The sequence below is a fragment of the Wielerella bovis genome (assembly GCF_022354465.1).
GTDB lineage: Bacteria > Pseudomonadota > Gammaproteobacteria > Burkholderiales > Neisseriaceae > Wielerella > Wielerella bovis.
Window position 1 is genome coordinate 1,037,227 of sequence record NZ_CP092361.1, and the last position, 461,373, is coordinate 1,498,599.

Sequence of the window (461,373 nt, forward strand, 5' to 3'; positions counted from 1 at the left end):
TCGGCAACCACCGTTTACAATCTTTACAGCAGCAAAACAGCAGCAAGGTTTTGGCGGAAATTTTGGAACAGGTGGCGGTGTGAATTTCAGGCTGCCTGAAATAAAATTAAATCACTATGAAAACAACCCTTTACCAAACCCTACTCGCCACAGCAGTCGGCGATGCCTACGGTTTACCCTATGAAAATCTCTCGCCGCTCCGCGCAAAAAAATGGTTGCGCCCACGCCGTTACGCGCTGCTGCCGTTTATTCACGGCGGCATGGTTTCGGACGACACCGAACACGCTGTTTTGACCGTGCAAGCCTACATCGCCAGCGCAGGCGAACCCAGCGCGTTTCGGCGCAAATTGCGCGGACAATTGCGTGGGTGGCTGCTCGCTTTGCCCGCGAATTGTGGCATGGCTACGCTCAAAGGCTGCCTGAAAATCTGCTTGGGTTTGCAAAACACAGGCACTTGGTCGGCAGGCAATGGTGCGGCGATGCGCGCGCTCATTTTGGGTATTTTGTGCAATGATGTCAATCAGTTAGCCGAATTAGTCCACATCAGCACCGCCACCACCCACCGTGACCCGCAAGCGGAACACGCCGCGTATGCGTTGGCATTGTTGGCGCACGCAGAATATTATTTGTCCAATCAATCAGTTGAACAAAAATGGGCGTGGCTGGGCGAGCGCGTTCACGCCGATTTGTGGGCGCACATTCACGCCTACCAGCCCGACCCCAAACACGGCATTACGGGTTACGCCTATCACACGGTGGCGGCGGTGTTTCAGGCGTGGCGACAATTTCGGGATAATCCATTGGCAGGATTGGATTTTTTATGCGAATGCGGTGGCGACACCGACACTTGCGCCCTATTTGCAGGCGTGGTCGGTGGCAAACACGGCGCAACCCTGTTTGACGAAATGGCGGGCGCATGGTGTGAACCTGTGTTACGCCCTGATTTTTTTGAACAATTAGCCACGCAAGCGGCACGCGTTGCCCAAACAAGGCAGCCTGAAAAAACTGTGCGATAGGGCGGCGTACGGACAATATTGCGAAATGCGGTGTTTGTGGTGATTGTGTTGGCACATGGTTTGCGGCGATTGTTGCCGCCGTATTGATTGGATTGAGTTTATTTTTTCAGGCTGCCTGAAAAAGTATCAGTGAGTGCATCATGAAGTTGTATTAAAATGTAAAAATTTTAGAGTAGATATTTTAATCTAGAGTAAAAATAGAGTATAATACCTAGAATATAACATCATTAAGGTTTCATCATGCACATTCCTTTCAACACGCTAACCATTCGCAACAAAGAACTCATTCCCATTGTGCAAGGCGGTATGGGCGTGGGTATTTCTGCGTCCAGTTTATCTAGCGCAGTGGCGCGTGAAAACGGCATTGGCACCATTGCCAGCGTGGATTTGCGCCATTTGCACGAAGATTTGTTGGCAGAAAGCAAAATCAACCCCACCGAAGAAAAATACACGCGCCTGAATTTAATCGCGCTTGACCGCGAAATTCAGGCTGCCAAAGAAAAAAGCGAAGGGCGTGGTATGATTGCCGTAAACGTGATGAAAGCCGTGAAAGACCACGCCGCACTCGTGCGCCAAGCCTGTGAATCGGGCGCGGACGCGATTGTGATGGGTGCAGGTTTGCCTTTGGATTTGCCTGAATTGGTGGGCGAACACCGCAAAAATGTGGCGTTGTTTCCGATTTTGTCGGAATCGCGCGGTATTGGTATTGTATTGAAACGCTGGATGAAAAAAGGCGTGTTGCCCGATGCCATCGTGATTGAACACCCAGCCCACGCCGCAGGACATTTGGGCGCGGCGACGGTGGCAGGCGTGAACAATGAAAAATTTGATTTCAAACGTGTTTTAGAAGAAACCTTTGAATTGTTTAAACAATTGGATTTGGAACGCGAAAAAATCCCCCTGATTTTGGCTGGTGGCATGGCGAATTTCCAAAAAGTTTCAACGGCTTTGCGTGAATGGGGCGCGAATGCGGTGCAAGTTGGCACAGCGTTTGCGGTAACCAAAGAAGGTGATGCACACATCAATTTCAAAAACACGCTGGCTGGCGCAGAGCGCGAGCAAGTGGTGGAATTTATGTCGGTGGCGGGTTTGCCTGCGCGTGGTGTGTCCACACGGTTTTTGTCCAGCTACATCAAGCGCGAAGACAAATTGCAAGCCAATGCGAAAGCCGACCCGCGCCGTTGCACGCAAGGCATTAATTGTTTGACGACTTGCGGTTTGCGCGATGGTTTGCCCAATGCGGGGCAGTTTTGTATTGATTTGAAATTGGCGGAAGCGTTTCGTGGCGAAGTGGATAAGGGTTTGTTTTTCCGTGGTAAAGACCCACTTCCATTTGGTACGGCAATTAAATCAGTGCGTGAAACAATAGAATATCTATTAACAGGAAAATTGAGTTTAATAAAGTAATGCTATCAAGATAAGGCAGCCTGAAAATAGTTTCAGGCTGCCTTATTATAGTTGTTTGAAATTAAAATATAGTGGATTCAATTTATATAGTGAATTCAATTTAAACCAGTATAGCGTTGCCAGCTCTCTATGTACTCGGTGTACACGGCGGTTGCTGTCGTCTTGTCCTGATTTAGTGAATCCACTATAAAATGCAGCCTGAAAGACTACTTCAAATTTGCAACGCATTGTCTATCACGTTCCACAAATGCTTGTTCTCCACCCAATAACGCCAACTGCTCTTGTGGCGAGATTTTGGAAAAAGATTGAATTTGCTTTGCTGACAATTTTTGCAATGGCTCGTCCCACATACATACACAATATTGTGCAACCAATTTGCCATTGTCATCTTTCAGGCTGAGTTGTGCCAAATCTTGCTGCCATTTTTCCGCAAATGGCACATTTTTGATACAACTTTCTACAATCATCGCTTTCGCTTTGGGTTTACTCATACCGCATTGGCTCAATAGGAAAAACAAGGCAAATAACAATGCTATCACACGCAACCAAATGATTATCGTACGCCGTTTTTTGCGACTGTGTTCAATTTGTGCTGCATTTTCAGGCTGCATATCTTCTTTTTCTACATCAGCCATTTAGGCTCTCCATGCGTATCATCGTTACAGGTGCAGTAACCATTGGAATTTGTTCAATCGCCCGAATCGCCTGTTTGATGTTTTTTTCCACCGTATGATGTGTCAAAATCACCATTTCTGCATGTTGGTCGTCCATAACACTTTTTTGGATTAAGGCTTCAATAGAAATATTTTGTTGCGCCAATAATGTTGCAATATTTCCCAAAACACCAGCTTGGTCAAGTGCTTGTACACGCAAATAATAACTGCTGGTAATTTCATCAATACTCAAAAAATGCAATTCTTTGACTTGCGAAGGTTGGAATGCCAAATGTGGAACACGATTATCACTATCTGCACCCATAATACGACAAATATCAATAATATCTGCCACTACGGCACTCGCGGTTGGCAGTGAACCTGCGCCTGCACCATAATACAAAGTTTCGCCCACCATATCCGCATTCACACGCACTGCATTCATAACGCCATTAACATTTGCTAACAAACGACTTTCAGGCAGCAATGTTGGATGCACGCGTAATTCAATGCCTTTTTCAGTACGGCGTGTAATGCCCAATAATTTGATACGATAACCCAATTCTTCCGCATATTTAATATCACGGCTTTCCAATTTACTAATGCCTTCCAAATAACAAGCATCAAAATTAACAGGCGTACCAAATGCCAAAGCTGACATAATCGTAATTTTATGCCCTGCATCATGTCCTTCAATATCAAAAGTCGGGTCAGCTTCTGCATAACCCAAATCCTGTGCTTGTTTCAGTACATCAGCAAATGTTGCTCCTTTTTCACGCATCTCGGTCAAGATAAAGTTGCTGGTACCATTAATAATGCCTGCGATAGATTGAATTTGGTTTGCCGCCAAACCCTCGCGCAAAGTTTTGATGATGGGAATCCCGCCTGCTACCGCTGCTTCAAAATATACCATGACATTTTTTTGTTCTGCTAACGCAAAAATCTCATTACCATATTCTGCTAATAATTTTTTATTGGCAGTTACAACATGCTTGCCATTTCCAATCGCTTGCAATACAGCATCTTTGGCAACACTTGTCCCACCGTATAATTCCACCACAATATCCACATCATCACGATTAACCAAATCAGTAGGTTCCGTAACCACCACAGCTTGTGGACACAGTTGTTTCACACGAACAGCATTTCGGGTACACACCGCCGATATGCGTACTTCGCGTCCCAAGCGTCGCTTTATTTCCTCCGCATTGTCTTGTAACACTTTGGCAGTACCACCACCAACCGTTCCCAAACCTAAAATCCCAATATTCACAGCTTTCATTTTGTCTTCCTATTTAAAATAAACACTTGCTCAATTTCAGCTAAATGCTAACCGATTTTGCCATATTCTGCACGAAATTTTGTATTTTCAGGCTGCATTTATGATACAAGGCAGCCTGAAAATAAAGTTTTTAACATAACATTGTCATCATCTTGTAAAACTGCCATAATCGAACTACAGCCCCTAGGGCACTATGACATCTTTAACATTTCTTTGACCCAAATATTTTAACCAAAGGAAAATTTGAATGACTATTGCAAAATCACTTTCCCAAACTGCCAACGCAATCCGTTTCTTGTCTATGGACATGGTTCAACAAGCCAATTCGGGACACCCCGGTGCGCCCATGGGCATGGCAGACATGGCAGACGTATTGTGGCGCGAATTTCTGCAACACAATCCCCAAAATCCCCAATTTTTCAACCGCGACCGCTTTGTTTTGTCCAACGGTCATGCGTCCGCTTTGTTGTACAGCGTGTTGCATTTGAGCGGCTACGATTTGTCGCTGGACGATTTGAAAAATTTCCGCCAACTGCACAGCAAAACCGCAGGACACCCCGAATACGGCTACGCGGCTGGCGTGGAAACCACCACAGGCCCACTCGGTCAAGGCATTGCCAACGCGGTCGGCATGGCTTTGGCGGAACAATTATTGGCAAAAGAATTCAACCAAGATGGCTTGGACATCGTCAATCATCACACCTACGTTTTCTTGGGCGATGGCTGCCTGATGGAAGGCGTTTCCCACGAAGCCGCATCTTTGGCGGGGACTTTGGGCTTGGGCAAACTCGTTGTTTTGTATGATGATAACAATATTTCCATTGACGGCAAAGTGGACGGCTGGTTCACAGAAAACATTCCGCAACGCTTTGAAAGCTACGGCTGGCACGTTGTGGCAAATGTGGACGGACACAATCCCGATGAAATCCGCGCTGCCATTCAGGCTGCCAAAAATGAAACGGCAAAACCGTCCATTATTTGCTGCAAAACCTTAATCGGCAAAGGCGCAGCCAACAAAGAAGGCAGCCACAAAACACACGGCGCACCGTTGGGCGCAGACGAAATTGCCGCCACACGCGCCCATTTGAACTGGAATTTCGCCCCATTTGAAGTACCGCAAGACGTGTACGCGCAATGGAACGCTGCCGAAAAAGGCGCGAAAATTGAAGCCGAATGGAACGCATTATTCCAACAATATGCACAAAAATTCCCCGAAAAAGCGGCTGAATTCACACGCAGAATGTCTGGCACGCTGCCTGAAAACTTGGACGCACACGTTCAGGCTGCCTTAAAAGAAATTTGCGAAAAAGCGGAAAAAATCGCCACGCGCAAAGCCAGTCAAAACAGCATTGAAGTTTTGGCGCAAGTGTTGCCTGAATTGGTGGGCGGTTCGGCAGACTTAACCCCTTCAAATTTAACGGATTGGTCAAACAGCGTTTCCGTGAAACCGCGTCAGGGCGGCAATTATTTGCATTATGGCGTGCGCGAATTTGGCATGGCGGCAATCATGAACGGCATGGCGTTGCACGGTGGCGTGAAGCCGTTTGGCGCGACTTTCCTGATGTTCAGCGAATATGCGCGTAATGCTTTGCGTATGGCGGCTTTGATGAAAATCAACCCGATTTTCGTGTTCACGCACGATTCCATTGGTTTGGGCGAAGACGGCCCGACACACCAGCCTGTTGAACAAACCGCGACTTTGCGCCTGATTCCGAATATGGCGGTTTGGCGTCCGTGCGACACGGCGGAAAGTTTGGTGGCGTGGTCGCACGCGGCAAAAGCGAAAGACCACCCAAGCTGTTTGATTTTCAGCCGTCAAAATTTGCCGTTTATTCAACGTGATGAGCAGACTTTGGCGAACATTCAACGTGGCGGCTATGTGATTTCAGGCAGCCTGAACGCGCAAGCGGTGCTGATTGCGACTGGTTCGGAAGTGGAATTGGCATTGAACGCGCAAAAAGCATTGGCGGAACAAGGCATTGCCGTGAACGTGGTTTCCATGCCGTCCACCAATGTGTTTGACAAACAGGATTTGGCGTACCGTCAATCCGTGTTGCCAGCGAATTTGCCGAAAGTGGCGGTGGAAGCGGGCGTTACCGATGGTTGGTACAAATACGTTGGTTTGAATGGCAAAGTGGTCGGTTTAGACCGTTTTGGCGAATCCGCGCCAGCCGAGTTGCTGTTTAAAGAGTTTGGCTTTACTGTGGAAAATGTGGTTGAAGCCGTGAAATCTGTTTTGTAATAAACATCATATAAAATGCAGCCTGAAAAATCTTTTCAGGCTGCATTTATTTTATTCTTTTCTAAATTTAATCAAATAGATAATTCCCAAAGTAGCAAACCAAATTGGCGAGAAGAGCATGCCGTTCAAGGTATTCTCGTCAAGTGAGAACAGATACAAGGCAAATGCTAAAAATGCCAAACATGTCCACGCCATGACCACGCCTCCAGGCATTTTGTAGATGGATTTGGCGTGTAATTCGGGACGTATTTTGCGATATTTGATGTATGCCAGCAAAATCATGCTCCACACGAAAATAAACCCAATATTGGCAATGGTGGTTACAATCGTAAACACATTCATCACATCGCCTTCTAAATACGTCAAAATCATGCCAATAAACAAGAATGAACATGAAAATAATAAAGCAGGCGATGGCACACCATTAATGTTTAATTTACCGAAAATTTTAGGAGCGGCTTCATTTTGTGCCAAACCATACAGCATTCGCCCTGTGGAAAACATACCACCATTGGCTGATGATAATGCGGAAGTGAGAACCACCAAGTTAATCAAGCTGGCTGCGATTGGAATCCCAATCAGGGTAAACATATTAACAAACGGGCTTACTTTGGGATTGACCATGTCCCAAGGCGTTACCGTCATAATCACGGTTAATGCCAATACATAAAAAATGATAATACGAATAGGAATACTATTAATGGCGCGTGGTAGATTTTCGTATGGGTCTTTGGTTTCTGCTGCGGCAGTCCCGACCAACTCAATACCTAAAAAGGCAAAAAGTGCAATTTGAAATGCAGAAAAGAAACCATTGATACCATTTGGAAAAATACCGCCTTCTCGTGCCCATAAATGGGTTAGAGAGGCTTTTTCACCTGAAGTTGGATTCTCAAATCCTGTTACTACCAAGTAAAAACCTATGCACACCAGCGATAAAATGGCAATCACTTTAATCAGCGCAAACCAAAATTCCATTTCCCCGAATAATTTAACCGTGAGCATATTCAATGTGGTCATAACGATGATGCAGAATAATCCAGGCAACCAAAGGGGAATGTTGGGAAACCAGTATTGGAAGTAACCTGTAATGGCGATGATGTCTGCCATGCCGATGACAACCCAGCAGAACCAATATGTCCAGCCAACAAAGAAACCTGCGCCATGCCCCAAAATATCGTGTGTGAAGTCGGTAAAGGATTTGTATTCCAGATTGGATAACAACAATTCCCCCATCGCTCGCATCACGAAAAATAAGAAAAATCCAATGATAATGTATGTCAGTAAAACAGAAGGTCCTGCTAAACTGATGGTTTTACCTGAACCTAAAAATAAACCTGTACCGATTGCACCGCCAATAGCGATAAGTTGTAAATGTCTGTTTTTAAGGTTACGTTGCAAACCTTCTGATGAATGTTGGTTCGTGTCCATAAGGAAACCTTTTTCTTGTATTTGAGAACCTATGTTCATAATCTAAAAATAATTTGCTGATTGTATAGGCATAACTTATCAATATAAATAAGCCAAACTACCAATCCATGAACACAAGTGTGGGTTGAGATAAAAATTTTAATGACTAGCCATTGTAGTCATGTGTTTACAATATAACTGATGTTTTTTGCAATGACAATATTTGCTTAACTTTTCAAATAAAATATTTTTCAGGCTGCCTTTTATAATCATTTAAATAAAATAAGGCAAAGCGACAGCGACTCACTATATACAAATAAGTATAGTTGTTTGAAATTAACACATATAGCACTATTAGCTCCCTTAATGTTAGGTGTACACGACAGTCGCTGTCGCCTTGTCCGAGTTAAGAAGCTGACAATGCTGTATTATTTTTATTTACACGACTATATGACTATATTAATATGGAAAGGCAGCCTGAAAAATATTAAAACCCATATCCACAACTTTAAAATTTTGTGAATACAGGTTCTAAAATCAAGCAACCTCTTATCCAATTTCACCACAATCTGCTTTGGGTTTACTAGCTAAAATATTAATGATTTTTCGTTCAGGCTTGTTTTCAGGCTGCCTGATGTCATCATCGTCCAATTCAGGCGTGTAAGAGACCGTTTCGCCATCAAACGCCAAATCGCCACCATGTTTCAAATTTTGCCCGTGCTGCAATCCAGCAAAATCAAATAATTCAATGTCCGCCAAATGCGATGGCACAACATTTTGCAAAGCTGAAAACATACTCTCAATCCGACCTGGGAAACGCTTGTCCCAATCATTCAGCATTTCCTTAATCACTTGACGTTGCAAATTTGGCTGCGAGCCACACAAATTACATGGAATAATTGGAAACTGTTTCAATTCAGCGTATTTAATCAAATCTTTTTCTTTCACATACGCCAAAGGGCGAATAACAATATGCTCACCATTATCGGAAACCAGTTTCGGTGGCATGGCTTTTAATTTGCCACCGTAAAACATATTTAAAAACAAAGTTCCCAAAATATCATCACGATGATGACCCAGCGCGATTTTGGTGCAGCCTAATTCTTTCGCCGTACGATACAAAATGCCGCGTCGCAAACGGCTACACAGAGAGCAAGTGGTTTTACCTTCTTCCAAGACACGTTTGACAGTGGAATAGGTGTCTTCTTCTACAATTTTGTATGGCACGCCGATGCTGTCCAAATATTCAGGCAACACGTGTTCGGGAAACCCTGGTTGTTTTTGGTCAAGATTGACCGCCACCAATTCAAATTCAATCGGTGCAGAGGCTTGTAATTGGCGCAAAATATCCAGTAAAGCATAGCTGTCTTTGCCGCCCGACAGACAAACCATGATTTTGTCGCCATCTTCAATCATATTAAAATCATTAATTGCATCACCGACTGCGTGGCGCAAACGTTTGTTTAGTTTATTGTTTTCTAATTCTGTTTTGGATTTTTTGGACATAGTTAAATGTATTAAATAAAAAGGGGGTGTACCAGATAACTAGGGAAATCTAATTTCAGGTTAGAATAATCCCTATGAGGAAAAGTCGTTTAAGTCATTGTTTATACCGATTGTTATAAAAGTTATGATGTGCTTGATGTAAGTGAATTTAGCCATTTTCGCATCAATCACAGCACACATCTTGCGGAACGGCAAAATCATATTAACGTAATTGAGAACTTTTGGAGTCAAGCAAAACGCCATTTACATAAGCCTAATGGCATTCCTAAAGAGCAGTTTGAGTTGTATTTAAAGGGGTGCGAATGGCGTTTTAATAACAGTGAGATAAAAGTTCAGATTTTTATTTTAAAACAATTAGTAAAGCAGGATTTGTTCTAGTTATCTAGGACAGCCCTAAATTCTTTAAATGTGGGGCGATCGATTCCAGTAACCTCAACTGCTGGTTAGCATCAACACGACCTCAATCACGGAGACTTCCTTGAGGAACAGAATCTATCAATAACAACATTATAATTGCGTAGCTATAATGCTCTAGCTAGATGAATAGCAGTTGTAGTTTTAGCTACTCCCCCCTTTAAAATTTAATACACTAATGACTTTTATAAAACCAACTCAATATAAACATATTCTTATATTCTATAATAAAATAAGTAAAATATCAAAAATTCTTAAATTCTATGCAAGTATTAAATAAGCAAAAAAAAGAAATGTACATACAGTACCAAAAACAATCCGCACGCGCACAATACACACTAATTTAGTGAGCGCTAAAAGCTTTTTATCTCCCTGTTTATTACTGGATATCATCTGACATGTAATGGTATAGTCGTTTCAAATACAAATAGTACAGCGTTGCCAACGCCCTTATGTACTACTTGTACAAGGTGGTCGTTGTCGCCTTGTCCTATTTTAATTTGAAACGACTATATAATCTTAGCTTTGTAACAACCGTATTATAGTGAATTCGATTTAAATCAGGATTTGTTTTCTAGTTATCTAGGACAGCTCCAAAAATTATTTCATTATTAGTAAAATAATAAATTTCAGGCAGCCTGAAAATATTTTCAGGCTGCCTTTTGATAAAAAATTAATTATTCAATATTTTGTACTTGCTCCCGCATTTGCTCAATCAACACTTTCAATTCCACAGAAACTTGCGTACATTCAGTTGCAATCGCTTTGCTACCCAGTGTGTTGGCTTCACGGTTCAATTCCTGCATCAAAAAATCCAAACGCTTACCAATGCTGCCTTTTTGTTCCGTTACAATACGTCGAACTTCCGCAATATGTCCATGCAAACGGCTAAATTCCTCATCCACATCCGCTTTTTGCATAAACAATGCAAATTCCTGTTTCAAACGGTCTTCATCAATATTTTGTACCGCCTCTGCCAAACGTGCGCGCACACGTTGCATATGCGTTTTCAGTAGACCAGGGAACAAACTTTCCAATGCCGTGATGATGTCGTCCATCAAATCCAAACGCTCCAAAATATGCGCTTGCAATTTTTCGCCTTCACGTTCACGCGCAGCCACAAAATCGTTCAATGCACGTTCTAATAATGCCAAAACCTCTTTTTCTAATGCTTCACTGTCGTTTTCCGTGCTAACAATGACACCAGGGTAACGCAAAATATCTGCTACGCTCAATTTGGCAACATCGTATTTTTTGCGCCATTTTTCATTTAAATCTGCCAGCTCTGCCACCAAATTTTGATTGATATTCAGGCTGCCTGAATTGTCAGGTAAATTATTCAGTTGCACCCGACATTCTAGTTTACCGCGTGATACTTTAGTACCAATGAGTTCACGCATTGGACTTTCCAAAGCACGCAAATCATCGGGAATTTTGAATTGTGCATCCAAAAAACGATGATTTACCGAGCGAATTTCCAGATAAATGTGTTTTCCTGCACACTCGCTGCTTGCATTGGCAAATCCCGTCATACTTCTTACAGCCATCGTTTTTTCCTTATTTAATTTATTGAAAAACCGCAACAATATTAACAAAATTTCAGGCTGCCTGAAAGGTGGTTGTCTAACAAAATCATATTATAAAACCCATCGCGTAACTGATGCGTTGCCATTCATCATCAAATAGTGCGTTGATGGTAAGCATTTCTTGGGTTTCAGGCTGCCTAAATGTCAGGCTACTGGCGTGTAATAATAAGCGCGTGTTGCCACAAAATTGCTGTATGGCTTTGTTTTGTCGCAAATCGCCATGCGTAGTGTCGCCAATAATCGGGTGAAAAATATGTTTTAAATGGCGGCGGATTTGGTGTTTTCGCCCTGTGTGTGGTGTGATTTTAAGCAATGAGTAGCGCGATGTAGGAAAATGTTTGCTGCTAGCAAAAGGTAATTCGGTTTGTGCTAGGGTACAATAATCAGTAATGGCATCTTGCGCAGCTTTATTGGACTGGGCGAATTTATCGGCAATATTGTCTAATTCTTCTTGGAGCGGATAATTGATACAGCCTGAAACAGCTGTCCAGCCACGAACAATGGCATGATAGGTTTTGCTAATCTGTTGATTTTCAAATTGTTGTGTCAATTCGCGTGCGGTGTCGCTGTTGAGTGCGAATAACATGACACCTGATGTGGGACGGTCTAAACGATGGACAGGATAGACATATTGTCCGATTTGGTCGCGTAGAGTTTGCATTAAAAATACGGTTTCGCGTGTGTCCAGCCATGAGCGATGCACCAACATACCTGCTGGTTTGTCAACGGCAATAAGGGTAGGGGACTGGTATAGAATGTGGATGGGGAGCGGCATTTTTCAGGCTGCTTTATAGCAAATAAAATTTGATTGATTAACTTATTTTTCATTTTTCAGGCTGCCTATTTTGATAAACAATCACAATAGGCAGCCTGAAAACCTTATCCGCGCATACGGCGCAACACTTCTTCTTTACCAATCAATGCCAACACCGCATCCACGCTTGGCGTTTTTGCTGTGCCGCATACTGCTAAACGCAAGGGCATGCCCAATTTGCCCATCTTAATCCCTTCTTCATCGCAGAATGGTTTGAACAAATCGTGAATGCTTTCCGCTGACCATGTCTCCAATTGCGCTAATTTATCGGCAAAACGCTGCATACGCGCCGCTGCGTCTTCGTCCCAATGTTTCGCCACGTCCGCTTCGTCTGGCGTGGCTTTCACATAAAAATAGGCACATTCGTTTGCCAAAGCATTCAAATCTTGGGCGCGGTCTTTGACCAATGCAATCACATCTTCCAATTTCAGGCTGCCTGAAATAGGTACACCTAATTTTTGCAAACGCGGTATCAGCAAATCCACCAAACGCGCATTATCGGCTGCTTTGATGTGTTCGCCATTAATCCACAATAATTTTTTACTGTCCATGCGGCTTGGACTGGCAGAAACATCTTTCAAATCAAACCATTGTGTAAATTGTTCCATAGTGAAAAATTCATCATCGCCATGCGCCCAACCCAGTCGCGCCAAATAATTCAACATGGCTTCGGGCAAAATCCCCATGTCTTCATATTCGGTAATCGCCACTGTGTCGCCGCTGCGTTTGGAAATTTTCTTACCCTGTTCATTCAAAATCATGGGCAAATGTGCAAATTCAGGTAATTTCGCGCCCAATGCTTTGAAAATATTGATTTGTTTTGGCGTGTTATTGACATGGTCATCGCCACGAATCACATGGGTAACGCCCATATCCAAATCGTCCACCACCACGCAGAAATTGTAGGTTGGGGTGCCATCGGCGCGCGCGATAATCAAATCGTCCAACGCAGCATTGGGAATGCTGATTTCGCCTTTAACCAAATCTGTCCAAGCCGTTACGCCGTCCAATGGATTTTTGAAGCGAACCACAGGCTCAATACCTTGTGGGATTTCAGGCAGTGTTTTGCCCACTTCGGGTCGCCAGCGGCGGTCGTAAGTTGCCGTGCCTTCGCGTTCAGCACGTTCACGCATTTCGGCGAGTTCTTCTTTGCTGCAATAGCAGAGATAAGCGTGTCCTTGTTCCAGTAATTGTTTAACCACTTCTTTGTAGCGGTCAAAACGTTGCGTTTGGTAAACAATTTTGTCTTGATTGGCTGCGTGCAAACCCACCCAATTCAGACCTTGTAAAATGATTTCCACGGATTCTTGTGTAGAACGTTCCAAATCGGTGTCTTCAATTCGCAGCAAAAATTTGCCACGATGATGTTGTGCAAACGCCCATGAATACAAGGCGGTACGCACCCCACCGATGTGTAAATAACCTGTTGGGCTGGGCGCAAAACGAGTGGTAACTGTCATTTTTAACTTTCTTATCGTATTTTTGAAAAAAAAACGATATTTTACCGTTTTTAGCAATATTTGGTATGAAAAAAGGCAGCCTGAAAATATTTTCAGGCTGCCTTTTATTTTAAAATATTAAATTACAGGGATACGCGGCGGAAATCTTTCAACAAGTTTGCCAAGAATACTGTAAATTTCATACCTGCCGCGCCATCAATCACGCGGTGGTCAAACGACAAGCTCAATGGGCACATCAAACGTGGCTCAAATTCTTTACCGTTCCATACAGGTTTCATTTGCGATTTGCATACACCCAAGATGGCTACTTCTGGTGCATTGACAATCGGGGTAAAGCCTGTGCCACCAATGCCGCCCAAGCTGGAAATCGTGAAACACGCGCCTTGCATTTCTTGCGGTTTCAGTTTGCCTTCGCGGGCTTTTTTGGACAATTCAGTCAATTCGATGGAGATTTCTTTCAAACCTTTTTTATCAACATCTTTAATCACAGGCACAACCAAGCCATTTGGCGTATCTGCTGCAAAACCGATGTTGTAGTATTTTTTCAATACCAAATTATCGCCATCCAAAGAAGAATTGAATTCTGGGAATGCTTTCAATGCGCTGACAGAGGCTTTGATGATGAACGCCAATGGCGACACTTTCACACCTGCTTTTTCCCATTCTTTATTCAATACTTTGCGGAATTCTTCCAATTCCGTCATGTCAGCATCTTCGTTCACGGTAACGTGTGGAATCATCACCCAGTTGCGCGACAGGTTTTGACCTGAAATTTTCTTAATGCGCGACAATTCTTTAACTTCAATTTCGCCAAATTTGCTGAAATCAATTTTCGGCCAAGGCAACAAATCCAAACCGCCACCCAATGATGCACCAACAGCCACAGAAGCAACTTGTGTTGCGCCACCATTTTGCATCACGCCTTTCACAAATGCTTTCACATCTTCTGCTGTAATGCGATTTTTCGCGCCAGTACCTTTTACCAAGCCCAAATCTACACCTAATTCACGCGCCAATTTGCGTGTTGATGGGCCAGCATGCGCTTTAGCAAAAGCTTCTTCATTTACCACGCCGTAAGCCGCTGCCACACTCGATACTACAGGTGTTGGTGCAGGAGCTGGGGCAGTTTGAGCAACAGGCGCAGGTTTCGGTGCTTCTGGCGCAGGTTGTGCTGCTTGAACAGGTGCTGCAACTTGCGCTGCACCTGCCACTTCAATAATCAATGCGCCTTCTGAAACTTTGTCGCCTACTTTAATGTGAACGGCAGTAACCGTACCTGCAGCGGTACTTGGAACATCCATGGTGGCTTTGTCGGTTTCCAGTGTGATTAAAGTGTCATCAATCGCAACGGTATCGCCCACTTTTACTTCAACGGCAATCACGTCCACATTGCTGTGTCCACCAATATCAGGAACAACGACTTTTGCTGCACCAGTTGTTGCAGCAGGGGCTGCCTGAACAGGAGCAGGTTCAGCTGCTTTAGGGGTTTCGGCTTGAGGCGCAGATTGAGCAGCCTCACCAGCAGCCTCAACCACCACAACCACACCACCTTCAGAGATTTTGTCGCCCACTTTAACGCGAACTTCTTTCACGACACCAGAGGCATCGGCAGGTACGTCCATGGTGGCTTTATCGGTTTCCAATGTGATTAAAGTATCATCAACCGCAATGGTATCGCCCACTTTCACTTCAACAGCGATAATATCTACATTTTCGTGTCCGCCGATGTCGGGGACTTTAATTTCAATTAAACTCATGATTTGACTTTCTTTTTGTTTTAATGAGAAAAATGAGTTTGTGGTACATTTTCAGGTTGCCTGAAAATTGACTGCAATTCAGATGCCACAAAATACCATATCATCATTTTCCCAAAAAAATAATTTTTAAACTTTCAGGCTGCCTGAAAAATCATTTTGCATGATTGGCACGGAAATAATCCCATTCGTTTATTTCACTGCCATTTGAGAATACGCATACACCGTATTCAGAGCCATCTGTATTTTTGCGATTAATGGACTGACCGCCTTGTTTTTCACAAAATACAGATGCTGGGTTTGCCATGCCGACCATAGGTTCATCGTTGTGTGATGATGTGGCACACGCGCTCAAAGTGGCGACGATTGCCAAAATTACCAGTTTTTTCATGTTGATTTATCTTAAAATATTTTAAAAATATTTTTTCAGGCTGCCTGAAATTAGGATACAGCCTAATAAAAACTACTTTTCGCATTGCTTGGTCTGCACGTTATACGAACCACCATCATCCAAGCAATGGTCTTTTTCGTCAAAAATTAAACCACATGCACCATAGGCAATCATCAATACACCAATGATTAAAAGCCATTTTTTCATTTTCAACCTATTGTCTTATTATCATTTTTTGTAGGGACTGACTGAATATCCGCCCCTACAAATTCTGATTGATTTTTCAGGCTGCCTGAAAGTATAGATTAGCGTTTCCAGCTTGGCGCAGCATCGGCTTTGATGCCGTATTTATCAATCGCCACTTGCACGGTTTTCTTGTCCACAGTACCTTGATTTGCCAATGCATTCAATGCAGCAACCACAATGTGATAGCGGTCTACTTCAAAGAAATTGCGCAAGTTGGCACGGCTGTCGCTGCGACCAAAACCGTCTGTACCCAATACCACAAATTCACCATTTTCTTTTGGAATGGCATGGCGAATGCGGTCTGCAAAGCTGCGGATGTAGTCGCTTGAGGCAATCACAGGACCTGCATGACCTTTCAATTGTTCTGCCACAAATGCCACTTTTTGTTCACCAGTTGGGTGCAAACGGTTATGGCGTTCCACTTCCATTGCATCGCGTCCCAATAATGTGAATGATGGGCAAGACCAAATATCAGCTTCTACACCGAAATCGGCTTTCAACAAATCTGCTGCGTGAATCACTTCTTCCAAAATCACGCCAGAACCCATCAGCTGAACTTTTTTATCGGCTTTTGCACCTTCACGCAACAAATACATGCCTTTCAAAATATCGCGTTCAATGTTTTCGCGTTGTGGCATAGCTGGGTGTTTGTAGTTTTCGTTCATCACGGTCAAGTAGTAGAACACGTCTTCTTGTTCCACATACATGCGGCGCAAACCGTCTTGTACAATAACCGCCAATTCGTATTGATATGTTGGGTCATAAGACAAGCAGTTGGGAATTAAGTCTGCCTGAATGTGGCTGTGACCGTCTTCGTGTTGCAAACCTTCACCGTTCAAAGTCGTGCGACCAGCCGTGCCGCCAATCAAGAAACCGCGTGCATGCATGTCGCCAGCTGCCCAAGCCAAATCGCCTACGCGTTGGAAACCAAACATTGAGTAATAAATGTAGAATGGAATCATGGCATAGCGATTGTTCGCGTAAGAAGTTGCCGCGGCAATCCAGTCTGCCATTGCACCCGGTTCATTGATGCCTTCTTGCAAAATTTGACCGTCAATGGATTCTTTGTAGAACATCAACTGGTCTTTGTCTTGTGGCGTGTACAACTGACCTTTCAAGTTCCAAATGCCGTATTGACGGAACATACCTTCCATACCAAAAGTACGGCTTTCGTCTGGCACAATCGGTACAATGCGTTTGCCCAGTTGTTTGTCTTTCAACAAAGTATTCAAAATGCGAACGAATGCCATTGTGGTAGAAAATTCACGGTCGCCACTGGATTGTAATTGTGTATCAAATGTTTCCAAAGCAGGAATTGGCAAGGCATCGTTTACAGGATTACGCGCTGGCAGATAACCGCCCAAAGCATTGCGACGTTCGCGCAGATAGCGCATTTCTTCGCTGTCTTCTGGGAAACGGAAGTAAGGCAAATCGCCACTATCAATTTGCTCATCAGTAACTTGAATGCCAAAACGAGTACGGAATTGTTTCAAGGATGCCACGTCCATTTTTTTGGCTTGGTGTGCTACGTTTTGACCTTCACCAGATGCACCCATACCATAACCTTTAATGGTTTTTGCCAAAATCACAGTAGGACGACCGTCTGCATTATTCACCGCTTCGTGGTAAGCAGCGTAAATTTTGTGTGGGTCATGACCACCACGGTTCAGCGCCCATACTTCATCGTCTGACATATTCGCAACCATGGCTTTCAATTCAGGCGTATTGAAGAAATGTTCACGTACATATGCGCCGTCTTTTGATTTGTAAGTTTGGTAGTCGCCGTCCAATACTTCTTCCATGCGTTGTTTCAATAGATTGTCAGTATCGTTTGCCAGCAAAGCATCCCAACGACGACCCCAAATTACTTTAATCACATTCCAACCTGCGCCACGGAATGTGCCTTCAAATTCCTGAATGATTTTGCCATTACCGTGAACAGGACCGTCCAAACGTTGTAAGTTACAGTTAATCACAAAAATCAGGTTATCCAAACCTTCGCGTGCAGCCAATGAAATCGCACCCAAAGATTCAGGTTCGCTCATTTCGCCGTCGCCACAGAAACACCATACTTTGCGACCAGCGGTTTTGCTCAAACCACGAGAATCCAAGTATTTCAAGAAACGTGCTTGGTAAATCGCCATGAGTGGACCCAAGCCCATAGATACGGTGGGGAATTGCCAGAAATCAGGCATTAAATGTGGATGTGGGTAAGAAGACAAACCATTGCCTTCAATTTCTTGACGGAAGTTGTTCAATTGTTCTTCGCTCAAACGACCTTCCACAAACGCGCGAGAATACACACCTGGTGCAGCATGACCTTGGATGAAAATCATGTCACCTTCTTCACCATTTTCGCCTTTGGCTTTCCAGAAGTGGTTAAAACCAACATCATACAAAGTTGCTGATGATGCGAAAGACGAAATGTGTCCGCCCAATTCCAAATCTTTTTTACCTGCACGCAGTACCATTGCGGCAGCATTCCAGCGAATCGCAGAACGAATACGGTGTTCCAATTCATGATTGCCAGGAGATTTGACTTCTTTACCAACAGGAATGGTATTCAAATAAGCAGTAGTGGCGTCAAAAGGTAAATGCACACCGCGACGACGGGTGTATTTAACCAAGTTTTCCAAGATAAAATGAGCGCGTTCTGCGCCTTCATTTTGCAGAACTGACGCTAATGAATCCAACCATTCTTGGGTTTCAATAGGGTCAACATCATGAACTGCATTGTGTGTTTGAGACATATTGTCTATCCTTCAAAATCAAGTGCGAAGTTGAAATAAAACTTCAATTTAGTTGTAATAGTTGCATGGTAACAAATGAAGATTAAATTATATCTTGAATCATTTGTATTCATGCAGACGAAAAACTTGTAGATTGTATTCCTAATTTGATATAAATTCAAATTGAGGCAGCCTGAAAACTAATTTTGTGTCATAAAACTCAGTTTTTATCATAAAAAATGAAATTATTTGTTTCTTTGTATCAATAGGGTACATTGACAAGGAATTTATTTGCTTGTTGTGAAGTTAATGTGGCACAATTCTTGGTTTTTCTTTTGCAAGGTACTTGGTTATTTTTTATGCGAAAAATTATTCCCATTATTCATATTTTGTCTAAACTGGGTATGTTATTTGCCTTGCTAATGGCGTTTCCAGCAATCGTTTCATTTATTTATGATGATTCCGCGTTTTCTATTTTTTGGCGTATTGCAGCAATAACAGAAATAATATCATTTGGTATTTGGTTTATTACACGCGAATATCAGCGTGAATTGCGTCCTCGGGATGGTTTCTCGCTTGTTGTTATGCTTTGGGTGGGATTTGCCATCATTGCCGCGACTCCATTCTATTTTTATTTTCCCGATATGTCGTTTACCGATGCTTTTTTTGAAGCTATGAGTGGTTTAACAACCACAGGAGCAACCGTCATTTCAGGTTTGGATACATTGCAACCTTCTCTTAATTTTTGGCGACACATGCTCAATTGGCTCGGCGGTATGGGAATTATCGTGTTGGCGGTTGCTGTTTTACCAATATTGGGTGTGGGTGGTACGCAATTATTTAAAGCAGAAATTGCAGGTATTGATAAAGACAGCAAAACAGCACCACGCATTTCGCAAACTGCTAAACAATTATGGCAATTTTATGTAATGTGTACATTATTGGTTTGTTTGGCATTACGTTGGGCAGGCATGAATTGGTTTGATGCGATTTGTCATGCTATGTCATCATTTGCTTTGGGAGGCTTCTCTACGCATGATGATAGTATTGCGTACTTTGATTCCGTTGCGATAGAAATTGTGATTATGACAGCAACATTAATAGGAGGGATTAATTTTGCCAATCACTTTGCGGTATTAAGGCAGAAAAAATTGCGTATATATTGGCGCGATGCAGAAGTTAGGGTCATGACAACTGTTTTGATTAGTAGCATATTGATTGCAAGTTGGTATTTATCCTACAAAGGTTTTTACACATTTACCGATGCCTTACGTTATGTCAGCTTTAACTATGTATCTATTGGTCTAGCAAGTGGATTTGCCAATGCTGACTTTGCTACTTGGCCATTATTAGTTTCACTATGGATGTTTTTATTGGCGAATTTGCTAGCCAATACAGGTTCAATGGGTGGCGGCATTAAACTCGCTCGCGTTATTGCATTGGCAAAAATTTTTCTTCGTGAAACAACGTTATTGCAACATCCAAATGCAGTTCATACAGTTAAAGTAAATGGTAGGGCATTATCTGACCATGTAGCAATGGCAATTATGGCATTTATTTTTGCTTATTTTGTAACCGTTGTATTGTTTACATTTTTGATGATGATGACAGGGATGGATTTGGTTACAGGTTTAACTGCTATTATTGCTTGTATTACCAACGCTGGGCCAGGTTTAGGGTCGGTTGGTCCTAGTCAGAATTATGCCGAGTTAAGTATTATTCAGAAATGGTTGTGTACCATTGTCATGCTATTAGGACGATTGGAAATTTTTACAGTTCTTATTTTATTTACACCGACTTATTGGAAAAAATGAGACACTTTTTGCAAAATTTTCAGTAAAGTTTACTTTTTATTTGCCTAATTGTTAATTTGGCTAGACAGTCTAAAAAATGTGTGTAGAATGCGAAAAATTGAGAACATGATTTCCTGAAAATAAAGCATGAAATCTTAAATATCATTTAATAACATACATTTAATCAAGTTAAGGAGCTAAATAATGGCACAATCAAAAATTATGGTAAGTGGTATGAACAGTAAGCAAGATGGCGATAAAGTGGCAGAACAAACCAGCAATATAGCAGGTGTTAAATTTGTCAATGCCAACCATGAGCAAGGTTTTGTTATTGTCACTCATGGCGATGATTTTGATGAAGCTGCATTCAAAGCAGCAGTTGCAGCAGCTGGGTTTAGTGCATAAATTTTATATAAAAAATTAAGGCAGCCTGAAATCTTTGCAAAATCCAAAAAGGTAGTTTGGATTCTTTAATCTAATATTTTCTATATTTAACAGTAATTTATTTTATAGTCGTTTCAAATACAAATAGTACAGCGTTGCCAACGCCCTTATGTACTAGATGTACACGGCGGTCGTTGTCGCCTTGTACGTGTTAATTTGAAACGACTATATTTGAAAATTGTCAGATGCAAGTATCAAATCTACAAGTTTTCAGGCTGCCTAAATAGATTGTGCAGGGATTTTAATCTGAAAATCTGCATTTACAGCACAATTTTAAGATTGGTATTTATCAATCAACTTAACAGTTTTCACTTTATTTTTATCACTTTGATTGCGCCAATTATCAATATAATTTTTTAAAGTTTCATTATTCAAAATCAACTTCACTAATTGTTTCATATTTTCTGGGTTATCTTTATTGAAACCATGTTCTGATATAAAAGCGTTCTGGTTTTTACCCAGTGTTTCGGCAATTTCTTTTTCTGATTTAGTCGTCAATTGAGCAATAAAATCATAGTCATCAATCAAACTTTCTTTATCCTCCACAAAATACCCATACCCACAATATTATAAATTTTGCTAAAAATTGAGGTAAATAACAAATTTGTGTATTTCAAGGCAGCCTGAAATTTTTGTAATCTCCTAGATTTGCATTCAACTCAAATTGATGATTCTAAAAAAGAATTTATATATGAATTGTGTGGATTAGTGGTGCATGACAAAGAAATGTACCTAAAGATGGGCTTGGATACAGATTTTAATTTCTACTAGAGGCTAATGATACTATTTAGTGATATTGAGTGTGATGTTGATTTTGTAGGATAATATATCCAATTTGAGTAAAGATAGCAAATTGATTTGTGTAGCTAAAATGCAAGTTAATACTGTTTATTGGTAAGTATTTTCAATTTTACATTGGGTGTTATTGAATGATATTGGTATTTTCGTTGATTTGCTGTAAATAACGCCAGTTTAAATGATATAGTCGTTTCAAATACAAATAGTACAGCGTTGCTAACTCCCTTATGTACTAGATGTACACGGCGGTCGTTGTCGCTTTGTATGTGTTAATTTGAAACGACTTATACATTTTTAAAATTAACTAACTTATCGCGTAGATACCACACAAGAGCTTTTAGGCTGCCTGAAAAAATGAAATGATGTGGATGTATAAAGTCGCATGAGCAATGGGTGCTTATCCTACGCCATTGTAAATAGTACATAAACTGGCTGATAATGCTGTATTGTTTTTATTTTAACACCTATAAAACCAGTTTTTATCAAATTATCAATTTGATAAATATAGATTCGGAATATTTTTTGAGGAAAAAAAACATGGCTCAACCTACAGTACAATTAAAAATTATCAACCCAAAAATGGCTCAACAGTTGCCGCAATATGCTACCAGCGGTAGTGCAGGATTGGATTTACGCGCGTGCTTGGACGAGCCCATCACTTTGCAAGCAGGCGAAACTAAATTAATTCCAACAGGCATTGCCATTTATTTAGACAATCCCAATTTGGCGGCGATGTTGTTGCCTCGCTCGGGTTTGGGACACAAACATGGCATCGTATTGGGCAATTTGGTTGGTTTGATTGACTCGGATTATCAAGGCGAATTGATGGTTTCCCTGTGGAATCGTGGACAAACTGCATTTACGATTGAGCCAATGGAACGCATCGCGCAAATGGTCATTGTGCCTGTGGTTCAGGCAGCCTTTGAATTGGTAGATGAATTTGCGGCAAGTGAACGTGGTGAAGGTGGTTTTGGTAGCACAGGACGCGCGTAATGTTTGCCCCATTGGAAAATGTGTCAAACAAAAAAGACGTGCGCCATTATTTGCGCCAACTGCGTAAAAGGCAGCCTGAAAATAGTCGCAAAATAGCGGAAAAACGTGCTAATCATTATTTAAAACCATGGATTAAACGTGGAAAACGAATTGCGGTTTATTGGGCGATTGGTAGCGAAATGCGTTTGGATTCGTTTATTCAGGCTGCTCAACAGCGCGGCGCATACATTTATTTGCCATATATTGAGCCACATTCTTTGCGTTTATGGTTTACACCGTTACCCACAAAAATAAAAGGCAGCCTGAAACCTGAACGCCAACGTGTGAAAAATAAGTTGCATATTCCCCAGTTTGCAGGGAAAAAAATCCGTGCTGACCGTTTGCATACGCTGGTGTTGCCGATGGTTGGGATTGACCAGCATGGTTATCGTTTGGGGCAGGGCGGTGGTTATTATGATTACACATTGGCATCGTGCATGGGCAAACGTGTGCCACAGAAAATTGCGTTCGGTTTTGCCTGTCAAGCGGTAGCAGAATTGCCGTGTGAACCACATGATATGCGTATGGATTATTTTGTTTGTGAAAAAGGTGTAATCAAAATAGGCAGCCTGAAAAGATAAATAAATGATAAAAAAGATTATTTTAATTTTATTATTGTGTGCGCAAGCAGCGTGTACTTCGGTGATTTGGAATGGTGGTATTTACGATGCCGACCGTGCGATTGATACGGAAAACATCACGCAGCATACCGAAAACGATATGATTGTAGGCGTTTCTGTAGTAACGGAAACGCCGAATGAGCCATTATCGGGTCGTTTGGTCTTGCAAGGCGTGCGTTATTGGTATGCGGTGCGAGCGGATGTGTCGCGTGATTTGACGTATGTTTTACAAACCAAATTGCCTCGCCAATATCGGATTGTGGCACCGTATAGAGGTAATGTATTGCGCCAATTACCTGTGGTAGTGCAAGATAAGTATCAGTTTCATAGTGATTTTTGCTTGGATTATTGGGTTCGTGCAAATGAACCTAATTCGGCACAAACATTGCGAGCAATGGGGTTTCAGCAGCAAATAGCGGATACGCATTGGCGTAAATGTTTTGCCTTAGTGGGCGATGTGTATGCTAAACCTGATTATGCGGCGCAAAAGGTGCAAGTTTTAACACAACGCATTCCTGTTGCATTAACCATGAAAAGCATGCAAACCAAAGTGCAGCCTGAAAAATTGGCGCGTAATGTATTGCTTACACCATTGGGTTTGGCGATAGATGTGATGGGTGGTGCGATTATGTTGCCTATATTGATTATTGGCGATTTGTTGTGATTTTTAGGTGGCTTGAATAGGTATTGCAACAGTTTCAGGCTGCCTTTTTTGGTCATAAATCATAAAAGGCAGCCTGAAAACATTTATTGAATTAACTGAGAAATTTCTTTGAAATGCGGATGTTTCGCATCTTGCATCAGCATAAACAATAGGCTTTCAATATTACTGATGATTGCACCTGCTGCACGCATTTGCTCCAAGCCATTGATTTTGTTTTCAATCGCTCGAGAGGTAACGCATTCTTGTGGCACATAAACATTCAAGCCAGCATCGCGCATATCCAATGCGGTTTGCAGCACGCAAATATGGGTTTCGCAGCCAATTAAGATGATATTTTCAGGCTGCCTTGTGCGGACAATGGCATGAATATCATCAATCCACGCCGAAAAACGTATTTTGGCAAATATGGGTGCATCGGGTATTAAGGTGATAATTTCAGGCAGCGTTGCGCCTAAACCTTTGGGATATTGCTCGGTTATGGCGATAGCTACGTCCAAAATATTTGCACCTTCAATCATGCGACGACTAGCAGCGGTAAATTCGGTATTTTGATGTAAAACGGGTAGCAAGCGTTCTTGAATATCCACCACCAATAATAATGTATTGTCGGGCGTGAGCATACGGTTTCCTTTCTTGTGTTGTGCGGACAAGCGCAAAATTATACGCTGGATATAGGGCAAAAATAATGGCTGGCTTGAAAAAAGACCAAAACAAAAGTTTTGGTCTTTTTTCAGGCTGCCTCATTAACGTTGAGTTACCGAACCGTTTTTATAATTATATTGCTGCATCACATTACCATTGATGGCGTACACCGTATATGTGCCATCTTTGGGGTGCGCGCGAAATTCAAAAACGCTGTCGCGTGGCAACAACATCACATCAGTGCGTTTTTCACCTGTGCCATAAAAATCTTGCACCAAGAAACCATCGCTTTGTTTGCTGATGAGTTTACGATAGAAACCACCTTTAACTGCGCTATCGGTTGGTGTGCCTTGTGTGTCAAAATAGGTCAAAATTTGTGTTTCGGTAACATGAATGCCACCATTGCTGACCGTTTCGCTGCTAACCGTTGGTTTATTTTTATCAAAAGTCAGCGGAATATTGATGCTTGTCCCCAAGCCCACATGGTTGCCAATCATGCCACCCAAACCGACACCTAATGATACACCACTACCATTGACACCAACGCCTGTGCAGCCTGAAAGTATCATTGCCACACAAATAGCTGAAAATGAAGTTTTTTTCATTATATTTATCCTATTTAACAAGAATCAAAACAAGTTTAATCATACAAGCAAAAAGGCAGCCTGAAAGTATTTTCAGGCTGCCTTTGCACAAATTTTACACAGAGAATGATGAACCACAACCGCAAGTGGTGGTTGCATTGGGATTGCGAATCACAAATTGCGAACCTTGCAGACTTTCGGTATAGTCAATTTCCGCACCGATTAAATATTGATAACTCATCGGGTCAACCAAAAAGGTTAAACCATTTTTTTGAATTTCAAAGTCATCATCGTTCTTGATTTCGTCAAAAGTGAAACCATATTGGAAACCAGAACAGCCGCCGCCATTAACAAAAACGCGCAACATTAAATCAGGATTGTTTTCTTCTGCCACCAGTTCCGCCACTTTATTGCAGCAAGATTCGGTGAAAATGATTGGGGATTCGTCAGACATAGTTGTCTCCTAAAAAGATTGTTTGATGTGTAGCCGCTATTTGGGGTGTATTGGAAATATTTCAAGTGGGATAATGGAAATTTTAACGTAAAAGTGCATCTGATAGGAAACAAATCAGCGGTATAATGCAGCCTGAAAACATTTTGCAATGACTCTATTTGCATACAGTCATTGCAAAATGTTTTTAAAATCAAAGAGAAATTATTATGCTATTTGAAACCATCCCTTTGCCCAAAGATATGCCTCGTCCACCAGAAACGGTGTTGGTGAATATTACGCCGCAAGAAACGCGTGTGGCGATATTGGAAGAAAACAAAATGTGCGAGCTGCACATTGAGCGCAATAGCGGACACAGTTTGGTCGGCAATATTTATTTGGGTTTGGTGCGCCGTGTATTACCTGGTATGCAAAGTGCGTTTATTGATATTGGTTTGGAACGTGCCGCATTTTTGCATATTATGGATATTATTGAGCAGCGGCAAAATCCCGATTCGCATCAACGCATTGAGCATGTGTTGTTTGAAGGGCAAACGGTGTTGGTGCAAGTCATCAAAGACCCGATTAACAGCAAAGGTGCGCGTTTATCCACGCAAATTTCGTTGGCAGGGCGATTTTTGGTGCATTTGCCACAAGATGAACACATCGGCATTTCGCAGCGCATTGATAAGGAAGATGACCGCAATTTGTTGCGGCAACGTTTGAATAATTTGCTACCTGAAAATGCGTGCCATGGCTACATTATCCGTACCAGCGCGGAAACGGCAACCGATGCAGAATTGCAAGCAGACATAGATTATTTGACCAAAGTGTGGCGCAATATCCAAGCGCAAGCCAAAGTGAGTGCACCTGAAACCTTGTTGTATGAAGATTTGCCGCTGGTGTTGCGTGTGTTGCGTGATATGTTTAATGATAATACGCGAGAAATTTTGGTGGATTCGCGCCGTAATTTTGAACGCATGCAGCAATTTGCTCAACTGTATGTACAAAATGCAGCAGATAAATTGCAACTTTTTAAAGGTGAGCGTCCCTTGTTTGAGACGTTTGGGGTGGAACACGAAATCGCCTATGCCTTGCATCCGCGTGTGAATTTGAATTTTGGCAGCTATCTCATCATTGAAACCACCGAAGCCATGACCACTATTGATGTTAATACAGGCGGATTTGTAGGTGCTAAAAATTTTGATGAGACTGTTTTTAAAACCAATTTGGAAGCGTGTCACGCGATTGCGCGAGAATTGCGATTGCGTAATTTGGGCGGCATCATCATCATTGATTTTATTGACATGATGTTGGAAGAACATCAAGAAGCCGTATTGCAGGAATTGGCAAAAGCGTTAAGTTTTGACCGCACACGCGTTACTTTGAATGGTTTTACTAGCTTGGGTTTAGTGGAATTGACACGCAAACGCAGTCGTGAAAGTTTGCAACAAGTTTTGTGTGAACCATGCTCAACATGTCAGGGTAGAGGCAGCCTGAAAACAGCGCAAACATTGTGTTATGAAATTCAGCGTGAAATTGTGCGTGAAAGTCGTCGTTTTGAAGTGCGCGAATTTCGGATTATTGCGTCGCCACAAGTGATTGATTTGTTTTTAGATGAAGAATCGCAATCATTGGCGATGTTGATTGATTTTATTGGTAAACCCATTTCGTTGGCGGTAGAAAGTTCATATTCACAGGAGCAATATGATATTGTGTTGATGTAGCAGATGGACAAAGGTTTCAGGCTGCTTTTTGATAACTTGATTAAAATATAATTTTATAGTCTTTTTTTTAAAATTAAAATAATACAGCGTTATCAGCTCTCTTATTAGCTGTACACAGCAGTCGCTGTTGCTTTGTCTTATTTTATAGTGAATTCAATTTAAACCAGTACAGCGACCGCCGTGTACACATAGTACATAAGGGAGTTGGCAACACTATACTGGTTTAAATTGAATTCACTATAATTCGTATACAGTTGTTTTGTGTTAAATTTGTTTCAATCCAAATAGGTTTGGCAAAAGTTTCTATCTGCAAAACTAACACCGCTACGCTACATTAGCCCTTAGTATGTAGCGTTTAGTTAAACTGTGCCAATAAACTTTGTGCAAATGCAGTAAATTGTCGATATTTTTCAGATTTACTGATGCTTTCTCCACTTAAACTGATTTCAAGTAAAGTTCCTGTTTTATTCCCATATATTACCGTATTTTCTATTTGATACAATGTTTTACCATCTTTTTTAAATGGCGTGATAAATGCTTGCATCATTTCTCCTGATGGTAAATTTTGCAAAATAATGTTTTTTTTCGCGGTATAGGGGAGGGCGCTACTGACATAGTGGAACGGATTGGTAGAAACATCTACGATGCCGCAATAGCTGTAAATAAATACTTGGTGTTCCAGCTTGGGATTATTTTTGAGATACAGTTGCAATAATTAAGCTACGTAAATCAGCCAAAGGGGTAGTGGGCATAATTTTTTCCTTACAATGTTTTAAATCCAATAGGTTTTTTCAGGCTGCCTGAATCGGAATAATCTTATTAGTGGCACGTTTTTTGCCACCTTCGCCATAGTTTGTTTCAACGTATTCTTGCACAATCGTCAAAAATTCCTGTGCCATATTGTCGCCTTTAAGTGTAACTTTGCGTTCGCCGTCCACATACACGGGGGCGACTGGCGTTTCGCCTGTACCTGGTAAAGAAATGCCAATATCCGCCAATTTGCTTTCGCCTGGTCCATTCACGACACAGCCCATTACTGCCACATTCAGACTTTCCACCCCTGGATATTGCCAACGCCACACCGACATTTGTTCGCGCAAATATTGCTGAATATCACGCGCCAATTCTTGAAAAACCGTACTCGTGGTGCGCCCACAACCTGGGCAAGCCGTAACCATAGGCGTGAACGAGCGCAAACCCATTGTTTGCAAAATCTCTTGTGCGACAATCACTTCTTGTGTGCGTGATGAATTGGGTTCGGGTGTCAAAGAAATGCGAATCGTGTCGCCAATGCCTTCTTGCAACAAAACCGACAAGGCTGCGGTTGATGCGACAATGCCCTTGCTGCCCATGCCCGCCTCGGTCAAACCCAAATGCAATGGATATTCACAACGCGAACCCAAATCGCGGTAAACCTGAATCAAATCCTGCACATTGGAAACCTTGCACGACAAAATAATCTTGTTTTCAGGCAGCCCCAAATCCACCGCCTTTTGCGCCGATTCCAAAGCCGACACAATCAAGGCTTCTTTCATCACTTCATCGGGCGATTTGGGGTTGGCGGACGCCAAATTTGCGTCCATCATTTTTTTAGCAAGGCTTTGGTCTAAACTGCCCCAGTTTACGCCAATGCGGACGGCTTTGTCGTGTTCGGCGGCGGTGCGTATCATGTAGGCAAATTTCTCATCGCCTTTCGCGCCTTTGCCCACATTACCGGGGTTAATGCGGTATTTGGACAAGGCTTTGGCGCAATCAGGAAACTCCGCCAACAAGCGTTCGCCATTGAAATGGAAATCGCCCACCAATGGCGTACTGCAACCCATGTCGTCCAAACGGCTGCGGATTTCCGCCACTTTGGACGCGGCTTCGGGTGAATTAACGGTAATGCGTACCAACTCCGAGCCAGCGTCTGATAATTCTTTTACTTGTTGGGCGGTGGCAATCGCATCAGCTGTGTCGGTATTGGTCATGGATTGCACGACAACGGGTGCTTGTGAACCAACGGTAATATGGTCAATGTGAACTTGGTGGGTTTGACGACGAATAATGTTTGGCATAATGATTGAAATATATGAAATATAGTTTTTCAGGCTGCCTATTCATAATGCAGCCTGAAAATATGAAATTCTATAATAAATTTCGTTTGATAGGGCAGCCTGAAAAATAAATAGGCAAATATATTTTCAGGCTGCCTTAATGTGATTATTGAGTTGTGGTACCACCTGCGGTAAATACGGCTGTTTTGCCACCTTTGCGTGCAGCTTGTACATCAATTTCCTCACCACTAAAAGTTGCAGTTGAGCCACTTGCGTAACCCAAGCGAACTTCAAATGGCGCACCATCTTTAAAGCGGTGTTCACTGCGTGCTGGCACAATTTGATTGATTAAAATCTCACCATTTGCGTTGGTAACAGTCAGCATAGTGCGATAGCGTGTATTGATGACTAATTCGCCTGCTACACCCGTTTGTAACAATGGATTGCCCGATGTTGGTGGTGCAGATGCTGTTTCGGTTTGCGTATCGCTAGCTGTCATCGGTTTCACAATGACATTGCTATTGTTAAGTGCTGATGCAGCAGGATTGCTGGCGATAACATTAGTCAGAATGCTGTTGTTGGCTTCCTGTTCAGCATTGTCTTTATTGGATTTGTTTTGCCAAGCGTACACACCATAACCAATAGCACCGATTGCCAATAAACCTAAAATCCATGTTGGGAATGGTTTTTTACGTTTAGTATTACTGAAATTTAAATCAGTATGATGACCTAAATGTGTATGTTTTGTGCCCGCAGCAGGTGGATTAATATGTTCTAATGCTCTATCCAAAACATTTTCGTCTAAATCCAAAAAGCGACCATAGCTACGCAAGAAACCGCGTACAAAAACAGGTTCGGGCAAGTTTTCATATTGACCGCTTTCCAAAGCTTCAATCTGACGTGCGGGCAATTTTAGACGTTCTGATACTTCGCCAATGGATAAATTTTTCTTTTCACGTTGGAGGCGCAATTCGTTACCCAATTCAGCAGCAGAATGGATAATAGTTGGGGTTTGCTCTGTCGGTTTCATTATTCGGCATTTCCTGTGCTAAGCAATTTTAGTTCATCGGAGTATGGGAAATTGGTTTTTAGTTGCAATTCATATTCATATGCAGCATGCGTTTCCCCATTGGCATTGGCAATTTTCCAGCCAAGCAATAAATCATCTGGATTGAGTGCATTCACTCTACTTTGATACTGACGGAATTGTTGGTCAGCTTCAATGTTTTTACCTGCGCCCAAAAAGGCACGCGCACGTTCCTTATAAACAGGTATGAAATCGGGGTTATTTTGCAAGGCACGCTCAAAATAAGCGTCTGCCATATTATTTTGTCCCGATTTGGCAGTACAAATACCTTTATTTAAATAACTAATTTCAGGTGTTGGGTAGGTTGGGTCTGCTAATGCTTTATCAAAATAAGCAATACCTGCTGTTGGTTTATTCATCACACCACACAGAAACCAACCATAATTGTTGTTGATTTCTGCATTATTAGGACTCAATGCCAAAGCTTTTTTGAAACTTTCTTCAGCTTTATCAAATGTTTTCAAATGTTGATAGATTTGAGCGCGAATCAACCAAGCCATCTCATAAGAAGGGTTTTGTTGGATAACAGATTCAATTGTGCGCGTTGCTGCACGGTAATCGCGTGCATTCATATATTCTACCGCTAATTGTGTTTTAATGCGCATAGATTCTTGTTCAATTTCACTACGGCTGCGGTCTTTAAATCGAGTAATGTTTCTACCGCTGTTATCTACCGTAACGCAGCCTGAAAGCCATGCGCCCACACAGCAAGCAATCATCCATTTTGTTAATAAACGTTTGTTTATCATTATTTTGTCTCCAAATAAATTTGCTGCCATTTGGCTTGGCGTTTAGTTTTATCTTGTACCTGTCCTGCCAGCTGACCGCAGGCTGCGTCAATGTCATCGCCGCGTGTTTTGCGCACAGTCGTGATGATGTCGGCTTCCATTAAAATCTCTTTGAAAATATTGATGTTTTTATTGGTGGAACGCTCGTACCCCGAATTTGGGAATGGGTTAAATGGAATCAAATTGAATTTGCACGGCGTGTCTTTGACCAACTCAATCAATTCACGCGCGTGTTCGGGTTTATCATTTACGCCGTCCAGCATCACATATTCAAACGTAACAAAATCGCGTGGTGCTTTCTCTAAATAACGGTTGCAGGCTGCCATCAATTCTTTGAGTGGGTATTTTTTGTTTAATGGAATGATTTCATCGCGCACTTTATCATTGCTCGCGTGCAAAGACACGGCAAGCGCAACAGGCATGTCTTCTTTCAATCTGTCCATTTGCGGCACCATGCCCGATGTGGATACGGTAACACGGCGGCGCGATAAACCATAACCATGGTCGTCCAGCATAATAGATAAGGCGGTAACCACATTATCATAATTGGCAAGCGGTTCGCCCATGCCCATCATCACGACATTGGAAATCACACGTTCATTTTTTGGGGTAACCCCCAACGCTTTGTTTGCCCACCACAATTGTCCGATGATTTCGGCAGCGGACAAATTGCGGTTAAACCCTTGTCGTCCCGTACTACAAAAGGTGCATTCTAAAGCGCAACCAACTTGTGATGAAATACACAAAGTACCGCGTTCCGCTTCGGGGATAAATACGGTTTCCACTCCATTGCCTGTGCCTACGTCCAACAGCCATTTGCGTGTACCGTCTTTGGATTCTTGTGCTGCCATCAAATCGGGAATGCCGACAACAGCTTGCTGCTCCAATTTGGCGCGTAAACTTTTCGCCAAATCGGTCATTTGTTCAAAATTTTCTGCTCTGCCTTGGTGTATCCAGCGCATGACTTGTTTGGCGCGAAAAGGCTTTTCGCCCATTTGTGCGAAATGGTCGGTTAATTGTGCAAGGTTGTAATTGAGCAGATTGGTTTTCATGTGTTTGTGTTTCTTTAAATCATTTTGGGATAAATTAAGTTTTCAGGCTGCCTGAAATAATTAATATTTATTTTTCAGGCTGCCTGAAAAAATGTTTACCAATATTTTTTATATAATTGGTCATAAGTGCCATTGGCTTTCACTTTTGCCAAACCATCGTTTAATTTTTGTGCCAATTCTGCATTGCCTTTGCGGACGGCAAATACATAATTTTGCGCTGGTAAACTGGTATCTTGAATTAATTTTACTTCATCTTTGGCATATTGTTTGGCGTAATAACTCAATGGTGCGCTACTGCCGATTGCGGCATCAGCTTCGCCAGATAAAACGGCTTTTGTGGCTAACCAAATAGTATCGGTGCGTTGAATATTGCTTTCATCGGGTAAGGCAAACATCGGTGCTAAACTTTCCGATACAGAGCCCTTTTGTAAGGCAACTTTCATGCCGCGAAATGCAGCAAAGTTGGTTTGATTATCCAAATCTTTCCGTACCAACATGGTGTAGCGATATTCAAAATGTGGATTGGAAAAATCCATTATTTTGGCGCGTTCATCGGTATAAGTTACTGCGCCAGCCAAAATATCAGCTTTACCTGTATCTAGGTTTTGAAACAAACCTTGCCATGGATGGACATCAAAGCGCAATTTAAAACCTTGTTGTTCCGCAATGGCGGTTAGTAAGTCATATTCAAAACCTGTCAAGCCACTTTTTTCATGACTATCACGAATAATGAATGGAATGGTGTTTAATTCTGTCATTACAACATAAGTAGGGCGATTATCGTCCACTTCTTTTGTTGTAGATTCGGCTGTATTTGTAGTTGTTTCTGATTTACAAGCTGCTAATGCTAAAACACTAATAGCTAAAAAAACATATTGTTGTTTCATGATTTATCTCCTCATCAATAAATTATTGAAACTTTAATGTGAAATCTTAAAGTTGGATTTCTTTAAAGTATGAGCTAATAGCGTAGCGGCGTTAGGCACAATATTAGTTTTGCAGATAATACGCTCAATATCTAAAGGTAAGCATCAAAAATACGATGAGTACAGCTAAAATGTAAGCCAATGCTTTATTCATTGACAAGTATTTTCAACGCAGAATTGGATGATTTTAGTGCAAAATCCAATTGTACCTAACATCGTTTTGCTGTGATTATCTCTAGCGTGGTGGCTAGATTTTGGGTCGGTTTATTTCATAGAAAGTCTATTATATTTATTTTAAGGCAATTGATATGGTACATTAGGCCAATATTTTTTGTACAAACGTTCGTAAGTACCATCTTGTTTTGCTTGTTCTAAGCCAGCATTTAATTTATTTAATAATATAGTGTCTCCTTTTTTCACAGCCCAGCCATAATAGGATTTAGGTGCATTATTTTCATATACAATATGGAAGTTATGGTCTGTATATTGATTCTGATAATACTCAAGTGTGACGCTTGCACCTACCATTGCATCAGATTGTTTGGATATTAAACTGCGAACTTGTTCCCAAACGGTTTCTGGGTAAACGATATTCTCTCCCTCACCTACGCTGAAAATAGGTACCATTTTTTCGTATACAGTATTTTTGCGTAAATTCACTTTTTGACCACGTAATTCATTGAATGATTTTACTTTAGATAATTCAGGCTGCACCATAATACCTGTTTGATATGCCAAGACAGGTTGAGTAAAATCCATCCGTTCTCTTCGTTCATCTGTAATTGTTATCGAACCAACAAGGATATTGGTATTGTCTGAATCTAAATTTTTAAATAAACCTTCCCAAGAATCAATATTATATTTCACAGTAAAGCCTTGGCTATCAGCAATACTTTGCAATAATTCAGCTTCAAAGCCAGATGCCATACCGCTCCCATCGTGCATAACCATAGGAACTTTTGACATTTCGCTACTGACATAATATACCGTTTTGTTTGTATTGGTATCATTGTTAGTAGCAGTAGATTGGGTAGTAGTATTGGTTTCACTCTGTTGGCAAGCGCTCAAAACGCAAGCTAATACAGATAAACTGATTATTTTATAAATCATAATTATTTCTCCGTATAAAATATTCAATCATTATTTTTATTATCAACAAACTGCTTGGGTATCAAAAAATATGATGTTTATACCATTCAGGCAGCCTGAAATGTTGAGAACCATGTATTCATGGATTTTAGTAGTTTGTTTCCATTGTTACTTCATGCATCTACTGCGCTGATTTTTAAGCCAATAGTTCTGATATTGGCTTGAAAATCAGCCTTGTGTTTGCATACAGGTTTTGAAATTAACGTGTACGAGGACAAATTTCGGTTGCCGCAAAGAAATACGCAATTTCAATCGCAGCATTTTCCAAGCTATCCGAGCCATGAACAGCATTTTCTCCCATGCTGGCAGCAAAATCTTTGCGGATAGTGCCTTCATCGGCATTGGCAGGATTGGTTGCACCCATGATTTCACGGTTTTTGGCAACGGCATTTTCGCCCTCCAACACTTGAATCATCACAGGACCGCTGGTCATAAACTCAACCAATTCGCCGAAGAAAGGACGTTCTTTATGAACAGCATAGAAACCTTCCGCTTCGCTACGGCTCAAATGCTTCATTTTGGCGGCAACAATTTTTAAACCCTTGCTTTCAAAACGGTCGTAGATTTTGCCAATCACGTTTTTACCAACAGCATCGGGTTTAATGATAGAAATAGTGCGTTCAATAGCCATGATATTTATCTCCATTGTTAATAGATACTACGGTTGAAATGATAAGATACTACGGGTTAAAACTTGCGCATTTTATCAAGATTTCTCTAATTTATATAGCCTTGTTTTCAGGCTGCCTATATTGTTTGTAAACATAAAATGTTTTCAAAACTATAACAGGCAGCCTGAAAAACAAATCATTTGGTCTATATCAATAAAAAACGTTACAATCTTGTCAATAAAAATGATTTGAATGCAACCATGAAACCGATAGATTATTGCCGTGAAAAAGCCCAAGCCAGCGGTTCTAGTTTTCTTGCTGGCTTTAAATTTTTGTCTGCAAAACAACAAGATGCCATGTTGGTTTTGTATGCCTATTGTCGTGAATTGGACGATGTGGTGGACGAATGCAGCGATGTCAATGTAGCACGACAAACGCTGATTTGGTGGCGCAGCGATTTGGAAAAGGTTTTTCAGGCTGCCTCTGTACCAGAACACCCTGTCAATCAGGCATTGCAAAATGTTGTAGCGGATTTTGCTTTGCCGCAAGATGAGTTGGTGGAATTGATTAACGGCATGGAAATGGATTTGCATCATGTACGATATCAAACATTTGAAGATTTGCAATATTATTGCTATCGCGTGGCAGGCGTAGTTGGGCGGTTGATTGCGCGTATTTTGGGTTTTCAATACAAGCAAACACTTGAATATGCAGAAAAATTAGGCTTGGCATTGCAATTAACCAATATTATCCGCGATGTGGGCGAAGATGCGCGAATGGGGCGAATTTATTTGCCGATGGACGAATTACAGCAATTTAATGTGCCAGCCAATACCATTTTATCCTACACAACTACGCCTGAATTTGCAGCGTTGATGCGTTTTCAATTTGAACGCGCACAGCAAATTTATCGTGAAGCGGTGGCATTGCTGCCCGATGCGGACAAAAAATCGCAAAAAGCAGGTTTGGTCATGGGCAGTATTTACCATGCTTTATTGCTGGAAATTGAGTGTGATGGTCTGCAAAATGTGTTGAAATATAAAATTAAAATTCCCAGTCCACGCAAAATGCGTATTGCTTTGTGGACTTGGTTATTTGGTTTTAAGCCATAATTAACCGTGAAATAATTTTCAGGCTGCCTTTTTGGGATAAACAAACAAAAAGGCAGCCTGAAAACACATCAACAGAAAGTTACCATGAAAAAAATAGCCATTATTGGAGCTGGGTGGGCAGGACTGGCAGCCGCAGTAGAACTTGCGCCACATGCCGATGTTACTTTATTTGAAGCCAGTCGCGTGGCAGGTGGACGTGCGCGTGGCGTGGCGGTTGCGCCATTTTCGTTTGCGGACAATGGGCAGCATCTATTGATTGGCGCCTATCGGGCGATTTTTGCGCTATTGGATAAAGTGGGCGTGGACATGGATACCGCGTTTGTACGCCAACCTTTGCAATGGTATTTGCATGATGGCGTGCGTTTTCAGGCTGCATCTGGTTTGCCTGCACCATTGAATTTATTGTGGGCAATTTTGACGGCACAAAATGCAACATGGGCAGACAAGTTTTCATTGTTGAAGCAAATGCAGGTATTGCAAACGCATCATAAAAAAAATCTGCCCGACCAATCGGTGCAATCGTGGTTAGATGCGCAGCGTGTCAGCCAAAAATGGCGCGATGAATTTTGGTTACCGATGGTATGGGGCGCGTTGAATACGCCTTTGGAACGCGCCAGTTTGCAGCGTTTGTGTCATGTGCTGGCAGATGGTGTGTGGGCGAGTCGTGCGGCGAGCGATTATTTGATTCCGCGCAAGGATTTAGGGTGCGTATTTGCTGAACCTGTATTGCATTATGCGTGCCAGCAGGGCGTAAAATGGCAGCCTGAAACACGGGTGCGTGAATTGGGTTTATCGGCGCAAGGTGTGCAAATTAATGGACAGGATTTTGATGCGGCGATTGTGGCGACTGCGCCGTATCATGCGGCACAATTGTTGCCCAAAACATTAGGGCAATCGGTGCGTGCGGCGATTGATGCACTGAAATATCATGCGATTACAACGGTTTATTTGCAATACGCACAATCTTTCAGGCTGCCTGCTTTGATGACGGGTTTGGCACAAGGTACGGCGCAATGGTTGATTGACCGTTCGCGTTTGAATGGGGCAAATGAAATTGCGGCGGTGATTAGTATGTCGGACGATGTTTCAGGCAGCCTGAAAACCGATTGGGCGGCGCGTGTACAGGCTGATGTGTTGCGTGTGTGTCCCGATATTGGCGAGCCAATCGCACAACAAGTGATTACCGAAAAACGCGCGACCATTGCCAGTACGGTGCATCGTGTCGCGCCTGATATGGCGGATTTGAATGCGCGTGGTATTTGGTTGGCAGGCGATTGGTTACACAGTCGTTATCCTGCGACATTGGAAGCGGCGGTGTTGAGTGGACAGGAAGTGGCACGGCAGATTTTGCGTTGTTAAATATCAGGCAGCCTGAAAAATAATGGATAAGCTGTAAAATTCTGTAAAGAAATACATTGCCCGATTGGGCGCATTCGTTTAAGATGTTAAATCTGAAAATTTGGTTTTCAGGCTGCCTATTTCATTTCATGATAAGGCAGCCTGAAAAAATATATCACGCAAGAAAAGGTATCGCCATGAGTCAACAAGTGTTAGAAAACAAAACGATTTTGGTAACAGGCGCATCGCAGGGTTTGGGCGAGGAAGTCGCCAAAGCCTGTGCCAAAGCAGGTGCAACGGTGATTTTGATGGCGCGTAGTCAGAAAAAATTAGAAAAAGTATATGACGAAATCGTGCGTTCAGGCTGCCCCGAACCGTTTGCGATTTGTTTTGATATGATTTCTGCCGAAGAAAAAGAATTTGAGCAATTGGCGCAAACTATCGCCGAAGCCACAGGTGGCAAATTGGACGGCATTATTCATTCAGCAAGTTATTTTTATGCTTTGTCGCCATTGGATTTTCAAACGGTGGGCGAATGGGTCAATCAATATCGCATCAACACGGTTGCGCCGATGGCTTTAACACGCGCTACTTTGCCGATGTTGAAAGCATCGCCCGATGCTTCGGTGATTTTTGTGGGCGAAACGCATGGCGAAAGACCGCAAGCCTATTGGGGTGGATTTGGCGCATCTAAAGCGGCGTTGAATTATTTGTGTAAAGTGGCGGCAGATGAATGGGAACGCTTTGAACATTTGCGTGCAAATGTGTTGGTTCCGGGGAGCATCAATTCTCCGCAGCGGATTAAATCGCACCCTGGTGAAGCAGCGGAAGAGCGCAAAAACGTAGCAGAAGTTGCACCACAATTTGTGTGGTGGATGAGCGAGCAGAGTCGCGGTCGCAGTGGTGAGATTGTTTATTTGTAAGCTAAAATAATTTTCAGGCTGCCTTTATTGGATGAAAGGCAGCCTGAAACCTTTGCAAAATCCCCATCTTTGGCACATTTCTGCGCGATGCGTTTCTTAAACGCTTGCCTATCTATATGATATGTCTGCGCATTTTGCGATACTATCGCTTTGAACTGTGCTCAAATCTGGGGTTTTGCAAAGGTTCCAGCCTGAAAACATTTTTAATTTTATCAATTAAACATTTTCAGGCTGCCTCAATATCAATATTCTGAAATATCTATTTCAATTTCATCATTTTCATTTTTTGCATTATCCATATTATCCAATAACACCGCACCAGCCGATGCGCCAATCCGTGTTGCACCAGCAGCGACCATATCCGCCATATCTTGCGCAGTACGAATGCCACCTGATGCTTTCACACCTAACTTATCACCCACACACTCGCGCATCAATTTCACTGCTTCCACCGTTGCGCCACTGGTAGAAAAACCTGTGGATGTTTTCACAAAATCCACTTTTGCTGCAATAGCACAAGCACAGGCTTGACGGATTTCATCATCGGTCAGCAAGCAAGTTTCCAAAATCACTTTCACGATTGTATCTTTGCCTGCCGCCTGAACGACACCAATCATATCTTGTTGGACTTTGTCCCATTCGCCATTCTTCGCCCAGCCAATGTTTAACACCATGTCTACTTCATGCGCACCATTGCGAACTGCATCTGCTGTTTCCAAGGCTTTCATGGTTGGCGTATTCGCACCCAAAGGAAAGCCGATTACGGTACATACTTTTACGCCAGAATCAGCCAATCGTTGCGCGGCAAATTCCACCCAAGTTGGATTCACGCATATTGAATAAAAATCGTGTTCAACCGCTTCACGGCATAATTGTTCAATTTGTGGTTGTGTTGCTTTGGCAGCTAATAAAGTGTGGTCAATTAATTTACTGTCGTTCATCAAGATTCTCCTTATAGATAAATAAATCAGCTATAATTTTGCCACAAGATAAGGCAGCCTGAAAACTTAAAATCTATGAAACTAGACATCATTATCCCTTGTTACAACACTACCACTACATTACGCCGTGCTGTAGAAAGCAGCCTGAAACAACCCGAACTGAATACATTGTGGCTGATTGACGACGCATCAACAGATGATACGTGGCAGTTAATTCAATCACTTGTCAAACAATATCCCAATAAAATTCAAGCACAAAGGCTGCCTGAAAATGGTGGCGTAGCACGCGCACGAAACTGGGGTGCATTGCAAAGTCAAGCCGATTTACTCGCATTTTTGGATGCAGACGATGCCTATCAAGATAACGCACTTTCCGCCGCTTATTTCTCGTTTCAACATTTTGCTTATCTCGGTTTGATACGTTTACGTTTGCAGCCCGTTGGTTTGCCCGAAAAATATGCCACACATCCCAAATTGGCGCGTGGCTGGCGCGTATTGGAAATGACTGTTGGCGGCAATACCGTGTTTCGCCGCAACTTTTTGCTTGCTTGTGGCGGTTTTCCACAAGATGCGCTGTTTCGCACATTTGGTGGCGAAGATGGCGCATTAGGCATCGCTACCGTGCATAACAGCGTGGTCGGAACTTTATTTGATGCGAACGAACCTGCTGTGTTGCATTATTGCCGCGAAGGCATGCATGCTGAACGTTTATTGGATGCGGAATTATTTGGTATCCACGACAGCAATGTGCAGCCTGAAAATATGCGCGAAGCCCAAGCCGTAACCGAGCGCATCGGACAACAGTTAGGCAGCCTGAAAACCATTTTGAATATGCCTGAACATGGCACCATGCCGCTGATTGTCAGCCGAAGTGAGGCGTGATGTATTGGCTTATTGCATTGTTATTGTTGATTTTTTTCTTATTGCTATTGCCTTGTATCATTTTAAAACGCAAAGAAAAAAATCCGTTTAAAGACAAAAAACGTGTCTTGCCATATTTTCGTCGCCCATTGATGACACCGACTGAATTAGACGTGTACGCCATCTTATTGGAAGCCTTGCCCAAGTATATGATATTCAGCCAAGTGCAAGCCTCACGCGTATTGGATGTACCCGTCAATAAAGAAACCTATTATTGGTTCAATTTCGTCAGCCGATTGAGTTACGATTTCGTGATTTGCCGCACCGACAGCACACCGATTGCTGCGATTGAAATTGACGACAGCAGCCATGATTTGCCTGAACGTCAAGAAGTTGATTTTCGCAAGGATAAGGCGACTTTAACCGCTGGTGTCGCCATGATACGTTGGAAAGTTGGTGAAACACCCGATGTGAAAGAAATTGCTGAATTAATTGAAAAAATAGATAAAAAGGCAGCCTGAAACTTTGGCAAAACCTCTTCAGGCTGCCTGAAGAGTTGTAGGTCGGATACTTATACCTGATAGTTTTGAAATCAAAGCAAAAAGTTGTTAAATATAAAAAATGTTGGATTCAAGAATATGACCTACTATTTTAGATTTTTGTACCAAAGTTCACAAATAAATCATTATTTTCCAAATTGCTGTATTAGCCACGCCAAAGCTTGTTTGGCGCAATCTTGTTCAGCAACGCGGCGACTATTTCCAGTTGCATAAAAAACTTGTCCCAATTCGCCCAAATCACAGGATACATCGAATCGTGCTTCATTGCCCTCGCCTGTTTGTTTTTCAATGCGATATTTAGGTAAAGCAAATTTACGCGCTTGCAAAAACTCTTGTAACTGCGTTTTGCTATCTTTGATTTGCGTATCCAGATTTAACCGTCTGATACGTTCGGCAAATAATCGATAAATGACTTGTTCGGCAGCCTGAAAATTGGCATCTAAACTAACTGCAGCGAATAACGCTTCTAGTGCATCAGCCAAAATAGAGGCGCGGTCGCTACCACCGCTTTTAAGTTCACCAACACCTAATAATAAAGCGTGCCCTAATCCTAATTCACGGGCAATTTCTGCCAATGTTGCTTCTTTAACTAATTGCGCACGTAGGGGCGATAAACGTCCCTCTGGCAATTGTTTGAATGCATCAAACAGCATTTTGGCAATGACATAATCTAAAATACTGTCGCCAATGAATTCAAAACGTTCATTGTTTTGTGAGCCATAACTACGATGTGTTAGCGCTTGATTGAGATAGGTAATTTGTTTGAAAGTATAACCAATTTTCTGCTGAATACGGTCAAGATGTTGCTTGCGAGGTGTGGATTTCATGATTAATCTATCGGAAAAAATATGAATGATACAGAAATGTTTCTGTATAGTCGTTTAAAATAAAATAAGACACGGTGGTCACAATCACCTTGTCTTATTTTATAGTGGATTCAATTTAAATCAGGAGAAAGCGACAGCGACCGCCATGTACACATAGTACATAAGGGAGCTGGTAACGATGTACTGGTTTAAATTGAATTCACCATATTTTAAACGACTATATTTAGATTGTGAATGTGGACTTTTACACCACACCATATTTTGTGCGATACGATTTCATTGGTTCAACAAATTGCGCCAATTCTGGACTGTCATTTTGTTCCAATAGTTTGAATAAATCCAATAAATTGGCAATCGCTACTACTGGTAAACCGTATTGTTGTTGCACTTCTTGCACGGCAGAAAGTTCGCCTGTCCCTTTTTCCATACGGTCAAGTGCAATTGCAACGCCAGCCGCTTGTGCGCCTGCGTTTTCAATAAATGTCAAACTTTCGCGTACCGAAGTACCAGCCGAAATCACGTCATCAATAATCAGCACTCGACCTTTGAGTGGTGCGCCGACTAAAACGCCACCTTCGCCATGGTCTTTGGCTTCTTTGCGGTTGTAGGCAAAAGGCACGTTTACGCCGTGTTCTGCCAACATCATGGCGGTGGCGGCGGCTAAAATAATGCCTTTGTACGCAGGTCCAAACAGCATATCAAATTGCACGTTGCTTTCCAAAATCGCTTGGGCATAGAAACGTGCTAGTTGCAGTGTGGATGCACCATCGTTAAACAAGCCTGCATTAAAAAAATAAGGAGATTGGCGACCTGCTTTGGTAGTGAATTTACCAAATTTTAGGACGTTTTGTTGCAGGGCAAAGTTAAGAAAATCTTGATGGAAGTTAGACATTTTGGGTTCCTTGTTTTGAGATTTTTGCGTAAGGTTTTCAGGCTGCCTACACATTATTTTCGCAATAATGTGATGATTTCTTCTTTGGCAGCAAGTTCGCGGTCTTTTTGGGCAAGCAGTTCGTTTTTGTGTTGGATAATCAGTTGGAGTTTTTCAATTTCAGAAATCAAATCAGATGATGATGTCCCATAGAATGAAGTTTGATGATTATTATCGCCACCTAATTGGATAACCAATCCAGCGTCATTTTTTAATAATTCAGAAACATTGATATTCAATATTTGGGCAATTTGTTGCAATCTGTTTAAATTGATTGCACTTTCCCCTCGCTCAATTTTTGCATAACCACCAGCCGTAATGTTCAATTTTTCTGCCATTTCTTCTTGTGTGAGTTGATTGAGTTCGCGCATGGTGCGGATTTTTTCGTGGGTTTCCATGATTTTGTCCTTACAGTTCAAAAACTGCCTTTTTAGTAGCTGGTTTAAATGGTTAATTTCAGTAAAATTATTTTACCGAAACGCTATTTTAAGCGAAGTAAGTGAAAAATTCTATGTCTTTTGAAATAACTGATGATGAGGTAATGACATGTCTCTTATGGATAAGATTATTAGCGGTTTGGATACCACTATTAAAGTTGGGATTAAATATGGTGTTCCAGCAGTTAAAAAAACCATTAGTGCAGTTGAAACTGCTGGTTATCACGCAGCCAAGCATAATTTAGAAAATAATCCAAATTATAGAACAGGCGAACAACGAGAAAAAGCAGAGCGTGTAATTGCTCGTTATGAAGCAAAACAGAACAATAAGGAGGATTAAGAAACAAAGTTAAATACAAAAAAATCCCATTTTTAATTTTCTTTTTTATTTTTAAGGAATGAATAATGAAACGTTACGAAGTAAAATACCAACATAATGGTAGTTCTGGAACTACTTCAACTATTGTAACTGCCAGCAGTGCCGCACAAGCAAAAGAGCAAATTAAAGCTCGTTACAATGGGAAAATTAAGATTATTTCATGTGTTGAGAAATAATGAATAGGCAGCCTGAAAGGGATTTCAGGCTGCCTGAATTTCACTTACTTCTGATGCGATTTCTTACTAGAAACTTGCCGTTTCTTCGTTTTGCCACCGCTATTACGCGCTTTTTCATCTTTGCGCCCTTCGCGTTTGGCAATGCGATTACTCAAACTCACACGTCTCAACGGCTTGTTTTTCACTTCTTTTGCCGTTTCTTCATACGGATTTTCGCTCACATTACACTGAATCCGCAACGGCGTTCCCTGTAAATTGAACGCCTTACGGAACGTTTGCGTGAGATAGCGCGTGTAGCTGTCGCCAATCGCGTGCAGCGAATTGCCGTGAATCACAATCACAGGCGGATTGCTGCCGCCTTGGTGCGCGTAACGCATTTTCGGGCGCACCAAACCTGCGCGTGGTGGCTGTTGGCGTTCCACAGCCGTTTGCAAAACGCGCGTGATTTTCGGGGTCGGCATTTTGATAAACGCCGCATCGTAGGCAGCCTGAATGCTGTCAAACAGCCCGTCAATGCCCTTTTCTTTCAGCGCGGAAATATAGTGAAATTTCGCAAAATCAAGGAAATACAGTTTACGCGCAATATCGCGCTTGATGTCGTTGCGGCGTTCTTCGGAAATGCCGTCCCACTTGTTCACGGCAACCACCAACGCGCGCCCCGCTTCCAGCGCAAAACCTGCAATGGTCGCGTCTTGGTCGGCGATGTCCTGCTGCGCGTCCAACACCAAAACCGCCACATTTGCCGCTTCAATCGCTTGCATGGCTTTGATGACGGAGAATTTTTCCACAGCCTCGTCCACCTTGCCGCGTCTGCGCACACCAGCCGTGTCAATAATCGTGAACGGCTTGTTTTCGCGTTCAAAATCAATGTGAATGCTGTCGCGCGTTGTGCCAGCCATGTCAAACGCAATCACGCGCTCTTCGCCCAAAATCGCGTTGACCAGCGTGGATTTGCCCACATTCGGACGACCGATAATGGCAAAAGTCGGATGTTTGTTTTCGTTAACTTCTTCTTCGGCATCGGGAAAATGTTCCAACACATCTTCAATCAAATGGTAAACGCCATCGCCGTGTGCACCCGAAATCACGCGCGGTTCGCCCAAAGCCAATTCGTAAAACTCGGCAGACAACACGGCACGGTTACCGCCTTCGCCCTTATTTACAGCCAAAAACACGGGGCGCGGACTTTGGCGCAAACGGTCGGCGATGATTTTGTCTTGTGGCGTTAAACCTGTACGCGCGTCCACTAAAAAAATCACGGCATCGGCTTCATCGACTGCCTGTAAGGTTTGTTTTGCCATTTCGTGCAAAATGCCGCTATCCACCACAGGTTCAAAACCGCCTGTATCCACAACGAGATAGGGTTTGGTGCCGACACGTCCGTGTCCATAATGGCGGTCGCGTGTCAAACCCGGTAAATCGTGGACAAGCGCGTCTTTGGTGCGCGTTAAACGGTTGAATAAGGTGGATTTGCCGACATTTGGGCGACCCACCAATGCGATTGTTGGTTTCATGTTTCTTGCTTTCTCTGTTTCAGGCTGTCTGAAAATGCTGCGCGTGCAGCGAAAAAGGTTTTTCAGGCAACAAGCAGGTGTATTATTGAAAATACACAGGGTTAATCAAAATATTTCAGGCAGCCTGAAAAAATAAGCTGCCTGAAAATCAAGTTTTATTTCATCATTTTAGCATGGATTTGGCTTTCAGGCAGCCTGAAAAATCACATGCCGTACCACACAGCCGTTCTGGCGTTTTCTTCGCCCTGTTTGGCGGAACGTCTCATGTACTCGCTTGCTTTTTGTTCATCTTTTGGGACGATTGTGCCTTGTGAATAGGCGATTGCCATATTGGTTAAGGCAATGGGATTGTCTTTTTCTATTGCTTTTTCAAACCAATACAGGGCTTTCTTGTTGCTTTTCTCAACCAAATTGCCATTTGCGTACATCAAGCCTAAATTGCCTTGTGCCGCAGAAATACCTGATTTGGCGTGTCGGGTTATAATATCAACTAATTCCTTTTTCTTTTCAATTGGTTGTGAACGTATATATTGCTCAATCACGCCACGATATAAATAAGATGCCAAAATTTCGGCTTTGGGAAAATAACGATGACGCGATAAATCATAAGCCATTGCCAATTCACACGATTGGCGATTGTTCACAGGGCAAGATTGCAATATTTTTTGCAACCGTTTGCTGGTTTCACGCATTTTGTTGGCATCATTTTTGTGATTTGCCCTGACATTTTGAACATCATCCATTAAAGTATGCCAACCTTCTGGCAAATGTTGGCGTTCATCATGGTTTTGCCATGCGACCAAGCCAAACCACAATGTCATAGTTATCAGTACCATGCCCAGTAATAGAGCAATTATGGCGATTTTTTTACTGATGATATTCATTGTAAATGCCTTTCTGTGCGCTGCTATTTCAGGCTAAAACGTTTTCAGGCTGCCTGTTATGAATAGGCAGCCTGAAAACATTATAATTGCCCAAGTTTCAATTCTACCAATTCACGATTGGCAGAATTTTCAGGCAATTTATCCAATGCTAATTTATACGCATCTGCGGCTTCTTTATTTTTACCCTGTGCGCTGTACACGTCGCCTTTAATTTCGTTGATGATAGGAGCAAAACTATCATCAACAGGCGTATTTAAAATCGCCAAAGCATCGTCAAATTTCTTTTGTTGCAAGAAAACATTCGCCAAATTTTGCACGGCGGCTGCCTGAAATAAGGGTTCTTTATTATTATCCAATATCCAGCGATAGGCGGAGGCAGATTCATCAAGTTTACCATTATCAAACAATAATTTAGCGGATTCTAAGGTGGCGAGTGCAGTAGCAGATGATTTAGCATGTGATTGTTGCAATGCTGCTAATTTTGCACTGTCGCCATTAACTTGTGCGGCAAGTGTTGCTGCTTTTTGATTGTTGCTTTCCACTTGCCCCTTGTAAATCACATTGCCCAAATAACCCAAAGCCGCTGCTACCAAAACCGCAAATACCCATTTGCCACCTTTGTGCCACAAATGCTTGGCGTTTTCTAATTCCTGTTGTTCATCATGATGTGCTGACATTATGCTTTCCATTCATTTAATTTTGAAATTAATTCATTGGCGGGAATCGTGATTTGCCCACGCTCGCCACGCAAATCTTTCAAGGTAACTTCTTGATTTGCCAATTCACTTTCCGCGATAATCAAAGCGAATTGTGCGCCCGATTGGTCGGCGCGTTTAAATTGATTTTTCAATTTGGTGCTGCCTGAAAATTGAGCCACGTCAAAGCCGTTTTCGCGTAATTGCGCTGCGTATTTCATCGCTTGTAAAGTTGAGCCTTCGCCTTGCTGCATCACGAAAACATCAGGCACATCAGCTACTTGCAGGCTGCCGTGTTCGCGCACCAACAACAACAAACGCTCAATCCCCATCGCAAAACCAATAGACGGCGCGGCTTTGCCCCCCAATTCTTCAATCAAACCATCGTAACGTCCACCGCCACACACGGTCGCTTGTGCGCCCAATTTATCGGTCGTCCACTCAAAAACTGTGTGATTGTAGTAATCCAAACCGCGCACCAAACGCGGATTTTCCACAAATTGAATGTCCAAACCCGTCAGCAAATCTTTGAATGTTTGATAATGTTTTTGGGAATCTTCGCCCAAATAATCAATCAAACGCGGCGCATTATTGCAAATTTCTTGCAAATCTGGATTTTTCGTGTCCAAAACGCGCAATGGGTTGGTGTGGAGACGGCGTTTGCTGTCATCGTCCAATTTGTCTTCAAATTCAGTCAGATAGGCGACCAAAGCGGCACGGTAGGTGGCACGTTCTTCTCGATTGCCCAAGCTGTTGATTTCCAAAGTTAAATATTGCAAGATACCCAACTCTCGCCACAAATCGGCGCACATCGCCACCATTTCCGCATCAATATCGGGGTCAGCAAAACCGAGTGCTTCAATGCCAACTTGGTGGAATTGGCGGTAACGCCCTTTTTGTGGGCGTTCGCGGCGGAACATCGCGCCCATATACCACAATTTGCGTGGCGCTTCGTGCAAGAGATTGTGTTCCACTACGGCGCGTAAACAGCTGGCTGTGCCTTCGGGGCGCAGGGTCAGGCTCAATGTGTCGTTGCTGTCGGAAAAGGTGTACATTTCTTTGCCGACCACGTCCGTTTCTTCGCCGATGGAGCGCACAAACAAACCTGTTTGTTCCACGATGGGTGTGCGGATTTGTTTGTAATCAAATCGGCGTGTCCAGTTTTGAATTTTGTTTTCAAAGGCTTGCCAATAAGCGGCGGTGATTTTGAAATCTTTTTGTTCTACGGGCAGAAGGTCATTCATGCCTTTAACGGATTGGATTTTTTGTCCCATGATTTTGTTTTTCCAATGAAAAATATTTTTCAGGCTGCCTGAAAATGAAAATAGTGAAAAATGGGTATGATTATAACCGATTTTGACGCTTTTCAGGCTGCCTGAAATGGGAAATACCGCTTGAAATCAGATTCAAACGGTATTGGGGTAATTCAGGCAGCCTGAAAATTCAATCCCATTCACGCTGAACCAATGGCGCAAAACCGCGCTGTTTGGCGTGTTCCAAATCATCGGCGGCGATGGTGTAAACATTGATGTGTGGCGTGCCACCGCCACAAACGGCAGGGAACATCACGCCGCGTTGCACATCTTTTCGGGCTTGGTAAACTTGAATGCCAGATAATTGTGTTTGCATGGTTTCGGGCGAAATGCCACCACCTTGGCATTGGCGTGAACCGTCGTGTTTAAAAACATCTACTGTTTTGGTAGCGGTGGGCGTGCTGACGCAGGCTGCCTGAAAACACAGCGCACACAATAAAAGTGTTTTTTTCATGATGATTTTCCTTATGTGAAAATGCGTTATTATACTGTTTTTCTCAAACCGTTTTTTAGGCAGCCTTACAGTACACGACAATTTTTTGAAGTTGTAGGTCGGGCATTGATGCCCGACACAATGCGCCGTGATTCATCAATGTCGGGCATGAATGCCCGACCTACGGAAATGATTTTTTGTCGTGTACTGTGAGGCTGCCTGAAAATAATATTTTATGAAACACAACAATCCTTTACCTATTTTAAACGGCGTGAAACCCAGCTATTTGATTCTGCCACACGACAAACGTTTTGACGGCAAAACGCTGTTGTATTTTCTGTGCCAACATTTTCCATTTGTGAGCGAAAGTGCATGGCAAGCACGGTTAAACAGCGGCATGGTGGTGAACCAAAATGGCGAAATGCTCAATGAACACACGCCATTTGTTTCAGGCAGCAAGATTTTTTATTATCGCGAAATCAGCCGTGAAGACGAACCGCGCATTCCATTTGATGAAGAAATATTATTGGTAAATAATCACTTGATTGTGGTGGATAAACCCCATTTTTTACCCGTAACCCCAAGCGGTCGATTTTTGCGTGAAACGCTTTTAACGCGCTTGCGTTTGCACCTCGATTTGCAACATTTGAATGTGGCAGACATCACGCCCATTCATCGTTTGGATAAAGATACGGCTGGTGTGATGTTGTTGTCGCACAATCCCGAAAGTCGCGCCATTTATCAAAAATTGTTTGAAAATAAAACAATACAAAAAACCTATCACGCCCTTGCACCCACCCGCACGGATTTGCATTACCCATTGGAAGTCAAATCGCGTTTGGTGCGCGGTGATGCGTTTTTCCTCACCCAAGAAGAAGCGGGCGAACCCAATTCACATACCATTGTGAATTTATTGGAAAATCGCGGTGAAATGAGCTTGTATGAATTGAAACCCATCACAGGAAAAAAACATCAATTGCGTGTGCACATGATGAAATTGGGCATGCCTTTGTTGAATGATATGTTGTATCCAATTGTGCATGAAGTGGGCACGGAAGATTATAATAAGCCATTAAAATTATTGGCAAAACGCATTGAATTTACCGACCCCATTTCGGGGGAGTATTGTGTTTTTGAAAGCAAACAATTTTTATAAGGAAAAGGCAGCCTGAAAATGTGTTTTTCAGGCTGCCTTGTGTACTTTTATGATTTATTCGTCAATTTCTTTGGCATATTGTTCCGCTGTCAGCAATTCATCAAAATCTGCATCCACACTTGGGCGGATTTGAAAAAACCAGCCTGTATCATAAGGTTGGCTGTTGGCTAATTCTGGCGCGTCCAATAACGCAGCGTTGATGGCAACTACTTCGCCTGCCACAGGACAATACACATCGGATGCGGATTTAACTGATTCCACCGTTGCAGCGTGTTGTTGCGCGGAAAGCATATCGCCAATTTTGGGCAACTCAACAAAAATAATATCGCCCAAAGTTTCTTGCGCATAATCGGTAATGCCAATGGTGGCAATGCCGTCTGTTTCGGTGCGTAACCATTGATGTGTGGCGGTATAAGCCAAATTTTCAGGGATTTGTGACATAAATATTCCTTTCGTATTTTCAGGCTGCCTATTGTATGTGAAAGGCAGCCTGAAAGCTATTTTTATAGTGAATTCACTATATAACGAATGATATTTTATCTCCAATCCCAATCTAATCCACGCTATAAGCAATAAAAGCTGCTGAAAATCATGCTGTGTGCTATCATTTTGGCGATTTTTTGACTCTATTTTGAAGGATAATTTTATGTCTTTTGCATTTTTCTTCCCTGGGCAAGGCTCACAAAGTTTGCATATGATGGACGGTTTTGACGGCGTGCAAGTGGTACGCGATACTTTTACCGAAGCATCGGACGCGCTCAATCAAGATTTGTGGGCAATGATGAATGGCGAAGATGCTGAAATCATTGGGCAAACGGTCAATACGCAGCCCTTGATGCTGACGGCTGGTGTGGCGACTTATCGTGCTTATTTGGCGGCTGGCGGTGCGTTGCCCAGCGTTGTGGCTGGACACAGTTTGGGTGAATACAGCGCGTTGGTGGCAGCAGGCAGCCTGAAATTTACCGATGCGGTGAAATTGGTGCGGTTGCGTGCAGAGTTAATGCAATCTGCCGTACCACAAGGCGTGGGCGCGATGGCGGCAATTTTGGGTTTAGATGATGATGTGGTGCGCCAAATTTGTGCCGATGCCGAGCAAGGCGAAGTGTGCGAAGCGGTGAATTTTAATTCCATCGGACAAATTGTGATTGCAGGCAATGCGGCGGCGGTAGAACGTGCCATGACGGCAGCAAAAGAAGCTGGTGCAAAACGTGCTTTGCCTTTGCCTGTTTCCGTGCCATCGCATTGTCGTTTGATGCAAGCGGCAGCGGAAAAATTGGCGGTAGCATTGCAAGATGTGGCGTTTATGCAGCCTGAAATTCGTGTGATTCACAATGCAGATGTGACTTCATACAATGATGCGGCGCAAATTAAAGATGCGTTGGTGCGCCAGTTGTATTCGCCTGTACGCTGGACAGAAACCGTGCAATTATTGGTGCGCGAAGGCATAACCCAATCGGCGGAATGTGGACCGGGTAAAGTATTGGCTGGTTTGGCAAAACGCATTGAAAAAGAAGCGGTGTGCAGCGCATTGGTATCGCAAGAAGCGGTTGATGCGTTTATTGCAGCGCATTGATTTTCAGGCTGCATATAATTAAGAAGACCAAGTAATGAACAGTAAACCCGTGATTATTATGGGCATGCCCCATTTTCATGAAGTACATAAAATGGTGGAAGCGAATTTACGATTTTGCGGCTTTGAAGTCATCAACTTGACGGAAGATGACAGTCAATTTCGCTATCCATCGTTATGGGCGCGACTGAAAACACAATGGCGAAAACATGTTTTGAAAGATAAAACAGCAAAACGCTATGCCAAAGTTCCTTATTTAAAACAATGCTTGGATAAAAAATTAGCCACTTACTCGGGGGGGGGGGGCGGATTTTGCCTTACTGATTAGTGGCGATTTTTTCCATCCAGAAATATTGCGCTATATTCGTAGCAAATCACGACATGGCGTAGTTAATTATCAATGGGACGGTTTGGAACGGTATCCTGAAATTTGGCAATGTATTGCTGAATTTGATAGATTTTATGTATTTGATTCTGATGATTTAAATCGTCCAGATTATTCATTTTTACCTGCGACCAGTTTTTATTTTGACCACTGCATAACACCAAGTGCGGTTTCATCACAAACCTTGTTCTTTGCAGGTTCTCATCAACCACATCGTGCCAAAATAGTTCAAGATTTTGCGCAATTTGCCAGCGATGCAGGTTGGCAAGTGGATTTTCGGATAATGTGGGCAGATAACCGCAATATGCAACAAGCAAGAAGATGTTATCCTTGTGAAAATATACGCTTAACGCATCGTGGTAAGACGTATGCAGAATACTTAACCGATGCGCAACAAGCAGGTATTTTGGTGGATTTTCTGGAAAATGTGCATAATGGTTTGTCGTTGCGAACGTTTGAAGCACTCGGCTACCGCAAAAAACTCATCACAACCAATCACCATGTTGCCACATACGATTTTTACCACCCAAATAATATTTATATTTTAACAGCTGATAATTTCGCTGGTGTTGCCGAGTTTTTGGCAAAACCCTATCAGCCATTAGACGATAAAATCTATGAAAAATATGGGTTTACTAATTGGTTGCGTTATGTTTTGAATATAGAACCGCATCAAAAAATAACCTTGCCACAATAGTTTTCAGGCTGCCTTATTTTAAAAAGGCAGCCTGAAAACTATTTCTTCATCAAAAAATACAAACCCGACAAAGTCAGTAAAATCCCCATAAATTTTGTCCACGAAAATGGCTCATGGAATACCAACAAACCCACAGGTAATAACAGTAAAGCTGCCATGCCGCCCACCGCCACGCCAGACCATTGCACTGAACCACCGCTGTGATACGCCAACACAAAGCCCAATTCCACCAACATCGTGCCAAATGCCACCGTCCACACTTTCCAATCCAGCACAATTTGGTGAATTTCCTGCACCGAAACCTTGCCAAAAAACGGAATCAGCAGCAAAGTCATCAACCACGCCGCACCATAAATCAAGTTCAAAATTAACATCGGCTGCGCGTTAGTGGCACCATTCAATGCTTTTTGCGACAAATGATAGGTTGCGCTGCCACAAGCTGAAATAATCAAAAAAATGAACGCAGGTTTCATCACATCACTCCTTTATAGATACGGAAAATAGATAGAAAAATTTCAGGCTGCCTTTTGTATTGACACACAAAAAGCAGCCTGAAAAATTATTTACGCACCAAAATATACAAACCTGTCAGCGTAATCACAATGCCCAATACTTTTGACCACGAAAAATGTTCATGGAACAATACAATACTCAATGGAATCAACAATAAAGCTGCTGCACCATTAACTGCCACGCCACCCCATTGTGCCGAACCACCTGCTTGATACGCCAACAAAAAACCCAACTCAATAAACATAATCCCAAACGATACCAACCACACGCGCCAGTTGCTCAATAAAGTTGCCGCATAAGATATTTCTACTTTACCAAACAAGGGGATAGCCAGTATGCACAACATCATAGACAAGCCATAAAACACGCTTAACATAAACATGGGATTAGCGGTTTCCGTGTGCAGCGATTTTTGTCCGATGTGGTATGAGCAATTGCCTGCCACTGCAATCAATAAAAAGAGTAAAAATTTGATATTCATGATATTTTTCCTATTTCAGGCAGCCTGAAAATCACAGAGTACGCAAAAAACTTTCGTGTAATAAACGCACAATTTCATCTTGTTGCAGCGAATCGTCCAAACGCAGCGTCAGCCAATGCGTTTTATTCATGTGATACGCAGGCGCAAAACCTGCTTGCCCACTCAAATGCGCCACCCATTCAGGCGGCAATTTTACATTAACAATATCCACCATCGCTGTATCTGCTAAACCAATCAGGCTGCCTGAAACGCGCATCACAATCGCAAACCATTTACCATTTTTGCGATGCCGAAACACAGCAAATTCGGGATGATTTGCCCATAAATATTCAGGCTGCGTATCGTATTTTTGCGCGATATAATCCAATAAAAAATCTTTTTGAGAAGACATGATTGACTCCGTTTTCAGGCTGCCTTGCAGTACACGACAAAAAATCATTGCTGTAAGTCGGGCATTTATGCCCGAAACCATGTGCCGTGATTCATCATGTCGGGCATGAATGCCCGACCTACAATAAATCGTGTACTGAAAGGCAGCCTGAAAACCCAAAATCCCATTATTCTGCCAACGCCGCACTCAATTCTGCAAACGAACACACCGCTGTCCCCAATTTTGCCACCACTACACCAGCCGCCGCATTTGCCGTGTGCATCGCATCGCGCAAATCGTATCCCGCCGCCAAACACAAACCCATCGTTGCAATCACCGTATCGCCTGCACCCGAAACATCGTATACTTCCTGCGCGCGCGTGGGTTGATGGTCAATTTGTCCTGCGCGATACAAACTCATGCCTTCTTCACTACGGGTAAGTAATAGCGCATCTAAATCCAAATCATCACGCAATTTTTGTGCTTTCTCCGTCAAACTGGATTCAGATGACCAGCCACCGACCGCTTCACGCAATTCAGCGCGATTGGGCGTGAGCAAAGTCGCGCCTGCATATTTATCATAATCCGCACCTTTGGGGTCAATCAACACCGCTTTGCCCAAAGCACGCGCAGCCGCAATCATCACCGCCACATCGCCCAACACACCTTTGCCATAATCCGACAAAATTACCGCATCGTATTGCGCCACCAATTCAGCATATTTTTGCGCCACGATTTTCAGGCTGCCTGTATCGGGCGTTTCTTCAAAATCCAAACGAATCAATTGTTGATTGCGCGATAAAACACGCAATTTTAATGTGGTTGGAGCCGATGAACTGCGCAACAAATAATCGGCAATGCCATCTTGGCGCAACAAATCTGCCAAAGTATCCGCTGCTTCATCATCGCCCACTACCGATAATAAGGCGACTTGTCCGCCCAAAGCGGCAATATTGCGCGCCACATTTGCCGCACCGCCAGCGCGATGGTCGGTTTTGTTAATTTTTGCTACAGGAACAGGAGCTTCGGGCGAAATGCGGTTTACATCGCCAAACCAATAACGGTCGAGCATTACATCGCCCACCACCAACACTTTGGCAGCCTGAAAATCTGATAATAAGGGAGTGCGAGATAAAGTCATAATAATGATTGTCCAAAATAAAAAAATCGGGGAAATTTTACCCCGATTTGTGGATTTTTGCTGGATTTAAATCTGCAAAAGGCAGCCTGAAAATATAGTCGTTTCAAATTAACACGTACAAGGCGACAACGCCCGCCGTGTACAAATAGTACATAAGGGCGTTGGCAACGCTGTACTATAGTAAATTAAAATAAGAAATCTGCTTCGTTGCCCACGCCCTTATGTACTATTTGTACACGGCAGGCGTGGTCGCCTTGCATCTTTCTTATTTTAATTCACTATATTTGTATTTGAAACGACTATACAAACAAAAAAATCACCCCACCATTCAATCAGCAAGGCGATGATGTGATTAAGCAAACGCTTGCAATTCTGGATTGATTTCCGATTGCGCCAAGTTATTGGTGTAGTTGCACAAAGTTGCCAACGCCACGCCCAAAACCACTTCTACCGATTGCTGTTGCGTGTAACCCGCATCAAAAAATGCTTGCAACTGTGCATCGGAAACCGCGCCTTTGTTTTCCATCACGGCAATCGTGAAACTCGCCAATGCCGCCAATTTGGCATCATCAAATTCGGCTGGATTAACCGCGCGAGAGGCCTGAATCGCTTGTTCGGACAACAATTTTTTCAATGTCGCCAATTTGGTATGACCTGCCACGCAAAAACCACAAGCGTTGCGGCGTGCGGCGATGATTTGTACCACTTCGCGTTCGCCACCTGTTAAACTGGTCGCGCCGTTTAATTTGCCCACTTCTTGATAAAACGCCAATGCTTCGGGCGAATTTGCCAGCACGCCAATCAAATTAGGCAAAAAGCCGTTGGCATTTAAGGCAGCCTGAACGCGTGGTTTAGCGGCTTCGGGAGCGGTTTCTACAGTGTGTACGGGTAAACGTGCCATGATTTTTCCTTGTAAATAAATAATTGATGCAAGCATCATAACAAAATAGACAGCTTGAATAAAGATTATATTTTCATGTATGTTAGAAGATTTTTTTATATGATTTTTTTGTCGTATTTGACGGGGTAGGACAGCCTGAAATTTTGCTTGTTGAATAAGCTATTTTTGGTTTTCAGGCTGCCTGTTGTAAAATGCAGCCTGAAAAATATCAATTGAATAAGGATACAAATATGAAAGTGATTTTCGCAGGTACGCCCGATTTTGCCGCCGCCGCATTGCAAGCGATACACGCGGCTGGTTTTGAGATTCCATTGGTTTTAACGCAACCCGACCGCCCGAAAGGTCGCGGCATGCAATTGCAAGCTTCGCCCGTGAAACAAGCGGCGTTGGATTTGGGTTTACGCGTGGCGCAGCCTGAAAAATTGCGCGGCAATGCGGAAGCACTGGCGATGTTGCGCGATGTGGGCGCAGACGTGATGGTGGTGGCGGCGTATGGCTTGATTTTGCCGCAAGATGTGTTGGACACGCCCAAACACGGCTGTCTGAATATCCACGCTTCGCTCTTGCCGCGTTGGCGCGGTGCTGCGCCGATTCAACGCGCCATTGAAGCGGGCGACACGGAAACAGGCGTGTGCATTATGCAAATGGACGTGGGTTTGGACACGGGCGCGGTGGTCAGCGAACACCGTTACGCCATCAAACCGACCGACACCGCCAACGAAGTCCACGATGAATTGATGAGCATAGGCGCGGCGGCGATTGTGGCGGATTTGCGTGAATTGGTGCGTTCAGGCAGCCTGAAAAGTGTCGCGCAGCCCGAAAATGGCGTTACCTACGCGCAAAAATTGTCCAAAGAAGAAGCGAAAATCAATTGGCAGGAATCGGCAGATGTGGTTGCCCGCAAAATCCGCGCGTTCAATCCCGTGCCGACTGCGTGGACAGACTGGCAAGGCAAACCGATGAAAATTTGGGCAGCCAACACAGTGGCGCAACACGGCACGGCTGGCACCATTTTGGCAGCAAACGCGGACGGCATTGTGGTGGCGTGTGGCGATGGCGCGGTACAAATCACAGAATTGCAGCCTGCTGGCGCGAAACGGATGACGGCGGCGGCGTTTTTGGCGGGGCGCGAATTGAGCATTGGCACAGTATTTGAATAATTTTTCAGGCAGCCTGATAGTACAAAAAAATTAAAGTTTGCCTACGGCGTGCGCTCTATCGCCGCGCGGCGACTTACTTTTTAGAAAAGTAAGCCAAACAATAAAATCAAAAAATATTATTCAAATTCAAATGGTTTGAAATTTTAGGCTGCCTGAACTATTTTATTTTTGTGAATGAGACTGTTGGACTTGTTTCATTTGGCTTACTTTTTTGATAAACAGCGTAGGTCGGTTTTCCAAACCAACATTCACAAAATGACAACACGCCCAACAATAACCCGATGTTTCAGGCAGCCTGAAAAAGGAAACCTATGAATTTACTGTTTATTTGTTCACGCAATCAATGGCGCAGTCCTACTGCTGAACAATTGTTTTATCGCCACCCCACCCATCAAGCGCGTTCTGCTGGCACGAGCAGAAATGCGCGGCACACCGTTTCCGCCACCGATATTGCGTGGGCTGATCATATTTTTGTGATGGAAGAAAAACACCAAGCACGTTTGAAAGCAGAATTTGCCCGCGCCTTGCAATATAAACCTTTGACGGTACTGGATATTCCCGATGATTACCGTTATATGGACGCAGAATTAATAGAATTATTGCAAACCAGTTTACAAGATTACTTATAATATTCAGGCAGCCTGAAAAAATAAATTGATAATGTTAATTCGGTTAATCAAAATAGAGGTGATTTATTCTCTTTTATTTTATCAGCATTCTTGTGAGGTGGGAGTGGCTTGGATTTTTTTAATTTGATAAAATTTTAATGAAAATAAATAGTTATAAATAAAAATGTCAGATGTAAATATCCAGTCTATCTATGTTTAGTTACGCAGGAATATACAATTTATTCTATAATGGTGTGGTAATTTTATCTCTTCAGGCTGCATATATCATATAAATGCAGCCTGAAACTATTTTTTTCAACAAGTTGCGTATATAATCACTACATGGAATATATAGTGAATGGCAGTTGTTTAAAATAAAAATAATACAGCGTTGCCAGTTTCCTTGTGTACTTATTTGTATACGACTATATATTGACCAAAATAGAGTTAGTTTGTCTTGATTTTAATCGAAATTTGATTCACTATATCTTTAAATCACATCTAAAATATATGCAGAAAGACGGTACATATTATGAAAACATTACATCAAATTCGCTTTGAAAATTTTGAAACACTCATCAAAGAGGCAGGTAGCGTGGCAGAATTGGCGCGTCAATGTGGTTATAATAAACCTGCGTATTTTTACCAAGTGCGTAGCCAAACCATTAAACCCAATGGCAAACCTTTGCAATTAGGAAAACGCATTTGTGCCAATTTGGAACGTGGTATGGGTAAACCTTTTGGCTGGATGGATGTGGACCATAGTTCAACTGCAGGTTTACCTGCGCTAACAGGCAAATTAAAAGAAAGCAATGGCACAATTACTTTAGCATTGACAGGTGCATCTGGCGCATTGTATGGCATGCGGTTATTGGAATGTTTATTGTCGGCAGGTAAAACCGTTTATGTATTGATTTCGGCAGCGGCGCGTACGGTTGCCAAACAAGAATTGCAACTGGATTTGCCTGAAAGTGCCAAAGCTACACAAAATGTTCTGTGCACGCGTTTTGCAGTGAAACCTGCACAACTGCGCGTATTTGCCAACGATGATTGGTTTGCTCCTATTGCATCTGGCAATGGTTCGGCAGATGCAATGGTTATTTGTCCTGCCAGCATGGGAACGGTTGCTGCGCTTGCACACGGTACTTCCGATAGTTTGATGGAACGTGCGGCAGACGTTATGATTAAAGAACGTCGTCCTGTGGTGATTGTGCCGCGTGAAGCTCCTTTGTCTACCATTCATTTGGAAAATTTGTTGAAATTGTCGCAAGTGGGTTGCACCATTTTGCCACCTGCCGCTGGTTTCTATCACAATCCACAAACAGTTGATGATATGGTGGATTTTGTGGTTGCCAAGATTTTGGACCAACTGCATATTACGCATTCACTCGTACCTAAATGGGGGCAGTAAGTGGAAGGACTGTACGAATTAGTTTCTTTATTACTGCGTTTTGTGGCGTGGTTATTTGGGCTATTTCGTTCGGATTGATATATATCAAAATAATTTGATAAATTTATTTATATAATTCCGAGTATATTACTCGGGTATGTCTCAAATTAGGCAGCCTGAAAAATATTTTTCAGGCTGCCTATTATATTTTTTGATAGTAAAAGGGAAAATCATGAAAAAAGTCTTGTTCACTATATTAAGTGCTGCATTATGCCAAACCGCTTTTGCCAAAGGCATTCAAGTTAGCGATGCTTATGCTTATCCTACCGTTGGCAGCATGAATGCAGGTGGCGTGTTTTTGAGTTTGACTAATACCGATGCGCGTGCTGATAAATTAATCGGTGCAAGTGTGGCAGACACATTGGCGGAAAAAGTTGAAATCCATACACACATTAACGATAACGGTGTGATGCGTATGCGCGAATTAAAAGGTGGTTTAACATTGCCTGCTGGCAAAACGCAAGAGTTAAAACGCGGTAGCTATCATGTGATGTTGATGGGTTTGAAAAAACCATTGTCGGTGGGTGATACTTTCCCTGTAACCTTGAAATATCGTCGCAATAAAGCGCAAACCGTAACCGTAACCGTGCGTGAGCAGCAATATAAGGCCAATGCAGCGCACTCGCATGAACATCATCACGACCATCATCATGGTCATCATCACGAACACAATCATCATCAACATTGATTGTGCTTTTAATTAGGCAGCCTGAAAAAACTAAAATATATTTTTCAGGCTGCCTCAATCAATTCATCAAAAAATAAACCCTATAAATTACTGGAATATTCATGCTTGCATTCAGGCAGCCTGAAAACTATCCTTATATTTTTTATACAGCAACACATCTACTATGAATCATCTTATCCAATCCATTTCCATTCCACACACCAATCGCACCATCGGCAGCGAAAAAGCATTAATTTCAGCACAAGAAGCCGCAGGCAGCCTGAAAGTTGAATTATCATTTGGTTTTCCAGCACAACATTTAGCCGATGAAATCCGTGCTGAAATTGCCCAAGCCACAGGCAAAAATGTGGATTTGACTATTCGCACCAACATTGTTGCTCATAAAGTTCAAAACGGCATTGCCACTATTAAAGGCGTGAAAAATATTATCGCCGTTGCATCGGGCAAAGGTGGCGTAGGCAAATCCACTACCACCGCCAATCTCGCCAGCGCAATGGCAAAAATGGGCGCACGCGTGGGCGTATTGGATGCAGATTTATATGGTCCCAGCCAACCAACCATGCTTGGTGTGGCAAATAGGCAGCCTGAACAACGTGATAATCATTTTATTCCTGTAACAAATGCAGATGGTATTCAAGTGATGTCCATTGGTTTTTTGGTTAATCCCGACCAAGCCGTTGTGTGGCGCGGACCGATGGTGTCGCAAGCCTTGCAACAGTTATTGTTTCAAAGCCAATGGGATGATGTAGATTATTTGTTTGTGGATTTACCCCCAGGAACGGGTGATATACAACTGACTTTGTCGCAAAAAATTCCCGTAACAGGTGCGATTGTGGTTACCACGCCGCAAGATATTGCGTTGATTGATGCACGCAAAGCCATTGATATGTTTGACAAAGTGAACATTGATATTATGGGTGTTTTAGAAAATATGTCGGTACACATTTGCAGCAACTGCGGACATCACGAAGCCATTTTTGGCGTAGATGGTGGCAAAAATCTAGCAGAAAAATTGAACGTGCCATTATTGGGACAACTGCCGTTAAGTTTGCCTGTGCGCGAAGCAATGGACAAGGGCGCTGCAAGTGATTTGTTGAAACAAAATCCAAGTGTTGCCGACATTTACACACAAGCCGCGTTTGCCGTTGCTTTGGCGGTGGCAGATAAAGGGCGCGATTTCAGCAGTAAATTTCCGAAAATTGTGATTGAATAATGCAAAGGCAGCCTGAAAAAGTTTTCAGGCTGCCTTTTTATACTTATTCTGCACGCGATGCTTTTTCCACTAAACCCGACAAACCTTGTCGCCGTGCCAATTCTTGTAACACATCTTCCACGCGCAAACCATGATGTGTCAGCAAAATCATCGCGTGAAACCACAAATCCGCCACTTCATAAATCAAATGCTCACCACCGCCATCTTTGCTTGCCATCAACACTTCGCCCGCTTCTTCAATTACTTTTTTCAAGATTTTATCTTCGCCCTTGTGTAGTAATTGCGCGACATACGATTCTTCTGGATTCGCAGTTTTGCGCTGTTCCAATACATTTTGAATTTCGCTTAAAATTTCCGACATTGATTTATCCTTATTGTGTTAAATATATTTTCAGGCTGCCTGTAACTTGTCCTCTCCCACGCTGGTGGGGAAGGGATAGATTCGTGCTTATTTTAAAAAATTGTCGTGTACTGATGAGGCAGCCTGAAAATCAAATATGCGTTTTACCATAAATCGCCATTTCATCTTTCAAAACCGCATCGCACACCACCCATTGTTCACCGTCCCACACACGATAAAAACAACTTTCGCGCCCCGTATGACACGCAATGCCACCCACTTGCTCAATCAACATTATGACCGCATCACCATCACAATCCAAACGCAATTCATGGACTTTTTGCATATGTCCAGATTCTTCCCCTTTTTGCCATTGTTTTTGGCGCGAACGGCTGTAATAATGCGCCAAACCAGTTTCCACCGTTTGTTGTAATGCTTCAGCATTCATATATGCGACCATTAACACACGGTGCGTTTGCCAGTCTTGCGCAATGGCGCACACCAAACCATTTGCGTCCCACTTAATTGCATCAAGCAAAGTTGTATTCATCATTCTCTCTTTTCAGGCTGCCTATTTATTTACTGAAACTTCCACAATGCAGCCACCATGTATTTGTTTATTTGGCTGATTTTGCACTACTTGTGGATTGATAGCAGGTGCGCCAGCACAACTAAATGCACTCAAAGAATTTTTTGGCGAACCTTGCACAATCTTATCGCTATACACCAAATACGCAAACGCCTTACGCTTGGCATCATAATAACGCACGATTTGCAAACTCTTAAATGCAAAACTTGCGTTACGTTTAAATACCTTACGTGGTTTAGCCACCGCATTTTCATTGTATTCCACCATTGGCGCAGTTTGCACACAAGAAACGCTGGCATCGGACGCATCTTCTTCTAAATTAACTGTTTCTTTTAAGCCTCCTTTTTTTGCATAAGATAAAAAGCATGAGACACCACGCACATCTGGGTCATCAAATGCTTCCACTTCAATGCGGTCATTTTTACCCAACACATTGAATACGGTAGAAGCCTCGCCAATTTTATCTGTTTCCTTGCCACATGCTGCCAAACACAATGCAGCTGTTAGTACAAGCCATTTTTTCATCATGCTTTTCCTTTCATTATAAAAATTGTGCCATTTTCAGGCTGCCTTATTGATGAGTATGGTACAAGATTTCCCAACAAAACGTATCAAATTTTACAAAGAAATATGTTTTCTAAATAGGCAGCCTGAAAATCACATACAAATGTACAAATTATTTTATAATAATGCCCTTTTTTCAGGCTGCCTATTTTGTTTTATGAATCAAACTCCCACGCCCGATGCGCTGATTGAAGCTGCTTTGCTCACCCATACCGAACCTTTAAGTGAACGTGAAATGCGCGAATTATGCGACCCTCATTTATCGCAAGACAAATTGATTGACGTATTAAGCGCACTCAAATTACGTTGGCATAATCGTGCTCTACAACTGGTGCACAGCGCACAAGGCTGGCGGTTTCAAATTGCACCAAGCGCATTTGAACGATTAGGTAGTCTGCACGAACAGCGTACGCCTCGTTATTCACGTGCTGTTTTGGAAACTTTGGCGATTATTGCGTACCAACAACCCGTTACACGCGGTGATATTGAAGCCATTCGCGGTGTCAGCGTATCACAAAATGTCATACAGACGTTACAAGAACGCGGCTGGATTGAAATTATTGGGCAGCGTGATACGATTGGTAAACCCGCATTATGGGCGACCACTAAGCAATTTTTAGCTGATTTGCAACTGGAAACACTCGCTGATTTGCCGCCGCTTACAGAATTGGGTGAATTGGTGTTACCTGAAACATTGACCATTTTACCAACTGATGATGAGTAAAATAAAGCAGCCTGAAAAGTATCCAAACTACTTTTCAGGCTGCTTTATTTCATTTTATTTACCATCCCAAGCTTCAATGGCTTGTTCACGAATTTTAACGCGATTGAGAGCATCACCTTTGAAATAATCGGGTGCCAAGCCACCTTCCCAATCTCCATAACTTGGATTAGGTAATATGATGAATTTTTTACCGAAATCATCTTTATGAGCCTCAACAAAAGCTTTGCGTTCGGCATTTTGTTTCTTATAAGGCGCATCACTAAAGTCATTTAAATTATCACCAACATACAACACAATTTCATAGCCTTGCTGTTCAATTTCAGCAAAACGTGGCGATTTATTGGATTTATCTTTTTTCAATAACAATGATTGTTCATCAACACCACTAAATCCCAAGCGTTTCATATCATCAATTGTCGCTTGTTTTTCATCAGTATCTGTGCGATTAGATACATAAAAAATTTTACCCCCGTTATTATTAACAAAATGACTAAATTCTACAGCTCCTGAAATTGCACGGCTTTGTCGCGCATTGACCCAACGAGTCCACACTTTAGGATCAAAGCTCATACCATTGCGAATTTGCCAACCTGCATGCAGACTGTTATCTAGCATGGTTTCATCCAAATCTACCACAACAGCACGTTTTTTGCCTTCACTGGCTTTACTGTGCATAAACGCCATTTTGGCAACATTAAATGCTTGATGTGCCAATGCTTGATACTCTCCTGATTGCTGCACCCAGTTAATACCGAATAGCGTATGTTGTTGTAACTGCTTATTTGCATGGATTGTTTCTGCTTTATTATCAAAATTTGATGCACAACCATTTAATAATAAAGTAGAAAAAGCGATTGTAGCTATTAATTTTTTCATGATGGCACTCCTTAAGTGGATTGTTTGGGAAAAAGCGTTGTATTCATCAGTTATTTTACACTTGGAAGATGAAATTGAATATATTTTGAAAGGAGATTATATGCAACTAGAAACTAATAGCTGTGTAGCTATGCTGGACGTGATATTGATTTTGTAGATAAATTCAAAGTAGCAGCGACAGATAGTACATTACATAAAGAGTTGATAGTTCTGTATGATTTTATGCTAGTTAAAAATAAAGTAGTATAGCTAGTTTTCTTATGTACTTAGTTTATTGTACACAGCGGTTGCTGTTGCCTTATCTTAATTTTAATTTGAAACGACTATGATATAAGCCGTAAAAATAAATAATAAAAGATTTTTTAAAATTAAAATTCTTAATTTTTCTTAATTTTGAAATAAAGTTTTTTAAATAAGTTCATAAATAATTTATTTACAGGCGATGATAATTTTACTACACAATATAATTGTTAAATATTGTATTTATTTGTTAAGTACTACACAAATTACGAGAATATTGTTAAAATATGCAAATATTGTAATTGAGTAAAATTTTTATAACGAGACGATAATTGTCTCCCAATATTTTTAATAGGAGCAAATCATGAGCGATTTGAACGCTTTATTCCAACAACTGAAACAACGTGACCCCAATCAACCTGAATTTCACCAAGCAGTAGAAGAAGTATTTGGTAGTTTGCAACCTTTCTTGGCAAAAAATCCTAAATACACACAACAAGGTTTGTTAGAGCGCATTGTTGAACCTGAACGTGTGATTATGTTTCGCGTGTCTTGGGTAGATGACAAAGGTCAAGTGCAAGTAAATCGTGGTTATCGTGTGCAAATGAGTTCAGCGATTGGTCCTTACAAAGGTGGATTGCGTTTCCATCCAACCGTTAATTTGGGTGTGTTGAAATTTTTAGCATTTGAACAAGTTTTCAAAAATGCTTTGACTACTTTGCCAATGGGTGGCGGTAAAGGTGGTTCAGATTTTGACCCCAAAGGTAAATCTGATGGCGAAGTAATGCGTTTTTGCCAAGCATTTATGAGTGAATTGTACCGCCATATTGGTGCGGATACAGACGTACCTGCTGGCGACATTGGTGTGGGTGGTCGTGAAATTGGTTTCTTATTTGGTCAATACAAAAAATTGTCTAATGAATTCACATCTGTATTAACTGGTAAGGGTTTGGTATATGGCGGTAGCCTGATTCGTCCAGAAGCAACTGGTTACGGTACAGTTTACTTTGCTGACAGCATGTTAAAAACCAAAGGTGACAGCATGGCTGGTAAACGTGTCATCATTTCAGGCAGTGGTAACGTAGCGCAATATGCGGCTGAAAAATCTATTCAGTTGGGTGCGAAAGTATTGACTGTATCTGATTCCAATGGTTTTGTAAAATTTGCTGATAGTGGCATGAATGAAACACAACTGGCTGCATTGATTGAATTGAAAGAAGTTCGTCGTGAACGTTTGTCTGTATATGCAAAAGAACAAGGTTTAGAATATTTTGAGGGTAAAAAACCTTGGGGTGTGGCTTGTGATGTGGCATTGCCTTGCGCGACTCAAAATGAGTTGGACGAAAATGATGCGAAAACATTGTTGGCAAATGGCGTGAAATGTGTGGCAGAAGGTGCTAATATGCCTGCTACTTTGGGTGCGGTTGAAGCATTTATTAAAGCACAAATTTTGTATGCTCCTGGTAAAGCCTCTAATGCGGGTGGCGTAGCAACTTCTGGTTTAGAAATGAGCCAAAATGCAATGCGTTTATCTTGGGCGCGCGAAGAAGTGGATTCTCGCTTGTTTAACATTATGGCAGATATTCATGAAAACTGTGTCGCCAATGGTAAAGAAGGCGATTTTGTGAATTATGTAAACGGTGCGAATATTGCTGGTTTCAAGAAAGTGGCTGATGCTATGTTATTGCAAGGTATTGTGTAATTAATGCATTGATTTAAAAAATAGGAAATCCCCTGTTTTCATGATGAAAATAGGGGATTTTTTAGTTTCAGGCTGCCTTATTTGATGATTATTCTTCAATAGAAGCAGTTTGTTGTTCAGGCTGTGGCAACAATGCTTTCATAGACAAACGCACACGACCACGCTCATCTACTTCCAATGCTTTCACTTGCACGGTTTGACCGACTTGCAAATAATCGCTCACATTGCGTACACGTTCATGCGCAATTTGGCTGATATGCACCAAGCCATCTTTGCCTGGCATAATGGTTACAATCGCGCCAACATTGTTGTCCAGCAATTTAATCACTTGACCTTCGTACACTTTACCCACTTCCACTTCGGCAGTAATCATTTCAATGCGTGCTTTTGCTGCTTCGCCTGCTTCGGCGGTAGTAGCCGCAATGGTTACTGTGCCATCTTCGGCAATATTAATTTCTGTACCTGTTTCCGCAGTGATGCCGCGAATGGTTTCACCGCCTTTGCCAATCACTTCGCGGATTTTATCGGGGTTGATTTTCATCGTGTACAAACGTGGCGCGTGTTGCGACAATTCTTGTGGGCCCGCAACGGCTTCCTGCATTTGCGCCAAAATGTGCAAACGTGCTTCTTTGGCTTGAATCAAGGCTACCTGCATGATTTCTTTGGTAATGCCTTGAATTTTAATGTCCATTTGCAAAGCGGTTACGCCTCCGGTCGTACCTGCTACTTTGAAATCCATGTCGCCCAAATGGTCTTCATCGCCCAAAATATCGGTCAATACGGCAAATTTATTGTCTTCCAAAATCAAGCCCATGGCGATGCCTGCAACGTGCGCTTTCAAAGGCACACCTGCCGACAACAAGCTCAAACAACCGCCACACACGCTCGCCATAGATGACGAACCGTTGGATTCGGTAATCTCGGAAACCACGCGCATGGTGTAGCTGAAATCTTCGGGTTTGGGCAATACGGCTACCAAAGCGCGTTTTGCCAAGCGACCATGACCGATTTCACGGCGTTTCGGTGCGCCCACGCGACCCACTTCGCCCGTAGAATACGGTGGGAAATTGTAGTGCAACATAAAGCGGTCGGTGTATTCGCCGCTCAATGCGTCAATGATTTGCTCATCACGCGCCGTACCCAAAGTTGCTACCGCCAAGGCTTGCGTTTCGCCGCGTGTGAACAATGCTGAACCGTGTGTGCGTGGCAAAACATTGGTTTGAATGTTCAATGGGCGCACGGTGCGCGTATCACGACCGTCAATGCGTGGCTGACCTGCCAAGATTTGACCGCGTACCACGTCCGCTTCCAACTGTTTGAAAATGCCCTTGATTTCGTTTTTGGCGAGCGTGTCGGTTTCTTCGTTAATCAAAGCGGCTTCAACGGCTGCCCATGCTTCGTCCAATTTCGCCACACGCGCTTGTTTTTGGCGGATTTTGAAAGCTTCGGCAATCAGGCTGCCTGAAATGTCTTTCACTTTGGCGATTAAATCGGTGTTTGGTTCAGGGGCTTTCCAATCCCAAACTTCGGGGTTCACTTCGGCAGCAAATTCGTTAATGGCGCGAATCACAGTTTGCATTTGTTCATGACCGTACACCACCGCACCCAACATCACGTCTTCGGGCAAGATGTCGGCTTCGGATTCCACCATCAACACGGCTTGCGCGGTACCTGCCACCACCAAATCCAATTGTGAAGTGCGCAATTCGGTTTTGCTTGGATTCAACAAATATTGACCATTGGCATAACCGACACGCGCTGCGCCGATTGGACCTGCAAACGGTACGCCGCTCAACACCAAAGCGGCAGATGCGCCAATCATGGCAGGAATATCGCTGTCAATTTCAGGGTCGCATGAAACTACCATGGCAACAATTTGCACATCATGGTAGAAACCTTCGGGAAACAATGGGCGAATAGGGCGGTCAATCAAGCGGCTGGTCAAAATTTCTTTTTCGCTTTGTTTGCCTTCACGTTTGAAAAAGCCACCCGGAATGCGACCTGCGGCATAAGTACGTTCAAAATAATCCACTGTTAATGGGAAAAAGTCTTGCCCTTCTTTAACTTCTTTATTAGTGGTAACGGCAACGAAAACAACGGTATCGCCCATAGAAACTTTAACCGCACCTGCCGCTTGGCGTGCCATTTCGCCTGTTTCTAGTGTTACAGTGTGATTGCCGTATTGGAAAGATTTAATGTGTTTGTTGAACATTATGTGTCCTTAATAAAAGTAGATAAATGTTCGCGCACTAAAACACTATTGATGCACACTTTTTGCCAATGTGCATGGGTAGTATTTCAGGCTGCGAACGAGTTAAAAAACGATTGGATTTTAACATGAAATTGTGTTTTCAGGCAGCCTGAAAATAGGGTAAATCTTTTTTTCAGGCTGCTTTGGTGATTTTGATGATTAAACTAGGGTAGGGCGGTGAACAACAGTTTATTTTGGTCTTTATTTTGCTATATGTTTTCAGGCTGCCTGAAAGGTGTTTCTAATCAAGCCGCAGTCTGCTAAAATCCGCGTTTACGTTTTTCAATTATTAAATAAGGAAAATAAAATGAATGATGCTACACAACCTAATCCATGGCTGGGTATGTTGCCTTGGCTTGCTGTTTTTGCGGTAATGTATTTTATTATGATTCGTCCGCAACAAAAACGCGAAAAACAACGTCAAGCCATGATTAGTACTTTGAAAAAAGGCGACCGTGTTTTACTGTCATCTGGTTTTTATGGTCGCGTGGTTAAAACGGGCGAACATATTTTTTCTATTGAATTGGGCAAAGGTTTTGTAGTGGAAGTGGAACGTAATGCTATTTTGTCTAAAGCAGAAGTTCCTGCTGAAAACACACAAGTTTCTGCCGAATAATTTTTCAGGCTGCCTTATCTATCAAAAAGGCAGCCTGAAAACCGATTTTTATCTTCCAAACAAAGGTTTGATTTGAAATGAACCGTTATCCTCTTTGGAAAAATTTGCTGATTATTTTTACCATTATTGTGGCGATTATTTATACATTGCCCAACTTATATGGTGTTACCCCAGCAATTCAAATTTCCACTAATCGTCAGTCGCTGGTGATTAATGAAGCAACTGAAAAAACTGTAACTGAGGCGCTGCAAAAAGCAAATATTGCTCATGATGGTATGTTTTTTGCAGGAGGCAGCCTGAAAGTTCGTGTTAGTGATGCCAACAAAATTTCGGCGCGTGATGCGATTGATAACGCATTGGGCGAAGGTTATATTGTGGCACAAAACCAAATTGCAGATAGCCCAGAATGGCTGGAAAAAATTGGTGCGAAACCGATGTTTTTGGGTTTGGACTTGCGTGGCGGTGTGCATTTTACAATGCAAGTGGATATGAAAGCGGCTTTGGAAAAAACGCTTGACCGTTATGCAGGTGATGTGCGCCGTCAATTACGTAGTTTAGGCATTCGTTCTGGCACAATTCGTAAAACAGCTGATAGTTTGGTCATTCCGTTCCAAGATGCGGCTGATTTGCAAAAAGCGTATCCTGAATTACAAAAATTGTTGGAAGGTGCAACATTGAGTACTGAAGACAATAATGTAACTATTACGCTGCCTGAAACTTTGTTGCAACAAATTCGTACTGATGCGGTTAAACAAAATATTACGACATTGCACAATCGTGTGAATGAATTGGGGACTTCTGAACCTGTGATTCAACAAGCAGGTGCAGATCGTATTGTGGTGCAGTTACCAGGTATGACCGATACTGCCAAAGCCAAAGATATTATTGGGCGCACGGCAACATTGGAAGTTCGCATGGTGAGTATGGATGCGACTCAGTTTGCACAAGCGCAAGCAGGGAATGTTCCCGCTGGCTATGAATTGCTGAAAGACAAAGAAGGTCATTCTTATTTGGTCAGTAAACAAGTGGAATTGACGGGCGATAATATTAACTCGGCGCAAGCAGGTTTTGAGCCACAAACTAATCGTCCTGCTGTGAATTTGGCATTAGATGGTGCGGGTAGTTCTATTTTTGCGGATTTGACTGCTGCCAATAAAGGCAAAATCATGGCGATGATTTTGATTGACCAAGGGAAGTCTGAAGTCATTACTGCGCCGCGTATCAACGATACCATTACAGGGGGACGTGTCCAAATTACAGGTATGCAAGGTACGGCAGAAGCCAATGATGTTGCGTTATTGTTACGCGCAGGTTCGCTGGCTGCACCAATGGAAATTGTGGAAGAACGTACGATTGGCCCATCTTTGGGTGCGGAAAACATCGCTAAAGGTATCAATTCAACTGTATGGGGCTTTGTGGTCGTTGCTGTATTTATGATGATTTATTATCGTCTATTTGGTGTTTTTTCAACGATTGCATTAGCATGCAATTTGCTGTTTTTATTCTCTATTTTGTCAGCATTGCAAGCCACTTTAACTTTGCCAGGGATTGCCGCAATGGCTTTGACTTTGGGTATGGCGATTGATGCTAACGTATTGATTAATGAGCGTATTCGTGATGAATTACGCGAAGGCAAAAAAGCACAAGTGGCGATTAAAGAAGGTTATGACCATGCGTGGAATACCATTTTGGATTCCAACTTAACCTCGTTAATTGCTGGTGCAGCATTGTTAATTTTCGGTTCTGGGCCAGTGCGAGGTTTTGCGATTGTGCATTGCTTGGGTATTATCACGTCTATTTACTCATCGGTGGTGGTATCGCGCATGATGGCAAACTGGTGGTATGGTCGTCGCCGTAAATTGCAACACTTGTCTATTGGTATTCGCGTGCCAGCTGTAGTTGATGCGCCCGAAACGCTGCCATCTGTGAAGGAGTAAAATATGGAACTATTTCATTTTAAACGAGATATTCCGTTTATGAGCTATGGTAAGCTCACTACGGCGATTTCTTTAATAACTTTCATTTTGGCAGTAGTATTTTTATTAACGCGCGGCTTGAATCTGTCGGTAGAATTTACGGGCGGTACCTTAATGGAAGTGGAATATTCACAACAACAAGGTGCGGATTTAAATCAAGTGCGCCATAGCCTAGACAGTTTGGGTATGGGCGAAATTCAAGTACAGGCATTGGGTACAAATAAGCATATTATGATTCGCTTGCCTAATACTGAAAATTTATCATCTGCCCAGTTGTCTAATAAGGTAATGGATATACTGAAAAAAGAACGTAGTGATGTGTCTTTGCGTCAAGTGGAATTTATTGGACCTGCGGTGGGCGATGAATTGGTCAGCAATGGTTTAACTGCACTGGTTGTGGTGATTTTAGGCATTATTGCTTATTTGGCGATGCGTTTTGAATGGCGATTTGCCATATCTGCCATTATTGCCAATGCGCATGATATTGTGATTATTCTTGGCTGTTTTGCCTTTTTTCAATGGGAATTTTCGCTGACTGTATTAGCTGGTGTGTTGGCGATTTTGGGATATTCCGTGAATGAATCGGTGGTAGTGTTTGACCGTATTCGTGAGAATTTCCGCAAAGGGTCAATGCGAAACAAATCAGTGAATGAAGTTATTGATAATGCCATTACTGCCACAATGGGTCGTACGGTGATTACACACGGTTCTACGGAGGCTATGGTTATTTCCATGCTGATATTTGGTGGGGCAGCGTTGAAAGGCTTTGCAACCGCGCTGACGATTGGGATTGTGTTTGGCATTTATTCTTCTATTTTGGTGGCAAGTCCTTTGCTATTGATGTTAGGTTTGAATCGCAGTAATGTGGTTAAACAAGAATCTGAAAAAGAAGAAATTGTGGTATAAATTAAATATAATCCATGAAAAAAGGCAGCCTGAAAAATATTTTTTCAGGCTGCCTTTTTTCATAGTTGTCAAAAATAGAAATAACACTGTACTATTTTTTAGCCAGCTATATCCAGTTATGCCTGACTATCCAACCAACGTTCTGCATCCAAAGCTGCTTGGCAACCGCTGGCTGCGCTGGTAATGGCTTGACGATACACATGGTCTTTCACATCGCCAGCCGCCCACACACCTTCAATATTGGTTGCACCAACATTGCCTTCATTACCACCGCGTGTGATGAGATAACCTGTTTCATCCATATCTAACTGACCTTTGAAAATATCAGTATTTGGTTTGTGTCCAATCGCAATAAACACACCTTTGACTGCAATGTCTTCGCTGCTACCATCGTTATGTTGCAAGCGAGCCCCTGTAACGCCCATATCATCGCCCAAAATTTCTGCTAGTTGCGCATTGGTTTTCAGCATAATTTTGCCTTCTTCCACACGTTTCATCAATTTTTCCACCATGATTTTTTCAGCGCGGAATGTATCACGGCGATGAATCAGTGTAACCGTATTGGCAATATTGGCTAAATATAAAGCTTCTTCCACCGCAGTATTGCCACCACCGACAACAGCCACATCTTGACCTTTATAGAAAAAACCATCACAAGTTGCACACGCAGAAACTCCTTTCCCTGCAAAAGCCTCTTCGCTTGGTAAACCCAAATATTTGGCGGATGCACCTGTCGCTACAATCAATGCATCACAAGTGTACTCGCCCATATCGCCAGTCAATTTAAATGGACGATTGTGTAAATCCACCGCATTGATTTGGTCAAATACAATTTCTGTACCAAAACGTTGTGCATGATTTAAAAAATGTTCCATTAATTCTGGACCTTGTATGCCATTAGCAAAGGCGGGGTAATTGTCCACGTCGGTGGTTGTCATCAATTGACCACCTTGTGCCATGCCAGTAATGATGACAGGCTGTAAATTGGCGCGTGCAGCATAAACCGCAGCGGAGTAGCCTGCTGGACCAGAACCAAGAATGATGAGTTTGTGATGTTGTGCCATGAATTTGTCCTTGTGTAAATAAAAAAGCGAGTGAATTGTACCATAGCTGGTAATTACAAAGTGTTTCTATAGTGGATTAGGTTTAACAGAATGGGGCAGCAAATTATTTCAGGTACAAAACTTTGCAAAACCTATTCAGTCTGCTTGAAGTTGTAGGACAGATACTTAGAACCTGTATTCACAATCTTAATAACTTGCTTTTATCGCCACTTTATGCGCTTACTGTGTTAACTTTTCATGCCAATATGTTCAATATATTGGCATGAAAAGTCGCCTTGTATCCGCAAAAATTGTCAATAAAATCAAGCAATCAATCTTATGAATACAGGTTCTTATATTTGAAAGATTTTCTAAATAAAAACAACTGATTGATAAATATAGAAAATGTTGGATTAAAAAATCTAACCTACAATTTTAGATTTTACAAAGTTTTCAGGCTGCCTAATATGTTAGGCAGCCTGAAAACTTTTATCCTAAATATAGATTATTGTTTTTTCGCACCAAATGCACCCAAAATGTCGTCTGTGCTTTTTGAATTGAACACACCACCCATTTCAGCAGCTTTAGGACCGAAGAAACGACCTTGTACTTCTACATCATTTTTAGTACCAGAGAATCCATTACCTGAGATTTTGCCTTCTACCGCAATGTCTTTAACTTTATTAACATCAACAGTAACATCGCTAACACCATAGCCTTTGGCAGTATTTTCAATAATGGCATTTCTCATAGCAGATTTTGTTGCATCAACATCGGCTTTAATTGTACCAGTAACTGTTTTCGCACCATAATCCACATTGAATTGAGTTGTACCAATAATTTTATTAGGGTCTAATGGAGAGTTGGTTGTACCATTTGCATAATAAATAGCGTGACCTTTGTATTCTGCTTTACCTGTTGTTGGCATATCAGCATTATCAGTCAATTTACCATGTGCAATCATGGTGTCAATGAACTCAGCTTTGTTCGTTGGTTTAATATCTTCTCGTACACGATTTACAACACCAAACCAAGTATAGCTGTAGCCGCCACGACTAGATTGGAAAACAGATTCAGGAGAGAACAAGATATATTCTTCTTCTGTAATAGGGTCTTTTTCTTTTTTGCCTTCACCTTCAGTTAATACATTTAAACGAGGTGTTTGCGCAGCTTTCATCAACAAGATTTCTTTGCCATCAACAATCACTTTATCCAATTGGTCGCCACTTAATACATGTTTGGTATTGCGCAACTGTGGTTGTTGTGTCGCCACGCCACCCCAATTAAATTCTGTATCAAAGCTCATTGATTTATCAAAGTTGGCATCAGTATATTTAACTACGGAGCTGCTGTTATTAGAAGTAGAAGGTGCTGTGGTATTTGTATTGGTAGTTGAGCTATCTGTATTGCTAGCAGTGCCTGAATTGCTAGAACCACTTGAAGCACTACTACCGCCGCCAGAACTTGTTGATAATGATAAACCTTTATTACCACCACCGCCACAAGCTGCTAATAGTACCGCGCAAGCACAAATTGTTAACTTTCCTAAAAATCGTGTTGTCATGATGTAAACTCCAAAAATTTCAAAAATTGATGTTAATGCAAACGCCAAACGCCAAACGCCATAAACGTCAAACGTAATATTTGTTAAGCATTTTCCCGACCATCTTTGTTAATTATAGCGTGAAATTTTGTAAAAAGGAAATATTTAAATTATAAGGATATTCTGAAAGATATGTAATATGAAAATGGAGTGATATCATATATATCATTTCACAACAAAATAAAATTATAGTAGATTATTCTAGGATAGAGTAATCTTGAATTTAGCTTGCCACTTTGAAGTATATACATGAATTTTTATGAAACTGAAGAGGTAGCCTAAAAATATAGGTAGTTTGGATATTTGTATCTGACAAATTCTGTGATTTCATCGGAAAATGTTGGATGCGAATATTTGACCTACGGAGAACTTGGCAGGTTTGTTCCAAATAGTCATGGGGAGATGGATTTCAGGCTGCCTGAAAATTTTTGTTGTATACTGAAAGGCAGCCTGAAAAAAACAAGATTTTATAAATGATTTTAAGATGAGGAATATACAATGACTGACACACGCCAAAATCGCGCTGCCAATGCCTTGCGCGATGTTCAGATTACGCCGAATTTTCTGCCCTACGCGGACGGTTCGGTTTTGATTGCTTGCGGCAACACGAAAATCATTTGTACCGCTACGATTGATGAAAATGTCCCCTCTTTTTTGCGTGGCAAAGGCGAAGGCTGGGTAACGGCAGAATACGGCATGTTGCCCGCGTCCACCCAGTCGCGCATGAAACGCGAAGCGGCGGCAGGCAAACAATCGGGTCGCACGCAAGAAATTCAGCGTTTGATTGGGCGCAGCCTACGCGCTTGCGTGGACATGAAAAAATTGGGCGAACGCCAAATTCTGATTGATTGCGATGTGATTCAAGCGGATGGCGGCACGCGCACCGCAAGCATTACGGGCGCGTATGTGGCGTTGAAAATCGCGGTGGCGAAAATGTTGGCGGACGGCAGGCTGGCTGAAAACCCGCTTACAGGTAGCGTGGCGGCTGTGTCGGTGGGTGTGGTGGGCGGTGTGCCTTTGCTGGATTTGGATTACCCCGAAGATTCAGGCTGCGACAGCGATGTGAATTTGGTCATGCTCAATGCGGAAAAAATCATTGAAATTCAAGGCACGGCAGAAGGCGCTGCGTTCAGCATGGCGGAATTGGCGGAATTGATTGCCTTGGGGCAAAAGGGGATTGCGGCATTGACGGTTTTGCAGGAGAAGGCGTTTCAGGCTGCCTGAAAATGAGTAAATATCTATTTTTAAAAATAAAATCATGGCGATTTTGGCTTATTGGCTATGTTTTGCCGATTGCGATAATGTTGGCGATGGCGTGTTGGCGAGCTTATGATTTAATCATGAATCCGCCGCAATTATTGGTTTCAGAACATGAATTTGCTGCAGATTTTGGTTTTGTTTTTGCCGTATTGGTCTTATTTTTGACGGCATTGTGGCAATTTTGCGCTTTTTTATACCATTTAATCAGCAGCCACCGCCAGAAAAAACAGCACACCCCTGAACAATGGCGCAATCATGTGAAATTAAGTTGGCTATTATTGATTGAATTTATTTTGTATCCCATTGTGATAATTGGTATTTTTATTTTGGTGGAAAATTTATTTTATCGTGTACCCTGAATTTTCAGGTAGCCTTTCACTACACGACAAATTTTGTTTGCCAACAAGCTGTCCCTCCCCCGTCCTAAACGGGGGAGAGCTAGGGAGGGGGAAATCGGTGGAGCAAATGAATTTTTTGAAAATCAACGAACCACCCCCACTCTAACCCTCCCCCGCTAGCGTGGGAGGGAACAGGTTTCAGACAGTCTGAAAGATTTTTGTCGTTACTGAAAGGTAGCCTGAAAATTAACATGAAAGAAAAACCATGAGCAAACAACAAGATGACGACAACCGTGAAGACACCATGCGCCTAGACAAATGGTTGTGGGCGGCACGCTTTTTCAAAACGCGCTCTTTGGCGAGCAAGCATATTGAGCTGGGTCGCGTGTCGGTCAATGGCGTGAAAACCAAAACCAGCAAATACATCGTCGTGGGCGATGTGGTGGATTTAACTTTAAATTCATTGCCCTATAAATTGAAAATCCTTGAGCTCAATCATCAGCGCAGACCCGCGCCCGAAGCCCGTTTACTCTATGAAGAAGACGTGCAAACTGTCGCCCAACGCGAAGCGCAAAAAGCACTAGACCAAGCCAGCCGCATTACCGCTGCTTATCCAGATGGTCGCCCCACCAAACGCGACCGCCGCCAATTGGATAAAATGAAGCGTGGCGATTGGTCATTTTAAGCCAAAACTTTGTAAGAACCTGTATTCACAATCTTAATAACTTGTTTTTATCGCCACTTTATGCGCCTACTGCATTGGCTTTTCATGCCAATATGTTCAATATTGGCATGAAAAGTCGCCTTGTATCCGTAAAAATTGGCAATAAAATCAAGCAATCAATCTTATGAATACAGGTTCTAAAACTCAAAATTATAGGTCGGATTCTTGAATCCAATATTTGTTTTTTTATTTAAAATCTTCGGATACGACTATCTGACCTACAAGTTTTCAGGCAGCCTGAATGGCTTTGACCAAGGTTTCAGTCAGCCTTCTCGTCCGTCTAAACGGGGGGTGGTAAGCCATGGCGCATAACGAATAAAATAAATCAACAATGATGCGGCAAACAATACGGCTGATAATCGAAGAGAATGAACATACGCTGTTTCGTTAATAAACATCATAATAGCAGCGAATGCTCGCATAATAGTGGCTGCAATCATTAACCAAAATGCGGTAGGCAAATATTTGGGGGCAGGGTAAAGTTGTCGTGCGGTGTGTCCCAATGCGGTGCGTGTCATCATGCTGAGGGTCAGTAAACCAATGCCACCAACCGCAATTAAGTGTACGCCCAGCGAGGTAAATTGTGGTGCGATAAATCCTAATGCCATGCCTATCATGCCGAGTGAAGTTAAACCATAACCTGCGTGCAATGTCCATAACATTGGTTCGGACAGAATTTCTTTTTGAAACCAACGTTTGGTTTGTAAGCAACCTAAAATTCCTGCGTACATAAGCAGATAAAATGACAGGGCAACGGCAGTTTGTGTCATCATCAAGATTGCGGCAAGCATGGGTGCGATAAGCGCGGAATGAACGCGCCATGCTGGGCTGCTGATTTGTGGCGTGTTCAAGCGGCGTGAGGTAAAAAAGGGAATGATGCGATTGCCGATTAAACCGATGAAACCTGATACCATCATTAAACCAGCGAATAAACCATTGTTTAATGCGCTGCCGTTCATATTGAATAGATAAAAGTGAAACCATAAATGCGTGAAGCCGAGCATTACAAGAGCAAAAACGGCAATGTAGTTGCGCGAATTTCGGCTACGCCAAATGGCAGTTCCCATGCAATGTGCAGCGAGAAAATAGAATGCGGTACCAAATAATCCTGTTAAAAATGCGCTGGGTAAAAAAGTGGTTAGGCGAGCTAATAACCATAAAAATACCAATGTCATCAACATTTTACCTCGCGTTGGTGCTTGTCCTGTCCATGTTGCACCAGCGGTTAGCAAAAAGGCGACGACAATCGTACCAGCATAGCCCCAAATCATTTCGTGCGCATGCCAAAAATAAGCGGGCATGCCACGCGTGCCTGTATAGCCGAAACCCCATAATAAAATGGAAATGACGGCGTACAATGATGTCAGTAAATACAGAGGGCGAAATGCCATCGCCCAAACAGGGTGATTAGGGCAAAAATAGGTTTGCAAATTTTTCATAATATGGCTCTTTCTAGGCAATGGTTTGAACTGTGATTTTAAGATTCGTAAAATATGAACATTATGAAGGTGGATTTTACACGCAGTGAAGGTAAATTGCTATTTTCAGGCAGCCTTTATTGTTGATATATAGCTGTGTAAAACCAATGAGTATATAAACTGGATTATATTAGCGGAAAACCTGTATTCTATTGAATACTATCTCATTACCCATTTGTCAGGCAGCCTGAAACCTAAATTAAAAAGGAAAAACAACATGATACCCTACGGTAAACAAACCATTTCCGAAGCCGACATCGCTGCCGTTGTCGCCACACTCAAGTCTCCTTATCTAACTCAAGGCAATAAAGTTCCCGAATTTGAACAAGCATTGGCACAATATTGTGGCGCAAAATACGCCGTTTCCGTCAACAGCGCGACTTCCGCGCTGCATATTGCCTGTCTTGCACTGGGTTTGGGCATAGGCGATGTGTTGTGGACAACGCCCACCACCTTTGTCGCTTCCGCCAATTGCGCCTTGTATTGTGGCGCGAGCGTGGATTTTGTGGATATTGACCCGAAAACATTCAATATTTCCATTCAACATTTGGCTGAAAAATTAGCCCAAGCCAAAATTGCAGGCTGCTTACCGAAAATTGTTGTGCCTGTACATTTGTGTGGCGAACCCTGCGATATGGCAGCCATCAAACAATTGGCGGACGAATACGGCTTTAAAATCATTGAAGACGCGTCACACGCGATTGGTGCAAGCTATCGTGGTGGCAAAGTGGGAAATTGCGAATTCAGCGACATCACCGTATTCAGTTTCCATCCTGTGAAAATCATCACCACCGCCGAAGGTGGCTTAGCAAGCACCAATAATGCTGATTTAGCAAACAAAATGGCGCGACTGCGTTCGCATGGCATTACACGCGAAAGCAGCGAAATGGTAGGTGAGCCAGATGGCTCATGGTACTATCAGCAAATAGATTTAGGCTATAACTACCGCATGACTGAAATGCAAGCCGCGCTGGGTTTGAGCCAATTATCGCGTTTGGATGAATTTGTGGCGCGCCGTCATGTGTTGGCAGCACAATATGATGATTTATTAGCGGATTTACCTGTGGGTTTGCCATTCAGGCAGCCTGAAAATGTATCGGCTTTGCATTTATATCCCATACTGGTTGTGCCTGAAAAACGCCGACAAGTATTTGATTATTTGCGCCAAAATGGCATTGGCGTAAATGTGCATTATATTCCTGTGCATACGCAACCGTATTACCGCGAACAATTCGGTTTCGCGCACGGCGATTTTCCCAATGCGGAACATTATTATGCACAAGCAATCAGTTTGCCCTTGTATTTTGATTTATCAGATGATGAACAAAAACAAGTGGTTGAGACATTGAAACGTGCATTACAGGCAGCCTGAACATGACCCTAGCGATTATCCCAGCGCGTGGTGGCAGCAAACGCATTCCACGTAAAAACATTAAATTATTTAACGGCAAACCCATGATTGCTCACAGCATACTCGCCGCGCAAAATTCAGGCTGCTTTGAACGCATTATCGTTTCCACCGATGATGCGGAAATTGCCGAAATTGCACAACAATATGGCGCGGAAGTGCCATTTACGCGCCCAGCCGAATTGTCCGATGATTTTGCCACCACAGGCGCGGTTATCGCCCATACAATTGATTTTATGCAAAAACAAGGAGGTTGGCACGGCGACATCGCTTGCTGTATTTATGCCACCTCGCCCTTTATTCAGGCTGCCGATTTGCAAATTGGCGCAACAAAATTGCGTGAAACGGGCGCGGATTTTGCCTTTTCTGTAACCGATTACGCTTTTCCCATTCAACGCGCTTTGAAATTGGATGATGTGGGCGAAGTGGCGATGTGGCAGCCTGAAATGTTTGCCGTGCGCTCGCAAGATTTGGCAACCGCTTGGCATGATGCAGGGCAATTTTATTGGGGAACAAGCACCGCATGGCTCGCGCAAAAACCAATTTTTAACAGCAAAAGTGTGGGTGTGAAATTGCCGCGTTATCGTGTGCAAGATATTGATACTATTGGTGATTGGGAATACGCAGAATTGATGGCGAAAGTGTTGCTAGAATAGAACGAATAGGTTTCGGGGAAACTGAAAATTTTGCAAAATCCATTCAGGTAGCCTGAAATTTTGTAGCACCTGTATTTTTAACTCTTATTAGGGTTAAAAATACAGGTGCTACCATTTGAGTTTTGCAAAGGTTTTAGCCTGTATTCATCATCTTAAGTTTTCTTCTTTATTATAGTTGTTTCAAATACAAATAGTGCTACAGTGTTGCCAACACTCTAGTGTTGTCGCTTTGTCCGTGTTAATTTGAAGCGACTATCTTACTTCATACGACTACAATATTGCTTTTCAAGCCAATAGACCCGAAATTGGCTTGAAAATTTGCGTTGCATTATATTAATATGGCAAATATGGATTCTTAGAACCTGTATTCACAATCTTAATAGCTTGCTTTTATCGCCACTTCATGCGCCTACTGCGTTGGCTTTTCATGCCAATATGTTCAATATAGGCATGAAAAGCTGCCTTGTATTCGCAAGTGTGTCAATAGAATCAAGCCACCAATCTTATAAATACAGGTTCTTAAAATGCTTTACCCAATTCTACAAAAAATTGTTGTTTGTTGTAGCGATACAAAAGATGGTTACTTTGTTGTCGACTAGCAACCCACGCTAATTTGGGCATTAAGCCGTTCCATTGTATTTTATTGTGTGCAAAAGTAACGTAACTACTTAATTGGCGGTCTTTACGTCGCTCATTCAAAAACCAATCAGGAGCATCATAACGTCGTGTGGATGCTGTTATATTAACTGATGTTTCTAGGCCTTTCCAATAATTTATCCAGCCTAATCGTGTTGCTCGACGAGAATTAGCTGAACTTTTATCTCGTGCATTTTCACGCAAAAAGTCTGCACCAAACAATAAGATATTGCTTGGATTAACTTGATATTGAAAAGTTTGTGAAATTAAAAAGCTGCTACCGTCCAAAAAATTGCGTTGATTGTGTTTATTGTAGGCTGCGCGTACATTGGTAAAACTATACCATTTTTGCGAGAGTGGGCGGTTGTGTCGCACACGCATGCCATATTGCTGTGAATATGCTTTGCCACCAAACCAGCGTTTTTCGTAAATAGGTAAAATACGCCATTCTCGTTTGGCATTGCGGTGTGATATACCTAAATGCACTCCGATATTTAAATCATTATATTTGCTTTTGTTTTGGTAATGTTTACCATAAACTTGGCTACCCATAAGCAGAGACCAATTTTGTTTTAATGGAATTTTTTTGTCAGCAGTGAAATCATAAGATATGCCTCGAGCTTTTTCTGGTGGTGGAAAATTCCAAGCCCCAGTTGTTGTTTCTACAACTGTTTGATTAGGTGCATTGTTGATATTATTCTCACTTAAATAATTCAGGCTGCCTGAAAATTTCCATTTTTTTTGTTCTTGAAAAAACTTTTTATGTTGTTGTAAAACCTGATGAATTTCTTGGGGAAGATTGGAGTCTTGATTGAGAATTTCAACTTGTTCTTCTGCATCAAGATAACGAGCATCTTGCAATAAAGTTTGCATCAAATCAAAGCGAACAGGTGCAATATGATTTTGATTTTCTAAAATATTTTCATATAAACCAATTGCTTTATTGAGTTGTCCATCGGATTGAGCCAAACGTGCTTGTGCATATTGCGCTAAAATTTCATCTTTTTCGGTAAGCTGTAAATATAAAGGTAACAACAGCCGTACTGCATTCATATCTCGTGTCAGAACGGCTGAATCCAGCGCGTGTTGGAGTAGTTCAGGTTCATTTAATAAATCTTGCGACCGTATTTCACGCACATTTTCTGTATTTGATGTGTCATCTTTTGTAGGAATAAGTGACATCTCCTGCGATTTTTCAGGCAAGGCAATGTCCCAATGCTCACTAGGTTGAATTGTATCTAAAGTATGTTGTAATAACTGTGGGGCATTGGGTAAATTTGGAGAACGTATTTCGGGCATATTTTTTATATCTGATGCGGTTATCTCCATGTGTATTTCTGGATTTTGGTGCTGTTTTTTTAATACTGCAAAGTCTTTATATCCGCTAGATTGCACTGTATTCAAAGTATCTTGCCATGTTTGAGCGGTATTCAATAAATCTTGTGAATGTATTTCAGATGCATGTTCCGTTTTTGATGCGTTTTCGTGTATATATATGTTTGGATTTAATTGTGATTTTTCAGGCAAGGCAATATCCCAATGTTCGTTGGGTTGGTTAGATACAATAGAAGTTTGCGCCGTTGCAACTCCACAGCTTACTGAATACATCAAACACGACAATATTTTTATTTTCATAATGATTTTCCATAAAGTCAAAAACGGTTTCAGGCTGCTATATTCAATTATGCTGCCTGAAACCATTATTATAAACCTGAATTATTGTTTTTTCGCGCCAAATGCACCGGCAAAGTCAGGTTTGTTTTTTGTTCCTTTGTGGAAAGTACCACTCAATTCTTCTGCGGCAGAACCAAAGAAATGACCTTGCATATTTGTGCCATTATGTGTACCACTAAATGCATTACCAGAAATCGTGCCTTTTAATGCTACGCTATTGGCTTTAGGAATGCTCACTGTTCCATCAATCGTTTTATTGCCATAATTCACATTAAATTTAGCACTACCTGTATCCCAACCATCTGTTTGATTGCTAGCATATACAGCATGACCAACATAGGTAGCAGTACCTGTTGTTGGAACTTTATTGGCATCGGTAAATTGACCATGTGAAATTAAATAGAAAGAGTCTTCATTGTGAGGTTCATATACGCCAAAACGAGTGTAACTGTATCCACCATGTACTTTTTTGTAATCTTGATTTTTTGCATTAATGGTGTACCAAGAACCTACTTGAATACCAGGATCAATCAAAGTTAATTCTTTGCCATCAACTATGATTTTATCTAGATTATTGCCAGAAATGGGTTTATTTGTGCCATATTCACTAAAATTCCCATTTTTATCTATGAATTTCGTTGCACTACCTCCAAATTTGGTAGTATTTTGATTTGCGGTTGTGTTTTGTTGATTTGAACCGCTATTTGAGCCATTGTTATTTGGCTGATTTACTGTTGGATTTTGTTGATTTGCACCATTATGAGGAGCAGGTTTGGTTGTTGTTGGGCTACCTCCACCACTACTACCGCAAGCTGTTAGAAAAACTGCGCATGCACATGCCCCTAGTTTCCAAAAAATTTGTTTTGTTTTCATGGCAAAACTCCTGTTTTATAAACACAAATAAATTCATAGGATGATTAAGCTAGCGCTCAATCGCGTGTAATGTTATGTAGTTAAAAATGGGGCGTCAAGAGTTATAAAGAAAAGAAAGGAAGTTTGTTGTATTTTTACAAAATTAAGGTTTAAAGCTGCTTTAATATTAAGCAATTAATGAGTTGAATTTGTAAAATAATCATAATAAATCAATTATTTGAATTTTAACTTAATCAAAGCCTGTTTTAGGCAGCCTAAAACCTATATTTGAGAATATAACTTATAGTTTAAAAAAATATTTTATTATATTTCAATTAATTATGATTTAATGCTATTGGTTTCAGTATATAAAGATATAAAGTACTTTTAATTTCCATAAATTGACAAAATCGTCAAGTTCTATATAGATGCTAAAAACCTATATTCATCATTGTAATAGCTTTATTTTATCACTCTGCTGGGTTGGCTTTTCACACCAACTTGAACGAATTGGCAGTAAAATTAAGCTATCAATCTTATGAATATAGGTTGTTCTATTCAAATTATTGTTTTTTTGCACCAAATGCGCCCATGGCCTCAGGATTATTTGGTGTACCTTTGTGGAATGTTCCACCAACTTCTTCGGCATTAGGTCCAAAGAAACGGCCATTCATTTTATAGTTATCGTATGTGCCACTAAAGGTGTTGCCTGAAATTGTACCTTTTAGATTTACTGCAGGAAAATGACGATTTAGGCTGGTAATACTGGCAGCAACATTTTTTGTACCATAATCTACTTCAACAACAGCTTGACCTTTTGCCCAGCCATTTTGTTCTTTTAATACAGGATTAATTTTATTAGTTACATCCAGATTATTAGTTGTATAGGTATCGCCATAGACTGCCTCGCCTATATAAGTGGCTTTACCTGTAGTAGGTACTTTGCTGGTATCGGTAATTTGACCGTGTGCAATTAAATTGATACCATGAATGTCTTGATCTTTGTTTTGGGTATAAACACCAAAGCGTGTATAGCTCAAAGATGCGTTAATCAGGCGTTTCTCTTGTAAATCTTTTGTATTAATCCATTTATCACTTATGTTGAGCGGAACTAAAGTTACCGTTTTACCGTCAATAATAACAGTATTCAAGTTGTTGCCTGAAATGTTTTGTTGCGTACCAAATTTGGTAAGTACATTGTTTTTACTACTCTCTGTAGCTTGAACTATGATGCCACTAAAATTTTTGTTGGTGTTGTTGCTGCTATTAGTGTTTTTTGGGGTAGCAGGTGTATCTTTATTGGTACTGCTATTTGAACTGTTGCCTGCATTGGTATTTTTTGGGGTAGCAGGTGTATCTTTGCTGGTACTGCTATTTGAACTGTTGCCTGCACTGGTATTTTTTGGGGTAGCAGGTGTATCTTTGCTGGTACTGCTATTTGAACTGTTGCCTGCACTGGTATTTTTTGGGGTAGCAGGCGTATCTTTGCTGGTACTGCTATTTGAACTGTTGCCTGCATTGGTATTTTTTGGGGTAGCAGGTGTATCTTTGCTGGTACTGCTATTTGAACTGTTGCCTGCACTGGTATTTTTTGGGGTAGCAGGTGTATCTTTGCTGGTACTGCTATTTGAACTGTTGCCTGCACTGGTATTTTTTGGGATAGCAGGTGTATCTTTGCTGGTACTGCTATTTGAACTGTTGCCTGCATTGGTATTTTTTGGGGTAGCAGGTGTATCTTTGCTGGTACTGCTATTTGAACTGTTGCCTGCATTGGTATTTTTTGGGGTAGCAGGCGTATCTTTGCTGGTACTGCTATTTGAACTGTTGCCTGCATTGGTATTTTTTGGGGTAGCAGGTGTATCTTTGCTGGTACTGCTATTTGAACTGTTGCCTGCATTGGTATTTTTTGGGGTAGCAGGTGTATCTTTGCTGGTACTGCTATTTGAACTGTTGCCTGCACTGGTATTTTTTGGGGTAGCAGGTGTATCTTTGCTGGTACTGCTATTTGAACTGTTGCTCGCATTTGTGTTGGGGGCTACTGTTACATTTGTATTCGCGCTGTTGATTGGCGCATTATTATTGCGACCACTACTACCGCATGCAGCTAATAAAACTGCACAAGCACAAGTACCTAATTTCCAAATAATTTGTTGTTTTCTCACTTCAAAGCTCCTAAATTTGTAAACTTATAAAAGAAGATTGAGTTTTTACTCAATCTAATGTAATCCTAACCCATTTTTTATTCTATCGTCAAGCATCTACATTAAACTATATATTTGGGCTAATTGAAATGTATGGTAGTTGGTTAAAATCGAAATAATACGCAGCCTGAAACCTTTGCAAGACCTATTCAGGCTGCCTGAAAACGCGTAGGTCGGATTCTCGTATCTAACATTTTTAATAAAAACAAATATTTGTGTTCAGTATGAGAAATGTTGAATTCAAGACTCTGACCTATAAGTTTGATTTTTGTAAGGTTTCAGCCTGAAAACAAAAAACCGCGTGAAATAATTGATTTCACGCGGTTTAAATTTGGTGGGTCGGGTGGGGTTCGAACCCACGACCAAGGGATTATGAGTCCCCTGCTCTAACCCCTGAGCTACCAACCCAAGTGCAAAGAAGCTGTGGATTATACGACACATCATCCAACAATACAAGACTACAATCACCGCCTGCGCTATAATCAATCACCTCACAAGGAGCGCAAAATGGACAGCCTGAAAACACTCATCTTGGTATTGACACCCATGTTTATCGGATTTTGTGTCAAACTACCCCAATCCTATCTAAAAATATTAGACAAAATACTTAATCTATTGGTTTACACAATCTTATTACTCATAGGCATCGGATTAGCTCGGATAGACAATCTATTTGCACAACTCAACCACATCGCAGGTTACAGCATACTTTTATTTATTCTAACCATCGCTTGCAACTTATTTATTTTAGGTTTATTTGACAAAATACATCCTTTTGAATACGTCAAAAAAAGCACAACAAAATCACACAAAATCGGCATATTAGGCAGCCTGAAACAACTCGCCACAGCCTGTTTAGGTATCATCATCGGACAACTACTCCCAACAAGTATGCATCCACCCGAAAGTACAGGCACATATGCACTTATGTTATTGATTTTAATTGTCGGCATACAATTACGCAGCAACGGCATTCCTCTGCAACAAGTATTGCTGAACAAACGTGGTCTTCATACTGCATTATGGTTCATTCTATCCTGCTTATTAGCAGGCAGCATTTTCGCACTCATCTTGCCCGATGTTTCATTAACACAGGGATTAGCATTATCATCAGGTTATGGCTGGTATTCGCTATCAGGCATCATCATGACCCAAGCCTATGGTGCCACATGGGGAAGTGTTGCATTGCTCAACGACCTCATGCGTGAATTTTTTGCGCTAGCCTTTATTCCATTGATTATGAAACGCTATCAAAGCACCGCAGTAGGTGTTGGCGGCGCAACCAGCATGGATTTTACCTTACCGATCATCCAACAATCTGGCGGATTAATGATTGTCCCTGTAGCCATCAGTTTTGGTTTTATCGTCAATCTAGCTGCACCCTTTCTCATGCTGATTTTTTCTACTTTATAACCGAAATATTTTCAGGCTAAAACCGTTACAAAACTGTTCAGGCTGCCTCTATATTATTGATAAATAGGCAGCCTGAAAGATAGTGTACATATTTAGTTACCGTGTACTACTTTAAAGAGTCATAATGAACAAAGAGTCATAATGAACGAGCAACGCTGTCTTATTTTATGCAGCTATACAATATTGGCATATTCCATACTGTACAAGATACGCCTTTCCTCAACCTAAATCTAATCCACTATACTTATCTGTTTATGTTACAATTATCGGTATTTATGCCTTATACATAGCCATGCAACCCGATTTTACGCGTCCCATTCTTGCCATAGATACCAGCACAAATTACCTTTCACTAGCATTGAGTAATGATAAAAACGTGCATCTTCATCATGAAGAAGTAGGCAATCAACAATCCAAAATGATTTTGCCACAAATCAGCGAATTATTGGTGCAAGCCAATCTTCATATAAGCGATTTGGGCGCGATTGTGTACGCAAAGGGTGCGGGTGCATTCACAGGATTACGCATCGGCATTGGCATTGCACAAGGCTTAGCCACACCATTTAATATTCCACTTATCGGCATACCGTGCCAAGATGCAGTTGCTTATATGCAGCCTGAAAAAACGTGCGTACTTGCTGCAACCGATGCACGCATGGGCGAAGTATTTTATGTATTTTTTGATACACAAAATCATATCCGATTAAGCGATTATCATGTAGGGAAGGCCAGCGAAATTAGGCAGCCTGAAAATATGACAGCTGACCAAGTTTGTGGCGTAGGTAATGCTTATTCATTGGCAAATGTACCGCCATTTTCAGGCTGCCCTCTTATGCCAACCGCCGCCGATTATTTAGCATTGGCAAAAACAGGGCGATATGTCGCAACAACGCCAGAACACGCAGAATTATTATATGTCCGTGATAAAATCGCCTTAACCGCTGCCGAACAAGCAGCACGCAAACAACAGGCAGCCTGAAATATGAAATTGAATCATGGAGTAGGGCAAGCTGCCGAAGATGCAGCACTGATATTTTTACAAACACAAGGTTGCGAACTCGTCGCCCGAAATTGGCACTGTCGCTATGGTGAAATTGATTTGATTATGAGTTCAGGCAACACATTGTTATTTATAGAAGTAAAGTTTCGTAAAAATGATAAATTTGGTGGCGCAGCATACAGCATTACACCTGCAAAACTCGTTAAAATGCAACGCGCTGTTGAAACTTATTTGCAACAAAATCCACATACAGGCGCTTGTCGTTTAGATGCAGTGCTGCTACAAGGCAATCAAGCACCGCAATGGATTCACAATATTACAGGATAATCACAAATGTCTACATTAAACGAACGTGTCGCCGAACACTTTGAAGAAAGTATTAAAACCAAACAGTTAGCGCAAAAAGTGATGACGGATGCTACTGCCGAAGCAGCCGAATTACTGTTCAATACATTGGCAAACGATGGCAAAATCCTAATTTGTGGCAATGGTGGTTCCGCAGCTGATGCACAACATTTTGCTGCCGAAATGACAGGGCGTTTTGAAAAAGAACGCATGGAATTAGCAGCCATTGCATTGAGTACCGATACTTCTGCACTCACAGCCATTGGTAATGACTATGGCTTTGACCATATTTTTAGTAAACAAGTTCGTGCATTAGGTCGTGAAAATGATGTACTGGTAGGGATTTCCACATCTGGCAATTCCGCTAATGTGATTGAGGCGATTAAAGCTGCTCATGAACGTGGTATGAATATTGTTGCCATGACGGGACGCGATGGTGGCAAAATCGCAGCGATGCTAAAAGACGGTGATATTTTGCTGAATGTCCCTTATCCGCGTACTGCACGCATTCAAGAAGTGCATATTTTATTGATTCATGCAATGTGCGATTGTATTGATACTATGCTAACCGAAGGTATTTGATTACATTTGTCTAAATCTATACTTAATTTACTTAATGTGGCAGCCTGAAAAATAATTAATGAGGAATATTTTATGACTAAATTACCACGCAGCCTGAAAGTGTTTATATTGGCAAGCGTAATCACAGGTACATTAAACGCATGTAGCACTGCTACTCTTGTTGGTGGTGGTATTGCAGCAGGTGCGGCAGCAGATTTTGCAGTGGATCGCCGTTTAGCTACAGCGCAACTTGATGATCAAGCAATGGAATTGAGTGTTAAACAACGCGCTTCATCACTTGTAAAACAGTCTAATCCGCAAAGTACAACAACGTTTTCGGTTATCAGCTATAACCGTAAAATTTTCTTGATTGGACAAGCTGCTAATCAGCAGGAGCGATTGTTGGTAGAACAAGCTGCGCGCACAGAAACCAAAGCTACCAGTGTTTACAATCTTATCCAAATTTTGCCTACGGTACGCACCGTTGCTAATATCAATCATGATACATGGATAACTTCAAAAGTACGTACGCGCTTATTGGCTTCTGGTGGTGTGTATCCAGGTCATGTAAAAGTAGCAACATTCAATGGTATTACCTATGTTTGGGGTTTATTAACACCTGCTCAGCAAGCAGCAACCACGCAGGTTGTTCGTACGACTTCTGGTGTGCGCCAAGTTGTTACTTTGTATGAAACTTATTATCCAACCAATACTTATCAATAAATCATATTCTAACGTAGGATTTAGGTAGTTTTCAGGCTGCCTAAATTGGAAATACTCATGGCAAAAACAGAAAAAAAATCACGCAGTTTTACCTTTGGTAATTTTTTGCTTTCTTTACTTGTATTGGGCTTATTTGTCGTTATTGGCTTGATGGTTATGCTCTATTTAGAGCTATCGCGAACACCTGAAACTACTGCTGCCAATTATCAACGTCAGCAAGAGAAAGTATCACAAGTACAAGTTCTCTCACCCAATGATAAAATGGGAGATAATCCTGTTTATCGGGATAAACAAGCTTCGGCTCCACAAGTGCTGGATACACCTAAAGAAGCTGTGAGCCCAGAGCCTGTTGAAATGGTGGCATCTGAGCCAGTAGAAAAAATTAATAATGCTGCTCTGAGTAATGGTGTAACTGCAAAAAAAACTAATACAACACCCAAGAAAAATAGTGATTCTGTAACGCGAAAAAACAATCATAACAATGATGTTGTTGCAGTAGAAACACCGCTTGAACCTATTAATAAACCTAAAAAGCCTGCGCAACGTGCTTCGGATAATAAAGAGCGAGAACTGAAGCCAATTAATGCCCGTCCAGCACGCACGCAGCCTAAAAATTCAGATACGAGTGCGATTAATGATTTATTTTAAGCAAAATGAAAATATTTTAGGATTATTTTATTGACAAATGGTATCAAGGTTTATATAATTCAAATTTATTCGGGTCGTTAGCTCAGTCGGTAGAGCAGCGGACTTTTAATCCGTTGGTCGAGCGTTCGAATCGCTCACGACCCACCAGATTTTAGCAAGCCTAAACAATTGTTTAGGCTTGCTTTGTTTTATATTCAGATTATTGTTTTTTGAAAATTGAATTCACTATACAAAATGATGTAAAGCGAGTGGTTTACATGGTTATATGGTTTTCAGGCTGTCTTTTATTATCTAGTTTACATTGTGCTAAAAACCGTAAAAATCGGTGCATTTGATAGCGTAACAACCGCAATTTCTTTACAATATAATTTTACTCCAATACACACGAATGCAGCCTGAAAAACGATAAGGAGCGTGAAAATGGCAAGAAAATATTTTGGTACAGATGGCGTACGCAGCGAAGTGGGACAGTTTCCCATTACGCCTGATTTTGTAATGAAACTAGGTTGCGCATTTGGGCGAATTTTGATGCAAAGTGGTAAACATCATCAACCAACCGTCATTATCGGCAAAGATACGCGCATTTCAGGCTATATGCTGGAAACTGCATTGGTTGCAGGTTTCGCAGCAGCGGGTGTTAATGTATTGCAAACTGGTCCTCTGCCTACTCCCGCGATTGCCTATTTGACTCGTGCTTTTCGTTTAGATGGTGGTGTCATGATTTCTGCTTCACATAACCGATATTCCGATAATGGCATCAAATTTTTCGCCGAAGGTGGCGTTAAATTAAGTGATGAAATGGAATTGGCGATTGAAGCGGAATTAGAAAAGGAAATGCACACATTATCATCTGCACAATTAGGACGTGCACGCCGTATTAGTGGTGCAGATGACCGCTATATTGAATTTTGTAAATCCACTTTCCCTTCAAATATGGATTTACGTGGTTTGAAATTGGTGGTGGATACCGCCAATGGTGCAGGTTATCATACTGCTCCCAAAGTTTTTCACGAATTGGGCGCAGAAGTCATTGCTATTGGCAATGAACCCAATGGTTTCAATATCAATGATAAAGTGGGTGCGACTTACACCAAAACATTACAGGCTGCCGTATTACAAAACGATGCAGATTACGGTATTGCTTTGGATGGCGATGGTGACCGTTTAATGATGGTGGATAAACATGGCGTAGTGTATGACGGCGACAAATTGATTTATGTCATTGCCAAAGCGCGAGCAACACAAGGTTTATCGTTTGGTGGCGTGGTTGGCACAGTAATGAGCAATTTGGCAATGGAAAAAGCACTAAATGGACGTGGTATTGAATTTGCGCGTGCCAAAGTAGGCGATCGCTATGTATTGGAACAACTGCATGAACGTGCGTGGCTGATTGGTGGAGAAGCCTCTGGGCATATTTTGTGTATGGACAAACACAATACAGGCGATGGTACCATTTCCGCATTGCAAGTTTTGGCAGCATTGAATATTTTAGGACAGGATTTGCATGCTGCGATTGATTGGCAACCATATCCACAAACCATGATTAATGTGCGCATTCAAAAAGGTCAAGATTGGCAAACAGCTTCCCAAGAAGTATTAGCGCAAGTGGAAACGGAATTAGGCGAACGTGGTCGTGTGGTATTGCGCGCTTCTGGTACAGAGCCTGTGGTACGGGTTATGGTGGAGGCGGAACAAGCCGTTTTGGCAGAACAATGTGCCAATCGTTTGGCTGATACCATTCGCGCTGCTTGATATTTTTCAGGCTGCCTTCATATTTAAGGCAGCCTGAAAAATAAGAATAAATATTCATTCATCTAATAATGAATACAGATTCTATCATCCATGGATTTCAGGCTGCCTGAAATTCTTTTTGTTTAATTTTCTATTTTGAATTTGAAAGCCGCTATGCTCGCACTATTGGAAAATTTTTTCATACAATTTGGATATGTCGCCGTATTCTTTGTTTTGGTGCTGTGTGGTTTTGGTGTGCCCATTCCCGAAGATATTACATTGGTGGCTGGAGGGGTAATTTCAGGGCTACACTATACCAATGTACATATTATGGCGATAGTGGGTTTTGGTGGTGTCATGGTTGGTGATGGCATCATGTTTTTATTGGGTAAATTTTATGGTGAACGCATTTTGCGCTTTAAACCTGTTGCACGATTAATGCCACCAAAACGCTATGCACAAGTGCGACAAAAATTTGACCGATATGGTAATCGCGTATTATTTGTTGCCCGATTTTTACCTGGGTTGCGCAGCCCCATCTTCTTAACGGCTGGTATGAGTGGCAAAATATCATTTTGGCAATGGTTGATGATGGACGGATTTGCCGCTTTAATTTCTGTACCTGTATGGGTTTATTTGGGTAATTATGGTGCAGAAAATAAAGATTGGCTGATGCAACAAGTTCATCGTTTTCAACATGGTTTATACATTGTGTTGATTCTTGGTGCAGTTGGTTTTGCGCGATATTGGTGGAAACGCCGTCAAGCTTTATTGGCTCGTAAAATGGCATTGCTAGAAAAACGTCGCCAACGTCGTTTGGCTAGACAAGCAAAAGCATCGGAAACACAACAATAAACATCAAAACCGAAACATAATTGTTTCGGTTTTTTTTATTTAAATTTTCAATTTAATAAGAATAGGCAGCCTGAAAGTTTTATAATCTCTATTCATTTATTTTCTGGGGAAACATCACCATGATTACGATTAATACTTTAAAAAACATGAAAGCCAATGGTGAAAAAATTGCCATGCTGACTTGTTATGACGCCAGTTTTGCTGCCTTAATGAATCGTGCAGGCGTAGATATGTTATTGGTTGGCGATTCTTTGGGTATGACCGTACAGGGATACAGTAGTACTTTGCCTGTTACATTGCAAGACATGATGTATCACACCGCTGCTGTTGCACGAGGTAACGAAAACGCGCTGATTGTGGCAGATTTGCCATTTGGTGCATATCAGCAAAGTAAAGAGCAAGCTTTTGAAGCATCAGTTAAATTGATGCAAGCAGGTGCACATATGGTTAAATTAGAAGGTGGTGCATGGATAGCTGAAACCACAGCATTTTTACAGCAACGTGGCATCCCAGTATGTGCACACATTGGCTTAACGCCACAAGCAGTTAATGTATTTGGTGGTTATAAAGTACAAGGCAAAGGCGATGCAGCGGCACAACAATTATTGGCAGATGCCAAAGCCCATGAAGCAGCAGGCGCGGCGATTGTATTGATGGAATGTGTACCTGCTGACTTGGGTAAACAAGTTACCGAAGCCGTTTCTTGCCCGACTATTGGTATTGGTGCTGGTGTAGATTGTGATGGGCAAGTCTTGGTTATGCACGATATGCTGGGGTTATATCACGGCAAAACGGCGAAATTTGTACGCAATTTCATGGAAGGTGCGCCGACTATTCAGGCTGCCGTAGAAGCTTATGTGGTAGCTGTGAAAAACAAAAGTTTTCCTGCAAAAGAGCATACATTTAGTGCCTAAATCATTGATTAGGCTGCCTGAAATCTTATTTTTCGCAATTGTAGTGGATTCAATTTAAATCAGAACAAGGCGACAGAGACCGTTGTGTACACATAGTATAACGCGAGTTCGGGATAAGAAATAAATTAAGCATTTGTTTTAATAAAAAATCTTCCGTAGGGTGGGTGCTTGCACCCACGAGTTTACCGTAGCATTATTGAGAATTTGATTTCAGGCTGCCTGAACATGGTGGATGCAAGCACCCACCCTACGCAAGTCATTTATTTTCATAGAATTTTTAATTTTTCTTATCCCGAGTTCGCGTTAGTAATAGTCGTAGAAATGAAAATGCAGTACAAGGCGACAACGTCCGCCGTGTACGAATAGTACATAAGGGCGTTGGTAACGCCGTACTGCATTTTCATTTCTACGACTATATATTTTTCATAAAATCAAATTATCAATCTTACGAATACAGATTGAAATCTGTGCAAAACTTATTCAGGCAGCCTGAATAGATTTTGTAAAAATACAATCCATTTCTTAATGTTTTTTTACTGTATTAATTGAAATTAACTGAAATCTTCAAATCTTTCATTTAGTTTATCTATAAAATATATTTAAAAATCAATAATATAAAATTATTTTGAATAAACATTCAATAAGAATTTATCCGATTTGCATTGACGATTGCTTACTGACTTTTTACAATAATGTTATATTATAACAATTTTGTAACTTGGTATAATGATTATGTCTCATCCTAAAATACTGTTTTTATCGGTGTGTCTCATTGGTTTTCATGCTGCTTATGCAGAATCTGTTACCAATCAGAACAATAATCCAATTAGGGAACAAACCTTGCCAGAAGTCATTGTAAGAGGTAAAAGTAATACTGCTTTACCCTTTAAACGCGGGCATAAAGCCAGTGATGTAGTGGTTAATGGTGCAGCATTTAAAACGCGTTCTGCTACTTTGGGTAACGCTTTGGCAGAAGAATTGGGCATACACAGCAATCCATTTGGTGGCGGTGCGAGTGCGCCAATTATTCGTGGACAAGAGGGCGCGCGCATTAAAATTTTGCAAAATGGCTCTGATGTGGTGGACATGTCTGCCATGTCGCCCGACCACGCTGTAGCGGCGGATACTCTGTTGGCACAACAAGTGGAAGTGGTACGTGGTACGCCCACTTTATTGTATTCCACCGCCTCGCCCGCAGGCGTGGTGAATGTGGTGGACAAGCGCATTCCCACGCAAATGCCCAAAAACAAAATAGAGGGCGAATGGGCGGCACGCTTGGATTCTGCTTCCAAAGAAAAAGCCATCAATTTGGGTTTGACTTTGGGTTTGGGTAATCACGTTGCCGTTCGTGCCGAAGGTTTGGTACGCCAATCGGATAATTATCGTGTCCCCGAAGTGAAATTGGGCGAAACGCTGAAATATTTGCCCGATACGCACAATAAATCGCGTGTCGGTACATTGGGGATTTCATGGGTGGGCGACAAGGGACATTTGGGTGTGTCCTACAGTCGCCGCCGCGACCACTACGGCATTCCAGGGCATAATCATCAATTGGACAATGGCTCGTTTCACGTTTTCAATACCGCCAAAGACCTATGGCAGCCTGAAAGAAAATATTTGTACGCCTATCCACATTTGATGACCGATATGGACATCAGCAATGATTTTCACGATGCCCACACAGGTACAGCGCACGCCCAAAATGGCAAACACAGCCATGATAATCCGTATGGACATCAACACGACCATAGCAGTCAAGGTCCTGTGATAGACATGATTAGCAAACGTTACGATGTGCGCGGCGAATGGCGACAACCATTCAAAGGCGTGGACAAACTGAAAATGAGTTTGGCGTGGGCAGATTATTACCACGATGAAAAAGACGATGGCAAAGCCCACTTTGACCACAACACCCCACAATCTCGCATTGAACACATTAAATGGGAACGCGAACGCAATAAAGGTCGTCCTAACTCATTTTTTGGCAACAAAGGTTTCAATAGTCGTTTGGAAGTCCATCATCAACCATTCAAAGGCTTAAATGGTTTATTGGGTGTGCAATATCAAACGCAAAAAAGTTATGCCACACGCCCTGCGCCCAATCCAAATGATTGCGAAGTGGTGCGCAATGAAAATGGCAATATTGAATACACTGACGATAAAAAACAAAAACCACGTCAGCGTTGCAACAGCTTCGGCGAAAAAGAGGTAAGCCAACGCCGTCCTTTGGTTCACAACACCAATAAGCAATTTGGCGTATTCGCTTTGGAACAATTCAAATGGCGCAATTGGACATTTGAAGGCGCAGCGCGTTGGGAAAAACAAAGCATTCCTATTCAATATGATATGGCAGCTTTGGAAAGCTACACACCGCCGAAAGCCCCCGACACGGCTATCCCCGATTTAAGCACTTATCGCCAAAAAGCCTTATCGTATTCGGGAACAGTATTGTGGGATTTCCACCCTGATTATCGTTTGTCGTTTACCGCATCGCACAATGAGCGTTTGCCCACGCCAGTGGAGTTGTATTATCACGGCAAACATTTGGCAACCAATTCTTTTGAATACGGCAACCGCGATTTACGCAAAGAAAGTTCCAATAATTATGAATTGGGCTTGCGCTACGCTGGCGAACGCTGGGACGCTAAAATCAGTGCCTACCAAAACCGTTTCAAAAATTATATTCACAATGAAACCATTTACCGTGAGGGCAATTTGTACATGCGCCGTTATTTGCAATCGCAAGCACGGTTTCATGGTTTAGAGGGCGAATTGGGTTTTCAAATCAATCCCAATCATAAAATTACAGTATTTGGTGATGTGGTGCGTGGTAAATTGTTCAGGCTGCCTGATATTTATGGCCCGCCGATTACCGAAGAATACGAATGCGTAGATGAGTGGGGCGATGAGGATATTTGCACTCGCATGTTGGGTTATGAAATGGTAAAACGTCCCGACCGCAATGCGGCGCGTGTTCCGCCCGCCCGTTTGGGTTTCCGCTTGAATAATCAATGGAATGAAAACTGGTCTTCTAATTTGTCTTATACGCATGTGTTTAAGCAAAAACGCACATCTGATTCATTCTATGTGAAGAAAAAATCGGAAGACGACCCGACCAATGTGTCAGGTAACTCATTGGATATTATCCCGATTCAAGAAGACGCGACCAAAGGTTATCATTTGTTGAACGCGGGCGTGAGTTACCACAAACATGCTGGCAAACTGGATTACACGCTGACTTTGCAAGCCAATAATTTATTGAATCAGAAGATTTATTCGCACACATCGTATCTGCCGTATGTGCCACAAATGGGGCGTAATGTGCAAATCGGTGTGAATGTGAATTTTTAATGAAAGATTGGAGCTAAATATAGTGAAGTAAAATAAGAAAGATGCAAGGCGCCCACGCCCGCCGTGTACAAATAGTACATAAGGGCGTGGGCAACGAAGCAGATTTCTTATTTTAATTTACTATATATAGTAGCGATGTCGTTCACAGTCGGATTCTTGAACCCGATAAATGTGTGAATTTTGATACGAATCTTTCCGTAGCATATAAAAGGCAGCCTGAAAACATATCTTTATATTTTCAGGCTGCCTTTTGCAATTATTTGAAATCAAAATATCATATTTAATAATTTTTTGTCTTGAGTTCGTTTTATTAAAAATTCTGTTGTGGTAAAACAACAAAAAATAATCCTTATTTGAACTAAATAATTTATTTTCAATAGGTTATATTTGATTAGAAGGAGTGAGGTGTTTGGAAAAATATGGTTTTTACAATAACATAGCTTTAATTATACTTTTCTTAACACTTCAACCCATCTGTCTTAATCAAGGAGCAAAATCATGACCCTCAAATTACTTTCTCGTGTGTGTGCTATAGCAATGTTAGCGTGCGCTGGAAATGCTTATGCAGAAGTCGCTTGTTCACACAGTTATGGTATTCAAACTTCGGTTAATGGTGTGGCAGGGCAAATGTATTGCAGTTCCAATGCCAATGATTTTATTGATTATGTGAAAAATTTGAAAAATACCCATGAAGATTATACAACTACATCGGCTGCGGATGTGGTTGGGCGATTTAATGATGTGGACATCACATTGTCCTATGATGCCAATTCCAATAAATTAACATTTAATGCGCCTGAAATTGGCGTGGAAGGTAAAACATTTGAGGGTGCAACACGGAGTAAATCGCAAGATGAGTTTGAGGACTGGTTGAAAAAAAGTGGTGTGATTGGTGAAATTTTGCGCTATCAAGCAAAACATTCGGCTACGAGTGCGATTACAGGGGCTGGCGGTTTAATGCCAACTTTATCTGAAACCGATTACAACACGGGTATGTCGGATACTTCTAATATCAGTAATGCAACGAATACGATTACCACCAATTCTGGTAATGTGTTGGGCATCGGGGCATCATTTGGCTCATACTCTGTTGATGGTAGTGCGGACAAAGTAGAAACCATGACGCTGCCATTGTCTTATACCAATAAATTAGATAAAAATCCCAATCATCAAATGATTTTTACTTTGCCTGTGAGCATGTATAAAGTCGGGAAATCCAAAGGTTATCATGTGGGTTTGGGTATGGCGTATCGCTATCCTGTTACCGAACGCTGGACATTGACTCCTGGTGTGCGTTATTCCATCACAGGTTCTGCTGATCGCGCGACAGTTGCATCGGTAATGAGCGGTACTTTGATGAGCACTTACACTTTGCCCGTGGTAAATGATAAATTGGATTTAACCATTGGTAATATGGTGGGCTATTACAAAACGGGTAAATTTAAAGCAGGCGATTATTCTTTTGACCCTAACATCAAACAAACTATGTTGCGCAATGGTTTAATGTTATCGCAACCAATTATGGTAAAAGGGAAAAAATTAGCGATTGAATACTCTGCCATTGATACGCGTTATGTAGGCAGCGAAAAACCGTTTATGAAAAATATGCAAGAATATGGTGTAACACTTGGTTTTCACCGTGATGCGGTGGCGGAAAATAGCAAATTGTCTGCTTTGCGCGCAGGGATAACTTATACCAATGCCAAAGGTGCTAATGGCGTAGGTTTTAATTTTGGTTATTGGTTCTAATTGATTGATAGCATTTCTGTAAAACAGAAATAGATTAGATATTAAATTCAATAATTTAACCTACTTATCTTTTCTGGCTGCCTTAAATGAATTTGTTGTGAAATAAAATTAGGCAGCCTGAAACCTTTGCAAAATCTAAAACGGTTAGGTCGGATTTTTGAATCCAATATTTTTCATATTTGATAAATATTTGTTTTTAAATTGAATTCACTATATTATTGTTGTTTCATCGTTAAAGGCAGCCTGAAAACACATTTAATTTGTTTTCAGGCTGCCTCATATTTATTTAATTACACTTACCCCTTGACGCGGTTTGCACACAAAAACTTCTTCGGTCAAACCTGTTCGCGCGTGATAATGTTTCGCCACATGCGCTTTCACATTTTCTACTTCTTCATGTGGAACAAGTGCCACAATGCAACCACCAAAACCACCGCCCGTCATGCGTACGCCACCGCGTTCGCCAATCACTTCGCCCACCAATTCCACCAAAGTATCCACCGCAGGATGCGTGATTTCAAATTCATCGCGCATACCGATATGGCTTTCCGCCATCAGCTTGCTCAATGCAGCGATGTCATTGCGTTTCATTGCGTCCGCCGCATCCAAAGTGCGTTGATTTTCCTGAACAATATAGCGACCACGTTTCGCTGCCAACGCATCTAAACCTGTTTTGCCCACATCAAATTGCGCCAAAGTAACATCGCGCAAGGCTTTCACGCCAAAATGTTTGGCAGCGGTTTCACATTGTTCACGGCGCGTATTGTATTCGCTGCCGACCAAGCCACGTTTGACATGGCTGTGAATAATCATAATGCTTAAACTATCAGGAATGCTGACGGTTTGGGCGGTCAATTCGCGGCAATCAATCAAGACTGCGTGTCCTTCTTCGCCGCGTGCGCTGGTTAATTGGTCCATAATGCCACAGTTGCAACCCACAAAACGATTTTCGGCAAATTGTCCCAACAGCGCAATTTCAGTTTCATCTATTGGTAGCGAAAATGCAGTTTGCAAGGCTTTACCCACGCCGACTTCTAATGCGGCAGATGAACTCAATCCCGCGCCTTGTGGCACATTGCCACTCACGGCAATATCCACGCCTTCAGGCAGCCTGAAACCATTGCGTTCTGCAAATGCCCAAATCACGCCGCGAATATAATTTGCCCATTGTTTATCGCTGTGGACAATGTCGCCGTGAATGCTAAATTCATCGCGTTCATTATAATCCGCAGCGAATACACGCACGGTGTCGCTGCCATTTTTGCCAATGGCGACATGGGTGGCAAAGTCAATCGCGCAGGGCAACACAAAACCATCGTTGTAATCGGTATGCTCGCCAATCAAATTGACCCGACCAGGGGCGCGAATTAAATGGTCGGCTTGTGCGTTAAATTGTTGCGTAAATAATTCAGTTAATGATTGAGACATAATGGTTTCCTTTGTTATTCAAAAAATTGGATTTTCAGGCTGCCTGAAAAATGATTTATTATATTTTCAGGCTGCTTTTTAAACATGTTAAATAAAAAGGCAGCCTGAAAAATTTATTGCTGTTTGTAATGAATATCCGACAACGCCGCCAAACGTTCCGCCGCCTGTTCCGCCGTCAAATCACGCTGCGTTTCCGCCAACATTTCGTAGCCCACCATAAATTTACGCACCGTTGCCGAGCGCAAAAGAGGCGGATAAAAATGTGCGTGTAATTGCCATTCTGGATGATTTTCACCATCAAACGGCGCACCGTGCCAGCCCATAGAATAAGGGAAACTGGTTTCAAATAAATTGTCATATTTGGTGGTTAATTGCTTCAAGGCTAACGCCAAATCCGCTCGTTGTGTGTCCGACAATGCCGTGATGCGTTGCACCGCCACTTTCGGCAACAGCAGAGTTTCAAATGGCCACGCCGCCCAATACGGCACAACCGCCAACCAAAATTCTGTTTCTACCACTATCCGCTCACGGCGCGATAATTCTTCTGCCACATAATCCGCCAACAATGCCCGACCATATTGGGCAAAATATTTTTGTTGCGCCATATGCGCTTTGGCAGGTAAATCAGGCAAAAAATCGCTCGCCCAAATCTGACCATGTGGATGCGGATTGGAACATCCCATTACTGCGCCTTTATTTTCAAAAATTTGTACCCATTGATATTGCTTGCCTAACTCGGTTGCTTGCGTTTGCCATGTTGCAATCACACGCTCAATTTCAGGCAGCGACAATTCAGGCAGCGTTTTACTATGGTCGGGCGAAAAACAAATCACACGACTGACACCGCGCACGCTTTCACTTTGAAAAAGTGGATTACTGTGGTCGCTGAATGCAGGTGTATCAGGTAATAGAGCAGAAAAATCGTTTGTAAAAACAAAAGGTTCAGTATAATTTGGATTGGTTTCGCCTGTAATGCGTTGATTATTGGGGCAAAGATAACAACTGGGGTCGTATGATGGTTTTTGTTCTATATCATTTTTCTCTTGCTGCCCCTGCCAAGGACGTTTGGCACGATGCGGAGAAACCAGAATCCATTGTTCTGTTAATGGATTGTAACGGCGATGTGGATGGTCGGTCGGCGAAAACATGGTTTTTTCCTTGTTCAGTTTTCTGTAATGAAATGAAACTAAAATAGACTATTTTAGTCTTTTCAGGCTGCCTGAAAAGAAAATTTTTATTTATTTATGTTAAGAACGTAATTTATTAGAAAGTTATGCAAATATGAAAATAAGAAAAATGGAAAAAATATAGCGTATTATTGTAAAAAATGAAGATATTTTTAAGAAATTTTATATTTAAATTCAAATATTTTATCTTTTAAAGGCCGGGATATGATTTACAAATAAATAAATTTATTTCAAACTTCGTACTAGCTGTAATTGTTTGTAATTTAAGTTTGTGTGTACGCGTTGTTGTTTTTTGTAAATTTACAACACTTCGCGTGCCCGTTCTAATTTTTCAGGAGATATTTCATGAAATTCCAAAAAACTTTGTTGGTTTCTGCAATGTTGTTGGGTCTTGCGGCATGCGGCGGTGAAAAAGCTGCAGCACCAGCAGCTTCTGGTGCAACGGGTGCCGCACCTGCTGGCGAGGTCGTTAAAGTCGGCGTAACCATTTACAAATACGATGATAACTTTATGTCTTTGATGCGCAAAGCATTGGAAAATGAGGCGGCTACACACAAGACAGCAGAATTGTTGTTAAATGATTCACAAAACAGCCAATCTACCCAAAATGACCAAGTAGATATTTTGATTTCCAAAGGCGTGAAAGTATTGGCAATTAACTTGGTTGACCCTTCTGCGGCACCGACTATTATCAGCAAAGCACAAGCGGCTGGTATTCCTGTGATTTTCTTTAACAAAGACCCTGGTGAAGAAGCGTTGAAAACTTACGACAAAGCATTCTTTGTGGGTACGAATCCACAACAATCTGGCGAAATTCAAGGACAATTAATTGGTGCAGGTTGGCAGGCCCATTCTGAATGGGATTTGAATAAAGACGGCGTGATTGATTATGTGCTGTTAAAAGGTGAGCCTGGTCATCCTGATGCGGAAGCACGTACCAAATTTGTGGTTGAAAAATTGACGGCTGATGGTTTGAAAGTAAATCAATTACAGCTAGATACAGGTATGTGGGATGCTGCTAAAGCCAAAGATATTATGCAAGCATGGTTAGCAGGTCCAACAGGTAAACAAATTGAAGTGGTCATTTCCAACAATGATGCGATGGCAATGGGTGCGGTAGAAGCCATGAAAGCACATGGTACCGTATTGCCAACATTTGGTGTAGATGCTTTGCCAGAAGCCTTGCAAATGGTTAAAGCTGATACTTTGGCTGGTACGGTATTGAATGATGGCGAAGGTCAAGCCAAAGCGGTTTATGCGTTGGCTGTGGATTTGGCAAATGGCAAAGACCCTAAACAAAATGCTGATTTGAAATTGGAAGCCAACAATAATATTCGTGTGCCATATGTGGGCGTGGATAAAAATAATCTGGCGCAATTCTTGAAAGAATAATGTAGCCAATGTTTTCAGGCTGCCTATTTGTAGTAAAAATAAATAAAAGGCAGCCTGAAAAATCGTCTGGCTGATGTTAGAAAGTCGCTTGTCGGCTATTTTCAGTAACCGACTGGAATTTTGTTTCTAGTCGGTTTTCGTACATAAAAGGAACAGAAAATGACCGCTTCACAACACACAGAACAAGAATCATCTGTTTTATTGACCATGACCGATGTTCACAAAGCCTTCCCTGGTGTGAAAGCGTTGGATGGCGTAAATTTAACCGTTAAATCGCATTCAGTTCATGCGTTAATGGGCGAAAATGGTGCGGGAAAATCTACTTTGCTTAAATGTTTATTTGGGATTTATGCCAAAGATTCAGGCAGCATTCAGTTTTTGGGTAAAGAAGTAGATTTTCAAACTACCAAAGAAGCTTTGGAAAATGGTATTTCTATGGTACATCAAGAGCTTAACTTGGTAAAACAACTCAGCGTTATGGATAATTTGTGGCTAGGACGTTACCCAAGAAAAGGCTTATTTGTTGACCACAAAAAAATGTACGCTGATACCAAAGCTATTTTTGATGAGCTGGATATTCATATTGACCCCAAAGAAAAAGTATCTAAATTATCCGTATCCGATATGCAAATGATTGAAATTGCAAAAGCATTTTCATACGATGCCAAAGTCGTGATTATGGACGAGCCAACATCTTCCTTATCAGAAAAAGAAGTGGCGCACTTGTTTACCATTATTGACAAACTCAAACAACGTGGCTGCGGCATCATTTATATTTCACACAAAATGGAAGAAATTTTCAAAATTTGTGATGAAATTACCATTTTGCGCGATGGCAAATGGATTGATACGGTTGAAGTTGCCAAAACCAATATGGATGAATTGGTTGCCAAAATGGTGGGGCGCAGCTTGACACAGCGTTTCCCTAAAAAAGACAACGTGCCACATGAAATTATTTTGGAGGTCAAAAATTTAACCGCGAAAAATCAACCTTCTATTCAAGATGTGAGTTTTGAATTGCGCAAAGGTGAAGTATTGGGCATCGGTGGTTTGGTTGGTGCAAAACGTACCGATATTGTGGAAACCTTGTTTGGCATTCGTGAAATGTTGAGTGGTGAAGTGATTGTGCATGGTAAACCTGTCAGCAATCCATCTCCTGTTGAAGCAATTAAAAATGGTTTTGCTTTGGTTACTGAAGAACGCCGTGCCACAGGGATTTTTGGTGGTTTGGACATCAGTTTCAATTCTCTGATTTCCAATATGCGTGGTTACGAAAAAATTGGTTTTTTGAGCAACAAAAAAATGAAAGATGACACGCAATGGGTCATTGATTCCATGCGTGTCAAAACACCCAGTCAGAAAACACGCATTGGGTCATTATCGGGTGGCAATCAACAGAAAGTGATTTTGGGACGTTGGTTGCTTACAGGACCTGAAATTTTGATGTTGGATGAGCCCACACGCGGTATTGATATTGGCGCAAAATTTGAAATTTATCAATTAATCATTGATTTGGCCAAGCGTGATAAAGCTGTGATTATGATTTCATCAGAAATGCCCGAATTGCTTGGTGTAACCGACCGAATTTTGGTAATGAGTGCAGGGCGCGTAGCAGGGATTGTGGAAACAGCTAAAACCACGCAAGAAGAAATTTTGCAATTATCGGCAAAATATTTATAAACACATTTTCAGGCTGCCTATCCAGCGAAATAAAGTAAGAACCTGTGTTCATAATCCTAATAGCTTGCTTTTATCGCCACTTCATGCGCCTACTGCGTTGGCTTTCCACGCCAATATTTCAATATTGGCATGAAAAGTCGCCTTGTATTCGCATGAATTGGCAATAAAATCAAACCATCAATCTTACGAACACAGGTTCTAAAAGGCAGCCTGAAAAACACAAAGTCTTTCAATTCAGAGGATTATAAAAATGGACGCAAAAACATCTCAAAAAATCGGCGACATACTGAAAAATTACGCGCTGTATTTTGTTTTACTCATGCTGTTGGTCATCATTGTTTCCAAAGATACCAGCTTTTTGAGTTTAACCAATTTCAGTAATATTTTAACCCAATCATCGGTGCGCGTGATTATTGCATTGGGCGTAGCGGGTTTGATTGTAACACAAGGCACCGACTTGTCGGTGGGTCGTCAAGTGGGTTTGGCAGCCGTGATTTCGGCAACTTTGCTGCAAGCCATGAGTAATGCCAACAAAGTTTTCCCTACTTTGGACGTTGTCCCCATTCCGTTGGTTATTCTACTGGTGTGTGCGATTGGCGCAGTGATTGGTTTGGTTAATGGCGTAATTGTAACCATATTGAACGTTACACCTTTCATCGCCACGTTGGGCATGATGTTGATTGTTTATGGGATTAACTCGCTGTATTACGATTATGTTGGTTCAGCGCCAATCGCAGGGTTTGATGCAGGTTATTCTGCATTTACGCAAGGATTCTTTGATTTAGGCGGTTTCCGATTATCATACATCACAATTTATGCTGCGATTGCAGTTGCCCTGATGTGGGTTTTATGGAACAAAACACGTTTTGGTAAAAATCTATTTGCCATTGGTGGTAATCCAGAAGCTGCACGCGTTTCAGGTGTCAATGTAACCCTCAATTTGCTTGGTATTTACACTTTATCAGGTGTTTTCTACGCATTTGGTGGTATGCTGGAGGCAGGACGCATCGGTTCGGCAACCAATAACTTGGGTTTTATGTACGAAATGGACGCGATTGCTGCTTGTGTGATTGGTGGCGTATCGTTTAGTGGTGGCGTGGGTTCGGTAATTGGCGTAGTAATGGGCGTGTTGATTTTCACGTTAATTAACTATGGTTTAAGCTACATCGGCGTGAGTCCTTACTGGCAATACATCATCAAGGGTAGCATCATCGTGATGGCAGTTGCGATTGACTCGCTGAAAAACGCGAAGAAAAAATAAACTATAGTCGTTTCAAATACAAATAGTACAGCGTTGCCAACGCCCTTATGTACTACTCGTACACGGCGGGCGTTGTCGCCTTGTCCTATTTTAATTTGAAACGACTATATTTTGATATTTTCAGGCTGCCTTTTATTAATTAGGCAGCCTGAAAATATTTTTTAACATAAAATAACAAAAAAATCTTTTCAGGCTGCCTGAAAGTGATTATAATCCGCGCCGTTTGTCTGAACGAAAGAGAAAAATGTCGCGTATCGTTGTAAATCACACATTAAAAAACGCATTTGGCAATAAATGCGCTGTTATTTCTTTTTCTTTTATTTCCTATTTTTTCTGAACCTGTTTTCTATTAAAAAACAGGTTTTTTTGCGCCCATTCATAATGAGAGGATAAAAAATGGCGAACCCGCTCTATAAAAAACATTTGATTTCCATTTCAGAACTCACACAAGAGGAATTGCAATTATTGTTGGATACCGCGTTGGCATTGAAAAAAAATCCACGCAGCGATTTACTGAAAGGCAAACTCATCGCATCGTGTTTTTATGAACCTTCCACGCGCACCCGTTTGTCTTTTGAAACCGCAGTTTTGCGTTTGGGTGGGCAACTGATTGGTTTTGCCGATGGCGGCAACACCAGCGCAAAAAAAGGCGAAACATTGGCAGATGCGGCTCGCGTGATTAGCGGCTATGTGGATGCGATTATCCAACGTCATTCGCAAGATGGCTCGGCACGCATTACCGCTGAATTTTCCAGCGTTCCCGTGATTAATGGTGGTGATGGCACCAATCAACACCCCAGTCAAACTTTATTGGATTTAGTAACCATTTATGAAACACAAGGCAGCCTGAAAAACCTAAAAATTGCCATGAGTGGTGATTTGAAATACGGTCGTACCGTACATTCTTTGGCGCAAGCATTAAAACGATTTGGCTGCGAATTTATGTTTGTCTCGCCATCAACATTAGCCATGCCTAAATACATTACCGATGAATTGGACGAAGCAGGGTGCAACTGGCAAATCAGCAACGATTTGCAACAAGCTGCTGAATGGGCAGATATTTTGTATATGACACGCGTACAACGTGAACGTTTTGATGCGGAAGAATTTGCCAAAATTCAAGGCAAATTTAATCTGAATGCCGCCATGCTGAAAAATGCCAAGCCCACCATGCGCGTGTTGCATCCCTTACCGCGCGTGGACGAAATCCACCCCGATGTAGATAAAACGCCACATGCTTATTATTTTGAACAAGCCACCAATGGCGTGTATGCGCGCATGTCTATTTTATCTTTGATTTTAAATGAAGAAATATAAGGAAACATGATGAAAAATACCAAAATGAGCGTTGAAGCCATTGAAAATGGCACGGTAATTGACCGCATTCCAGCAGGTTTGGGTTTGACGATTTTACGCCAATTCAAAATATTACATCATGGCGAAGCCGTAACCGTTGGTTTTAATTTACCCAGCCAAACACGCGGCAGCAAAGACATCATCAAAATCAGCGGCGTAACATTCAGCGAACACGATGCCAATCGTTTGGCACTGTTTGCGCCCGAAGCGGTGGTTAATCTGATTCAAGATTACCAAGTCGCCAAAAAAATGCACTTAACTTTGCCTGTAACCATCAGCGAGGTATTCCGTTGTCCTAATACCAACTGTGCTTCCCATTTTGAACCTGTGCGCAGTCGTTTTTATGTGAAACAACAAAATGGCGAAACCAAATTAAAATGTCATTTTTGCGAAAAAACATTTGACCGCAAATCAGTTGCCGAAGCGTGATATTGAATAAAAAATAAAGAAAAAAGGCAGCCTGAAACCTATTTTTTCAGGCTGCCTTGTTCATTTTGATACATTTTTATTCCCGTTTCAGGCTGCCTGAAAAATATAAATCCGTTATAATGCAGCGTTTTTTTCAAAAATAATTTCAATATAGGAATACATTAATGGCTTTCTTAAAAGGCAAAAAAATCCTGATTACAGGCATGATTTCAGACCGTTCCATTGCTTATGGCATTGCCAAAGCTTGTCATGAACAAGGTGCAGAATTAGCGTTCACTTATGTGGTAGATAAATTAGAAGAACGCGTACGCAAATTAGCAGCCGAATTTGGCTCAGAACTCGTGTTCCGCTGCGATGTACAAAGCGATGAAGAAATCGCGCAAACTTTTGCAGATTTGGGCAAACATTGGGACGGCTTGGACGGCTTGGTACACGCGATTGCATTTGCACCGAAAGAAGCATTGAGTGGTGACTTTTTGGACAGCATTTCTCGCGAAGCATTCAATACCGCACACGAAGTTTCCGCATACAGTTTGCCCGCATTGGCAAAAGCCGCGCGCCCAATGATGCAAGGTCGCAACGGCTCCATCGTGGCATTGAGCTATTTGGGTGCGGTGCGTGCGGTGCCAAATTACAATGTAATGGGCATGGCAAAAGCCAGCTTGGAAGCGGGCGTGCGTTTTACCGCGTCTTGCTTGGGCAAAGAAGGTATTCGCTGCAACGCGATTTCCGCAGGCCCAATTAAAACGTTGGCAGCTTCGGGCATTGCGGATTTCAGTAAACTGTTGAATCATGTTGCCGCACAAAATCCATTGCGTCGCAATGTAACCATTGAAGAAGTGGGTAACGCTGCCGCATTCTTGTTGTCGGATTTGGCTTCTGGCATCACAGGGGAAATCACTTATGTGGACGGCGGTTATAGCATCAATGCTTTGAATGATAGTGATGAAGCATAATTGATTCATGCAGCCTGAAAAATATATTTTTCAGGCTGCCTTTTGCTCATCAGGCAGCCTGAAATATTCATAAAATAAATAGGAGAGAAAATGTTGCAACTTGACCATGTACAAGCTGTTGCCTTTGATTTGGATGGTACACTTGTAGATTCCATTCCCGATTTAGCCGCTTCTGCCAATGCCATGCGCGTATCGCTGGGTATGAGTGAATTGCCAGCCGCTACCGTGCAAAGTTATGTCGGCGATGGCATCGGCATACTCGTGCATCGCACTTTAACCAACGACCGAAACGGTCAAGCCGACGAAACGTTGTGGCAACAAGGATTTACCGCATTTGTCAAACATTATGGTGCCAATATTGCCAACGCCACGCGTCCCTATCCACAAACCGAAGCAGGATTAGGCTTACTCAAAACTTTGGGGATTCCATTGGCAATCATTACCAATAAATCCGAAACATTAGCAGTTAAATTATTGAAAGATTTGGGTTTAGACCATTATTTCAGTATTGTTGTCGGGGGAGATACTTTGCCAGAACGCAAACCCAGTCCCGAACCTTTGCGTTATGTGGCAGATGTTTTAGGTGTTGCGTGTGAAAATATGTTGATGGTCGGCGATTCGCATAACGACATCATCGCTGCCAAAGCCGCAGGTTGTGTCGCGGTAGGCGTAACATTTGGTTATGGCGATATGCAAGAATTAAGCCTCGACCCAGCCACCAAAGCCGATTGGTTGATTGATTCGCTGCCTGAAATTTATGAAAAATTGCGTGTGCAGCAATCTGTTACCGATTAATGATTTGTTTTCAGGCTGCTTTTGTATTTGGATAATGAATACAGATTTAACACAAAAGGCAGCCTGAAAATATGTGCATCAATGATATTTCCCAAATTGAATTATCATATTGAAAGTAAATAATTTTCAGGCTGCATTTTTTAATTTACTATATCTGCAATCATCAAAATAATAGGCTTATGAAACCACAAAAATCCCTACGCGCCCGCGCGATGGACATTGTCTCGCGCCGCGAAGTCAGCCGCTTGGAATTGCAACGCAAACTCGCGCCTTATGCCGAAGATGCCGATGAATTAGAATCGGTGTTGAACGAATTTGCCGCGCAAAATTGGCAATCCGATGAACGCTATGTAGAAGCATTTATTAACAGCAAAAGCCGCAAACATGGCGCGATGCGTTTGAGACAAGAACTTGCCAGCAAAGGCGTGGACGAAGATTTGGTGTGCGAATATTTGCCTGATGAGGAAACCGAACGCGAAAATGCGGCACACGTTTTGCGCAAAAAATTCAAGCAGCCTGCGGCAGATTATGCGGAAAAACAAAAGCAAATCCGCTTTTTGCTGTATCGCGGCTTTGATATGGATACGATTCATGCGGTGATGAAAACCGCGTGGGACGAAGAAGAATAAGGTGGCACGGTCAGTTAAAATAAAAATACTGTGTTGCCAGCTTTGTCGCTTGGTCTTAATTTCTATTTTAAACGACTACGGTAAGGATTTTTTCATTATTTACGGTACAATTTTGTTTTTTAACAAATCCTGTCGGGCAAGCTACAGAAGAATGTTTCAGGCAGCCTGAAAGTTTAATAAAGAAAGATTTTTTGATGAAAAACAAACAACTTTTATCTCTTGGCTTGGTCTCCGTACTTATGCTTGCGGCTTGTTCGGATGGCAATCAAGCACAATCGGTTGAGCCAACGCAAAACCCACCAACAGCGCAAGCAACTGTGGAACAAACACCTGAACCCAAGAATTGGGTTTTTCCATATGAGCAAATGCAAGGTTCACCGTTTTATATTCGTTGCAAGAAAATGGTGAGGCGCATTTTGGAGAATACTGCACCACCTGAAAACGATGTGCTGGTAGAAGCAAAAGAAACATGTCGCAAAGGCGTGGCAAAAGATCCCGATAGCCGAAAATTGGTTCAATATAGCAAAGTGTTAGCGCATATTGACGAACATTTTATGCCCCTAGAACAGCGTGTGGCGAAATGGCAAGCGGCAGCCAAAAAAGGCAATGTCCATGCACAATACAGTTTGGGCGTGGCGTATTCGCTTGGCGATGGTGTGCCGAAAGACATGAATAAAGCGATTGAATTATTTAAGAAAGCAGCAAAAAAGTCGGATGTGGACGCGGCATTCAATTTGGGTGTGATTTATATGACAGGCGATGGTGTGCCTGTGGACAATCAACAGGCAAAAACCTATTTTGAGCAAGCAGCGGCTAAAAATGACGAACGCGCCATGGCGGCTTTGGGGCAGTTGTATGAACTTGGCAAGCTGGGTGCGCCAGATGATAAAAAAGCCTTTGAATATTATCAAAATTCTGCTTTTTTAGGCGATGCAGATGCGCTGTTCAATGCGGGTATTTTTTATTATGAAGGCAAGGGAACAGATAAGGATTTGAGCCTTGCGTTGGCATGTTTTGAAAAATCGGCATATCAAGGTCATGAAAAAGCGAAAATGGTGCTGGACGGTTTAGCAAAAGGACAGCAGATTCGGTTTAATGATGTGAAATCATGATGAATGGCTTTCAGGCAGCCTGAAAATAAAAAATCCCTGTTTTTCAGGGATTTTTTTTGGTTTTTGCGGTACAATTTTATTTTTTAAACACAATCCTGTCGCCAAAGCCACAGAAGAATGTTTCAGGCAGCCTGAAAACATTATGGAGTAACTCAAATGAGCAAAAACAATCAACCCCAATCCAAACGCCAATTCCGCGATGGCATCAGCCAAAAACCGAAATCCGCGCCCAAATCCACAAAATCCACCAAAAAGCCCGTTTCAGGCAGCCTGAAACGCCAAAATCCACAAGAAAACGAATGGGAAACGCAAAAACCGCGTTCGCAACGTGGCACAGCTCGCCATGAAAACCGCGAAAATCGCCCCATTTCCGAACCCAAAGAATACGCCAAAGCCCCCAAACAACGCGCGTCCAAAGCCAAAAAATTGGTGGTACGCGCCCCCAATCAGAAAATTCAAGAGCGTGTGCAAGAATTGCGTGAAAAACGTACCGATTTGTCGCGCATTGAGCCTGAGCGTTTGCAAAAGGTATTGGCGGCGAGCGGTGTCGGTTCACGCCGTGAAATGGAAGAGTGGATTGGCAATGGCTGGGTGTTGGTAAACGGCAAAGTGGCGAATTTGGGCGATAAAGTTTCGCCCGATGACCAAGTTACCGTAAAAGGCAACGCGATTAAATTGAAATGGGCTGACCGTTTGCCACGCATTATTTTGTATTACAAGCAAGAAGGCGAAATCGTGTCGCGCGATGACCCGCAAGGGCGCGTGTCCATTTTTGACCGTTTGCCGCAAGCCGCCAGCAGCCGTTGGGTGGCGATTGGGCGTTTGGACATCAATACGAGTGGTTTGTTGATTTTGACCACTTCGGGCGAATTGGTGCAGCGTTTTGCCCACCCAAGCTTTGAAGTGGAACGCGAATATGCCGTGCGCGTGTTGGGCGAATTGTCGCAAGAGCAAATGGCCATGCTGACCACAGATGGCGTGATGTTGGAAGATGGCTTGGCGCGTGTGGAACGCATCTACGAACAAGGCGGCGAAGGTGTGAACAAATGGTACAACGTCATCATCAAGGAAGGACGAAACCGCGAAGTACGCCGCATTTTTGAAGCATTGGGTTGCACGGTAAGCCGTTTGGTGCGTGTGGGCTTTGGACCGATTGGCTTACCCAATCGTTTGAAACGTGGGCAATTTTATGAACTGAATCTTGCTGAAGTCGCTAATATTATGAAATGGGCAGATATGCTTTTACCAAGGGAACGTCGCCGTCGTAAATAAGATAGGCAGCCTGAAAACATACAGAAAGAAAAAACATGAACCGCAGACAATTTCTTGTTCTTTCCGCTGCTTTACTCGCTAGTGCGTGCTACAAAGGCAGCAAACGCAATAGCAAATTAGCACGCGATAGCACTGTATTGTGTTTAGGCGATTCGCTTACTGCAGGATATGGTGCAGCCAAAGGCGAAGATTACCCCACGCAACTGGCGGACATTACAGGTTGGAAAGTCATTAATGGTGGGGTATCGGGCGATACCAGCGAACAGGCATTGGGACGTTTACCACCTTTAATGGCACAAGAACCCAAGTTGGTCATTGTTAGCATTGGTGGCAATGATTTTTTGCAAAGGCAGCCTGAAAGCAGTACGCGTGTCAATATTGGTAAAATTTTAGATATTATCCAATCTGCCAATATTCCAGTTGTTTTGGTCGCCATTCCATATTTCACCACAGGTGCATTAATTGGGCGTGTTAGTGAACATCCTTTGTATGATGATATTGCCGCACAACATCGCATTCCTTTACTTAAAGGTGCATGGGCAGATATTTTGGGGGACAAAAAATTAAAATCCGATACGGTACATGCTAATGCCACAGGGTATCGTCAATTTGCCGAAGAGTTAGCTGATTTTTTGGCAGATGAAGGATTTCGTTAAAATCATCAATTAAAAGGCAGCCTGAAAAATACAAAAAATATTTTTCAGGCTGCCTTTGTATATTTATCGTGATTTATTTAACCCAATCTTTCCACGCACCATAACCCTGTTCATCCATTTCATCTAGTGGCACAAAGCGCAAACTCGCACCATTGATGCAATAACGCAAACCACCCAATTCACGCGGCGCATCAGGGAAAACGTGTCCCAAATGCGAATCTGCCTGCCGACTACGCACTTCTACACGAACCATATTATGGCTACTGTCATGATGATTGGTAATCGCCACACTGCTAATTGGACGACAAAAACTTGGCCAGCCACAACCCGAATCAAATTTATCTGATGACGAAAATAAAGGCTCACCACTGACTACGTCCACATAAATTCCCGCATCGAACAAATAGTCATATTCATGGCTAAACGGTCGTTCCGTACCATTTTCTTGGGTAACATAATATTGTTCAGGTGTGAGCATTTCGCGTAATTGCACATGGTCAGGTTTAGTAAAGCAGCCTGAAAGTGGTACTTTTGCCAAAGACAAATCAATATGGCAATAACCATTTGGGTTTTTATCCAAATAATCTTGATGATAATCTTCCGCAACATAAAAATGTTGTAAAGGTGCAACTTCTACCACAATCGCTTGCTCATAAAATGCTTGTTCACGCGCAATAGCCATTTCAGCAGCAGCACGTTGTTCAGGCTGCGTATAATAAATCCCCGTACGATATTGTGTCCCAACATCGTTACCTTGACGATTGAAGCTAGTTGGATCAATCACACGAAAAAAATGGCGCAGCAAATCATCTAAACTAATTTGTTCTGCATCATATTCCACACAAACTGTTTCCGCATGTCCCGTATCTCGATGACAAACATCTTCATACGTTGGATGCTCTGTACGACCATTAGCATAGCCCGAAACCACGCTTAACACGCCCTGTATGCGTTGAAAATAAGCTTCCAAGCCCCAAAAACAACCACCTGCTAAATAAATCATTTGTTTATTCATATTTTCCTCTCTATAAATTAATTTTCTTTTAATAAAAATCATGTAGTTAGATAATTTATTATTAATAATAACAATTATCATTTGCAAAGTTTATCAGATATGTGTATTATTCGTTTTGCCAACTGCATGACAGCAAATTGTTGCAATGCATGCAGATATTTTGGTAGTGGTTTGTGTTCCTTTTGCGTCTCGTGTTGCTATAACACGAGACGATTTTTTATTAAGTAAAATAAAATTTTTCAGGCTGCCTTATTGAATAAAGGCAGCCTGAAAATAATCCGAAAGGGTAGGGGATTAATAACGGAAATTATTTTTTCGGCGTTGTGCCAAAGATGCCTCCATCCAATTTCCCTTATTTACAGGACGTTTACGACATTCAATTTGAATATCCGTTTCTACTTTGCAGCAGCACGGCAAAATCTCATTTTCAGCAACCACTGCTATATGCGGTTCTGGATAAGAGACTTTTCCTGATAAAATTTTAGTGCGACAAGTTCCACAATAACCACTTCTACATTGATATTCCACTTGATAACCTGTTCGCTCTAAGCCTTGCAATAAAGTTTCGTGTGCAAATGATTCAAATGAACCATCTAATGTTGTTACTTTTGGCATGATATTCAGCTCCTCTCTACTAGTACGGCATACGGCATGCAAACCTGAAACAGCGTTCAGGCTGCTTTTTAGAATCTGTGTTTATAAAATTACTGATTGATTTTTATCAAAATTAAAAATACAGATCCTTATAATTTACAATTCAAAATGTTCTAAATCTTCAGTACTAACTTCCGCATCAATTTGACCAATCAAATAAGATGAAATTTCCACTTCCTGTGGCGCAACTTGTACATTATCCGATGATAACCAAGCATTTATCCAAGGAATAGGATTATGTGTAGCATTAGGAAATGCTTGTGGTAGATTCACAGCCATCATACGATGATTGGTAATATATTCTACATATTGGCATAAAATATCTTTATTCAAGCCTATCATGGAACCATCTTTGAATAAATAAGAAGCCCATTCTTTTTCTTGTTCTGCTGCTTTTTTAAATAATTCACAACATTCCTCATGCAATTCATCCGCAATTTCTGCCATTTCAGGGTCATCGCTTCCCGAACGCATCAAGTTTAAGATATGTTGAGTACTATTCAAATGCAATGCTTCATCACGAGCAATTAATTTAATAATTTTTGCATTACCTTCCATCAATTCACGTTCAGCAAAAGCAAAAGAACATGCAAATGATACATAAAAACGAATGGCTTCCAGTACATTCACACACATCAAACATAAATACAGTTTTTTCTTCAATTCTCGTTGTGAAATAAGTATTTTTTTACCATTAATGATGTGCGCACCTTCACCTAACAGATTGAAATATTGTGTATATTCAATTAAATCATCATAATAGCACGCAATATCCTCCGCACGCGCAATAATGTATTTATTCTGCACAATATCATCAAACACGACCGAAGGGTCATTAACAATATTGCGAATAATATGTGTGTAACTACGCGAGTGAATGGTTTCAAAAAAAGACCACGTTTCAATCCAAGTTTCCAATTCTGGTAACGAAACCAAAGGTAATAAAGCTACATTTGGGCTACGTCCTTGAATACTATCCAGCAAGGTCTGATATTTTAAATTACTGATGAAAATATGTTTTTCATGTTCTGGCAAATTTGCATAGTCAATGCGGTCGCGTGATAAATTAACTTCTTCTGGGCGCCAAAAAAAAGAGATTTGTTTCTCAATCAGTTTTTCAAAAACTTCATAACGTTGTTGGTCATAACGTGCAATATTAACAGGCTGCCCCAAAAACATGGGTTCAAGTAAAGCATTATTAGGAGTTTTACTGAATGTACTGTAATACATATTCAAGTGTTCGCAAGGCATAGGTTTTTCTCGAAAAATGGAAATTAGGCGTATTGTAAAACAAGCACGATATAAAGGGAAAGAGTACAAATAATATACCAATTAGGGGCATTGTTTTATGTATACTTAATTAATTTAACATAATATTTATTATTGGAACTAGCAAAATTTTGTGGTATCGTAGTAAATGCATAGACGACATGAGTGACAATACGCCATTCACTCATGCCGTACTATAATTATTCATTATTTACGTTCAGGAATATTTGCTAATATTTTCAGCAATAATGCAAAATTGCTTTGCACGCTTTCAATTTCTACATGTTCAGTTGGCGAATGAGCGTTGAAAATATTTGGGCCAAACGAAACCATATCGGTATGTGGTGCTTTGGCACGCAAATAGCCACATTCTAAACCAGCATGAATGACTTGCACTAATGGTTCTTTGCCAAAATGTTCTGCCATGATATTTTGTACTAAACCCAATAATGGAGAATGGGGATTTGGCAACCAACCTGGATAATCGTCTAATACACTCATATTCATATTTGCTAACTGTGCTAATGCAGCTAATCGTTGCACAAAGGCTTCTTTTTGAGTTTGTCCCAATGAACGTGCTAATGATTGCAATGTGAATTGACCTTCTTTCAGCAAAATAATACCAGCATTAATAGAAGTTTCTACTACACCAGCAAAACTATCACTCATACGTGCAACACCATTTGGAAAACTCATCACAAAATTTAAAATGCGATGTGTATCGGTATGTGATAGAGCTGTAACATTTGTATTTTTATGTGTGATACATTCTACTTGTAGATTATTTTCTACAAATTGCAATTCTGATTGGATAATTTTGGTTAATTTTTCAATTTCAGCAGTAATAATTCGAATATCTCCTACAATGGTTGCTTCAGCACTTCTAGGAATTGCATTGATAGCGGTTCCTCCATTGAAAGAGACAAGATTAATAGGTGAAACAGAATGGGAATGCGCCAGTAAACGAGTCAATAACAAATTGGCATTACCGCGATATTTATGAATATCTATACCAGAATGCCCACCATGTAAACCAAATACTTTTATTGTTAATGTTGTAGCGGTTTGTTTCTGTGTTGTATAGTATTGATTAAATTCAACTTCGCTACCACCTGCACAACCGATAAATAATTGTGCATCATCTTCAGAATCTAAATTCAATAAATAAGGTACGCCGTTAAACCATTCAGGATTTAATGCTTTCGCACCACCCATACTGGTTTCTTCTTCTGTAGTAACGATGATATGCAATTCAGGATGTGCAATATTATGACTGAATGCCACTGCTAAAGCCATTGCTAAACCAATACCATTATCTGCGCCCAAAGTGGTGCGGTCAGCATATACAAAACGGTTGTCCTTGATTATGGTTTGAATTGGGTCAGTTAAAAAATTATGAGTGGAATCATCAGTTTTTTGTGAGACCATATCACAATGTGCTTGCAATGCCACTGCTGCACGACTCTCCATACCTTGAGTAGCTGGTTTAATAATGCGCAGATTGCCTTTGCTATCTTTCTCGGCACGTAAACCATATTGTACGCCATCGGTCTGAACTCGTTTGAGCAAATAATCAATCAATGCCGTTTCATGATAACTTGGATGAGGAATAGCACAAATTTTTGCAAACCATTGCCATACAGTTTGTGGATTCAGTTGAGTTATATCATTCATTTTGCTTCACCTTTAACAGAAAATAATATTATAAAATATGAAGCATAATTTTCTTTGATATAAAGCATGTACGACAAAGAAAGCAGCCTGAAAAATATTTTTCAGGCTGCCTTTTAATCAATTTTAATATATTCCACCACTAAAATATCAATTTGCTCTCGACCATCAGGTGTATTCAGCCATACCGTATCTCCTTCCCGAGCCTTAATCAACGCACGCGCCAAAGGCGATTTCCATGAAATTTTATGCTGCGCCATATCAATTTCATCTTCGCCAACAATTTTTATCGTTTGCTCCACGCCTGTACCACGTTCAATCGTAACCGTAGCCGAAAAAAAGATTTGGTCAGTCGCCTCACGCTGTTCAGGGTCAATGACCACAGCACCTTCCAAACGCTTGGTTAGAAAACGAATACGACGGTCAATTTCACGCATCCGCCTCTTGCCATACAAATAATCGCCATTTTCGCTGCGGTCGCCATTGCTCGCCGCCCAATTCACAATCTGCACAATTTCAGGACGTTCCTTGTGAACCAATTGATACAATTCATTTTGTAATGCCATATGACCAGCAGGTGTCATATAATTTGGTTGATTATCAGCCATCACACACTCTCAATAAATAAAAAACAATTTTATATTAAACTGTACATCATCGCACCCTTTTCAGGCTGCATTAATTTAAAAACAAGGCAGCCTGAAAGAATTTATAGACAAAATGTCTATTTTTAAGATGTAATTTGTCTAATTTTTAAAATATTTTCTAAAAATTATCAAAATTAAACAAAAAAAGCTGCTTAAAAATCCAAAATAGTGTACTATTCGACTTGTTGATGCGGTTTATCAGACAAATGATGGCACAATCATCAAATGAAATTTGTTCAAGATAACGTTTTTACACAAGATGTTAATTTGGCGAAGCGATAAAACCAAACACCCTACTCTCTCTTTTTTAGACATAATGTCTATGTTATTGACTCACGAAGGAAAACTCAATGAAAGTTTTTTACGATAAAGACGCTGATTTATCTCTGATTAAAGGCAAAACTGTTGCCATTATTGGTTACGGTTCGCAAGGTCATGCTCATGCAGCAAACTTAAAAGATTCAGGCGTGAACGTGGTAATTGGTTTGCGTCAAGGCGCATCTTGGAACAAAGCTGTAGCGGCTGGTTTTGAAACATTGAGCGTTGCTGATGCAACCAAAAAAGCTGATGTGGTAATGATTTTGTTGCCAGATGAAAATCAACCTGTTGTTTACAAAAACGAAATTGCACCAAATTTGAAAGAAGGCGCAGCTTTGGCATTCGCACACGGCTTTAATATTCACTACAACCAAATCGTGCCACCAAGCAATGTGGACGTGATTATGGTTGCGCCAAAAGGTCCAGGTCATACTGTTCGCAGCGAATTTTTGAAAGGCGGCGGCGTGCCATCTCTGATTGCCGTTTACCAAGACCATACAGGTAAAGCACGCGACATTGCCTTGTCTTACGCGGCTGCGAATGGCGGTACCAAAGGCGGCGTGATTGAAACCAACTTCCGCGAAGAAACCGAAACCGATTTGTTTGGCGAACAAGCAGTATTGTGCGGCGGTGCGGTTGAATTGGTTAAATGTGGCTTTGAAACTTTGGTGGAAGCAGGTTACGCGCCTGAAATGGCTTATTTTGAATGCTTGCACGAGCTGAAATTGATTGTGGATTTGATGTACGAAGGTGGCATTGCCAACATGAACTACTCTATTTCCAACAACGCGGAATACGGCGAATACGTTACAGGTCCAGAAGTGATTACACCTGCAACCAAAGAAGCGATGAAAAAAGCTTTGTACCGCATTCAATCTGGCGAATACGCAAAAATGTTCATTCAAGAAGGCGCGACCAACTACGCGTCTATGACTGCACGTCGCCGCTTGAATGCCGACCATCAAATTGAAAAAGTGGGTGCACAATTGCGTGGCATGATGCCTTGGATTGCGAAAAACAAATTGGTTGACCAAGATAAAAACTAATTTATTGTAAAAATATATTAGGCAGCCTGAAAAATATTTTTCAGGCTGCCTTTATACTATTTTTAGGATTCAGGATAGAAATAATGAACAAAATTAAATCATTTAAAATTTTGATTAAAAAGATAATTTCAGTATTGAATCGTTTGGATATGATTTTGCCACCCGAAGCCAAAGAACCTGATTGGACAAGCATCGCGTTTCGTTGGCAAGCGATAGGACATTCGGGCGTATTACACAGTTTGCCACGCCCGCACACCTTTCCATTGACACGATTGGCAGCGATAGATAAGCAAATGGCACAGTTGGTGCGTAATACCGAACAGTTTTTGTTGGGACGACCTGCAAATAATGTGTTATTAACAGGTGCGCGTGGCACAGGAAAATCTTCGTTAATCAAAGCGTTGCTGCATGAATATGCGGAACGCGGTTTGCGCTTGATTGAAGTGGATAAACACGATTTGACGACTTTGCCCGCATTATTGTTGATTCTGGAATCGCGTCCAGAAAAATTTATTGTGTTTTGTGATGATTTATCGTTTGAAGATGGTGAAGAAGGCTACAAAGCCTTGAAAACCGCGTTGGATGGCAGTTTGTCGTGTCGTGCGGATAATGTGCTGGTGTATGCGACTTCCAATCGCCGCCATTTGATGCCTGAATACATGGATGATAATGTGGGACGTGGTGGCGAAATCCATGCACGAGAAGCGGTGGAAGAAAAGGTTTCTTTGTCTGACCGATTTGGTTTGTGGTTGAGTTTTTATGCGTTTGACCAAAATGAATATTTGGCAGCAGCAGAAAATTGGTTGCGCGATTTTGGTTTAACATGGGACGAAACAGCACGACAAGCAGCATTGCAATGGGCGCAAACGCGCGGCAGCCGCTCGGGACGCACAGCATATCAATTTGCGTGTGATTGGGCAGGGCGAAACGAAGTGGAACGTGTGTAAGCGCCCTACCCTATTTTTTAAAAAAGGCAGCCTGAAAATATTTTTTCAGGCTGCCTTTTTATTATTTTTTCAATTCTGCCAAAATTTCATCTACTTTTGCTTTGGCATCACCGAAACACATCACGCTGTTTTCATTGAAGAACAATGGATTTTGTACACCAGCATAACCCGTATTCATGGAACGTTTGAATACCACTACTTCTTTTGCTTTCCACACTTCCAGCACAGGCATCCCTGCAATTGGACTGTTCGGGTCGGTTTGTGCGGCAGGATTAACCGTATCGTTCGCGCCAATTACCAACACCACATCAGTTTCAGCAAAATCATCATTGATTTCGTCCATTTCCAACACAATGTCATACGGCACTTTCGCTTCCGCCAACAACACGTTCATATGCCCCGGTAAACGCCCTGCCACAGGATGAATACCAAAACGCACTTCTGTACCATTTTTGCGTAACAAATCAGTGATTTCAGCCACAGGATATTGCGCTTGTGCCACCGCCATACCATACCCCGGTGTGATAATCACGCTGCTGGCATCTTTCAACATTGCCGCTACTTCGGCAGCCTGAACTTCGCGGTATTCGCCCACTTCTTCACTGCCACTTGAACTAGCTGCATCGCTTGAACCGAAGCCGCCTGCAATCACCGAAATAAACGAACGATTCATCGCTTGACACATAATATACGACAAAATCGCACCGCTAGAACCCACCAATGCGCCTGTAACAATCAGCAAATCGTTGGATAACATAAAACCTGCTGCCGCTGCTGCCCAGCCTGAATACGAGTTCAGCATAGACACCACCACAGGCATATCTGCGCCACCAATAGACGCCACCAAATGCCAGCCAAATGCCAAAGCAATCACGGTCATCACCAACAACGCAAACCAGCTACCATCAGCCGATACAAAGCACAACAACAAAATAAATGATACCAGCAATGCCGCTGCATTCAATTTGTGTTTATGCGGTAATTGCAAAGGTTTGCTGGCAATTTTGCCATTCAATTTACCAAAAGCCACCACCGAACCCGTGAAGGTAACCGCACCAATAAACACGCCTAAAAACACTTCTACCAAGTGAATAGTGTGCATTTCTGCTGATACATCGCCTGCATCAATAAAACTATTGAAACCGACTAACACCGCTGCCAAGCCAACAAAGCTGTGCAAAAGTGCAATCAATTCAGGCATTTCGGTCATTTCCACTTTTTTTGCCTTGTGGATACCGACTGCTGCGCCGACAATCATCGCCAAGATAATCCAGCCCAAGCCAGATACCGTTTCGCTGAAAATAGTGGCAAACAGCGCAATCGCCATGCCAACGATGCCTGAATAACAACCTTGCTTCGCCGTTTCCTGTTTAGACAAGCCCGCCAGCGAAAAAATAAAACAAATTGCCGCGACAATATATGCCGCTGTTACTAATCCTTGAGACATTGTGATTCTCCAAATTTAATATTTCAGGCTGCCTGAAACAAAATCAACCGCCATTTGTACATGAATTTCGGTGGTATCAAACAAAGGAATCGGCGTATCCGCTTGTTGCACCAATAAACCAATTTCGGTACAACCCAAAATCATGCCTTGCGCCCCTTGTTCTGCCAACTGATTCATGGTTTGCAAATAAAACTGTTTGCTTGTTTCAGTGAATTTGCCAACGCATAATTCTTCAAAAATAATCCGATGAATTTCGGCTTGCGCTGTTTCATCAGGTACTATCGCGCTCACCCCACGCGCTGCCAAACCTGCACGATAAAAATCATCTTGCATGGTAAAACGTGTTCCCAATAAACCTACTTTCTTGCATTGCCGTGCTTGAATCGCAGCTGCAACACCATCCAAAATATGCAAAAAAGGAACATCAATCGCTTGTTCAATCAGTGTGGCGACTTTGTGCATCGTATTGGTTGCCAACAAAATCGCTTGTGCGCCAGCTTGCTGCAACATTCGCGCCGATTGTGCCAAAATTTCGCCAGCTTGTTGCCAATCGCCATTTTTTTGGCAATTCACAATTTGCTGAAATTCCACGCTATGCACAATCAACGGTGCGCTGCTGTTACCGCCATTTTGTTGATTGATGAGACGATTGATTTGCGTGTAATACGTTGCCGTACTTTCAGGCGACATACCGCCAATAATCCCTAATGTATTCATCGTATTTCTTTGCGATTTATTTTCAGGCTGCCTGAAAAAAATTAACCTTTACGGAACATATTCAACATACGGCGTGTTACAAAAAAACCACCGAAAATATTGATACTTGCCAACAAAATCGCCACAAACGCCAACAGCGACACCACCGCATTGCCTTGTCCAATTTGCAACAAAGCACCCACGACAATAATCCCCGAAATGGCATTGGTAACCGCCATCAACGGCGTGTGCAGTGAATGGCTGACATTCCACACCACATAATAACCAATCACGCACGACAACACGAAAACGATAAAGTGGTTCAAAAATTCGGTTGGTGCCACCGCGCCTACCCACAAAATTAACACGCTGCCAATCACAGCAGGCGCAAATTTTTGCCACAAAGGTGTGGGTTTTGGTTCAGCTTTGGCAACCACTTTTTCAGGCTGCGTTTGTTGTGGTGCAGCAGAAACTTGAATCGCTGGCGGTGGGAACATCACTTCGCCATTATGCGTAACCGTCATATTGCGGATAATCACATCGTCAAAATTCAGCGCGATTTCGCCATCTTTATTTGGCGATAACAATTTGGTTAAATTGACTAAATTAGTTGCGTACAGTTGCGAGGATTGTCCAGCCAAACGATTAGGCATATCGGTGTAGCCAATGATTTTCACGCCGTTTTCGGTAACGAACAATTCGCCTGGTTTGGTGTATTCGCAGTTACCGCCCGTTGCCGCCGCCAAATCCACGATGACAGAACCTGCTTTCATGCTGTCCACCATTTCTTTGGTAATCAATTTCGGCGCAGGTTTCCCTGGAATAGCGGCGGTGGTAATGATGATGTCCACTTCTTTGGCTTGTTCTGCAAACAATTTCATTTCCGCAGCGATAAATTCTTCGCTCATCACTTTGGCATAACCATCGCCCGAACCACCAGATTCTTGTGGAAAATCCAATTTCAAGAATTTGCCGCCCATGGATTCAATTTGTTCCGCCACTTCCAAACGCGTATCAAATGCTTTGACGATTGCGCCCAAAGAATTTGCCGTACCAATCGCCGCCAAACCTGCCACGCCCGCGCCAATAATTAACACTTGCGCTGGGGGAACTTTGCCCGCCGCCGTGATTTGTCCTGTGAAAAAGCGACCAAACGCATTCGCCGCTTCAATGACTGCGCGATAGCCTGAAATATTCGCCATAGACGACAGTGCGTCCAATGCCTGTGCACGCGAAATACGCGGCACCATATCCATTGCCAATAAATTAACCTTTTTCGCAGTCAATTTTTGCAACAAATCCTCATTTTGTGCAGGATAGAAAAAGCTGACAACCGTTTGTCCTTCTTTCAGGCTGCCTACTTCTGCATCATTAGGTGCGTTTACTTTGTAAATCAATTGGCTAGACCAAATTTCTTTAGCATCGGTCAATATTGCGCCAGCAGCTTCATATGCGGCATCCGTTAGACCAGCCGCCACGCCAGCACCGCGTTCTACCGCCACTTCAAAACCCAATTTTTGCAATTGGGCAACGGTAATCGGGGTACACGCCACGCGGCTTTCGCCAGCCAGTGATTCTTTGGGAATGGCAATTCTCATGGTGTTTCCTTTGTTTATGAATTAATCGGATTTTGGCTGTTTTTGTGTGTAAACAAAAAAGGCAGCCTGAAAAAATAGTTGATGGTATGTAGTTGCATGAAATTTTGAGTGTACAAGAATTTATCCAATAGGACAAAGGTTTCTTTTGGAAAAGGCAGCCTGAAAAATATAGGCAATAAATTAAAATGTTAAATTTTTAATTTATTCAGCAATAAAAAAGGCAGATAATAGTTAATTACCTGCCTTTTAAGCTACAAAATAACTAAAAAATATTTTTAACTCAATTTAACTATATTGCTAAATCTTCATTTAGGATAAGTAGCCCATTTTTGCAAGATTTTGTCTAATTCTCCACTTTGTTTCAATTCAGCCAAGCCTTCATTAATTGTTTGTACTAATTTGGGTTCATCTTTACTAATAATAAATACCATATTGGTTGCCGATTCAGGTAAGTCCAAATTAGTATATTCCGTGATATTAAACGCCTTATCTTTTAATTCACCATTGTTAGCATGAAACCTTAAAGCAACACAGTCGCCGAATAAAACATTTGTTTTTCCTTGTGCTAATGCATTTAATGCTACAGAATGATTGGCATGTAACATAAATTGGGATTCTTCAATTTTCAAATGTTGAGATAATTCTCCATTCATGTTTTCCCCATTAATGATACCAATTTGTGCATTTTTCCAATCGGGTGGGGACATATTTGTCATTTGTGCTAAACAATCGCCTGAATGCATATAAGATTCAGATGGTACAGCTACACTACCATTGACTTCATCTTGTGCAGCCCCCATTGCTACTATATCTACCCTTTTTTTACCTAGTTCTGTGTATGCATTTTCTAATGGTAACAACACAAATTCCACTTGAAAGCCTTTATTTTCACCAATTTTATGTAAAATATCGGCTTCTAAACCCATAAATTGATTGTTATTTAAGAAAATATATGGTTGATATTCTTCTAAGGCTGCTACTTTAACAATAGGCAATTTATCCTTATCATCCTTACTATCCTTTTTCATGACAGCTTTTGTTGGATGTTGCTCGCGCAACATAGAAGTATTTTCAGAATTGGTTTCGCTATTAGAGCAAGCAATTAGTGAACACAAAATTGCGCTACTTAAAGCAGTACGAATAAATTTTTTCATAATGAAATTCTCCTAGACAATCTATTTTCCAAAGTATTATTTTTTAATAATATCGACTTATTTATTAATTATTTAAAAAATTTTTAAATGATGTGGGATTGTTTTTTAATTCGAATTGTTCGTGTACTGAAAATCTAAATTTAAGCACTTATATTCATAATCATCGTACCGTGTGTTGCCTTGTATTTGTAAGTGTCTCAATAAAATCAAGCTAGCAATTTTGTGAATATAGGTTTTAAAATATGCTTATTTATGGTGGATTCAATTTAAATCAGGACAAGGCGACAGCTACCGCCGTGTACACTATAGTACATAAGGGAGCTGGCAATGCTGTACTGGTTTAAATTGAATTCACTATACTTAATGGAAATGACACTGAGTTCAATATTGTTTTTATAGGCACGCGGCCCATGATTATTACTTAACCATTAGCACCTAATTATTGTATGATATTTTTTAGTGTACAAGAATTTATTCAATAGGACAAAGTTTGCTGCTGAAAAAAGCTGCCTGAAAGATTATTTTTATAGAATAAGATGTCTGTAATTGTGTTTTATTTAAAATAATAGTTTGGAAATTATTTTATTTTTCTATTTATTTTGCATAAAATTGCAAAAATAAATTTTAATGTAATTTAACTATTTTTGCTTGAGAATCTGAAACTTTCGCAAAATCCCTTAACAATGTATCTGTACATTTATATATGCTATTGCTTTGAATTACGCTCCAAGTTTGGGATAGTGCTGCAGTACACGACAATTTTTTGAAGTTGCCACCAATCTGTCCCTTCCCCCGCCAGCGTGGGAAGGGACAGGTTTCAGGCTGCCTTTATTTAACTATTTTTTAGACGATATTTCCGTGATAATGCGCGTGCACGGCGATACCAAGCGCGAGCTTCAATCGGATTGGGTGTTTGTGAGCTGGCATAATTCAAACGAATATACTCATTCAACAAATTATCCAAATCAGGACTTAATCGCGGTTGCGCGCTTAATTCGGCTTTCAATTCCAACACGCTTAATGCTTGCAAATGAACAAAATCTTTGCCCAATAAACGGCGTTTGAGCAGCATAAAACCATCTTCCAATGGCGAAATATCTTTGTTGCGTGAACGTTTCCACCACAACCACATGGGTATGAAAGCAGGCAATAAACCCATTATCAAAACGGTCAAAATTGTCCAAGCATTGACTTGGCTGAATCCAAACAAGGAAAATAAGTTTCTTTGTTGCTCGCCATCAAAATTGACCACCCAACGTTGCCAATAAATTTGGCTTTGGTCAGAAAATCGGCTCCACCAGCTTAAATTATGAACCAATTCTTTGATTTCTTCAGCTGGTAGCGCATTATCTAAACCACCTTCTACGCGTGTAATGGATACGGCGGCGGTCGGGTCAATGCGTTTCCACACGTTTTTCTTTTCCAGCCAAACTTCTGCCCATGCGTGGGCATCTTTGCTGCGTATTTGCCAAAAACCGCCTTGTTCGTCCCATTCGCCACCTTGATAACCTGTTACCACACGCGCTGGCACACCTGCTGACCGCATCATGGTAACAAAGGCATCAGCATAATGCTCGCAAAAACCTTGCTTGCTGTTGAAGATAAATTCATCGGTACTGTCTTTGCTGCTTAAAACGGGTGGTTTTAAGGTATAGACAAATTGATTGTTGGCGAAATACTGAAATGCAGCGTTAGCGAAAGTTTCCGCATCTTCGCCACTTTGTGTGAATAATTGTTTTGCCAATATCATTGTTTGCAAATTGGTATTTGCGTTTAATTGTAAATATTGCTGTTTTTCGCTAACCAATAAACGTTGTGGTAATTCATCGCTGATGGTGGATTGAAGCTGAATGCCACGCACACCTTTGCGACTGTACACTCGCAACACATTGCCCGATTCGCGCATAATGCCACGTCTTTGTTCTGCTGAAGGATAATCTAATGCAGGTAATCGCCCTTTGTCATCCTCTATAACAATTTGATAAGCAACATTAAATACATGGCGACTTGAATCGGGAAGAGCATTGTCAATTACACCATTCACTGCTTTCCATGTTCCATCCTCGCTGCGATTTGCCATAATCATTACGCGCCAATACAAATCTTGCTGACGTGGTACAAAACCATTTTGAAAAGTGGCGGAAAACGCAGGTTCATTGCTTTGTACCAAATCGCCAATGCTACCTGGTTTCATGGTATCGGATAAACCTGTGATAGATTGGTTCGCTGGATTTTGCGGCAAACCCCACAGCGGTGCATCTCGGCGTGGCATAGTAATAAACAACAATAACATGGGTAACCAAGTCAGCAAAAATGCTATTGCGCTTTGTTTGAAGGCAGCCTGAATATTTAATTCGTTTAAAACGGCTAATGATGTGGCAATCAGCATCAAACATACCAAAACCCATAAACCGACCAGCAAACTTTGGTTAAATAATACCGCGCCTGTCAGCAAAAACATCATGGATAATGCAGATACTTGACGGTCGCGGCGCGTGTAGCCTTCATAGGATTTGAGTGCGCACAGCAACAATAAAAACGCCATGCCGCCTTGCAAACCGATAAATGTGCCAACTTGTAGAAAAACCAAAATACCCACCACGCCCAGCATCAACAATAATTGCCAACGCGCCAATGCTTTGACACCAAATTTCAACAATGCCACGCGCCCTAAGGCAAACACGGCAAATAATATAGAAATTGGCAAGGGTAATTCCGCTAGAATTGGTAAAGACACGGCAATCAGTGCCAATTGATTAAACAATAAAGCGTTAAAATCGGTTTCAGATTGGAGATAAGGTGTGCGAGAAATAAACATCATGTTGATAAATAATGGTAAAACAGGTTTCAGGCTGCCTTTTAAATGAAAAAATATTAAGGCAGCCTGAAAAATAGTATGGAAAAGATAAACAAGCCTTATGTGTATTGTTTTTGATTTTTAAAGATATTTGCAGTACACGGAAAAACAATGGCATAACTATAGCCACTTTAAGGTTGGGTAAATATTTAAGGCTGCCTGAAACTATCCACGATAATACAACAATAAATTGCGGAATACATTTGGGTCTTTAATAAATGTCATTTCGCCTGCCGCAGGGAAATGAAAATCCAATAATCGCGATACCCAAAAACGCACGCAACCTGCACGAAATGCGGTTTTTAGATATGCTTGCTCTTCGCGTGTTAAAGGTCGTACGCTTTGGTAGCCACGCATAAAGGCATCGCGCAATTCGGGTACGATATGATTAGTGGCATCTCGCGCCCAATCGTTGATGGCGATGGCTAAATCGTATACAAAGCTGCCGTTACACGCATAATAAAAATCAATAAAACCTGATACTTGCTCTCCATTTAACAAGACATTGTCTTTGAATAAATCGGCGTGAATAATACCATTTGGCAAATGGGTATCTGGATTTTGGGCAAGATAGGCAATTTCGCTTTGTAACAAATCGGCTTCATCTTTTTCTAAAAAAGGGAGCAGTTTTTCACAACTGGCTGTCCACCATGTGCTGTGGCGTGGGTTGTCCATTTTTTGTGGAAAATGTGTGCCTGCAAGGTGCATTTTGGCGAGCATTGCGCCCGTGTGATGACATTGCATAGCGGTTGGAAATGAGGTGTCGTGTCCGCTTAATTTGCTGACAATGCACGCAGGTTTGTTTGCTAAGGTGGCGGTAAGCGTGCCGTCTTTTTTGGCAATCGGTGCGGGACAAGCCACGCCATTTTTGCTTAAATGTTGGGTTAAGTCCATGAAAAATGGAAGTTCTTCGGCTTGCAGTGTTTCAAATACGGTCAGAACATAGCTGCCAGTGCTGGTGTGCAGGAAATAGTTACTGTTGGTAATGCCTTGTGCGATACCTTGTAGAGAGTGGAAGTCGCCAAGTGAATATTCGGTAAGCAGGTGGCGCATTTCGTTGTCGGAAACGCTGGTGTAAACGGACATGATAGACAGCCTGAAATAATGATGAAAAAAAATTATCATAACAAATTTAGACGAATATGGCAGCAGAAATATCTATATGATAAAATTTGAAAACTTAAATGAATTTGCGTAAATTTTTGTTTTCAGGCTGCCTTATCTAAAATTTTGTTAATCAAGGCAGCCTGAAATGGTATCTTTGAAATCATAAGGAATGCTTTCACAATGAGTAAAAAATTAGTAGTTGCTATGTCAACTTCTGGCTTGGATTATTATCCAGACACACGCAATATTCGCATTTTGCGTTTGAATATTACAGTTGGAACGGAAACATTTATTGATGGAGAAACATTAAAAGCGGATTCTTTTGAAAATTGGCTGCTTAAGAATCCGACAGGTGTTGTGAAAACTTCTCCGCCATTGGACAGTATGCTCACGCGTTTTTTCATGAAAATTGCTGACGATGGTTACGATGAAGTATTGGTGATTACTATGTCATCGGTATTGAGTAAAACGTATGAGTATGTGAAACAGTTAATCCCTGTGTTTGCAGATAAATTGCGGATTCATGTCTTTGATAGTAAAACGGGTACCTTTGCTGAAGGTTTAATGGCATTGGAAGCTGAGCAATGTTTCAGTAAAGGCATGGACATGGAAAGTACGATAATGCGTTTACGTAAAATGCGTCAAAATAATACGGTTATGTTTGCTGTTAGTGATTTGCGCTATTTAATTAATAATGGGCGATTGTCGCAAACGGCAGGTTTTTTTGCCAATATGTTGAGTATTAAACCAATTATTCAAGTTACGACCAATGGTGAGGCGGTTGTAGCGGAAAAAATTATGTCATTTAACCGTGCAATGTCCAGTTTATCCAATCATTTGGAACGTTATTTGAAACAAGGAACAAATCATCGTGTTTATTTATTGTACACGGGTAGTAAGCGGGAAAATTTCTTTGAATTTGAACGTATTGTGGCAGAAAATAATCGTTTGAAACATTTACCTGCTTATCCTATTACGCCTGTGGTATCGGCACATGCTGGACCGAATTGTGTGGGTTTTGGGATTTTTTGGGAATAAAAATCGGTATGCATAATCTTAATGAAATGCATTAAATTAATAGGCAGCCTGAAAGCATAGGTTTCAGGCTGCCTATTTAATTAACGCGAACTCGGGATAAGAAATTTCATAAAAATTAAAGGGCAAACGTGATAATCTATTGTTTGCACACAACCAAGTATCACGAAAGCCCTTTAACATGGATTATCTTACCGCACTTTTCTGCCAAATTGATGATTTTTGCAAAGAATTTGAACCCAAATTCAATAGCAAATTGATTAAAAACAATAAAATTCGTAATAGACCAAGTTGTATCAGTACCGCAGAAATCATGACCGTACTGATTGCTTTTCATCAATATCGCATGCGTGATTTCAAAACCTATTACCAATGGCAAGTCCAATCCATTTGGCAGCGAGACTGCCCCAATATGCCCAGCTACAACCGCTTTTTGGAACTGGCTACACGAGCCTTACCTGCTATGTTGGTATTTTTAACCACCCAAATGGGCAAATGCACAGGTATAGGTGTGGTGGATTCAACCACTTTGTCGGTTTGCCACAATCGCCGTATTCACTCGCATAAAGTGTTTAAAAACATCGCGCAAAGGGGCAAAAGCAGTACAGGCTGGTTTTACGGTTTCAAATTGCATGCGGTATTTAACCACTTGGGTGAGCTGGTCAATTTTTGCTTAACCGCAGGCAATGTGGATGACCGTCAAGGTTTAAAACAAATGGCAAAGCACCTATTCGGCATTTTGGTGGCGGATAGGGGCTATATTGGAAAAGATTTAAGTGATTGGCTTAAAGAGAAATATGGCATTACTTTGCTAACGGGTATCAAAAAAGGCATGAAACCCAAACAATACACAAGTGAGCAGAAAAAGCTGCTTAAAAAACGTGGTGTTATAGAAACCATTTTTGGGCAACTGAAAAATTTGTGTCAAATTGAACATACTCGGCATCGTTCGGAGCGTGGTTTTATCTTGAATTTGATTTCAGGTTTGACTGCCTATTGCCTGTTTCCTTATAAGCCAATGATGTTTGGGAAAAAGTCTTTGTTACCAATGAAGTAAGAAAGGCTTATCCCGAGTTCGCGTTAATTAAATCACTTTAATCTTGTTTATTTTGCTGTTTGTTCCAGCGTTCTTCCCAGAAAGTTGCGCCTTCTACACCGCATTTTTTCGGGTCAAAAGTGTAGGTTGTTACACCCGCTTTTTTCTGTTCCTCATAGTCTTTCAATGCGCTGATAGTCGGTTTGCTCTTCAAGAAAATGATGATGATACCGACAATGTTCAACCAAGCCATTAAGCCCACGCCTACATCGCCAATATCCCAAATGTAACCTGCACTATTTACCGCGCCATAAGCCACAGCAGACATCAACAAAACTTTAACCAATACAATGAACCAAGTATTGTCCTTCATTTTGCGCGTCAAATAAGCCATATTGGTTTCGGCAATGTAGTAGTAAGCTAAAATCGTGGTAAACGCAAAGAAGAAAATGGAAATACCCGTAAACACATTACCAAATGAACCAAACACGCTGGAAACCGCCATTTGTGTGAATGCAGGCCCGTTAATTTCGGTTGCTGCAGCCACGTTTTGCACTAAAAAGTTCCCTTTTTCCAGTGTGCCTTGAATATTGTATTGCCCTGTAATCAAAATCATAAATGCAGTCGCAGAGCAAACAAATAAAGTGTCTACATATACTGAAAAGGCTTGCACCAAACCTTGTTGTGCTGGATGTTCCACTTCAGCCGCCGCCGCAGGGTGTGGGCCTGTACCCTGACCAGCTTCATTAGAATAGATGCCACGTTTCACACCCCAACCGATTGCGGCACCAAAGCCAGCTTGTGCCGTGAATGCATCACCAATAATCATACTAATGATTGCAGGCAATTTGTCCATATTCATGAAAATAATCAATAAAGCCATCAAAATATAGCCAAAAGCCATAAATGGAACGATGATTTCGGTTACATTCGCAATGCGTTTGATGCCGCCAAAAATAATCAAGCCCAACACAATTAAAATAAATAACAAGGCAATCAATTTATTCATGCCTACTTCGCCAAAGGAAGTTTGCACCATATCGCCACTGCCCACAATCATCACGACCGCATTTGCTACGCCATTCGCTTGTACACCTGGTAAGAATAAACCACAAGCAATCACAGCTGCAATCGCAAAAATTGCACCATAAATTTTACCTGTACTGCCTTTAAAGAATTTTTCAAAATAGTAAGCAGGGCCGCCACGATATTGACCATTGTCGTTTTCTTTGTAAAGTTGTGCTAACGTGGATTCCACATAAGCTGTACTTGCACCCAAAAATGCAACAATCCACATCCAAAATACCGCTCCAGGTCCACCAAAACCAATTGCAGCTGCTACGCCAGCAATATTACCCATGCCGACACGTCCAGACAGCGCAACCGCCAAAGCCTGAAATGAACTAATTCCTTCTGGGCTATTGTTGGGTTTGAACAACAAGCGCAGCATTTCGCCAAAATGCCGAATCTGCATAAACCGCGTTATGATGGAGAAAAATAAACCTGCGCCCAAGCACAGGTAAATCAATGCTTGACTCCAAATCAAGCCATTGAGTGTGCTAATAATTTCTTGCATTATGATTGCTCCTAAAAAAGAAGATGAAATTTAGAAAATTTACAATTTGTTACATTTTTTGACAAAATAATGCTTTTTTATGCATTTTGTCAAATTTTTTTAGATATTTGTGAATTTGATGATAGAAATTTGTTTTGAAGATAAAAATGTTCATTCAGACTGAAACCTTTGCAAAACCCTATTTTTTTGAACTTTTTGAAAAATAAAGTTCTTAAAATTCAAAAAATTAAAATTTTTAAATATCAAATTTTAGGAGTTTTGCAAAGGTTTCAGGCTGCATATCAATGATACAGCCTGGAAGCACAAGTCTAGGGGCTAATATAATCAAGGTTTGTGTTATACTCCCACACCATTCAATCTATCAAAAAAACGAAACAAAACAATGCAAGAAACGATTTTATTAGATGAAACAGACGATTTATTCCATGAAGAAACCGAAATTTCTGTGCAGCCTGAAAGCAGCCTGAAAATAACCGTACCTGTGGATTTAGCTGGCACACGCTTGGATGCTGCATTGGCGAAATTGTTGCCCGATTATTCGCGCAGTCGTATCACCACTTGGATTAAAGATGGTGGCGTGTTGTGCAACGGCAAAGTTGCTACGCCTAAAGACAAATTGATTGGCGGCGAAATTTTGCAAGTGCAAATTCAAGAAAGCAATGAAAACCAAGCCTTTGAACCCGAAGCCATGGATTTGGACATCGTGTTTGAAGACGACACAGTCATCGTATTGAACAAACCTGCTGGTTTGGTGGTACACCCTGCGGCTGGAAATTGGACGGGTACGCTGCTCAATGGTTTGTTGGCGCATTGCCCAGATTTGGCGCAAGTGCCACGCGCTGGCATTGTGCATCGTTTGGATAAGGACACGAGCGGCTTAATGGTGGTGGCGAAAACCTTGCCCGCGCAACTGAATTTGGTGCAACAACTGCAAAATCGCAGCGTCAAACGCATTTACCGCGCGGTGGCAGACGGCGTTGTGCCATTTGACGGCAAAATTGAAACGCTGATTGGGCGCGACCCACACAATCGTCTGAAAATGGCGGTCGTGAAATTTGGCGGCAAGGAAGCGATTACCCACGTGAAAGTGCTGGAACGCTACCACGCCCACAGCTACATTGAATGCGAATTGGAAACAGGGCGCACCCATCAAATCCGCGTGCACATGAAAGAAGCGCGACACCCTTTGGCGGGCGACCCCGTGTATGGCAATCCACGCCACCCTTGTTCACAACCTGTCAAAGATGCGGTAAAGGGTTTGGCGCGTCAGGCTTTGCATGCTTACCGTTTGCGTTTTGCCCACCCTGTGTCGGGCGAAGAAGTATCGTTTGAAACGCCGATTCCTGCGGATATGTATCATTTATTGTCGGTATTGCGTTTGGAAAGCGGCTTGCATTCATCGTTGAGCAAGGAAGTGGCATGGCAAAATCAATTTGAAGATGATGACGATGATTGGAACGAAGAAGATTACGATGTACAAGTGGTTTATGTGAAAGATTAAGAGCCTAGAAATCAATAGGCAGCCTGAAACCTTTTCTTTCATGGGTAAACAAGGCATAATCCTTTTCATTAATGTTTTTGCAAAATACTGTAAGAAAATGTTTCATATTTTCAGGCTGCCTATTGTGTTTTGCAATAAATCTATTTCATCCTTAAACATGTGGAAATTTCATCATGACAGCTCAAATTATAGACGGAAAAAAAGTTTCAGAACAATGCCTTGAAAAAGTTGCCGAACAAGTGTCGCAACGTCAAGTGCAAGGTAAACGTACCCCTGGGTTGGCGGTGGTTTTGGTCGGCGAAAATCCTGCCAGCAAAGTGTATGTGCGCAATAAACAACGTGCATGTGATAAAGTGGGTTTTCGCTCGTTTTCGCATATTTTGCCTACTGAAACCAGCGAAGCGGATTTGTTGGCTTTGGTAGATGAATTAAACGCCAATCCTGATGTAGATGGTATTTTGGTACAACTGCCTTTGCCTGCACACATCAACGGACAAAATGTGTTAGAACGCATTTTGCCAACCAAAGATGTGGACGGTTTTCATCCGTATAATGTGGGGCGTTTGATGCAGCGTATGCCAGTATTGCGCCCGTGTACGCCCAAAGGTGTAATGACCTTGCTGGATGCTTATCAGATTAATCCAAAAGGTAAAAAAGTAACCATCGTTGGCGCATCTAATATTGTAGGTCGTCCGCAAGCGTTGGAAATTATGTTGGCGGGTGGTACGGTTACTGTTTGCCACAGCGCTACACAAAATCTGGACAAGGAAGTGGGTGTGGCGGATATTGTGATTGTGGCGGTAGGCAAACCTAATTTTGTGAAAGGCGAATGGATTAAAGAGGGTGCAGTGGTAATTGATGTTGGCATCAATCGTTTGGAAGATGGTACTTTGTGTGGTGATGTGGCATTTGACACCGCAAAAGAACGTGCTTCTGCTATTACGCCCGTTCCAGGAGGGGTCGGTCCGATGACGATTGCGAGTTTATTGGAAAACACCTTACAAGCAGCAGAATTGCACGAAGCAAAAATGGCACAGTAAACATGAAAAAAGCACCTGTTTTTAAGGTGCTTTTTTGGTTTTCAGGCAGCCTGAAACCAAATCTATCCAATCCGTTTAAACGGCGGCAAACACGCCAGCATTTGCTGACCATATCGCTGCGTTTTGATGCGATTATCCAAAATGGTTACGCGCCCATAATCGTTTTCGGTGCGAATCAATCGCCCAACCGCTTGTACCAATTTGATGCTGGCTTCGGGTACGGTAATTTCCATAAACGGCTTGCCACCACGTTTTTCAATCCAACGACTCTGCGTTTTTTCAATCGGATTATCGGGCATGGAAAATGGCAATTTTACAATGATGACATGAACACACGCTTCATGCGGTAAATCCAATCCCTCGGCAAAACTATCCAAACCAAAAATAATGCTCGGTTTACTATCTTTTAATGCTTGATAATGCTGCTCCAATAATTTGGCTTTGGATTGTTCACCCTGCACCAATAAATAAGGCAATAAATTTTCAGGCAGCCTGAAAGCCACTTCCTGCATTTGTTTACGCGATGTAAATAAAACCAGCGTGCCAATCGCAGCCGTATCATCAATCAATTTGGGCAACCATTTGACCACTTCTTCGGTATGCGCCACAGGTTCTTTTGGCGATGCGGAAAGCGGCGGAATATACAATTCCCCCTGTTCGGCAAAATTAAATGGGCTGTGCAATGCCAGCGTCGTGGTTTCAGGCAGCCATGACAAACCTGTTTGATTGAGCAATAAATTGAAATTCCCCAAACTTTGCAACGTTGCCGAAGTTAGTACCACGCCTGCTGCTCGCCGCCACAAACCACTTGCCAACATCGCCGCACTACTAATCGGACTGGCGTGAAATTGCCAATCGGTTTTATCGTCTATGCGGCGGCTAATCCACTTCGCAAGTGGAGGTTCTTTCTCATCTTTGGGTGTGGTTGCCATCAATTCCCACACCGCCGCAATTTGTTCTGCACGCGCTACAAAAATACCAAATTCACTCGCCACGCGGTCAATTTGACTGCTGTCTTGCTCTTTATCGCGGCGTGTTTGCGCCAAAGCATCGCTCAAAGCCAATACATTTTTCAACAAACTTTGCGCTGCCACAAAAGTATTCTGTACCAAAATAGCCAAATCTTCGGGAATATTGCCATCTTCCCACAGCCAAATCAGCTCATGCTCCGAGCCATCGCCCTCCAATTCAGGCGCATCTTGTAAATGAAATTGCCATTCATTGAAACTCTCCAGCAAACTCGCCGCCGCTTCATTCGCCAAATTTGCCACGTCCACTTTATCGCACAACAAGGCAATTTTTTGCGTTTGTGCAGGCAATTTTTCCATCGCCCACAAGGCTTGCAACCACGAATGTTCTGCCGCAAATTGGCTCAAAGCTTTTTTGGGTAAATGATGCGCTTCGTCAATGCAATAAAAACTATTGGCAGGCGCAGGCAAAATCACGCCACCACCCATGCTGATGTCTGCCAACAACAAATCATGATTCGCCACCACCACATCAACTGTTTCCAATTCATCTCGCGCCAAGAAAAATGGACATTCGGCACGATTGGGGCAAGTGGATTTCAGGCAGCCATGTCGGTCATTGGTAACTTGTGCCCATAAACTATCATCAATTTTTTCTGCCCAAGTATCACGGTCGCCATTGAATTGACGACTGGCAAAGCGATTTGCCATATCATTTAACACGTCCAAATCTTCTTTGCGTGGTTTAGTATCAAACAAAACCGTTGGTAATTCCATGCCTACCAAAGTTTGTTGCGCATGGCTTTGTGTCAGTTGATACAATTTATAGGGACACAAATACCGTCCACGACCTTTTGCCAAAGCAAAAGTCAATTCCAAGCCGCTTTTTTCTACCACAAATGGCAAATCACGCCCAACCAGTTGTTCTTGCAAGGCAACCGTTGCGCTGGACACAATTAAGCGTTTACCGCGTGTTTGCGCCATAATGCCGCCCGCTAATAAATACGCCAAACTTTTGCCCACGCCCGTTGGCCCTTCCACCACCAAAATACTTTCGCCATTGCGTTCTGGCGCATCTTCGCCTTCTGCTGCAGTTTTGCTGCGTGAAAACGCATTGGCAATTGCCGCAATCATTTCGCGTTGTGCAGAACGGGGGCGAAAGTGCGGCAAATTCTCGGAGATGGCGCGATAATGGTCGCGGATAGCATTTTTTTCTAAATCGGTAAGCATGATTAAACGTGTTTTCAGGCTGCCTGAATAAAAGGCAGCCTGTAAATAGAAATTAAGACAAGGAGATGGCGACTTTATGTATACAGAGATATGAGTGCTTAATCTTTCAGGCTGCCTTTCATTAACCCAGCGTGCGAATACCCACCGCATCTTTCACTTGCGCCAACAATTCACGCGCTTCTACACGCGCTTTGGCTGCGCCCGCTTGCAAAATTTCTTCAATTTTTTCGGGGTGGGCGATTAAATCATGGTATTTTTCGGTAAAGCCGTCCAATTCTGCGCCAATTTTTTCTGACAAGATTTTTTTCGCTTCGCCCCAAGCCAAACCATCATTTAAAGCGCGTTCAAAATCAGCGGTTTCTTGTTCGGTAGCAAAGGCTTGATAAATTTCAAATAATGGGCTTTCTTCTTTGAATTTTGGTTCGCCAGGTTCTTTTAAATTGGTCAAAATTTTATTGACGGATTTTTGTCGTTGTTTGGGCGTTTGGAACAAAGGAATGGTGTTGCCATAGGATTTGGACATTTTGCGTCCGTCCAAGCCCACTAATAATTCTACATTTTCATCAATCGCCGCTTCGGGTAACACAAATAATTCTTTACCAAAACGACTGTTGAAGCGTTGTGCAATATCGCGTGCCATTTCAACGTGTTGGATTTGGTCGCGCCCCACAGGAATGCTATGCGCTTTGAACATCAAAATATCAGCGGTCATCAAGATTGGGTAGCTGTATAAACCCATTTCTACTTGGAAATCTTGGTCTTCTTGTCCGTTTTCCAAATTGGCTTGCACGGCAGCTTTGTAGGCATGGGCGCGATTCATCAAACCTTTGGCGGTGATGCAGGTCAAAATCCAGTTTAATTCCAAAATTTCGGGAATATCGGATTGACGGTAAAACGTGGTGCGCTCGGTATCCAAACCACACGCAAGCCATGTGGCGGCAACGGCTTGGGTGGATTCATGAATCATGGCTGGGTCATGGCATTTGATGATGCCGTGATAATTCGCTAAAAATAAATAGCTTTCTACGCCATCTTCTTGTGCAGCGCGAATAGCGGGACGAATGGCGCCGACATAATTGCCCAAATGAGGAATGCCTGTGGTGGTTACGCCTGTGAGTACGCGTTTGGTCATGATGATTTCCTTTGTTTTATATTTGTGATGATGTTTTCAGGCTGCATGCAATTGGATAGGCAGCCTGAAAAATACCAATCTTAACACACATAAGCAGCCTGAAAAACTGTGTACACCGATTATTTGTAGGGATTTTCAGGCTGCCTATTTAATTGGTTTCGCGGTATAATCCACTTGTTTTTTGGTTCCCTATTTTTAAAGGAAAATTTATGAGCATTCAAGAACAAATCAAAGAAGTGGTTACCACACATCGTGTTGTGCTGTTTATGAAAGGCACAAAACAATTCCCACAATGCGGATTTTCGGCGCGTGCGGTACAAATTTTGCAAGCAGCTGGCTGCGAAGAATTTGCCACAGTAAATGTGTTAGAAAATGATGAAGTGCGTCAAGGAATTAAAGAATACAGCGATTGGCCAACCATTCCTCAACTGTATGTTAATGGCGAATTTGTCGGTGGCTCTGACATTATGATGGAAATGTATGAAGCAGGCGAATTGCAAGATTTGTTGAAAGCATAATTTACATTATTAAAAGGCAGCCTGAAAAACATTTTCAGGTTGCCTTTTGTTTATTTTATTTTTTCGGTGCGGATTTTTCCAATTGCGCCAACTGCTGCAACGCCAACATCGCGCTTGCCACACCTTGAGCCGCCGCTTTTTCATACCACATTTTTGCTACAGCCAAATCTTTGGCGACACCCGTTCCCGTCGCATAACGCGCCGCCAAATTATTTTGCGCGTCCGCATGCCCCTGCTCTGCCGCTTTTGTGTACCACATCACCGCTTTGGCATAATCCTGCGCCACACCGCCTTCGCCCTGACTGTACAACAATCCTGCCATAAATTGCGCTTCCGTTTCGCCCTGTGCAGCTGCTTTTTCATACCAATGCAAAGCTTGTGGCAAATCCGCTTTCACGCCCAAACCATCTTCATACAACACCGCCAAATTAAATTGCGCCACTTTATCGCCTTGCTCTGCCAAAGGCTGCAAAATACGCAAAGCAGCCTGAAAATCCTGTTTGATATACGCAGCCGCAGCTTGGTCATACAAAGATTGCGAAGCCGCTGAAACAGTAGGCGTATTCACATTGCTGGATGCAGATGCTGCTACACTTGTTGTTTCAGGTTGGCTGGCAGAATGATTTGAGGTCGGCTGACTATTGGCATTTTGGTTGCACGCACACAGCAGTACCACTAATAATGCAGATAATTTTTTCATATTTCAGTACCTAATCTGGGGATTATTGATTTTTTTCAGGCTGCCTTTTCTTAAATCACTATATTAACGCGAACTCGGGATAAGAAAAATTAAAAATTCTATGAAAATAAATGACTTGCGTAGGGTGGGTGCTTGCATCCACCATGTTCATGCAGCCTGAAATCAAATTCTCAATAATGCTACGGTAAACTCGTGGGTGCAAGCACCCACCCTACGGAAGATTTTTTTATTAAAACAAATGCTTAATTTATTTCTTATCCCGAACTCGCGTTATATTATTTTTAATTTTAGACGACTATAAAATGGGCAGCCTGAAACTTATTCCGTTGCCACATGCACACTAATCGGCTGCAACACCGCCAAATCCTGCGGTTTCATTGCTACCAAAAAACCGCGTTTGCCACCGTTAATATAAATCGTTGGCAAAGCGTAAATCGTTTCTTCCACATAAATCGGCAAGCGCGTTTTGATGCCAAACGGACTGGTTCCACCCACCAAATAACCCGTCCATTTATTAGCCTGTTCGGGCGTGGCAGGCTCAATGTGTTTCGCACCCAGCTCGCGTGCCAAATTGCGCGTAGAAATTTGCTTATCGCCGTGCATAATGCAGATTAAACCCTTTTTCTTGTCATCTTCCAACACAATTGTTTTGACTACCGCGTGTTCATCCACAGCCAAATGCGCCGCAGCAACCGCCGTGCCACCGTGTTCCACATAGGGATACAAACACGGTTCAAAAGCAATTTTGTGGGCGCGTAAAAATCGTACCGCAGGTGTAACAGGATAATCCGATTTATTGTGTTTAGACATAATGTTTGACCTTAATCTGGCAACAAAATCGTTATTTTACTGCCAATCCGCATTTTCAGGCAGCCTGAAAACAGGCAAAATAAACATTTTTTGCAATTAGGAGTGTCCAAAATGGGGACGCAAACATGGTTTTATTGGGCGTTGGCATCTGCTTTTTTTGCTGCAATGACCGCTATTTTCGCCAAACTTGGTTTGCAAGGCATCAATTCTGATTTTGCTACTTTTATTCGCACGTGGGTGATTATCATCGCTTTGGGCGCATTTTTAACGTACACAAAACAATGGCAATCATTAAGCCATTTATCAGGCAAAAATTGGCTGTTTTTGATTTTATCAGGTTTGGCGACAGGCGCATCGTGGGTTGCATATTTCAAAGCCTTGCAAATGGGCAATGCTTCGCAAGTCGCACCGATTGATAAATTTAGCGTGGTGCTGGTTGCACTGTTTGCCGTATTGTTTTTGGGCGAAAAACCGAGTGGACAAGATTGGCTAGGCATCGCTTTGGTGGCGGCTGGTGTGCTGACTTTGGCATTAAAACGATAAAAATACGCGCTATTTGCAACAAAATCATTTAAAATAGGCACTTTTATTTTTCAGGCTGCCTTTCAGTACACGACAATTTTTTGGATTACCGCCAATCTATCCCCTCCCTCGTCCCCAACGGGGGAGCGCTAGGGTGGGGGGCAAATCTGTGGAAACACATCAATATTGTTGAAAATCAACGAACCACCCTCACCCTAGCCCTCTCCCGCCAGACGGGAGAGGGGACAGGTTTCAGGCAACCCAACTATTTTTGTCGTGTACTATTAGGCAGCCTGAAAACTCGCAATCAAGGAAACACATTATGACCGACTGCATTTTCTGCAAAATTGCAAACAAAGAAATCCCATCTAGCATTGTGTACGAAGACGAAGATATGTTCTGCTTTAAAGACATCAATCCAGCCGCACCCGTGCATTTATTGCTGATTCCCAAAGTTCACATGGATTCGCTGGCACACGCGCAGCCTGAACATCAAGCCTTGCTGGGCAAAATGATGCTGAAAGTGCCACAAATCGCCGCCGAAGCGGGTTTGACCAATGGCTTCAAAACGCAAATCAATACTGGCAAAGGTGGCGGACAGGAAGTATTCCATTTGCATATTCATATTTTGGGACGACCTGCTTAATTTATTTTTTTCAGGCTGCCTTTCGGTATACGATAAGAATATTCAGTTTATTTGAACAGACTGTATTTAGGGTTGGATATTGGTGTTTATTGAAAAATATTGGACACAAAAATTCGACCAGAGGCAGCCTGAAAACTATTTTTATATCAAAATATAAGGAAAATTTCATGGGCGTTACAGGTATTTGGCAATGGGTTGTCGTATTGCTTATTGTGGTTTTGATTTTTGGTACCAAAAAATTGCGTAATGTAGGCAAAGATTTAGGTGGCGCAGTACACGATTTCAAACAAGGTTTGGAAAATGGAACGCAGCCTGAAACCGCCAAAAAAGAAGAAACACCCGAACAGCAATCGGATAAACAAGCGTAAACAATATGTTTGATTTCAGTTTCGCAGAAATGATGTTGGCAGGCGTGGTGGCTTTGATTGTGCTGGGGCCCGAACGTCTGCCGATTGTTGCGCGTAAAACAGGAGAGTGGATTGGTAAAATTCACCGCTTGGCAGCAAATGTCAAAAGTGAATTAGCCAGCAATGCCCAAATTGCCGAATTCAATCAAGTGAAAACAGATTTGACTCACGCAGCGGAAAATATCAAACACGATTTGCAAGATTTTGGCAAACACATTCAAAAACAAACTGATGAAATTTCAAGTGAAATTTTGCCTGCATGGGAGCGTTTGCCTGAACAAAAAACGCCTGCCGATTTTGGCGTGAACGAAATGGAGCAATCTTTGTCTGTGGCAGATTCAGGTGGCCTGAAAAATATGTCATGGCAAATCAAATCTTTGCGTAAACAAGCGATGACACGCAAACGAGATATGCGCCCACGTTATCGCCCCACACCCAAATTGAGGAGTCGCCGATGAGTGAATCATTGCCCGAAGGTGGAAAAATGCAGCCTTTGGTGGAACATTTGCTGGAATTGCGCCGCCGTTTGGTGTGGACGATTGTGGGTATTGCATTATGTTTTTTAGTTGCTGTTCCATTCGCGCAAAATTTGTATGCATGGGTGGCACAACCATTGATGAGCGTGCTACCACAAAATACTAGCATGATTGCGACTGATGTGGTCGCACCGTTTTTTGTGCCGCTGAAAGTGGCGTTGATGGCGGCGTTTTTGGTGTCCTTGCCCCATACTTTGTATCAAATTTGGGCGTTTGTCGCGCCTGCTTTGTATCAAAACGAAAAGCGTTTGATTGCGCCATTGATTTTGTCTAGCTTGATTTTGTTTGCGATAGGCATGGCATTTTGTTATTTTTTGGTGTTTCCGATTGTCTTTAAATTTTTTGCCAGCATGACACCGAGTGGTGTGAATATGGCAACGGATATAGACAAATATTTATCGTTTGTTTTGGGTATGTTTATTGCATTTGGCATGACTTTTGAAACGCCTGTTGCAGTCGTTTTGCTGCATCGCATGGGTGTGATTTCATTGGCACAACTTCAAGTGGCGCGGCCTTATGTGATTGTGGCATCATTCGTGATTGCTGCTGTGGTTACGCCCCCCGATGTGTTGAGCCAAATGATGTTAGCTGTGCCGATGTTATTATTGTATGAAACAGGCTTACTGGCATGCCGTATCATCAAACCACGCCAAAATAATGAGGCAGCCTGAAAAACAGGGTCTGAAATACAGTTTGCACAGCTTTCAGGCTGCCTTTTTATTACACAAAATGCAGCCTGAAAAAAACAGTTTGCGAATTTATCCTATTTTGCGGTTATAATTCCGCTGAAATTTTCAACAGGAAAATCCATCCATGAAAAAAAACGTTTTACTGATAACTGCTGCGCTGATACTTGCTGCATGTGCCAGCAATACTGCTGTTGATAAAGATGTACAAGCTACTCAAGATTGGTCGCACGACCGCTTGTATCGCGAAGCGCGAGATGAATTAAACGGTGGTCGCTATGACCGTGCAGTCAAATTGTACGAAATTTTACGTTCACGCCAAGCCGATGGGCGTTATACCGAGCAATCGCTACTGGATTCAGCTTACGCGCATTATAAAAATGAAGAACCTGCCAAAGCATTAGCTGATTTGGCGCGGTTTATGCACAACTTTCCTGCCAGCGTGGACATGGATTATGCTTTGTATTTGCGTGGATTGGTGTTGTTTGATGAAGACCAATCATTCTTGCGTAAACTGGCTTCACAAGATTGGTCAGACCGCGACCCAGAAGCCAATCGCCGCGCATTTCGTGCTTTTGAAGAATTAGTTAAACGCTTTCCCGAAAGTAAATATGCGGAAGATGCCAGCAAACGCATGGCACAACTGGTAGATGCTTTGGGTGGACACGAATTGGCAATCGCACAATATTATGCCAAACGCGGTGCATTCTTGGCTGCTAATAATCGCGCACAATCCGTGATTCGCCAATACCAAAATACGCGTTATGTAGAAGAAGCATTGGCAATCATGATTTACAGTTACCAAAAAATGGGTAATCAGCAATTAGCGGATGATAGTATGCGTATCCTGAAACAAAACTTCCCCGAAAGCCCTTATTTGCAAAAAGGCTGGGCGCAAAATAACAGTATGCCATGGTGGGGTTGGTGGCGACGTAGCGAATAAATCACACCTATTTTCAGGCTGCATTATGATGAGGCAGCCTGAAAGTTTATTTTATTTATCAGAAAGTTATTATGAAAAAAACATTTCTTGCTATTGTGTTATTGAGTAGTGCATTTGCCATTGCCGCACCCAAACATACCGAAGCGCAAGTGTATTCTTATCGTTTGACCATGAAAGCTGCTAACCAAGATTTGCAAAATGGTAATAGCCAGCGCGCATTTTTGCGGATTAAGTTCATGGCAGAACAAGGTTTCCCCGAAGCACAATATTTGCTCGGCACGCTGTATGAAGATGGCGAAGGAACCAAAAAAGACCTCACCAAAGCACGCGAATGGTACACCAAAGCAGCGACACAAACCGCCAATGCGGAAACCGCTACATTAGCCAAACAAGCATTGGCAGAAATGCAATAAAATACAGTTGTGTAAAATAGAAATAAGGCAAGGCAACTTCTTAGTATTTAAACCTTAGTATGATTTTTATTTGAGCCAACGATATAGTGAATTCAATTTAAACCAGTACAGCGTTGCCAGCTCCCTTATGTACTATGTGTACACGGCGGTCGCTGTCGCCTTGTCCTGATTTAAATTGAATCCACTATAAAAGGCAGCCTGAAACGTTGAATGCCCATTTTCAGGCTGCCTAAAAAACGATAAAATACACATTTTTACATAATCTCACACACTGTTTACCATGCCTCACATACCCGATATTGCTGACTGCATTGAGCAGAATTTGGCTCAATATTTTCATGATTTAAATGGCGAAACCCCTTGTGGCGTTTACGATATGGTTTTGTTTCAAGTAGAAAAACCCCTACTGCAATTTGTGCTAACACAATGCGAAGGTAATCAATCCAAAGCCGCTGAAATGCTTGGTTTGAATCGCAATACTTTGCGCAAAAAATTATTGCAACATCATATTATTGATTAATATTCAGGCAGCCTGAAAACGTATTATTGCGTTTTTCAGGCTGCTTTTGTCTATTTCACAAAAGCAGCCTGAAACCGAAAGCCCATTATGCTTTATCAAATTATCGCACTTATTATTTGGGGCAGCTCCTTCATCGTTGCCAAATCCGCTTTTACTATGCTGTCCCCAGCCATGTTGGTACAAGCACGTTTGTTGATTGCAGCACTCATCATGCTCCCCCCTTGCCTTGCGATACAAAAGCAAAATTCCCAAGCATGCGTATAAACCCTTAATTATTTTATCGCTGTGTCATTATGTGATTATTTTATTATTACAATTCATTGGTTTACAATACACATCTGCCGCTAGCGCCGTTACATTAATTGGATTAGAACCACTGATTATGGTATTTGTCGGACATTTCCTGTTTCACGACCCAGCGCGTTGGTTTCATTGGCTTACAGGCGTATTTGCCTTTATTGGTGTTGCCATGCTGGTTATGGGCGGAGCAGAAAGTGGTGGTTCAGCCAGTTTGCTAGGCAGTATATTGATTTTATTGAGTAGTTTTCTATTTAGTTTGATTTGGCGACCCACACGCAAATTGATTGATGAAATTGGTGTACCAGCTTATACCGCTTGTTCAATGGTTTTAGGCGCAATTTTATGCCTACCCTTTACCCTAATTCTTGCCGATAGTTTCACTATTCATTGGACATGGCACGGCAGTTTGAGTATTTTATATATGGGCATCGCATGCAGTTGGCTTGCTTATTTACTCTGGAACAAAGGCATGAGCAGCGTTTCCGCTAACTTATCAGGTTTATTGACCACACTTGAACCCCTATTTGGCGTATTGTTAGCCGTGATATTTCTTGGAGAACGATTAAGCCTAGTTGTCATGGAGTGGCGCCGCCTTGATTATTTTTGCTACCATAGCCGCAGCATTAATCCCCAGATTTTTGGATAAGGCAGCCTGAAAAAGCAAAAATGGAATATAAAAATATGTTTAGTACTTTATTTTTAATAGTTTTATTTGTTTTTATCATTGTTTTGCCATTGGTATGGCTTTTATCGCAGAGTTCTCATGCACAAGATAGTGAATGTACACTCCCTAAAAGTGAGAAAAAGCCTATTACCCCAAAAACCAATCTTAACGAAAAGAAAGGTGCCGTTGGTGAGCAAATTATTAAAGTTCTAGTATTAAATCAATTGGATAGAAATATTTATCATTATTTTCATAATTTAATCATTCCAAGCCGCACTCGCACTACCCAAATTGACAACATTATTGTGTCGCCGTTTGGAATTTTTGTGATTGAAACCAAATACTTTGCGGGTTGGATTTACGGACAAGAACAGCAAAAAATGTGGACACACACTTTATCGCGTCACAGTAAATTTTCGTTTAAAAATCCATTACATCAAAATTACAGACATATCAAAGCCTTATCGGAATTATTGAATTTACCTGAAACACATTTTCACTCGGTGGTTGCGTTCACACATCGTGAATGCCAACTCAAAACGCCTTTTCCACCAAATGTTTGTTTGCAATCCAATTTTATTAATTATATTCAATCATTTGAACAAGAAATCTTGAATAATGATACAATTCAGGCAGCCTGTACGATTTTGTCGCAAGAAAGTTGGATTGCCACGCCTGAGCGCGTGCAAGCCCATCTACAGCAATTTCAATCCAATTAATTTTTTTCTGTTTTCATTTAATTTTCTGTATAAGGAATAATGTTTTATGCCAAATATCCAACGCGCATTGATTAGCCTGTCCGACAAAACAGGCGTTGTCGCATTTGCCCAAGCCCTGAATGCGATGGGCGTTGAAATTTTGTCCACAGGCGGCACGGCAAAAATGCTTGCCGAAGCCAATGTTCCCGTAATTGAAGTGGCGGATTACACAGGCTTTCCCGAAATGTTGGACGGGCGCGTGAAAACGCTGCACCCGAAAATTCACGGCGGCATTTTGGGCAGACGCGATTTGGACGAACACGTTGCCGCCATGCGCGAACACGGCATTGACCGCATTGATTTGGTGTGCGTGAATTTGTATCCCTTTGCCGCCACGATTGCGAAAGCAGGCTGCACGCTGGAAGACGCGATTGAAAACATTGACATCGGCGGTCCGACAATGGTGCGTTCTGCCGCGAAAAACTGGCAACACGTTGCGATTGTTACCGATAATCAGGATTTTGCCGACATCATCGCCGAAATGCAGCAAAATGGCGCGAAATTGTCCGACAAAACGCGCTTTAATTTGTCGCGCAAAGCATTCAGCCACACCGCGCAATATGACGGCATGATTGCCAATTATTTGACCAGCGTGTCCGATGAAAAATTGTCGGGCGAGCCACAAATCAACGCATTCCCACAACAATTCAATCAAAGCTGGCTGAAAGTTCAAGAAATGCGTTATGGCGAAAATCCGCACCAACAAGCCGCGTTTTACCGCGACATTTACCCAGCCGCAGGCAGCCTGTCCGCCTACACTCAGTTGCAAGGTAAGGAATTGTCTTACAACAATATTGCGGATTCGGACGCGGCTTGGGAAGCGGTGAAAGCGTTTGAACAGCCCGCTTGTGTGATTGTGAAACACGCCAATCCCTGCGGTGTGGCGGTGGCAGACAATACGTTGAACGCCTACCGTTTGGCGTATGCGACCGATTCCACCAGCGCATTTGGCGGCATCATCGCCTTTAACCGCGAAGTAGATGGCGCGACCGCCAAACAAATCACGGACAATCAATTTATGGAAGTGATTATGTCGCCCAAATTCACGCCCGAAGCATTGGCGATTTTGGCGGAAAAGAAAAATGTGCGCGTATTGGAAATTCCCTTGCAGGCAGGCGCGAACCGTTTTGAATTGAAACGCGTGGGCGGTGGCTTGTTGGTACAAACGCCTGATATTCATCAAATTTCACGCGCGGATTTGAAAGTCGTGTCCAAACGCCAACCCACCGAGCAAGAATGGCAAGATTTGCTGTTTATGTGGAATGTAGCGAAATTTGTGAAATCCAACGCGATTGTGTTTGGCAAAGGCGGTCAGACTTACGGCATTGGCGCAGGTCAAATGAGCCGCGTGGACAGCACCCGCATTGCCGCGCGTAAAGCCCAAGACGGCGGTTTTGATTTGAACGGTGCGTGTGCGGCATCGGACGCGTTTTTCCCGTTCCGCGATGGCGTGGACGTGATTGCCGAGCAAGGAATTAAAGCGGTGATTCACCCAGCAGGTTCTATGCGCGATGAAGAAGTGTTCGCGGCTGCGGACGAGCATGGCATGGCGATGGTGGTAACGGGGGTGCGTCATTTCCGTCATTGATTTTGTTGGATAAATGAAGTTTCAGGCAGCCTGAAAAGCCGTATTTTGGTAATTCAGGCTGCCTGAATTCACTATAAAATTGATTTTGGCAGAATATTTGGTACGATTGTGATTAAAAATATTCAGGTAGCTTGAAAAAACAAAATTACTTTTCAGACTGCCTGAATATTTTTAATGATTAAATTTTACATGCTCCACCTGCACAACCATCGTCTTGTAAATCAGTTTGCACATCATCTGCGCCATCACGTGTATTGTGGTAATACAATGTTTTTACACCATATTTGTATGCTGATAACAAATCTTTCAACATTTGATTCATGGGAACACGACCACCTTCAAAACGTTTTGGGTCATAGCTGGTATTGGCAGAAATGGCTTGGTCAATGAATTTTTGCATCACGCCCACCAATTTCAAATAACCATCGTTGCCACCCATTTGCCACAAGGTTTCATATTGCCCTTTCAATTGTTCAAATTCGGGCACAACTTGTTTCAAAATACCATCTTTTGATGCTTTGACCGTTACCAATCCACGCGGTGGCTCAATGCCATTGGTGGCATTGGCAATTTGAGAACTGGTTTCGCTGGGCATCAATGCAGTTAAGGTACTGTTGCGTAAGCCATGTTTCACAATGTCGGCGCGCAATGTTTCCCAATCTAAATGCAAAGGTTCGGTGCAGAATTTGTCCAAATCTTTTTTATAGCTATCAATGGGTAAAAAGCCTTTTGAATATGTGGTTTCGTGGAATAAGGGGCATGCGCCATATTCTTTTGCCAAATTTACCGATGCTCGCAATAAATAATATTGCATGGCTTCAAATGTACGGTGGGTCAAGGAAATTGCGCTGTCATCGCTGTATTTCACCCCATTTTTTGCCAAATAATAGGCATAATTGATGACACCGACACCCAAAGTACGGCGATTCATCGTGGCTTTTTGGGCAGCAGGAACGGGGTAGTCTTGGTAATCCAATAATGCGTCTAAAGCACGAACCGTCAAATCCGCCAAATTTTCAAATTCACTTAATTCTGTGATGGCACCCAAATTGAATGCGGACAAGGTACACAGTGCAATTTCGCCATTTTCATCATTGATGTTATTTAATGGCTTGGTGGGCAAGGCAATTTCCAAGCATAAATTGGATTGGCGAACAGGGGCAACTTTGGGGTTAAATGGGCTGTGGGTATTGCAATGGTCAACATTTTGAATGTAAATGCGACCTGTGCCCGCGCGTTCTTGCATCAGAATGGAAAACAAGTCGGCAGCTGGCAAAACACGTTTGCGAATGGATTCATCTTGCTCGTATTGGGTGTATAAACGCTCAAATTCATCTTGGTCGGCGAAAAAGGCTTCGTATAAACCTGGTACTTCATTGGGAGAAAATAGGGTAATGTCTTGGTTTTTAATCAAACGCGTGTACATTAATTTATTGATTTGAATACCATAATCCAAATGGCGTACGCGATTTTCTTCCACACCACGGTTGTTTTTCAGCACCAGCAAACTTTCTGCTTCAATGTGCCACAATGGGTAAAATAAAGTGGCTGCACCGCCACGCACCCCACCTTGAGAACACGATTTAACGGCTGCCTGAAACATTTTGAAAAACGGAATGCAACCCGTATGTTGGGCTTCGCCACCGCGAATTTCACTACCTAAACCACGAATACGTCCTGCATTGATGCCAATGCCTGCGCGTTGTGAAACGTATTTCACAATTCCAGAAGTAGTGGCATTGATGCTGTCCAAACTATCATCGCATTCAATCAGCACGCAGCTGGAAAATTGGCGTGTAGGTGTGCGCACGCCCGACATAATCGGTGTGGGCAAGGAAATTTTGAATTGCGATACTGCATCATAAAAGCGTTTCACATAATCCAAGCGTGTGTTTTTGGGGTATTTGGCAAACAAGCACATTGCCACCAAAATATACAAAAATTGTGGGCTTTCGTAGATTTTTTTGTTGACGCGATTTTGCACCAAATATTTGCCTTCCAATTGTTTGACGGCAGCATAAGCAAAATTCAAATCGCGCTCATGGTCAATATATTGATTTAATTCATTAAACTCTTCTTCTCTGTAATCTTGCAAAATGTGTGGGTCATATTTGCCATCGGCGGTTAATTTTTGTACATGTTGAAACAAATGAGGTGGCGTGTATTCGCCATAGGCAATTTTGCGCAAATGAAAAATTGCCAAACGAGCTGCCAAATATTGGTAATCAGGTGTTTCTTCGGAAATCAAATCGGCAGCAGATTTGATGATGGTTTCATGAATGTCTTGTGTGCGAATGCCATTGTAGAATTGAATGTGCGATTTCATTTCCACTTGTGAGACAGAAACATTGTTTAATCCTTCTGCCGCCCATTGCACCACACGATGGATTTTGTCTAAATCAATGGCTTCTAATCGTCCGTCTCGTTTGGTTACTTTGATAACGCTTGCATTCATAGTGTGTACCTTAAAAAAATTAAAGGCAAAACGCATTTTTGGGTAGGTACGTTTTGCTAAATGAAATTCCAGTATGCGTATGATACGGCTTTTCAGGCTGCCTGAATAGTCTTGACAAACTTATTATATATTATAACAAATTGATTTTTATATATTATTTTTAGTTTATTAGAAAGCAGTAAGTTAGCACAGAGGTTGATATATCAGGTTTTCAGGCTGCCTAATAAGGGTTTAATGTGTATTTTTTCGTCAAATTGTGCTGCCATTAGCTTCTAATAGCTGTGTTAAAATAGTTACACTTAAATCATATTTGGATAAATTATGCCGTATCAATCACAAAATATTATTGTCGGATTATCAGGCGGTGTGGACAGCTCGGTAACCGCCGCTTTGCTCAAACAACAAGGCGCAAACGTGCGCGGCGTGTTCATGCAAAACTGGGAAGACGACAACAACGATGAATATTGCAGCATCAAACAAGATTCGCTGGACGCAATGGCGGTTGCCGACATTGTCGGGATAGACATTGACATCGTGAATTTTGCCGCGCAATACAAAGACAAAGTGTTTGCCTATTTCTTGCAAGAATATCAAGCAGGCAGAACGCCCAATCCCGATGTGTTGTGCAATGCCGAAATCAAGTTCAAATGTTTTTTGGATTATGCGATTGAGCAAGGCGCGGAAGCGATTGCCACAGGACACTACGCCCGAAAAATGGTGCGCGATGATGTGCATTATCTGCTGCGCGGCGTGGACGGCAACAAAGACCAAAGCTATTTCTTGTACCGTTTGCAGCCACATCAGTTGCAAAAAGCCTTATTTCCATTGGGCGATTTGGAAAAGCCTGAAGTGCGCCGTTTGGCAGAACAATTCAGGCTGCCTACCGCCACCAAAAAAGACAGTACGGGCATTTGCTTTATCGGCGAACGCCCATTCCGTGAGTTTTTGCAAAAATACCTCCCCACCCACGAAGGCAATATGGTTACACCCGAAGGCAAAATCGTGGGCAAACATGTGGGTTTGACGTTCTACACGATTGGTCAGCGCAAAGGTTTGGGGATTGGCGGTGCAGGCGAGCCTTGGTTTGTGGTTGGCAAAAATCTACCGAAAAATGAACTGATTGTGGTGCAAGGTCATGACCACGAATTATTGTTCACAAAATCGCTCAAAATGAATGATTTAAGTTGGACGCTGCCTGAAAAACCGCGTGAAGGTCGCTACACTTGCAAAACGCGCTATCGCATGGCAGATGCCGCGTGTGAGTTGCGATATTTGGACGATGAAACCGCAGAATTGCTGTTTGATGAACCGCAATGGGCAGTAACGCACGGGCAATCTGCCGTGTTGTATGACGGCGAAATTTGTTTGGGTGGTGGCGTGATTACCGCAACAGATAAAGATGTGATTATTGTATAAACAAAATTACTTATTTCTAATTAAAAAATAAATGCAGCCTGAAAAGTTTTCAGGCTGCATTTATTTTTTAATTTTTATTAATAATCAATATATTAATTTATAAATGAATGATGTGCATTGTTGTTTTACGCCCATTATAAGATGGGTATATATTATTTTAATATTAAAATTAGATTAAAGCGACAAAACTCTAATCATAAGCTTGAATAAGAATATATCTTTGCACTATTTTTATAAAATAATATACTTCTTGATTTATGTCAAAACACTTATTCTCCTATACCTTTATACTGCACAGCATTGAAGAACGGAGTAGCGAAAAACAACTTGTTTCGTATGATTCATTCTTTAATTGTTTTCCTCTTGATGTGTGTGTGTTTTGGTGTGGGTTAAATAGATTACCCACACCATTTTTTTATCTTAAAATCATACAGCAATAATTGTTACTTAGAACCTGTATTCATAATTTTGGCAGCTTGCTATCAAGGTTGTGAATACAGGTTCTTAGTTTCTATAAAAACATAGCCAACGCGGTACGCCGTGTTTCCAAGTTATCACAGGCAGCCTGAAAACTTGCTGCATCCCCCCAATAGCTAAATTGTTTTTTTGCGCGTGTAATTGCGGTGTACAGCAGTGCACGGCTGGCAATGCTGTGCTGTGGTGCAATAAACCAAACCGCATCGTATTCGGAACCTTGACTTTTGTGTACCGTCATTGCAAATGCCGTTTCGTGTTCAGGTAAGCGGCTCAATGGCACGGTACGAAAACCGTGTTGTTCATCGGCAAAACAGGCAACTAATCCATCAAAATTTTCAGGCTGCATCACAATACCAACATCGCCGTTATACAATTTTTGCGTGGGTGCATTGCGCGTAATCATCAGCATTTGCCCTGCATACCAGCTTGCTTCTGGACGTACACGCGCATGATGTTGCAATAATTGACGATAGGTTTCATTTACTTTCTGCGCATCTTGTCGCAATGCGGTCAGTATGATTAAACGATTTTGTGCGGCAAAGGCAGCCTGAACATTATGCGTTTCAATAGCTCGCCAATAATCATTGTGTTGTGCGTATAGCTTATGTGCTAATGTGGCAATATGATTTTGTTTTATTTTCAATTCTTCGGGAAATTGTGCAAATGTTTCCCAAGCATCAAGGCAGCCTGAAAGCACTTTGTTTGCCAAACATCCAATCCCACTTTCTGCATCAAAACGATGGCTTAAAGTTAGACGTGCGTATTGTTCCGATACAGTACCCCAATCTTCGCGTTCAGGCAGCAGCGCGAATAATTGCGCCAAAGTTTCAGGCTGCATTTCTTGTTGATGCGATAAAGCTGCCAAAATCGCCCCTGCACCCACCGATGGCAACTGATTAGCATCGCCGAGCAAAATCACGCGACAAGTCTCGGGTAATGCCAACAATAATTGCAGAAACAAATGGTTATCTAACATAGATGCTTCGTCCACCAAAACAATATCCAAAGGTAAACGATGAGTGGCGTGAAATTCAGGCTGCATTTGTGGCGGTGTTAAACCCAATAAACGATGCACGGTCTGTCCATTGAGTGCGTTCAAATGTGCCGCTACGTTTTCAGGCAGCATGGGTATTTGGGCAATGGCGCGGCGCAAAGCCTCCGACAATCTCGCGGCAGCTTTGCCCGTTGGTGCAATCAAGGCAATGCGTGGTAAGGTTTCATCGCACAATAAAGCCAATAATTTCGCAACTGTGGTGGTTTTGCCCGTTCCAGGTCCACCGCTAATCAGTACAAAATTTTTAATCAGCGCAAGAGCGGCCGCGGCTTGCTGGTCGCGGCTACCTGCATCGGTAAACCATGTACGCAATTTATCGGCTATATTTTCAGGCTGCCTAGGTATTATATTGGCAGATAACCGCTGGATTTGTTGTGCCAATTCGCGTTCTAATTGCCAATTTCGTGCCAAAAATAAACGGCGATTTTGTAAGACAATCGGACTGCTGCTATCCGTTCCCACTATTGGCGTGCAATGGATAAGCTTATCTGCATCTTCTTGTGTGATATAGATAAATGTGTCCCCATTGGCAAACGCGGTAAATAGTCGTTCTATAAAGGGAGCAACTTGTGCCGCGATGTTGGGTTCTATTTGAGCAAACAAAGATTGTGCGGCTTGCGCGGCAAAATTGATAGTTAATTCTGTATTCATATTATGTTGTCATCATAAATTTAATTCGTATAGTTGGTTAAAATAAAAAGTAAGGCAAGGCAACAGTGACTGCTGTATACACCTAGTACATAAGGTAGCTGGCAATGCTGTTTGTTTATTTTAACCGACTGAAACCTTTGCAAAACCCTATTTTTTTGAACTTTTTTGAAAAATAAATTTCTTAAAATTCAAAAAAATAAAATTTTTAAATATCAAATTTTAGGAGTTTTGCAAAGGTTTCCGACTATAAAAACAATTCTGTATTTTCAGGCTGCCTTAAAAACACAAAAAAGCACCGTTATGATACGGTGCTTTCTTATGGCAATAAAATTATTTTTTGCTCAAAGAATCACGGATTTCGCGCAATAATAAAATTTCTTCACTTGGCTCAGCAGGTACTTCTTCAACTGGAGCAGGTTCTTTTTTCATGCTATTAATGGCTTTAATTACGCAGAAAATAGCAGATGCTACAATTAAAAAGCTAATGATGGTATTAATGAACAAACCCACATTCATGGTTACTGCACCTGCTGCTTTTGCAGCTTCCAAAGTAGCATAACCTGCTTCAGGTTTATCAGCGCCATCTTTTAATGTTAAAAATAAATTAGAAAAATCTACGCCACCCAAAATCAAGCCAATAGGCGGCATAATCACATCATCTACCAAAGATTTAACAATCCCTGAAAATGCAGTGCCTACAACCATGCCGACAGCCAAATCAATCACGTTTCCGCGCATGATAAATTCTTTAAATTCTTGTTTAATTGACATTTTTAATCTCCAATAATGTATGTGTAAAAAATATTTCAGGTACGCAGCCTGAAAGCGTGTGCATCATACAGATATTTTTTGCATTATGTATTTGTATATTTTTATAATGTATGGAAAACCATTGTTTTATTTAATAATACAGCCTATTTTATTTAGATTGTGTGTGATTTAACTGCATCTTTTTTGTGAAATATGCTGTATAGTCAAAGAACTGAACCTACTTATCATTTTGTGTTCAATATGGATTTCCTTGATTATTTTTAATCGTGTAATAGTAACTTTTTTACAACATGAAATGTTTGAAAAACCTATTCAAACTGTCTGGAAATTCGTAAGTTGGATGCTTTTATCTTAATATTTTTTAAATATAGTCGTTTCAAATTAAAATAAGACAAGGTGACAGCAACTGCCGTGTACAAGTGGTACATAAGGGAGCTGGCAATGCCGTAATGTTTTAAATTGAATTCACTATATAAACAACTATATTTTTATGAATAAAACAAAGACAGCCTAAAGTCTTTGCAAAATTTCTTCAGGCTGCTTTATTCAATATTTTATGATTTTAACTCTCCAAACCATTTACTACGTAGTTTGTCATATGTACCATCAGCTTTAACTTGTTCCAAGCCTTGATTCAATTTATTCAATAAATCTTCATTGCCTTTTCGTACACCAAATCCCAACTGTTCTACTGTCGCCTGTTCATTTTTTATCACACGTAGATTTTCTTGTGGGTATTTGCTGGCATAATAAGACATAGCACCCCAATCGCCCAAAGTAGCAGCAGTTTGTCCTGCCATAGTTGCTTTTACACTTAACCATGTACCAGTTTCACTTGTTGCTTCTCCACCAAATTTTTTGGCAATTGTATCTTGCAATGTTCCTGTTTGTACTGCTATTTTTTTACCTTGCATATCCGCAAAACTCTTAATTTCTGGATGATTTTTGCCAACGAGCAACGCTGTACTGGTTTCAAAGTGTGGGTTGGTGAAGTCAATTTCTGCTTGTCGTTCAGGTGTAATTGTAATACCTGAACTGATAATATCGGCTTTCCCTTCTGTAATATCACTGAATAGTACTTCCCAAGGGCGTGGATTAAATTCAAATTTTAAGCCTTGTTTTTCGCCAATGGCACTCAATAATTCAAATTCAAAGCCGTCTTGTCTGCCTTCTGCAGAACGAATAATAAAAGGTTCATAATTTGCTTCTGATGAAACACGATAAACTTTTACCTCTGCTTCTGCTACAGATGGTGTTGAACTTTCTGTGTTTGATGAGGCTGTTTTGTTATCACTGCATGCTACCAAAAAAGCAAGCATAGAAAATGTTGTCAATAAGGTTTTTGTACGAATCATTTTGATTTCTCCGTATTGAATTTTGAGTGCTACATGAAAAATAAACCCAGAGTAAGTTTATCTTTAACTTGTTTTATTAAGAAATTAATCTTTCTTAAAATTTCAGCATCTAAACTTCTCAAAATACGACATTTTACCAAATAAAGCACCTAAATAGAGATATTTAGATGGTATTTTTATGCAGAATATTTTGATTTACAGCAATATTTCATAAAAAATTAGCATGATAAAAGTAACCATTACAGCGTTGTTTGTTTTACTGTACTACAGTTATTTAAAATAAAATTAAGACAAGGCGGCTGTGACCATTGTGTACAAATCGTAATGAGGAAGCTGGAGACACTGTATCATTTGACTATAAAAATGCTAGATTCAAGAACTCGACCTACAATTTTGAGTTTTGCAAAGGTTTCAGGCTGCCTTTTTATGATTGTGTAAACGAAAAATCGCCTATCATTCGCCGAATTTCATCTATTTCACGCATCGAACGAATAGCATCAAATAATTGTTCTGCTTCGGTGTACACTCTTTTCATCATACCTAGCCATTGTTTTAATCGTGCTACTGCATATTTTCCATGCGGTTCTTTTTGCAGACACAAATCAATAAACATCATTATCCATTGCCGAATTTCATCGTCAAATAAGGCAGCCTGAACCGTCTCACCGCGCAGATATTGTTTAATTTGTCGCGCTAAATCAGGGCGCATAACTGCACCTCGTCCTAACATTACATCGGCACAGCCACTTTCGCGCCGAATAGCAATATAGTCATCTAATGTAAATACATCGCCATTTGCCACCACAGGGATAGCTGCGCGTTCCGCAATTTTGCGCACCCAAATCCAATGCGCAGGTGGCTCATATCCTTCCACTTTGGTACGCGCATGAACGGTTAGTAAACACGCCCCACCCCGCTCTATTGCTTGTGCATTTTCCAATGCTAAATCTTTATTTTCAAAACCCAAACGCATTTTTGCCGTGAGTGGAATATTTTCAGGCAGCCTATCGCGCAATGTTTTCACAATATGAAAAACTCGCTCGGGTTCTTTCAACAAAATCGCACCACCTTGATGTTTATTCACGGTTGGCGCTGGGCAGCCAAAATTGAGGTCTATTTTATTTGCGCCAAAACGTACGACTTCCAATGCGTTTTTTGCTATCATCTCAGCATCACTGCCTAATAGTTGTGTGGTACAAGGTATTCCTGCAAATGTTTGATTATTACTAGATATTTCTGGAATGTGTCGCAGCCATGTACTGCGGGAATGCACGGTATGCGTGATGCGTACAAATTCACTTACGCATTCGTCAAAGCCACCAATGCGTGTGAGCAGGTCGCGCATCACATCATCACAAAGCCCTTGCATCGGCGCGAGTATTAATCTGCCTTCCCTATTATTATCAATAAGTTCCTTGTTTTTATTTAAACTTTCTTGTTTTTGCATTTCGTTTTTTACCTACTTTATCCGACTTTATCCTGCTTTTTCCGACTATATGGTGTACCATATTTACACCATTTTTAAATTTAAAAGGTATGAGGCACAAGGTTAATAATGATTTGTATATTATTGTTTTTTTAAAAATTTTCAAAATTTCGCATTGAAAATACTCGCCAATGGATAGTTTGGGCGAGTATTTTTAGCTGTACGAGTCTACTTCGCTATTCTCCTTGAGTTTTGCATTGTACAAATAAGTGTATATTAGAGAGTTGGTAACGCTGCATTATTTTTATTTTAACCGACTATACAATTAACGTCGATTTGCAGTATATATAAAGTAAGGTATAATTTACAAAATTTTTAATATTATTTAATAAAAATCAAAGGATTATAATAAAAATGTTACTTTTTATAGACAATTACGATAGCTTTACTTACAACATTGTGCAATATTTCGGCGAATTGGGACAAAATGTGGTGGTGCGTTGTAATGATGATATTACATTGGACGAGATTGCCACATTGCAACCGCAATATTTAGTCATTGGTCCTGGTCCTTGTTCGCCCAAAGAAGCAGGTATTTCAGTGGCAGCCATGCAATATTTTGCAGGAAAATTGCCAATTCTGGGGGTATGTTTAGGACATCAAACGATTGGCGAAGCATTCGGTGGCAAAGTTGTGCGTGCCAAAACGTTGATGCACGGTAAAACATCGCCTGTGCATCATCACGGTACAGGCGTGTTTCGTGGCTTACCCAATCCTGTGATTTGCACGCGCTATCACAGTTTGGTTATTGAGCGCGAAAGTTTGCCTGAACATTTACAGATTACCGCGTGGACAGACGATGGCGAAATCATGGGCGTGCGACATCGTGATTATGCGATTGAAGGCGTACAGTTTCACCCAGAAGGTTTGCTGACGGAACATGGACATGATATGTTGAAAAATTTTCTGGATGAATTTGCCCATTTTAGTCCTGTAAAATAACTTTTCAGGCTGCCTTTCTTATCAATAAGGCAGCCTGAAAACCCAAATCCCTTATTGAAATACATCAATAAGGGATTTTTGGAAAAGATATGTGATGCAAATACCGTGAAAGATTATGCTGCATCAAATTCAATATTATCAATTAAACGCGTACCACCCAAACGTGCCGCTGCTAATGCCACCAGTTGTTTATCGCCTAAACGCGCCACTTTCAGGCTGCCTTGTTCACGGATTTCCACATAATCCACTACCCAGCCGTGCGTTTCTAATTCTTGACGTGCAGCACGCTCATGTGCCACATAATCATGGTTGCCAGATGCCACTTTTGCCACCATATCACGCAATACGCGATACAAACGCGGTGCTTCGGTACGTTCAGCTTCACTCAAATACTGATTACGGCTGGACAATGCCAAACCATCTGCCGCACGCCCCGTGTCCACAGGAATAATGCGAATTGGCGAATTTAAATCGGCAACCATGCCCTGAATAATCGTCAGTTGCTGATAATCTTTTTTGCCAAAACACGCCACATCGGGCTGCACAATATTGAACAATTTGGTTACAACAGTTGCCACGCCGCGAAAATGATTGGGACGAAACGCGCCACACAATTCATTTTGTAAATGTGGTGGCTCAACTTGATAATTTTGTGCCACGTTTGGATACAACTCACGCTCATCGGGCGCAAAAATCACCGCTACTTCGGCATCGCGCAATTTCACGGCGTCTTGTTCCAAAGTACGTGGATATTTGTCAAAATCTTCCCCTTGACCAAATTGCAGGCGATTGACAAAAATACTGACCACAACATATTGGGCTTCCTGCTTGGCACGTTTAACCAATGCCAAATGTCCTTCGTGCAAATTGCCCATTGTGGGTACAAATGCCACGTTGGATACCGTTTTGCGCCACTCACGCAATTCTTGGATAGTATGGATAATTTTCATTTTTTATTCTTTCTTCATTATTTCAGCCTGAAACCTTGGTAAACCACAGATAAGTAATAGATGAGGATTTTTTAAAGGTTTCAGGCTGCCTTTTAACTAATAGGCAGCCTGAAAATTTCGTTTACTCGTTATCCGAAACTTTTTCCGCACCTTGTTTGGTTGGAATTTCTTTTTGCAATATGGCGATATAAGCCTGTGCCAAAGCATCGCCTTTCAAAGCAGATAAACTTTCACGCGCCATGGCTAATTGCTGCTTATCATCTGCTACTGTTTTAATTGCGCTAACTTCAGTTAAAACAGGCATATTAGGCATATCCACCAGCGTATATGCAGGTTTACCATCACGCGGCATCGCTTTCATCAAAGCTTCATACGCAACTTGTGGCGCATGTTGGCGAAATTCCAATGGTAACACTTCTTCTGGCGCAGACCATGTCAAAGAAACCGCTTTGCCTGCTTGCAAATCTTTCAACATGGTTTCCGCATGAGCGCGTGCCAAACGGATACTTTCAGAACGAACAAAATCTTCTTGCACACGTGCTTTAACTTGCTCAAATGGCTCAATGCTTTCGTTGCGCGTTTCGGTTGCACGTACAAACCATGTTACCCCATTGACACTAATGGCTTCTGAATTGTGTTTTTTGGTAAAAACTTCATTACCAAACAGAGCATCAACCACTTGCTGTGGCACATTTAGGCTGTTTGCATTGGCACGTGTTAGCCATTCATCTTGTTTTTGCAATTCAACGCCTGATTTTTCAGCAGCAGGTTGCAATTTATCAGGTGTTTCAAATGCCAATTCACTTGCTTGTTCCACCAGTTTGGCATATTCAGCTTGTGCTTTTCGTTCTTGCAAACGTTGACGAATTTCTTCTTTTTGTCCTTCAAAATCAGGTGTATTAATGTCTGTAACACGCGCAATGTGGTAACCAGCATCACTTTCTACTACATCACTTATTTCACCCTCTTTCAACGCAAAAGCAGCATCTTCCAAAGATTGACTGCCCAAACGACCATCTTGCGCAAATTCTCCCAGCATACCACCATTATTAGCGGAGCCAACATCTTGCGAATATTTTTTTGCCAGCTCTGCAAATTGTTCAGGTTTTGCTTTTACTTCGGAAAGAATTTTTTCCGCTTCGGCTTTTGCTTTAGCACGCGTATCTGCATCTGCTGATTTAGGTGCATTAATTAAAATATGTGCAATCGTGCGTTTGGCTTTCAGGCTGCCTTGCATTTCATTGAATGCTTGTTGAATTTCTTCATTACTCACTATTTGTTTTGCTGCCAAATCTTTTGGCGATAAAACCATATATTCATACTTAATGCCTTGTTGTAAAGCATAATTCTTCTGATTAGCTTCGTAGAATTTTTTTAATTCTTCATCAGAAATTTTCACTTGTGCCACAAAAGCTTGCGGGTCAATCGCAGCAGAACGAACGGTGCGCGGAGACAAAGTAGCATTCAAAATTTGTGTAGCTTGTGAATCTGACGACACATTGCTTACCAGTAATCGTTGCATCGCCATCGTTGTTAAACGAACACGCCATTCGTCCATAAATGCTTGTTCATTTGCATAATTGTGTTCCAAAAATTGTTGGAATTTATTTGCATCAAATTGTCCATTGGTATGAAAATCGGGCATATCCACGATGAATTGTTTGATTTGTTCATCAGAGGCAGTAATTCCCAATTTTTTTGCACCTTCCAACAAATAAGCCTGTTGCATCAATGTTTGGAAAACCGCTTGACGGTCAGCTTGCCCACCCGATGCTTCGGTGTTGCGAATGGCTTGTTCCAATTGCATACGAGTAATAACTTGCTCGCCAATTTGGACGATGTAGGCATCATTTGGACGTGATTGAAAACTAATCAGACCAAATGACATAAAAGAAAGACCAATTAAACCCAACATAATTTGGGCAGGAGTGCGATGTTTTTCAAGAGCGTGAAACATTGTATTTTATTCTATTTTAATTAAAGGGTTAGTTTTCAGGCTGCCTATTTATAGTTTGTTTAGAATAAAAATAAGATAAAACGACAACAGTATTATTTTTATTTCTAAACGACCATCATTTTACAGATAAGGCTACCTGAACATGGAATCATTTAAATTGAAAAAGTATAGCAGATTATCCGATTACAAGAAATAAGCAGCCTGAAATCATCTTTATAGGTTGAAATTTGTGCAAAATCATTATAGTCGTCTGAAATGAACATATTGGCATGAAAAGTTAACGCAGTAGGCGCATAAAGTGGCGATAAAAGCAAGTTATTAAGATTGTGAATACAGCTTCTAAATCAAAACAATACAGAAGTGTTAGCTGCCTTATGCACTTAAATTTGTAGACAGTACCTACTGTTACCTATCCTTAAATTATTTCTATTTCAACGGCTATATTTATTCTATTCTAACTTTAAATCATCTTGTTTTAGACAAATTGTCTATTTTTGTATCATTTGTCCAAAAATTTTAAAACAATTCTTGCAATTTATGTCTAAAAAGTCTAAACTCGCGGCTGAATTTTTACTCAACCCTTTACATAGAAGAACAAAAATCATGGCACAAGCACAAACCCTTTACGATAAACTCTGGAACAGCCACGTTGTCCGCGAAGAAGAAGACGGCACGGTTTTATTGTACATTGACCGCCATTTGGTACACGAAGTAACCAGCCCACAGGCTTTTGAAGGCTTGAAAATGGCAGGACGCAAACTGTGGCGCATTGACAGCGTGGTGTCCACCGCCGACCACAATGTCCCCACAGGCGAAATCGCAGACGGCATCAAAGACCCGATTTCCAAATTGCAAGTGGACACTTTGGACAACAACATCAAAGAGTTCGGCGCATTGGCGTATTTCCCGTTTATGGACGAAAGTCAGGGCATTGTGCATGTGATGGGGCCTGAACAGGGCGCGACTTTACCGGGAATGACGGTGGTGTGTGGCGACTCGCACACGTCCACGCATGGCGCGTTTGGCGCTTTGGCGCACGGCATTGGCACGTCCGAAGTGGAACACACGATGGCAACCCAATGTATTACCGCGAAAAAATCCAAATCCATGTTGATTGACGTTTCAGGCAGCCTGAAAGACGGCGTTACCGCCAAAGACGTTGCCCTGTACATCATCGGACAAATCGGCACGGCTGGCGGCACGGGTTATGCGGTGGAATTTGGCGGCTCGGCAATCCGCAGTTTGAGCATGGAAGGGCGCATGACTTTGTGCAATATGGCGATTGAAGCGGGCGCGCGTTCAGGCATGGTTGCGGTGGACGAAACCACCATCAATTATGTGAAAGACCGCCCATTCGCACCCAAAGGCGAACATTGGGACAAAGCCGTAGCATACTGGCGCACTTTGGTGTCGGACGAAGGCGCGGAATTTGACAAAGTGTTCCGTTTCAAAGGCGAAGACATTGAACCGCAAGTAACTTGGGGCACATCGCCCGAAATGGTGGCGGACGTGAACGGCAAAGTGCCCAACCCAGCCGATGAAACAGACGCAGTCAAACGCGCTGGCATGGAAAGGGCGTTGGAATACATGGGTTTGCAAGCGGGTACGCCTTTGAAAGACATTGCGGTGGACATCGTGTTTATTGGCTCTTGCACCAATTCGCGCATTGAAGATTTGCGCCAAGCGGCGGCTGTGGCGAAAGGGCGCAAAAAAGCCGACAATGTTCAGCGCGTGTTGGTCGTACCTGGCTCGGGCGTGGTCAAAGCGCAAGCGGAACGCGAAGGCTTGGACAAAATTTTCTTGGACGCAGGTTTTGAGTGGCGCGAACCGGGTTGTTCCATGTGTTTGGCGATGAATGCCGACCGTTTGCAACCGCAACAGCGTTGCGCGTCCACGTCCAACCGCAATTTTGAAGGTCGTCAAGGCAATGGCGGTCGCACGCATTTGGTTAGCCCAGCAATGGCGGCGGCGGCGGCGGTTACGGGGCATTTTACCGATATTCGTACGATGTAAAATGAGATTTCAGGCAGCCTGAAAGTTTATGTAGGGTGCAACTTGTTGCACCATTTCAAAAATTTTGATTTTGTGGAGTAAATTGTCCCCTGCATTTTGCTGCCTTCTCGCATTTTCAGACAGCCTGAAAGGAAAAAAACAGCATGAAAATCAAATTATTCATCACATCGCTATTGCTTTTAAGTGCTTGTCATCAAGCCCAAAATGCCAGCGAAGCCAATCCCAATCCCGAAACCGCATCTGATGTGGTAGCCAATAATCCCAGTATACCCATTAAAGTGGATTTGCCGATTGATTTCAAAGGCGTGAACAGTTTGATTCATCCAATCGTGGTTTCTGCCGTAGAACAATATGCCGAAAAATCGTATTCAGGTTCGGGCAAGACCGTTTCCAGTTACATTGATGTGTACGATTATCAACTATCGGGCAAGATGTTCAATTTGGTGTTTGAAGACAAACAAACGGGCGCAACCAAAGCCCTGTTTCCCCACAATACGCAATTCATTCATCGTGCGGAATATGTGATTGCTACGATTGCCGATAAAGAAAATGAGCAAAAAGTGAAACAACGCCAGTTTTATCGCCATTTCGTGTATCAAGTTCAAGAAAAATTGGACGAAAAAGCCCCATTTCACAAAGAACGCGCTTTGTATTTGAGCGATGAAACAGGCGAAAATCTACAAAAATTGCATAAAAATGACGAATTTTTGATTGAAACACGCTGGCTGCCTGAAATGGAGCGTTATTATTTCACCACCAAATCCGACAGCGACCAAGACGGCAAAATCACACTCGCCGACCAATCATATAATTATTACATTGATTTTAAAGAAAAAGATAAGCCTGTGGTGCAGGCGTATGATTTTATGCCAAAATAGTTTGGAATAGTTTTACATATTCAATCCTCTTTAATTTTCAGGCAGCCTGAAAAATATGTTAAATTAAGTTAAACAATCCAATCATTTACCCAATTTCAGCAATAATAATCGCCGCATGAATTTCATGCGTTTTGATGATATTTTTATTTATAAGGATTATTTCATGAAAAAAATTGCTTTAACATTGGCAAGCGCCATCATCTTATCTGCTTGTTCTGGCACAGGTTCTGGTATTGTTCAAGATAGCATCAATGCAGGTACATCTGCTGCAACCGAAACCGCAACTACTGCAATTACAGGCAAATTAACTGGCGCAAACACATCTAGCGCAAGTGCGATTGCAAAAGATGCGGCAACTTCTGGCAAAAATGCTGCTATCCAAAAAGCAACCAGCAGCATCACAGGTGGCTCTACTGCACCTAGCACACCAAACAATCAATAATTTTGGGTAAATGGGTTACTGTTTTCAGGCTGCCTATCTCCAAATAATACAGCCTGAAACCTATTATTTGCATCAAAATTGCTTATGAAAAAAGGTCTCTCCGTTTAACCCCTTTTTTCAATTTTTAACAAGGATTCAACTATGAAAAACACATTATTACTGGCAGCTGTTGTTGTAACCTTAGCAGCTTGCGCAGATACACGCAGCCACATCACCAGCGATTCAGGTGAATGGAATCGCATTGAATACGGCGTAGGCAAAGATACGCAAGAATTAACCGAACAACAACAAGCCGTTGCCAAACAAGGCGAGCACGTTCGTTCATACCAAGGTGGCACGCCAAACTTCCAAACTCCACAAGTTCAAGTTCACCACGAATCACAACTGAACCCACTGTAATCGGGTATGCAGCCTGAAAACATATTTTTCAGGCTGCTATTTTTATTATCAAAACGCAGAGATATCACTTATGAAAGCATTCACACAACTTACCGCTATTGTCGCGCCACTTGACCGCAGCAATGTGGACACGGACGCGATTATCCCCAAACAATTTCTCAAATCCATCAAACGCAGCGGCTTTGGTGTCAACGCCTTTGACGAATGGCGTTACCTAGACCACGGCGAACCGGGGATGGACAACAGCAAACGCCCACTCAATCCTGATTTTTCGTTGAACCAACCGCGTTATCAAGGCGCGCAAATTCTGCTGACGCGCAAAAATTTCGGTTGCGGTTCATCGCGCGAACACGCGCCTTGGGCTTTGGACGATTACGGTTTCCGCGCCGTGATTGCGCCAAGTTTTGCCGATATTTTCTTCAACAACTGCTACAAAAATGGCTTGCTGCCGATTGTGTTGAGCGAAGAGCAAGTGGAACAATTATTCCAAGAAACTTTTGCCAACGAAGGCTATCAATTAACTATTGATTTGGAAAAACAAAGTTTGACCACGCCCAGCGGCACGGTTTTCCATTTTGATATTACCGAACACAGAAAACATTGTTTGCTCAATGGTTTAGATGAAATTGGTTTGACTTTGCAGCACGCCGATGAAATTAAAACCTTTGAAGAAAAACACAAAGCCGAACAGCCATGGTTGTTCAATTAAATCAAAAAAATACAGACGAGATGACGGCACAAGAAACCGTGTCTCGTCTTTTGCGAATGTTGGAAAATCAAGAACCCATGCTTGAATTTTCACAGCAACAGTATTTTTCGCCCATTTATTCGCGCGAATGGTATAAAACGCAAGTTGTCCGCAGAACTTTTGATTTATTGGGTTATTCATGGGCTTCTTGTCCAGATTTTTGGGCAATACCTCTGATTTTGATTTTTTGTTTGTTGTTGATTTTATCAGCAATTTTGGCGGTATTTCTTACCGCCTTTGCATCGTTTTTTTGTACATAGGCTGCCTGAAAATCCGCTTGTGCACATAGATTTTGCCCAACGCGAAATCACGTTTTGGCAAAATCAGAAGTGTATTCAAAAGATTGAATTGGGTTTACCATCTAGTTTGATGTATAAGCAACAACCTTTGTGTTTTTCTGTTAATAATAAATTGATTAAATTAAATATTTACGATAAAAACAGCAAGGGACATCTATTATGGCAAATGGAAACCGCCGTTTTGTTCGGAAAAACCGAAGCAAAATTTTTACAACAAATTGATGATTTAACAGGAAAAATGGCAAAAAAATTGAATTTAACTTTGTTTTATGAAAAAACGAGTGTTTAGATGCTAATGACAGCATAGCTGTTTTGGTTTTTTGGAAAAATTGTTCAATTTAGGTTACGAGTGAAGCAGGCTTGTAAAGCAAAACAAACACAAAACGAATTGACATTAACCCCTATGAACATAAGGCAGCCTGAAAATGCGCAAGCAGATTTTTTGTACGCCCAAAATACTGTGTGCATTCATTTTCAGGCTACCTTTTGTTATCATTACTCTCTTTAATTATTTTTCAAAAACACCATCATGTTCGCACTTACTCAACACTCCGACCGCATTATTTTGTCTGATGACGCACAACAATACCAAGCCGAGATTTTTCCTTTTGGTGCCTTGCTCAACCGTTTTGCCATCAAAAAACCCGACCAAAATTGGCACAATATCATCGCCGCATTTCAATCGCCCGAAGATGCGCGCACCAATATCACGCAACTGTTTCGCAGCGCCAAACTCAGCCCCTTTGTCTGCCGCCTTGCCAACGCGCAATATGAATTTTCAGGCTGCCATTATCAAACGCATAAACACAAAATTGGCGATTCTGCCATTCACGGTTTGATTTATGATGCTGAATTTACCGTGCAACAGACTCATGCCGATGCGCAACACGCCAGTTTGACATTAAGCCATACTTATCAGCACGATATTTATGGTTATCCTTTTGATTATCAAATCAATATTACCTATACTTTGCGCGAACACGGCGCATTGCATCTGCACACAGAAATACACAATATTGGCGACCAACCCCTGCCGATTGCCGATGGTTGGCACCCGTATTTTGCGGTGGACGGCAATATGGCAAATTGGCAACTACACATTCGCAGCTGCGAACAATTGGAATTTAGCCCTGCCCTATTACCCACAGGCAAACGCATTGCCGATGCGACATTCAGCCAAGCCACGCCGATTGCACAAACTGAATTGGACAACTGCTTTGTGCTGACCGAAGATTTCAGCGCGCCTGCGGTTGTGTTGCAAGGCGAACACATTCAGTTACGCATCATGCCCGATGCTGCCTATCCCTATGTGCAAGTCTACACGCCGCCACAACGCGATTGCATTGCGCTGGAAAATTTGAGCAGCGCGCCCGATGCGTTTAATAATCACATTGGCCTGATTGAATTAGCGGCAGGCGAAAAATGTTCATTTAACACATTGTATCAATTAGAATATCTGTAAAAAAGGCAGCCTGAAACCTTTCAGGCTGCCTTTTAATACTTAATCCATCATATATTTATGCTTTTGGTGCATCTTCAAAATCCACAATCTCCAAACCAAAGCCTGTTAAGCCGCCTAATGCTGATGGCGTACCCAGCACACGCATTTTATGAACATTCAAATCCACCAAAATTTGCGCACCAATACCATAGGTCTTTTTATCCCATTTGCGTGTTATGGTTTTGGTTTGTGGCAAAGCGCGTTCTAGTAATGCGGCACCATCTTCAGTACGATGCAATAAAATAATCACGCCGTGTTCCGCAGCCTGAACGCGCTGCATTGCATCGGGCAAATGCCAAGAATGTGTGCTGGTTGGACGAATCAAATCCATTGCGCTAAATGGCTCATGTACACGCACAACCGTTGTGATACTATCCGATGGCGAGCCTTTTACCAATGCTAAATGTGTTTCACCATTAATTTTATCAACATAAACATGTTGTTCAAACTCTCCCCACGCTGTTTGTATTTTCAGGCTGCCTTTATTTTCCAACAAACTTTCGTGGCGACTGCGGTATTCAATCAAATCCGCAATCGTGCCAATTTTCAAATTATGCTCTTGCGCAAATTTTTCCAACTGTGGCATACGCGCCATTGTGCCGTCATCATTAATAATTTCACAAATCACACCAGCACCCGTTAAACCCGCCATTTTTGCCAAATCTACTGCCGCTTCGGTGTGCCCCGTGCGTACTAATACGCCACCTTTTGCTGCGCGCAGTGGGAAAATATGCCCCGGACAAACAATATCTTGCGCTTGTACATGAGGCGAAACTGCCGTTTGAATTGTGTGTGCACGGTCAGCCGCTGAAATACCTGTACTGATGCCCGTTGCTGCTTCAATGGATACTGTGAAATTGGTGCCATATTGTGCGCCATTGTGTTGTGTCATCATCGGCAATTCTAGCTTATCAATCAAAGCATTTTCCATTGGCAAGCACACCAAACCGCGTGCATATTTAATCATAAAATTAATAGCGTCTGGCGTAACAAATTGTGCCGCCATAACCAAATCACCTTCATTTTCACGGTCTTCGGCATCGGTGATGATGACCATTTTGCCAGCTTTAATGTCTGCAATAATATCCTCAATGGGAGAAATATACATTTTGTGTTCCTTTTAACATGTGGATTTTTTAACGGCGAGATTGTACGCTGTTGTGTTGATAAAAACAAAGTTTCAGGCTGCCTACGGTATTTGAAAACACTTGCTTACCCTGTACACGCCACCTATAATCTTGGCTACATTTTACTACACAGGAATACACATCATGAATGAAACACCTCGCCGAAATGTCTTTTTTGTATCCGACCGTACAGGTTTAACTTCTGAAAATATGGGGGAAGCCTTGTTGGAGCAATTTCCCAATTTCAATTTTAAACGAGCAACTTATCCATTTTTGGATACAGTTGAAAAAGCTCACGCGCTTGTACAAATCATCAATCAAGCTGCTGAACAAAGTCAAATTAAACCACTGGTGTTTTCCAGTGTAGCAAATGATGACATTCGTGAAATTGTCAAAACTTCACAGGGCTTGCATTTGAGTTTTTTTGATGCGTTTTTAGGTAAATTGGAAAGTGAGTTGGGAATGACAGCACGCCATTCGGTGCAAGGGCGTGTGCAAAATGTAGAAAAATACGATGCGCGTATGGAAGCGGTCAATTTTGCGCTGAATCACGATGATGGCGTATCTGACCGTAACTTGCAAGAAGCCGATGTGATTTTAATGGGCGTGTCGCGTTCGGGTAAAACACCAACATGTTTGTATTTAGCGTTGCAATATGGCATTCGTGCTGCCAACTATCCGCTCACGCCTGATGATTTGGATACAACTGATTTACCACGCATGGTAAAACCATATCACAAGAAATTGTTTGGTTTGACCATTCAACCTGACCGTTTGCATCAAATTCGTCAAGAACGTCGCCCTGACTCGCGATATTCGCACCCGAATACTTGTAAGCAAGAAGTGGCTGATGCGCAAGCTATGTTCCGTCGCCACAATATTCCGTTTGCCAATACCACGCATAAATCGGTGGAAGAGTTGGCAGTTTCTATTATGCAAGAATGCGCGTTAAAACGCCGTTTTTAATATTTTTCAGGCTGCCTTGAATATTTAGAGGCAGCCTGAAACCTTTCTTTTTTATGATGCCACACACTTTAAATATTGTTTTAGCGGCTGATAATGCCTATGCCCCACATGTGGAAACATTGCTCAAATCTTTGTGTTGCCACAATCGTCAGATGCGCGTGTATTTATTCCATCGCAACAGCCATGCACCAGAATGGTTTGATTATATTAATCAACAACTTCATAATTTTGATAGCGAAATCATCAGCGCAGTTGTTTCACAAACGCAGTTAGACCATTATCCCAACCAAAGTCATATTACATCCGCTGCATATTATCGTTTTTTAATGGCAACTTTGCCACATGACCGTGCTTTGTATTTGGATAGCGATTTGCTGGTTACTGGTTCATTGCAATCTTTGTATCAAATGCAGTTTTCAGGCTGCCTACTTGCTGCGGTGCAAGATTCGGTAACGGCACGAATAGATTGGCGACATCCCTATAATTTGCATCAACAACCTTATTTTAATTCTGGTGTATTGTTGGCAGATTTGACACAATGGGGTAGAGAAAATATTCAACAAAAACTGTTGGATACGGCGCAAAAAATAGCACACAATGTGCCATTTGGCGACCAGTGCATACTCAATTATGTGTGTCAAAATCGTTGGTTTCCCTTGCCTGAAGACTACAATTATCAAGCAGGAACGGAATGGTTGCTTGCTAATCGTGGTTTATCGCGCAAATTTTCGCCACCAAAAAACTTACCGCTTATCGTCCACTACACGACACCTCAAAAACCTTGGTTACTCAACACCTTGCCAGAACATCTACCACCGCCAGCGTATCGTCAACTGTATTGGAAATATCGGCAATTAAGTTGGGCAGATGTGCGAGCGGTAGCGTAAAATATATAATAATGAAGCTCTTGTAAAATTCTAAATTGGAACTTCAAAGTTATATAGTCGGTTAAAATGAAGATAATATAGCATTGCCAGCACCTTTATGTATGTTTTTATACAGAGGTCGTTGTCATCTTGTTTGTGTTATTTTAACCGACTATATAAAACGATAGGCAGCCTGAAAATAATTTTTCATACAATCAATTCACGTTTCTGTTTTTTCGCGCCCATTAAAATATTCCACCGCACCACTTTCAAAAAAACTATGCAAAATTGCCTGTGCTGCAACTTGGTCCAAGACCATTTTTTGCTTGCGTCCTTTTACACCAGCGTGGCGCAATAATTCTTCTGCGTAGAGCGACGATAAACGTTCATCTACCCAATACACAGGCAGCGCAAAACGTCCTTGTAAACGGCGACCGAATTTACGTGCTAACTGTGTCATTTCGTGTTCCGTGCCATCTATATGCGTGGGCAAACCAACCACCAAGTTTTCAGGCTGCCATTCTTGAATTAATTTGGCGATTTGGGTAAATTTTTCATCGTTGTTTTTCCCCGTAATGGTCATAATCGGATGCGCAATCGCAATCCCACAATCACCTTGCGCCACGCCAATTCTTGTTTCGCCAAAATCAAATGCCAAACAACCTCCACTATTGGGTGCAATAAAATTAGGCATGTCCCATCACTCCCATTAAATTTTCAGGACGAATGCCTAATTTGGCAAATGCCGCAGCATAACGTTCTTGTGTAGGCAGCCTGAAAATAATCTCACTATCTGCATTGGCAACCAGCCATGTGTTCTGTGCGATTTCTTTTTCCAGTTGTCCTGCCTCCCAGCTGGAATAGCCCATTGTCAGGACAGCATCGGACTCATTATCTTGATTTGCCAAACCTTCAAGAATATCGCGCGACGTTGTTAATGCAATCTCTTCGGTAATGGGCATGGTGTTTTGCCATGTTTGCACAGGGGAATGCAGCACAAATCCACGGTCTGGGTGCAATGGTCCGCCGAGCATAACATCTTTGCCAATAAATCGTTGTGGTGTGGTTTTGCCTGTTGAAGAAAAAACAATATCCATGCTAACTGGTGAGGCTTTATTAATCACAAAACCCATTGCGCCTTTATTGCTATGCTCACATAAATACACCACGCAGCCTGAAAAAAAAGAATCGTTCAGAGTGGGCATGGCGATGAGAAAATGATTGCTTAAATTCATTATGTGCTTGTGTGTCCAAATTAAAGATAAATGTCACAGAAATATAGGGTTGCAGGGTGAATTTTACAAGATGAATGGTTCAAAATAAAAATAATACAGTATTATCAGCACTATATACGATTTGTACACGGCAGTCGCTAGTCTTCTAGTCTGTATTTATTTTAACCAAACATATAATTAGGTTGAAACTTTTGTAAAACCTATTTAGTAGGCAGCATTACAGTACACGACAAAAAATTATTTCCGTAGGTCGGGCATGAATGCCCGACCTACAACTTCAAAAATTGTCGTGTACTATAAGGCAGCCTGAAAACTCGTAGGTCAGATACTCGCATTCAATATTTTAAATTAAACAAATGGTTGTTGAATATAGGAAATATTCGATTCAAGAATCCGAGCTGCAGTTTTAAGTTTTGTAAAGGTTGCTGCCTGAAAATCACGCCACGCCGTTTTGCTTCGCTTCCAAAATCTCCCAACGTTCCAATTTTTCCAACAAAATCAACTCAATTTCTTCCGCACGATTTTGCAGGCTGCCTGCTTTTTCGTAATCTTTGAAAATATCGGGGTTGGATAATTGTTCGGCTAATGCGGCTTGTTCCGCTTCCAAAGCAGCGATTTCATCGGGCAAAGCGTCCAATTCGCGCTGCTCTTTGTAGGACAATTTGACCGTGCGATTGGCTTTCGGTTTTTCCTTAACGGGTTCATCGGCAAGGGGATTTTTCGGCGCGGCGGCAGCCTGCAATTTCTCTTCACGCTGTTTCGCTTCCAAATAATCTTGATAGCCGCCCACATATTCTTTCAGGCTGCCTGAACCGTCAAACACAATGCTTTGCGTAATCACATTGTCCAAAAACGCGCGGTCGTGCGACACCAAAAACACCGTGCCAGCGTAATCGCGCAACAATTCTTCCAACAATTCCTGCGTGTCAATGTCCAAATCATTGGTCGGCTCGTCCAGCACCAAAATATTGGCGGGGCGCGTGAACAATTTCGCCAACAACAAACGATTGCGCTCGCCGCCCGACAGCGATGACACAGGCGATTGCGCCCGCGCTGGGTGAAACAAAAAATCTTCCAAATAACTCATCACATGGCGTTTTTTGCCGCCGACTTCCACAAAATCATTGCCCTGCCCCAGCGTGTAAAACACCGTGTCATTTTCATTCAACGCGCTGCGGAATTGGTCAAAATACGCCACTTCCTGCTTGCTGCCCAAGCGGATTTTGCCGAAAGTCGGCTGCAATTCGCCCAAAATCAGCTTCAAAAACGTGGTTTTGCCCACGCCGTTTGCGCCGATTAAGCCGATTTTGTCGCCGCGCTGAATAATTGCAGAAAAGCGTTCCATAATGCGGCGTTCTGGGTAGTGGAAACTGGCGTCTTCCAATTCGGCGATGATTTTGCCGCTTTTTTCGCCTGCGTCCAGTTTAAAATTGACTTGCCCCACGCGCTCGCGGCGTGCAGCGCGTTGGCGGCGCAATTCTTCCAAACGGCGGACGCGCCCTTCATTGCGTGTACGCCGTGCTTCAATGCCTTTGCGTATCCACACTTCTTCTTGCGCGTGGAATTTGTCAAACAGGCGATTGTGTTCGGCTTCCACCGCCAATTCTTGCGCTTTTTTCTCGCTGTATTGCGCGAAGTTGCCGTCATACGAGCGCAAAATACCCCTGTCCAATTCCACAATACGCTTGGCAATGTTGTCCAAAAAACGGCGGTCGTGGGTAATCACGACCATGCTGCCTGAAAAGTTTTGTAACAGGTTTTCCAGCCAAATAATCGCGTTAATATCCAAATGGTTGGTCGGTTCGTCCAGCAACAAAATATCGGGTTTTTGCACCCACGCTTGCGCCAAAGCCACGCGCTTTTTCTGACCGCCCGATAAATTGCCAATCAATTCATTTTCAGGCAGTCCGAGTTCGCCAATCGTTTGCTTGATTGCTGCGTCAACAGACCAGCCGTTTTGCGCTTCAATTTGGTTTTGCAAATCATTGAGTTGCTTGATTAATTCATCATTATGCTGTTTTTCCAATTCATAACTGATGTGATGGTATTGGCGCAATACATCGCGTAATTCCCCTAAGCCTTGCGATACCACATCAAATACAGTTTGTTGATTTTCAAAGAAACTTTCTTGTGGTACATAGACAATTTTCAGTCCGTTTTGAATAATCAATTGACCATCATCTAATTTTTGTACACCTGCCAAAATTTTTAAAAACGATGATTTTCCGACACCATTTCGCCCAATCAAGCCGATTTTTTCGCCTTGATTGAGTTGGAATTGTGCTTTATCCAATAATGGGAGATGTCCGACCGCGAAACTGGCGTTTTCTATGGCAAGAATGCTCATTTTTTGTCCTTAAATTATTGTTTCATTATTATCAAAATGAACTGAATTGTAGCAAAAGGCAGCCTGAAAAACGAGTTTTCGCTGTTTCGGGTTGTCTAAGAGTAATGATACCGCTTTGCTGTCATTGGTCTATAATAATATGAAAAATAGCGAATACATGTATCCGCACTACATAGTATGGGATTTGAGAACTTGGCAAGTCTGCTCTCTTTAACTTAGCAAGGTTGGTTTTCAGGCTGCCTGAAGATTTTTGGCGTGTACTGAAATGTTGAATAAAAAAAGTGATATAATTACACTAATTTTTGTCTATTTTATATTAATTAGGAGTATTCCCTTATGTTAGGAAAAGCAGGTCTCGGCGGCTTAATGCAGCAAGCGCAACGCATGCAAGAAAATATGAAAAAAGCACAAGCAGAATTGGCTCAAACCGAAGTGGAAGGGCAAGCGGGTAATGGCTTGGTTAAAGTTGTCGCCACATGCAGCCATGAAGTACGCCAAATCCGCATTGACCCGCAACTGATTGAACAGGCGGTGGACGATGCCGAAATGTTGGAAGATTTGATTATGGCAGCATTGAACGATGCACACGAAAAAGGGGAAGCCACAACTGCGGCGCGTATGGCGCAATTTACGCAAGGTTTGCCAGCAGGCATGGGCGATTTCTTTAAATAATATTTTTCAGGCTGCCTTTTCACATATTAAAGGCAGCCTGAAAAATTAAATGATGGCTATCTATAAAAGTAATCCAACTTCATTTGCTTACTTTTTTCACATACAATTATCGGAATAAAATCATGGTACAAATTGGCATTATTATGGGCAGCAACAGCGATTGGAATGTTATGGAACACGCTGCCAAAATGTTGGAACAATTCGGCGTGGCTTATGAAGCCAAAGTCGTTTCGGCACACCGCACCCCCGATTTGATGTTTGAATACGCCAAATCCGCCAAACAACGCGGTTTGCAAGCGATTATTGCAGGTGCAGGCGGTGCGGCGCATTTGCCAGGTATGGTTGCCAGCCAAACCACTTTGCCCGTATTGGGCGTGCCTGTACCGAGCAAATATTTGCGCGGCGAAGATTCCTTGTTGTCCATCGTCCAAATGCCCAAAGGCGTGCCTGTCGCAACCTTTGCCATTGGCGAAGCTGGCGCAGCCAATGCCGCTTTGTTTGCCGTATCGCTGCTGGCAAACACCAATGCCGAATTAGCGCAAAAACTGGTAGATTTCCGCAACGCGCAAACAGAAACCGTGTTGGCAATGGAATTACCAGCAGTCAGCGCATAATTTTTTTCAGGCTGCCTATTATAATAAATAAAGCAGCCTGAAATCCTATATCAAGGTCATAACATGAACACTTTTCAATCCGAATTTTCCCTACCCCTTGCCGAACAAAATCAAGTGGGTATTTTGCTGATGAATTTAGGTACGCCAGATGCGCCAACACCCGAGGCAGTGCGCCCTTTTTTGCGTGATTTTCTATCCGATTATCGCGTCGTAGAATTGCCTAAAATAATATGGCAACCGATTTTACATGGCATTGTATTACCCTTTCGTAGCAAAAAATCTGCGCATGCTTATAAAAAAGTTTGGCTCAAAGAAGGTTCGCCATTGAGTGTTTTTACCCAGCGACAACTTGATGGTTTGCGTGAAAGGCTGCCTGAAAACGTACATCTTGCCTATGCTATGTCATATGGCAATCCCAGTGTTCACGAAGCATTGACCATGTTAAAAAGTAAAGGTGTCGGACGATTATTAGTTGTGCCGCTCTACCCACAATATGCAGGCAGCAGTACGGGTGCAGCTTTGGATAAGGTTTGGAAAGAATTGCAACTACAACGCAATCAAATGTCTATTCGTACCGTATCACGCTTTTTCAATCACACAGCTTACATCAAATCGCTTGCCGCACAAATCCGCAACTATCGCGCACAACATGGTGCAGGCGAAAAACTCATGTTCAGTTATCACGGCATTCCGCAACGTCATCACGATTTAGGCGACCCTTACCCATTGGAATGCCACGAAACCGCACGCTTAGTCGCTATGGAACTAGGTTTGAAAGAAAATGAATACATCGTGTCATTCCAAAGCAGATTTGGTCGGGACAAATGGCTAGAACCCTCCACGCAAGACTTGTTTACCGATTTGCCGCGTAAACAAAAAATTACCAAATTAGACGTTATCTGCCCTGGATTTGTTAGCGATTGCGTAGAAACTATGGAAGAAATTGCCATTGCTGGGCGCGAGCAATTTCATCAGGCTGGTGGCACACAATTTCAGTATATTCCTTGTCTGAACGACAATGCAGATTGGTTGGATGCATTGGCGGATTTGGTTGCAGAAAATAGTGGTGGCTGGATTCATTTCCCAACGGTTTGATTTTTCTGTTTATCCTATAATAACTCGTGTTCATATTTATTCATCTTCCAATTTGTTTTTTATAAAAAACGCTTTGTATTTTAGATGTGTAACAATCAAAATGAGTTGGCTATAGATTTCAGGCAGCCTGAAAACTGGTATATCGGGTACTCGCATCCGATAAGTTTAAATTAAAACAAATAGTTGTTAATTATGGGAAATTTCGGATTCAACAAAAGGTTTCAATCTATATTTATGGCTAGATTAGTCAGCATCCTTGTGTTGTACAATGGTCGCCTGTCATCTTTTCAGGCTGCCCCATCCTTATGAAAGAATAATAAAATGCACATTTCCGAATTTGATTTTGATTTACCCGAACACCTTATCGCGCAAAATCCGCCCAAAGTACGCGGCAGCAGCCGATTGCTGGTTGCCTTGTCGCCACAAAATATTGAAGACAAACAATTTCCCGATTTATTGGATTATGTGAACGCAGGCGATGTCCTTGTTTTCAATAATACCAAAGTGATGAAAGCCCGCTTATTTGGACAAAAAGCAAGCGGCGGCAAAATTGAAGCCCTGATTGAGCGCGTGTTGGACGACAAAACCGCTTTGGCGCACATTCGCTCGTCCAAATCGCCCAAAGCGGGCGCGGAACTGATTTTTGACGGCGAAGTCCACGCCACTATGATTGAGCGCGTGGGCGAATTGTTCAAAATCCAATTTTCAGGCAGCCTGAACGTTTATGAATTGCTGGAACAACACGGCGCATTGCCCTTGCCGCCCTATATTGAACGCGCTGCCGAAGCCGATGACGACCACCGCTATCAAACCGTGTACGCCAAACATCAAGGCGCGGTAGCGGCACCCACGGCAGGTTTGCATTTTACCGATGAAATTTTGAATGCTTTGAAAAACAAGGGCGTGGCGTTTGTGGAAGTAACACTACACGTTGGCGCAGGCACGTTCCAGCCCGTACGCGTGGACAACATCGCTGAACACAAAATGCACAGCGAATGGTTTGACGTGCCAGCCGAAACGGTCGCGCAAATTCAGGCAGCCAAAGCGCGTGGCAACAAAGTTTGGTCGGTTGGCACGACTTCACTTCGCGCGATTGAATCGGCGGCGCGTTCAGGCAGCCTGAAAGCAGGTCAAGGCGACACCGACATTTTCATCACGCCCAGTTTTGAATTTCAAGTGATTGATTGCTTGATTACCAATTTTCATTTGCCCAAATCCACCTTGTTGATGTTGGTGTCGGCGTTTTCAGGCACGGACAATATTCGCGCGATTTACCGTCATGCGATTGAGCAGCAATACCGCTTTTTCAGCTATGGCGATGCGATGATTTTGGCGCGTGAATGATTTTGTCGACGTAAGAAAATGACTTTATCTTGCGCCGATATTTTGTTTCAGGCTGCCTGAAAACTTGCGAACACGCAGATTTGCTGTATAATACATCTTTTATTACGCGGATGTGGCGAAATTGGTAGACGCACTGGATTTAGGTTCCAGCGCCGCAAGGCGTGAGAGTTCGAGTCTCTCCATCCGCACCACACTCAAAAAAGCTGCTTAAATTTTAAGCAGCTTTTTTTCATACGATGCAGTCAAATATCATCAACCAATCCCACACCAGCAAAGGCTTTGCACGGTATTCAGGAAAAGAACGACAAGATACCGTTATCAAATATCGTTAAATACCGTACTATTGAATTAGCCGCATATTTACGGTATTTTTAACGGTATCACAACAACACACTCAAAAAATACCGTAACAATGGCACTCAACGACAAACAAATCAGGCTTGCAAAGGCAACAGGGAAAAAGCAAAAGCTAACAGACGGCAACGGCTTGTATTTAGAAATCACGCCAAAGGGTACAAAAGTCTTTCGCTTTGATTTTGCTATACAGCGCAAACGCCAAACACTCACGATTAGCAAATATCCAGCCGTTTCATTATCAGAAGCACGCATAGCCGCCGAAAATGCACGCATACAAGTATCACTTGGCAATAATCCTGCCACAGCCAAACAGCACGCCAAACAAGAAACCATAGCAGCGCGTGAAACCACGTTTTTCAATATCACAACACAATGGCATTCAGCCAATTTGCACCGTTGGAAAGAACAGAATGCACGGCGAATATTCAGCTACTTTGAAAATGACGTATTCCCACACATCGGTAAGCTGCCAATAGATGAAATACGCGTAACCGATGTCAAACGCGTATTAGATGCCATTTGTGAAAGAAATGCGTTAGCTACCGCCGAAAAGATTAGGCAATGGATAGGCGCGGTATTTGATTATGTGTAGAAATTACTAGCGTTGTTTACAGTATTGAAAGACAATACTGCCATGAATATCCATAAGAACACTCGCCTTACCTCACACCATCGTCAAGCCATTTGGCTAGCTTATACGCAAAACAAAGAAAGCGTTACTTCACTGGCTCGCCGTTTTATGGTTAGTCGCCAAACCATTTATCGTGTACTGAAAGCCGCTCGTCTTCGCCTACTTAAACCGCAAAACAGCACCAACAATCGTTTCAAACAAGCAAAATACGGTATGAAACGATTAGCCAAAGTAGAACGAGAAATTCAAGAGAAACTCAAAAAGCAAGCACAACGATACAATAAATCTTATCCTGGCGAAATGGTACATGTAGATACCAAACGCTTACCTTTACTTAAAGGACAAAAAGCAACGGATAAACGTGAGTATCTGTTTGTTGCTATTGATGATTTTTCTCGTGAGTTGTATGCTGCCATTTTGCCTGATAAAACTGCTACAAGTGCGGCTAAATTTCTAACTGAACAAGTCATAGAGCCTTGCCCATACCAAATTGACTGCATTTATTCAGATAATGGTAGTGAATACAAAGGTGCGGCAAATCATGCGTTTGGTGTGGCGTGTTTTGAAAACAATATCAATCAAAAATTCACTCGCCCAGCACGTCCACAAACCAATGGCAAAGCGGAACGCGTAATACGAACGATTATGCAGATGTGGTATGAGAAAACAGAGTTTACTGATCCATTGCATCGGCAAAAGGAATTATGTCGTTTTGTGAATTTTTATAATACTGTAAAGCCGCACAGTTCCTTAAATGGCGATACGCCATTTGAAGTGTTACAAGCTTATTTTTCTCAACCTGTTGTGTAAACAACTCGGTTTATTTCTACATGTCAGTTGGGTAAGGTTTTCTAGTCATAGAAATATTTTATCATTTTTATGAACACAGGTTCTTAAACTATCTGAAACTGAAGCCATAACCGCACCCAAAGCAAGAACCCTTGTTAAAGGAAAATATATACAGCGCGTTAAAATTGACAATGACGGCGAAGAAGTGTTTATTCCCTTGTGTGATAGCTTGGATATTATCGGTACAGGCACAGACCTAAACGGCGCATACTACCGCCTTATTTAATACACCGACAAATGCACACATCACATCAAAACCGCCGCATTATCCTGTGCAGAAATTGGCAGTAATCAAGGCTTTCAACGCTTGCAGAATTTAGGCTTAACCGTGTATTCAGGCAGACAAAAAAGAGAATGGCTAGCCGATTATCTGCAAGAACAAGGCAGCCGTGAAAATTGGCTGATTACAGACAAAGCAGGCTGGATAAATGGCGCGTATGTGTTACCAAGCGGCGAAATACTGCACACCAGCAAAAATAAACGTATTTTCTACAATGGCGATAAATCACAAGCCGATGCTTATGTGATTTCAGGCAGCCTGAAACAATGGCAAGACAACATAGCCAAATACGCCACAGGAAACAGCCGTTTATGTTTAGCATTAGGCATTTCATTTGCCGCCCCCTTGTTATCCCTCTTGCGTGTAGAAAGTGGCGGTTTTCATCTATGTGGCGATAGCTCAATCGGTAAGACCACCGCCGTTATAGGTGTAGAATTAAATAAACGGTACACACAGGAGAACAGTTATGGCTTATTCACAAGATTATCGCCAAATGATTTTAGAAAAATTAAATTCGGGTTACAGCTACCGTGAATTGGCAGCGGAATATGGCATCAGTCGCAGTACCATTCAACTATGGAAAAAATGCATTGAACGTAAACCCTACCCCAAAAGAACCAATAAAATCAATGATGAATTATTGCGAAAAGACGTAGAACAATTTCCTGATGATTTTCAAAGAGAACGCGCTGTTCGCTTTAACTGTTCACAAAGAGCCATTGGTGTGGCACTTAAACGGCTAAAAATCACTCAAAAAAAAGATTCTTAAACACCCCAAAGCTCAACCCGAAACAATTGAACAATTTCTCTCATTAAAACAACAGTATGAGCAAGAGAAACGTCCTATTGTTTATATTGATGAAAGTGGTTTTAAAAACCAAACTTATCGTCCTTATGCCTATGCGCCAAGAGGACAAGTTTGTCATGGCAATCACAACTGGCAAATCAAAAACACAACCAATGCCATTGGCGCACTATACCAAAATCAATTGATTGCAGTGGGTTTGTATGAATTCAGCATCAATTCAGATGTGTTTTATTCATGGGTTCAAAACGTTTTACTGCCACAATTACCGCCCAACAGTGTTTTGGTAATGGATAATGCGACTTTTCACAAACGTCAGGACATTCAAGAGCTTATTGTTTTATCAGGGCATGTGATTTTATGGTTACCGCCATACTGTCCTGATTTGAATTTAATTGAGCACACTTGGGCTTGGATTAAACATTTACGTCAAGATTGGTTATTGGATTGCATTCACTCTTTGTTTTTTTATTTTACTTGGTTGTGTACCGAATTTTAATTTCTTTATCTATAATGTTTCCCTTTCCGTGTGGGGTATTCCTGAAACACAGTTACTCACATGGAAAGGAACAGGACTAGCGTTTCAGAATGTCGCCGCATCGCGTAATGACGGTTTTGTCGTATTGGACGAAATCGGGCAAGCCAGCCGCAAAGTTGTTGCAGATACCGCATACAGCCTATTTAACGGTATCAACAAAGCGCAAGCACACAAAGACGGCGGCAACCGCAAACTCACACGCTGGAAAGTTTTAGCCCTATCCACAGGCGAAAAGACCCCTGAAAGCTATTTACGCAACACAGAAGAATGGAATGCAGGGCAAAATGTCAGGCTGCCTACCCTAAACGCCGATGCAGGACAAGGACACGGCATATTTAACACGCTACACGGCTTTAATAGCGGTGCAGAACTATCCGAATACCTAAACGATGCCGCCGCGCAATACAACGGCATAGCAGGGCGTGAATTTATCAAACTCATCAATTCCAATAGCATCAAACAAGCCAAAGTACACATGGAAAACTTTATACAAGTGCTGCCTGAAAATGCAAGCGGACAAGCGCGGCGTGTTGCAAAACGCTTTGCATTGGCTGCCGCCGCATTGGAGCTTGCCACACCCATTACAGGGCTTGCCGCTGGTGTAGGCATAGCAGGGATTAAACAATGCTTTGATGACTGGATAGCAAGCAATGGCACAGGGCAATATGAAGAAGAGCGGATTATTGAAGCAACCATAGCATTCATGCAACGATACGGCGGCGGTGTTAGATTTGCCACCAAGAACGCGCAGCCATTTGACCTTGACCCGAAACACGCAGGTTATTTTGAAATGAACGGCGATAAGCGTGTTTTATTTGTCATTCCCGATGTGATGATAAAAGAAGTATGGAACGGTTTTGACCCAAACAAGGCGGCGAATGTGTTAGTAGGGCTTAACTGGTTAATGCGAAATAAAAACCGCCTGAAATGGCAGCTTGCAGGGAAAGGCTGGTTTTACAAGTTCAACCATATCATACCGCCTGAAAAAGCAGAGTAGCCCCCGCAAAGGCAGCCTGAAAACGTGGATAACTAACGCGGTTTCAGGCTGCATTTTTATTAGCTGGTGTATTGAATGCGCTAACCTAATAGGTTACATTATGTTTATAAGCCAAGTGCAGTATATGGCGATTTATATAGTGAATTCAATTTAAACCAGTACAGCGTTGCCAGCTCCCTTATGTACTCGGTGTACACGGCGGTCTCTGTCGCCTTGTCCTGATTTAAATTGAATCCACTATACATTAAATTGACCGTAATAGACGATGTTTTAATCGTCTCATTCAAGGAGTTGTAAAAAATGGAATGCCCTATTTGTGGACACCCCGAAATGCTGCATGATACGCGCAATATCCTCTATACCTATAAAGGCAAAACAACCACTATCGCCAATGTAGAAGCGGATTACTGCGATGCTTGCGGCGAGCATATCACAGATGCCAATGAAAGCCGCCGCGTTATGGCGCAAATACTGGATTTTAATAAGCAAGAATTATCACGCCTGAAAGAGCAAAAAGATGAATAACCTGAAAAATTTAAATATTGACGATGCGGCGCAAATTGCAGGCAGCCTGAAAAAATCTCTATTGCAAGCACAGGCAGGAGAATATAGCACTGCATACACACCTAGCCCCATAGCCCAAACATGCCACAAAACAGGCTTATCACAAAGTAAATTTGCAGATAGCCTGAATATATCCGTACATACGCTTAAATCATGGGAAAGCGGTAAGCGTAAACCAAGCGGCGCAGCGGCAGCATTGCTGAAACTCTTGGAAAAACGCCCTGATTTAATTACAGAGCTATAACAAGTAGCCTAAAATGTAGAAATAAACCGAGTTGTTTACACAACAGGTTGAGAAAAATAAGCTTGTAACACTTCAAATGGCGTATCGCCATTTAAGGAACTGTGCGGCTTTACAGTATTATAAAAATTCACAAAACGACATAATTCCTTTTGCCGATGCAATGGATCAGTAAACTCTGTTTTCTCATACCACATCTGCATAATCGTTCGTATTACGCGTTCCGCTTTGCCATTGGTTTGTGGACGTGCTGGGCGAGTGAATTTTTGATTGATATTGTTTTCAAAACACGCCACACCAAACGCATGATTTGCCGCACCTTTGTATTCACTACCATTATCTGAATAAATGCAGTCAATTTGGTATGGGCAAGGCTCTATGACTTGTTCAGTTAGAAATTTAGCCGCACTTGTAGCAGTTTTATCAGGCAAAATGGCAGCATACAACTCACGAGAAAAATCATCAATAGCAACAAACAGATACTCACGTTTATCCGTTGCTTTTTGTCCTTTAAGTAAAGGTAAGCGTTTGGTATCTACATGTACCATTTCGCCAGGATAAGATTTATTGTATCGTTGTGCTTGCTTTTTGAGTTTCTCTTGAATTTCTCGTTCTACTTTGGCTAATCGTTTCATACCGTATTTTGCTTGTTTGAAACGATTGTTGGTGCTGTTTTGCGGTTTAAGTAGGCGAAGACGAGCGGCTTTCAGTACACGATAAATGGTTTGGCGACTAACCATAAAACGGCGAGCCAGTGAAGTAACGCTTTCTTTGTTTTGCGTATAAGCTAGCCAAATGGCTTGACGATGGTGTGGGGTAAGGCGAGTGTTCTTATGGATATTCATGGCAGTATTGTCTTTCAATACTGTAAACAACGCTAGTAATTTCTACACATTATTGTAGATGGAAATCTTTGTTATTTTTGCAAAAGTTTTAAATGATAATGAGGGGCTAATGATAGGCAACCTGAAAATGTCTTTTTCTATTTACACTCATATTACTCTTCCAGAGCATCTTTCTGCTTATTCCACCACATCAACACAGCCTGAAAACGGTGTCTTTTTGTGTTACGATGAACACGGCTTATCGCTGCACAAAGTGGGAGAAAAAGGCAGCGTACAAGTGGATTTTGCCAGCGGCGCAGCACAATATCGGCGCACCAAAGGCGGCGGCGAACTGATTGGCAAAGCGGTCAATCATACCAGCAAACCAATCGTTTGGGATACCACAGGCGGTTTGGGGCGCGATAGTTTTGTGTTAGCCAGTTTGGGTTTATGTGTGCGGACATTTGAACAAAATCCAGCCGTGTTTGCTTTATTATCCGATGGTATTTACCGCGCACAAATGCAGCCTGAAACCGCAGAAATTGTTTCACGCATCACCTTAATACAGGGAAATGCGGCGGATTTACTGCATACGCACGCTCATGAATACGGCAAACCCGATGTGGTTTATCTTGACCCGATGTATCCCGAACGGCAAAAATCTGCCGCTGTGAAAAAAGAAATGGCGTATTTTCATGATTTAGTTGGTTTATCAGCGCAAGCAGATGATGCGGCTTTGTTTCAGGCTGCCCGTCGTGTTGCGAAAAAACGCATTGTCGTCAAACGCCCACGTTTGGGGGAATATTTGTGTGGCGAGCAACCTGCTTATCAATATGCAGGCAAATCTACGCGATTTGATGTGTATTTGCCGTTTCAGGCTGCCTGAAAATATATTTTTTCTATAAAAACAATAAATAAACTGCCATCAATGCCACTATATAAGTCGCATAATGCCATCTTTGTGCAAATGGATTAGGTGGACGTGCCGCACCGTGTATATTGTTTTTGCGATTGGATGGCAACGCGCAACCATAAACCAATTGACACAACAACACAAACAGTAAAGGTTTGCCTAAAAAGGGAAAAATGCCGTTCGCAATCGCCATCACTTTGCCCAAATCAGGCCACCATTCACCTGCATAGGGATAGATTTCCGCATCTTGGTATCGGCTGCGTAATTGCTTGCTTTGATGCTGAAAAATCCCATAGCTCAACGCGCCCAGTAAAGCCATTGCCGCACCTGCTCTTGCCAATGCAAAATTGTCTTGAATCACGCGCATCACTCCGATATTCATGCCGCTCACTACACACGCGCCCAATAGCGCAGGCAAACTGGCAAGCACATATTCGGCACGGATTAAACGGCGTCTGTCAAATGGGTCGGCTTGGGTGTCGTATTCAAAATAAGTCATGGGTTTCAGGCTGCCTGAAAATGTATTTCAGCCAATCAATCATGCAAAATAATGGTTTCTCAATGCATGATTCATTTCAATCTTTCTTAATTATTTTTCAGGCTGCCTGAAAAGAAATTTTTACTTTCTTTCAGGCAGCCTGAATATCAACAATCAATCTTTTTTGGATTGAGAAAAATGACGGCGACGCTCTTGTTCACTCAAATAACGCTTACGCAAACGAATGGATTTTGGCGTGATTTCCACCAATTCATCATCGTCAATAAATTCAACCGCGCTTTCCAAAGTCAATTTAATGGGCGTGGTCAAACGCACAGCTTCATCTGTGCCGCTCGCACGGATATTGGTCAATTTTTTGCCTTTTAATGGGTTCACGACCAAATCATTGTCGCGGCTGTGAATACCGATAATCATGCCTTCGTAAATTTTGTCGTTGGGCGACACAAACATGCGACCACGGTCTTCCAAATTCCACAAGGCATACGCCACAGCTTCGCCCTGCTCTTGCGATACCAACACGCCATTATGACGCCCTGGCATATCGGGTTTCACAGGCGCGTAATCGTCAAAAACGTGGCTCATCAAACCTGTGCCGCGCGTCATCGTCATGAATTCGCCTTGGAAACCAATCAAACCACGCGCAGGAATGTGGTATTCCAAACGGGTGCGACCGTTGCCATCGCTTTCCATATTCGTCAATTCGCCACGACGACGACCCAATTCTTCCATCACCGCGCCTTGATTGTCATCGGGTACGTCCACCGTCAAATTCTCGTAAGGCTCGCATTTTTGACCGTTGATTTCGCGGTACACCACGCGCGGTTTGCCGACTGCCAACTCGTAACCTTCACGGCGCATATTTTCCAACAAAATTGTCAAATGCAATTCGCCACGACCCGACACGCGGAACACGTCCGCATCTTCCGTGTCTTCCACGCGCAACGCCACATTGGTCAACAATTCCTTGTTCAAACGGTCGCGGATTTGGCGGCTGGTAACGAATTTGCCTTCCGTGCCAGCCAATGGGCTGGTGTTGACCATAAAGTCCATGGTCAAAGTCGGCTCGTCCACGCTCAACATGGGTACGCCAACAGAATTGTCTTTGTCGCAAATGGTTACGCCAATGCCAATCTCATCAATGCCAGAAATAATCACGATGTCGCCCGCTTCCGCTTCGTCCAAAGGCACGCGTTCCAAGCCTTTGAAACCCAATAATTGGTTAATGCGACCTTGTGCAACTTGGTTTTCGTGGTTCATCACGGCAACCACTTGCCCTGGGCGAATTTTGCCGTTCAACACGCGACCAATGCCCAAGCGACCTGTGTAATTGTCATAATCCAACTGCGAAATTTGCAACTGCAAAGGCGCGTCCGCATCGCCAGACGGTGCTGGTGTGTGTTTCAAAATCGTGTCAAACAGAATACGCATATCGGTTTCTGTGCCGTCTTCTTCCAAACGCGCAAAACCGCTCAAACCAGACGCATACACAATCGGAAAATCCAACTGCTCATCGGTCGCGCCCAAAGCGTCAAACAATTCAAATGTTTGGTCAATTACCCAGCTTGCGCGGGCAGACGGTTTGTCAATTTTGTTAATCACAACAATCGGTTTCAAGCCTAAGCCTAAAGCCTTTTTGGTTACAAAACGGGTTTGTGGCATTGGGCCTTCTTGTGCATCTACCAGTAATAATACGCAATCTACCATGCCCAATACGCGTTCTACTTCGCCGCCAAAGTCGGCGTGTCCGGGGGTGTCTACGATGTTGATGTGGTAGCCATTGTATTCAATGGCGGTGTTTTTGGCGAGAATGGTGATACCGCGTTCTTTTTCAATGTCGTTGCTGTCCATCACGCGCTCTTCCACTTGTTGGTTGTCGCGGAAGGTGCCTGATTGGCGCAAAAGTTGGTCTACAAGTGTGGTTTTGCCATGGTCAACGTGAGCGATGATGGCAATGTTGCGAATTTGTTTCATGATATACTAAAATTTTCTTTACAAAATAATGCGATGAAGACGAGACGGAATTGTCTCAAAAAACGGAACATTATAGCACGGAATTGTTATTAGCCTCTAATGCTGCCTGAAAAGTATTTATGCCGAGTTTTTCAAGCTGAAACTTTTGCAAAATCTATTCAGGCAGCCTTTTTCTGTATTAATCTATAAAAACTAGTAAAATAATGAATTTTTCAATTATCAAGCAGCCTGAAATATGCCCATTAATTTACCCCTTTCTCTTGCCGCTTTTTGCGTGGGTGTCATCGCCAGTTTTGCCTTACCCATGCAAGGCATGGCATGGTTGTGGGGATTATTATTGATTGGTAGTGGTGCAAGTATCTGGATAACACGCAAATATCGTCCTCGTTATGTTCAGGCTGCCTTAACCATTTTTCTGTTTATTTTTGGCTTGATTTATGCCATTTTTCGCACCGATATGGCACTCAAAAATCATTATCCTGCCCACATCAATCCACCCACGCAATCGCTGACCGTAACCGTAATGGGTCTCCCCGAAACCGATTGGGACACAGGCAGAACGCGCTTTATCGGCAAAGCCACCACCACACAAGGCAAAACCTATCGCATTCAATTTCAAGATTATCATGGTACGGATTGGCAAGTCGGCGACACATGGCAATTCAATGCCAAAATCCGTGCTGCCATTGGCACGAGAAACCCTGTGGGATTTGACCGCGAAGCATGGGCATTGGCCAATCAAATAGACGGCATCGCATCGGTTTCCAAAAATCGTACAAAGCAGCCTGAAAAACATTCTACTTTATCGTTCAATCAATTACGTCAAAAAACCATCATGCATTGGCAAGCTGCTGCACACGATTATCCCAATGGTGCGGGTTTGATGACTGCGCTGGCGGTGGGTAATAAAAGTGGATTATCTTATGAAACATGGGCAGCTTTGCGTCCACTTGGTTTGCATCATCTTATCAGCATTTCGGGCTTACACATTGGCATAGTAGGCATTTTTGCTGCATGGATAGCCAAGCAAATCATGAGTTTATTGCCATTCATCCCCAGTCGTCCGCGCGTATGGACACTCATCATTGGTGCAATCGCCGCTTTGTTTTACACAGGCTTGGCAGGTTTTAATATTCCCACATTGCGTAGTCTCATCATGCTGACCGTATTTGCAGTAACATGGATAACACGCGGCACAATTGGTACATGGCGCACATGGTGGATTGCTATGGCAGCTGTTTTATTGTATCAACCCACCGCCACGCTTGCGATAGGATTTTGGTTTTCATTTGGCTTGGTCGGTACATTGATTTGGGCGTGTGCTTTCAGGCTGCCTGAAAAAGAAACATTACGTATTTATCGTTATTTTTATTTATTAAAACAAACAATTATCGCGCAATGGGCGGTTACTTTAATGAGTGGCATAATTACCATTTACGCCTTTGGTTTATTACCCATTTTTTCGCCTCTTGCCAATGCGATTGCCATTCCATTATTTACTTGCTTACTCGTGCCAATCGCACTTCTCTCATCGCTGTTACCTTTTGATTTTTTAAAATATTTTGCCGCTTATTTGGGCGAATGCACCGTTTCCGCGTTAGTGTATTGGGGCAATCAGCTGCCTGAATTATCTTTTGCTCACGCGCCTGTTTCTTTGTTGATACTTGCCCTATCGGGCGCACTTTTTCTGTTATTGCCCAATGGTTTACGCATCAAACCACTAGCCTGTTGCGCGATTGCCGTATTTGCCTTATATCGCCCTGCCCCACCATCAGGCAGCCTGAAAATAACCGTGTGGGACGTGGGACAAGGTTTATCCGTGTTGCTGCAAACACCCACGCGCACGGTTTTATTTGACACAGGCACACCAGCAGCAGAATTGGCTTTACTCCCGAATTTACGCGCCGCCAATGTGCGCCATATAGACAGACTGATTGTGTCGCACCATGATAACGACCATGACGGCGGTTTAGCTGCCGTGCAAAAAAATATTTCTATCGGACAATTAGATGCAGGGCAGCCTGAATTTTATGCTGATGCAACACATTGTTCTGCTGGAAAAAAATGGCAATACGATGATGTATTATTTGAATATTTAACGCCCACACCGCAAGCCGAAAAAGACAATGACCGCAGTTGCGTTTTGCGCGTTTCCAGCGGCAAACACGCATTGTTGATAACAGGCGATTTGGGGCAACATGGCGAAATGCAATTAGTAGAAAAATATGGCAAAAATCTATCCAGCGATGTGTTTGTATTAGGACATCACGGCAGTACCAGCAGTAATTCCACTTTGCTACTCAATACTTTATCGCCCAAAATCGCCATTGCCAGCAGTGGTTTTGCTAACGCCTTTCGCCACCCAACACCCACCGTACAACGCCGACTTGCCGACCGCGATATTCAACTCTGGCGCACCGATTTGCAAGGTGCGATACACGTTTCATTGGATAAACAAGGTTTTCAGGCTGCCCCTTTGGTAAAACAATCGTTTTGGTGGCAGAAAAAACCGTTTTATTCTGGTTGAATAAATCGCCATTCGCCTTGTTCTAAATCTTGTGTATTCCAGTTGCCGAAACGTTCGCGGTGTAGGTGTACAACACGATTCCCTGCGGCAGCCACCATGCGTTTTACCTGATGATATTTGCCTTCGTTGATGGTTAAAATCAATGTGTATTCATCGCGTAAAATGGCTTCTTGCGCAGCAACTGTTTCATTATCATCATGCAATAAAACACCGTTTTTCAGGCTGCTGCATAGGGTTTCATCAGCAGCATGTTTCAGGGTTACACGGTAAATTTTGCTGATTTTGTATTTGGGCGAAGTCATGCGATGATTGAATTGCCCATCGTTGGTTATCAGTAAAACGCCTGTGGTATCTGCATCTAAACGTCCAATTGCTTGAATATCAGCGGCACGAACTTGGTCGGGTAGCAGTGAAAATACGCTGGGATAATCACGCGGTTTGTGTGAAGTTTCATAATTGGCAGGCTTGTTGAGCAAAATATAGAAATACGGTAGCGGAATAACAATGGCTTCTTCGCCGTCAATGTGTAGAGTTTGGATGTTTTCAGGCTGCACTTCGGTTTTTTCGTTGTTGCAGATGATTTGATTAATTTCAACTAAATCGTTTTTAATTAACCATGCACATTCTTTGCGCGTACCAATGCCTTGCGCTTGAAGATATTTGAGTAAATTCATAGTGGATAGTTTGTAAAATATTTCCAGGCTGCATTGTAATACAAAAGGCAGTCTGAAAACTTTTCAGGCTGCCTTTTTATTTTTAATTTAGATTACAGTATTTTGAATACAAAGAAAATCAAAGTATGCAAAATAAATAATGGTACAAGAATACCAAAAGACCATGCCATGTAACCAAAGAAAGTTGGCATTTTCACATTACGTTGTTCAGCAATGGCTTTGACCATGAAGTTTGGTGCGTTACCAATGTAGCTTAATGCGCCCATAAATACAGAACCCATAGAAATAGCCAGTAAGGTATGGAACAATTCGCCTCGCATTAAGACATTTGGGTCGCCACCTGCCATATTGAAGAATACTAGATACGTTGGTGCATTATCCAAAAAGGCTGATAGCAAGCCAGTCATCCAGAAATACATGGAATTGATGGGTTGTCCTGCACTATCGTGTACCAAAGCAATCAAACTAGCAAATGCCCCTTTTTCGCCCGCTTGCAAAATGGCGAGTACAGGAGAAATGGTAATGAAAATGCCCAAGAATAATTTGCCCACTTCGGCGATAGGGTCAAAGTTAAAATCATTACCTGCACGCACTTGTTTGGGAGTGATTTTTAACGATACCGCAGTTAGGATAAGGAAAATAATGTCGCGTACCAAATTTTGCAATGCGTAATTGGTACCCAAAATATCAAAACCTGCGTGATTGGGTTTCCAAATGCCCGACATTAACACGGCTGCAACCACGCCAACCAACAACAAGAAATTCCATTTGCCGTAGATTTTGATGCCGTCAATTTCTTCAAAAAAATCATGTGCAGCAGGTTTGCTATCGGGTGTTGGGTCTTTTGGCAAAACTTCGCCTGCTTGTTTGTAGTAGTGGCTATCCAGCAAATAAAATGCGATGAGCAACACAATGGTGGAAATCAGTACGGGCAGGAACATATGAGTAACTGTCCACATGAAGTCCACGCCTTTTAAGAAACCCAAGAATAAGGGAGGGTCGCCAAGTGGTGTTAAACCGCCGCCAATATTTGCTACCAAGAAAATGAAGAATACAACCACATGAACCTTATGTTTACGGTTATCATTGGCACGCAATAAAGGACGAATCAGCAGCATGGCAGCGCCTGTTGTTCCCATGATGGAGGCGAGCAATGTACCAATAGCGAGTAAGGTGGTATTGAGTTTGGCAGAACCATGCAAGTTTCCCCATACTAAAATTCCACCAGAAATGGTATACAAAGCCAGCAACAGTAAAATAAAGGGGATGTATTCTCCAACCAGTGCATGTGCAATGGTGTGAATACTTTGCCCCATACCGAATGCGATGGTAAAGGGAATCAAAAATAGCAATGTCCAACCTGCGGTGATTTTGCCAAAATGGTGATGCCATGTGTGTGCAAACAGCAACGGTCCTGTCGCAATAGACAATAAAATCAGGGCAAAAGGAATACCCCAAGCTAAACTGAGTTCTGCTCCATTCAAGTCTGCTGCGTTAGCAAACATGGGCAGAGACAACAAGGGCAGTAATGCAATATGTTTAAAGCGCATGCTTTATCCTTATCGTTAAGTTAATGAAAAGATAAGGCAGCCTAAAAATGGGACATTTTTTCGGCTGCTGTATCGGAATGGCTTGATTGTAAGAAAAAAATACGCATTTGGAAAGGTTTAGATGATTTTTTTGATATTAAAAGGCAGCCTGAAAACAAGATAATTTGTTTTTCAGGCTGCCTTTTTCGGTATTTTTTGTTTCAAAATAGCGCAAAATATATTTTTCAGGCTGCCTGAAAAAATCATCACATTTTATTTTGCCTGTGTTGCCGCAATCAACGCTTGTTGTTTCGCTTTTGCCTTGCCGCTATCCAATGCTTCACGCGCCGCATCCAAACCTGCTTTCAGGCTACCAACCACATTGCCTGCATACAAACACGCCGCCGCGTTCAACAACACAATATCACGCGCCGCACCTTGCGCTTCGCCACTCAATACCGCATTAACCAAAGCCAAAGATTGCGCTGCATTGTCCACGCGAATTTCGTCCAAATTGGCATAGACAGGCAAACCAAACTCTTCTGGATGAATATCGTATTCGCGCACCCAACCTTCGCGCAATTCAGCAATACGTGTTTTACCCGTAACTGTGATTTCGTCCAAACCATCGCTGCCGTGTACCACCAAAGCGTGTTCCGAACCCAATTGTTGCAATACGCGCGACAAAATCCCGCATAAATCCACATGAAACACGCCAATCAATTGATTTTTCGCGCCAGCAGGATTGGTCATGGGACCCAAAATATTGAAAATGGTGCGAAAGCCCAATAATTTACGCACAGGCGCAACATGGCGCATCGCCGAATGATGTTGTTGCGCGAACATAAAACCCAAGCCCAATTCGTCAATATGTTGCGCGATGTGTTCGGGCGATAATGCCAAATTCACGCCCATTGCTTCCAACACGTCCGCCGCACCGCTGGACGATGAAACCGAACGACCGCCGTGTTTCGCCACTTTTGCCCCTGCTGCCGCTGCCACAAACATCGCAGTCGTGGAAATATTAAAGGTTTTTGCGCCATCGCCGCCTGTGCCGACAATATCCACCACGCTTGATGTATCGCTCACGGGAACTTGGGTGGCAAATTCGCGCATCACGCTTGCTGCCGCTGCAATTTCCGATACGGTTTCTACTTTAATTCGCAAGCCGACCAAAATCCCAGCAATCTGTTCGGGTGGCACTTCACCACGCATGATTTGGCGCATTAAATCTTGCATTTCATCATAAAACAATTCGTTATTATCAATTAAACGTGCGAGTGCTTGTTGTGGCGTAATCATGATGTCTTTCCTTTATGGTTAAAATAATGAATTTTCAGGCTGCATACCAATAAGGCAGCCTGAAAACAAAGATTGTAGCAGGAAACCAGCGTAGTAATGGTATTTTAGCCAACTATATTTAGGCAGCCTGAAAACCCAACAAATCATCGTGCCACAATATTGCCCCTTGCAAACACGCATCGCTGCGAATATTCGCCACCGCCACACACACGCCATCGCTGTCCACCGCCACCGCCCATTTTTCGCGTGCAAATGGCGGCACACCCGCTTCTTGCAAAATTTGCCACACCGATTTGCTCCTGCTTTGCATACGCATCACATCATCACGCTGCGCCGCACGAATGCAGCCTGAAAATTCAGGTGCATCGCCACGCCATGTTAAGCCCATTTCCAACGCAATATTTTTCAGGCTGCCTCTTCCCATACGCTGTGTCCATGTCCAATCATTGGCAAAATCATGTCGCACAGGAAACAACACACCACGATACAACACCGCTTGTCCATGAGGCAGCGACCATTGCGCGTTTGCATCTGTTTCACGCAATACCCGCGCAAAATCCTGCACACTCGCACGGCGTGGCGTACCCAAATCATGCCGTTGTGCAAATTCACGCAACATTTGCTTTTGTCGCGTTTGTGGCAGCCTGAACCACGCCGCACGCGAAAATTGCCCTGTTGCAGCGTGCAAATCTGCCCAATCCTGCGCGATGATTTCGTCCAATAATGCCAATTCATCTTGCAATAATGCGATGCTGGCGAGCAAATGTTTGTCATATTGTGGCACACGTTGCGCGATTTCAGGCTGCATACTGTGTCGCACCCAATTGCGCAACAAACTGGGGTCATCATTGCTGGCATCGTGGACATAATTGAGCCGATTTTGCGCGGCGTAATCTTCAATATCGGCGCGCGAAAACGACAATAAAGGTCGCCATAATGTGATGCGTTCATTGAGTGCGCGTTCGCTGGGCATGGCTGCCAAAGCGCGTAATCCGCCACCACGCAAAGCCGCCAGCCAAAAGGTTTCCAGTTGGTCATCACGATGATGTGCCAATGCGATTTTGTCGCAGTTTTGTTGGGCATACACGGCATATCGTGCAGCGCGGGCAGCGGCTTCTATGCCCTGCTTTTTAGGATTGAGCTGCACACGTTCAGCGGAAAAATCCACGCGCCAATCTTGGCAGATTTGCTGACAAAATCGCAGCCAATCATCGGCGTGGGGGCTTAATCCATGATGAACATGAACGGCGGCAAGTGCGCCAATTTTGCCGTGTGCGCGTGCTTGTGTCAGCAAATGCAGCAAGACAATGGAATCTGCGCCGCCGCTGAATCCGACACAAATTTTTTGTTGGCGTAAATCGGGGAGTTGGGAGAGAAAGGTTTTCAACATGATGATGTGTTTTTCTGACAATCTGAAACCATTTTCCTACTCGTATTCATCAAACGCAATGCTTTCAAACAATGATGGTGGCTAAAATATTCCACCAAACCGACAAATTCCCCCGTCAAATCATACGCCCGAATCGGCGCATTGCTTTTCAGGCTGCCTGAAACATCGTGAAACATCGCCGCTTGCCCAAAACGCAATTTCCGCGCCGTCTCATCGTCCAAATCCACACGCGGCAAATGCTGTACCAGCACATCACAAGGCAACAGCACACCATCGCGTTCACTTTCGGACAATGCCGCCAATGCATCCAAAGTGTGCGTTTGTTCAATGCGAAAACCTGCTGTTTCTGTGCGTCGCAAAGCGGTTAAATGCGCGAATGTACCAATATGTTTGGCGATGTCTTCGCTTAAAGTGCGGATATACGTTCCCTTGCTACAACGCACGTCTATCACCGTTTTAGGTAAAGAAAATTCTTTTATTTCAATATCATAAATGGTAATTTCACGCGCTTTGCGTTCAATCACGATTCCCTTGCGGGCGTATTCATAAAGCGGTTTGCCTTCGTGTTTCAGCGCGGAAAACATGGGCGGCACTTGGCGAATTTCCCCCGTCAGCGCGGCGCAGGCTGCCTGAAATTCATCGCGTGAAATCTCGGCACGCGCCGTGTCTATGATTTCGCCTTCTGCGTCGCCTGTGGTGGTGGCTTCGCCCAATTTCAGCGTGGCGGTGTAGGCTTTGTCCGCGTCCAATAAATACTGCGCGAATTTGGTCGCTTCGCCAAAACACACGGGCAACAAGCCGCTCGCCAATGGGTCCAACACGCCCGTATGCCCTGCTTTTTCGGCGCAAAACAGTCGCCGTGCTTGTTGCAAAGCCGTGTTGCTGCTGATACCAACGGGTTTGTCTAATAATAAAACGCCGTTTAGGGCGCGTTTTTTGGTTTTTTCGTTCATATTTTCTTTCAGATGAGTTTGTTTTTAGGCAGCCTCACAGTACACGACAATTTTTTGAAATAATCATGAATCTGTTCCCTCCCCCACCCTAACCCTCCCCCGCCAGCGTGGGAGGGGATAGATTTCAGGTTATATTAAAGATTTGTGTTGTGTACCATAAGGCAGCCTGAAAAGCGTTTTTTCTATTTTTCAGGCTACCTTAGGCTTATTTTACATCTTCCCACCAATTTCTCGTTGGCGTATTTTTATCAAATACTTGCCCGATAATCGGAGTCAGCATCGGCAATTGTTTTGCGGCGGATAAACGTGAACTTTCGCGCACAGGCTCGTCCCACGAATGCGTGGACAAGGGATACGCACCCCAATGAATCGGCATCCAGCGTTTGGCACGCACATCGGCAACCGCTTGCACCGTTTGTTCAGGCAGCATATGGTTATCCAGCCACAATGTGTTGTATTGCCCATTTTCCATAAATGCCAAATCAAATCCACCAAATTTTTTGCCCAACTCGGCAAAATGTGGCGCATACGAACTGTCGCCCGAAAAATAAATTTTCTCATGTGGCGTTTGAAACACCCAGCCTGCCCACAGCGATTTTTTCGCATCAAACGCGGAACGTGAAGCATCGTGTCGCGCAGGCACAGCAATCATTTGTGTGCCAAAATAATCTACCGATTGCCACCAGTCGCGTTCCTGAATTTTTTCAGGCTGCACACCCCATTTGCGTAAATAGGCACCCAATCCAAGTGGGGTTAAATATTGGATTTCTGGGCGATTTTGCGCGAAATAACGCACTACTTGGCTATCCAAATGGTCGTAATGCGCGTGGCTGTACACAACTAAATCAATCGGCGGCAAGGCTTCCAAAGCGACAGGCGGTGGCTGAAATCGGTGCATCATCAAGCCAATCGGCGATGGCGTATTGTCGTACACAGGGTCAATTAAAATATTTTTGCCGTTGAGACGCATCAACAAAGTGGAATGCCCGAACCAAATAAATTTGGCGGTGCGACTGGGCGCGTAAAAGGCTTCCCAGTCGGGTTTTTGCATCGGCAAGGGGCGCGGTGGGTGGTATTGTTTTTCTTGTAGCATCATGCGCACGAGTGCGCCGATTGTGCCATTTTCGGGTTTGCGACTGGGAGGCGTGTTGAAAAATTCGCCTGTTGTGGGATTGTAGTGGTCGCTGGCAGGATATTTGGGGAACGATACATACACGGCTGCGGCGTATATTGCAAAACAGGTCAATAATACTGCAGGAATCCAAAAGCGTTTTTTGCGGAAAAAAGTGCGTTTCATGTGTTACTCAATCGTATAGGCAGCCTGAAAAATGTTTTCAGGCTGCCTTTATTGGGATTTATTGCTCCATACCATTAAAAATCAACTCATTATCTTCTTCCAAAGACAATTCAGCAAACCAATCGCCCATACTACCATCGGCTGCGGCAAGCGCGAAATCGCAAAAAATTTCCTGCTCACTTTCTATAAAAAACGCGCAATACAAAGGATAAATTTCCTGTTCTATTTGGCTGCGTTCAGCTTTCAGGCAGCCTGAAAATTCAGATTCAGCAAATGCTACGTCCAAAATCTCGGCGCGATGTTGATTGAGCCACGTCAATTTGTCGGATAATTTTTGCAGTACGGGTACGATATTGTCATCATTCAAATCAGCATGCGCAAATTCCATAATAAAAGTGCAATCGTGATATCCCCACAAAGTGCATGCGCCTTCTACTGCTTCGATGGTGTCGGTTTCCAAATAATTGACACTGGTAATGTGTTGGCTAATTAAAGCGTGTAAATGGTCTTGTTTCATGTTATTTCTCTAAAATTAAGAACCTGTGTTCGTAAGATTGATGGCTTGATTTTATTGTCAATTCATGCGAATACAAGGCGGCTTCCCACGCCAATATTGAACATATTGGCGTGGGAAGCCAACGCAGTAGTCGTATGAAGTGGCGATAAAAGCAAACTATTAAGATTATGAACACGGGTTCTAAGTTTTTCAGGCTGCATTGATTAAATAAATTAAGTTTATTTTAAAGCAGCCTGAAAAGTTTATCATCTAATTTATTTTAATAAGGCAGCCTGAAAACCATGACCATATTTTCAGGCTGCCTATCTTTCGTTTAAAATACACCATTAACCAGCTATTTTTTATCACATGACTTACATTTCCGATACCCTAGATTTAGCCCCCTACGCCGAACGAGCCTACCTAGAATACGCCATGAGCGTGGTCAAAGGACGCGCCCTGCCAGCCGTGCAAGACGGACAAAAACCCGTTCAACGCCGCATTTTGTATGCCATGAAAGACATGGGCTTGACACACGGCAGCAAACCCGTCAAATCCGCGCGTGTGGTGGGCGAAATTTTGGGTAAATACCACCCACATGGCGACAGTTCCGCCTACGAAGCCATGGTACGCATGGCGCAAGATTTCACATTGCGCTACCCCTTGATTGACGGTGTGGGCAATTTCGGCTCACGCGACGGCGATGGCGCGGCAGCCATGCGCTACACCGAAGCGCGTTTGACCACGATTGCCGAACTTTTGTTGTCGGAAATTCAACAGGGTACGGTGGATTTTGTGCCGAATTACGATGGTGCGTTTGACGAGCCAACTTCGCTGCCTGCGCGTTTGCCCATGGTTTTGCTCAATGGCGCGAGTGGCATCGCGGTGGGCATGGCGACCGATATTCCGTCCCACAATCTCAATGAAATCACGCAGGCTGCCATTGCCTTGCTCAAAAAGCCCGATTTGGAAGTGGCTGATTTAATGGCGTTTGTGCCAGCACCCGATTTTGCTGGTGGCGGACACATCATTTCATCGCCCAAAGATTTGCGCCAAATCTACGAAACAGGCAAAGGCAGCCTGCGCGTTCGGGCGCGTTACGAAGTGGAAAAATTGGCGCGTGGACAATGGCGCGTGATTGTGAACGAATTGCCGCCCAGCACATCGTCAGCCAAAATTTTGGCGGAAATTGAAGAGCAAACCAATCCCAAAGTCAAAACTGGTAAAAAAAATCTGTCGCAAGAACAACTGAATACCAAAAAATTGATGTTGGATTTGCTGGAAAAAGTGCGCGATGAAAGCGACAGCGAAAACCCCGTGCGCTTGGTGTTTGAGCCAAAATCCAGCCGCGTTGAACCCGAACATTTCATCAACACGCTGATGGCGCAAACCAGTTTGGAAGGCAATGTGTCGGTCAATCTCGTGATGATGGGCATGGACAATCGCCCCGCGCAAAAAAATCTGAAAACCATTTTGCAAGAATGGCTGGACTACCGCGTGATGACGGTAACGCGCCGTTTGCAACACCGTTTGGACACGGTAGAAAAGCGCATTCACATTTTAGAAGGTCGTCATATTGCGTTTTTAAATATTGACAAAGTCATTCGTGTGATACGCGAAGCCGATGAACCCAAAGCCGATTTAATGCGCCAATTTGGTTTAAGCGAAATGCAAGCGGAAGACATTTTGGAAATCCGTTTGCGCCAACTGGCACGTTTGGAAGGCATCAAATTACAAAAAGAATTGGACGAATTGCGCGAAGAAGCAGGCAGCCTGAAAAACCTATTGGGCGATGAAAACGAGAAAAAGAAATTCATCATCAAAGAATTGCAAGCCGACATGAAACAATTTGGCGACCCGCGCCGCACATTGGTGGAAGCCGCCGAACGCGCCACGCTTACACAAACCACAGCCGATGAGCCGATTACGCTGATTTTGTCGCAAAAAGGCTGGCTGCGCGCACGAGCAGGGCATGATGTGGATTTGGCGCAAATCACATTCAAAGAAGGCGATGATTTACAGCAGGTTTTGCCCACGCGCACCGTACAAACCGTGCTGGTGTGGGACAGTTTAGGACGCAGTTATAGTTTAAATCCTGCTGAAATCCCAAAGGGACGTGGCGACGGTGTGCCGATTGCGTCTTTGATTGATTTACAAAATGGAGCAACTGTCGTTGCATTATTGGCAGGGCAGCCTGAAAGCTATTATTTATTAGCCAATACAGGGGGATATGGCTTTATTGCTAAATTGGCAGATTTGCATTCTAAATTACGCATTGGCAAAACCGTGCTAACATTGGATGCTGATGAAACGGCATTGCCTCCGATCTTGATTGCGCCCGAATGCTTGATGCAGCCTGAAAACAAAATCGTGGTTGCAACAGCGCACCATCGCTTGTTGGCATTTAGCGTTACAGAAATGAAAATCATGGCGAAAGGACGTGGTTTACAGTTAATTCAGTTGCAAGATGATGATGCGGTTTCCTGTATTCAACTGATTGATACACCTGAATTATTACTGGAAATCATGGGTAAACGTGGTGGCAATCAAACTGAAAAAATATCGCTGACAGAAATTGACAGCAAACGTGGACGTAAAGGTAAATTACTGAATATTTCAGGCAGCCCGAAAAGTATTATCGCAATAAAATAATATGATGCAGTTATAGGTTTGGATATTTGCATCTGCCCCTACTCTATCTTTCAGTCTGCCTATCCATTGATTATTGAAAGAAAATTATGCCTTTTGAACCAATACACAATAATTACCAAGACTGGGAAGAACAAAGTCTGCGCATGATGAGTTTACTCAATATTGCGCGGATTTCCATTTTATTCTCGCTATTGATTTTTCTGGCTGTTATTCATAATATGAAAGAAGCAGCAACGACCATTGCCAGCACATATTCTCCTTTAGTACAAAATGAAGGTTTGTTACAAATTTGGTGCGGTGCCTATGGTTTTATCATCATGCTCAGCATTGCACGTCCAACATGGCAAAGGCAATCTGATAATAGCATTCCCAATGGTAGCGCATTGGTAGACATTACGATGATGGCAGTTTTAACAGGATTAGCAGGTGGCGTATCATCGGGTTTTGGTATTTTGGTTTTACCTTTTTTGGCAGCGGCTTGTGTACTGAGTTACGGTCGTTTTGCATTAGTGTATGCCAGTTATGCCACTTTATTAATTTTAGTAGATGTTTTTTGGAAATTTTTGCCATTTTCATCAGAAAATTTAAGCACCCATTTATCCTTGCTAACGGGGCAGCTATTATTAATTGCAGCGTGTTATATTGTCCCTGCACTCACATCATTTTCTGCCAGTTATTTGCTTCGTGCCGATGATTCTTTAAAACAACATCGCACAGCATACGAGCGAGTCAGCGCCATCAATAAAATCGTATTGAACCGCGTGCAAGAAACCGTTGTGGTACTGGACAAAGAAAGTCGCGTTTGGATGCACAATCGCCAAGCCAAACAACATTTTTCCCAGTTACAAGCAGGCGAAATTGCCCAATTTTTGCAGCCGTTGGTTACACGCTGGTGCCGTAAACCCAAACAAGCATTTGAAACCACGTTTGAAATCAATAATGCACTGATGCACATTCGTGCGATGCCCTTAATACAAGGTGAAAGTGAATTACTAACCCTGCTTATTCGTTCCGACAAAGAGCGTCAAATTGAAGCGCAAACAGTCAAACTAACCTCTTTGGGTTTGCTGACAGCAAACTTGGCGCATGAAATTCGTAATCCCTTATCTGCTATGCGTCAGTCCAATGGTTTACTCCTTGAAATGGCACAAGAAAACGATGATTTAATGATTGAACGACTCAGTGGCATCATAGAAAAAAACATCGCGCGGGTAGATAAAATGATTGAAGATGTATCGGCATTAAACAAAAGTGACCGTCGCCATCCTGAAGTCATTCACTTGATGAAATTTTGGATGGGCTTTGTACAAGAATTTCAAATGACACGCCCCGATGCCAAAGGCTGCCTGAAACTGGATATGTCAAAACAACGTTTTGAAGTTATATTTGACCCCATGCACTTACAACAAATTATCTGGAATTTGTGTAACAATGCTTGGCGACACAGCGAAAAGAAAAAAGAAAGCGTGATTGTGCGTGTGCGACCGCTTGGCGCTCACCATATTTCTTTACGCGTGTGGGACGATGGTCCTGGTGTAGCAGAAAATATGCAAGCACATTTATTTGAACCTTTTAACACCAACCAATCAGAAGGTACGGGATTGGGTTTATACGTTGCCCGCGAACTGGCGCATGCCAATAAAGGTGATTTGCGCTATATCCCTGAAGCCAAATCTTTTGAATTGATTTTACCGAGACACGATAATGAGCAAAAATAGCCTAAACCGCCCTGTTTTAGTAGTGGACGATGAAGCCGATATCCGCGATTTAATGGAAATGACCCTGATGAAAATGGGTTTATCGGTAGATACTGCCGAAGGTGTCAAAACCGCACTAAATAAACTCAATAGCAACAAATATTCATTGGTACTGACTGATATGCGTATGCCAGACGGCTCAGGTTTGGAGGTGGTGCAACACATTACCGAGAAAAATTTAGACGTTCCTGTTGCCGTGATTACCGCATTTGGTAGCGCAGACCAAGCTGTACAAGCCTTGAAAATTGGTGCATTTGATTATCTGCAAAAACCAATTACTTTGGCGCAACTGCGTACGCTGGTTAAATCTGCGATTAAAGTGCAAGAAGATACGTCTGCAGTTACACCTGCTCAAACTATATCTAAAAAAACTGAACCTGCATCTATTACACAGCCTGAAACAACTGCATCAAATTTTGATGTACCAGATTTGCCTCCAGCCAAGCCCAAAGCCACACCACAACGTGTTCAGGCTGCCCCCGCGACTAAATCTCGCACAGCAAAACCGCTTGAATCCACAGTTTCTTCGCGCGAAACACCTCCCATGCGCACACATTCAAATTCAGCACCACCGCTCACGGTAACCATGCCTCACGAGCCAATCTTAAAAACCGATGCAGATTTGCCTCGCTTACTGGGCGCATCGCCGCAAATTGAAACTGTGCGTAACCTCATCCGCAAACTCGCTCCTGCTAATGTACCCGTGTATATTTCAGGCGAAAGCGGTTCAGGTAAAGAGCAAGCCGCACGCAGTATTCACGAATTATCCGAACGCCGCGACAAACCATTTATCGCAGTAAACTGTGGTGCTATTCCCGAAAACCTGATGGAAAGCGAATTTTTTGGTTACAAAAAAGGCAGCTTTACAGGCGCAGACCAAGACCGACTCGGTTTTTTCCAGCACGCTAATGGTGGCACCTTATTTTTGGATGAAGTAGCTGATTTGCCACTTGCCATGCAAGTCAAATTATTGCGTGCCATTCAAGAAAAAGCCGTGCGCCGTATTGGCGATGCTCAAGAAGTAAAAGTAGATGTCCGCATCGTATCTGCCACGCACAAAAACCTTGCCGCATTGGTGGAAAGCGGTGCTTTCCGTCAAGACTTGTTTTATCGCTTGAACGTAGTAACGCTGAATATGCCTGCGCTGCGTGATATGCACGAAGATTTGGCAAACCTTATCCAACATTTATTGCGGAAACATCATGCAGGCTGCATTAGTATTACTCCTGCTGCACGCGAAGCCCTGTTGCGCTATAACTACCCCGGTAATTTCCGTGAACTGGAAAATATTTTGGAACGCGCCGTTGCTCTTGCCAGCAACAACACCATTGATGTGGACGATTTACAAATCAATATTGACCCACTCAATTCCGCACCAGCCATGCCCGAAGGCAGCGGACAACATCAAGTTGTTAATGGTTTACCCAATTTCCACATGGGCAGCACGCAAATTCAAGATTATTTGGACGATATTGAACGCCAAATTTTGGAATACGCGCTGCGTTTAACGCAAGGTAATCGCACCCAAGCTGCCAAAGTTTTGGGGATTAGTTTCCGTTCCATACGTTATCGTTTAGAACGCTTGAATATTGATTTGGAATAGTTTATTTTTCAGGCTGCCTTATTTGATATTGAATAATAGGCAGCCTGAAAAATTATTTTTTAATTTATTTTTATCACGAAAGCACATCATGAAAAAAATAGAAGCCATTATCAAACCATTTAAACTAGACGATGTCCGCGAAGCTTTAACCGATATTGGCATCACAGGCATGACCGTAACTGAAGTCAAAGGTTTTGGCAGACAAAAAGGACATACCGAAGTCTATCGTGGCGCAGAATATGCAGTGGATTTTTTGCCCAAAGTGAAAATTGAAGTTGTGCTGCCCGATGATTTGGTAGAACGCGCCATAGAAATTATTCAAGAAACCGCGCGTTCGGGTAAAATTGGCGATGGCAAAATTTTTGTTTATCCTGTTGAAGAAGTTATCCGCATTCGAACGGGTGAAACAGGCGAAATCGCATTATAAATGAAATTGAATAAAAGGCAGCCTGAAAACATTTTTCAGGCTGAAACCTTTGCAAAACCCCTAAATTTTGAATTTTAAGAAATTTATTTTTCAAAAAAGTTCAAAAAATAGGGTTTTGCAAAGGTTTCAGGCTGCCTATTTAAATATAATCAATCTTGTGTTTTTGCAATCTTCTCCGATACTTTCCGAAAAAATCCACGCAAAATATCAACATCTTCCGTAGTCGTATCCGCACGATTAAACAAAGCGTGTAAGCGGCGAACCATGCGTTCTTGATTACGGCGTTTGAAAAAATCCAGCTCTTCCATAGTTTGTTCCAAATGTCGCACCATGCCTGCTACTTGGTCGGTAGTGGCAAGATTGCGTTCGGGAATCAGATGCGACATATCGGCGTTCACTTGGCTGAACAATTCGTAACACACCACTTGCACCGCCTGCGCCAAATTTAGCGAAAAATAATTTGGATTGCCCGAAATCGTCATCAAGCGATTACATTGCTGCACTTCGTCAATGCTTAATCCAAAGGTTTCATTACCAAAAACCAATGCAACGGTTTGCCCATTTTGCGCAGCGGCAAGCAGACTAGGCGTGAGTTCGCGTGGTGTTTGCAATGGCGTGGTTAATTCGCGGCGACGGCTGGTTAATGCGCAGCTTAATACAGTGCCTGTGAGTGCTTCGGGCAAAGTGGCGACAATTTTAGCTTGTTCCAGCACATCTACCGCACCCGATGCCAAAATGAAACTTTCTTCAGGTAGCCTGAAATCGGTAGCATGTTCTGCGATAAATTCGGGTGGTTCAGGTGTCATCGGCGTTGCCATGATATTAGGCGCAACCAATACTAATTGACTCAATCCCATGGTTTTCATGGCACGTGCTGCTGCTCCAATATTGGCAGGATGACTGGTGCGGCTTAATACAATTCGGATATTTTGGAGATAATCGGGTACAGCAGACATGGGTATTCCTATGAAATTCATTAAAATTATTTTTCAGGCTGCCTATTTAATCAAAAGGCAGCCTGAAAATATAGTTGTAGAAGTGAAAATGTAATACAAGGCGGTGAGCCGCAGACAGTACAAGTAGTACGGCAAGGCAACACAGTAGTACTTTTTCAATTCTACGACTATTATTGATTTAACGTTTGGTATGGCGTAAATATTGTTGTACTGCATCGGCAATGCCTATTGCCAATTTTCGGCGATGCGTTGCGGAATTTAACAATTTTTCTTCTTCTGGATTGGATAAAAAACCCAGTTCTATCAATACCGAAGGAATATCTACTGAACGCAATACGACAAAATCGGCAGTTTCCACTGTGCTTTTACGCAATTTGGTGTATCGCCCCATTTGTTGCAAAATCAAATTGCCCAAGCGCGTACTATCTGCGGTGGTTTGTGCTTGCATCATGTCTGTCAAAATAGCGTCCACATCTTTGTTACCAACACTGGGAATGCCATCTACATAATCGGCATTATTTTCTGCCAAAGCAAGTTCTCGTGCGCGTTCACTATTGGAACGCCCCCACACAAATACATCTGCACCGCGCAATGTGCCATTATTGGACGCATTGGCGTGAATAGACAAAAATAAATCGGCATTTACACGACGAGAATGTTGGCGACGGTCGCGTAATTTAACAAAACTATCACCACCGCGTGTCATGTGAACAATATAACCTTTGGCTTCTAGCTGACGTTTTAATTCCAATGAAGTCGCCAAAACAACGCTTTTTTCGGTTGTACCATTAGGCCCTGTCGTACCTGGGTCTTTGCCACCATGTCCTGCATCAATCACTATCACAGCACGGCGATTATTGCGTGCTTGTGTGTTCCGTCGTTGGCGTTGTTTATCGTTTATCAAATCCATCAATGGGTCATCATTATTTTTATTGGACTGGCGTGATTGAGTACGCGCATTATTTGATGCAGATTTGGCAGGTTGTGCTTTGGCTGGCGCTGCATTTGCGGCTAAGACATCGAGTTGCACGCGATGTTTCAGGCTGCCTGATGGTGCGCGTGTACTCATTTGTACTTTTACAGCTTGTTTCAAATCAAACACAATACGCACAACTTTGGTATTTTTCCGACCAATACGCACCGATTTGAAAAACGCATCTGCACCAGAAATTTGGCTGGGCAAATTATTCAGCACCGCATTGATTTCCACGCCTTCTAAATCCACAACCAAACGCGTGGGATTGCTCATCATAAAATGCGTTACTTTAATATTTTTATCGGTTTCCAAAATTAACCGTGAGCGGTCTGCCAAGCGCACAATGCGACTGGATAATAGTTTGGGTGTATTGCCAGATGGTGCGGCAATGACAACGCCTGTTAAAGCAGTGCTGGCAGCAAGTGTTAATAAATGACGGCGAGTTAATTTTGCCATTGTTCAAGTTCCTTTTCTGCGGCGGCGTGGCAAGCGTGAATGGTGCAACGGCGACCTTCTGCTTCTTGGGTTAATTCAATGATAAAGTCGGCTGGTGGCACATAATCACCCCCTTGTTGCGCCCATTCTATTAAGCATAAACTATTGGAAATTAAATCGTCCAAGCCAGCATCTTCCCATTCTTCTGGCGTTGAAAAACGATATAAATCAAAATGATGAACGGTTATTTCAGGCAGCGTATAACTTTCTACAATCGCATAAGTTGGACTTTTTACCGTACCTGTATGCCCCAAGCCACGCAATAAACCGCGTGTGAATGTGGTTTTTCCTGCGCCCAAATTGCCTTGTAAATAAATAATAGTTGGCGCGCGAAAATATTTTGCCCACGATGAGCCTAAATCAAGTGTGGCAGCCTCGTTTGGCATAAATTGGGTTAATTGCATGAATTCGTATCAAAAAATATAAAATTGCTTATTATAAAGTGCGAAATGCGTGTAAACAAGATTTTATCGTTAATCCACTATACATAAGGGAGCTGGCAACGCTGTACTGGTTTAGTGAATTTACTATATCAATAGGCAGCCTGAAAACAAGAAAATAGTTTTCAGGCTGCCTTTATACAATGTTTATGATGTGATTTAGCGTTTCGCAAAACCTTGTTTTTGCAAAAAGGGTAATAAATCAGGGCGCACAGGTCGTGCAAAATTGGTACGAATTTGCTGCACCCAATCCAAATCCAATTGACTGCGTTCACGATAATATTGGCGTACCACTTCATTATATGCTTGCAAATCATCGGTAGAGGCAGCCTGAAACACGTTTCCCGATAACAAAATATTTTGTGGTAAACGTGGACGTGGCGCAGGGTCTTGTTTTGGATAACCCAAACACATCGCTACAATCGGTACAACGCCTTGCGGTAATTGCAAAATTTGTGCGATTTCGGGCAGATTATTGCGGATACTGCCAATAAATACACCGCCCAAGCCGATAGATTCCGCCGCCAGCAACACATTTTGCGCAAAAATCCCCACATCCACCGCGCCCACCAGCAATACTTCCGTCCAATCTAATTGGACTTCGGGAACCAGTTGCGCGTGGCGTGTCATGTCAGCACAAAACACCAAAAATTCGGCACATCGTTCCACATAAGCATGACCCTCCTTTTCGCCTGCACAAATGGGACGGATTTGGGCGCGTTTCGCCAAATCGCTGACACGAATCACGCTGACATTTTGCAAAAAACTGGACGTGGACGCAGCTTGTCCTGCGGCAATCAGCATCTGCAAAGTTTCAGGGGCAATCGCTTCATCGGTAAATTGGCGAATGGAGCGATGTTGGAAAATGGTGTTGAGTGTGGGTGTGCTGTTTTGCATGATTTTTCCTTATATATTTTCAGGCTGCCTCTGGGTCGCTGCCGCTTTGTACTTCTAAAATATGGCCATTGAATTCAATCACATCGCCGCCACGAATTTTCGCAGTTTTGCGCGTTTCGGCTGCACCATTACGCAAAACTTGTCCTGCCGCAATCAGCATTTTGGCTTGTCCGCCACTTTCGGCTAGTCCTGCTAATTTGAGCAAATCGCATAAGGCGATGTATTCTTGGTCTTCTAAATAAACGCTTGCTTGCATGGTTTTTCCTTGTTTATATGATTTTTTCAGGCTGCCTGAAATGATTAGGCAGCCTGAAAAATTAATTTTGGGTGGGATATTTAATTAAACGAGATACATCAATTTGTTTCATTAATGCACCAATTTGTATCAAACGGCGTGCGCTTTTTTCGTACCACATTTTTTGAATGTCTTCGGGTAAATCCTGCACCAAAGTTCCCGTTGGTGTCCATATTTGTTGCTTATCATCTATGATTTGTATGCCCTTTTCATTATATTTACTGAGAATTTTGCCATTATTGTGGTACACAATCACTTCAAAACGTGAGCCATCACCAACATACGCTGTATATTGTCCTATTTTGCGTTCTTGTGAATCAAAAAATTCACCCACGGCTTGTCCCATAACGCGCACATTGCCTTTTGCATGGCTTAATAAACGACCATTGGGGCGATAAAATTTTGCACCAATCGCATCATCATTATCATTGAGTTGCCAAATGGCGGTCATAACCATTTGTCCATTATCATAAACACTAGCTACTGCCCGTCGATGATTTCGGTGTGAAAAAATGAATACTTCACCATTAGGCTGGTAAGTTACATGAAAGGGATTGAGCGGATGTTTCCCAAAATCCAATAAATCTTTTGCCTGCAAAACAAATTTATCGGTTTGCTTGGTTTGTGTATCGCTGTAAAAATCCTGCACCAAAACGTTGCCATCTGCCAGCGTGCCGACATGAACCCGATAATAACCGCGTTTTTCAGGCTGCTCCACGCGCTTTCCATCTTTATCAAAATACGCCACAATTTTGTCCACGCGTTCCACCAATTTTGGCGACTCGTCCACATAATTGTGCTGATACTGCGCCAAAGCTGCTTGTGCAGTTGGTGGCATATCGGGTGCAGTTTCATACGGTTTTGCGTAGGCAAATGAAGTGGCGCATAATAAAGCTAAAATCCATGGTTTCATCATCGTATCCTTTCAATAAAAATGTATTTTCAGGCTGCTTTTTTGATAATAGGCAGCCTGAAAAACCATTCCATCACCTTTCAGGCTGCCTGAGTAGATTTTGCAAAGATTTCAGCCTGAAAATCACAATGCTCTATCAAAATATAAATCTACACCGCTATTTTCCGCCATATGCATCACATAATCCATCACATTTTGCGGATAAACTACGCCGCGTACAATGCTTAAATTGCGTAATAATGGGAAAATCAAAATATCTTCCATGCTGATATTTTCACCATTCAGGCAGCCTGAATCGCGGATTAAATCGTTTAATTGCTGCAATTCTTCATTGGCTTGCTGCAAATATTGCGCGGTCTTGTTGAGATTTTTATCAAAGCTGCCCAAAGTTTTTTCTTTTTTGTGCTGGAAATACGCAATCGCTTCGGGCGTGGCAAATTCGGGCAAACCGATTTTGATGCAACGTGGCTGAATCAAATGGTTGCCGTATTCACTAAAACGGTCAAACCATGCTTGCACTTCGGGGCGAATGGTTTCGTTCAAACGTGCGCTGCCTGCGTATTCGTCAATATAACGCACAATATCCAAACTTTCGCCCATATATGTGCCATCTGCTTTTTGCAAAATGGGGACTTGTTTGGCACCAATTAAGCTGATGGGTGTGGTTTCGTCATCATTTTGTAAGATTTCTGTTGCAAATGCTAGCTTGTGTAACCCCAAAATCATGCGTGCGCGAATACAAAAAGGACAATGGTCGTAAATATATAATTTCATATCAATTTTTCTTTCTAAAAAATGTTTTCAGGCTGCCTATTTGTCATAAATGGCAGCCTGAAAATTACGAGGGATTAATAACGTGCTGGCACAACACCCATGCGTTGTTTCAGCGAGGGCTGACCACCCAACAAACTGCTGTAATAAACCGTATTGGTCATCACTTTTTTCACATAATCGCGTGTTTCGTTGAATGGAATGGTTTCAGCATAAATCGCACCTTCCATATTGCCACCTTGCCATCTGCGCGCACGCCCTGGACCTGCGTTGTAGCCTGCGGTTGCCAAGATTTCGTTGTTTTGCAAATTGCGTCTTGCATCAGCCATATACCATGTACCCATGCGGATATTGCCGTCCATGGTATATAAATCGCTGCTGTTCATGCCGATTTTACGCGCAATTTCACGCGCCGTAGCTGGCATAACCTGCATCAAACCTTGCGCCCCTGCGCTAGATTGTGCGCCCATCACAAAACGGCTTTCTTGGCGAATCAAACCATAAACCCATGCTGGGTCAACGCCATGCTGTTGTGCGTAGCTGACAACCAAATCACGATATGGCATCAAATAACGCAAATTGAAATTCAACGCATGGTCTGTTCTGTCCGCGCTATAAATTGCCATATCATAGAATTGATGATTATGTGCCAGTTGTGCCGCAGTCAGTAAGGTGGTTTCATTCATGCCGCGCACCGCATAACGCCATTCATTTTGTGCTTGACGGCGCATACGGCTGTTACCACTTTGTTGCGCATGGGTAAACAAAGTCAGCGCACGATTGATTGCGCCATCACGACTCAACTGCTGCACATTGGCTTGTGTTGCATCACCAACATTATTGCGTGTATTAATGCGTTGTCCCAACTCTTCAGTTGATAAAACTGCATAGAAATTACGTCCACTTTGTGCTGCTTTTTGATACAGGCTACGCGCTTGTCCATTATTACCCAATGCTGCCAAGCTGCGTGCGCGCCAATATAACCAAGTTGGGTCATTTTGCAATTTGGCTGGCATACTGGCGATAATATTGTCCAACGCTTGCCAATTTTGTGAACGCAATGCGGAACGTGCATACCATTCAAATTGTTCCGTATTCAGTTGCTTGCGGTCTGCTAAATGATAATACGACAAAGCAGTACTAAAATTTTGATTTTTCGCATGCGCTAACCCTAAAACACCCCATGCATAACCCACTTGTTCACTATTCAGTCTGCCTGCCATTGCTTGCAAACGCGCTGCCGCTGCATCGGGCGATTTTTGTGCATCTTGGCTAATCACGCTGCGCAACATATTTTCTTGCGTACCATAACCCGAACCACTGTTTAATGGACTACCCAAAGCTGCTGCTAAATTTGCTGCATCAGTAGATTGTCCGCTACTCAACAAACCACGCACACGTCGCCATGCACGGCTTGGATTCAGGCTGCTGGCACGCGCTTGTAATAAAGTATTACAACCAGTAGGTAATTTTCCAGTTTCTTCCAACAAGTCATTTACAAATTGAGCATTGTTTTCCACGCCAAGCAAATGCGCATAGCAGCGAGTTTCTTGATGACGACCGTCAGGATGTACACGCGCATATTCTTGCGCAAATAAGCCTGATTGACCGCGTCGTCCCAAACTTTTCAGCCATTCATTGCGGACACTTTCGCCCATTGCGCTGTCTGATTGTGTTGCCAAAAATTGCATTGCTGCATTGTCATCGCCATTTTTAACCGCAGCCAATGTACTATCCAAACGCTGATAATCATAAATGATTTGGTTTGCCGCTTGCATTGGACGTTGAGGTGCAGAAAATACCCCTACTGAATGATTCATAGCAGGCATGGTTGGCGTGCCTGTTTGAGTGGAAATTGTTTGAAGTGTTGCGTTATTGGTAGACTGTTGTGTAGAAGAACAAGCCGCTAGAACTGCCAATGCAATGCCGCTGATGCCGTTGGCTGCCAATTTGATAACTGTCATGCAAAATTCCATTATTGTGTTGAAAATTAAAAAAATTTAAAAGGCGGCATCATATCACTTTTTTATTAATAAGGCAGCCTGAAAACATAATTTTCAGGCTGCCTATGAATTATTTACGCAGAAATAACCTTAATTTGCACCGTAAACTTTAAAACGTTCTTCCAATGGATTAAATGTTTTTTCGCCAGCAGGTGCATCAATGCCACCAAATACCATTTGCGCACGCAATGTCCAATTGGCAGGAATATCCCATGTTTTAGCCACTTCTGCATCAATGACAGGATTATAGTGCTGCAAATTTGCGCCCACATCCGCAGCTGCCAAAGTTGTCCAAATCGCATATTGTGTCATCGCATTTGCATGGTCTGCCCAAATAGGGAAATTGGCTGCATAAGCAGGGAATTGTTCTTGTAAACCGCGTACAACGGCTTGGTCTTCAAAAAACAAAATGCTGCCTGCCCCTGCTTTGAAGGCATTTAATTTATTGGCAGTAGGTTCAAATTTGTCTTCTGGCACAATTTTGCGTAATTCAGCGGCGGCAATATCCCACAATTTTTCGTGTTCCAAGCCAAACAATACAACAGCACGGGTAGATTGTGAGTTAAAAGATGAAGGAGTATGCAGCACCGCGTGTTCCACAATTTGTGAAATTTCGGCTTGGCTAACAGGCAGTTCTTTGTTTAAAACATAGATAGTGCGGCGTTTTTCTGCAATTTGTTGCAAAGTTTGTACAGACATAATGCTTTCCTTTGTGGGTGTTATTAAAAATAAATTGAAATTGTACTGCGAGCCATTTATTTTAACCAGCGCAATAATCAACAAACTATTTTTCTTTATAAGAAACATTGCCGAGATAGTTGTCAATATAAGTTAGTTAAAATAAAAACAATGCGATTTTATATTACCACATCAGGCAGCCTGAAAACGTGTAAAATGCTTTTTTTAGCTTTTATTGAAGCAATCATGCACGAACCTATTACCCTACTTTCTTTGTTTTTACTTGGTTTTCTAGGTGGTACACATTGTGTTGGTATGTGTGGCGGACTAAGCAGCGCATTCGCCTTGCAATTACCACCGCATATTCAACGTATCTGGCTGATTATTTTGCTTAATGCAGGCAGAATTGGTAGCTATGTTGTTATCGGCGCACTGATGGGTGCATTGTCGCAAATTGGTAGTTTATTGGAACACACGCGCACCGTGCAACTGGGTTTGTCGCTTGCTGCTAATATTTTATTATTGCTAATGGGCTTGTATTTAGCGGGCATTTTTTCGCTAGCAAGCAAAATTGAACTTTTGGGGCGACCCATTTGGCGGCGGCTAAATCCCTTGCTCAATCGCTTATTACCAATTCGTTCCGTATCAGCGTGTTTGGGCGTGGGCATATTGTGGGGCTGGTTGCCATGCGGCTTGGTTTACAATGCTTCTTTATATGCGCTCGGCAGCGGTTCAGCGATGCAGGGGGCATTGTATTTATTGGCGTTTGGTTTGGGAACATTGCCTAATTTATTGGCAGCAGGTATTTTTGCGGTACAACTGAAACAAATTTTGCAACATCGTATGCTGCGGTTGAGTGTGGGCTTGTTGGTCAGTTTATGGGCGATTTGGCAGATTATTCGGGTATGGTTGGTGTTTCAGGCTGCCTTTTAAATGTAAAAACCGCATTATATAAATAATGCGGTTCTTTTTTGCTTTCAGGATGAAACTTTTGCAAAAACCATGCAGGCAGCCTGAAAACGTGTAGATCAGATATAGTCGCAGAACTGAAAAAGCAGTACGGCGTTGCCAACGCCCTTATGTACTATTCGTACACGGCGGGCGTTGTCGCCTTGTACTGCATTTTCATTTCTACGACTATACTTTTCCTGATAATTTTATATAAAAACAAATATGGTCGTTTGAAATAAAAATAATACAATGTTGTCAGCCCATTATGTACTTTTGTACACGATGGTCTCTATCGTCTTGTTAGTATTAATTTAAAACGACTATAGTTGCATGGTGGAAAAAATGTTAGATTTAAGAACCTGTGTTCGTAAGATTGATAACTTGATTTTATTGTCAATTCATGCGAATACAAGGCGGCTTCCCACGCCAATATTGAACATATTGGCGTGGGAAGCCAACGCAGTAGTCGTATGAAGTGGCGATAAAAGCAAGCTATTAAGATTATGAACACAGGTTCTAAGAATCCAACTTACAATTTGGGAGTTGCAAGGGTTTCAGGCTGCCTTATTGCTGCTCATCAGGCTGTTCGTGCTGATAATCCATAATAGACAAGCCGTCCAATGCCCCATCTTCGCCAGCTGTGGCATTTTTCTTACTGTTCAATTTAATTTGTAAACGCAAGTCGTTGGCAGAGTCGGCATTTTTAATCGCATCGTCATAGGAAATCATGTCGTCTTCATACAAATCAAACAAGGCTTGGTCAAAGGTTTGCATGCCCAATTCGCGTGATTTCGCCATGATTTCTTTAATGCCATGCACTTCGCCTTTCAAAATCAATTCGGAAATCAAAGGCGAGTTCAACAAAATTTCTACTGCTGCTGAACGACCTTTACCTGTTTTTCGTGGAATCAAACGTTGCGAAATGAAACCTTTTAAGTTCAAAGATAAGTCAGTCAGCAATTGGGTGCGGCGTTCTTCGGGGAAGAAGTTGATGATGCGGTCAAGTGCTTGGTTAGAGTTGTTGGCATGCAAGGTTGCCATACACAAGTGTCCTGTTTCGGCAAAAGCAAGCGCATAGTCCATGGTTTCGCGGTCGCGAATCTCACCAATCAAAATCACATCTGGGGCTTGGCGCAAGGTGTTTTTCAATGCGGCAAACCAGTTTTCGGTATCCACGCCGACTTCGCGTTGTGAAACGATGCAATTTTTGTGTGGATGCACATATTCAATCGGGTCTTCAATGGTAATGATATGACCAAAGCTGTTTTCATTGCGATAATCAATCATAGCAGCGAGAGATGTGGATTTACCCGAACCTGTACCGCCAACAAAAATCACCAAGCCACGTTTTTCCATAACCACATCGCGCAATACAGGCGGCAATTTTAAATCTTCAAATTTGGGAATATCACTGGTAATCACACGGCAAACCAAAGCGGCTGCGCCACGTTGAATCATGGCATTGATACGGAAACGAGATACACCAGCCAAACTGATGGCGAAGTTGCATTCGTTGGTGTTTAAAAATTCTTCGGCTTGTTTGTCGTCCATAATGGAACGCGCGATTTGCATGGTGTGTTCGGCGGTCAGCGGTTTATCGCTCAAACGGGTTAATTTGCCGTCCAATTTCATGGCTGGTGGGAAGCCTGCGGTGATGAATAAGTCCGAGCCTTTGTTTTTGACCATGTGAGTCAATAAGCTGTGAATGAACTTTTTCATTTCTTCGTTTACGGGTGGGAGTGCGGACATTATGTTTTCCTTATGTATTTGATTTATGATGATTCGGTAAAATTGAAAGGGGCGTATTTTATCTTGTTCAGGCTGCTTTGTCGCGTTTAGGCTGCCCGAAAATAAGGGAAGTGTTGTATCTTGTTATAAAAGGCAGCCTGAAAATCATTTTTTCAGGCTGCCTTTGGCATATTTATTGTGTTATTTTTAATAAAATATCGCTGATTTCATGAGGCAAAATATGCAACACATTTTTGCGAATGGCGGCTGGAATACCGCCATAATACGCTTCGGCAATGCTGCCTGTAATCGCCGCAATCGTATCGCTGTCGCCACCCAAAGAAATCGCCAAACGAATCGCGTGTTCAAAACTGTGGCTATCCAAAAACGCGATGATGGCTTGCGGTACCGTGCCTTGGCAGCTTTCATAAAAACGGTATTCTGGGCGAATTTGCTCGCAGGTTTGGCTTAAATCGTAGCCAAATTCGGATTCAATTTCTTGGCGAATATAATCCTTATTTTCGCCTTGTCGCGCCCAAAAAATAGCGGCGGCGGTGGCAAGTGCGCCTTTAATGCCTTCGGGATGATTGTGTGTGATAGCAGCAGATTGTTCGGCTTTATCCAACGTTTCGTCCAAGCTGTCAAATGCCCAACCAATCGCAGAAACACGCATGGCTGAGCCGTTGCCCCATGATTTATACGGTTGTGGGTCATTTGACCAAATCCATTGATTGAAACGTGCACCATACGCGCCACATGGATTGGGATAACGGCGACACCATGTTTGCATAATTACCGCTAAATCTTGCTCGCAACCGCCCAATACCCACTCGGCAACGGCGGCGGTGCAAATGGTGTCATCGGTGTAATCGGATGTGGGTGAGAAAAGTTCAAAATCGGTGTCTTTGTAATTATCAAATTCAAAGCATGAGCCAATAATATCGCCTGTTGCTGCGCCTAGCATGATGATTTCCTTTATAAAATGTCAATGCAGCCTGAAAATAAATTGTAGCAGTTTTCAGGCTGCCTTTTCAGTTTTTTGCAGACAAATGTTGCCAAACTTTCACCGCATCTACTGTTTCACGCACATCATGTACGCGAACGATTTTTGCACCGTGTTGTATGGCAAACAAAGCCGCTGCTACGCTGCCAGCGACACGTTCGGCAGGAATTTCACGCTCTATCATCTCGCCAATCATGCGTTTGCGTGATACGCCAACTAATAAGGGTAATGCGTAGGATGTAGATAATTGCGGTAAATGTTGCATCAATGCAATATTATGCGCCAGCGTTTTACCAAAACCAAATCCCACATCCAGAGTGATACGATTGAGCGCAATACCTGCTTGTTCACATAGGCGTACACGCTCACTCAAATAACGTGCTACTTCGTCCACAACATCTTGATAAACAGGATTATTTTGCATATTTTCAGGCAGCCCTTGCATATGCATTAAACATACACCTGCGGATGATTGCGCCACAAGTTCCATTGCGCCTTCATCTTCCAAAGCCTGCACATCGTTGATGATGTCGACATATCCTTGCTCCAACGCCAAACGCATTATCGCAGCACGGCGCGTATCCAAACTAATCGGTACGTTCCATTGTGCTAATTCAGCTAACACGGGTTGCACGCGTTGCCATTCGATTTCGGGCGAAACATAATCCGCATTGGGGCGCGTGGATTCGCCGCCAATATCTAAAATATCTGCGCCATCGTGCAACAGTTTTTCAGCATGTGCCAGCGTGTTTTTCAGGCTGCCAGAATACACGCCACCATCAGAAAAAGAATCGGGCGTAATATTGACAATGCCCATCACTTTTGGGCGAGACAAATCAATCGTAAATCGTGTGGTTTGCCAACGTGCAGACATAAAAACTCCTGTATTACAAATTAAGGTGTAAACTGCATTTCAACGCCCATTTCATGGCGCAAAATCAAGCGATTATTTTGCAGCGAATATGTCCACGCACCTTGATGCGATGTTTGACTAAACGCTTGTTCCAATTTCATTTCTTCGTCGCAAGCCATGAGTGTGCTTGCTATATTATCAAATTGAATTTGTGTGGAATCAATGATTTTTGCTTGGAATATCAGTTGATTACAGCCCATATTGGCGTGCGCATCGGGCATTTTGCTCAAATCCATATAAGCCTGCGCTTGTTGGATTTGTTGTGTTGAAAATCCTGTAAACGCAGCCAGTTGCCATTTTCCAGCTAAAGGCAAAGATGGTGCATTTTGTTGATTGACAATCGTATTCTGCTGATTGGGTATAGACGTGGTACACGCGCAGAGTAACGCTGCACATAAAAGTGGTAAAAATTTCATGATAAAAATTCTCCTACTAATGTTTTCAGGCTACACTATTCTACTGGCAACACTTTTTCTTGCAAAGCAGGGAACAATTCACGTTCTTCAAAACGCGCATGGTCGCGTAATAATGTGGCAAAAGTCGTATTCCATTGTGCGCTATCAAATTGGGCAGCCTGAAACAAACGGCGTAATTGCGCATGCTCCTGTTCAAAACGTGTTTGCAAATCTGTCCGATTGAGTATTGTCCACAAAGGTGCAAATTGCGTTTCTTCGACACGAAAGTGTGTTTCCAAATCCACAAAATGCGCCGTAATTTCTTCACGATAATTGTTTTCAGGCTGCCTTAAAATACGCAAACACAATGCCAATGTATGATGATGCTCTTGCGAAAGTTTGATTAAAGTGGAATGTCGTTTCATTTGATAAACCTTTTTACAAGATTATGATGTCAGTCGCGAAATAGCAAATTACAACTTTTGCAAATATAGTCTTTTAAAATCAAAATAATACAGCATTATTAATTTCAAGCCAATAACAATATCTATAAAAATAAGAAGTCTAACAAATGGAAGATGACGTATAGCCGTTTCAAATTACATATAGAGAGTGAGAACCTGTATTCAATTTAAACCAGTATATACGCACATATTCAAACTGCTCTCGCTAGATTTTAATCAGAAGCAAAGTGTTTTTCTTTGATTATCATGAAATTGAGAGATGGCTTAAAAGAGATGGCTTAAAAGCAGAGAAGGTTTGATTCAAATACGAAAAAAGCAACTTAAAAATCAAAGTTGCTTTATTGGGTTATGATGTGAGTTATTAATCTAAATAAATCGTATGGCGCACCCGACTGGGTTCGAACCGGCGACCTTCAGCTTCGGAAACTGACGCTCTTCCAACTGAGCTACGGGTACGGCGCACTCATTAAAGAGTGAAAGCATACCCGAAATTTTATTTTTTGGCAAAATTTTCCACAAACACTGCAAATTAAACAAAGCAAAATCATATTATTTTATATTTAGGATTGGAAACCCCGATTGAATTCAGTATAATCACGCAAATTCATGTTAATGTAAATTAACAATACAAACCACTTTCTTCTCACAACCCTAAAATGGCGAGAATAATTCCATGAATTCATCTAAAAATAAAGTACGCGGTTCAGCAATGGTTACTTTGTTGGGCGGCATTATTATCCTAGTATCAGTTATTGTTTTATTAGCAAAATTGGCAAATAGTGGCTACCATAGTGAAGTGGCACAAACAACAGAAAGTGCAACAGAAACTCGTATTATGCCAAGTGGTCGCTTACAGTTGGGCGATGGTGCAGAACCAGGACAGCGCACAGGTCAGCAAGTATTTGATAAAATTTGTGCGCAATGCCATGCAGCAGATAGTGTTACACCAGACTCTCCCAAAATTACGCATAACGACCAATGGACTGCTCGAATTGCGCAAGGTTTTGATGTTTTAGTGCGTCATGCGATTGACGGCTTTAATACCATGCCTGCTCGTGGCGGTTCTCCTGATTTGACAGATGACGAGGTAGCGCGTGCGGTGGCGTATATGGCCAATCAATCAGGTGCTAATTTTACTGAACCTGCTGTGGGTGCAAAAGCCACAGCGAATGCTGAAACAGCTTCGGCAGCCGCTACTTCTTCCGTTGCAGATGCTGGTGATCGTGGTAAAGAAGTATATGATACAACTTGTTATGTATGTCATGCAGCAACTTCGGTTATCCCTAATACGCCACGCATTACCAAAAATGATGAATGGGCACCACGTATTCAAAAAGGTAAAGCTACTTTGTTAGAAAATGCAATGAAAGGTTTCAATGCAATGCCTGCCAAAGGTGGTAATCCAAACTTGACAGAAGCGGATATGAAAGCAGCCATTGATTATATGGTAAAACAGTCTGGTGGTTAATCGTTAAGCAATATATAATAATATACAAACACGGTATTTATTGGAAATACCGTGTTTTTTGTTTTCATGCTGCCTAAATAAGTTGTGTAAAAGTTTCAGGCTGCTTTTTTAGCTTAAGACAACCTAAAACTAGGCTATTCATTTTCATGTATAGTCGTTCTTTCTTATGCTGATTTGTATATATGGTGAATTCAATTTAAACCAGTACAGCGTTGCCAGCTCCCTTATGTACTATATGTACACGGCGGTCGCTGTCGCCTTGTCCTGATTTAAATTGAATCCACCATAGTATATTCTGTTCTCTTGTCTTCCTTATTTCCATTTTAAACAACTAATAGATGTGAATCCATCATTGGAAGATATATGAAATCATGTTTCTTTGCCAGAAAATCAGATTCACATCTGCACGAAAATAATAATGGAATGTGGTTTTAAAATTTCATTTCCAAACTAACAGTAAAGTTTCTACCAGGCGCAGCATAGCGAGCAGAACGGATACTTTGGTCTTGATTCACAGCATTGGCGGAAGATTGACGTACATTTTCCCATGTGCTGTATTTGCGATTAGTTAGGTTATAGATACCACTACGCAGGGTAAATTTCTGTCTTAAGTTGTAATAAGCGGTCAAATCGTAAATATACCATGCACGAGTACGCTTACCTGCGATTTGGACAATATTACCGCCACCGTAGATTTTGCTGCCTGTCAATTCGTCATTGCGTTTAGCTTTGGAGTAAGTGCCGCTTAAATTAAACCCCCATTTCCCTTCTGGTTGGTCATAACCTATGCCTGCAACAAAACGACCAGGTTGAACAGCTTCCATAGTGGGTTCGGAAACATTGATGTAACCTTCATGTAGCTTGCGTTCTTTTATTTTGACACGATTGTAGGCAAAATTGGAATATAGCCCTTCAGGCAGCCTATTGCTAATACCTGCCCAGTCTATTTTGCCCAAAATATTGATGCCATTTAGTTTCACGTCTTGAGTGTTATAAAAATCAGCAACATAACCCAATTGCGGGAAACGCTTGTCGGCACGAGCAAGCAGGTTTTTGTAGTCATTTTGGAATACACTTGTTTCTATGACACCAAAGTCGCCTTTGATTGCCAAGCCAATTTCTTGATTGAATGCTTTTTCGGCTTTCAATGGTTTGCGATTTAGGAAGTCAGCTTGGGTGTATGGATTGTTTTTCTCGGATGCCCCTGTACGTATGCCGTATAGTTCATAAAAAGCAGGAACGCGGAAACCATTAGAAACACGGTATGACAGTGTTAGATATTCGCTAGGTTTAAGACTTAATCCTGCATTCCATGACCAATTGCGGTATGAGCCACTTTTAATCCATGGGTCACTGGAGCGGAAACTGTGGCTATCATGACGCACACCCAATCCCAAATCGGCATATTTACCAAATGCAATATGGTCTCGTAGAGAAATGTAATGCTGTTTACCTGTGATAACACGTGGTGTGCAGTCACGATTATCGCTTGCATTGTTATTGCAGCCATTAATTTGTACTAATGCAGGTAGTATGTTTTCACGCTCGTAAATATGAGGGTCATCATAAGTACCGCGTCCACTTTTATGGATATAGGCAGGCATCTTGGTGTATTCAGAATAAATATCGCCGTGTTTCATGGTAGAACGGTGGTTACCGAAACCTGCAGCTATACTCAATTTATGGGCAATAAACCCTAATCTGAATGCTTTTTCCCAATTGAATTGAGCCAAATTGAGGATTTCCTGATAATCATTTTTCTCAGTACTGTAATTTGACCACGGTTTGTCCAAGCTAGCACGGCAGCGTTCAGCTTTCGGATAATCGGTACAATTAGTACGATGGATGCGACTGGCCAGTTTCAAGTCTTGACGGTCAAAACTGGCGGTGAATTTATCTACCCATGTGTTTTTTTCAGGATTTTGATAACGATAGAACAGCCCGATGCGATTTTTGTTGTGATGTTCATCAAAAAATTTGCCACGTGTATAACGCACACCACGATATTGATTACCTGCGTCAAATACCAAGCCATCCAAAGGATTATTAGTAGCAGTCATGCCACCATTGCCATGACCATTTTTATCCAACGTTTGGCAGCTTGATGAGGTGGGACAAATATCTTCGCGAGTATAATAAGCACGTTGGGTCATATCACGGATGTCATACTGCTGCTTGGTGTATTCCAAAACACCACCAACATAATGGTTAGGCAAGAAACGGTAGCCGCCTTTCCAAAAGAAAGAACGACTTTTGTAATCCATGGGATTAGGGCTGATACGGTCAGGACCTGTGTAATCTTTGGCGTTGGCAGTACGAACAGGATAGGGCATTTTATCAGCTTGAGCTTGTTCTTCGGGACTTAATCCTAAACGCGGTTGTTGATTGATGTGATTAACGCTTGCTTTGGCTCGGCGACAGCTCAAACTCAAAGTAGGACATTCATCAGCAATGATGTAATACGTTTGCGATCTAGTACCTGATGGCAAACCAGGTCTAACATCGTATTCATTAAAATAGCCTTCTAATGGACGATAAGTGTGCTGCACATCTTCGGCAGCGGAATGAATACTGGTTTCCTTACCTGTTCGATGAGTTAAAATTGCCAAGCTATCAAAACTACCTATTCTGAATGCGCCTGCTACGGATTGAGTAAGTTGGCTGTTTTTGCTGCTGTATGCGGTTTTACTATCCAAACCCCAGTTTTGTCCCTGCTTGATTACGTCGTTGGCTTCTTTGGTACGAAAACCCACTGCACCGCCCAAAGCACCGCTGCCATATTCAGCTGAGCTAGAACCCTTGCTCAATTCAATAGATTTAATGTTTTCGTATTCAATTTCATTAATCGCACCGCCATTCGCATCGGATTTGAGCGTCGCATAAGATTGTGCCTGCCCTAAACCGTCCACTAACATAGCAACGCGGTTTTTGTCTACACCGCGCATTGCATAGCCTGAAGTAGCACCACGTCCCTGTTCTACCACAGAAATTCCAGGGTCGTAGCGAGTTAAATCACGGATGTTTAAAATCAGTTCTTTATCAATGTCTTCACTACTTTTAACCACTTTACCTAATCCTGTTACTTCATTTTGACGTTTGCTGATGCGACGTTTAGCGTGTACATGGATGGTTTCTAACTCTTGTGTGATTTCTTCATCTGTTGACGTTTTATTGGTGGCTGAAGCATAGTTAGAGGATAAAATAGTACTAACAGCTAGCACAATCAGTTTGAATTGAAATAAAGATTTTGTAGACATTGTTTTTCTTCCATATAATTAAATTGATTGAAAATAATATTTCAGGCTGCTTAATTTATTTTTCTGACGCCTTTGAACCTGTGTCCATAATCTTAATAGCTTACTTTGTATTTCTATTTCATGCGTCTACTATCGTTCGTCTTGCATTCACTATAAAATTAAGCTATCAATATTGTGAAGATAGGTTGTTCAAATAATGATGCTGCCTGAAAAGAGATTTCAGGCAGCATCATGAGTAAGCTTATTTCACCACTTGGCGTTTACCACCAAATACGCCACCAACTTTGTCCTTACCATCTTCGGCAGAATGCAGCGTACCACCAATTTCTGCACCGGTAGGACCAAAGAATGCGCCTTTGACTTCAGCATCCAAATGCACGAACACACCACTTCCACCTTTATCGATGTTAAAACCACTCACATCAGTTTTGGCACGTCCTGTGAAACCATTTTTATCTATACTGCCTGATAATGTGAACGCAGGTTTGTCTTCGCTACCATTGGTATCAATCAGCTTACCAGTGAAAGTTTTTGAGCCGAAATCAAAGTCAAAACGACTACGGCTAGCATGGGCTGCATCACCTGCTTCAACACTGCCTACACGGTTATTTTGGCTCCAAAAGTTAGCTTGCCATGTGCCACGATAATGCGCTTGACCTGTGGGCATAGCTGCAAGTGGTGTACGTTCGCCTTGCAAAAAGAAAGCCCCATTGACGATTTGAGTGATACCACCTGTAGTTTGTTTTTCGCCATAACTACCAAATTTCACATAGTCCAAATTGTTACAACATACAGTTACGCTATACTGCTTGCCCTGATGTTCTCGTTCCACTGTTTCAATGAATTTCATGTCGGCAAATTTAGTTTTGCCTTCAGGCAACAAAGGAAACTGTCTGCCGTCTAACACCAAATAGGCTGCATTACCGAAAGTATCTAGTGTGTTTTTTTTCAGGCTGCCTGAATCAATTTTCTCTGCATCAAATAAAGTTTGCAGCTGATCAGCAGGTAGATTATTGTCACGCTTACCGCCAAATACAGCAAATAGGGAATTGTTGTCGGTCAAAAATTTACCTGCCAACTCTTCAGCATTCGGACCGAAAAATCCACCTTCCAAATTTTCTGAATCTTTGCCAAAGATACTGTGTGATTTATTTTCTGCTGTTGCTGAGCCTTTGAAACGATTACCTTTAATGTCAGCGGTAATGTTGTATCGTTTGTTCACAGTTTGAGCATCGTCTGCATTTGCAATATAACCATTGCTGTTCAGGCTGCCTGAAAGTTTTTTGTTAGCAAAATCAGCTGTGAATTCGGCACTGTGACCAATACCCTTACCTGTATGACGGCGATTGACCGCTTCATCCATTGAAGTAGCACCAATGGCATTGCCTGGAAGAGCATTGGCAGGATTGTTATCCTGCGTAAAATCATCAGCCAAGATATTACGATTTTTATCAGCATCACTGACAAAATCCCAATAACCTTTGTATGTTACAGTTTGCGTGGGCAGGGAAACCGCAGGGCTGCTGCCTTGATAAAACACATAACCAGCCCATCCACCAGGGAAAATATCTTGCGTGAGACTCGAACCTGAACCTTGGCGATTGGTAAACTCCATACGACGGTTGCCTAGCACATAACCTAAACGCACATACGTCAAATCACGTTTATGTGCCAAATTTGCATTGTTGTGTGAATAATCTATGTCATAGGAATCATCGTGTTTATTATGCTTTTCCAATTCGGCAGTAAAATATTGCGAAACTTGGTTCAATGCCACATTGATAGGCTTAACTTTATCGGCAGTAATAGCCACTTGGGCGTTATCTTCTACTGTACCTGTAGTTGGTTTAGGTGCTGTATTGCGGCGCGGTACTTCCACAGCATACCCCAAAGACGGTTGATTGATTTCCTTGATTTGCTCCGCCGTATCACGACGTGGATTGGAAGTATCATCCTGATAAGTCGGCTTTACCATACCAACTGTGGCATTATGATTAACATCGTCTAAATCAAAACTCCCTTTACCTGAAGCGCAGGCAGAAAATAAAACCGCACTAAATACGGAAATTCCTAATAATTTCAAAGATGACATCGCCTCTATCCTTTGTTTATGATAAATAATTACCAAATTATGAAAATAATAACAATTATTATTATGTATTATTTTGTTAAAAAATTCAAATCATTTTTATTAAATAGCTAATGTATGAAAATAAGAACCTGTGTTCGTAAGATTGATGGCTTGATTTTATTGTCAATTCATGCGAATACAAGGCGGCTTCCCACGCCAATATTGAACATATTGGCGTGGGAAGCCAACGCAGTAGTCGTATGAAGTAGCGATAAAAGCAAGCTATTAAGATTATGAACACAGGTTCTAAATAATTCAATGCAGCACAGGGATAAATTGGGATGTTATATAGTGAAGTAAAATAAGAAAGATGCAAGGCGACCACGCCCCCGTGTACAAATAGTACATAAGGGCGTGGACAACGAAGCAGATTTCTTATTTTAATTTACTATAATTAATTGATTTTTTTGATATGTTAAAAGCCTCTTGAAAATTAACATTAGTTAATCAAGAGGCTTTCTTTGTGATGTTAAATTTTTGACTGCATTATGTTCAAATGCCGTTCACAATCAAGACAAAATTTATCCTTATACCAACGGCAGCCTGAAACACAAACAATCTACTAAAATTGCTTATTGACTTCCACAAACAGTCGCTGTTTATTGTAGTTAAACAAAGGAATATTGCTGTTAGTACGTGCATACGACCAAGTCAACCGCGGTGTTAAACCTTGCCAGTGTACAGCACGGTGCCATACGCTTGCCTGTATGCCCAATTCTCGGTTGTATTGTATTGTGTTAAATAAGCCTGTTGCACGATAATTTTTCCAACCATAAGATGCACTTAAACGCGTGGAAAAAAGTTGCCACTCTTGAAGCCAACCCACACGAAAACTTTTACGAATAAAGGAATCATCGCCATCATGTGCATTATTACGATTAAAACTTATGCCTGCAAACCATGCTTGGCTGGGATTGTGCTGATAGGCTGCCGTCAGTGAAATAAAATGAGCATTACCATTTAAATGCTTGCGTGTACGATAACGATTTTGTACAGTTTCAGCATATAGGTTAGCTTGCCATCTAGAATTAAATGTACGCGATGCTTCTAGTGCGATGCCACGACCGTTGGAAAAACGCTGTAAGTTTTCATCATTTTTACTACCACCTGCATACCACATTTGCTCAAAAAATGGTAATACAGCAATGCTTGCGTTAGCGTTTTGATGACCTATGCCGAACGATACACGTGCATTGGCTTCATTGAAACGTTTGTTGTTCCAATAAAATTTGCTGCTACCATCCAGGCGCCATTCGTTAAACAAGCCATTTTGCCAAAACCATTTTTTATCTATGTCCATGCTGACTGACAAACCTTGTCCAGATTCAGCTTCTTCACCACGCCAACCATTACCCAAATCAGTCTTTTTCGGAGCATTATTGATGTTTTTGTCATTCACAAAAGTTGCACCACCATTCAATTGCCAATGACTTTGCTGTTTGATGTGTGCCAGTACTTGTTCAATTTCACTTGCCAATTCGCTAGGTAACTGGCTTTCACTTTGTATTTTACGAAATTGTGCTTCTGCGGCTTCCCATTCTTTATTAGATAATAATGCAGCAGCAGTTTGCAAACGTAACACCAACCAATCAGATTTCTGTGCCAAAACTTGACGATATAAACGCACGGCTTTTGTATGCTCACCTCGCCAACGCGCAATAAGAGCTTGTGCCCAAATATTGATAACCGAGTCTTGCAAATGTTCAGGCAGCTTTTGATAGTGTGGCAACAGCAAGAAAGTATTTTCACCGTTGCCTTGCAATAAAGCGGCCATCAGTGCACGCACAAGTAAATCAGGGTGTTGCTGTAATTCATTTTCACTTAAAAAAACAGATTGCTTTGATTCAATAGTAGGTGCAACAGTTTGTTCAAATTGAACAGGTAACGTGTTTTGAATCTGTTGATGTACTTGTTCATCAGTAATGCGGCGATCATCTAGACTTTTGTGATTTTGTGCAGCAGCAGGTAACACAATGAAAAAAATCAGGAATTGGAAGATTTTGGGTTTCATAAACAAACATTCTGTTAATAATTCTCATTATATTATAAACCCTATTCATGATAAATTGCACATGGTTTTATACCTGAAAACTCTGCGCCAATATTTCTGCCATTTTATTTTTTTCAGGCTGCCCTACCACATAATTTTCATTTAATGCTGACCATTTTGGATAACTGCGTGCTTTTTTCAGCGGTTCGGGCAATTTATCTGACCAAGGTGCGCTGACTTCACTCAATGTAATCGTGCTGTTTGCAGCGTGTCCGCGTGTTTTCAAAATATTCAGTAATAATATATTTCGTGCGGCTAACACCGCCAATGTGCCACTATCAATATGCAAGATTTCTATGCCATTGAGTTTGTCGGACAAGGTTTGCCAATTATTCGCAAAGCCGCCAATAATGCCGCCCAAAGTCGCGCCTAAACCGAGTGATGTCCCCAATGTCAAAGCGTCCAAACCCAAACCAATCAATGCGCCTGTTGCAATGCCTGTTCCTGTGCGAATGCCGTATTCTTTGAGTAAATCGGCATCAAATGGGTCGCGGCTGAACGTGTGCAACTGGGTTGCGTTGTCGCCCGAAAATTCGTCTTGATAAAAACGATACAATGCCAATAAATCACGCTGCAAACCTTGTTCATGTTGGCGCACGGCGGCTTGCATCGTGGCTTGTACATTGGCAATTTGCTCTTTTTCGCTACATGCTTGAATGTAGGCGGCAATGTCCAGCAAAAAATGGGCAATGTGTAAACGCGCTTGTTTATCCAGATTCTGCCAATCTTGACGGCGCACTTCTATCAGCGTTTTCAGGCTGCCTTTTTGTGGATTTTCGGGCAACATGGTGGCTAAATTGTTCCACAAACGCATTTCGCCTTCAAAATCAAAAGCAACGGTATCAAAACTACTGAAAACATGTAAATTTCGGCGCGATAACATGGTTTGCCAGTCGCTTAAATCGCGGTTTTGGGTGAAATTGAATACTGGCATCACGGGCTTCGCGCACCACGACAATACAGTCAATTCATCTTTGTATTTGGGCAACACAGGTTCACGCGCATCTACCACATACAAAGCCGTATCGCTGTTGATGAGCTGACGCAATACTTTGGCTTCTTGTGAAAATTCGTTTTGCGCCACATCACTCGCTAAAAATTGCTGAATGCGCTCAATGCCATCTTTTTGGCTGGACGTATGTTCTTCCAACCAATCCAAGACACCACCTGCATCTTCCAACCCTGGGGTATCGTATAAACAAATATATTCGCCAATCATCGCTTGTTCCACATGACGTGTGGTGGCGGCGGCATTTTTGACTTCGCCAAAAGTACTGTCGCGCAACAAGGTTCGCATTAAGGAAGTTTTGCCCGTATTGGTATGCCCAACTACGGCGAGAGAAAGGGTGTTTTGTGTCATATCAACTTATCCAATAAGCAATGTAATGCGCCAGCAACACCAGCACAATGACCAATGCTGCTCCGATTTTGGCTACCATGCCAATCATAAAACCAATCAATGTTCCAATGCCAACTTTACCTGCTAACCAAACATTGCGTTTATCAGCAAATTCACCTACTGCTGCGCCGATTAATGGCCCAAGAATTAAGCCCGCAGGTGTGAAAAAAATGCCTGCGATGCCGCCAATCAATGCACCCCACAAGGCTTCTTTGCTAGCACCTGTGTATTTTGCGCCTAATAATCCTGCAACAAAATCCATTGCCATACCAAACAAGGTTACTGCCAATAAAATCAACAAGCTAAATGAACCGACAATTTGGTAATCTTGGCTATATGCGATAAGCCATGCGCCTGCAAACATAAGTGGCAACCCTGGTAAAGCAGGAAAAACCGTGCCTAATGCACCCAGTATTAGCAAAAATAATGCAAGAAAAATCAATAATATTGTCATTTTTTGTTTAATGGTTTTTCAGGCTGCCTTTTACTGAACAATTAGATTTAAAAGGCAGCCTGAAACATGATTTATCATAAATTTATGATGAACGAAAATAATCCCACACAGGTTTACAAATCGGTGGCAATTCAGGACACGCACCCAACACGCCGCCACTATAATCGCCAAGACGATGAAAATCACTGCCTGCGCTTGCCAATAATCCGTGTCGTTCCGCTGCCAAAGCATAATTCAAACGGTCGTTGAGTTGGCATGAGCCGCTGTGAACTTCCATTGCGTGTCCGCCTAATGCAACAAATTCATCAAACAAATTGCGCCGTGCGGTGGCGGACAAATCGTAACGCATCGGGTGGGCAATAATCGCTAGACCTCGCGCACCGATAATTGCACGCACGGCATCGCCCAAATCTGCCCATTCGTGTTTAACCGCCGCACATTTGCCATCGCCTAAATATTTGCTAAACGCATTTTGTTTATTGCGTGCATGACCGTTTTGAATAAGCCAATCAGCAAAATGCGTGCGCGAAATCATTTCAGGATTGGTCGCCAACGCCATCGCGCCATCAAATGCGCCGAAAATCCCTTTTTTGGCAAGTTTATCACCGATGCGTTGTGCGCGTTCAATGCGTCCGTGTCGCACATTTGCCAGCAGATTTTGCAAATTTGCATCGTGTTCGTCAAAATCCAAGCCGACAATGTGAATGCTGCGTCCGCGCCATGTGGTAGAAATTTCTACGCCGTTGATAAAACGAATATTGTGGCGCATCGCTTCGGTACGCGCGTCAGCCAATCCGCCTGTGTGGTCATGGTCGGTTAATGCTAGCATCGTGCAGCCATTTTGCGCGGCAAGTTGTACCACTTCGGTAGGCAATAATGCGCCATCAGATATGGTGGAATGGCAATGTAAATCTATCATTTTGTGTGTATTTTCTGTATTTTTTGTGTTTCAGGCTGCATGATTTAAATAGGCTGCCTGAAACATGATTTATTTGTGGTTATTTTCAGGCTGCCCTATCCCAATTTCAATAATGCCAAACGCGCATCGGGCGGCAACAATAATTGATACGGCGCAACACCCAAGGCAAGTGCCATTTTCTCAATATTAGACAAAGCCACATTCCAACGTTTGCGCTCAATCGCCGAAACATAGGTTCTGTCCAAGCCACATTGTCGCGCCAATTCTTCTTGCGACCAACCTTTGTTCACGCGAAACAAGCGGATATTGTATGCCAGCACATCGCGCAAATCATCGGCATTGGGCAAAGCAGTCGGTGCTTGTAATTTTGCAGACATGATTGTTTCCCTTATTTTGTCGTATTTGCTTCTACGGTATTTGTTTTCAGGCTGCATTCTATCAAAAGGCTGCCTGAAAATACATTCAGACTATCAAAAAAATCTATTTTTCGCTACAATAGCGCGTTTTTTCGGACAAACTTGTCCACTCCGTTCATCAAATAAGGAAACGAACACTATGTCTCAAAAATTGATTTTGGTATTGAACTGCGGCTCATCTTCATTAAAAGGCGCGGTTTTGAACAACGATAACGGCGATGTTTTATTAAGCTGCTTGGGCGAAAAATTAGGCTTACCCGATGCCTACATCACTTTCAAAGTAAACGGCGAAAAACAAAAAGTAGAATTAAAAGAACAACCTAATCACACAGGTGCAGTAGGTGCATTATTAGATGAATTGAAAAAATTGGGCTTGGACAGTCAGATTGCTGCGATTGGTCATCGTGTTGTTAGCGGTGGCGAAAAATACAGCGAATCTATGTTGGTAACCGATGAAGTGATTCAAGCGATTGAAGCGTGCATTCCATTAGCACCTTTGCACAATCCTGCCAACTTGTTGGGTATCCGCGCAGCACAAGATATTTTCAAAGGTTTGCCAAACGTGGTGGTATTTGATACCGCGTTCCATCAATCTATGCCTGCACATGCTTACACTTACGCGATTCCACGCAAATATTATCGCGAATTAGGTTTGCGCCGCTACGGTATGCACGGTACCAGCTATCGCTATGTAGCGGACGAAGCTGCACGTTTCTTGGGTAAAGACAAAAATAACCTGAAATTGGTCATTGCACATTTGGGTAATGGCGCGTCTATCGCAGCGGTTCGCAATGGTAAATCTATGGACACTTCTATGGGCTTGACACCTTTGGAAGGCTTGGTAATGGGTACACGTTCAGGCGATATTGACCCTAGCGTATTCTCTTTCTTGGCAAACAATGCGGGCTTGAATATTCAACAAATTACCGATATTTTGAACAAAGAAAGTGGCTTATTGGGCGTTTCTGAATTGTCTAATGACTGTCGCACCATTGAAGAAGAAGCATTGAAAGGTCATGAGGGTGCGGTATTGGCATTGGAAATGTTCTCTTATCGTTTGGCAAAATATGTTGCAGCGATGGGCGTTGCGGCAGGTGGTATTGATGCCGTTGTCTTCACTGGCGGCATTGGCGAAAATTCAGACATTATCCGCGCCAAAGTATTGAACTATTGCGAATTTTTGGGCTTGAAAGTGGACGAAGAACGCAATATTGCAGCTCGTTTTGGCAAAGATGGCGTGATTACTACAGATGATAGCCGCGTGATTAGTGTTGTGATTCCAACCAATGAAGAGTTGATGATTGCAAATGATACTGCTCGTTTGACTGGTTTGTAATCTTTTAAAATACAGTCATATAGGCAGCCTGAAAATATTTTCAGGCTGCCTTTTTATTTGAGTTAAATCAAATGAATTTAATTTATTGTGCAAAACATATTTTTTTAAGAATAAAATGACCATGTTTTTCATCATAGCACAATAAGAGGTGTTAAAATGAAGTTTAAAAGCAGTAAAATAGCATTTTTGATTAGCACTCTGTGTGCAATAAGCTCTGCTTTTGCATGTACAGGTGTGTATGTTGGTAAACAATTAACCGCAGATGGTTCTACCATTTTTGGGCGTACAGAAGATTTGGAAACACATCACAATAAAACATTTGTAGTGTTTCCTGCCAAACACAATCCAGTAGGTGCCGTACTGAAGGATGAATCTACAGGTTTCACATTTACCTTACCAAGTCAGAGCTATCAATACACAGCGATTCCTGATGTTACGCCGATTGATGGTGTATATCACGAAGCGGGCATAAATCAATTTGGCGTAATAGTTGATACTACTGTTAGCGCGTATGCGAATGATTCAATCCTGAAAGTTGATCCATTGGTAAAAACTGGAATTACGGAAAGTATTATGGCAACAGTGGTTTTACCTCATGTGAAAACAGCGCGTGAAGGCATAGAATTGTTGGCGCGTGTGATTGATGAGAAAGGCGCTGGGGAAGCGAATTCTTTGATTATCGCTGACCAACAAGAAACATGGTATATGGAGATTGTATCAGGACACCAATATGCAGCGGTTAAATTGCCTGATGATAAATTTGTTGTATTCCCAAACAGTTTATTCATGGGTGCGATTGATGTGAATGATACAGCCAATGTAATTGCTTCGCCTAAATTGATAGAAACAGCACGCTCTGCTGGCACTTTGGTACAAGAAGATGGCAAAATTCGTGTAGCCGATTCATATGCTGCACCAATGAAAGACAGCGTGAAATCACGTTATTGGGCGGGTGTGAATTTACTGAATCCTCAATCTAATATCACGATGGACAGTGAACATTTGCCATTTTTACATCACACGACACAAAAAATTCGTGTGGAAGATGTTATGGCGCTACAACGCAATCGCTTTGAAGGAACCAATATTCTTCCAGATGATTTGGCTAATAAGAAGGATGCGGTAATTAAAACAACTCATTTATATCCAATCGGTAATAAAAATACGATGGAAGCACATATTTTCCAAGTGAAAAAAGATTTACCGAAAAATTCGCCAGCCATAATGTGGTTAGCCATAGGTAGTCCTTTGGTATCACCCTATTTACCATTTTACGGCGCAATTGAAACGACTGCTGAACCATATCAAGTGGCAAGTACCTCATATGATGCTAATTCATATTACTGGGCAACAAGCCGTTTGTTAGATAGCTTTTTAGCCAATGAAAGCAGCCTGAAAATACCATTTCAAAAAGAAATTGAGAAAATGGAACGTCCTTATTTAGTGCAAGTTGATGCTGAAAGTAAACAATTTGCTGAAAAATTCAAACACAATCCAAATGAAGCTGTTCAATGGATTACAGCACGAACACATGATCGCTCTTTAAAAACGTTTGAGCAACTCAAAGCATTAGAAAAACAATATGCGCCACAAAAATAAACATATATGATAAAGCAGCCTGAGACTCCTTTCAGGCTGCTTTTATAGTCGTTTGAAATGAACACATACAACATTACCAACTCCCTTATGCGCTAGGTGCGCATGGCAATCGCTTGTCTGTGTCAATTTGAAACGACTATATTAAATTTTTATCCGATTTGGTTTTCGCAAAGGTTTCAGACTAACGCAAATTTCTGTGAATACAAGTCGGACTTTAAGGCAAGCTATGAAGTTTATTCATTCAAGGAGTAAAATACAGTCGGTTTAAACGACTATGAATCATTTTTTATACAGCAACCCGAAACTATGAATCGCCGACAATTTCTCTCCTATTCTGCCACCCTTACCGCCACCGCCGCCGCATCATGGTTTGGCTATCAACATCTCAACCGCCCACCCACCATCACGCTGCATAAAATCGGCTTGCCCCTCGCCCATTTATTGCGCGACAAACAAATCCCCACCACCGCCACACAAGCACACCATTGCGAAACCTTGATACTCGGCAGCGGTGCAGCCGCCCTATCCTCCGCATGGCATTTTTCGCGCAACGGCTATCATAACTACATGATTGCAGAAGGATTTGAACGCAATGGCAACAATGCAGGATTCACATCAGGCAGCCTGAAAGCTCCCACAGGCGCACATTATCTCGCCCAACCATCAGCCGAAAGCGCACACGTCCGCCAAATGCTCGCCGATTTAGGCATTTTGCAAGGCTATGATAAACAAGGCAATCCCATCTACCGCGAACAAGATTTGGTGTTTGCCCCCGATGAACGCGTGTTTGCCCATGGCAAATGGCACGATGGTTTGCTGCCCGAACACGATGCTGATACCAAACGATTTTTCCAATTTATTCAAACCATTAACCATTTACGCGGTTCAGACGGCAAAAAAATTTTCGCCATTCCGATTATCCACTCATCGCAAGATGTCCAATGGCGCAAATTGGACACGCTGACCTTTGCCGCATGGCTCAAACAACAACACTATCAATCCCCTACCCTATTGTGGTATTTGGATTATTGTTGCCGCGACGATTATGGACAAGGGATTGAGCAAGTGTCCGCTTTCGCAGGTTTGCATTATTTTGCAGGACGCGGCAACGACCATGCAGCCGTTTTGACATGGGAAGACGGCTTAAACCATATTTCCGAACAATTACGCCAATTCATTCAATTAAAACCACAAAAAACGCTACCTAATACGCAAAATTTGGTTTTCAGGCAGCCTGAAAGTTTTCCCTATGTCGCCGTGCAAATAGACGAAAACAGCGACAATGTGCGCGTTTTATTGCGCCACACCGAAACAGGCGACACTCGCTTGATTCACGCGCAAAATGTGATTTGCGCCATGCCCTTGATGATTGCCAAATACATTTTCAGTCAGCCTGAAAACTATGGTTTACACACTTTCAGGCTGCCTGATTATGCTCCATGGCTGGTCAGCAATTTTGTGTTGCATTCCTTTCCCACCGAGCCAGCACATACCGAATTGGCGTGGGACAATGTCGTGTATGGCTCGCGTGGCTTGGGTTATGTGGTTGCCACGCATCAGCAAATTCGCGTTGCCAAACCCAGCCAAACCGCTTTTACCGCCTATACCGCCTTGAATCACGATACGCCGCAAGCCATTCGCGCTTGGTTGCTCAACGCCCAGCCGCGTGATGTGCTGCCCTTTGCAGCACAAGATTTACTCGCCGTGTATGGCAAACGCTTTTGGCAACACGTTTCGCATGTGGAAATCAGCGCACGAGCGCACGCCATGAGCGTGCCGAGCGTGGGTTATTTGTCCGCACCGTTATTGCAAAAAATCCAAACACATCAATCGCGTATTTTATTTGCCCACAGTGATATGAGCAGTTATTCGGTCTTTGAAGAAGCCGCGTTTTGGGGTGTGGAAGCGGCGAAAAAAATATTGGCTAAACAATAGTCGGTTAACCTAAAAATAATACCGCGTTGCCTATTTATACACAGCGGTTACTGCCGTCTTATCTTAATTTCCATTTTAACGGACGATAATTTTTAGACCGAAACTTTTTCAAAGCCCTAAATTGTAGCAACTGTATTTTTAACCCCGTCGGGTCGGATTCTTGAATCCGACACTTTTCCTACTAAACAATTATTTTATATATATAGTGGATTCAATTTAAATCCGGGCAAGGCGACAGCGACTCCCGTGTACACATAGTACATAAGGAAGCTGATAACGCTGTACTAGTTTATTGAATCCACTATATTTTTATTTTAAATGACTACAATGACGCAATAATGTCATACGCCACTAGGACTGAAGCATAAGTTTAATCTATAATGCAACTTTTAGAAGTTATAGTCATTTTAAATTTCTTGCAATTATTGCTGTGATCAGTGCACGCATCAACGGGCGAGATTGTATTTACAGTCATTTGAAATAAAAATAATACAGCGTTGCCACTCCCCTTGTACTAGGTGTACACAGTAGTCGCTGTCGCCTTGTCGGTGTTAATTTAAAACGACTATAAAATCAACACTGCTACAACGCTCATCATCATAAATCGATATCATCAAGGGAAACATTATGTATCTCACTCAACAAACCGATTACGCACTACGCGTTTTGATTTACACCGCTGTTAATCATGATGATTTAGTCAATATTGCAACCATTGCCGAAACCTATGATATTTCCAAAAGCCATTTAATGAAAGTGGTTACCGCATTGGTTAAAGGCGGATTTTTGCATAGCGTGCGTGGTAAAGGCGGCGGTTTGCGTTTGTCGCGTCCGCCCGAAGAAATTCGCATTGGGGCAGTGGTGCGTACGATGGAACCTTTGCAAATAGTAGAATGTTTTAGTCAAAATAATCAATGTATTATTTCACACAATTGTCGTCTTGCTGAAATATTACACGGTGGCGTGAAAGCATTTTTGGCGCATCTTGATGGTTTTACGCTGGCAGATTTGCTGAACAAATCCATGCACGAAGTTTTGTACATCAGCCAAATTCCGATTATTGCAGAATCCTAAATTTGATAGGCAGCCTGAAACCGTGATAGACTTTCAGGCTGCCTAAATTGATTTTATTTTTCAGGCTGCATCATCAGGCAGCCTGAAAAATATCTTTAAATAATAAACCAATCATTTATTGACTATGAACGCACCCAAAAAACTCGTTATTGCCAGCCGCGAAAGTTTACTCGCCATGTGGCAAGCCCAACACATTCAAGCACAATTACAAACTTTGTACCCAGAATGCGAAGTCAGCATTTTGGGCATGACCACCAAAGGCGACCAAATTTTGGATAAAACGCTGTCCAAAATTGGTGGAAAAGGCTTATTTGTCAAAGAATTAGAAAACGCTTTGTTGGACGGACGCGCCGATTTAGCCGTACATTCCATCAAAGATGTACCGATGACTTTGCCCGAAGGTTTTGCTTTGGTTGCCATCGGCGAACGCGCCAATCCATTTGATGCGTTTGTATCCAATCAATACGAGCGTTTGGAAGATTTGCCCAAAGGCGCGATTGTCGGCACATCCAGCCTGCGCCGTGAAGCGCAAATTCGCGCCCGTTTTCCGCATTTAACGGTTAAACCCTTGCGCGGTAATTTGCAAACACGTTTGGGCAAATTGGACAATGGCGAATACGATGCGATTATTCTGGCTGCCGCAGGTTTACAACGTTTGGGCTTGGATGCGCGGATTCGTGGTATTTTGTCGCCAGCCGACAGTTTGCCCGCCGCAGGACAAGGCGCGTTGGGCATTGAAATTGCTGCACATCGCACGGATTTGGTGGAAGCCTTGTTGCCCTTAAATCACCCCAAAACTGCGGCGTGTATTACTGCTGAACGTGCTTTGGCGCGTGCTTTGGGTGGCAGTTGCCAAGTACCGCTTGCTGCATATTGTACTGCCGATGAACAAGGTTTGCTAACATTGGACGGTTTGGTGGCACACCCTGATGGTTCGGTGATGCTGACGGCGCAAGCGCAAGCACCTGCGGAATATGCCGATGCCTTGGGACGTGCAGTCGCTAAAAAATTGGCTGATGATGGCGCAACAGAAATTATTACAGCGGTGTTGAATGCGGCGTAGTTTTTTCAGGCTGCATTTTGTTTATTGAGATAAAAGGCAGCCTGAAACCGTATTTTTAAGGAAAAATAACGATGAAAATTTTATCGCTTGCTGTTATTGGTGCGACTATATTGTTGAGTGCGTGCCAACCATCTGCCGAACACAATTCAAACACGTCCGTTCAGGCTGCCTCTGCTGCATCTTTATCCAGCAAAATGCAAGCGGGTTATTTAAAAGGTTTCCGCGAAAGTTTTGTTAAAGAAGGCGTTGCATCGTGTATGCAAACGGCAAATGTTGGCGAAAAATCACGCCAACCATGCGAATGTTCCATCAACAAACTCAATGCCAGTTTGACCGATGCCGAAGCGATAGATATGGGCAAAGGCCATCTTCCAAAAGATTGGCAGCAACGCATTGAAACCGCGTTTAACGAATGCACGAAAAAATAATTTTCAGGCTGCTTTTTGATTATTATGCAACCTGAAAATTAATTTTTATTTTATCTTAACCTATGCCGACCTTATTACTCGTCCGCCCTGAAAATCGCCAAGCTGCCGACATCGCCTTGTGTACGCAATACGGTTGGCACGCCCTGCCCTTTGCACCAATTTGCATTGTTCCGCAAACAGACGAATGTTTCAGGCTGCCTGAAAAAATAGCTGCGGCACCAGCCATTTTTTGGGTTAGCCCAACTGCGGTAGAAATTGCCGCCACGCATTGTTCGCCCAAAATATTAGGCAGCCTGAAAACACATATTGCCGTAGGAAAAGCGACTGCTGCCGCATTACACGCTATTGGCATCAGCGAAATACATTACAGCGCAATCGGCAATGACAGCGAAGCCGCACTCGCACTACCGATTTGGCAAACTTTGCCACACGGAGCAACCATTTTATTGATACGCGGACAGAATGGACGCGAAATGCTGCCTGAAAAATTACGCGCCCAAGATTTTAAGGTGGACTATGCCGAAATTTATCGTCGTGAACCCAAAACATTAGATTGGACAAGTTTTCAGGCTGCCATACCTGATGCCGCATGGGTAACATCATCAGAAATGGCACGCGAACTCTTTGTCCAAGTACCGCCACAAATTTCGCAAAAACTCAAATCCTTGATATACTTCACGCATCATACGCGGATTGCCGATACATTATATGCACTCGGTGCCCAAAAAATATATGTTATCCGACAATTATCGGATATGTTTACCTTGTTTCAGGCAGCCTGAAACCCCGATTTCTTTACAGTTTCCCAATGGAGACAACACATGACCGACTCTCAAAAACCACAAGAAAACACAGAACAAACTTCTGTAACCGAACAAAAGCAGCCTGAAAACCAAACGGCGCAAACACAAATTACTGTTCTCGATAAGCAGCCTGAAAAAACACAACCGATTGTAATTGAACGACAATCCAATGGTAAAGGTTTGGCAACAGGCGCATTAGTTTTGTCGTTATTGGCTTTAGGTGCAAGCGGCTTTTTGTTTGTGCAAGGACAAAATGAGCTGAAAACACAACAACTCAAAGTAGCGCAAGAACTGGATAAAGCAGGTTTGGGCGACAGTCAAAATGCGGTTTTGTTGCAAAATACCTTGATAAAACAAGAGGAATTGGATAAGCAACTGGCGCAAATCGTACAAAATGAAAAAAATACGCAAGAAAGATTAAACAGCATCAATCGTGCGTATGCAGAATTATTGAAAGGGCGCGTTAATTGGCTGGTGGATGAAGTAGAAGCCACTTTAAACGTTGCTTCACAACAATTATTGTTGTCAGGTAATACGCCTGTTGCCATTACGGTTTTGGAAAATATTGAACAGCGTTTGGCGCGTTTTGAACAAGGCGATTTATTAGCGATTAAACAAGCGGTGAGCGCCGATTTGACTGCGCTCAAATCTACTTCTTATGTCAATGTATCGGGTACCGCTTTGCGCCTTGATCGCTTGGAAAATTCCATTAGTGGTTTACCTTTGATGGTGGATAACACACTCCAAGCCACAAACGATAAACCCGAAGTGGTTTCGCAAGCAGGTAGTTTTTGGACTCGCGCGTGGGATAATACCACCGCTTTGCTAAAAAGCATGGTGGAAGTGCGTAAATTAGACAATAACGATGCGATGCTGATTGCGCCCGAACAAGTGTATTTTGTGCGCGAAAATTTACGTATGCGTTTATTGGACGCGCGTTTGGCGGTATTGCAACACAATAATGAAGTATATCAAAACGATTTAGCAGCGATTGAAAGTGCTATTAAACAATACTACGATGTGCAATCTCCCAATACCCAAGCATTTTTAAAAGAATTAGGCGAATTGAGAACATTGGAAATTCGCATGGTATCAGATGATGCTTTAAAAGGCAGCCTGAAAGCGGTACGCGATTATCAAGATAAACTGCGTACCACTACACCGATTGTGTTACCAGAAACAACAATAACAGCACCTGCCCCTGTTGCCTCATCAACTACACCTAATACCACTGCTGCATCAGAAGTAGCCACAAAACCTGCTTCTGCGCCAAGTGTTCAGGCTGCCTCACAAGCTACAACGGAAACCAAATCGTCTTCTGAGCCAAAAGCAAAACCTGCTTCCGAGCCTAAAACAGATAGCAAAGGAACGTCAGCATGAAACAGCTAATTTGGATTATTTTTCTGTTCCTGTGCGCCATTGGTTTGGCATTAGCAGCGCATACCTACACAGGTAATGTGTACATTGTGATAGAACATTACATGTTGCGCATCAATCTGCATTTCTTTGCGGTGGCATTAGCATTGGCAGTATTCGCCTTGTATATTTTGATTAAAATATTCTCTGGCGTATGGGGTACTCCTGAAAAATTAAGTCGTTTTGGTTCAGGTCGCCGCAGTCGCCAAGCAGCTAGCGAATTAAATGCAGCAGGTTTAGCCTTTTTTGAAGGCAAATATCAAGAAGCCGAACAGCACGCCGCCAAAGTGCTGGCAAACAAAGAGGCTGGTAATACGCGCGTACTGGCATTGATGTTAGCAGCCCATGCTGCTGACCAAAGCAGTAATATTGAGCAACGCGATAAATATCTTGCCGACATTGCACGATTGCCAAATAAAACGCAACTTTCTCGCTATTTATTGTTAGCAGAAAGCGCACTCAATCAACAAAATTACGAAGCAGCCGACAACCATTTGAAAGCCGCCGCACAAATCAATCCACGATTGACTCGTTTGGCTCGTTTACAACTGCGTATGGCATTGGATAAAGGCGATGCTTTAGATATTTTGGATAAAACCGACAAATTGCATCGCGCTGGCGCAATGAGCGATAAGGAAGCACAGCAAACTGCTGAAACTGCCTATCGTAATTTATTGGCAATGGCAAACGATGCGACTGGTTTGAAAGCCTGTTTGAAACGCATTCCCGATACGCTGAAAAATGGTGCAATGGATGCCGCGATTGCTGAAAAATATGTGTCATTGGGCTTATATAGCCAAGCCGTTGCATGGGTAAACAAACATTACCCTATTACGCGAGATGGTGCTTTGCTGACACCATTTGTTAATAGCGTACGTTATTTGGACGAACACAGCCAACAAAAAGCGATTGATACGGCTGATGAATGGTTGAAACAAAATCCCAAAGATGCGCGTTTGTTGCGTTGTTTGGGTGAATTAGCCAGCAACCGTGAATTGTGGGGTAAAGCGCAAGGCTATTTAGAAGCCAGCTTGGCTCTTGAACCTGCCATACAAACGCGTTTAGCATTGGCAAATGTGTTTGACCGTGCAGAACGTACCGATGCGGCACAAGAACAACGCCGTTTGGCATTGCGTGAAATGCAAGAAAACGGTGAAGAATAAGTTTCAGGCTGCCTGAAAATCATTTCGGGCAGTTTTTTTATTTTTCAGGCTGAAACCTTTGCAAAACCCCAGATTTGAGCGCAGTTCAAAGCGATAGTATCGCAAAACGCGCAGACATATCATATAGATAGGCAAGCGTTTGAGAAACGCATCGCGCAGAAATGTGCCAAAGATGGGAATTTTGCAAAGGTTTCAGGCTGCGTATTTTGAGTAATACAGCCTGAAAATCTAATCATTCATTTTGGATAAAAATATAATGACTGTTGAACCGATTCGTCTCTCCAAACGCATGGCAGAACTGGGTATTTGTTCACGCCGTGAAGCAGATTCGTATATTGAAAAAGGTTGGGTGCGTGTGAACGGCAAAATTGCCGTTTTAGGGCAAAAAGTGATGCCATCTGACCGCATTGATTTAGACAAGCAAGCGCATCAACAACAAGCGCAACGTGTAACTATTTTGCTGAATAAACCTGTGGGATTTGTTAGTGGGCAGCCTGAAAAAGATTATCGTGCGGCAGTGGAATTGATTACGCCTGAAAATCATTGGGATGGCGATACCAGTCGTATTACCTATCAAGCCAGCCATTTAAAAGGACTTGCGCCAGCAGGACGTTTGGATATTGATTCGGTGGGATTATTGGTTTTGACACAAGATGGGCGCACAGCAAAACAATTAATTGGCGAAAACAGTGACAGCGAAAAAGAATATTTGGTACGCGTGAAAGGACAGTTGAGCGAACAAGGTTTAGCATTGCTCAATCATGGTTTGAGTTTGGATGGCGAAAAATTGCGTCCTGCCAAAGTGGAATGGCAAAACGAAGACCAACTGCGTTTTGTGTTGAAGCAGGGTAAAAAACGACAAATTCGCCGTATGTGTGAATTGGTGGGTTTGCGTGTGGTGGGTTTGAAGCGCATCCGCATTGGGCGCGTGAAACTGGGTGCATTACCAATGGGTAAATGGCGATATTTGTCGCCAAATGAGCGATTTTGAACAGAGAGCTAATGCAGCCTGAAAACACCTTTCAGGCTGCCTTTTTTGATTTCTGACAATTTTTGTCAGAATGTAACCTAAAACTTAAAATGTCGCGCACACAATGATACCGCCCATACCCGCTTGCGGCGATAAATGAAAGATTTGCCAATTTTCGCCACTGTGAATGTAATACGACAAGTTAGGAAATTCGGCGGCGATACGCGGTGGCAAATTGCTTAAATCGTATTCGTATATATCAAATAAAATATTGTGTGGATAAAATCCATTCAAGGAAAAATCCACAACACTGGTAAATTCTCGTTCAGGCAGCCCTTCAAATCCCAAAACCAATTTATCTTCTGCATGATAATGGTGGATAGAAATTAAACGGGCATTTGTATAAAGTTTTGTCATATCAATATCTTAAAAACATAAAAGGCAGCCTGAAAACATTTTCAGGCTGCTTGTATTATATCAGATTAAATCTTCAAAATTCGTTCGCCACGACCAATTCCTGCTGCGCCTGTACGAACGGTTTCCAAAATCAAACCTTTGGGTATATTTTCCAAGAAACTGTCTAATTTATCGCTGGCTCCTGTTAGCTCAATCGTATAGGATTTTTCTGTAACATCAATGATATGCCCACGATAAATATTGGATAAGCGTAAAATTTCATCACGGTCTTTGCCGATTGTGCGGATTTTGACCAGCATCAATTCTCGCTCAACATAACGACTTTCGTTTAAGTCTGATACTTTAATTACTTCTACTAACTTGTTCAGTTGTTTGGTAATTTGCTCAATAGCATCATCGTCAGCATTTGTAACAATCGTCATCCGCGATAAAGTTGGGTCTTCAATAGGCGCAACCGAAAGAGAATCAATATTGTAGTTACGCGCTGAAAACAAGCCAACTACACGGCTCATTGCGCCTGATTTATTTTCCATGAGAATAGATAAAATATGTCGCATCTGCTTGCTCCTTATGATTTATTGTCGCGCATATGAATTGGTAAAACCATTTCGTCCAGCCCTTTGCCATTACCCACCATTGGGAAGACATTTTGCTTGCGGTCGGTTACGAAATCCATGAAAACCAAGCGGTCTTTTAATGCAATGGCTTCTCGTAGCGCGCCTTCCACGTCAGATGCTTTGGTAATGCGCATACCAACATGACCGTATGCTTCTGCGATTTTGACAAAATCGGGCAGCGATTCAAAATAGGTTTGTGATTCACGATTGCTGTAATAAATTTCTTGCCATTGGCGCACCATACCCAAATAGCCGTTGTTTAAGCACAGGATTTTTACGGGTAATTTATATTGTGAACAAGTGCTTAATTCTTGGATATTCATTTGAATAGAGCCTTCGCCTGTAACACAGAATACATCTTTTTGGCGATTATGTGCCAAATATGCGCCCATGGCATAGGGCAAACCTACGCCCATTGTGCCTAAACCACCCGAATTGAGCCACTGGCGCGGTTCTTTGAAGGGATAATACTGCGCAGTAAACATTTGATGCTGTCCCACGTCCGAAGTAACAATGGCTTCGTTATTTGTGATTTTTGCCAATGTTTGAATGACAAATTGTGGCAAAATCAATTCTTTATCATCGGTTTCAGGCAGCCTTAAACAATCTTGAACACGCCATTCTTCAATGGTTTTCCACCATTTTTCTAATGTGTGTGCATGGAAAGAAACCTCTTGTTTTTGCCAAATACTCAACATTTCTGTCAAAACATTTTTCACATCGCCCACAATCGGCACATCTGCTTTTACTCGTTTGGAAATGCTAGACGGGTCAATGTCAATGTGAATGATTTTTTTCGGACTATTTAAAAATTTTTCAGGAGACGATACCACGCGGTCATCAAAACGTGCACCAATCGCCAATACAACATCTGCTTTTTGCATTGCCAAATTGGCTTCATAAGTACCGTGCATACCCAACATGCCCAAAAATTCACGCTCATCAGCCGAATAAGCGCCCAAACCCATCAAAGTACTGACGCAAGGAATATTCAATGTCCGAACAAAATTTCTTAATTCTTGGGTTGCATTGCCCAAAACCACGCCACCACCAAAATACACCAATGGACGTTTTGCGGCAGACAACATTTGTATTGCTTTTTTAATTTGCCCAATATGTCCTTGTAAAACAGGCTGATAAGAACGAATGACCACATCTTCTTGCGGATAACTGAATTTTGCCATTGTTTGCGTTACATCTTTTGCGACATCCACCACAACAGGTCCAGGACGACCTGATTTAGCAATTTGGAAGGCTTTTTTAATGGTAACTGCCAATTCATTAATGTCCGTTACCAGAAAATTATGTTTCACACATGGTCGTGAAATACCAACCATATCAATTTCTTGGAACGCATCTGTACCAATTAAAGGTGAGCCAACTTGACCAGAAATCACCACCAATGGAATAGAATCACTGTACGCAGTCGCAATCCCTGTAATTGCATTGGTTGCACCAGGCCCAGATGTTACCAATGCCACCCCTACTTTACCGCTAGCACGCGCATAAGCATCTGCTGCATGCACCGCTGCTTGTTCATGTCTTGTTAAAATATGTTCAAATTTATGAAGTTGGTAAATAGCATCGTAGATTTCCAGTACTGCGCCACCAGGATAGCCAAAAACGTATTCCACGTTTTCCGCACTCAAACTTTGCACGATGATTTGTGCGCCAGATATTTGCATGATAACCTCTTTATAAATAAAGCGAAAAATGAACAACATCAAAAAATTCTACCGATGCACCTGTAATGCTTCCGAGTCGGGCAACGATTTAGGGTACGCGCACCGAGTAAACGGGATAGCAACTTTTTGTGCTTGATTCAATTTAACGCAGGGTTTTGAAAAAAGTGTGTAGAGAGACAATAACGCAAAGACTTATAGAAAACAAGTCAATTTGTAAAAATTCGTTTTATTTTTTGAAAATTTGTAACAAATTTATTGATAAAAAACACTTATTTTATGAAATTTTCTTACCATTTAGGTTAATAGGCAGCCTGAAAATATCAATATGAGGTTAGATACGCTTTGTATCCATTTTTTCATAAACATCCATTTTAACTACCCAAACCTCTTCTATTTCCCCAAACACAAAATAAATTTTATCCAAAAAAGAAAACATTATTGCTCATATTTTCAGCTAAAATAATGTTTTCAGGCTGCCTTATGCAATCTGCATACAAATTGCTAGCCATTTTTTATAATTTTAAATATTCATTGGTTTATAAAATATGAAATTCTCTACAAAACAAAATCAACGCGGTTTTACTTTGGTTGAATTAATGCTTGTTGTATCAATTATTGCAATATTAGCAGCAATATCTTATCCAACTTATACAAAATATGTTCAAAATAGCCGTATAGAAAATGCACGCGCCACAATGGGCGACATTATTACAGATTTAGAGCGCTATTATGCGCAAAATAATACTTTTACTAGCGCAAAACAGCCGACACAAACCAATCAATTTTACAATTTTAAACTAACTGTTGTTAATGCCAATAACTATACTTTAGTTGCAGAACCTAAAAATGGGGTATACAGCGACAGTACATTAGCAAAACGAACATTGATTATTCAATATGATTCTATTGCTAATGTTTTTGCACGTTGCACAAGCAGTGGCATTGAAAACTCAAAAAATAAAACAGCACCAACTGTTGATGGCTGTGAAGTGATGTAATGGAAAAATTTGCAAAATCACGCGGTTTTACACTCGTTGAATTGTTAGCTGGGGTAGCCATTATTGCAATTTTGATTGCAGTTGCTTATCCCAGCTATCTTAATTATGTGAAACGCGCTCGTATTCATGCTGCATATCAAGCACTATTGGACAATGCTCATGCACTTGAACGGCATTATGCAAATCATGCTAATTTTAAGAAAAACAGTACCACTTGGATGGACTTGGCAATTACGCAAACACAGCATTTTTGCATTCGTTTCCAAGGCAACCCTCGTGGTACAACTTCCGATAGCATCTACAGCATTAAAGCCGTTGCATGGGACAAAAAACAAGAACCTCGTGTTCTATTGTTTAATCAGAATGGTACAGCGCAACTGTGTCAAAGCAGTAGTTCCACATGTGAAGAGCAAGATTTTTTTAAAAATCCAGCGCGTGCTGATAAAAATTGTCAGCCGTATCCTTCGTAATTATAGTTATTTTGCACAGAGAAACTGACAATGCTGTATTATTTTTCATTTTATAGTGAATTCAATTTAAACCAGTACAGCGTTGCCAGCTCCCTTATGTACTAGGTGTACACGGCAGTCGCTGTCGCCTTGTCCTGATTTAAATTGAATCCACTATATCACAATCAAGATTGTGCAAAGGTTTCAGGCTGCATTAATAATATCAAAATAAAAACCCTGTTTCATTTCTGAAACAGGGTTTTATTATCAACCAAAAAAAGGAAATCATCATGAAAAATGATGGGGCGGCGAGCCTAACCCTCGGCACTGACTTTTCTAAGTGGGCTGCTAGCTTCCGCTCCTGACCCGTTGCTCAAAATTACCATGCGAGGAGACCCGCCGTGAAGTGGTGCATTATAGCTTTTGTTGAAAAAATAGCAAGCATTTTTTACAATTTATTTTCAGGCTGCCTTTATTCAAGGCAGCCTGAAACCTTATATCCAATTGAATTAACAATAATTTATTTAATTTTATTTACTCAAATCTCGCCCTAACGTTTCCAAATCTTTAACTCGCGCAGGAAATTCTTTTATCAAATCACGCTCATGGCGATTGGACGACATAGCAAAACGTACTGAACCATCTGTATGAAACAACGCCCATGCTCGTTTTTCGCGCACATAAAACATAAAAAGTACGCCCAGTACCAAAAACAGCGAGCCAATATATACCAAACTTGCACCTGGTGATTTGGTCATTTGCAAACCTGACATATTGACTTGTTTAAAGCCCGTTAATTGTAGCAACACGGGTGCATTAAAACGTGTCAATCCTGTATAGCCGTCCATACTATTTAACAAAAATTTGTTCCGTGCCTCGCCACTTGGCATTTCAGGCAGCCCTGCATTTTTCAAGCCTTCGTCCAAAGCGGTATTCATGGCACCATATAAAATTTGATACATAAATTCGCCCGTTTTTGTTTGCTCACTTTCAGGCACATTATTTTGAATATGTTCATTAATCGCCAAATATCCACCTTCGGCAAATTGGCGCAATAAATTTTCCACCGCCAATTTAAATTGTGGGCGCATTGTCTCGTCTACACCCAAAATTGTTTTTTCTACAATCATCGCGCGTTGTTCAGGCTGCAATAACACATCACGCAATGCCATAAAACTATCTATTTTCGCATTGTGGTCAGCAGGAATCATCAGCCAACGATAGGGCGAGTTTATGTCTGAACGCTCGCCTGTGGCAAAAAACAGCGAACCTTCGCGCGGTAACGGCAGCATATAGCTAACATATTCATGCGCTTGCCCTGCTCCATCGCGTACTTTGTATGTGATGGTCGGACCGACATTTTGAAATTTTTTTTCTTGATTCACACTGCGGATTTCGTGCAATTTATTTTCAGGCTGCCTATCGTGTTCATTTAAATCTTCCACATTAAACACGCGCAATTCACCAAATTCTAATTGGTATTGACCTGCGCTACCTAAATCTAACGGAAATGCTCGCTGTGAAACTGCTTTTAAATCGGCGGGTTTACCAATGCCACGCAAATTCCATGTATTCAGTTGAATATCTGAACCGCCATCGCCATAACTGGCTTGATAAATGGTTACCCCATTCATGGTCAAAGGATGATTCACACGAATGGTTTTTTCAATTTTTTCGCCAGTTTTTTTGTCTGTAACCACAATATCGCTGGCAAAATCTTTGGGCATACCCGTGTCATAAAAATCAATATGAAATTTTTTCAACTCCACCGTAAATGGCAATTTTTGCAACAATAAGCCTTTATCGGCATTCAAGAATGTTTGGTCAATCGTTTGCCCTTCAATCACTTCGGCATTGCCACGAAATGATAAATTATATTCGCTCAACGTACTTTCAGGTTTGAAATCACGCGCATACACACTGGTGCTATCAGGCTGAATTTTTCCCACCAACATTCCTACTTTTAACAATAAATTGCTATCAACCAAACCACCCAAACAAATCACAATTAAGGCAAGGTGTGCCAAAATATAGCCCCATTTATTCATTGCGCCTTTTTTGGCTGCAACGATAATACTGCCATCTTCACGTTTTTCTGTTTTTGTTTTAAAACCTTGAATAGATAAATATTTTTCTACAATTTCAGGTTTCAGGCTGCCTGCAAATGCGTTCGGTAATTCAGCAGAATGTTTCATGTGCGCTAATGATTTTGCGGTAGCATTTAAACGAAATGATTTCATTTCACGCAAATAATTAGGTGTGTTGCGCCACACGCACAAACCTGTGGACAGTACCAAAAAAATCATAATCACCACAAACCATGATGAGGCATATACATCAAATAATCCCAAAAAATGGAAGATTTCTGCCCAAAATGGTCCAAATTGCACCACATAATTTTGTGATGGCTGATTTTGTTGCACCACTGTGCCGATAATAGATGCAATCGCCAAAATAGACAGCAAAGCAACCGCAAAGCGCATGGAACTGATAAAGGCAAACCATGGGCGACGGATGAGGGGGATTTTTGTTTTTGTGTTGGAATATTTTTTTTCGTGGTTAGACATCATTTTTGTCAATCAATAAACTTTCAGGCTGCCTGAATAAGAACCTGTATTCATAATCTTAAATATATAGTGGATTCAATTTAAATCAGGACAAGGCGACAGCGACTGCCGTGTACACATAGTACATAAGGAAGCAGGCAACGCTGTACTGGTTTAAATTGAATTCACTATAGTCGTTTTAAATTATGTAATTTCACTATCCACAATACATTTCAGGCAGCCTGAAAACATTATTTTAGGCTGCCTGAAAAGATACAGATAGATTATTTCAAACCTTGAATAAAGTTGCCTACTGCTTTCATGTCTTCTTCGCTCATACGTTTGGCAACATCTTCCATCATGCTATTTGGACTGGTGCGTTCACCGCTAGCATATGCTTTTAATTGCGTAACCACATATGAAGCATGCTGACCACCCAAGCGTGGGAACGCATTAACTGCTGTACCACCACCCAATGTACCTGCTCCGCTTGGGCCATGACATGCCATACATGCGGGTACTTTTTTATCTGGCAAACCGCCACGATAAATACGCGCACCCAACGTTGGGTTTTCGTTTGGATTGGCTTCGCCAGCTTTGGGATTTTGTTTGGCATAGTAAGCAGCAACATTGCGAATATCATCATCGCTTAAATTTTGTACCATTGGTGTCATGGTTGCCGCTGCACCTGTTGTACGTTCGCCTTTTTTAATGGCAAGTGTTTCACGGAAAATAAACGAAGCGTGCTGTCCAGCCAATTTTGGGTAAGTGGCAATCGCACTATTACCATCTGCCGCATGACAAGATGCACACATATTTTCTGCAATTTGTTTGCCTTTGTTCAAATCAACAGGTTCAGCCAATGCCAAACCTGCTACTGATAAAGCTGCCAAAATAGTCAGTCGTTTCATGGAAAAATGCTCCTGATTCAATAAAGCAGCCTGTGCCGCCTTTTAATATTAAAATGATTTTTATAAGCTTGGAAAGTGAAATGCTACGATTTTATCTACACCAACACCCAAGTCAGTCTCAAAACGTGGTATTCTATACCAAATTCACATAAATTTACTAGCAATTTACAAGCCATGAATCTTTTTCAAAACGCCAAATTTTTTACAACCGTCAATCATCTCAAAGACCTCCCTGATACGCCTGCCGAAATTGCTTTTGTAGGACGCAGCAATGCAGGTAAATCCAGCGCGATTAACACGCTTTGTAATCACGTTCGCCTTGCCTACGTTTCCAAAACACCTGGACGCACGCAACACATCAACTTTTTTGAATTAGCCAACGGTGGTTTTATGGTAGATTTACCAGGCTATGGCTATGCGCAAGTTCCAGAAGCGGTACGCGCGCATTGGGTAAAACTACTGGGTGATTATTTGCAAACACGCACGCAACTGATTGGTTTAGTTTTGATTATGGATGCACGTCATCCACTCAAAAATTTGGATATCCAAATGCTGGACTTTTTTGCTTTAACAGGCAGACCCGTGCATATCCTATTATCCAAATCAGATAAATTATCCAAAAATGAGCAAATTAAAACACTGGCTGCTGTCAAAAAAAGTCTAAAACCTTTTATGGAACGCCAAGCTATTTCCGTGCAACTGTTTTCTAGCTTGAAAAAACAAGGTATTGAAGAAGTAGAAAATCAAGTACAAAAATGGTTTTCTGCATTAGCTACGCCCATCTTAGAATAATGTCAGTCGCTTATAATGAAGTTAAAGCGATAGTAACTACTGTGTACAAATCGTATATCAAGGAAACAGAGGAGATAATAGGGACTTTCACGCTAAATTCTCCCAATTTTGCAGGCAAAATTGTTTCAGGCTGCCTTATTGTTACACTATATCAGAACAAAATAATTTAAAATCAATAAGTTACTTGAAATAATCAAAATACTCCATTACAATACATACATAGTATTTTAATCACACTAATCAGGAGTAGATTTATGACTTGCAAAACACATGAACATCACGACCATCAACACGGTGCAAACTGTGGACATACCGCTATTCAGCACGGTGACCATGTTGATTATTTACATGATGGTCATCTGCATCATGCACACAATGGTCATTACGATGAGCATATTTTAGATGTCAATGAAACCAATCCTGCTGCTTGCAATGCAGCTCATACCTGCGCCAACCATGTTCACGGTGAAGGTTGTGGACACGAAGCTGTGCCACATGGTGACCACATTGATTATATTGTCAATGGTCGTTTGCACCACCAACATGGTGAACATTGTGATGACCACGGCGCAATAGAAATTGTTCAATAATCTTCACTTTTAAGATTAGGCAGCCTGAAAATCGAAAAACTGGTTTTCAGGCTGCTTTTTCTTTATAATCCAAGCGATTTTTTACAGATTAGGCAGCCTGAAACTTTATTTAGGCAGCCTGAATATTTTAAACAAAGGAAACATTAATGAATGCGCTATTGCAAGATTTACAAGCACGCGGCTTAATTGCCCAAACTACTGATATAACAGAATTATCCAAATTATTGGACAATGAAAAAATTACCTTGTATTGTGGTTTTGACCCAACCGCTGACAGCTTGCATATTGGACATTTATTGCCTGTTTTGGTGTTACGCCGTTTCCAAAACGCGGGGCATACGCCTGTGGCTTTGGTGGGTGGCGCGACGGGCATGATTGGCGACCCCAGTTTTAAAGCAGTGGAACGCAGCCTGAATACACCAGAAACCGTAGCAGGTTGGGTAGAAAGTATTCGCAATCAGTTGAAACCGTTTTTGAAATTTGACGGAGAAAATCCTGCAATTATGGCGAATAATGCTGATTGGTTTGGCAATATGAATTGCTTGGATTTTTTGCGCGACATTGGCAAACATTTTTCGGTAAATCAAATGTTAGCAAAAGAGTCAGTCAAACAACGCATTGAGCGCGATGATGTGGGCATTTCGTTTACTGAATTTGCCTACGCATTATTACAAGGCTATGATTTTGCAGAATTAAATAAACGCCATAATGTGCAACTGCAAATCGGTGGCAGCGACCAATGGGGCAACATCACTTGGGGTACAGAAACCACACGCCGTTTGTACCAAAAATCGGTACATGGCTTGACTTTACCACTTGTAACCAAAGCAGATGGCACCAAATTTGGTAAAACAGAAGGTGGTGCAGTATGGTTAAATGGCGCAAAAACATCACCTTATCAATTCTACCAATTCTGGTTGAAAGTGGCGGACGCTGATGTGTACAAGTTCCTGAAATATTTCACATTCTTGACTATTGAACAAATTGATGCGATTGAAGTGGCTGATAAGGCAAGCGGTAAAAAACCTGAAGCACAACGCATTTTGGCAGAAGAAATGACACGTTTGATTCATGGCGAAGCGGCTTTACAAGCTGCACAACGCATTACAGAAAGTCTGTTTTCAGGCGATGAAAGTAGTTTGACCGAGCAGGATTATGCACAACTGGCTTTGGATGGTTTGCCTGTTACCCATGTTTCAGGCAGCCTGAATGTAGTGGAAGCATTGGTGCAATCAGGTTTAGCACAATCCAATAAAGAGGCTCGTGGTTTTGTACAAAGCGGTGCTGTATTGATTAATGGCATGCCTGTTGCTGAAAATAATCCAAATGCGTTGCCTGAAAAACCTGATGATAAATTTATGATTAGCGATGAACAAAAACGTTTTGGCAAATATGCGATTGTGAAACGTGGTAAACGCAATCACGCACTTTTGGTGTGGCAATAATTTTTTTTAGGCAGCCTGAAAACGATTTTCAGGCTGCCTTTTTTATGTTTACCAATGTAATGCTAAATTATCACGATGAATTAATTCATCTTCATGTTTATAACCAATTTTCTGTGCAATTTCATCCGCATGGCAACGAACAATTTTTGCCGTTTCTGCGCTGCTATAATTCGCCAAACCACGCGCAATTTCTTTACCATTTTCATTCAATATGGCAATCAATTCACCGCGATGAAAATGTCCATTCACACGCACCACACCCACAGGTAACAAACTACCATGTTTTTCCAATAAAGCACGTTCAGCACCTGCATCTACATTCACGCTGCCTGAAATTTGAATATGCCCCAGCAGCCATTGTTTCCGCGAATTCACACGGCTAAATTCGCTGGTAAACAAAGTACCAACGCTTTCTCCACGCAACAATCGCTCCAATACTTGCGGTTCACGCCCAGATGCAACAACTGTATTTGCACCACTTAAAGCAGCGCGTTTGACTGCCAAAACTTTGGTGTACATACCACCCGTACCAACACCTGTACCTGCTCCACCTGCCATATTTTCCAAATCAGGATGCGCAGCGGAAATTTCGTGTATAAATTGTGCTTGCGGATTTTTGCGAGGGTCGCTATCGTACAAACCACGTTGGTCGGTCAGAATAATCAATGCATCTGCATCCACCAAATTGGTTACCAACGCACCCAATGTATCATTATCGCCCAATTTGATTTCATCGGTAGTTACGGTGTCATTTTCATTAATCACAGGCACAATGTTTTGCGATAACAAAGTTTTCAGCGTACTGCGTGCATTTAAATAACGCGTACGGTCGCTCAAATCTTCATGCGTTAGCAAAATTTGTGCAGTATTTAATTGATGTTCGGAAAAAGCATGTTCATAAGCTTGTGCAATACCCATTTGCCCCACAGCAGCAGCGGCTTGTAATTCATTGATAGCAGTTGGCCGCTTTGCCCAACCCAAACGTTTCACACCTTCAGCAATCGCACCGCTGGACACTAAAATCACATCTACGCCCACACGTTTAATAGCGGCAATCTGTGTTGCCCAATTATCCAACGCAGCTTGGTCAATGCCACGCCCTTCGGCGGTTACGAGACTAGAACCAACTTTAATAACAACCAATTTTGCATGAGTTAAATTATGTGTATTCATTTTCAGGCTGCCTTATATGTCATAAAAATAAAATCAAATTTCAGGCTGCCATTCTTTCCAACAGCCTATGCACATTGTATACAAAATAGCGTTCCTGTGAAACTGAATATAGGCGGACGAATATTGGCAGTAGACACTTTTTGCACAAAAGAAATATTGGTACAAATCCACACATTTATCAGATTATGGCAGCCTGAAAAATAATATTTTCTTTATAAAATAAGCAATATCCCAATTATCAGGATATTTTTCTTGTCAAAATAAACAATATTTGGTTTAATACGCATTTCGTTGGTTGGATAGCTCAGTTGGTAGAGCAACGGATTGAAAATCCGTGTGTCGGCGGTTCGATCCCGCCTCCGACCACCAAGTTTTTAAAACCCGAACAAATTGTTCGGGTTTTTTCATGTGTATTTTCAATGCTGAAATCTATCAACATTCCTTCATTTTATGTTAAAGTTTTCCCAATCTATCTTTCCAATTAAATAGGACAAATCCCATGCAAACTTGGCAACTTCCCGAACACATCGCTGATATTTTACCCGAACGCGCTCGTCAATTAGAAAGTGTAAAAGAACAAATACTTGCCCTGTTTCGCGTTCATGGTTTTGAACTTGTCCACCCACCGCTTATGGAATACAGCGATTCTCTTTTAACGCACATTGACACAGGTCTATCGCTCAAAACCATACGCGTTCCCGACCAGCTTTCAGGGCGACAACTTGGCATCCGTGCTGATATTACGCCACAAGTTGCACGTATTGATGCGCATTTACTCGTAAAAAATCAAGGCATTAACCGTTTATGCTATTCAGGCAGCGTTTTGCACGCCAAACCTGATGGTTTTTTAACCACACGCGAACCCTACCAAACAGGCGCGGAACTTTATGGGTGTGCAGATACTGCCGCGGATATTGAACTAATTGATTTAATGCTGAAAAGTCTAAAAACAGGCGGTATTAGCAATATTATTTTATCGCTCGGGCACATTGGCGTGTTTCGTGCAATTGCAACCGCAGCAAAATTATCTGATGTACAAAGCAATCAACTGCTTGGCATGCTTCAAAACAAAGACCGTGAGGCCATTCGCGCTTTGGCAACAAGCTGGCAACTAGACGATATTTGGACAAATGCGTTCGCTACTTTACCTGAATTATATGGCGACCGTACCATTTTACAGATAGCGCGAAACCGTTTACCACAACTTACAGCAGTAACACAAGCCATTGATGTTTTAGAAAAAGTTTGTTCAGCTTTCCCCGAGCAAATAGTACATATTGATTTAGCAGAAGTGCGCGTGGACAATTATCACACAGGTCTGCTCTATGCAGCTTATGCGCCAGAGTATCATGATGCGGTGGCGCGTGGCGGGCGCTATGATGGTTTGGGTGCATATTTTGGACGCAATCGTCCTGCGACAGGATTTAGCTTTGATTTACGCGTATGTGGCGGATATTTAGCAACAAGTACACGCCCCGAAACGGTGCGAGTGGCAATAGCTGATTTAGCAGCAGCACGTGATGCCGTAGAAAATTTGCGTGAACAAGGAATTTGTGTTGTAGTAGATTATGGTATGGAAGACAATTCAGGCAGCCTGAAAAAATTGAAAAAACAAGGTAATGAATGGGTAATTGAATAATTTTGCGTAAAAATAACACATTTCGGATTTTGTAGTCGTTTAAAATTTGTATTTATTATGATACTGATTTTATTTTTTTTAAACAGGTACTGCAATATGAGGCAATCTTTTTCACTTAGTAGCACACGTTGCTTTTTGTATTCATTATTTGGTTGGATAATGCTGTTCTTTTGTGCCTTTATTTGGCTTACTTGGAAAAATCCAGGTGTTATCAACCAAGTCATAATAGGTTTCTGTGCTTTTATCAGTATAGATTGTGTCATTATATCCATTTATTTAATGTATCATACAGCACCCGTATACATTATGAATGAACGTGGGCTAATTGTGCGCCAAGCTATTTTTAAACCAGATTATCATTATCGGGTTAATTGGTGTGATATTGAAAATATTTATATTACAAAAGGCAAATATAGCCAGTTACAATTGAAAATTAAAGATGGTGCTAAACACTATTTCCATACTAAGGGACGTGCAAACTACGCCAAGCAAAAACTCAAATTTAATCGTACTATAGAAATTTTGGCATTGGCACCAATGGTGGAAGGTGGCAGACATAAGCTTTATGATGCACTGGTTGAATATTGGGAATGTTATCGCGAATAATATAGTGAATTCAATTTAAAAACAGTACAGCGTTGCCAGCTCCCTTATGTACTATGTGTACACGGCGGTCGCTGTCGCCTTGTCCTGATTTAAATTGAATCCACTATAGTTGTTTCAAATAAAAATAATACAGCATTGCCTAACAGTTTCGTTCATAGTTATTTTTTATCAAATGAAACCTTTGCAAAACCTATTCAGGCTGCCTGAAAAAAGTTCGCATTGCAGAAAAATGGGCAATCGGCATACAATCGCCCTGTTTTCAGGCAGCCTGAAAAGTAAATTGAATAAAATCACGCGATGATGATGGCAAAGTTTATCAAGACGCTTACGAAGAAGCACAACGCATTATCCGCATCAGCGAAGAAGTCAAAATTTCGCTGGACGTGGTAAACAAAAACGAAAGCGAAAACACCGAAAATACACAACAAAATAACGGTTTAACCACCAAACTCGCAGAAAAACTCGGCATAGACCGCGCTGAATGCAACAAGCGTTTGTGCGAAGCAGGTTTGCAAGAATTGAACGGCAAAAATTATTTCCTAACCGAAAAAGGCAAACAATCAGGCGCGACTTTGAAAAAAGGGCAATTTGGGTATTTTATTGTTTGGTCGGCGGATTTGGTGGTGTAAATGGGTTTTCAGGCAGCCTGAAAGGGAAAAATGATGACTAACCCCATAGAAATTTACCAGAGCGCGGACGGCGAAACCCAAGTTTCTGTGCGTTTTGAGCATGAAACCGTTTGGTTGTCGCAAGCGCAAATGGCGCAAGTTTTTGGTACAACAAGCGAAAATATCATCATGCACTTGAAAAATATTTTTGCGGAACAAGAATTGCAGGAACAGGCAACTACTAAGGATTTCTTAGTAGTTCGCCAAGAGGGCAATCGCCAAGTTAAACGAAACTTAAAACACTATAATTTAGATGCTGTGATTTCAGTGGGTTATCGTGTCAAATCCAAACACGCCACACAATTTCGCATTTGGGCGACAGCGCGACTGAAAGATTATCTGCTCAAAGGCTACGCACTCAATCAGGCGCGTTTGCGTGAAAATGCGGCTGAATTGGAACAGGCATTGGCGTTAATCCAAAAAGCCGCCGCTAGCCCTGAATTAACGGTGGCAAGCGGACGTGGTTTGGTGGACATTGTCAGCCGTTACACGCAAACATTTTTGTGGTTGCAACAATATGACGAAGGTTTATTGAGCGAACCGCATGGCGAACAAGACGGCAGGCTGCCTGAAATTGACGAAGCACGTTCCGCATTAGCCAATTTAAAACAACAGCTTATACAACGTGGCGAAGCCAGCGCATTGTTTGCGATTGAACGCGAAAACGGATTGTCGGCGATTTTGGGCAATTTGGCGCAATCGGTTTTTGGCGAAGCCGCGTATCCGAGCATTGAAGCAAGGCGGCGCATTTATTATATTTTATTGTGAAAAATCATCCATTTGCCGATGGCAACAAACGAAGTGGCACGTTTTTGTTTGTGGATTTTTTGCACCGCAATGGGCGTTTGTTTAATCAACACAATCAGCCGATTATCAATGATACGGGTTTGGCGGCTTTGACTTTATTGGTGGCGGAATCTGACCCGAAACAGAAAGATGTTTTGATTAAATTGATTATGCATATGTTGCAGGCAGCCTGAAAATACATCAATAAAGGAAAAAATAATGACACCAATGGACAATAAGCAATATGCTTATTTTTTAAAACGCTTACGCGAAGCGCGTTATGCAGTATTGGAAGATTCTGAAAATTTTACAGAAGTGTGTTTTGTATTGGAAGAATTAGGTGTACATCTTCTAAAAAAAGGAGAAAAGAAATCTGGGTTAAATGACTATAAGCCAAAATTTCAAGAATTACTTATTCAAGATAATGAAGTTTTAGAATTATTTAATAACCACTTTGAGAAATTGCGTCATGCAAGAAATGACCAAGCTCATCGAGGTGTATGTGCCAGAAATGCCGCTCAGCACGCTGTTAAAATCTCCATTATTTTAGAGGAAAGCATTATGTCTGCGCTAGATAAACCTAAATTGGGTCATATTATGATTGATAATGTGATTTGTGTAGAAGAATATACAAAATTAGCTAAAATTAGAGAATTAATGTTGCGTTATTCATTCTCCTATATTCCTTATTGTAGTGAGGGAAAATATTATCTTTTATCTGATTTCTATATCGCAGAATTATGGAATAGCTATTCAATAAATGAAAGATATACCAAATCAATTCAAGAAATTATTAAAGAAAAAAATAAATCATTAAAGGAAATGAAATACTTTGAATTTAATACAGAATTAGATGGTTTTCAAATTCCCGATAAACCTATTTTAATTTATCAAAATAGCCCAGATAATATCGTTGGCATTTTAACGCCATTTGATTTTTTATAAAATTTAATATTCGCTGGACGCGTAGTTCTTTTCAGGCAGCCTGAAAATTCCCAATTTCTTATTTTTATTAACCAAAAAGGTCAAACAAAATGACAAAAAACGTAGTCGTAATCGGCGCACAATGGGGCGACGAAGGCAAAGGCAAAATCGTAGATTGGCTCGCGGAGCAAACCACAGGCGTGGTGCGCTTTCAGGGCGGACACAATGCGGGACACACACTGGTTGTGAACGGCAAAAAAACCATTTTGCGCCTGATTCCAAGCGGCATTTTGCATGAAAACTTGGATTGCTACATCGGTTCAGGTGTGGTGGTGTCGCCCGAAGCCTTGTTGGGCGAAATTGACGAATTGAACGCGGCTGGCGTGAAAAATGTTGAAAAACGCCTGAAAATCGCCCCCACAGCCCCCCTGATTTTGCCTTACCACATCGCTCTTGACCAAGCGCGTGAAGCATCGCGTGGCGCAGGCAAAATCGGCACAACAGGCCGCGGCATCGGTCCTGCTTACGAAGACAAAGTGGCACGCCGTTCGGTACGCGCAGGCGATTTGTTCAACCGCGATTTGTTGGCGGAAAAAGTCCACGCCAATTTGGCTTTGTACAATGTGCAACTGGAACATTTGCATGGTGCACCAGCCGTTGATTTTGATGAAGTGATGGCGAAAATTGACGCATTCCGCGAACGCATTTTGCCCATGATTGCCGATGTGTCGCGCACTTTGTACGAAAAAAATCAGCGTGGCGAACGCTTGCTGTTTGAAGGCGCACAAGGCACTTTGTTGGACATTGATTACGGCACTTATCCCTTTGTTACTTCATCAAATTGTATTGCGGGCGCGGCTGCGGCTGGTGCAGGCGTACCACCCCATATGTTGAACTACGTTTTGGGCATTGTGAAAGCCTACACCACACGCGTGGGTTCGGGCCCATTCCCAACGGAATTGTTTGACGATGTGGGCGCAGGTTTGGCGAAACGCGGCAATGAATTTGGTTCGGTAACGGGTCGTCCGCGCCGTTGTGGTTGGTTTGACGCGGCTGCGTTGAAACGCTCAATCCAAGTAAACGGAATTACAGGCATGTGCATCACCAAATTGGACGTGATGGACGGCATGGAGAAAATCCAAATTTGCGTGGGCTACACTTTGCCAGACGGTTCAACGACCGATATTTTGCCTTTGGGGGCGGATTTGGTGGCACAATGCACCCCCATTTACGAAACTTTGGACGGCTGGACGGAATCCACATTTGGCGTGAAATCGTATGACGCGCTGCCTGAAAATGCGAAGAAATATTTGAAACGCATTGAAGAAGTGTGCGGTGCGCCCGTTGCGATTATTTCTACGGGTCCTGACCGCGAAGAGACGATTTTGATTCAGCATCCGTTTGAATAATTTTTGATACAAAATAGTTCAGGCAGCCTGAAAGTGGGGAAAATCCGTTTTCAGGCTGCCTATTTATATCTGAAACTGCTACAATCGCCCTACTCTATTTCAAGGAATATCTATGTTTACAGGCATTGTACAAGGCATGGGGCAACTCATCGCCATTCATCAACCCAGCGCAGATTTTCGCAGCCACACGGTCGCACTACCCGAACACATGGCGTATGATTTGCAAATCGGCGCATCCATCGCCAACAACGGCTGCTGCCTAACCATTACCCAAATTGATGGACGAAATGTCCAATTTGATTTAATGGCAGAAACCCTTGCCAAAACCAATTTAGGTAGCCTGAAAATCGGCGATAACATCAATTTGGAACGCGCCGCACGTTTTGGCGATGAAATTGGTGGACATGTGATGAGCGGACATATCATCACGCAAACAGAAATCGTGCGCATAGAACAATCCGAGCATAATCGAACGCTATTTTTCAGGCTGCCTGATGAGATTGCCGCTTATATTTTACCCAAAGGTTTCATTGGTTTAGATGGTTGCAGCCTAACCATCGGCGATGTAACGCACGATGAATTTAACGTTCATCTTATTCCCGAAACCTTGCAACGCACTTTATTCGGCACGCGCCAAGTGGGCGATAAAATCAACGTGGAAATTGACGCACAAACGCAAGCCATTGTGGATACGGTGCAGCGTGTTTTGGCAGCGCAGAAAATTTAATCATCACAGGCAGCCTGAAATATTCCGCTATTTTCAGGCTGCCTTATTTGTTTACCCAAATATAGTCGTTTCAAATAAAAATAATACAGCGTTGTCGGCTCCCTTATTACTATAGTAAAGTAAAATAAGAAAGATGCAAGGCGACCACGCCCGCCGTGTACATCTAGTACATAAGGGCGTAGGCAACGAAGCAGATTTCTTATTTTAATTTACTATAGATGTACACGGCGGTCGCTGCCACCTTGTCTTATTTCTATTTTAAACGACTATAAATCATCAGCAAAAAGCAGCCTGAAACATTGTCAGAACCAATATTTTATGGCTAAATCTACCACCATTTCAGACCATTTTTACATTCAAGGACAACATCATGCAAAATCACATTACCCAAATCGCCACCCAAGCCAAAACGGCTTTCTATCAACTCGCCCACGCCGACAGTGCAGCCAAAAACAACGCTTTGGTTTTGCTGGCAAATTTAATTGAACAACACGAAACCACGCTGCTTGCCGCCAACGCAAAAGATGTGGAACACGCGCAACAAAAAGGTTTGGATGCCGCTATGATTGACCGTTTAAAAATCACATCAGGCAGCCTGAAAAACATGCGCGAAGGTTTGTTGCAAATTGTCGCATTGCCTGACCCTGTCGGCGAAATGGACGAATTTCGTTTGCGCCCCAATGGTTTACGCATCGGTAAAATGCGCGTACCGCTGGGTGTGATTGGCATGATTTACGAAGCTCGCCCAAATGTAACCATTGATGCAGCGGCATTATGTTTGAAATCGGGCAATGCGTGTATTTTGCGCGGCGGCAGCGAGGCATTTCACACCAATTTGGCATTGGCAAAATTGATTCAACAGGCTTTGCGCGAGACAGGGCTGCCTGAACACGCCGTATGTTTTGTGGAAGATACCGACCGACAGCACGTTGGCGATATGTTGCAAGCGGTTGATTTAATTGATGTGATTATTCCTCGTGGCGGCAAAAGTTTGGTGGCGCGTGTGGCACAAGAAGCGCGTGTACCTGTGATTAAACATTTGGACGGCATTTGCCACGTTTATATTGATGAATTTGCCGATAAAAACAAAGCCTTGCAAATTGCTTTCAACGCCAAAACATCGCGTTACGGAACATGTAACACGATGGAAACTTTGCTAATCCACACCAAACGCGCGGCGGAAATTTTGCCCGAATTGGCAAATTTGTATGCCAAAAAAGGCGTGGAATTGCGCGGCTGCCTGAAAACGCGCGATATTTTGTCGCATATTCAGGCTGCCACCGAAGAAGATTGGGATACCGAATACCTTGCGCCCGTGTTGTCCATTAAAGTGGTGGCGGATTTTGACGAAGCTGTGGCACACATTAACCAACACGGCAGCCATCACACCGACAGCATTGTTACCGAAAATTACACCTTGGCGAACCAATTTTTGCGCTTGGTGGACAGTTCCAGCGTGATGGTCAATGTGTCAACGCGCTTTGCCGATGGTTTTGAATACGGTTTAGGTGCGGAAATCGGCATTTCTACGGATAAAATTCATGTGCGAGGCCCTGTGGGTTTGCACGGTTTGACATCGCAAAAATGGGTGGTGTTGGGTGATGGACAAATTCGTGTTTAAAATCAAATAATTTACTTTTTAGGCTGCCTGAAAATCATTGAATGTAACATGGTTTTTGTTATATTAAAATCAATGCTTTCAGGCAGCCTGAAAATATCTCAAAAAGGAAAAAAACATGATTAAAATCCAGCAGTTAAATTTCCATTACGATGTGCGCCAAGTGTTACACGACATCAATTTGCAATTGGACACAGGCAGCATTACGGGCTTGATTGGTCCAAACGGTGCGGGCAAATCCACTTTGATGCGCTGCATGGCAGGATTGGAAAATCCCAGTTCAGGTACGGTGTTGCTCAATGGCAAGCCCATTTTGGACAATCCACGCGCCAGTTTCGCGCAATTGGGCTATCTGCCTGATTTATTTGGGCTGCCTGAAGGTTTGACGGTGTTGCAATGTTTGACTTATGCCGCCAAAGCGCGTGGCGTGTCCGATGAAATGATGCATGAAGCAGTGGTCGGTACGGTGGAAAAATTGGGGTTGCGCGACAAAATCCATCACAAAGTCAGCGCATTATCGCGCGGACAAAAACAACGTGTGGGCATTGGGCAAGTGATTGTGCATCAGCCGAAATTTTTGCTATTGGACGAACCTGCGAGCGGTCTTGACCCTGAAGCACGGCACGAATTGTCGCTGTTGCTGCTGGATTTGAAAGCAAGTGGCATGACCATTTTGGTTTCCAGCCATATTTTGTCGGAGCTGGACGAATATTGCACGCACATGCTGGTTATTAGGGATGGGCGCATTCAGGCGCATCAGGCTTTGCACGATGACAATCCGAATCAACAAACGGTATTGCTGAAATTTTTCAGGCTGCCTGAAAATGGGTTAAATAAACTTCAAGAAATTGATTTAATAGAAAGTTATCAGGAAAAAGACGATGGTGTGTGGGTGAAATTGGCGCAGGGTGAAGCGGAACGGGTGGCATTGTTGCGCGAATTGGTGGCGCGTGATTTGCCTGTTTGCGAAATGCAGCCTGTGAAAACCACGCTGCTGCAAAGTTATCAAGATAGCTTGAATATCCACAAAGGAGAAGTGTGATGAGTGAAATCAAATTACCAAAAATTCATGTCAATGCGGAATTTCAACGCCTGTGGTGGACAAATGTGCGTTGGGGCTTGATTGTGGGGGTGGTGCTGGTGTTTGCGCTGTTTGCGTTTGCCAAGCCTGAGTATCGTGATTGGGGACGGCATTTTTCTGCAATGGGTGGCACGACCATGATGTTATCTGCTTTGGCAGGTTATATTTTGTTGGAACGCAGCCTGAAACAAGATGTGAGCGCAAATGCGTTTGACCAATTGCGCATGTCGTCTTTATCGGTATGGCAAATGGCTTGGTCGCGCATCATTGTTGCGCCTATGATGGCGTGGGTGGTGTTTGTTTTGGGTTTGTTGGCGATGCTGTTGGGCAAAAAATTGGAGGATGGCACAACATGGACGGCTGTGGCGATTTTATTGACATTGCCATTTCTTGCATGGGGCGTAGCATGTCTGGTGCTGGCAAATGCTTTACCTGTGCGACAAAATAAACAACGCTGGAATGGTTCATTGGTGCAAGTTGTTTTGCTGTATATCATCGGTGCAAGATGGATGGATTATTGGGGAAATGCCTTGCGCGACATCAAATCCAACCAAATGACTGGCATCCATATCGCTATTATGTTTGTAATTTTTGCGGCAATGGCAAGCGTGTTTGTATGGGCGCGAATGGCAAATGTGTTGCATTTAAAAAATGTGGCCAAAATTTATGCCGTGTTAGCGGTGTGCGCACCTGTGCTGGCATGGTGGTCGTTGGGCAATATGCAAACGGCAGCAGCAACGGCAACTTTGATTTATGGCGGTTTGACTTTGGCTTCTGTGGCAATGCAAGGTATGGAAATCAATCGTTTCAGGCTGCCTGTTTGGGCTTTGACAGCGCCTTTGGGTATTTGGGCAGCAATCATGTTGCAATCATTTGATGTTGTATTGATTTGGTGGCAAATAGCAGCGTTTATGGTGATTGTGCGAGTTTGTACTTATTTGCGCTTGGGGGTAAACTCGGTTACGGTGGCATTGGCAACGTATTTATTAGTACTTTTTTTGTGGACAACAATTACCTCTAACTACATGGGATATTGACCATTCAAAAAGATTATTTTTCAGGCTGCCTGCAAATTTAGGCAGTCTGAATTAAGTTTTGTAAAGGTTTCCGCTATTCAGTTTTTGTAGAAAATATAGCCATTTAAAATAAAAATAATACAGCGTTACCAGCCTCCTGATATGTGATTTACAACTGCGACCATTGTTGTCTCATCTTAAATTTCTATTTTTAACACCCATCTATTGCAGTTATGCCACAATTTTTCCTTTCAGGCTGCCTAAAATGATAAAAATCTCCGTTAATGACTATATAAGAATGTATTTTTTTACACAACAATTTGACTAGCGTTAAATTTCAATAAAATAACCTTTTGCAGACTATTGTGCTTTAAAGTGAGCTAGATTATGATAATAATATGGCTAGCTAAACTTTGCGCGTTTAGCCACCCTATCCAATATGACTCATTTATAAAGGAATCGTTATGCAATCAACCGTTGTTTTAGATAAAACAGACCTAAAAATCTTGCAAGTATTGCAAGAAAATGGACGTTTGAGCAATGTGGAATTATCCGAACGCGTGGCATTATCCCCCTCCCCTTGCTTGCGCCGCTTAAAACAGCTAGAAGACAGCGGTGTGATTCGTCAATATGCAGCCTTATTGTCGCCAACTGCATTAAATTTAGGTTTACAAGTCATCATCCGTGTAACCACCGATAAATCAGTTGAAGCTCGCGCCGAATTTGCCGAAGCCGTGCAATCGTGGCAAGAAGTTTTAAGCTGTTTCGCACTAACAGGTGAAGCAGATTATTTATTACATGCGTTTTTCACTGATATGAACGCATTTTCTCATTTCATTATGAACGTCTTGTTATCACACAATGGCGTAGTGGATGCCAAATCTAGTTTTGTATTAAAAGAAGTGAAAAGCACCACTTCCCTACCCTTAACACATTTAGGCTAATCATGATTCATAACCGTAAATCGTTCTCGTTTTACGGTTGCCTTTATTTTATCTAAGCAAATTACGCGTGGTTAATTTTTATTCATCTATCCTTTTCAGGCTGCCTGAAACTTCTATTTTGCGGTATACTTCGCGCCCCACGCACATCTTATCTATGAAAATATTAAGAGAATAATAAATTATGAGTGAACAAGAAAAAAATTGCTCGTTTTGTGGTAAAACAGAGCAAGAAGTCAATCATTTAATTGAAGGCGAAAGCGATGTCTTCATCTGCAACGAATGCGTAGCAGCTTGCGGTTCACTACTGGTTGCCAACACCACCACAAACAGTCAAGACAATAAAACTGTTGATTTTGATGCAAGCTCTCCTCTACCCACACCAGCCGAGTTGGTTGCACAATTAAACGACCACGTGATTGGTCAAGAACAAGCCAAAAAATCCCTTGCTGTCGCCGTGTACAATCACTACAAACGCTTACGCCAGCCCAATCAAGCGGATAACGTAGAATTATCCAAATCCAATATTTTGCTGATTGGCCCGACTGGTTCAGGCAAAACTTTATTGGCACAATCGTTGGCGCGTAAATTGAACGTGCCATTTGCCATGGCAGATGCCACCACTTTAACCGAAGCGGGTTATGTCGGCGAAGATGTGGAAAACATCATCACTAAATTGTTAGGCAAATGCGAATTTGATGTGGAAAAAGCTCAACGCGGCATTGTGTACATTGACGAAATTGACAAAATTTCACGCAAATCCGACAACCCGTCCATCACGCGCGATGTATCAGGCGAAGGCGTGCAACAAGCCTTGTTGAAATTGATTGAAGGCACCATCGCCAGCGTGCCACCACAAGGCGGTCGTCGCAATCCTAATCAGCAATTTATTGACGTGGACACCACCAATATTTTGTTTATTTGTGGCGGCGCATTTGCAGGATTGGAAAAAGTCATTCGCCAACGCACCGAAAAAGGCGGCATTGGTTTTGGCGCACAGGTTCACAGCAAAGACGATGATGCCAACATTACCGAATTATTTGCCACCGTTGAGCCCGAAGATTTGATTAAATTCGGCTTAATCCCTGAATTGATTGGTCGTTTACCTGTCATTTCTACTTTGGCAGAATTAGATGAAGCCGCGTTAGTCAATATTCTGACCGAACCGAAAAACGCGCTGGTCAAACAATATCAAGCCTTGTTTGCAATGGAAGACACCGAATTATCATTTGACGATGACGCGCTAACAGCGATTGCAAAATTGGCGATGGTACGCAAAACAGGCGCACGCGGTTTGCGTTCTATTGTGGAACGCGCATTGTTGGAAATCATGTATTTGTTGCCCGATTTGAAAGAAGTGAAAAAAGTTGTGGTTACACGCGATGTGATTGAAAACAATCAGACACCAACTTTGCTCAAAGCCGATGGCAGCGTATTTGAATTGAATAAATAATCAAAAAAGGCAGCCTGAAAACTGTGATTTGGTTTTCAGGCTGCCTTTTTTATCAATCAAATATCATAAGCATAATCCACCACCAACGGCGCGTGGTCAGAAAATTTTTCTGCTTTATAAACATGTGCGGCTTGCGCTTTGGCGGCTAAATTGGGCGACACCATATGGTAATCAATCCGCCAACCAACATCTTTTGCGTATGCCTGCCCACGATTGCTCCACCAAGTATAACCCGCCACATCTGGATACAAAGTGCGCCACATATCCACCCAACCCAATTTGGCGATGACATTGCCAATCCATTCACGCTCTTCGGGCAAAAATCCAGAATTTTTCTGATTGCCTTTCCAATTTTTAATATCAATATTTTGATGCGCGATATTCCAGTCGCCGCACACCACCACATCGCGTCCTTCTGCCAACAAATCGCGCAACATCGGATAAAACGCGTCCATAAAACGATATTTCAATTCTTGGCGTTCAGGCGCGGAAGTGCCGCTGGGCAAATACAAAGAAATCACGCTCAATCGTCCAAAATCGGCACGGACAAATCGTCCTTCGCGGTCAAATTCTGCCACGCCCATGCCGATTTGGACGTTATCTGGCGTGCGTTTGCTGTAAATCGCTACGCCGCTGTAACCGCGTTTTTCCGCACAATGCCACACGCCATGCATGCCGTGCGGATTTTGCATATCCGCCGACAAATCCGCTTCTTGCGCTTTTAATTCTTGCACGCAGACAATATCTGCGCCCGATTGCGCCATATATTCCAAAAATCCTTTTTTATACGCCGAACGAATGCCATTGACGTTGGCAGAGATAATTCGCATAAAGATAAACCTTGTGTATTAAATCGCGATATTTTATCGGTTTTCAGGCTGCCTGAAAATTTGTGGCGATTGATTTTATTAAGCGATACGGTTTAACAAGCATGAAATCTTTGCTAAACCCAAATGTTAGGTTTGATTCTTGAATCCAATATTTCTCTTATCGAACAAATATTTATTTTTATTTTAAAAAACTATATTTACAAATTGTCGAATACAAGTATCTAACCTACGATTTTTTCAGGCAGCCTGAATAGGTTTTGTAAAGGTTTCAGCCTGAAAATCACATTTTCCGTGTAAAATAAAGTTTTCAGGCTGCCTTTTAATCATCTAAAATAAATAAGCAGCCTGAAAACATTTTGTAACCGCCCGAAAGTTTGCTATGTCTGAACCTCTATTTCACACCGATTGCCCCAGTTGTGGCGCACCCGTACATGTTCATTCTGCTACCGCTGTAACCGTTGTATGCAGTTATTGCAACAGTATGCTGGTGCGCGAAGACAATAGTCTGACCGATACTGGGCGCGATTCCGCTTTACTCAACGATTTCAGTCCCCTGCAAATCGGCACAATGGGCAAATTTGCCGCGCAAAATTTCAGCATTGTCGGACGTTTGCAAGCCAAATACGATGTAGGCGTGTGGAATGAATGGTACGTTAAATTTGACGATGGTTCAGATGGTTGGTTATCCGAAGCAGGCGATATTCACGTTTTGGTCAAACAAATTCCTACGCCACCGAATACGCCTGAATTTAATCAAATTATTGCAGGCGAAACCACTTTTGATTTTAGCAAACGATTTTTTGCCAGCGATGTACGCGAAATTGTGTTAGAACAAGCTGCGGCACAAGGCGAATTACCTTTCAGGCTGCCTGAAAAATATACCAATCGTGTAGCAGATTGGCGGTGTGAAAGTGCTTTTTTAACATTGGATTATGCGACAACGCCGCCACTCGCTTTTCTCGGCAAAACAGTGCAACTGGCAGAATTATCGCTACAAAATACACGCGATGAAGCCCAAATCCGACAAAGTGCAGGCAGCCTGAAAGGTACGCGACACAGTGAAAATTGCCCAAGTTGTGGTTCGCCTGTTCATTGGATTACAGGTGCAACACAAACTGTCATTTGTCCCAGTTGCAGCAGCGATTTAGACACCAGCGGCAATACTGCTAAATTGATTGAAGCCAATGCCATGCGTCATGCGCAACAGCAGGCACTCACGTTGCCATTGGGTAAACAAGGTAAGATTAACGGCCGGCTGTACATGGTCGTTGGCGCGGTTCGTAAAGAAGAGATTTCTTCGTTAGATGCACGCCGTTTGCTCAATAATGAAAGCGGTGCGGAATATGGTATTTTGCCAGAAGGCTGGTGGGTGGAATATTTGCTGTATTCGCCACGACATGGTTTTAAATGGTTGGTGGAAACGCCTGAAGATGGTTGGAGCGTATCTGAAACATTGACCGATTTCCCACGATTAAACCAATATGGCGAACCGCAAGGTAGTCCAATGTTATATAGCTACGGTGGACGTGTGAGTTATGCCGCAGGTGCATTTTATTGGCATATTCGTGCTGGCGATGTCAATGTTTATCAAGATTATCAGCAAGGCAGTGGGAAGTTATGCAAGGAAATTTCACGCGAAGAATTGGCTTGGAGCAAAAGCACGCCTGTATCATTTAACCAAATCGCCACTTGGTTTAATTTAGATATTAAAGCTAATGCACCGAAATACAATGTCAAAATGACTCCCGACCCTGTATCCCCACAAATGGTTTGGTTGATGATAATTGTATTTGTTATAGTAAACCTACCCGCTTGGATAATGATGGGTGGTGATGATTTATTTTTCTCATTAATCATTTCTTGCATCATTATCAATATATTATGGAAAGGTGGTAATTCGTCAGATTAGTTTAAAAAATAAAAAAATCAATAACTTGCCGAAACGAATAACTCATTACCCATATTTACAGTATTGATTTAATAAACTTATTTTTCAGGCTAGACCTTTGCAAAACCTATTCAGGCAGCCTGAAAAATAGTTTTCAGGCTGCCTTACTTTATTTAATTAATATACAACAGTTGGCGCACGACCTTTTTGCAAATAAATAGTTGCTTCACGCGCTGCACCACTCAAAATAACATTTTCACTATGTAATTCTTCTCCATCATCCAATTGACGATACCGAACGGCATAAGTACCAAAATCCAAATTATCTAACACAATTTGGCTGCGCTCTTTAATAAAAAATGTACGCAAAATCTGTGGATTATCAATCGTATAAAGCTCCGCAAACACATCTGAGGTATTACGAATATTTTCCACTATTACCCTACTTGTGCCATTAATACCACGAACTTGTTCATAGCCATCAATGTAACCTGTATTTTGTGGAAAGGGCATGCCATTAGGTGCTGCAGTTGGACGAACATAAACTGTAGGCGTCATGGTTGTTGACGCAATCATTTGCTGATGACCTATTGACATAGATGTACCATTTGCTAATGCACCCATCATTTCAGGCTGCATTTGTGCATGATTGGCAACAGTTGTATTGGGTACTGATGTAACATCTTGTCGCTGATGAAAAGCATTCACTACTTGCCAACATAACAACGCAGTCAATACAGCGCAAAATGAAACCATACCCATCAAAATTGCTCGTCTTTTCAATACCGAATTACCTTTCAAATCCGACATCATTGCCGATGTATTTTCACGTGCTTTGATGACCAATTGATATTCAGTTTCCGCTTCAATTCGTTCTTGTTCCGCAATCCAACGGTCGTGTTCAGCGCGGCGTTGTGGGTCAGATAACACATCATAGGCGCGGTTGATAATTTGCATGATGCGGTGTGCATCAGGACTGGGGTTGTAATCAGGGTGATATTGTTTAGACAAACGGCGATACGCGCTGCGAATGGTTTCCGCATCAGAATCGCGTGAAATATGTAAATTATCGTAGTGAGTACGCATTATGATGTTGTTCCTACTGCCAAAACGCCTTGATTTGCCAAAGCATCGGCTCGTTCATTTTCAGGGTGTCCCGTGTGTCCACGCACCCACGTCCATTGAATATTGTGTTGCGCCGCTAATGCGTCCAACTTTCTCCACAAATCTTCATTTTTTACAGGCTTTTTAGCGGCGGTTTTCCAACCATTTTTTTTCCAGCCATGTATCCAATTTTCCATGCCATTTTTCACATATTGTGAGTCGGTACAAATAACCACATCGCAGGCACGTTTCAAGCAAGTCAATCCTTCAATAATCGCAGTCAATTCCATGCGATTGTTGGTTGTATCCGCTTCGCCACCAAAAAGTTCTTTTTCATGTGTACCATAACGCAAAACTGCACCCCAGCCACCCACCCCTGGATTGCCTTTGCATGCGCCGTCAGTATACAAATAAACGGTTTTTTCCATTGCGATTCCCCAGCAAAGAGTGTTAAAAGTAGCCAAAATCAGGTAAACTTCGCACCGCGCTACCAAGCTGCACTCGCAGCCTGAAAATACAGCGTATATTTTACACGATGCGTCTCTTTTTTATCAGCGTTTATCGCGGAAAAATTCTTCTACCGCTTCGTGAAATAAATCAGCGTAAACACCATTGGAATAATTCAATTCTGCCACTTCATCTTCAAAGGCAGCCTGAACCGATTCCACCACCGTTTCCGCCAAATCTTGCGGAAGCGCACGCAAAAAACCTTGTAGCGCAACCGCCAACACACGATTTTGCATACGCAACACATCATTGGATTCTTCCAAATAATCCAAGCGTTGTTCCAAATTTTCCATGCTGACAGCCTTTCCTGTTAAAAAGGCAATATTGTAGCAAAAACCACCTTAATACGGACACCTAAATAATGACCCAATTTGATACCCATAGCTCATCTACCATGATTTTTACATTGGAAGATGACCCCGTTGAAACACCAACTCAACCCATTGAAACGCCTTCCGATAATCTCATTGATTTACCCAATGAAATCCAAAACAATGAAGAAACAGAAACCGATTGGGAACGCAGCCTGAAAGAACTTCGCAACCGCAAACAACAAGAAAGCGAAGAAACTTTTGAAGACAATCTATCCAACATAAGCGATATTACTATTGCACCAGCAACCATTCCTGCTGTTACAGAACCCTTAATCACAAGCACAGAATATGCCAAACCAGAACCACAAATTCAACCAGAACCCATGAGTTTTGGTGACCACGAGTTAGACGCCGCCTATCGTGAATTTTTACGTCAAGCCGAAGCCGAACACAATGCTAGCGAAAGCATTGTAGAAGAGGAAATTGATGTTTTAATACAAGAAGATTGGCTCAATGCGCAAAGTGCTTTGCAAAGCGAATACATGCGTAAAAATGCTACACTCAACGAAACCATTGTAATGGAAAATGTTGAACATGAAAGCGATTTGGTTTCAGGCAGCCTGAAAACTGGCAGTACCACATTACCGTCCTACGCCATTCATGTTTATGCCCTACCCGATTTGCCGTCCACTCGCCGCGTACGTGTGATTTCCGAACAAGAATTGATGCAGGGTATTCGTGATAAATTAAAACCGCATTTAAGCAACGCTGTTGCAGGCATGGTTCGTCAAGCCTTGCAACGCAAAATGGCGATGCTCTCGTATGATTTGCAAACCATGTTAAACGAAGAAACGCCGCATGTTGTACAAGATGTGTTAGACCACAATCTTGATGCTATTTTCCGTTCAGTTAAAAATAGTTTGCGTGAACAGAAAAAATAAACCCAAAATGCAGCCTGAAAATGGTTTTCAGGCTGCATTTTGGGTTTATTGCATAAAAAATAACTCAAACCTATTGACACATACCCAATAATCAGCGTAAAGTTACGTCATTCATTTTTATTCATATTGCGAACCTAATCATGAAAAACTTTGTTTCACACGCTACTTATTACTGGTGGTACTGCCCTTCGGAGCGGTACGCTTTTTTGTGCGTGTAAGTTAAGCACACAAACAAAGTTCTTACCGCCCCGATAATCAACATCGTGGCGGTTTTTCTTTATCCATAGCGTAATCGCCCGATGTTTCCCCAATATCCACACAAGATTTCACAAGGAAAACATCATGAAAACCGCTGCTTTACCTCAAACATCTTTTACAGCATCTCATAATCCATTACGCCATTGCTGCTTGATTACCGATGGCAACACCCACCGCAGCGATTTGTGCCGCAACACCATTGGTTTCACACACCCCGATTTAATCAGCGAAGCCATGCTGCCTGAAATTCGCACCGTCGCCATGATGATTGCTGCAATGCGCCACGATTTCACACAACGCAGCCCAGAAACATTTACCGAAGAAGCCGATTGGTTTGCTGCTCGCATTATCGTATTGCGCGCGCGTGCTTTTCATTTAGATGTGCGCTTGAACGATATGTTGCAAATTGCCAACCAACGCGCCCAAGCCTTTGCTGCGGAACATCATTTGCCATTTCAGGCTGCCCAAATTCGCGCCAGTTTGCATCACAAACGCCCTGCCAATATGTTGTTGATGGAATGTGATTTGGCTACTGAAATTCAAGAAAATGTGTTTAGCAATACACAAAATGTGCGTCAAGAAATTCGTTTACATGCATAAATATAGTGGATTCAATTTAAATCAGGACAAGGCGACAGCGACCACCGTGTACACATAGTACATAAGGGGGCTAGCAACGCCGTACTGGTTTAAATTGAATTCACTATATTTTTCAGGCTGCCTATGTTATTTCTACAACATAGGCAGCCTGAAACGTATTAACATTATATTTTATGATGCCAAAAATAAACGATAGGCTTCATTATCTGTTTGTTCTTCAAACGCATAACCCAGATTATCCAAAAATGCATCAAACGCAGCATAATCCGATTTCGGCACATCAATCCCCACCAAAATGCGCCCATAATCCGCGCCATGATTGCGATAATGGAACAAGGTAATATTCCAATCACTTTGCATCTGATTCAAAAATTTCGCCAATGCCCCCGGACGTTCGGGAAATTCAAAACTAATCAACCGTTCATTTTTTACTTTGTGCGTGCGCCCGCCAACCATGTAACGCAAATGTACTTTTGCCATTTCATCGTTACTCAAATCAATGTGTGGCAATTGGGCTGCCTGAAAATCAGCATGAATTTTTTCACGGTCAGATGAGCTAACAGTTTGAATACCAACAAAAATATGTGCCACCGTATCATCGCCATAACGATAATTAAATTCGGTAATATTGCGTGAACCAACCACATTCACAAATTCACGGAAGCTGCCTGCACGTTCGGGAATGGACACGGCAAAAATTGCTTCATGTCCTTCGCTCAATTCGCTGCGCTCGGAAACATGGCGCAAACGGTGGAAATTCATATTTGCGCCCGATGTAACCGCAATCAAGGTTTCATTTGCCACATTATTGCGAGAAACATACGCTTTTAAACCAGCTAATGCCAACGCACCCGATGGTTCGCAAATGCTGCGCGTGTCATCAAAGACATCTTTTAATGCACCACAAACTGCATCTGTATCCACCGTAATAATATCGTCCAATAAATCACGACAGAGTTTAAAGGTTTCCTCGCCGACTAACTTCACCGCTGTGCCATCAGCAAACAAGCCTACATCTTTTAATGCCACGCGCTGCCCTGCAGCGATAGAAACTTTCATCGCACAACTGTCATTGGTTTGCACACCGATGACTTTGATTTCGGGGCGAACTTGTTTGATAAACGCCGCCACGCCCGCCGCCAAACCGCCACCACCAATGGCAACAAAAATAGCATGAATCGGTTTGGCATGTTGGCGTGCGATTTCCATGCCGATAGTGCCTTGTCCCGCAATCACATCGGGGTCGTCAAACGGCGGAATATAGGTCAAACCGCTTTCAGCAACCAATTTCATGGCGTGGTCATACGCATCATTATAGGAAACACCTGCCAAAACCACATTACCGCCACGCGCACGCACGGCATCTATTTTGATTTGCGGCGTGGTTTCGGGCATGACGATGGTGGCGGTGCAGCCCAATTTTTGTGCTGATAAAGCCACACCTTGCGCGTGATTGCCTGCGCTGGCGGTAATCACGCCTTTTTGCAAAACGTGTTCAGGCAGCTTTGCCATTTTGTTGTACGCGCCGCGAATTTTGAAGGAAAACACGGGTTGCAAATCTTCGCGTTTCAAATAAATTTTGTTGTTTAAACGGCGCGATAAATTCGCCGCAAAATCCAACGGTGTTTCATCCGCCACATCGTAAACCGATGAAGTCAAGATGCGTGTCAGATAATCGTGATATTGTGGAAATAAATTAGGATTCATGATTGTGAATGAAGATTATGGTTAGGTTAAAAAAGGATTGAGTTTAGGCGCATCATGCGACAATGGCAAGTCAATATAGCCGTAGAAGTGAAAATGTCATACAAGGAGGCGAACCAACGCTGTAGTACTTTTCAATTTTGTGACTATATCTTATTTTTATGATAAACAATATACAAAGGCAGCCTGAAAACATATTGTTGTTGTGTTTTCAGGCTGCCTTTTAGTTTTTACAGGAAATGTGTAATAGATTGGATTAACACAATAAGCCAGCGTTTGGTACTTTATTCCGTCAATTCCAAAACCGTTTCCGTTTCTTGGCGAACACGCGCCCATAATTCAGGATTATCCGCCAAAGCTTGATGTAAAGACGGCACCATTTCCGCCAATTTATCCACCCATTCATTCAGGCAGCCTGAAAAACATTTTTGCAATACTTCCAACATCGCCGATACTGAAGTAGATGCCCCTGGGCTGGCACCCAATAATGCCGCCAAAGAACCATCAGCCGCCACAATCACTTCTGTGCCAAATTGTAATGCGCCCACTTCTGTTTCCGTGTCTTTGATGATTTGCACACGCTGTCCCGCCGTCAGTAAATCCCAATCTTCATCACGCGCATCGGGGATAAATTCGCGTAATTCCGCCATGCGTTCAGCTTTGGATAGCATGACTTGTCCCAACAAATATTTGGTCAATGCCAAATTTTTCGCACCTGCCGATAACACGGTTGCCAAATTATCCGCTCGCACCGAAGTCAGCAAATCCAATATCGAACCTTCTTTCAAAAATTTTGGCGTAAAACCCGCGAATGGTCCAAACAATAAGGCTTTTTTGCCATCAATAAATCGTGTATCCAAATGTGGCACCGACATCGGTGGTGCGCCCACTTTTGCTTTGCCATACACTTTGGCATGATGTCGCGCCACCACCGTTTCATTGCGGCATACCATAAACAAACCGCTCACAGGAAAACCGCCAATATGTTCGCTTTCTGGCACGCCCGATTTTTGTAAGAGATGCAAACTACCGCCGCCACAACCAATAAACACAAATTTTGCCCGATGTGTTTTCAGGCTGCCTGAACCATCTTGCACGATGATTTCCCATTTGCCATCTGTCGTGCGATTTAAATCTTTTACTGTATGATTAAAATGAATAGCGGTATTATTTTGTTGCAAATAATCAAATAGTTTGCGCGTAATCGCACCAAAATTCACATCGGTACCTGTGTGAATGCGCGTGGCGGCGATGGGTTCGTTGGTGCTGCGATTGTGCATCATCAACGGTATCCATTCGCGCAAAGTGTCGGCATCTTCGGCAAATTCCATTCCTGCAAACAATGGATGTTGCGACAATGCTGCGTGCCGTGTTTTTAAAAAGCGCACATTGTCTGCGCCTTGCACAAAACTGATATGTGGCAAACGGCGGATAAATTCGCGTGGCTGGCTGATGCGTCCGTGTTTGACCAAATATGTCCACATTTGCAGCGATAATTGAAATTTTTCATTGATGTCCACCGCACGATTAATGCTGACGCTGCCATCGGCTTGTTCGGGCGTGTAATTGAGTTCACACAAAGCGGCATGTCCCGTGCCTGCATTGTTCCATTCGTACGAACTTTCTTGCGCGGCGGCAGATAGTTTTTCAAAGACCACCATGCTTTTTTCAGGCTGCAATTCTTTGAAAAATGCGCCCAAAGTGGCACTCATAATGCCTGCACCGATGAGTGCAATGTCGGATTCTGTGGTTTGCATGATTGGGGTTTCCGTATAATAAAAATCGGGTGGATGATAGATGATATCGGGGTTTCAGGCAGCCTGAAAAATTTATTCCTGTGGCTGTTGCCCACTACGCGCCAATTTTTTCGCTTCACGTTCTGCTTTCAGAGCCGCTTCACGTTTACGCGCTTCCTTGAGCCAGCTTTCCCATTGTTTCGGCGTTTCCAGCGTAATGCGCCCAATCGCGCCTTCACGGAAATCGGTCAAAATATTTTCGGCGGCTTTTTGATAATTCACGCGTCCGCCGCCAAGCAATGCGCCGCGTTTTTTCGCAATCCATTCCAGCCACGCCACATCGTCCCAATGGCTAGACGGGTCTTTGTCTGCCGCATAACGCATTTGTAATAAAGGCAAATAATGGCGGCGCAAATAATCCAGCAATTCCAACGCCACTTCCTCCTCGTCCAGCGCATTGCGCCCGACCGCGCCCGAAGCCGCCAAATTGTAGCCACTTTCTTCCACAATAATCTTGGGCCAAAGCATCCCAGGGGTGTCGTACAACCAAAAATCGTCTGCCAAAAACAAACGCTGTTCCGCTTTCGTAATCCCCGGTTCATTGCCTGTTTTGGCGGATTTTTTGCCTATCATGCCATTGATGAGCGTGGATTTGCCCACATTCGGAATGCCGCAAATCATCACACGCAAAGGCTTGTCCAAACCCTTACGATTGGGCACAAGCGCACGACACGCCGCCGTGATTTTCGGCGCGGCAGATTTTTCCGAACTGTCCAGCGCAATCGCGTTGGTGTTGTCCAAAGCATTGTAATGGGCTAACCAAACTGCGGTGCGTTCAGGGTCGGCTAGGTCTTGCTTATTTAAAATTTTCAATTTCGGCTTACCTTTGGCTAATTGCGCCAACAAGGGATTTTCGCTGGAAGCAGGTAAACGTGCGTCCAGCATTTCAATCACCATATCCACTGTTTTAATGCGGTCGGCAATGGCTTTTTTTGCCTTATTCATGTGTCCAGGGAACCATTGGATTGCCATAATGTGTCTTTCTATATTGTTTAATTTAAATGATTTTCAGGCAGCCTGAAAGCGTTTCAGGCTGCCTGAAAAATAAATTAAGCGAATTATAACAATCTCACTTTAAATTGTATATTGTTATTCAAGGATTTAAAGTTTCGTATCGGCAAATAATATAGTGAAGTAAAATAAGAAAGATGCAAGGCGACCACGCCCGCCGTGTACAAATAGTACATAAGGGCGTGGGCAACGAAGCAGATTTCTTATTTTAATTCACTATAAAATGTTTCAGGCTGCCTTTATGGGTTTACCAAACCATCGCATAACCATGCAGCCAAACGTGTAACCGTATCACTTTGCGCCCATAAATACTGCTGCCAAATTTGTGTGATGCGTTGCCATTCGGACAAATCAGCCAGCAAAATCGCCCAATATTCAGCGCGTTGTGCTGCGGATAAAACAGATGCGCCATTTAATTCATTGGACAAAGCAGTCAAGGCAGCCTGAAACGAATTATTGGGAACGTGTTGCCAAAATGTTTGCCAAAATGCGTCCAATTTGTCTAAATGTGCCATTTCGGCTTGCGGATAAATATGCCACAAAAATGGTACAGCGGCGTATTGGGCGCGGATAAAACTGTCTTCGCCGCGTATGATGCTGATGTCGCTTGCCCACAATAATTCGTCAAATTGTTCTTGTGGTACAAAATCTTGACGAATGATTTTCAGGCTGCCTAATGTGTATTCTGTGTCTTGTATTAAGGCATTTTCGGGCAATAAAGCTGCGTTTTTCAGGCTGCTGATGATTTGTGTGCCTGCGGTGCGTAAGATAATCGGGTGTGATTGTGCGGAAAAAATTTCGCACCATTTCACCCAAATTTCGCTGGAATAACCAAATGCGAAAATGCTAATGGGGCTGCCTGAAACAGGTTTTTCAGGCTGTCTTTTTATCCAATCGGCATATTGATTGACATAATTTTGTTCGCGCAATAAACCGCCGCTTTGTGGCACAAATCCCATCTGCCAGAAATATTTTTGGCTACCATCGGCTTGAAAACTGGGCATGGTGTGGGTGCGGATTGCCCAATCTTCTGCGCTTAAATATTCCCAATTCAACCAAATGGGTTTCAGGCTGCGTATCAAATGCAATATATCTTCGGGTAAATCGCAAGCAAACATTTCTATGATGATATTTGGCATGGATGCAGCCTGAAAATCAGCGTATTCGCGTTCGCGCCAATCGCGCAAATGAATATGGCGATATTTGTTTGGTAATTGGGTCGGCGCATCGGGCAAAATGGTTTGCAGTGCGGTTACATCGTCCACAAATAGATAAATTTCCCAGCCCAAGCGTGTGTGCAATTCTTGCGCCAATCGCCATGACACGCCAATATCGCCAAAATTATCAATGACGGTACAAAATAGCCAACATACGGGATTTGTCGTAAAATGCGTGGGAGATGACATAATGCTTTATCGTCCAAGGAAAGGATTAAAAAAATGAAATTATTCAAATTATTAGCAGTTTCTGCTGTGTTGGTAAGCATGCCTGTTTATGCTTCTGATTTTGTTTCGCATAAAGATGATAAACCGCAAACCATGAACCCAACTGCCCAAGTACAAGTGATTAATTTTTGGGCAACTTGGTGTACGCCATGCCGCAAAGAAATGCCTGCTATGAGCAAATGGTTCATGCAAAAAGGCAAACCCAAAGGCGTAGAAATGGTCGGGATTGCTTTGGACAGCAAACCAAATGTGGAAAAATTTTTGCGTACCACGCCTGTGTCATACCCTATTTGGCGATATACAGGTAATAATAGCCGCGGTATGATGAAAACTTATGGTAACACGATTGGTGCCCTGCCCTACACCGTTGTACGCGCGCCAAAATGCAATATACAACAAACTTTGTTGGGCGAAGTAGATGGCGCGAAATTAGACCGTGCTGTTGCGGATATTCAAAGCAAATGTCGCATTAAATAATTTTTCAGGCTGCCTGAAATAAGAATTTTATTGATAATCTGACATTTTTTTGAATGAATTTAAATAGTGCATACAACTCGCAATCATTTTAAAAAAAACATCTTTCAGGCAGCCTGAAAACCCAAACCGAAAATCCAATTAAATATTTGTTAAATTCTATTAAATTTTCTCACATCTCGCGTTATACTGCGCACCTAATTATTTCTCTCACAAGGATGCACTATGCCGAAGGCAAAAACTGCCCCTATGCAACCCATGCCCAAAGCCAATGCTGCTTTTGCTATTTTACTGCTTGGCATGGTTAGTTATTTTATTTATTGGGGATTAGGATACACTCAATATCATCATGTTACGCTGTTTCTCATTGCCACATTATTCGGTGTATTTATGGCGTTTAATATTGGTGGCAATGACGTAGCCAATTCATTTGGTACATCGGTTGGTGCAGGCACCTTGACCGTTACACAAGCTTTATTAATTGCCGCCGTATTTGAAGTGAGTGGCGCAGTTATTGCTGGCGGAGAAGTAACCGAAACCATTCGCAGCGGTATTGTGGATTTGAATGCACTACCACTCAAACCGATTGATTTGATTTTGATTATGATGTCTGCTCTACTATCAGCAGCATTATGGTTACTATTTGCAACCAAAAAAGGTTTACCTGTTTCCACCACTCACGCCATTATTGGTGGCATTGTTGGCAGTTCCGTTGTGTTGGGTTCACAAATTTCCCAAGGCGATGGCAGTGCTTTGGCTATGGTTAAATGGAGTGAGGTGGGCAGAATTGCTGTTTCTTGGGTCTTATCCCCTGCCTTGGGTGGCATGGTTTCTGCGACCATTTTCTATGTCGTCAAACGTCAGGTATTGGATTACAACGTGCGTGTTATCGCACAACTAAAAGCCATTAAAGCAGAAAAAAAAGCATATAAAGAACAACATCGCCAACAATTTGCCGCATTAGATGAACAAGAAAAAATCCAAGTTGCCACCGCAATGGCGCGTGATGCAGAAATTTATGATGAACCCGATTACGACCCCAATGAACTAGAATCGGAATATTACAAAGGTTTGCATGAAATCAACACACGCAAAGATGCGATTGATACTTATCGTGCCTTGTACACATGGGTACCTGCTATTTTAAGCATTGGCGGTATGTTAATTTCTTCCATGTTAATTTTCAAAGGTTTAAAAAACTTGAATTTGGGCATGAGTGCTTTGACCAGTGCATTTTTATTATTAATGATTGGCGCAGGTATTTGGCTCGCCACATTCATGTATGCCAAAAACTTAAAACGCAAAGATTTGGATAAATCTACATTTTTGGTGTTTTCATGGATGCAAGTACTGACCGCCGCTAGCTTTGCATTTAGCCATGGCGCAAACGATATTGCTAACGCGATTGGACCATTTGCTGCAATTATGGATGTCATTCGCAGCAATGATATTAATGCTTCTTCGCCCATGCAACCTGTTGTTTTATTAACATTTGGCGTCGCATTAATTGTTGGCTTATGGTTTGTCGGTAAAGAAGTTATTCAAACAGTTGGTAAAGATTTGGCAGAATTACATCCATCTTCAGGATTTGTTGCCGAATTATCCGCAGCGACCGTAGTCATGGCAGCCAGCGTATTGGGTTTACCCGTATCCAGTACACATATTTTGGTTGGTGCTGTATTGGGTGTGGGCGTTATCAACCGTAATGCGAATTGGAAAATGATGAAACCTATTGGTTTGGCTTGGGTAGTTACTTTACCTGCTGCCGCCATGCTATCCATTTCTAGTTTTTTAATTTTACAAATAATTTTTAAATAAGAAATCAATAGGCAGCCTGAAACCTATTTTCAGGCTGCCTTTTTTAAATTTGAAAGCAAATAATGAAAATTCACACCAAAATATGCGGCATCACTCGCCCAGAAGATGCCATTACCGTCGCCAAATTAGGCGCAGATGCGATTGGCTTGGTTTTTTTTACAGGCAGCAAACGCTGTGTCAATATCGCGCAAGCACAAGAAATTGTGTGCGTTTTACCACCATTTGTTAGCGTGGTTGCCCTATTTGTTAATGAAACTGCCGAGCGCATTCACGACATTTTGACCCAAGTACCGATTGATATTTTGCAATTTCATGGCGATGAATCTCCCAAATTTTGCCGACAATTTCATCGTCCGTATCTCAAAGCGATACGCGTACAACAACCTGACGATATTCAGGCTGCCTTAACCCAGTTTGCCGATGCACGCGCAGTTTTATTTGACGCATTTGTCAATGGCGCATATGGCGGGACAGGGCATACTTTTGACTGGACAATGCTGCCTGAAAATCTACAAGGACATTGGATTTTATCGGGTGGTTTGCATGCCGATAATGTGGCAGATGCGATACGCACAACAGGTGCGTGCGCGGTTGATGTATCCAGTGGCGTGGAGCTTACTGCTGGAATAAAATCGCCCGAAAAAATGGCAGCGTTTATGCGTGCTATTTCTCATCTTTAAAATATATAGGCAGCCTGAAATATAAATTTTTCAGGCTGCCTATATATTAAGAACCTGTATTCACAATCTTAATAACTTGCTTTTATCGCCACTTTATGCGCCTACTGCGTTAACTTTTCATGCCAATATGTTCAATATTGGCATGAAAAGTCGCCTTGTATCCGCAAAAATTGGCAATACAATCAAACAATCAATCTTATGAATACAGGTTCTAAATTTGCCAATCAATCGGTGTTAAATTATGCGCTTGCAAATATGCATTGGTTTGCGAAAAATGTCGGCAACCAAAAAATCCACGATAAGCCGATAAAGGCGATGGATGCGGCGCAGTCAAAACCAAATGGCGCGTGCGGTCAATCATCGCCCCCTTTTTCTGTGCGTGGCTACCCCATAGCAGAAACACCACATTTTCCCGATACTGATTAATTTGCGTAATCACACGGTCGGTAAACATTTCCCAACCCAAATTGGCATGAGAATGCGCTTGATGTGCGCGTACCGTCAAAACTGTATTCAGCAATAACACACCCTGTTCCGCCCAATGTGTCAAACAACCGTGTTGCGGCATCACAAATCCTGCAATATCATCCGATAGCTCTTTGTAAATATTTAACAAAGATGGTGGCGGCTGTATGCCGTGCTGCACCGAAAACGACAAACCATGTGCCTGCCCCACATTGTGATATGGGTCTTGTCCCAAAATCACTACTTTCACATCAGCAAATTCGGTCAATTTAAACGCATTGAACACATCCGCGGCAGGTGGATAAATCACCTGCCCTGCTTCACGCTCTGCCCGAACCGTTTGCAAAATATGTTGAAAATAAGGCTGGGATTTTTCTTCGCCCAAAACATCGTGCCACGTTTGCATCACATTCTACTCAATTCACGTTGCAAGGCTTGGATATTTTGTTGTCTATCCAAAACTGCGCTTTCTAATTGGCGCACACGCGCTTGATGATTGGCATCGTTGGCACTAATCGCACGTCCATCAGCCAATGCTTTTTGCGCAGCAGACAATGCGCTACGTTCATTATCCAACTCCTGCTCCAAAATCGTACGGCGACCGCTGGCACGCGCAGCACTCATTTTGGGAATAGCAGGGGTAGTAGTTGCTGCAACTGCTTGCGGCACAACACGCGGTGCAACAGGTGCGCTACGGCGAACCGTTTGTGTGCGTGCAGGTGCAACCACTTTTTCGCTGTTTTCAGTTGCGGCAACCACTTTACGTTCAGGCGTAATGCTGGTGTAACTGCCAATTTTGCCCGTAATCCGTGCTCTGCCTTCAGTTGCTTTTTGGGGGCTGGACGTATAACAACCTGGCCCACAACTGTAAATTTCTGCGGTCGCCATATGTGATACAGTCAATAAAATCGTACTTAAAAGCAATTTTTTCATATTATTCCCTACTTTCAGGCTGCCTGAAATTCAGCATCAATCTGGTTATTAATCGTTTCCAAATCTTCTTGCCATTGCAACCAATCTTCTTCTAACTGTGTCAATTTTACTTTAATTTCCGCTGCTTGCGCCAATATTTCTTGCAACTTCGTTTTGTTTTCGGGTAAATAAGCACTTTCTTGCGACAAAAATTCATCACACGCAGCCTGTTTTTGCTGCAATGTTTCCATTTCCTTTTCCGCTTTATTAATTTTTTGCTGAATAGGTTTACAGCGTTTGGCTTTTTCTTGGCGAATTTGTGCTTCCAAGCGTTTCACGTCTTTGCGGTTTTGCGATTGCGCTGATTGTGCTGGCGCAACTGTCGCATTTTCCTGTGCCAAACGCCATGCGCGATAATCGTTCAAATCGCCGTCAAACTCTTTCAGGCTGCCTGCGTGAATCAATAAAAATTGGTCGGTGGTCGCTTCAATCAAACTGCGGTCGTGCGACACCAAAATCATCGCGCCCTGAAAACTCTGCAATGCCACCGTTAGCGCGTGGCGCATATCCAAATCCAAATGGTTGGTCGGCTCGTCCAATAGCAATAAATTGGGCTTTTGCCACACCAACATCGCCAACGCCAAACGTGCTTTTTCGCCACCCGAAAACGGTTCAATTTTTTGCGTTGCCATATCGCCAATAAAATTAAATCCGCCCAAATAGTTACGAATTTCCTGCTCTTTCACATCGGGCGAAAGCTGTTGAATATGCCAAATGGGGCTTTGGTCATCGCGCAGCGTATCCAATTGATGTTGCGCGAAATAACCGATGTTTAATTTGTCAGATTTGATGATTTGTCCGCTCACAGGTTTCAGGCTGCCTGCAAGGGCTTTAATAAAAGTGGATTTGCCCGAACCATTCACACCAAGCAAACCAAATCGCGCTCCATTTTCCAGCGATAAAGTAATATTTTTCAAAATAATTTCATCGCCATAACCCAAATTTGCCGCGTCCAATTTCAGCAAGGGATTGGGTAAATGCGTGGGCTGTTCAAATTCAAAACTGAATTCGCTGTCCAAATGCGCTGGGGAAATTAATTCCAATTTTTCTAATGCTTTCACGCGGCTTTGCGCTTGTGTGGCTTTGGTGGCTTTAGCTTTGAAGCGGTCAATAAAGGATTGTAAATGCTTAATATGTGCCTGTTGTTTGGTGTAGGCAGCCTGCTGATTGGCTAATCGTTGGGCGCGTTCTTTCAAGTAAAAATCGTACGCTCCACCGTAACTGTGCAATTTTTGCGCGGACAATTCCAGCGTGTGTGTGGTGGTTGCATTCAAAAAATCACGGTCGTGCGAAATAATGATTTGGGTACACGGCAGCGTGGCAAGATGGTTTTCCAGCCACAATACCGTTTCCAAATCCAAATGGTTGGTCGGCTCGTCCAACAACAATAAATCGGCGCGACACATCAAGGCTTGCGCCAAATTTAAACGCATGCGCCAGCCACCCGAAAAGGCTTTCACAGGTTTCGCGTGTTCTTCTTGCGAAAAACCAAGTCCGCTCAGTAATTTGGCAGCGCGTGCTGGGGCGGTGTAGGCGTCAATTTCATCTAATTTGGCGTGAAATTCGGCGATTTCATTGCCATTATTTGCCACTTCCGCCGCGTGTAAGGCAGCCTGAAACTGTTGCAATTCCGGGTCGCCCTGCAACACATAATCCAGCGCAGAGATGTCCAAAGCGGGGGTTTCTTGGGCAACGGCTGCCAGTTTCCATGTTTTGGGAATTTGGCAATCGCCGCTGTCTTGGCTGATTTCGCCTTTAATCAAGGCGAATAGGCTGGATTTGCCTGTACCGTTTTTGCCAATTAAGCCAACGCGTTGGCGTGGGTTGATGGTGGCGTTGGCTTGGTTAAGCAAGACTTTGGTGCCGCGTTGTAGGGTTAAGTTTTTGAGTTCTATCATAATGATTGGATTCAATTACGTGAAAATTTAAAGATATTTTAGACTAAAATCCTTGCAAAATATGAAATAGTAAGTTGAATTTTTGAATCCGACATTTTTTCATATTTAATAACCATTTGTTTTTATTTAAAGATTGTTAGATACGAGTATCCATCCTACAAGTTTTCAGACTTCCTTTTATAGTGAATTCACTATATATATTAAAAAAACTACCTGAAAAAAAATTGAAAAACATCGGATTTTGTTTGGATTTATTGCGACATTAAGCAGCCTGAAACCCTAATTCAAACCGCTTAACTGTTTTGCAAATCATACAAATAGTGATAATAACCATCGGGTTTTTGCAACAAACCGTCATGTGTGCCTTGCTCCAGAATCTTGCCCTTGTCCATCGCAATAATGCGGTGGGCGTGGCGGACGGTGGACAAGCGGTGCGCGATAATCAACACCGTGCGTCCTGCACAAATCGCCTGCATATTTTGCATAATCGCGCGTTCACTTTCATAATCCAACGCGCTGGTGGCTTCATCAAAAATCAAAATGCGCGGATTGGTAATCAAAGCACGGGCAATGGCAATGCGCTGGCGTTGTCCGCCTGATAAACCTGCGCCCTGTTCGCCCACAATCGTGTCGTAACCTTCCGACAATTCCATAATAAAATCATGCGCCCCCGCCAATTTGGCAGCCTGAATAATCATTTCCAAAGGCAAACCCGTGTCCGTCAGCGCAATATTGTCGCGCACGCTGCGATTCAGCAGCACATTCTCTTGCAACACCACCCCCACTTGGCGGCGCAACCACGCTGGGTCTGCCAAAGCCAAATCGTTGCCGTCCACCAAAACCCGACCGTTTTCAGGCACATACAATCTTTGCACCAATTTAGTCAAAGTGGATTTGCCCGAACCCGATCGCCCGACAATGCCCAAAATTTCCCCTGCCCGAATCTGCAAATTCAAATCCTGCAAAATCAAACGCCCATCGGCTTTGTATCTAAAATCAACGTGTTCAAACGTGATGTCACCGCGAATATCGGGCAACGCCAATTTGGAAGACGGATTTTCAGTCGGCGCATTCAAAATATCGCCCAAACGCGCCACCGAAATACCAACCTGTTGAAAATCCTGCCACAATTGCGCCAAACGAATCACAGGTGCCGCCACTTGTCCCGCCAACATATTAAACGCAATCAATTGACCCACCGTCAATTTGCCTTCAATCACCAAACGCGCCCCTATCCACAAAGTCGCCACCGTAACCAATTTCTGCACCAACTGCACGCCCTGTTGCCCAATCACCGCCAATCGAGTTACTTTGAAACTCGCATTCACATACGCCGCAAGCTGGTTATCCCATTTGCGTGTCATTTGCGGTTCAACCGCCATCGCTTTGACCGTGCCGACCGCCGTCATGCTTTCCACCAAAAACGATTGATTGTCGGCATTTCGCGAAAATTTCTCATTTAAACGTGCGCGCAAAATCGGACTGATAAACGCCGACCAAAACGCATAAGCAGGCAATGAAGCCAACACCACCAAAGTCAAAGTCGGACTGTAATACCACATCACAATCAAGAAGATAAACGAAAATGCCAAATCCAATACCGAAGTCAAAGCCTGACCTGTCAAGAAATTACGGATTTGTTCCAATTCGCGTACCCGCGCCACAGTGTCGCCCACCCGTCTGTTTTCAAAATACGCCAAGGGCAAAGCCAATAAATGACGAAACAGTCTCGCGCCCAATTCCACGTCAATGCGCGAAGTGGTGTGAGCAAAAATATAGGTTCGCAAACCGCCCAACACAATTTCAAATAAGCTGACCACCAATAGCGCAATCGCCACCACATCTAAAGTGGAAAAACCTCGATGTACCAACACCTTATCCATCACCACTTGGAAGAACAAAGGCGTAATCAGCGCAAAAATTTGTAGCACCACCGAAACAATCAAGACTTCAATAAAAATGCGGCGATATTTAATCACCGCAGGGATAAACCAAGTAAAGTCAAATTTCGCCAAACTGCCCAAGATTGAAGCGCGCGATGCCACCATAATCAGGCAGCCTGAATACCGTGCCGAAAATTCTGCCGCATTCAAAACCGCAGGTTTATTGTGCTGCAAATCCTGAATCAAATATTTGGCATCATCGCCCGAACCGTCTGTTTTGGCCAAAATAAAATGGTTGCCATCATCACACCACACCAATGCAGGCAGCGTAGCATAAGGCAAACGTGCCACCGATTGTTTGACTACTTTGGCTTTCAATTCCAATTTTTTTGCCGCCAACAGCCATTCGGTTTGGCTTAAATCGCCATTGAGGCTGCCTGAAACGGAGAAATGGTGCTGAATGTCAGCGGGGTTGGCAGCAATACCATGATAGTGGGCCAATACAATTAAGCCGGCCAAAGCAGGTTTAGGAGTGGAGGAAGAAGCCATAGAATAACCGTTTTGTAAAAAAAGAATAAGAACAGCGCAAGAATTTTAACGAACATTGATATACAACGCAATGATAGAAATGATAAAAAAGATTTGACAAATTAAGATAATAAGAGTAAAAAATCATAAATTGATTTAGGCTAAATAGGCAATAGATTTATTCAAACAAGATTAGAGATGTGATTGAGAATTGATTTGCAACTTGTGTTTTTAAGTGTATGTGTGCATTACCATTTTTTCAGGCAGCCTGAATAAGGGGGATTTGAATGGGAAATGATGAGGCTGGAAACACAGAACGCGTGGGTGCGAGCACCCACCCTACGCTTGCTAACATATTGTTTTAAAGTGAAAAATTCCATTTCGGGCTGCCTGAAATGGAATAATGTAATGTGTACAAAACCGCGTGGGTAACGAGTTGCCCACTCTCGTATCTACGCTTGCTAAGTTAGTCATATATAATTAGGATATTTTATGAAAAAATGCATTTTTTAATACTCTCTTTGCTGCTAACAGCATGCCCCGGTGTCGATTCTCAAACTTATCAGGATTCATCCAAGATTGCAAAAGCATTTAGAAATAAATTCGGTTCTTTAGAGTGCACTGCCGGAGTAGATAATGGATACAATACAGTACTTATTCAAGTTTATGGAAAGTACAGTGATGATACTTATTTATACTTAATAACAGAGATAAGAAACTATCATTCAGCCAATCCCAACAGGGATAAAAATATTAAACTTTATTTTCATAAAACGCATTATGAAAAATTAGCAGAGCAGGATAAGCAAACATATCTAAATTATGGAATTTAAGTAACAATTTAATATTTTTTGGAGACTGAGATTATGAGTAAATTTTATGTTGAATTACGTGTAGATGTAGGTGGAGACGACATATCCCACATACTTTTATTGTTTTAACCGATACCAATGGTAAATCATATGAGTACGGTTTTGCTCCTGTAAAACCGTCATTAATTAATCATGGCAAAATTGATACGGATCCAGGTCATGAATATCAATTTACCACAGGAAAAATTCCTGTTTCTGAGCAACGTTTTAATGATATAAAAAGCAGGGCGGAATATGATGTAAAACATCCGCCATTCTACAACCTTCCCTTTGGTTCTCATTGCGGAACTTGGGCCGCTAATAAACTAGGTATTCCTGATACTTCATCATTGGCTCCATTTGCTAGTGCTATAATAAATAGTCCATATACACAAGCCATTGCTGTCTCAATTGCTCAACAAGTAGCAATTGAAGTTAATGGAGATAATGAACCAACAAGCAATCCGTCGCCCTCCTCTCCAAAATTACCTTTCCCATGGCAACAACCTTACGACCCCAGCTGGAAAGGCATTCCATTTCTCCCGAACCCATTCGTACCCGACGGCTTTGGAGGTTGGTTTGACAACGGACACCAATGTGTTCGCCCATGGTATGACCTTCCTTTCCGTTTTGGCAAATACCACATCGTAGATCCATTGGCATTGGATTTAGACGGCAACGGCATTCAAACCACCGCCACCACAGGTTTTTCAGGCAGCCTGTTTGACCATAACAAAGACGGCATTCGCACCGCAACAGGTTGGGTGGCAAGTGGCGATGGCTTGCTCGTGCGCGATTTAAACGGCAATGGCATGATTGACAATGGTGGTGAATTGTTTGGCGACAGCACTGTATTGGCAGACGGTACTTTGGCGCAGCATGGCTATGCTGCATTGGCAGAATTGGACGACAACAACGATGGTGTGGTGGATGCCAACGATGTCGCTTTTGCCACTTTGCGCGTATGGCAAGATGCCAACCAAGACGGTATTTCCCAATCCGATGAATTACACACTTTGACAGATTTGGGCATTCAATCGCTCAATACTGCTTATAAAGACGTGAGCCAAGATTTGGGCAATGGCAACAGCATCGCCCAACTGGGCAGCTATACCAAAACAGACGGTAGCACCGCGCAAATGGCAGATTTACTGCTGGCAAATGACCATTTGTACAGCCGTTTTGCCGACCGCATTGAATTAACCGCCGAGCAAAGCCAAGCTGCTAATTTGAGCGGCATTGGTCGTTTGCGTGATTTGCGTGAAGCAGCAGCATTGTCGGGCGATTTGGCTGCGGCTTTGCGTGTTTATTCGCAAGCCAGCACCAAGCAAGAACAACTGGCTTTATTGGACAACTTGGTACACGAATGGGCAGAAACCGACCCACAATGGGGCAAACGTGAATTTGCATTAGCCACAACTTTTACAGAAACGCGTAATCAAGGTCGTGCATTAACGCCATCTCAAGCTAAACAACTAGGTAATGTGTTAGTTTCTTTATCTAATGAAACACGGGCTGCAATGAGTGTATAGATAAAGAAATTAAAATTCGGTACACAACCAAGTAAAATAAAAAAACAAAGAGTGAATGCAATCCAATAACCAATCTTGACGTAAATGTTTAATCCAAGCCCAAGTGTGCTCAATTAAATTCAAATCAGGACAGTATGGCGGTAACCATAAAATCACATGCCCTGATAAAACAATAAGCTCTTGAATGTCCTGACGTTTGTGAAAAGTCGCATTATCCATTACCAAAACACTGTTGGGCGGTAATTGTGGCAGTAAAACGTTTTGAACCCATGAATAAAACACATCTGAATTGATGCTGAATTCATACAAACCCACTGCAATCAATTGATTTTGGTACAGTGCGCCAATGGCATTGGTTGTGTTTTTGATTTGCCAGTTGTGATTGCCATGACAAACTTGTCCTCTTGGCGCATAGGCATAAGGACGATAAGTTTGGTTTTTAAAACCACTTTCATCAATATAAACAATAGGACGTTTCTCTTGCTCATACTGTTGTTTTAATGAGAGAAATTGTTCAATTGTTTCGGGTTGAGCTTTGGGGTGTTTAAGAATCTTTTTTTTGAGTGATTTTTAGCCGTTTAAGTGCCACACCAATGGCTCTTTGTGAACAGTTAAAGCGAACAGCGCGTTCTCTTTGAAAATCATCAGGAAATTGTTCTACGTCTTTTCGCAATAATTCATCATTGATTTTATTGGTTCTTTTGGGGTAGGGTTTACGTTCAATGCATTTTTTCCATAGTTGAATGGTACTGCGACTGATGCCATATTCCGCTGCCAATTCACGGTAGCTGTAACCCGAATTTAATTTTTCTAAAATCATTTGGCGATAATCTTGTGAATAAGCCATAACTGTTCTCCTGTATGTACCGTTTATTTAATTCTACACCTATAGCTCGCGACCGCATGGCGGTATTGGATGCATTCACAGGACAAGACAGCAGCCGTTTGTTCTTGTTCAGTGAAGATGATGCCAAAAAAGTGTTAAAAATCACAAATGATACTTATGCTAGCTTAACCGATAATATTTACAAAGGTTTGTTGTTTCAAACTCGTTTGCAACCCTATTTGAATGAAATTGCGTTCAAAATTGAGGATGAGCAATTTGCTTTGGATTTCTCTCGTGTGATTGCCACATTCAATCAAGTACACGAAGACAATCCACAAAAAGCAATGGTGGATTTGGCTGAATTGATGGGCTATGGCAAATTTGAGCTAAAACAAACAGGGCTGCCTGAATTGTTGGCGACTTATTTTGCACTTGCTGATGAATCTACATTGGCTGATGTTGTACCAATGTTGGATAAGAAAGTGATGGAAACTTTGGATTTGCATTTTGCTAATGTAGAACAAGCCAATGTTTCAGGTAGCAGTAAAAATGATTTCTTGATTGGCGATAAAGCAGATAATATTTTGAACGGCAGTTCTGGCGATGACTTTTTAATTGGCGGTGCAGGCAATGACACTTTAAATGGTGGTGCTGGTTCCGATACATATGTCTTTGCCAAAGGTCATGGTCAGGATGTTATCAAGGATTATGGTTCGGAGTCTAATGTATTGGTATTTTCTAATGTTTCCTTATCAGAAATAAATTTATATAAACAAGGTTCAAATCTGCTTTTGAGTCATAAAGATAGCCAAGATACGGTATTAGTTAATAACTTTTTCAGTAGTACTTACTACCAAGTTGAAAAATTGGTATTTGAAGACCAAACCGTTAATCTGAATGCAACAGAACTGAATCGTGTGTTATCGGGTGCAAACAATATGGTCAATGCGATGAATGCTTTTGGTGCCGATATGGTTTCTGCAACAAATTGGCAATCAGATGAATTGAAACATATTCCAACTTTATTGGCTGTATCTGTTTAATGTTTGATTAAAGCTGCCTGAAAATGACTTTTTCAGGCTGCCTTTAACAATGACTATTTCATGTTTTATTTCCAAATACCACCCATAGACATCATCTGTTGTGCATAAGCTTGCATCTGTTCAACTTCACTCAATTCAATTCCTTGTTGTGTCGCAAAACTTGCCCTTGACCTAATTTCAAAATATCGTTACCAAAACTATCGTAAATACGGTCATTACCATCACCTAAATTAAACAAGTAGGTATCATTGCCTATACCACCTTCTAAACGGTCATCATTTTTGCCACCTTGCAAAATATCATTTCCTGCTCCGCCAACAAAATAATCTATGCCTGAAACCTTTGCAAACCCCATTTTTTGAACTTTTTTGAAAAATAAATTCCTTAAAATTCAAAATATTAAAATTTTTAAAAATCAAATTTTAGGGGTTTTGCAAAGGTTTCTGCCTGTATTACCAATAAAAACATCATCACCGTTACCACCATAAATTTATGAAGTTACACAAGCATAATTATAGTGGATTCAATTTAAATCAGAACAAGGCAACAGCGACCGCCATGTACACATAGTACATAAGGGAGCTGGCAACGCTGTACTGGTTTAAATTGAATTTACTATACAATACAAAATTTTCTGTTTACGCAATATCCAAACTTCGCGCTAAAATCTGACGTTTGCCATCAGACGCGGCTGGCGAGACAATGCCACCATCTTCTAGCGCTTGCATCAAATTGGCGGCGCGGTTGTAACCAATACGCAAATGCCGTTGCAGCGCGGAAATGGAGGTTTTGCGACTGCTAACCACAAATTGTACAGCTTGGTCAAACAAATCATCGCCGCCATGCTGATTGGCTTGAGGATTGATGAATTGATTGGTTTCCAATGTGGCTTCACCTGTCAATATGCCTTCCACATAATCAGGTTCGGCTTGCGCTTTGATAAATGCCACTACATTATGCACTTCATCATCGCTGACAAATGCGCCTTGAATGCGTTTGGGTTCAGCCTCACCTGGTTGCAAGAACAGCAAATCACCTTGTTTCAACAAATCTTCCGCGCCCATTTGGTCAAGAATGGTACGGCTGTCAATGCGGCTTTGCACGGTAAATGCCATGCGCGTTGGCACATTGGCTTTGATTAAACCTGTAATCACGTCCACACTTGGGCGTTGGGTGGCGATAATCATGTGAATACCTGCCGCACGTGCTTTTTGTGCCAAACGTGCAATTTGGGTTTCCACCGCTTTTTTCTCGGTCATCATCAAATCTGCCAATTCGTCAATCACAACAACGATTTGCGGCAAGGTTTCCAATGGTTCAGGGTCATCGGGATTTAAGCTAAACGGATTAGGAATGGGTTTAGCAACTTTGATGGCAGCCTGAATTTTTTCGTTATAACCAGCTAAATTACGCACGCCAACGTGTGCCAGCAAACGATAACGTTTTTCCATTTCTGCCACACACCAATTCAAGGCATTGCCTGCTTCTTTCATATCGGTAACCACAGGGCAAAGCAGATGCGGTATGCCTTCATAAACCGATAATTCCAACATTTTCGGGTCAATCATAATAAAGCGCACTTCATCAGGTTTGGCTTTATATAACATAGACATAATCATGGCATTAACGCCAACCGATTTGCCCGAACCTGTCATACCGCCCACCAATAAATGCGGCATTTTTGCCAAATCACCCACAATCGCATTACCCGCAATATCCTTGCCCAAAGCTACGGTTAATTTGGATTTGGCTTCGGTAAAAATTTGCGCCTTTAAAATTTCCTGCAAAACTACTTCTTGGCGATGTTCATTGGGTACTTCAATCCCCATCGTGTTTTTACCCAAAATAGTTTCTACCACGCGGACAGATTGAATTTTCAATGAACGCGCTAAATCTTTGCTTAAATTGACAATTTGACTGCCTTTTACCCCTTTAGCAGGTAAAATTTCATAGCGTGTAATCACAGGACCTGATGTTGCTTCCACCACTTCCACATGGATACCAAATTCTGCCAGTTTTTCTTCAATCAACTGTGCCGTTTCGTCCAATTGTTCTTGCGACATGGTTACAGGATTGGGATTGGGTGTTTTCAGGCTGCCTAATACAGGTAATTGATATTCCCCATGCTCAGGCTGCATCACATCATTTGTGTCCGATAGCAGCGAATCTGTGGTTTGAATAGCAGGTTTAGTCACTTGCAATTGTCGTTTCTTGGGAGCAGGAACAACATTTTCAGATTGTTCCTGCTCCATCGTATGCTTTACCGCTAAACTGCGATTACTCATACTACTGACAGGTGGCGTTACAGGTGCAGACACAATTTGTTCCGCTTCCAACACACTGCGAGGCTGTACAATTTTGCTTTCTAAACCTTTTTCAGACTGCCCATCTATTTTTTTCTTACTGTCTTTATCATGAAAAATCTGCTGAAACAATCTTTCCAACTGATTGCCCAAACGTTCCATAAAATCTAGCCATGAAATCTGTATCAATAAAGAAAACGCAAGCATAGAAATAATGAAAAACAGAGCAACGCTACCAGTGGCACCCAAAGCATGGTTTAATCCAGAAGCAATCATGGAGCCAACAAAACCACCTGCGCCCAGCGGCAAACTTCTATCCAAATCTGCACCAAATGCAAATGCTTCCAATACAGGACTGGTCAGCAACAAAATACCCAAGCCCGTACCCGCAATCATTGGATTATACGGTTGCGTACCTTTGTCCAAAATCGGGCGGAAATTGCGATACAGCCAAATGCCTGCCATACCGACAAACCACCATGCCGACAAACCGAAAATATAATACAAAATATCGGCAAGATATGCCCCTGCTAAACCACCGACATTCATAATTTCGCCTAAACGCGGAATGCTGCGCGACCACGATGGGTCTTTCATAGAAAAAGTCAGCAATGTCAGCATCAAATACCCTGTTACCACCAACAAAAATAACCACAGTGTATCGCCAATCAAGTTTCGGTCGCGTTCGTTTACGCTAGGTTGCTGCAAAGCAGGAACTTCGGCTGGTTTATTGAATGCAGCAGGCGTTTTAACTTGAATATTGCCAGAAGCTGTTTTTTTGTTTGTAGATACGGGTTTCGCAGGTGGCGTTTTAACCATTGCCGATGCCACTTTACTTTTGGATTTATTGTTTTTAGCAGTTGTTTTACCTTTTACTGCGCTCATTTTGATGTTGGGCGTGGCTGCTTTATTGTTTTTATTTTTAGATTTAAATAGGTTTGAAAGATATTTAGACATGGTTCGCAGTTATAAAATTAAATAAAAGGCAGCCTGAAAATAAACAGGCTGGCAAAATATTGAAAATAGGCGATTATAGCGCATTTTTATGGTGTTTGGGCGTGTATCAAAAATACGCTGCACGGTGTTTCAGGCTGCCTTATTTGTAGAAATTTCCGAAGGCTAATAACAGCACAGAGGTATTTATAGTCGTTTAAAATAAAGGTAACAGTAATCGCCGTGTACACCTAGCTGGCAATACTGTATTATTTTTATTTTACCTAACCATCATTCCAAAATGGATAAGAAAGCGAGCTTACTGCAGTTAAAAAAACAACCGAGAATGACACACCTCCTCTGTCATTATCTTCCAACATTCTGAGATTTCCCCTAGATTCATACAAAATCCCCCCACAAAGTTTGCATCGCCGCAATCGCCGCCAAACTGGCTGTTTCGGTACGCAAAACACGCTGTCCCAATGTGATTGCCTGAAAACCTGCATCAAATGCCGACTGTTCTTCCGCTGCCGTCCAACCACCTTCTGGACCAATCATTAAATGCAATTTTTGCGGAGCAGGCGAAATATCGCGCAAGGTGGTGGCACGATTCAAACTCATCAACAAATGCAATTCATCGCGTGGCATCTGCGCCAAATAATCTTTCAGCGACATAATCGGCAATACTGCTGGCACAAAATTGCGCCCACTTTGTTCACACGCGGCAATCACAATATCTTGCCAACGTTGCACGCGTTTATCCGCCCTCTCGCCCGATAAACGCACCACGCAACGTTCACTGATAATCGGCTGAATGCGTGATACGCCCAATTCCACGCTTTTTTGCAGCGTGAAATCCATGCGCTCGCCGCTGGAAATGGCTTGTATTAATTGAATATTTAATGGGCTTTCACGATGGGCTGTTATTTCTTGCGTGATACGGCAACTGGCATGACGTTTACCCACTTCGCTGATTTGGGCGAGATATTCTTTGCCATCGCCGTTGAATAAAGTTATCGCATCGCCCGTATTCAAACGCAAAACGTGAATATGGCGAATAATATTATCGGGCAAATCTAGCGAAGTTTGCGGCGCAAGTGGGGCGGTTAAATAAAATCGTGGCATGATAACTGTGTTTAAAAAAATAAAGTTAAAATGATTTTTCAGGCTGCCTATCAATAAAATAATGCAGCCTGAAACCAAGTTTTATGTAGCCAAAACTACATGAATATTATGATAATGTTAAAATTATATCCTTTGTTTCTATTTTATCAAAAAAAGCCATGAAACCCATAAACACTTTGACTTACCTTGTCCGCGAAGTCGCCGCCAGCGAAATGATGCCATATTTTTTGAAAACGGCACATTCGCGCAAAGATGATGGTAGTGTGTTATCGCAAGCAGATATGGCAACACAAAACGCATTGGTTTTCAGACTGCCTCAAATCATCGCTGCGCCTGTGTTGGGTGAAGAAATGTCCGCAGCACAGCAACAGCAATTATGGCAATCAGCAGATGTCGGTTTGTGGGTGATTGACCCGCTGGACGGCACAAATAATTTTGTTAATGGCATTCCGCATTTTGCCATATCGGTGGCGTATGTGCAGGGTGGTCGGGCTATGCTGGGCGCGGTGTACAATCCTGTGTCGGACGAATGTTTTTATGCGGTGCGTGGCGAAGGTGCGTGGCTCAATGATACGCCCTTACCCCTGCGGCGCGTTTCTAAAAAATTACACGAAGCGGTGGCTGGTGTGGAAACCAAGCGATTGCGCTCGGCGAAATTAGTCAATAGTATCAATTATTTTCTACCCGTTGGCACGATGCGGAATATGGGCAGCAGCACTCTGGATTGGTGTTATTTGGCTGCTGGGCGATACGATGTCTATGTGCATGGCGGACAAAATTTGTGGGATTACGCCGCAGGTGCGCTGATTTTGGAAGAATCGGGCGGTTTGCTGACTACGTTGGAAGGCGATGATTTTTGGAGTGGTTTGCATGCATTCAAACGTTCGGTTATCGCGGCAGGGCAGCCTGAATTATTTGAAAAATGGGTGGCTTGGGTGCGAAAAAATCAGTGATTGGGTGAGTTTGATAAAATCACGCAATACACAGTACATCTGTGGTTTGGATACTACTACCCAACATTTCTTGTGTAATTCAAAATTGGTCGGACTCAACAATCTGATTTACATATCATTTTTCAGGCAGCCTGAAAGCCTTTTCATTAAAGGAAAATATCAAAATGGAAAAAAATAAAATTACCGTTGAATTATTAGAAAAAGTTATTTCCGTTTTGGGGGAAAAATCAAAAATAAATGAATCTTTACGAGAGAAAATAAATAATGTAATTTTCATTTTAATTTTAATGAAAAACGACGATGACTGCTGGTTGACACTTTGTCCATTTAATTATGGCTATATTGGAGAAAAATTTTATACATCTTTAAAAAGAATTAGCGAAAACAATAAAGACGCTTTTGATGAATATTACTTTGACCATATATTTTTATTTTCTATACGTTTTTTAAGAGAAGCAATGATAAGCTTACAACGTAAACATTTATTTAATTATCAAAATTTATATGATTCTCATGACTTTCAAGCTATTTGGACAAAGTTTAAAACTCTAACTACTGATTATGTAGCGGATGCAGGATTAAAAGAACAATTACTTTACATTCAAAATGAATTGGATTATCAGATTTTAAACCATTATTTAGGAGGCAAAGAATTTCAGGCAATGGCTGACTTTGATGAAAATATCAAGAAAGCAAAAAATCAAATTCATGAATTAGAGAATTTAATACAAACATCTCGCCAAGAATTAGAAAGCCTTATAGACAAAACCAATAATGAAGCCAATGCAAAAATTCAAGAAGTACAAAGATTAGAAACATCTTTAAAAACGTATAAAGAAGGTTTTAATTTTGTTGGCTTATCCAATGGTTTCAGCAAATTACTGGAGAAAAAAGAAACCAGTAAAAATTGTATATTTTGGTTATTGAGCCTAATTGGCGCATTTATTATTAGCGTGCCATTTATCAAAATAGTTTCAGAAACAGAATGGACAAATATAACGTGGCAACAATTATTAATTAGCATCGGTTTGGAATTTGTTTTAATTTACTTTTTCCGAGTAATACTCAATCAATATCGCGCGGTTGAAACCCAAATTATGCAATTAGAATTGCGTTTATCACTTTGTCAATTTATTCAAGCATATGCAGAGTATGCAAAAGAAATCAAAAAGAATGATAAAGACGCATTAGAAAAATTTGAAAATCTGATTTTCAGCAGTATTTTATCCAATGACAATAATATCCCCAGTACTTTTGATGGCATGGAACAAATTACTCAATTAATTAAAGAACTGAAAAGTAAGCCTTAACTTTCAGGCTGCCTGAAACTACTTTTTACATCAAAATTTGTTAAAATGCTGATGATTTCACACATCAGCAGCAACTTTTTCTTTTTGTTTATTTTTTGGAGCGAGAAAAATGTCCCAATACGTTTATTCCATGTTGCGCGTGAGCAAAGTTGTACCGCCGCAAAAAACCATTATCAAAGACATTTCCCTGTCCTTTTTCCCAGGGGCGAAAATCGGCTTGCTGGGCTTGAACGGCGCGGGCAAATCCACCGTTTTGCGGATTATGGCGGGCGTAGACAAGGAATTTGAAGGCGAAGCCGTGCCAATGAGCGGCTTGAAAATCGGCTATTTGCCGCAAGAGCCTGAACTTGACCCCGAAAAAACCGTACGTGAAGAAGTGGAAAGCGGTTTGGGCGAAGTGGTTGCCGCGCAAAAGCGTTTGGAAGAAGTGTATGCCGCCTACGCCGACCCTGATGCCGATTTTGATGCTTTGGCTGAAGAACAAGGGCGTTTGGAAGCGATTATTGCCGCTGGTTCGTCCAGTGGCGGTGGCGCGGAACACGAGTTGGAAATCGCCGCCGATGCGTTAAGGCTGCCTGAATGGGACGCGAAAATCGCCAATTTGTCGGGTGGCGAAAAACGCCGCGTGGCTTTGTGCAAATTGCTGTTGTCCAAGCCCGATATGTTGCTGTTGGACGAGCCGACCAACCACTTGGATGCGGAATCTGTTGAATGGTTGGAACAATTTTTGGTGCGTTTCCCTGGGACGGTGGTGGCGGTAACCCACGACCGCTATTTCTTGGACAATGCCGCCGAGTGGATTTTGGAGCTTGACCGCGGACACGGCATTCCTTGGAAAGGCAATTATTCGTCTTGGTTGGAACAAAAAGAGCAGCGTTTAGCCAACGAAGCCAAATCCGAAGCCGCACGCATTAAAGCGATGAAACAAGAGCTGGAATGGGTGCGCCAAAACGCCAAAGGTCGCCAAGCCAAATCCAAAGCACGTTTGGCGCGTTTTGAAGAAATGTCTAATTACGAATACCAAAAACGCAATGAAACGCAGGAAATTTTCATTCCTGTCGCCGAGCGTTTGGGCAATGAAGTGATTGAATTTGTGAATGTTTCCAAATCGTTTGGCGACCGCGTGTTGATTGACGATTTGAGTTTCAAAATCCCAGCAGGCGCGATTGTGGGCGTGATTGGCGCGAACGGTGCGGGTAAATCCACTTTGTTCAAACTGATTTCGGGTAAAGAGCAGCCTGATTCGGGCGAAGTGAAAATCGGGCAAACCGTGAAATTGTCTTTGATTGACCAAAGCCGCGAAGGTTTGGGCAACGACAAAACGGTGTTTGACGAGATTGCCGAAGGGCGCGATATTTTGCAAGTGGGGCAATTTGAATTGCCAGCGCGCGCGTATTTGGGGCGTTTCAATTTCAAGGGCAGCGACCAAAGCAAGATTGTCGGCAATCTGTCGGGCGGCGAGCGCGGACGTTTGCATTTGGCGAAAACGCTGATTGCGGGCGGCAATGTGTTGTTGTTGGACGAGCCGTCTAACGATTTGGACGTGGAAACTTTACGCGCGTTGGAAGACGCTTTGTTGGAATTTGCAGGCAGCGTGATGGTGATTTCGCACGACCGTTGGTTCTTGGACAGAATCGCCACGCACATTTTGGCGTGTGAAGGCGATTCAAAATGGGTGTTTTTTGACGGCAACTATCAGGAATACGAAGCGGACAAAAAACGCCGTTTGGGCGAAGAAGGAGCGAAACCGAAACGGATTAAGTATAAGCCTGTAACGCGATAAAAATAGGTAGGGTGCAACTGGTTGCACCCTACAAATATATGATGTTTTCAGGTTTCAAATTAGTGTTCATTACATTAATGTATATGCGGAAAGATATAGTTATGCCGTCTGAAAAGATTTGGATTTTTCAGACGGCATAATTTGTTTGCAAAATTGAAACCTTTGCAAAACTCCTAAAATTTGATATTTAAAAATTTTAATTTTTTGAATTTTAAGAACTTTATTTTTCAAAAAAGTTCAAAAAATGGGGTTTGCAAAGGTTTCAAAATTAGAAATGTTTTAAACAGCGTGGACAATGATTTGAGTAACCTTGTTCTTTTTCAATTATTTTAAAACAATTATAAATTGAGGGGAAAATCAGGTAATCTAAAGATAACATCCTCCACAGTTCCTCTTGGATAACAAATTTCTTTAAAAGTTTTAGCATAATCAAAACTATAAAATAATCTTTCTTTATCTCCTGCGTAACCCATCTCAAGAATCAAACAATCAATACTGCAATCTTCCAAACTACCTGTTTTCATTCCCATATAAGTTGTCTCGATAGAGAATATATTTTTTAGTTTACAAGATTCATAGGCAGATAAATCAAAATCAGCCATACCAAAATCTTTTCCATCAGTACCTCCCGCATAATCTTTATCTTTAAACGAAGCTTTTAAATTAGGGAAAACAGTTGATAAAGCATAGTATTCACGAGGGCAATGCTTAGGATAAATTTCGTCGCCAATAATAATTTGAACTCTGCCAAATACAAAGGGCTCATTGATTAAGTCAACTGTCCAAATAAAACCAAATGTTTTATCTTCATTACTAATTAAATTCATTTTTTCACCCTAATAAACGATTTTTCTTTTGATCTAGAAAAGAGCTACGTAAACGTGACTTTTGTAGCCCAGCAAGAGTAGGGTGTGTGCCCCAGCACGCACGCGTTTGAACAGTATACAGGGTATCTGGATTTAGCTTTTATGAGAATAAATGCCGTCTGAAAAATTTGATAACTTTTCAGACGGCATTGGGTTATAGGCCATAGAATGCGTGCGTGCTGAGGCACGCACCCTACACATGGATTTTAAGTTGCGTGCAGGCTACGGCTTGCTAGGACAGCCCCATGTTTTTTTATACTCAGCCTTAATACGAGGAATATCCTCAGGGCAATATTTCTTCATTTGAGAAAATTGGAAAAATGGTATATCAAACGGGCTGCAAGATTGCGAGGTAAGCATAAAATCTCCTTATTTAATTCCCCAATGACCACATCAATAATGGTAATTGAGCTATTGCGACAATCGGAAGAAAAATAATTGAAGCAGGTTCTTTTACAACAATATCCATAGCACGCCCTACGATCGTGGATGACTTAGTCTGAAACCACGTATCTTGCGTGGCTTTAGCAATTTCAAACGGTTGGCTAAATTTGAATTTCTGCAAGATTTCCTCTCGATTACTGATCGAAATTACTTGCCCGCCATCTAATATTCCCCAAGCATATAACGCATCTGAAGGTTCATTGTTTTCACGCCCGATACTAAATGGTGCTTGATCTTTAATTTTCTCTGCCGAGAGTAATTGCTGTCTTTCTGTGTTCGATAGTCTATTTGCAGGCATGATACCCCGATAAATAAAAGTCACCACAGGTTCTGCGTGCTTATCTTTCTTCTTTAGCCAAATTTCAGGATAGCGATCTGTAAGCTTTTTTCTATAAACTTTATCAAAACTCGCAATAGTTGAAAAAGCATCAATATTCTCTTTCCCTTCAAACGCATAAGAATACGTTTGCCCAATAACAATTAATTTATTCTCCATCACACCTGCGGCAAGAATTTTTTCATCATAAAATTGCACAGTTCTATGATCTTTCGTTGATGTACAGGCAGCAAGAAACAAACTGACTAATAACAGTATTTTATGAAGCAATTTCATCATAAATTCCTCTTGTTTATCGTGTAACTTGAGTTATTTAAGCATTATATTTGCGAAATAGCAAGCGGTTGAATTTGTAAAATTTTTGGGGCTGTCCTAGATAACTAACCTAAACTTCTCTTAACTAAGAGTTTTAAAAAGGAAATTTGAGATTTCAAGTCACTGTGATTAAAACGCCATTCGCATTCCTTCAAATACAGCTCAAAATGGGCTTTGGGAATGCCGTTAAATTTACGCAAATGGCGTTTTGATTGGCTCCAAAAATTCTCAATTCCGTTAATGTGATTGTGATTTTCAGCGAAGTGCGTGCTGTGATTGATGCGAAAATGATTAAATTCGCTCACATCAAGCACATCATAGCTTCGATAAAAATCGGTTTAACAATGCTGTCCGGCTTCACTTTTTCCCGAATAATCGGCAAAAGTGTGGCAAATTGCGTGTTCGGTACGACAACGGTATAAACCTTGCCGTCACGCTTTAAAAGCCCAAACACGGAGGTTTTACCTGCTGCACCACGACCTTCGTTTACCTTTGCGAGCACCGCCGAAATAGCTTTCGTCCGCTTCAATTTCGCCCTCAAACATTTCCAAATGAGGGCTATGTTGATAGGTGAGTAGTCGCAAACGGTGAAAATAATAGACTGCGGTGTTTTTGTTTACATTTACCAACTCAGTTGCAGTTCAAGCAGTTACGCCTGCGACAAACAGCTCAATGAGTTTATGTTGTTTGTACTGGCTTAGACGACTTTTTCTCATTGGGTTATCTTAACCTAAATGGAAGTTTTAGTCGTTATCTAGGACAGCCCCTTCTTCAATTAGCATACGCGTGGTGGCATCGTGTTCTGCAGTGACAATTTCTACCCATTGATTGATGCCTGTGCGGGCATTTTTTTGCAATTCATAATCGTTTTGCAAAGCTTCACGCAAATTGTTGCCAATGTTGGGTTGTTTAACGGTAAAGCGACTAATGGCACCTGCTAAGGCATTGTTATCTCCTGCTGCTGATACAGCCGCTCCCAATATTGCATGAGCAAGAATATGTGCACTCGTTCCTTCTGCTTTTTTCTCTTTAAAATATTGCACAATACGGTAAGACACTTCAGGTGCAGCAGTAGCTGTTGCTATACCTAATACACGATCACTTGGTATACTCAAACCTGAAGCAATAGCATTGAGTAGAACTGTCCATTTTGCCATTGGTTGATTTGAGCTTCAATGTCGGCTTTTTTATCTGGGTCTTTGGTATGTTTTAGTTGAGTTTTAAGTTCATCAATATACTGATTGATTTCTTGATTTGCCGTCTGAATATTTTGGCTGAAGCTTTTGCTCACAACAGTTTGAATATTCAGTTCACTTTGAATAGTAAATGAGTAGGTAAGCATTTAGCTTAATACTTGCTGAAATCTTTTGGAGCAATATTATGATATTTCAAACACATACGTTAGTTTTCGCTACTGAAAAAATTGCTACGCGCCATTATCCAGCGCAAGGTAACACGGTTTTTTTATTGCACGGTGCAGGTAATGCCAATCAAGCAACTTTGTACAAAATTGCTCTATTTTTGCAACAAAAACAATTTAATACCATCAGTTTTGATTATTCGGGACACGGCGAAAGTTCAAATGAAAAACCATCTTCTATATTGACGAAAACTGAGCAAGCCCGTGCTGTCATGCAATATTATTCACAAAATCATCATAAAATTCATTTATTTGCGTGGAGCATGAGCGGACAAATTGCTGTGAATTTGCTGGAAAACAATCCGCAAATTGTTTCGCTGACTTTGTTTGCCCCCGCTTTGTATGCAGAAGATGTGATGAAGGTTGAATTTGGCGCGGCGTTTACCCAAGCCATTCGTGAATACGGCAATTGGCAGCGCAGCAATGCTACGCGGATTTTGCCGCATTTTTCAGGTTGCCTGAATTTGGTTCGCCCTGAAAACGATGCGATTATTCCTCCCGAAGTTAGCCAAATATACCGTGAATATGCGCCACCACATTTTCAGGAAATTATTTTGCCCCATGCACCGCATACTTTAGGTGCGTGGTTTGATGAAGATGTGAGGCGGTTTGAGAATGTGTTTCGGCAAATTCGGTTTTTTCAGTAAGCTTGGTCGGATACGCGTATTCGATATTCATTTTTGATGAAATATAGGTGTAGAATTAAATAAACGGTACATACAGGAGAACAGTTATGGCTTATTCACAAGATTATCGCCAAATGATTTTAGAAAAATTAAATTCGGGTTACAGCTACCGTGAATTGGCAGCGGAATATGGCATCAGTCGCAGTACCATTCAACTATGGAAAAAATGCATTGAACGTAAACCCTACCCCAAAAGAACCAATAAAATCAATGATGAATTATTGCGAAAAGACGTAGAACAATTTCCTGATGATTTTCAAAGAGAACGCGCTGTTCGCTTTAACTGTTCACAAAGAGCCATTGGTGTGGCACTTAAACGGCTAAAAATCACTCAAAAAAAAGATTCTTAAACACCCCAAAGCTCAACCCGAAACAATTGAACAATTTCTCTCATTAAAACAACAGTATGAGCAAGAGAAACGTCCTATTGTTTATATTGATGAAAGTGGTTTTAAAAACCAAACTTATCGTCCTTATGCCTATGCGCCAAGAGGACAAGTTTGTCATGGCAATCACAACTGGCAAATCAAAAACACAACCAATGCCATTGGCGCACTGTACCAAAATCAATTGATTGCAGTGGGTTTGTATGAATTCAGCATCAATTCAGATGTGTTTTATTCATGGGTTCAAAACGTTTTACTGCCACAATTACCGCCCAACAGTGTTTTGGTAATGGATAATGCGACTTTTCACAAACGTCAGGACATTCAAGAGCTTATTGTTTTATCAGGGCATGTGATTTTATGGTTACCGCCATACTGTCCTGATTTGAATTTAATTGAGCACACTTGGGCTTGGATTAAACATTTACGTCAAGATTGGTTATTGGATTGCATTCACTCTTTGTTTTTTTATTTTACTTGGTTGCGTACCGAATTTTAATTTCTTTATCTATATCATCAAGATGCCGTCTGAAAGGTTTCAGACGGCATTTTATTTGGGGCTGTCCTAGATAACTAGGGAAATCTAATTTCAGGTTAGAATAATCCCTATGAGAAAAAGTCGTTTAAGTCAGTACAAACAAAACAAGCTGATTGAGTTGTTTGTCGCAGGTGTTACCGCACGCACAGCAGCACAATTAGTTGGCGTTAATAAAAACACAGCTGCCTATTACTTCCACCGTTTACGCCTACTCATCTATCACAACAGCCCACATCTAGAAATGTTTGATGGCGAAGTAGAAGTTGATGAAAGCTATTTTGGCGGACAACGTAAAGGCAAACACGGTCGCGGTGCAGCTGGCAAAGTAGCTGTATTCGGGCTTTTGAAGCGAAATGGCAAAGTTTACACCGTTGCTGTACCCAATACACAAACCGCCACTTTATTGCCGATAATCTGTGAGCAAGTGAAGCCTGACAGCATTGTTTATACCGATTGTTACAAAAGTTATGATGTGCTTGATGTGAGTGAATTTAGCCATTTTCGCATCAATCACAGCACACATTTTGCGGAACGACAAAATCATATTAACGGAATTGAGAACTTTTGGAGTCAAGCAAAGCGCCATTTACGTAAGTTTAATGGCATATCCAAAGAGCATTTTGAGCTGTATTTGAAGGAATGCGAATGGCGTTTTAACAACAGTGAGATAAAGTCTCAAATTTCTATTTTAAAACAATTAGTAAAGCAGGATTTGTTCTAGTTATCTAGGACAGCCCCTTTTATTTTATGCAAAATTCAACAGGAATGGATATGGCATAATCAAAGCGTCTGTAAGTTAACGTTGCTATGGCGTTGAGCAAAATGTTTCAGAAAAAGCAAACGACAGCATCATCGAGTAATCAATTGAATCCACTATAGTTGTTTGAAATTAAAATAATACAGCATTACCAGCTCCCTTATGTATAGTGGATTCAATTTAAATCCACTATAAAAAGCTTTCACCTGAAACTTTATTTTGTTTATTCTCCTGCCAAAGCAATCACTTTTTCAGGCTGCAACTGACGTAAACAATCGGTATGCCCTAATGGACATTCGCGTTTAAAACACGGGCTACAATCCAAATTCAACGTGGCGATTTTTGCTTTATCACTCAATGGTGGAGTATGGTCAGGACTGGATGAACCATAAACCGCTACTAATTTGCAGCCAACTGCCGCCGCAACGTGCATCAAACCGCTGTCGTTGCAAACCACCAATTCCGCGCACGCCAATAAATCTATCGCTTCTGCCAAACTGGTTTTACCGCATAAATTCACGCAAAGGCAGCCTGAAAGCTGATTGACTTGTTCCGCAATCTCAAAATCTTTTTGCGAACCAAATAACCAAATTTGATAACCTTGTTGCGCGTAATATTGCGCAGTCGTAGCAAAATGTTCGGGTAACCAGCGTTTAGCTGAACCGTATTCCGCGCCTGTGCAAAACGCAACAATCGGTTTATCTTGTTGCAAATCATGTTTGGCAAGCGCAGCAGCTTGGTCGGCAGCCTGAATCGTGAAATGTGGCTGAGAAGATTTGCCATTAAACGCAGCTTGATTTTCGTGCGCCAATGCTGTGTATCTGTCCACCATTAACGGTAGCGCGGTTTTGTCTAATTTGCGAATATCGTTGAGCAACAAATAACGGCTTTCGCCCACATATCCCGTGCGTTGTTTGATGCCTGTTGCCACCGCAATAATCGCCGATTTGATTGACCCTGGTAACACAATCACTTGGTCATAACCGCGCTTACCCAATTCACGCCCTACTCGCCAACGTTCGCGTAATTGCAACGCACCATGTCCAAATGGATTATCTAAAATGTGCTGCACTTCGGGCATACGTTGATAAACCGCTTGCGACCATTTGGGTGCGAACACATCTATTGTGCAGTTGGGATGCAATTCATGTAAACGACGCAACATGGGTTGTGTCATCACACAGTCGCCAATCCACGATGGACTGATAATTAAAATACGTTTGGACATGATTTGAGATAAGAAAAATGAAAAGATTATAGCAAAAGGCAGCCTGAAAAATAGATTATTTATCTAAGGAGCTAATGACAACAAAGTAGTGTTGTACTCAGTTTGGTTTTGCCCAGATTTGTCCAATTCTACGTTAAAGATACTTCCTAATGAACGGCATTGGCTCGCATTCTATAGTCGCTTAAAATAAAAATAGGACAAGGCAACCACACCCGCCGTGTACATCTAGTACATAAGGGTGGGGGCAACGCAGTAGTATTTTTAATTTTAAGCGACTATACATAGTCAGCTAAAATAAAAATAAAACAAAGCAACAGAATCTCCGTATACAAATCGTACATAAGAAAGCTGGCAACACTATATTATTTTTATTTTAGCCGACTATATCTAGCAGTCCACTACGCTCGCCATCTTGAATTGAATATATTTATCTGTAAAACCAATATTCACACCAATTATAATGAATTCAATTTAAACCAGTACAGCGTTGCCAGCCTCCTTATGTTACTCGGTATACACGGCGGTCGCTTTCGCCTTGTCTTGATTTAGTGAATCCACTATATCATTAACTCTACTAGTTATTTAAAAGAAAAGCAGCCTGAAAACCTATTTTCGGGCTGCTTTCTCACAATTATTTGCTTACCAATACATCTTTTAATGCTTTACCAGCAGTAAATTTAGGTACGCGAGCTGCAGGAATAGTCAAAGGTTCTTTGGTTTTTGGATTTAAACCTTGACGTTCTTTACGTTCCGCTACTTTGAATGTACCAAAGCCCACTAATGTAACAGCGTCATCATTTTTCAAAGCAGTTTTTACCACTTCAGTAAACGCATCCAAAGCCTTGCCAGCATCGGTTTTGGTCAAACCAGATTCTTTTGCAATCGCATCAATCAATTCAGATTTATTCATACAAGTTCCTCTCATTAAGGAGTCAAAAATAAGGTAGAACGCCCGATATTTGGGCATCTAGGGAAATTTTTTATTGCGATGAATTTATATCAAGCTGCTGCAATGTGTGTCAAGAACAAAATGCATGGGTAGCGATTTTTGCATCGCCACCAGCATTTTATGCAACACATCATCAATGTTTACGCGCTTTTTTGTTTGATTGTTCAGCATCCGTTTTAGCAGAATTTTCAGGCTGCATTTCTGCTACATACGGCTCAGGCTGCCGCTCTAAACTCAATTCAAACACTTCATCAATCCATTGCACCGCGTGGATTTCCAAACCGTCTTTCACATTTTGCGGGATTTCTTCCAAATCTTTCACATTGTCTTTTGGAATCAAAACGTGCTTGATGCCACCGCGCAATGCCGCCAACAGTTTTTCTTTCAAACCGCCAATCGGCAACACTTCACCGCGCAACGTGATTTCGCCCGTCATCGCCACATCGGCGCGAACGGGAATGCCCGTCAAAGCGGAAACCATAGACAAAGTCATCGCAATGCCTGCGCTGGGGCCGTCTTTCGGCGTGGCACCTTCGGGAACGTGAACGTGCATGTCGTTTTTCTCGTAAAAGTCGGGCGCAATCCCCAAACTTTCCGCGCGTGAACGCACCACAGACCACGCCGCCGTGATGGATTCCTGCATTACATCGCCCAATTTGCCCGTGCGGACGATGTTGCCCTTGCCTTTGAGCGCGACCGCTTCAATCGTCAGCAATTCGCCGCCGACTTCCGTCCACGCCAAACCTGTTACTTGACCGATACGGTTTTCGCCTGCGGTAACGCCATAATCAAAACGGCGCACGCCCAAAAATTCGCCCAAATTATGCTCATCAACGCGCAAAGTTTGTGCTTTTTTGCGTGATTTTGTGGCTTTCAGGCTGCCTGAAAGCTCGTTTTGAATCACGGCTTTGCGACAAATTTTGGCAATTTCACGGTCAAGCGAACGCACGCCCGCTTCACGTGTGTAATAGCGCACAATGTCGCGCACGGCGGTTTCGTCAATCGCCAATTCGCCTTCTTTCACGCCATTGCGCTGCATTTGTTTTGGCACCAAATATTGCATGGCGATGTTGATTTTCTCGTCTTCCGTGTAACCCGACAGGCGGATAATTTCCATGCGGTCAAGCAAAGCAGGTGGAATATTGAAACTGTTGGACGTGGCAATAAACATCACTTCGCTCAAATCAAAATCCACTTCAACAAAATGGTCGGCAAAGGCGGTATTTTGTTCAGGGTCAAGCACTTCCAACAAAGCGGCGGCTGGGTCGCCACGAAAATCGTTGCCCAATTTGTCAATTTCGTCCAACAGGAAAAGCGGGTTTTTCACACCAGCTTTGACCATATTCTGCATGATTTTGCCAGGCATGGAACCGATGTAGGTGCGGCGGTGTCCACGAATTTCGCTTTCGTCTTTCACGCCACCCAAAGCCATGCGAATGTATTTGCGCCCTGTGGCTTTGGCGATGGATTCGCCCAACGATGTTTTGCCCACCCCCGGTGGTCCTACGAGACACAAAATCGGGCTTTTCAATTTATCGGTGCGTTTTTGTACCGCCAAATATTCCAAAATGCGCTCTTTGACTTTTTCCAAGCCGTAATGGTCTTCGTTCAGCACCAAATCGGCTTTGGTCAAATCTTTGGAGATGCGCGTTTTTTTCTTCCAAGGCAATTCAATCAGCGTTTCAATGTAATTGCGAACCACAGTCGCTTCGGACGACATCGGCGGCATCATTTTCAATTTACGCAATTCGGACAAGGCTTTTTCTTCGCCTTCTTTGCTCATGCCTGCGTTTTTGATTTCTTGCTCCAAACGCAACAATTCGCCTTTTTCGTCTTCTTCGCCCAATTCTTTTTGAATGACTTTGATTTGCTCATTCAAATAATAATCGCGTTGGTTTTTCTCCATTTGGCGTTTGACTTTGCCGCGAATGCGTTTTTCCAACTGGGAAATTTCCAATTCACTTTCAATTTGCGCGAGCAGGTATTCCATGCGCTCATCTACATCAACCAAATCCAGCAATTTTTGACGCTGTTCCAATTTTAGTTGTAAATGTGCGGCAACCAAATCAGCCAAACGACCATTTTCTTGAATATCATTCAGGCTACCTAATACTTCTGCAGGAATTTTTTTGTTCAATTTAACATATTGTTCAAATTGACTCATCAAACTGCGGCGTAAAGCTTCTTGGTCGGCAGGATTTTTTTCTACATCAGATAAAATATTGATTTCTGATTCAAAATATTCGCCATTGTCTTGCACGGATACGGCTTGGGCGCGTTGCTTGCCTTCTACCAACACTTTGACTGTGCCATCGGGCAATTTCAAAACTTGCAAAATTTCAGCAACAGTTCCTGTTTCGTGCAAATCTTCAGGGCTAGGGTCTTCATCCGAGCCGTTACGTTGTGCCAATAAAAAAACGGTTTTATCGTTTTCCATCGCAGTATTGAGCGCGGCAACTGATTTGGCACGCCCAATAAACAACGGTAATACCATATTGGGATAAACCACCATGTCGCGTAAAGGTACGGTTGGCATGATGGTGGCGGATTTTTTTCTTGCCATAATTTTTCTCTTAATGTTTTTTAATAAGTGATGCGGTAAATGGGGGATAGGCAGCCGATTTCAAGAGGTTTTCAGGCTGCATTTTATATATTTTTCAAAAAGGCAGCCTGAAATTATTTTTTTCAGGCTGCCTTTGTCTTTTATATCATCAGCGTGGACGACCTTTAAAACGCGGTTGCTGTTGATATTTTGCCATTTCGCGTTGTGCGGCTTCTTTGGTTATTCTGGCGCTCAGCTGTTTTTCAGCTTCTTGTACAGAACAGCGCATGGCTTGGCTAGCAATCAGTAAGGCATCTTTGCGTGCTTGTCCACCTGAAAAATACATGCGACGCAAGTCTGCTGGATTAATTTTGCCACCTTTCAAATCAATATTGAATTTGGCAGCACTGGCGATTAATTTCTTTTGTTTCCAATACATTGTGCCTGTGGCAGTACCCACGATTGCTGCCACACACAAAATACCAATCAAAATTGCCCAATACCATGCCGCGCCTACTAAATAGGCAATCAATGCAAATATGGCTGCCATGGCAATCCAAATTAAAACGGCTTTTTGTCTATCCATTTTGGTGTTTTCCTTATGAAATAAAGTAAAATATTTTTTCAGGCTGCATTGTATCGCATTTTATAGGCAGCCTGAAAATCATGTTGCCAGTTGCAATACTAACTGCCGAAAACTTGTCCACGCATCGCCCTCTTCCGCACCTTTAATTTGGCGGTCAATTTGCGCACATTCTTGCAATGCGTTTATCAATTTGCTGGGCGATAATCGTGCAGCTGCTTTCGGAGCAAGAGTTTGTTTATCGCCCCACAAACGCAATTCATTGCGTACACTCTGCACGCTTTTGCCTTGTTTGATGGCTGCTGATAAACGGATTAAGGTTCGTATATCTTCTGCCACCGTCCACAACAATAACACGGGTTCATCGCCTGCCGCTTCCAACCCATCTAACAAACGCATCACGCGCACTGCATCGCCGCTCATCCATGCAGATGCCAGTTGAAAAACGTCAAATCGTGCTACATTCGCCACAGCATGTTCGGCATCTGCCACCGAAATCAAATGTCCTGTTGGATGCAACAATGCCAACTTATCAATTTCCTGCTTGGCTGCCAACAAATTACCTTCTACTCGCTCGGCAAATAATGCAATGGCTTCCGCTTCTGCTGACAAATTATGCTGCTGTAACCGTTCGTTAATCCATGCGGGTAAGGCTGCGACTGTAACGGCTTTGGCTTCCAACATCACGCCATATTTTGCCAATGCACTGAACCATTTGGACTGCGTTTGCGCTTTTTCTAATTTTGGGAAAATAATCAGCGTTATCGTATCGGGCGGTAAATTTTCGGCTAATTGTTGCAAAATTTCGCCACCTTGTTTACCTACTTTGCCTGTTGGGATATGAATTTCCAATAATTTTAAATCGGCAAACAAACCTGCGCTATTGGCATTGGCGACTATTTCGCCCCAATCAAACGATGCGCTATCTACCGTAAAACGTTCACGATGCGTGTAGCCTTGTTGTTTGGCAGCAGCACGGAGCATATCGGTTGCTTCAATCCGCAATAAATCTTCTTCGCCGTGTATAACATACAATGGTTGTAAATGCGTTTTCAGGCTGCCTGAAAGTTTATTAATGTCTAAATTCGGCATTATTGTGCCGCTCCACCTGTATTTTGTTGGTTAATAAAACCCAGTTGGCGCACAATTTGTTCAGCTGCATCTCGACGGATTTCTTGCCATAATAAGGCTTCTTCATCATCACGACCCAATGCTTCACGGTCTGAATATGGCATAACACGACGTACATTGGCAGTCAGCACATTACCCCATGCTTGTCCATCGCGAAATGCTTGCGCGGTTACACGCATAGACAATAAATATTCGTTTAATGTTGCACCGCGAGTAATGGTGTAAATATCACGTTTGCTATCAATGGATAATACGCGAATTTCTGCATCACTTTCCACCGATGAAACAGGGTAACCCGATGCATGGCGCAATGCGGTTTCCAAAGGTTGTTGCAATGCATCGCCATTGACTTGCCATTTTTGAACTGGCAAATGGTCATAGGCATAAGTGCCTTTTAGATGAAAACCGCAAGCAGATAAACTCAATGCGGCAAGTAAGATAAAATATTTTTTCATGATGAAATACATCAATAATAAAGGAGTCAAATTATAGCGTAAGGCAGCCTGAAAATACATGATTTGATTTTCAGGCTGCCTATTGTGACAAATAACTGTTACACTATATTACATTTATCTTTCAACAAGGAATGAAACCATGTTATTAGGCGTCAATATTGACCACGTTGCTACTTTGCGCAATGCGCGTGGTGTCGGCTATCCCAGCCCATTAGAAGCAGCATTAATTGCAGAAACTTACGGGGCAAATTTGATTACTTTGCACTTGCGCGAAGACCGCCGTCATATCAAAGATGCTGATGTATTTGCCATCAAGCAAGCCATCAGAACGCGCTTGAATTTGGAAATGGCGATGACGGAAGAAATGTTGGCAAATGCTTTACAAGTCATGCCAGAAGATGTCTGCATCGTGCCAGAAAAACGCGAAGAAGTAACCACCGAAGGCGGTTTGGAAGTGGTTGGACAATTTGAAAAAGTGCGCCATTATGTTGGCGAATTACAGCGTGCTGGCATTCGTGTATCTATTTTTATTGCACCCGATTTGGCACAAATTCAAGCTGCCTATGATGCAGGTGCACGCGTGATTGAGCTACACACAGGTGCATATGCCGATGCGGAAAATCATGCTGAGCGTGAACATGAATTGCAACGTATTCAAACTGCTGCAAAATTCGCAGCCGATTTAGGCATAACGGTAAACGCAGGACACGGCTTGACCATTCACAATGTTGCTCCGATTGCACGCATTCCACAAATTGTGGAGTTGAACATTGGACATTCTTTAATTGCACAAGCGGTATTCTTGGGATTGCCCGAAGCCATTCGCCAAATGAAAGAAGCCATGTATCGTGCGCGAACGACTGTGTCAGCCTAATCGTTTTCAGGCTGAAACCTTTGCAAAACCCCAGATTTGAGCGCAGTTCAAAGCGATAGTATCGCAAAACGCGCAGACATATCATATAGATAGGCAAGCGTTTGAGAAACGCATCGCGAAGAAATGTGCCAAAGATGGGGATTTTGCAAAGGTTTCAGGCTGCCTTATTAGGAAAGGATAAACATGATTTATGGCATTGGTACCGATATTTTGCTAATTCATCGCATTGAACAAATGCATCAAAAATATGGCGATGCCCTACCCCGCCGTTTACTCAGCCGCGTGGAACAACATGAATTTTCAGGCTGCCATGACCCTGTACGTTTTTTAGCAAAACGATTTGCTGCTAAAGAAGCTTTTGCCAAAGCAGTTGGTATGGGCATTCGTGCGCCCGTTAGTTTTCACAATATCAGTGTGGCGCATGACTCATTGGGTCGTCCCGAGTTTATGTGTGAACCCGAGTTACAACAATGGCTAATCATGCATAATATTAGTCGTGTGCATTTAAGTTTGAGTGATGAAAAAACGCAGATACTGGCATTTGCGATTGCAGAGAAAATATAGTGAATTCACTAAACCAGTACAGCGTTGCCAGCTCCCTCATGTACTATGTGTACACGGCGGTCACTGTCGCCTTGTCCTGATTTAGTGAATCCACTATACAGTAGATTAGATTCAAAACAACTATAAAATTTCAGGCAGCCTGAAACGTGATTTTCAGGCTGCCTGAATGTTTTTTGAATGATGTTTAGCTATTTACACCCTTCTTATCCAAATAGCTTTCGTAGTCGCCCAAATAATATTCGTAGCCACCTTTACCGTCCAATTCAATGATTTGCGTAGCCAAAGACGACACAAATTGACGGTCGTGCGACACAAAAATCAGCGTGCCTTTGTATTTTTCCAAAGCCATGTTCAGCGATTCAATGCTTTCCATGTCCATGTGGTTGGTCGGCTCGTCCATAATCAGCACATTTGGTTTCAGCAACAACAACTTACCGTACAACATGCGCCCTTTTTCGCCGCCTGACAACACTTTCACTTGTTTCACCACATCGTTGCCGCCAAACAGCAAACGCCCCAATGTGCCGCGAATCACTTGCTCATCATCGCCTTCTTGTCCCCATTGGCGCATCCATTGGGTCAAATCCATTTCCACGTCAAAATCGTTTTCGTGGTCTTGCGGATAATAGCCGATTGTGGCTTTTTCCGCCCATTTAATGCTGCCTGAATCCGCTTGCACGTCAGAATGTTGCGCGTCAAATGCGCCAGCCAGCAATTTCAACAAAGTGGATTTGCCCGCACCGTTTGGACCGATAATCGCCAAACGCTGCCCCGCTTCCAAAATAAAATTGAGTTTTTCAAACAATTTATTTTCAAACGATTTGGACAAGTTTTCCACTTCAACTGCCTGACGGTGCAATTTATTTTTCTCATCTGTTTCAAAACGGATATACGGATTTTGGCGTGTAGACGGCTTCACTTCCACCATTTCCGATTTGATTTTGTCCGCCTGTTTCAAGCGCGAAGTGGCTTGACGGGCTTTGGATTTATTGGCAGAAAATCGCGCCACAAATTCTTGTAATTCTTGCAATTTTTCTTTGGCTTTGGCATTGTCTTTCAAAGCGCGTTCGCGTGATTGTGCGCTTGCCAACATGTAATCATCGTAATTGCCAGGGTAAATGGTAATCGTGTTGTAGTCCAAATCCGCCATGTGTGTGCAAACTTCGTTCAAGAAATGGCGGTCGTGGCTGATGATAATCATGGTGCTATCATATTGATTTAACATATTTTCCAGCCAACGAATGGTGTTGATGTCCAAGTTATTGGTCGGCTCATCCAACAATAAAACATCGGGTTTGGAAAACAGGGCTTGCGCCAGCAACACACGCAATTTGAACCCCGGCGCGACTTCCGCCATGGTCGCATTGTGCAAATTCTCTTCAATGCCCACGCCCAACAACAATTCGCCTGCGCGCGCTTCGGCGGTGTAGCCATCATATTCGGCAAATTTCGCTTCCAAATCAGCCGCTTTCATGTAATCTTCATCGGTGGCTTCGGGGTTGGCGTAAATCGCATCGCGTTCGGTCATCGCCGCCCACATTTCGGTGTGTCCCATTAACACCACGTCCAACACGCGCATATCTTCGTAGGCGAATTGGTCTTGTTTCAATTTGCCCAAACGCACACCGTGTTCAATCGCCACTTCGCCCGAAGTTTGCTCCAAATCGCCACCCAAAATTTTCATAAACGTGGATTTACCCGAGCCGTTCGCGCCAATCAAACCGTAGCGATTGCCTTCGCCAAATTTCACGGAAACGTTTTCAAATAAAGGCTTTGCGCCAAATTGCATGGTAATGTTATTGGTAGAAATCATTTTATTTTATCTATATTTACAAATTACAAACGGGGCGGATTTTAGCATAAAATACGTTTTCAGGCTGCCTGAAAACCCAGAGGCAGCCTGAAAATAACATTTACATTGTGGAATAATTAGGCCCACTCCCCCCTTCTGGACACGTCCAGACAATATTCTGCGTGGGGTCTTTAATATCGCAGGTTTTGCAATGCACGCAGTTTGCCGCATTGATTTGCAGCTGTGGCGCACCATTTTCTTGCACGATTTCATACACACCAGCAGGGCAATAACGCGTTTCGGGGCTGGCGTATTCGGTGTGATTTACATCAATCGCTAAACGTGGATATTTCAAATGCAGATGCACGGGCTGATTTTCTTCGTGCGACACATTGGCTAAAAATACGCTACTCATGCGGTCAAAAGTGATTTTGCCATCGGGTTTCGGATAAGCAATCGGTTGGCAATCCGCTGCTTTTTTCAGGCTACCTGCATCGGTACCATGATGTTTTAGTGTCCAAAAACCGCGTCCATGCAAAACGTATTGTTCCAATGCGGTATAAATCATCGCAGGAATCAGCCCCCATTTAAAGGCTGGGCGCACATTGCGAACTTCATGTAATTCTCGGTATAACCAACTATTTTCAAACAAATATTGTAAATTATGTGCTTGTTTGCTGCTTTCAGGCTGCCTATCGCCCAAATCTTCCAATATAGCAAATACGGCCTCAGCTGCTAACATGGCAGATTTCATTGCCGTGTGAATGCCTTTGATGCGTGGCACATTCACAAATCCTGCGCCATCGCCAATCAATGCGCCACCCGCAAATGTTAAACGTGGCAAACTTTGCAAACCACCTTCCACCAAAGCGCGCGCACCATAAGCGATGCGGCGACCGCCTTCTAACATTTTGCGAATATCGGGGTGCAATTTGAAACGTTGGAACTCATCAAATGGCGATAAATACGGATTTTGATAGTCCAAACCAATCACCAAACCAATGGCAATTTGATTATTATCCAAATGGTACACAAATGAACCGCCATAAGTACGCATATCCAAAGGGTAACCTGCTGTATGCATCACCAAACCTGCTTGGCATTGTTCGGACGACACTTCCCAGACTTCTTTGATACCAATGCCATAGGTTTGCGCTTGACTATCGCGGTCTAGCGCGAATTGTTTGATGATTTGTTCGCTCAAAGAACCGCGTGCACCTTCGGCAAACAAAGTTTGTTGCGCATGCAATTCTATGCCAGCCTGAAAATTATCCGTAGGCAAACCATCTTTGCCAATGCCCATATTGCCCGTTGCCACACCTTTCAGGCTGCCATCGGCGTGATACAACAATTCTGTTGCCGCGAAACCTGCGTAAATTTCCACGCCCAAATTTTCCGCTTGCTCTGCCAACCATTTGCACAACACACCCAAACTGATAATGTAATTACCAACATTATGAAAACTTGGTGGTGCGGGCAATTTGAAAGATTGATTGGCAGTCAAAAATAATACACGGTCTTCGCTAACGCTGCGTGTGAGTGGAGCACCCATCTCACGCCAATCGGGGAACAATTCTTCCAGCGCAATCGGGTCAATTACTGCGCCAGATAAAACATGCGCACCCACTTCGCTGCCTTTTTCCAAAACACACACACTGATTTCGCGTTGTTGTGCGATAGCGAGTTGCTTCAATTTAATCGCAGCAGATAAACCTGCCACACCTGCGCCGACAATCACGACATCGTATTGCATACTATCGCGTTCAATTTCATTTGGATTCATGGAGTGTTCCTGTTTTTTTCTGATTAAAATGCTGCAATTCTATCATTTTTTGTGCGACAACAATTTCAGGCAGCCTGAAAAAGCGTAAAATAATGGCATCTTCATTTTTGAAAGGAAAAAAACGATGATTGAAGTTTTAGGTTATATTGCCACAACATTAGTTGCAGCATCATTTCTATTAAAAGATGTGATTAAACTCCGTTTAGTGAATGCCAGTGGTGCAGCTTGTTTTGTTGTCTATGGATTGATTATTGGCACTTATCCTGTTGCCTTGCTCAATGCCTTTTTGGTATGCGTGAATGGCTATTACATTTGGAAAGCAAAAACAGAAAACAATAAATAGCATTCACTGCCCACGCAGTTTTATACTATACACCTACACCATGTTCATTTTTTTCAGGCTGCCTGAAATAAAATATTTTGTATTAAAACAATTATGGTCATACATATTGTAAAACTGCGTAAACAACGAGCACCCAACCATATGGATAAAATGCATTATCCATCCAGTTGATTAGGAAATTGAATCCGACCCTGTATCCGACATTTTCCAACATAAGTAGAAGATTTATTAATCCAAACCATATAGAATGAAATTTAAGAAAGAAAAAACATGGATATAGAAACCTTTTTGGCGCAAGAACAAAACGCCGCACAGGGCTACCATTGCGGTTTTATTGCGATTGTGGGTCGCCCGAACGTGGGTAAATCCACGCTGATGAACCATTTAATCGGGCAAAAAATCAGCATTACCAGCAAAAAAGCGCAAACCACGCGCCACAAAGTAACGGGCATCCACACCGATGACACCGCGCAATTCGTGTTTGTGGACACCCCCGGTTTTCAAACCGACCACCGCAACGCCTTGAACGACCGCCTGAATTTGAACGTAACCGAAGCGATGAGTGGCGTGGACGTGATTGCCTTTGTGATTGAAGCCATGCGTTTCACGGAAGCCGACCGCACGGTGTTGAAACAGTTGCCAAAAAACACGCCAGTTGTGCTGGTTGTAAACAAAATTGACAAGGACAAAGCGAAAGACAAATTCGCGCTCAATCAATTTATTGATGAGGTCAAACAAGAATTTGACTTTGCCGAAGTGGAAGTGGTGAGCGCGAAACACGGTTTGCGGATTGTGAATTTGTTGGCGACTTTGCGCCCCATGCTGCCTGAAAGCGTGCCAATGTACCCCGAAGACATGGTTACCGACAAATCCAGCCGCTTTTTGGCGATGGAGATTGTGCGCGAAAAACTGTTCCGCTATTTGGGCGAAGAATTGCCCTACGCCATGAATGTGGAAGTGGAACAATTTAAAGAAGAAAATGGCATGAACCACATCTACATCGCCGTGTTGGTGGACAAAGAAAATCAAAAGCCCATCGTCATCGGCAAAGGTGGCGAAAAGCTGAAAAAAATCTCCACCGAAGCGCGTTTGGACATGGAAAAACTGTTTGATTGCAAAGTGTATTTGAAAGTTTGGGTGAAAGTAAAATCGGGCTGGGCTGACGACATTCGTTTCTTGAATGAACTGGGTTTATAATAATTTCAGGCTGCCTTGCAATATTAGCGAAGTAAAATAAGAAAGATGCAAGGCGACCGCGCTCACCGTGTACAAATAGTACATAAGGGCGTGGGCAATGAAGCAGATTTCTTATTTTAATTTACTATAATTAGGTAGCCTTTCAGTACATGACAATTTTTGGGATTGCCACCAATCTGTCCCCTCCCCAGCCAGCGGGAGAAGGGACAGGTTTCAGGCAGCACAACTATTTTTGTCGTGTACTGTAAGGCAGCCTGAAAACAATCTCATTTATCCATTGCAACGATGCGCAAATTGATGACATATTTTATTGTTCAATACCGAAAGGCAGCCTGAAAAATGCCCCTACCCACCGCGCTTAATTTGATTCACGATTTACTCCGTCGCCACGTTCGCACAGGCGATTGCGTATTAGACGGCACCGCAGGCAACGGCAACGACACCCTATTATTGGCGCAATTAGTCGGCGATTCAGGCTGCGTATATGCCTTTGATATACAAGAACAAGCGATACAAAATACCGCCGCACGCTTGCAACAACACGGCGTACAACATCGCGCCAAATTGATTTTGGCAGGACACGAACGCGCCAACGAATTTATCTCACAAACACTTGCCGCCGCCGTATTTAATCTCGGCTATTTGCCACACGGCAACCCGAATATTACCACGCAGCCTGAAAACAGCATTGCCGCGTTTCAGGCTGCCTTATCCTTGCTCAAACCGCGCGGATTATTGCTCGCCGCCTTGTATCACGGACACGAGCAAGGTAAACCCGAAACCGCCGCCGTGTTAGATTTCGCCACGCAACTTCCTTATGCAGAATATCGCGTGGCGAAATACGAATTTATCAATCAAGATAATTGTCCGCCGATTTTTTTGGCAATAGAAAAACGTTGATTTTTTCAGGCTGCATTTATATCCACAGTATTTATAGTCGTTTAAAATAGAAATAAGACAAGGCAACAGCGACCGCCGTGTACACCGAGTATATAAGGGAGCTGGTAACGCCGTATTATTTTTATTTTAAACGACTATACATCACATTAAAAACAGAAAGCACACCATGTCGCACCACACACTCAATCAAGCCATTCATCTTCCCCAGCCCATCACAGGCAGCTTTTTTGCTGCCGACTGGAACGCGCCGCGCCATGTCAAAACATTGATAAGCACGCGCAATGGTGGCGTGAGTGAAGGCGTGTATCGCAGCCTGAATTTGGGCGCACATGTTGGCGATAATCCCGACCATGTCGTGCAAAATCGCGCCATTGTGCAAACGCAAGTCCCTGTTCCATTGGCATATTTAAACCAAATCCACAGCGCAGACGTAGTGCAAGCCAGCGATAGCGTGCATACGCCACAAAATGCCGATGCTTCGTGGGACAACACAGGCACGGTGGCGTGTGCCGTGATGACAGCGGATTGTTTGCCCGTATTATTTTGCGACCGCGCAGGCACGGTGGTGGCAGCGGCGCACGCAGGGTGGCGCGGTTTAGCCAATGGCGTATTGCAAAACACGGTGGCGGCAATGGGCGTAGAACCGATTGAAATCATGGCATATTTTGCACCTGCTATTGGAGCAGAAGCATTTGAAGTGGGACAAGATGTGTTTGATGCGTTTGTTACCGATTTGCCGCCAGCAGAATCCGCGTTTCAAGCGATTGGTGGCGGTAAGTATTTGGCAGATATTTATTTTTTGGCACGACTGATTTTGCAGCGTGAAGGCGTGAACCAGATTTTTGGAGGCGAACATTGCACGGTGTTGGAGCGCGACACGTTTTTCTCGTATCGCCGCGATGGACAAACGGGGCGCATGGTTAGTGTGATTTGGTTGGATAAGGGATAAATTTAATGCAGCATTTCATCATCAATGAAACCGAAATCAGCGTTTTTTTGCCGACCGAAAGGCAGCCTGAAAACCTTGTTTGGTACACTTTTCCTGATAATTTAACCGAAGCACAAAATTTGGCGCAATTATTGCCTCATCATATTGTTGTGGCGATTTTTGAACGCGACTGGGAGCGTCATTTCACGCCATGGGCGGCACCTCGTTTGTTTAAAAAAGGAGCAGATTTTGGTGGCAATGCTGCCGAATATTATGCTCATTTGCTGACACAAATCGTGCCGCAAATTGAACAACAATGTGGTTTTCAGGCTGCCTATCGTGGGATTTTGGCTTATTCATTGGCAGGTTTAATGGCAATGTATGGGGCTTATACGCAGCCATTTTTTGATGCGATTGCCTGCGTTTCGGGCAGTTTGTGGTTTGATGGCTGGTCGGATTTTGCGGCAAAAAACACGCCAGCGCAGTTGCCACGCGCGATTTATTTTTCGCTGGGCGACCAAGAGGCCAACACGCACAATCAGCGTATGGCGCAAGTGCAAATCGCTACTGAATATACGGTTAAATTATGGCAACAATATGATTTACCTGTTTATTTTGAAATCAATCAGGGTGGACATTTTGATAATGTGGCGCAACGTTTGGCACGCGCCGCGTGGGTATTATCAGGCAGCCTGAAAACAGAAAGGACATCAATATGCCACCCATAATTCATGTGGTTGCAGGTATTTTATACAATGAGAGCGGCGAATTTTTGTTGTCATCGCGCCCCGCTGGCAAACCGTACGCAGGTTATTGGGAATTTGCGGGCGGAAAAGTGGAAGCGGGCGAAAGCGAATTTGCCGCGCTGCAACGCGAATTTGCCGAAGAATTAGGTATTGACATTCAAAGTGCAACGCCATGGTTGGCGAAATTTCATCAATATGAACACGCGCAGGTGCATTTGCGTTTTTTTCGGGTGCAAGCGCACGAATGGCGCGGCGAATTGCAAGCGCGGGAACAACAACAATGGGCATGGCAGCGTGCTGGCGATTTGAACGTATCGCCGATGTTGCCTGCCAATACGGCTTTGCTCAATGCTTTGGCGATTCCTACGCAATTTTCAGGCAGCCTGAAAACGGGGTTGGTCGGACACAATACGCTGGGCGAATACCGTGTTGTGCCACATCATTTGGCAGAAATCACGCATCAAAATGTGTGGCTGCATTATGATGAATGGCGCAATTTAACAAGGCAACCTGAAAAAAATAGTGTATGGATTATTGTGGACAATGTGGCGCAGTTTCAGGCTGCCTTGGATGCCGATGTGTTTATTTGGCGCGTGGCGGACGATGAAATGGCACACGCGGTGGAACGTATCTTGCAAGATGGCGCAGCACAACCGATTGTGGTATGCGCACCAGCTACATTATGTGAACGCTGGGGCAAAAAATGGCTGGCAGTTGGTGCACAAGCTGTTTTGTGTGATGATGCGTGCGCGTTGGTCTAGTTTTCAGGCTGCCTGAAAATTGATAAACAAATACAATGTTCCAATCAAAGTAAAAACGATGCAATTCAATGAATTAACCAGCCAAAATGTACCGCAAATTAACAGCATTTCCAGCAACGAAATCGTCATCAACGACATAGCTTACACACAAGCTATTTGCATTCAACCGACAGGCGTGCAAACCATTTGCGCTGCTACGCCACACGATTTACGCCCCGAAGATTTTCAGGCTGCCCTCAATCAAGGCGCGGACGTATTATTGGTCGGCACAGGCTCGCAACAACAATTTTTGTCGCCATCTATCGTGGCACAAATCGCTCAATACGGCATCGGCATAGAATGTATGAACACCGCCGCTGCTTGTCGCACCTACACTTTGCTCACAGGCGAAGGACGCAATGTCTGGGCATGGTTGTGGTTGTAAAAAGGCAGCCTGAAAATTACGATTTTCAGAACCTGTATTCGTAAGATTGATAGCTTGATTTTATTGACAATTCATGGCGAATACAAGGCGGATTTTCATGCCAATATCGGGACTATTGGCGTGAAAAACCAATGCAGTAGTCGTATGAAGTGGCGATAAAAGCGAGCTATGAAGATTATGAATACAGGTTCTCATACAATCATGCAAAATTTTTTCAGTAAACGTTTCCATTTCTTGGCAATTTTGGCATTACTCGCGTTTCTTGTCGGACAATTATTGGGAAAAATCCATTGGTTTGCCGAATTGTTCAGCCATTTTGTGCCGCATTACGCACTACTATTTGCGTTGGCAACGATTTGGGCGCGTGGAAAAATATGGCGCGGTTTGTGGAGCATCTGTTTGATTATTTGCTTGATTTTCTTATTTACACCATCTAGCCATCATCATAATGCAGCAAACAGTTGGCGCATGATTTGGTACAACGTCAATTTAAACAACGATGAACCATTGAGCGAAACCGAGCAGATTTTGGCATATCAACCACAAATAGTGGCATTGGCAGAAATTGATTTGAACGATGCGCGTTGGCAAAAATTACATGATGCCTTGCCGCATGGTTGTGAATATCAATCTGATAGTCCGTTTGCCTTGGCAGTGTGGAGCACACAAACTTGGCAATCGTGTACTGTACATTTTGTCGGCGATTATCCATATATCCGTGCAGAACAAGCTGGGCGTGTGGTGTACGCGTTGCATCCGCAACCACCGATTAACCGTGAATTGGCTCAATCACGAGCCGAATATTTAGCCGAAATTGCACCTAAAATTGCGCGTGAAAATAAGATTTTAGTGGTAGGCGATTTAAATACCAGTCCATTTTCTCCTGTGTTTCGTCAATTTGTTCGTACCGCAAATATTGCGCCGCAAACGCCTAATTGGTGGCTTACTTGGCGAACATTTGGGCTGAATATTGACCATGTATTAGCGCGTGAAACAGTACAAGTGCAAACCATGAAATGGGGACAATCTGACCATCGTGGCTTGTGGGTGGAATGATTTTCAGGCTGCCTGAAAAGATTTTATAGTGGATTCAATTTAAATCAGGACAAGGCGACAGCGACCACCGTGTACTCATAGTAAGAGAGCTGGCAACGCTGTACTGGTTTAAATTGAATTCACTATACAAAGGTTTCAGGCTGCCTTTATTTTATTTCGCCGCTAAATCCAACATTTCTTTTGCATGTGTGCGTGTCGTATCGGTAATTTTCTCGCCGCCTAGCATACGCGCCAATTCATCAACACGCGAATCCGAATCCAATACTTTGATTTCACTAACCGTTTGCTCTTCATCGCTGTGTTTCGCAACCTGCCAATGATGTTCGCCACACGCCGCTACCTGTGGCAAATGTGTTACTGCCAACACCTGATGTTTGTTGCCCAATGTGCGCAATGCGCGCCCCACCGTTTCCGCTACACCACCGCCAATACCCGTGTCCACCTCGTCAAAAATCAAAGTTGGCACTTGCGTGTATTGACTGGTAACCACTTGAATAGACAAACTAATCCGTGCCAATTCTCCACCCGAAGCTACCTTGTTTAATGGACGTAACTGGCTGCCCTTATTTGCCGCCACCTGATATTGCACCTGCTCCAAACCATGCGCCGCAGGGCTGGCAGGCAATAATTCAATGTGGAATTTTGCCCCTTTCATCGCCAAACCTTGCATGTGTTCAGTGGTTTCTTTGGCTAGTTTTGCAGCAGCTTTATGGCGTTTGGCGGATAGTTTTTGTGCGGTTTCCATATACGCCGCTTCCGCTTGCGCCACTTGTTTTTGCAGCGCATCAATATCCGCAGCGGCTTCCAAATCCAGTAAGGCAGCCTGAATTTCTGCTAATTTTTCAGGCAGCATTTCAGGTTCAACACGATATTTTCTTGCTGCCGACATCAATTCTTGCAAACGTTCTTCCTTTGCCGCTAATTCATTGGGATTGATTTCCACATCACTCAACACATCGCCCACCAAATGCGACACTTCGCTTAACTCAGCTTCTATGCTATCGAGCATTGCCAAACTTTCAGCAAAACGCGGTTCCACTTCACTCAATCGTCCCAATACGCGCTGACAACGATGCACCATACGCAAAATTCCACTATCATCGTTATCAATGATTTCTTGCGCTTCGCCAGCCGCCTGCAACAATTCCGCCGCATTCGCCAAACTGTCGTGCGACTGATTCAGCGTTTCCCACTCACCTGTTTCTAAATTTAATTGCTCTAACTCATTGAATTGCCACTCTAAACGCTCGCGTTCAATCGCCAAATTTTCCGCTTGCGTTTGCGCGGCGGTAAGTGCGCGTTTGGCGTTTTGCCATGCTTGATAATCTGTTTTCGTTTGCTCAACCAGATTCAGGCTGCCTGAAAATGCATCCAATAATTGCCGTTGCGCCGTTTCCTGATTCAGCGAATGATGTGCATTTTGCCCATGAATATCAATTAATTGCGAGCCTACTGCCTTTAATTGCGCCAAAGTCGCTGCCTGATTATTGATAAAACTGCGGCTTTTGCCTTTCGCGTCAATAATGCGGCGAATGGACAATTCCGTTTCCTGTTCCGACAATAAACCTTGTTCACACAATTCCTGTTGCAAATCAGGCAGTTCAGATACATCAAACAATGCCGACAACTGCGCTTCTTTTGCGCCATTGCGTACTTGGCTGTAATCCGCCTTATCGCCCAGCAGCAGCGCGAGCGCATCCAGCGTAATGGATTTGCCTGCGCCTGTTTCGCCTGTTAGCACGGTAAATCCATTTTGAAAGTTTAAATTCAGTTTTTCTACAATCACAAAATCTTGTAAAGAAAGCGCGAGTAGCATTTTCAGGCTGCCTTTTAGTCAAAAAAAAAGAATTATAACGGTTTTATATTTGTATCAAAAGGCAGCCTGAAAAGTTATAATTTGTTTATTTTCCACAAAATAAGGCAGCCTGAAAAAATGTACATCGGACGTTTTGCCCCCAGCCCAACGGGTTTGTTGCACATTGGTTCTTTGCTCACCGCGTTGGCAAGTTATGCTGATGCACGCGCGCACGGTGGCAAATGGTTGGTACGCATGGAAGACCTTGACCCGCCGCGTGAAATGGACGGTGCGGCGGCGCATATTTTGCGGACATTGGAAACCTTTGGTTTTGAGTGGGACGGCGAAGTGGTGTATCAAAGTCAGCGTCATGATTTGTATGCCGATGCGTTGGGCAGCCTGAAAAATCGTGGTTTGGCGTATCCTTGTTATTGCAGTCGCAAGGATTGGCATGCAGCGGCAAGTATGGGTGTGGATGGTTTTGTGTACAACGGCGCGTGTCGTGAAAATATTTTCAGGCTGCCTGAAACAGATGCGGATAAACAGCCTGCATGGCGCATAAAAGTAAGCGATGAAATACTGGCATTTGATGATGCGATTGTCGGGCGATACGCGCAGCAATTGGCGCGTGATATTGGCGATTTTGTGTTGCAGCGTGCCGATGGATTTTGGGCGTACCAATTGGCGGTGGTGGTGGACGATGCGGCACAAGGCATCACGCATATTGTGCGCGGACAAGATTTATTGGTTTCCACGCCGCGCCAGATTTATTTGCAGCATTGCTTGAATCTGCCCACGCCGCAATATGCACATTTACCTTTATTGCTTAATCGTTTGGGACAAAAATGGTCTAAACAAACGCTGGCGCCTGCTTTGGATTGTGAACAAAAAGAAATGCTGTTGCGCCAAGTGATGACTTATTTGAATGTGCCGCCTGCGCCAGAAGTGGACAATGTGCGCGATTTATTGGCGTGGACGGTGGCGCATTGGGATTTGGTGCGAGTACCGCGTGCAGCGATTCAAACAGAATCATAAAAAGCAGCATCAATTGTGATAGGCAGCCTGAAAAATATGGTTGCTAATATTTCAGGCTGCCTAATAAAAAATAGGATAACTTAATGATAAATTTATGGAAAAACAAAGAAATTCTCACCATTACACAAGATGGTACTTTTACAGGACGACACGTTTCATTGCGTCCAACCAAATTATGCCTTTCTTTATTGGCGTTGAGCGTGGCGATTTGGATTGGCGCGGCGAATTATCAAGTCAATGTCGCGTATGCCGTGTGTTTTTGGGTGCTCGGATTTATTGGCGTAGCGGCGTTGCTGACATGGCGACAATTGCTCGGTTTGCACGTTCATTTGGATTTTTCCGATGAAGTATTTGCGGGACAAACCGCAGATGTGTTGATAAAAATGAACGGCGGCACACGTTCGCGTGTTGTGTGGTGGCGTGGCGAATATGCCGAAATCATAGATGAAGATGATGCCAGTCAATTAACGGCATGGCAGCGAGCGGATATTTCAGGCAGCCTGCCAAAAAATAATCAGCACACATTCACATGGCACATTCCGATTATGCAACGCGGCTATTTTCCGCAGCCATTGTTATTAAGATGGGCAACATCCGCGCCATTTGGTTTATTTCACGCCGAATGTCGTTTAGCGTGGCAATCGGTGGCGGTAGCGTTTGCTGCGCCTTTGCCACACAATGATTTTGGTACAGCCGCTTTGCCCGATGAAGAACAAACATCGCAACAAGCAGGCGCACACGGCGATGACATTGCTTATTTGAAAAATCATCAGGACGGCGCAAGTTTGCAGCACATCGCGTGGAAAGTGTACGCCAAACGCGGCGAATTGATGGACAAAGTGTTTGATGAACCACCACCGAGCCAACACAGCGAAATCATTTCTTACCGTGATTATCCACAAGGTACACCGATTGATAAATTGGCAAGTTTGCTGACCTATCGCGTGTTGCAAGCGGATAAATTGGGTGCGCCCTACACTTTGGAATTGCCCAATTTAACGCTGACACCGCAAAATGGTCTGCGCGAAAAATGTTTGAATGCTTTGGCATTGATGTGATTTTTCAGGCAGCCTGAAAGGATTGTAGAATGATAAGCAATCAAGATAAATATGAAATATTATATTACTGTGTTGATTTAAAAGATATTTTTATATCTTATTGTGATTATTACCAATATTCTTTTAAACAAACCGAAACACTAGATAAATTCTGTGATTTTTTACTGGAAATTATCCACGATGGTAGCGTTACGATGGTACAAATCCCGAATAATGCCTTATTGGGACAACTGCCTCCCTTTCCCCATTACACACAATCGGCAGAAGAATTTGTTGCCGCGTTTCGCCGTGAATATCCCACTTTTGAAATGTGCCAACAATCCTATCCTGATGACCCCGACTGGTGGTGGAAATGGGAATGGTGGGTGTGGGATTATCGCACAGTAGATATTGACCCATGTATTCATATTGAAATATATGAACCCAACTTTCAGGCAGCCTGAAAACATAATTTTAGAGACGACAGATGAATAAATGCCACAAACTTTTTCCCATTGCCACCTTGATTGGCGGGATTGTGCCATTTTTTTACACACAATATATTGGCATTGTTGCATTGGGTCATTTGGTTCCATTTTCAGTGGCCAGTTTTGTGATTGCTTTGATTTTGACGGACGCGATTACAGGTACAGAAGGAATCGATAAAAACGAATTGAGCCATTTCTTCTTATTAAATTTGGTTGTGCCTTTTGCAGATATTTTCTTTGAAATCAATTGGCTGCTTATCTTTTACTATGCACTCTTGTTCAGTTTCATCTTTTTAAAAAAATTGAGACAACAATGGTGGATAAGCGCAACTTGTGCTTTATTGTTAAGTGGATTATTGGCAATGGATTTTGAATATAATCAAGAAAAACAAGATATTCTTGCCAACAAAACCTTATCCATTTCAGGCAGCATACCCCAAACCATTTTGGAAACTGGCAGCCCAAAATACCGTAAAACTTATTTTGTTTTCAATGAAATGCGATTTGACTGCTATTACAATCGCCCTTTTTTATGCCGCAATATTTTTCAATATGCCAATCAACACGCCCAAATCCACTACATTTTGGAAAACAATGAACCAGAACGAGCGCGTATCGTTTCGGTACAAGTTGGCGATAAAATATTATGGTCGCGTGAGCAAACATTGGCGTGGTATAACGCGCATGAAAAACAGATTTGGCGTGAATTATGGGGAGGATTATTGCTGATTTCATTGCCATTTTTATTTTTGTACTTATGGGCACGGAAAATTGTTTTTCAGGCTGCCTGAAACCAATTTTTAATAAAAAAATATGCAAAAATTCATACTTTTACGCGGACACGAAGGCTCGGGCAAATCTACTTTTGCCGCACAACAAATCGCCCAATTCCAACGCGATTATCCTCATGCACACATCGTTCACATAGACAACGACCATGCTCTAACCGATGAACATGGCAACTATCATTTTGATTTTGAACAATTTGCAGCCGCTCACAAAATCAATCAAATCCGACAAAACGAAGCCTTTGCGCTGGGCAAACGTGAACCGCAGCGCGATATTTTAATCATCAATGCCAATCCTAATCAAAAAGCCAAAACCTGTTACACCTTGATTGATTTGGCAAAAGCACACGGTTTTGTGGTGGAAGTATATCGCTTGCACAATTTTTTTCCAAATATTCATGATGTTGCCGAAGAAGATGTACTGCGTGGCTATGCACGACTGAATGCCAATCCTGTGGACGGCGAAATTCATGTGCCAGCCGTGCGCGAAATGTCAGCAGCGCAACGGGCGGTGTTGGCACAATTTGATACAAAATAAGGCTTTTCCATGCCATAATCGCGTTTAAAGCACAGGAATATTATCAACTTGCTGCCAAACAGGGCGATAAATGAGCAAAAAAAGGTTGAAAAATTGCATCCATATTTTCAGGCAGCCTGAAAAATGAAATTATCTAATGAAACAAAATCTTGGTTGAAATATATTACCATACCACATTTACTGACCATGTTATTAATGTTACCAGCCGCACCCCTGTGGTTAGCGAGTGGTGTAGTAGGCGTATTTTGCTGTTTCCCACGAGATAGGACATACATTCAATTGGTTTCAGGCTGCCTGCTCATTTTTGTTATTTTATTGATAATTGGTGGTTTTGGGATTTCTCGCCATAAGAGAATAGGCAAAATATTGATTTCTCTCACCCTTTATTTTTGGTTTTTGGCTGGATTTTTTTCATTGGCTTCACATTATTAAAAAATCATGAATGCAAGGTGCTATTACTGAAATGATTAGAATTTTAAAGATAAAAGGGAATGATAATGTGTTCACGGTTGATTTTTGTATAGTGAATTCAATTTAAACCAGTACAGCGTTGCCAGCTCCCTTATGTACTAGGTGTACACAGCGGTCACTGTCGCCTTGTCCTGATTTAAATTGAATCCACTATAAGAATGAGGGCACAGAGTTGAAATGCAACATCGCGCCCTCATTCTTATAAGCCTGAAACTTTTGCACAATCTATTCAGGCAACCTGAAAACTCGTAGTGTGTATATCCATATCCGATATTTTTTTAAATTAGAACAAATAGTTATTAAATATAAGAAATGTTGGATTCAAGAATTTAACCTATAATTTTAAGTTTTATAAATTTCAAGCCTCTAATAGTGATCAATTATTTACCCACCATACGGTTCATGATTTTTTCACCTTTTATTTGATGATAAACCGCAAAGCCGATATGTCCAACTGCTAAAGCAAATAATGCAAAACCTAATTTACCATGCGCTGCATTACCCAGTTGCCCCATCCATTCAATTTTATCAGTGGCCTTATCCATCACATTCATTCCAAAAACACTTAATGGACTTCTACCTGTACCATATTGACGTAACAAAGCAACTAATGGCACAGCAATCATCAAAACATACAATCCCAAATGTCCAAGTTTAACCAGCAAATTACCATGCGGACGTTTTGTCCAATTTAATACAGCCCAAATCGCGCGCATAATAACCAAAACCATCATCAAAAAACCAACGGATTTATGATAAGCCATGAGACTAAAATATGCTTCGTCTATTGTCCATAAAATGACTGTTAATAATAAAAAAGAGAATCCCAAAGCCATTGACCAATGGAAAAAACGGCTAATCAGACCATAACGCTGCGTATTATCGTACATAATATTCCTTTATTTAACATGATGATTAAACAACAAATTATAAGTGAAACTTGTGTTAAATATTGTATAGAGGCTACACACCACGAAACTTGTATAAATTTTAAGTATCAATTGGCAAAAAGGTATTAGTTAGAAAAATAAAATAAGACGATTTTGGCCACCTAAATCTTATTTTTTATCTTGAATAACTAGGGGCTAAATGACAGCACTGCGATGTTGTTTTTTCAGAAAAATTGTTAAATTCGAGGGAAAACAAACTGAAAACGACACCGCTACGCTGTCATTTATATTATTCAAACCTTTATTTTATGTAGTCAATGTTCCCAACACTTCGCCCATTTTCGTGCTGGCACCCGCTACCAAACGAGCATCTAATTCAACCGTATTAGCTGGGAACAAATTAATGACGGTGGAACCCAGCAAAAATGCGCCCATCTCCGCACCTTTTGCTAAACGAATTGCGCCATCGCCCTCTGTAGGATAATCCCACACACGCACGCCTTTTTCACGCGGCGGATTAACCACGCCATGCCATACTGTGCGCATACTCGCTGTAACTGTTGCACCAACCAAAACTTGTACCATTGCGCCAAATGCCGTATCAAACACACAAATCACACGTTCGTTGCGCGCAAACAAGTTGGGAACATGTTGTGCCAAAAATGGATTCACGGAAAATAATTCGCCCGACACATAAATCATTTTGCGCAACACACCATCACATGGCATATGTACACGATGATAATCGCGTGGCGACAAATAAGTTGTTAAAAATGTGCCATTGTTAAATTGTGCCACTAATTCTGTATCACCAGCCAACAAATCTTCCAGCGTAAAAAAATGTCCTTTGGCTTGCAACAACAAATTGCTAGCAACTTTCCCACCTTCACTCACGCGACCATCGGCAGGTAACGCCAATTCGTTTTCGCCTACACAAATTGGACGCATACCTTCTTTTAGTTCACGCGTGAAAAATTCGTTAAATGTTTCAAAATCAGAAGGTTGAGATTTTTTTGCTTCATCCCAGTTAATTTTATATGCAGCTGCAAATTGTTTGATAACAAAATGCGTTGCACCACCCCATTTTTTCTCGGCAAACCAACCTGCCAATCGTGTTACTGCCAGTTGTGGTAAAACATAATGAAATGCGATTTTGGCGCGTTCGGAACAAGTGGGTTTGGAATATGGTTTCAAATTCATGGTATTTGTCTGTATCAATAATAAAAAAACAGTATTGTAAACGAAATAGGCAGCCTGAAAATAGTTTCAGGCTGCCTATTCAATTTCAAATCGTAAGATTAATGACTTAATTTTGGTGATAACTCTCGCAAATACAGATTATTAGAACGTGTATTGCAATTTTACCCCAATTTCATGTGTATAATTTTTAGGTTCTAGACTTTCACTTTTGAGTTTACTACCATCATCTGCGACAACTTCTTTAATGATTGAATCCGAATCAAACACTTTCCAACCACGATAGAATGGACCAATACTCAATTTGCTACCATTATTAAGCTGTTTAGAAACTGGAATTTCTACTTCCAATCCTTTGGCATTACGTTGTTTCATTTTTTCCGTTTCTTCTAAATAAGAAATTTGCTGACCATATATGCCGTGATTATAAGCAATTTTGGGAGTAATAAAATGATTTTTAGGTAACTGAATTTGCAAACCCGCTCCAATGTGAGCATAAACCGTTTTATTTTTTCTATCGTAATCTTCCGGATCTAAACGAGTGTTTAAATCACGCAAGACACGATAACCCAATCCCGTCTCAAATATACCTGTAATATCATCTTTAATAGGATGCGTATACTCATACATTGAACGTATATCATATGATTGACGAGGAACATTTTTTTGTATCACAGAACCATAAGGTGTTCCTTCTGGATTTTCCTCATCGCCATTCATACCACCCGTATAATCAATTTTCCCTTTGGAATATCTGGTTTCAAGTTTAACTGCGTGAGTATCATTCAACCGATATTTAATTGCCCCTGTGATTGAATTCAAATTTCCGCGCTGTTGCATAAATCGTTCTGTACCATTGGTATATTCGCGATATGTTTCACGATAACGTTCCGCACCTATACTAACTTCTACAGGTTTTGAAAATGCAGGAACAGCAAGCAAAATCATACTGCCTGCTAATAATAATTTATTGTATTTCATCAACTTTATCTCCATTGAATTAAAATTTCATTTTGTAGAGTATAAAGTCTATCACAATAAATGTACTATTTATTTTGATTTTTATCAAATAATTTATAAAAGATAATTATTATATTTTTATACCAAAATCTTTACACAACCCTAAATTCGCAGGACATTCAAAGTGACAGCATTGCAAAGAAATACGCTAGAAATAGGTAGTTTGAAACCTTTGCAAAATCTATAGTGAATTCAATTTAAACCAGTACAGCGTTGCCAGCTCCATTATGTACTATGTGTACACGGCAGTCACTGTCGCCTTATCCTGATTTAAATTGAATCCACTATATTTAGGCTGAAACCTTTGCAAAACTCTTAAAATTTGGTATTTAAAAATTTTAATTTTTTGAATTTTAAGAAATTTATTTTTCAAAAAAGTTAAAGAAATAGAGTTTTACAAAGGTTTCAGGCTGCTTGAAAATTTGTAGGTCAGATTTTGCAAAAATTTCAGGCTACCTAAAATAAATAGGCAGCCTGCAAAATAACTCAAATATTTGCGTCTTCCAATTGTTTCAACGCATTTTGTGCATTTTCATCACCCAATGCCGCAGCCTTTGTCCACCAATGTTTAGCATGCTCAAAACGACGTGCATTGGCATACACCACACCAAAATTAAATTGTGCTTCAGGATAATCTTGTATCGCCGCCGCTTCAAACCAATCAGCAGCCATTTCATTATCCTGTTTCACACCCGCACCCATAAAATACGCTAAACCCAACTGATTTTGCGCATCTGCATCACCCACATCCGCCGCTTTTTTCCACCAATGTACAGCTTGTTCAGCTTCCCCATCGTGGGCGCATAAATACCCTAAATGCGTTTGCGCGTGCACATCACCCAACAATGCAGCTCTTTCACACCAATGTTTGGCCAATTTTGGATTTTCCGCCACGCCTTTGCCCGTGCCATACAAAATCGCTAAATTGTGGCAAGCCTGCGCATTATCTTCGTCCGCCAAGATTTTCCATTCAGCAAACGCAGTTTCAAAATCACCATTTTCATAGGCGATTAAGCCTTTGTCTTGCATATCCGTCATATTACTTTCCCTGTTTACACTACTTTCACAGCCTGAAAAATTTGCACGCATTATACCCCATTTTTCAGGCTGCCTATTCATCGGTATAATGCTCGATTATTTCTATTCAATAAGCAAAAACCATGCCTTACGCTACTCAACTACAAGAAAAAGTCAATCGCCTGACCGCACTACTCGCACCGTTTGCCGCGCCAGAATTGCGCGTATTTCCATCAGCCGAACAAGGTTACCGTATGCGCGCCGAATTTCGCATATGGCACGAAGGAGAAGACATTTGCTACGCGATGTTTGAAGCAGGCCGCAAAGCCTCGTCCACATCATTGATTAAAATGACACAATTTCCTGCAGCGCACGAATCCATCAACGCCTTAATGCCTGTTTTATTAGCCAAAGTTTCAGGCTGCCCTATCTTGAAAAATCGTTTTTACCAATGTGAATTTTTAGCAACATTAAGCGGCGAAATGCTCGTTACCATGATTTATCACAAAAAATTGGATGATGAATGGATAGCCGCTGCACAAGCCTTGCAAGACGAATTGGGCATTTTCATTATTGGGCGCAGTCGTGGGCAAAAGATTGTTTTGCAACAAGATTATGTTACCGAAAAATTGACGGTACACGGCGAAACCTTCCAATATCGTCAATTGGAAGGTGGATTTACGCAACCGAATGCGCGTGTGTGCGAAAAAATGTTGCAATGGGCGTGCGACCAAGCAGCGGACGCAAATGGCGATTTGCTGGAATTGTATTGTGGCAACGGCAATTTCACGCTGCCCTTATCGCGCCGATTTAAGCGCGTGTTGGCAACCGAAGTTTCCAAAACATCAGTGGCAGCAGCGCAATGGAATATTCAAGCCAATCAAGCAGATAATATTGCGATTGCGCGATTGTCTGCCGAAGAATTTGCTGCAGCGTTTTCAGGCTGCCGTGATTTTCAACGTTTGGCAACACAGGGAATTTTTTTGAAAGATTATGATTTTTCAACCATTTTTATTGACCCACCACGCGCAGGTGTGGACGATGAAACGCTGAAATTGGTGGCGCAATTTGACCGCGTGATTTATGTGTCGTGCAATCCTGAAACGCTGGTCAGCAATTTGATGACTTTAAGCCAAACGCATACAATTCACGCGGCAGCTTTGTTTGACCAATTTCCGTTTACGCATCATATTGAAAGTGGTGTGATGTTGTTGAAGAAATAATGTTTTTGTGTTTTCAGGCTGCCTTTTAGTTATGATACAGCTTTTACAGTACACGACAAAAAATCATTTCCGTAGGTCGGGCATTCATGCCCGACATTGATGAATCACGACGCATTGTGTCGGGCATGAATGCACGACCCACAACTTCAAAAAAATAGTCGTGTACTGTAAGGCAGCCTGAAAATATGTTGTGAAGGAAAAATAATGAATTTTGCAGAAAAATTAAAGGTTTTACACAAGGAAGCCAAAGAAAAAACGCGTGCGCGTGAATTGGCGGAAGCAGAAGCCAAAAAACGGGCGGCGGAACAAGCAGATGTGAATTTTGCGGATTTGATGCATGATGTGCAGCCGATTAAACCTTCTAATCAATACATTGCGCCAATAGACAAATCGCCGATTAAACCGCGTCAGCAAAAACCTGAACTGGATGAAGACCATTTTTTCTATGTGGGCGAAGGTGGTTTTCAGATGGAAATACCTGATTCATTTAGCAAAAATGGTCAGGGCGCAAATGATATTAAGCGTTTGCAAGCGGGGCATTATGAAGTGGTGGCGGACGTGGATTTGCACGGTTACACACAGGAAGAAGCGCAGCAAGTTTTGAATGAATTTATTGAATTTGTGAAACGGCGCGGCGTGTGTGGCGAGATTGTGCATGGCAGCGGTTTGGGTTCATCGGGTTATACGCCTGTGCTGAAATCTTTGGTGCGCCGTTGGTTGATGGCGCATCCTGATGTGTTGGCGTATTGTGAGCCACGTAAAGGCAATGATGGCGCGGTGCGGATTTTGGTGAAACGTCAACGCAGAATTGACCCATTTTCGGAAGATAAATAATCAAAAGGCAGCCTGAAACTTATGCAAACCCCAAATCACAGGTCGAATTCTTGAATCCAATATTTTCCCAACTCAGCAATTATTTATTTTTATAAAAAATTGTCGGATACAAGTATCTGACCTACGAGTTTTTAGGTTACTTGAATAGGTTTTATAGTGGATTCAATTTAAATCAGGACAAGGCGACAGCTATCACCGTGTACACTTAGTACATAAGGGAGCTGGTAACGTTGCAGTGGTTTAAATTGAATTCACTATAATCGTAATTAGGCAGCCTGAAAAGTTTTCAGGCTGCCTTTTTACGATATGATTTTATTTACCCCAAACTTCTTCTGCAATTTCGCGAATAAAATTCAGTTTTTTCCATTGGTCTTCTTCGCTCAAAATATTGCCTTCTTCCGTTGAAGCAAACCCACATTGAGGACTCAAACACAGTTGATTAATATCCACATATTGTGTCGCTTCTTTAATGCGATTGATGATTTCTTGCTTATCTTCCAATTCTCCAGATTTTGAGGTAACCAAACCCAAAACCACTTGTTGATTTTTGATAAACCGCAAAGGTTTAAAATCCCCCGCACGGTCACTATCATATTCCAAATAGAAACCATCCACATTACAGCCACCAAATAAAATTTCAGCCACAGGCTCATAACCACCCGAAGAAAACCATGTTGAACGGAAATTACCGCGACAAATGTGCATCGTAATCGCCATATCCGCAGGTGCAGCAGCACGAATATCATTCAATACTTGCACATAACGTTTAGCCACCGCATCCACATCAACACCTTGCGATGCATACAAGGCACGTTTTTCTTCAGAACAAAATTCGCCCCAAGAAGTATCATCTAATTGCAGCGTGCGACAACCTAAAGCATAAAATGCTTGCACAGCCTGAATATATGTTTCAGTAATATCCGCAAACAGTTGTTCTTGATTATCTGCATAAATAGCAGGTAATTTAGGTTCTGCTGTGCGTACACAAGTAATCAAATGCAACATGCTAGGCGATGGAATAGTAAACTTAACAGGATAACCATTCGCTTCTTGATGCAAGCGTTTATAATGCTCCAAAAATGGATGCACGCTTGGCCATTGAATACGGTCAATAATTTCCAAAGTTACAGGGCGATGCATATGTGCTTTAAATTGGGTGCTATACGTTTCTGTATCACGCAATTCAACACCTACCAATTCAAATAAAAAGTCCAAATGCCACCAAGTACGACGAAATTCACCATCGGTTACAGCTGGTAAACCCACCTGTTTTTGTTTTTCAACCAATTCATGAATTGCAACATCTTCTACTTGACGCATTTCCTCTATGCTACATTCACCACATGCACATTGATGACGTGCGTGTTTTACTGTTTCAGGTCGTAAAAAACTGCCCACAATATCAAAACGATAAGGGGCGCGATCGCGTGTTGTAGCTGTAGGGAAAAGTTGGCTCATAATGCATTCCTTAAAATATATTTAACAAAAAAGTACTATGAGTATAACAGAGTTATTTTCAGGCTGCCTTTTGCTTTTTATGAAAAATTTTGATGATAAAAAGTATTAAATTTCATATAGAAATCATGATAATTCATTTTGATTTATTTTTTACCAAACAGGCAGCCTGAAACCCTGATTATAAAACCATAACCGCTTCAGCCTCTACCAAAGCACCACGTGGCAAGGCTGCTACTCCAACTGCTGCACGCGCTGGAAATGGTTGCACAAAATATTGCTCCATTACTTGATTAAATGTCGAAAAATCAGATAAATCTGTCAAATAAGCATTGATTTTGACAACATCATTCAGGCTGCCTCCCGCCGCTTCACATACTGCGCGCAAATTTTTGAAAACTTGATGCGCTTGCGCCTCAAATGTATCTGAAACCAGCTGCATGGTTTGTGGGTCTAGCGGAATTTGTCCGCTCAAATAAACAGTATTACCTGCTTTGACAGCTTGACTATATGCACCGATTGCTGCAGGTGCTTGTTCTGTATGAATGATACTTTTGCTCATCGCGTTACCTTTATATTGAGTGAAAAATGAAATTATAGTGAATTATATTTAGCTTAGTACAGAGCGATCTTAAATATGCCACCTTAATCCTATTTTTGTTTTAACTGACTGGTAATAATGTAACGTTTATTTTCCGATTATAGAAATAAACCGCGTTGTTTGCACAACAGGTTGAGAAAAATAAGCTTGCAGCACTTCAAATAGCGTATCACCATTTAAAGAACTAAGGAGCTTCACTGTATTAATCAGGACAAGGCGGCAGCGACCTTCGTGTACACTGAGTACATAAGGGAGCTGGCAACGCTGTACTGGTTTAAATTGAATTCACTATATAAAAATTCACAAAACGACATAATTCCCAAAGCGAATCTTATAGATAGATAAAAAAAGCAGCCTGAAAGCGTGAATATTTATCACACGTTCAGGCTGTACAATCTTAAAAAAGCAAAAAGCGCATTACTACAATGCGCTTTTGTCCTAAATTCGACCCAATTACTTTATTAATTAATTTATAGTTACTTAAAAAATGGTGCCCAGAAGAAGACTCGAACTTCCACGTCCTTACGGACACTAGTACCTGAAACTAGCGCGTCTACCAATTCCGCCATCTGGGCTTGATTTTTTTGATTTTATTTCACAATTGCGTTAAAGTGTCGCAATCAATAAAGACGAAATTATATAAATGCTACAAAAGGATTGTCAACAATGAAAAAGCAGAAAAATACCAAGATTTTGAATTTACGAAATAAAGACCCATACTTGGCACGCGAACGCCAAAAATACGAAAACCCACTCCCCAGCCGCGAATGGGTCATTGAATATTTGGAACAAGCTGGCGTGCCACAAAAAATCCCTGTTTTGGCTGAACAATTTGCCATTACAGAAGCAGAATACGAATTTTTTGAACGCCGCTTGAAAGCAATGGCGCGTGATGGGCAAGTGCTCATCAATCGGCGCGGCTTGGTGTGCGTGGCGGAAAAATTGGACATTGTGAAATGCCGCGTGGAAATGTCGCGCGATGGCAGTTTTGGTTTTGCCGTGCCGCTCACGCCGAATGGCGAAGGCGATTTGGTTTTGTACAACAAGCAGTTATTTGGCGTGATGCACGGCGACATCGTTACCGTGCGTCCACTTGGCTTGGACAGACGCGGTCGCCGCGAAGGGCAAATTTTGGACATCGTGGAACGCGCCCAAAGCAGCGTGGTCGGTCGTTTCTATTTGGAACATGGCGTGGCGGTGCTGGAACCCGAAGACCAGCGTTTGCAGCAAAGCATTGTTTTGTCGCCCGAAAGCGTGGCGCAATTCAAGCCGAAATCGGGGCAAGTGATTGTGGCGGAAATTGAAATTTATCCCGAAAATCATCGCCCTGCCGTTGCCAAAATCACGGAAGTGCTGGGCGATTACGCCGACAGCGGCATGGAAATTGAAATCGCTGTCCGCAAACACCGTTTGCCGCACGAATTTCGTTCAGGCTGCCTGAAAGCCGCCGAAAAAATCCCCAATAAAGTCCGTAGAACGGATTTGAAAAACCGCGTGGATTTGCGCGATTTGCCGCTCGTTACGATTGACGGCGAGAGTTCGCGCGATTTTGACGATGCGGTTTACGCGGAAAAAGTGGGGCGCAATTACCGTTTGATTGTGGCGATTGCCGATGTGAGCCATTATGTGCAAGACGATGATTTGATTGATGTTGATGCGCGTGAACGTGCCACCAGCGTGTATTTTCCGCGCCGCGTGATTCCGATGCTGCCTGAAAATTTGTCCAATGGCATTTGCTCACTCAACCCTGATGTGGAGCGGCTTTGCATGGTTTGCGACATGGAAATCACTTATGCGGGCAATGTGAAAGCGTATGAATTTTACCCTGCCGTGATGAAGTCGGCGGCACGCTTGACCTACAATCAAGTTTGGCAATGGCTTGATAATAATGAGAAAAGCATTCCCGAAACCTTTTCAGGCAGCCTGAAAACGCTGTACAAAATCTTCCAAATTTTGCAGCAAAAACGCCAAAAACGCGACGCAATGGAATTTGAAACCGTTGAAACACAAATGATTTTTGACGACAACGGCAAAATTGAACGCATTGAACCCGTAAAACGCAATGACGCGCACAAATTGATTGAAGAATGTATGCTCGCAGCGAATGTCTGCGCGGCGGATTTTCTGTTGCAAAACAAGCAGCCTGCGCTGTTCCGCAACCACGCTGGGCCCACGCCCGAAAAATTGGCGACTTTGCGTGAACAACTGGCTTTACTCGGCTTGAAATTGGGTGGCAAGGACAATCCCACGCCGAAACATTATGGCGAACTCGCCGCGCAAATCACCGACCGCCCCGACCGCGAATTGTTGCAAACCATGTTGTTGCGCTCCATGCAGCAAGCGATGTATGAGCCTGATAATTTGGGACATTTCGGTTTGGCGTATGAGCATTACGCGCATTTCACGTCGCCCATTCGCCGCTATCCTGATTTGTTGGTGCATCGCGCGATTAAGGCGGTGTTGGCTGGCAAACGTTACGAAGTGCCAAGCTGGCAAGAAATGGGCGTACACACCTCTTTCTGCGAACGCCGCGCCGATGAAGCCAGCCGCGATGTGGAAAGCTGGCTGAAAACCTATTTCATGCGCGACAAAGTGGGCGAAGTGTTCACGGGTAAAGTGTCGGGCATGGCGAATTTCGGGCTGTTTGTAACGCTGGACGACATTCACATTGAGGGCATGATTCACGTCAGCGATTTGGGTGAGGATTATTTCAATTACCGCGCGGATTTGTTGGCAATGGTCGGCGAACGGAGTGGCGTGCGTTTCAATATGGGCGACACGGTTACCGTGAAAGTGGCGCGCGCGGATTTGGAAACGAGCAAAATTGATTTGGTACTGGTGTCTTCTGGTGCAGGCAAGAAAAAAGTTGTCAAAAAATCAAAACAATCCGATTTCATGCAGCCTGAAAAAGCCACAAGCACAAAATCAAGCAAAAAAACGGTGGCTTCGCAATTATTGGAAGAAGCGGCGCGTTTGCTGGCTGAAGCCGATGCGAAAATGTCGCGTAAAAAGCGGGTGGCGGCACAAAAATCAGCTCAATCTACCAACCAATCCCAATCTGTTGTCAAACAAAACGGTCAAACCGCAAAAGGCAAGAAATCGGTCAGTATTAAGGTAAAGAAAAAGTGAAAAATGTTCAGGTTGCTTTAATTCAAAGGTAAACCAAATCTTACTGTTTCATCAACTGCTGGAATTGAATGGTGTTGATGATTTGGCTTGTGATGAGCAAAAATGTAAATGCAGCCTGAAACTTATCTTTCAGGCTGCCTGAATATTTTATTTAAACAATAACATCAATAATAAAATCACCGCAATCACTGCCAACCAAAAATTTTGTCGCTTTTGACTTTGGATTAAATGCAAGGTTGCCAAGCGCATTTCATTGTGTTTTTTCTCGTCCACCAAAGCGGCGATTTTGCGCGGCAGACTGGGCAAGATTTCTGCCCAATCGGGTGCTTCGTGGGCAATGTTTCGCGCCAAGGCTCGCACGCCAAATTGTCTGTCCACCCATTTGACCAAAAATGGTTTAGCGGTTTGCCACAAGTCCAAATCGGGGTCCAGTTGTCGCCCCAATCCTTCAATATTCAGCAGTGTTTTTTGCAACAAAACCAGTTGTGGCTGGATTTCTACATTGAAGCGGCGACTGGTTTCAAACAAACGCATCAACACCAAGCCAAACGAAATTTGCGACAAAGGTTTATTAAAAATGGGTTCGCAAACCGCTCGCACGGCTGCTTCCAATTCTTCGGGACGCGTATCGGCTGGCACCCAACCGCTTTCAATGTGGGCGGTGGCAACGCGATAATAATCGCGATTGAAAAACGCCAAAAAATTGATGGCAAGATAGCGTTTGTCGTATTCGGTTAAGCTGCCAACAATGCCAAAATCCAGCGCGATGTAGCGACCATCGGGGGAAACCAGAATATTGCCAGGGTGCATATCGGCGTGGAAAAATCCGTTGTTAAATACTTGGGTAAAAAAGATTTCTACGCCATATTTTGCTAATTGTTTTAAATCAATGCCATTGGCTTTCAGGCTGCCTATTTCAGAAATCGGTGTGCCATTCATCCATTCAATCGTCAGTACTTCGCGGCTGCAATAATCAAAATAAACTTGCGGCACAATCAGCATATCGCTGTGTTCAAATTGGCGGCGTAATTGGCTGGCATTGGCGGCTTCACGCATCAAATCCAATTCGTCATGCAAATATTTGTCAAATTCGGCGACCACTTCGCGCGGTTTTAGGCGTTTGCCATCGGCAAAAAGTCGTTCAATCCATGTTGCGCCAAATTTCATCAATGCCAAATCTTGCTCAATTACGCCGCTCAAATTGGGGCGCAAAACTTTAACGGCGACTTCTTCGCCGCTGAATAAACGGGCTTTATGCACTTGGGCAATAGATGCGCTGGCAATCGGGTCAGCCTGAAATTCGGCATACAATTCGTTGATGGGTTTGCCGAGTGATTTTTCAATTTGCTGGCGCGATAAATCGGCATCAAAGGGCGGAACTTTGTCTTGTAATTTGGCTAATTCAGCGGCGTAATCGGCAGGCAGTAAATCGGGACGCGTGGATAAAACTTGCCCAAGTTTGACAAATATCGGTCCTAAACTTTCTAGCGCGAGTCGTAAGCGCACGGGTAAGGGTTCGTGCAAATATTGGCGCGATTTGGGTAACAGATTGAATAAGTGGCGTGCCAATCCTGTGCGCATATAAGGCAGCAAAATATCGGCAAGTCCGTAACGATAAAGGGTTTTAGTGATGGTGGTAAAACGAGTAAACCATTTCATATTGGTGGCAATCTGCAAGCGTTGGGAATGTGGGAATTATAACAAAAGGCAGCCTGAAAGTTAGGGGCTATTATGCACCCATCAACCACCCTAATAAGGCTGATGAACCGACCGCCACCAATACCGTTGGCAACATATTAAACCGTGCTGCCATAAACACGGTCAATGCGAGCGCAATCAATTCGTGTGGGTGTGGAGAAACAAAATGTGGCGCGATAACTGCAATCAAAACACAGGCTGGTGCGGCTTCCATTGTGCGAGCCATGCGTGGCGATAGAGTTTTATTTTTTAACAAGAAAAAACCCAGTAAACGCGTACCATAGGTTACGCATAACATGCCGATAATGGTCAAAAACGATGCCCATGAAATCATTTGTCGTCTCCCGCAAAATAAGCATACATCAAGCCTGCAACCGTGCCGATGATGACGTACCAACCGCTTTGTGGCAGCAACAAATAGCTGATGGCAGCAACCACCAAACTAATCAACCAAGGTATGGCAGCCTGAAAACCGCGCCACATTCCGCGTATCAAAACCAAAAATACCGCTGGAAATGCCATGCCAAAACCCAATTTGGACACATCGCCGAGCATCGGTCCAACCCACGCGCCAATAAAACCACACGATACCCAAAACAGCCACAATGTGATGCCTGTCGCAATGTAATACGGATAACTGAACGGTGGCAAACCTGCTTGTTCGCGCCGTTTGGCATCGGTAATGCCCAATGCCCAGCTTTCATCTACCATCAAAAAGAGTGCAGGGAAAATTTTGCGGCGCGGTAAATGGCGCAAATAGGGAACAAACGCCGCACCCATTAAAATATGGCGGCTGTTAATCATTGCGGTCATGGTGATGATGGTCAAAATTGGCAGTGGCGATGTCCACAAACCCACCGCCGCAAATTCGGAACCGCCTGCAAAATTCAGCCCCATCATCAAACAAGTTTCCAGCACACTCATGCCTTTTTGCCCTGCTTGTGCGCCCAAAATCAAGCCGAAAGGAACAATGCCCGTCATAATCGGCAAACTGTCTTTCACGCCACGTTTAAATTCTGATTGTGTTTCTGTTGTCATCATATTGTATTATTTTGATATTTTCAGGCTGCCTTTTAAATAATAGTGGCATAAAAGGCAGCCTGAAATATTGATTCAATCCATTTTTCAGGCTGCATTTTAATTTTATAGGCAGCCTGAAAACCCAATTTATCCATAATCACGTTGCCCAAAAATTGCACTGCCCACGCGCACCATCGTTGCACTGCATTCAATCGCCAACGCCATATCCGCGCTCATTCCCATAGACAAAGTATCCGCTTGTGGCACAATCGTTTGTAATTGCGCCAATAAATCATACATTTGTCCAAATTGATGGCGTAATCCTGTTACATCGGCATCGGCTTGCGCCACGCACATTAAACCGCGTAAATTCAGTTTCGGCAACGCCATCACTTCACGCGCCAATGGCAATAATTTATCGGGCGCGATGCCATGTTTGGCAGATTCATTGGCAATGTTTATCTCAATCAACACTTGCAAATCGGGCAAATGATTGGGACGCTGTTCGCTCAAACGTCGTGCCAATTTAACACGGTCAAGCGTATGCAACCAATGCGCCCGTTCCGCCACCATGCGACTTTTGTTGGATTGTACCTGCCCAATCATATGCCACACAATATTGGCGCAATCTGCCAATTGCTCGGTTTTGCCATACCATTCTTGAATATAATTTTCGCCAAAATCGCGCTGACCTTGTTGATATAAAACACGAATATCGTCCGCAGGAAATGTTTTGCTGACCGCAATCAACTGAACGCAGCCTGAAACACGATTGGCAGCCATTTCAGCGGCGCGAATCTGTTGCAAAACGTGTTGACGATTGATTTCTAAATGATTCATGGTTTTCAGTCTGCCTTAACTTGTTGATGATGCAAATAAATATCTTCAAATGATAAATGATGATAAAACCAATAATATTCACGCAAAAATGGAAAACCTCGTTTGCTCCATGGTTTTACATCGGTATTGTAATGAATAATCGCAGGTGTATAAGCCAATTTTTCTACACGTTCAATTGCGCCCACTTGTTGCGCCAATCTATCCCAACCAACCAAATAATTAAACTCACGTGAAACGCGTAACCAACTATTTTGAAACAATATATTCAATACACTTTGGTCGGCATCGCGCAAAGCATTGCCATATTGCTCGTGGATTTCAAATGCGCGTTGGCATACATTTGCTGCACGCCACACGCGATTATTAATCAGCAAAACACCCGCGTTAAAATGGAAGTCGCCGTAAAAAAATTCTGCAATTTCATCTTTTGCAGCTACCACTGCCACATCGCCCATATCTACTTGATAAAAATGACGTAAATTTCCATTAACCACCAAATCACAATCTAAATATAATACCTTATCTTCCTTAATCAATTCGGGAATAAAATAGCGATAAAACGTGGCAGCCGAAATATGATGATAGGTTTTGTAGTGATTAAATCGCTGCTCAGATGTGTTCGTATTGTGGATTACACTATCCAAATTGCGGATACGCTTGTTCACACCAGTAAACCATTCATCGGGATAATCTTGATTAATCAGATAAAATTGTACATTGCGATGATGATACAAAACCGATTTAATCGTGGTTAAAACCATCGAATGATATGCATAATCCGCCGCCAAAACGATGTTTAATTGTGGTGTATCCATTTTATTTCACTCAAATAAATCAGTTTGCATTTGTTCCGCAGCAACCACCACATCGGTCGCGCCATGTGCCAGTTGCAGGTTTAATTTTTGCCCTTTGCGTAAACTGTCGGCATCGCGTACCACTTGTCCGCGTGTATTGCGAACAATGGCAAAACCGCGCTGCAACACGGTATGCGGCGATAGGGCTTCCAATAATTCGGCTTGTTGCGCCACTTTTTTCAGGCTGCCTGAAAGATAATTTTGCTGTGCTGTGCGTAAGGCAGCCTGAAAATAGGCGACACGTTGCGTGGCTTGTGCCACATTGGGTTTGGCGTGTTGGACTGCGGTTTCGTATCGCGCCAAACGATGTTGTTGCTGCTGTATTTGCTGGCGCATGGCGTGGCGCAATAATTGCGTGGCTTGCGTTAATTGTGTACGCTGCAAGTGATATTTTTGCTTGGGATGTTGCAGTTGTCGCGCAAGAAAATCCACGTTTTGCGCCGCGTTTTGGTATTGTCGATGCAAATTATCACGCAAACGTGTGTGCATATCGTCCAATTTATCCAGCATATCGGCGATGTTGGGGCTGACTAATTCGGCTGCACCCGTAGGCGTGGGGGCGCGCACATCGGCAGCAAAATCGGACAAGGTAAAATCGGTTTCGTGTCCCACACCGCTGACAATCGGCAAGTGGCTGGCGGCAATCGCGCGTACTACTACTTCTTCGTTAAATGCCCACAAATCTTCTATGCTGCCGCCGCCGCGACACACAATCAACACGTCCACTTCGGCGCGTTGATTGGCAAGGTAAATGGCTTGGGCAATGTGTTGTTCGCTGCCTGAACCTTGCACGGGCGTGGGATAAACAATCACGGGGATATGCGGTGCGCGGCGGCGCAATGTGGTCAGTACATCGCGCAAAGCGGCAGCGGCTAAACTGCTTACAATGCCGATGACGCGCGGATTTTCAGGCAGCATTTGTTTGTTTTCGGGCGCAAAAATCCCTTCGGCTTGCAGTTGTTTTTTCAGGCGTTCGTATCGCGCAAATAATTGTCCCAAGCCGACTTGGCGCACTTCATTGACGTTGATTTGAAATTCGCCACGCGCTTCGTATAGGCTGATTTTGCCGCATACTTCCACATGGTCGCCTTCACGCAAGGGCGTATCCAAACGCATGGCGGCGTGTTTGAACATGGCGCAACGCACTTGGGCGCGGTCATCTTTCAGTGAAAAATAATAATGTCCGCTGGCGGCGCGAGTCAGATTGGAAATTTCACCGCTAATCCAAAAGCCTGATAATTGGCTGTCCAATAATTCGGCGGCAATGGCATTGAGTTCGGATACGGAAAGTGCGGCGGGTGCGAATAAATCAGATTGCATGGTTTTCAGGCTGCCTGAATCGGGAAAAAATGGTATTTTAACGTATTTTTATTGTGGATATGGCTGGATAAAAAATAGGCAGCCTGAAAAAATTATAATTTTCAGGCTGCCTGTTGATAATATGAATAGTACTTAGAACCTGTGTTCATAATCTTAATAGCTTGCTTTTATCGCCACTTCATACGACTACTGCGTTGGCTTCCCACGCCAATATGTTCAATATTGGCGTGGGAAGCCGCCTTGTATTCGCATGAATTGACAATAAAATCAAGCTATCAATCTTACAAACACAGGTTCTTAATTTGATACCACACATTAATCTACTATGTTTCCGATAATTCTGCCATATTAATGTCTAAACCGTTCAAGGTTAATGCCACCAAATCAGGGGCATGAGATACAAAAAATGGTGCTGCTAGATGTTTGTCCCAATCGTCCTTACTCTGCCATTTTTCCATAAACACATAGCGCGTTCGAGTACCCGAGACTTTTCCAAAATCATAATATATGCACCCTGCATAAGTGAGTGCGGTTTGAGCAAATTCTCTTGCTAATGCTTCAAATTCGGCTTGGTTGCCGTTTTTCACATCGCAAGTCGCGTAAACGCCAATCATGGGATTCCCCCTCCAAAACAAAAATAAAAAAATGGACAAACATCATTTGCCTATTTTTATTCTACGCTCTTTCAGGCTGCCTGAAAGTAAAATAGTTATTTTTATTATTAATTTTGCCAAATTGATACCATTCTCGCCACAATCGCAGCGGCAACTTGGTCTTTATCCATTTCTGGCAACGAAGTTTCATTTTCATCGTCCAAAATGGTAATAATATTAGTCGGTTTCCCCATCGCATCGGAAACTTGGTTTGCCACCAACATCGGAATGCCTTTTTTCTCGCGTTTGATTCGCGCGTGAGTCAACACATTTTCACTTTCTGCTGCAAAACCAACACAAAACGGCGCATTCGGTAAAGCCGCTACTTCGCGCAAAATATCAGGATTTTCGGTCAATTCAATCACAGGCGGTTTGCCTGAACCGTCTTTTTTCAATTTTTGTTCCGATGCGTTGGCAACCCGATAATCCGCCACCGCCGCCACCGAAATAAACGCATCTTGTCCTTGTTGCAGCAGCCTGAAAACCGAATCGTGCATATTTTGCGCGCTGATGGCTTGTTCAACGTACGCCAAATTTTCGGGAATTTTGGCGCTGATTTTACCATACACCAAACTCACGCTCGCACCTGCGCCACGACAGATTTTTGCCAAAGCCATGCCCATTTGTCCGCTGGAAATATTGGTGATGCCGCGCACAGGGTCAATCGCTTCGTAAGTGGCACCTGCGGTAATCAAGATTCGTTTGCCACGCAAGGGTTTGGGTAGCCAAAAATCGGGCAACAATTCCGCAATTTGTGCTGCTTCCAACATCCGTCCTTCGCCGATTTCACCGCACGCTTGTTCGCCGTGTGCAGGCATTAAAATATGCACGCCATCGGCTTTCAGGCTGTCTATATTGCGCAAATTAGCAGGATTACGCCACATTTGTACATTCATCGCAGGCGCAACCACCAATGGACAATCGCGTGCCGCCGCCATTTCGCTGATTAAATTATCGGCAATGCCATGCGCGATTTTGGCAATCGTATTGGCGGTGGCTGGCGCAATCAGCATAATATCCGCAGCACGAGTGGCGTTGATGTGTGCCATGCCGTTTCCTTCGCCCTTGCCGTTTTCGGTTAATACAGGGTTGCCACTCAATGCTTGAAAGGTTTGCGCGGTAACAAATTCTGTGGCGGCTTGCGACAAGGCAACGGTTACAGTATGCCCTTGTTTTTTCAGCAAACGCACCAATTCGCAGGATTTGTATGCCGCAATGCCACCTGTTACGGCGAGTAAAATGTGTTTGTTCATTCTATTTTTCCTATGGAATATGGTTTCAGGCTGAAATCTTTTCAAATCCCGAAATTGTAGGTCGAATTATTAAATCTGATATTTTTCATTGTAACAACCATTTATTTGTTTTATTTAAAAACAAAAAAGATAAAAATATTCAATCAGAAAAGTTTCAGGCTGCCTTTAAATCAAACCAATAATTAGGCAGCCTGAACAATTATAGTCATTTGAATAAAAATAATACCACGTTATCTGCTCTTTTACTGTACAAGGTGTACATAGCAGTTACTATTGCCTTGTCTTATATCTATTTTAAATAATAGTAGCACATTGAGTGATTTTCAAACCTTTGCAAAACCTATTCAAGCAGCCTGAAAAAATTTTGGTTGGATGCTTGCATAGAACCTTTGCAAAATCCGAAATAATAGGTCGAATTTTTTAATCTGAGAGTTTTATATTTAATAAAATTTTGTTTTTTTAAAATCAGATAAAAGTATCCAGCCAACAAATTTCAGGCTATCTTTATCTTTCAATCACACAAATATTAGAAAATTCTTTTAAAATAGAATAAGTTTCCTAGTGTTACATAAAATAAGTATTCTCTTTACTATATTTAAAATTGATGCACATCAAACAATATGCACAAATAAATGCTTATCTTATTAAAATAGTTTATAATAAACTTAATATCACATTAAGACATTAACATGGTGTTTATGTTTATTGTTTTCTATGTTATATTTGCTTCCGTTTTTTCAAAGAATTTTTAGCAAGGGTAAACTCCATGAATAAATTATTATTAACTACTTTGTGTGCTTTAGCATTGAGTGCTTGCGGTGGCGAGCAAAAAGCAGCTGAAACTCAATCAGCTTCTCCAGCAACAGCTGAAACCACTTCAGGTAAACCTGTTTTGCGTGTGCATTCAGAAGCATTGTATGAACCATTCATCACTCGCAGTAGCACCAACCAAATTGAAGGCTTTGATTTGGATTTGCTGAAAGCTATCGGTGAAAAACAAGGTTTTGATGTGAAGTTTGAAGCTCGTCCATTCTTGGGTTTATTGGATTCTTTAGCAAAAGATGAAGCAGATATTGTGAGCTCTGGTGTATCTATTACTGATACTCGTAAAGCTGTAGTAGATTTTTCAGATGTTTATTTTGAAGGGAAAACTGTTCTATTACTTGGTAAAAATGCAACAGATGTTCAAGGTTGGAATGAATTAAAAGGAAAATCTGTCTCTGTACAACAAGGTACACCAAACGAACACTTGATTAAAGACAACGGCGCAACTCCTATTGAAACTGAAAGTACTTGGCTGGCGGTTAAATCTACTATTGCTGGTGAAACGCCTGCTACATTTGGTGATTCCGCTGCATTGGGTTATTACTTGCACAACTATTCCAAAGACGGTTTGCGCATGATAGAGTTGCCTAATTCTCCTGTAAACCTCTATGCATTTGCTGTGAAAAAAGGCAATCACGAATTGCTGAATAAATTAAATACAGGTTTGGCACAAATTAAATCTGATGGTACTTACGAGCAAATTCAAAACAAATGGTTTGCTAATAAATAATTAAATCTATCTTTCAGGCTGCCTTAATAGTTAAGGCAGCCTGAATAGATTATAGTCAGTTAAAATAAACACAACCAAAGCAATAGCAACCATTGTATTACTTTTTATATTGTTGTTTTAAATATTGAAAAAGTATTTTTTCCACAAAAGTAGTCATCGTATCGGCTTGTTTTAGCTGTTTTGGCGGTTGATATTCGTGTGCACAAATCACAATGTTATGATTTTCAACATCGTAAAATAGCTTATCTCCATCGGCATATTTCCAAAATTCACCCAAAATTAAAAACACTTTTTCGTTTAACGTTTGTTTTTCCAACGCATCAAAACGAATTTCCACGCCTTCTAATTTTAAAACAGAAATATACTGAAAAAATGTTTTCAACTCTTCGGAAAATCGCACACCCAATTCCGCTTCTTTGTGCTGAATTTCCGCTGCCGTTTTCCCCTTTTCTATTTGATTAGTTTCAGAAAAAGTTTCTGCTAATTGCTTGAAGAATTTGGGATAAATTTCTTTTAAATACCCAAATTTAGAGACAACAGCTTGTTTTAATTCTTGTTCCTTTTGAGCTTGGGCTTTACAAAAATCATCAAACTCTTTTTCGTATTCGTTTTTATAGATATCCGACAGCGAAACACCAATATTTTTCGTTTGCAACCATTCAAAAACAGCCATTTACCCAAAATACGCATTACTTTTATTAGAAAAACTTTCCTTGGGTTTGATTTTCAAAAAATACCTTCTGCCGCAGGTTTTTTCCACGATTTGGGTATTTTCTACTATCCATTTTTTTCCATTCTTCAGCAGTAAGCTTACCTTCACAAAACGCTGTAAATTGTTGAATGATGGTTTCTTCTGTCATTGTTTTTTTATTCTTTCTACATATTAAATAGGATTGAGAATTTTTGGCATAACGCAAAACGCATTCTATAAAAATACAATAAAATTGACTATCAATCTTTTTCGCTATTTTTGAAAGTATGAGAACCTGTATTCACAATCAATTGAAACATGGTTACAGGCAGCCTGAATTGCAAATGATTTTGTAACCGTTTGATGAATTGAACGCTTTATCTACATTGTTTTTATCAGAACATATCATCTTTAATAAAATTAATTTTGGTATAATTTGAGTTTAAATTCTAGAATAATTAGAAGTGAAAATATGATTTTGATTAAAAAATATAAAAAAGCATTTATTTTGATGCTATTTGTTATGTGCATAACTGTCAGTTGGTTTTTTTATCAAAACAAGAGTGTCTCTGTTCCACAGTATGCTACCGCCACTGCCACGTTGCGTGATTTGCAAGATACTGTATTGGCAGGTGGACAGGTTCATGCGGAAGAATTAGTGGACGTGGGTGCGCAGGCAACGGGGCGTGTCAATAAATTGTATGTGCAACTGGGGCAGCGTGTGCAGAAAGGTGATGTGATTGCTGAAATTGATGCTAGCCAGCAGGAAAATGCACTCAAAGATGAAGAGGCGCATTATCGGAGTTTGTTGGCGCAACATGACACGCGAAAAATTCAACTGGCTCAAATGCAAACTGAATTTAACAGCTTGAAACAGACTTATGAGGGTGGAGTAACTTCCAAGTTGGATTTTTTGAAAGCGCAAAATGCGTTGAAAAATGCGCAGAATGATTTAAAAGTGAGCCAATCACAGCTGGAACAGGCGCGTTTGAAAATCCAGACTGCTAAAACTAATTTAGGCTATGCCCGTATTACTGCGCCGATAGAGGGGATTGTGGTCTCGGTGGTTACCAAGCAGGGGCAAACCATTAATGCGATGCAATCCAGCCCGACGATTGTTCGTTTGGCAAAAATGGATACGGTGCAAATTAAGGCGAAGTTTTCCGAAGCCGATGTGCCTAAATTGAAAACGGGTATGAAAGCACATTTTCAAATTTTGGGTTTGCCTAGCAAGCAATTTGATGCCACGCTGGATGCTTTGGAGCTTGCGCCCATTGGTGAGATTGGTTCGGGTGCGGTTTATTATTATGGTTGGCTAAATGTACCCAATCCCAAACATGAGTTGTTTATTGGTATGACGGCAAATGTTACGGTGTTAATTGAGCAAAAAAATCAAGTATTGACTATTCCCAGCAATGCTTTGGGCAAGTCTTTGGGCAATAATCGTTTTGAAGTCAAAGTGATGCATGAGTCGGCAGATAAGGCAATACCCGAAATTGAACTGCGAGAGGTTGAAATTGGGCTGAATAATAAAGTGGATGTAGAAGTGTTATCAGGTTTGCAGGCTGGCGATAAAGTGGTGGTTACCGAGTCTGATGGCGTGGTAGAAACTTTGGGGGAATTGGAGTTTTGACCATGACAATTGGAGAGGCAAACGAGCTTAATCAGCAAAATATTTTGTTGTCATTAAAAGATATTCACAAAAGTTTTGCTTTTGGTGAGCAAACTTTAGAGGTTTTGCATGGCATCAGCTTGGATGTTGCAGCGGGCGATATGGTGGCAATTATCGGGCAATCTGGTTCAGGCAAATCCACTTTGATGAACATTATGGCGTGTCTGGATACACCTACATCAGGCGAATATTTGATTTCAGGCTGCCCTGTGCATGAGATGGACAGCGATATGCTGGCGGGTTTGCGACGCGATAAATTTGGTTTTATTTTTCAGCGTTATCAGTTATTGAGCAGCCTGAATGCGGCAGAAAATGTTGCTGTGCCAGCGGTTTATGCAGGCGTGTCGCCTCATCAACGTTTAGCAAGAGCTAATGAATTGTTGGCGAAATTGGGTTTGCAAGAGCGCACAGGGCATTACCCTAATCAACTTTCTGGCGGGCAACAGCAGCGCGTATCCATTGCCAGAGCTTTAATGAACGGCGGACAGATTATTTTTGCCGATGAGCCAACAGGCGCACTAGATAGCCACAGCAGCCGCGATGTGATGGAGATTTTGCTGCAATTAAACCACGAGGGGCATACCGTTATTTTGGTTACGCATGACCCTAAAATTGCAGCACTTGCCAAACGAGTCATTGAAATCAGCGATGGTGTGATTGTGCGTGATGAGCGTAATGCACCATTGACGGAAGAAAATACCATTATGCCGTCTGAAAGCACTTTACCGCGTCAAACCAAGCGGTTTATGCCATTTTTAGGCAGCCTGAAAGAAGCATTTGGCATGGCTTTATTAACCATGTTTGCCAATAAAATGCGAACTTTATTAACCATGCTCGGTATCATTATCGGCATTGCATCGGTGGTGCTGATTGTGGCATTAGGTAACGGCTCCAAACAAAAAGTTTTAAATGAAATCAATAGCGTAGGTTCAGCAACTTTGATTGTTTCCGCTGGTCGCGAGGGAGATAAGCGCACTGAACAGGTGGAAAGTCTAACTTTAGATGATATGCATATTTTGGCAAAACTTCCTTTTGTGGATAGCGTATCGCCTAATTTAAGCAGCACGATGACTGCACAAGTAGGAAATAAAGAGCGGCAGGTTCAAGTAGATGGTGTCAATATCAGCCATCATCGCCTGCAAAACGTACGTTTTTTAGAAGGAAGCATGTTCAGGCAGCCTGAAATGGATAGTATGGCGCAACATATCATCATCAGCGATAAAACCAAACAGGCTTTTTTTCCTAATCAATCTGCTGTTGGGGAAATTATCATGCTCAATGGTGCGCCTAATCGTGTGATTGGTGTATTTCAATACAAAGGCATAGAAGGTAATTATGACCGCAGCCTGAAAATTTGGATGCCATATCGCACTTTACAAGCACGTTTTATTGGTGATTCGTCTCATTTGGACAGCATGACATTGCTTTTACAAAAGGGTTATTCTTCCACGCTCGCCAGTCAAGGTGTGAAACAAACATTGATAAACAGACACGGCAAAGAAGACTTTACCATTTTCAACAGCGACAGTTTAAGCAAAACCATTGAAAAAACGGCACAATCTTTGACTTTATTGGTTGGTGCGATTGCCGTTATTTCGCTGTTGGTAGGCGGTATTGGTGTGATGAACATCATGTTGGTGTCTGTTACCGAACGCACAGGAGAAATCGGCGTGCGTATGGCGGTTGGCGCACGCTATATCAACATTGTGCAGCAATTTTTGATTGAAGCGATGGTCGTTTGTGCCATCGGCGGCATTATAGGCGTGTTGTTGGCATTTGGATTTGGTGCATTACTGCAAACATTCAATGTCCCCATTGCTTTTTCAGCCAGCTCCATTGGTTTGGCGGTACTCTGTGCCAGCTTAATTGGCTTGGTATTTGGTTTTATGCCAGCACACAAAGCCGCGAAAATGAATCCAATTGATGCTTTAAACCATATTTAAATAGGCTTTCAGGCTGCCTGAAACACATACAGACTGCCTGAAAGCAAAGAAGTGAAAAGAAATATCTATGAAATCATTTAAAAAAACAGTATCTATATTAAGCACTTTATCACTCATTCTGCTTTCAGGCTGCCAAAGTACGCGCTCTGTTAATGCACAAAGCATTGAACAAAGTCTGAACTTACCCACGACTTTTTTGAATCAACAACCTGCATCACAACAGCAAAATATCTGCCAAGCAAACAGCCAAGATTTTTGTTATCACAATTGGTGGCACAGCTTCAACGACCCTATACTCAATGCCTATTTGGAAGATGTGATGCAGCACAACAGCGAGCTATCCATTGCCACGCTCAATCTGCAAAAATCCGTTTTGAACTGGCAAAAAGAAAAAAGAACCCGTTTTCCCAGCTTCAATGCGCAAATGCGTACCCAAACAGGTGGTACACATCATCTAGAATCACACCAAACCCAACACCAATCCAGCAGCGAAGGCAGCCTGAATGCCAGTTGGGAACTGGATTTATGGGGCAAACTTGCTTTGCAGCAAAACATCAGCGAATGGGAAAAAAATGCCAGCACAGCCGACCGTCAAGCGGTTTACCTCAATTTAACCGCCAACGCCGTCCGTGCCTACTACAACCTTGTTCATCTCAACCAAAAATTACAAGACCAAGCAAACAGCCTGAAATACCAACAACGTCAGCTACAATTTGCCCAAACCCAGCTCAAAGCAGGCATCATTGCTCCTAGTGAATTGATACCTTTGCAGCAAAACATCACGCTGCAACAACAAAATCAACTACAACTGAATGCTGATAAAAACGAAGCCCTTAACCAACTCGCACTTTTGCTCAACCACCATGTTTCTGAATTACCATCATCGCTTACCGATAGTAAACATTTGCCAAAAATCAAAGATATTTTTATCGGGCAACCAGCTGAAGTATTAAATAACCGCCCAGATATTCAGGCTGCCTTATGGCGGCTTCAAGCCTCACTGACTGCGCCTGAATTGACCCAGAAAAACCTTTATCCCACACTGGTATTAACGGCTGGCGCACAAAATCAAAGTCCCAAACTATTTGATTTATTGAAAGTGCCCGTGCTTAACTGGGGTATTTCCATCAACCTACCCCCACTTAATCCGCAAGAACACAGAGATAACCTGAAAACAGCTGAAATCAACAGTCAAATTGCTATGCAGCAATATCGTGAACAGGTTTACAAAGCACTTGCCGATGTAGAAAATAAATTAACAGCATGGCAAACCGCCCAAGATAAACGTCAACTGCTATTGCAAACGCAAAAACATGTAGAGCAGCAATTTAAACACCAAAATACTCGCTATCAAGCAGGGCAAATTGCTATGAAAGAGTTGCAAGAAAGCCAAGAACAACTGCGTCAAGCTAAGATTGCTATTCAAGATAATCTGTTTGAGCAAATCAACAATTGGATAGCGCTTTATTTAGCAATGGGAGGACAGCGCTAATCTGGCAACAATCGTTTTAAGTGTACACAAACATATTTTGTCATCATTTTCGGTACGCGCGTGATTTGCCGTTCGAAGCATGGTGCAAATCATTCTACAATTCTTAAACTTACAAACGTGATTTTGTTCAGGCAGCCTGAAAATGGTAGAATAAACAATTTATCGTCGTTTCAAATAAAAATAATACAGCATCGATTGCCAATTTCCTTAATGTACGATTTGTACACAACGGTCACTATCGCCTTGTCTTATTGCTATTTTTAATGACCATATTTTGTATGATACTTCTTTCAGGCTGCCTGAAAGAATCATTTTTAATTAATAGGATAAAAAGTGGAATTCACTCAAATAACATACGCCTCTATCGCAGCACTGGTCATCGGCATTATTTTACTGGTATCGGGAAAAAAGGAACGCAACGAAGAAGGTGAATGGAGCAGCGCAATTCAATGGGGCTATTTGCTCGCCATGATTGGCATTTTTGGCATCCTCGCCGCAGGTTTGCAATGGAGCTTTACCGCCGTTCTATTATTATTCACCGTTGCAACGGGCATCATTTGGACATGGCACAAAATCAACGCCAAAAAGCAGCCTGAAAACATACACGACAACAATCATTTCCGTGATTACATTGCAGGATTTTTTCCTCTGGTTGCTATCGTATTTTTCCTGCGCACATTTATCGCTGAACCTTTCCAAATTCCGTCCAGCTCCATGCGCCCTGGTTTGGTCAAAGGCGATTTTATTCTGGTTAATAAATTTGCGTATGGCATTCGCATACCTGTACTCAATACCGTTGCTGTACCAACGGGCAATATTCAGCGTGGCGATGTAGTGGTGTTCAATTATCCCGTTGAGCCCAATACCAATTACATTAAGCGCATCGTAGCTGTTGGTGGAGATGTAATTGAATATAAAGATAAAATATTAAGTGTAAATGGGATAGTCAGCCAAGATACACCAGCAGGCAATTATGCTTATCCAGACGATTTTGATTTTAGAAAAACACATAATATTCAGTTAGTTCATTCTGTTTTTGGCGATAAAAAATTTGATGTCTTAAAAGATGAAAATGAGCCTAGTATTTCAGCTCGCGCATGGAATGCTTATCAAGACATCATGCAAAATAAAGGTTTATCAAGCGAACTTCCTGAAAATTGCCAATATGCAGAAGATGGCAGCGCATTCCGTTGTACTGTGCCACAAGGTAAATATTTTGCATTGGGCGATAACCGTGACAATAGCGCAGACAGCCGTTATTGGGGATTTGTGGATGATAAGTATACCGTCGGCAAAGCATTTATCATCTGGTTGAATTTGGGCGACATGAAACGTGTTGGCACAAGCATTCAATAATTTCATAACAAACAGGCAGCCTGAAAGCCTTTCAGGCTGCCTTTTTGCGCTACAATCTTTATTTTACTTACAAAACAAATCAACTCATGCGCCGCCATTTCACTACGCTGATTCTCGCCATCATTCCACTCTTATTTTTATATTGCATGGTCGCCGCACCCTTGTGGGCAATGTTGCGCTACGAAGATGCCGCGCCCTTGTGGACAGAAATCCTGCACGATAGCTATTACCAAAAACGCATTATTTGGACAATTTTTCAGGCAGCCCTAACCGTTGCTTTGACCACATTATTAGGCATACCTATCGCATGGGTATTGGCACGGCTGAATTTTGTTGGACGTAAACTGATACTGCGTCTGCTGATGCTACCGTTTATTATGCCGACTTTGGTGGCAGGCATGGGCGTACTGGCATTGTTTGGCGAACACGGTTTTTTGTGGCGCGGTTGGGCTGATACTGCCGCTTTGTTATTGTATGGTAACGTGTTTTTCAATTTACCCGTGATGATACGCGCCGCCTATCAAGGATTTATCGCTGTACCTGCCAATCGTCTTGCCGCCGCACAAACATTGGGAACAAATACGTGGCAACGCTTTTGGCACGTAGAATTACCCGTATTGCGAACATGGTTAGCAGGTGCAGCGTGTTTAATTTTTCTGTATTGTTTTTCAGGATTTGGCTTGGCATTGTTGTTGGGTGGACAACATTACGCCACGATAGAAGTGGAAATTTATCAACTGATTGCCTACGAATTAAATATGGCAAGTGCTGCGGTATTGGTGTGGCTGGTATTGGGCGTAACCGCATTGGCAGGTATCGCTTCAGCATGGTTTGCGCGACATCACAATACCGCCGAAATTCGCACAAGGCAGCCTGAAAAACCGCGTACCCTAGCCGAAAAAAGTTTATTGTTATTGGCATTCAGTTTATTGTTGCTTACTTGCGCGATGCCTTTGTGTGCCGTGTTTTTTCAGGCTGCCTTTGCAGGTACTGCGTGGCAAGTTTTATGGGATGCGGAAACATGGGCGGCGGTGTGGAATACTGTGCGATTCAGCGCGATGGCGGTGGTAATGGCAGCGATTTTGGGTGGATTACACGCAGCAATCGCGCGGCGATTTCGTGCGATACGCGGATTTACTTTTTTACCGTTTATGGTGTCGCCCGTGTGCCTATCATTTGGCGTATTGCTGCTGTATCCCGATTGGTCAGCAACTTTGCCCATGTTGATTGCTTTATACGCATTATTTGCCTATCCCTTTGTTACCAAAGATATTTTAGCCGCATGGGAAACGCTGCCTGAAAATTACACACAAGCCGCTCGGGTATTCGGTGCCAATCTGTTTCAGGCTGCCTTACAAGTTACCTTACCACTTTTATTGCCAGCCATGCGGCGCGGTTTAACATTGGCAGCTGCAACGTGTATTGGAGAATTTGCCGCTTCCCTATTTCTATCGCGCCCCGAATGGACAACTTTGACCACTTTGATTTATCGTTATTTGAGTAAGGTCGGTGTGGAAAATTATCATAAAGCAATGGTACTGACTTTATTGCTGATGATATTATCGGGCGTGGCATTTTTGGCATTGGATAGTCAGGAAAGGCAGCCTGAATAAGTTTTATAGTGAATTCAATTTAAACCAGTATAGCGTTACCAGCTCCCTTATGTAGTATGTGTACACGGTGGTCGCTGTCGCCTTGTCCTGATTTAAATTGAATCCACTATACAAAGGTTACAGGCTGTCTAAAAACTCATAGTTCAGATTCTAGTATCCAGAATTTTTTAAATAAGCAGTTGTGAAATATAGAAAATGTTGAATTCAAGAATCTGACCTACATCTTGACTTTTAGCCTCAATATGGATTTTATAGTCGTTTATTTTAGAAATTAAGAGTCGCCTTATCTTATTTTTATTTAAACCGACTACAATTTGAAACGACTATAAATTTCAAATATATTGAATTTTTAAGGAAATTATAATGAGTCTAATTATTTTAGATGGTGGCATGGGACGCGAATTGCATCGCCGTGGCGCACCATTTCGCCAGCCAGAATGGTCAGCACTGGCTTTAACTGAATCCCCTCATATTGTTACTGAAACACATTTGGATTTTATTCATGCAGGTGCAGAAGTAATTACCACTAACGCGTATGCCGTTGTGCCATTTCACATTGGTAAGGTGCGTTTTCAAAATGAAGGAGAAAACTTGGCACAAACTGCCGCGCAATTGGCACGTGATGCAGTAGAGCAATCGGGTAAAAATGTACAAATCGCAGGGTCGTTACCACCTTTATTTGGGTCATATCGACCTGATTTATTTGATGTTAATCACGCAGCAGAAATTGCCTTACCTTTGATTAATGGTCAGAAAAATATAGTGGATATTTGGCTGGCAGAAACACAAAGCAGTATTGCCGAAGCAATGTTTGTGCGCCATTTGCTATGTGATGATGAACGTGAATTTTGGGTGTCGTTCACGCTAGAAGACACACATCCACACACTGAACCTATGTTGCGTTCAGGCGAAACTGTAGCGGATGCAGTAGCGGCTTTGATGTCGGAAAATGTGGCAGCAGTATTATTTAATTGTAGTCAGCCTGAAGTCATGGCAGATGCAGTAGGCGTTGCTAAAAAAGTGATGGATACACATTCAGGCAGCCTGAAAATGAAAATAGGCGTATATGCCAATGCATTCGAACCACAAACCGAACAAATGAACGATGCTAACGATGGCTTAGATGCAATTCGTCCCGATATCACACCTGAACATTATTTACAATGGGCAAAAATTTGGTGTGACTTGGGAGCTAATATTGTAGGAGGATGTTGTGGCATTACACCTGAACATATTGCTCAATTGCAAATAGCATTGAAATATGACTAGGAGTTTATGGCAGCGTTGCCAACTCCCTTATGTACTATAGTCGTTTCAAATTAACATATACAAGGCGACAACGCTCTCCGTGTACATCTAGTACATAAGGGTGTTGGCAACGCTGTACTATTTGGGTTGTTTGGCAATACTTTGCTGCGATAAGTGAATTTGTTGGTGTCTTTTAATCAAGAGATATCGAATTTGTGTGATGCGGCATCAATGCCGATAATATGTTGTTTGATTGTATTGCTTGTATTTTCTGTGGTTTCCATCGGTTTCCATTGGTTTCTTTCCTTGTTCATGCAGTGTCTGCGAGCGTATTGTCGCGCACTTGGATACTGTTCAGATTGTGAGATGGGTAGTTGAGTAGGTTTATCTACGCTTCAGTGTCTGTGCACTCAGGTCGGATTCAATTTCCTACTCAACTGGGTGATGTGGATAATACGTTTTTATCCACAAAAGGGAAAGATACAAGGTTGGATTCTTGTTTCTGATAATTTTTAAATAAAAAAACAAATATTTGTTAGAACCTGTGTCCGTAAGATTGATAGCTTGATTTTATTGACACACTTGCGAACACAAGGAGGATTTTCATGATGATAGTGGTTCTATCGGTATGAAAATCCAACGCAGTAGTGCATGAAGTGGCGATAAAAGCAAGCTATTAAGATTATGAACACAGCTTCTTATATTTGACTTATTCTTCCATTCCCTTTAATGTGTTGTTTAAATTTTTAAACTTATAAGCTAAAAATGAACGAACAAGCCCACGCAATGCAGTTAATGAAAGACTGCATTCCCATTTTTACCGTGCTTTCGGACGAAAACCGCCATTTGATTTTAAAGTTATTGCTGGAAAATGGGGCGATGAAAGTCAATGACATTACCGAAAACCTGCATTTGTCTCGCCCTGCGGTGTCGCACCATTTGAAAATTATGCTTTCCGCCAATGCCGTAAGCGTAGAACAAATCGGCAAAGAACGCTTTTACAGTTTGGCGATGAAAGATGAAATTGAAAAAATGGGCGAATTGGTTGAATTGATGAAAAAATATTGTCCGAGTAATCAGAAATAGACTTTCAGGCTGCCTGAAAAAACTTACCGACACCGCTCGCCCCATTCGCACAAAGCGTCCAAAATCGGTATCAACGACAAGCCTTTATCCGACAGACTGTATTCCACTTTGGGCGGGATTTGCGGATATTCGGTGCGAATGACAAGCCCGTCATTTTCCAATTCTTTTAGGGATTGGCTTAATGTCTTGACCGAAATTTTGCCGATTTTGCGTTGCAGTTCATTAAATCGCATATTGGGCGGATTGCGATGTAGCCAAAACAAAATCACCATTTTGTATTTTCCGCCAATCAGCGATAAAGCATAACCAAAGCCTGTCTCTTCAAGCGATTGGATATTTTGATAATTAGGGGCGTTCAGCATTTGACACTTTCCTTTGGGTTAGTAGGTTACGATAAGTTCCGTACTATTTTTTCAAAACATACGCTATTATAATAGATGCACTTTCTTTTTTAAACTGTCAATCGGAGTGTTTTGATGAAAATTCAAATTTGGTCAGATTATGCTTGTCCTTATTGCTACATTGGCAAACGCCATTTGGAACAAGCTCTTGCAAACTTTGCTCACGCTGATAAAGTGGAGATTGAGTTTAAGGCGTTTGAACTGTATCCGCACGCAGGCAAAATGGCGGTCAATACCACCCAAGAGCGTATTGAGAAAAAATACGCCAAAAGCCCACAGGGGGCGTTGGAGATGATTGCTCATATTGAAAAAATGGGCGAGCGGGCAGGGCTTGATATGAATTATGCAGGCGTGAAAAATACCAATACTTTTGACGCTCATCGCCTGTATCAATGGGCGAAAAGTTTGGGCAAGGGCGAAGAGATGAACGAACGCTTGATGCGTGCTTATTTTGGCGATAATCTAGAACTTGCCAATCACGACAATTTGGCACAACTTGCCACCGATGTCGGCTTAAATGGCGATGATGCCAAAAAAATGCTGGCAAGCGATGACTTTATTCAAGCGGTCAAAAATGATGAGAACGAAGCTCAAATCATAGGTGTGCAAGGTGTGCCGTTTTTTGTGTTTGATGGCAAAACCGCCACATCAGGGGCAATGCCTGTGAGCAATCTTTTGGGGCTGTTAAAACAAGTTTATAAGGACAATCAAGCAGATAATCTGGCTGGGGCAAGTTGTGGCATAGATGGGTGCGAATAATGGCAACACACAACTTTATGCTGTCTGAAAAGCCCATTATTTTGGGTCATCAACACGCCCCCAAAGTTTTGATTTTGATACACGGATTGACCCTTTCAGGTAGACAGTTTGTGCCGATTGGTGAGTTTTTGCTTGCTCATTTGGGGCAAGAATGGCAAGTGATTTTGCCCACCGCCCCTGTACAAAGGGTAACTTGGCTTGGCGGTCAAATGACAACCGCTTGGTTTGATTTGCCTGTGGGGCGGTTGGATAAAAACCAAGATGAAACAGGGCTAAACCAAGCCAATCACTACCTTCATCGCTTGATTAATGAATTGGTTCAAACAGGCGTCAATCCTAGCAATATCGTGCTTGGCGGATTTTCGCAAGGCGGTGCATTGGCATTATTATCCGCCTTGACTTATCCTGCACGGCTTGGCGGTGCGGTGTGTTTGTCTGGCTATTTGCCAATGGCGGATAAATTGGGCAATGCTTTACAACGCTTGGATAAGTTGCCCATATTGATGGCACACGGCACAAACGATGAGCCGATAGACATTTCACTTGCCAACAATGCGGTCTTAATATTGCAAAATGACGGTTTTGATGTGGCGTTCAAAAGCTATCCGATTGGACATACGATTGATGAAAGAGAACTGCTTGATGTGGCGAATTGGTTAAAAAATGGTTAGAAAAATCACCGTTTATCGTGATGATAAGCGGTGTTTTTTTATGGGAAATAAGTTTCAGGCAGCCTGAAAACTCTTGACTTTACCCAAAAATCGCTTATAATAAGTTTAAATTTTTAAACATATCAACTTAAAAGAGACCTTTTATGCTATTCCAATCCTTTACTTTCCCCAACGGCACGACCGCCAAAAACCGCTTTTTCAAATCGGCAATGGAAGAACAGCTCGCCCAAGACAATCAGCCGACCCAAGCCCTTGTCAATTTGTACCGCACTTGGGCATTGGGCGGGGCGGGTGTGCTGGTTACGGGCAATGTGATGGTGTCGCCAAACGGCAAAGGCTCGGTGGGCGATGTCGTGGTGTCGGACGACCGCTCGCTCCCTATGCTCAAAGCGTGGGCGGACGCTGGCAAAACTGCAGGCACGCTGATGATTATGCAAATCAACCACGCAGGCAAACAGTCGCCCAAAGTGGTCAATCGTGAACCTGTCGCCCCAAGTGCCGTGCCACTTGTCGGAATGGACGGCTTTATCAATCCGCCACGAGCTTTGCAAGCGGTTGAAATTGAACAAATTATTGGCGAATTCATCACGACCGCCAAAATCGCCGAACAAGCAGGATTTAGCGGTGTGCAAATTCATGCCGCACACGGTTATTTAATCAGCCAATTTTTGTCGCCACACCACAATACTCGTACCGATGACTGGGGCGGAAGTTTAGCTAACCGTATGAATTTTTTATTAAAAATTTATCAAGGCATTCGTGCAACTGTCCGTCCTGATTTTTTGGTGGGCGTGAAATTAAATTCAGCCGATTTTCAAAAAGGCGGTTTTGATGAAAATGACAGCCTTGCTGTGGTTGCCAAATTATCGGAATTGGGCATTGATTTTATTGAAATTTCTGGCGGAAACTACGAAAGCCCTGCAATGCTGGCTGAAAAATCCAGCACCCGCCAAAGAGAAGCCTTTTTCCTAGATTATGCCGAAAAAGCCCGCAAAATCAGCACCGTCCCACTCATCATCACAGGCGGATTTAGAAGCGAAACAGCGATGAATGACGCGTTAAAAAGTGGCAATTTGGATTTAATCGGCATTGCCCGTCCGCTTGCCCTAATGCCCGATTTGCCCAATCAAATCCAAAATGGCTCATACCAAACACTGACCACAAGCCGCATCAAAACAGGCTTTGCCCCACTTGATAACAAAGTCGGGGCGGTTTTGGAAATGGATTGGTATATGTCGCAAATGCGGTTGATTGGCGAAGGCAAATCGCCCAATCCCAAATTGTCGGCGTGGAAAGTGCTGCTCCATACGATTGTGGCGAATGGGAAAGCGGGACTTAGTACAGGGCGGAGCTGATTTTCTTTGTAAAAAAACCGTTCGCCCTGAGCTAAGTCGAAGGGTAGAGAACGGTTTTCCTTGTGGTTCGACAAGCTCACTTTGAGCGGAAAACCTAATGCGGTACATTTTGAGTTTAATTTACCATAAATTCCAAAAAAACTTGAAATTAGTCCTAAAATTTACTAAAATACGCTCAATTTAGTAAATTTTAGGACTATTTATGGTAAACAAACGCACCATTCTGGTTTTGGCTTTGGCTGGGCTGTTTTTGACAGCTTGTGGCGAGCCCAAAACCGACACGACCAAACCTGTTTCATTGATGGCGGTAAATGTGGTACAGCCCGCTCCTGCTGTATTTGGGGCGACGCTGGTTTTGCAAGGCACGGTAACCGCAAAAGAACAAATCGCAGTTGGCACGCCCTTGCAAGGCTTGCAAATTTTGCGTGTTGATGCAGAAGTGGGGGACTGGGTCAAAAAAGGACAAGTACTGGCACAACTTGAAAACACCAATGTCCAAGCACAACTGCAACAACACACAGCACAACTTGCCAAAGCTGAGGCGAATTTGCGTTCACAGCAAGCCAGCCTGAAAGAAGCTCAAACATTGTTAGGGCGTTATCGTGAATTGATAAAAATAGACGCCATCAGCCGTCAAGAATTTGACAGCCAACAAGCCAAAGTGGATACCGCCCAAGCCAGCGTCCAAACTGCCCAAGCCGAGATTGCCGAAATTCAAGCACAAATCACGAGTAGTCATCATCAAAAAGACAAAGCAAAAGTCATGGCTCCTGCTGATGGGGTGGTGATTGCTCGCCATGCTCAAAGTGGCAGTTTGACGGACAATAATGCGTTATTTGTGCTTGCCAAAGGCGGGGTAATGGAAGTACACGCCCAAGCCAATACCAATGAGATTGCCCAATTACAGCCGTCTTTGTCAGCACAAGTGCAACTGCCTGATGGTGGCGTGCGAACAGGAAAAGTGCGATTGTTGCCCAGTGAAGTGGCGAGCAACAACCGTTTGGGCGTGGTCAAAATCAGTTTGGAGCAAGGTGATTTTGTGCCGTCTGGCACGCCTGCAACCACGCACATTAGACTTGCCGATGTCCAAGCACCGTTGGCATTGCCGATGTCGGCGGTGGCATTCACTTCGCCAACCGATGCCAGCGTGATGGTCATTGACCAAAACCAAACCGCCATTCGCAAAGCCGTAACCGTAGGCGTAATGCGTGAAGGGCAGGTACAAATCATGTCAGGGCTGACAGCAGAAGATTTGGTGGTGAAACAGGCAGGGGCGTTTATCAGCGAAGGCGATAAATTGTTGCCCCGTTTGGCACAAGGAGAAAATCAATGAAAACAGGCATTTCATCTTGGGCGATTCGCCGTCCCATTCCCACGATTGTGCTGTTTTTGGGATTGATGATTTTTGGGATTTTTTCATTTTATAAATTGCCGATTAATGCCGACCCCAATATGGCGTTTCCCTTGGTTACTGTTTCGGTCAGCCAAGAAGGTGCGTCTGCCGAAGAGCTGGAAAATGCGGTTACTCGTCAAGTGGAAAACGCCTTGTCGGGTATGGCTGGTGTCCGCCACATTACTTCTAGTTTGACGCAAGGCAATTCGGTAACGACCGTAGAATTTCAATTAGAAACCGACACAGACCGTGCCGTGAATGATGTTCGCAATGCCATTAGCCAAATTCAAGGCGATTTGCCCCAAAACATCTCTGCCCCTGTCGTTTCACGGGCGGACACAGAAGGCGGTGCTTTGGTTTATTATGCCGTAGAGTCGCCCAATATGAATCAAACGGAACTGGCGTGGTTCATTGATGATACGGTCAGTCGCCGAGTGTTGGCGTTGTCTGGCGTTCAGCAGGTCAATCGCATTGGTGGAGCAAAGCAAGAAATTCAAGTTTTGTTAAAAGCCGACAAATTGCAAGCTCTGGGCATCACAGCCGAACAGGTCAGCCAGCAGATTGCCCTAACCAATGTCAATATGCCCGCAGGACGCACCAAGCTGTTTGATGGCGAACAATCCATTAGCGTGCAAGGGAGCAGTCGTGATGTTGAGACACTGGCACAAATGATGATTTCACTTGGTGACAACCGTCAAGTGCGGTTGGACGAATTAGCCGACATCAAAAACACCCACGCCGAGATTCGCAGTCGCAGTCGTCTTAATGGGCGTGAAGTGCTTGGCTTTAATGTCCTTCGCAGTAAAGGAGCGAGCGATACCCAAGTGATGGCAAGGGTGGAACAAGCCGTTGCCGAGCTTGCCGAAAAATACCCCGATGTGCGTATCCAAGAAGCTTACAACAGCGTTGAAACCACCAAAGAAAATTACAAAGTGGCAATGACCACTTTGCTAGAAGGGGCGATTTTGACGGTGCTGGTGGTGTGGCTGTTTTTGCGTAATTGGCGTGCCACCTTGGTAGCGGCGATTGCTTTGCCCTTGTCCATTTTGCCTACTTTTGCGGTCATGCACTTGCTTGGCTATACGCTCAATAGCGTTACTTTGCTTGCCATTACGCTGGTGATTGGGATTTTGGTGGACGATGCGATTGTAGAAATTGAAAACATTGAAACACATTTACATCAAGGCAAACGCCCGTTTCAGGCTGCCTTAGACGCATCAGATGCCATTGGTTTTGCCGTGGTGGCGATTACAGGCACGATTGTGGCGGTATTTTTGTCTGTCAGCTTTATTGGTGGTGTGACGGGGCAATATTTTAGTCAATTTGGCGTAACGGTATCGGCGGCGGTGTTGGCGTCTTTGCTCGTGGCTCGTTTGGCAACCCCTTTGCTGGCAGCCTATTTGCTCAAACCACTTCACAAAAATACCCACGAAAACCAAAATAAAACAGGCAAATTGCACGGACTTTATTTGGCATTGCTTGCCAAAGCCTTGCATTTTCGCAAAACCACGCTGTTATTGGGTGGGGTATTTATGGTGGCGTCTTTTGCCCTGATACCGCTTTTGCCCACAGGATTTGTCCCCAAAGGCGATACAGGCAGAAGTCAGGTGGAGATTGCATTACCGCCTGCCAGTACGCTGGCTCAGACAGACAGCGTCTTAAAGCAAATTGAACAACGACTACAAAGCCGTGATGATGTGGCAGGCGTGTTTGTTACTTTGGGCAAAGGTGGGGAAATCAACAAAGGCGAATTGCTCATCAACCTAAAACCACACAGCGAACGTCAAATCAGCCAAAAACAATTTGAAGAAGAATTGCGACAAGAGTTACAACAATTTGCCGATATGCGTTTTTCGTTTCGCAACGAGCTGGCGGCACGAGATGTGTCCATTACGCTGGTGGGAAGCGACCCACAACAACTTCGCCAAACCGCCCAAACGCTCAAAGAACAAATGGCAACCTTACCATCGCTTGCCAACATTGGGATAAATGCCCCATTGATGAAACCAGAGGTGCAAGTTCGTCTCAATCACAGCGAAGCCAGTCGGCTTGGCGTTACGCCACAGGCGGTGGGGAATTTACTTCGCATTGCCACCGTTGGCGACACAGGGGGCAATTCGGCACGCTTTAATTTGAGCGACCGCCAACTGCCCATTCGGGTTACGCTTGGCGAACAAGACCGCAACAATTTGGCAGTGTTAAGCCATTTGCCCGTTGCCACAAACAATGGCACAACCGTACTGCTCAACAGCGTTGCCGAGTTGTTTATTGGCGAAACTTCATCAGGCATTGAGCGTTTTGACCGTGAACGCCAAGTGATTGTGGAAGTCGATTTGACCGAAGGTTACACCATTGGCGATGTGTTAAATGCCGTCAATGGCTTGCCCATTATGCAAGATTTGCCAGCAGGCGTGAAATTGCCCGAAACAGGCGATGCCGAGTACATGAGTGAAATGTTTGAGCAATTTGGCATGGCAATGGGTTTTGGCATTTTGATGGTTTTGATGGTGCTGATTTTGCTGTTTCGTGATTTTTTGCAACCCTTGACCATTTTGATTGCCTTGCCACTGTCTATTGGTGGGGCGATGGTGGGTTTGCTTTTGTATGGGGCGGCTTTGGATATGTCTTCTGTGATTGGCATTTTGATGTTGATGGGCATTGTAACCAAAAACTCCATTTTGCTGGTGGATTTTGTCATTGAAAAACGCAAGCAAGGCACAGACCGCCATACGGCACTCATGCAGTCGGGGGCAGAGCGAGCCAGACCGATTGTGATGACCACGATTGCGATGGTGGCAGGTATGTTGCCTGCGGTGTTTGCCAGTGGTGCTGGGGCGGCGTTTCGTGCTCCGATGGCGATTGCGGTCATTTGCGGACTGATAACTTCAACGTTACTCAGCTTGATTTTTGTGCCTGTCTTTTATGCGTTGATGGACGATGTCAAAAATTGGCTTGCCCCCAAATTGGCAAAACTGACTTCGGTTACCGAAGCCGACCGCCAGTTGGCAGAAAAAATGGGGGAATAATGCTTGCTTGATTAAAAAAACACCGTTTAAATGTCAATTTAGACGGTGTTTTTTATGATAAGTTATAGTGGATTCAATTTAAATCAGGACAAGGCGACAACAACCGCTGTGTACACCTAGTACATAAGGGAGCTGGTAACGCGGTACTGGTTTAAATTGAATTCACTATAATATTTTAGGCAGCCTGAAATAAGAGTATTTTTCAGGCTGCCTTTTATCAAGACATCAAATCTGTTTTGCCAATGCGGCAGCTTTACCTAAATATAGAGCAGGAGTCAAAGCCAATAATTGCGCTTTCGCTTCGTCTGGAATTGCCAAACCATTGATAAATTGCTGCAAACTTTCAGGTGTAATGCCATCTTTACCGCGCGTCAAATCTTTCAACTGCTCATAAGCATTCGGCACGGCATAGCGACGCATTACCGTTTGAATTGGCTCGGCCAATAATTCCCAAGTCGCATCCAAATCTGCCGCCAATACCACAGGGTTCGCTTCCAATTTATTCAAGCCGCGCAAATGCGCTACCCAGCCCAACACCGCATAACCCACACCCACGCCCATGTTTCTCAAAACCGTGCTGTCGGTCAAATCACGTTGCCAACGCGACACAGGCAATTTTTCCGCTAAAAAGCCCAACACAGCGTTCGCCATGCCCAAATTGCCTTCCGAATTTTCAAAATCAATCGGATTAACTTTGTGCGGCATGGTGGAGCTGCCCACTTCGCCCGCTTTTACTTTTTGTTTAAAGTAACCCAATGAAATGTAACCCCAAACATCGCGGTTGAAATCAATCAAAATCGTGTTGATGCGGCTGATGATTTGGAAAAATTCCGCTATATAATCATGCGGTTCAATCTGAATGGTGTACGGATTGAAGGTCAAGCCGAGCGATTGTTCCACAAACAAACGGCAATGCGTTTCCCAATCCACATCGGGATAAGCGACCATGTGCGCGTTGTAATTACCAACTGCGCCATTGATTTTGCCCAAAAACTCTTGCTCTTTCAAAGCCTTGATTTGGCGATTCAAACGGTACAACACATTCGCAATTTCCTTGCCCAAAGTTGTGGGCGTGGCTGGCTGACCGTGTGTGCGCGACATCATCGGCACATCTGCCAAATCGTGCGCTAACTGTTGCAATTTAGCGGTAATTTCAGCCAATTTCGGCAAAATCACTTCATCACGCGCTTGCAACAACATCAAAGCATGCGACAAATTGTTGATGTCTTCCGAAGTACAAGCAAAGTGAATAAATTCATTTACTTTTTGGATTTCAGCGTTGTTTTCAAAGCGCTTTTTCAGCCAATATTCAATCGCTTTCACATCGTGATTGGTGGTGGCTTCAATTTCTTTGACTTCGGCAGCCTGCGCCAACGAAAAATCGTTCATCACGCTGTCAATTTCAGCAATCGTTTCGCGTGAAAAATCAGGCACTTCGGCGATTTTTGGCTCATTGGACAGGGATTTGAGCCATTCCAATTCCACACAAATCCGCGCTTTCATCAAGCCGTATTCGGAGAAAATTGGGCGCAAGGTTTCCACCGATTTGGCGTAGCGTCCGTCCAATGGGGAAAGGGCTGAAATGGGGTCAATCATGTTGTTTTTCCTATATTATTTACTATAAAAATGCTTTCAGGCTGCCTGAAAACGTGTTGCCGTACGATGACAGATATGGTGGGTGCAATGTCCACCAAAAAAATCATTTAAATTATCAATAATATGGTGGACAATGTCCACCTTACATAGGTTAAGATTTTCAGGCTGCCTGAAAATGTTTTTTCTCGGGGAAAACCACATCAGTGTAAATTTCCACTACCGTGATTGCAAAATCAATGCTTTTTAATTCAATTAAATCATCACTTTGAGAATAAAACTGTGCTGCCCAATTTTCATTTCTGCGTAACACGGTTACATTCATAAAATCCTGTTCCGCCAACACATATTCTTGTAATGACGGGATTTTTTTGTAATCGTTTAATTTAAAAGTCAAATCGGTTTCGCGTGTGCTTTCGGATAAAACTTCAATAATCACAATGGTTTGTGTGGCGGTGTATTTATCGTCTTGCTTGCCACAATCCACAATCACATCAGGCAAATAGTAATTTTGCCCCACCTTGACTTTCTGCGTTTCCATGTACGCCATGCAAGATGTGCCTTTTAAATGCTGGCGAAACGGTACATAAAAATTCCCTGCAATCACATTGTGCGATTTGGACGCATTGTCTATAGCCCAAATTTCACCATTGATGTATTCGTATTTTACATCAGGCAGTTGTGAATAATGTGTCAAATATTCGTGTTCGCTGACCACTGTGTTTTCTTGCTATAATGCGTTCATGATTTTTCCTTTCAGGCTGCCTGAAAACCCTATCCATACTACTCAAAATCATATTCATCAAACAAAAAATCGTGCAGAAAATCAGTTTTCAAACCAGTCAAATCCTGCGTAATTGCCGCTTTTGCCTTTGTAGTTAAAACAAAATCCCTGTTTGGGCATATCTTCATAAAATATTGCCTTTGAAACAAAAGCGGTTGGATTGGGTATTGAATTTAAATACCAAATGTTCACCTTTATCATTAACGGGAACATCGGCGACATTAAATGCCCAATAAAATGACAAAATCAGTCCGTTTGCAAAATTAGCCTGACGCTCGTTCATGACTTTGGCAAACGTAATCAAATTGACATTCGCTTACAGTGATACCAAATTTGCTTTTGCTGTTGTCGGCTTGCACACTCAATGGTAATGCCAGCAGCATGGTACACAATAATTGGGTAAACTTTTCGCTTTAAATTCATAGCAAAATCGCTTTCAATCAAACAAGGCTGCCTGAAACACTATCGGCGTTGTTCAGGCAGCCTGAAAAAGGGCTTATCAATTATTGTGCAGCAGATGCAGTTGAAGCAGCAGATGCTGAAATTGTTTCAGAGCCAGATGCACCAAACCATTGAGTATGAATTTTGTTGTATGTACCATCAGATTTGATTTGTGCTAAACCTTTGTTAATCGCTTCGCGCAAACCATCATTGCGCCCTTTTTTGAACGCGAAACCATATTGTTCTTGCACAAACGAAGGGTCAACAATGACATTCAATTTCGCATCAGCATGTTGTTTAGCGTAATAAGCCACTACGCTGCTGTCGCCCACAACGGCATCTACACCACCGCTTTCCAACTCTTTAAATGCCAAGGGCATGGTTTCAAAGCGTTTGATTTTGTTGCTGCTGGCACCTTGTAATTGTTGCAAAATCAAATCGCCTGATGTGGCAGCCTGAACCGATGCCGTATGTTCTTTTAAATCAGCAAATGATTTAATGGTGTCTGCATGACGTGGGCTGGCCACAATCATTTGCGTGGCTTCAAAATAAGGGTCAGAGAAGTCCAGTTGTTGTTTACGCTCATCGTTGATGGTAATGCTCGCCAAACCAATATCGCTGTCGCCTTTATCCACGTTAGCAAACAAGCCTTCAAATGGCGTGTTCACAAAATCCAATTTGACATTTTGGCTTTTGGCAGCTGCATCTAAAATTTCTTTTGAAAAACCAACAACTTTATTGTTTTCCATGTATTCCATAGGTGCATAAGAAGCATCGGTGGCTACTACATAGGTTTTATCCAAATCCAATCCACCTGTTGCAGCAGTATTGGATGCCGAAGATTGTGTGTTATTGCTGCTGCCACCAGAACAAGCAGTTAATGCCGCTGATAATACAGCCAATGCCAAAATACGTTTTGTAAACATGATGTTACCTTTCGTTTATGTAAATAACTTAATTTCAGATAAGCAAATATAACAATTTTTACCAATTCAAAATATGTTAATGAGCAATTAATTTTGTATTGGCAATAAAATCAATCATTTAAAAATACACAAAAAATGATTTCAGGCTGCCTCATATCATTTATTCGGTGGTGTAATGATGGATAACGCAACAGCAGGTACAAATCGTTTTATTTGTAAAAATATAACTGCAAACAAATTATCCTTAACCTTTCAGGCAGCCTGAAAAAAATGTCTCATTGTAACAACACTTCAACATGGTGTGTGATGTCTTTGGAAGATTTTTGAATAGAACGAATTTCTATCTGGCTTTCAGGTACGCCCGATGCTAATAAAACATCTCGCACCGCAAAAATGCGTGGTTGGCGCAAACTTTCGGTTTCTGTTGCATCTGGTATGCCCACAATCGCTACTTTTTTCCCTTCTTGTGCGCCCGATAATACATCTTTTAGCGCATCATAAACATCATCTGATATTTCTGTTTTTTCAGATGCAAAAGTAAATTTCACCACACCATTTTCCACATGAATTTGTGCTGCATGTTGATTGATGTCGTCATCAGCTAACAAATCATCGGCAGGAGAATAAACCATTGAAGCAGCAGAAGCACTGATTGCCTCACTTGCGGTATTCTCTACATCAGATGGTGCAATCATGCCATTGACTTGTTCTGCATTACGTCTTTCAGCGCGATATGCAGCTTCTGATTCAGTAATAGGAATCACGCTAAAAGTTTCAGAAGCTGTCTGTATTAATGTTTGTTCCACTGTGCCTTGTTCTTGCATATTCATAAAACACGCCACGCTTACAGTTACCACACTCAATACAATCGCTGCTATCCAAATTCGCCGCATATTACGGCGTTGATTGGCGGATTGAGGCGGATGCTGTTTTTGTGGTTCATTTGTTTGCACATCAGAAGAGGCGTGTTTTGAACTCATAAAGTTTCACAAGTGATAAAAAATATTTGCATTATATTACGATAATTCATAGATTGCTGACAAATGCTTTCAGGCAGCCTGAAAATTCAGTAAAATACAACATTATCGTTTATTTATCCATAAAGAAATCAAAATGCTTACTTTTCAAGAAATTATCTTTAAATTGCAAACTTACTGGGCAGCAAAAGGCTGCGCCATCGTTCAACCTTTTGATTTGGAAGTTGGTGCAGGCACATCTCACCCTGCCACCGCCTTACGCGCTTTGGGACCTGAACCATGGTTTGCCGCCTATGTTCAACCCAGCCGCCGCCCAAAAGATGGACGTTACGGCGACAATCCCAATCGCTTGCAACACTATTATCAATTCCAAGTGGCATTGAAACCTGCACCTGACGATTTCCAAGATTTGTATTTAGGCAGCCTGAAAGATTTAGGCATTGACCCAACTGTTCACGATATTCGTTTTGTGGAAGATGACTGGGAAAATCCCACTTTGGGTGCATGGGGCTTGGGTTGGGAAGTTTGGCTCAACGGCATGGAAGTGACTCAATTTACTTATTTCCAACAAGTCGGTGGCTTGGATTGTTCGCCTGTGTTGGGCGAAATTACTTATGGCATTGAACGCTTAGCAATGTATCTACAAGGTGTTGAAAATGTGTATGATTTGGTTTGGACTAAATCATTGGACGGCAGCATTTTGACTTATGGCGATGTGTATCATCAAAACGAAGTAGCGCAATCCACCTACAATTTTGAATATAGCGATGCCGATTGGTTGCTGGAACAATTCAATCATTATGAAGCGCAAGCCAAACGTTTGCTGGAACAGGAAGACCCACAATTATCCTTACCTGCCTATGAATTAGTTTTGAAAGCGGGGCATACGTTTAACTTATTGGATGCGCGTGGTGCGATTTCGGTTACCGAACGCGCAACCTATATTGGACGTATTCGCGCATTAAGCCGTATTGTGGCGCAAAAATTTGTTGCCAGCCGTGAAGCATTGGGTTTTCCATTGATTAAAAAATAAAATATGAAAACATAAATTTTTCAGGCTGCCTTTTGTTTTAAAAGGCAGCCTGAAAAAATAGTTAATGTTTCATCAAATGCACCAAACGGTATAAATCCATAACAATATAGGTTATTTGCATCAATACTGCAATCAGCAAACCACCTTGTAGTTGTCGCAATGTAAACCGCGTAACAGCTTCTTTATTCGCGTACCGATGCAATGCAAAAATCAACATCAGCAGCACAATGATTGTCCACCAAGCCAAAGGTTGCCATGCATAAAGTTGCAATAAAATGGGTGCGATGCGTGTCGTTAAACCATTTGGGTATTCCCACCAAATTAATCCAGCCAAAAGTATAAAAGCAGCATGTGCAACCAAATTTGCCAAAGCAAACAAAGTCAATAATGGGCTACTTTGACTTTGCCAAATACTACGAATGCCGCTTTCAGGCTGCCTTATCACATCATTTAACCAAAAAAATATGCTGCCAATAAAAGCATAAAAATGAAGTAGATAAATATTACTTAATTGTGTTATGCCTAAAATATTGGGTAAGATTTTTGCCGATACCCAACCACCATATAGCCACAAGAATAATGCAAAACTCAACCAAAAAAACTGGCGCATTCGTACCGTTTCACCGATAAATAGCAGCGCACACACCACAACTATTATCGTGTTCCAATCCCACGCTACCATTAACACACCACTTCGCCCGTGAAAACGGTCGTTGCTGCACCAGTCATCAACACATCTTCCCCTTCTTGCCAACTAATCCGCAATTCGCCGCCACGCAAATCTACGCGTACTTCTTCGCCCGCAGCCAACACACCCAAACGCACGCCCGAAACCACTGCCGCACACGCACCCGTACCGCACGCCAATGTTTCGCCCGTGCCACGCTCAAACACACGCAATTTAATATGGTTTTTGTCCACAATTTGCATAAAACCCACGTTCACACGTTCGGGGAAACGCTCGTGATATTGCAATGCCTCGCCCCAATCCGCAACAGGTGCAGTCGCCACATCCGCCACCAACATCACCGCATGTGGATTACCCATGCTGACCATGCTCATTTCCGCGCTGTCTATGCCGTTCATCACAATATAGCTGACCGCGCCATCGGTTTCGCCGCTACGCAACACAAATGGCACATCAGCCGCAGCAAAACGCGGTTTGCCCATGTTTACCGTAATCAACCCATCGTCATTCAAACGCGGTTTAATGATGCCACTAGCGGTTTCCACCACGATTTCTTGCTTATCGGTCAAACCCTGTTCGCTGACAAATTTCACAAAACAACGCGCACCATTGCCACATTGTTGCACTTCGCTGCCATCAGCATTGAAAATGCGATAACGAAAATCCACACCATCAGTTTGCGCACGTTCCACCAACAATAATTGGTCAAAACCAATGCCAAAATTGCGGTCTGCCCATTGCGCGATTTGCTGATTATTTGGCGTAAATGTTTGCGAAATGCCATCAATTACCATGAAATCATTGCCCAAACCGTGCATTTTGCTGAATTTTAAGGAAGTCATATTTATTCTTTCTGTTTTAATCATATTAGTATTTTTCAGGCAGCCTGAAAAATAACTTGGATAATATTAGTGAATCATATTTTAGATTAGTACCACATTGATTCATTTTGTTTTAATAGCAATCTAAATATCCACTATACCGTTTTCAGGCAGCCTGAAACTACGCAAACCAGCCACGCAACGCCGCCAAACCATGATGCTGGATACACGCGTCCGCCATCGCCTGCACTTTTGGTTTCGCATGATACGCCACGCCCACACCAGCCGCTTGCAACATCAGAATATCATTTGCGCCATCGCCAATCGCCACCACTTGCGTCGCATCACACGCCAATTCCGCCCGATGTTGCGCCAAAATATCCGCTTTCGCCTGTGCATCAATAATCCGCCCCAACACGCGCCCCGTCAGCACACCATTTTCCACTTCCAACTGATTGGCATAGGCAAAATCAAAACCCAAACGCCGTTTTAATCGCTCCGTGAAAAACGTAAATCCACCCGACACCAACACAAAACGCACGCCATTTTGCCGACATTGTTGCAATAAATATTCCGCGCCATCATTAAGCTGCAAAACTCGCTCATAAACGTGTTGCAACTGGCTTTCAGGCTGCCCTTTAAGCAACGCTACTCGTTCACGCAGCGATTGCGCGAAATCCAATTCGCCACGCATCGCACGTTCTGTGATTGCAGAAACCTGTTCTTTCAAACCCGCGCCCGCCGCAATTTCGTCAATGCACTCAATATTAATCAATGTGCTGTCCATATCGCTGACAATCAATTTGATGTCGCTGAATTTTTGGTCGCACAATACGGCAAAATCAGCTTGTGCAGCGGATAATTCTGCGCGAACATCATCAGGCAAAATCACCTGTTCAGGCATTGGCAAACGCGCGATGCAGCCTGAAAACGCTTGTTCAGGCAGCCTGAAATATTGGCGCGTGGCAGGTAAATCCAATTGTGTTAAATGTGGGTGTTGAATCACCAAAACCAAATTCATAAATCTTAATTCCTGTTATATTTCAAATAAATAGGCAGCCTGAAAACCGCAAAACTCACAACCATTTTTGCAAATATTGCACGGGAATATCCCACGCCCACACGCCATTGGCACTAATCCCGTCCAAGCCACGCAAAAACAAATAACGCACATGAATGGTTTCAGGCTGCATATGGCGGCTGCGTAAATAACGCGCCGTTGCCACCGCATAAATCAAGGCTTGCAGATAATAATGATGCTCGGCAATCGCGGCATTCATCGCATCGGGCGTGTACGCTGCGCTCGTGTCGCCCAAATAATTGGATTTGTAATCCACCACAAACACATCGCCGCGTTCACTCTTCGCCAATAAGTCTATGAAACCATTGATAAATCCATATACATCACGAAAATTCAAACGCTGTGCGGCTTGGATTATATTTTCAGGCAGCCCTGATTGTTTGGCAAACCATTGTTGAATATCAGGCAGCCTGAAATCCTGCGTATGAAACAAAAAACCTAATTCGTTCAATAATTTGCGTTCAGAAATGGTATGCAAGGAAGTATGTGGCATCAACGGTGTATGGCGCGTATCATCCAGCATTCTCTCCACCGCGGGCAACCATTCTTCCGCCACAAAACCGTGTTTGCTCAAAATGGCGGCGATGGTTTCGCGCTGCGATTCGGTCGGATAGGCGAAACGGTATTTTTCCAAAATTTCATGCAAACACACGCCCGCCGTTGCGCCCGGTGGAAATGCGACAATATTATCTTTTGCGCTATTTTCAGGCTGCCTATCGTTGTTAATGGGTATATTTTGTTCCGCAATATCCAATGCAGGCAATAATGTATCATCTGTATGCTGTGCGGCAGCGCGTTCGGTTTGGCGCGATAAGGCGGTAAAACTGGTGTGCGCGGTAAAATGATATTTGCGTGGCGGATAATGTGCGGCGGCATAATGCGGCGGTGTCTGTTCTTGCGTTGTCGCAACATTTTCAGGCTGCCTATTCGCTATCACATGATTGGGCGCAAAATGTGTATTCAACACAAAATCCGTTTCATCACGATTTTGCGCGTTTACAAAATCCTGCCACACTTGGCGATAATTTTCAGGCTGCCTTGCCGTGTCTTGTGCATTCAACAAATACGCAAATGCGCTGTGTTTGCTGTCCTGATAGCTCGCCATGTACACATTAAGCTGCTCTTCTGCGCGAGTCAGCGCAACATACAGCAAACGCAAATCTTCCGACAAATATTCGTTCGCCACTTGTTCTTGGTCGCTTGGCTGCATTTGCGATTGATGCACCAACTCGGTCGCGCCATTTTCGTGGTGGACAATGTGCCAATCCGCCGAACTGTCGCGCCCTTTCCACACAAATGGACAATACACAATCGGATATTGCAAACCTTTGGATGCGTGCATGGTAACGATTTTGACCAAATTTTCATCGCTTTCCAAACGCAAAATACGATTGCCGCTCGCTTCATCGCCATTTTGGGCAGCCTGAATACATTCGCCCAACCATTGATGCAAGGCGGCTGGCGTGCGCCCGTTTTCATCATCGTCCGCCAGCAATTCCATGATTTGATGCAAATTGGTTAGTGTGCGGTCATTGCCTTGCGCCAATAATCGCGTTTCAGTTTGATGTTCGGCAAAAAATTGCTGCAACGCCGCGTAAATGCCGTGCGTGTGCCACACTACTAAACTTCGCGCTGCTGAATCTGCCCATGCGGTCAGCGCGTGTTCATTTTCATTTAATTGTGCGATTTCTGCCGCCGTGTAACCAAAAAGGCAGCCTGAAAGCACATAAATCAATGATTGCAAACGTTGTGGCGCGATAAAAAATGCCAATAATGCGTAAATCGCCTGCGCTTCTTCTTCGCCAAAAATGCTGTCGCGGCTCAATAATACGCTTTGTACACCGTGTTTTTTCAATTCGCGTTGAATGCTTGCGCCATCTTTTCGCGCGCGCACCAATACCGCAATTTGTCCCGCGTGCAAAGGTTTTGCCGTGCCATCTTTTTGATGCAGCCTGAAACGCCCCGCCGCCGATAATTGCAAAATTTGCGCGATTTCTTGGGCACACCATTGTGCAGCGCGTTTACCCAATATTTCCGCGCTTTCGCTTTTCACACGCAGATTGGCTGGCGCAAAATCAGGGTCGTTCAGCCACGTTACGCGCACGGCAGCGTTGCCTGCGGGCAATTTGCTCTCTTGGCGTGCGGCGGTTACGGGCGTGTAATCAATATGGGGCAACACAAACGGCAGCGGTCGCGCAAACCATGCGCCAATGCTGTTGATGAGTTTAGCATGGCTGCGATGATTTTGCGCCAAAGTGTAATGGCGGTCGGCATCTTGCGCGGCTTGCAAATAGGCAAAAATATCTGCGCCACGAAAACTGTAAATCGCTTGTTTGGGGTCGCCCACCATAAATAAAGTCGGTTTCAGACTGCCTTCGTGGGCGGTATGGGCAAATGCGGTACGAAAAATCGCGTATTGCAATGGGTCGGTATCTTGAAACTCATCAATCAACGCGATGCGCCAATTTTTTGCCATGGCAGCAGCCAACGCAGCGGCGTGTTCGTGATGCGATTGCAGCGCGTGAAACACGTCCAACAGCAAATCATCAAAACGGCGCGTGGGATTGTGTTTTTTGTCTAACTCATTGTGTTCACGCAAATATTTGGCTAAATCGTATGCCAGTTGCACCAACGCGGCTTGTTCGGCATTGGTGTGTTTCAGGCTGCATTCAATCAAATCGCCCAGTTGCAATAAAGTTGCCAGCGCGGTTTCGTTTAAAACACGTTTGCTGCGCGTGCGTGCTGCCAACAAATCGGGTGAAAACGCATTGGCATCGTATTTTTTTTTGGTTTCGGGGTGCGTGGTTTCGGTTTTGAATGTGTCCCAAATCAGTTTGGCTGGCGGTGGATTTTGCGGATATTTTTCCACTAATTCAGCCAAATACGCAAATTTGATTTGGTATTTTTCCGCATCGTAATATTTTAAATCGGGCAATAATTGTTCAAAGGCAGCCTGAAACGCGGCGGTATTTGCGGCAACGATTGTCCATGCACGGCGATATTCGGTTTGTGCGTTTTTCAGGCTGCGTTCGGCGTTTTCAGGCTGCCTAAATTGCAAATAAGGTCGCGCAATATAATGGCTTAATTGTGCGGCTTGTTGTTGCGGCGTGGTGCGATGACGGTACACCAAATCGGCGCGGTCAACATGATTGGCAACGTGATTGCGCCAAAAATCTTGTGCAGCGATGGGGCTGCGTTCGGCATTATCTTCGTCCAATTCAATATTGAATGGCACTTGGCAATAAAAGGCGAAATCTTGTAACACGCGCTGACAAAAACCGTGAATGGTGTAAATCGCAGCATTGTCAAAATTGCTGATGGCGGCTTTGAGGCGCAGTTGCAGTCGTGCTTGGTCGCTTTCTTGTTGCACGGCTTGGTGTAGCAAATGGTATAAAAAATCATCGCTGCCACATTGTTCACGCAGTTTTTCAGGCTGCATTTGTGCTTGTGGGACTTTTTTCAACACGCGCAAGGCATCGTCCAAACGGGCGCGTAATCGGGTTTTGAGTTCGGCGGTGGCGGCTTTGGTAAAAGTTACCACCAGAATTTTGTCCACATCGTATTGTTCCAATAAAATCAGGCGCGTAAATAGAGCGGCAATGTTGTAGGTTTTGCCTGTGCCTGCGCTGGCTTCTATTAAATTGGTACCTGAAATGGGGATATTGAGTGGATTGAGTGTGGTGGACATGGTGGCAAATGTGATAAATAGAGTGGTGGCATAATAATCTAAAAAAGGCAGCCTGAAAACACAAGAAATATGTTTTCAGGCTGCCTTTTTTTATGATGCGACTAGATTAATCATCGCTGCCAGCAAATGCCAATAATAATTGTACCAAGCTGCTGAACAAGTTGTAAATAGCGATGAAGATGCTCAATGCTGCGCTGATGTAGCTGTCTTCGCCACCTTCTAGCACCATGCGGATTTGCCACATAATCATCAATGAGCTAAATACCACGAACAAGCCTGAAATAGACAAGGACAACATGGGCAGTTGCAAGAAAATATTGGCAACGATACCAACGATTAATACAATCGCGCCTGTTGCCAAGAATTTGCCCAATGCGTGAGTGTTGATATTAGCTTTACGCGCCAAAGCTGCCATAGTGAAAAATACCGCAGCAGTCATGGTTGCGGCGATGCCAACCAGTTTACCACCGTTAGGGAACATACCGCTGTATTGCAACAAAGGTCCCAACAAAACGCCCATACCAAATGTGAAGACCATCAGCAAGGTTACGCCTGTTTGTGAATAACGGTTTTTCTCAATCGCAAAACACATGCCATAGAAAAAGCCAAATACTATCGCCAGCATTACCCAGCGATTGCCCACCATTGCCAATGGATTAAACACCATGCTGGCATAAGCACCTGCTGCGCAAGGCACAAATGACCATGCCAACAAGCCGTAGGTTTTGCGCAGTAAGGTTTCTTGTTGCGAAACTTCTGTGCCCATTTGCGTAAAATCACGAACATCGTTGTTCATATTTTTAACTCCTAACAGTGTGTAAAAAGATGTGATTGTATCAGTAAAATATAAATTTTGTTGCAAAAAATAATGAAATATATCAAATGTTCAATCGCTTTTTCAGGCTGTCTATATAAGAACATCTATATTAAATATCCAAGTAAAAATAGATAAATAATGCAATAGAGGTAGCCTGAATGAGTTTTACACAGGTTTCAGGCTGCCTTTTTATTTTTGTAGTAAATGTGTCATTATGACGCTTTTACCGCTTCCATTGCTGCACGATGTCCTTCATCAACTGCATTTTGCAAATAGGGCATCCACGCTACATCGCTGTTTGCCATAAAAATATTACCTACACGGCGGCGCATTGTGCTGGTATTTTCAGCAACACTTTCATCACTATCAAACAAACCAACTTGCTCATAACTATAACCATGCGCCCAACGATTGAGTGTGATATCAGCCACCACTTCGTCAATATTTTCATTCACTAACGCAAAAATGGGACGTAACTGTGTCATAACTTCGGCTTTTAAGACATCCAAATTTTTGCTCGCTAATGCACGACGACCATTTTTGTATTTTTCACGAGCTGTTTTTCCTTCCAATGCGGTGGCAATCCCAATCATATGCAATACAATCGGCTCATCAGGTGTTTGTGGTGCACGGTAATCGCCGATATTGACCGAATAATCCAGCATCATCTCGCAATAAGTTTGGTCGGGAGCATAAATATGATATGCCCCTAATTTTTGGAATGCGCGCGCATTTTTCAAAGCAACTTTGGCATAAACCATTGGAATTTTCACATTGCTTAGCATGGCAGATTTTTGTTTTTCAGGCATACCATGCACAATTCTTGCCGCCAAAGTTGCGTGTCCTGCATAAATACATTGTGCAGCCTGAATGCGATACAAATCATCACTATCTTTGCCCGCACATACCGTTGCTACACTGCCATCAGCTTGATTTTCCAATAATAATGCCGTAGTGTTCAAACGAATGCGGACATTATTTTCAGGCAAATCCAATTTGGCATAATCAAATTTGGCGGTAACCACATCTTCCATTGTGTTACCTGCTGCTACACTAGGAATTAATTGGCGCACCAATAAACGTGCTACTGACGCATTGCCATCTGGGAAATGGTAGATATAAGGTTCTTTATCTTCATCTTCTTTAGATAAGCCTAAATTTTGTACGGCAGGATAACCATTCTCAAATGCTTCTTGTACTGAAATGGCACGAATATCATGCCCCCAATAATCGGAACTAATGTTTTGTAAAAATTTCAGGCTGCCTTCTGATAAATGCACTGTATCTTTCAAAAAATCATAATAACTGGTGTTTTCGGCATATTCGCTACGTTGGCGACGACTTTTGTTTTTAAGATAGTTGGGTGCTTTATGGCTATAAATTTGCGTCAATAATTGTTTTTCACTATTTGATAATGGAAATTGGGCAATAATTGCTGCGGCATCTTGGCTACCAACCTCCAATTTACCTTTCACAAAAGCAGTTTGCCCAAATGTGGCTTGATTAAAATAAATACCGTGTTGCAAATGCCATTTTTCTGTATACAACTTCGTGTCAAAATAGCGTTCAAATTTGGTGTAATCAATGCCAATATCACGCAAAAATTGGCTGGCAACAGGAGAAAAACCATGTTTAGGCGAATCAATATTTTCACTGCCACCGTATGTGATGAGCGTGCGACCATTGACCGTGAATTCATTGCGTACCGCGTGTCCACCAAAATCCTCGTGATTATCCACAATTAAAATTTTGGCTTGCGGTTTGGCTTTTTGATAATAATAGGCAGCAACTAATCCACTGATGCCTGCACCAACAACCACTAAATCATAGTGTTCGCGCGTTTCAGTCGGCAAGGTGTAATTTTTACCACCCAATGCAATGCTGTGTGCACGAGATTGGCTACCGTCATGGTCGCCACGCAATCCTGTGCGTGCAGGTGGATAATATGCCAATGCAGCCTGAATATTTTGTTCAGAAACAGGATGAAATTTAGTAGGTACTTCACAGCCTGAAATTACGGTTGCACCAGCCAATGCCAAGCTGCTGCCTAAAAAATGACGGCGAGTAAGTTTTTTATTCATGATTTTTTCCTTATGTGAGGAGATTGAATACTTGAAGCAAAAATTATCCAAAAAATTCCATTTTCAGGCTGCCTATTTAGATTTTATTTTATTCAGGCAGCCTGAAAACAAAGTTTTTGCGGTAAAATTTTACCATTTTTAACTCCGTCTCACGAAAGTAAATCATGACCGAATTATCTTTAAAAAAAATCTATTCTGGCAAAGTACGTGATTTGTATGAAGTTGATGCAAAAAGCATGCTGATTGTGGCGAGCGACCGCCTGTCTGCATTTGATGTGATTTTGAATGAACCTATTGTTGGTAAAGGCGAAATTTTGACACAAATTTCCAATTTTTGGTTTAACAAATTGGCACACATTATGCCCAATCATTTTACAGGGCAAACTGTGTTTGATGTATTGCCTGAACATGAAGCCAAAATAATGGAAAAACGCGCCGTAGTCGCTAAACGCTTGCAAGCTGTGAAAATTGAAGCGGTTGTGCGTGGTTATTTGAGCGGAAGTGGTTGGAAAGAATACCAAAAATCAGGCACTATTTGTGGTATTAAGCTGCCCGAAAATTTACGCGAAGCAGAAAAATTACCCGAAGTGATTTTTACGCCTTCAACCAAAGCCGAAGTGGGCGACCATGATGAAAATATTTCTTTTGAACAAGCGTGTGAAATCATTGGTCAAGATTTGGCAGAACAAGTGCGTGCCAAAGCCATTCAGCTCTACATTGAAGCAGCAGATTTTGCGCTGACTCGTGGCATTATCATCGCTGATACGAAATTTGAATTTGGTTTAGATGAAGAGGGTGTTTTAACATTAATGGACGAGGTTTTAACGCCTGATTCTAGCCGTTTTTGGGCGGTAGAAACCTATGAAGTAGGCAAAAATCCCCCCTCTTTTGATAAACAGTTTGTGCGTGATTGGTTGGAACAAAGTGGTTGGGATAAACAGCCACCTGCACCAAAAGTACCAGATGATGTATTGATGAAAACCGTTGCTAAATATCAAGAAGCATTGGATATTTTAACGAAATAAGTTTTTCAGGCTGCTTTTTAGAACATGTATTCATTAATTTTGATACGAAGTTCTAAAAGGCAGCCTGAAACTTTAGTAAACCTTTAATTTCTAGTACGTTACTTTACTGGTTTTATAGTGGATTCAATTTAAATCAGGACAAGGCGACAGCAACTGCCGTGTACACATAATACATAAGGGAGCTGTCAACGCTGTACTAGTTTAAATTGAATCCACTATAATAATGATTTGTTAGATAGCAAAAGTATAATCATCAACCATTAAAGATTGATCCATATCGTCAGCAGGAACATTTCGTGACAAACCAACTGCTTTGGCTGGTACGCCTACTACAGTTGTTTGCGGTTCTACATTGCGCACGACTACGCTGCCTGCACCAATTTTTGCACATTGTCCCACACGGATATTGCCCAATACTGATGCGTTCGCCCCAATCATGACACCATCGCCAATTTTGGGATGGCGGTCGCCGCTTTCTTTACCCGAACCACCGAGTGTTACGCCATGCAATAAAGAAATATCGTTGCCCAAAACAGCGGTTTCACCAATTACGATACCTGTTCCATGGTCAAACATGATGCCGCGCCCAAAACGTGCAGCAGGATGAATGTCCACGCCAAACACTTCTGATGCGCGATTTTGTAAGAAATATGCCAATGTTTTTCGTTCGTTTTGCCATAGCCAATGGTTGATGCGATGCGATTGAATGGCATGGAAGCCTTTGAAATACAACAGTGGTAAAGAATATTGGTCGCATGCAGGGTCGCGGTCGTAGCATGCGGCAATGTCGGCAACGCAAGCTGCGACAATTTCAGGGTCTTGTTCTAATACACGAAGAAAGGTTTCGTATAAAGCGCGCGCATCCATTGTACTGCTGGATAATTTGCTAGATAGATGAAATGCCAATACGCGTGCCAAACTTTCATGTCGCAATACGGTTAAATGTAAAAAGCTGGCCAACATGGGTTCTTCGGTGGCAGCACGACTGGCTTCCGCGCGAATGGCTTGCCACATTTCGGTTTCTGTAATGGTATTCATGATAAATTGTGCCAAAAATAAAAGTGAGTAAACTATACTGGTTTTATAAAATTTAATAAATAGGCAGCCTGAAACCTTTATAAAAGCCTTCAGTTTGAGTGCATTTCTTGTGATACTCATTGTTTGAATATGATTGGAAATACATTCAAATTTAGGATTTGATAAGGTTTTCAGGCTGCCTTTTATTGATTGATTAACATCCCAAATGCGGTGTACCAATGCGTTCACGCACACGTTCGCGGTCTTGTTCACGAATAATTTCGGCTAAATTTAGCATTCGTGCTGCTAATTCTGCATCGCTGGCTGCGGTTGCACCTTGTTGTGCTTGCAATAAAGTAGCAGCTAATTGCATGGCTTGGAATTTGTCTAAAGATTGATTATCTTGCATGATGCGTATCCTTTAATAATAAAAATAGTACAAGGGCAGCCTGAAAATAGGTATTTGAATATGTTTTATGTTTTCACAATGAACTTAACTCATAATACTTGTTTTCAGGCTGCCTTTTGGGATTAATCTAATTGAATACCGCGACGTAGAACAGCAGGAGTTTCAAAATCATCAATAACTGATTGGCTGGAAAAATCAGCAGCGGTTAAATTGACATTGCGCGAACCACGACCTGAACGAATCACACTTCCTACATCATTATTGTAAACAGGGTCAATAGTTGTAGCACGCATGCTGCTTGCGCGTTGTAATGCCAAAGATTCATTCTCTTTTAAACCAGTAGCAATAATAGTAATGCGAATAGCATCTTCTGGCATATTGGCATCTTCCGCTGTACCAAATTTCAATTCAGCATCGGGCGAAGCGTATTCATTGACTACAGCCATGATTTCTTCGTATTCGTCCAAAATAAAGCAATCGGGTGCGGTTGTGATATTCACTAATACGCCGCGCGCACCGCTCAAACTTACATCATCCAACAATGGGCTGGAAATTGCCTGTTCTACGGCAATGCGAGCGCGGTCTGAACCTTTGGATTCGCCAATCCCCATCATTGCCATACCTGTGATGCTCATCATATTTTTCACATCGGCAAAGTCCAAGTTAATTAAACCTGGACAGGTTACGATTTCAGAAATACCTGCAACACCATTACGCAATACATTGTTGGCTGCACGGAATGCTTCTTTTACAGTTACGCCTTTACCTAATGCTGTCAATAACTTATCATTTGGTACAACAATTAGTGAATCTACTTGTTGTTTTAATACTTCAATACCTTTTTGTGCCACAACAGCACGTTTACCTTCGTGTTTGAATGGACGCGTAACCACAGCAACGGTCAAAATGCCCATTTCTTTGGCGATTTCGGCAATAACAGGAGCTGCACCTGTACCTGTGCCACCACCCATACCGGTAGTAATAAACAACATGTCTGCACCGCTAATCACTTGTGAAATAGCTTCACGGTCTTCCAAAGCAGCATCACGACCTACATCGGGATTGGCACCTGCACCCAAACCACGCGTTAAGCTCGCACCTAATTGAACTTTGGTTGGAGCAGTATTGTTTGCTAATGATTGTGCATCAGTATTGGCGCTGATGTATTCTACACCTTGAATGGGATTATCAATCATATTGTTGATGGCATTGCAGCCACCACCACCCACACCAATGACTTTAATAATTGCAGGGCTAGAAGTGGATTCCACGAAATTGTAAACGGGATTGTTCATGATATTGAGCTCCTCACTTTCCCGTTTTGGGAAGTGTGCTTGAAAGGGTTGATATGTATATTCAGCAGCCTGAAACCTTTTCAGGCTGCCTTTATTTTACAGGTTATTTTTCATCCAACTGCTAACTTTACTGAAAATGCTGGGTTTGCGTGGTTTAGGTTCAGGTAGACTTAAAGAACCATCGTCCAGCACATCTCGAATTTCATCATTTTCATCTATATCGGTATGATGATAGGCGGATTCAGTTGCAGAAACAGATTGTACGATAGTTGTATTTTCTGGTGTACGACGCGTCATTGTACCCGCACTTGTACCAGTTTGTTTCGCACGCTCTTTGGCTGCATGTAACAAACCAATAACAGTTGCATAACGGGGATTGCGGACACGTTCCGATAAGGTTCCCATTTCTTGGGGCACGCCAATTCGTGCAGGTAAATTGAATACATCTTCTGCTAATTCAACTACGCCACGTAATAAAGATGCACCACCTGTCAGCACTACGCCAGAAGTCAAAACTTCTTCAGGGAAACCTGCGCGACGTAATTCATTTAGTGTTAATTCAAAAATCTCTTCTACGCGCGGACCAATCACGCTAGCCAATGTTCGACGCGAAATTTGGCGTGGTAAACGGTCGCCAACACTGGGCACTTCCACCATTTCATCTAAATCATCCAAGTTTGCCAAAGCTGCACCATGAAAGACTTTGATTCGCTCTGCTGCACTGTATGGTGTGCGCAGGGCTTGGGCTAAGTCGCGTGTAATCAAATCACCTGCAATTGGGATAACAGCAGTATGACGAATCGCGCCATTGGTATATACAGCAATATCGGTTGTACCGCCACCAATATCCACCACGACAACGCCTAATTCTTTTTCATCTTCGGTTAAAACTGCATCAGCGGAAACCAAAGGTTGCAACATGATATTGTCTACTTTCAGGCTGCATCGCTCAATACATTTTTGCACATTTTGCAAAGCTGTTACCGCACCTGTAATGATGTGAACACGCGTATCCAAACGTACGCCACTCATGCCAATCGGTTCGCGTACACCTGGTTGATTATCAATAATATATTCTTGAACAACGGTATGCAAAATTTGATGGTCAGGCGGAATGTTTACCGCTTTGGCAGTATCTTTGGCGCGGTCAATATCAGCTTTGCTGACTTCGCCATCTTTAATTTTAACTACGCCTTGTGAATTCAGGCTGCGTATATGATTGCCAGAAATGCCCGTTACCACACTTTTAATTTTACATTCAGCCATGCGCTCAGCTTCGCTCATGGCTTGTTGAATGGCTTGGGCAGTTGCATCAATATTGGTAACCATGCCCGCTTTGAGTCCGCGAGATTCTGCTAGACCCATGCCGACAATGTTGATGTCATCATTGACCACTTCTCCAATCAGTGCAATGACTTTGGATGTGCCAACGTCTAATGCGCTAACATATTGCTTATTCTCAGCCATATTATCTTTTCCGATACAACAATTTATCGTGTTTTTCTTTTGGTAGGTGTGTTAATTTTTTCTGATTCATTTGCGCTATTAGGTTTGGGTATATCACTACGCAAACGAGTGGCAAATGCATCAGAATAGCGCATATCCACATAATCTAAACTCGCCGCTTGCGGACTGAGTATACTGGGATAGGCTTCTACAAAACGGTTTAAGCGTGCGTGAACATTATCTTTACCCAATCGCAATTCAATGCCATTGTTCAACATCATTGTCCACGATGCGTGTGGGCTATATTGTAAACGCAGAATCTTCAAACGCAAAGATTTTAAACGTGTACTGAATACTTTATATTGTTCTAACATCAATTTGTGGTGACGAATATCACCATCAAATTCAGGTAATTCGCCTTGATAGGCAGCCTGAAAAACCGTGCCATCTGCTGAAATCAGACCTGCTTGATGCCCTTCGCGTATCCAACGAGCTGCAGGCTCGTATTCGCTCACTGTAATTTTGATGAGAGAGGGAGGAATGCGGTCAATACGCGCATGTCGAACCCAACCTGTACTCTCGGCAGCACGTTTAGCTTCATGTACATTGACCATGAAAAAACTACCTGTGAGATGCGGTTTAACGGAATCAAAAATACGCTGTTTGCTGGCATAGTCCAATTTGTCGCTACCATTATCGTTCACAATGGTAATGGCGGCAATTTGGAAATAAGGCATACGTGTAATCCACACGCCACCTAAATACAGCGCGATTATAAAAAGAATACAAAACAAATATTTCACGCGCAAGCTCGCTTATTTGCTATATGCAGTTTGCAAGATAGAAACACACAAATCAGCAAATTCTATGCCCATTTGTTTGGCTGCTTTGGGGATTAAGCTGTGGCTAGTCATACCTGGGAGTGTATTCACTTCTAAAATATACAATTTGCCATCTGCACCTTTCAAAAAGTCTACGCGCCCACAGGTATTGCCACCGCCAATCGCCGCAAATGCTTTAACTGCCAATTCACGCATTTGTTGTTCATCGCTGTCGCTTAAATCAGATGGGCATAAGTATTCGGTATCATCGCGCAAATATTTGGCTTCCCAGTCGTAAAAATCATTTTTGGGAATGATGCGAATGGTTGGCAAGGCTTGTTGATTGAATACACCACATGTGTATTCTCCGCCCGACATAAATTGTTCTGCCAAAATTTCGCCGTGCAGATTTTGTGAGCGCAATAAATCGTAAACACTTGCTAATTCGCCTGCGTTGCGTACTTTGTATACGCCCACGCTGCTGCCTTCTGCGGCAGGTTTCACAAATAGTGGCAAACCCAGTTGTTGTTCTACGGCGGTAAAATCGCTGTCATCGTGTAACACAACAAATGGGGGAATCGGTAAATTCAATGCCGCCCAAATCAATTTACAGCGATATTTATCCATGCCTAATGCGGACGCTAATACGCCACAACCTGTATAGGGAATGCCCAATGCTTCCAATGCGCCTTGTACTGTGCCATCTTCGCCATAAGTGCCGTGTAAAATATTGAAGGCAGCCTGAAAACCTTGTGTTTTGAGTTCGGCTAGATTGGTTTCGGCTGGGTCAAAAGCGTGTGCATCAATGCCTTTGCTACGAAGTGCATCTAAAATAGCGCGACCGCTGGTTAAAGAAACTTCTCGTTCTGATGAAAATCCGCCCATTAATACGGCGATTTTGCCAAAGTTTTGCATATTTTTCTTCTTTATTTTTGTTTATTTAGGCAGCCTGAAAGTCTGATAATGTGTTTCAGGCTGCTTTTTAAAGGTTAAATCATAAAATAGATGTTATTTTACAATATAAGGCAGCCTGAAAATATCAAAAACCTTTTCAGGCTGCCTTATATTTATGCAGTTTGACGGGTTAAATCCAGCAAACCTTGTGCGGTACGATTGATGCTGCCCGCGCCCATTGTCAGCAACACATCACCATCTTGCAATACGTTTAACAAGGTTTCGGGTAGAGCTGCCACATCTTCGCAATAAATCGGTTCCAGTTTACCCAATACGCGAATAGCGCGTGTGAGTGCACGACTATCCGCTGCAACAATCGGGTCTTCACCTGCTGCATACACTTCAGTTAAAACCAAGCTGTCCACTGTACTCAAAATTTTTACGAAATCTTCAAACAAATCGCGTGTGCGTGTATAGCGATGGGGTTGGAATGCCAATACCAAACGATTGTTGGGATAAGCACCGCGTGCTGCCGCTAATGTGGCTTGCATTTCAATCGGATGATGACCGTAGTCGTCAATGACCAAAGCAGTACCGCCTTTGGGTAGCTTGATTTCGCCATAATTTTGGAAACGGCGACCGACACCTGCAAATCCTGATAAACCCGTTTGAATGGCTTCAACCGATGCATTGCATTCCAATGCCACACCAATACTTGCCAACGCGTTGAGTACATTGTGTCGCCCTGGTAAATTCAGCAAAACATCAAATGACAACACATTTTCTTTTTGGCGAACGTGCGCGGTGAATGTCATTTGTGCGCCGCGTGTTTCCACATTCGTTGCCCAAATATCTGCGCTGTCATCGTCAATGGCGTAAGTTGCAAATGGTTTTTTGATTTTGGGTAAGATGGCGCGTACATTGGCATTATCCACACACAAAAATGCTTTGCCATAGAAAGGCATACGATGCACAAAATCCACAAACGCTTGATGCAATTTGTCTAAACTGTGGTCGTAGGTGTCCATGTGGTCTTCGTCAATATTGGTAATGACGGTAATCACGGGCGATAAATACAGGAATGACGCATCACTTTCATCAGCTTCGGCAACCAACCACAAACCTTTGCCCAATTTAGCATTGGTTCCTGCTGCGGTTAATTTACCACCAATCACAAAAGTAGGGTCAAGTCCTGCCGCACCCAAAATAGATGCGGTTAAGCTGGTAGTAGTGGTTTTGCCATGTGTACCTGCAATCGCAATACCTTCACGTAAACGCATCAATTCTGCCAACATCATGGCGCGTGGAATCACAGGGATATGTTGCTCAATCGCAGCCAAAACTTCTGGGTTATCGTGTTTCACGGCGGTAGAAGTAACCACGACTTCTGCGCCAGCAATGTGTTCTGCCGTATGACCAGGGTACACTTGGATACCCAAATTACTCAAATAACGCGTTACTGCTGTTTGCGCTTGGTCTGAACCCGACACGTTAAAGCCAAGATTGTGCAAAACTTCGGCGATACCGCACATACCCGTACCGCCGATTCCGACAAAATGGATATTTTTCACTCTGTTTTTCATGAGATTTGCTTTCGTTTCGTAATGAACGCGCAGGTTCGTTTAATTTTAAAATTAAAGGGCGTTATTTTAAAGGACTTGACGATGCTACGCTATGTTTTTTACTAATTTATTTTCAGGCTGCCTTATATTTGTATTAGGATAAGGCAGCCTGAAAACCTTGTTTTGCCCATTGTAAAATAATTTCACGATTGGACGGCGAAAATACCTTCTCCGCTGCTTGATGCGCAGGTAACCATTGGTAAGCGGAATGTTCGCTCAATGCAATCGGTGTATCTGCATCAATCGCAGCAGAAAACCAATGTTCCATATTGTGCGTTACGCCGTCAGCATAGCGATGTCGCCAATGAGCGTAAATTTCGTATTCGGTACAATAATGCCAATCGTGCAAAACAGATTGGGGCAAAATAATTCCTGTTTCCTCAAAAACTTCGCGTAAGGCAGCCTGAAAAGGCGGTTCGTTTATATCATCTAAACTACCTGTTACCGATTGCCAAAAATCAGGTGGATTAAGTCGATTGAGTAACAAAACATTGCCATGATAATCATGCAATAACACCAGCACCGAAATGGGAAGTTTTTTGTTTTTTTCAGGCTGCATGATATTACTCCTTATTTGAGTGAGGCAAAATACGCACTTCGCGTTGTGGGTAAGGGAATTCAATGCCTTCTTCTTGAAAACGTTGCCAAATGGTCAGCAAAATGGCGGAAAATAAACCAGCAAAACCGTTTTCAGGGTCGCTAACCCAAAAACTGATGCGTAAGTTGATGCCATTGTCAGCAAATCCCGTCAAAATTGCCGAAGGTTCAGGTTCTTGCAAAACACGTTCTTGGGCAGCGGCGGCATCTTTCATAATTTGTAAGGCAAGCTGCAAATCGGTTTTGTATGCAACTTGAATATCCAATGACTGATACAAAGCTTTTTCTGTATACGATTCGTTGATAACGGTGCTGGTTACAAATGTTTCGTTTGGAATAAGTGCTTCTTGTCCGCCTGCGCTGCGTAATACGACAAAACGCGATGTGATTTCGGTTACATAGCCTGTGAAATTATTGACCGTCAAGCGGTCACCAGGGCGCACGGAACGGTCTGCCAAAATAATAAAACCAGAGACATAATTGCTGGCAATTTTCTGTAAACCAAAACCCAAGCCAACACCCAATGCACCGCCGAATACCGATAATACAGTCAAATCAATGCCAACCAAAGGCAGCGCAATCAATATGGACAAAATCATCAGCAAGGTTTTGGTGATTTTGGATAATACAATGCGCAAGTTTAAGTCCAAGCGAGTGCTTGCCATGACTTTACTATTAATCCATTTTGCCAGCCACATCATGAACAACATGACAATGCCGACCCACAATAAACCTGTCAGCAAAGTAAATAAATTCAATTTACCGTTGCCTGCGGAAAACTCCAATGTTTTCATCCATGTGATGATGATGTCGTCAATGCCTGAAACCCACAATACAAAATAAGTCCAACTCAATGCAGCAGTAGTTCGTTCTACTGCATCGCTCCATGAAGTTTTGGGCAATGCGCCGTGTAATAACGCCAATATTAAGCGAATCATAATCATCCAGTTGGCGGCTAAAACCAATAAGCGCAGCCAAACAGCGGAAAATCCGAAAAATTTCCACGCAATTTGTGCCGCAATGCCGAATATCAGCAAAGTAATGGGAAATAATACGCGTTTGATTGGGTGACGCAAGGGACGAAAACGAATACGGTTGATATGTTTGCTGCGTTCCAAACGTGTGGCAATGGTTAAGGCTACCAATGCCAATGCGAAAACGATGCCAAGCTCAATCCAGCCTTCAGTTTGACGCATGCTGCGTTCTAACAAGCGGGCGGTAAATTCATGGCGGGTAAATAAATGGCTGACATAATTGTGCCAATTCAACAGTTCTTCTGTATTCATGTTTTACGTAGGAATTAATGGCAGCACAGCGAGGTTATTCGTGCTTTTTGCGTTAAAAATATGCGGGCGGATTATAGCGGTCTTTGTTTGAATTGGAAACTTGCCCACAGTATCTGTGGATAATTGTGTGGAGAAACGAGTTTTTGGATAAAAAAATAAAGAATAATCAGGCATTGATTTTTTGTGATGAAAATTTAAGCAATAGGCAGCCTGAAAAGGGGTTTTCAGGCTGCCTTATTGTGTATTTTATGATAAATAATAAACAATTATTTTTTAATTAAATTAATAAGATAATTTGTCTAATTGGTCTTGATATCTGTTCTGTATCAATAGGCAGCCTGAAAAAGTTTTCAGCACATCTGAAACCTTGTTACAATCCATGTTTTACACAATTTGACACGAGTAAACAAAAATGAAAGCCTCTCAATTTTTTATTTCTACGCTGAAAGAAGCACCAGCCGACGCCACTTTGCCTAGCCATAAATTGATGTTACGCGCGGGTTTGATTAAAGCCAATGCATCGGGTTTGTACACTTGGATGCCGATGGGTTTGCGAGTGTTGCGTAAAGTGGAAGCGATTGTGCGCGAAGAATTGAATCAAGCAGGTTGCATTGAATTGTTGATGCCTGTGATTCAGTCTGCCGAATTGTGGCAAGAAAGTGGACGTTGGGAGCAATATGGTAAAGAATTATTGCGTTTGAAAGACCGCAAAGATGCGGAATTTTGTGTTAGCCCAACTTGCGAAGAGATGATTACGGACATTGTGCGCCGTGAAATCACGTCATACAAACAGTTGCCAAAAAATTTCTATCACATTCAAACCAAGTTCCGCGATGAAATTCGTCCGCGTTTTGGCGTGATGCGTGGGCGTGAGTTTATGATGAAAGATGCGTATTCATTCCATGCGGATTTGGCATCGCTGCAACAAACGTATCAAGATATGTTTGATGCGTATTGCAAAATTTTCAATCGCTTGGGTTTGAATTTCCGTCCTGTGGCGGCGGATACGGGCAGTATTGGCGGTACGGGTTCGCATGAGTTTCAAGTGTTGGCGGACAGCGGCGAAGATGTGATTGCGTATAGCGATGTTTCGGATTACGCGGCGAATGTGGAATTGGCGCAAACTTTACCGCTTTCAGGCTGCCGTGCTGAACCGACACAAACATTAAGCAAAGTGCATACGCCGAATACCAAAACGATTGCGGCATTGGTGGAATTTTTGAATGTGCCGATTGAAACCACGTTGAAATCGATTGTGGTGGAAGGTGAAAAAGAAGGCGAATTGGTGTTATTGCTGTTGCGTGGCGACCATGAGTTCAATGATATTAAAGCGGAAAAATTAGCAGGTGTGAAATCGCCTTTGACGATGGCTTCACCTGAAAGCATTTTTGCGATGTTGGGTGCGAATGGTGGTTCGTTGGGGCCTGTGGGTTTTAAAGGTAAAGTATATGCGGATTTTGCGACTGAAAAAGCGGCAGATTGGGTGATTGGCGCCAACGAAGACGATTTCCACTACACGGGTTTCAATTTTGGACGTGATGCGGCTGAACCTGAATTTGTGGATTTACGCAATGTGGTGGAGGGCGACCCTAGTCCTGATGGTAAAGGCAGCCTGAAACTGGCGCGTGGTATTGAAGTGGGACACGTTTTCCAATTACGCGATAAATATGCCAAAGTGATGAATGCGACATTCTTGGATAATAATGGTAAAGCGCAAATTATGGAGATGGGTTGCTATGGCATCGGTGTTACGCGTGTGGTGGCGGCAGCGATTGAGCAAAATAATGATGAACGCGGCATTATTTGGACAGATGCAATGGCACCGTTTACGGTGGTGATTGTGCCGATGAATTACAAAAAATCGGCAGATGTTCGCGATGCGGCGGAGAAAATTTATGCGGAATTGTTGGCGGCTGGTGTAGATGTGTTATTGGATGACCGCGATGAACGTGCTGGTGTGTTGCTCAATGACAGCGAATTGTTGGGTATTCCGCATCGCATTGTGATTGGCGAGCGTGGTTTGAAAGAAGGTGTGATTGAATACGCACAACGCCGTGATACGGAAGCCTCTTCGGTGGGTGTGAATGAAATTGTTGCTAAAATTTTATCGGTGGTGAAGCTGTAAGGTAAAAGGCAGCCTGAAAACATATTTAACATGTTTTTCAGGCTGCCTTTATCCTTTATTTGTCTGTTTTTAAATATGTTATAGTCGCTTAAAATAAAAATAGGACAAGGCGACCACGCCCGTCGTGTACATCTAGTACATAAGGGCGTGGACAACGCAGTAGTATTTTTAATTTTAAGCGACTATAAACAAATTTGTTTAAGGAGAAGCATGATGAAACATAATGCGTTGAAACCTGTTGTGGTGGCGATTGCAGCGGCGTTGTGTGTACCGACTGTGTCTGCGGAAGATGTGGTGTGTCAGAGCGCGAGTGGTTGTCGCTTGAGTAACCTTTCTTCTGGCAGCAATGTTCCAACACACTGGATATTTTCAGAGAATGGTGCGACACAAAACTTAAATGACAATCAAGTCAATATGACGCTGTTGCCGCAGACATATCAAAATGGACCTGCAACGGAAACAGGGGTTACTGTGCGCGTTGACCCAGTTACAGGAAAAACTCAATATGAATATCATATTGATTCGCTTATTTCAATAACTGGTAGCGATGATAATTTGAATGCCAATTTAATCATTCTAACAGGCAGCAATATCATATTAGAAAATGCACGAGATGGTAGTCATGCGATTGATTTGAGTAAATTATTTGGTTCAAATAATGTGCTGAAAGCCAATATTGAACAAGGTGCTACGATTACGATTAATCCCAATTACGCGCAACAAACAGGCGCAACGCATCCCGAAACAGGCGAAACATGGGAGGCGGGTAGAGCAATTCATGCGGACGGTAATCATGTATTGGTTAATACATCTGCCAATATTGTTTTGAATGGTGATGGTGCGTTTGGTATAGACAGTGCAGGTGGTGCCACAGTTTATGCAAGTAATCACAGTATCAGCTTGAATAAGGATTGGGGCACAGGTGCTCTAATTTATAATAAAGCCTTGGTGCAGTTAGATAATGTGAGCATGACAGGTCAGAGAAATCTGACTGTGGGCATAGATTTGGCAGACGATACAGGTGCAAATAATTACAATCGTGCTCAATCCACCGCTATTATCAACAATAGTACGATTTCATTGTCAGGCACGCATTTAACCGCAGGCATCGTACAAGGAGGTGGCTTGATTGAGCTGAATGATTCGCGCGTGGAAGCGGCATATGGGGTGGCATCGTTCAATGATGATATAGATTTGGACAGCAACAGCATGCTCAATATTCGCAATAGTCAAGTATTGGGTAAAAAAGGATTATTTGTTGCCAATCCACAAGAATGGCGCGATATTCTTGCGAATATTGGGGAAACTGTTGATGTGATGCCCAAAGATTTTATCATTCATGCTGATAACAGTACGCTTACAGGCGCGACAATTTTAGACAGCGATTTACGTCAAGCTGGCACGCCATACGGTGCATTAAGCTTAAATTTGAGCAATCAATCTGTTTGGCAAATGCAAAATAATAGCGAAATAGACAGCCTGAAAGTGGATAATTCGATAGTTAAATTAGGTCATGCAAATGCGGGACAATTTAATCGTTTAACCATCAATCAGGCATTGTCTGGCAGCGGTACATTTGAGTTAAATGCGGATTATGCCAATGCGACCAGCGACCAGATTGTTGTGAAAGGCACAAGCGCAGGCAGCCACACGCTGAACATCAGAAATACCACCAACACCGTGCCAAGTAGCACCAATTCATTCACAGTGGTTGATGTGGAAAATAATGGCGCACAAAATGACGCGACATTTGCCTTGGGAAGTGGCAGTACGGTGAATATTGGTGCATACAAATATGCATTAGCCAAACAAGGTAATGATTGGGTTATGGCATCTACCACCAATAATGCGAATACACCAACGCCACCTGCTACCAATACTGGTGGTGGGACAGTAACGCCCAATAATCCAACACCACCCATCCATAATCCATCAGCAAGCGTTAATCAGAATTTTAGTGATGCTCTGAATAACCGTATTGCACACAGTATTGCTGCGGCACAATTACTGCAACAGCAACAAGGCAGCCTGAATATTCGGCAACATGAATTACATCAACAACAACGCTTAAACGGTTTATGGTTACAAGGGGAACATGGCGTGATGAAGCGCGATGGCGAATACATTCGTAGCACACAAAGTGGTTATGCCACCGCCTTTAAACAAAAAACCACAGGTTGGCAAGTCGGCTATGACCACGCGATTGGGCAACATTATGTTGGCATATTGGCAGGGAAAAGTCATAGCACGGTAGATTATCAAGACCCCAATCCAACGGTGCATTATGCAGACAGCGATTTGGATAGCAACACATTTGCGATTTATGGTGGCACACAATGGGGCGATTGGTTTGCTGACGGTACTTTGCGCCATACACGTTACAAAGCATCAGGCGATTTTGCTCATGACCGCTTCCGCATCAACAGCTTAAATGCACAAATCGGTAGAAATATCGCGCTCAAAAATCAATGGAAACTGGTGCCACAAGCCAGCTTAACGGTGGGTAAATTATCAGGCAGCAACTATATTGAAGATGCAACCTTGCTGCAAAGTCGTTTGGGTGCAGATGTGCGTGGCAATTACACATTGGGCAATGGCATCGGCATTGAACCAATTTTTGGCGCATATTATGTTGGCGACCATCGCAATGCAACAGTTGTACTCAACAACTTACGTTATACCTCTGCCAAAGTGGGACATCGCATAGCAGGTAAAGCAGGAGTCAATGTGAAATTATCGCCCAATCAAAAATTCAGTATGAATGTACAAACGGAACACGGTAGTCGCACACGCCGTCCATATTGGTTGGATGTAGGTTATTCATTTACTTGGTAATAACAAGGCAGCCTGAAAACATATTTAAAATGTTTTCAGGCTGCCTTATCTTTACTTAATTAGAACTTATATTCAGCTTGTACACGAGCCGCTCGTACATCTCGTTTGCCAGCAGGAGAAATGGCGTTTACCTCTTTGCCATGCAAATAGAAAGCGTTCAGTTTCAGATTACGCCAAGGCACATAGTTTGCACCTACTTGTACGCCTTCTACGTTTTTACTGTAATCTTCCACAGAAGATACGCCAGACATCGCACCTACACGGCGACCATTCAAGAAAATATCGTAAGAATTACGTACATTCCAATCTGCTTCCTTGAATTTTACTTGCGTGAAGAAACCATTGTTTTTCACTTTTGCGCCAGTATGGTCATATACATCGTCAATATCTGTTTGGCTATATGCTGCCATAAATCGCCAATCAGGTGTTAAACGTGTATCAAAACCTATTTCACCCATCCATGCACTGTCTTCCTTGCGAGGGTTACCAGGTGTAGGAATATCACGTTTAATATCATTCAGATAGGCAACCGTTGCACCAATATTGGTATAAGCATCTACAGGCATTTGCGTTTGCGCATACACTAAACCTTTACGGCGAACTTCCGCACCATACTTATTATCATTCAAATGCTTGGTGACACGAGCCACACCAAATTTAGAAGGCAATGCTGGATTACTGTACGCCACTTCCACACCAGTAACTTCATTATCCAATAAACGACCATAAGATGAGAATGCACTGTATTTACCAACACGCGCTTTCCAATCGCCTACAATCGTACCTTCCGCATACAATTTATTCATTGGCACATCATGGTCGCCATTCATTTTTCCAGTTTTAAGGTCCATTTGCGGTTCAAGCTGCATTTTCACTTGCCAATCGCGCCAAATGCGAGCCGTTAACCAAGTATCCAAATTCAAATGAGATGATGTATCGCGTTTTTCATCGCCATATTTAACTGTATCAGAACGAACGCGCGCTGTGCCAGAAATCACAAAACGGTCATTCATAAAACTCAATGGATTAGCAGATTGCGTATTCGCTTGGTAATTAGGCGTAGCATTTGTAGGTGCTGCCCACACGCTAGTGGCACATAAAGACAATGCAATAACAGATAATTTCATTTTGATTGACATAAGAAATACCTCATATAAAAGAGAGTCAAAAATACGACATGACACCGATGTCATCTTGATTATAAAAATAAGCCAAATCAAATTAATCGGCACAAGGTTAAATTTTGCAAACTAATGTGCGTATCGTATGAAATTTTGTTTATTGATGCAAGCGAATTAAGTAGTAAAATGTAATTTTTTGTATGATAATGAATCAAAGGCAGCCTGAAAACCTGTTTCAGGCTGCCTTTTGTGTTTGAGTTATTGAATTAATAGAATTTAATTTCTGTTGCAAAAAAGTTGCAGCAAATGAACAATATAATCAATGTTCACGCGCATGATTAATGGTGTATTTTGGAATTTCCACCACCAAATCCACATCAGCCAATTTGGCTTGGCAACTTAAACGCGATTCAGCTTCCAAGCCCCACGCTTGGTCAAGCAAATCTTCTTCCAATTCAGTTGGCTCTACCATGCTGTCAAAACCTTGTCGCACAATCACATGACAAGTGGTACAAGCGCAAGATTTTTCGCAAGCGTGGTCAATATCAATGCCGTTATCCAGCAAAATATCGCAAATCGTGTCGCCAATGGTGGCAGTTTCAATAATTTTGCCTTCTGGACAAAGGGTTTCGTGAGGTAATACAGTAATTTTTGGCATGGTGTGTTCTCGTGTATCAATAAAACAGGGCGCGAATTATATCGGTTATTTGTGTTTATGGCTGCTATTTGTGTGATTTGTCTAAACAAAGGCAGCCTGAATACAGATTATTATTTTCCTAATAATTTTCGTTGATGCTGGCGTCGCCATAGCCACGCATAGCTTGCCACAATCGGTACAATTACCAAAATCAGTTTAAACCATCCAGTAGCATACCAAATGGTTGAGCCATCTGCTGCTGTTTTGCCTTGCGCGAAATAATTTAACCAAAATGTCCAGCAGCCAATAAATAAACCTAATAAAACAGGATATAAACGCAAAATACGTTCGCTGCGCCACAACCAAAAACTTACGATTGTCCACAACAATACACAGCCTGAAATTAAAAAAGTGTATTTAAGGCTCGCTGCGGTAGCGATACCAGCGGCATAATAATTGAGTGCGACCCATAAAACCGCGAGAATAGCCATGATAATTTCTTCAGGTTTTTGAAACATGATGATGCTCCGCGAAAGAGTAAAATCGTCATCTTACCTGATTTTCAGGCTGCCTGAAACAGTGTGAATTTGATATAATTGCGCTGTTTTGATATTTTTAAGACAAGAGGAGTAAGGAAAAATGACATTGCATGTAATTGACCATCCGTTGGTAAAACACAAATTAACTTTAATGCGCGAAGCTGATTGCAGCACAGGAAAATTTCGCACATTAACCAAAGAGTTAGCGCGTTTGATGACTTATGAAGCAACGCGCGATTTTTGCGTAGAAAGCCATGAAATTGATGGCTGGTGTGGCAAAATCATGGGCGAGCGCATCAAAGGTAAAACCGTAACTGTTGTGCCGATTTTGCGTGCAGGCTTGGGGATGTTGGACGGCGTATTGGATTTGATTCCGAGCGCAAAAATCAGCGTAGTCGGTTTGCAGCGCGATGAAGAAACCTTGCAACCTGTGTCTTATTTTGAAAAATTGGTAGATAAAATGGATGAGCGTCCAGCCTTGATTATTGACCCGATGTTGGCGACAGGTGGTTCAATGGTGGCAACGATTGATTTGCTCAAAAGCAAAGGTTGCAAAAATATCAAAGCGTTGGTGTTGGTTGCCGCGCCAGAGGGCGTGAAAGTAGTCAATGATGCGCATCCTGATGTTACCATTTTTACCGCTGCATTGGATAGCCATTTGAACGAAGATGGCTACATTATTCCTGGTTTGGGCGATGCAGGCGATAAGATTTTTGGTACAAAACATTGCTGATATTTTGCTGATATTTTCAGGCTGCCTATTAACTATTAATATTAAAAGGCAGCCTGAAAAACACTCTAAAATATTTATAAGGAAATACACATGGCTTTTAAAGAAAATTTGGCACAAATGCCTGAAATTACGCATTTATCAGGTTTAGATGTATGCGATAACACAGGCGCAGTAGTTCACCATATTCCTGCGATTGAAGGCAAATTAGGCAGCCTGAAACTGTATCATGCATTAGCAGAACAATTTTCAGGCTGCCTAAACGCGCAAGCGGCACAACAAGGTTTGGATTGGTTTGCCGAACACGTTGCCGATGCGCGTGAAAATGTCGGCAAACATCCCAAATATTGATTTATTGTTGCAAGTACAAAAAGAACAGTTGGTTTACACATTAAAACCGATTCACAAATAACCATAGGCAGCCTGAAAACCCTATCCAGAAAGAAACCGCATGAAAATCCTCATCATTGCTGACCCCTTACACACCTTCAAAACCTACAAAGACACCACTTATGTGATGATGCGAGAAGCCGCCAAACGCGGACACACATTGCATCACACACTCGCCAATCAATTATTTGTGCGCGACAACATCATCTCCACCCAAGCCACGCCGATACAATTTCTGGGCGCACAAAATGATAACGACAAAAATTGGTTTCAGGCTGCCGAACCGTTTCAGGCTGCCTTGCGCGATTTTGATGCCGTGATAATGCGTACCGACCCGCCGTTTGATTTGCAATATTTGTATGCCACACAATTACTGACACTCGCCGAGCAGCAAGGCGCAAAGGTTTATAACAGCGGACAAACGATGCGCGATTTCAACGAAAAACTCGCCATTTTGAATTTTGCCCAATTTACTTCGCCGACTATGGTAACGACTCGCGCCGCGCAAGTGCGCGAATTTTTGGCGCAACATGGCGACATCATCGTCAAACCGCTGGACGGCATGGGCGGCATGGGCATTTTCCGTTTGACCCAATCCGACCCGAATATCGGCAGCATTTTGGAAACCTTGATGCATTTGGACACGCGCACCATCATGGCGCAGCGTTACATTCCCGAAATTGTGCATGGCGACAAACGCATTTTGATTATTGCTGGCGAAGTCGTACCGTTTGCTTTGGCGCGGATTCCGCAAAATGGCGAAACACGCGGCAATTTAGCGGCTGGCGGACGCGGCGTGGCACAAGAATTGTCGGCACGCGACCGCGAAATTGCCGAAACACTCGCGCCACAATTAAAAGCGCGTGGTATTTTGCTGGCTGGCTTGGACGTGATTGGTGATTGTTTGACCGAAGTAAATGTTACCAGCCCAACAGGTTTCCAAGAAATCATGAAGCAAAAAGATTTTGATGTGGCAGCGATGTTTATAGATGCGGTGGAACGCGGTTTGTAAATAGCAAAATGGTTTTCAGGCAGCCTGAAAAATCGCATAACACAATCAATATAAAGAGAAAAATATGCAGCAATATCTAGACTTAATGCAACACGTTTTAAACAACGGCACAGACAAATCCGACCGCACAGGCACAGGTACGCGTTCAGTATTTGGTTACCAAATGCGTTTTGATTTGGCGGCAGGTTTTCCTGTTTTGACCACCAAAAAATTGCATCTGCGTTCCATTATTCACGAATTATTGTGGTTTCTCAAAGGCGATACCAATATCCAATATTTGAAAGATAACAATGTTTCCATTTGGGACGAGTGGGCAGACGAAAACGGCGATTTGGGGCGCGTGTATGGCGCACAATGGCGTTCGTGGCGTGGCGCAAATGGCGAAACGATTGACCAAATCGCCAATGTGGTGGCGCAAATCAAACGCAATCCCGATAGTCGCCGCTTGATTGTATCCGCATGGAATCCTGCCGAAGTGGGCGATATGGCGTTGCCACCGTGCCACGCGCTGTTTCAATTTTATGTGGTAAATGGTCGATTATCGTGCCAGTTGTATCAACGCAGCGCAGATATTTTTTTGGGCGTGCCGTTCAATATCGCCAGTTATGCGTTGCTGACAATGATATTGGCGCAAGTGTGTGATTTACAAGTCGGTGAATTTATTCACACTTTGGGTGATGCACATTTGTACAGCAATCATTTGGAACAAGCGCAATTACAATTAACACGCGAACCGCGAGCTTTGCCCACGATGAAAATCAATCCGAATGTGAAAGATGTATTTGCTTTTATATTTGATGATTTTGAGTTGGTGGACTATGACCCGCATCCGCATATTAAAGCAGCGGTATCGGTGTGATGAGTTGCAGAAGTGAAAATATAATACAAGACGGAGCACTGCAGGCAGTATATAAATAATGTAGTAAGGCGAGCCAACTCTGTAGTACTTTTTTAATTCTGCGATTAGAGAAGTAAAGATTTCTGTCTTTAAAATGCAGCCTGAAAATAATTCTTCAGGCTGCATTTTAAGTTTTATTTATATAGTCGTTTCAAATTATAGTGGATTCAATTTAAATCAGGACAAGGCGACAGCAACCACCGTATACAAATAAATATATAAGAGGAGCTGGATTCTAACCGACTATACATAGGAAACTGGCAATGTTGCATGGTTTAAACGCCATGTGTTTATTTTTAATGAGCAATATGGAGCGATTGAGGAGTATCGTCATTGGGTGCGGTGTGGCGATATTTAATGCTGATAATGATGAAAATGCTCAATGCCAATGCACCTAATAATGCGCCAACCCAGCCAATCGCACCCAATCCTAGTTGTGCATTTCTCATAACCATGCCACCAATCAGTGCGCCTCCACCAATACCAATATTATAAATGCCTGAAAAAATAGAAGCGGCAACATCGGTAGCATCAGGTGCATAGGATAAAACGCGTGCAGTCATGGCTAGACTCAAACATGAAATTCCAATCCCCCACATGAAAATCAAGCCATACATGGTAACGGGATGAGTGCCAAATAAATGCAGGGTAGCAAGTGCAAAAATCAATATACTGGCTGCGATTTTAAGAAATTTATCGGGCATACGCGGATAAAATCGTCCAAATAGTGAACTGGCAACAAAACCAGACAGACCAAACATCAACAATACGGTAGTGGCAGCATTGGCACTCATTTTAGTAATGTTTAGTACATAAGGCTCAATGTAACTGTATGCGGTGAAATGCGCGGTAATGGTTAAAGCAGTCAGCGCGTACACGCCCAGCAGCAATGGACGTTTGACTAATAGTGGCAAACTTTTGAGCGAGCCAGCGTTTTTGCTTTCTAATTTAGGTAGCAGTTTCATTAAAACAATCATCACGCATGCAGCAAGAATGCCAATAAACGCCAGCGTGATTCGCCAGCCAAAATACTGTCCGATTAAACGACCGAGCGGCAAACCCAATACGGCTGCCATTGCCGTGCCCATAGACATCCAACCCAAAGCTTGTTGTTTTTTGCCACGCGGTGCAACACGCATGGTTAGTGAGGACATAATCGACCAAAACACCGCATGCGCTAATGCGATAAACATGCGCGAGAGTAATAATGTGGTGAAGTTCCATGCTAAAACGGATAGTGCGTGTCCGATGATGAATACGGTAAATAAAATCAACAATAATTTTCGTCGTTCCATTTTGGCGGTAAGCAGCATAAAGGGCAGCGACATGAGCGTAACTAGCCATGCGTATGCGGTCATGATGATACCAACTTCGGATACGGGCATATTGAAACTGGCACCGATATCGGATAGCAGGGCAATGGGAATAAACTCGGTGGTATTGAAGATAAATGCAGCAAGTGCGAGGGCTATGACACGATAGTAAGGAAAATGAAGTGCTTGTTTTTTGTTCATGATACTTGCGGTAGGCAGCCTGAAAAAGGTTTCAGGCTGCTTTCTAAATGAAAATGATATATTTTAACGCAGAAATGATTTTCAGGCTGCCTATAGTGCATAAATAGACAGCCTGAAAATTAAATATGCGCTGTAAATGCATCGCTATAAAACGCATTTTCGGGTAATTTGGCTTGCGTGGTTAATGCCAATTTGCTGTCGCGCACCATATCAGGTAAACCGCAGGCATAAACTTCGTGAGCTGATAAATCAGCATAATCTCGCAAGACTTGTTCAGTAACATAACCTGTTGCCCCTATCCACGAGGTATCAGGACACGATACGACAGGTGTATATTGTGCATTGGGTAATTGGGTAAGTAAGGCTTGTAATGCAGATTCATCGTATAAACCAGCAGTAAAACGTGTGCCATGATAAAAATGAACATGGCGTTCAGGCTGCGTTTCTGTTAATTGAGTCAAGATGGATTTGATTGGCGCAAAACCCGTTCCTGTTGCTAATAAAATTAAGGGCTTATGACTTTCTTCATTCAGGTAAAATGAACCAAGTGGTCCTCGCAAACGAATAATTGAGCCATTTTTCAGGCTGCCTGAAAATAATTGTGATGAAAATAAACCATTTGGTCGATGGCGAACGTGAAACTCCAATATATCAGTTTGACTGGGTGCGTTGGCAATGGAATAACTACGGCTACCATCTTTAAGCAGAATTTCCATGTATTGTCCTGCGTAGAATTTGAATGGCGGTGCTTTAGGCAGTGCAACGGTTAAAATGGCAACATCATCGTGAATGGTAATGTTGTTGATGCGCGCAGGTAGGGTACGAATAGTAATGGCTTTTGCTCCTGCGTAAGATGGCATATCTATGGTTACATCGCTGTCCGCTTGCGAACAGCACAATAAAATCGTGCCAGCGGCAATTTCGTCTGTGCTTAACACATAATCATCGTATTCACTGCTTTTTTGGATGCTGCCTGAAATCAATTTGGCAGCGCAACTACCACACACACCGCTTTGACACGAATGCGGTAAATTGATGCCATTGCGAATAGCGGCGGATAAAATAGTTTCGTTTGACTGGCTAGAAAATTGGGTATTGCTAGGGGAAACGGTAATTTGAGACATGGTTTGTTGCAAATAATTTGAAATAATGTAGATTTTAGCAGGTTTCAGGCTGCCTATACGATTTAGGCAGCCTGAAACCTGAATAAACAAGCTATAATATAGTCGTTTCAACACACATTTTACATTCATTCAAAAAGGTTTGCTCATGTTAAAACAACGCATATTAACTGCACTCGTCTTGCTGCCACTTATGCTATTGATGTTATTTTATTCAGGCAGTTTTTTGTGGACAGCATTTGCCACACTCATCGCTTTGCTTGCCTTGTGGGAATATGGGCGATTGGCAGGATTTTCGTTTCAGCAACAACAGCAATATCTTGGTAGTACCGCATTTTTCATGCTAACTGCTTACTTGGGTAATTGGCAACTACCGCCATTCATTTGGGCGCTTGTGTTCGCTTTTTGGTTATTAGCGATGCCGATGTGGCTCAATCAAAAATGGAAAATTGCCGCTAATTTTCGCGCTTATTTGATTGGTTGGTTGTTGATGTTGCCATTTTGGTTTGCATTAGTATTGCTGCGTCCCGATAGCGACCATGCCGTGCATTTACTTGCTGTAATGGTATTGGTGTGGCTGGCGGATTCTGCCGCTTATTTTGCAGGACGTGCATTTGGCAAACATAAATTAGCACCTGTATTAAGCCCGAAAAAAAGTTGGGAAGGTGTCATCGGCGGTTTGCTTGCGGTGTGGATTTATGTCAGCTATGCGCGTGGACAAGGTTGGTTGTTTGCAGAACAATCGTGGTTTATTGCAATGTTTGCCGCGACCATTTTGACTTTTGTCAGTATCGGTGGCGATTTGTTGGAAAGCTGGCTCAAACGTGCAGCTGGCATCAAAGACAGTAGCAATTTGCTACCTGGACATGGTGGGGTGTTTGACCGAGTGGACAGTTTGATTGCGGTGTTAAGCGTGTATGCGGCAGTACAAATTTTGTTGAATTAATAGAAAATAATTGATTTAAGGCAGCCTGAACGGTTTTCAGACTGCCTTTTGTTTGTGAGCTATAAGGTTAAATATATAATGAATTCAATTTAAACCAGTACAGCGTTGCCAGCTTCCTTATGTACTAGGTGTAGGCGGTCGCTGTCGCCTTGTCCAGATTTAAATTGAACCCACTATAAAACCCATTCAGGCAGCCTGAAAATCGTAGGTCTGATTCTTGAATCCAATATATACCAATTATGCTAATAATTTCAAACGCGATAATTCTTGTTGTATCTCGTTTGCAGTCCATTGATTCGCAACGGCAAGCATCAACAAGGCAATAGCGGTTTCGATATTACATTTGCCACCATGTATGGCTCCTGATTGTCGCAAAGCATTACCTTGAGCATATACAGCAGCCGTACAACCTTGCGTTACTTGGCTAATATTCAACACAAGTTTTCCAGAAGCTGTAAACCGCTGAATCGCAGCCAAAAAATCTGCATCATTAGGTGCATTACCATGCCCAAAACTCATCAATACAGCAGCATCAGCAGCAGATGTATTTAATAAATGCGTAGCAGCGGTAAGATTCATGGCTGGAACAAGATAAATGGGTAACACGGAAATATTGGCACAAAATTGACGCGATAGGCAGCCTGAAAATATGTGTGGCGTATTTTCAGGCTGCCATTCACCAAAATGAGCATTACTAAAACCATTATCGGTTTCAGTACTGATTTTACTGCACCCAATCGCAGGAAATAATTTACCATTGAATGCCAATAAAACTTCATGAATATCATCACGTTGCAATGCAGCAATCGCAGTTTGTAAATTGCTTGGTGCATCACTATTGTTGCTACCAAATGGTTTTTGCGACCCTGTCAATACAATAGGCTTTCCTTGCGTATCCAATGCCAACGCAAACAATGCGGCGGTGTATGCCAGCGTGTCAGTACCATGTAAAATCAATACACCATCGTGTTGTGGCAGCGCATTTTGAACAAGAGTCAGCCAATCTGCCCAGTTTTGCGGCGTAACAGCAGAACTATCAATTAAAGGCTGGCAAATATGCCAGTTGAATTGGCAGTCTGAAAATGGAGCAAGTGCAGTGTGAACCAGTTGTGTGTCAGGCTGTAAACCGTGTTCGCTTTGGCACATACCAATAGTACCACCTGTGTAGAGTACAAATATTTTCTTCATCATAATTCTGTGATTTATAAGTGATAAGGCAGCCTGAAACCTTTGCAAAATTCAAAATTATAGGTTGGATTCTTGAATCCAATATTTCCCATATTTATAACAACTATTGATTTTTATTTGAAATTTTTTGAATACAAGTATGTTACCTACAATTTTTCAGGCTGTCTGCATGATTTAACAAAAGTTTCAAACTATATATAGTGGATTCAATTTAAATCAGGACAAGGCGACAGCGACCGCCGTGTACACAACATGGTACATAAGGGAGCTAGCAACGCTGTACTGGTTTAAATTGAATTCACTATACAATCTATTATTCCGCGCGCATAATTTGATAAACACCTGATAAATCATAAGGTTTATATCGTGCAGGTTCATTGCGTCCTTCTCCTGCATAACTCAACGTTAAGCCAATATTTTGACTTTTATCTATCCAGCCGATGAACATACCACTATGCTCAATATTTTTATAGGAATAATTGATGTGATAAAGCCAATCGCCTGCACGCAGTTGATCTGGCGAAGCGTATACCCCCCCTTTTTTGCTGCTAAAAACAACTTTTCGGTCGCCACGACCAACACCAGCGCGTGTCCATGCTTTGTCCAAATAATCCCAACATCCCCCTTTCACAATTTCTTTTCGGAAAGTCATTTCTCGGGCTTCGCGTAATACAGAACGAGTTAGACCTGAACTGTATTGTTCGGCGCGTGCTATAAGTTGGTCATAATTTTGTCCAGATGGCACGATGCTTTTATTGCTGCTGGCTGACTGTGATATCGTGTTTTTCGCAAATTGTACGGGACGTTTTTTTGTGGTTGTGGGTGTAGTTTGAGGTTGTGTATCCATTATTTGCGCAGTTTGTTGTGGCATAGGGTTTTCAGGCTGCCTATAAACAGGTTGAGTTTGCGCATAAGTTGGATAAGTAGTTTGCTGATGAGTAATCGGTGCATAATGAACAGGCTGCGTGTTTTGTGGCGCATATTGTGGCACTGGTGCATAAACGGGCACTGGCTCGTACACAGGCTGTCCGATTATTTGCGGTGCTGCGTATTGCGGATACTGTCCATATGCTTGTGGCACAGAGGGATAATGAACAGGTGGAGCATAGGTCTGCATAACTTGTGGTGCAACATATTGCGGATAATTTGGCACAGCATAACCAGTAGGCGATTGATTGGCATAATGGTTTTCAGGCTGCATATAAACAACTGACTGTGGCGCAACATATTGCGGTGAATAATACTGGACAGAATGATTGGGATACACACCAGCCTGCATATAAGTAGACTGTGGCGCGTATTGTGCTTGGGGCAAATAGGGAGAATAAGGGGCTGGTGCGCACGCGGATAACGTAGTGATACCTATCAAATAAGCCAGTTTTTTCATAAGTAAAATACAGCAAAAAAAACTGTAAGCGTATCAGCCATGAGAATAGGTTTCAAGTGCCTGAGTGAATATTTTATTGTAAATACTGTTTCACTGTCATTATAGTCGCAGAATTGAAAAAGTACTACGGCGTTGGCTCGCCTTGCCGTAATACTTGTACTGTCTGCAGCTTACCGCCCTGTATGACATTTTCAGTTCTGCGACTATAAAATACAGATGCTTAAACACTCACGCCCAAAATTATCACATCTGCCAGCTTACCATCTAATTCACATACTTCTGGTAATACTCCCCATTGTTCATAACCCAATTTGCGAAACAAGACGATGCTAGCAACATTGTGTGCAAAAATAACGGCTGCGATTTTGTGTATGCCCAAAGTAGGCGCACGCTGCATCATTTCGCGCAATATCCATTCACCCAAGCCTTTACCACGCCAATTCTCATGCACATAAATGCTGATTTCTGCTGTGCGTTGATAAGCAGCGCGTGGATAATAATCACTAAAACTGCCCCATGCCACAAGGCAGCCTGAAACTTTATCGTGTACCGCATAAAGTGGACGTTTTTCAGATTGATGCGCATCAAACCATGTTTCGCGCTGCGCCACCGAAACAGGATGTAAATCAGCAGTTACTTGCCGCGACGCTATCGTGCTGTTGTAAATAGCAACTATTTCGGCGAGTTCTTCTCGTCGCGCTACACTCATTGTCCACATTATGAAATCCCTTTCTTCATATGCGTTTCAGGTGATTCATGTTCTTCCCACCAATCCACATGACCACCATGCAAAATTGTTTGAATCATTTGCTGTGTTTCAGCATCAACTTCTTTAAACACTTGCATCAACGCATCATTTGCATAATTCGTGATATTGGGGTCATACACCTCTGCCAAACGGTCGGACAAATAACGGTCTCGGGCAGCATAAACCTTACTCAACTCTCGTGCTTGTTCAGGTTCAACGCCCAATTTTTCCAATCCAATCCGCCCTGCTCTAATCGCAGAATCGGCAATTTCACGAATAATGTAATTGGCACCCGCATGTTTTAATTCATAGGCATGTCCACGGTCATATGCACGCGCAATAATGGGAAGATGTGGATAATGGCGACGAATAAACTCCACAATATGCGTTGCGCCCGATTCTCTACCCAAGGCAATGATGACTAATTTAGCTTTCGCCAACCCTACTGAACCCAATAATTCAGGACGTGTCGCATCACCATAATAGGTTTTAATACCGAATTTGGTTAAACCTTCTACCATTTCAGCATGATTGTCCACAATAGTGAGATGAAAACCACAAGCCGTCAGCAAACTATTGATGTGTTGTCCAAAACGACCATGTCCCAACAAAATGACGGGATTTTCTTCATGAATTTCATCATGCGCCCGACTTTCTTCATTTTCTTCAGCAATGGCGCGTGGTGCGAATACTTTTTCATAAATAATAAACAATAATGGCGTCAGCACCATAGACAATGCTACAACTAAACTTAAACGGTCAAACAATGTTTCACTTAATACATTATTATTCTGCGCAATGGACAATAACACAAAACCAAACTCCCCCGCTTGTGCCAAACTTAATGCAAATAATTGGCGACTCAATGAAGGCAGCCTGAAAATATAACCTAATAAAAACAAAATGGTTGCTTTAATTAATAATAATGCCAATGTCATACCGATGATGGGGAAAAATGTGCTTTCCAGCAAACCAAAATTCATACCCGCACCAACCGTAATAAAAAACAATCCTAGAAATAATCCCTTAAATGGTTCAAGATGACTTTCCATTTCATGACGATAATGACTGTTTGCCAAGCCTACGCCTGCAATAAATGCACCCAACGCAGGCGACAAGCCCACTACCGACATCAATGTCGCAATGCCAACCACCAGCATCAAAGTAAACACAGTAAACATTTCGCGTACACGACTTTTGATAACCAAACGAATCATCATCGGCACAACATAACGTACAAACAAAACAATCGCCACAATAGCCGCAATACTCACTGCTGCCGTTACCCATTCGGATTGATGTGCCAACCAATTTGCTGCATCATGACCATGTGCATCATTATTATTTACGGCAGCCACACCACCCACAGCCAATAAAGGCATCAATGCCAACATAGGAATCGCCGCCACATCTTGAAAAAGCAGCACTGCAAACCCCGCTTGCCCTCCAGGTGTTTGCATCAACCCTTTTTCGCTATACGTTTGCAACACAATCGCTGTTGATGACAAGGACAAAATACAGCCAATCGCCACGCCTACTTGCCATGAATAGCCCAGCGACATAGTGATTGCCACAATCGCACCCAATGTCAGCAAAACTTGCAAACCACCCAAACCCAATAATTTATGCCGTAATTGCCATAACATTTGTGGTGCAAGCTCCAAACCTACCAAAAATAGCATCATCACAACGCCAAATTCGGCAATATGTTGAATAGATGTGGTTTCTTTACCAACAAAACCCAATACTGGACCAATCACAATCCCTGCAATCAAATACCCCAATACCGAACCTAACCCTAATTTTTGCGACAATAAAACCGAGACAACGGCAAAAGCGAGATAAATAAAAGTGTATAACAAAAGAAAAGTCATGCGTGTTTCCGTGTGTTGAAAATATAGCTAGCACAATTTATAGTAGATTCAATTTAAATCAGGACAAGGCGGCAGCGACTGCCGTGTACACATCATAGTACATAAGGAAGCTGGCAACGCTGTACTGGTTTAAATTGAATTCACTATAATCAATACAAGGCAGCGAAGCTGCAAGCAGTACACATGGCACAACAAGCCAAAGCTGCAACTATTTTAAAATAGGTTAGCTATAAAATTTTTAATTTGATAAGCAGTTACATTTAGAGGCTACTAACGATGCTGTAATAGCACTTATCCCCACTGAATTTTACAAAATCCCTTTCTGAAAAGATAGATTTTTATTGCGGATTAAGCTAAATATAATCGGTTAAAATATAGTGAAACCTTTGCAAAACCCTAGATTTGCGCGTAGTTCAAAGCGATAGCATCGCAGAATGCGCAGACATATCATGTAGATAGGCAAGCAGTCGAGAAGCGCATCGCGAAGAAATACGCCAAAGATAGGGATTTTGCAAAGGTTTCATACTATGTGTACACGGCGGTCGCTGTACTGGTTTAAATTGAATTCACTATAATAGACTATACAATTTACCCTAAACATAAATAGGCAGCCTGAAAACCGTTTTCAGGCTGCCTATGAACGATTATTTGCGTTGATAATGCACCAAATCAAATGCAATACCATTGGCGGCAATGTGTTTAACACGCGTGATTTCGCGCCAATGTTGTGCAGAAAATTTGGGGAAAAACGTGTCGCCTTGTGGCGAAAGTTGTACTTCGGTTAAACGCAAATCAGTCGCCAATGGTAAAGCTTGGGCGTAAATTTGTGCGCCGCCCATAATGATGATTTCTGCTACTTCGCCACACGCTTGAATGGCATTGGGCAAATCGGCAAATACTTCCGCACCTGTTGCAATATATTCAGGCTGCCTCGAAATCACGATATTACGGCGATTGGGCAATGGTTTACGCGGCAAACTGTCCCATGTTTTGCGTCCCATAATCACAGGCTTGTTTGTGGTGTATTGTTTGAAAAATGCAAAATCTTCGGGTATATGCCATGGAATGTCATTATTTGCACCAATAACGCGATTGTGTGCGAGTGCGGCAATTAAGGTAATTTGGGTCATATTTTACTCATCAATCAACAAAAGGCAGCCTGAAAATCATAGTCGTTCAAAATAGAAATAAGACAAGGCGACAGCGACTGCTGTGTACATCTAGTACATAAGGGAGCTGGCAACACGGTATTATTTTTATTTTGAACGACTATCATTGGGCGAATATGTGTTTATTTTATTCGCCCACGCCAATTAAATCGGTTTCCAACGCGCCAAATAAACAATCACTGCCACAATCAACATGGCAAGGGCATACGCACCCCACCATTTTGTGCTACGCGGTTGCGCCCGAAAACAAATCACGCCCATGACAATATACGCCACCACCAGCAAGAGTTTGATGCCGAGCCATTTATGTGCGCCAAAAGGTTGCCAAGGAATAATGTGCATCATCAACATGCCTGAAAACAACAACATAGAGTCATTAATATGCGGCAAAATTTTTAAAACTTTTGGTAATGTTTTTTCAGGCTGCCTTGTACGCAACCAAAAGCGTAAATTAAATAATACCAAAGTGCTGACAACAAATAACAAATGAAAATGTTTAACAGGTAAATACAATGCGCTCATGTTTATTCTTTCGTAGTGGTTATTGAGATGTTTTTTGCGCCGCAGGTTTCACGGACACACCGTTAATTACTGCGGATTTCAATGTTAAATTGTAACGTTTGCCACCATCGGAATAACTAATCACGGCTGGCATATTACCCAAATCGCTCGCAAAAGCATATTGAACGGTACTGTCTTCACGTTTCATCGTAAATTGATTAACGGTGGTTTTCACACCATTTATACTCATTTTTTTGCTGCCAGCCACGTTCAGGCTGCCTACACGATACAATTTTTTACCATTGGTTACTTGCAGACCAGCAGGCAATTTGCCATCACTAAATGCAATTTGCCACGACAAGGTAAACAAATCCATTACGGTTGCATTGGTGCGCTGCGTATGTTTATCGCCACTTTTGCCCAAGAACACTTGTCCAGCCGAAAATCTAGCAGCCGCATATTCTTTGCCATTGCGTACATCACGATAATAAGACGGTTTGAGCATACCATTGACAATCTTACCGCCACTTTCAAAACGGATTTTGTATGCTGGCACATTGATATTCGCCGATACAGTATAGTTATCGCCATTGCGTTTAAAAGTCATGGTCGCAGGAATGCCCAAATTGCTGCGATAATTCAAAGTTGCTGATTGAGGTATATCCGCTGCCTGAGCAGTTGTTGTTAATAATGCACATACCACACCCGCAATCAAAGTTTGTTTCATCATTTTTTTCAATTCCTTTCATTTGTTTATTTTTCAGGCAGCCTTTTTATAGTGGATTCACTAAATCAGGACAAGGCGACAGCGACCGCCGTGTACACATAGTACATAAGGGAGCTGGCAACGCTGTACTGGTTTAAATTGAATTCACTATAAATCACAACAACAAAATGCAGCCTGAAAATATCACTTGCAAGATTTATGCCAATAATTGCGCTGCCGAATCGGATAGATTTTGTTTGATGACACGTTTGCCCTCAATTTTCAGGCTGCCTGATACAAAATCCGCCACCGCTTGTGGGAATAATTGATGCTCCACTTTCAACACACGCGCTGCCACATCATCTGCGGTATCGCCGTCCAAAATTGGCACAACGCCTTGTGCAATAATCGCACCATTGTCCAATACTTCGGTAACAAAATGAATGGTGCAACCAGCAATGCGACAACCTTCATCAATCGCGCGTTGATGCGTGTTCAGACCCGTGAACGATGGCAACAATGAAGGGTGAATATTGATGCAGCGATTTTCATAATGCCGACAAAATACGGGCGTCAAAATACGCATAAAACCTGCTAATACCACCAAATCTGGCGCGTATTGGTCAATCAATTGCATCATGGCACGGTCAAAATCTTCGCGACTGGCAAATTCTTTGTGATTGAGCGCGGCGGTGGCAATACCACGTTCTGCTGCCCATGCCAAACCTGCGGCATTGGGATTGTTGGACAACACGGCAGCAATGTTGGCATTAGGAATATTGGCATTCACGATGGATTGCATATTGCTGCCACGTCCTGAAATCAGGATAACAATGTTTTTCATATTTTAGTTCTTTCATAGTAATGATTTTTCAGGCAGCCTGAAACCTACCCCAGCCGCATCATTTCAATCTGTTCCAAACTGCGCCCCAAAAAACGCTCGCCAATCGTTTGAAAACGCAGCGGAATATCCGATACATAAAAGCGATAATCAGGCGTTTGCTCACTGGTATTGAGCAAACTCGCAGCAGCCAATGCCTGTGCCGTTGCTTCGGCAGTTGTAATGGAACTGTCTACCAATTCCAAATGTGGTACTTCTTGTTTAATCAACGGTTTTAAATGCGGAAAATGCGTACAACCCAAAATCAAAGTATCCACATCATCTGCCAAAATTGGTTTCAAATATTCACGCACCGTCAAACGCGTAACCTCGTGGTCAAGCCAGCCCTCCTCAACCAACGAAACAAGCAAAGGCGTAGCTTGTGATAACACCCGCGTATCAGGATTATGGGCATGAACCGCACGCGCATAAGCATTGCTATTGACAGTCGTATTGGTTGCAATCACACCAATATGATTATTGCGCGTAACTTTCAACGCCTCTTGCGCCCCTGCCTCAATCACGCTCAACACAGGCATATTACCCACCATTTGTTGCACTCGTTTATACGCCACCGCTGCAATCGTATTACACGCAATGACCAAAGATTTGACTTGATGTTGCAACAAAAACTCCACAATTTGCATGGTAAATTCTTCAATCGTATTGCGTGATTTCACGCCATAAGGCACACGCGCCGTATCGCCAAAATACACAATATTTTCATTGGGCAAACGCTCCATCAAAGCACGCACCACGGTCAAACCGCCCACGCCTGAGTCAAACACACCAATCGGTTGTTTACTGTTCATAATCCCACTTTCAGGCTGCCTGACCAACAGCCACATAAAAAAATTGTATTTTATACCAATCTTTATTCACACGCGAATACACTGTTTGCAATAGAGTCAATATTCAAAATGCAGCCTGAAAACCCCAATCTCATATTCAAAAATCGTGCAAAAAACCTTTTAATGGCGTATCATTCGCCTTCATTATTCTTTCAGGCTGCCTATCTAAACAAATGCAGCCTGAAACCCATCTTCAATCCACAAAGAGAGCCGAGATGAAACCAGTTTTTCTTGACTTTGAACAACCCATCGCAGAATTAACCAATAAAATTGAAGAGTTACGTTTTGTACAAGGCGATTCTGCCGTAGATATTTCCGATGAAATCGCCCGTTTGCAAAAGAAAAATCGGGAACTGACCAAATCCATTTTTGCCAAACTCACGCCTGCACAAATCTCACAAGTTTCACGCCACCCACAACGCCCTTACACGTTGGATTATATTGAAGCCTTGTGTACCGATTTCCAAGAATTGCATGGCGACCGACATTATGCTGATGACCACGCCATTGTTGGTGGACTCGCTCGTTTTGACGGACAAAGTGTCATGGTCATTGGACATCAAAAAGGACGCGATACCAAAGAAAAAATTTTACGCAATTTTGGTATGCCGCGCCCCGAAGGTTATCGCAAAGCCCTGCGCTTGATGCATCTTGCCGAAAAATTCAAAATTCCCGTGCTGACATTTGTGGATACCCCAGGTGCCTACCCTGGTATTGGCGCAGAAGAACGCAATCAATCCGAAGCAATCGGCAAAAATCTGTATGAATTGACACGTTTACGCGTGCCTGTAATTTGCACGATTATCGGCGAAGGCGGTTCAGGTGGCGCATTAGCCATTGCCGTTGGCGATTATGTGAACATGTTGCAATATTCCACTTACTCGGTCATTTCGCCTGAAGGTTGCGCCTCTATTTTGTGGAAAACCGCAGAAAAGGCACCCGAAGCGGCTGCTGCACTAGGCATCACTGCTGACCGTTTGCAAAAATTAAGCTTAATTGACCGCATAATTGACGAACCATTGGGCGGCGCACATCGCGATTATCCCGATATAATGAAACGTGTCAAAATAGTGATTGAACAACAATTACGCGAGGCACAAAATCTACCGCTAGACGATTTGCTGACACGTCGTTTTGACCGCATTATGGCTTATGGTCAATTTATTGAAAAAGATAAATAAAAAACTATTTTTCAGGCTGCCTTATATATTAAGGCAGCCTGAAAACATATTTCACTTGACTTACGTTTAATACTCTGTAAAATCCACGTTTCTTTTTTGAAGCCATCGTCTTCGACCTAGTTCATCAATCATGATGAAACTGTTTGAAAAACAATGCCGTATCAAACGGCATTTTTCTATTTTTGCAGGTTGTCGCCGATGTAACCACAGCTATCATTAAAGCTGCGACAACCTTGCTGTTAAATTTTTCTTACGCAATTTCATTTTTTACAGGAAAAACTTTCAGGCTGCCTATCAGCCATTTCCTATTTTGCGACTAATCATTTTCCAAGCTCCCATGCTTCTACGGCTGCCTGAAAGTCCATTTGGACAATGACAGGCAGAATGTTGTTGTTTTCCATAGGAAAAATTATGACGATTCAATTCGCCGACTTAAATTTAGATAAAAATATTCTTTCTGCATTAAAATCAGCAGGTTATAACAGCCCCACACCGATTCAAATGCAAGCCGTGCCAGCAGCTCTGCAAGGACGCGACATCATGGCTTCCGCGCAAACAGGTTCGGGTAAAACCGCCGCATTTTTGTTACCCAGCTTGCAAAAATTAACCAAACGCAGTGAAAAATCAGGCAAAGGTCCGCGCGTTTTGGTTTTGACACCGACACGTGAATTGGCTGCCCAAGTGGAAAAAAACGCACAAACTTACGCGCAAAACATGAAATGGTTGCGTACCGTAACTTTGGTGGGTGGTACATCTTTTGGTCAGCAAATCAAAGCATTGAGTCGTCCGATTGATGTGATTGTGGCAACCCCTGGACGCTTGATGGACCACATGCGCAGTGGTCGCATTGATTTTGACCGCTTGGAAATTTTGATTTTGGACGAAGCCGACCGTATGTTGGATATGGGTTTCATTGACGATATTGAAACCATCGTGGCAGCCACCCCAGAAGACCGCCAAACCTTGCTATTTTCCGCAACTTGGGACGGCGCAGTGGGCAAATTGGCACGCAAATTGACCCAAAATCCCGAAATTATTGAGATTGAACGCGAAGAAAAACAAGGCAAAATTGAAGAGCAATTGTTTTATTGTGATGACAAAAATCACAAAAATCGCTTGCTTGACCACATTTTGCGCGATGCGAACATTGACCAATGTGTGATTTTTACCTCCACCAAAGCGATGACAGAAGTGTTGGCGGACGAGTTGTACGAAAAAGGCTTTAATGCCAACTGTTTGCATGGCGATATGCCACAAGGTTGGCGCAATCGCACGCTGATGGATTTGCGCAAAGGGCGTTGCAAAATTTTGGTGGCGACCGATGTGGCAGCGCGTGGCATTGACATTCCCACAATCACCCACGTCATCAACTACGATTTGCCCAAACAAGCGGAAGATTATGTACACCGCATTGGGCGCACGGGTCGCGCTGGGCGCACGGGTTTGGCAATGAGCTTTGCTGAAGTAAACGAATACATGGCGGTACATAAAATTGAGCGTTACATTGAACGCAAGCTGCCTGAAACCGTGATTGAAGGCTTGGAACCCACGCGCAAACGCAACAAAAACGCAGAACGCAAACCACGCGGCAAAGGCGGTTTCGGTGGCGGTAAACGCGAAGGCGAGCGTTGGGGAGGTCGCCGTGATGGTGGCGACAAAAAACCGTATGGCGAGAAAAAATCCTTTGGCGGTAAACGCGCTGGCGGTTTCAAAAAAGACGGTGCCAAACGCGATGCTGGTTTTAAGAAAAGCAGTTTTCGCGGCAAACCCAAAACGAGTGGCACTAAATCGCGTGTTTGATTAATTTGAAATAAAAAATATTTTAAGACAGCCTGACAAACTTTGTAAAACCTGTTCAGGCTACCTAAAATTTCTATTTATATCCAAAAAAAATTTAAATATAGTGAATTCAATTTAAACCAGCACCGCGTTGCCAGCTCCCTTATGTACTCGGTGTACACGGCGGTCACTGTCGCCTTGTCCTGATTTAAATTGAATCCACTATAAAAACAAATTTCTTAAATATAAAAAATATCGAATTTAAGAATCCAACCTACTGTTTTAGATTTCGCAAAGGTTTCAGCCCGAGTATTTTTCACGAAGCATATATCTTCATGATATTTATACATATTCAAATATTATCTACTTTTTTTCCAAATTCATTTTATTCACTTCTCTTTTCAATTTATTTGCATCGCTTTACAATATCGCATCAAATTGCTTACTAAAATCTCAGTGAATCCTAGTTTGTTGCATCGCTCAAAGTCACAATAACAAAAAAGTTATTTAAATATCATAAATGTATATGATGCTTTGTGTTAAACATAATGTAAAAATGCCTCAAAAATTAGGGTTTACAAAGAAATTGTAAAACTGCAATTTTGATGTAACTTCAATATTCTTTAACTATTAGGAGAAAAATATGAACTTATTACAAAAAACATCCATTGCATTGATTTTATCTGCAATTTCACTATCTGCTGCAGCACATGGACCAAAAGTAAACTATACTCATCAAGGTGTGACTGCGATTGATATGAAAAACACGAACAAAGTGCGTTGGGTAACAGTAGAACAAATCCGAGACAGCCTGAAAAATACCCCACCCATTACAGTCAGCTTTGACGTAGATGATACCGTGTTAGTGTCATCACAATGCTTCTATTATGGTCGCAATACCTTTTCTCCAAATAGCTATGAATACCTGAAAAATCAAGCATTTTGGAATTATGTGGCTGATGGTTGCGATCGCAGCTCTATCCCTAAAGAATCCGCTGCTGCTTTGATTAAAATGCACCAAGAACGTGGCGACCAAGTCGTATTTATCACTGGTCGTACTGGTCATATCAACAACGATCCAACTCGTTTAGATGTATTGGGTACCATTCTGGAACGCACATTTGATGTAAAAAATATGCGACCTGTAAATTACACCCAAGATACTCCTGTTGCACCTTATTTGTATGACAAAACATATTACATTGTGAAAAATAAATCACAAATTCACTATGGCGATAGCAATGATGACGTTTTAGCGGCACGAGAAGCTGGTATCCGTGCTATCCGTGTGATTCGTACACCAGTTAGTACCAATCGCCCCTTACCCATCAACGGTGGCTATGGTGAAGAAGTTTTGATAGATTCATCTTATTAATTTTAAGGCAGCCTGAAAACTATTTTTCAGGCTGCCTATTTCATTTTATAGTGAATTCACTAAACCAGTACAGCGTTGCCAGCTCCCTTATGTACTATGTGTACACGGCGGTCGCTGTCGCCTTGTCCTGATTTAAATTGAATCCACTATATTTTAACGCGAACTCGGGATAAGAAATTTCATAAAAATTAAAGGGCAAACGTGATAATCTATTGTTTGCACACAACCAAGTATCACGAAAGCCCTTTAACATGGATTATCTTACCGCACTTTTCTGCCAAATTGATGATTTTTGCAAAGAATTTGAACCCAAATTCAATAGCAAATTGATTAAAAACAATAAAATTCGTAATAGACCAAGTTGTATCAGTACCGCAGAAATCATGACCGTACTGATTGCTTTTCATCAATATCGCATGCGTGATTTCAAAACCTATTACCAATGGCAAGTCCAATCCATTTGGCAGCGAGACTGCCCCAATATGCCCAGCTACAACCGCTTTTTGGAACTGGCTACACGAGCCTTACCTGCTATGTTGGTATTTTTAACCACCCAAATGGGCAAATGCACAGGTATAGGTGTGGTGGATTCAACCACTTTGTCGGTTTGCCACAATCGCCGTATTCACTCGCATAAAGTGTTTAAAAACATCGCGCAAAGGGGCAAAAGCAGTACAGGCTGGTTTTACGGTTTCAAATTGCATGCGGTATTTAACCACTTGGGTGAGCTGGTCAATTTTTGCTTAACCGCAGGCAATGTGGATGACCGTCAAGGTTTAAAACAAATGGCAAAGCACCTATTCGGCATTTTGGTGGCGGATAGGGGCTATATTGGAAAAGATTTAAGTGATTGGCTTAAAGAGAAATATGGCATTACTTTACTAACGGGTATCAAAAAAGGCATGAAACCCAAACAATACACAAGTGAGCAGAAAAAGCTGCTTAAAAAACGTGGTGTTATAGAAACCATTTTTGGGCAACTGAAAAATTTGTGTCAAATTGAACATACTTGGCATCGTTTGGAGCGTGGTTTTATCTTGAATTTGATTTCAGGTTTGACTGCCTATTGCCTGTTTCCTTATAAGCCAATGATGTTTGGGAAAAAGTCTTTGTTACCAATGAAGTAAGAAAGGCTTATCCCGAGTTCGCGTTATTTTAAATTTTCACAATTTCCAATTCACATGAACCAACATGTTGCCAAAGCGCTTGACTCATCGCAACGTGTCCGCCATGTTCTGTACAGACAAGAACCGCACGTTTTACTTCATCTGTTGTACGACCACTCATACGCAATAAATTAATGGCAACTTGCAATGGTGGCAAACTCGGATTATATGCGGCATTTTCAGCATATCGCCCTGTAAACACCTCATCTCCTGTATCCAAAGCAACGCCAGCATAAGCTTTGCTATATGGCGCATAACAACTTTGGGCAGCCTGAAAAGCGGCTTGGATTAATGTATCTGCATCATTTAAAGCAGGAAGTGAATGATGTACATCATCTAATAAACGTTCCGTCATACCCAAATCTTTGGGAGAAAAACTATCGGGTAAAAAATCAGAGAGCAAATTATCACGACTGTGTGGTAAATGAATCCGCAGTGACTCAGCGCCTCGTAATTCATTCAAAAATTGGCGGCAATGCCCGCATGGCGTGTAATTTACCACAATATCGGTAATTTGTTTCGCCCCTCGTTGCCACGCGTGTGAAATTGCACTTTGTTCAGCATGAACAGTTTGCCCCATGCTAGCTTCTGAACATTCCTGATTCGCACCAAAATAAAAATGACCATCAACGTCAATCGCAATCGCACCCACATGAAATTGTGATACAGGAACAACGGCTAAGTGTGCTGCTTCTGGCAATAAAGATAACGCAAATGCAATTTTGTCGCCATTAAAAGTATCGATTTGCTGATTTATGTCATAATTTGTCAAAAAACTGCGTAACATAAGCATTCCTTATGTAGTTAAATGAAGTAAAATTTAGTATGATTATACACTCAATCCGATTCTAAATCCCGTATTCATCAAATTTATGATGATACTAACCGTATGGAGAATTTTCAATCATGGGTATACTCAATAGTTTGCTCGGCATGGTTGCATTGATTACCATTGCCATTGCATTATCTAAACATCGTAAAGCAATTAATAAACGCACCGTTGGTGTGGCATTTGCCATTCAATTTTTACTGGGGGCATTGGTTTTATACGTTCCAATTGGACGTTCCATTTTGGAGACCATGTCCAACGGCGTTTCCAAGGTATTAAGTTACGGTAATCAAGGCGTATCGTTTGTATTTGGCGGCTTGGTGGACAGTAAAATGTTTGAATTATTTGGTGGTAACGGTTTTATTTTTGCCTTCCGCGTACTGCCAATGATTATCTTCTTTTCCGCATTGATTTCTGTGTTGTATTACTTGGGTATTATGGCATGGGTAGTTAAAGCCCTAGGTGGCGTATTGCAAAAAGCACTAGGCACATCGCGTGCCGAAAGTTTGTCAGCAGCGGCAAATGTCTTTGTTGGACAAACCGAAGCTCCTTTGGTTGTTAAACCTTTTATCCATAAAATGACACAATCAGAATTATTCGCCATTATGACAGGTGGTTTGGCATCTATTGCTGGTTCTGTATTAGGCGGTTATGCGGCAATGGGTGTGCCCTTACCTTATTTGTTAGCCGCATCATTTATGGCGGCACCAGGGGGATTATTGTTTGCTAAATTAATGCATCCCGAAACAGAAACTCCTCAAGAAATCAGCAACGATAGCATCAGCTTCGTTGGCGAGGGAGAAACACCACCTTCCAATGTCATTGATGCCGCAGCAGCTGGTGCATCCATTGGTATGCAAATCGCCCTCAATGTTGGCGCAATGTTGATTGCTTTCGTCGGTATCATCGCCTTGTTTAATGGCATGATTGGCGGTATTGGTGGCTGGTTGAATATGCCTGATTTATCATTAGAAAAAATCTTGGGTTGGTTATTCTCTCCATTAGCATGGTTAATTGGTGCACCTTGGGCTGATGCACAAGTCGCTGGTTCATTTATTGGACAAAAATTAGTGGTAAACGAATTTGTTGCCTATTCTGAATTCACCAATTACATCACAAACACCAGCTTGCCCGCATTAAATGCCAAAACTCAAGCCATTATTTCATTTGCCTTGTGTGGCTTTGCTAACTTGGGTTCAATTGCCATTTTGGTAGGTGGCTTATCTATCATGGCACCCAACCGCCGTGGCGACATTGCCAAAATGGGTGTACGCGCACTGATTGCAGGTACATTATCTAACTTGATGAGTGCCACCATTGCAGGTTTATTTATCGGTTTGACTATGTGATAAAGTTTCAGGCTGCCTATAAACCCAATAATGCAGCCTGAAAACCTATTTTCAAACAATAGTCGGCTCAAATAAAAATAATACTGCGTTGCCAGCTCCCTTATGTATTAGATGTACACAGCGGTCGCTGTCGCCTTGTCTTATTTCTATTTTAACCAGCTATACAAAGGATTTAATCATGCTGATTCAAGAAATCATACGCAAAAAACGCGACAATCAAACTTTAACACGCGAAGAAATTCAATTTTATAGCCAAGGTGTAACCGACGGCAGCATCAGCGAAGGACAAATTGCCGCCATGTGCATGGCAATCTATTTCAATAAACTCAACTTAGATGAACGCACCGAACTTACACTTGCCATGCGCGATAGTGGTGACAACCTGAATTGGGACAAATATCATCTCAATGCCCCAATCTTGGATAAACACTCCACAGGCGGCGTAGGCGATGTTGTATCACTCATGCTGGCACCCATGCTTGCCGCATGTGGCGGATTTGTTCCCATGATTGCAGGACGTGGCTTGGGACACACTGGTGGCACATTGGACAAATTGGAAAGCATCAAAGGCTTTGATATTTTTCCCTCTCCGCAAAAAATGCAAGAACTGGTCAAACAAATTGGCTGTGTCATTGTCGGACAAACAGGTAATCTCGCTCCAGCCGACCGCAAAATCTACGCAACTCGCGATGTAACCGCTACCGTAGAAAGCATTGATTTAATTACGGCATCTATTTTGTCTAAAAAATTAGCAGAAGGCTTAACTAGCCTTGTTATGGATGTAAAAGTAGGTAGTGGCGCATTCATGCCTACTTACGAACTTTCCAAACAACTGGCACAAAGTATCGCTGCCGTTGCCACCCACGCAGGCTGCCAAACCACCGCTCTGCTTACCGATATGAACGAAGTGCTTGCCAGCAGCGCGGGCAATGCCGTTGAAGTGCGCGAAGCTGTACGCTATTTGCGAAATGAAGGTACACGCAATCCACGCTTGCATGAAATCACACTAGCATTGGGTGCAGAAGCCTTGGTAAACGGAAAACTTGCCGCCACTCGCGAAGAAGCACGTCAAAAATTGCAAAATGTATTAGACAACGGCAAAGCCTATGAAATTTTTGAGAAAATGGTTATCGCGCAAGGCGGGCACACCCAATTTGACCAACTACCTACTGCCACCGTAATTAAACCCGTATTCGCACAAAATGAAGGTTACATTCAAGCAATGAATACACGCGATATTGGTATTGCCGTTATCAATTTAGGCGGTGGACGACGCATTGCCAGCGATGAAATTGACCACAGCGTTGGCTTTGACGAAATTTTACCTATTGGTAGCAAAGTTCATCCTGATACACCATTGGCAATGATTCACGCTAAAAATGAAGACGCATGGCAAGCCGCTGCACAAGCCTATCGTGCGGCACTTACCATTGGCGAAACGCAGCCTGAAAACCGTCCAATCGTGTATGAAACATTAACTGCATAATGTTTTCAGGCTGAAACCTTTGTAAAACCCCAGATTTGAGCGCCGTTCAAAGCGATAGTATCGCAAAACGCGCAGACATATCATGTAGATAGGCAAGCGTTTGAGAAACGCATCGCGCAGAAATGTGCCAAAGATGGGATTTTGCAAAGGTTTCAGGCTGCCTATAAATAATAGGCAGCCTGAAAACCCAATGATTAAAAAATTATGTGTCATCCCGACACACCATTTCAACTGTTAGAACCTGTATTCATAAGATTAATTGCTTGATTTTATTGCCAATTTTTGCGGATACAAGGTGACTTTTCATACCAATATTGAACATATTGGCATGAAAAGTTAACGCAGTAGGCGCATAAAGTGGCGATAAAAGCAAGTTATTAAGATTGTGAATACAGGTTCTTATTTCAATAAGGAAAAAATTATGGCAACACCCCATATTTCTGCTGAAACAGGTGCATTTGCTCAAACCGTTTTGATGCCAGGTGACCCATTACGCGCCAAATATATTGCTGAAACTTTTTTAGAAAATGCAGAACAAGTAACCGCTGTGCGTAATATGTACGGCTACACAGGTACTTATAAAGGCAAACACTTATCCATCATGGCTCATGGTATGGGCATTCCCTCTTGCTCCATTTACGCCAAAGAATTGATTACCGAATATGGCGTGAAAAACATTATTCGCGTGGGTTCATGCGGTGCTGTTTTGGATGATGTGCATGTACGCGATGTTGTTATTGGCATGGGGGCGAGTACCGACAGCAACGTCAATCGTATGCGTTTCCGTAACCACGATTTTGCCGCACTTGCCGATTTTGGCATTGTACAAGCCTTGGTTCAGGCTGCTGCTAACAATCAAATTTCTGTTAAAGTAGGCAATCTGTTTTCATCTGATTTATTCTATCATCCTGATACTCAAATGACGGAAACTTTACGCAAATATGGTATTTTGGGCGTAGAAATGGAGGCAGCAGGCATTTATGGCGTAGCAGCTGAATTTGGTGCAAAAGCGGCAACCATTTGTACCGTATCCGACCATATTGTGCGCGAAGAATATACATCTGCCGAAGAACGTCAATTAACGTTTAACGATATGATTAAAATTGCATTAGATGCAGCCATTACTTTGTAACATATTATTTTAAACAAATAGATACAAAAAGGCAGCCTGAAACTTTTACACAAGCTATTCAGGCTGCCTGAAAATTCATCTGCGTTTTGCTTTGGGCGATGTTTTCTTTTTGCTGGGTGCGGCTTGAATGTCCGCCACTTTGATTTCAAAAATCAACATGGAATTGGGTTGAATGGCTGCGCTCGGCATTTCGCCATACGCCAAATTGGTGGGAACAAACAAGGTGTATTCACCCCCTTTTTGCATCAGTTGCAAGCCTTCAACCAAGCCTGCAATCAGACTATGTCGGGACAATTCAACGGTAACGGGCTGTTCATGGGTTTGGTTAACCACTGTGCCGTCCAACAATTTGCCTGTGTAAAACACGCTCACGGTATCGCCCAATTTCACGCGTGCGCCCGAACCTGCTTTATCCACACGATATTGCAAACCCGATGCGGTGGTGTGAATGCCCGCTTGCGTTTTGTTTTGCGCCAAAAATTGCTCGCCTTGGGTCAAATTTTCTTGCGCAATTTGAGTGTGGTACGCCATCACTTTTTCTACAATGGCATTGTGCAATTCACTTTTCTGCTGTTCGTTTACGCGAGCAGCTTTATTGTCCAACGCATCTTGCAATCCGTTGAAAACTTCCTGCTTATCTAATGACATAAATGTATTAAGCTGTGGGTAAAACGTTGTCGCCGCTTCATAGCCCATTAAATAGCTCCAATCTTTTTGCTGCTGTGCCGATAATTTCACATCATCATCGGCAAACGCCAAACCGCTTGCCGCCACCAAAATCATCGCCAAAAATGTTTTTTTCATCTTAAAATACCTTTCAGGCTGCCTGAAACGCTGTTCAGCACAGCCAAAATCAAAAATCACAAACGCACTTCAATCCCAGCCGCTTGCATGGCTAATTTTGCTTCGCGTATGCTCACTTCGCCAAAATGGAAAATGCTGGCTGCCAACACCGCGTCCGCTTTGCCTTGCAACACGCCTTCCACCAAATGTTGCACATTGCCCACGCCACCCGATGCAATCACGGGAATGTCCACCGCTTCCGAAATCGCGCGTGTGAGCGGCAAATTGAAACCGATTTTCGTGCCGTCTCTGTCCATGGAAGTTAAAAGGATTTCGCCTGCGCCACGCGCTTGCATTTCACGCGCCCATTCTACTGCGTCCAAACCTGTGTCTTTTCTGCCGCCGTGCGTGAACACGTCCCAGCGCGAATTTTCGGTATTGACGGCTTTCGCATCAATCGCCACCACAATCGCTTGTGAACCGAAAAACGCGCTCGCTTCGCTGACCAAATCGGGGTTGGTAACGGCAGCAGTGTTGATGCTGACTTTGTCCGCGCCCGCATTGAGCAAACGGCGAATGTCCGCCACGCTGCGCACGCCACCGCCCACCGTGAGCGGAATAAACACTTGGCTCGCCACTTCTTCTATGACGTGCAAAATGGTGTCGCGGTTGTCGCTGCTGGCTGTGATGTCCAAGAATGTGATTTCGTCTGCGCCTTCATCGTTGTAGCGTTTGGCGACATCTACGGGGTTGCCTGCATCGCGCAAACCCAAAAAATTCACGCCTTTGACCACGCGACCTTTTTCTACGTCTAAACAGGGGATAATGCGTTTGGCTAACATGATTTATCCTTTCTCAAATATATATTTTTGTTTTTATAAAATATAGCTTTCAGGCTGCCTAATATTCAAAGGCAGCCTGAAAATATATTTCATGAACGATGGATTAATGAAAAAACGGTTCTGGATTGACGGATTTCCCATTTATACGAACTTCAAAATGTAGCGCGTTTTGCCCATCTGCACGCCCCGAATTGCCAACGGTCGCAATCGTTTGACCAGCAACAACACGCGAACCATTGGGCACAAGCAAACTATCATTATTGCCATATGCGGTCAGCAATGTGTTACTGTGGCGTACCAGCAATAATTTGCCATAACCTTGCACACCTTCTCCTGCATAAATCACCACGCCATCTGCTGCCGCTTTCACAGGCATACCACGTTGCGCCACAATATCAATACCAAAATTATTGTTACCATAAGTTCGAATCACAAATCCATTCACAGGCATTTGCAATTTTTGTACTTGCGCTGTTGTTTGTTGTGTTTTCGGTTGTCCTTGCTGCACTTGTGCCGCCCGAGTTACCGCGCTGCGTTTACGCGCACTAGCTGACACTTGCAAAATTTGTCCACTAAAAATTTTACTGTCCGACAGTTTATTCCATTGCTGCAAATCCGAAACAGGTACACCAAAACGCTGGCTAATACGGTACAAAGTATCGCCCGATTGCACACAATAATAACCACGCGCAGGCTTTTGACAAGTCATGGTTTTAGTTTGATTAGCACACGCTGACAGCAATAATGTCGCGGTCAACATAGAAAATAAAGTTAAACGTTTCATAAAATCAATCAAAAAAATAATAAAATGTGTTTTCAGGCTGCCTTTTATACCTAGGGCAGCCTGAAAAAATAATTTGTTTCATTATAACCACCTTTACCGCATTTTACACCCCAAAATAAGCATAATCACTTGTAATCTGCCCTACCCTACCTTATCTTTACACATACCATTTTTTCCACACTCAAAGGACAATGCACCATGCAATATTTGGGCTTTATGCTACTTATTTTCATCGCCCTAGAAATTTTTTCTATCGCCATCGTTGCCAAAGCCATTGGCGGATTAGCTGTATTTGCACTCATCATTTTATGTTTTATGGCAGGTTCATTTTTGATGAAACGCAGCGCAGGTTTATCACAATTATTGATGGCAGGTGGTTTATTTAAATCGGGAGGACGCATTTCGTTGTACCAAATGCTGTACCCTATTCGCATTCCATTTGCTGCATTTTTGCTCATGTTTCCAGGTTTTTTCTCGGATTTGATTGCATTGATTGTGCTGCTGCCATTTGGTGGTCATTCTGCTACACACACAACAACACAGCAACAATCGGGACATTTCGGTGGCTTTACCTATCATACTTATCAGCAAAATACACGCCAAGATGCGTATGATGACGATGTGATTGAAGGTGATTTTGTGGTGCGTAACGACAAAAAACAGCCTGAAAAATCGCGTCGCCATTCTGATTTCATTGAACATCAAAAAGATTAAAAATCTGAATCTTTGCAAAACTCATTCAGGCTGAAACCTTTGCAAAACCCCAGATTTGAGCGCAGTTCAAAGCGATAGTATCGCAAAACGCGCAGACATATCATATAGATAGGCAAGCGTTTGAGAAACGCATCGCGCAGAAATGTGCCAAAGATGGGAATTTTGCAAAGGTTTCAGGCTGCCTGAAAACAAAAAAACACCAAGCAAAACTTGGTGTTTTTGTCATCATTTAACTGTTTAAAAATTGCCAAATAGCAGGAATCGCCAAAATACCCAATACCCCCAAAATGATTTTTTCAGGCAGCGTAAACATCCATTTACCATGAAATTGTTTTTGCGAGTACAAATACAAAATCGCCCCCACCAAATACAACAATACCGAAAACAGCAAATAAGTCACACCCGCCGCATACACAATCCAACTGGCATACAAAGTTGCCATCGCGCCAATGATTTTGTATTTCACACCCAATTGTTTTTGAAACGCATATTTCAACAAAAATGCCCCCACTAACAAATATGGCACCAAAATCATGGATGTGGAAATCAACACCAAAGCTTCATAACTGTTGCCCGTCTGCCAAACCAAAAACAAACACAATTGTACCGTCAGCGTGGTAAACAACAATGCTTGATGTGGCACTTCATTGCGATTCAATTGCAAAAAGGCTTTGGGAAACGCACCGCTTTTCGCGCCCAAATGAGGAATTTCAGTGGCATACAATGTCCAGCTTAAATACGATGCCAACACCGATACCATCAAACACAAACTAATCAGAACCTTGCCCCAATCACCCACCATATGCTGCAACACCCCCGCCATAGACGGATTGGCCATTTCCGCAATTTGCGCACGTGGCAAAATGCCTTGCGACAACACGGTAATCAACACATACAACACCAAAGTGATGCTCACCCCCAACACCGTTGCACGACCCACATCCAAACGGGTCTTGGCATGCTTGGACAACACCGCCGCCCCTTCAATACCCGTGAATACCCACAAGGTAATCAACATGGTGTTTTTCACTTGGCTCATGATGCTGGTATCTGGATTTTCGGTTGTTGCCAATGTCGCGCCAGTCCAATCGTTCATGAACACATCGGCTTTGAAAAAATACACCGCCACCCCAATAAACAGCAACAAGGGCAAGACTTTAACCACAGTGGCAATCAAATTAACCGATGATGCTTCTTTGATGCCTTTTGCCACCAGCGCGTAAATCAACCAAGCCACTACCGATGCACCCACAAAAGACGCAAACGTATTGCCTTGACCAAAAATCACGCGTTCAGGCGTATCCACAAAACCGCCAATCCCCTCAAACATCACCACCAAATAACCCACAATACCAATCGTGGTACACAGCCAATATCCCCACGCCGAGAAAAATCCCATCAAATCGCCAAAACCTTCACGTGCATAAGTGTAAATACCGCCATCTAAATCGGGACGAATTTGCGCCAAATAATGAAACGATAAACCCAAAAAAATAATTCCCACACCCGTAATCAGCCAGCCAATCAGCAAAGCCTGCGAACCTGCTACCGCCGACATGTTTTGTGGCAAACTGAAAATACCCGAGCCAATCATCGAGCTGATGACCAAAGCCGTTAAAGCCGTTAATCCAATTTGAGATTTTGAAGACATAAAAAATCCGTGTTTTCTTGTTATGAAAACACGGATTATATAAGAAATATCCTTTCAGGCTGCCTGAAAAGATTTGATTAATGATACAAAAACATTTCATTTTAAGACAAAACTAATGACAATTCGTTTCGTAACTATTTTTTAGTTGCGCAAATCTACTGCATTTCCAGTTAAAATCCCATGTCGCCACCATAAACCAAATAATGCCCCAACCACTGCACCACCAACGTGTGCCATATGTGCGATACCTGTACCAAACAAAGAAATGCCACTAAATTGAGCAAATATCTCATAAACAACAATCACAGCAACAAAATATTTAGCAGGAATACTGATAGGAATCAATAATAATGCAAGTGGCACTCGTGGAAAACAAACAGCAAATGCACCCAATAATCCATAAACAGCCCCTGACGCACCCAATAACATGACTTGCTCGCTCCCAAATGGTAAATAAACCATAGCAGCAATTAATCCTGAAACAAAGTACAACAGCAGAAACTTGCGTTCCGTCCAAATATGCAGCAAAGGAACGGAAAACATACCTAATGCCCACATATTAAACATAATATGTGGCACACTATCATGCAAAAACATGTGCGTCAGCCATTGATAAATGTGATACATAGGTGTTTCAGGCTGCCTCAATGAGCCTTGTATGCGATAATCCCATCCTGCTGTTTGCAAAATAAAAATCAGTACGTTTATGGCAATGAGAATTTTGTGAGAATAAGGCTTTGTTAATACAGTCATTTGCTCAAATATAGTTGTTTTATGGTTGTTTGAAATAAAAAATAATACAACTTTGCCTGAATAATCAGCCAAAGTGAATTGAAATGCCTACTCTTGCGTGCAAAGCTGCCCAATTTTCCGCAGCATCTGAACCTACGAAAAAACTGGGCAGCTCTACGCTTTCAAGCGGTAAAATCCAGAACAGATTTTAGAATATTTTAAAATAAAATCATTTTTTTACAATGCGCCATCATTTTGCAATAATGAAAACAGTGGTACACCATTTTCACGAATTTTCTTCGCACCGTCCAAATCGGTAAATTCCAAAATAGCACATGCTTCTGCTACTTCGCCCCCTAAACGGCGTATCAATTCCACACCAGCTAACATGGTTCCGCCTGTTGCCACTAAATCATCGACCAACAATACTCTATCGCCAGTATGAATCGCATCTTGATGAATTTCCACTGTTGCTTCGCCATATTCCAATGAGTACGTTTGTGACAAAGTATCAAACGGCAATTTTCCTTTTTTGCGAATCGGCACAAATCCAACATTTAATTGATACGCCAACGCTGCGCCAATGATAAAACCACGCGCTTCCAAACCTGCAACCACATCAATTTTTTGTCCCATGTAGCGATAAGTAAACAAATCCACCAGCAAACGGAAATATTCAGGGCTTTGCAAGACTGTTGTAATATCATGAAACAAAATACCCTCTTTGGGGAAATTGGGAATTTTGCGGATTTTATCGGCAAGGGCATCAACGCCCATCACATCAGGGTGAAACAGCATAATCGTCTCGTTTATTTGAAAAAAGAAAACGACATTTTAGCCCCAATCACAGAAAAACGCTATAATCGCCACTTTCAGGCTGCATTAACTGTATAGGCAGCCTGAAAACCAACAAAAAAAATAATAAATAACAAGGAAGATACCATGTGCCAACTGCTCGGCATGAATTGCAATTTGCCCACAGATATTTCTTTTTCGTTTTCAGGGTTTTCCAAACGCGGCGGCTTGACCGACCATCACACCGATGGTTTCGGCATTGGCTTTTTTGAAGGACGTGGCTTGCGTTTATTTTTGGATGATAAACCTTGCGCCCAATCCCCTGTTTCCGACTTGATACGCAATTATCACATCAAATCTGAAAATGTCATCGCACACATTCGCAAAGCCACACAGGGGCGTACAATACTAGAAAACACCCACCCATTTCAACGCGAATTATGGGGCGGCTATTGGATGTTTGCACACAACGGTAACTTAAATGCCAATTTTCAACCACCCAGCATTTTCTACCAAGCCGTTGGCGACACAGATTCCGAACGTGCCTTTTGCTATTTGCTAGACAGATTGCGCCAACAATTTCCCCACAAACCTAGCCACGATATTTTATTTGACGCTATTGCTCAACTATGTGCAGAAATTCGCCAATTTGGCATGTTTAACATGATTTTATCCGATGGAGAAGTGATGTTTGCCCATGCCAGCACATTATTACACTACATCGTGCGCCAAGCCCCATTTGGCTGGGCGCATTTGCTGGACGAAGACATTTCCATTGATTTTGCCAAGGTAACCACGCCAGAAGACCGTGTTGCCGTTATTACTACCCTACCCTTAACCGATAACGAAACATGGCAGCAATTTGCTTGCGATGAAATCATCATGTTTCAACACGGCAAAATCATTCGTCGCCAATATCCCGAAAATCCTGTTTATCTCACACATGAACAAGGTTTAGAAATTGCGCGAAAAGCAGGTGTTAGCTATTAGCATGTATATTTATCCATATTTTCAGGCTGCCTTATCCATTATCTTAAAAATTTAAACCAGTACAGCGTTGCCAACTCCCTTATGTACTATGTGTACACGGCGGTCGCTGTCTCCTTGTCCTGATTTAAATTGAATCCACTATACAATGCAGCCTGAAAAATATTTTTTATTTAATCAAACAATTAATACAAAATCATGAACCAAGAAATCAAACATTCCGAAATCAACGTACCCGAAGAACACCGCCGAAGTATCAAATCTTTTGTTTTGCGACAAGGACACATGACCGCCGCACAACAAAAAGCCATTGATGATAATTGGCAAAAATTAGGTATTGATTTTCAGGCTGCCTTAATAGATTTAAATAAACATTTTGAACGCCCCAATCCCAAAATTTTAGAAATTGGTTTTGGCATGGGCGTCGCCACCGCCGAAATCGCCCAACGTTTGCCTGACAAAGATTTTTTAGCGATTGATGTACACGGTCCTGGGGTCGGCAATTTGTGCAAACTCATCAGCGAACAAAACATCAACAATATCCGCGTGATGCGCCACGATGCGGTAGAAGTAGTAGAACAAATGTTGCCCGATGCCAGTTTGGACGGCATTCATATTTTCTTCCCCGACCCATGGCACAAAAAACGCCACAACAAACGCCGTTTAATTCAAATTCCCTTTGTGCAAAAATTGCTGCCCAAATTAAAACAAGGCGGTTATATTCACTTGGCAACCGACTGGGAAGAATACGCCATACAAATGTTGGAAGTATTGAGCAGCTTCCCCAACGAATTACAAAATACCGCAGCCGATTACGCGCCCACGCCCGATTATCGCCCCGAAACCAAATTTGAAGCGCGTGGCAAACGCTTGGGACATGGCGTGTGGGATTTGGTCTTTATCAAAAAATAAGCAAAATATCCACAAAAACCGTGAAACATATCTATAATTTCGCGGTTTCTCGTTTTCAGGCTGCCTAAAACACGATAGAATTCTTAAACTATTTATTTTTATTCTTTACAACACGATGTCAAAAGAAATAAAAATATCATATGCAGCAAAAAACAACACCATAAAGACTATTTCAATTCTTTGACGATAAAACACTCGGAGTCCGTTCCATGATGTATTTGATTATAGTTTTGATGATTACCTTATTGGGTGGACTCATCTGGCTACAACGCAAACAAGAGCGCGAATGGTTCGCAGAAATCCAAAAAAAACCACTTGTTTACACGCAACCCATTGCAACAGAATACACACGCAATGCCATTCATGCTGATGACACCATTGAAATTATTGACGATACAAATGATTCCCCTATTTCATCAACCACATCACACATAAATGATGAAACAACTGAATTTTTGCTTGATGATGAATTCAACAATGCAGAAATTGACTCTCTTCCTAACCCCACATCTCTACCAACCATTGATTCCGAAGAAACGGAAACAATGGCTGTTTCTGCATCTGTAATTGATGAAACAACCATAGATATACTGGATAATGAGATTACCTCTCATCCATCTAACTCCTCATCACAAAGCAATCAAAATATGTTTGATGATTTCTTTGATGTAGCACAAAACAATACAGATGCGTTGATGTCATTTGAATCCACACAACACAACATAAACAATGCAGAAAATACCAAAGCATTATCCACAGCACCAACACCATCAACATTTCCTTTTGAATTGATTGATGAGACCCCTACATCTGTGATGCAGCCTGAAACAACTGGAGTAACAGAAACCAGTATTACAAATGATGTTTTTGCTGATGATTCATTTGATGATGATTTATTGGAAGGAATACAAACAATCACTCCTGTTTCTGCACAAACAGAAGAAATGGAAGTGATTACATTGGAAGATGCTGCACGCAATTTGCTTAACGCACACCCCAATATCACTACTACATCTGCACCATCATACCAAGATGAGCATCATTTCACTGTTGCTACTGAAGAAAACAATTATTTGACTGATGAAAAAATCCGTTCAAACAACAATTTTCAGGCTGCCTTAACAGAAGATGTACCACTAGAAACGATTACTTTAGACGACCCTGCACTTGACCGCGTACGCCGTCGCACATTAGACGAATTGGCAGAATTGGAAACAGAATCAAATGAAACACCATTTTTAGACGATACTGTATCCAGTCTTACTGCGCCCAGTCCAATTATTTCCAATCCAGAATTTACAGAAATCCGTTTACCTGAACCCAGTGGCGAATTGGAAACGATTGATTTAGAAAATATCCAAGAAAGTCTATCACGCCAAAGAATTGCTCGTTTACATCATCAACAAACAGTAGAGCAATCGCTAAAAAATGACCCATTTACCGATTTAAATATCATTCCAGATAATGAAGTATGGGCAAATTTAGCTAACACACAAACCGCTGCTGAACGTAAACGTCAAGAACAAGAAAGTGGCTTACATTTCATCAAACCCCAAGCTAATCGTTTGAGCCATGCTGAAATGAATTTAGGTTTTCAGGCTGCCTCTGCAACTAGTGTTGCAATTGCAGAGGCACCTGCTTTACCTTTATCCCCTATTCCTGCACCTGAAATCATGGATGCAGTCAGTTTTGACAATGCTTTGCGCCCAGAAGATTTTGCCGTAGACTTTTTTACCAATGCAGGCACACAGAAAATCAAACCTAATATATCTTTCGTAGCGCAAACAAAAAACCAAGCATCTTATTCACCAACGGAAGAAGATGATAGCCCATTTACTGAAGCGGATTTTGAACAATATTATCAAGAAACCGCTTCAGCAAAAGAACAACAACAAGAAATTAGTGAAACCTTTACTGATGATATAGGAAATCCAGAAAGGCAGCCTGAAAATACCATTCCACCTTTATCTTTATTATTACCATCGGAACACAATCCTGCCGCGGTACAAAGCCAAGATGCGTTGGATAAAAATAAACGCATTATTGAAGAAAAGTTGGCTGAATTTAAAGTTAAAGTAAACGTGGTTGATGCCTATTCTGGACCAGTAATTACACGTTACGAAATAGAACCTGATACAGGTGTTCGCGGTAGTGCTGTGATTAATTTAGAAAAAGATTTAGCACGTTCATTGGGTGTGGCAGCCATTCGCGTAGTAGAAACCATACCAGGAAAAACCTGCATGGGCTTGGAATTACCCAATCCCAACCGCCAAATGATTCGTTTGAGTGAAATTCTCAACTCCCCTGCTTTCGCGAACAGCCAGTCCAATTTAACTCTCGCGCTGGGACAAGATATTACAAGCGAGCCTGTGGTTACCGATTTAGCAAAAGCACCGCATTTATTGGTGGCTGGTACAACAGGTTCAGGTAAATCAGTTGGCGTGAACGCGATGATTTTATCTATGTTGTACAAAGCATCGCCCGAAGACGTGCGTATGATTATGATTGACCCCAAAATGCTAGAATTGAGCATTTACGAAGGCATCCCACATTTGCTCGCCCCTGTGGTTACTGACATGAAATTGGCTGCCAACGCGCTTAACTGGTGTGTCAATGAAATGGAGAAACGTTATCGCTTGATGAGTCATGTCGGTGTGCGTAATTTAGCTGGCTATAACGACAAAATTCAGGCTGCCGAAGCCAAAGGCAAAAAAATCCCTAATCCGTTCAGTTTCACGCCTAATGACCCTGAACCATTGGAAAAATTGCCATTTATCGTAGTAGTGGTGGACGAGTTTGCCGATTTGATGATGATTGCTGGCAAACAAATTGAGCAACTGATTGCTCGTTTGGCACAAAAAGCACGTGCTGCTGGTATTCACCTGATTTTGGCAACCCAACGTCCAAGCGTAGATGTGATTACAGGTTTGATTAAAGCCAATATTCCGACACGCATCGCATTCCAAGTATCCAGCAAAATTGACAGTCGCACCATTCTCGACCAAATGGGCGCAGAAAATCTGTTGGGACAAGGCGATATGCTATTCTTGCCACCTGGTACAAGCTATCCGCAGCGTGTACACGGTGCATTTGTGACGGATAACGAAGTGCATGCGATTGTGGAATATTTGAAACAATTTGGCGAGCCTGATTATATTGACGAGATTCTGATACCAGAAACCGAAGAATATGGTGTAACAAGTAGTGCAAGTGGTGAACGCGACCCTTTGTTTGACCAAGCGGTTGAAATCATCTTACGTACCAAAAAAACCTCCATTTCCTCATTGCAACGTCAATTACGGGTGGGTTACAACAAGGCAGCAACTATTATTGAACAAATGGAAGATGAGGGCATTATTTCCAAACCTGACCACACAGGTAAACGTACGATTTTAGCGCGTAGTGGAGATTAAGGCAGCCTGAAACCTTTGCAAAAAAACAAGCAATCCTCTAAATTCTATCTAAACAAGAATTTAGAGGATTTTTCTATGAACATTTTCTAGCAATCAGAAACCTTTTTATAGAGTAAATTCAATTTTAACCAGTACAGCATTTGCTAGTTCCCTTATGTACTCGGTCGCTGTCGCCTTGTCCTGATTTAAATTGAATCCACTATATAGATAAAGAAATTAAAATTCGGTACACAACCAAGTAAAATAAAAAAACAAAGAGTGAATGCAATCCAATAACCAATCTTGACGTAAATGTTTAATCCAAGCCCAAGTGTGCTCAATTAAATTCAAATCAGGACAGTATGGCGGTAACCATAAAATCACATGCCCTTATAAAACAATAAGCTCTTGAATGTCCTGACGTTTGTGAAAAGTCGCATTATCCATTACCAAAACACTGTTGGGCGGTAATTGTGGCAGTAAAACGTTTTGAACCCATGAATAAAACACATCTGAATTGATGCTGAATTCATACAAACCCACTGCAATCAATTGATTTTGGTACAGTGCGCCAATGGCATTGGTTGTGTTTTTGATTTGCCAGTTGTGATTGCCATGACAAACTTGTCCTCTTGGCGCATAGGCATAAGGACGATAAGTTTGGTTTTTAAAACCACTTTCATCAATATAAACAATAGGACGTTTCTCTTGCTCATACTGTTGTTTTAATGAGAGAAATTGTTCAATTGTTTCGGGTTGAGCTTTGGGGTGTTTAAGAATCTTTTTTTTGAGTGATTTTTAGCCGTTTAAGTGCCACACCAATGGCTCTTTGTGAACAGTTAAAGCGAACAGCGCGTTCTCTTTGAAAATCATCAGGAAATTGTTCTACGTCTTTTCGCAATAATTCATCATTGATTTTATTGGTTCTTTTGGGGTAGGGTTTACGTTCAATGCATTTTTTCCATAGTTGAATGGTACTGCGACTGATGCCATATTCCGCTGCCAATTCACGGTAGCTGTAACCCGAATTTAATTTTTCTAAAATCATTTGGCGATAATCTTGTGAATAAGCCATAACTGTTCTCCTGTGTGTACCGTTTATTTAATTCTACACCTATACTTACAAAACAAATTCACGCTGCCTGAAATGCGAAACCACCGCTTTTCAGGCAGCTTTTTGATTTTCTGTTAAAATATCGTGCTTTGAATTCATTTCAGGCAGCCTGAAATCATTTTTTATCCAAAGTTCCCACCAATTTTTCTAAAATGTGGATTTGTTGTTTTAAACTTTCTATTTCACGTTCACGGCTGCTGATGATTTCATTTTTGGCTTCTAGCAAAGTTTTCAAATGCTCAATTTCTGCACTTAATGCAATATTACCCAATGAAAAAGAGTTATTTGAATTATCGCGAGCATCATTGAATACAAACACGTTTTCATCTCCAAATGGAATAATTTCTGCCAAAGTAACACCTAAAACATCCGCAATTTTTTGTAAACGGTCAATATCGGCTTTTGATTCGCCACGTTCAATTTTGGCATAGCCAGTTTCTGATAAGCCCAATTTTTCTGCTATCTCTGCTTGGGTCATTTTTTTATCTTCGCGTATATCACGAATATTTTGTCTTAATTTGTCGCTGGATTTCATAAAACACTCGTTTAGGGTAGTTGAACCACTCAATTTGGGTAAGTGGCTGTAATCATTGGTTTGTGGTGTAAGTATAACTGAAAAAATACAATTTACCCAATTTTTAACGCCACATTATATTGGAGAAAAACATGGCTTATCGTGATGACGCTGGTTTAAACTTTTTGGGTACATTATCATCAGAAGAACTGAATGATTTGGTCAATATTTTAATTTATGACAAAGACGGGGATGCAAGATTTACTGAAGGTTTAACGATTTCAGATAATTATAAAAAATATAAACCTAATCACAAGATGTATTGGAAAGAAATTGCAGAAGAAATCCAATTATTTGGTGGTAATACAATCGTTAATTTACTCTTCCGTTTTAAAAGGGTGTGGAATACAAAGAAATTTTGTGTGATGTTTGCGATAAACTCAAAGTCAATTACAACAAATATGCTCCCATTGATATGATTGAAAATTGCTTGTTACAGAAAATTTTATATGATGCCTTAAAAAACATGACACCAGACCAAATCAAAGAGTTAGGAGTGGAGTTAGGCATTGATAATTTTAACAATTTAAATGCACAGGCATTGATAGGTGTATTTCAAGCTATTTTTCAAGCAGGTGGATTTGCATCATATAAATTGACCTTAATTATCGTCAATGCAACGATGAAAGCGTTAACGGGTAAAGGTTTACAATTAGCAACCAATGCAACCATTACCAAAACCATGTCTATTTTGAGAGGTCCAATTGGTTGGGCAATTACAGGGATTTGGACAGCGATTGATATTGCCAGTCCTGCCTATCGTGTAACCATTCCTGCGGTTATTCAAGTGGCTTATTTGCGGAAATTATCACAAAATCGTGATGCAATTAAGCAATTGGAAAACTTAACTTTATAAAATAATTGGTGTATTTTGGCTGCCTGAAAAGTGAAAACCGCTTTTCAGGCAGCTTTTTGATTTTCTGTTAAAATATCGCCATTTTGCGTTTTCAGGCTGCCTGAAAACCGCATTTTTCTTTTCAAACAAATTTTTATTTCAAAAACAAGACCATGAAAAACATCCGAAACTTCTCCATCATCGCCCACATTGACCACGGCAAATCCACACTCGCAGACCGCTTTATTCAATATTGCGGAGGCTTGGAATTGCGCGAAATGAGTACCCAAGTCCTTGATTCTATGGATATTGAAAAAGAACGTGGCATCACAATCAAAGCGCAAACGGCAGCCTTAAACTACAAAGCACACAATGGCGAAACCTACCAACTCAACCTGATTGACACCCCCGGACACGTGGACTTTTCCTACGAAGTGTCGCGCTCGTTGTCCGCTTGCGAAGGCGCATTGCTGGTGGTGGACGCATCACAAGGCGTGGAAGCGCAAACCGTTGCCAACTGCTACACAGCCATTGATTTGGGCGTGGAAGTCGTGCCGATTTTGAACAAAATTGACTTACCCGCCGCCGACCCCGACCGCGTTGCCCAAGAAATTGAAGACATCATCGGCATTGACGCGGTGGGCGCGGTAACGTGTTCCGCCAAAAGCGGTTTGGGCGTGGAAGACGTGTTGGAAGAGATTGTCGCCAAAGTCCCCGCCCCCGAAGGCGACCCAGACGCGCCTTTGCAAGCCGTGATTATTGATTCGTGGTTTGACAATTATGTGGGCGTGGTGATGTTAATCCGCGTGAAAAATGGCACGATTAAGTTGAAAGACAAAGTCCGTTTTATGTCCACCAAAGCTGAAACCCAAGTGGAACAACTGGGCGTATTCACACCCAAATCTGTACAAAAACAACAACTTTCCGCAGGTGAAGTGGGCTTTTTGATTACAGGCGTAAAAGAATTGGGGCAAGCAAAAGTGGGCGACACGGTTACTTTGGTTGCCAATCCTGCCACCGAACCGCTCGCAGGTTTCAAAGAAGTGCAAAGCCAAGTATTTGCAGGACTTTATCCCGTAGAAAGCCACGATTACGAGAATTTGCGCGATGCTTTGGAAAAATTGCAACTGAACGATGCCAGCCTGAAATTTGAACCCGAAGTGTCGCAAGCATTGGGTTTTGGTTTCCGTTGTGGCTTTTTGGGTTTGCTGCATTTGGAAATCGTGCAGGAACGCTTGGAACGCGAATTTGACATGGATTTGATTACCACCGCGCCGACTGTGGTGTACGAAGTCATCATGAAAAATGGCGAAAAAATTGAAGTGGAAAACCCGTCCAAATTGCCCGACATCGCCACGATTGACACAATTTTGGAGCCGATTATCACGGCTACCATTCTTGTACCACAGGATTATGTGGGCAATGTGATGACTTTGTGCAACCAAAAACGCGGCGTGCAACGCAATATGCAGTATTTGGGTCGCCAAGTCATGCTGACTTACGATTTGCCAATGAATGAAGTGGTAATGGATTTCTTTGACAAATTGAAGTCCACATCGCGCGGATATGCGTCTTTGGATTACGAGTTTAAAGAGTTCCAACCGTCTGATTTGATTAAATTAGACATTATGGTCAATGGCGAAAAAGTGGATGCTTTGAGTTTGATTGTCCACCGTCAAAATTCTGTGCATCGCGGACGCGAATTGGCGAGCAAAATGCGCGAATTGATTCCGCGCCAAATGTTTGACATTGCGGTTCAGGCTGCCATTGGCGGACAAATCATTGCGCGTGAAAACGTGAAAGCCTTGCGTAAAAACGTCTTGGCGAAATGTTATGGTGGTGATATTACGCGTAAGAAAAAATTGCTGGAAAAACAAAAAGCTGGTAAAAAACGCATGAAGCAAGTGGGCAATGTGGAAATCCCACAAAGCGCATTTTTGGCGATTTTGGAGATTGGGGATAAATAATTTTCAGGCTGCCTTACAGTACACGACAATAATTTGTAGGTCGGGCATTCATGCCCGACACAATGCGCCGTGATTCATCATGTCGGGCATGAATGCCCGACCTACGGAAATATTTTTTGTCGTGTATCGAAAGGCTGCCTGAAACAAAAAATCATGGAAACCAACATTCAAAAAACTGAACGCCTAATCCAAGAGTAACCGCATACACGCGCAATATTCGCAGGATTATTTTGAAACGGGCAAAGTGCAAAAAATCAATTTGTCGCACACTTTGCAAAAAGTGCCACGCGAACACATTTTGTCGTATCGCCTTGTTGCATGAAGCCGAGTGAGTCAGATACTCGTATCCGACAATGCCCAATTATCCGTAAAATGTCGGATTCAAGAATCCGACCTACTGGTGAAATGCCGTCTGAAAGCCAAAGGAAACCATTATGAAACCATCAGAATTACTGCAACAACACCGCGCCGAAATCAGTGCAATTATCGCCGCACATCGCGCCTATAATCCACGTGTATTCGGTTCTGTAGTGCATGGTTTGGATAATGAAAACAGTGATTTGGATATTTTAATTGACCCACAAAAAGGCATGACGCTATTTGATTTGGGCGCAATTCGCAGCGAATTGATTGAGTTAATGGGCATTGAAGTGGATATTCACACGCCCAAAAGTTTGCCGAGCAGTTTTCGGGAAACAGTTTTGCGTGAGGCTTTGCCATTATGAAAAAATCATTGCGCTTAAAAGATTACGTTCAGCATATTTTGCAAGCAATTGAACGAATTGAAGATTATTGCGAAGATGAAACCGAATTATCTTTTTTAAACAATGAAATGCTGCAAGACGCGGTGGTGAGAAATTTGGAAATCATCGGCGAAGCAAGTAATAATATTTTGAAAAAATGCCCTGATTTTGCTGCACAACATCCTGATTTACCATTGAAATCAGTATACGAAATGCGAAACGCAATTGCACATGGTTATTTTGCGATAGATTGGGAAATGGTTTGGGCAACCACGCAAGAGAATTTACCTGAATTTTATGCGCAATTAAAGCAAATTGAATTACCTGAATAATTTTCAGACAGCCTGAAACAAAAAAATCATGGAAACCAACATTCAAAAAACTGAACGCCTAATCCGAGAAATCAACCGCATACACGCGCAATATTCGCAGGATTATTTTGAAACGGGCAAAGTGCAAAAAATCAATTTATCGCACACTTTGCAAAAAGTGCCACGCGAACATATTTTGTCGTATCGCTTGAACTTGCATGAAGCGATTAACGATTATTTGGCGTTTGCCGACACGCGCGGCATTGATTTTTTCTACCGCGTTAAAACCGCCGAAAGCATCAACGACAAAATTGCTCGCTATTTGGCGCGTGAAAATCAGTATCCCGTCAACAATATTCTGAACGACATTTTCGGGGCGCGTGTGATTTTGCCGTCTGAAAGCGTAGCGGAAATTATGGCGCGTTTAGATGATTGGAAAGCGCAATATGGCTTAAAAAATTGGTATTTGCGTGATGTGGATGGCTACATTGGCGTACACGTTTATTTTAAAAACAGCAGCAATTTCTATTACCCTTGGGAATTGCAAATCTGGGACGAAAAAGACGTGGCAGAAAACATCCGCAATCATCAAGCTTACAAACGTGATTTTGTTCAGGCAGTTGAATAGTTTTATTCAAATAAAAATAGGAATTTGATTGAAAAAGCTTTTGTAAGGTTTTAATTTTGAATTGGATTAGGCAAATATAGTATAGTGAATTCAATTTAAACCAGTACAGCGTTGCCAGCTCTCTTATGTACAAGTATACACGGCGGTCGCTGTCGCCTTGTCCTGATTTAAATTGAATCCATTATAAATTGAATCCACTATATGCTCTATACCAACGAAATAAAGGGCAGATGTTTCACATCTGCCCTATTTATTTTCACGCTGATTATTCTGCCTTATTACGCAAATCTAAAATGTTACGCCAACCGTCATTGGTTTTTACCAAAGTAATGCGTTTTTCTTCCGTTTGTTTCAAGCCTTCATAGTAAGGACTATTTTTCAACAAACGTTTTGCCCAACGTTCTGGCACAATTTTCGCTTCATAAGAAACTTGCGTAATCGTTACCCCATTAGCAGGTGTTGGCTCGGTGAAATAATTGATTTTGCTCACTTCTTCATGACCGATGCACATCAAATGACCATGCGGACTTGGAATAAACGTTTTGCGACCCTTGTCGGTTAAACTATAAACTAAATAGCGTATTGTGTTTTCGCCCTCGCCCACGCGCAGATTTTTTTCTTGACGATACAAACCTGCATCAACAAAACTTTCCATTTGTTTCATCGCCGCCAAGTTCGCACGTTTACCATTATCCAAACGTTTTAACAAACGCAATTCTGACGCACCCAACTGACTATCTTGCGGATTATCGCTCTCATGACGATGTTCTACATTCAACGTAAATGGAACACAAACTGCATTATGTTTTGCAGATGCGCTAACCGCTTTTTGAACATCAGATTGAGATAATTCATTACCGCCACACGCAGCCAACATCAATGCAGCACTTAACACAAACAGTTTTTTCATAGAATACTCCGTCATAATAGGAAAGGAAGAATAACCATAAGAATAACGAGAAAAACCGCCGCCGACAAGACAAAACTGCTGCAATTTTATACAATCTGCACAAAATATTTTTTTAACTCGTTTTCAGGCTGCCTGAAACAAAATAAGGATAACAAAATGATAGATTTATATGGCATTCCCAACTGCGCTACCGTTAAAAAAGCCCGTGTTTGGCTGGAAGAACGTGGTATTGCATACACATTCCATGATTTTAAAAAAACTGCTCCTTCATCAGATTTTCTGTCAAACTGCATGGAACAAGTCGGTTTGGAAACTCTGTTGAACAAACGTGGTACAACTTGGCGCAAATTATCGCCCGAACAACAAGCACTAGCCACCTCCAATGAAGGTGCAATCCTTTTAATGCACGAACACCCCAGCGTGATTAAACGCCCTGTATTGGTACACAATCAAACTGTTAGCATTGGTTTTTCTGCCGAACAATATGAGCAAATTTTTCAGGCTGCATCAAAATAATGAAACCTGATACATGGCATAACCATAAGTTTGGATATTTACATCCAACATTTTTTCCATGTAAACACAAAATTTGCAAGATTCTTAAATCTTAAATTTCTTATATTTAACAACTGTTTGTTTTTATTTTAAACGATCGGATACAAGTATCCTACCTACGAATTTTCAGGCTGCCTTTTAATTATTAAACATCAAAAAGGCAGCCTGAAAATATTTTCTTTATTTATGCAACATGTTTACCAATAATGCGCAACATTTGTGCCAATATTTTGGGATTAGCAGCAACAATATTACCTGTTTGCAACCAAGTTTGTTCGCCTTGCATATCCGTAACAATGCCACCTGCTTCTTGCACAATCAATGCACCTGCGGCAATATCCCATGCATTCAAATTAAACTCAAAGAAACCGTCAAAACGTCCAGATGCCAATGAGCATAAATCCAATGATGCAGCACCTTCACGGCGTGCGCCTGCAGTTTTTTGGATAAATTCTTTCAAAATAACAAAATATTGGTCAAGCATGGATTGGTCAACGACTGGAAATCCTGTGCCAATCACGCATTGATTCAATTCAATGCGATTGGATACACGAATGCGGCGGTCATTCAATAATGCGCCTTGTCCGCGTGATGCGGTGTACAAGTCATTGCGTTCTGGCGCATAAACCAATGCTTCTTTCAATACGCCTTTTTCTAATAAAGCCATGCTGATGGCGTATTGTGGGTGTCCGTGCAAATAATTGGTTGTGCCGTCCAATGGGTCAATAATCCATTCAAATTCAGCACGTTCATCGCCAATCACGCCTGTTTCTTCGGATACAATGCGATGATGTGGATAGGCTTCTTTAATGGTGTCAATGATGATGCTTTCTGCGTGGCGGTCAACATCTGAAACAAAATCGTTGAATGATTTGCTGTCCACTTTGATGGCGGATAAATTGTTAGCAGCGCGCAGCATCATATCCCCTGCTTTGCGTGCGGCTTTGAATGCTGTGTTGAGAGCTGGATTAAGTTGAGCCATGATGATAATTCTTTCGCTATTTCACATAAAAATAAATAAGGCAGCCTGAATATATTTTCAGGCAGCATGTTAGAAGTTAATAATCATTTGTTTGTGTTTATTTTTGCGATAAATTGACTTAAATTGTGGGTATTATCTACAAAACCAATTCCACACTTGAATGGTTATTAACCCTTAAAATAAGGTTTCAGGCTGCACCAAATAGGCAGCCTGAAAAATATGAATTATACACTAGACGATTATGATGATACAGGTTTACCATTGAATCTTGATATAAAAATATGAAAGTCGCTCATGAACGCCATTATGCCAACCGAACAACGCAAAGGAATTTTATACGCTTTGGGCTGCTATGGAATATGGGGAACATTTCCCTTATTTTGGTATCCGCTCAATCAATCTGCCATGCCCGCGCAACAAATTTTGGCGCAACGTATTACATGGTCGGCAATATTTGCCATTATTTTGCTGCTGATATTCAAACAAGGTAAGGCCTTATTAAAGGCATTTGGGCAGCCCAAAGTTTTGGCAACTTTTGCGTTATCATCATTTTTGGTGGCGATGAATTGGCTGATTTATTTATGGGCGATTATCAATCATCATGTTGTGGAAGCCAGCTTGGGGTATTTTATCAATCCATTATTCAGCGTGTTATTAGGTTTTCTATTTTTCAAAGAAAAATTGAATCGTACCCAAATTATCGCGGTTATATTGGCTGGCATGGGCATTTTATGGTTGGTCATTTTAGCAGGTAATATTCCATGGATTGGCTTATTGCTGGCAGCTAGTTTTGGATTTTATGGTTTGGTGCGCAAACTCGCACCCATGCCACCGTTGGCAGGATTAACGCTGGAAACTTTGTTAATGTTGCCATTTGCGCTGGCTTATTTGGCATGGTGTGGCAGTCAAAATATACTGGTGTTTAGCGAACTGAATGCTTTGCAAAAAACCGTATTGTTTGCATCAGGCGCAGCCACCACCATTCCTTTGTTGCTGTTTGCCGCATCAGCACGACGGATTTCTTTGTCTTTATTGGGCATTTTGCAAAATTTAGCTCCCGTGTGCCAACTTCTTTTGGGATTATTATTTGGCGAACAATTAGTTGGTGCAAAATTAGGCGGCTATTCTTTGGTTTGGTTGGGCGTTTTAGTCTTTTTATATGGCGCGTGGCAACAAATGAAACAAGCAAAATTAAGCTAAAAAATTTTCAGACTCAAACCTTTGCAAAACCCATTCAGGCTGCCTGAAAACGCGTAGATTGGATACTCGTACCCAATAGTTTGTAAATTAAAACAAATGTTTATAAGCATATGAAATATCCAATTCAAGAATTGGATATTGCAAAGGTTTCAGGCTGCCTTTTTAATAAAGGCAGCCTGAAAAAACATTAAACTTTTGATTATTTCAACATATTTTTAATCACACCCATCACAGTGCGTGAAATGGCTTTGGTAACTTGTTTGTTAATTTGGTCGCCAACAGAATCCGCCAAATCATAAGCCAAGCCCTGTCCTGCTTTTTTGCGCCCCCCAAATAAACCACCCAAAAAACCATCTACCATACCAGGTTTGGCTGCTTCCGCTTGTGCTGCTTTTTCCTGCGCTTTAGCATCAGCAGCAGCCTGAATCTCATCAGCTTGTTGTTGCGCTAGTTGCTGCAAAGCTTCGTATGCCGAGAAATTATCCACCATATCTTTGTAATGTGGATACAAACTATCGGCTTGGAATGCAGCATTGCGTTCTTCAATGGCAAGTGGCGATAATTGAGATTGTGGTGGCATAATAAACGCACGTTGTACCACTTGCGGCATACCTTTTTCATCCAAATACGACACCAATGCTTCGCCCACCGCCAATTCGGTAATGGCTGTCGCGACGTTTAAATCGGGATTACTACGGAATGTATCTGCTGCCGCCTTCACCGCTTTTTGGTCGCGTGGTGTGAATGCGCGTAAAGCATGTTGCACGCGGTTACCCAACTGTCCCAATACCGTATCGGGCAAATCCAGCGGATTTTGCGTAACAAAATACACGCCCACACCTTTGGAACGAATCAGTCGCACCGCTTGTTCCACTTGGTCAATCAACACCTTGTTAGCATTATCAAAAATCAAATGCGCTTCATCAAAAAATAACACAAATTTGGGTTTATCAGGGTCGCCAATTTCAGGCAGCATTTCAAATAATTCCGCCAAAAACCACAACATAAACGCGCTGTATAAACGCGGCGAGCGCATCAATTTTTCAGCATTCAAAATATTCATCACGCCCTGACCATTTTCACACTGAATCCAATCTTGCAAATTTAATTCAGGTTCGCCAAAAAATTGGTCTGCACCTTCGCTTTCTAATTGCAATAATTGGCGTTGAATGGCACCGATGCTGGCTGCCGATACATTGCCATAAGTTGCGCGATATTCTTTTGCATTATCAGATACATATTGCAATAAACCACGCAAATCTTTCAAATCAATCAAATGCCAACCTTTGTCGTCCGCTACACGAAAAACAAGGTTTAACACACCTTCTTGCGTGTCGTTCAGATTCATCAAACGCGCCAATAACATCGGGCCCATTTCGGAAATACTCACGCGCACTGGAATGCCCGTTTCGCCATACACGTCCCAAAAACGCACAGGAAAACCTTGCAAATAGCTGTCGTCCAAACCATATTGCGCCATGCGTTCGCCCACTTTGCCGCTGTTTTGCCCTGCGCGACAAATACCCGATAAATCGCCTTTCACATCCGCCATAAACACAGGCACGCCTGCGCTGCTAAACGTTTCAGCAAGTTTACGCAAGGTAACGGTTTTGCCTGTACCTGTTGCACCTGCGATTAAACCGTGTCGGTTTGCCATTTTGGCGATAAGATTAATGGCTTGATTTTGGTGTGTATGAGCAATGGTGTATTCGGTCATGATAGTGTCTTTCTATTATTCATCCATATGTTTTCAGGCTGCCTTAATTTTAGAACCTGTATTCATGAGATTGATGGTTTGATTTTATTGATAATTTATGCGCATACAAGGCAGCTTTTTATACCAATATTGAACATATTGACGTGAAAAGCCAACGCAGTAAGCGCATGAGGTAGCGATAAAAGCAAGCTATTAAGATTATGAATACAGGTTCTTAATGTAGGCAGTATTATTGATATATTTTAAATGAAAAGGCAGCCTGAAAGCATATTTTTTATGTTTCAGGCTACCTTGATTAATTTTGCATTAGTTTCTATCAGCGCATCAACGCTCTCGCACCACCCATAGTATTCAATTTAGCTTGCATATTTTCACATGGATTGCGCTTATATTTAACCGATTCAAAACCCAATTCACGCGCTCGCAATAACCCATTTTGGTTAATATCCAAACGCTTAAATTCGGCTGCATCATTCATTTTAAATGACACCTCCATATTATCGGTTATATAGGCTTGTTGCCACTCTTCCAAATTCAAAGCTTGGTCGCGATTTTTATCATTAATCTCAATAAACGCTGCTGTGGGTTGCTTGTGCGAACAAGCCAATGCCAAACTGGGAATCAGCATACAAACATACAATAAAGCGCATTTTCTCATCATTTATACTCCTGCAATGGTCATTTGATTAATTAGAATAGAACCGATGCTGCCTGAATTACGTTTCAAAGAATCATTTGCCGTTGCCACAATACCACGCAGCATTTCTTTCAGGCTGCCTGCAATCGTGATTTCAGAAACAGGATAGGCAATCACGCCTTTTTCTACCCAAAATCCTGCTGCACCACGCGAATAATCGCCTGTCAGCATATTCACGCCCTGCCCCATCAATTCAGTTACCAGTAAACCCGTATCCATTTGTTTCAACAAATCCGTTTGAGTTGGCACAGTAGCGGTTAAATACAAATTATGCGTACCACCTGCACTACCCGTGCTTTGCATACCCAATTTCCGTGCAGCATAACTACCCAAAAAATAGCCACGCACCACACCATTTTCAATCACAAAACGCGGTTTGGTCGCCACGCCTTCATTATCAAAATAAGTGCTACCCAGCGAATGAGGAATATGTGGTTCTTCGCGCAAACTTAAAAAATCAGGCAAAATTTGCGTATCCAAACTATTGAGCAAAAAACTGTTTTCACGATACAAAGCACCGCCCGATAAACCGCCGACAATATGCCCAATCAAGCTGCCTGAAATCGTAGCATCAAATACCACAGGATAGTTGCCCGTTTTCAGGCTGCCTGCATTCAAACGACGTACAGTTCGTTCCGCTGCTACTTGACCAATGATTTCAGGCGCATCCAAATCACGGCTATCACATGACAAATCATACCAATAATCACGTTCCATCAAACCATTTTTATCACTCGCCACCACGCTGCACGATAAACTGTGGCGCGTACCTTGTTGATGCTGACAAAATCCATGCGAATTGGCATACACAAATTGAAAATGCCCTGTACTGACACCAGCACCGTCAGAATTACTGATGCGTTTATCCGAAGATAAGGCAGCTTCCTCACAACATTTTGCCAATTCAATGGCTGCTTCGCTACTTAAATTCCATTCGTGATAACGGTCTAAATCGCCAAAATGAGTTGCCATTAAATCCGCATCTGCCAAGCCTGCAAATGGGTCTTCGGCAGTATATCGCGCAATATTACAGGCAGCCTGAACCGTATCAGCCAAAGCCTGTGGCGACAAATCAGCAGTGCTAGCGCGACCTTTGCGCTGTCCAACGTAAACTGTAACATCCAAAGATTTATCTTGTTGGTATTCAATTTGCTCAATTTCGCGCAGACGAACTTGTACAGTTTGTCCATGTGATTCACTCAAATCCACTTCGGCAGCGGTTGCGCCATTTTGTTTAGCCAGTTGCAAAACACGTTCGGCAGCTTGGGTCAGTTCTTGGGCTGTGTGTTGAAACATGATTAGGATATTTTTCAAAAAAATGATTAGCATTGTAACGTTTTTCAGGCTGCCTTGTATGTTAAAGCAGATAAAAACTTAAAGGATTGCGTAAATTTTGTTATGATGTCGCACTTTACCGAAACAAAATCAAAAAACTAAATCATGGAAACACAAAATGATGAATGGGTAAGCAAAACCCAAAAGAAAAAACAAATGGACGAACTACAAGATTTGGGCGTGGAATTGACTCATTTATCCAACGAGACCTTGAAAAAAATCAGTTTGCCCGAAGATTTATACGAAGCCATTCGTGAATATAAAAAAATCACATCTAACGGCGCAATCAAACGCCAACGTCAATACATTGGTCGTTTAATGCGCGATGTAGATGCTGCTCCTATTCGCGATTTTTTGGCAAAATTGAAAGGCGATAACCAAGCGCACAATGCTTTTTTGCAGCGTGTAGAACAGGCGCGTTCTCGTTTATTGGAACAAGATGATGCGCTCACACAATTTATAGCGGATTACCCACATGCTGATGTAAGCGTATTGCGCACTTTAATTCGCAATGCACGCAAAGAACAACAAGAAAACAAGCCGCCTAAAAATTTCCGCGCTTTGTATCAAGAATTAAAAAGCACCATGGAACAATCTTCCCATTCCGTTGATGATATAGCTGTATAGTTTGTGATGATACTATGATTTCTCGTAAATTGTTAATTTTAATGGCATTATGCTTTCAGGCTGCCTGTTCCGATTCAGGGCAGCCTGAAAATAATTCAACCAGTACAGAGTCCCAAATAAGCCAAAATCAACCTGATAATACAAAGCCACTATATTGGGCAGTTGGACAGTCTTTTTATCCACCCTTTGCTTTCCGTGACAAACAAGGCGCCTTGGTTGGTTTGGATATTGATTTATTGAATGCGATTGCAGAAAAAGAAGATATTCAAATCACTTTTATGCCACAAGAATTAAACGACTTATGGCGTAAATTAGATGAAAATAGTGCAGATATTGCGTTGGGTGGATTGAATATTACTGCGGAACGCCAGCAGCATTATGCGTTTACTCAAGCCTACCTTTCTACGGCGAATGCCGTTTTGCTGGATACTTCAAAAGTACAAATCAAAAATTTTGCTGAATTAAAAGGCAAAATGATTGGAGTCATTAACCACAGTGCTTATGAAAATATCGTTCATCACAGTGCTTTAGGACAAGTAAAAACTTATGCTAATTTACGCAGTGGCATTAGTGGAATTAAAAATGGCGAAGTTGCTGCTGTTTATGATAATGAACGTGTTTTATCTTTTTATCATGCGCAAGAACGCGATGTCTCTTTGTTAAAAGATACAGCTCGTCATTCAGATTTTGGTTTCGCACTTCGCAAAGATAACCCACTATTAAAACAAAAATTGGATAAAGGCTTGGCAACTATTCGCAAAGATGGAACGTATGACAAAATTTTAGCCAAGTGGGATGCCGAATCAATTAAACATCAAATTCAGTAATTCTATGTTTCAGGCTGCATAGGCTGCCTGAAACATCTTTTTCTTTCAAGTTTTTTGCGTTAAAATTTCACATTCCAATTCAGGTATGACTATTATGACAAAATTTATTTTCGTAACAGGCGGCGTTGTCTCATCACTTGGTAAAGGCATTGCCGCCGCTTCTATTGCTACCATCTTGGAATCACGCGGTTTAAACGTAACCATGTTGAAACTCGACCCCTACATCAACGTTGACCCTGGTACCATGAGCCCATTCCAACACGGTGAAGTATTCGTTACCGATGACGGCGCAGAAACCGACTTGGATTTGGGGCATTACGAACGTTTCATCAATGCCACCATGTCGCGCAAAAACAGTTTCAGCGCAGGGCAAGTTTACGAAAACGTCATCGCCAAAGAACGCCGTGGCGATTACTTGGGTGGCACCGTACAAGTGATTCCACACATCACAGACGAAATCAAACGCCGCATTTTTGACGGTGCAACAGGCACAGATGTTGCCATTGTGGAAATTGGTGGCACAGTAGGCGATATTGAATCGCTACCTTTTTTGGAATCCCTACGCCAAATGCGTTCACAACTGGGACGTAAAAACACCTTGTTTGTGCATTTAAGCTATGTACCTTACATTGCTGCGGCTGGCGAAATCAAAACCAAACCTACTCAACATTCCGTAAAAGAAATGTTGAGCATCGGTATCCAACCTGATGTTTTGATTTGTCGTATGGACAGAATTTTGCCCGAAGACGAAAAACGAAAAATCGCCCTATTCTGTAATGTGGAAGAACGCGCCGTAGTGGGCAGTTATGATGCCAGCAGTATTTATGAAATCCCACAAATGCTGCACAATCAAGGTATTGACAACATTATTTGCGAACAATTACAACTTAATGTTCAGCCAGCCGATTTGACTGAATGGAAAAAAATCGTCCATGCCATTCAAAATCCACAACACAAAGTGAATATCGCCATGGTGGGCAAATATGTGGATTTGACTGAATCATACAAATCCTTGACCGAAGCTTTGAAACACGCTGGTATTCACACTCAAACCGATGTGAATATCACCTATATTGACAGTGAAAACATCGAAAAAGACGGTACAGACTGCCTGAAAGATTTTGATGCAATCCTCGTTCCAGGTGGATTTGGCTCGCGTGGCGTAGAAGGCAAAATTGCTGCCGCCCAATTTGCGCGTGAAAATAAAGTGCCTTATTTGGGTATTTGCTTAGGCATGCAAATTGCCTTGATTGAATATGCGCGCCATGTCGCAGGTTTGGAAGGTGCAACCTCCACCGAATTTGACCCTGCTGCAAAACACCCTGTCATTGCCCTGATTGATGAATGGCAAACAGCAGATGGCAGCGTTGAAACCCGCGATGAAACTGCCGATTTGGGTGGCACAATGCGCTTGGGGGCGCAAGAAGTTGAATTGGCTACCAACAGCTTGGCAGAGAAAATTTACGGCGCCAACCCCATCCGTGAACGCCATCGCCACCGCTATGAAGTAAACAATCATTATGTACCACAATTGGAACAAGCAGGTTTGAAAATTGGTGGTGTATCAGTGGGTCGCGAGCGTTTGGTAGAAACAATTGAAATTACAGAACACCCTTGGTTTTTCGCATGTCAATTCCATCCCGAATTCACTTCCAATCCGCGCAAAGGACACCCTTTGTTCAATGCGTTTGTGAAAGCCGCATTATCACATAAAAATTAATTAAAATAATTAGGGGCTAATGACAACCCAATGGTGTCATTAGCCCTTTAGAATACATATCAATTCGCATAAAATAGAAATGTATAGTCATTTTTCTTATGTACAATTTACACATATTTATCGCTGTTTTCTCCTATCTTAATTTTTTATTTTAAACGACTATAAAATTTTGTCTTCCCAAACCAAATAGAAAGATACATCATGAATAAAGAACAATTCAAACAAGCCGCCTTGGATTTTCACGAATTTCCCGTAGCAGGTAAAATTTCCGTTGTGCCAACCAAATCATTGGCAACGCAACAAGATTTGGCGTTGGCGTATTCCCCCGGTGTGGCAGAACCTTGTTTAGAAATTGAAAAAAATCCACAAGATGCCTATCGCTATACCGCCAAAGGCAATTTGGTTGCCGTGATTTCCAATGGTACGGCGGTTTTGGGTTTGGGCAATATTGGTGCACTCGCCAGCAAACCTGTGATGGAAGGCAAAGGCGTATTGTTCAATAAATTTGCGGGCATTGACGTGTTTGACATTGAAATCAATGAAACCGACCCCGATAAATTGGTGGACATCATCGCGGCTTTAGAGCCTACTTTTGGCGGCATTAATTTGGAAGACATCAAAGCACCAGAATGTTTTTACATTGAACAAAAATTGCGTGAGCGTTGCAAAATCCCCGTGTTCCATGACGACCAACACGGTACTGCCATCATTACCGCCGCCGCCGCATTAAACGGTTTGCGTTTGGTGGGCAAAAAAATTGAAGATGTTACTTTGGTGTGTTCAGGCGCGGGCGCAGCGGCGATTGCCTGTGTGAATTTGTTGGTGGAATTGGGCTTGAAACGCGAAAATGTAACCATGTGCGATTCCAAAGGCGTGATTTATCAAACACGTGAAGACCGCGACCGCATGGACGAGAGCAAAGTAGCGTATGCGATTCCCGACAATGGTCAGCGTGTGTTGGCGGACGCGGTAGTCGGTAAAGATATTTTCTTGGGCTTGTCCAGCGCAAACGTGTTATCGCCTGAAATGTTGCAAACGATGGCAGACAAACCATTGGTGTTTGCGATGGCAAACCCAAATCCTGAAATCACGCCACCTGTGGCAAAAGCGGCACGTGCAGATGTGATTATCGGCACAGGTCGTTCAGATTATCCTAATCAAATCAATAATGTGTTGTGCTTCCCCTTTATTTTCCGTGGCGCATTGGATTGCGGCGCGACCACGATTAACGAAGCGATGAAAATAGCTGCCGTGCATGCGATTGCCAATTTAGCAATGGAAGAAATTACCGATGAAGTGCGCGCCGCTTATGGCAACACCGATTTGAAATTTGGTGCAGAATACCTGATTCCCACGCCGTTTGACCCACGTTTGATTGAGCGTATTGCGCCAGCCGTTGCCAAAGCCGCAGCCGAAAGCGGCGTAGCAACGCGTCCTATTAGCGATTTGGCAGCATATGCAACATCATTAACATGTAAATAAAACATATTTTCAGGCTGCCTTATTGATTTATAGGCAGCCTGAAAAATTAGGTATTTGTATTAAACCGCGTGGGCAACGAGTTGCCCACGCTGAGCTTGCTGACAGTACAGTTTATGAAAAAAATAAACGCATATCAAATATTTAGACTTGAGCTTTTTTGTTTCTCTGTAATAATATGTCCTATTCTATTTCTGGTTATGTTGCACAGTGCTAACTTTTCTTTAATTTCGTTATTAAAAGCACCTTTTACACAGTCGCGTATAATTGAAGTACAGGAGAAAATTTTGGTTAAATCATCACTAGGAAAAGGTAGTGGTCATGCTTTTTTTAAATATCAGAATAACAATTATCGTGTTCCATGTTATATAGAAATTACTCCATATATTTGCAAACCTTATGGAAAGCAAAAAGAATTAAGAAATATAATATTTTTAGAACCCTACCCTAATTCAAGAGATGTTTTAATTGTTAATGATGTGAATAATTTAGGTAATAATCAAAAGTTTTTAATCTCAAAAGAAAGACAGATTTCTTTTGTTAAGTATATTATGTTTCAGTATTATTTGATTTTTACATTAATTGGTCTTTGTTCTGTTTATTCAATATTGTTCATTATTTTTAGGAGAAAAAACCTATGAGTTGGGGTACTTCATTAAATATTATTAACCAATCGGCTGGCTATCAAGATAATAATGCTTTGTCTGTTGGAGTAAGCGCAGAGTAGGTACTCGTTATCCAAGCGGTTCAATAATATAAACTAAAATGATGTTTGAAAGTGAAATATTTCATTTCAGGCAGCCTGCAAAAAAAATAAACACATAAGGCATTGCAAAAATAATTCAGTAGATGTAAAGTGAATTTAACTTAGTGAGCAACAAAAACTCAACTTCACTTCTATTTCACAGAAACGCTAATCAACCATATTTTCAGGCTGCCTTATTGATTTTTCTATGTATAAGGCAGCCTGAAAACAATATAAACAGGAATTATATGAAAACTGCCATTATAGATTACGGCATGGGCAATCTACATTCCGTACTCAAATCGGTACAAACCGCCGCCCAATTAGCCAACGTATCCAGCCAAATTATCCTGACTTCACGCAGCGAAGATATTTTATCAGCAGATAAAATCATTTTCCCTGGACAAGGCGCAATGCCCGATTGCATGAACGCACTCAATCGCAGCGGTTTGCGCGAAGCTGTGCTAGATTCCTTGAAAAATAAGCCCTTTTTTGGCATTTGCGTGGGCGCACAATTATTGTTTGAACACAGCGAGGAAGGCGATACCGCAGGATTAGGCTGGTTTTCAGGCTGCGTGAAACGTTTTGCCAACAATCAAACCGATGCACATGGCGAACGTCTGAAAGTACCACATATGGGCTGGAACATCGTCCATCAAACCCAAGAGCATCCGTTTTTCGACGGCATCGTCCAAGATGAACGCTTTTATTTTGTACACAGCTATTATTTTGCTCCCACGCAGCCTGAAATTGTATTAGCAAACAGTGAATATCCGCACGAATTTGCGTGCATTGTCGGCAAAGATAATGTGTTTGCCACCCAGTTTCACACCGAAAAAAGCCATCATGCAGGCTTGAAACTGTTGCAAAATTTCCTAAAATGGAAAGAATAAAACAAAAAAATACATAAATTCTTACAAACACATAAATTGTTTTGTAAAATTCACACCCAAATAAATAATCTATAAATGCAGCCTGAAACACTTTTTCAGGCTGCCTTATCACGAAAGAAGTTATGCAATTAATTCCCGCGATTGATTTAAAAAATGGGCAATGCGTCCGATTGAAACAAGGATTAATGGAACAAGCAACGGTTTTTTCCGACCGCCCTGCTGATACCGCAGAACACTGGCTAACACAAGGCGCGCGCCGTTTGCACTTGGTGGATTTAGACGGTGCATTTGCAGGCGAGCCAAAAAATTTTGCTGCCATTCGTGAAATTTTATCCGCCGTATCGCGCCATATTCCCGTGCAACTAGGAGGCGGTATTCGTGATTTGCAAACCATTGAAAAATATTTAAATTTAGGTTTAAATGATGTGATTATCGGCACAGCAGCGGTTAAAAATCCAGCCTTTGTGCGCGAGGCTTGTAAAGAATTCCCGCAGCACATTATTGTGGGCTTGGATGCCAAAGAAGG

The 461,373-nt window shown here is 42.4% G+C and carries 430 protein-coding genes, 6 tRNA genes, 1 other RNA gene and 11 pseudogenes (2 of these 448 cut by a window edge); 229 read left to right on the top strand and 219 right to left on the bottom strand.

Going from position 1 to position 461,373, the window contains the following annotated elements; translation table 11 throughout:
- From MIS45_RS05115 to MIS45_RS05125, 3 genes are all read left to right on the top strand, one after another.
- On the top strand, nucleotides 1-83 hold the final stretch of the coding sequence (locus MIS45_RS05115; RefSeq protein ID WP_249451241.1) for an AAA family ATPase. 823 nt of this gene lie to the left of the window's left edge; the window shows 83 of its 906 coding nt (coding positions 824-906); its start codon lies off the left edge, out of view; it ends in the stop codon at nucleotides 81-83.
- A 33-nt stretch (nucleotides 84-116) separates the two neighbouring features.
- Entirely contained in the window at nucleotides 117-1,016 is a 900-nt protein-coding gene (locus MIS45_RS05120; RefSeq protein ID WP_249451242.1) for an ADP-ribosylglycohydrolase family protein, read from the top strand.
- A 240-nt stretch (nucleotides 1,017-1,256) separates the two neighbouring features.
- The gene (locus tag MIS45_RS05125) at nucleotides 1,257-2,423 is read left to right on the top strand and encodes an NAD(P)H-dependent flavin oxidoreductase (protein ID WP_249451243.1); all 1,167 of its coding nucleotides are present in this window, start codon (nucleotides 1,257-1,259) and stop codon (nucleotides 2,421-2,423) included.
- Between the two features lie 206 nt (nucleotides 2,424-2,629).
- Here MIS45_RS05125 and MIS45_RS05130 read toward each other — a convergent pair whose 3' ends face one another.
- Nucleotides 2,630-3,058, bottom strand: coding sequence for a hypothetical protein (locus MIS45_RS05130; RefSeq protein ID WP_249451244.1), 429 nt, complete (start codon nucleotides 3,056-3,058; stop codon nucleotides 2,630-2,632).
- Entirely contained in the window at nucleotides 3,051-4,358 is a 1,308-nt protein-coding gene (locus tag MIS45_RS05135) for a homoserine dehydrogenase (RefSeq protein ID WP_249446456.1), read from the bottom strand. Before MIS45_RS05135 ends, MIS45_RS05130 begins: the two co-directional genes overlap by 8 nt.
- 247 nt (nucleotides 4,359-4,605) lie before the next feature.
- On the opposite strand from MIS45_RS05135, the gene tkt reads away from it, so the two are divergent.
- The gene (gene tkt / locus MIS45_RS05140) at nucleotides 4,606-6,600 is read left to right on the top strand and encodes a transketolase (protein ID WP_249451245.1); all 1,995 of its coding nucleotides are present in this window, start codon (nucleotides 4,606-4,608) and stop codon (nucleotides 6,598-6,600) included.
- A gap of 51 nt (nucleotides 6,601-6,651) precedes the next feature.
- Here the strand turns inward: tkt and MIS45_RS05145 are convergent, their stop codons facing one another.
- Nucleotides 6,652-8,028, bottom strand: a complete 1,377-nt coding sequence (locus MIS45_RS05145) for an amino acid permease (RefSeq protein ID WP_249451246.1) — start codon at nucleotides 8,026-8,028, stop codon at nucleotides 6,652-6,654.
- Between the two features lie 528 nt (nucleotides 8,029-8,556).
- On the bottom strand, nucleotides 8,557-9,513 hold the full coding sequence (gene ttcA, locus MIS45_RS05150) for a tRNA 2-thiocytidine(32) synthetase TtcA (protein WP_249451247.1): 957 nt from the start codon (nucleotides 9,511-9,513) through the stop codon (nucleotides 8,557-8,559).
- 96 nt (nucleotides 9,514-9,609) lie between these two features.
- Between ttcA and MIS45_RS05155 the strand changes: the two are divergent.
- Nucleotides 9,610-9,891: pseudogene (locus MIS45_RS05155) on the top strand (transposase); the annotation flags it as partial.
- A 713-nt stretch (nucleotides 9,892-10,604) separates the two neighbouring features.
- On the opposite strand, the gene MIS45_RS05160 reads toward MIS45_RS05155, so the two are convergent.
- The 7 genes from MIS45_RS05160 to aceE all read right to left on the bottom strand — a co-directional run bounded on the left by MIS45_RS05160 (nucleotide 10,605) and on the right by aceE (nucleotide 18,928).
- The gene (locus MIS45_RS05160; protein WP_249443607.1) at nucleotides 10,605-11,474 is read right to left on the bottom strand and encodes a YicC/YloC family endoribonuclease; all 870 of its coding nucleotides are present in this window, start codon (nucleotides 11,472-11,474) and stop codon (nucleotides 10,605-10,607) included.
- A gap of 85 nt (nucleotides 11,475-11,559) precedes the next feature.
- Nucleotides 11,560-12,288, bottom strand: coding sequence for a tRNA pseudouridine(65) synthase TruC (gene truC / locus MIS45_RS05165; protein ID WP_249444962.1), 729 nt, complete (start codon nucleotides 12,286-12,288; stop codon nucleotides 11,560-11,562).
- A 104-nt stretch (nucleotides 12,289-12,392) separates the two neighbouring features.
- Nucleotides 12,393-13,787, bottom strand: a complete 1,395-nt coding sequence (gltX, locus tag MIS45_RS05170; protein ID WP_249451248.1) for a glutamate--tRNA ligase — start codon at nucleotides 13,785-13,787, stop codon at nucleotides 12,393-12,395.
- A gap of 122 nt (nucleotides 13,788-13,909) precedes the next feature.
- Nucleotides 13,910-15,544, bottom strand: a complete 1,635-nt coding sequence (aceF, locus tag MIS45_RS05175; RefSeq protein ID WP_249451249.1) for a dihydrolipoyllysine-residue acetyltransferase — start codon at nucleotides 15,542-15,544, stop codon at nucleotides 13,910-13,912.
- A 151-nt stretch (nucleotides 15,545-15,695) separates the two neighbouring features.
- Entirely contained in the window at nucleotides 15,696-15,932 is a 237-nt protein-coding gene (locus MIS45_RS05180) for a putative hemolysin (protein ID WP_249451250.1), read from the bottom strand.
- A gap of 72 nt (nucleotides 15,933-16,004) precedes the next feature.
- Nucleotides 16,005-16,139, bottom strand: coding sequence for a hypothetical protein (locus tag MIS45_RS11340; RefSeq protein WP_283397440.1), 135 nt, complete (start codon nucleotides 16,137-16,139; stop codon nucleotides 16,005-16,007).
- Between the two features lie 98 nt (nucleotides 16,140-16,237).
- Nucleotides 16,238-18,928 carry a pyruvate dehydrogenase (acetyl-transferring), homodimeric type gene (aceE, locus tag MIS45_RS05185; RefSeq protein ID WP_249451251.1) on the bottom strand — a complete coding sequence of 897 codons (2,691 nt, stop codon included), beginning with the start codon at nucleotides 18,926-18,928 and terminating at the stop codon, nucleotides 16,238-16,240.
- Between the two features lie 338 nt (nucleotides 18,929-19,266).
- Here aceE and MIS45_RS05190 point away from each other — a divergent pair, with 338 nt between their 5' ends.
- The gene (locus MIS45_RS05190; protein WP_249444967.1) at nucleotides 19,267-20,721 is read left to right on the top strand and encodes a TrkH family potassium uptake protein; all 1,455 of its coding nucleotides are present in this window, start codon (nucleotides 19,267-19,269) and stop codon (nucleotides 20,719-20,721) included.
- A gap of 183 nt (nucleotides 20,722-20,904) precedes the next feature.
- Nucleotides 20,905-21,105: a hypothetical protein gene (locus MIS45_RS05195; protein WP_249443614.1), complete on the top strand. Its 201-nt coding sequence runs from the start codon at nucleotides 20,905-20,907 to the stop codon at nucleotides 21,103-21,105.
- A gap of 312 nt (nucleotides 21,106-21,417) precedes the next feature.
- Here MIS45_RS05195 and MIS45_RS05200 read toward each other — a convergent pair whose 3' ends face one another.
- On the bottom strand, nucleotides 21,418-21,690 hold the full coding sequence (locus tag MIS45_RS05200; RefSeq protein WP_249451252.1) for a hypothetical protein: 273 nt from the start codon (nucleotides 21,688-21,690) through the stop codon (nucleotides 21,418-21,420).
- Between the two features lie 789 nt (nucleotides 21,691-22,479).
- Between MIS45_RS05200 and dut the strand changes: the two genes are divergently transcribed.
- The 3 genes from dut to MIS45_RS05215 are packed head-to-tail and all read left to right on the top strand — an operon-like array spanning nucleotide 22,480 to nucleotide 24,258.
- Nucleotides 22,480-22,935 carry a dUTP diphosphatase gene (gene dut / locus MIS45_RS05205; RefSeq protein ID WP_249451253.1) on the top strand — a complete coding sequence of 152 codons (456 nt, stop codon included), beginning with the start codon at nucleotides 22,480-22,482 and terminating at the stop codon, nucleotides 22,933-22,935.
- On the top strand, nucleotides 22,935-23,555 hold the full coding sequence (locus tag MIS45_RS05210) for a 5-formyltetrahydrofolate cyclo-ligase (protein ID WP_249451254.1): 621 nt from the start codon (nucleotides 22,935-22,937) through the stop codon (nucleotides 23,553-23,555). Before dut ends, MIS45_RS05210 begins: the two co-directional genes overlap by 1 nt.
- A gap of 4 nt (nucleotides 23,556-23,559) precedes the next feature.
- Complete coding sequence (locus tag MIS45_RS05215; RefSeq protein WP_249451255.1) at nucleotides 23,560-24,258, top strand: hypothetical protein; 699 nt, start codon at nucleotides 23,560-23,562, stop codon at nucleotides 24,256-24,258.
- A gap of 83 nt (nucleotides 24,259-24,341) precedes the next feature.
- On the opposite strand, the gene MIS45_RS05220 is transcribed toward MIS45_RS05215, so the two are convergent.
- From MIS45_RS05220 to erpA, 3 genes are all read right to left on the bottom strand, one after another.
- Nucleotides 24,342-24,878, bottom strand: a complete 537-nt coding sequence (locus MIS45_RS05220) for an isochorismatase family protein (RefSeq protein ID WP_249451256.1) — start codon at nucleotides 24,876-24,878, stop codon at nucleotides 24,342-24,344.
- A 123-nt stretch (nucleotides 24,879-25,001) separates the two neighbouring features.
- Nucleotides 25,002-25,505 carry a NemA protein gene (locus MIS45_RS05225; RefSeq protein ID WP_249451257.1) on the bottom strand — a complete coding sequence of 168 codons (504 nt, stop codon included), beginning with the start codon at nucleotides 25,503-25,505 and terminating at the stop codon, nucleotides 25,002-25,004.
- 94 nt (nucleotides 25,506-25,599) lie between these two features.
- On the bottom strand, nucleotides 25,600-25,938 hold the full coding sequence (gene erpA, locus MIS45_RS05230) for an iron-sulfur cluster insertion protein ErpA (RefSeq protein WP_249443621.1): 339 nt from the start codon (nucleotides 25,936-25,938) through the stop codon (nucleotides 25,600-25,602).
- A gap of 206 nt (nucleotides 25,939-26,144) precedes the next feature.
- Between erpA and rng the strand changes: the two genes are divergently transcribed.
- Entirely contained in the window at nucleotides 26,145-27,641 is a 1,497-nt protein-coding gene (rng, locus tag MIS45_RS05235; protein ID WP_249446444.1) for a ribonuclease G, read from the top strand.
- Nucleotides 27,642-27,996: 355 nt separating this feature from the next.
- Here the strand turns inward: rng and MIS45_RS05240 are convergent, their stop codons facing one another.
- From MIS45_RS05240 to ndk, 8 genes are all read right to left on the bottom strand, one after another.
- Nucleotides 27,997-28,353 (bottom strand): hypothetical protein, encoded by a 357-nt coding sequence (locus MIS45_RS05240; RefSeq protein WP_249449498.1) that lies wholly within the window; start codon nucleotides 28,351-28,353, stop codon nucleotides 27,997-27,999.
- 79 nt (nucleotides 28,354-28,432) lie between these two features.
- Nucleotides 28,433-29,698: a flavodoxin-dependent (E)-4-hydroxy-3-methylbut-2-enyl-diphosphate synthase gene (gene ispG, locus MIS45_RS05245; RefSeq protein ID WP_249449499.1), complete on the bottom strand. Its 1,266-nt coding sequence runs from the start codon at nucleotides 29,696-29,698 to the stop codon at nucleotides 28,433-28,435.
- A 145-nt stretch (nucleotides 29,699-29,843) separates the two neighbouring features.
- On the bottom strand, nucleotides 29,844-30,707 hold the full coding sequence (locus tag MIS45_RS05250) for a helix-turn-helix domain-containing protein (RefSeq protein ID WP_249451258.1): 864 nt from the start codon (nucleotides 30,705-30,707) through the stop codon (nucleotides 29,844-29,846).
- Nucleotides 30,707-31,516 (bottom strand): type IV pilus biogenesis/stability protein PilW, encoded by an 810-nt coding sequence (pilW, locus tag MIS45_RS05255; RefSeq protein ID WP_430472098.1) that lies wholly within the window; start codon nucleotides 31,514-31,516, stop codon nucleotides 30,707-30,709. The genes MIS45_RS05250 and pilW overlap by 1 nt, the downstream gene beginning before the upstream one ends.
- Nucleotides 31,513-32,604 carry a dual-specificity RNA methyltransferase RlmN gene (gene rlmN / locus MIS45_RS05260; protein ID WP_249451259.1) on the bottom strand — a complete coding sequence of 364 codons (1,092 nt, stop codon included), beginning with the start codon at nucleotides 32,602-32,604 and terminating at the stop codon, nucleotides 31,513-31,515. The genes pilW and rlmN overlap by 4 nt, the downstream gene beginning before the upstream one ends.
- Before the next feature lie 95 nt (nucleotides 32,605-32,699).
- Nucleotides 32,700-33,491 carry a transporter substrate-binding domain-containing protein gene (locus tag MIS45_RS05265; protein ID WP_249451260.1) on the bottom strand — a complete coding sequence of 264 codons (792 nt, stop codon included), beginning with the start codon at nucleotides 33,489-33,491 and terminating at the stop codon, nucleotides 32,700-32,702.
- A 333-nt stretch (nucleotides 33,492-33,824) separates the two neighbouring features.
- Complete coding sequence (locus MIS45_RS05270; protein ID WP_249451261.1) at nucleotides 33,825-34,640, bottom strand: ABC transporter substrate-binding protein; 816 nt, start codon at nucleotides 34,638-34,640, stop codon at nucleotides 33,825-33,827.
- 238 nt (nucleotides 34,641-34,878) lie between these two features.
- Nucleotides 34,879-35,310 (bottom strand): nucleoside-diphosphate kinase, encoded by a 432-nt coding sequence (ndk, locus tag MIS45_RS05275; protein ID WP_249444980.1) that lies wholly within the window; start codon nucleotides 35,308-35,310, stop codon nucleotides 34,879-34,881.
- Nucleotides 35,311-35,550: 240 nt separating this feature from the next.
- Between ndk and hpnD the strand changes: the two genes are divergently transcribed.
- The 3 genes from hpnD to MIS45_RS05290 all read left to right on the top strand — a co-directional run bounded on the left by hpnD (nucleotide 35,551) and on the right by MIS45_RS05290 (nucleotide 38,663).
- Complete coding sequence (gene hpnD / locus MIS45_RS05280) at nucleotides 35,551-36,402, top strand: presqualene diphosphate synthase HpnD (protein ID WP_249451262.1); 852 nt, start codon at nucleotides 35,551-35,553, stop codon at nucleotides 36,400-36,402.
- A gap of 84 nt (nucleotides 36,403-36,486) precedes the next feature.
- Entirely contained in the window at nucleotides 36,487-37,761 is a 1,275-nt protein-coding gene (gene hpnE / locus MIS45_RS05285; protein ID WP_249451263.1) for a hydroxysqualene dehydroxylase HpnE, read from the top strand.
- A 176-nt stretch (nucleotides 37,762-37,937) separates the two neighbouring features.
- Complete coding sequence (locus tag MIS45_RS05290; protein WP_249451264.1) at nucleotides 37,938-38,663, top strand: SDR family oxidoreductase; 726 nt, start codon at nucleotides 37,938-37,940, stop codon at nucleotides 38,661-38,663.
- A 242-nt stretch (nucleotides 38,664-38,905) separates the two neighbouring features.
- Here MIS45_RS05290 and deoC read toward each other — a convergent pair whose 3' ends face one another.
- Complete coding sequence (gene deoC / locus MIS45_RS05295) at nucleotides 38,906-39,604, bottom strand: deoxyribose-phosphate aldolase (protein ID WP_249451265.1); 699 nt, start codon at nucleotides 39,602-39,604, stop codon at nucleotides 38,906-38,908.
- Nucleotides 39,605-39,679: 75 nt separating this feature from the next.
- Between deoC and MIS45_RS05300 the strand changes: the two genes are divergently transcribed.
- The gene (locus MIS45_RS05300) at nucleotides 39,680-40,486 is read left to right on the top strand and encodes a glycosyltransferase family 2 protein (RefSeq protein ID WP_249451266.1); all 807 of its coding nucleotides are present in this window, start codon (nucleotides 39,680-39,682) and stop codon (nucleotides 40,484-40,486) included.
- On the top strand, nucleotides 40,486-40,986 hold the full coding sequence (locus MIS45_RS05305; RefSeq protein WP_249451267.1) for a DUF2726 domain-containing protein: 501 nt from the start codon (nucleotides 40,486-40,488) through the stop codon (nucleotides 40,984-40,986). Before MIS45_RS05300 ends, MIS45_RS05305 begins: the two co-directional genes overlap by 1 nt.
- A gap of 164 nt (nucleotides 40,987-41,150) precedes the next feature.
- Here MIS45_RS05305 and rnc read toward each other — a convergent pair whose 3' ends face one another.
- The 3 genes from rnc to MIS45_RS05320 form a co-directional block, all read right to left on the bottom strand.
- Nucleotides 41,151-41,852: a ribonuclease III gene (rnc, locus tag MIS45_RS05310; protein ID WP_249449508.1), complete on the bottom strand. Its 702-nt coding sequence runs from the start codon at nucleotides 41,850-41,852 to the stop codon at nucleotides 41,151-41,153.
- Between the two features lie 244 nt (nucleotides 41,853-42,096).
- On the bottom strand, nucleotides 42,097-42,744 hold the full coding sequence (gene pyrE, locus MIS45_RS05315; protein ID WP_249451268.1) for an orotate phosphoribosyltransferase: 648 nt from the start codon (nucleotides 42,742-42,744) through the stop codon (nucleotides 42,097-42,099).
- Nucleotides 42,745-42,797: 53 nt separating this feature from the next.
- A complete protein-coding gene (locus MIS45_RS05320) occupies nucleotides 42,798-43,181 on the bottom strand; it encodes a helix-turn-helix domain-containing protein (protein ID WP_249451269.1) in 384 nt (127 codons plus the stop codon).
- 148 nt (nucleotides 43,182-43,329) lie between these two features.
- Here MIS45_RS05320 and MIS45_RS05325 point away from each other — a divergent pair, with 148 nt between their 5' ends.
- Nucleotides 43,330-43,560 (top strand): hypothetical protein, encoded by a 231-nt coding sequence (locus MIS45_RS05325; protein ID WP_249444990.1) that lies wholly within the window; start codon nucleotides 43,330-43,332, stop codon nucleotides 43,558-43,560.
- Nucleotides 43,561-43,625: 65 nt separating this feature from the next.
- Nucleotides 43,626-43,775 (top strand): hypothetical protein, encoded by a 150-nt coding sequence (locus MIS45_RS05330; protein WP_249446420.1) that lies wholly within the window; start codon nucleotides 43,626-43,628, stop codon nucleotides 43,773-43,775.
- 44 nt (nucleotides 43,776-43,819) lie between these two features.
- Here the strand turns inward: MIS45_RS05330 and der are convergent, their stop codons facing one another.
- The 5 genes from der to MIS45_RS05355 form a co-directional block, all read right to left on the bottom strand.
- Nucleotides 43,820-45,289 carry a ribosome biogenesis GTPase Der gene (der, locus tag MIS45_RS05335; protein ID WP_249451270.1) on the bottom strand — a complete coding sequence of 490 codons (1,470 nt, stop codon included), beginning with the start codon at nucleotides 45,287-45,289 and terminating at the stop codon, nucleotides 43,820-43,822.
- Between the two features lie 203 nt (nucleotides 45,290-45,492).
- Nucleotides 45,493-46,173 carry a tetratricopeptide repeat protein gene (locus MIS45_RS05340; RefSeq protein ID WP_249451271.1) on the bottom strand — a complete coding sequence of 227 codons (681 nt, stop codon included), beginning with the start codon at nucleotides 46,171-46,173 and terminating at the stop codon, nucleotides 45,493-45,495.
- Between the two features lie 80 nt (nucleotides 46,174-46,253).
- Nucleotides 46,254-46,850, bottom strand: coding sequence for a YfgM family protein (locus MIS45_RS05345; RefSeq protein ID WP_249443643.1), 597 nt, complete (start codon nucleotides 46,848-46,850; stop codon nucleotides 46,254-46,256).
- On the bottom strand, nucleotides 46,850-48,142 hold the full coding sequence (hisS, locus tag MIS45_RS05350; RefSeq protein ID WP_249451272.1) for a histidine--tRNA ligase: 1,293 nt from the start codon (nucleotides 48,140-48,142) through the stop codon (nucleotides 46,850-46,852). The genes MIS45_RS05345 and hisS overlap by 1 nt, the downstream gene beginning before the upstream one ends.
- 169 nt (nucleotides 48,143-48,311) lie before the next feature.
- On the bottom strand, nucleotides 48,312-48,635 hold the full coding sequence (locus MIS45_RS05355; RefSeq protein WP_249451273.1) for a hypothetical protein: 324 nt from the start codon (nucleotides 48,633-48,635) through the stop codon (nucleotides 48,312-48,314).
- A 21-nt stretch (nucleotides 48,636-48,656) separates the two neighbouring features.
- Between MIS45_RS05355 and MIS45_RS05360 the strand changes: the two genes are divergently transcribed.
- Both MIS45_RS05360 and MIS45_RS05365 read left to right on the top strand, forming a co-directional pair.
- Nucleotides 48,657-48,827: a hypothetical protein gene (locus tag MIS45_RS05360; RefSeq protein WP_249443646.1), complete on the top strand. Its 171-nt coding sequence runs from the start codon at nucleotides 48,657-48,659 to the stop codon at nucleotides 48,825-48,827.
- Nucleotides 48,828-48,849: 22 nt separating this feature from the next.
- A complete protein-coding gene (locus MIS45_RS05365) occupies nucleotides 48,850-49,770 on the top strand; it encodes a pseudouridine synthase (protein WP_249451274.1) in 921 nt (306 codons plus the stop codon).
- Nucleotides 49,771-49,824: 54 nt separating this feature from the next.
- Here MIS45_RS05365 and gcvH read toward each other — a convergent pair whose 3' ends face one another.
- Nucleotides 49,825-50,211, bottom strand: a complete 387-nt coding sequence (gene gcvH, locus MIS45_RS05370) for a glycine cleavage system protein GcvH (protein WP_249443648.1) — start codon at nucleotides 50,209-50,211, stop codon at nucleotides 49,825-49,827.
- Between the two features lie 205 nt (nucleotides 50,212-50,416).
- On the opposite strand from gcvH, the gene fabD reads away from it, so the two are divergent.
- From fabD to MIS45_RS05385, 3 genes are read left to right on the top strand one after another with little or no spacing between them, the layout of a single operon-like run.
- Nucleotides 50,417-51,343 carry an ACP S-malonyltransferase gene (gene fabD, locus MIS45_RS05375; RefSeq protein WP_249451275.1) on the top strand — a complete coding sequence of 309 codons (927 nt, stop codon included), beginning with the start codon at nucleotides 50,417-50,419 and terminating at the stop codon, nucleotides 51,341-51,343.
- Between the two features lie 34 nt (nucleotides 51,344-51,377).
- Nucleotides 51,378-51,668: a hypothetical protein gene (locus MIS45_RS05380; protein WP_249451276.1), complete on the top strand. Its 291-nt coding sequence runs from the start codon at nucleotides 51,378-51,380 to the stop codon at nucleotides 51,666-51,668.
- A gap of 25 nt (nucleotides 51,669-51,693) precedes the next feature.
- Complete coding sequence (locus MIS45_RS05385; RefSeq protein WP_249451277.1) at nucleotides 51,694-52,422, top strand: WaaS/CpsH family glycosyltransferase; 729 nt, start codon at nucleotides 51,694-51,696, stop codon at nucleotides 52,420-52,422.
- A 38-nt stretch (nucleotides 52,423-52,460) separates the two neighbouring features.
- On the opposite strand, the gene MIS45_RS05390 is transcribed toward MIS45_RS05385, so the two are convergent.
- From MIS45_RS05390 to MIS45_RS05410, 5 genes are all read right to left on the bottom strand, one after another.
- Entirely contained in the window at nucleotides 52,461-52,895 is a 435-nt protein-coding gene (locus MIS45_RS05390; protein ID WP_249443651.1) for a hypothetical protein, read from the bottom strand.
- A gap of 86 nt (nucleotides 52,896-52,981) precedes the next feature.
- The gene (locus MIS45_RS05395; protein WP_249443652.1) at nucleotides 52,982-53,416 is read right to left on the bottom strand and encodes a hypothetical protein; all 435 of its coding nucleotides are present in this window, start codon (nucleotides 53,414-53,416) and stop codon (nucleotides 52,982-52,984) included.
- 31 nt (nucleotides 53,417-53,447) lie between these two features.
- Nucleotides 53,448-53,993, bottom strand: a complete 546-nt coding sequence (locus MIS45_RS05400) for an MmcQ/YjbR family DNA-binding protein (RefSeq protein ID WP_249451278.1) — start codon at nucleotides 53,991-53,993, stop codon at nucleotides 53,448-53,450.
- Nucleotides 53,974-54,927: a D-glycero-beta-D-manno-heptose-7-phosphate kinase gene (rfaE1, locus tag MIS45_RS05405; protein WP_249451279.1), complete on the bottom strand. Its 954-nt coding sequence runs from the start codon at nucleotides 54,925-54,927 to the stop codon at nucleotides 53,974-53,976. Before rfaE1 ends, MIS45_RS05400 begins: the two co-directional genes overlap by 20 nt.
- A gap of 352 nt (nucleotides 54,928-55,279) precedes the next feature.
- Nucleotides 55,280-55,828: a carboxymuconolactone decarboxylase family protein gene (locus tag MIS45_RS05410; RefSeq protein WP_249451280.1), complete on the bottom strand. Its 549-nt coding sequence runs from the start codon at nucleotides 55,826-55,828 to the stop codon at nucleotides 55,280-55,282.
- A 230-nt stretch (nucleotides 55,829-56,058) separates the two neighbouring features.
- On the opposite strand from MIS45_RS05410, the gene fmt reads away from it, so the two are divergent.
- From fmt to apbC, 5 genes are all read left to right on the top strand, one after another.
- Entirely contained in the window at nucleotides 56,059-56,988 is a 930-nt protein-coding gene (fmt, locus tag MIS45_RS05415) for a methionyl-tRNA formyltransferase (protein ID WP_249451281.1), read from the top strand.
- Between the two features lie 311 nt (nucleotides 56,989-57,299).
- A complete protein-coding gene (locus tag MIS45_RS05420) occupies nucleotides 57,300-57,617 on the top strand; it encodes a low molecular weight protein tyrosine phosphatase family protein (protein WP_249451282.1) in 318 nt (105 codons plus the stop codon).
- A gap of 511 nt (nucleotides 57,618-58,128) precedes the next feature.
- Nucleotides 58,129-59,007: a flavin prenyltransferase UbiX gene (locus MIS45_RS05425; RefSeq protein WP_346766868.1), complete on the top strand. Its 879-nt coding sequence runs from the start codon at nucleotides 58,129-58,131 to the stop codon at nucleotides 59,005-59,007.
- Between the two features lie 211 nt (nucleotides 59,008-59,218).
- The gene (locus tag MIS45_RS05430) at nucleotides 59,219-59,734 is read left to right on the top strand and encodes a copper chaperone PCu(A)C (protein ID WP_249451283.1); all 516 of its coding nucleotides are present in this window, start codon (nucleotides 59,219-59,221) and stop codon (nucleotides 59,732-59,734) included.
- A gap of 163 nt (nucleotides 59,735-59,897) precedes the next feature.
- Nucleotides 59,898-60,947, top strand: coding sequence for an iron-sulfur cluster carrier protein ApbC (gene apbC, locus MIS45_RS05435; RefSeq protein WP_249451284.1), 1,050 nt, complete (start codon nucleotides 59,898-59,900; stop codon nucleotides 60,945-60,947).
- 43 nt (nucleotides 60,948-60,990) lie between these two features.
- Here apbC and MIS45_RS05440 read toward each other — a convergent pair whose 3' ends face one another.
- The 3 genes from MIS45_RS05440 to MIS45_RS05450 all read right to left on the bottom strand — a co-directional run bounded on the left by MIS45_RS05440 (nucleotide 60,991) and on the right by MIS45_RS05450 (nucleotide 62,401).
- Entirely contained in the window at nucleotides 60,991-61,308 is a 318-nt protein-coding gene (locus MIS45_RS05440) for a phosphoribosyl-ATP diphosphatase (RefSeq protein ID WP_249443660.1), read from the bottom strand.
- A gap of 130 nt (nucleotides 61,309-61,438) precedes the next feature.
- A complete protein-coding gene (gene hisI / locus MIS45_RS05445; protein ID WP_249451343.1) occupies nucleotides 61,439-61,837 on the bottom strand; it encodes a phosphoribosyl-AMP cyclohydrolase in 399 nt (132 codons plus the stop codon).
- A 21-nt stretch (nucleotides 61,838-61,858) separates the two neighbouring features.
- Nucleotides 61,859-62,401, bottom strand: a complete 543-nt coding sequence (locus tag MIS45_RS05450; RefSeq protein ID WP_249443796.1) for a CreA family protein — start codon at nucleotides 62,399-62,401, stop codon at nucleotides 61,859-61,861.
- 196 nt (nucleotides 62,402-62,597) lie between these two features.
- Here MIS45_RS05450 and scpB point away from each other — a divergent pair, with 196 nt between their 5' ends.
- Entirely contained in the window at nucleotides 62,598-63,164 is a 567-nt protein-coding gene (scpB, locus tag MIS45_RS05455; RefSeq protein WP_249443661.1) for an SMC-Scp complex subunit ScpB, read from the top strand.
- Between the two features lie 54 nt (nucleotides 63,165-63,218).
- Here the strand turns inward: scpB and MIS45_RS05460 are convergent, their stop codons facing one another.
- Nucleotides 63,219-64,040: a 5'-nucleotidase, lipoprotein e(P4) family gene (locus MIS45_RS05460; protein ID WP_249443662.1), complete on the bottom strand. Its 822-nt coding sequence runs from the start codon at nucleotides 64,038-64,040 to the stop codon at nucleotides 63,219-63,221.
- 604 nt (nucleotides 64,041-64,644) lie between these two features.
- On the opposite strand from MIS45_RS05460, the gene gdhA reads away from it, so the two are divergent.
- The gene (gene gdhA, locus MIS45_RS05465) at nucleotides 64,645-65,982 is read left to right on the top strand and encodes an NADP-specific glutamate dehydrogenase (protein ID WP_249451285.1); all 1,338 of its coding nucleotides are present in this window, start codon (nucleotides 64,645-64,647) and stop codon (nucleotides 65,980-65,982) included.
- An 88-nt stretch (nucleotides 65,983-66,070) separates the two neighbouring features.
- On the opposite strand, the gene pnp is transcribed toward gdhA, so the two are convergent.
- Nucleotides 66,071-68,194 carry a polyribonucleotide nucleotidyltransferase gene (pnp, locus tag MIS45_RS05470; RefSeq protein WP_249451286.1) on the bottom strand — a complete coding sequence of 708 codons (2,124 nt, stop codon included), beginning with the start codon at nucleotides 68,192-68,194 and terminating at the stop codon, nucleotides 66,071-66,073.
- Nucleotides 68,195-68,540: 346 nt separating this feature from the next.
- Between pnp and yajC the strand changes: the two genes are divergently transcribed.
- The 3 genes from yajC to secF all read left to right on the top strand — a co-directional run bounded on the left by yajC (nucleotide 68,541) and on the right by secF (nucleotide 71,731).
- Complete coding sequence (gene yajC, locus MIS45_RS05475; RefSeq protein WP_430472089.1) at nucleotides 68,541-68,849, top strand: preprotein translocase subunit YajC; 309 nt, start codon at nucleotides 68,541-68,543, stop codon at nucleotides 68,847-68,849.
- 77 nt (nucleotides 68,850-68,926) lie between these two features.
- Entirely contained in the window at nucleotides 68,927-70,786 is a 1,860-nt protein-coding gene (gene secD / locus MIS45_RS05480; protein WP_249451287.1) for a protein translocase subunit SecD, read from the top strand.
- A 3-nt stretch (nucleotides 70,787-70,789) separates the two neighbouring features.
- Nucleotides 70,790-71,731, top strand: coding sequence for a protein translocase subunit SecF (gene secF / locus MIS45_RS05485; RefSeq protein WP_249451288.1), 942 nt, complete (start codon nucleotides 70,790-70,792; stop codon nucleotides 71,729-71,731).
- A gap of 116 nt (nucleotides 71,732-71,847) precedes the next feature.
- Here the strand turns inward: secF and trxB are convergent, their stop codons facing one another.
- Together trxB and MIS45_RS05495 are read right to left on the bottom strand one after the other, a co-directional pair.
- Nucleotides 71,848-72,795, bottom strand: a complete 948-nt coding sequence (trxB, locus tag MIS45_RS05490; protein WP_249451289.1) for a thioredoxin-disulfide reductase — start codon at nucleotides 72,793-72,795, stop codon at nucleotides 71,848-71,850.
- A gap of 484 nt (nucleotides 72,796-73,279) precedes the next feature.
- Complete coding sequence (locus tag MIS45_RS05495; RefSeq protein ID WP_249443669.1) at nucleotides 73,280-74,080, bottom strand: transferrin-binding protein-like solute binding protein; 801 nt, start codon at nucleotides 74,078-74,080, stop codon at nucleotides 73,280-73,282.
- Nucleotides 74,081-74,198: 118 nt separating this feature from the next.
- Here MIS45_RS05495 and MIS45_RS05500 point away from each other — a divergent pair, with 118 nt between their 5' ends.
- From MIS45_RS05500 to MIS45_RS05515, 4 genes are all read left to right on the top strand, one after another.
- The gene (locus MIS45_RS05500) at nucleotides 74,199-74,345 is read left to right on the top strand and encodes a hypothetical protein (protein ID WP_249443670.1); all 147 of its coding nucleotides are present in this window, start codon (nucleotides 74,199-74,201) and stop codon (nucleotides 74,343-74,345) included.
- 530 nt (nucleotides 74,346-74,875) lie between these two features.
- A complete protein-coding gene (rph, locus tag MIS45_RS05505) occupies nucleotides 74,876-75,601 on the top strand; it encodes a ribonuclease PH (RefSeq protein WP_249451290.1) in 726 nt (241 codons plus the stop codon).
- A gap of 2 nt (nucleotides 75,602-75,603) precedes the next feature.
- Entirely contained in the window at nucleotides 75,604-75,996 is a 393-nt protein-coding gene (locus MIS45_RS05510; protein ID WP_249451291.1) for a hypothetical protein, read from the top strand.
- 244 nt (nucleotides 75,997-76,240) lie between these two features.
- The gene (locus MIS45_RS05515; protein ID WP_249451292.1) at nucleotides 76,241-76,660 is read left to right on the top strand and encodes an RNA-binding S4 domain-containing protein; all 420 of its coding nucleotides are present in this window, start codon (nucleotides 76,241-76,243) and stop codon (nucleotides 76,658-76,660) included.
- A 302-nt stretch (nucleotides 76,661-76,962) separates the two neighbouring features.
- On the opposite strand, the gene MIS45_RS05520 is transcribed toward MIS45_RS05515, so the two are convergent.
- Nucleotides 76,963-78,138, bottom strand: a complete 1,176-nt coding sequence (locus MIS45_RS05520; protein ID WP_249451293.1) for an NnrS family protein — start codon at nucleotides 78,136-78,138, stop codon at nucleotides 76,963-76,965.
- 256 nt (nucleotides 78,139-78,394) lie between these two features.
- Between MIS45_RS05520 and pseC the strand changes: the two genes are divergently transcribed.
- Complete coding sequence (gene pseC, locus MIS45_RS05525; protein ID WP_249451294.1) at nucleotides 78,395-79,549, top strand: UDP-4-amino-4,6-dideoxy-N-acetyl-beta-L-altrosamine transaminase; 1,155 nt, start codon at nucleotides 78,395-78,397, stop codon at nucleotides 79,547-79,549.
- Between the two features lie 2 nt (nucleotides 79,550-79,551).
- Nucleotides 79,552-80,241 (top strand): pseudaminic acid cytidylyltransferase, encoded by a 690-nt coding sequence (gene pseF, locus MIS45_RS05530; protein ID WP_249451295.1) that lies wholly within the window; start codon nucleotides 79,552-79,554, stop codon nucleotides 80,239-80,241.
- Nucleotides 80,242-80,760: 519 nt separating this feature from the next.
- Here the strand turns inward: pseF and MIS45_RS05535 are convergent.
- From MIS45_RS05535 to MIS45_RS05545, 3 genes are all read right to left on the bottom strand, one after another.
- The gene (locus MIS45_RS05535) at nucleotides 80,761-82,512 is read right to left on the bottom strand and encodes a surface lipoprotein assembly modifier (protein WP_249451296.1); all 1,752 of its coding nucleotides are present in this window, start codon (nucleotides 82,510-82,512) and stop codon (nucleotides 80,761-80,763) included.
- A gap of 81 nt (nucleotides 82,513-82,593) precedes the next feature.
- Nucleotides 82,594-83,424, bottom strand: a complete 831-nt coding sequence (locus tag MIS45_RS05540) for a Slam-dependent surface lipoprotein (RefSeq protein ID WP_249451297.1) — start codon at nucleotides 83,422-83,424, stop codon at nucleotides 82,594-82,596.
- 542 nt (nucleotides 83,425-83,966) lie between these two features.
- Nucleotides 83,967-84,554 carry a transferrin-binding protein-like solute binding protein gene (locus tag MIS45_RS05545; protein ID WP_249451298.1) on the bottom strand — a complete coding sequence of 196 codons (588 nt, stop codon included), beginning with the start codon at nucleotides 84,552-84,554 and terminating at the stop codon, nucleotides 83,967-83,969.
- Nucleotides 84,555-84,630: 76 nt separating this feature from the next.
- Between MIS45_RS05545 and MIS45_RS05550 the strand changes: the two genes are divergently transcribed.
- On the top strand, nucleotides 84,631-85,587 hold the full coding sequence (locus tag MIS45_RS05550) for a hypothetical protein (protein WP_249451299.1): 957 nt from the start codon (nucleotides 84,631-84,633) through the stop codon (nucleotides 85,585-85,587).
- Between the two features lie 349 nt (nucleotides 85,588-85,936).
- Here the strand turns inward: MIS45_RS05550 and MIS45_RS05555 are convergent.
- Nucleotides 85,937-86,012, bottom strand: a tRNA-Ile gene (locus tag MIS45_RS05555).
- Nucleotides 86,013-86,111: 99 nt separating this feature from the next.
- Here MIS45_RS05555 and MIS45_RS05560 point away from each other — a divergent pair.
- The 13 genes from MIS45_RS05560 to MIS45_RS05620 all read left to right on the top strand — a co-directional run bounded on the left by MIS45_RS05560 (nucleotide 86,112) and on the right by MIS45_RS05620 (nucleotide 98,894).
- Nucleotides 86,112-87,017 (top strand): LysO family transporter, encoded by a 906-nt coding sequence (locus MIS45_RS05560; RefSeq protein WP_249451344.1) that lies wholly within the window; start codon nucleotides 86,112-86,114, stop codon nucleotides 87,015-87,017.
- Nucleotides 87,018-87,309: 292 nt separating this feature from the next.
- Nucleotides 87,310-87,996: a tRNA (adenosine(37)-N6)-threonylcarbamoyltransferase complex dimerization subunit type 1 TsaB gene (gene tsaB, locus MIS45_RS05565; RefSeq protein ID WP_249446384.1), complete on the top strand. Its 687-nt coding sequence runs from the start codon at nucleotides 87,310-87,312 to the stop codon at nucleotides 87,994-87,996.
- Nucleotides 87,997-87,999: 3 nt separating this feature from the next.
- Nucleotides 88,000-88,344 (top strand): YraN family protein, encoded by a 345-nt coding sequence (locus MIS45_RS05570; RefSeq protein WP_249451300.1) that lies wholly within the window; start codon nucleotides 88,000-88,002, stop codon nucleotides 88,342-88,344.
- Between the two features lie 6 nt (nucleotides 88,345-88,350).
- On the top strand, nucleotides 88,351-88,944 hold the full coding sequence (locus MIS45_RS05575) for a phosphoheptose isomerase (protein WP_249443682.1): 594 nt from the start codon (nucleotides 88,351-88,353) through the stop codon (nucleotides 88,942-88,944).
- A 72-nt stretch (nucleotides 88,945-89,016) separates the two neighbouring features.
- Nucleotides 89,017-89,646 carry a BON domain-containing protein gene (locus MIS45_RS05580; protein WP_249445032.1) on the top strand — a complete coding sequence of 210 codons (630 nt, stop codon included), beginning with the start codon at nucleotides 89,017-89,019 and terminating at the stop codon, nucleotides 89,644-89,646.
- Nucleotides 89,647-89,703: 57 nt separating this feature from the next.
- Entirely contained in the window at nucleotides 89,704-90,294 is a 591-nt protein-coding gene (locus MIS45_RS05585; RefSeq protein ID WP_249445031.1) for a hypothetical protein, read from the top strand.
- 71 nt (nucleotides 90,295-90,365) lie between these two features.
- Nucleotides 90,366-90,441, top strand: a tRNA-Lys gene (locus MIS45_RS05590).
- A 273-nt stretch (nucleotides 90,442-90,714) separates the two neighbouring features.
- The gene (gene glmM, locus MIS45_RS05595) at nucleotides 90,715-92,046 is read left to right on the top strand and encodes a phosphoglucosamine mutase (RefSeq protein ID WP_249451301.1); all 1,332 of its coding nucleotides are present in this window, start codon (nucleotides 90,715-90,717) and stop codon (nucleotides 92,044-92,046) included.
- Nucleotides 92,047-92,199: 153 nt separating this feature from the next.
- Complete coding sequence (locus MIS45_RS05600; RefSeq protein ID WP_249446232.1) at nucleotides 92,200-92,880, top strand: DedA family protein; 681 nt, start codon at nucleotides 92,200-92,202, stop codon at nucleotides 92,878-92,880.
- 119 nt (nucleotides 92,881-92,999) lie between these two features.
- A complete protein-coding gene (panB, locus tag MIS45_RS05605) occupies nucleotides 93,000-93,794 on the top strand; it encodes a 3-methyl-2-oxobutanoate hydroxymethyltransferase (protein WP_249451302.1) in 795 nt (264 codons plus the stop codon).
- A gap of 168 nt (nucleotides 93,795-93,962) precedes the next feature.
- Nucleotides 93,963-94,160 carry a hypothetical protein gene (locus MIS45_RS05610; RefSeq protein WP_249451303.1) on the top strand — a complete coding sequence of 66 codons (198 nt, stop codon included), beginning with the start codon at nucleotides 93,963-93,965 and terminating at the stop codon, nucleotides 94,158-94,160.
- 366 nt (nucleotides 94,161-94,526) lie between these two features.
- Nucleotides 94,527-97,145, top strand: coding sequence for a TonB-dependent receptor (locus MIS45_RS05615; RefSeq protein ID WP_249451304.1), 2,619 nt, complete (start codon nucleotides 94,527-94,529; stop codon nucleotides 97,143-97,145).
- Between the two features lie 498 nt (nucleotides 97,146-97,643).
- A complete protein-coding gene (locus MIS45_RS05620) occupies nucleotides 97,644-98,894 on the top strand; it encodes a hypothetical protein (RefSeq protein WP_249451305.1) in 1,251 nt (416 codons plus the stop codon).
- Between the two features lie 282 nt (nucleotides 98,895-99,176).
- Here the strand turns inward: MIS45_RS05620 and galK are convergent, their stop codons facing one another.
- Nucleotides 99,177-100,322 carry a galactokinase gene (gene galK / locus MIS45_RS05625; RefSeq protein WP_249451306.1) on the bottom strand — a complete coding sequence of 382 codons (1,146 nt, stop codon included), beginning with the start codon at nucleotides 100,320-100,322 and terminating at the stop codon, nucleotides 99,177-99,179.
- 113 nt (nucleotides 100,323-100,435) lie between these two features.
- Nucleotides 100,436-101,470: a galactose-1-phosphate uridylyltransferase gene (gene galT / locus MIS45_RS05630; RefSeq protein WP_249451307.1), complete on the bottom strand. Its 1,035-nt coding sequence runs from the start codon at nucleotides 101,468-101,470 to the stop codon at nucleotides 100,436-100,438.
- 384 nt (nucleotides 101,471-101,854) lie between these two features.
- On the opposite strand from galT, the gene mglB reads away from it, so the two are divergent.
- The 11 genes from mglB to MIS45_RS05685 all read left to right on the top strand — a co-directional run bounded on the left by mglB (nucleotide 101,855) and on the right by MIS45_RS05685 (nucleotide 113,047).
- On the top strand, nucleotides 101,855-102,901 hold the full coding sequence (gene mglB / locus MIS45_RS05635) for a galactose/glucose ABC transporter substrate-binding protein MglB (RefSeq protein ID WP_249451308.1): 1,047 nt from the start codon (nucleotides 101,855-101,857) through the stop codon (nucleotides 102,899-102,901).
- 159 nt (nucleotides 102,902-103,060) lie between these two features.
- Entirely contained in the window at nucleotides 103,061-104,581 is a 1,521-nt protein-coding gene (mglA, locus tag MIS45_RS05640; RefSeq protein WP_249441811.1) for a galactose/methyl galactoside ABC transporter ATP-binding protein MglA, read from the top strand.
- Between the two features lie 250 nt (nucleotides 104,582-104,831).
- Nucleotides 104,832-105,842, top strand: a complete 1,011-nt coding sequence (gene mglC / locus MIS45_RS05645; protein WP_249451309.1) for a galactose/methyl galactoside ABC transporter permease MglC — start codon at nucleotides 104,832-104,834, stop codon at nucleotides 105,840-105,842.
- Nucleotides 105,843-106,238: 396 nt separating this feature from the next.
- Nucleotides 106,239-107,159: an aspartate carbamoyltransferase gene (gene pyrB, locus MIS45_RS05650; protein ID WP_249445042.1), complete on the top strand. Its 921-nt coding sequence runs from the start codon at nucleotides 106,239-106,241 to the stop codon at nucleotides 107,157-107,159.
- A 9-nt stretch (nucleotides 107,160-107,168) separates the two neighbouring features.
- Complete coding sequence (gene pyrI, locus MIS45_RS05655; protein WP_249451345.1) at nucleotides 107,169-107,627, top strand: aspartate carbamoyltransferase regulatory subunit; 459 nt, start codon at nucleotides 107,169-107,171, stop codon at nucleotides 107,625-107,627.
- Between the two features lie 164 nt (nucleotides 107,628-107,791).
- Nucleotides 107,792-108,583, top strand: a complete 792-nt coding sequence (gene fabI, locus MIS45_RS05660; RefSeq protein ID WP_249446224.1) for an enoyl-ACP reductase FabI — start codon at nucleotides 107,792-107,794, stop codon at nucleotides 108,581-108,583.
- Between the two features lie 90 nt (nucleotides 108,584-108,673).
- On the top strand, nucleotides 108,674-109,378 hold the full coding sequence (locus MIS45_RS05665) for a phosphoglycolate phosphatase (RefSeq protein WP_249451310.1): 705 nt from the start codon (nucleotides 108,674-108,676) through the stop codon (nucleotides 109,376-109,378).
- A 179-nt stretch (nucleotides 109,379-109,557) separates the two neighbouring features.
- Nucleotides 109,558-110,007 (top strand): recombination regulator RecX, encoded by a 450-nt coding sequence (recX, locus tag MIS45_RS05670; RefSeq protein WP_249441817.1) that lies wholly within the window; start codon nucleotides 109,558-109,560, stop codon nucleotides 110,005-110,007.
- Between the two features lie 194 nt (nucleotides 110,008-110,201).
- The gene (locus tag MIS45_RS05675; protein WP_249449816.1) at nucleotides 110,202-111,119 is read left to right on the top strand and encodes a tetratricopeptide repeat protein; all 918 of its coding nucleotides are present in this window, start codon (nucleotides 110,202-110,204) and stop codon (nucleotides 111,117-111,119) included.
- Nucleotides 111,120-111,275: 156 nt separating this feature from the next.
- Nucleotides 111,276-112,391 carry a pseudouridine synthase gene (locus tag MIS45_RS05680; RefSeq protein ID WP_249449817.1) on the top strand — a complete coding sequence of 372 codons (1,116 nt, stop codon included), beginning with the start codon at nucleotides 111,276-111,278 and terminating at the stop codon, nucleotides 112,389-112,391.
- A 35-nt stretch (nucleotides 112,392-112,426) separates the two neighbouring features.
- Nucleotides 112,427-113,047, top strand: a complete 621-nt coding sequence (locus tag MIS45_RS05685; RefSeq protein WP_249449818.1) for a GDSL-type esterase/lipase family protein — start codon at nucleotides 112,427-112,429, stop codon at nucleotides 113,045-113,047.
- A gap of 73 nt (nucleotides 113,048-113,120) precedes the next feature.
- On the opposite strand, the pseudogene msrA reads toward MIS45_RS05685, so the two are convergent.
- From msrA to greB, 5 genes and pseudogenes are all read right to left on the bottom strand, one after another.
- Nucleotides 113,121-114,062: pseudogene (msrA, locus tag MIS45_RS05690) on the bottom strand (peptide-methionine (S)-S-oxide reductase MsrA); the annotation flags it as partial.
- 294 nt (nucleotides 114,063-114,356) lie between these two features.
- Nucleotides 114,357-114,677: a class I ribonucleotide reductase maintenance protein YfaE gene (yfaE, locus tag MIS45_RS05695; RefSeq protein ID WP_249449819.1), complete on the bottom strand. Its 321-nt coding sequence runs from the start codon at nucleotides 114,675-114,677 to the stop codon at nucleotides 114,357-114,359.
- A 135-nt stretch (nucleotides 114,678-114,812) separates the two neighbouring features.
- A complete protein-coding gene (gene nrdB / locus MIS45_RS05700; protein WP_249449600.1) occupies nucleotides 114,813-115,946 on the bottom strand; it encodes a class Ia ribonucleoside-diphosphate reductase subunit beta in 1,134 nt (377 codons plus the stop codon).
- A 246-nt stretch (nucleotides 115,947-116,192) separates the two neighbouring features.
- Nucleotides 116,193-117,659, bottom strand: coding sequence for a beta-Ala-His dipeptidase (gene pepD / locus MIS45_RS05705; protein WP_249446215.1), 1,467 nt, complete (start codon nucleotides 117,657-117,659; stop codon nucleotides 116,193-116,195).
- 113 nt (nucleotides 117,660-117,772) lie between these two features.
- Nucleotides 117,773-118,264 (bottom strand): transcription elongation factor GreB, encoded by a 492-nt coding sequence (greB, locus tag MIS45_RS05710; RefSeq protein WP_249446214.1) that lies wholly within the window; start codon nucleotides 118,262-118,264, stop codon nucleotides 117,773-117,775.
- A 389-nt stretch (nucleotides 118,265-118,653) separates the two neighbouring features.
- Between greB and ilvC the strand changes: the two genes are divergently transcribed.
- Entirely contained in the window at nucleotides 118,654-119,667 is a 1,014-nt protein-coding gene (ilvC, locus tag MIS45_RS05715) for a ketol-acid reductoisomerase (RefSeq protein WP_249441824.1), read from the top strand.
- A gap of 83 nt (nucleotides 119,668-119,750) precedes the next feature.
- Nucleotides 119,751-120,614: an ATP-binding protein gene (locus MIS45_RS05720; RefSeq protein WP_249449820.1), complete on the top strand. Its 864-nt coding sequence runs from the start codon at nucleotides 119,751-119,753 to the stop codon at nucleotides 120,612-120,614.
- Nucleotides 120,615-120,675: 61 nt separating this feature from the next.
- On the opposite strand, the gene pntB is transcribed toward MIS45_RS05720, so the two are convergent.
- The 6 genes from pntB to thrB form a co-directional block, all read right to left on the bottom strand.
- Nucleotides 120,676-122,061: a Re/Si-specific NAD(P)(+) transhydrogenase subunit beta gene (gene pntB, locus MIS45_RS05725; RefSeq protein WP_249449822.1), complete on the bottom strand. Its 1,386-nt coding sequence runs from the start codon at nucleotides 122,059-122,061 to the stop codon at nucleotides 120,676-120,678.
- A 15-nt stretch (nucleotides 122,062-122,076) separates the two neighbouring features.
- Nucleotides 122,077-122,778, bottom strand: a complete 702-nt coding sequence (locus MIS45_RS05730; protein ID WP_249449823.1) for an aspartate/glutamate racemase family protein — start codon at nucleotides 122,776-122,778, stop codon at nucleotides 122,077-122,079.
- 41 nt (nucleotides 122,779-122,819) lie between these two features.
- A complete protein-coding gene (locus MIS45_RS05735; protein ID WP_249449824.1) occupies nucleotides 122,820-124,355 on the bottom strand; it encodes a Re/Si-specific NAD(P)(+) transhydrogenase subunit alpha in 1,536 nt (511 codons plus the stop codon).
- Between the two features lie 305 nt (nucleotides 124,356-124,660).
- Nucleotides 124,661-125,509 carry a substrate-binding periplasmic protein gene (locus MIS45_RS05740; RefSeq protein ID WP_249449825.1) on the bottom strand — a complete coding sequence of 283 codons (849 nt, stop codon included), beginning with the start codon at nucleotides 125,507-125,509 and terminating at the stop codon, nucleotides 124,661-124,663.
- Between the two features lie 832 nt (nucleotides 125,510-126,341).
- Nucleotides 126,342-128,330, bottom strand: coding sequence for a transglutaminase TgpA family protein (locus tag MIS45_RS05745; protein WP_249449827.1), 1,989 nt, complete (start codon nucleotides 128,328-128,330; stop codon nucleotides 126,342-126,344).
- A 201-nt stretch (nucleotides 128,331-128,531) separates the two neighbouring features.
- Entirely contained in the window at nucleotides 128,532-129,452 is a 921-nt protein-coding gene (gene thrB, locus MIS45_RS05750) for a homoserine kinase (protein ID WP_249449828.1), read from the bottom strand.
- A gap of 201 nt (nucleotides 129,453-129,653) precedes the next feature.
- Here thrB and MIS45_RS05755 point away from each other — a divergent pair, with 201 nt between their 5' ends.
- Complete coding sequence (locus MIS45_RS05755; protein ID WP_249449830.1) at nucleotides 129,654-130,511, top strand: DegV family protein; 858 nt, start codon at nucleotides 129,654-129,656, stop codon at nucleotides 130,509-130,511.
- Nucleotides 130,512-130,689: 178 nt separating this feature from the next.
- Nucleotides 130,690-131,565 (top strand): IS982 family transposase, encoded by an 876-nt coding sequence (locus MIS45_RS05760; protein ID WP_249449832.1) that lies wholly within the window; start codon nucleotides 130,690-130,692, stop codon nucleotides 131,563-131,565.
- A 37-nt stretch (nucleotides 131,566-131,602) separates the two neighbouring features.
- Here the strand turns inward: MIS45_RS05760 and MIS45_RS05765 are convergent, their stop codons facing one another.
- A complete protein-coding gene (locus MIS45_RS05765) occupies nucleotides 131,603-133,120 on the bottom strand; it encodes an alanine/glycine:cation symporter family protein (protein WP_249449833.1) in 1,518 nt (505 codons plus the stop codon).
- 382 nt (nucleotides 133,121-133,502) lie between these two features.
- On the opposite strand from MIS45_RS05765, the gene rluD reads away from it, so the two are divergent.
- Together rluD and folD are read left to right on the top strand one after the other, a co-directional pair.
- A complete protein-coding gene (gene rluD, locus MIS45_RS05770; protein ID WP_249449835.1) occupies nucleotides 133,503-134,621 on the top strand; it encodes a 23S rRNA pseudouridine(1911/1915/1917) synthase RluD in 1,119 nt (372 codons plus the stop codon).
- Nucleotides 134,622-134,794: 173 nt separating this feature from the next.
- Nucleotides 134,795-135,661: a bifunctional methylenetetrahydrofolate dehydrogenase/methenyltetrahydrofolate cyclohydrolase FolD gene (folD, locus tag MIS45_RS05775; protein WP_249449836.1), complete on the top strand. Its 867-nt coding sequence runs from the start codon at nucleotides 134,795-134,797 to the stop codon at nucleotides 135,659-135,661.
- Between the two features lie 62 nt (nucleotides 135,662-135,723).
- Here folD and dinG read toward each other — a convergent pair whose 3' ends face one another.
- Nucleotides 135,724-137,859, bottom strand: coding sequence for an ATP-dependent DNA helicase DinG (gene dinG / locus MIS45_RS05780; protein ID WP_249451346.1), 2,136 nt, complete (start codon nucleotides 137,857-137,859; stop codon nucleotides 135,724-135,726).
- Between the two features lie 121 nt (nucleotides 137,860-137,980).
- The gene (gene trpS, locus MIS45_RS05785; RefSeq protein WP_249447712.1) at nucleotides 137,981-138,994 is read right to left on the bottom strand and encodes a tryptophan--tRNA ligase; all 1,014 of its coding nucleotides are present in this window, start codon (nucleotides 138,992-138,994) and stop codon (nucleotides 137,981-137,983) included.
- Between the two features lie 206 nt (nucleotides 138,995-139,200).
- On the opposite strand from trpS, the gene grxD reads away from it, so the two are divergent.
- The gene (grxD, locus tag MIS45_RS05790) at nucleotides 139,201-139,509 is read left to right on the top strand and encodes a Grx4 family monothiol glutaredoxin (protein WP_249441836.1); all 309 of its coding nucleotides are present in this window, start codon (nucleotides 139,201-139,203) and stop codon (nucleotides 139,507-139,509) included.
- Nucleotides 139,510-139,564: 55 nt separating this feature from the next.
- On the opposite strand, the gene MIS45_RS05795 is transcribed toward grxD, so the two are convergent.
- Both MIS45_RS05795 and ybaK read right to left on the bottom strand, forming a co-directional pair.
- Entirely contained in the window at nucleotides 139,565-140,209 is a 645-nt protein-coding gene (locus tag MIS45_RS05795) for a tetratricopeptide repeat protein (RefSeq protein ID WP_249449837.1), read from the bottom strand.
- A gap of 318 nt (nucleotides 140,210-140,527) precedes the next feature.
- The gene (gene ybaK, locus MIS45_RS05800) at nucleotides 140,528-141,019 is read right to left on the bottom strand and encodes a Cys-tRNA(Pro) deacylase (RefSeq protein WP_249449838.1); all 492 of its coding nucleotides are present in this window, start codon (nucleotides 141,017-141,019) and stop codon (nucleotides 140,528-140,530) included.
- A 111-nt stretch (nucleotides 141,020-141,130) separates the two neighbouring features.
- Between ybaK and MIS45_RS05805 the strand changes: the two genes are divergently transcribed.
- The 11 genes and pseudogenes from MIS45_RS05805 (at nucleotide 141,131) to purH (ending at nucleotide 149,002) form a co-directional block, all read left to right on the top strand.
- A complete protein-coding gene (locus tag MIS45_RS05805) occupies nucleotides 141,131-141,562 on the top strand; it encodes an EamA family transporter (protein WP_249441839.1) in 432 nt (143 codons plus the stop codon).
- Between the two features lie 301 nt (nucleotides 141,563-141,863).
- A complete protein-coding gene (locus MIS45_RS05810) occupies nucleotides 141,864-142,187 on the top strand; it encodes a histidine triad nucleotide-binding protein (protein WP_249441840.1) in 324 nt (107 codons plus the stop codon).
- A gap of 167 nt (nucleotides 142,188-142,354) precedes the next feature.
- Complete coding sequence (gene tatA, locus MIS45_RS05815) at nucleotides 142,355-142,555, top strand: Sec-independent protein translocase subunit TatA (RefSeq protein ID WP_249445066.1); 201 nt, start codon at nucleotides 142,355-142,357, stop codon at nucleotides 142,553-142,555.
- A 5-nt stretch (nucleotides 142,556-142,560) separates the two neighbouring features.
- Nucleotides 142,561-143,052 carry a Sec-independent protein translocase protein TatB gene (tatB, locus tag MIS45_RS05820; RefSeq protein WP_249449839.1) on the top strand — a complete coding sequence of 164 codons (492 nt, stop codon included), beginning with the start codon at nucleotides 142,561-142,563 and terminating at the stop codon, nucleotides 143,050-143,052.
- On the top strand, nucleotides 143,049-143,801 hold the full coding sequence (gene tatC, locus MIS45_RS05825) for a twin-arginine translocase subunit TatC (RefSeq protein ID WP_249449840.1): 753 nt from the start codon (nucleotides 143,049-143,051) through the stop codon (nucleotides 143,799-143,801). The genes tatB and tatC overlap by 4 nt, the downstream gene beginning before the upstream one ends.
- 142 nt (nucleotides 143,802-143,943) lie before the next feature.
- Nucleotides 143,944-144,759 carry an outer membrane protein assembly factor BamD gene (locus tag MIS45_RS05830; protein WP_249446190.1) on the top strand — a complete coding sequence of 272 codons (816 nt, stop codon included), beginning with the start codon at nucleotides 143,944-143,946 and terminating at the stop codon, nucleotides 144,757-144,759.
- A 71-nt stretch (nucleotides 144,760-144,830) separates the two neighbouring features.
- Nucleotides 144,831-145,172 (top strand): SEL1-like repeat protein, encoded by a 342-nt coding sequence (locus tag MIS45_RS05835; RefSeq protein ID WP_249446189.1) that lies wholly within the window; start codon nucleotides 144,831-144,833, stop codon nucleotides 145,170-145,172.
- A gap of 280 nt (nucleotides 145,173-145,452) precedes the next feature.
- A complete protein-coding gene (locus MIS45_RS05840; RefSeq protein ID WP_249441846.1) occupies nucleotides 145,453-145,692 on the top strand; it encodes a Fis family transcriptional regulator in 240 nt (79 codons plus the stop codon).
- An 87-nt stretch (nucleotides 145,693-145,779) separates the two neighbouring features.
- Nucleotides 145,780-146,648: pseudogene (locus MIS45_RS05845) on the top strand (DMT family transporter).
- A 25-nt stretch (nucleotides 146,649-146,673) separates the two neighbouring features.
- Nucleotides 146,674-147,375, top strand: coding sequence for a nuclease-related domain-containing protein (locus MIS45_RS05850; protein ID WP_249449841.1), 702 nt, complete (start codon nucleotides 146,674-146,676; stop codon nucleotides 147,373-147,375).
- Nucleotides 147,376-147,421: 46 nt separating this feature from the next.
- A complete protein-coding gene (purH, locus tag MIS45_RS05855; RefSeq protein ID WP_249449842.1) occupies nucleotides 147,422-149,002 on the top strand; it encodes a bifunctional phosphoribosylaminoimidazolecarboxamide formyltransferase/IMP cyclohydrolase in 1,581 nt (526 codons plus the stop codon).
- Between the two features lie 178 nt (nucleotides 149,003-149,180).
- Here purH and nrdA read toward each other — a convergent pair whose 3' ends face one another.
- Nucleotides 149,181-151,457 carry a class 1a ribonucleoside-diphosphate reductase subunit alpha gene (nrdA, locus tag MIS45_RS05860; RefSeq protein WP_249449843.1) on the bottom strand — a complete coding sequence of 759 codons (2,277 nt, stop codon included), beginning with the start codon at nucleotides 151,455-151,457 and terminating at the stop codon, nucleotides 149,181-149,183.
- Nucleotides 151,458-151,778: 321 nt separating this feature from the next.
- Here nrdA and mnmA point away from each other — a divergent pair, with 321 nt between their 5' ends.
- Nucleotides 151,779-152,873, top strand: coding sequence for a tRNA 2-thiouridine(34) synthase MnmA (mnmA, locus tag MIS45_RS05865; protein ID WP_249449845.1), 1,095 nt, complete (start codon nucleotides 151,779-151,781; stop codon nucleotides 152,871-152,873).
- Nucleotides 152,874-153,384: 511 nt separating this feature from the next.
- Here mnmA and recD read toward each other — a convergent pair.
- From recD to MIS45_RS05885, 4 genes are all read right to left on the bottom strand, one after another.
- The gene (recD, locus tag MIS45_RS05870; protein WP_249449846.1) at nucleotides 153,385-155,055 is read right to left on the bottom strand and encodes an exodeoxyribonuclease V subunit alpha; all 1,671 of its coding nucleotides are present in this window, start codon (nucleotides 155,053-155,055) and stop codon (nucleotides 153,385-153,387) included.
- A 330-nt stretch (nucleotides 155,056-155,385) separates the two neighbouring features.
- Nucleotides 155,386-155,826, bottom strand: a complete 441-nt coding sequence (gene mscL, locus MIS45_RS05875) for a large conductance mechanosensitive channel protein MscL (protein WP_249449847.1) — start codon at nucleotides 155,824-155,826, stop codon at nucleotides 155,386-155,388.
- Nucleotides 155,827-156,380: 554 nt separating this feature from the next.
- The gene (locus MIS45_RS05880) at nucleotides 156,381-157,181 is read right to left on the bottom strand and encodes a substrate-binding periplasmic protein (RefSeq protein WP_249447984.1); all 801 of its coding nucleotides are present in this window, start codon (nucleotides 157,179-157,181) and stop codon (nucleotides 156,381-156,383) included.
- 424 nt (nucleotides 157,182-157,605) lie between these two features.
- Nucleotides 157,606-158,628: a tRNA dihydrouridine synthase gene (locus MIS45_RS05885; protein ID WP_249449848.1), complete on the bottom strand. Its 1,023-nt coding sequence runs from the start codon at nucleotides 158,626-158,628 to the stop codon at nucleotides 157,606-157,608.
- A 393-nt stretch (nucleotides 158,629-159,021) separates the two neighbouring features.
- On the opposite strand from MIS45_RS05885, the gene MIS45_RS05890 reads away from it, so the two are divergent.
- Nucleotides 159,022-159,609: an aminodeoxychorismate/anthranilate synthase component II gene (locus tag MIS45_RS05890; protein WP_249441856.1), complete on the top strand. Its 588-nt coding sequence runs from the start codon at nucleotides 159,022-159,024 to the stop codon at nucleotides 159,607-159,609.
- A 113-nt stretch (nucleotides 159,610-159,722) separates the two neighbouring features.
- Here MIS45_RS05890 and panC read toward each other — a convergent pair whose 3' ends face one another.
- Together panC and MIS45_RS05900 are read right to left on the bottom strand one after the other, a co-directional pair.
- On the bottom strand, nucleotides 159,723-160,559 hold the full coding sequence (panC, locus tag MIS45_RS05895) for a pantoate--beta-alanine ligase (RefSeq protein WP_249441857.1): 837 nt from the start codon (nucleotides 160,557-160,559) through the stop codon (nucleotides 159,723-159,725).
- Between the two features lie 121 nt (nucleotides 160,560-160,680).
- Nucleotides 160,681-162,516: a peptidylprolyl isomerase gene (locus MIS45_RS05900; RefSeq protein WP_249449849.1), complete on the bottom strand. Its 1,836-nt coding sequence runs from the start codon at nucleotides 162,514-162,516 to the stop codon at nucleotides 160,681-160,683.
- 603 nt (nucleotides 162,517-163,119) lie between these two features.
- Between MIS45_RS05900 and leuC the strand changes: the two genes are divergently transcribed.
- The 8 genes from leuC (at nucleotide 163,120) to MIS45_RS05940 (ending at nucleotide 168,757) form a co-directional block, all read left to right on the top strand.
- Nucleotides 163,120-164,529, top strand: coding sequence for a 3-isopropylmalate dehydratase large subunit (gene leuC / locus MIS45_RS05905; protein ID WP_249449850.1), 1,410 nt, complete (start codon nucleotides 163,120-163,122; stop codon nucleotides 164,527-164,529).
- A gap of 143 nt (nucleotides 164,530-164,672) precedes the next feature.
- Entirely contained in the window at nucleotides 164,673-165,407 is a 735-nt protein-coding gene (locus tag MIS45_RS05910; RefSeq protein ID WP_249449851.1) for a hypothetical protein, read from the top strand.
- Between the two features lie 163 nt (nucleotides 165,408-165,570).
- A complete protein-coding gene (locus tag MIS45_RS05915) occupies nucleotides 165,571-165,849 on the top strand; it encodes a hypothetical protein (RefSeq protein WP_249448029.1) in 279 nt (92 codons plus the stop codon).
- A gap of 141 nt (nucleotides 165,850-165,990) precedes the next feature.
- Entirely contained in the window at nucleotides 165,991-166,248 is a 258-nt protein-coding gene (locus MIS45_RS05920; RefSeq protein WP_249445155.1) for a peptidyl-dipeptidase, read from the top strand.
- Between the two features lie 70 nt (nucleotides 166,249-166,318).
- Nucleotides 166,319-166,957 (top strand): 3-isopropylmalate dehydratase small subunit, encoded by a 639-nt coding sequence (leuD, locus tag MIS45_RS05925; protein ID WP_249449852.1) that lies wholly within the window; start codon nucleotides 166,319-166,321, stop codon nucleotides 166,955-166,957.
- Nucleotides 166,942-167,256: a hypothetical protein gene (locus tag MIS45_RS05930; RefSeq protein WP_249449853.1), complete on the top strand. Its 315-nt coding sequence runs from the start codon at nucleotides 166,942-166,944 to the stop codon at nucleotides 167,254-167,256. Before leuD ends, MIS45_RS05930 begins: the two co-directional genes overlap by 16 nt.
- Nucleotides 167,257-167,275: 19 nt before the next feature.
- Nucleotides 167,276-167,584 (top strand): hypothetical protein, encoded by a 309-nt coding sequence (locus tag MIS45_RS05935; RefSeq protein ID WP_249449854.1) that lies wholly within the window; start codon nucleotides 167,276-167,278, stop codon nucleotides 167,582-167,584.
- 240 nt (nucleotides 167,585-167,824) lie between these two features.
- Entirely contained in the window at nucleotides 167,825-168,757 is a 933-nt protein-coding gene (locus MIS45_RS05940; RefSeq protein ID WP_249449855.1) for an aldose 1-epimerase, read from the top strand.
- A 55-nt stretch (nucleotides 168,758-168,812) separates the two neighbouring features.
- Here the strand turns inward: MIS45_RS05940 and ribBA are convergent, their stop codons facing one another.
- The gene (gene ribBA, locus MIS45_RS05945) at nucleotides 168,813-169,904 is read right to left on the bottom strand and encodes a bifunctional 3,4-dihydroxy-2-butanone-4-phosphate synthase/GTP cyclohydrolase II (protein WP_249449856.1); all 1,092 of its coding nucleotides are present in this window, start codon (nucleotides 169,902-169,904) and stop codon (nucleotides 168,813-168,815) included.
- Between the two features lie 163 nt (nucleotides 169,905-170,067).
- Here ribBA and ppsR point away from each other — a divergent pair, with 163 nt between their 5' ends.
- Entirely contained in the window at nucleotides 170,068-170,889 is an 822-nt protein-coding gene (ppsR, locus tag MIS45_RS05950; protein WP_249449857.1) for a posphoenolpyruvate synthetase regulatory kinase/phosphorylase PpsR, read from the top strand.
- 53 nt (nucleotides 170,890-170,942) lie between these two features.
- A complete protein-coding gene (locus tag MIS45_RS05955; protein WP_249449858.1) occupies nucleotides 170,943-171,776 on the top strand; it encodes a glycosyltransferase family 8 protein in 834 nt (277 codons plus the stop codon).
- Between the two features lie 199 nt (nucleotides 171,777-171,975).
- Here MIS45_RS05955 and ruvX read toward each other — a convergent pair whose 3' ends face one another.
- The 5 genes and pseudogenes from ruvX to MIS45_RS11480 form a co-directional block, all read right to left on the bottom strand.
- Nucleotides 171,976-172,449 carry a Holliday junction resolvase RuvX gene (gene ruvX / locus MIS45_RS05960; protein ID WP_249441782.1) on the bottom strand — a complete coding sequence of 158 codons (474 nt, stop codon included), beginning with the start codon at nucleotides 172,447-172,449 and terminating at the stop codon, nucleotides 171,976-171,978.
- A complete protein-coding gene (locus MIS45_RS05965; RefSeq protein WP_249441780.1) occupies nucleotides 172,442-172,990 on the bottom strand; it encodes a YqgE/AlgH family protein in 549 nt (182 codons plus the stop codon). The genes ruvX and MIS45_RS05965 overlap by 8 nt, the downstream gene beginning before the upstream one ends.
- Before the next feature lie 436 nt (nucleotides 172,991-173,426).
- Nucleotides 173,427-173,951 carry an ATP-binding cassette domain-containing protein gene (locus tag MIS45_RS11470; protein WP_430472166.1) on the bottom strand — a complete coding sequence of 175 codons (525 nt, stop codon included), beginning with the start codon at nucleotides 173,949-173,951 and terminating at the stop codon, nucleotides 173,427-173,429.
- Nucleotides 173,952-173,990: 39 nt separating this feature from the next.
- Nucleotides 173,991-174,302, bottom strand: a pseudogene (locus MIS45_RS11475) (ATP-binding cassette domain-containing protein); the annotation flags it as partial.
- 195 nt (nucleotides 174,303-174,497) lie between these two features.
- A pseudogene (locus MIS45_RS11480) lies at nucleotides 174,498-175,337 on the bottom strand (ABC-F family ATP-binding cassette domain-containing protein); the annotation flags it as partial.
- 336 nt (nucleotides 175,338-175,673) lie between these two features.
- On the opposite strand from MIS45_RS11480, the gene MIS45_RS05975 reads away from it, so the two are divergent.
- The 13 genes from MIS45_RS05975 to MIS45_RS11350 all read left to right on the top strand — a co-directional run bounded on the left by MIS45_RS05975 (nucleotide 175,674) and on the right by MIS45_RS11350 (nucleotide 184,327).
- Entirely contained in the window at nucleotides 175,674-176,009 is a 336-nt protein-coding gene (locus MIS45_RS05975) for a YbaB/EbfC family nucleoid-associated protein (RefSeq protein ID WP_249449860.1), read from the top strand.
- A gap of 122 nt (nucleotides 176,010-176,131) precedes the next feature.
- A complete protein-coding gene (purE, locus tag MIS45_RS05980; RefSeq protein WP_249449861.1) occupies nucleotides 176,132-176,623 on the top strand; it encodes a 5-(carboxyamino)imidazole ribonucleotide mutase in 492 nt (163 codons plus the stop codon).
- Nucleotides 176,624-176,686: 63 nt separating this feature from the next.
- The gene (gene hemH / locus MIS45_RS05985; RefSeq protein WP_249449862.1) at nucleotides 176,687-177,718 is read left to right on the top strand and encodes a ferrochelatase; all 1,032 of its coding nucleotides are present in this window, start codon (nucleotides 176,687-176,689) and stop codon (nucleotides 177,716-177,718) included.
- Between the two features lie 321 nt (nucleotides 177,719-178,039).
- Entirely contained in the window at nucleotides 178,040-179,062 is a 1,023-nt protein-coding gene (queA, locus tag MIS45_RS05990) for a tRNA preQ1(34) S-adenosylmethionine ribosyltransferase-isomerase QueA (RefSeq protein ID WP_249449863.1), read from the top strand.
- A gap of 106 nt (nucleotides 179,063-179,168) precedes the next feature.
- A tRNA-Leu gene (locus MIS45_RS05995) sits at nucleotides 179,169-179,253 on the top strand.
- A 221-nt stretch (nucleotides 179,254-179,474) separates the two neighbouring features.
- Nucleotides 179,475-180,011 carry a tyrosine-type recombinase/integrase gene (locus tag MIS45_RS06000; protein WP_249449865.1) on the top strand — a complete coding sequence of 179 codons (537 nt, stop codon included), beginning with the start codon at nucleotides 179,475-179,477 and terminating at the stop codon, nucleotides 180,009-180,011.
- Between the two features lie 42 nt (nucleotides 180,012-180,053).
- On the top strand, nucleotides 180,054-180,860 hold the full coding sequence (locus MIS45_RS06005) for an integrase core domain-containing protein (protein ID WP_249449866.1): 807 nt from the start codon (nucleotides 180,054-180,056) through the stop codon (nucleotides 180,858-180,860).
- Between the two features lie 319 nt (nucleotides 180,861-181,179).
- A complete protein-coding gene (locus tag MIS45_RS06010) occupies nucleotides 181,180-181,713 on the top strand; it encodes a DUF927 domain-containing protein (RefSeq protein WP_283397441.1) in 534 nt (177 codons plus the stop codon).
- Complete coding sequence (locus tag MIS45_RS06015; RefSeq protein ID WP_249441922.1) at nucleotides 181,646-181,948, top strand: IS630 transposase-related protein; 303 nt, start codon at nucleotides 181,646-181,648, stop codon at nucleotides 181,946-181,948. The genes MIS45_RS06010 and MIS45_RS06015 overlap by 68 nt, the downstream gene beginning before the upstream one ends.
- Before the next feature lie 25 nt (nucleotides 181,949-181,973).
- A complete protein-coding gene (locus MIS45_RS06020) occupies nucleotides 181,974-182,483 on the top strand; it encodes an IS630 family transposase (protein ID WP_249447679.1) in 510 nt (169 codons plus the stop codon).
- On the top strand, nucleotides 182,380-183,519 hold the full coding sequence (locus MIS45_RS06025) for a DUF927 domain-containing protein (protein WP_283397406.1): 1,140 nt from the start codon (nucleotides 182,380-182,382) through the stop codon (nucleotides 183,517-183,519). The genes MIS45_RS06020 and MIS45_RS06025 overlap by 104 nt, the downstream gene beginning before the upstream one ends.
- Nucleotides 183,520-183,819: 300 nt before the next feature.
- Nucleotides 183,820-184,044, top strand: a complete 225-nt coding sequence (locus tag MIS45_RS11345) for a type II toxin-antitoxin system MqsA family antitoxin (RefSeq protein WP_283397407.1) — start codon at nucleotides 183,820-183,822, stop codon at nucleotides 184,042-184,044.
- A complete protein-coding gene (locus MIS45_RS11350; protein WP_283397408.1) occupies nucleotides 184,037-184,327 on the top strand; it encodes a helix-turn-helix domain-containing protein in 291 nt (96 codons plus the stop codon). The genes MIS45_RS11345 and MIS45_RS11350 overlap by 8 nt, the downstream gene beginning before the upstream one ends.
- Nucleotides 184,328-184,362: 35 nt before the next feature.
- On the opposite strand, the gene MIS45_RS06035 is transcribed toward MIS45_RS11350, so the two are convergent.
- On the bottom strand, nucleotides 184,363-185,169 hold the full coding sequence (locus MIS45_RS06035; RefSeq protein WP_249445581.1) for an integrase core domain-containing protein: 807 nt from the start codon (nucleotides 185,167-185,169) through the stop codon (nucleotides 184,363-184,365).
- 127 nt (nucleotides 185,170-185,296) lie between these two features.
- Between MIS45_RS06035 and MIS45_RS06040 the strand changes: the two genes are divergently transcribed.
- Nucleotides 185,297-186,034, top strand: a complete 738-nt coding sequence (locus MIS45_RS06040; RefSeq protein ID WP_249449869.1) for a class I SAM-dependent methyltransferase — start codon at nucleotides 185,297-185,299, stop codon at nucleotides 186,032-186,034.
- A gap of 13 nt (nucleotides 186,035-186,047) precedes the next feature.
- Here MIS45_RS06040 and MIS45_RS06045 read toward each other — a convergent pair whose 3' ends face one another.
- The gene (locus tag MIS45_RS06045; protein WP_249449870.1) at nucleotides 186,048-186,560 is read right to left on the bottom strand and encodes a hypothetical protein; all 513 of its coding nucleotides are present in this window, start codon (nucleotides 186,558-186,560) and stop codon (nucleotides 186,048-186,050) included.
- Between the two features lie 153 nt (nucleotides 186,561-186,713).
- Nucleotides 186,714-188,531, bottom strand: coding sequence for a translational GTPase TypA (gene typA / locus MIS45_RS06050; RefSeq protein WP_249449871.1), 1,818 nt, complete (start codon nucleotides 188,529-188,531; stop codon nucleotides 186,714-186,716).
- Nucleotides 188,532-188,766: 235 nt separating this feature from the next.
- On the opposite strand from typA, the gene MIS45_RS06055 reads away from it, so the two are divergent.
- Nucleotides 188,767-191,058, top strand: a complete 2,292-nt coding sequence (locus MIS45_RS06055) for a DNA internalization-related competence protein ComEC/Rec2 (RefSeq protein WP_249449872.1) — start codon at nucleotides 188,767-188,769, stop codon at nucleotides 191,056-191,058.
- Here the strand turns inward: MIS45_RS06055 and MIS45_RS06060 are convergent.
- The 7 genes from MIS45_RS06060 to MIS45_RS06090 all read right to left on the bottom strand — a co-directional run bounded on the left by MIS45_RS06060 (nucleotide 191,046) and on the right by MIS45_RS06090 (nucleotide 198,720).
- Nucleotides 191,046-191,732, bottom strand: a complete 687-nt coding sequence (locus MIS45_RS06060) for a 16S rRNA pseudouridine(516) synthase (RefSeq protein WP_249449874.1) — start codon at nucleotides 191,730-191,732, stop codon at nucleotides 191,046-191,048. The genes MIS45_RS06055 and MIS45_RS06060 overlap by 13 nt on opposite strands.
- Before the next feature lie 92 nt (nucleotides 191,733-191,824).
- Nucleotides 191,825-193,282, bottom strand: coding sequence for a sodium:proton antiporter (locus MIS45_RS06065; RefSeq protein ID WP_249441726.1), 1,458 nt, complete (start codon nucleotides 193,280-193,282; stop codon nucleotides 191,825-191,827).
- 252 nt (nucleotides 193,283-193,534) lie between these two features.
- Nucleotides 193,535-194,563 (bottom strand): anthranilate phosphoribosyltransferase, encoded by a 1,029-nt coding sequence (trpD, locus tag MIS45_RS06070; RefSeq protein WP_249449875.1) that lies wholly within the window; start codon nucleotides 194,561-194,563, stop codon nucleotides 193,535-193,537.
- Nucleotides 194,564-194,681: 118 nt separating this feature from the next.
- Nucleotides 194,682-195,953: a tRNA lysidine(34) synthetase TilS gene (gene tilS, locus MIS45_RS06075; protein WP_249449876.1), complete on the bottom strand. Its 1,272-nt coding sequence runs from the start codon at nucleotides 195,951-195,953 to the stop codon at nucleotides 194,682-194,684.
- Complete coding sequence (truB, locus tag MIS45_RS06080; RefSeq protein ID WP_249449877.1) at nucleotides 195,947-196,906, bottom strand: tRNA pseudouridine(55) synthase TruB; 960 nt, start codon at nucleotides 196,904-196,906, stop codon at nucleotides 195,947-195,949. Before truB ends, tilS begins: the two co-directional genes overlap by 7 nt.
- Before the next feature lie 205 nt (nucleotides 196,907-197,111).
- The gene (locus MIS45_RS06085; protein ID WP_249449878.1) at nucleotides 197,112-198,203 is read right to left on the bottom strand and encodes an MBL fold metallo-hydrolase; all 1,092 of its coding nucleotides are present in this window, start codon (nucleotides 198,201-198,203) and stop codon (nucleotides 197,112-197,114) included.
- 58 nt (nucleotides 198,204-198,261) lie between these two features.
- Nucleotides 198,262-198,720 carry a hypothetical protein gene (locus MIS45_RS06090; protein ID WP_249447926.1) on the bottom strand — a complete coding sequence of 153 codons (459 nt, stop codon included), beginning with the start codon at nucleotides 198,718-198,720 and terminating at the stop codon, nucleotides 198,262-198,264.
- Nucleotides 198,721-199,068: 348 nt separating this feature from the next.
- On the opposite strand from MIS45_RS06090, the gene parC reads away from it, so the two are divergent.
- The 4 genes from parC (at nucleotide 199,069) to MIS45_RS06110 (ending at nucleotide 205,138) form a co-directional block, all read left to right on the top strand.
- Nucleotides 199,069-201,351: a DNA topoisomerase IV subunit A gene (gene parC, locus MIS45_RS06095; RefSeq protein ID WP_249449879.1), complete on the top strand. Its 2,283-nt coding sequence runs from the start codon at nucleotides 199,069-199,071 to the stop codon at nucleotides 201,349-201,351.
- An 86-nt stretch (nucleotides 201,352-201,437) separates the two neighbouring features.
- A complete protein-coding gene (locus MIS45_RS06100; RefSeq protein WP_249445179.1) occupies nucleotides 201,438-203,069 on the top strand; it encodes a sensor histidine kinase in 1,632 nt (543 codons plus the stop codon).
- Complete coding sequence (locus MIS45_RS06105) at nucleotides 203,056-204,711, top strand: sigma-54-dependent transcriptional regulator (RefSeq protein ID WP_249447815.1); 1,656 nt, start codon at nucleotides 203,056-203,058, stop codon at nucleotides 204,709-204,711. The genes MIS45_RS06100 and MIS45_RS06105 overlap by 14 nt, the downstream gene beginning before the upstream one ends.
- Before the next feature lie 88 nt (nucleotides 204,712-204,799).
- Nucleotides 204,800-205,138, top strand: coding sequence for a P-II family nitrogen regulator (locus MIS45_RS06110; protein WP_249446272.1), 339 nt, complete (start codon nucleotides 204,800-204,802; stop codon nucleotides 205,136-205,138).
- 149 nt (nucleotides 205,139-205,287) lie between these two features.
- Here the strand turns inward: MIS45_RS06110 and MIS45_RS06115 are convergent, their stop codons facing one another.
- From MIS45_RS06115 to MIS45_RS06155, 9 genes are all read right to left on the bottom strand, one after another.
- A complete protein-coding gene (locus MIS45_RS06115) occupies nucleotides 205,288-206,094 on the bottom strand; it encodes an RNA methyltransferase (protein WP_249449880.1) in 807 nt (268 codons plus the stop codon).
- A 178-nt stretch (nucleotides 206,095-206,272) separates the two neighbouring features.
- On the bottom strand, nucleotides 206,273-207,526 hold the full coding sequence (locus MIS45_RS06120; RefSeq protein WP_249449881.1) for an N-acetylmuramoyl-L-alanine amidase: 1,254 nt from the start codon (nucleotides 207,524-207,526) through the stop codon (nucleotides 206,273-206,275).
- Nucleotides 207,514-207,969, bottom strand: a complete 456-nt coding sequence (gene tsaE / locus MIS45_RS06125; RefSeq protein WP_249449882.1) for a tRNA (adenosine(37)-N6)-threonylcarbamoyltransferase complex ATPase subunit type 1 TsaE — start codon at nucleotides 207,967-207,969, stop codon at nucleotides 207,514-207,516. Before tsaE ends, MIS45_RS06120 begins: the two co-directional genes overlap by 13 nt.
- A 195-nt stretch (nucleotides 207,970-208,164) precedes the next feature.
- Entirely contained in the window at nucleotides 208,165-208,902 is a 738-nt protein-coding gene (nfsA, locus tag MIS45_RS06130) for an oxygen-insensitive NADPH nitroreductase (protein WP_249449883.1), read from the bottom strand.
- Nucleotides 208,903-208,921: 19 nt separating this feature from the next.
- The gene (locus MIS45_RS06135; protein ID WP_249449885.1) at nucleotides 208,922-209,158 is read right to left on the bottom strand and encodes an RNA-binding S4 domain-containing protein; all 237 of its coding nucleotides are present in this window, start codon (nucleotides 209,156-209,158) and stop codon (nucleotides 208,922-208,924) included.
- Between the two features lie 61 nt (nucleotides 209,159-209,219).
- A complete protein-coding gene (locus tag MIS45_RS06140) occupies nucleotides 209,220-210,110 on the bottom strand; it encodes a hypothetical protein (RefSeq protein ID WP_249449886.1) in 891 nt (296 codons plus the stop codon).
- A 123-nt stretch (nucleotides 210,111-210,233) separates the two neighbouring features.
- Nucleotides 210,234-210,884 (bottom strand): glutaredoxin 2, encoded by a 651-nt coding sequence (grxB, locus tag MIS45_RS06145; protein ID WP_249449887.1) that lies wholly within the window; start codon nucleotides 210,882-210,884, stop codon nucleotides 210,234-210,236.
- A gap of 74 nt (nucleotides 210,885-210,958) precedes the next feature.
- Nucleotides 210,959-212,845: a lytic transglycosylase domain-containing protein gene (locus MIS45_RS06150; protein ID WP_249449888.1), complete on the bottom strand. Its 1,887-nt coding sequence runs from the start codon at nucleotides 212,843-212,845 to the stop codon at nucleotides 210,959-210,961.
- 129 nt (nucleotides 212,846-212,974) lie between these two features.
- Complete coding sequence (locus MIS45_RS06155; protein WP_249449889.1) at nucleotides 212,975-213,583, bottom strand: nitroreductase family protein; 609 nt, start codon at nucleotides 213,581-213,583, stop codon at nucleotides 212,975-212,977.
- Nucleotides 213,584-213,808: 225 nt separating this feature from the next.
- Between MIS45_RS06155 and MIS45_RS06160 the strand changes: the two genes are divergently transcribed.
- The gene (locus MIS45_RS06160) at nucleotides 213,809-214,495 is read left to right on the top strand and encodes a sulfite exporter TauE/SafE family protein (RefSeq protein ID WP_249449890.1); all 687 of its coding nucleotides are present in this window, start codon (nucleotides 213,809-213,811) and stop codon (nucleotides 214,493-214,495) included.
- Between the two features lie 582 nt (nucleotides 214,496-215,077).
- On the opposite strand, the gene MIS45_RS06165 is transcribed toward MIS45_RS06160, so the two are convergent.
- The 6 genes from MIS45_RS06165 to MIS45_RS06190 all read right to left on the bottom strand — a co-directional run bounded on the left by MIS45_RS06165 (nucleotide 215,078) and on the right by MIS45_RS06190 (nucleotide 219,472).
- On the bottom strand, nucleotides 215,078-216,262 hold the full coding sequence (locus tag MIS45_RS06165; RefSeq protein WP_283397256.1) for a PilT/PilU family type 4a pilus ATPase: 1,185 nt from the start codon (nucleotides 216,260-216,262) through the stop codon (nucleotides 215,078-215,080).
- A gap of 172 nt (nucleotides 216,263-216,434) precedes the next feature.
- Nucleotides 216,435-217,205 (bottom strand): ADP-ribosylglycohydrolase family protein, encoded by a 771-nt coding sequence (locus tag MIS45_RS06170; RefSeq protein WP_249449891.1) that lies wholly within the window; start codon nucleotides 217,203-217,205, stop codon nucleotides 216,435-216,437.
- 67 nt (nucleotides 217,206-217,272) lie between these two features.
- A complete protein-coding gene (folP, locus tag MIS45_RS06175; RefSeq protein WP_249449892.1) occupies nucleotides 217,273-218,118 on the bottom strand; it encodes a dihydropteroate synthase in 846 nt (281 codons plus the stop codon).
- Nucleotides 218,119-218,138: 20 nt separating this feature from the next.
- The gene (locus MIS45_RS06180; RefSeq protein WP_249449893.1) at nucleotides 218,139-218,573 is read right to left on the bottom strand and encodes an META domain-containing protein; all 435 of its coding nucleotides are present in this window, start codon (nucleotides 218,571-218,573) and stop codon (nucleotides 218,139-218,141) included.
- A 35-nt stretch (nucleotides 218,574-218,608) separates the two neighbouring features.
- Nucleotides 218,609-218,977: a hemerythrin domain-containing protein gene (locus tag MIS45_RS06185; protein WP_249441703.1), complete on the bottom strand. Its 369-nt coding sequence runs from the start codon at nucleotides 218,975-218,977 to the stop codon at nucleotides 218,609-218,611.
- 419 nt (nucleotides 218,978-219,396) lie between these two features.
- Nucleotides 219,397-219,472, bottom strand: a tRNA-Arg gene (locus tag MIS45_RS06190).
- A gap of 217 nt (nucleotides 219,473-219,689) precedes the next feature.
- Between MIS45_RS06190 and MIS45_RS06195 the strand changes: the two genes are divergently transcribed.
- Entirely contained in the window at nucleotides 219,690-220,484 is a 795-nt protein-coding gene (locus tag MIS45_RS06195) for a c-type cytochrome (protein WP_249441702.1), read from the top strand.
- Between the two features lie 431 nt (nucleotides 220,485-220,915).
- Here MIS45_RS06195 and MIS45_RS06200 read toward each other — a convergent pair whose 3' ends face one another.
- From MIS45_RS06200 to MIS45_RS06230, 7 genes are all read right to left on the bottom strand, one after another.
- The gene (locus MIS45_RS06200; RefSeq protein ID WP_249449894.1) at nucleotides 220,916-223,741 is read right to left on the bottom strand and encodes a lactoferrin/transferrin family TonB-dependent receptor; all 2,826 of its coding nucleotides are present in this window, start codon (nucleotides 223,739-223,741) and stop codon (nucleotides 220,916-220,918) included.
- A gap of 241 nt (nucleotides 223,742-223,982) precedes the next feature.
- Nucleotides 223,983-225,833, bottom strand: a complete 1,851-nt coding sequence (locus MIS45_RS06205) for a transferrin-binding protein-like solute binding protein (RefSeq protein WP_249449895.1) — start codon at nucleotides 225,831-225,833, stop codon at nucleotides 223,983-223,985.
- Between the two features lie 601 nt (nucleotides 225,834-226,434).
- Nucleotides 226,435-227,883, bottom strand: coding sequence for a surface lipoprotein assembly modifier (locus MIS45_RS06210; RefSeq protein WP_249449897.1), 1,449 nt, complete (start codon nucleotides 227,881-227,883; stop codon nucleotides 226,435-226,437).
- A gap of 67 nt (nucleotides 227,884-227,950) precedes the next feature.
- Nucleotides 227,951-229,282 (bottom strand): GTPase/DUF3482 domain-containing protein, encoded by a 1,332-nt coding sequence (locus MIS45_RS06215; RefSeq protein WP_249449898.1) that lies wholly within the window; start codon nucleotides 229,280-229,282, stop codon nucleotides 227,951-227,953.
- Between the two features lies 1 nt (nucleotide 229,283).
- On the bottom strand, nucleotides 229,284-229,775 hold the full coding sequence (locus tag MIS45_RS06220) for a DUF456 domain-containing protein (protein ID WP_249449899.1): 492 nt from the start codon (nucleotides 229,773-229,775) through the stop codon (nucleotides 229,284-229,286).
- Between the two features lie 82 nt (nucleotides 229,776-229,857).
- The gene (locus MIS45_RS06225; protein WP_249449901.1) at nucleotides 229,858-230,694 is read right to left on the bottom strand and encodes a PHP domain-containing protein; all 837 of its coding nucleotides are present in this window, start codon (nucleotides 230,692-230,694) and stop codon (nucleotides 229,858-229,860) included.
- A 95-nt stretch (nucleotides 230,695-230,789) separates the two neighbouring features.
- Entirely contained in the window at nucleotides 230,790-231,071 is a 282-nt protein-coding gene (locus MIS45_RS06230) for a helix-turn-helix domain-containing protein (protein WP_249441695.1), read from the bottom strand.
- Between the two features lie 178 nt (nucleotides 231,072-231,249).
- Here MIS45_RS06230 and MIS45_RS06235 point away from each other — a divergent pair, with 178 nt between their 5' ends.
- The 10 genes from MIS45_RS06235 (at nucleotide 231,250) to MIS45_RS06280 (ending at nucleotide 242,918) form a co-directional block, all read left to right on the top strand.
- On the top strand, nucleotides 231,250-232,446 hold the full coding sequence (locus tag MIS45_RS06235) for an acetate kinase (protein WP_249441694.1): 1,197 nt from the start codon (nucleotides 231,250-231,252) through the stop codon (nucleotides 232,444-232,446).
- A 156-nt stretch (nucleotides 232,447-232,602) separates the two neighbouring features.
- Entirely contained in the window at nucleotides 232,603-234,045 is a 1,443-nt protein-coding gene (locus MIS45_RS06240; RefSeq protein ID WP_249441693.1) for a C69 family dipeptidase, read from the top strand.
- Nucleotides 234,046-234,351: 306 nt separating this feature from the next.
- A complete protein-coding gene (locus MIS45_RS06245) occupies nucleotides 234,352-235,980 on the top strand; it encodes an NAD(P)/FAD-dependent oxidoreductase (protein ID WP_249449902.1) in 1,629 nt (542 codons plus the stop codon).
- 627 nt (nucleotides 235,981-236,607) lie between these two features.
- A complete protein-coding gene (locus tag MIS45_RS06250) occupies nucleotides 236,608-237,054 on the top strand; it encodes an RrF2 family transcriptional regulator (RefSeq protein WP_249449903.1) in 447 nt (148 codons plus the stop codon).
- Between the two features lie 124 nt (nucleotides 237,055-237,178).
- Nucleotides 237,179-238,117: a hydroxymethylbilane synthase gene (gene hemC, locus MIS45_RS06255; RefSeq protein ID WP_249447900.1), complete on the top strand. Its 939-nt coding sequence runs from the start codon at nucleotides 237,179-237,181 to the stop codon at nucleotides 238,115-238,117.
- A 71-nt stretch (nucleotides 238,118-238,188) separates the two neighbouring features.
- A complete protein-coding gene (locus MIS45_RS06260) occupies nucleotides 238,189-238,545 on the top strand; it encodes a hypothetical protein (protein ID WP_249449904.1) in 357 nt (118 codons plus the stop codon).
- 62 nt (nucleotides 238,546-238,607) lie between these two features.
- Nucleotides 238,608-239,327, top strand: a complete 720-nt coding sequence (locus MIS45_RS06265; RefSeq protein WP_249449905.1) for a uroporphyrinogen-III synthase — start codon at nucleotides 238,608-238,610, stop codon at nucleotides 239,325-239,327.
- A 39-nt stretch (nucleotides 239,328-239,366) separates the two neighbouring features.
- On the top strand, nucleotides 239,367-240,728 hold the full coding sequence (locus MIS45_RS06270) for a uroporphyrinogen-III C-methyltransferase (protein ID WP_249449906.1): 1,362 nt from the start codon (nucleotides 239,367-239,369) through the stop codon (nucleotides 240,726-240,728).
- The gene (locus tag MIS45_RS06275; RefSeq protein WP_249446354.1) at nucleotides 240,725-241,927 is read left to right on the top strand and encodes a heme biosynthesis HemY N-terminal domain-containing protein; all 1,203 of its coding nucleotides are present in this window, start codon (nucleotides 240,725-240,727) and stop codon (nucleotides 241,925-241,927) included. The genes MIS45_RS06270 and MIS45_RS06275 overlap by 4 nt, the downstream gene beginning before the upstream one ends.
- 256 nt (nucleotides 241,928-242,183) lie before the next feature.
- On the top strand, nucleotides 242,184-242,918 hold the full coding sequence (locus MIS45_RS06280; RefSeq protein WP_249441685.1) for a pseudouridine synthase: 735 nt from the start codon (nucleotides 242,184-242,186) through the stop codon (nucleotides 242,916-242,918).
- 84 nt (nucleotides 242,919-243,002) lie between these two features.
- Here the strand turns inward: MIS45_RS06280 and MIS45_RS06285 are convergent, their stop codons facing one another.
- The 3 genes from MIS45_RS06285 to ilvB all read right to left on the bottom strand — a co-directional run bounded on the left by MIS45_RS06285 (nucleotide 243,003) and on the right by ilvB (nucleotide 245,616).
- A complete protein-coding gene (locus tag MIS45_RS06285) occupies nucleotides 243,003-243,314 on the bottom strand; it encodes a hypothetical protein (RefSeq protein WP_249441684.1) in 312 nt (103 codons plus the stop codon).
- A 65-nt stretch (nucleotides 243,315-243,379) separates the two neighbouring features.
- Nucleotides 243,380-243,871, bottom strand: coding sequence for an acetolactate synthase small subunit (gene ilvN, locus MIS45_RS06290; protein ID WP_249449907.1), 492 nt, complete (start codon nucleotides 243,869-243,871; stop codon nucleotides 243,380-243,382).
- An 11-nt stretch (nucleotides 243,872-243,882) separates the two neighbouring features.
- Nucleotides 243,883-245,616, bottom strand: a complete 1,734-nt coding sequence (gene ilvB, locus MIS45_RS06295; protein ID WP_249449908.1) for a biosynthetic-type acetolactate synthase large subunit — start codon at nucleotides 245,614-245,616, stop codon at nucleotides 243,883-243,885.
- A 545-nt stretch (nucleotides 245,617-246,161) separates the two neighbouring features.
- Between ilvB and MIS45_RS06300 the strand changes: the two genes are divergently transcribed.
- Nucleotides 246,162-246,614, top strand: a complete 453-nt coding sequence (locus MIS45_RS06300) for a type IV pilin protein (RefSeq protein WP_249449909.1) — start codon at nucleotides 246,162-246,164, stop codon at nucleotides 246,612-246,614.
- Nucleotides 246,614-247,084 carry a type IV pilin protein gene (locus MIS45_RS06305; RefSeq protein WP_249449910.1) on the top strand — a complete coding sequence of 157 codons (471 nt, stop codon included), beginning with the start codon at nucleotides 246,614-246,616 and terminating at the stop codon, nucleotides 247,082-247,084. Before MIS45_RS06300 ends, MIS45_RS06305 begins: the two co-directional genes overlap by 1 nt.
- A gap of 283 nt (nucleotides 247,085-247,367) precedes the next feature.
- Here the strand turns inward: MIS45_RS06305 and ffs are convergent.
- The 3 genes from ffs to MIS45_RS06320 all read right to left on the bottom strand — a co-directional run bounded on the left by ffs (nucleotide 247,368) and on the right by MIS45_RS06320 (nucleotide 250,520).
- Nucleotides 247,368-247,464, bottom strand: an RNA gene (gene ffs, locus MIS45_RS06310) — signal recognition particle sRNA small type.
- 129 nt (nucleotides 247,465-247,593) lie between these two features.
- Complete coding sequence (locus MIS45_RS06315; protein WP_249449911.1) at nucleotides 247,594-249,630, bottom strand: cytochrome c biogenesis protein ResB; 2,037 nt, start codon at nucleotides 249,628-249,630, stop codon at nucleotides 247,594-247,596.
- A 263-nt stretch (nucleotides 249,631-249,893) separates the two neighbouring features.
- On the bottom strand, nucleotides 249,894-250,520 hold the full coding sequence (locus MIS45_RS06320) for a c-type cytochrome (protein WP_249443732.1): 627 nt from the start codon (nucleotides 250,518-250,520) through the stop codon (nucleotides 249,894-249,896).
- A gap of 174 nt (nucleotides 250,521-250,694) precedes the next feature.
- On the opposite strand from MIS45_RS06320, the gene yihA reads away from it, so the two are divergent.
- The 3 genes from yihA to tyrS all read left to right on the top strand — a co-directional run bounded on the left by yihA (nucleotide 250,695) and on the right by tyrS (nucleotide 253,347).
- Nucleotides 250,695-251,312, top strand: a complete 618-nt coding sequence (gene yihA, locus MIS45_RS06325; RefSeq protein WP_249443731.1) for a ribosome biogenesis GTP-binding protein YihA/YsxC — start codon at nucleotides 250,695-250,697, stop codon at nucleotides 251,310-251,312.
- Nucleotides 251,313-251,566: 254 nt separating this feature from the next.
- Nucleotides 251,567-251,902: a hypothetical protein gene (locus MIS45_RS06330; protein ID WP_249443729.1), complete on the top strand. Its 336-nt coding sequence runs from the start codon at nucleotides 251,567-251,569 to the stop codon at nucleotides 251,900-251,902.
- A gap of 146 nt (nucleotides 251,903-252,048) precedes the next feature.
- Entirely contained in the window at nucleotides 252,049-253,347 is a 1,299-nt protein-coding gene (gene tyrS / locus MIS45_RS06335) for a tyrosine--tRNA ligase (RefSeq protein WP_249449912.1), read from the top strand.
- A 48-nt stretch (nucleotides 253,348-253,395) separates the two neighbouring features.
- On the opposite strand, the gene proB is transcribed toward tyrS, so the two are convergent.
- On the bottom strand, nucleotides 253,396-254,520 hold the full coding sequence (gene proB / locus MIS45_RS06340; RefSeq protein ID WP_249449913.1) for a glutamate 5-kinase: 1,125 nt from the start codon (nucleotides 254,518-254,520) through the stop codon (nucleotides 253,396-253,398).
- A gap of 293 nt (nucleotides 254,521-254,813) precedes the next feature.
- On the opposite strand from proB, the gene MIS45_RS06345 reads away from it, so the two are divergent.
- The 15 genes from MIS45_RS06345 to clpX all read left to right on the top strand — a co-directional run bounded on the left by MIS45_RS06345 (nucleotide 254,814) and on the right by clpX (nucleotide 267,388).
- Nucleotides 254,814-254,889: transfer RNA gene (locus MIS45_RS06345), tRNA-Phe, on the top strand.
- A gap of 130 nt (nucleotides 254,890-255,019) precedes the next feature.
- On the top strand, nucleotides 255,020-256,159 hold the full coding sequence (locus MIS45_RS06350) for an ATP phosphoribosyltransferase regulatory subunit (RefSeq protein ID WP_249449914.1): 1,140 nt from the start codon (nucleotides 255,020-255,022) through the stop codon (nucleotides 256,157-256,159).
- A gap of 96 nt (nucleotides 256,160-256,255) precedes the next feature.
- Entirely contained in the window at nucleotides 256,256-256,765 is a 510-nt protein-coding gene (locus MIS45_RS06355) for a hypothetical protein (RefSeq protein ID WP_249445216.1), read from the top strand.
- Between the two features lie 172 nt (nucleotides 256,766-256,937).
- Nucleotides 256,938-257,066, top strand: coding sequence for a hypothetical protein (locus tag MIS45_RS11355; RefSeq protein ID WP_283397289.1), 129 nt, complete (start codon nucleotides 256,938-256,940; stop codon nucleotides 257,064-257,066).
- Between the two features lie 82 nt (nucleotides 257,067-257,148).
- Nucleotides 257,149-257,394 carry a hypothetical protein gene (locus tag MIS45_RS06360; protein ID WP_249446363.1) on the top strand — a complete coding sequence of 82 codons (246 nt, stop codon included), beginning with the start codon at nucleotides 257,149-257,151 and terminating at the stop codon, nucleotides 257,392-257,394.
- A gap of 30 nt (nucleotides 257,395-257,424) precedes the next feature.
- Nucleotides 257,425-258,201: a virulence RhuM family protein gene (locus MIS45_RS06365; RefSeq protein ID WP_249449915.1), complete on the top strand. Its 777-nt coding sequence runs from the start codon at nucleotides 257,425-257,427 to the stop codon at nucleotides 258,199-258,201.
- On the top strand, nucleotides 258,198-258,413 hold the full coding sequence (locus tag MIS45_RS06370; RefSeq protein WP_249449916.1) for a Fic family protein: 216 nt from the start codon (nucleotides 258,198-258,200) through the stop codon (nucleotides 258,411-258,413). The genes MIS45_RS06365 and MIS45_RS06370 overlap by 4 nt, the downstream gene beginning before the upstream one ends.
- A gap of 25 nt (nucleotides 258,414-258,438) precedes the next feature.
- Nucleotides 258,439-259,164 carry a CBS domain-containing protein gene (locus MIS45_RS06375; protein WP_249447886.1) on the top strand — a complete coding sequence of 242 codons (726 nt, stop codon included), beginning with the start codon at nucleotides 258,439-258,441 and terminating at the stop codon, nucleotides 259,162-259,164.
- Nucleotides 259,165-259,253: 89 nt separating this feature from the next.
- Entirely contained in the window at nucleotides 259,254-260,552 is a 1,299-nt protein-coding gene (locus MIS45_RS06380) for an adenylosuccinate synthase (protein ID WP_249449917.1), read from the top strand.
- A 112-nt stretch (nucleotides 260,553-260,664) separates the two neighbouring features.
- Complete coding sequence (locus tag MIS45_RS06385; RefSeq protein WP_249449918.1) at nucleotides 260,665-261,279, top strand: riboflavin synthase subunit alpha; 615 nt, start codon at nucleotides 260,665-260,667, stop codon at nucleotides 261,277-261,279.
- A gap of 370 nt (nucleotides 261,280-261,649) precedes the next feature.
- The gene (locus MIS45_RS06390) at nucleotides 261,650-262,900 is read left to right on the top strand and encodes a glutamate-5-semialdehyde dehydrogenase (RefSeq protein ID WP_249449919.1); all 1,251 of its coding nucleotides are present in this window, start codon (nucleotides 261,650-261,652) and stop codon (nucleotides 262,898-262,900) included.
- Nucleotides 262,901-263,015: 115 nt separating this feature from the next.
- The gene (locus MIS45_RS06395) at nucleotides 263,016-263,939 is read left to right on the top strand and encodes an ABC transporter ATP-binding protein (RefSeq protein ID WP_249449920.1); all 924 of its coding nucleotides are present in this window, start codon (nucleotides 263,016-263,018) and stop codon (nucleotides 263,937-263,939) included.
- Nucleotides 263,939-265,015, top strand: a complete 1,077-nt coding sequence (locus MIS45_RS06400; RefSeq protein WP_249449921.1) for a hypothetical protein — start codon at nucleotides 263,939-263,941, stop codon at nucleotides 265,013-265,015. The genes MIS45_RS06395 and MIS45_RS06400 overlap by 1 nt, the downstream gene beginning before the upstream one ends.
- 443 nt (nucleotides 265,016-265,458) lie before the next feature.
- Nucleotides 265,459-265,938: an Lrp/AsnC family transcriptional regulator gene (locus MIS45_RS06405; protein ID WP_249449922.1), complete on the top strand. Its 480-nt coding sequence runs from the start codon at nucleotides 265,459-265,461 to the stop codon at nucleotides 265,936-265,938.
- 181 nt (nucleotides 265,939-266,119) lie between these two features.
- The gene (clpX, locus tag MIS45_RS06410) at nucleotides 266,120-267,388 is read left to right on the top strand and encodes an ATP-dependent Clp protease ATP-binding subunit ClpX (protein ID WP_249445227.1); all 1,269 of its coding nucleotides are present in this window, start codon (nucleotides 266,120-266,122) and stop codon (nucleotides 267,386-267,388) included.
- A gap of 56 nt (nucleotides 267,389-267,444) precedes the next feature.
- Here clpX and MIS45_RS06415 read toward each other — a convergent pair whose 3' ends face one another.
- Complete coding sequence (locus tag MIS45_RS06415) at nucleotides 267,445-268,218, bottom strand: exodeoxyribonuclease III (protein ID WP_249446370.1); 774 nt, start codon at nucleotides 268,216-268,218, stop codon at nucleotides 267,445-267,447.
- Nucleotides 268,219-268,597: 379 nt separating this feature from the next.
- Here MIS45_RS06415 and MIS45_RS06420 point away from each other — a divergent pair, with 379 nt between their 5' ends.
- Nucleotides 268,598-270,127 carry a DUF4178 domain-containing protein gene (locus MIS45_RS06420; protein ID WP_249449923.1) on the top strand — a complete coding sequence of 510 codons (1,530 nt, stop codon included), beginning with the start codon at nucleotides 268,598-268,600 and terminating at the stop codon, nucleotides 270,125-270,127.
- 156 nt (nucleotides 270,128-270,283) lie between these two features.
- Here the strand turns inward: MIS45_RS06420 and MIS45_RS06425 are convergent, their stop codons facing one another.
- The 3 genes from MIS45_RS06425 to MIS45_RS06435 form a co-directional block, all read right to left on the bottom strand.
- Nucleotides 270,284-271,192, bottom strand: a complete 909-nt coding sequence (locus MIS45_RS06425) for a J domain-containing protein (protein ID WP_249449924.1) — start codon at nucleotides 271,190-271,192, stop codon at nucleotides 270,284-270,286.
- A complete protein-coding gene (gene rnhA, locus MIS45_RS06430) occupies nucleotides 271,192-271,638 on the bottom strand; it encodes a ribonuclease HI (RefSeq protein ID WP_249449925.1) in 447 nt (148 codons plus the stop codon). The genes MIS45_RS06425 and rnhA overlap by 1 nt, the downstream gene beginning before the upstream one ends.
- Nucleotides 271,639-271,761: 123 nt before the next feature.
- The gene (locus MIS45_RS06435; RefSeq protein ID WP_249445237.1) at nucleotides 271,762-272,010 is read right to left on the bottom strand and encodes an NGO1151 family protein; all 249 of its coding nucleotides are present in this window, start codon (nucleotides 272,008-272,010) and stop codon (nucleotides 271,762-271,764) included.
- Between the two features lie 68 nt (nucleotides 272,011-272,078).
- On the opposite strand from MIS45_RS06435, the gene MIS45_RS06440 reads away from it, so the two are divergent.
- Both MIS45_RS06440 and MIS45_RS06445 read left to right on the top strand, forming a co-directional pair.
- Nucleotides 272,079-272,972 (top strand): hypothetical protein, encoded by an 894-nt coding sequence (locus tag MIS45_RS06440; protein WP_249447878.1) that lies wholly within the window; start codon nucleotides 272,079-272,081, stop codon nucleotides 272,970-272,972.
- 342 nt (nucleotides 272,973-273,314) lie between these two features.
- On the top strand, nucleotides 273,315-273,830 hold the full coding sequence (locus MIS45_RS06445; RefSeq protein WP_249449926.1) for a hypothetical protein: 516 nt from the start codon (nucleotides 273,315-273,317) through the stop codon (nucleotides 273,828-273,830).
- Between the two features lie 171 nt (nucleotides 273,831-274,001).
- Here the strand turns inward: MIS45_RS06445 and ilvA are convergent, their stop codons facing one another.
- From ilvA to earP, 4 genes are all read right to left on the bottom strand, one after another.
- Nucleotides 274,002-275,537 (bottom strand): threonine ammonia-lyase, biosynthetic, encoded by a 1,536-nt coding sequence (ilvA, locus tag MIS45_RS06450; RefSeq protein ID WP_249449927.1) that lies wholly within the window; start codon nucleotides 275,535-275,537, stop codon nucleotides 274,002-274,004.
- A 281-nt stretch (nucleotides 275,538-275,818) separates the two neighbouring features.
- Nucleotides 275,819-277,291 (bottom strand): malate dehydrogenase (quinone), encoded by a 1,473-nt coding sequence (gene mqo, locus MIS45_RS06455; RefSeq protein WP_249449928.1) that lies wholly within the window; start codon nucleotides 277,289-277,291, stop codon nucleotides 275,819-275,821.
- A 72-nt stretch (nucleotides 277,292-277,363) separates the two neighbouring features.
- A complete protein-coding gene (ylqF, locus tag MIS45_RS06460) occupies nucleotides 277,364-278,302 on the bottom strand; it encodes a ribosome biogenesis GTPase YlqF (RefSeq protein WP_249449929.1) in 939 nt (312 codons plus the stop codon).
- A 278-nt stretch (nucleotides 278,303-278,580) separates the two neighbouring features.
- Nucleotides 278,581-279,747, bottom strand: a complete 1,167-nt coding sequence (gene earP, locus MIS45_RS06465; protein ID WP_249449930.1) for an elongation factor P maturation arginine rhamnosyltransferase EarP — start codon at nucleotides 279,745-279,747, stop codon at nucleotides 278,581-278,583.
- 33 nt (nucleotides 279,748-279,780) lie between these two features.
- Between earP and MIS45_RS06470 the strand changes: the two genes are divergently transcribed.
- From MIS45_RS06470 to MIS45_RS06480, 3 genes are all read left to right on the top strand, one after another.
- On the top strand, nucleotides 279,781-280,263 hold the full coding sequence (locus tag MIS45_RS06470; protein WP_249449931.1) for a TlpA disulfide reductase family protein: 483 nt from the start codon (nucleotides 279,781-279,783) through the stop codon (nucleotides 280,261-280,263).
- A gap of 222 nt (nucleotides 280,264-280,485) precedes the next feature.
- On the top strand, nucleotides 280,486-282,078 hold the full coding sequence (locus MIS45_RS06475) for an inorganic phosphate transporter (protein ID WP_430472090.1): 1,593 nt from the start codon (nucleotides 280,486-280,488) through the stop codon (nucleotides 282,076-282,078).
- Nucleotides 282,079-282,140: 62 nt separating this feature from the next.
- A complete protein-coding gene (locus tag MIS45_RS06480; protein ID WP_249449932.1) occupies nucleotides 282,141-282,758 on the top strand; it encodes a phosphoribosylanthranilate isomerase in 618 nt (205 codons plus the stop codon).
- 211 nt (nucleotides 282,759-282,969) lie between these two features.
- On the opposite strand, the gene ung is transcribed toward MIS45_RS06480, so the two are convergent.
- From ung to MIS45_RS06500, 4 genes are all read right to left on the bottom strand, one after another.
- On the bottom strand, nucleotides 282,970-283,629 hold the full coding sequence (gene ung, locus MIS45_RS06485) for a uracil-DNA glycosylase (protein WP_249449933.1): 660 nt from the start codon (nucleotides 283,627-283,629) through the stop codon (nucleotides 282,970-282,972).
- Nucleotides 283,629-284,156 (bottom strand): hypothetical protein, encoded by a 528-nt coding sequence (locus tag MIS45_RS06490; protein ID WP_249449934.1) that lies wholly within the window; start codon nucleotides 284,154-284,156, stop codon nucleotides 283,629-283,631. Before MIS45_RS06490 ends, ung begins: the two co-directional genes overlap by 1 nt.
- Before the next feature lie 14 nt (nucleotides 284,157-284,170).
- The gene (locus MIS45_RS06495) at nucleotides 284,171-286,093 is read right to left on the bottom strand and encodes an ATP-binding cassette domain-containing protein (RefSeq protein WP_249449935.1); all 1,923 of its coding nucleotides are present in this window, start codon (nucleotides 286,091-286,093) and stop codon (nucleotides 284,171-284,173) included.
- 293 nt (nucleotides 286,094-286,386) lie between these two features.
- A complete protein-coding gene (locus tag MIS45_RS06500; RefSeq protein WP_249449936.1) occupies nucleotides 286,387-288,525 on the bottom strand; it encodes a type I secretion system permease/ATPase in 2,139 nt (712 codons plus the stop codon).
- 479 nt (nucleotides 288,526-289,004) lie between these two features.
- On the opposite strand from MIS45_RS06500, the gene MIS45_RS06505 reads away from it, so the two are divergent.
- Nucleotides 289,005-289,337 (top strand): hypothetical protein, encoded by a 333-nt coding sequence (locus MIS45_RS06505; protein WP_249449937.1) that lies wholly within the window; start codon nucleotides 289,005-289,007, stop codon nucleotides 289,335-289,337.
- A 533-nt stretch (nucleotides 289,338-289,870) separates the two neighbouring features.
- A pseudogene (locus MIS45_RS06510) lies at nucleotides 289,871-290,878 on the top strand (hypothetical protein); the annotation flags it as partial.
- A gap of 18 nt (nucleotides 290,879-290,896) precedes the next feature.
- Here the strand turns inward: MIS45_RS06510 and MIS45_RS06515 are convergent.
- The gene (locus MIS45_RS06515; protein WP_346766869.1) at nucleotides 290,897-291,439 is read right to left on the bottom strand and encodes an IS630 family transposase; all 543 of its coding nucleotides are present in this window, start codon (nucleotides 291,437-291,439) and stop codon (nucleotides 290,897-290,899) included.
- On the bottom strand, nucleotides 291,432-291,734 hold the full coding sequence (locus MIS45_RS06520; RefSeq protein ID WP_249441922.1) for an IS630 transposase-related protein: 303 nt from the start codon (nucleotides 291,732-291,734) through the stop codon (nucleotides 291,432-291,434). The genes MIS45_RS06515 and MIS45_RS06520 overlap by 8 nt, the downstream gene beginning before the upstream one ends.
- A gap of 14 nt (nucleotides 291,735-291,748) precedes the next feature.
- Here MIS45_RS06520 and MIS45_RS06525 point away from each other — a divergent pair, with 14 nt between their 5' ends.
- Nucleotides 291,749-292,756, top strand: coding sequence for a calcium-binding protein (locus tag MIS45_RS06525; RefSeq protein WP_249449938.1), 1,008 nt, complete (start codon nucleotides 291,749-291,751; stop codon nucleotides 292,754-292,756).
- Between the two features lie 130 nt (nucleotides 292,757-292,886).
- Here the strand turns inward: MIS45_RS06525 and MIS45_RS06530 are convergent, their stop codons facing one another.
- The 3 genes from MIS45_RS06530 to MIS45_RS06540 all read right to left on the bottom strand — a co-directional run bounded on the left by MIS45_RS06530 (nucleotide 292,887) and on the right by MIS45_RS06540 (nucleotide 297,117).
- Nucleotides 292,887-293,111 carry a hypothetical protein gene (locus MIS45_RS06530; protein ID WP_249449939.1) on the bottom strand — a complete coding sequence of 75 codons (225 nt, stop codon included), beginning with the start codon at nucleotides 293,109-293,111 and terminating at the stop codon, nucleotides 292,887-292,889.
- Between the two features lie 283 nt (nucleotides 293,112-293,394).
- Nucleotides 293,395-296,016, bottom strand: a complete 2,622-nt coding sequence (locus MIS45_RS06535; RefSeq protein ID WP_249449940.1) for a DNA translocase FtsK — start codon at nucleotides 296,014-296,016, stop codon at nucleotides 293,395-293,397.
- A 375-nt stretch (nucleotides 296,017-296,391) separates the two neighbouring features.
- Nucleotides 296,392-297,117 carry a 16S rRNA (uracil(1498)-N(3))-methyltransferase gene (locus MIS45_RS06540; RefSeq protein ID WP_249441860.1) on the bottom strand — a complete coding sequence of 242 codons (726 nt, stop codon included), beginning with the start codon at nucleotides 297,115-297,117 and terminating at the stop codon, nucleotides 296,392-296,394.
- A gap of 158 nt (nucleotides 297,118-297,275) precedes the next feature.
- Between MIS45_RS06540 and MIS45_RS06545 the strand changes: the two genes are divergently transcribed.
- The 3 genes from MIS45_RS06545 (at nucleotide 297,276) to ettA (ending at nucleotide 301,163) form a co-directional block, all read left to right on the top strand.
- Nucleotides 297,276-298,070 (top strand): inositol monophosphatase family protein, encoded by a 795-nt coding sequence (locus MIS45_RS06545; protein ID WP_249449941.1) that lies wholly within the window; start codon nucleotides 297,276-297,278, stop codon nucleotides 298,068-298,070.
- A 164-nt stretch (nucleotides 298,071-298,234) separates the two neighbouring features.
- Nucleotides 298,235-299,380, top strand: a complete 1,146-nt coding sequence (locus MIS45_RS06550) for a hypothetical protein (protein WP_249449942.1) — start codon at nucleotides 298,235-298,237, stop codon at nucleotides 299,378-299,380.
- Between the two features lie 109 nt (nucleotides 299,381-299,489).
- Entirely contained in the window at nucleotides 299,490-301,163 is a 1,674-nt protein-coding gene (gene ettA / locus MIS45_RS06555) for an energy-dependent translational throttle protein EttA (protein ID WP_249441864.1), read from the top strand.
- Nucleotides 301,164-301,501: 338 nt separating this feature from the next.
- Here the strand turns inward: ettA and MIS45_RS06560 are convergent, their stop codons facing one another.
- The 5 genes and pseudogenes from MIS45_RS06560 to MIS45_RS06580 all read right to left on the bottom strand — a co-directional run bounded on the left by MIS45_RS06560 (nucleotide 301,502) and on the right by MIS45_RS06580 (nucleotide 304,282).
- Nucleotides 301,502-301,990: an Imm42 family immunity protein gene (locus MIS45_RS06560; protein ID WP_249449943.1), complete on the bottom strand. Its 489-nt coding sequence runs from the start codon at nucleotides 301,988-301,990 to the stop codon at nucleotides 301,502-301,504.
- Between the two features lie 282 nt (nucleotides 301,991-302,272).
- A pseudogene (locus tag MIS45_RS06565) lies at nucleotides 302,273-302,389 on the bottom strand (HI_0552 family protein); the annotation flags it as partial.
- A 13-nt stretch (nucleotides 302,390-302,402) separates the two neighbouring features.
- Complete coding sequence (locus tag MIS45_RS06570) at nucleotides 302,403-303,089, bottom strand: hypothetical protein (protein WP_249449944.1); 687 nt, start codon at nucleotides 303,087-303,089, stop codon at nucleotides 302,403-302,405.
- A 101-nt stretch (nucleotides 303,090-303,190) separates the two neighbouring features.
- A pseudogene (locus MIS45_RS06575) lies at nucleotides 303,191-303,841 on the bottom strand (IS1595 family transposase).
- 27 nt (nucleotides 303,842-303,868) lie between these two features.
- Nucleotides 303,869-304,282, bottom strand: coding sequence for a ferritin family protein (locus tag MIS45_RS06580; RefSeq protein ID WP_249449945.1), 414 nt, complete (start codon nucleotides 304,280-304,282; stop codon nucleotides 303,869-303,871).
- Nucleotides 304,283-304,505: 223 nt separating this feature from the next.
- Between MIS45_RS06580 and MIS45_RS06585 the strand changes: the two genes are divergently transcribed.
- From MIS45_RS06585 to MIS45_RS06600, 4 genes are all read left to right on the top strand, one after another.
- Nucleotides 304,506-305,192, top strand: a complete 687-nt coding sequence (locus tag MIS45_RS06585; protein WP_249449946.1) for an alpha/beta fold hydrolase — start codon at nucleotides 304,506-304,508, stop codon at nucleotides 305,190-305,192.
- An 86-nt stretch (nucleotides 305,193-305,278) separates the two neighbouring features.
- Entirely contained in the window at nucleotides 305,279-305,581 is a 303-nt protein-coding gene (locus MIS45_RS06590; RefSeq protein ID WP_249441922.1) for an IS630 transposase-related protein, read from the top strand.
- Between the two features lie 25 nt (nucleotides 305,582-305,606).
- Nucleotides 305,607-306,116: an IS630 family transposase gene (locus MIS45_RS06595; RefSeq protein ID WP_249451347.1), complete on the top strand. Its 510-nt coding sequence runs from the start codon at nucleotides 305,607-305,609 to the stop codon at nucleotides 306,114-306,116.
- A 109-nt stretch (nucleotides 306,117-306,225) separates the two neighbouring features.
- Entirely contained in the window at nucleotides 306,226-306,876 is a 651-nt protein-coding gene (locus MIS45_RS06600) for an IS1595 family transposase (protein WP_249449947.1), read from the top strand.
- Nucleotides 306,877-307,135: 259 nt separating this feature from the next.
- Here the strand turns inward: MIS45_RS06600 and waaF are convergent, their stop codons facing one another.
- The 6 genes from waaF to MIS45_RS06630 all read right to left on the bottom strand — a co-directional run bounded on the left by waaF (nucleotide 307,136) and on the right by MIS45_RS06630 (nucleotide 313,800).
- Nucleotides 307,136-308,140, bottom strand: a complete 1,005-nt coding sequence (waaF, locus tag MIS45_RS06605; protein ID WP_249449948.1) for a lipopolysaccharide heptosyltransferase II — start codon at nucleotides 308,138-308,140, stop codon at nucleotides 307,136-307,138.
- Between the two features lie 631 nt (nucleotides 308,141-308,771).
- Nucleotides 308,772-309,050: an HU family DNA-binding protein gene (locus MIS45_RS06610; RefSeq protein ID WP_249447971.1), complete on the bottom strand. Its 279-nt coding sequence runs from the start codon at nucleotides 309,048-309,050 to the stop codon at nucleotides 308,772-308,774.
- Between the two features lie 172 nt (nucleotides 309,051-309,222).
- Nucleotides 309,223-311,652 (bottom strand): endopeptidase La, encoded by a 2,430-nt coding sequence (lon, locus tag MIS45_RS06615; protein ID WP_249449949.1) that lies wholly within the window; start codon nucleotides 311,650-311,652, stop codon nucleotides 309,223-309,225.
- A gap of 148 nt (nucleotides 311,653-311,800) precedes the next feature.
- A complete protein-coding gene (locus tag MIS45_RS06620) occupies nucleotides 311,801-312,217 on the bottom strand; it encodes an NfeD family protein (protein WP_249445286.1) in 417 nt (138 codons plus the stop codon).
- A 78-nt stretch (nucleotides 312,218-312,295) separates the two neighbouring features.
- Nucleotides 312,296-313,306: a DNA polymerase III subunit delta gene (gene holA, locus MIS45_RS06625; RefSeq protein ID WP_249449950.1), complete on the bottom strand. Its 1,011-nt coding sequence runs from the start codon at nucleotides 313,304-313,306 to the stop codon at nucleotides 312,296-312,298.
- A complete protein-coding gene (locus MIS45_RS06630; protein ID WP_249449951.1) occupies nucleotides 313,306-313,800 on the bottom strand; it encodes an LPS-assembly lipoprotein LptE in 495 nt (164 codons plus the stop codon). The genes holA and MIS45_RS06630 overlap by 1 nt, the downstream gene beginning before the upstream one ends.
- Before the next feature lie 139 nt (nucleotides 313,801-313,939).
- Here MIS45_RS06630 and pdxJ point away from each other — a divergent pair, with 139 nt between their 5' ends.
- A complete protein-coding gene (pdxJ, locus tag MIS45_RS06635) occupies nucleotides 313,940-314,674 on the top strand; it encodes a pyridoxine 5'-phosphate synthase (protein ID WP_249449952.1) in 735 nt (244 codons plus the stop codon).
- A 183-nt stretch (nucleotides 314,675-314,857) separates the two neighbouring features.
- Entirely contained in the window at nucleotides 314,858-315,238 is a 381-nt protein-coding gene (gene acpS, locus MIS45_RS06640; protein ID WP_249441872.1) for a holo-ACP synthase, read from the top strand.
- A gap of 184 nt (nucleotides 315,239-315,422) precedes the next feature.
- Here the strand turns inward: acpS and MIS45_RS06645 are convergent, their stop codons facing one another.
- Together MIS45_RS06645 and MIS45_RS06650 are read right to left on the bottom strand one after the other, a co-directional pair.
- Nucleotides 315,423-317,051 carry an ABC-F family ATPase gene (locus MIS45_RS06645; RefSeq protein ID WP_249441873.1) on the bottom strand — a complete coding sequence of 543 codons (1,629 nt, stop codon included), beginning with the start codon at nucleotides 317,049-317,051 and terminating at the stop codon, nucleotides 315,423-315,425.
- A gap of 100 nt (nucleotides 317,052-317,151) precedes the next feature.
- Entirely contained in the window at nucleotides 317,152-318,813 is a 1,662-nt protein-coding gene (locus tag MIS45_RS06650) for an electron transfer flavoprotein-ubiquinone oxidoreductase (RefSeq protein ID WP_249449953.1), read from the bottom strand.
- A gap of 124 nt (nucleotides 318,814-318,937) precedes the next feature.
- On the opposite strand from MIS45_RS06650, the gene MIS45_RS06655 reads away from it, so the two are divergent.
- From MIS45_RS06655 to MIS45_RS06690, 8 genes are all read left to right on the top strand, one after another.
- Nucleotides 318,938-319,156, top strand: a complete 219-nt coding sequence (locus MIS45_RS06655; RefSeq protein WP_249445298.1) for a YgjV family protein — start codon at nucleotides 318,938-318,940, stop codon at nucleotides 319,154-319,156.
- A gap of 270 nt (nucleotides 319,157-319,426) precedes the next feature.
- Nucleotides 319,427-320,353, top strand: coding sequence for a GTPase Era (era, locus tag MIS45_RS06660; RefSeq protein ID WP_249449954.1), 927 nt, complete (start codon nucleotides 319,427-319,429; stop codon nucleotides 320,351-320,353).
- 339 nt (nucleotides 320,354-320,692) lie between these two features.
- Nucleotides 320,693-321,253, top strand: a complete 561-nt coding sequence (gene mnmM / locus MIS45_RS06665; RefSeq protein WP_249449955.1) for a tRNA 5-(aminomethyl)-2-thiouridylate-methyltransferase MnmM — start codon at nucleotides 320,693-320,695, stop codon at nucleotides 321,251-321,253.
- Between the two features lie 166 nt (nucleotides 321,254-321,419).
- On the top strand, nucleotides 321,420-322,202 hold the full coding sequence (gene pgeF / locus MIS45_RS06670; protein WP_249449956.1) for a peptidoglycan editing factor PgeF: 783 nt from the start codon (nucleotides 321,420-321,422) through the stop codon (nucleotides 322,200-322,202).
- Nucleotides 322,203-322,207: 5 nt separating this feature from the next.
- Complete coding sequence (locus MIS45_RS06675) at nucleotides 322,208-322,909, top strand: alpha/beta hydrolase (protein WP_249449957.1); 702 nt, start codon at nucleotides 322,208-322,210, stop codon at nucleotides 322,907-322,909.
- Complete coding sequence (locus tag MIS45_RS06680) at nucleotides 322,897-323,688, top strand: NUDIX domain-containing protein (protein ID WP_249449958.1); 792 nt, start codon at nucleotides 322,897-322,899, stop codon at nucleotides 323,686-323,688. The genes MIS45_RS06675 and MIS45_RS06680 overlap by 13 nt, the downstream gene beginning before the upstream one ends.
- Before the next feature lie 58 nt (nucleotides 323,689-323,746).
- The gene (locus MIS45_RS06685) at nucleotides 323,747-324,112 is read left to right on the top strand and encodes an Mth938-like domain-containing protein (protein WP_249441889.1); all 366 of its coding nucleotides are present in this window, start codon (nucleotides 323,747-323,749) and stop codon (nucleotides 324,110-324,112) included.
- 201 nt (nucleotides 324,113-324,313) lie between these two features.
- Nucleotides 324,314-325,168, top strand: a complete 855-nt coding sequence (locus MIS45_RS06690) for an endonuclease/exonuclease/phosphatase family protein (RefSeq protein WP_249449959.1) — start codon at nucleotides 324,314-324,316, stop codon at nucleotides 325,166-325,168.
- 151 nt (nucleotides 325,169-325,319) lie between these two features.
- On the opposite strand, the gene recN is transcribed toward MIS45_RS06690, so the two are convergent.
- Nucleotides 325,320-326,984, bottom strand: coding sequence for a DNA repair protein RecN (gene recN / locus MIS45_RS06695; RefSeq protein ID WP_249449960.1), 1,665 nt, complete (start codon nucleotides 326,982-326,984; stop codon nucleotides 325,320-325,322).
- A 117-nt stretch (nucleotides 326,985-327,101) separates the two neighbouring features.
- On the opposite strand from recN, the gene gluQRS reads away from it, so the two are divergent.
- The 6 genes from gluQRS (at nucleotide 327,102) to MIS45_RS06725 (ending at nucleotide 331,281) form a co-directional block, all read left to right on the top strand.
- The gene (gluQRS, locus tag MIS45_RS06700; protein WP_249451348.1) at nucleotides 327,102-327,998 is read left to right on the top strand and encodes a tRNA glutamyl-Q(34) synthetase GluQRS; all 897 of its coding nucleotides are present in this window, start codon (nucleotides 327,102-327,104) and stop codon (nucleotides 327,996-327,998) included.
- 83 nt (nucleotides 327,999-328,081) lie between these two features.
- Nucleotides 328,082-329,056 (top strand): DUF58 domain-containing protein, encoded by a 975-nt coding sequence (locus tag MIS45_RS06705; RefSeq protein WP_249449961.1) that lies wholly within the window; start codon nucleotides 328,082-328,084, stop codon nucleotides 329,054-329,056.
- 29 nt (nucleotides 329,057-329,085) lie between these two features.
- On the top strand, nucleotides 329,086-329,499 hold the full coding sequence (locus MIS45_RS06710) for a hypothetical protein (protein ID WP_249449962.1): 414 nt from the start codon (nucleotides 329,086-329,088) through the stop codon (nucleotides 329,497-329,499).
- Nucleotides 329,500-329,522: 23 nt separating this feature from the next.
- Nucleotides 329,523-330,314, top strand: a complete 792-nt coding sequence (locus tag MIS45_RS06715) for a hypothetical protein (protein ID WP_249449963.1) — start codon at nucleotides 329,523-329,525, stop codon at nucleotides 330,312-330,314.
- A gap of 22 nt (nucleotides 330,315-330,336) precedes the next feature.
- Nucleotides 330,337-330,849, top strand: a complete 513-nt coding sequence (locus tag MIS45_RS06720) for a hypothetical protein (RefSeq protein ID WP_249449964.1) — start codon at nucleotides 330,337-330,339, stop codon at nucleotides 330,847-330,849.
- Nucleotides 330,850-330,972: 123 nt separating this feature from the next.
- Nucleotides 330,973-331,281, top strand: a complete 309-nt coding sequence (locus MIS45_RS06725; RefSeq protein ID WP_249449965.1) for a hypothetical protein — start codon at nucleotides 330,973-330,975, stop codon at nucleotides 331,279-331,281.
- A 419-nt stretch (nucleotides 331,282-331,700) separates the two neighbouring features.
- Here the strand turns inward: MIS45_RS06725 and MIS45_RS06730 are convergent, their stop codons facing one another.
- The 4 genes from MIS45_RS06730 to MIS45_RS06745 form a co-directional block, all read right to left on the bottom strand.
- Entirely contained in the window at nucleotides 331,701-332,210 is a 510-nt protein-coding gene (locus MIS45_RS06730) for a cytochrome b (protein WP_249449966.1), read from the bottom strand.
- A gap of 306 nt (nucleotides 332,211-332,516) precedes the next feature.
- A complete protein-coding gene (gene asd / locus MIS45_RS06735) occupies nucleotides 332,517-333,410 on the bottom strand; it encodes an archaetidylserine decarboxylase (RefSeq protein ID WP_249449967.1) in 894 nt (297 codons plus the stop codon).
- Nucleotides 333,411-333,551: 141 nt separating this feature from the next.
- Nucleotides 333,552-334,388: a porin family protein gene (locus MIS45_RS06740; RefSeq protein WP_249449968.1), complete on the bottom strand. Its 837-nt coding sequence runs from the start codon at nucleotides 334,386-334,388 to the stop codon at nucleotides 333,552-333,554.
- A gap of 525 nt (nucleotides 334,389-334,913) precedes the next feature.
- Nucleotides 334,914-335,465 (bottom strand): tetratricopeptide repeat protein, encoded by a 552-nt coding sequence (locus MIS45_RS06745; protein ID WP_249449969.1) that lies wholly within the window; start codon nucleotides 335,463-335,465, stop codon nucleotides 334,914-334,916.
- Between the two features lie 122 nt (nucleotides 335,466-335,587).
- Between MIS45_RS06745 and trmA the strand changes: the two genes are divergently transcribed.
- Nucleotides 335,588-336,667, top strand: a complete 1,080-nt coding sequence (gene trmA / locus MIS45_RS06750) for a tRNA (uridine(54)-C5)-methyltransferase TrmA (protein ID WP_249449970.1) — start codon at nucleotides 335,588-335,590, stop codon at nucleotides 336,665-336,667.
- A gap of 204 nt (nucleotides 336,668-336,871) precedes the next feature.
- The gene (locus MIS45_RS06755) at nucleotides 336,872-337,501 is read left to right on the top strand and encodes a Smr/MutS family protein (RefSeq protein ID WP_249449971.1); all 630 of its coding nucleotides are present in this window, start codon (nucleotides 336,872-336,874) and stop codon (nucleotides 337,499-337,501) included.
- Between the two features lie 312 nt (nucleotides 337,502-337,813).
- Here the strand turns inward: MIS45_RS06755 and MIS45_RS06760 are convergent, their stop codons facing one another.
- The 3 genes from MIS45_RS06760 to MIS45_RS06770 all read right to left on the bottom strand — a co-directional run bounded on the left by MIS45_RS06760 (nucleotide 337,814) and on the right by MIS45_RS06770 (nucleotide 340,132).
- Complete coding sequence (locus MIS45_RS06760; RefSeq protein WP_249449972.1) at nucleotides 337,814-338,959, bottom strand: 5-methyltetrahydropteroyltriglutamate--homocysteine S-methyltransferase; 1,146 nt, start codon at nucleotides 338,957-338,959, stop codon at nucleotides 337,814-337,816.
- A 178-nt stretch (nucleotides 338,960-339,137) separates the two neighbouring features.
- Nucleotides 339,138-339,518, bottom strand: coding sequence for a RidA family protein (locus MIS45_RS06765; RefSeq protein WP_249441911.1), 381 nt, complete (start codon nucleotides 339,516-339,518; stop codon nucleotides 339,138-339,140).
- Nucleotides 339,519-340,045: 527 nt separating this feature from the next.
- Nucleotides 340,046-340,132 (bottom strand) — tRNA-Leu (locus MIS45_RS06770).
- Between the two features lie 91 nt (nucleotides 340,133-340,223).
- Between MIS45_RS06770 and rnr the strand changes: the two genes are divergently transcribed.
- The gene (gene rnr / locus MIS45_RS06775) at nucleotides 340,224-342,686 is read left to right on the top strand and encodes a ribonuclease R (RefSeq protein ID WP_249449973.1); all 2,463 of its coding nucleotides are present in this window, start codon (nucleotides 340,224-340,226) and stop codon (nucleotides 342,684-342,686) included.
- A 147-nt stretch (nucleotides 342,687-342,833) separates the two neighbouring features.
- Here the strand turns inward: rnr and ubiB are convergent, their stop codons facing one another.
- The 8 genes from ubiB to coaBC all read right to left on the bottom strand — a co-directional run bounded on the left by ubiB (nucleotide 342,834) and on the right by coaBC (nucleotide 350,324).
- Nucleotides 342,834-344,345: a ubiquinone biosynthesis regulatory protein kinase UbiB gene (gene ubiB, locus MIS45_RS06780; protein ID WP_249449974.1), complete on the bottom strand. Its 1,512-nt coding sequence runs from the start codon at nucleotides 344,343-344,345 to the stop codon at nucleotides 342,834-342,836.
- Between the two features lie 70 nt (nucleotides 344,346-344,415).
- On the bottom strand, nucleotides 344,416-344,718 hold the full coding sequence (locus tag MIS45_RS06785) for an AzlD family protein (protein WP_249449975.1): 303 nt from the start codon (nucleotides 344,716-344,718) through the stop codon (nucleotides 344,416-344,418).
- A complete protein-coding gene (locus MIS45_RS06790; RefSeq protein ID WP_249451349.1) occupies nucleotides 344,715-345,422 on the bottom strand; it encodes an AzlC family ABC transporter permease in 708 nt (235 codons plus the stop codon). The genes MIS45_RS06785 and MIS45_RS06790 overlap by 4 nt, the downstream gene beginning before the upstream one ends.
- Before the next feature lie 129 nt (nucleotides 345,423-345,551).
- Nucleotides 345,552-346,244, bottom strand: coding sequence for a YggS family pyridoxal phosphate-dependent enzyme (locus MIS45_RS06795; protein WP_249449976.1), 693 nt, complete (start codon nucleotides 346,242-346,244; stop codon nucleotides 345,552-345,554).
- Nucleotides 346,245-346,249: 5 nt separating this feature from the next.
- A complete protein-coding gene (locus tag MIS45_RS06800) occupies nucleotides 346,250-347,059 on the bottom strand; it encodes a glycosyltransferase family 8 protein (RefSeq protein WP_249449977.1) in 810 nt (269 codons plus the stop codon).
- Nucleotides 347,060-347,065: 6 nt separating this feature from the next.
- Nucleotides 347,066-348,418 carry an exodeoxyribonuclease VII large subunit gene (xseA, locus tag MIS45_RS06805; RefSeq protein WP_249449978.1) on the bottom strand — a complete coding sequence of 451 codons (1,353 nt, stop codon included), beginning with the start codon at nucleotides 348,416-348,418 and terminating at the stop codon, nucleotides 347,066-347,068.
- Between the two features lie 323 nt (nucleotides 348,419-348,741).
- The gene (locus MIS45_RS06810; protein ID WP_249446156.1) at nucleotides 348,742-349,032 is read right to left on the bottom strand and encodes a putative quinol monooxygenase; all 291 of its coding nucleotides are present in this window, start codon (nucleotides 349,030-349,032) and stop codon (nucleotides 348,742-348,744) included.
- Nucleotides 349,033-349,139: 107 nt separating this feature from the next.
- Complete coding sequence (gene coaBC, locus MIS45_RS06815; RefSeq protein ID WP_249449979.1) at nucleotides 349,140-350,324, bottom strand: bifunctional phosphopantothenoylcysteine decarboxylase/phosphopantothenate--cysteine ligase CoaBC; 1,185 nt, start codon at nucleotides 350,322-350,324, stop codon at nucleotides 349,140-349,142.
- Between the two features lie 766 nt (nucleotides 350,325-351,090).
- On the opposite strand from coaBC, the gene MIS45_RS06820 reads away from it, so the two are divergent.
- Nucleotides 351,091-351,879 (top strand): transporter substrate-binding domain-containing protein, encoded by a 789-nt coding sequence (locus MIS45_RS06820; RefSeq protein ID WP_249441902.1) that lies wholly within the window; start codon nucleotides 351,091-351,093, stop codon nucleotides 351,877-351,879.
- Nucleotides 351,880-351,976: 97 nt separating this feature from the next.
- On the opposite strand, the gene MIS45_RS06825 is transcribed toward MIS45_RS06820, so the two are convergent.
- Together MIS45_RS06825 and MIS45_RS06830 are read right to left on the bottom strand one after the other, a co-directional pair.
- Entirely contained in the window at nucleotides 351,977-352,552 is a 576-nt protein-coding gene (locus tag MIS45_RS06825) for an SMI1/KNR4 family protein (RefSeq protein WP_249449980.1), read from the bottom strand.
- A 25-nt stretch (nucleotides 352,553-352,577) separates the two neighbouring features.
- A complete protein-coding gene (locus tag MIS45_RS06830; RefSeq protein ID WP_249449981.1) occupies nucleotides 352,578-352,739 on the bottom strand; it encodes a hypothetical protein in 162 nt (53 codons plus the stop codon).
- A gap of 303 nt (nucleotides 352,740-353,042) precedes the next feature.
- On the opposite strand from MIS45_RS06830, the gene MIS45_RS06835 reads away from it, so the two are divergent.
- The 7 genes from MIS45_RS06835 (at nucleotide 353,043) to MIS45_RS06865 (ending at nucleotide 362,980) form a co-directional block, all read left to right on the top strand.
- Nucleotides 353,043-354,203, top strand: a complete 1,161-nt coding sequence (locus MIS45_RS06835) for an efflux RND transporter periplasmic adaptor subunit (protein ID WP_249449982.1) — start codon at nucleotides 353,043-353,045, stop codon at nucleotides 354,201-354,203.
- Nucleotides 354,204-354,205: 2 nt separating this feature from the next.
- On the top strand, nucleotides 354,206-356,185 hold the full coding sequence (locus MIS45_RS06840; protein WP_249449983.1) for a MacB family efflux pump subunit: 1,980 nt from the start codon (nucleotides 354,206-354,208) through the stop codon (nucleotides 356,183-356,185).
- Nucleotides 356,186-356,252: 67 nt separating this feature from the next.
- On the top strand, nucleotides 356,253-357,677 hold the full coding sequence (locus tag MIS45_RS06845; RefSeq protein WP_249449984.1) for an efflux transporter outer membrane subunit: 1,425 nt from the start codon (nucleotides 356,253-356,255) through the stop codon (nucleotides 357,675-357,677).
- A 333-nt stretch (nucleotides 357,678-358,010) separates the two neighbouring features.
- Nucleotides 358,011-359,033 carry a signal peptidase I gene (gene lepB, locus MIS45_RS06850; protein ID WP_249449985.1) on the top strand — a complete coding sequence of 341 codons (1,023 nt, stop codon included), beginning with the start codon at nucleotides 358,011-358,013 and terminating at the stop codon, nucleotides 359,031-359,033.
- Between the two features lie 86 nt (nucleotides 359,034-359,119).
- A complete protein-coding gene (locus MIS45_RS06855; protein ID WP_249449986.1) occupies nucleotides 359,120-360,646 on the top strand; it encodes an ABC transporter permease in 1,527 nt (508 codons plus the stop codon).
- 363 nt (nucleotides 360,647-361,009) lie between these two features.
- On the top strand, nucleotides 361,010-361,915 hold the full coding sequence (locus tag MIS45_RS06860; RefSeq protein WP_249449987.1) for a homocysteine S-methyltransferase family protein: 906 nt from the start codon (nucleotides 361,010-361,012) through the stop codon (nucleotides 361,913-361,915).
- Nucleotides 361,916-362,659: 744 nt separating this feature from the next.
- Nucleotides 362,660-362,980, top strand: coding sequence for an ArsR/SmtB family transcription factor (locus MIS45_RS06865; protein ID WP_249449988.1), 321 nt, complete (start codon nucleotides 362,660-362,662; stop codon nucleotides 362,978-362,980).
- Nucleotides 362,981-363,003: 23 nt separating this feature from the next.
- Here the strand turns inward: MIS45_RS06865 and MIS45_RS06870 are convergent, their stop codons facing one another.
- Nucleotides 363,004-363,342, bottom strand: a complete 339-nt coding sequence (locus MIS45_RS06870) for a winged helix-turn-helix transcriptional regulator (protein ID WP_249441919.1) — start codon at nucleotides 363,340-363,342, stop codon at nucleotides 363,004-363,006.
- A gap of 114 nt (nucleotides 363,343-363,456) precedes the next feature.
- Between MIS45_RS06870 and MIS45_RS06875 the strand changes: the two genes are divergently transcribed.
- The 5 genes from MIS45_RS06875 (at nucleotide 363,457) to MIS45_RS06895 (ending at nucleotide 370,585) form a co-directional block, all read left to right on the top strand.
- Nucleotides 363,457-364,140, top strand: coding sequence for a DsbA family oxidoreductase (locus MIS45_RS06875; RefSeq protein ID WP_249449989.1), 684 nt, complete (start codon nucleotides 363,457-363,459; stop codon nucleotides 364,138-364,140).
- Complete coding sequence (locus MIS45_RS06880) at nucleotides 364,140-364,811, top strand: alpha/beta hydrolase (RefSeq protein WP_249449990.1); 672 nt, start codon at nucleotides 364,140-364,142, stop codon at nucleotides 364,809-364,811. Before MIS45_RS06875 ends, MIS45_RS06880 begins: the two co-directional genes overlap by 1 nt.
- Before the next feature lie 143 nt (nucleotides 364,812-364,954).
- On the top strand, nucleotides 364,955-366,166 hold the full coding sequence (locus MIS45_RS06885) for an NADH:flavin oxidoreductase/NADH oxidase family protein (RefSeq protein WP_249449991.1): 1,212 nt from the start codon (nucleotides 364,955-364,957) through the stop codon (nucleotides 366,164-366,166).
- Between the two features lie 202 nt (nucleotides 366,167-366,368).
- Complete coding sequence (locus MIS45_RS06890; protein ID WP_249449992.1) at nucleotides 366,369-367,499, top strand: efflux RND transporter periplasmic adaptor subunit; 1,131 nt, start codon at nucleotides 366,369-366,371, stop codon at nucleotides 367,497-367,499.
- Complete coding sequence (locus tag MIS45_RS06895; protein ID WP_249449993.1) at nucleotides 367,496-370,585, top strand: efflux RND transporter permease subunit; 3,090 nt, start codon at nucleotides 367,496-367,498, stop codon at nucleotides 370,583-370,585. The genes MIS45_RS06890 and MIS45_RS06895 overlap by 4 nt, the downstream gene beginning before the upstream one ends.
- A 225-nt stretch (nucleotides 370,586-370,810) precedes the next feature.
- Here MIS45_RS06895 and purB read toward each other — a convergent pair whose 3' ends face one another.
- From purB to MIS45_RS06920, 5 genes are all read right to left on the bottom strand, one after another.
- Entirely contained in the window at nucleotides 370,811-372,181 is a 1,371-nt protein-coding gene (gene purB, locus MIS45_RS06900; protein WP_249449994.1) for an adenylosuccinate lyase, read from the bottom strand.
- A gap of 160 nt (nucleotides 372,182-372,341) precedes the next feature.
- Nucleotides 372,342-372,896, bottom strand: a complete 555-nt coding sequence (locus MIS45_RS06905; RefSeq protein ID WP_249445377.1) for a Uma2 family endonuclease — start codon at nucleotides 372,894-372,896, stop codon at nucleotides 372,342-372,344.
- Nucleotides 372,897-373,086: 190 nt separating this feature from the next.
- Complete coding sequence (locus tag MIS45_RS06910; protein ID WP_249441925.1) at nucleotides 373,087-373,245, bottom strand: hypothetical protein; 159 nt, start codon at nucleotides 373,243-373,245, stop codon at nucleotides 373,087-373,089.
- Nucleotides 373,246-373,465: 220 nt separating this feature from the next.
- Entirely contained in the window at nucleotides 373,466-374,329 is an 864-nt protein-coding gene (locus MIS45_RS06915) for a basic amino acid ABC transporter substrate-binding protein (RefSeq protein WP_249449995.1), read from the bottom strand.
- A 275-nt stretch (nucleotides 374,330-374,604) separates the two neighbouring features.
- Nucleotides 374,605-375,309 (bottom strand): OmpA family protein, encoded by a 705-nt coding sequence (locus MIS45_RS06920; protein ID WP_249449996.1) that lies wholly within the window; start codon nucleotides 375,307-375,309, stop codon nucleotides 374,605-374,607.
- Between the two features lie 133 nt (nucleotides 375,310-375,442).
- Here MIS45_RS06920 and glyQ point away from each other — a divergent pair, with 133 nt between their 5' ends.
- Entirely contained in the window at nucleotides 375,443-376,339 is an 897-nt protein-coding gene (glyQ, locus tag MIS45_RS06925) for a glycine--tRNA ligase subunit alpha (protein WP_249449997.1), read from the top strand.
- 61 nt (nucleotides 376,340-376,400) lie between these two features.
- Here the strand turns inward: glyQ and MIS45_RS06930 are convergent, their stop codons facing one another.
- The 6 genes from MIS45_RS06930 to MIS45_RS06955 all read right to left on the bottom strand — a co-directional run bounded on the left by MIS45_RS06930 (nucleotide 376,401) and on the right by MIS45_RS06955 (nucleotide 385,515).
- Nucleotides 376,401-377,027 (bottom strand): hypothetical protein, encoded by a 627-nt coding sequence (locus tag MIS45_RS06930; protein WP_249449998.1) that lies wholly within the window; start codon nucleotides 377,025-377,027, stop codon nucleotides 376,401-376,403.
- Nucleotides 377,021-377,869, bottom strand: a complete 849-nt coding sequence (gene dapF, locus MIS45_RS06935) for a diaminopimelate epimerase (RefSeq protein ID WP_249449999.1) — start codon at nucleotides 377,867-377,869, stop codon at nucleotides 377,021-377,023. The genes MIS45_RS06930 and dapF overlap by 7 nt, the downstream gene beginning before the upstream one ends.
- 160 nt (nucleotides 377,870-378,029) lie before the next feature.
- Complete coding sequence (serB, locus tag MIS45_RS06940) at nucleotides 378,030-378,869, bottom strand: phosphoserine phosphatase SerB (protein ID WP_249450000.1); 840 nt, start codon at nucleotides 378,867-378,869, stop codon at nucleotides 378,030-378,032.
- Between the two features lie 55 nt (nucleotides 378,870-378,924).
- Nucleotides 378,925-382,617, bottom strand: a complete 3,693-nt coding sequence (gene recB / locus MIS45_RS06945) for an exodeoxyribonuclease V subunit beta (RefSeq protein ID WP_249450001.1) — start codon at nucleotides 382,615-382,617, stop codon at nucleotides 378,925-378,927.
- Nucleotides 382,618-382,723: 106 nt separating this feature from the next.
- On the bottom strand, nucleotides 382,724-383,413 hold the full coding sequence (locus MIS45_RS06950) for a Bax inhibitor-1 family protein (RefSeq protein ID WP_249450002.1): 690 nt from the start codon (nucleotides 383,411-383,413) through the stop codon (nucleotides 382,724-382,726).
- Nucleotides 383,414-383,646: 233 nt separating this feature from the next.
- Nucleotides 383,647-385,515: an NAD(P)-binding protein gene (locus MIS45_RS06955; protein WP_249450003.1), complete on the bottom strand. Its 1,869-nt coding sequence runs from the start codon at nucleotides 385,513-385,515 to the stop codon at nucleotides 383,647-383,649.
- Between the two features lie 164 nt (nucleotides 385,516-385,679).
- Here MIS45_RS06955 and MIS45_RS06960 point away from each other — a divergent pair, with 164 nt between their 5' ends.
- Nucleotides 385,680-386,540, top strand: coding sequence for a phosphoribosylaminoimidazolesuccinocarboxamide synthase (locus MIS45_RS06960; protein WP_249450004.1), 861 nt, complete (start codon nucleotides 385,680-385,682; stop codon nucleotides 386,538-386,540).
- Between the two features lie 231 nt (nucleotides 386,541-386,771).
- Here MIS45_RS06960 and cysE read toward each other — a convergent pair whose 3' ends face one another.
- From cysE to MIS45_RS07005, 9 genes are all read right to left on the bottom strand, one after another.
- Entirely contained in the window at nucleotides 386,772-387,578 is an 807-nt protein-coding gene (gene cysE, locus MIS45_RS06965) for a serine O-acetyltransferase (RefSeq protein ID WP_249450005.1), read from the bottom strand.
- 193 nt (nucleotides 387,579-387,771) lie between these two features.
- Entirely contained in the window at nucleotides 387,772-387,966 is a 195-nt protein-coding gene (locus MIS45_RS06970; protein WP_249441937.1) for a hypothetical protein, read from the bottom strand.
- A 122-nt stretch (nucleotides 387,967-388,088) separates the two neighbouring features.
- Nucleotides 388,089-389,261 (bottom strand): cell division protein FtsZ, encoded by a 1,173-nt coding sequence (gene ftsZ, locus MIS45_RS06975; RefSeq protein WP_249441938.1) that lies wholly within the window; start codon nucleotides 389,259-389,261, stop codon nucleotides 388,089-388,091.
- 96 nt (nucleotides 389,262-389,357) lie between these two features.
- Nucleotides 389,358-390,728: a cell division protein FtsA gene (ftsA, locus tag MIS45_RS06980; RefSeq protein ID WP_249441939.1), complete on the bottom strand. Its 1,371-nt coding sequence runs from the start codon at nucleotides 390,726-390,728 to the stop codon at nucleotides 389,358-389,360.
- 23 nt (nucleotides 390,729-390,751) lie between these two features.
- Nucleotides 390,752-391,444, bottom strand: coding sequence for a cell division protein FtsQ/DivIB (locus MIS45_RS06985; protein WP_249450006.1), 693 nt, complete (start codon nucleotides 391,442-391,444; stop codon nucleotides 390,752-390,754).
- A 78-nt stretch (nucleotides 391,445-391,522) separates the two neighbouring features.
- Nucleotides 391,523-392,443 (bottom strand): D-alanine--D-alanine ligase, encoded by a 921-nt coding sequence (locus tag MIS45_RS06990; RefSeq protein WP_249450007.1) that lies wholly within the window; start codon nucleotides 392,441-392,443, stop codon nucleotides 391,523-391,525.
- Nucleotides 392,444-392,595: 152 nt separating this feature from the next.
- Complete coding sequence (gene murC, locus MIS45_RS06995) at nucleotides 392,596-394,005, bottom strand: UDP-N-acetylmuramate--L-alanine ligase (protein WP_249450008.1); 1,410 nt, start codon at nucleotides 394,003-394,005, stop codon at nucleotides 392,596-392,598.
- 133 nt (nucleotides 394,006-394,138) lie between these two features.
- A complete protein-coding gene (gene nudB / locus MIS45_RS07000) occupies nucleotides 394,139-394,603 on the bottom strand; it encodes a dihydroneopterin triphosphate diphosphatase (RefSeq protein ID WP_249450009.1) in 465 nt (154 codons plus the stop codon).
- A gap of 4 nt (nucleotides 394,604-394,607) precedes the next feature.
- Complete coding sequence (locus tag MIS45_RS07005) at nucleotides 394,608-395,927, bottom strand: mechanosensitive ion channel family protein (protein ID WP_249450010.1); 1,320 nt, start codon at nucleotides 395,925-395,927, stop codon at nucleotides 394,608-394,610.
- A gap of 412 nt (nucleotides 395,928-396,339) precedes the next feature.
- Here MIS45_RS07005 and MIS45_RS07010 point away from each other — a divergent pair, with 412 nt between their 5' ends.
- Complete coding sequence (locus tag MIS45_RS07010; RefSeq protein WP_249450011.1) at nucleotides 396,340-398,052, top strand: proline--tRNA ligase; 1,713 nt, start codon at nucleotides 396,340-396,342, stop codon at nucleotides 398,050-398,052.
- Between the two features lie 210 nt (nucleotides 398,053-398,262).
- Nucleotides 398,263-400,887, top strand: a complete 2,625-nt coding sequence (locus MIS45_RS07015; RefSeq protein WP_249450012.1) for an autotransporter outer membrane beta-barrel domain-containing protein — start codon at nucleotides 398,263-398,265, stop codon at nucleotides 400,885-400,887.
- A gap of 59 nt (nucleotides 400,888-400,946) precedes the next feature.
- Here the strand turns inward: MIS45_RS07015 and MIS45_RS07020 are convergent, their stop codons facing one another.
- The 3 genes from MIS45_RS07020 to MIS45_RS07030 form a co-directional block, all read right to left on the bottom strand.
- Nucleotides 400,947-402,026: a hypothetical protein gene (locus tag MIS45_RS07020; RefSeq protein WP_249450013.1), complete on the bottom strand. Its 1,080-nt coding sequence runs from the start codon at nucleotides 402,024-402,026 to the stop codon at nucleotides 400,947-400,949.
- 301 nt (nucleotides 402,027-402,327) lie between these two features.
- Nucleotides 402,328-402,666 carry an ISC system 2Fe-2S type ferredoxin gene (gene fdx / locus MIS45_RS07025; RefSeq protein ID WP_249441947.1) on the bottom strand — a complete coding sequence of 113 codons (339 nt, stop codon included), beginning with the start codon at nucleotides 402,664-402,666 and terminating at the stop codon, nucleotides 402,328-402,330.
- Nucleotides 402,667-402,776: 110 nt separating this feature from the next.
- The gene (locus MIS45_RS07030; protein WP_249445397.1) at nucleotides 402,777-403,163 is read right to left on the bottom strand and encodes a hypothetical protein; all 387 of its coding nucleotides are present in this window, start codon (nucleotides 403,161-403,163) and stop codon (nucleotides 402,777-402,779) included.
- A gap of 121 nt (nucleotides 403,164-403,284) precedes the next feature.
- Here MIS45_RS07030 and upp point away from each other — a divergent pair, with 121 nt between their 5' ends.
- The 4 genes and pseudogenes from upp to MIS45_RS07050 all read left to right on the top strand — a co-directional run bounded on the left by upp (nucleotide 403,285) and on the right by MIS45_RS07050 (nucleotide 406,175).
- Complete coding sequence (gene upp, locus MIS45_RS07035; protein WP_249441949.1) at nucleotides 403,285-403,917, top strand: uracil phosphoribosyltransferase; 633 nt, start codon at nucleotides 403,285-403,287, stop codon at nucleotides 403,915-403,917.
- A 90-nt stretch (nucleotides 403,918-404,007) separates the two neighbouring features.
- Nucleotides 404,008-404,326: pseudogene (locus MIS45_RS07040) on the top strand (DUF2322 family protein).
- Nucleotides 404,327-404,365: 39 nt separating this feature from the next.
- The gene (gshB, locus tag MIS45_RS07045; RefSeq protein ID WP_249450014.1) at nucleotides 404,366-405,316 is read left to right on the top strand and encodes a glutathione synthase; all 951 of its coding nucleotides are present in this window, start codon (nucleotides 404,366-404,368) and stop codon (nucleotides 405,314-405,316) included.
- Between the two features lie 64 nt (nucleotides 405,317-405,380).
- Nucleotides 405,381-406,175, top strand: coding sequence for a thymidylate synthase (locus MIS45_RS07050; protein ID WP_249450015.1), 795 nt, complete (start codon nucleotides 405,381-405,383; stop codon nucleotides 406,173-406,175).
- A 335-nt stretch (nucleotides 406,176-406,510) separates the two neighbouring features.
- Here the strand turns inward: MIS45_RS07050 and MIS45_RS07055 are convergent, their stop codons facing one another.
- Together MIS45_RS07055 and MIS45_RS07060 are read right to left on the bottom strand one after the other, a co-directional pair.
- Nucleotides 406,511-407,728, bottom strand: a complete 1,218-nt coding sequence (locus MIS45_RS07055) for a sugar transporter (RefSeq protein ID WP_249450016.1) — start codon at nucleotides 407,726-407,728, stop codon at nucleotides 406,511-406,513.
- A 119-nt stretch (nucleotides 407,729-407,847) separates the two neighbouring features.
- Entirely contained in the window at nucleotides 407,848-408,852 is a 1,005-nt protein-coding gene (locus tag MIS45_RS07060; RefSeq protein ID WP_249451350.1) for a 2Fe-2S iron-sulfur cluster-binding protein, read from the bottom strand.
- A 145-nt stretch (nucleotides 408,853-408,997) separates the two neighbouring features.
- On the opposite strand from MIS45_RS07060, the gene MIS45_RS07065 reads away from it, so the two are divergent.
- Nucleotides 408,998-409,795, top strand: a complete 798-nt coding sequence (locus tag MIS45_RS07065) for a phosphatidate cytidylyltransferase (protein ID WP_249450017.1) — start codon at nucleotides 408,998-409,000, stop codon at nucleotides 409,793-409,795.
- A gap of 237 nt (nucleotides 409,796-410,032) precedes the next feature.
- Here the strand turns inward: MIS45_RS07065 and MIS45_RS07070 are convergent, their stop codons facing one another.
- The 9 genes from MIS45_RS07070 to murI all read right to left on the bottom strand — a co-directional run bounded on the left by MIS45_RS07070 (nucleotide 410,033) and on the right by murI (nucleotide 419,096).
- Entirely contained in the window at nucleotides 410,033-410,986 is a 954-nt protein-coding gene (locus MIS45_RS07070) for an asparaginase (RefSeq protein ID WP_249447620.1), read from the bottom strand.
- Between the two features lie 310 nt (nucleotides 410,987-411,296).
- Nucleotides 411,297-412,370 (bottom strand): hypothetical protein, encoded by a 1,074-nt coding sequence (locus MIS45_RS07075; RefSeq protein WP_249450018.1) that lies wholly within the window; start codon nucleotides 412,368-412,370, stop codon nucleotides 411,297-411,299.
- 220 nt (nucleotides 412,371-412,590) lie between these two features.
- Nucleotides 412,591-413,091, bottom strand: a complete 501-nt coding sequence (locus MIS45_RS07080; RefSeq protein ID WP_249451351.1) for a GNAT family N-acetyltransferase — start codon at nucleotides 413,089-413,091, stop codon at nucleotides 412,591-412,593.
- Nucleotides 413,088-414,992 (bottom strand): monovalent cation:proton antiporter-2 (CPA2) family protein, encoded by a 1,905-nt coding sequence (locus MIS45_RS07085; protein ID WP_249450019.1) that lies wholly within the window; start codon nucleotides 414,990-414,992, stop codon nucleotides 413,088-413,090. The genes MIS45_RS07080 and MIS45_RS07085 overlap by 4 nt, the downstream gene beginning before the upstream one ends.
- Nucleotides 414,993-415,636: 644 nt before the next feature.
- The gene (locus MIS45_RS07090) at nucleotides 415,637-416,122 is read right to left on the bottom strand and encodes a dihydrofolate reductase (protein ID WP_249448104.1); all 486 of its coding nucleotides are present in this window, start codon (nucleotides 416,120-416,122) and stop codon (nucleotides 415,637-415,639) included.
- Nucleotides 416,123-416,305: 183 nt separating this feature from the next.
- A complete protein-coding gene (locus MIS45_RS07095; protein ID WP_249441959.1) occupies nucleotides 416,306-416,683 on the bottom strand; it encodes a SirB2 family protein in 378 nt (125 codons plus the stop codon).
- Nucleotides 416,684-416,702: 19 nt separating this feature from the next.
- Nucleotides 416,703-417,392, bottom strand: a complete 690-nt coding sequence (locus tag MIS45_RS07100) for a DUF3108 domain-containing protein (RefSeq protein WP_430472126.1) — start codon at nucleotides 417,390-417,392, stop codon at nucleotides 416,703-416,705.
- Between the two features lie 193 nt (nucleotides 417,393-417,585).
- Entirely contained in the window at nucleotides 417,586-418,212 is a 627-nt protein-coding gene (purN, locus tag MIS45_RS07105; protein WP_249450020.1) for a phosphoribosylglycinamide formyltransferase, read from the bottom strand.
- 44 nt (nucleotides 418,213-418,256) lie between these two features.
- Nucleotides 418,257-419,096: a glutamate racemase gene (murI, locus tag MIS45_RS07110; protein WP_430472142.1), complete on the bottom strand. Its 840-nt coding sequence runs from the start codon at nucleotides 419,094-419,096 to the stop codon at nucleotides 418,257-418,259.
- A 218-nt stretch (nucleotides 419,097-419,314) separates the two neighbouring features.
- Here murI and MIS45_RS07115 point away from each other — a divergent pair, with 218 nt between their 5' ends.
- The 4 genes from MIS45_RS07115 to MIS45_RS07130 all read left to right on the top strand — a co-directional run bounded on the left by MIS45_RS07115 (nucleotide 419,315) and on the right by MIS45_RS07130 (nucleotide 424,561).
- On the top strand, nucleotides 419,315-420,280 hold the full coding sequence (locus MIS45_RS07115; RefSeq protein WP_249441961.1) for an acetyl-CoA carboxylase carboxyltransferase subunit alpha: 966 nt from the start codon (nucleotides 419,315-419,317) through the stop codon (nucleotides 420,278-420,280).
- A 411-nt stretch (nucleotides 420,281-420,691) separates the two neighbouring features.
- Nucleotides 420,692-422,080: a DEAD/DEAH box helicase gene (locus tag MIS45_RS07120; RefSeq protein WP_249450021.1), complete on the top strand. Its 1,389-nt coding sequence runs from the start codon at nucleotides 420,692-420,694 to the stop codon at nucleotides 422,078-422,080.
- Nucleotides 422,081-422,702: 622 nt separating this feature from the next.
- On the top strand, nucleotides 422,703-423,434 hold the full coding sequence (gene aphA / locus MIS45_RS07125) for an acid phosphatase AphA (protein WP_249441963.1): 732 nt from the start codon (nucleotides 422,703-422,705) through the stop codon (nucleotides 423,432-423,434).
- Between the two features lie 251 nt (nucleotides 423,435-423,685).
- Nucleotides 423,686-424,561 carry an IS982 family transposase gene (locus MIS45_RS07130; RefSeq protein ID WP_249450022.1) on the top strand — a complete coding sequence of 292 codons (876 nt, stop codon included), beginning with the start codon at nucleotides 423,686-423,688 and terminating at the stop codon, nucleotides 424,559-424,561.
- Nucleotides 424,562-424,589: 28 nt separating this feature from the next.
- Here MIS45_RS07130 and cdd read toward each other — a convergent pair whose 3' ends face one another.
- Nucleotides 424,590-425,387, bottom strand: a complete 798-nt coding sequence (gene cdd / locus MIS45_RS07135; RefSeq protein ID WP_249450023.1) for a cytidine deaminase — start codon at nucleotides 425,385-425,387, stop codon at nucleotides 424,590-424,592.
- A 119-nt stretch (nucleotides 425,388-425,506) separates the two neighbouring features.
- Here cdd and MIS45_RS07140 point away from each other — a divergent pair, with 119 nt between their 5' ends.
- On the top strand, nucleotides 425,507-426,778 hold the full coding sequence (locus MIS45_RS07140) for a NupC/NupG family nucleoside CNT transporter (RefSeq protein WP_249448113.1): 1,272 nt from the start codon (nucleotides 425,507-425,509) through the stop codon (nucleotides 426,776-426,778).
- 178 nt (nucleotides 426,779-426,956) lie between these two features.
- The gene (gene deoA / locus MIS45_RS07145; protein ID WP_249450024.1) at nucleotides 426,957-428,264 is read left to right on the top strand and encodes a thymidine phosphorylase; all 1,308 of its coding nucleotides are present in this window, start codon (nucleotides 426,957-426,959) and stop codon (nucleotides 428,262-428,264) included.
- On the opposite strand, the gene MIS45_RS07150 is transcribed toward deoA, so the two are convergent.
- A complete protein-coding gene (locus MIS45_RS07150; RefSeq protein ID WP_249450025.1) occupies nucleotides 428,253-428,477 on the bottom strand; it encodes a hypothetical protein in 225 nt (74 codons plus the stop codon). The two genes, deoA and MIS45_RS07150, sit on opposite strands and share 12 nt — an antisense overlap.
- Nucleotides 428,478-428,685: 208 nt before the next feature.
- Here MIS45_RS07150 and deoD point away from each other — a divergent pair, with 208 nt between their 5' ends.
- A complete protein-coding gene (gene deoD / locus MIS45_RS07155) occupies nucleotides 428,686-429,396 on the top strand; it encodes a purine-nucleoside phosphorylase (protein WP_249450026.1) in 711 nt (236 codons plus the stop codon).
- 75 nt (nucleotides 429,397-429,471) lie between these two features.
- Here deoD and MIS45_RS07160 read toward each other — a convergent pair whose 3' ends face one another.
- From MIS45_RS07160 to MIS45_RS07170, 3 genes are all read right to left on the bottom strand, one after another.
- Nucleotides 429,472-430,200 (bottom strand): FKBP-type peptidyl-prolyl cis-trans isomerase, encoded by a 729-nt coding sequence (locus tag MIS45_RS07160; RefSeq protein WP_249450027.1) that lies wholly within the window; start codon nucleotides 430,198-430,200, stop codon nucleotides 429,472-429,474.
- A gap of 56 nt (nucleotides 430,201-430,256) precedes the next feature.
- A complete protein-coding gene (hisF, locus tag MIS45_RS07165; RefSeq protein WP_249450028.1) occupies nucleotides 430,257-431,021 on the bottom strand; it encodes an imidazole glycerol phosphate synthase subunit HisF in 765 nt (254 codons plus the stop codon).
- A 103-nt stretch (nucleotides 431,022-431,124) separates the two neighbouring features.
- Nucleotides 431,125-431,805, bottom strand: a complete 681-nt coding sequence (locus MIS45_RS07170; protein ID WP_249450029.1) for a M23 family metallopeptidase — start codon at nucleotides 431,803-431,805, stop codon at nucleotides 431,125-431,127.
- A gap of 198 nt (nucleotides 431,806-432,003) precedes the next feature.
- On the opposite strand from MIS45_RS07170, the gene MIS45_RS07175 reads away from it, so the two are divergent.
- Nucleotides 432,004-432,519, top strand: coding sequence for an FxsA family protein (locus tag MIS45_RS07175; RefSeq protein ID WP_249450030.1), 516 nt, complete (start codon nucleotides 432,004-432,006; stop codon nucleotides 432,517-432,519).
- 229 nt (nucleotides 432,520-432,748) lie between these two features.
- On the opposite strand, the gene MIS45_RS07180 is transcribed toward MIS45_RS07175, so the two are convergent.
- From MIS45_RS07180 to MIS45_RS07190, 3 genes are all read right to left on the bottom strand, one after another.
- Complete coding sequence (locus tag MIS45_RS07180; protein ID WP_249450031.1) at nucleotides 432,749-434,170, bottom strand: basic amino acid/polyamine antiporter; 1,422 nt, start codon at nucleotides 434,168-434,170, stop codon at nucleotides 432,749-432,751.
- A gap of 141 nt (nucleotides 434,171-434,311) precedes the next feature.
- Entirely contained in the window at nucleotides 434,312-434,923 is a 612-nt protein-coding gene (locus MIS45_RS07185; RefSeq protein ID WP_249450032.1) for a rhomboid family intramembrane serine protease, read from the bottom strand.
- Between the two features lie 216 nt (nucleotides 434,924-435,139).
- Complete coding sequence (locus MIS45_RS07190) at nucleotides 435,140-435,700, bottom strand: adenine phosphoribosyltransferase (RefSeq protein ID WP_249450033.1); 561 nt, start codon at nucleotides 435,698-435,700, stop codon at nucleotides 435,140-435,142.
- A gap of 144 nt (nucleotides 435,701-435,844) precedes the next feature.
- Here MIS45_RS07190 and MIS45_RS07195 point away from each other — a divergent pair, with 144 nt between their 5' ends.
- The 3 genes from MIS45_RS07195 (at nucleotide 435,845) to MIS45_RS07205 (ending at nucleotide 441,009) form a co-directional block, all read left to right on the top strand.
- Nucleotides 435,845-436,687 (top strand): class II glutamine amidotransferase, encoded by an 843-nt coding sequence (locus tag MIS45_RS07195; protein WP_249450034.1) that lies wholly within the window; start codon nucleotides 435,845-435,847, stop codon nucleotides 436,685-436,687.
- Between the two features lie 195 nt (nucleotides 436,688-436,882).
- On the top strand, nucleotides 436,883-437,596 hold the full coding sequence (gene trmB, locus MIS45_RS07200; RefSeq protein WP_249450035.1) for a tRNA (guanosine(46)-N7)-methyltransferase TrmB: 714 nt from the start codon (nucleotides 436,883-436,885) through the stop codon (nucleotides 437,594-437,596).
- A gap of 209 nt (nucleotides 437,597-437,805) precedes the next feature.
- Nucleotides 437,806-441,009, top strand: a complete 3,204-nt coding sequence (locus MIS45_RS07205; protein ID WP_249450036.1) for a DNA translocase FtsK — start codon at nucleotides 437,806-437,808, stop codon at nucleotides 441,007-441,009.
- A gap of 216 nt (nucleotides 441,010-441,225) precedes the next feature.
- Here the strand turns inward: MIS45_RS07205 and MIS45_RS07210 are convergent.
- From MIS45_RS07210 to MIS45_RS07220, 3 genes and pseudogenes are all read right to left on the bottom strand, one after another.
- Nucleotides 441,226-441,768: pseudogene (locus MIS45_RS07210) on the bottom strand (IS630 family transposase).
- Nucleotides 441,761-442,063 carry an IS630 transposase-related protein gene (locus MIS45_RS07215; RefSeq protein WP_249441922.1) on the bottom strand — a complete coding sequence of 101 codons (303 nt, stop codon included), beginning with the start codon at nucleotides 442,061-442,063 and terminating at the stop codon, nucleotides 441,761-441,763. The pseudogene MIS45_RS07210 and the gene MIS45_RS07215 overlap by 8 nt, the downstream one beginning before the upstream one ends.
- A gap of 154 nt (nucleotides 442,064-442,217) precedes the next feature.
- Entirely contained in the window at nucleotides 442,218-442,637 is a 420-nt protein-coding gene (locus MIS45_RS07220) for a helix-turn-helix domain-containing protein (protein WP_249450037.1), read from the bottom strand.
- 131 nt (nucleotides 442,638-442,768) lie between these two features.
- On the opposite strand from MIS45_RS07220, the gene MIS45_RS07225 reads away from it, so the two are divergent.
- The 7 genes and pseudogenes from MIS45_RS07225 to MIS45_RS07250 all read left to right on the top strand — a co-directional run bounded on the left by MIS45_RS07225 (nucleotide 442,769) and on the right by MIS45_RS07250 (nucleotide 447,160).
- A complete protein-coding gene (locus tag MIS45_RS07225; protein ID WP_249450038.1) occupies nucleotides 442,769-443,095 on the top strand; it encodes a DUF3944 domain-containing protein in 327 nt (108 codons plus the stop codon).
- Entirely contained in the window at nucleotides 443,092-443,532 is a 441-nt protein-coding gene (locus MIS45_RS07230; protein WP_249450039.1) for a YaaW family protein, read from the top strand. The genes MIS45_RS07225 and MIS45_RS07230 overlap by 4 nt, the downstream gene beginning before the upstream one ends.
- A 152-nt stretch (nucleotides 443,533-443,684) precedes the next feature.
- On the top strand, nucleotides 443,685-445,478 hold the full coding sequence (gene lepA, locus MIS45_RS07235) for a translation elongation factor 4 (RefSeq protein WP_249450040.1): 1,794 nt from the start codon (nucleotides 443,685-443,687) through the stop codon (nucleotides 445,476-445,478).
- A 153-nt stretch (nucleotides 445,479-445,631) separates the two neighbouring features.
- Nucleotides 445,632-445,791: pseudogene (locus MIS45_RS11440) on the top strand (GTP pyrophosphokinase); the annotation flags it as partial.
- Nucleotides 445,792-445,912: 121 nt separating this feature from the next.
- Nucleotides 445,913-446,203, top strand: a complete 291-nt coding sequence (locus tag MIS45_RS07240) for a nucleotidyltransferase family protein (RefSeq protein WP_249450041.1) — start codon at nucleotides 445,913-445,915, stop codon at nucleotides 446,201-446,203.
- Nucleotides 446,200-446,553: a HepT-like ribonuclease domain-containing protein gene (locus tag MIS45_RS07245; protein ID WP_249450042.1), complete on the top strand. Its 354-nt coding sequence runs from the start codon at nucleotides 446,200-446,202 to the stop codon at nucleotides 446,551-446,553. The genes MIS45_RS07240 and MIS45_RS07245 overlap by 4 nt, the downstream gene beginning before the upstream one ends.
- A 28-nt stretch (nucleotides 446,554-446,581) precedes the next feature.
- Nucleotides 446,582-447,160 (top strand): GTP pyrophosphokinase, encoded by a 579-nt coding sequence (locus MIS45_RS07250; protein ID WP_249450043.1) that lies wholly within the window; start codon nucleotides 446,582-446,584, stop codon nucleotides 447,158-447,160.
- Nucleotides 447,161-447,425: 265 nt separating this feature from the next.
- On the opposite strand, the gene MIS45_RS07255 is transcribed toward MIS45_RS07250, so the two are convergent.
- The gene (locus MIS45_RS07255; RefSeq protein ID WP_249445430.1) at nucleotides 447,426-448,070 is read right to left on the bottom strand and encodes a hypothetical protein; all 645 of its coding nucleotides are present in this window, start codon (nucleotides 448,068-448,070) and stop codon (nucleotides 447,426-447,428) included.
- Nucleotides 448,071-448,226: 156 nt separating this feature from the next.
- Here MIS45_RS07255 and MIS45_RS07260 point away from each other — a divergent pair, with 156 nt between their 5' ends.
- The gene (locus tag MIS45_RS07260; RefSeq protein WP_249441985.1) at nucleotides 448,227-448,586 is read left to right on the top strand and encodes an ArsC family reductase; all 360 of its coding nucleotides are present in this window, start codon (nucleotides 448,227-448,229) and stop codon (nucleotides 448,584-448,586) included.
- 223 nt (nucleotides 448,587-448,809) lie between these two features.
- On the opposite strand, the gene MIS45_RS07265 is transcribed toward MIS45_RS07260, so the two are convergent.
- Nucleotides 448,810-449,607 (bottom strand): inositol monophosphatase family protein, encoded by a 798-nt coding sequence (locus tag MIS45_RS07265; protein ID WP_249450044.1) that lies wholly within the window; start codon nucleotides 449,605-449,607, stop codon nucleotides 448,810-448,812.
- Between the two features lie 294 nt (nucleotides 449,608-449,901).
- Between MIS45_RS07265 and rarD the strand changes: the two genes are divergently transcribed.
- Nucleotides 449,902-450,807 (top strand): EamA family transporter RarD, encoded by a 906-nt coding sequence (rarD, locus tag MIS45_RS07270; RefSeq protein WP_249450045.1) that lies wholly within the window; start codon nucleotides 449,902-449,904, stop codon nucleotides 450,805-450,807.
- A 199-nt stretch (nucleotides 450,808-451,006) separates the two neighbouring features.
- Here rarD and MIS45_RS07275 read toward each other — a convergent pair whose 3' ends face one another.
- The 3 genes from MIS45_RS07275 to pmbA form a co-directional block, all read right to left on the bottom strand.
- Nucleotides 451,007-452,524, bottom strand: coding sequence for a helicase HerA-like domain-containing protein (locus tag MIS45_RS07275; RefSeq protein WP_249441988.1), 1,518 nt, complete (start codon nucleotides 452,522-452,524; stop codon nucleotides 451,007-451,009).
- A gap of 316 nt (nucleotides 452,525-452,840) precedes the next feature.
- Entirely contained in the window at nucleotides 452,841-453,185 is a 345-nt protein-coding gene (locus MIS45_RS07280) for a UDP-glucose 6-dehydrogenase (RefSeq protein WP_249445433.1), read from the bottom strand.
- Entirely contained in the window at nucleotides 453,186-454,520 is a 1,335-nt protein-coding gene (gene pmbA / locus MIS45_RS07285) for a metalloprotease PmbA (protein ID WP_249451353.1), read from the bottom strand.
- Nucleotides 454,521-454,661: 141 nt separating this feature from the next.
- Here pmbA and yjgA point away from each other — a divergent pair, with 141 nt between their 5' ends.
- From yjgA to hisA, 7 genes are all read left to right on the top strand, one after another.
- Entirely contained in the window at nucleotides 454,662-455,183 is a 522-nt protein-coding gene (gene yjgA, locus MIS45_RS07290) for a ribosome biogenesis factor YjgA (protein WP_249450046.1), read from the top strand.
- A gap of 14 nt (nucleotides 455,184-455,197) precedes the next feature.
- Nucleotides 455,198-456,010 (top strand): substrate-binding periplasmic protein, encoded by an 813-nt coding sequence (locus MIS45_RS07295; protein ID WP_249450047.1) that lies wholly within the window; start codon nucleotides 455,198-455,200, stop codon nucleotides 456,008-456,010.
- A gap of 94 nt (nucleotides 456,011-456,104) precedes the next feature.
- Complete coding sequence (gene pyrG, locus MIS45_RS07300) at nucleotides 456,105-457,730, top strand: CTP synthase (RefSeq protein ID WP_249450048.1); 1,626 nt, start codon at nucleotides 456,105-456,107, stop codon at nucleotides 457,728-457,730.
- A 201-nt stretch (nucleotides 457,731-457,931) separates the two neighbouring features.
- Nucleotides 457,932-459,212, top strand: a complete 1,281-nt coding sequence (locus MIS45_RS07305) for a malic enzyme-like NAD(P)-binding protein (RefSeq protein WP_249450049.1) — start codon at nucleotides 457,932-457,934, stop codon at nucleotides 459,210-459,212.
- 113 nt (nucleotides 459,213-459,325) lie between these two features.
- Nucleotides 459,326-459,850 (top strand): hypothetical protein, encoded by a 525-nt coding sequence (locus tag MIS45_RS07310; protein ID WP_249445437.1) that lies wholly within the window; start codon nucleotides 459,326-459,328, stop codon nucleotides 459,848-459,850.
- 352 nt (nucleotides 459,851-460,202) lie between these two features.
- Nucleotides 460,203-460,847: an imidazole glycerol phosphate synthase subunit HisH gene (gene hisH, locus MIS45_RS07315; RefSeq protein ID WP_249450050.1), complete on the top strand. Its 645-nt coding sequence runs from the start codon at nucleotides 460,203-460,205 to the stop codon at nucleotides 460,845-460,847.
- Between the two features lie 122 nt (nucleotides 460,848-460,969).
- Nucleotides 460,970-461,373, top strand: partial view of a 1-(5-phosphoribosyl)-5-[(5-phosphoribosylamino)methylideneamino]imidazole-4-carboxamide isomerase gene (hisA, locus tag MIS45_RS07320; RefSeq protein WP_249445439.1) — the 5' portion only. 340 nt of this gene lie beyond the right edge of the window; the window shows 404 of its 744 coding nt (coding positions 1-404); its start codon is at nucleotides 460,970-460,972; its stop codon lies beyond the right edge, outside the window.

Excerpts from the sequence above, each read along its gene's own strand:
- MIS45_RS05120 (WP_249451242.1), top strand. The coding sequence starts at position 117 with ATGAAAACAACCCTTTACCAAACCCTACTCGCCACAGCAGTCGGCGAT.
- MIS45_RS05125 (WP_249451243.1), top strand. The coding sequence starts at position 1,257 with ATGCACATTCCTTTCAACACGCTAACCATTCGCAACAAAGAACTCATT.
- MIS45_RS05130 (WP_249451244.1), bottom strand. The coding sequence starts at position 3,058 with ATGGCTGATGTAGAAAAAGAAGATATGCAGCCTGAAAATGCAGCACAA.
- MIS45_RS05135 (WP_249446456.1), bottom strand. The coding sequence starts at position 4,358 with ATGAAAGCTGTGAATATTGGGATTTTAGGTTTGGGAACGGTTGGTGGT.
- tkt (WP_249451245.1), top strand. The coding sequence starts at position 4,606 with ATGACTATTGCAAAATCACTTTCCCAAACTGCCAACGCAATCCGTTTC.
- MIS45_RS05145 (WP_249451246.1), bottom strand. The coding sequence starts at position 8,028 with ATGGACACGAACCAACATTCATCAGAAGGTTTGCAACGTAACCTTAAA.
- ttcA (WP_249451247.1), bottom strand. The coding sequence starts at position 9,513 with ATGTCCAAAAAATCCAAAACAGAATTAGAAAACAATAAACTAAACAAA.
- MIS45_RS05160 (WP_249443607.1), bottom strand. The coding sequence starts at position 11,474 with ATGGCTGTAAGAAGTATGACGGGATTTGCCAATGCAAGCAGCGAGTGT.
- truC (WP_249444962.1), bottom strand. The coding sequence starts at position 12,288 with ATGCCGCTCCCCATCCACATTCTATACCAGTCCCCTACCCTTATTGCC.
- gltX (WP_249451248.1), bottom strand. The coding sequence starts at position 13,787 with ATGACAGTTACCACTCGTTTTGCGCCCAGCCCAACAGGTTATTTACAC.
- aceF (WP_249451249.1), bottom strand. The coding sequence starts at position 15,544 with ATGAGTTTAATTGAAATTAAAGTCCCCGACATCGGCGGACACGAAAAT.
- MIS45_RS05180 (WP_249451250.1), bottom strand. The coding sequence starts at position 15,932 with ATGAAAAAACTGGTAATTTTGGCAATCGTCGCCACTTTGAGCGCGTGT.
- MIS45_RS11340 (WP_283397440.1), bottom strand. The coding sequence starts at position 16,139 with ATGAAAAAATGGCTTTTAATCATTGGTGTATTGATGATTGCCTATGGT.
- aceE (WP_249451251.1), bottom strand. The coding sequence starts at position 18,928 with ATGTCTCAAACACACAATGCAGTTCATGATGTTGACCCTATTGAAACC.
- MIS45_RS05190 (WP_249444967.1), top strand. The coding sequence starts at position 19,267 with ATGCGAAAAATTATTCCCATTATTCATATTTTGTCTAAACTGGGTATG.
- MIS45_RS05195 (WP_249443614.1), top strand. The coding sequence starts at position 20,905 with ATGGCACAATCAAAAATTATGGTAAGTGGTATGAACAGTAAGCAAGAT.
- dut (WP_249451253.1), top strand. The coding sequence starts at position 22,480 with ATGGCTCAACCTACAGTACAATTAAAAATTATCAACCCAAAAATGGCT.
- MIS45_RS05210 (WP_249451254.1), top strand. The coding sequence starts at position 22,935 with ATGTTTGCCCCATTGGAAAATGTGTCAAACAAAAAAGACGTGCGCCAT.
- MIS45_RS05215 (WP_249451255.1), top strand. The coding sequence starts at position 23,560 with ATGATAAAAAAGATTATTTTAATTTTATTATTGTGTGCGCAAGCAGCG.
- MIS45_RS05220 (WP_249451256.1), bottom strand. The coding sequence starts at position 24,878 with ATGCTCACGCCCGACAATACATTATTATTGGTGGTGGATATTCAAGAA.
- MIS45_RS05225 (WP_249451257.1), bottom strand. The coding sequence starts at position 25,505 with ATGAAAAAAACTTCATTTTCAGCTATTTGTGTGGCAATGATACTTTCA.
- erpA (WP_249443621.1), bottom strand. The coding sequence starts at position 25,938 with ATGTCTGACGAATCCCCAATCATTTTCACCGAATCTTGCTGCAATAAA.
- rng (WP_249446444.1), top strand. The coding sequence starts at position 26,145 with ATGCTATTTGAAACCATCCCTTTGCCCAAAGATATGCCTCGTCCACCA.
- ispG (WP_249449499.1), bottom strand. The coding sequence starts at position 29,698 with ATGCCAAACATTATTCGTCGTCAAACCCACCAAGTTCACATTGACCAT.
- MIS45_RS05250 (WP_249451258.1), bottom strand. The coding sequence starts at position 30,707 with ATGAAACCGACAGAGCAAACCCCAACTATTATCCATTCTGCTGCTGAA.
- rlmN (WP_249451259.1), bottom strand. The coding sequence starts at position 32,604 with ATGAAAACCAATCTGCTCAATTACAACCTTGCACAATTAACCGACCAT.
- MIS45_RS05265 (WP_249451260.1), bottom strand. The coding sequence starts at position 33,491 with ATGAAACAACAATATGTTTTTTTAGCTATTAGTGTTTTAGCATTAGCA.
- MIS45_RS05270 (WP_249451261.1), bottom strand. The coding sequence starts at position 34,640 with ATGATTTATAAAATAATCAGTTTATCTGTATTAGCTTGCGTTTTGAGC.
- ndk (WP_249444980.1), bottom strand. The coding sequence starts at position 35,310 with ATGGCTATTGAACGCACTATTTCTATCATTAAACCCGATGCTGTTGGT.
- hpnD (WP_249451262.1), top strand. The coding sequence starts at position 35,551 with ATGAAACCGATAGATTATTGCCGTGAAAAAGCCCAAGCCAGCGGTTCT.
- hpnE (WP_249451263.1), top strand. The coding sequence starts at position 36,487 with ATGAAAAAAATAGCCATTATTGGAGCTGGGTGGGCAGGACTGGCAGCC.
- MIS45_RS05290 (WP_249451264.1), top strand. The coding sequence starts at position 37,938 with ATGAGTCAACAAGTGTTAGAAAACAAAACGATTTTGGTAACAGGCGCA.
- deoC (WP_249451265.1), bottom strand. The coding sequence starts at position 39,604 with ATGAACGACAGTAAATTAATTGACCACACTTTATTAGCTGCCAAAGCA.
- MIS45_RS05300 (WP_249451266.1), top strand. The coding sequence starts at position 39,680 with ATGAAACTAGACATCATTATCCCTTGTTACAACACTACCACTACATTA.
- MIS45_RS05305 (WP_249451267.1), top strand. The coding sequence starts at position 40,486 with ATGTATTGGCTTATTGCATTGTTATTGTTGATTTTTTTCTTATTGCTA.
- rnc (WP_249449508.1), bottom strand. The coding sequence starts at position 41,852 with ATGAAATCCACACCTCGCAAGCAACATCTTGACCGTATTCAGCAGAAA.
- pyrE (WP_249451268.1), bottom strand. The coding sequence starts at position 42,744 with ATGTCTAACTTCCATCAAGATTTTCTTAACTTTGCCCTGCAACAAAAC.
- MIS45_RS05320 (WP_249451269.1), bottom strand. The coding sequence starts at position 43,181 with ATGGAAACCCACGAAAAAATCCGCACCATGCGCGAACTCAATCAACTC.
- MIS45_RS05325 (WP_249444990.1), top strand. The coding sequence starts at position 43,330 with ATGTCTCTTATGGATAAGATTATTAGCGGTTTGGATACCACTATTAAA.
- MIS45_RS05330 (WP_249446420.1), top strand. The coding sequence starts at position 43,626 with ATGAAACGTTACGAAGTAAAATACCAACATAATGGTAGTTCTGGAACT.
- der (WP_249451270.1), bottom strand. The coding sequence starts at position 45,289 with ATGAAACCAACAATCGCATTGGTGGGTCGCCCAAATGTCGGCAAATCC.
- MIS45_RS05340 (WP_249451271.1), bottom strand. The coding sequence starts at position 46,173 with ATGAATATCATCAGTAAAAAAATCGCCATAATTGCTCTATTACTGGGC.
- MIS45_RS05345 (WP_249443643.1), bottom strand. The coding sequence starts at position 46,850 with ATGTCAGCACATCATGATGAACAACAGGAATTAGAAAACGCCAAGCAT.
- hisS (WP_249451272.1), bottom strand. The coding sequence starts at position 48,142 with ATGGGACAAAAAATCCAATCCGTTAAAGGCATGAATGACCTTCTGCCC.
- MIS45_RS05355 (WP_249451273.1), bottom strand. The coding sequence starts at position 48,635 with ATGAAAAAAACACTTTTATTGTGTGCGCTGTGTTTTCAGGCAGCCTGC.
- MIS45_RS05360 (WP_249443646.1), top strand. The coding sequence starts at position 48,657 with ATGCGTTATTATACTGTTTTTCTCAAACCGTTTTTTAGGCAGCCTTAC.
- MIS45_RS05365 (WP_249451274.1), top strand. The coding sequence starts at position 48,850 with ATGAAACACAACAATCCTTTACCTATTTTAAACGGCGTGAAACCCAGC.
- gcvH (WP_249443648.1), bottom strand. The coding sequence starts at position 50,211 with ATGTCACAAATCCCTGAAAATTTGGCTTATACCGCCACACATCAATGG.
- fabD (WP_249451275.1), top strand. The coding sequence starts at position 50,417 with ATGTCTTTTGCATTTTTCTTCCCTGGGCAAGGCTCACAAAGTTTGCAT.
- MIS45_RS05380 (WP_249451276.1), top strand. The coding sequence starts at position 51,378 with ATGAACAGTAAACCCGTGATTATTATGGGCATGCCCCATTTTCATGAA.
- MIS45_RS05390 (WP_249443651.1), bottom strand. The coding sequence starts at position 52,895 with ATGAAACCTGCGTTCATTTTTTTGATTATTTCAGCTTGTGGCAGCGCA.
- MIS45_RS05395 (WP_249443652.1), bottom strand. The coding sequence starts at position 53,416 with ATGAATATCAAATTTTTACTCTTTTTATTGATTGCAGTGGCAGGCAAT.
- rfaE1 (WP_249451279.1), bottom strand. The coding sequence starts at position 54,927 with ATGACTTTATCTCGCACTCCCTTATTATCAGATTTTCAGGCTGCCAAA.
- MIS45_RS05410 (WP_249451280.1), bottom strand. The coding sequence starts at position 55,828 with ATGGCACGTTTACCCGTACACACTGTAGAAACCGCTCCCGAAGCCGCT.
- fmt (WP_249451281.1), top strand. The coding sequence starts at position 56,059 with ATGAAAGTGATTTTCGCAGGTACGCCCGATTTTGCCGCCGCCGCATTG.
- MIS45_RS05420 (WP_249451282.1), top strand. The coding sequence starts at position 57,300 with ATGAATTTACTGTTTATTTGTTCACGCAATCAATGGCGCAGTCCTACT.
- MIS45_RS05425 (WP_346766868.1), top strand. The coding sequence starts at position 58,129 with ATGAAAACATTACATCAAATTCGCTTTGAAAATTTTGAAACACTCATC.
- MIS45_RS05430 (WP_249451283.1), top strand. The coding sequence starts at position 59,219 with ATGAAAAAAGTCTTGTTCACTATATTAAGTGCTGCATTATGCCAAACC.
- apbC (WP_249451284.1), top strand. The coding sequence starts at position 59,898 with ATGAATCATCTTATCCAATCCATTTCCATTCCACACACCAATCGCACC.
- MIS45_RS05440 (WP_249443660.1), bottom strand. The coding sequence starts at position 61,308 with ATGTCGGAAATTTTAAGCGAAATTCAAAATGTATTGGAACAGCGCAAA.
- hisI (WP_249451343.1), bottom strand. The coding sequence starts at position 61,837 with ATGAATACAACTTTGCTTGATGCAATTAAGTGGGACGCAAATGGTTTG.
- MIS45_RS05450 (WP_249443796.1), bottom strand. The coding sequence starts at position 62,401 with ATGAAAAAATGGCTTGTACTAACAGCTGCATTGTGTTTGGCAGCATGT.
- scpB (WP_249443661.1), top strand. The coding sequence starts at position 62,598 with ATGAATCAAACTCCCACGCCCGATGCGCTGATTGAAGCTGCTTTGCTC.
- MIS45_RS05460 (WP_249443662.1), bottom strand. The coding sequence starts at position 64,040 with ATGAAAAAATTAATAGCTACAATCGCTTTTTCTACTTTATTATTAAAT.
- gdhA (WP_249451285.1), top strand. The coding sequence starts at position 64,645 with ATGAGCGATTTGAACGCTTTATTCCAACAACTGAAACAACGTGACCCC.
- pnp (WP_249451286.1), bottom strand. The coding sequence starts at position 68,194 with ATGTTCAACAAACACATTAAATCTTTCCAATACGGCAATCACACTGTA.
- yajC (WP_430472089.1), top strand. The coding sequence starts at position 68,541 with ATGAATGATGCTACACAACCTAATCCATGGCTGGGTATGTTGCCTTGG.
- secD (WP_249451287.1), top strand. The coding sequence starts at position 68,927 with ATGAACCGTTATCCTCTTTGGAAAAATTTGCTGATTATTTTTACCATT.
- secF (WP_249451288.1), top strand. The coding sequence starts at position 70,790 with ATGGAACTATTTCATTTTAAACGAGATATTCCGTTTATGAGCTATGGT.
- trxB (WP_249451289.1), bottom strand. The coding sequence starts at position 72,795 with ATGGCACAACATCACAAACTCATCATTCTTGGTTCTGGTCCAGCAGGC.
- MIS45_RS05495 (WP_249443669.1), bottom strand. The coding sequence starts at position 74,080 with ATGAGCTTTGATACAGAATTTAATTGGGGTGGCGTGGCGACACAACAA.
- rph (WP_249451290.1), top strand. The coding sequence starts at position 74,876 with ATGACTGACACACGCCAAAATCGCGCTGCCAATGCCTTGCGCGATGTT.
- MIS45_RS05510 (WP_249451291.1), top strand. The coding sequence starts at position 75,604 with ATGAGTAAATATCTATTTTTAAAAATAAAATCATGGCGATTTTGGCTT.
- MIS45_RS05515 (WP_249451292.1), top strand. The coding sequence starts at position 76,241 with ATGAGCAAACAACAAGATGACGACAACCGTGAAGACACCATGCGCCTA.
- MIS45_RS05520 (WP_249451293.1), bottom strand. The coding sequence starts at position 78,138 with ATGAAAAATTTGCAAACCTATTTTTGCCCTAATCACCCTGTTTGGGCG.
- pseC (WP_249451294.1), top strand. The coding sequence starts at position 78,395 with ATGATACCCTACGGTAAACAAACCATTTCCGAAGCCGACATCGCTGCC.
- pseF (WP_249451295.1), top strand. The coding sequence starts at position 79,552 with ATGACCCTAGCGATTATCCCAGCGCGTGGTGGCAGCAAACGCATTCCA.
- MIS45_RS05535 (WP_249451296.1), bottom strand. The coding sequence starts at position 82,512 with ATGAAAATAAAAATATTGTCGTGTTTGATGTATTCAGTAAGCTGTGGA.
- MIS45_RS05540 (WP_249451297.1), bottom strand. The coding sequence starts at position 83,424 with ATGAAAACAAAACAAATTTTTTGGAAACTAGGGGCATGTGCATGCGCA.
- MIS45_RS05550 (WP_249451299.1), top strand. The coding sequence starts at position 84,631 with ATGATGCCACTAAAATTTTTGTTGGTGTTGTTGCTGCTATTAGTGTTT.
- MIS45_RS05560 (WP_249451344.1), top strand. The coding sequence starts at position 86,112 with ATGGACAGCCTGAAAACACTCATCTTGGTATTGACACCCATGTTTATC.
- tsaB (WP_249446384.1), top strand. The coding sequence starts at position 87,310 with ATGCAACCCGATTTTACGCGTCCCATTCTTGCCATAGATACCAGCACA.
- MIS45_RS05570 (WP_249451300.1), top strand. The coding sequence starts at position 88,000 with ATGAAATTGAATCATGGAGTAGGGCAAGCTGCCGAAGATGCAGCACTG.
- MIS45_RS05575 (WP_249443682.1), top strand. The coding sequence starts at position 88,351 with ATGTCTACATTAAACGAACGTGTCGCCGAACACTTTGAAGAAAGTATT.
- MIS45_RS05580 (WP_249445032.1), top strand. The coding sequence starts at position 89,017 with ATGACTAAATTACCACGCAGCCTGAAAGTGTTTATATTGGCAAGCGTA.
- MIS45_RS05585 (WP_249445031.1), top strand. The coding sequence starts at position 89,704 with ATGGCAAAAACAGAAAAAAAATCACGCAGTTTTACCTTTGGTAATTTT.
- glmM (WP_249451301.1), top strand. The coding sequence starts at position 90,715 with ATGGCAAGAAAATATTTTGGTACAGATGGCGTACGCAGCGAAGTGGGA.
- MIS45_RS05600 (WP_249446232.1), top strand. The coding sequence starts at position 92,200 with ATGCTCGCACTATTGGAAAATTTTTTCATACAATTTGGATATGTCGCC.
- panB (WP_249451302.1), top strand. The coding sequence starts at position 93,000 with ATGATTACGATTAATACTTTAAAAAACATGAAAGCCAATGGTGAAAAA.
- MIS45_RS05615 (WP_249451304.1), top strand. The coding sequence starts at position 94,527 with ATGTCTCATCCTAAAATACTGTTTTTATCGGTGTGTCTCATTGGTTTT.
- MIS45_RS05620 (WP_249451305.1), top strand. The coding sequence starts at position 97,644 with ATGACCCTCAAATTACTTTCTCGTGTGTGTGCTATAGCAATGTTAGCG.
- galK (WP_249451306.1), bottom strand. The coding sequence starts at position 100,322 with ATGTCTCAATCATTAACTGAATTATTTACGCAACAATTTAACGCACAA.
- galT (WP_249451307.1), bottom strand. The coding sequence starts at position 101,470 with ATGTTTTCGCCGACCGACCATCCACATCGCCGTTACAATCCATTAACA.
- mglB (WP_249451308.1), top strand. The coding sequence starts at position 101,855 with ATGAAATTCCAAAAAACTTTGTTGGTTTCTGCAATGTTGTTGGGTCTT.
- mglA (WP_249441811.1), top strand. The coding sequence starts at position 103,061 with ATGACCGCTTCACAACACACAGAACAAGAATCATCTGTTTTATTGACC.
- mglC (WP_249451309.1), top strand. The coding sequence starts at position 104,832 with ATGGACGCAAAAACATCTCAAAAAATCGGCGACATACTGAAAAATTAC.
- pyrB (WP_249445042.1), top strand. The coding sequence starts at position 106,239 with ATGGCGAACCCGCTCTATAAAAAACATTTGATTTCCATTTCAGAACTC.
- pyrI (WP_249451345.1), top strand. The coding sequence starts at position 107,169 with ATGAAAAATACCAAAATGAGCGTTGAAGCCATTGAAAATGGCACGGTA.
- fabI (WP_249446224.1), top strand. The coding sequence starts at position 107,792 with ATGGCTTTCTTAAAAGGCAAAAAAATCCTGATTACAGGCATGATTTCA.
- MIS45_RS05665 (WP_249451310.1), top strand. The coding sequence starts at position 108,674 with ATGTTGCAACTTGACCATGTACAAGCTGTTGCCTTTGATTTGGATGGT.
- recX (WP_249441817.1), top strand. The coding sequence starts at position 109,558 with ATGAAACCACAAAAATCCCTACGCGCCCGCGCGATGGACATTGTCTCG.
- MIS45_RS05675 (WP_249449816.1), top strand. The coding sequence starts at position 110,202 with ATGAAAAACAAACAACTTTTATCTCTTGGCTTGGTCTCCGTACTTATG.
- MIS45_RS05680 (WP_249449817.1), top strand. The coding sequence starts at position 111,276 with ATGAGCAAAAACAATCAACCCCAATCCAAACGCCAATTCCGCGATGGC.
- MIS45_RS05685 (WP_249449818.1), top strand. The coding sequence starts at position 112,427 with ATGAACCGCAGACAATTTCTTGTTCTTTCCGCTGCTTTACTCGCTAGT.
- yfaE (WP_249449819.1), bottom strand. The coding sequence starts at position 114,677 with ATGCCAAAAGTAACAACATTAGATGGTTCATTTGAATCATTTGCACAC.
- nrdB (WP_249449600.1), bottom strand. The coding sequence starts at position 115,946 with ATGTATTACAGTACATTCAGTAAAACTCCTAATAATGCTTTACTTGAA.
- pepD (WP_249446215.1), bottom strand. The coding sequence starts at position 117,659 with ATGAATGATATAACTCAACTGAATCCACAAACTGTATGGCAATGGTTT.
- greB (WP_249446214.1), bottom strand. The coding sequence starts at position 118,264 with ATGGCTGATAATCAACCAAATTATATGACACCTGCTGGTCATATGGCA.
- ilvC (WP_249441824.1), top strand. The coding sequence starts at position 118,654 with ATGAAAGTTTTTTACGATAAAGACGCTGATTTATCTCTGATTAAAGGC.
- MIS45_RS05720 (WP_249449820.1), top strand. The coding sequence starts at position 119,751 with ATGAACAAAATTAAATCATTTAAAATTTTGATTAAAAAGATAATTTCA.
- pntB (WP_249449822.1), bottom strand. The coding sequence starts at position 122,061 with ATGTCTCAAGGATTAGTAACAGCGGCATATATTGTCGCGGCAATTTGT.
- MIS45_RS05730 (WP_249449823.1), bottom strand. The coding sequence starts at position 122,778 with ATGAATACATTAGGGATTATTGGCGGTATGTCGCCTGAAAGTACGGCA.
- MIS45_RS05735 (WP_249449824.1), bottom strand. The coding sequence starts at position 124,355 with ATGAGAATTGCCATTCCCAAAGAATCACTGGCTGGCGAAAGCCGCGTG.
- MIS45_RS05740 (WP_249449825.1), bottom strand. The coding sequence starts at position 125,509 with ATGAAAAAATTTATTCGTACTGCTTTAAGTAGCGCAATTTTGTGTTCA.
- MIS45_RS05745 (WP_249449827.1), bottom strand. The coding sequence starts at position 128,330 with ATGATGTTTATTTCTCGCACACCTTATCTCCAATCTGAAACCGATTTT.
- thrB (WP_249449828.1), bottom strand. The coding sequence starts at position 129,452 with ATGTCCGTTTACACCAGCGTTTCCGACAACGAAATGCGCCACCTGCTT.
- MIS45_RS05755 (WP_249449830.1), top strand. The coding sequence starts at position 129,654 with ATGAGTAAAAAATTAGTAGTTGCTATGTCAACTTCTGGCTTGGATTAT.
- MIS45_RS05760 (WP_249449832.1), top strand. The coding sequence starts at position 130,690 with ATGGATTATCTTACCGCACTTTTCTGCCAAATTGATGATTTTTGCAAA.
- MIS45_RS05765 (WP_249449833.1), bottom strand. The coding sequence starts at position 133,120 with ATGCAAGAAATTATTAGCACACTCAATGGCTTGATTTGGAGTCAAGCA.
- rluD (WP_249449835.1), top strand. The coding sequence starts at position 133,503 with ATGCAAGAAACGATTTTATTAGATGAAACAGACGATTTATTCCATGAA.
- folD (WP_249449836.1), top strand. The coding sequence starts at position 134,795 with ATGACAGCTCAAATTATAGACGGAAAAAAAGTTTCAGAACAATGCCTT.
- dinG (WP_249451346.1), bottom strand. The coding sequence starts at position 137,859 with ATGCTTACCGATTTAGAAAAAAATGCTATCCGCGACCATTATCGCGCC.
- grxD (WP_249441836.1), top strand. The coding sequence starts at position 139,201 with ATGAGCATTCAAGAACAAATCAAAGAAGTGGTTACCACACATCGTGTT.
- MIS45_RS05795 (WP_249449837.1), bottom strand. The coding sequence starts at position 140,209 with ATGAAAAAATTATCTGCATTATTAGTGGTACTGCTGTGTGCGTGCAAC.
- ybaK (WP_249449838.1), bottom strand. The coding sequence starts at position 141,019 with ATGTCTAAACACAATAAATCGGATTATCCTGTTACACCTGCGGTACGA.
- MIS45_RS05805 (WP_249441839.1), top strand. The coding sequence starts at position 141,131 with ATGGGGACGCAAACATGGTTTTATTGGGCGTTGGCATCTGCTTTTTTT.
- MIS45_RS05810 (WP_249441840.1), top strand. The coding sequence starts at position 141,864 with ATGACCGACTGCATTTTCTGCAAAATTGCAAACAAAGAAATCCCATCT.
- tatA (WP_249445066.1), top strand. The coding sequence starts at position 142,355 with ATGGGCGTTACAGGTATTTGGCAATGGGTTGTCGTATTGCTTATTGTG.
- tatB (WP_249449839.1), top strand. The coding sequence starts at position 142,561 with ATGTTTGATTTCAGTTTCGCAGAAATGATGTTGGCAGGCGTGGTGGCT.
- tatC (WP_249449840.1), top strand. The coding sequence starts at position 143,049 with ATGAGTGAATCATTGCCCGAAGGTGGAAAAATGCAGCCTTTGGTGGAA.
- MIS45_RS05830 (WP_249446190.1), top strand. The coding sequence starts at position 143,944 with ATGAAAAAAAACGTTTTACTGATAACTGCTGCGCTGATACTTGCTGCA.
- MIS45_RS05835 (WP_249446189.1), top strand. The coding sequence starts at position 144,831 with ATGAAAAAAACATTTCTTGCTATTGTGTTATTGAGTAGTGCATTTGCC.
- MIS45_RS05840 (WP_249441846.1), top strand. The coding sequence starts at position 145,453 with ATGCCTCACATACCCGATATTGCTGACTGCATTGAGCAGAATTTGGCT.
- MIS45_RS05850 (WP_249449841.1), top strand. The coding sequence starts at position 146,674 with ATGTTTAGTACTTTATTTTTAATAGTTTTATTTGTTTTTATCATTGTT.
- purH (WP_249449842.1), top strand. The coding sequence starts at position 147,422 with ATGCCAAATATCCAACGCGCATTGATTAGCCTGTCCGACAAAACAGGC.
- nrdA (WP_249449843.1), bottom strand. The coding sequence starts at position 151,457 with ATGAATGCAAGCGTTATCAAAGTAACCAAACGAGACGGACGATTAGAA.
- mnmA (WP_249449845.1), top strand. The coding sequence starts at position 151,779 with ATGCCGTATCAATCACAAAATATTATTGTCGGATTATCAGGCGGTGTG.
- recD (WP_249449846.1), bottom strand. The coding sequence starts at position 155,055 with ATGAATACAGAATTAACTATCAATTTTGCCGCGCAAGCCGCACAATCT.
- mscL (WP_249449847.1), bottom strand. The coding sequence starts at position 155,826 with ATGTCAATTAAACAAGAATTTAAAGAATTTATCATGCGCGGAAACGTG.
- MIS45_RS05880 (WP_249447984.1), bottom strand. The coding sequence starts at position 157,181 with ATGATTCGTACAAAAACCTTATTGACAACATTTTCTATGCTTGCTTTT.
- MIS45_RS05885 (WP_249449848.1), bottom strand. The coding sequence starts at position 158,628 with ATGCAAAAACAAGAAAGTTTAAATAAAAACAAGGAACTTATTGATAAT.
- MIS45_RS05890 (WP_249441856.1), top strand. The coding sequence starts at position 159,022 with ATGTTACTTTTTATAGACAATTACGATAGCTTTACTTACAACATTGTG.
- panC (WP_249441857.1), bottom strand. The coding sequence starts at position 160,559 with ATGAAAATTATCCATACTATCCAAGAATTGCGTGAGTGGCGCAAAACG.
- MIS45_RS05900 (WP_249449849.1), bottom strand. The coding sequence starts at position 162,516 with ATGTTTCACGCTCTTGAAAAACATCGCACTCCTGCCCAAATTATGTTG.
- leuC (WP_249449850.1), top strand. The coding sequence starts at position 163,120 with ATGGCACAAGCACAAACCCTTTACGATAAACTCTGGAACAGCCACGTT.
- MIS45_RS05910 (WP_249449851.1), top strand. The coding sequence starts at position 164,673 with ATGAAAATCAAATTATTCATCACATCGCTATTGCTTTTAAGTGCTTGT.
- MIS45_RS05915 (WP_249448029.1), top strand. The coding sequence starts at position 165,571 with ATGAAAAAAATTGCTTTAACATTGGCAAGCGCCATCATCTTATCTGCT.
- MIS45_RS05920 (WP_249445155.1), top strand. The coding sequence starts at position 165,991 with ATGAAAAACACATTATTACTGGCAGCTGTTGTTGTAACCTTAGCAGCT.
- leuD (WP_249449852.1), top strand. The coding sequence starts at position 166,319 with ATGAAAGCATTCACACAACTTACCGCTATTGTCGCGCCACTTGACCGC.
- MIS45_RS05930 (WP_249449853.1), top strand. The coding sequence starts at position 166,942 with ATGGTTGTTCAATTAAATCAAAAAAATACAGACGAGATGACGGCACAA.
- MIS45_RS05940 (WP_249449855.1), top strand. The coding sequence starts at position 167,825 with ATGTTCGCACTTACTCAACACTCCGACCGCATTATTTTGTCTGATGAC.
- ribBA (WP_249449856.1), bottom strand. The coding sequence starts at position 169,904 with ATGTATATTTCTCCCATTGAGGATATTATTGCAGACATTAAAGCTGGC.
- ppsR (WP_249449857.1), top strand. The coding sequence starts at position 170,068 with ATGAATGAAACACCTCGCCGAAATGTCTTTTTTGTATCCGACCGTACA.
- MIS45_RS05955 (WP_249449858.1), top strand. The coding sequence starts at position 170,943 with ATGATGCCACACACTTTAAATATTGTTTTAGCGGCTGATAATGCCTAT.
- ruvX (WP_249441782.1), bottom strand. The coding sequence starts at position 172,449 with ATGCCTAATTTTATTGCACCCAATAGTGGAGGTTGTTTGGCATTTGAT.
- MIS45_RS05965 (WP_249441780.1), bottom strand. The coding sequence starts at position 172,990 with ATGAATTTAAGCAATCATTTTCTCATCGCCATGCCCACTCTGAACGAT.
- MIS45_RS05975 (WP_249449860.1), top strand. The coding sequence starts at position 175,674 with ATGTTAGGAAAAGCAGGTCTCGGCGGCTTAATGCAGCAAGCGCAACGC.
- purE (WP_249449861.1), top strand. The coding sequence starts at position 176,132 with ATGGTACAAATTGGCATTATTATGGGCAGCAACAGCGATTGGAATGTT.
- hemH (WP_249449862.1), top strand. The coding sequence starts at position 176,687 with ATGAACACTTTTCAATCCGAATTTTCCCTACCCCTTGCCGAACAAAAT.
- queA (WP_249449863.1), top strand. The coding sequence starts at position 178,040 with ATGCACATTTCCGAATTTGATTTTGATTTACCCGAACACCTTATCGCG.
- MIS45_RS06000 (WP_249449865.1), top strand. The coding sequence starts at position 179,475 with ATGGCACTCAACGACAAACAAATCAGGCTTGCAAAGGCAACAGGGAAA.
- MIS45_RS06005 (WP_249449866.1), top strand. The coding sequence starts at position 180,054 with ATGAATATCCATAAGAACACTCGCCTTACCTCACACCATCGTCAAGCC.
- MIS45_RS06015 (WP_249441922.1), top strand. The coding sequence starts at position 181,646 with ATGGCTTATTCACAAGATTATCGCCAAATGATTTTAGAAAAATTAAAT.
- MIS45_RS11345 (WP_283397407.1), top strand. The coding sequence starts at position 183,820 with ATGGAATGCCCTATTTGTGGACACCCCGAAATGCTGCATGATACGCGC.
- MIS45_RS11350 (WP_283397408.1), top strand. The coding sequence starts at position 184,037 with ATGAATAACCTGAAAAATTTAAATATTGACGATGCGGCGCAAATTGCA.
- MIS45_RS06035 (WP_249445581.1), bottom strand. The coding sequence starts at position 185,169 with ATGAATATCCATAAGAACACTCGCCTTACCCCACACCATCGTCAAGCC.
- MIS45_RS06040 (WP_249449869.1), top strand. The coding sequence starts at position 185,297 with ATGTCTTTTTCTATTTACACTCATATTACTCTTCCAGAGCATCTTTCT.
- MIS45_RS06045 (WP_249449870.1), bottom strand. The coding sequence starts at position 186,560 with ATGACTTATTTTGAATACGACACCCAAGCCGACCCATTTGACAGACGC.
- typA (WP_249449871.1), bottom strand. The coding sequence starts at position 188,531 with ATGAAACAAATTCGCAACATTGCCATCATCGCTCACGTTGACCATGGC.
- MIS45_RS06055 (WP_249449872.1), top strand. The coding sequence starts at position 188,767 with ATGCCCATTAATTTACCCCTTTCTCTTGCCGCTTTTTGCGTGGGTGTC.
- MIS45_RS06060 (WP_249449874.1), bottom strand. The coding sequence starts at position 191,732 with ATGAATTTACTCAAATATCTTCAAGCGCAAGGCATTGGTACGCGCAAA.
- MIS45_RS06065 (WP_249441726.1), bottom strand. The coding sequence starts at position 193,282 with ATGCGCTTTAAACATATTGCATTACTGCCCTTGTTGTCTCTGCCCATG.
- trpD (WP_249449875.1), bottom strand. The coding sequence starts at position 194,563 with ATGATTACGCCACAACAAGCACTCGCACGTTTAATTGATAATAACGAA.
- tilS (WP_249449876.1), bottom strand. The coding sequence starts at position 195,953 with ATGTTGAAAACCTTTCTCTCCCAACTCCCCGATTTACGCCAACAAAAA.
- truB (WP_249449877.1), bottom strand. The coding sequence starts at position 196,906 with ATGAACGAAAAAACCAAAAAACGCGCCCTAAACGGCGTTTTATTATTA.
- MIS45_RS06085 (WP_249449878.1), bottom strand. The coding sequence starts at position 198,203 with ATGAAACGCACTTTTTTCCGCAAAAAACGCTTTTGGATTCCTGCAGTA.
- MIS45_RS06090 (WP_249447926.1), bottom strand. The coding sequence starts at position 198,720 with ATGAAACAAGACCATTTACACGCTTTAATTAGCCAACACATTACCAGT.
- parC (WP_249449879.1), top strand. The coding sequence starts at position 199,069 with ATGACTTACATTTCCGATACCCTAGATTTAGCCCCCTACGCCGAACGA.
- MIS45_RS06100 (WP_249445179.1), top strand. The coding sequence starts at position 201,438 with ATGCCTTTTGAACCAATACACAATAATTACCAAGACTGGGAAGAACAA.
- MIS45_RS06105 (WP_249447815.1), top strand. The coding sequence starts at position 203,056 with ATGAGCAAAAATAGCCTAAACCGCCCTGTTTTAGTAGTGGACGATGAA.
- MIS45_RS06110 (WP_249446272.1), top strand. The coding sequence starts at position 204,800 with ATGAAAAAAATAGAAGCCATTATCAAACCATTTAAACTAGACGATGTC.
- MIS45_RS06115 (WP_249449880.1), bottom strand. The coding sequence starts at position 206,094 with ATGTCTGCTGTACCCGATTATCTCCAAAATATCCGAATTGTATTAAGC.
- MIS45_RS06120 (WP_249449881.1), bottom strand. The coding sequence starts at position 207,526 with ATGGCAAAATTAACTCGCCGTCATTTATTAACACTTGCTGCCAGCACT.
- tsaE (WP_249449882.1), bottom strand. The coding sequence starts at position 207,969 with ATGCAATTAACCCAATTTATGCCAAACGAGGCTGCCACACTTGATTTA.
- nfsA (WP_249449883.1), bottom strand. The coding sequence starts at position 208,902 with ATGCAAAACAGCACACCCACACTCAACACCATTTTCCAACATCGCTCC.
- MIS45_RS06135 (WP_249449885.1), bottom strand. The coding sequence starts at position 209,158 with ATGCAAGCAAGCGTTTATTTAGAAGACCAAGAATACATCGCCTTATGC.
- MIS45_RS06140 (WP_249449886.1), bottom strand. The coding sequence starts at position 210,110 with ATGAAACCATGGATTTTAGCTTTATTATGCGCCACTTCATTTGCCTAC.
- grxB (WP_249449887.1), bottom strand. The coding sequence starts at position 210,884 with ATGAAATTATATATTTACGACCATTGTCCTTTTTGTATTCGCGCACGC.
- MIS45_RS06150 (WP_249449888.1), bottom strand. The coding sequence starts at position 212,845 with ATGACAGTTATCAAATTGGCAGCCAACGGCATCAGCGGCATTGCATTG.
- MIS45_RS06155 (WP_249449889.1), bottom strand. The coding sequence starts at position 213,583 with ATGTCTGTACAAACTTTGCAACAAATTGCAGAAAAACGCCGCACTATC.
- MIS45_RS06160 (WP_249449890.1), top strand. The coding sequence starts at position 213,809 with ATGCACGAACCTATTACCCTACTTTCTTTGTTTTTACTTGGTTTTCTA.
- MIS45_RS06165 (WP_283397256.1), bottom strand. The coding sequence starts at position 216,262 with ATGTCCGCACTCCCACCCGTAAACGAAGAAATGAAAAAGTTCATTCAC.
- MIS45_RS06170 (WP_249449891.1), bottom strand. The coding sequence starts at position 217,205 with ATGCTAGGCGCAGCAACAGGCGATATTATTGGCTCATGCTTTGAATTT.
- folP (WP_249449892.1), bottom strand. The coding sequence starts at position 218,118 with ATGTCTGCACGTTGGCAAACCACACGATTTACGATTGATTTGTCTCGC.
- MIS45_RS06180 (WP_249449893.1), bottom strand. The coding sequence starts at position 218,573 with ATGAAATTTTTACCACTTTTATGTGCAGCGTTACTCTGCGCGTGTACC.
- MIS45_RS06185 (WP_249441703.1), bottom strand. The coding sequence starts at position 218,977 with ATGAAACGACATTCCACTTTAATCAAACTTTCGCAAGAGCATCATCAT.
- MIS45_RS06195 (WP_249441702.1), top strand. The coding sequence starts at position 219,690 with ATGAATTCATCTAAAAATAAAGTACGCGGTTCAGCAATGGTTACTTTG.
- MIS45_RS06200 (WP_249449894.1), bottom strand. The coding sequence starts at position 223,741 with ATGTCTACAAAATCTTTATTTCAATTCAAACTGATTGTGCTAGCTGTT.
- MIS45_RS06205 (WP_249449895.1), bottom strand. The coding sequence starts at position 225,833 with ATGTCATCTTTGAAATTATTAGGAATTTCCGTATTTAGTGCGGTTTTA.
- MIS45_RS06210 (WP_249449897.1), bottom strand. The coding sequence starts at position 227,883 with ATGAAACCCAAAATCTTCCAATTCCTGATTTTTTTCATTGTGTTACCT.
- MIS45_RS06215 (WP_249449898.1), bottom strand. The coding sequence starts at position 229,282 with ATGACACAAAACACCCTTTCTCTCGCCGTAGTTGGGCATACCAATACG.
- MIS45_RS06220 (WP_249449899.1), bottom strand. The coding sequence starts at position 229,775 with ATGACAATATTATTGATTTTTCTTGCATTATTTTTGCTAATACTGGGT.
- MIS45_RS06225 (WP_249449901.1), bottom strand. The coding sequence starts at position 230,694 with ATGATAGATTTACATTGCCATTCCACCATATCTGATGGCGCATTATTG.
- MIS45_RS06230 (WP_249441695.1), bottom strand. The coding sequence starts at position 231,071 with ATGTCTGCAAAATTACAAGCACCGACTGCTTTGCCCAATGCCGATGAT.
- MIS45_RS06235 (WP_249441694.1), top strand. The coding sequence starts at position 231,250 with ATGTCTCAAAAATTGATTTTGGTATTGAACTGCGGCTCATCTTCATTA.
- MIS45_RS06240 (WP_249441693.1), top strand. The coding sequence starts at position 232,603 with ATGAAGTTTAAAAGCAGTAAAATAGCATTTTTGATTAGCACTCTGTGT.
- MIS45_RS06245 (WP_249449902.1), top strand. The coding sequence starts at position 234,352 with ATGAATCGCCGACAATTTCTCTCCTATTCTGCCACCCTTACCGCCACC.
- MIS45_RS06250 (WP_249449903.1), top strand. The coding sequence starts at position 236,608 with ATGTATCTCACTCAACAAACCGATTACGCACTACGCGTTTTGATTTAC.
- hemC (WP_249447900.1), top strand. The coding sequence starts at position 237,179 with ATGAACGCACCCAAAAAACTCGTTATTGCCAGCCGCGAAAGTTTACTC.
- MIS45_RS06260 (WP_249449904.1), top strand. The coding sequence starts at position 238,189 with ATGAAAATTTTATCGCTTGCTGTTATTGGTGCGACTATATTGTTGAGT.
- MIS45_RS06265 (WP_249449905.1), top strand. The coding sequence starts at position 238,608 with ATGCCGACCTTATTACTCGTCCGCCCTGAAAATCGCCAAGCTGCCGAC.
- MIS45_RS06270 (WP_249449906.1), top strand. The coding sequence starts at position 239,367 with ATGACCGACTCTCAAAAACCACAAGAAAACACAGAACAAACTTCTGTA.
- MIS45_RS06275 (WP_249446354.1), top strand. The coding sequence starts at position 240,725 with ATGAAACAGCTAATTTGGATTATTTTTCTGTTCCTGTGCGCCATTGGT.
- MIS45_RS06280 (WP_249441685.1), top strand. The coding sequence starts at position 242,184 with ATGACTGTTGAACCGATTCGTCTCTCCAAACGCATGGCAGAACTGGGT.
- MIS45_RS06285 (WP_249441684.1), bottom strand. The coding sequence starts at position 243,314 with ATGACAAAACTTTATACAAATGCCCGTTTAATTTCTATCCACCATTAT.
- ilvN (WP_249449907.1), bottom strand. The coding sequence starts at position 243,871 with ATGCGACATATTTTATCTATTCTCATGGAAAATAAATCAGGCGCAATG.
- ilvB (WP_249449908.1), bottom strand. The coding sequence starts at position 245,616 with ATGCAAATATCTGGCGCACAAATCATCGTGCAAAGTTTGAGTGCGGAA.
- MIS45_RS06300 (WP_249449909.1), top strand. The coding sequence starts at position 246,162 with ATGAAATTCTCTACAAAACAAAATCAACGCGGTTTTACTTTGGTTGAA.
- MIS45_RS06305 (WP_249449910.1), top strand. The coding sequence starts at position 246,614 with ATGGAAAAATTTGCAAAATCACGCGGTTTTACACTCGTTGAATTGTTA.
- MIS45_RS06315 (WP_249449911.1), bottom strand. The coding sequence starts at position 249,630 with ATGTCTAACCACGAAAAAAAATATTCCAACACAAAAACAAAAATCCCC.
- MIS45_RS06320 (WP_249443732.1), bottom strand. The coding sequence starts at position 250,520 with ATGAAACGACTGACTATTTTGGCAGCTTTATCAGTAGCAGGTTTGGCA.
- yihA (WP_249443731.1), top strand. The coding sequence starts at position 250,695 with ATGAATCTTTTTCAAAACGCCAAATTTTTTACAACCGTCAATCATCTC.
- MIS45_RS06330 (WP_249443729.1), top strand. The coding sequence starts at position 251,567 with ATGACTTGCAAAACACATGAACATCACGACCATCAACACGGTGCAAAC.
- tyrS (WP_249449912.1), top strand. The coding sequence starts at position 252,049 with ATGAATGCGCTATTGCAAGATTTACAAGCACGCGGCTTAATTGCCCAA.
- proB (WP_249449913.1), bottom strand. The coding sequence starts at position 254,520 with ATGAATACACATAATTTAACTCATGCAAAATTGGTTGTTATTAAAGTT.
- MIS45_RS06350 (WP_249449914.1), top strand. The coding sequence starts at position 255,020 with ATGCAAACTTGGCAACTTCCCGAACACATCGCTGATATTTTACCCGAA.
- MIS45_RS06355 (WP_249445216.1), top strand. The coding sequence starts at position 256,256 with ATGAGGCAATCTTTTTCACTTAGTAGCACACGTTGCTTTTTGTATTCA.
- MIS45_RS11355 (WP_283397289.1), top strand. The coding sequence starts at position 256,938 with ATGAAACCTTTGCAAAACCTATTCAGGCTGCCTGAAAAAAGTTCGCAT.
- MIS45_RS06365 (WP_249449915.1), top strand. The coding sequence starts at position 257,425 with ATGATGACTAACCCCATAGAAATTTACCAGAGCGCGGACGGCGAAACC.
- MIS45_RS06375 (WP_249447886.1), top strand. The coding sequence starts at position 258,439 with ATGACACCAATGGACAATAAGCAATATGCTTATTTTTTAAAACGCTTA.
- MIS45_RS06380 (WP_249449917.1), top strand. The coding sequence starts at position 259,254 with ATGACAAAAAACGTAGTCGTAATCGGCGCACAATGGGGCGACGAAGGC.
- MIS45_RS06385 (WP_249449918.1), top strand. The coding sequence starts at position 260,665 with ATGTTTACAGGCATTGTACAAGGCATGGGGCAACTCATCGCCATTCAT.
- MIS45_RS06390 (WP_249449919.1), top strand. The coding sequence starts at position 261,650 with ATGCAAAATCACATTACCCAAATCGCCACCCAAGCCAAAACGGCTTTC.
- MIS45_RS06395 (WP_249449920.1), top strand. The coding sequence starts at position 263,016 with ATGATTAAAATCCAGCAGTTAAATTTCCATTACGATGTGCGCCAAGTG.
- MIS45_RS06400 (WP_249449921.1), top strand. The coding sequence starts at position 263,939 with ATGAGTGAAATCAAATTACCAAAAATTCATGTCAATGCGGAATTTCAA.
- MIS45_RS06405 (WP_249449922.1), top strand. The coding sequence starts at position 265,459 with ATGCAATCAACCGTTGTTTTAGATAAAACAGACCTAAAAATCTTGCAA.
- clpX (WP_249445227.1), top strand. The coding sequence starts at position 266,120 with ATGAGTGAACAAGAAAAAAATTGCTCGTTTTGTGGTAAAACAGAGCAA.
- MIS45_RS06415 (WP_249446370.1), bottom strand. The coding sequence starts at position 268,218 with ATGCGAATTATCTCTGCCAACGTCAATGGCATTCGTTCGGCGTATAAA.
- MIS45_RS06420 (WP_249449923.1), top strand. The coding sequence starts at position 268,598 with ATGTCTGAACCTCTATTTCACACCGATTGCCCCAGTTGTGGCGCACCC.
- MIS45_RS06425 (WP_249449924.1), bottom strand. The coding sequence starts at position 271,192 with ATGCGTACTCACTACGATAATTTACATATTTCACGCGATTCTGATGCG.
- rnhA (WP_249449925.1), bottom strand. The coding sequence starts at position 271,638 with ATGGAAAAAACCGTTTATTTGTATACTGACGGCGCATGCAAAGGCAAT.
- MIS45_RS06435 (WP_249445237.1), bottom strand. The coding sequence starts at position 272,010 with ATGGAAAATTTGGAACAACGCTTGGATTATTTGGAAGAATCCAATGAT.
- MIS45_RS06440 (WP_249447878.1), top strand. The coding sequence starts at position 272,079 with ATGACCCAATTTGATACCCATAGCTCATCTACCATGATTTTTACATTG.
- MIS45_RS06445 (WP_249449926.1), top strand. The coding sequence starts at position 273,315 with ATGAAAACCGCTGCTTTACCTCAAACATCTTTTACAGCATCTCATAAT.
- ilvA (WP_249449927.1), bottom strand. The coding sequence starts at position 275,537 with ATGAATCCTAATTTATTTCCACAATATCACGATTATCTGACACGCATC.
- mqo (WP_249449928.1), bottom strand. The coding sequence starts at position 277,291 with ATGCAAACCACAGAATCCGACATTGCACTCATCGGTGCAGGCATTATG.
- ylqF (WP_249449929.1), bottom strand. The coding sequence starts at position 278,302 with ATGGCAATCCAATGGTTCCCTGGACACATGAATAAGGCAAAAAAAGCC.
- earP (WP_249449930.1), bottom strand. The coding sequence starts at position 279,747 with ATGTCATCTCCCACGCATTTTACGACAAATCCCGTATGTTGGCTATTT.
- MIS45_RS06470 (WP_249449931.1), top strand. The coding sequence starts at position 279,781 with ATGAAATTATTCAAATTATTAGCAGTTTCTGCTGTGTTGGTAAGCATG.
- MIS45_RS06475 (WP_430472090.1), top strand. The coding sequence starts at position 280,486 with ATGCCGAAGGCAAAAACTGCCCCTATGCAACCCATGCCCAAAGCCAAT.
- MIS45_RS06480 (WP_249449932.1), top strand. The coding sequence starts at position 282,141 with ATGAAAATTCACACCAAAATATGCGGCATCACTCGCCCAGAAGATGCC.
- ung (WP_249449933.1), bottom strand. The coding sequence starts at position 283,629 with ATGCAAACGTGGCACGATGTTTTGGGCGAAGAAAAATCCCAGCCTTAT.
- MIS45_RS06490 (WP_249449934.1), bottom strand. The coding sequence starts at position 284,156 with ATGAAAAAATTGCTTTTAAGTACGATTTTATTGACTGTATCACATATG.
- MIS45_RS06495 (WP_249449935.1), bottom strand. The coding sequence starts at position 286,093 with ATGATAGAACTCAAAAACTTAACCCTACAACGCGGCACCAAAGTCTTG.
- MIS45_RS06500 (WP_249449936.1), bottom strand. The coding sequence starts at position 288,525 with ATGGCTTCTTCCTCCACTCCTAAACCTGCTTTGGCCGGCTTAATTGTA.
- MIS45_RS06505 (WP_249449937.1), top strand. The coding sequence starts at position 289,005 with ATGCATTTTTTAATACTCTCTTTGCTGCTAACAGCATGCCCCGGTGTC.
- MIS45_RS06520 (WP_249441922.1), bottom strand. The coding sequence starts at position 291,734 with ATGGCTTATTCACAAGATTATCGCCAAATGATTTTAGAAAAATTAAAT.
- MIS45_RS06525 (WP_249449938.1), top strand. The coding sequence starts at position 291,749 with ATGTACCGTTTATTTAATTCTACACCTATAGCTCGCGACCGCATGGCG.
- MIS45_RS06530 (WP_249449939.1), bottom strand. The coding sequence starts at position 293,111 with ATGGGGTTTGCAAAGGTTTCAGGCATAGATTATTTTGTTGGCGGAGCA.
- MIS45_RS06535 (WP_249449940.1), bottom strand. The coding sequence starts at position 296,016 with ATGTCTAAATATCTTTCAAACCTATTTAAATCTAAAAATAAAAACAAT.
- MIS45_RS06540 (WP_249441860.1), bottom strand. The coding sequence starts at position 297,117 with ATGCCACGATTTTATTTAACCGCCCCACTTGCGCCGCAAACTTCGCTA.
- MIS45_RS06545 (WP_249449941.1), top strand. The coding sequence starts at position 297,276 with ATGAAACCCATAAACACTTTGACTTACCTTGTCCGCGAAGTCGCCGCC.
- MIS45_RS06550 (WP_249449942.1), top strand. The coding sequence starts at position 298,235 with ATGGAAAAAAATAAAATTACCGTTGAATTATTAGAAAAAGTTATTTCC.
- ettA (WP_249441864.1), top strand. The coding sequence starts at position 299,490 with ATGTCCCAATACGTTTATTCCATGTTGCGCGTGAGCAAAGTTGTACCG.
- MIS45_RS06560 (WP_249449943.1), bottom strand. The coding sequence starts at position 301,990 with ATGAATTTAATTAGTAATGAAGATAAAACATTTGGTTTTATTTGGACA.
- MIS45_RS06570 (WP_249449944.1), bottom strand. The coding sequence starts at position 303,089 with ATGATGAAATTGCTTCATAAAATACTGTTATTAGTCAGTTTGTTTCTT.
- MIS45_RS06580 (WP_249449945.1), bottom strand. The coding sequence starts at position 304,282 with ATGGCAAAATGGACAGTTCTACTCAATGCTATTGCTTCAGGTTTGAGT.
- MIS45_RS06585 (WP_249449946.1), top strand. The coding sequence starts at position 304,506 with ATGATATTTCAAACACATACGTTAGTTTTCGCTACTGAAAAAATTGCT.
- MIS45_RS06590 (WP_249441922.1), top strand. The coding sequence starts at position 305,279 with ATGGCTTATTCACAAGATTATCGCCAAATGATTTTAGAAAAATTAAAT.
- MIS45_RS06600 (WP_249449947.1), top strand. The coding sequence starts at position 306,226 with ATGAGAAAAAGTCGTTTAAGTCAGTACAAACAAAACAAGCTGATTGAG.
- waaF (WP_249449948.1), bottom strand. The coding sequence starts at position 308,140 with ATGTCCAAACGTATTTTAATTATCAGTCCATCGTGGATTGGCGACTGT.
- MIS45_RS06610 (WP_249447971.1), bottom strand. The coding sequence starts at position 309,050 with ATGAATAAATCTGAATTGATTGATGCGATTGCAAAAGAATCTGGTTTG.
- lon (WP_249449949.1), bottom strand. The coding sequence starts at position 311,652 with ATGGCAAGAAAAAAATCCGCCACCATCATGCCAACCGTACCTTTACGC.
- MIS45_RS06620 (WP_249445286.1), bottom strand. The coding sequence starts at position 312,217 with ATGGATAGACAAAAAGCCGTTTTAATTTGGATTGCCATGGCAGCCATA.
- holA (WP_249449950.1), bottom strand. The coding sequence starts at position 313,306 with ATGCCGAATTTAGACATTAATAAACTTTCAGGCAGCCTGAAAACGCAT.
- MIS45_RS06630 (WP_249449951.1), bottom strand. The coding sequence starts at position 313,800 with ATGAAAAAATATTTTATCTTACTTGCCGCATTGAGTTTATCTGCTTGC.
- pdxJ (WP_249449952.1), top strand. The coding sequence starts at position 313,940 with ATGTTATTAGGCGTCAATATTGACCACGTTGCTACTTTGCGCAATGCG.
- acpS (WP_249441872.1), top strand. The coding sequence starts at position 314,858 with ATGATTTATGGCATTGGTACCGATATTTTGCTAATTCATCGCATTGAA.
- MIS45_RS06645 (WP_249441873.1), bottom strand. The coding sequence starts at position 317,051 with ATGATTTCTACCAATAACATTACCATGCAATTTGGCGCAAAGCCTTTA.
- MIS45_RS06650 (WP_249449953.1), bottom strand. The coding sequence starts at position 318,813 with ATGAATCCAAATGAAATTGAACGCGATAGTATGCAATACGATGTCGTG.
- MIS45_RS06655 (WP_249445298.1), top strand. The coding sequence starts at position 318,938 with ATGATTGAAGTTTTAGGTTATATTGCCACAACATTAGTTGCAGCATCA.
- era (WP_249449954.1), top strand. The coding sequence starts at position 319,427 with ATGGATATAGAAACCTTTTTGGCGCAAGAACAAAACGCCGCACAGGGC.
- mnmM (WP_249449955.1), top strand. The coding sequence starts at position 320,693 with ATGCCCCTACCCACCGCGCTTAATTTGATTCACGATTTACTCCGTCGC.
- pgeF (WP_249449956.1), top strand. The coding sequence starts at position 321,420 with ATGTCGCACCACACACTCAATCAAGCCATTCATCTTCCCCAGCCCATC.
- MIS45_RS06675 (WP_249449957.1), top strand. The coding sequence starts at position 322,208 with ATGCAGCATTTCATCATCAATGAAACCGAAATCAGCGTTTTTTTGCCG.
- MIS45_RS06680 (WP_249449958.1), top strand. The coding sequence starts at position 322,897 with ATGCCACCCATAATTCATGTGGTTGCAGGTATTTTATACAATGAGAGC.
- MIS45_RS06685 (WP_249441889.1), top strand. The coding sequence starts at position 323,747 with ATGCAATTCAATGAATTAACCAGCCAAAATGTACCGCAAATTAACAGC.
- MIS45_RS06690 (WP_249449959.1), top strand. The coding sequence starts at position 324,314 with ATGCAAAATTTTTTCAGTAAACGTTTCCATTTCTTGGCAATTTTGGCA.
- recN (WP_249449960.1), bottom strand. The coding sequence starts at position 326,984 with ATGCTACTCGCGCTTTCTTTACAAGATTTTGTGATTGTAGAAAAACTG.
- gluQRS (WP_249451348.1), top strand. The coding sequence starts at position 327,102 with ATGTACATCGGACGTTTTGCCCCCAGCCCAACGGGTTTGTTGCACATT.
- MIS45_RS06705 (WP_249449961.1), top strand. The coding sequence starts at position 328,082 with ATGATAAATTTATGGAAAAACAAAGAAATTCTCACCATTACACAAGAT.
- MIS45_RS06710 (WP_249449962.1), top strand. The coding sequence starts at position 329,086 with ATGATAAGCAATCAAGATAAATATGAAATATTATATTACTGTGTTGAT.
- MIS45_RS06715 (WP_249449963.1), top strand. The coding sequence starts at position 329,523 with ATGAATAAATGCCACAAACTTTTTCCCATTGCCACCTTGATTGGCGGG.
- MIS45_RS06720 (WP_249449964.1), top strand. The coding sequence starts at position 330,337 with ATGCAAAAATTCATACTTTTACGCGGACACGAAGGCTCGGGCAAATCT.
- MIS45_RS06725 (WP_249449965.1), top strand. The coding sequence starts at position 330,973 with ATGAAATTATCTAATGAAACAAAATCTTGGTTGAAATATATTACCATA.
- MIS45_RS06730 (WP_249449966.1), bottom strand. The coding sequence starts at position 332,210 with ATGTACGATAATACGCAGCGTTATGGTCTGATTAGCCGTTTTTTCCAT.
- asd (WP_249449967.1), bottom strand. The coding sequence starts at position 333,410 with ATGAATTTGAAACCATATTCCAAACCCACTTGTTCCGAACGCGCCAAA.
- MIS45_RS06740 (WP_249449968.1), bottom strand. The coding sequence starts at position 334,388 with ATGAAATACAATAAATTATTATTAGCAGGCAGTATGATTTTGCTTGCT.
- MIS45_RS06745 (WP_249449969.1), bottom strand. The coding sequence starts at position 335,465 with ATGACGGATATGCAAGACAAAGGCTTAATCGCCTATGAAAATGGTGAT.
- trmA (WP_249449970.1), top strand. The coding sequence starts at position 335,588 with ATGCCTTACGCTACTCAACTACAAGAAAAAGTCAATCGCCTGACCGCA.
- MIS45_RS06755 (WP_249449971.1), top strand. The coding sequence starts at position 336,872 with ATGAATTTTGCAGAAAAATTAAAGGTTTTACACAAGGAAGCCAAAGAA.
- MIS45_RS06760 (WP_249449972.1), bottom strand. The coding sequence starts at position 338,959 with ATGAGCCAACTTTTCCCTACAGCTACAACACGCGATCGCGCCCCTTAT.
- MIS45_RS06765 (WP_249441911.1), bottom strand. The coding sequence starts at position 339,518 with ATGAGCAAAAGTATCATTCATACAGAACAAGCACCTGCAGCAATCGGT.
- rnr (WP_249449973.1), top strand. The coding sequence starts at position 340,224 with ATGAAAAAGCAGAAAAATACCAAGATTTTGAATTTACGAAATAAAGAC.
- ubiB (WP_249449974.1), bottom strand. The coding sequence starts at position 344,345 with ATGAAATGGTTTACTCGTTTTACCACCATCACTAAAACCCTTTATCGT.
- MIS45_RS06785 (WP_249449975.1), bottom strand. The coding sequence starts at position 344,718 with ATGATTTCATGGGCATCGTTTTTGACCATTATCGGCATGTTATGCGTA.
- MIS45_RS06790 (WP_249451349.1), bottom strand. The coding sequence starts at position 345,422 with ATGACAACAGAAACACAATCAGAATTTAAACGTGGCGTGAAAGACAGT.
- MIS45_RS06795 (WP_249449976.1), bottom strand. The coding sequence starts at position 346,244 with ATGAATCATTTAGAAATCAATCGTCAACACGTTTTGCAACAGATTCGC.
- MIS45_RS06800 (WP_249449977.1), bottom strand. The coding sequence starts at position 347,059 with ATGGATACACCACAATTAAACATCGTTTTGGCGGCGGATTATGCATAT.
- xseA (WP_249449978.1), bottom strand. The coding sequence starts at position 348,418 with ATGCAATCTGATTTATTCGCACCCGCCGCACTTTCCGTATCCGAACTC.
- MIS45_RS06810 (WP_249446156.1), bottom strand. The coding sequence starts at position 349,032 with ATGATTGGCGTTTACGCGACTTGCGATGTGAAAAACGGCAACCAAGCC.
- coaBC (WP_249449979.1), bottom strand. The coding sequence starts at position 350,324 with ATGAACAAACACATTTTACTCGCCGTAACAGGTGGCATTGCGGCATAC.
- MIS45_RS06820 (WP_249441902.1), top strand. The coding sequence starts at position 351,091 with ATGAATAAATTATTATTAACTACTTTGTGTGCTTTAGCATTGAGTGCT.
- MIS45_RS06825 (WP_249449980.1), bottom strand. The coding sequence starts at position 352,552 with ATGGCTGTTTTTGAATGGTTGCAAACGAAAAATATTGGTGTTTCGCTG.
- MIS45_RS06830 (WP_249449981.1), bottom strand. The coding sequence starts at position 352,739 with ATGACAGAAGAAACCATCATTCAACAATTTACAGCGTTTTGTGAAGGT.
- MIS45_RS06835 (WP_249449982.1), top strand. The coding sequence starts at position 353,043 with ATGATTTTGATTAAAAAATATAAAAAAGCATTTATTTTGATGCTATTT.
- MIS45_RS06840 (WP_249449983.1), top strand. The coding sequence starts at position 354,206 with ATGACAATTGGAGAGGCAAACGAGCTTAATCAGCAAAATATTTTGTTG.
- MIS45_RS06845 (WP_249449984.1), top strand. The coding sequence starts at position 356,253 with ATGAAATCATTTAAAAAAACAGTATCTATATTAAGCACTTTATCACTC.
- MIS45_RS06855 (WP_249449986.1), top strand. The coding sequence starts at position 359,120 with ATGCGCCGCCATTTCACTACGCTGATTCTCGCCATCATTCCACTCTTA.
- MIS45_RS06860 (WP_249449987.1), top strand. The coding sequence starts at position 361,010 with ATGAGTCTAATTATTTTAGATGGTGGCATGGGACGCGAATTGCATCGC.
- MIS45_RS06865 (WP_249449988.1), top strand. The coding sequence starts at position 362,660 with ATGAACGAACAAGCCCACGCAATGCAGTTAATGAAAGACTGCATTCCC.
- MIS45_RS06870 (WP_249441919.1), bottom strand. The coding sequence starts at position 363,342 with ATGCTGAACGCCCCTAATTATCAAAATATCCAATCGCTTGAAGAGACA.
- MIS45_RS06875 (WP_249449989.1), top strand. The coding sequence starts at position 363,457 with ATGAAAATTCAAATTTGGTCAGATTATGCTTGTCCTTATTGCTACATT.
- MIS45_RS06880 (WP_249449990.1), top strand. The coding sequence starts at position 364,140 with ATGGCAACACACAACTTTATGCTGTCTGAAAAGCCCATTATTTTGGGT.
- MIS45_RS06885 (WP_249449991.1), top strand. The coding sequence starts at position 364,955 with ATGCTATTCCAATCCTTTACTTTCCCCAACGGCACGACCGCCAAAAAC.
- MIS45_RS06890 (WP_249449992.1), top strand. The coding sequence starts at position 366,369 with ATGGTAAACAAACGCACCATTCTGGTTTTGGCTTTGGCTGGGCTGTTT.
- MIS45_RS06895 (WP_249449993.1), top strand. The coding sequence starts at position 367,496 with ATGAAAACAGGCATTTCATCTTGGGCGATTCGCCGTCCCATTCCCACG.
- purB (WP_249449994.1), bottom strand. The coding sequence starts at position 372,181 with ATGATTGACCCCATTTCAGCCCTTTCCCCATTGGACGGACGCTACGCC.
- MIS45_RS06910 (WP_249441925.1), bottom strand. The coding sequence starts at position 373,245 with ATGAACGAGCGTCAGGCTAATTTTGCAAACGGACTGATTTTGTCATTT.
- MIS45_RS06915 (WP_249449995.1), bottom strand. The coding sequence starts at position 374,329 with ATGTTTACAAAACGTATTTTGGCATTGGCTGTATTATCAGCGGCATTA.
- MIS45_RS06920 (WP_249449996.1), bottom strand. The coding sequence starts at position 375,309 with ATGAGTTCAAAACACGCCTCTTCTGATGTGCAAACAAATGAACCACAA.
- glyQ (WP_249449997.1), top strand. The coding sequence starts at position 375,443 with ATGCTTACTTTTCAAGAAATTATCTTTAAATTGCAAACTTACTGGGCA.
- dapF (WP_249449999.1), bottom strand. The coding sequence starts at position 377,869 with ATGACTTCCTTAAAATTCAGCAAAATGCACGGTTTGGGCAATGATTTC.
- serB (WP_249450000.1), bottom strand. The coding sequence starts at position 378,869 with ATGAATTTGGTTTTGGTGATTCAACACCCACATTTAACACAATTGGAT.
- recB (WP_249450001.1), bottom strand. The coding sequence starts at position 382,617 with ATGTCCACCACACTCAATCCACTCAATATCCCCATTTCAGGTACCAAT.
- MIS45_RS06950 (WP_249450002.1), bottom strand. The coding sequence starts at position 383,413 with ATGAACAACGATGTTCGTGATTTTACGCAAATGGGCACAGAAGTTTCG.
- MIS45_RS06955 (WP_249450003.1), bottom strand. The coding sequence starts at position 385,515 with ATGAATAAAAAACTTACTCGCCGTCATTTTTTAGGCAGCAGCTTGGCA.
- MIS45_RS06960 (WP_249450004.1), top strand. The coding sequence starts at position 385,680 with ATGACCGAATTATCTTTAAAAAAAATCTATTCTGGCAAAGTACGTGAT.
- cysE (WP_249450005.1), bottom strand. The coding sequence starts at position 387,578 with ATGAATACCATTACAGAAACCGAAATGTGGCAAGCCATTCGCGCGGAA.
- MIS45_RS06970 (WP_249441937.1), bottom strand. The coding sequence starts at position 387,966 with ATGCAAGATAATCAATCTTTAGACAAATTCCAAGCCATGCAATTAGCT.
- ftsZ (WP_249441938.1), bottom strand. The coding sequence starts at position 389,261 with ATGAACAATCCCGTTTACAATTTCGTGGAATCCACTTCTAGCCCTGCA.
- ftsA (WP_249441939.1), bottom strand. The coding sequence starts at position 390,728 with ATGGCTGAGAATAAGCAATATGTTAGCGCATTAGACGTTGGCACATCC.
- MIS45_RS06985 (WP_249450006.1), bottom strand. The coding sequence starts at position 391,444 with ATGCCTTATTTCCAAATTGCCGCCATTACCATTGTGAACGATAATGGT.
- MIS45_RS06990 (WP_249450007.1), bottom strand. The coding sequence starts at position 392,443 with ATGCAAAACTTTGGCAAAATCGCCGTATTAATGGGCGGATTTTCATCA.
- murC (WP_249450008.1), bottom strand. The coding sequence starts at position 394,005 with ATGAAAAACAGAGTGAAAAATATCCATTTTGTCGGAATCGGCGGTACG.
- nudB (WP_249450009.1), bottom strand. The coding sequence starts at position 394,603 with ATGCAGCCTGAAAAAAACAAAAAACTTCCCATTTCGGTGCTGGTGTTA.
- MIS45_RS07005 (WP_249450010.1), bottom strand. The coding sequence starts at position 395,927 with ATGAATACAGAAGAACTGTTGAATTGGCACAATTATGTCAGCCATTTA.
- MIS45_RS07010 (WP_249450011.1), top strand. The coding sequence starts at position 396,340 with ATGAAAGCCTCTCAATTTTTTATTTCTACGCTGAAAGAAGCACCAGCC.
- MIS45_RS07015 (WP_249450012.1), top strand. The coding sequence starts at position 398,263 with ATGATGAAACATAATGCGTTGAAACCTGTTGTGGTGGCGATTGCAGCG.
- MIS45_RS07020 (WP_249450013.1), bottom strand. The coding sequence starts at position 402,026 with ATGTCAATCAAAATGAAATTATCTGTTATTGCATTGTCTTTATGTGCC.
- fdx (WP_249441947.1), bottom strand. The coding sequence starts at position 402,666 with ATGCCAAAAATTACTGTATTACCTCACGAAACCCTTTGTCCAGAAGGC.
- MIS45_RS07030 (WP_249445397.1), bottom strand. The coding sequence starts at position 403,163 with ATGTTTCAAAAACCTGAAGAAATTATCATGGCTATTCTCGCGGTTTTA.
- upp (WP_249441949.1), top strand. The coding sequence starts at position 403,285 with ATGACATTGCATGTAATTGACCATCCGTTGGTAAAACACAAATTAACT.
- gshB (WP_249450014.1), top strand. The coding sequence starts at position 404,366 with ATGAAAATCCTCATCATTGCTGACCCCTTACACACCTTCAAAACCTAC.
- MIS45_RS07050 (WP_249450015.1), top strand. The coding sequence starts at position 405,381 with ATGCAGCAATATCTAGACTTAATGCAACACGTTTTAAACAACGGCACA.
- MIS45_RS07055 (WP_249450016.1), bottom strand. The coding sequence starts at position 407,728 with ATGAACAAAAAACAAGCACTTCATTTTCCTTACTATCGTGTCATAGCC.
- MIS45_RS07060 (WP_249451350.1), bottom strand. The coding sequence starts at position 408,852 with ATGTCTCAAATTACCGTTTCCCCTAGCAATACCCAATTTTCTAGCCAG.
- MIS45_RS07065 (WP_249450017.1), top strand. The coding sequence starts at position 408,998 with ATGTTAAAACAACGCATATTAACTGCACTCGTCTTGCTGCCACTTATG.
- MIS45_RS07070 (WP_249447620.1), bottom strand. The coding sequence starts at position 410,986 with ATGATGAAGAAAATATTTGTACTCTACACAGGTGGTACTATTGGTATG.
- MIS45_RS07075 (WP_249450018.1), bottom strand. The coding sequence starts at position 412,370 with ATGAAAAAACTGGCTTATTTGATAGGTATCACTACGTTATCCGCGTGC.
- MIS45_RS07085 (WP_249450019.1), bottom strand. The coding sequence starts at position 414,992 with ATGACTTTTCTTTTGTTATACACTTTTATTTATCTCGCTTTTGCCGTT.
- MIS45_RS07090 (WP_249448104.1), bottom strand. The coding sequence starts at position 416,122 with ATGACCCAAATTACCTTAATTGCCGCACTCGCACACAATCGCGTTATT.
- MIS45_RS07095 (WP_249441959.1), bottom strand. The coding sequence starts at position 416,683 with ATGAGCGCATTGTATTTACCTGTTAAACATTTTCATTTGTTATTTGTT.
- MIS45_RS07100 (WP_430472126.1), bottom strand. The coding sequence starts at position 417,392 with ATGATGAAACAAACTTTGATTGCGGGTGTGGTATGTGCATTATTAACA.
- purN (WP_249450020.1), bottom strand. The coding sequence starts at position 418,212 with ATGAAAAACATTGTTATCCTGATTTCAGGACGTGGCAGCAATATGCAA.
- murI (WP_430472142.1), bottom strand. The coding sequence starts at position 419,096 with ATGTGGCTGTTGGTCAGGCAGCCTGAAAGTGGGATTATGAACAGTAAA.
- MIS45_RS07115 (WP_249441961.1), top strand. The coding sequence starts at position 419,315 with ATGAAACCAGTTTTTCTTGACTTTGAACAACCCATCGCAGAATTAACC.
- MIS45_RS07120 (WP_249450021.1), top strand. The coding sequence starts at position 420,692 with ATGACGATTCAATTCGCCGACTTAAATTTAGATAAAAATATTCTTTCT.
- aphA (WP_249441963.1), top strand. The coding sequence starts at position 422,703 with ATGAACTTATTACAAAAAACATCCATTGCATTGATTTTATCTGCAATT.
- MIS45_RS07130 (WP_249450022.1), top strand. The coding sequence starts at position 423,686 with ATGGATTATCTTACCGCACTTTTCTGCCAAATTGATGATTTTTGCAAA.
- cdd (WP_249450023.1), bottom strand. The coding sequence starts at position 425,387 with ATGTTACGCAGTTTTTTGACAAATTATGACATAAATCAGCAAATCGAT.
- MIS45_RS07140 (WP_249448113.1), top strand. The coding sequence starts at position 425,507 with ATGGGTATACTCAATAGTTTGCTCGGCATGGTTGCATTGATTACCATT.
- deoA (WP_249450024.1), top strand. The coding sequence starts at position 426,957 with ATGCTGATTCAAGAAATCATACGCAAAAAACGCGACAATCAAACTTTA.
- MIS45_RS07150 (WP_249450025.1), bottom strand. The coding sequence starts at position 428,477 with ATGACACATAATTTTTTAATCATTGGGTTTTCAGGCTGCCTATTATTT.
- deoD (WP_249450026.1), top strand. The coding sequence starts at position 428,686 with ATGGCAACACCCCATATTTCTGCTGAAACAGGTGCATTTGCTCAAACC.
- MIS45_RS07160 (WP_249450027.1), bottom strand. The coding sequence starts at position 430,200 with ATGAAAAAAACATTTTTGGCGATGATTTTGGTGGCGGCAAGCGGTTTG.
- hisF (WP_249450028.1), bottom strand. The coding sequence starts at position 431,021 with ATGTTAGCCAAACGCATTATCCCCTGTTTAGACGTAGAAAAAGGTCGC.
- MIS45_RS07170 (WP_249450029.1), bottom strand. The coding sequence starts at position 431,805 with ATGAAACGTTTAACTTTATTTTCTATGTTGACCGCGACATTATTGCTG.
- MIS45_RS07175 (WP_249450030.1), top strand. The coding sequence starts at position 432,004 with ATGCAATATTTGGGCTTTATGCTACTTATTTTCATCGCCCTAGAAATT.
- MIS45_RS07180 (WP_249450031.1), bottom strand. The coding sequence starts at position 434,170 with ATGTCTTCAAAATCTCAAATTGGATTAACGGCTTTAACGGCTTTGGTC.
- MIS45_RS07185 (WP_249450032.1), bottom strand. The coding sequence starts at position 434,923 with ATGACTGTATTAACAAAGCCTTATTCTCACAAAATTCTCATTGCCATA.
- MIS45_RS07190 (WP_249450033.1), bottom strand. The coding sequence starts at position 435,700 with ATGCTGTTTCACCCTGATGTGATGGGCGTTGATGCCCTTGCCGATAAA.
- MIS45_RS07195 (WP_249450034.1), top strand. The coding sequence starts at position 435,845 with ATGTGCCAACTGCTCGGCATGAATTGCAATTTGCCCACAGATATTTCT.
- trmB (WP_249450035.1), top strand. The coding sequence starts at position 436,883 with ATGAACCAAGAAATCAAACATTCCGAAATCAACGTACCCGAAGAACAC.
- MIS45_RS07205 (WP_249450036.1), top strand. The coding sequence starts at position 437,806 with ATGATGTATTTGATTATAGTTTTGATGATTACCTTATTGGGTGGACTC.
- MIS45_RS07215 (WP_249441922.1), bottom strand. The coding sequence starts at position 442,063 with ATGGCTTATTCACAAGATTATCGCCAAATGATTTTAGAAAAATTAAAT.
- MIS45_RS07220 (WP_249450037.1), bottom strand. The coding sequence starts at position 442,637 with ATGAAATCCAGCGACAAATTAAGACAAAATATTCGTGATATACGCGAA.
- MIS45_RS07225 (WP_249450038.1), top strand. The coding sequence starts at position 442,769 with ATGGCTTATCGTGATGACGCTGGTTTAAACTTTTTGGGTACATTATCA.
- MIS45_RS07230 (WP_249450039.1), top strand. The coding sequence starts at position 443,092 with ATGATTGAAAATTGCTTGTTACAGAAAATTTTATATGATGCCTTAAAA.
- lepA (WP_249450040.1), top strand. The coding sequence starts at position 443,685 with ATGAAAAACATCCGAAACTTCTCCATCATCGCCCACATTGACCACGGC.
- MIS45_RS07240 (WP_249450041.1), top strand. The coding sequence starts at position 445,913 with ATGAAACCATCAGAATTACTGCAACAACACCGCGCCGAAATCAGTGCA.
- MIS45_RS07245 (WP_249450042.1), top strand. The coding sequence starts at position 446,200 with ATGAAAAAATCATTGCGCTTAAAAGATTACGTTCAGCATATTTTGCAA.
- MIS45_RS07250 (WP_249450043.1), top strand. The coding sequence starts at position 446,582 with ATGGAAACCAACATTCAAAAAACTGAACGCCTAATCCGAGAAATCAAC.
- MIS45_RS07255 (WP_249445430.1), bottom strand. The coding sequence starts at position 448,070 with ATGAAAAAACTGTTTGTGTTAAGTGCTGCATTGATGTTGGCTGCGTGT.
- MIS45_RS07260 (WP_249441985.1), top strand. The coding sequence starts at position 448,227 with ATGATAGATTTATATGGCATTCCCAACTGCGCTACCGTTAAAAAAGCC.
- MIS45_RS07265 (WP_249450044.1), bottom strand. The coding sequence starts at position 449,607 with ATGGCTCAACTTAATCCAGCTCTCAACACAGCATTCAAAGCCGCACGC.
- rarD (WP_249450045.1), top strand. The coding sequence starts at position 449,902 with ATGAACGCCATTATGCCAACCGAACAACGCAAAGGAATTTTATACGCT.
- MIS45_RS07275 (WP_249441988.1), bottom strand. The coding sequence starts at position 452,524 with ATGACCGAATACACCATTGCTCATACACACCAAAATCAAGCCATTAAT.
- MIS45_RS07280 (WP_249445433.1), bottom strand. The coding sequence starts at position 453,185 with ATGATGAGAAAATGCGCTTTATTGTATGTTTGTATGCTGATTCCCAGT.
- yjgA (WP_249450046.1), top strand. The coding sequence starts at position 454,662 with ATGGAAACACAAAATGATGAATGGGTAAGCAAAACCCAAAAGAAAAAA.
- MIS45_RS07295 (WP_249450047.1), top strand. The coding sequence starts at position 455,198 with ATGATTTCTCGTAAATTGTTAATTTTAATGGCATTATGCTTTCAGGCT.
- pyrG (WP_249450048.1), top strand. The coding sequence starts at position 456,105 with ATGACAAAATTTATTTTCGTAACAGGCGGCGTTGTCTCATCACTTGGT.
- MIS45_RS07305 (WP_249450049.1), top strand. The coding sequence starts at position 457,932 with ATGAATAAAGAACAATTCAAACAAGCCGCCTTGGATTTTCACGAATTT.
- MIS45_RS07310 (WP_249445437.1), top strand. The coding sequence starts at position 459,326 with ATGAAAAAAATAAACGCATATCAAATATTTAGACTTGAGCTTTTTTGT.
- hisH (WP_249450050.1), top strand. The coding sequence starts at position 460,203 with ATGAAAACTGCCATTATAGATTACGGCATGGGCAATCTACATTCCGTA.